The organism is Kribbella rubisoli, assembly GCF_004217145.1.
Classification (GTDB): Bacteria; Actinomycetota; Actinomycetes; order Propionibacteriales; family Kribbellaceae; genus Kribbella; species Kribbella rubisoli.
In genome coordinates this window covers 1-454,540 of the sequence record NZ_SHKR01000012.1, presented here as the reverse complement: position 1 = coordinate 454,540, position 454,540 = coordinate 1, and the positions used below count along the sequence as shown (strand labels likewise).

General features: G+C 68.4%; 435 protein-coding genes, 2 pseudogenes and 1 riboswitch (1 of these 438 cut by a window edge). Of the genes and pseudogenes, 210 read left to right on the top strand and 227 right to left on the bottom strand.

Annotated features, from left to right (window positions below):
- The 4 genes from EV645_RS16370 to EV645_RS16355 form a co-directional block, all read right to left on the bottom strand.
- A protein-coding gene (locus EV645_RS16370; RefSeq protein WP_130444602.1) for a sensor histidine kinase crosses the window boundary here: on the bottom strand, positions 1-1,095 show its 5' portion. It extends 210 nt beyond the left edge of the window; the window shows 1,095 of its 1,305 coding nt (coding positions 1-1,095); its start codon is at positions 1,093-1,095; its stop codon lies off the left edge, out of view.
- A gap of 2 nt (positions 1,096-1,097) precedes the next feature.
- Positions 1,098-1,781 carry a response regulator transcription factor gene (locus EV645_RS16365; protein WP_130444600.1) on the bottom strand — a complete coding sequence of 228 codons (684 nt, stop codon included), beginning with the start codon at positions 1,779-1,781 and terminating at the stop codon, positions 1,098-1,100.
- Positions 1,782-1,828: 47 nt separating this feature from the next.
- Positions 1,829-2,434: a hypothetical protein gene (locus EV645_RS16360; protein ID WP_130444598.1), complete on the bottom strand. Its 606-nt coding sequence runs from the start codon at positions 2,432-2,434 to the stop codon at positions 1,829-1,831.
- A 126-nt stretch (positions 2,435-2,560) separates the two neighbouring features.
- Positions 2,561-3,382 carry a tryptophan 2,3-dioxygenase gene (locus EV645_RS16355; RefSeq protein ID WP_130444596.1) on the bottom strand — a complete coding sequence of 274 codons (822 nt, stop codon included), beginning with the start codon at positions 3,380-3,382 and terminating at the stop codon, positions 2,561-2,563.
- Positions 3,383-3,463: 81 nt separating this feature from the next.
- On the opposite strand from EV645_RS16355, the gene EV645_RS16350 reads away from it, so the two are divergent.
- From EV645_RS16350 to EV645_RS16310, 8 genes are all read left to right on the top strand, one after another.
- Positions 3,464-3,973 carry a hypothetical protein gene (locus tag EV645_RS16350; RefSeq protein WP_130444594.1) on the top strand — a complete coding sequence of 170 codons (510 nt, stop codon included), beginning with the start codon at positions 3,464-3,466 and terminating at the stop codon, positions 3,971-3,973.
- A 154-nt stretch (positions 3,974-4,127) separates the two neighbouring features.
- Positions 4,128-5,498 (top strand): glycoside hydrolase family 76 protein, encoded by a 1,371-nt coding sequence (locus tag EV645_RS16345; RefSeq protein WP_242000457.1) that lies wholly within the window; start codon positions 4,128-4,130, stop codon positions 5,496-5,498.
- A 153-nt stretch (positions 5,499-5,651) separates the two neighbouring features.
- Entirely contained in the window at positions 5,652-7,745 is a 2,094-nt protein-coding gene (locus EV645_RS16340; protein ID WP_130444590.1) for a hypothetical protein, read from the top strand.
- Positions 7,742-8,269, top strand: coding sequence for a hypothetical protein (locus EV645_RS16335; protein ID WP_130444588.1), 528 nt, complete (start codon positions 7,742-7,744; stop codon positions 8,267-8,269). Before EV645_RS16340 ends, EV645_RS16335 begins: the two co-directional genes overlap by 4 nt.
- The gene (locus EV645_RS16330; protein WP_130444586.1) at positions 8,262-10,736 is read left to right on the top strand and encodes an Hsp70 family protein; all 2,475 of its coding nucleotides are present in this window, start codon (positions 8,262-8,264) and stop codon (positions 10,734-10,736) included. Before EV645_RS16335 ends, EV645_RS16330 begins: the two co-directional genes overlap by 8 nt.
- A complete protein-coding gene (locus EV645_RS41885; protein WP_157997081.1) occupies positions 10,733-11,752 on the top strand; it encodes a hypothetical protein in 1,020 nt (339 codons plus the stop codon). The genes EV645_RS16330 and EV645_RS41885 overlap by 4 nt, the downstream gene beginning before the upstream one ends.
- Before the next feature lie 15 nt (positions 11,753-11,767).
- Complete coding sequence (locus EV645_RS16315) at positions 11,768-12,259, top strand: DUF2505 domain-containing protein (protein ID WP_130444582.1); 492 nt, start codon at positions 11,768-11,770, stop codon at positions 12,257-12,259.
- Positions 12,260-12,333: 74 nt separating this feature from the next.
- Positions 12,334-12,534, top strand: a complete 201-nt coding sequence (locus EV645_RS16310; protein WP_130444580.1) for a hypothetical protein — start codon at positions 12,334-12,336, stop codon at positions 12,532-12,534.
- 1 nt (position 12,535) lies between these two features.
- Here the strand turns inward: EV645_RS16310 and EV645_RS16305 are convergent, their stop codons facing one another.
- Positions 12,536-13,402 carry an esterase/lipase family protein gene (locus EV645_RS16305; protein ID WP_130444578.1) on the bottom strand — a complete coding sequence of 289 codons (867 nt, stop codon included), beginning with the start codon at positions 13,400-13,402 and terminating at the stop codon, positions 12,536-12,538.
- A gap of 141 nt (positions 13,403-13,543) precedes the next feature.
- Between EV645_RS16305 and EV645_RS16300 the strand changes: the two genes are divergently transcribed.
- Entirely contained in the window at positions 13,544-14,176 is a 633-nt protein-coding gene (locus EV645_RS16300; RefSeq protein WP_130444576.1) for a TetR/AcrR family transcriptional regulator, read from the top strand.
- Here EV645_RS16300 and pruA read toward each other — a convergent pair.
- Both pruA and EV645_RS16290 read right to left on the bottom strand, forming a co-directional pair.
- Entirely contained in the window at positions 14,173-15,801 is a 1,629-nt protein-coding gene (pruA, locus tag EV645_RS16295) for an L-glutamate gamma-semialdehyde dehydrogenase (protein WP_130444574.1), read from the bottom strand. The genes EV645_RS16300 and pruA overlap by 4 nt on opposite strands.
- A gap of 135 nt (positions 15,802-15,936) precedes the next feature.
- Complete coding sequence (locus tag EV645_RS16290; RefSeq protein ID WP_130444573.1) at positions 15,937-16,458, bottom strand: TetR/AcrR family transcriptional regulator; 522 nt, start codon at positions 16,456-16,458, stop codon at positions 15,937-15,939.
- Positions 16,459-16,507: 49 nt separating this feature from the next.
- Here EV645_RS16290 and EV645_RS16285 point away from each other — a divergent pair, with 49 nt between their 5' ends.
- Positions 16,508-16,897 (top strand): nuclear transport factor 2 family protein, encoded by a 390-nt coding sequence (locus EV645_RS16285; RefSeq protein ID WP_130444571.1) that lies wholly within the window; start codon positions 16,508-16,510, stop codon positions 16,895-16,897.
- A gap of 5 nt (positions 16,898-16,902) precedes the next feature.
- Here the strand turns inward: EV645_RS16285 and EV645_RS16280 are convergent, their stop codons facing one another.
- The 4 genes from EV645_RS16280 to EV645_RS16265 are packed head-to-tail and all read right to left on the bottom strand — an operon-like array spanning position 16,903 to position 20,287.
- Positions 16,903-17,355 carry a VOC family protein gene (locus EV645_RS16280; protein WP_242000456.1) on the bottom strand — a complete coding sequence of 151 codons (453 nt, stop codon included), beginning with the start codon at positions 17,353-17,355 and terminating at the stop codon, positions 16,903-16,905.
- Positions 17,352-18,281: a non-homologous end joining protein Ku gene (ku, locus tag EV645_RS16275; protein ID WP_130444569.1), complete on the bottom strand. Its 930-nt coding sequence runs from the start codon at positions 18,279-18,281 to the stop codon at positions 17,352-17,354. Before ku ends, EV645_RS16280 begins: the two co-directional genes overlap by 4 nt.
- 15 nt (positions 18,282-18,296) lie before the next feature.
- Positions 18,297-18,833, bottom strand: coding sequence for a DUF6912 family protein (locus EV645_RS16270; RefSeq protein WP_130444567.1), 537 nt, complete (start codon positions 18,831-18,833; stop codon positions 18,297-18,299).
- Complete coding sequence (locus EV645_RS16265) at positions 18,830-20,287, bottom strand: WS/DGAT/MGAT family O-acyltransferase (protein WP_130444565.1); 1,458 nt, start codon at positions 20,285-20,287, stop codon at positions 18,830-18,832. Before EV645_RS16265 ends, EV645_RS16270 begins: the two co-directional genes overlap by 4 nt.
- Positions 20,288-20,465: 178 nt before the next feature.
- On the opposite strand from EV645_RS16265, the gene EV645_RS16260 reads away from it, so the two are divergent.
- From EV645_RS16260 to EV645_RS16250, 3 genes are read left to right on the top strand one after another with little or no spacing between them, the layout of a single operon-like run.
- Positions 20,466-20,954: a cupredoxin domain-containing protein gene (locus EV645_RS16260; protein WP_130444563.1), complete on the top strand. Its 489-nt coding sequence runs from the start codon at positions 20,466-20,468 to the stop codon at positions 20,952-20,954.
- Positions 20,954-22,270: a hypothetical protein gene (locus EV645_RS16255; protein WP_130444561.1), complete on the top strand. Its 1,317-nt coding sequence runs from the start codon at positions 20,954-20,956 to the stop codon at positions 22,268-22,270. Before EV645_RS16260 ends, EV645_RS16255 begins: the two co-directional genes overlap by 1 nt.
- Positions 22,267-23,010 carry a nucleotidyltransferase domain-containing protein gene (locus EV645_RS16250; protein WP_130444559.1) on the top strand — a complete coding sequence of 248 codons (744 nt, stop codon included), beginning with the start codon at positions 22,267-22,269 and terminating at the stop codon, positions 23,008-23,010. The genes EV645_RS16255 and EV645_RS16250 overlap by 4 nt, the downstream gene beginning before the upstream one ends.
- On the opposite strand, the gene EV645_RS16245 is transcribed toward EV645_RS16250, so the two are convergent.
- The 5 genes from EV645_RS16245 to EV645_RS16225 form a co-directional block, all read right to left on the bottom strand.
- Positions 22,973-24,202 carry a glycosyltransferase 87 family protein gene (locus EV645_RS16245; protein ID WP_242000455.1) on the bottom strand — a complete coding sequence of 410 codons (1,230 nt, stop codon included), beginning with the start codon at positions 24,200-24,202 and terminating at the stop codon, positions 22,973-22,975. The two genes, EV645_RS16250 and EV645_RS16245, sit on opposite strands and share 38 nt — an antisense overlap.
- Positions 24,199-24,870, bottom strand: a complete 672-nt coding sequence (locus EV645_RS16240) for an HAD family hydrolase (protein ID WP_130444557.1) — start codon at positions 24,868-24,870, stop codon at positions 24,199-24,201. Before EV645_RS16240 ends, EV645_RS16245 begins: the two co-directional genes overlap by 4 nt.
- A gap of 65 nt (positions 24,871-24,935) precedes the next feature.
- Entirely contained in the window at positions 24,936-25,730 is a 795-nt protein-coding gene (locus EV645_RS16235; protein ID WP_130444555.1) for a DUF4097 family beta strand repeat-containing protein, read from the bottom strand.
- Between the two features lie 112 nt (positions 25,731-25,842).
- Entirely contained in the window at positions 25,843-27,114 is a 1,272-nt protein-coding gene (locus tag EV645_RS16230; protein ID WP_130444553.1) for a CpaE/TadZ family protein, read from the bottom strand.
- Positions 27,114-27,773 (bottom strand): CpaB family protein, encoded by a 660-nt coding sequence (locus EV645_RS16225; RefSeq protein WP_130444551.1) that lies wholly within the window; start codon positions 27,771-27,773, stop codon positions 27,114-27,116. The genes EV645_RS16230 and EV645_RS16225 overlap by 1 nt, the downstream gene beginning before the upstream one ends.
- Positions 27,774-27,941: 168 nt before the next feature.
- On the opposite strand from EV645_RS16225, the gene EV645_RS16220 reads away from it, so the two are divergent.
- A complete protein-coding gene (locus EV645_RS16220; protein WP_130444549.1) occupies positions 27,942-28,190 on the top strand; it encodes a helix-turn-helix domain-containing protein in 249 nt (82 codons plus the stop codon).
- Positions 28,191-28,230: 40 nt separating this feature from the next.
- Here EV645_RS16220 and EV645_RS16215 read toward each other — a convergent pair whose 3' ends face one another.
- Positions 28,231-28,776 (bottom strand): hypothetical protein, encoded by a 546-nt coding sequence (locus EV645_RS16215; protein WP_130444547.1) that lies wholly within the window; start codon positions 28,774-28,776, stop codon positions 28,231-28,233.
- A gap of 169 nt (positions 28,777-28,945) precedes the next feature.
- On the opposite strand from EV645_RS16215, the gene EV645_RS42225 reads away from it, so the two are divergent.
- The 3 genes from EV645_RS42225 (at position 28,946) to EV645_RS16200 (ending at position 32,227) form a co-directional block, all read left to right on the top strand.
- On the top strand, positions 28,946-30,265 hold the full coding sequence (locus tag EV645_RS42225; RefSeq protein WP_130444545.1) for a LysM peptidoglycan-binding domain-containing protein: 1,320 nt from the start codon (positions 28,946-28,948) through the stop codon (positions 30,263-30,265).
- Between the two features lies 1 nt (position 30,266).
- Complete coding sequence (locus EV645_RS41875; RefSeq protein WP_157997080.1) at positions 30,267-31,133, top strand: Rv3235 family protein; 867 nt, start codon at positions 30,267-30,269, stop codon at positions 31,131-31,133.
- A 137-nt stretch (positions 31,134-31,270) separates the two neighbouring features.
- Positions 31,271-32,227: a VanW family protein gene (locus EV645_RS16200; protein ID WP_242000454.1), complete on the top strand. Its 957-nt coding sequence runs from the start codon at positions 31,271-31,273 to the stop codon at positions 32,225-32,227.
- Here the strand turns inward: EV645_RS16200 and EV645_RS16195 are convergent, their stop codons facing one another.
- Entirely contained in the window at positions 32,228-32,635 is a 408-nt protein-coding gene (locus EV645_RS16195; protein WP_157997079.1) for a cupin domain-containing protein, read from the bottom strand. It abuts the gene before it with no gap.
- 54 nt (positions 32,636-32,689) lie between these two features.
- Between EV645_RS16195 and EV645_RS16190 the strand changes: the two genes are divergently transcribed.
- The gene (locus EV645_RS16190) at positions 32,690-33,397 is read left to right on the top strand and encodes a helix-turn-helix domain-containing protein (RefSeq protein WP_242000453.1); all 708 of its coding nucleotides are present in this window, start codon (positions 32,690-32,692) and stop codon (positions 33,395-33,397) included.
- Positions 33,398-33,408: 11 nt separating this feature from the next.
- Positions 33,409-34,461 (top strand): aminoglycoside phosphotransferase family protein, encoded by a 1,053-nt coding sequence (locus EV645_RS16185; protein WP_242000452.1) that lies wholly within the window; start codon positions 33,409-33,411, stop codon positions 34,459-34,461.
- Here EV645_RS16185 and EV645_RS16180 read toward each other — a convergent pair.
- Genes EV645_RS16180 through EV645_RS16155 form a run of 6 tightly spaced genes read right to left on the bottom strand, consistent with a single transcriptional unit; the run spans position 34,442 to position 41,785 of the window.
- Positions 34,442-36,370: a hypothetical protein gene (locus EV645_RS16180; RefSeq protein ID WP_130444540.1), complete on the bottom strand. Its 1,929-nt coding sequence runs from the start codon at positions 36,368-36,370 to the stop codon at positions 34,442-34,444. The two genes, EV645_RS16185 and EV645_RS16180, sit on opposite strands and share 20 nt — an antisense overlap.
- Positions 36,367-37,425, bottom strand: a complete 1,059-nt coding sequence (locus tag EV645_RS16175; RefSeq protein WP_242000451.1) for a glycoside hydrolase family 130 protein — start codon at positions 37,423-37,425, stop codon at positions 36,367-36,369. The genes EV645_RS16180 and EV645_RS16175 overlap by 4 nt, the downstream gene beginning before the upstream one ends.
- A 32-nt stretch (positions 37,426-37,457) precedes the next feature.
- On the bottom strand, positions 37,458-38,837 hold the full coding sequence (locus EV645_RS16170) for an AAA family ATPase (protein ID WP_130444538.1): 1,380 nt from the start codon (positions 38,835-38,837) through the stop codon (positions 37,458-37,460).
- Positions 38,838-38,870: 33 nt separating this feature from the next.
- Positions 38,871-39,989: an NAD(P)/FAD-dependent oxidoreductase gene (locus EV645_RS16165; RefSeq protein ID WP_130444536.1), complete on the bottom strand. Its 1,119-nt coding sequence runs from the start codon at positions 39,987-39,989 to the stop codon at positions 38,871-38,873.
- The gene (locus tag EV645_RS16160) at positions 39,986-41,182 is read right to left on the bottom strand and encodes an NAD(P)-binding domain-containing protein (protein ID WP_130444534.1); all 1,197 of its coding nucleotides are present in this window, start codon (positions 41,180-41,182) and stop codon (positions 39,986-39,988) included. Before EV645_RS16160 ends, EV645_RS16165 begins: the two co-directional genes overlap by 4 nt.
- Before the next feature lie 30 nt (positions 41,183-41,212).
- Positions 41,213-41,785 (bottom strand): OsmC family protein, encoded by a 573-nt coding sequence (locus tag EV645_RS16155; protein WP_130444532.1) that lies wholly within the window; start codon positions 41,783-41,785, stop codon positions 41,213-41,215.
- A 281-nt stretch (positions 41,786-42,066) separates the two neighbouring features.
- Between EV645_RS16155 and EV645_RS16150 the strand changes: the two genes are divergently transcribed.
- The 6 genes from EV645_RS16150 to melA all read left to right on the top strand — a co-directional run bounded on the left by EV645_RS16150 (position 42,067) and on the right by melA (position 48,254).
- Positions 42,067-42,870, top strand: coding sequence for an endo alpha-1,4 polygalactosaminidase (locus EV645_RS16150; protein ID WP_242000450.1), 804 nt, complete (start codon positions 42,067-42,069; stop codon positions 42,868-42,870).
- A gap of 30 nt (positions 42,871-42,900) precedes the next feature.
- Positions 42,901-44,193 carry an ABC transporter substrate-binding protein gene (locus EV645_RS16145; protein ID WP_130444528.1) on the top strand — a complete coding sequence of 431 codons (1,293 nt, stop codon included), beginning with the start codon at positions 42,901-42,903 and terminating at the stop codon, positions 44,191-44,193.
- Positions 44,193-45,116, top strand: a complete 924-nt coding sequence (locus tag EV645_RS16140) for a carbohydrate ABC transporter permease (RefSeq protein WP_130444526.1) — start codon at positions 44,193-44,195, stop codon at positions 45,114-45,116. Before EV645_RS16145 ends, EV645_RS16140 begins: the two co-directional genes overlap by 1 nt.
- Positions 45,113-45,931: a carbohydrate ABC transporter permease gene (locus EV645_RS16135; RefSeq protein ID WP_130444524.1), complete on the top strand. Its 819-nt coding sequence runs from the start codon at positions 45,113-45,115 to the stop codon at positions 45,929-45,931. The genes EV645_RS16140 and EV645_RS16135 overlap by 4 nt, the downstream gene beginning before the upstream one ends.
- Before the next feature lie 122 nt (positions 45,932-46,053).
- The gene (locus tag EV645_RS16130; RefSeq protein WP_130444522.1) at positions 46,054-46,968 is read left to right on the top strand and encodes a carbohydrate kinase family protein; all 915 of its coding nucleotides are present in this window, start codon (positions 46,054-46,056) and stop codon (positions 46,966-46,968) included.
- A complete protein-coding gene (melA, locus tag EV645_RS16125; RefSeq protein ID WP_130444520.1) occupies positions 46,965-48,254 on the top strand; it encodes an alpha-galactosidase in 1,290 nt (429 codons plus the stop codon). The genes EV645_RS16130 and melA overlap by 4 nt, the downstream gene beginning before the upstream one ends.
- Here melA and EV645_RS16120 read toward each other — a convergent pair.
- Complete coding sequence (locus tag EV645_RS16120) at positions 48,218-49,174, bottom strand: NAD(P)H-dependent flavin oxidoreductase (protein WP_130444518.1); 957 nt, start codon at positions 49,172-49,174, stop codon at positions 48,218-48,220. The two genes, melA and EV645_RS16120, sit on opposite strands and share 37 nt — an antisense overlap.
- A 70-nt stretch (positions 49,175-49,244) precedes the next feature.
- On the opposite strand from EV645_RS16120, the gene EV645_RS16115 reads away from it, so the two are divergent.
- Positions 49,245-50,492 carry an SGNH/GDSL hydrolase family protein gene (locus EV645_RS16115; RefSeq protein WP_130444516.1) on the top strand — a complete coding sequence of 416 codons (1,248 nt, stop codon included), beginning with the start codon at positions 49,245-49,247 and terminating at the stop codon, positions 50,490-50,492.
- Positions 50,493-50,543: 51 nt separating this feature from the next.
- Here EV645_RS16115 and secA read toward each other — a convergent pair whose 3' ends face one another.
- Both secA and EV645_RS16105 read right to left on the bottom strand, forming a co-directional pair.
- On the bottom strand, positions 50,544-53,534 hold the full coding sequence (gene secA, locus EV645_RS16110) for a preprotein translocase subunit SecA (protein WP_130444514.1): 2,991 nt from the start codon (positions 53,532-53,534) through the stop codon (positions 50,544-50,546).
- Between the two features lie 196 nt (positions 53,535-53,730).
- Entirely contained in the window at positions 53,731-54,945 is a 1,215-nt protein-coding gene (locus EV645_RS16105) for a winged helix-turn-helix domain-containing protein (protein ID WP_130444512.1), read from the bottom strand.
- 159 nt (positions 54,946-55,104) lie between these two features.
- Between EV645_RS16105 and EV645_RS16100 the strand changes: the two genes are divergently transcribed.
- On the top strand, positions 55,105-55,920 hold the full coding sequence (locus tag EV645_RS16100; RefSeq protein WP_130444510.1) for a S1 family peptidase: 816 nt from the start codon (positions 55,105-55,107) through the stop codon (positions 55,918-55,920).
- 209 nt (positions 55,921-56,129) lie between these two features.
- Here the strand turns inward: EV645_RS16100 and EV645_RS16095 are convergent, their stop codons facing one another.
- The 6 genes from EV645_RS16095 to mtrA all read right to left on the bottom strand — a co-directional run bounded on the left by EV645_RS16095 (position 56,130) and on the right by mtrA (position 63,598).
- On the bottom strand, positions 56,130-57,476 hold the full coding sequence (locus EV645_RS16095) for a ferredoxin reductase family protein (RefSeq protein ID WP_130444508.1): 1,347 nt from the start codon (positions 57,474-57,476) through the stop codon (positions 56,130-56,132).
- 225 nt (positions 57,477-57,701) lie between these two features.
- Positions 57,702-58,328 (bottom strand): ribosome hibernation-promoting factor, HPF/YfiA family, encoded by a 627-nt coding sequence (gene hpf / locus EV645_RS16090; RefSeq protein ID WP_198681653.1) that lies wholly within the window; start codon positions 58,326-58,328, stop codon positions 57,702-57,704.
- 238 nt (positions 58,329-58,566) lie between these two features.
- Positions 58,567-59,256 (bottom strand): ComF family protein, encoded by a 690-nt coding sequence (locus EV645_RS16085; protein ID WP_242000449.1) that lies wholly within the window; start codon positions 59,254-59,256, stop codon positions 58,567-58,569.
- A gap of 78 nt (positions 59,257-59,334) precedes the next feature.
- The gene (locus EV645_RS16080) at positions 59,335-61,107 is read right to left on the bottom strand and encodes an LpqB family beta-propeller domain-containing protein (RefSeq protein ID WP_130444502.1); all 1,773 of its coding nucleotides are present in this window, start codon (positions 61,105-61,107) and stop codon (positions 59,335-59,337) included.
- Positions 61,104-62,750, bottom strand: a complete 1,647-nt coding sequence (mtrB, locus tag EV645_RS16075; RefSeq protein ID WP_242000448.1) for an MtrAB system histidine kinase MtrB — start codon at positions 62,748-62,750, stop codon at positions 61,104-61,106. The genes EV645_RS16080 and mtrB overlap by 4 nt, the downstream gene beginning before the upstream one ends.
- A 170-nt stretch (positions 62,751-62,920) precedes the next feature.
- Positions 62,921-63,598 (bottom strand): MtrAB system response regulator MtrA, encoded by a 678-nt coding sequence (gene mtrA, locus EV645_RS16070; RefSeq protein WP_130445425.1) that lies wholly within the window; start codon positions 63,596-63,598, stop codon positions 62,921-62,923.
- Between the two features lie 276 nt (positions 63,599-63,874).
- Between mtrA and EV645_RS16065 the strand changes: the two genes are divergently transcribed.
- Genes EV645_RS16065 through EV645_RS16045 form a run of 5 tightly spaced genes read left to right on the top strand, consistent with a single transcriptional unit; the run spans position 63,875 to position 68,913 of the window.
- On the top strand, positions 63,875-64,885 hold the full coding sequence (locus EV645_RS16065; RefSeq protein WP_242000447.1) for a hypothetical protein: 1,011 nt from the start codon (positions 63,875-63,877) through the stop codon (positions 64,883-64,885).
- A complete protein-coding gene (locus tag EV645_RS16060; RefSeq protein WP_242000446.1) occupies positions 64,882-65,514 on the top strand; it encodes a DUF4129 domain-containing protein in 633 nt (210 codons plus the stop codon). Before EV645_RS16065 ends, EV645_RS16060 begins: the two co-directional genes overlap by 4 nt.
- Entirely contained in the window at positions 65,511-66,653 is a 1,143-nt protein-coding gene (locus EV645_RS16055; protein WP_130444500.1) for a DUF4350 domain-containing protein, read from the top strand. Before EV645_RS16060 ends, EV645_RS16055 begins: the two co-directional genes overlap by 4 nt.
- Positions 66,650-67,621, top strand: a complete 972-nt coding sequence (locus EV645_RS16050; protein WP_130444498.1) for an AAA family ATPase — start codon at positions 66,650-66,652, stop codon at positions 67,619-67,621. Before EV645_RS16055 ends, EV645_RS16050 begins: the two co-directional genes overlap by 4 nt.
- Positions 67,622-67,662: 41 nt before the next feature.
- Positions 67,663-68,913 carry a DUF58 domain-containing protein gene (locus tag EV645_RS16045; RefSeq protein WP_242000445.1) on the top strand — a complete coding sequence of 417 codons (1,251 nt, stop codon included), beginning with the start codon at positions 67,663-67,665 and terminating at the stop codon, positions 68,911-68,913.
- Here EV645_RS16045 and EV645_RS16040 read toward each other — a convergent pair.
- Genes EV645_RS16040 through EV645_RS16025 form a run of 4 tightly spaced genes read right to left on the bottom strand, consistent with a single transcriptional unit; the run spans position 68,891 to position 71,920 of the window.
- Positions 68,891-69,592, bottom strand: a complete 702-nt coding sequence (locus EV645_RS16040; protein ID WP_130444494.1) for a phosphotransferase — start codon at positions 69,590-69,592, stop codon at positions 68,891-68,893. The genes EV645_RS16045 and EV645_RS16040 overlap by 23 nt on opposite strands.
- A complete protein-coding gene (locus EV645_RS16035) occupies positions 69,574-70,386 on the bottom strand; it encodes a VOC family protein (RefSeq protein ID WP_130444492.1) in 813 nt (270 codons plus the stop codon). The genes EV645_RS16040 and EV645_RS16035 overlap by 19 nt, the downstream gene beginning before the upstream one ends.
- Positions 70,386-70,718 (bottom strand): ArsR/SmtB family transcription factor, encoded by a 333-nt coding sequence (locus EV645_RS16030; protein ID WP_130444490.1) that lies wholly within the window; start codon positions 70,716-70,718, stop codon positions 70,386-70,388. The genes EV645_RS16035 and EV645_RS16030 overlap by 1 nt, the downstream gene beginning before the upstream one ends.
- A gap of 32 nt (positions 70,719-70,750) precedes the next feature.
- Positions 70,751-71,920, bottom strand: coding sequence for an MFS transporter (locus tag EV645_RS16025; RefSeq protein WP_130444488.1), 1,170 nt, complete (start codon positions 71,918-71,920; stop codon positions 70,751-70,753).
- Between the two features lie 58 nt (positions 71,921-71,978).
- Here EV645_RS16025 and EV645_RS16020 point away from each other — a divergent pair, with 58 nt between their 5' ends.
- The 6 genes from EV645_RS16020 (at position 71,979) to EV645_RS15995 (ending at position 78,535) form a co-directional block, all read left to right on the top strand.
- Positions 71,979-72,947 (top strand): helix-turn-helix domain-containing protein, encoded by a 969-nt coding sequence (locus EV645_RS16020; protein WP_130444486.1) that lies wholly within the window; start codon positions 71,979-71,981, stop codon positions 72,945-72,947.
- Positions 72,948-73,084: 137 nt separating this feature from the next.
- Positions 73,085-74,566 carry an amidase gene (locus tag EV645_RS16015; protein WP_130444484.1) on the top strand — a complete coding sequence of 494 codons (1,482 nt, stop codon included), beginning with the start codon at positions 73,085-73,087 and terminating at the stop codon, positions 74,564-74,566.
- Between the two features lie 101 nt (positions 74,567-74,667).
- Positions 74,668-75,270: a TetR/AcrR family transcriptional regulator gene (locus EV645_RS16010; protein ID WP_130444482.1), complete on the top strand. Its 603-nt coding sequence runs from the start codon at positions 74,668-74,670 to the stop codon at positions 75,268-75,270.
- Positions 75,271-75,272: 2 nt separating this feature from the next.
- A complete protein-coding gene (locus tag EV645_RS16005) occupies positions 75,273-76,157 on the top strand; it encodes an ABC transporter ATP-binding protein (RefSeq protein ID WP_130444480.1) in 885 nt (294 codons plus the stop codon).
- A complete protein-coding gene (locus EV645_RS16000; protein WP_130444478.1) occupies positions 76,154-77,740 on the top strand; it encodes an ABC transporter permease in 1,587 nt (528 codons plus the stop codon). Before EV645_RS16005 ends, EV645_RS16000 begins: the two co-directional genes overlap by 4 nt.
- Positions 77,741-77,779: 39 nt before the next feature.
- Positions 77,780-78,535, top strand: coding sequence for a DUF899 family protein (locus tag EV645_RS15995; RefSeq protein ID WP_130444476.1), 756 nt, complete (start codon positions 77,780-77,782; stop codon positions 78,533-78,535).
- On the opposite strand, the gene EV645_RS15990 is transcribed toward EV645_RS15995, so the two are convergent.
- The gene (locus EV645_RS15990) at positions 78,525-79,286 is read right to left on the bottom strand and encodes a DUF1206 domain-containing protein (RefSeq protein ID WP_130444474.1); all 762 of its coding nucleotides are present in this window, start codon (positions 79,284-79,286) and stop codon (positions 78,525-78,527) included. The two genes, EV645_RS15995 and EV645_RS15990, sit on opposite strands and share 11 nt — an antisense overlap.
- 77 nt (positions 79,287-79,363) lie before the next feature.
- Complete coding sequence (locus EV645_RS15985) at positions 79,364-80,359, bottom strand: stage II sporulation protein M (protein ID WP_130444472.1); 996 nt, start codon at positions 80,357-80,359, stop codon at positions 79,364-79,366.
- 72 nt (positions 80,360-80,431) lie between these two features.
- Between EV645_RS15985 and EV645_RS15980 the strand changes: the two genes are divergently transcribed.
- Positions 80,432-81,394 (top strand): RDD family protein, encoded by a 963-nt coding sequence (locus tag EV645_RS15980; RefSeq protein ID WP_242000444.1) that lies wholly within the window; start codon positions 80,432-80,434, stop codon positions 81,392-81,394.
- A 52-nt stretch (positions 81,395-81,446) separates the two neighbouring features.
- Here EV645_RS15980 and ahcY read toward each other — a convergent pair whose 3' ends face one another.
- Positions 81,447-82,880, bottom strand: a complete 1,434-nt coding sequence (ahcY, locus tag EV645_RS15975; protein WP_130444470.1) for an adenosylhomocysteinase — start codon at positions 82,878-82,880, stop codon at positions 81,447-81,449.
- A 108-nt stretch (positions 82,881-82,988) separates the two neighbouring features.
- Here ahcY and EV645_RS15970 point away from each other — a divergent pair, with 108 nt between their 5' ends.
- A complete protein-coding gene (locus EV645_RS15970) occupies positions 82,989-83,348 on the top strand; it encodes a MerR family transcriptional regulator (RefSeq protein ID WP_130444468.1) in 360 nt (119 codons plus the stop codon).
- A 15-nt stretch (positions 83,349-83,363) separates the two neighbouring features.
- On the opposite strand, the gene EV645_RS15965 is transcribed toward EV645_RS15970, so the two are convergent.
- The 8 genes from EV645_RS15965 to EV645_RS15930 all read right to left on the bottom strand — a co-directional run bounded on the left by EV645_RS15965 (position 83,364) and on the right by EV645_RS15930 (position 91,129).
- Entirely contained in the window at positions 83,364-84,323 is a 960-nt protein-coding gene (locus EV645_RS15965; RefSeq protein WP_130444466.1) for a cation diffusion facilitator family transporter, read from the bottom strand.
- A 37-nt stretch (positions 84,324-84,360) separates the two neighbouring features.
- Positions 84,361-85,515 (bottom strand): mannose-6-phosphate isomerase, class I, encoded by a 1,155-nt coding sequence (gene manA / locus EV645_RS15960; protein ID WP_130444464.1) that lies wholly within the window; start codon positions 85,513-85,515, stop codon positions 84,361-84,363.
- On the bottom strand, positions 85,509-86,585 hold the full coding sequence (locus tag EV645_RS15955; protein ID WP_130444462.1) for an SIS domain-containing protein: 1,077 nt from the start codon (positions 86,583-86,585) through the stop codon (positions 85,509-85,511). The genes manA and EV645_RS15955 overlap by 7 nt, the downstream gene beginning before the upstream one ends.
- A 10-nt stretch (positions 86,586-86,595) precedes the next feature.
- Positions 86,596-86,799 carry a Trm112 family protein gene (locus tag EV645_RS15950; protein WP_130444460.1) on the bottom strand — a complete coding sequence of 68 codons (204 nt, stop codon included), beginning with the start codon at positions 86,797-86,799 and terminating at the stop codon, positions 86,596-86,598.
- Positions 86,800-88,194 (bottom strand): phosphomannomutase/phosphoglucomutase, encoded by a 1,395-nt coding sequence (locus EV645_RS15945; RefSeq protein ID WP_130444458.1) that lies wholly within the window; start codon positions 88,192-88,194, stop codon positions 86,800-86,802. It lies immediately after the preceding gene.
- Between the two features lie 37 nt (positions 88,195-88,231).
- Positions 88,232-88,987, bottom strand: a complete 756-nt coding sequence (locus EV645_RS15940; RefSeq protein ID WP_130444456.1) for a ThuA domain-containing protein — start codon at positions 88,985-88,987, stop codon at positions 88,232-88,234.
- Complete coding sequence (locus tag EV645_RS15935) at positions 88,980-90,068, bottom strand: Gfo/Idh/MocA family protein (RefSeq protein WP_242000443.1); 1,089 nt, start codon at positions 90,066-90,068, stop codon at positions 88,980-88,982. The genes EV645_RS15940 and EV645_RS15935 overlap by 8 nt, the downstream gene beginning before the upstream one ends.
- 614 nt (positions 90,069-90,682) lie before the next feature.
- Positions 90,683-91,129, bottom strand: a complete 447-nt coding sequence (locus tag EV645_RS15930) for a metallopeptidase family protein (protein ID WP_242000442.1) — start codon at positions 91,127-91,129, stop codon at positions 90,683-90,685.
- A 31-nt stretch (positions 91,130-91,160) separates the two neighbouring features.
- On the opposite strand from EV645_RS15930, the gene EV645_RS15925 reads away from it, so the two are divergent.
- A complete protein-coding gene (locus EV645_RS15925; RefSeq protein ID WP_130444453.1) occupies positions 91,161-91,544 on the top strand; it encodes a DUF3499 domain-containing protein in 384 nt (127 codons plus the stop codon).
- Between the two features lies 1 nt (position 91,545).
- Here EV645_RS15925 and EV645_RS15920 read toward each other — a convergent pair whose 3' ends face one another.
- The 4 genes from EV645_RS15920 to EV645_RS15905 form a co-directional block, all read right to left on the bottom strand.
- On the bottom strand, positions 91,546-93,030 hold the full coding sequence (locus EV645_RS15920) for a DUF5719 family protein (RefSeq protein WP_130444451.1): 1,485 nt from the start codon (positions 93,028-93,030) through the stop codon (positions 91,546-91,548).
- Complete coding sequence (locus EV645_RS15915; protein WP_130444449.1) at positions 93,027-95,942, bottom strand: glycosyltransferase family 2 protein; 2,916 nt, start codon at positions 95,940-95,942, stop codon at positions 93,027-93,029. The genes EV645_RS15920 and EV645_RS15915 overlap by 4 nt, the downstream gene beginning before the upstream one ends.
- Positions 95,943-96,114: 172 nt before the next feature.
- Positions 96,115-96,366: a WhiB family transcriptional regulator gene (locus EV645_RS15910; protein WP_012919241.1), complete on the bottom strand. Its 252-nt coding sequence runs from the start codon at positions 96,364-96,366 to the stop codon at positions 96,115-96,117.
- Positions 96,367-96,695: 329 nt separating this feature from the next.
- A complete protein-coding gene (locus EV645_RS15905) occupies positions 96,696-97,931 on the bottom strand; it encodes a hypothetical protein (RefSeq protein ID WP_130444445.1) in 1,236 nt (411 codons plus the stop codon).
- A 115-nt stretch (positions 97,932-98,046) separates the two neighbouring features.
- On the opposite strand from EV645_RS15905, the gene cofD reads away from it, so the two are divergent.
- The 3 genes from cofD to EV645_RS15890 are packed head-to-tail and all read left to right on the top strand — an operon-like array spanning position 98,047 to position 100,798.
- Positions 98,047-99,024: a 2-phospho-L-lactate transferase gene (cofD, locus tag EV645_RS15900; protein ID WP_130444443.1), complete on the top strand. Its 978-nt coding sequence runs from the start codon at positions 98,047-98,049 to the stop codon at positions 99,022-99,024.
- Positions 99,021-99,995, top strand: a complete 975-nt coding sequence (locus EV645_RS15895; protein WP_130444441.1) for a coenzyme F420-0:L-glutamate ligase — start codon at positions 99,021-99,023, stop codon at positions 99,993-99,995. The genes cofD and EV645_RS15895 overlap by 4 nt, the downstream gene beginning before the upstream one ends.
- A 44-nt stretch (positions 99,996-100,039) precedes the next feature.
- Complete coding sequence (locus EV645_RS15890) at positions 100,040-100,798, top strand: DUF3105 domain-containing protein (RefSeq protein ID WP_242000441.1); 759 nt, start codon at positions 100,040-100,042, stop codon at positions 100,796-100,798.
- 61 nt (positions 100,799-100,859) lie between these two features.
- Here EV645_RS15890 and EV645_RS15885 read toward each other — a convergent pair whose 3' ends face one another.
- The 4 genes from EV645_RS15885 to EV645_RS15870 all read right to left on the bottom strand — a co-directional run bounded on the left by EV645_RS15885 (position 100,860) and on the right by EV645_RS15870 (position 105,715).
- A complete protein-coding gene (locus EV645_RS15885; protein ID WP_130444439.1) occupies positions 100,860-101,954 on the bottom strand; it encodes a mannose-1-phosphate guanylyltransferase in 1,095 nt (364 codons plus the stop codon).
- A gap of 11 nt (positions 101,955-101,965) precedes the next feature.
- Positions 101,966-103,036 (bottom strand): NAD(+)/NADH kinase, encoded by a 1,071-nt coding sequence (locus EV645_RS15880; protein WP_130444436.1) that lies wholly within the window; start codon positions 103,034-103,036, stop codon positions 101,966-101,968.
- Between the two features lie 274 nt (positions 103,037-103,310).
- On the bottom strand, positions 103,311-104,381 hold the full coding sequence (locus tag EV645_RS15875; RefSeq protein WP_130444435.1) for a hemolysin family protein: 1,071 nt from the start codon (positions 104,379-104,381) through the stop codon (positions 103,311-103,313).
- Positions 104,378-105,715 carry a hemolysin family protein gene (locus EV645_RS15870; RefSeq protein WP_130444433.1) on the bottom strand — a complete coding sequence of 446 codons (1,338 nt, stop codon included), beginning with the start codon at positions 105,713-105,715 and terminating at the stop codon, positions 104,378-104,380. The genes EV645_RS15875 and EV645_RS15870 overlap by 4 nt, the downstream gene beginning before the upstream one ends.
- An 11-nt stretch (positions 105,716-105,726) precedes the next feature.
- On the opposite strand from EV645_RS15870, the gene EV645_RS41870 reads away from it, so the two are divergent.
- Positions 105,727-105,885, top strand: coding sequence for a hypothetical protein (locus tag EV645_RS41870; RefSeq protein WP_157997078.1), 159 nt, complete (start codon positions 105,727-105,729; stop codon positions 105,883-105,885).
- 27 nt (positions 105,886-105,912) lie between these two features.
- Here the strand turns inward: EV645_RS41870 and EV645_RS15865 are convergent, their stop codons facing one another.
- Positions 105,913-106,749, bottom strand: coding sequence for an SDR family NAD(P)-dependent oxidoreductase (locus EV645_RS15865; protein ID WP_130444431.1), 837 nt, complete (start codon positions 106,747-106,749; stop codon positions 105,913-105,915).
- Between the two features lie 70 nt (positions 106,750-106,819).
- On the opposite strand from EV645_RS15865, the gene EV645_RS15860 reads away from it, so the two are divergent.
- Complete coding sequence (locus tag EV645_RS15860; protein ID WP_130444429.1) at positions 106,820-107,743, top strand: LysR family transcriptional regulator; 924 nt, start codon at positions 106,820-106,822, stop codon at positions 107,741-107,743.
- Between the two features lie 36 nt (positions 107,744-107,779).
- Here the strand turns inward: EV645_RS15860 and EV645_RS43175 are convergent, their stop codons facing one another.
- Positions 107,780-108,085, bottom strand: coding sequence for a twin-arginine translocase TatA/TatE family subunit (locus EV645_RS43175; protein ID WP_130444427.1), 306 nt, complete (start codon positions 108,083-108,085; stop codon positions 107,780-107,782).
- 67 nt (positions 108,086-108,152) lie between these two features.
- Here EV645_RS43175 and EV645_RS15850 point away from each other — a divergent pair, with 67 nt between their 5' ends.
- Both EV645_RS15850 and EV645_RS15845 read left to right on the top strand, forming a co-directional pair.
- Entirely contained in the window at positions 108,153-108,830 is a 678-nt protein-coding gene (locus EV645_RS15850; RefSeq protein ID WP_130444425.1) for a TIGR03089 family protein, read from the top strand.
- Between the two features lie 16 nt (positions 108,831-108,846).
- The gene (locus EV645_RS15845; protein ID WP_130444423.1) at positions 108,847-109,626 is read left to right on the top strand and encodes an SDR family NAD(P)-dependent oxidoreductase; all 780 of its coding nucleotides are present in this window, start codon (positions 108,847-108,849) and stop codon (positions 109,624-109,626) included.
- On the opposite strand, the gene galE is transcribed toward EV645_RS15845, so the two are convergent.
- From galE to EV645_RS15825, 4 genes are all read right to left on the bottom strand, one after another.
- Positions 109,623-110,576: a UDP-glucose 4-epimerase GalE gene (gene galE / locus EV645_RS15840; protein ID WP_130444421.1), complete on the bottom strand. Its 954-nt coding sequence runs from the start codon at positions 110,574-110,576 to the stop codon at positions 109,623-109,625. The two genes, EV645_RS15845 and galE, sit on opposite strands and share 4 nt — an antisense overlap.
- A 61-nt stretch (positions 110,577-110,637) precedes the next feature.
- Complete coding sequence (locus EV645_RS15835; protein ID WP_130444419.1) at positions 110,638-111,270, bottom strand: class I SAM-dependent methyltransferase; 633 nt, start codon at positions 111,268-111,270, stop codon at positions 110,638-110,640.
- On the bottom strand, positions 111,267-113,351 hold the full coding sequence (locus tag EV645_RS15830) for a spermine/spermidine synthase domain-containing protein (protein ID WP_130444417.1): 2,085 nt from the start codon (positions 113,349-113,351) through the stop codon (positions 111,267-111,269). Before EV645_RS15830 ends, EV645_RS15835 begins: the two co-directional genes overlap by 4 nt.
- A 64-nt stretch (positions 113,352-113,415) precedes the next feature.
- On the bottom strand, positions 113,416-114,249 hold the full coding sequence (locus EV645_RS15825) for a S1 family peptidase (RefSeq protein WP_130444415.1): 834 nt from the start codon (positions 114,247-114,249) through the stop codon (positions 113,416-113,418).
- Positions 114,250-114,497: 248 nt separating this feature from the next.
- Between EV645_RS15825 and EV645_RS15820 the strand changes: the two genes are divergently transcribed.
- The gene (locus EV645_RS15820) at positions 114,498-115,973 is read left to right on the top strand and encodes an LCP family protein (protein ID WP_130444413.1); all 1,476 of its coding nucleotides are present in this window, start codon (positions 114,498-114,500) and stop codon (positions 115,971-115,973) included.
- A 6-nt stretch (positions 115,974-115,979) separates the two neighbouring features.
- Positions 115,980-116,984: a glycosyltransferase family 2 protein gene (locus EV645_RS15815; protein WP_130444411.1), complete on the top strand. Its 1,005-nt coding sequence runs from the start codon at positions 115,980-115,982 to the stop codon at positions 116,982-116,984.
- Between the two features lie 89 nt (positions 116,985-117,073).
- Here the strand turns inward: EV645_RS15815 and EV645_RS15810 are convergent, their stop codons facing one another.
- The 7 genes from EV645_RS15810 to EV645_RS15780 form a co-directional block, all read right to left on the bottom strand.
- Complete coding sequence (locus tag EV645_RS15810; RefSeq protein WP_157997077.1) at positions 117,074-118,021, bottom strand: type IV toxin-antitoxin system AbiEi family antitoxin domain-containing protein; 948 nt, start codon at positions 118,019-118,021, stop codon at positions 117,074-117,076.
- A 145-nt stretch (positions 118,022-118,166) separates the two neighbouring features.
- Positions 118,167-118,925 (bottom strand): ABC transporter ATP-binding protein, encoded by a 759-nt coding sequence (locus tag EV645_RS15805; RefSeq protein ID WP_130444407.1) that lies wholly within the window; start codon positions 118,923-118,925, stop codon positions 118,167-118,169.
- Positions 118,912-119,793, bottom strand: coding sequence for an ABC transporter permease (locus tag EV645_RS15800; RefSeq protein WP_130444405.1), 882 nt, complete (start codon positions 119,791-119,793; stop codon positions 118,912-118,914). The genes EV645_RS15805 and EV645_RS15800 overlap by 14 nt, the downstream gene beginning before the upstream one ends.
- A gap of 170 nt (positions 119,794-119,963) precedes the next feature.
- Positions 119,964-120,665, bottom strand: coding sequence for a tyrosine-protein phosphatase (locus EV645_RS15795; RefSeq protein WP_130444403.1), 702 nt, complete (start codon positions 120,663-120,665; stop codon positions 119,964-119,966).
- A gap of 180 nt (positions 120,666-120,845) precedes the next feature.
- Positions 120,846-121,517, bottom strand: coding sequence for a hypothetical protein (locus EV645_RS15790; RefSeq protein ID WP_130444401.1), 672 nt, complete (start codon positions 121,515-121,517; stop codon positions 120,846-120,848).
- Positions 121,518-121,546: 29 nt separating this feature from the next.
- Positions 121,547-121,867 (bottom strand): AzlD domain-containing protein, encoded by a 321-nt coding sequence (locus EV645_RS15785; protein WP_130444399.1) that lies wholly within the window; start codon positions 121,865-121,867, stop codon positions 121,547-121,549.
- Entirely contained in the window at positions 121,864-122,550 is a 687-nt protein-coding gene (locus EV645_RS15780) for an AzlC family ABC transporter permease (protein ID WP_130444397.1), read from the bottom strand. Before EV645_RS15780 ends, EV645_RS15785 begins: the two co-directional genes overlap by 4 nt.
- Before the next feature lie 69 nt (positions 122,551-122,619).
- Between EV645_RS15780 and EV645_RS15775 the strand changes: the two genes are divergently transcribed.
- The gene (locus EV645_RS15775; RefSeq protein ID WP_130444395.1) at positions 122,620-123,174 is read left to right on the top strand and encodes a helix-turn-helix domain-containing protein; all 555 of its coding nucleotides are present in this window, start codon (positions 122,620-122,622) and stop codon (positions 123,172-123,174) included.
- Between the two features lie 107 nt (positions 123,175-123,281).
- Positions 123,282-124,358, top strand: a complete 1,077-nt coding sequence (locus EV645_RS15770) for an RICIN domain-containing protein (RefSeq protein ID WP_130444393.1) — start codon at positions 123,282-123,284, stop codon at positions 124,356-124,358.
- A 49-nt stretch (positions 124,359-124,407) separates the two neighbouring features.
- On the opposite strand, the gene EV645_RS15765 is transcribed toward EV645_RS15770, so the two are convergent.
- The gene (locus EV645_RS15765; protein WP_130444391.1) at positions 124,408-125,238 is read right to left on the bottom strand and encodes an SAM-dependent methyltransferase; all 831 of its coding nucleotides are present in this window, start codon (positions 125,236-125,238) and stop codon (positions 124,408-124,410) included.
- 171 nt (positions 125,239-125,409) lie between these two features.
- Here EV645_RS15765 and EV645_RS15760 point away from each other — a divergent pair, with 171 nt between their 5' ends.
- Positions 125,410-126,285, top strand: coding sequence for a helix-turn-helix domain-containing protein (locus tag EV645_RS15760; protein WP_242000440.1), 876 nt, complete (start codon positions 125,410-125,412; stop codon positions 126,283-126,285).
- Here EV645_RS15760 and EV645_RS15755 read toward each other — a convergent pair.
- Complete coding sequence (locus tag EV645_RS15755; RefSeq protein WP_198681652.1) at positions 126,282-126,773, bottom strand: winged helix-turn-helix transcriptional regulator; 492 nt, start codon at positions 126,771-126,773, stop codon at positions 126,282-126,284. The genes EV645_RS15760 and EV645_RS15755 overlap by 4 nt on opposite strands.
- Positions 126,774-126,779: 6 nt before the next feature.
- Between EV645_RS15755 and EV645_RS43170 the strand changes: the two are divergent.
- A pseudogene (locus EV645_RS43170) lies at positions 126,780-127,220 on the top strand (GNAT family N-acetyltransferase); the annotation flags it as partial.
- A gap of 81 nt (positions 127,221-127,301) precedes the next feature.
- Here EV645_RS43170 and EV645_RS15745 read toward each other — a convergent pair.
- From EV645_RS15745 to EV645_RS15720, 6 genes are all read right to left on the bottom strand, one after another.
- Complete coding sequence (locus EV645_RS15745; RefSeq protein ID WP_130444387.1) at positions 127,302-128,420, bottom strand: epoxide hydrolase family protein; 1,119 nt, start codon at positions 128,418-128,420, stop codon at positions 127,302-127,304.
- A complete protein-coding gene (locus tag EV645_RS15740) occupies positions 128,410-128,754 on the bottom strand; it encodes a VOC family protein (RefSeq protein WP_130444385.1) in 345 nt (114 codons plus the stop codon). The genes EV645_RS15745 and EV645_RS15740 overlap by 11 nt, the downstream gene beginning before the upstream one ends.
- A 492-nt stretch (positions 128,755-129,246) precedes the next feature.
- Positions 129,247-129,441 carry a ferredoxin gene (locus EV645_RS15735; RefSeq protein WP_130444383.1) on the bottom strand — a complete coding sequence of 65 codons (195 nt, stop codon included), beginning with the start codon at positions 129,439-129,441 and terminating at the stop codon, positions 129,247-129,249.
- A gap of 11 nt (positions 129,442-129,452) precedes the next feature.
- Complete coding sequence (locus EV645_RS15730) at positions 129,453-130,649, bottom strand: cytochrome P450 (protein ID WP_130444381.1); 1,197 nt, start codon at positions 130,647-130,649, stop codon at positions 129,453-129,455.
- 27 nt (positions 130,650-130,676) lie between these two features.
- Positions 130,677-131,819, bottom strand: a complete 1,143-nt coding sequence (locus EV645_RS15725) for an NAD(P)/FAD-dependent oxidoreductase (protein WP_198681651.1) — start codon at positions 131,817-131,819, stop codon at positions 130,677-130,679.
- The gene (locus tag EV645_RS15720) at positions 131,816-132,463 is read right to left on the bottom strand and encodes a TetR/AcrR family transcriptional regulator (RefSeq protein WP_198681650.1); all 648 of its coding nucleotides are present in this window, start codon (positions 132,461-132,463) and stop codon (positions 131,816-131,818) included. Before EV645_RS15720 ends, EV645_RS15725 begins: the two co-directional genes overlap by 4 nt.
- 185 nt (positions 132,464-132,648) lie before the next feature.
- Here EV645_RS15720 and EV645_RS15715 point away from each other — a divergent pair, with 185 nt between their 5' ends.
- Positions 132,649-134,079: an MFS transporter gene (locus EV645_RS15715; protein WP_198681649.1), complete on the top strand. Its 1,431-nt coding sequence runs from the start codon at positions 132,649-132,651 to the stop codon at positions 134,077-134,079.
- Between the two features lie 62 nt (positions 134,080-134,141).
- Here EV645_RS15715 and EV645_RS15710 read toward each other — a convergent pair whose 3' ends face one another.
- A complete protein-coding gene (locus EV645_RS15710) occupies positions 134,142-134,711 on the bottom strand; it encodes a dienelactone hydrolase family protein (protein ID WP_130444377.1) in 570 nt (189 codons plus the stop codon).
- A gap of 58 nt (positions 134,712-134,769) precedes the next feature.
- On the opposite strand from EV645_RS15710, the gene EV645_RS15705 reads away from it, so the two are divergent.
- Entirely contained in the window at positions 134,770-135,351 is a 582-nt protein-coding gene (locus EV645_RS15705) for an ArsR/SmtB family transcription factor (protein WP_130444375.1), read from the top strand.
- Here EV645_RS15705 and EV645_RS15700 read toward each other — a convergent pair.
- The gene (locus tag EV645_RS15700; RefSeq protein WP_130444373.1) at positions 135,315-135,818 is read right to left on the bottom strand and encodes a MarR family winged helix-turn-helix transcriptional regulator; all 504 of its coding nucleotides are present in this window, start codon (positions 135,816-135,818) and stop codon (positions 135,315-135,317) included. The two genes, EV645_RS15705 and EV645_RS15700, sit on opposite strands and share 37 nt — an antisense overlap.
- 59 nt (positions 135,819-135,877) lie before the next feature.
- Here EV645_RS15700 and EV645_RS15695 point away from each other — a divergent pair, with 59 nt between their 5' ends.
- From EV645_RS15695 to EV645_RS15685, 3 genes are read left to right on the top strand one after another with little or no spacing between them, the layout of a single operon-like run.
- Complete coding sequence (locus tag EV645_RS15695; RefSeq protein WP_130444371.1) at positions 135,878-136,786, top strand: glutamate-cysteine ligase family protein; 909 nt, start codon at positions 135,878-135,880, stop codon at positions 136,784-136,786.
- The gene (locus EV645_RS15690; RefSeq protein WP_130444369.1) at positions 136,783-137,745 is read left to right on the top strand and encodes an ATP-grasp domain-containing protein; all 963 of its coding nucleotides are present in this window, start codon (positions 136,783-136,785) and stop codon (positions 137,743-137,745) included. Before EV645_RS15695 ends, EV645_RS15690 begins: the two co-directional genes overlap by 4 nt.
- Positions 137,742-138,140 (top strand): MAPEG family protein, encoded by a 399-nt coding sequence (locus EV645_RS15685; protein WP_130444367.1) that lies wholly within the window; start codon positions 137,742-137,744, stop codon positions 138,138-138,140. Before EV645_RS15690 ends, EV645_RS15685 begins: the two co-directional genes overlap by 4 nt.
- On the opposite strand, the gene EV645_RS15680 is transcribed toward EV645_RS15685, so the two are convergent.
- Positions 138,118-138,954 (bottom strand): helix-turn-helix transcriptional regulator, encoded by an 837-nt coding sequence (locus EV645_RS15680; protein WP_130444365.1) that lies wholly within the window; start codon positions 138,952-138,954, stop codon positions 138,118-138,120. The two genes, EV645_RS15685 and EV645_RS15680, sit on opposite strands and share 23 nt — an antisense overlap.
- A gap of 71 nt (positions 138,955-139,025) precedes the next feature.
- On the opposite strand from EV645_RS15680, the gene EV645_RS15675 reads away from it, so the two are divergent.
- The 11 genes from EV645_RS15675 (at position 139,026) to EV645_RS15625 (ending at position 149,651) form a co-directional block, all read left to right on the top strand.
- On the top strand, positions 139,026-139,844 hold the full coding sequence (locus tag EV645_RS15675; protein ID WP_130444363.1) for a phytanoyl-CoA dioxygenase family protein: 819 nt from the start codon (positions 139,026-139,028) through the stop codon (positions 139,842-139,844).
- 9 nt (positions 139,845-139,853) lie between these two features.
- Positions 139,854-140,324 (top strand): pyridoxamine 5'-phosphate oxidase family protein, encoded by a 471-nt coding sequence (locus EV645_RS15670; protein ID WP_130444361.1) that lies wholly within the window; start codon positions 139,854-139,856, stop codon positions 140,322-140,324.
- Positions 140,321-140,992, top strand: coding sequence for a DsbA family oxidoreductase (locus EV645_RS15665; protein ID WP_130444359.1), 672 nt, complete (start codon positions 140,321-140,323; stop codon positions 140,990-140,992). Before EV645_RS15670 ends, EV645_RS15665 begins: the two co-directional genes overlap by 4 nt.
- Positions 140,993-141,030: 38 nt before the next feature.
- Positions 141,031-141,234 (top strand): DUF7489 domain-containing protein, encoded by a 204-nt coding sequence (locus tag EV645_RS15660; protein ID WP_130444357.1) that lies wholly within the window; start codon positions 141,031-141,033, stop codon positions 141,232-141,234.
- A 102-nt stretch (positions 141,235-141,336) separates the two neighbouring features.
- A complete protein-coding gene (locus EV645_RS15655; protein WP_130444355.1) occupies positions 141,337-142,656 on the top strand; it encodes an ABC transporter substrate-binding protein in 1,320 nt (439 codons plus the stop codon).
- Positions 142,656-143,531: a carbohydrate ABC transporter permease gene (locus EV645_RS15650; protein ID WP_157997075.1), complete on the top strand. Its 876-nt coding sequence runs from the start codon at positions 142,656-142,658 to the stop codon at positions 143,529-143,531. The genes EV645_RS15655 and EV645_RS15650 overlap by 1 nt, the downstream gene beginning before the upstream one ends.
- A gap of 4 nt (positions 143,532-143,535) precedes the next feature.
- Positions 143,536-144,324, top strand: coding sequence for a carbohydrate ABC transporter permease (locus tag EV645_RS15645; protein WP_130444351.1), 789 nt, complete (start codon positions 143,536-143,538; stop codon positions 144,322-144,324).
- A gap of 17 nt (positions 144,325-144,341) precedes the next feature.
- Positions 144,342-145,475, top strand: coding sequence for a glycoside hydrolase family 99-like domain-containing protein (locus EV645_RS15640; RefSeq protein WP_157997074.1), 1,134 nt, complete (start codon positions 144,342-144,344; stop codon positions 145,473-145,475).
- A 6-nt stretch (positions 145,476-145,481) separates the two neighbouring features.
- Entirely contained in the window at positions 145,482-146,501 is a 1,020-nt protein-coding gene (locus EV645_RS15635) for a LacI family DNA-binding transcriptional regulator (RefSeq protein WP_242000529.1), read from the top strand.
- A gap of 70 nt (positions 146,502-146,571) precedes the next feature.
- Positions 146,572-148,677 carry a catalase gene (locus EV645_RS15630; protein ID WP_130444345.1) on the top strand — a complete coding sequence of 702 codons (2,106 nt, stop codon included), beginning with the start codon at positions 146,572-146,574 and terminating at the stop codon, positions 148,675-148,677.
- Between the two features lie 47 nt (positions 148,678-148,724).
- Positions 148,725-149,651 carry an aldo/keto reductase gene (locus EV645_RS15625; RefSeq protein ID WP_130444343.1) on the top strand — a complete coding sequence of 309 codons (927 nt, stop codon included), beginning with the start codon at positions 148,725-148,727 and terminating at the stop codon, positions 149,649-149,651.
- A gap of 139 nt (positions 149,652-149,790) precedes the next feature.
- Here EV645_RS15625 and EV645_RS15620 read toward each other — a convergent pair whose 3' ends face one another.
- Positions 149,791-150,360, bottom strand: a complete 570-nt coding sequence (locus EV645_RS15620; RefSeq protein WP_130445415.1) for a TetR/AcrR family transcriptional regulator — start codon at positions 150,358-150,360, stop codon at positions 149,791-149,793.
- Positions 150,361-150,491: 131 nt separating this feature from the next.
- The gene (locus EV645_RS15615; RefSeq protein WP_130444341.1) at positions 150,492-151,655 is read right to left on the bottom strand and encodes an acyl-CoA dehydrogenase family protein; all 1,164 of its coding nucleotides are present in this window, start codon (positions 151,653-151,655) and stop codon (positions 150,492-150,494) included.
- Between the two features lie 124 nt (positions 151,656-151,779).
- On the opposite strand from EV645_RS15615, the gene EV645_RS15610 reads away from it, so the two are divergent.
- Positions 151,780-153,117: a UDP-glucose dehydrogenase family protein gene (locus EV645_RS15610; RefSeq protein WP_198681646.1), complete on the top strand. Its 1,338-nt coding sequence runs from the start codon at positions 151,780-151,782 to the stop codon at positions 153,115-153,117.
- Here EV645_RS15610 and EV645_RS15605 read toward each other — a convergent pair.
- From EV645_RS15605 to EV645_RS15595, 3 genes are all read right to left on the bottom strand, one after another.
- On the bottom strand, positions 153,114-154,334 hold the full coding sequence (locus EV645_RS15605; protein ID WP_130444339.1) for an MFS transporter: 1,221 nt from the start codon (positions 154,332-154,334) through the stop codon (positions 153,114-153,116). The genes EV645_RS15610 and EV645_RS15605 overlap by 4 nt on opposite strands.
- A gap of 75 nt (positions 154,335-154,409) precedes the next feature.
- The gene (gene purE / locus EV645_RS15600; protein ID WP_130445413.1) at positions 154,410-154,895 is read right to left on the bottom strand and encodes a 5-(carboxyamino)imidazole ribonucleotide mutase; all 486 of its coding nucleotides are present in this window, start codon (positions 154,893-154,895) and stop codon (positions 154,410-154,412) included.
- 23 nt (positions 154,896-154,918) lie between these two features.
- Entirely contained in the window at positions 154,919-156,091 is a 1,173-nt protein-coding gene (locus EV645_RS15595) for a 5-(carboxyamino)imidazole ribonucleotide synthase (protein ID WP_130444337.1), read from the bottom strand.
- Between the two features lie 154 nt (positions 156,092-156,245).
- Here EV645_RS15595 and EV645_RS15590 point away from each other — a divergent pair, with 154 nt between their 5' ends.
- Together EV645_RS15590 and EV645_RS15585 are read left to right on the top strand one after the other, a co-directional pair.
- Entirely contained in the window at positions 156,246-156,803 is a 558-nt protein-coding gene (locus EV645_RS15590; protein ID WP_130444336.1) for a GtrA family protein, read from the top strand.
- A 12-nt stretch (positions 156,804-156,815) separates the two neighbouring features.
- Positions 156,816-157,385, top strand: coding sequence for a hypothetical protein (locus EV645_RS15585; RefSeq protein ID WP_130444334.1), 570 nt, complete (start codon positions 156,816-156,818; stop codon positions 157,383-157,385).
- A gap of 5 nt (positions 157,386-157,390) precedes the next feature.
- On the opposite strand, the gene EV645_RS15580 is transcribed toward EV645_RS15585, so the two are convergent.
- Complete coding sequence (locus EV645_RS15580) at positions 157,391-158,293, bottom strand: hypothetical protein (protein ID WP_242000439.1); 903 nt, start codon at positions 158,291-158,293, stop codon at positions 157,391-157,393.
- A 76-nt stretch (positions 158,294-158,369) separates the two neighbouring features.
- Here EV645_RS15580 and EV645_RS15575 point away from each other — a divergent pair, with 76 nt between their 5' ends.
- Positions 158,370-159,581, top strand: coding sequence for a GNAT family N-acetyltransferase (locus EV645_RS15575; RefSeq protein WP_130444332.1), 1,212 nt, complete (start codon positions 158,370-158,372; stop codon positions 159,579-159,581).
- Here the strand turns inward: EV645_RS15575 and EV645_RS15570 are convergent.
- Positions 159,578-160,204 (bottom strand): PH domain-containing protein, encoded by a 627-nt coding sequence (locus EV645_RS15570; protein WP_130444330.1) that lies wholly within the window; start codon positions 160,202-160,204, stop codon positions 159,578-159,580. The genes EV645_RS15575 and EV645_RS15570 overlap by 4 nt on opposite strands.
- Positions 160,205-160,369: 165 nt before the next feature.
- Here EV645_RS15570 and EV645_RS15565 point away from each other — a divergent pair, with 165 nt between their 5' ends.
- The 4 genes from EV645_RS15565 to EV645_RS15555 are packed head-to-tail and all read left to right on the top strand — an operon-like array spanning position 160,370 to position 163,364.
- Positions 160,370-161,764, top strand: coding sequence for an OFA family MFS transporter (locus EV645_RS15565; RefSeq protein WP_130444328.1), 1,395 nt, complete (start codon positions 160,370-160,372; stop codon positions 161,762-161,764).
- Positions 161,761-161,868 carry an MFS transporter small subunit gene (locus tag EV645_RS43360; RefSeq protein ID WP_422386627.1) on the top strand — a complete coding sequence of 36 codons (108 nt, stop codon included), beginning with the start codon at positions 161,761-161,763 and terminating at the stop codon, positions 161,866-161,868. Before EV645_RS15565 ends, EV645_RS43360 begins: the two co-directional genes overlap by 4 nt.
- Positions 161,869-161,916: 48 nt before the next feature.
- Positions 161,917-162,819: a helix-turn-helix transcriptional regulator gene (locus EV645_RS15560; protein WP_130444326.1), complete on the top strand. Its 903-nt coding sequence runs from the start codon at positions 161,917-161,919 to the stop codon at positions 162,817-162,819.
- Positions 162,816-163,364: an MOSC domain-containing protein gene (locus EV645_RS15555; RefSeq protein WP_130444324.1), complete on the top strand. Its 549-nt coding sequence runs from the start codon at positions 162,816-162,818 to the stop codon at positions 163,362-163,364. Before EV645_RS15560 ends, EV645_RS15555 begins: the two co-directional genes overlap by 4 nt.
- Here the strand turns inward: EV645_RS15555 and EV645_RS15550 are convergent.
- The 3 genes from EV645_RS15550 to EV645_RS15540 form a co-directional block, all read right to left on the bottom strand.
- The gene (locus tag EV645_RS15550) at positions 163,336-164,151 is read right to left on the bottom strand and encodes a biotin--[acetyl-CoA-carboxylase] ligase (protein WP_130444322.1); all 816 of its coding nucleotides are present in this window, start codon (positions 164,149-164,151) and stop codon (positions 163,336-163,338) included. The genes EV645_RS15555 and EV645_RS15550 overlap by 29 nt on opposite strands.
- Positions 164,148-166,775: a phosphoenolpyruvate carboxylase gene (locus EV645_RS15545; RefSeq protein WP_130444320.1), complete on the bottom strand. Its 2,628-nt coding sequence runs from the start codon at positions 166,773-166,775 to the stop codon at positions 164,148-164,150. Before EV645_RS15545 ends, EV645_RS15550 begins: the two co-directional genes overlap by 4 nt.
- Before the next feature lie 100 nt (positions 166,776-166,875).
- Positions 166,876-167,502, bottom strand: coding sequence for a TetR/AcrR family transcriptional regulator (locus tag EV645_RS15540; protein ID WP_130444318.1), 627 nt, complete (start codon positions 167,500-167,502; stop codon positions 166,876-166,878).
- A gap of 64 nt (positions 167,503-167,566) precedes the next feature.
- On the opposite strand from EV645_RS15540, the gene EV645_RS15535 reads away from it, so the two are divergent.
- Complete coding sequence (locus EV645_RS15535; RefSeq protein ID WP_130444316.1) at positions 167,567-168,043, top strand: SCP2 sterol-binding domain-containing protein; 477 nt, start codon at positions 167,567-167,569, stop codon at positions 168,041-168,043.
- Between the two features lie 12 nt (positions 168,044-168,055).
- On the opposite strand, the gene EV645_RS15530 is transcribed toward EV645_RS15535, so the two are convergent.
- The gene (locus EV645_RS15530) at positions 168,056-168,952 is read right to left on the bottom strand and encodes a hypothetical protein (protein WP_130444314.1); all 897 of its coding nucleotides are present in this window, start codon (positions 168,950-168,952) and stop codon (positions 168,056-168,058) included.
- Between the two features lie 953 nt (positions 168,953-169,905).
- On the opposite strand from EV645_RS15530, the gene EV645_RS15525 reads away from it, so the two are divergent.
- Positions 169,906-171,483, top strand: a complete 1,578-nt coding sequence (locus tag EV645_RS15525) for an acyl-CoA carboxylase subunit beta (RefSeq protein WP_130445411.1) — start codon at positions 169,906-169,908, stop codon at positions 171,481-171,483.
- 89 nt (positions 171,484-171,572) lie between these two features.
- A complete protein-coding gene (locus EV645_RS15520; protein ID WP_130444312.1) occupies positions 171,573-171,779 on the top strand; it encodes an acyl-CoA carboxylase subunit epsilon in 207 nt (68 codons plus the stop codon).
- 107 nt (positions 171,780-171,886) lie between these two features.
- Here the strand turns inward: EV645_RS15520 and EV645_RS15515 are convergent, their stop codons facing one another.
- Both EV645_RS15515 and EV645_RS15510 read right to left on the bottom strand, forming a co-directional pair.
- Positions 171,887-173,077 carry a Maf family nucleotide pyrophosphatase gene (locus tag EV645_RS15515; protein ID WP_242000438.1) on the bottom strand — a complete coding sequence of 397 codons (1,191 nt, stop codon included), beginning with the start codon at positions 173,075-173,077 and terminating at the stop codon, positions 171,887-171,889.
- Positions 173,074-174,777 carry a DUF885 domain-containing protein gene (locus EV645_RS15510; RefSeq protein ID WP_242000437.1) on the bottom strand — a complete coding sequence of 568 codons (1,704 nt, stop codon included), beginning with the start codon at positions 174,775-174,777 and terminating at the stop codon, positions 173,074-173,076. Before EV645_RS15510 ends, EV645_RS15515 begins: the two co-directional genes overlap by 4 nt.
- A gap of 93 nt (positions 174,778-174,870) precedes the next feature.
- On the opposite strand from EV645_RS15510, the gene EV645_RS43165 reads away from it, so the two are divergent.
- Complete coding sequence (locus EV645_RS43165) at positions 174,871-176,118, top strand: neutral zinc metallopeptidase (protein ID WP_130444310.1); 1,248 nt, start codon at positions 174,871-174,873, stop codon at positions 176,116-176,118.
- Here EV645_RS43165 and EV645_RS15500 read toward each other — a convergent pair.
- On the bottom strand, positions 176,098-176,433 hold the full coding sequence (locus EV645_RS15500) for an MmcQ/YjbR family DNA-binding protein (protein ID WP_130444308.1): 336 nt from the start codon (positions 176,431-176,433) through the stop codon (positions 176,098-176,100). The two genes, EV645_RS43165 and EV645_RS15500, sit on opposite strands and share 21 nt — an antisense overlap.
- 2 nt (positions 176,434-176,435) lie before the next feature.
- The gene (locus EV645_RS15495; protein ID WP_130444306.1) at positions 176,436-177,836 is read right to left on the bottom strand and encodes a DHA2 family efflux MFS transporter permease subunit; all 1,401 of its coding nucleotides are present in this window, start codon (positions 177,834-177,836) and stop codon (positions 176,436-176,438) included.
- 105 nt (positions 177,837-177,941) lie between these two features.
- Here EV645_RS15495 and EV645_RS15490 point away from each other — a divergent pair, with 105 nt between their 5' ends.
- Positions 177,942-178,478, top strand: coding sequence for a TetR/AcrR family transcriptional regulator (locus tag EV645_RS15490; RefSeq protein WP_130444304.1), 537 nt, complete (start codon positions 177,942-177,944; stop codon positions 178,476-178,478).
- On the opposite strand, the gene EV645_RS43160 is transcribed toward EV645_RS15490, so the two are convergent.
- Genes EV645_RS43160 through EV645_RS15460 form a run of 6 tightly spaced genes read right to left on the bottom strand, consistent with a single transcriptional unit; the run spans position 178,475 to position 183,846 of the window.
- Positions 178,475-179,023 carry a hypothetical protein gene (locus EV645_RS43160; protein WP_130444302.1) on the bottom strand — a complete coding sequence of 183 codons (549 nt, stop codon included), beginning with the start codon at positions 179,021-179,023 and terminating at the stop codon, positions 178,475-178,477. The two genes, EV645_RS15490 and EV645_RS43160, sit on opposite strands and share 4 nt — an antisense overlap.
- A complete protein-coding gene (locus EV645_RS15480; RefSeq protein ID WP_130444300.1) occupies positions 179,020-180,321 on the bottom strand; it encodes a DUF58 domain-containing protein in 1,302 nt (433 codons plus the stop codon). The genes EV645_RS43160 and EV645_RS15480 overlap by 4 nt, the downstream gene beginning before the upstream one ends.
- Positions 180,318-181,301 (bottom strand): AAA family ATPase, encoded by a 984-nt coding sequence (locus tag EV645_RS15475; RefSeq protein WP_130444298.1) that lies wholly within the window; start codon positions 181,299-181,301, stop codon positions 180,318-180,320. The genes EV645_RS15480 and EV645_RS15475 overlap by 4 nt, the downstream gene beginning before the upstream one ends.
- Positions 181,302-181,310: 9 nt before the next feature.
- On the bottom strand, positions 181,311-181,898 hold the full coding sequence (locus tag EV645_RS15470) for a hypothetical protein (protein WP_242000436.1): 588 nt from the start codon (positions 181,896-181,898) through the stop codon (positions 181,311-181,313).
- On the bottom strand, positions 181,895-182,617 hold the full coding sequence (locus EV645_RS15465; RefSeq protein ID WP_130444296.1) for a DUF4129 domain-containing protein: 723 nt from the start codon (positions 182,615-182,617) through the stop codon (positions 181,895-181,897). Before EV645_RS15465 ends, EV645_RS15470 begins: the two co-directional genes overlap by 4 nt.
- A 17-nt stretch (positions 182,618-182,634) precedes the next feature.
- On the bottom strand, positions 182,635-183,846 hold the full coding sequence (locus EV645_RS15460; RefSeq protein WP_130444294.1) for a GNAT family N-acetyltransferase: 1,212 nt from the start codon (positions 183,844-183,846) through the stop codon (positions 182,635-182,637).
- 64 nt (positions 183,847-183,910) lie between these two features.
- On the opposite strand from EV645_RS15460, the gene EV645_RS15455 reads away from it, so the two are divergent.
- Positions 183,911-184,984, top strand: a complete 1,074-nt coding sequence (locus EV645_RS15455) for a CobW family GTP-binding protein (protein ID WP_130444292.1) — start codon at positions 183,911-183,913, stop codon at positions 184,982-184,984.
- On the opposite strand, the gene EV645_RS15450 is transcribed toward EV645_RS15455, so the two are convergent.
- The 4 genes from EV645_RS15450 to EV645_RS15435 all read right to left on the bottom strand — a co-directional run bounded on the left by EV645_RS15450 (position 184,981) and on the right by EV645_RS15435 (position 189,345).
- Complete coding sequence (locus EV645_RS15450) at positions 184,981-185,676, bottom strand: maleylpyruvate isomerase N-terminal domain-containing protein (protein ID WP_130444290.1); 696 nt, start codon at positions 185,674-185,676, stop codon at positions 184,981-184,983. The genes EV645_RS15455 and EV645_RS15450 overlap by 4 nt on opposite strands.
- 58 nt (positions 185,677-185,734) lie before the next feature.
- Positions 185,735-186,511 (bottom strand): HpcH/HpaI aldolase family protein, encoded by a 777-nt coding sequence (locus EV645_RS15445; protein ID WP_130444288.1) that lies wholly within the window; start codon positions 186,509-186,511, stop codon positions 185,735-185,737.
- A 14-nt stretch (positions 186,512-186,525) separates the two neighbouring features.
- Complete coding sequence (locus tag EV645_RS15440) at positions 186,526-188,055, bottom strand: acyl-CoA carboxylase subunit beta (RefSeq protein WP_130444286.1); 1,530 nt, start codon at positions 188,053-188,055, stop codon at positions 186,526-186,528.
- A 126-nt stretch (positions 188,056-188,181) separates the two neighbouring features.
- Complete coding sequence (locus EV645_RS15435) at positions 188,182-189,345, bottom strand: acyl-CoA dehydrogenase family protein (protein ID WP_130444284.1); 1,164 nt, start codon at positions 189,343-189,345, stop codon at positions 188,182-188,184.
- 68 nt (positions 189,346-189,413) lie between these two features.
- On the opposite strand from EV645_RS15435, the gene EV645_RS15430 reads away from it, so the two are divergent.
- Complete coding sequence (locus tag EV645_RS15430; protein WP_242000435.1) at positions 189,414-189,815, top strand: MerR family transcriptional regulator; 402 nt, start codon at positions 189,414-189,416, stop codon at positions 189,813-189,815.
- 36 nt (positions 189,816-189,851) lie between these two features.
- Here EV645_RS15430 and EV645_RS15425 read toward each other — a convergent pair whose 3' ends face one another.
- The 6 genes from EV645_RS15425 to EV645_RS15400 are packed head-to-tail and all read right to left on the bottom strand — an operon-like array spanning position 189,852 to position 199,322.
- On the bottom strand, positions 189,852-190,529 hold the full coding sequence (locus tag EV645_RS15425) for a sirohydrochlorin chelatase (protein WP_130444280.1): 678 nt from the start codon (positions 190,527-190,529) through the stop codon (positions 189,852-189,854).
- The gene (locus tag EV645_RS15420; RefSeq protein WP_130444278.1) at positions 190,526-191,650 is read right to left on the bottom strand and encodes a uroporphyrinogen-III synthase; all 1,125 of its coding nucleotides are present in this window, start codon (positions 191,648-191,650) and stop codon (positions 190,526-190,528) included. Before EV645_RS15420 ends, EV645_RS15425 begins: the two co-directional genes overlap by 4 nt.
- The gene (gene nirD, locus EV645_RS15415) at positions 191,643-191,960 is read right to left on the bottom strand and encodes a nitrite reductase small subunit NirD (protein WP_130444276.1); all 318 of its coding nucleotides are present in this window, start codon (positions 191,958-191,960) and stop codon (positions 191,643-191,645) included. The genes EV645_RS15420 and nirD overlap by 8 nt, the downstream gene beginning before the upstream one ends.
- Positions 191,957-195,850 (bottom strand): nitrite reductase large subunit NirB, encoded by a 3,894-nt coding sequence (gene nirB, locus EV645_RS15410; protein WP_130444274.1) that lies wholly within the window; start codon positions 195,848-195,850, stop codon positions 191,957-191,959. The genes nirD and nirB overlap by 4 nt, the downstream gene beginning before the upstream one ends.
- Entirely contained in the window at positions 195,847-197,949 is a 2,103-nt protein-coding gene (locus EV645_RS15405) for a molybdopterin oxidoreductase family protein (protein WP_130444272.1), read from the bottom strand. Before EV645_RS15405 ends, nirB begins: the two co-directional genes overlap by 4 nt.
- Positions 197,946-199,322, bottom strand: a complete 1,377-nt coding sequence (locus EV645_RS15400; RefSeq protein WP_130444270.1) for an MFS transporter — start codon at positions 199,320-199,322, stop codon at positions 197,946-197,948. Before EV645_RS15400 ends, EV645_RS15405 begins: the two co-directional genes overlap by 4 nt.
- A gap of 147 nt (positions 199,323-199,469) precedes the next feature.
- On the opposite strand from EV645_RS15400, the gene EV645_RS15395 reads away from it, so the two are divergent.
- Positions 199,470-201,671: an MMPL family transporter gene (locus EV645_RS15395; protein WP_242000434.1), complete on the top strand. Its 2,202-nt coding sequence runs from the start codon at positions 199,470-199,472 to the stop codon at positions 201,669-201,671.
- Positions 201,672-202,066: 395 nt separating this feature from the next.
- Positions 202,067-203,983: a 13E12 repeat family protein gene (locus EV645_RS15390; RefSeq protein WP_130444266.1), complete on the top strand. Its 1,917-nt coding sequence runs from the start codon at positions 202,067-202,069 to the stop codon at positions 203,981-203,983.
- A gap of 205 nt (positions 203,984-204,188) precedes the next feature.
- On the opposite strand, the gene EV645_RS15385 is transcribed toward EV645_RS15390, so the two are convergent.
- Positions 204,189-205,043, bottom strand: a complete 855-nt coding sequence (locus EV645_RS15385) for an aminoglycoside phosphotransferase family protein (protein WP_130444264.1) — start codon at positions 205,041-205,043, stop codon at positions 204,189-204,191.
- Positions 205,044-205,099: 56 nt separating this feature from the next.
- Here EV645_RS15385 and EV645_RS15380 point away from each other — a divergent pair, with 56 nt between their 5' ends.
- On the top strand, positions 205,100-205,540 hold the full coding sequence (locus tag EV645_RS15380; protein WP_130444262.1) for a YdeI/OmpD-associated family protein: 441 nt from the start codon (positions 205,100-205,102) through the stop codon (positions 205,538-205,540).
- On the opposite strand, the gene EV645_RS15375 is transcribed toward EV645_RS15380, so the two are convergent.
- Positions 205,527-208,523, bottom strand: coding sequence for a helix-turn-helix transcriptional regulator (locus EV645_RS15375; protein ID WP_157997073.1), 2,997 nt, complete (start codon positions 208,521-208,523; stop codon positions 205,527-205,529). The two genes, EV645_RS15380 and EV645_RS15375, sit on opposite strands and share 14 nt — an antisense overlap.
- 94 nt (positions 208,524-208,617) lie before the next feature.
- Here EV645_RS15375 and EV645_RS15370 point away from each other — a divergent pair, with 94 nt between their 5' ends.
- Entirely contained in the window at positions 208,618-210,054 is a 1,437-nt protein-coding gene (locus EV645_RS15370) for an Nramp family divalent metal transporter (protein ID WP_130444258.1), read from the top strand.
- Here the strand turns inward: EV645_RS15370 and EV645_RS15365 are convergent.
- Together EV645_RS15365 and EV645_RS15360 are read right to left on the bottom strand one after the other, a co-directional pair.
- Positions 210,041-212,392, bottom strand: coding sequence for an XRE family transcriptional regulator (locus EV645_RS15365; protein ID WP_198681645.1), 2,352 nt, complete (start codon positions 212,390-212,392; stop codon positions 210,041-210,043). The two genes, EV645_RS15370 and EV645_RS15365, sit on opposite strands and share 14 nt — an antisense overlap.
- On the bottom strand, positions 212,385-213,314 hold the full coding sequence (locus tag EV645_RS15360) for an SMP-30/gluconolactonase/LRE family protein (protein ID WP_130444254.1): 930 nt from the start codon (positions 213,312-213,314) through the stop codon (positions 212,385-212,387). The genes EV645_RS15365 and EV645_RS15360 overlap by 8 nt, the downstream gene beginning before the upstream one ends.
- Before the next feature lie 154 nt (positions 213,315-213,468).
- Between EV645_RS15360 and EV645_RS15355 the strand changes: the two genes are divergently transcribed.
- Complete coding sequence (locus EV645_RS15355) at positions 213,469-214,845, top strand: three-helix bundle dimerization domain-containing protein (RefSeq protein WP_242000433.1); 1,377 nt, start codon at positions 213,469-213,471, stop codon at positions 214,843-214,845.
- On the opposite strand, the gene EV645_RS15350 is transcribed toward EV645_RS15355, so the two are convergent.
- Positions 214,836-215,738: an SMP-30/gluconolactonase/LRE family protein gene (locus EV645_RS15350; RefSeq protein WP_130444252.1), complete on the bottom strand. Its 903-nt coding sequence runs from the start codon at positions 215,736-215,738 to the stop codon at positions 214,836-214,838. The genes EV645_RS15355 and EV645_RS15350 overlap by 10 nt on opposite strands.
- Before the next feature lie 75 nt (positions 215,739-215,813).
- Here EV645_RS15350 and EV645_RS15345 point away from each other — a divergent pair, with 75 nt between their 5' ends.
- The 4 genes from EV645_RS15345 to EV645_RS15330 all read left to right on the top strand — a co-directional run bounded on the left by EV645_RS15345 (position 215,814) and on the right by EV645_RS15330 (position 219,509).
- On the top strand, positions 215,814-216,242 hold the full coding sequence (locus EV645_RS15345; protein ID WP_242000432.1) for an Lrp/AsnC family transcriptional regulator: 429 nt from the start codon (positions 215,814-215,816) through the stop codon (positions 216,240-216,242).
- 65 nt (positions 216,243-216,307) lie between these two features.
- Positions 216,308-218,080, top strand: a complete 1,773-nt coding sequence (locus EV645_RS15340) for an acetyl/propionyl/methylcrotonyl-CoA carboxylase subunit alpha (protein ID WP_130444248.1) — start codon at positions 216,308-216,310, stop codon at positions 218,078-218,080.
- Positions 218,081-218,139: 59 nt separating this feature from the next.
- Positions 218,140-218,436 (top strand): hypothetical protein, encoded by a 297-nt coding sequence (locus EV645_RS15335; protein WP_130444246.1) that lies wholly within the window; start codon positions 218,140-218,142, stop codon positions 218,434-218,436.
- 212 nt (positions 218,437-218,648) lie between these two features.
- Positions 218,649-219,509: a peptidylprolyl isomerase gene (locus EV645_RS15330; RefSeq protein ID WP_130444244.1), complete on the top strand. Its 861-nt coding sequence runs from the start codon at positions 218,649-218,651 to the stop codon at positions 219,507-219,509.
- Positions 219,510-219,563: 54 nt separating this feature from the next.
- Here the strand turns inward: EV645_RS15330 and EV645_RS15325 are convergent, their stop codons facing one another.
- The 3 genes from EV645_RS15325 to EV645_RS15315 form a co-directional block, all read right to left on the bottom strand.
- Positions 219,564-220,721: a glycoside hydrolase family 76 protein gene (locus EV645_RS15325; protein ID WP_130444242.1), complete on the bottom strand. Its 1,158-nt coding sequence runs from the start codon at positions 220,719-220,721 to the stop codon at positions 219,564-219,566.
- Positions 220,722-220,798: 77 nt separating this feature from the next.
- A complete protein-coding gene (locus EV645_RS15320) occupies positions 220,799-222,037 on the bottom strand; it encodes a SpoIID/LytB domain-containing protein (RefSeq protein WP_130444240.1) in 1,239 nt (412 codons plus the stop codon).
- Positions 222,034-223,410: a peptidoglycan recognition protein family protein gene (locus tag EV645_RS15315; protein ID WP_130444238.1), complete on the bottom strand. Its 1,377-nt coding sequence runs from the start codon at positions 223,408-223,410 to the stop codon at positions 222,034-222,036. The genes EV645_RS15320 and EV645_RS15315 overlap by 4 nt, the downstream gene beginning before the upstream one ends.
- A 155-nt stretch (positions 223,411-223,565) precedes the next feature.
- Between EV645_RS15315 and EV645_RS15310 the strand changes: the two genes are divergently transcribed.
- Entirely contained in the window at positions 223,566-224,426 is an 861-nt protein-coding gene (locus EV645_RS15310) for a hypothetical protein (RefSeq protein ID WP_130444236.1), read from the top strand.
- A 78-nt stretch (positions 224,427-224,504) separates the two neighbouring features.
- Here EV645_RS15310 and EV645_RS15305 read toward each other — a convergent pair whose 3' ends face one another.
- Both EV645_RS15305 and EV645_RS15300 read right to left on the bottom strand, forming a co-directional pair.
- The gene (locus EV645_RS15305) at positions 224,505-225,392 is read right to left on the bottom strand and encodes a hypothetical protein (protein ID WP_242000431.1); all 888 of its coding nucleotides are present in this window, start codon (positions 225,390-225,392) and stop codon (positions 224,505-224,507) included.
- 36 nt (positions 225,393-225,428) lie between these two features.
- Positions 225,429-229,535, bottom strand: a complete 4,107-nt coding sequence (locus EV645_RS15300; RefSeq protein WP_130444234.1) for a S8 family serine peptidase — start codon at positions 229,533-229,535, stop codon at positions 225,429-225,431.
- A 281-nt stretch (positions 229,536-229,816) separates the two neighbouring features.
- Here EV645_RS15300 and EV645_RS15295 point away from each other — a divergent pair, with 281 nt between their 5' ends.
- Both EV645_RS15295 and hypB read left to right on the top strand, forming a co-directional pair.
- Positions 229,817-230,146: a hydrogenase maturation nickel metallochaperone HypA/HybF gene (locus tag EV645_RS15295; RefSeq protein ID WP_130444232.1), complete on the top strand. Its 330-nt coding sequence runs from the start codon at positions 229,817-229,819 to the stop codon at positions 230,144-230,146.
- 1 nt (position 230,147) lies between these two features.
- Complete coding sequence (gene hypB, locus EV645_RS15290) at positions 230,148-230,954, top strand: hydrogenase nickel incorporation protein HypB (protein WP_130444230.1); 807 nt, start codon at positions 230,148-230,150, stop codon at positions 230,952-230,954.
- Here hypB and hypE read toward each other — a convergent pair.
- The 5 genes from hypE to EV645_RS15265 all read right to left on the bottom strand — a co-directional run bounded on the left by hypE (position 230,902) and on the right by EV645_RS15265 (position 236,220).
- Positions 230,902-231,963: a hydrogenase expression/formation protein HypE gene (gene hypE, locus EV645_RS15285; protein ID WP_277877041.1), complete on the bottom strand. Its 1,062-nt coding sequence runs from the start codon at positions 231,961-231,963 to the stop codon at positions 230,902-230,904. The two genes, hypB and hypE, sit on opposite strands and share 53 nt — an antisense overlap.
- Positions 231,956-233,074 carry a hydrogenase formation protein HypD gene (gene hypD, locus EV645_RS15280; RefSeq protein ID WP_130444228.1) on the bottom strand — a complete coding sequence of 373 codons (1,119 nt, stop codon included), beginning with the start codon at positions 233,072-233,074 and terminating at the stop codon, positions 231,956-231,958. Before hypD ends, hypE begins: the two co-directional genes overlap by 8 nt.
- Positions 233,071-233,385: a HypC/HybG/HupF family hydrogenase formation chaperone gene (locus EV645_RS15275; RefSeq protein ID WP_130444226.1), complete on the bottom strand. Its 315-nt coding sequence runs from the start codon at positions 233,383-233,385 to the stop codon at positions 233,071-233,073. The genes hypD and EV645_RS15275 overlap by 4 nt, the downstream gene beginning before the upstream one ends.
- Before the next feature lie 13 nt (positions 233,386-233,398).
- Positions 233,399-235,669, bottom strand: coding sequence for a carbamoyltransferase HypF (gene hypF, locus EV645_RS15270; RefSeq protein WP_198681643.1), 2,271 nt, complete (start codon positions 235,667-235,669; stop codon positions 233,399-233,401).
- An 83-nt stretch (positions 235,670-235,752) separates the two neighbouring features.
- The gene (locus EV645_RS15265; RefSeq protein WP_130444224.1) at positions 235,753-236,220 is read right to left on the bottom strand and encodes a helix-turn-helix domain-containing protein; all 468 of its coding nucleotides are present in this window, start codon (positions 236,218-236,220) and stop codon (positions 235,753-235,755) included.
- A 177-nt stretch (positions 236,221-236,397) separates the two neighbouring features.
- Between EV645_RS15265 and EV645_RS15260 the strand changes: the two genes are divergently transcribed.
- From EV645_RS15260 to EV645_RS15220, 9 genes are all read left to right on the top strand, one after another.
- Positions 236,398-237,471, top strand: a complete 1,074-nt coding sequence (locus EV645_RS15260; protein ID WP_198681642.1) for an NADH-quinone oxidoreductase subunit B family protein — start codon at positions 236,398-236,400, stop codon at positions 237,469-237,471.
- A gap of 3 nt (positions 237,472-237,474) precedes the next feature.
- A complete protein-coding gene (locus tag EV645_RS15255) occupies positions 237,475-239,280 on the top strand; it encodes a nickel-dependent hydrogenase large subunit (protein WP_130444222.1) in 1,806 nt (601 codons plus the stop codon).
- A gap of 1 nt (position 239,281) precedes the next feature.
- Positions 239,282-240,115 carry a NifU family protein gene (locus EV645_RS15250; protein WP_130444221.1) on the top strand — a complete coding sequence of 278 codons (834 nt, stop codon included), beginning with the start codon at positions 239,282-239,284 and terminating at the stop codon, positions 240,113-240,115.
- Positions 240,112-240,780: a DUF5947 family protein gene (locus EV645_RS15245; protein ID WP_198681641.1), complete on the top strand. Its 669-nt coding sequence runs from the start codon at positions 240,112-240,114 to the stop codon at positions 240,778-240,780. Before EV645_RS15250 ends, EV645_RS15245 begins: the two co-directional genes overlap by 4 nt.
- Positions 240,773-241,405 (top strand): DUF6084 family protein, encoded by a 633-nt coding sequence (locus EV645_RS15240; protein WP_130444219.1) that lies wholly within the window; start codon positions 240,773-240,775, stop codon positions 241,403-241,405. Before EV645_RS15245 ends, EV645_RS15240 begins: the two co-directional genes overlap by 8 nt.
- Entirely contained in the window at positions 241,402-242,679 is a 1,278-nt protein-coding gene (locus tag EV645_RS15235) for a hypothetical protein (RefSeq protein WP_130444217.1), read from the top strand. The genes EV645_RS15240 and EV645_RS15235 overlap by 4 nt, the downstream gene beginning before the upstream one ends.
- Positions 242,676-243,179, top strand: coding sequence for a hydrogenase maturation protease (locus tag EV645_RS15230; protein ID WP_130444215.1), 504 nt, complete (start codon positions 242,676-242,678; stop codon positions 243,177-243,179). The genes EV645_RS15235 and EV645_RS15230 overlap by 4 nt, the downstream gene beginning before the upstream one ends.
- Positions 243,180-243,284: 105 nt before the next feature.
- Positions 243,285-243,503: a HypC/HybG/HupF family hydrogenase formation chaperone gene (locus EV645_RS15225; RefSeq protein ID WP_130444213.1), complete on the top strand. Its 219-nt coding sequence runs from the start codon at positions 243,285-243,287 to the stop codon at positions 243,501-243,503.
- Positions 243,500-244,180 (top strand): DUF6390 family protein, encoded by a 681-nt coding sequence (locus EV645_RS15220; protein WP_198681640.1) that lies wholly within the window; start codon positions 243,500-243,502, stop codon positions 244,178-244,180. Before EV645_RS15225 ends, EV645_RS15220 begins: the two co-directional genes overlap by 4 nt.
- Here the strand turns inward: EV645_RS15220 and EV645_RS15215 are convergent.
- Genes EV645_RS15215 through EV645_RS15205 form a run of 3 tightly spaced genes read right to left on the bottom strand, consistent with a single transcriptional unit; the run spans position 244,132 to position 246,238 of the window.
- Positions 244,132-244,533, bottom strand: a complete 402-nt coding sequence (locus EV645_RS15215; protein ID WP_130444211.1) for a helix-turn-helix domain-containing protein — start codon at positions 244,531-244,533, stop codon at positions 244,132-244,134. The genes EV645_RS15220 and EV645_RS15215 overlap by 49 nt on opposite strands.
- Before the next feature lie 44 nt (positions 244,534-244,577).
- A complete protein-coding gene (locus EV645_RS15210) occupies positions 244,578-244,856 on the bottom strand; it encodes a muconolactone Delta-isomerase family protein (RefSeq protein WP_130444209.1) in 279 nt (92 codons plus the stop codon).
- A gap of 2 nt (positions 244,857-244,858) precedes the next feature.
- A complete protein-coding gene (locus EV645_RS15205) occupies positions 244,859-246,238 on the bottom strand; it encodes an NAD(P)H-quinone dehydrogenase (RefSeq protein ID WP_130444207.1) in 1,380 nt (459 codons plus the stop codon).
- Between the two features lie 31 nt (positions 246,239-246,269).
- On the opposite strand from EV645_RS15205, the gene EV645_RS15200 reads away from it, so the two are divergent.
- Complete coding sequence (locus tag EV645_RS15200; protein ID WP_130444205.1) at positions 246,270-246,731, top strand: gamma-glutamylcyclotransferase; 462 nt, start codon at positions 246,270-246,272, stop codon at positions 246,729-246,731.
- Between the two features lie 9 nt (positions 246,732-246,740).
- Positions 246,741-248,390, top strand: a complete 1,650-nt coding sequence (locus EV645_RS15195) for a phospho-sugar mutase (protein ID WP_130444204.1) — start codon at positions 246,741-246,743, stop codon at positions 248,388-248,390.
- A gap of 43 nt (positions 248,391-248,433) precedes the next feature.
- Here EV645_RS15195 and EV645_RS15190 read toward each other — a convergent pair whose 3' ends face one another.
- The 4 genes from EV645_RS15190 to EV645_RS15175 form a co-directional block, all read right to left on the bottom strand.
- On the bottom strand, positions 248,434-248,883 hold the full coding sequence (locus EV645_RS15190; protein ID WP_130444202.1) for a hypothetical protein: 450 nt from the start codon (positions 248,881-248,883) through the stop codon (positions 248,434-248,436).
- 168 nt (positions 248,884-249,051) lie between these two features.
- The gene (locus tag EV645_RS15185; RefSeq protein WP_130444200.1) at positions 249,052-250,002 is read right to left on the bottom strand and encodes a neutral zinc metallopeptidase; all 951 of its coding nucleotides are present in this window, start codon (positions 250,000-250,002) and stop codon (positions 249,052-249,054) included.
- Positions 250,003-250,114: 112 nt separating this feature from the next.
- Positions 250,115-251,011: an alpha/beta hydrolase gene (locus EV645_RS15180; protein ID WP_130444198.1), complete on the bottom strand. Its 897-nt coding sequence runs from the start codon at positions 251,009-251,011 to the stop codon at positions 250,115-250,117.
- Positions 251,012-251,013: 2 nt separating this feature from the next.
- The gene (locus EV645_RS15175; RefSeq protein WP_130444196.1) at positions 251,014-251,574 is read right to left on the bottom strand and encodes a PH domain-containing protein; all 561 of its coding nucleotides are present in this window, start codon (positions 251,572-251,574) and stop codon (positions 251,014-251,016) included.
- A 46-nt stretch (positions 251,575-251,620) separates the two neighbouring features.
- Here EV645_RS15175 and deoC point away from each other — a divergent pair, with 46 nt between their 5' ends.
- Genes deoC through EV645_RS15155 form a run of 4 tightly spaced genes read left to right on the top strand, consistent with a single transcriptional unit; the run spans position 251,621 to position 255,899 of the window.
- Positions 251,621-252,577: a deoxyribose-phosphate aldolase gene (deoC, locus tag EV645_RS15170; RefSeq protein WP_130444194.1), complete on the top strand. Its 957-nt coding sequence runs from the start codon at positions 251,621-251,623 to the stop codon at positions 252,575-252,577.
- A gap of 5 nt (positions 252,578-252,582) precedes the next feature.
- Complete coding sequence (locus tag EV645_RS15165; protein ID WP_130444192.1) at positions 252,583-254,019, top strand: aldehyde dehydrogenase family protein; 1,437 nt, start codon at positions 252,583-252,585, stop codon at positions 254,017-254,019.
- Positions 254,009-254,881: an aldehyde dehydrogenase family protein gene (locus tag EV645_RS15160; protein ID WP_130444190.1), complete on the top strand. Its 873-nt coding sequence runs from the start codon at positions 254,009-254,011 to the stop codon at positions 254,879-254,881. The genes EV645_RS15165 and EV645_RS15160 overlap by 11 nt, the downstream gene beginning before the upstream one ends.
- 4 nt (positions 254,882-254,885) lie before the next feature.
- Positions 254,886-255,899 carry a S66 family peptidase gene (locus EV645_RS15155; RefSeq protein WP_130444188.1) on the top strand — a complete coding sequence of 338 codons (1,014 nt, stop codon included), beginning with the start codon at positions 254,886-254,888 and terminating at the stop codon, positions 255,897-255,899.
- Between the two features lie 381 nt (positions 255,900-256,280).
- On the opposite strand, the gene EV645_RS15150 is transcribed toward EV645_RS15155, so the two are convergent.
- Together EV645_RS15150 and EV645_RS15145 are read right to left on the bottom strand one after the other, a co-directional pair.
- Positions 256,281-256,880, bottom strand: a complete 600-nt coding sequence (locus EV645_RS15150) for a hypothetical protein (protein WP_130444186.1) — start codon at positions 256,878-256,880, stop codon at positions 256,281-256,283.
- Between the two features lie 17 nt (positions 256,881-256,897).
- Positions 256,898-257,935, bottom strand: coding sequence for a serine/threonine-protein kinase (locus EV645_RS15145; RefSeq protein ID WP_130444184.1), 1,038 nt, complete (start codon positions 257,933-257,935; stop codon positions 256,898-256,900).
- A gap of 52 nt (positions 257,936-257,987) precedes the next feature.
- Here EV645_RS15145 and EV645_RS15140 point away from each other — a divergent pair, with 52 nt between their 5' ends.
- A complete protein-coding gene (locus EV645_RS15140) occupies positions 257,988-258,527 on the top strand; it encodes an RNA polymerase sigma factor (RefSeq protein ID WP_130444182.1) in 540 nt (179 codons plus the stop codon).
- A 3-nt stretch (positions 258,528-258,530) separates the two neighbouring features.
- Here EV645_RS15140 and pepN read toward each other — a convergent pair whose 3' ends face one another.
- From pepN to EV645_RS15125, 3 genes are read right to left on the bottom strand one after another with little or no spacing between them, the layout of a single operon-like run.
- Positions 258,531-260,963: an aminopeptidase N gene (pepN, locus tag EV645_RS15135; RefSeq protein WP_130444180.1), complete on the bottom strand. Its 2,433-nt coding sequence runs from the start codon at positions 260,961-260,963 to the stop codon at positions 258,531-258,533.
- Between the two features lie 28 nt (positions 260,964-260,991).
- Positions 260,992-261,357: a hypothetical protein gene (locus EV645_RS15130; RefSeq protein WP_130444178.1), complete on the bottom strand. Its 366-nt coding sequence runs from the start codon at positions 261,355-261,357 to the stop codon at positions 260,992-260,994.
- A 9-nt stretch (positions 261,358-261,366) separates the two neighbouring features.
- Complete coding sequence (locus EV645_RS15125; protein ID WP_130444176.1) at positions 261,367-262,443, bottom strand: FAD-dependent oxidoreductase; 1,077 nt, start codon at positions 262,441-262,443, stop codon at positions 261,367-261,369.
- An 84-nt stretch (positions 262,444-262,527) separates the two neighbouring features.
- Here EV645_RS15125 and EV645_RS15120 point away from each other — a divergent pair, with 84 nt between their 5' ends.
- A complete protein-coding gene (locus EV645_RS15120) occupies positions 262,528-263,226 on the top strand; it encodes a TetR/AcrR family transcriptional regulator (protein WP_198681639.1) in 699 nt (232 codons plus the stop codon).
- Here EV645_RS15120 and EV645_RS15115 read toward each other — a convergent pair.
- Positions 263,223-264,098 (bottom strand): LysR family transcriptional regulator, encoded by an 876-nt coding sequence (locus EV645_RS15115; protein WP_130444172.1) that lies wholly within the window; start codon positions 264,096-264,098, stop codon positions 263,223-263,225. The two genes, EV645_RS15120 and EV645_RS15115, sit on opposite strands and share 4 nt — an antisense overlap.
- 82 nt (positions 264,099-264,180) lie before the next feature.
- Between EV645_RS15115 and EV645_RS15110 the strand changes: the two genes are divergently transcribed.
- Positions 264,181-264,924 (top strand): sulfite exporter TauE/SafE family protein, encoded by a 744-nt coding sequence (locus tag EV645_RS15110; RefSeq protein WP_130444170.1) that lies wholly within the window; start codon positions 264,181-264,183, stop codon positions 264,922-264,924.
- Positions 264,925-265,149: 225 nt separating this feature from the next.
- Here EV645_RS15110 and EV645_RS15105 read toward each other — a convergent pair whose 3' ends face one another.
- Positions 265,150-265,647: a YkvA family protein gene (locus EV645_RS15105; protein WP_130444168.1), complete on the bottom strand. Its 498-nt coding sequence runs from the start codon at positions 265,645-265,647 to the stop codon at positions 265,150-265,152.
- A gap of 74 nt (positions 265,648-265,721) precedes the next feature.
- On the opposite strand from EV645_RS15105, the gene EV645_RS15100 reads away from it, so the two are divergent.
- Both EV645_RS15100 and EV645_RS15095 read left to right on the top strand, forming a co-directional pair.
- On the top strand, positions 265,722-266,414 hold the full coding sequence (locus EV645_RS15100; protein WP_130444166.1) for a response regulator transcription factor: 693 nt from the start codon (positions 265,722-265,724) through the stop codon (positions 266,412-266,414).
- Positions 266,411-267,667 (top strand): sensor histidine kinase, encoded by a 1,257-nt coding sequence (locus tag EV645_RS15095; protein WP_130444164.1) that lies wholly within the window; start codon positions 266,411-266,413, stop codon positions 267,665-267,667. Before EV645_RS15100 ends, EV645_RS15095 begins: the two co-directional genes overlap by 4 nt.
- A gap of 38 nt (positions 267,668-267,705) precedes the next feature.
- Here EV645_RS15095 and xylB read toward each other — a convergent pair whose 3' ends face one another.
- The 5 genes from xylB to EV645_RS15070 are packed head-to-tail and all read right to left on the bottom strand — an operon-like array spanning position 267,706 to position 273,769.
- Positions 267,706-269,121, bottom strand: a complete 1,416-nt coding sequence (xylB, locus tag EV645_RS15090; protein ID WP_130444162.1) for a xylulokinase — start codon at positions 269,119-269,121, stop codon at positions 267,706-267,708.
- Positions 269,122-269,130: 9 nt separating this feature from the next.
- Positions 269,131-270,546: a mannitol dehydrogenase family protein gene (locus EV645_RS15085; protein WP_242000429.1), complete on the bottom strand. Its 1,416-nt coding sequence runs from the start codon at positions 270,544-270,546 to the stop codon at positions 269,131-269,133.
- Between the two features lie 44 nt (positions 270,547-270,590).
- On the bottom strand, positions 270,591-271,436 hold the full coding sequence (locus EV645_RS15080) for a carbohydrate ABC transporter permease (protein ID WP_130444158.1): 846 nt from the start codon (positions 271,434-271,436) through the stop codon (positions 270,591-270,593).
- Positions 271,433-272,395, bottom strand: coding sequence for a carbohydrate ABC transporter permease (locus EV645_RS15075; protein ID WP_130444156.1), 963 nt, complete (start codon positions 272,393-272,395; stop codon positions 271,433-271,435). Before EV645_RS15075 ends, EV645_RS15080 begins: the two co-directional genes overlap by 4 nt.
- Positions 272,396-272,407: 12 nt before the next feature.
- A complete protein-coding gene (locus EV645_RS15070) occupies positions 272,408-273,769 on the bottom strand; it encodes an ABC transporter substrate-binding protein (protein ID WP_242000428.1) in 1,362 nt (453 codons plus the stop codon).
- Between the two features lie 115 nt (positions 273,770-273,884).
- On the opposite strand from EV645_RS15070, the gene EV645_RS15065 reads away from it, so the two are divergent.
- The 4 genes from EV645_RS15065 (at position 273,885) to EV645_RS15050 (ending at position 277,039) form a co-directional block, all read left to right on the top strand.
- Positions 273,885-274,850, top strand: a complete 966-nt coding sequence (locus tag EV645_RS15065) for a sugar-binding transcriptional regulator (RefSeq protein ID WP_198681638.1) — start codon at positions 273,885-273,887, stop codon at positions 274,848-274,850.
- A gap of 6 nt (positions 274,851-274,856) precedes the next feature.
- Positions 274,857-275,648 carry a phosphotransferase gene (locus EV645_RS15060; RefSeq protein ID WP_242000427.1) on the top strand — a complete coding sequence of 264 codons (792 nt, stop codon included), beginning with the start codon at positions 274,857-274,859 and terminating at the stop codon, positions 275,646-275,648.
- Positions 275,649-275,670: 22 nt separating this feature from the next.
- On the top strand, positions 275,671-276,270 hold the full coding sequence (locus EV645_RS15055; RefSeq protein ID WP_198681637.1) for a uridine kinase family protein: 600 nt from the start codon (positions 275,671-275,673) through the stop codon (positions 276,268-276,270).
- 124 nt (positions 276,271-276,394) lie between these two features.
- Entirely contained in the window at positions 276,395-277,039 is a 645-nt protein-coding gene (locus EV645_RS15050; RefSeq protein WP_130444152.1) for a hypothetical protein, read from the top strand.
- Positions 277,040-277,231: 192 nt separating this feature from the next.
- Here EV645_RS15050 and EV645_RS15045 read toward each other — a convergent pair whose 3' ends face one another.
- From EV645_RS15045 to EV645_RS15020, 6 genes are all read right to left on the bottom strand, one after another.
- On the bottom strand, positions 277,232-278,509 hold the full coding sequence (locus EV645_RS15045) for a thymidine phosphorylase (RefSeq protein ID WP_130444150.1): 1,278 nt from the start codon (positions 278,507-278,509) through the stop codon (positions 277,232-277,234).
- Positions 278,509-278,898 carry a cytidine deaminase gene (locus EV645_RS15040; protein WP_242000527.1) on the bottom strand — a complete coding sequence of 130 codons (390 nt, stop codon included), beginning with the start codon at positions 278,896-278,898 and terminating at the stop codon, positions 278,509-278,511. Before EV645_RS15040 ends, EV645_RS15045 begins: the two co-directional genes overlap by 1 nt.
- 31 nt (positions 278,899-278,929) lie before the next feature.
- Positions 278,930-280,219 (bottom strand): ABC transporter permease, encoded by a 1,290-nt coding sequence (locus EV645_RS15035; RefSeq protein ID WP_130444146.1) that lies wholly within the window; start codon positions 280,217-280,219, stop codon positions 278,930-278,932.
- Positions 280,216-281,412: an ABC transporter permease gene (locus tag EV645_RS15030; RefSeq protein WP_130444144.1), complete on the bottom strand. Its 1,197-nt coding sequence runs from the start codon at positions 281,410-281,412 to the stop codon at positions 280,216-280,218. Before EV645_RS15030 ends, EV645_RS15035 begins: the two co-directional genes overlap by 4 nt.
- Entirely contained in the window at positions 281,413-282,963 is a 1,551-nt protein-coding gene (locus EV645_RS15025) for an ABC transporter ATP-binding protein (RefSeq protein ID WP_130444142.1), read from the bottom strand.
- A 97-nt stretch (positions 282,964-283,060) separates the two neighbouring features.
- Positions 283,061-284,140 (bottom strand): BMP family lipoprotein, encoded by a 1,080-nt coding sequence (locus tag EV645_RS15020; RefSeq protein WP_130444140.1) that lies wholly within the window; start codon positions 284,138-284,140, stop codon positions 283,061-283,063.
- Positions 284,141-284,427: 287 nt separating this feature from the next.
- On the opposite strand from EV645_RS15020, the gene EV645_RS15015 reads away from it, so the two are divergent.
- On the top strand, positions 284,428-285,609 hold the full coding sequence (locus EV645_RS15015; protein WP_130444138.1) for an amidohydrolase: 1,182 nt from the start codon (positions 284,428-284,430) through the stop codon (positions 285,607-285,609).
- Positions 285,610-285,612: 3 nt separating this feature from the next.
- Complete coding sequence (locus EV645_RS15010) at positions 285,613-286,263, top strand: GNAT family N-acetyltransferase (RefSeq protein WP_130444136.1); 651 nt, start codon at positions 285,613-285,615, stop codon at positions 286,261-286,263.
- Here the strand turns inward: EV645_RS15010 and EV645_RS15005 are convergent.
- A complete protein-coding gene (locus tag EV645_RS15005) occupies positions 286,260-287,834 on the bottom strand; it encodes an acyl-CoA mutase large subunit family protein (protein ID WP_130444134.1) in 1,575 nt (524 codons plus the stop codon). The genes EV645_RS15010 and EV645_RS15005 overlap by 4 nt on opposite strands.
- Before the next feature lie 139 nt (positions 287,835-287,973).
- On the opposite strand from EV645_RS15005, the gene EV645_RS15000 reads away from it, so the two are divergent.
- From EV645_RS15000 to EV645_RS14990, 3 genes are all read left to right on the top strand, one after another.
- The gene (locus EV645_RS15000) at positions 287,974-291,063 is read left to right on the top strand and encodes a M14 family metallopeptidase (protein ID WP_130444132.1); all 3,090 of its coding nucleotides are present in this window, start codon (positions 287,974-287,976) and stop codon (positions 291,061-291,063) included.
- Between the two features lie 121 nt (positions 291,064-291,184).
- Entirely contained in the window at positions 291,185-292,309 is a 1,125-nt protein-coding gene (locus EV645_RS14995; protein WP_198681636.1) for a glycosyltransferase family 4 protein, read from the top strand.
- Positions 292,306-293,535 (top strand): glycosyltransferase, encoded by a 1,230-nt coding sequence (locus EV645_RS14990; RefSeq protein WP_242000426.1) that lies wholly within the window; start codon positions 292,306-292,308, stop codon positions 293,533-293,535. The genes EV645_RS14995 and EV645_RS14990 overlap by 4 nt, the downstream gene beginning before the upstream one ends.
- A gap of 98 nt (positions 293,536-293,633) precedes the next feature.
- On the opposite strand, the gene EV645_RS14985 is transcribed toward EV645_RS14990, so the two are convergent.
- Positions 293,634-294,443: an MBL fold metallo-hydrolase gene (locus tag EV645_RS14985; protein WP_130444130.1), complete on the bottom strand. Its 810-nt coding sequence runs from the start codon at positions 294,441-294,443 to the stop codon at positions 293,634-293,636.
- A 182-nt stretch (positions 294,444-294,625) separates the two neighbouring features.
- On the opposite strand from EV645_RS14985, the gene sdhC reads away from it, so the two are divergent.
- The 5 genes from sdhC to EV645_RS14960 all read left to right on the top strand — a co-directional run bounded on the left by sdhC (position 294,626) and on the right by EV645_RS14960 (position 299,185).
- Complete coding sequence (sdhC, locus tag EV645_RS14980; RefSeq protein WP_130444128.1) at positions 294,626-295,003, top strand: succinate dehydrogenase, cytochrome b556 subunit; 378 nt, start codon at positions 294,626-294,628, stop codon at positions 295,001-295,003.
- Position 295,004: 1 nt separating this feature from the next.
- Positions 295,005-295,460: a succinate dehydrogenase hydrophobic membrane anchor subunit gene (locus EV645_RS14975; RefSeq protein WP_130444126.1), complete on the top strand. Its 456-nt coding sequence runs from the start codon at positions 295,005-295,007 to the stop codon at positions 295,458-295,460.
- Positions 295,461-295,469: 9 nt separating this feature from the next.
- Entirely contained in the window at positions 295,470-297,212 is a 1,743-nt protein-coding gene (gene sdhA, locus EV645_RS14970) for a succinate dehydrogenase flavoprotein subunit (protein ID WP_130444124.1), read from the top strand.
- Complete coding sequence (locus EV645_RS14965; RefSeq protein WP_130444122.1) at positions 297,212-297,916, top strand: succinate dehydrogenase iron-sulfur subunit; 705 nt, start codon at positions 297,212-297,214, stop codon at positions 297,914-297,916. The genes sdhA and EV645_RS14965 overlap by 1 nt, the downstream gene beginning before the upstream one ends.
- Before the next feature lie 105 nt (positions 297,917-298,021).
- A complete protein-coding gene (locus tag EV645_RS14960) occupies positions 298,022-299,185 on the top strand; it encodes a WD40/YVTN/BNR-like repeat-containing protein (RefSeq protein WP_130444120.1) in 1,164 nt (387 codons plus the stop codon).
- On the opposite strand, the gene EV645_RS14955 is transcribed toward EV645_RS14960, so the two are convergent.
- On the bottom strand, positions 299,182-300,363 hold the full coding sequence (locus EV645_RS14955; protein WP_130444118.1) for a CdaR family transcriptional regulator: 1,182 nt from the start codon (positions 300,361-300,363) through the stop codon (positions 299,182-299,184). The genes EV645_RS14960 and EV645_RS14955 overlap by 4 nt on opposite strands.
- Positions 300,364-300,488: 125 nt before the next feature.
- On the opposite strand from EV645_RS14955, the gene EV645_RS14950 reads away from it, so the two are divergent.
- Genes EV645_RS14950 through EV645_RS14935 form a run of 4 tightly spaced genes read left to right on the top strand, consistent with a single transcriptional unit; the run spans position 300,489 to position 304,162 of the window.
- Positions 300,489-301,421, top strand: a complete 933-nt coding sequence (locus EV645_RS14950; RefSeq protein ID WP_130444116.1) for a substrate-binding periplasmic protein — start codon at positions 300,489-300,491, stop codon at positions 301,419-301,421.
- 12 nt (positions 301,422-301,433) lie between these two features.
- Entirely contained in the window at positions 301,434-302,162 is a 729-nt protein-coding gene (locus tag EV645_RS14945) for an amino acid ABC transporter permease (protein WP_130444114.1), read from the top strand.
- Positions 302,159-302,926 (top strand): amino acid ABC transporter ATP-binding protein, encoded by a 768-nt coding sequence (locus EV645_RS14940; RefSeq protein ID WP_130444112.1) that lies wholly within the window; start codon positions 302,159-302,161, stop codon positions 302,924-302,926. The genes EV645_RS14945 and EV645_RS14940 overlap by 4 nt, the downstream gene beginning before the upstream one ends.
- The gene (locus EV645_RS14935; protein WP_130444110.1) at positions 302,927-304,162 is read left to right on the top strand and encodes an NAD(P)/FAD-dependent oxidoreductase; all 1,236 of its coding nucleotides are present in this window, start codon (positions 302,927-302,929) and stop codon (positions 304,160-304,162) included.
- On the opposite strand, the gene EV645_RS14930 is transcribed toward EV645_RS14935, so the two are convergent.
- Both EV645_RS14930 and EV645_RS14925 read right to left on the bottom strand, forming a co-directional pair.
- Positions 304,137-304,559, bottom strand: a complete 423-nt coding sequence (locus EV645_RS14930) for a DUF2000 domain-containing protein (RefSeq protein ID WP_242000425.1) — start codon at positions 304,557-304,559, stop codon at positions 304,137-304,139. The genes EV645_RS14935 and EV645_RS14930 overlap by 26 nt on opposite strands.
- 75 nt (positions 304,560-304,634) lie before the next feature.
- On the bottom strand, positions 304,635-305,462 hold the full coding sequence (locus EV645_RS14925; protein ID WP_130444108.1) for a M55 family metallopeptidase: 828 nt from the start codon (positions 305,460-305,462) through the stop codon (positions 304,635-304,637).
- 23 nt (positions 305,463-305,485) lie between these two features.
- Between EV645_RS14925 and EV645_RS14920 the strand changes: the two genes are divergently transcribed.
- A complete protein-coding gene (locus tag EV645_RS14920; protein WP_130444106.1) occupies positions 305,486-306,280 on the top strand; it encodes a helix-turn-helix transcriptional regulator in 795 nt (264 codons plus the stop codon).
- Here the strand turns inward: EV645_RS14920 and EV645_RS14915 are convergent.
- From EV645_RS14915 to EV645_RS14880, 8 genes are all read right to left on the bottom strand, one after another.
- Positions 306,252-306,482 (bottom strand): SCO4848 family membrane protein, encoded by a 231-nt coding sequence (locus tag EV645_RS14915; RefSeq protein WP_130444104.1) that lies wholly within the window; start codon positions 306,480-306,482, stop codon positions 306,252-306,254. The two genes, EV645_RS14920 and EV645_RS14915, sit on opposite strands and share 29 nt — an antisense overlap.
- A 165-nt stretch (positions 306,483-306,647) precedes the next feature.
- Entirely contained in the window at positions 306,648-309,410 is a 2,763-nt protein-coding gene (locus EV645_RS14910) for an AAA family ATPase (RefSeq protein WP_130444102.1), read from the bottom strand.
- 225 nt (positions 309,411-309,635) lie between these two features.
- Complete coding sequence (locus EV645_RS14905) at positions 309,636-311,138, bottom strand: amino acid permease (protein ID WP_130444100.1); 1,503 nt, start codon at positions 311,136-311,138, stop codon at positions 309,636-309,638.
- Positions 311,139-311,231: 93 nt separating this feature from the next.
- A complete protein-coding gene (locus tag EV645_RS14900) occupies positions 311,232-311,951 on the bottom strand; it encodes a FadR/GntR family transcriptional regulator (RefSeq protein ID WP_130444098.1) in 720 nt (239 codons plus the stop codon).
- A gap of 9 nt (positions 311,952-311,960) precedes the next feature.
- A complete protein-coding gene (locus EV645_RS14895; RefSeq protein WP_130444096.1) occupies positions 311,961-312,737 on the bottom strand; it encodes a 3-oxoacyl-ACP reductase in 777 nt (258 codons plus the stop codon).
- On the bottom strand, positions 312,738-314,084 hold the full coding sequence (locus EV645_RS14890) for an aldehyde dehydrogenase family protein (protein WP_130444094.1): 1,347 nt from the start codon (positions 314,082-314,084) through the stop codon (positions 312,738-312,740).
- On the bottom strand, positions 314,081-314,782 hold the full coding sequence (locus tag EV645_RS14885; RefSeq protein WP_130444092.1) for a gamma-glutamyl-gamma-aminobutyrate hydrolase family protein: 702 nt from the start codon (positions 314,780-314,782) through the stop codon (positions 314,081-314,083). Before EV645_RS14885 ends, EV645_RS14890 begins: the two co-directional genes overlap by 4 nt.
- A complete protein-coding gene (locus tag EV645_RS14880; RefSeq protein ID WP_242000424.1) occupies positions 314,763-316,115 on the bottom strand; it encodes a glutamine synthetase family protein in 1,353 nt (450 codons plus the stop codon). The genes EV645_RS14885 and EV645_RS14880 overlap by 20 nt, the downstream gene beginning before the upstream one ends.
- 172 nt (positions 316,116-316,287) lie before the next feature.
- Between EV645_RS14880 and EV645_RS14875 the strand changes: the two genes are divergently transcribed.
- Complete coding sequence (locus tag EV645_RS14875; protein ID WP_130444090.1) at positions 316,288-317,232, top strand: zinc metalloprotease; 945 nt, start codon at positions 316,288-316,290, stop codon at positions 317,230-317,232.
- A 57-nt stretch (positions 317,233-317,289) separates the two neighbouring features.
- Positions 317,290-318,417, top strand: coding sequence for a D-alanyl-D-alanine carboxypeptidase family protein (locus tag EV645_RS14870; RefSeq protein ID WP_130444088.1), 1,128 nt, complete (start codon positions 317,290-317,292; stop codon positions 318,415-318,417).
- Here the strand turns inward: EV645_RS14870 and EV645_RS14865 are convergent.
- The 6 genes from EV645_RS14865 to EV645_RS14840 form a co-directional block, all read right to left on the bottom strand.
- Positions 318,414-319,460: a YihY/virulence factor BrkB family protein gene (locus tag EV645_RS14865; RefSeq protein WP_130444086.1), complete on the bottom strand. Its 1,047-nt coding sequence runs from the start codon at positions 319,458-319,460 to the stop codon at positions 318,414-318,416. The two genes, EV645_RS14870 and EV645_RS14865, sit on opposite strands and share 4 nt — an antisense overlap.
- Before the next feature lie 29 nt (positions 319,461-319,489).
- Positions 319,490-320,002, bottom strand: a complete 513-nt coding sequence (locus tag EV645_RS14860; RefSeq protein WP_130444084.1) for a 2'-5' RNA ligase family protein — start codon at positions 320,000-320,002, stop codon at positions 319,490-319,492.
- A 7-nt stretch (positions 320,003-320,009) separates the two neighbouring features.
- Complete coding sequence (gene trpS / locus EV645_RS14855) at positions 320,010-321,065, bottom strand: tryptophan--tRNA ligase (protein ID WP_130444082.1); 1,056 nt, start codon at positions 321,063-321,065, stop codon at positions 320,010-320,012.
- An 85-nt stretch (positions 321,066-321,150) separates the two neighbouring features.
- On the bottom strand, positions 321,151-321,552 hold the full coding sequence (locus EV645_RS14850; protein ID WP_198681635.1) for a hypothetical protein: 402 nt from the start codon (positions 321,550-321,552) through the stop codon (positions 321,151-321,153).
- A gap of 58 nt (positions 321,553-321,610) precedes the next feature.
- Positions 321,611-322,954, bottom strand: coding sequence for an N-acetylglucosamine/diacetylchitobiose ABC transporter substrate-binding protein (gene ngcE, locus EV645_RS14845; RefSeq protein WP_130444080.1), 1,344 nt, complete (start codon positions 322,952-322,954; stop codon positions 321,611-321,613).
- Between the two features lie 33 nt (positions 322,955-322,987).
- On the bottom strand, positions 322,988-323,737 hold the full coding sequence (locus tag EV645_RS14840) for a sugar isomerase domain-containing protein (RefSeq protein ID WP_242000423.1): 750 nt from the start codon (positions 323,735-323,737) through the stop codon (positions 322,988-322,990).
- A 245-nt stretch (positions 323,738-323,982) separates the two neighbouring features.
- Between EV645_RS14840 and EV645_RS14835 the strand changes: the two genes are divergently transcribed.
- On the top strand, positions 323,983-324,981 hold the full coding sequence (locus EV645_RS14835; RefSeq protein ID WP_130444076.1) for an N-acetylglucosamine kinase: 999 nt from the start codon (positions 323,983-323,985) through the stop codon (positions 324,979-324,981).
- A 42-nt stretch (positions 324,982-325,023) separates the two neighbouring features.
- Here the strand turns inward: EV645_RS14835 and EV645_RS14830 are convergent, their stop codons facing one another.
- Complete coding sequence (locus EV645_RS14830) at positions 325,024-325,407, bottom strand: YciI family protein (protein ID WP_130444074.1); 384 nt, start codon at positions 325,405-325,407, stop codon at positions 325,024-325,026.
- A 96-nt stretch (positions 325,408-325,503) separates the two neighbouring features.
- Here EV645_RS14830 and EV645_RS14825 point away from each other — a divergent pair, with 96 nt between their 5' ends.
- The 3 genes from EV645_RS14825 (at position 325,504) to EV645_RS14815 (ending at position 328,396) form a co-directional block, all read left to right on the top strand.
- Positions 325,504-326,346 carry an alpha/beta fold hydrolase gene (locus tag EV645_RS14825; RefSeq protein WP_130444072.1) on the top strand — a complete coding sequence of 281 codons (843 nt, stop codon included), beginning with the start codon at positions 325,504-325,506 and terminating at the stop codon, positions 326,344-326,346.
- Between the two features lie 202 nt (positions 326,347-326,548).
- Positions 326,549-327,139: a helix-turn-helix domain-containing protein gene (locus EV645_RS14820; protein ID WP_130444070.1), complete on the top strand. Its 591-nt coding sequence runs from the start codon at positions 326,549-326,551 to the stop codon at positions 327,137-327,139.
- 3 nt (positions 327,140-327,142) lie between these two features.
- On the top strand, positions 327,143-328,396 hold the full coding sequence (locus EV645_RS14815) for an MFS transporter (protein WP_130444068.1): 1,254 nt from the start codon (positions 327,143-327,145) through the stop codon (positions 328,394-328,396).
- Here the strand turns inward: EV645_RS14815 and EV645_RS14810 are convergent.
- Positions 328,344-329,669: a hemolysin family protein gene (locus tag EV645_RS14810; protein ID WP_130444066.1), complete on the bottom strand. Its 1,326-nt coding sequence runs from the start codon at positions 329,667-329,669 to the stop codon at positions 328,344-328,346. The two genes, EV645_RS14815 and EV645_RS14810, sit on opposite strands and share 53 nt — an antisense overlap.
- Before the next feature lie 167 nt (positions 329,670-329,836).
- Here EV645_RS14810 and galT point away from each other — a divergent pair, with 167 nt between their 5' ends.
- Together galT and galK are read left to right on the top strand one after the other, a co-directional pair.
- The gene (gene galT / locus EV645_RS14805; RefSeq protein WP_130444064.1) at positions 329,837-330,883 is read left to right on the top strand and encodes a galactose-1-phosphate uridylyltransferase; all 1,047 of its coding nucleotides are present in this window, start codon (positions 329,837-329,839) and stop codon (positions 330,881-330,883) included.
- Positions 330,880-332,010 (top strand): galactokinase, encoded by a 1,131-nt coding sequence (gene galK, locus EV645_RS14800; protein ID WP_130444062.1) that lies wholly within the window; start codon positions 330,880-330,882, stop codon positions 332,008-332,010. The genes galT and galK overlap by 4 nt, the downstream gene beginning before the upstream one ends.
- On the opposite strand, the gene EV645_RS14795 is transcribed toward galK, so the two are convergent.
- On the bottom strand, positions 332,003-332,815 hold the full coding sequence (locus tag EV645_RS14795) for a DeoR/GlpR family DNA-binding transcription regulator (protein WP_130444060.1): 813 nt from the start codon (positions 332,813-332,815) through the stop codon (positions 332,003-332,005). The genes galK and EV645_RS14795 overlap by 8 nt on opposite strands.
- A gap of 115 nt (positions 332,816-332,930) precedes the next feature.
- Here EV645_RS14795 and EV645_RS14790 point away from each other — a divergent pair, with 115 nt between their 5' ends.
- Positions 332,931-334,061: a GNAT family N-acetyltransferase gene (locus EV645_RS14790; protein ID WP_130444058.1), complete on the top strand. Its 1,131-nt coding sequence runs from the start codon at positions 332,931-332,933 to the stop codon at positions 334,059-334,061.
- A 214-nt stretch (positions 334,062-334,275) separates the two neighbouring features.
- Entirely contained in the window at positions 334,276-334,941 is a 666-nt protein-coding gene (locus EV645_RS14785; RefSeq protein ID WP_130444056.1) for a GNAT family N-acetyltransferase, read from the top strand.
- Positions 334,942-335,126: 185 nt separating this feature from the next.
- Here EV645_RS14785 and EV645_RS42725 read toward each other — a convergent pair whose 3' ends face one another.
- A complete protein-coding gene (locus EV645_RS42725; RefSeq protein ID WP_242000422.1) occupies positions 335,127-335,432 on the bottom strand; it encodes a hypothetical protein in 306 nt (101 codons plus the stop codon).
- 25 nt (positions 335,433-335,457) lie between these two features.
- Between EV645_RS42725 and EV645_RS42720 the strand changes: the two genes are divergently transcribed.
- Positions 335,458-335,832, top strand: a complete 375-nt coding sequence (locus EV645_RS42720) for a CAP domain-containing protein (RefSeq protein ID WP_242000421.1) — start codon at positions 335,458-335,460, stop codon at positions 335,830-335,832.
- A gap of 292 nt (positions 335,833-336,124) precedes the next feature.
- On the top strand, positions 336,125-337,009 hold the full coding sequence (locus tag EV645_RS14775) for a CAP domain-containing protein (RefSeq protein ID WP_242000526.1): 885 nt from the start codon (positions 336,125-336,127) through the stop codon (positions 337,007-337,009).
- Between the two features lie 480 nt (positions 337,010-337,489).
- Here EV645_RS14775 and EV645_RS42220 read toward each other — a convergent pair whose 3' ends face one another.
- Together EV645_RS42220 and EV645_RS42715 are read right to left on the bottom strand one after the other, a co-directional pair.
- Positions 337,490-337,771 (bottom strand): hypothetical protein, encoded by a 282-nt coding sequence (locus EV645_RS42220; RefSeq protein ID WP_198681754.1) that lies wholly within the window; start codon positions 337,769-337,771, stop codon positions 337,490-337,492.
- A 474-nt stretch (positions 337,772-338,245) separates the two neighbouring features.
- A complete protein-coding gene (locus EV645_RS42715) occupies positions 338,246-338,590 on the bottom strand; it encodes a hypothetical protein (protein ID WP_242000420.1) in 345 nt (114 codons plus the stop codon).
- Positions 338,591-338,630: 40 nt separating this feature from the next.
- Between EV645_RS42715 and EV645_RS42710 the strand changes: the two genes are divergently transcribed.
- Both EV645_RS42710 and EV645_RS14765 read left to right on the top strand, forming a co-directional pair.
- Positions 338,631-338,996, top strand: coding sequence for a CAP domain-containing protein (locus EV645_RS42710; RefSeq protein WP_242000419.1), 366 nt, complete (start codon positions 338,631-338,633; stop codon positions 338,994-338,996).
- 75 nt (positions 338,997-339,071) lie between these two features.
- Positions 339,072-339,332 (top strand): hypothetical protein, encoded by a 261-nt coding sequence (locus tag EV645_RS14765; RefSeq protein WP_130444050.1) that lies wholly within the window; start codon positions 339,072-339,074, stop codon positions 339,330-339,332.
- Here EV645_RS14765 and EV645_RS14760 read toward each other — a convergent pair.
- The gene (locus EV645_RS14760) at positions 339,308-340,261 is read right to left on the bottom strand and encodes a GlxA family transcriptional regulator (RefSeq protein WP_130444048.1); all 954 of its coding nucleotides are present in this window, start codon (positions 340,259-340,261) and stop codon (positions 339,308-339,310) included. The two genes, EV645_RS14765 and EV645_RS14760, sit on opposite strands and share 25 nt — an antisense overlap.
- Positions 340,262-340,343: 82 nt before the next feature.
- Between EV645_RS14760 and EV645_RS14755 the strand changes: the two genes are divergently transcribed.
- Positions 340,344-341,105, top strand: a complete 762-nt coding sequence (locus tag EV645_RS14755) for an MBL fold metallo-hydrolase (protein ID WP_130444046.1) — start codon at positions 340,344-340,346, stop codon at positions 341,103-341,105.
- A 112-nt stretch (positions 341,106-341,217) separates the two neighbouring features.
- Positions 341,218-341,688, top strand: a complete 471-nt coding sequence (locus EV645_RS14750) for a lamin tail domain-containing protein (protein ID WP_157997072.1) — start codon at positions 341,218-341,220, stop codon at positions 341,686-341,688.
- Here EV645_RS14750 and EV645_RS14745 read toward each other — a convergent pair.
- A complete protein-coding gene (locus EV645_RS14745; protein WP_130444042.1) occupies positions 341,685-342,536 on the bottom strand; it encodes an MOSC domain-containing protein in 852 nt (283 codons plus the stop codon). The two genes, EV645_RS14750 and EV645_RS14745, sit on opposite strands and share 4 nt — an antisense overlap.
- A 46-nt stretch (positions 342,537-342,582) precedes the next feature.
- Here EV645_RS14745 and EV645_RS14740 point away from each other — a divergent pair, with 46 nt between their 5' ends.
- Positions 342,583-343,104 (top strand): helix-turn-helix domain-containing protein, encoded by a 522-nt coding sequence (locus EV645_RS14740; RefSeq protein WP_130444040.1) that lies wholly within the window; start codon positions 342,583-342,585, stop codon positions 343,102-343,104.
- A 29-nt stretch (positions 343,105-343,133) separates the two neighbouring features.
- Here EV645_RS14740 and EV645_RS14735 read toward each other — a convergent pair whose 3' ends face one another.
- On the bottom strand, positions 343,134-343,940 hold the full coding sequence (locus tag EV645_RS14735; protein WP_130444038.1) for a spermidine synthase: 807 nt from the start codon (positions 343,938-343,940) through the stop codon (positions 343,134-343,136).
- Between the two features lie 16 nt (positions 343,941-343,956).
- Entirely contained in the window at positions 343,957-345,042 is a 1,086-nt protein-coding gene (locus EV645_RS14730) for a glycerophosphodiester phosphodiesterase (protein WP_130444036.1), read from the bottom strand.
- Between the two features lie 192 nt (positions 345,043-345,234).
- On the opposite strand from EV645_RS14730, the gene EV645_RS14725 reads away from it, so the two are divergent.
- From EV645_RS14725 to EV645_RS14715, 3 genes are all read left to right on the top strand, one after another.
- Positions 345,235-346,227, top strand: a complete 993-nt coding sequence (locus tag EV645_RS14725; RefSeq protein ID WP_130444034.1) for a malate dehydrogenase — start codon at positions 345,235-345,237, stop codon at positions 346,225-346,227.
- A gap of 92 nt (positions 346,228-346,319) precedes the next feature.
- Positions 346,320-346,808: a helix-turn-helix domain-containing protein gene (locus EV645_RS42705; protein WP_130444032.1), complete on the top strand. Its 489-nt coding sequence runs from the start codon at positions 346,320-346,322 to the stop codon at positions 346,806-346,808.
- Positions 346,805-347,671: an IS3 family transposase gene (locus EV645_RS14715; RefSeq protein WP_157997071.1), complete on the top strand. Its 867-nt coding sequence runs from the start codon at positions 346,805-346,807 to the stop codon at positions 347,669-347,671. The genes EV645_RS42705 and EV645_RS14715 overlap by 4 nt, the downstream gene beginning before the upstream one ends.
- A 79-nt stretch (positions 347,672-347,750) precedes the next feature.
- Here the strand turns inward: EV645_RS14715 and EV645_RS14710 are convergent, their stop codons facing one another.
- The 4 genes from EV645_RS14710 to EV645_RS14695 all read right to left on the bottom strand — a co-directional run bounded on the left by EV645_RS14710 (position 347,751) and on the right by EV645_RS14695 (position 356,531).
- A complete protein-coding gene (locus tag EV645_RS14710; RefSeq protein WP_130444028.1) occupies positions 347,751-350,987 on the bottom strand; it encodes a S8 family peptidase in 3,237 nt (1,078 codons plus the stop codon).
- Between the two features lie 70 nt (positions 350,988-351,057).
- Positions 351,058-354,366, bottom strand: a complete 3,309-nt coding sequence (locus tag EV645_RS14705; RefSeq protein WP_130444026.1) for a S8 family peptidase — start codon at positions 354,364-354,366, stop codon at positions 351,058-351,060.
- A 168-nt stretch (positions 354,367-354,534) separates the two neighbouring features.
- The gene (locus EV645_RS14700; RefSeq protein ID WP_130444024.1) at positions 354,535-355,245 is read right to left on the bottom strand and encodes a transporter substrate-binding domain-containing protein; all 711 of its coding nucleotides are present in this window, start codon (positions 355,243-355,245) and stop codon (positions 354,535-354,537) included.
- A 56-nt stretch (positions 355,246-355,301) separates the two neighbouring features.
- Complete coding sequence (locus EV645_RS14695) at positions 355,302-356,531, bottom strand: M48 family metallopeptidase (protein WP_130444022.1); 1,230 nt, start codon at positions 356,529-356,531, stop codon at positions 355,302-355,304.
- A 110-nt stretch (positions 356,532-356,641) separates the two neighbouring features.
- Here EV645_RS14695 and EV645_RS14690 point away from each other — a divergent pair.
- Together EV645_RS14690 and EV645_RS14685 are read left to right on the top strand one after the other, a co-directional pair.
- Positions 356,642-357,910: pseudogene (locus tag EV645_RS14690) on the top strand (glycoside hydrolase family 18 protein).
- Positions 357,911-358,549, top strand: coding sequence for a phosphotransferase (locus tag EV645_RS14685; protein WP_130444020.1), 639 nt, complete (start codon positions 357,911-357,913; stop codon positions 358,547-358,549).
- On the opposite strand, the gene EV645_RS14680 is transcribed toward EV645_RS14685, so the two are convergent.
- Positions 358,537-359,457 carry a helix-turn-helix domain-containing protein gene (locus tag EV645_RS14680; RefSeq protein WP_130444018.1) on the bottom strand — a complete coding sequence of 307 codons (921 nt, stop codon included), beginning with the start codon at positions 359,455-359,457 and terminating at the stop codon, positions 358,537-358,539. The genes EV645_RS14685 and EV645_RS14680 overlap by 13 nt on opposite strands.
- A 71-nt stretch (positions 359,458-359,528) precedes the next feature.
- Between EV645_RS14680 and EV645_RS14675 the strand changes: the two genes are divergently transcribed.
- Positions 359,529-359,840: a cupin domain-containing protein gene (locus EV645_RS14675; RefSeq protein ID WP_130444016.1), complete on the top strand. Its 312-nt coding sequence runs from the start codon at positions 359,529-359,531 to the stop codon at positions 359,838-359,840.
- On the opposite strand, the gene EV645_RS14670 is transcribed toward EV645_RS14675, so the two are convergent.
- Positions 359,837-360,823 carry a pirin family protein gene (locus tag EV645_RS14670; RefSeq protein ID WP_130444014.1) on the bottom strand — a complete coding sequence of 329 codons (987 nt, stop codon included), beginning with the start codon at positions 360,821-360,823 and terminating at the stop codon, positions 359,837-359,839. The genes EV645_RS14675 and EV645_RS14670 overlap by 4 nt on opposite strands.
- Before the next feature lie 458 nt (positions 360,824-361,281).
- On the opposite strand from EV645_RS14670, the gene EV645_RS14665 reads away from it, so the two are divergent.
- The 3 genes from EV645_RS14665 to EV645_RS14655 are packed head-to-tail and all read left to right on the top strand — an operon-like array spanning position 361,282 to position 362,936.
- The gene (locus EV645_RS14665; protein ID WP_130444012.1) at positions 361,282-362,139 is read left to right on the top strand and encodes a bifunctional methylenetetrahydrofolate dehydrogenase/methenyltetrahydrofolate cyclohydrolase; all 858 of its coding nucleotides are present in this window, start codon (positions 361,282-361,284) and stop codon (positions 362,137-362,139) included.
- A 37-nt stretch (positions 362,140-362,176) separates the two neighbouring features.
- A complete protein-coding gene (locus EV645_RS14660) occupies positions 362,177-362,446 on the top strand; it encodes a DUF3017 domain-containing protein (RefSeq protein WP_130445391.1) in 270 nt (89 codons plus the stop codon).
- Between the two features lie 25 nt (positions 362,447-362,471).
- The gene (locus EV645_RS14655) at positions 362,472-362,936 is read left to right on the top strand and encodes a GNAT family N-acetyltransferase (protein ID WP_130444010.1); all 465 of its coding nucleotides are present in this window, start codon (positions 362,472-362,474) and stop codon (positions 362,934-362,936) included.
- Here EV645_RS14655 and EV645_RS14650 read toward each other — a convergent pair.
- From EV645_RS14650 to EV645_RS14630, 5 genes are read right to left on the bottom strand one after another with little or no spacing between them, the layout of a single operon-like run.
- The gene (locus EV645_RS14650) at positions 362,933-363,616 is read right to left on the bottom strand and encodes a hypothetical protein (RefSeq protein ID WP_130444008.1); all 684 of its coding nucleotides are present in this window, start codon (positions 363,614-363,616) and stop codon (positions 362,933-362,935) included. The two genes, EV645_RS14655 and EV645_RS14650, sit on opposite strands and share 4 nt — an antisense overlap.
- A 17-nt stretch (positions 363,617-363,633) precedes the next feature.
- Positions 363,634-364,815 (bottom strand): enterochelin esterase, encoded by a 1,182-nt coding sequence (gene fes, locus EV645_RS14645; protein ID WP_157997070.1) that lies wholly within the window; start codon positions 364,813-364,815, stop codon positions 363,634-363,636.
- A gap of 59 nt (positions 364,816-364,874) precedes the next feature.
- Positions 364,875-366,431, bottom strand: coding sequence for a bifunctional phosphoribosylaminoimidazolecarboxamide formyltransferase/IMP cyclohydrolase (gene purH, locus EV645_RS14640; RefSeq protein WP_130444004.1), 1,557 nt, complete (start codon positions 366,429-366,431; stop codon positions 364,875-364,877).
- Positions 366,428-367,069: a phosphoribosylglycinamide formyltransferase gene (gene purN / locus EV645_RS14635; RefSeq protein ID WP_242000418.1), complete on the bottom strand. Its 642-nt coding sequence runs from the start codon at positions 367,067-367,069 to the stop codon at positions 366,428-366,430. The genes purH and purN overlap by 4 nt, the downstream gene beginning before the upstream one ends.
- A gap of 10 nt (positions 367,070-367,079) precedes the next feature.
- The gene (locus tag EV645_RS14630; RefSeq protein WP_130444002.1) at positions 367,080-368,330 is read right to left on the bottom strand and encodes a cell division protein PerM; all 1,251 of its coding nucleotides are present in this window, start codon (positions 368,328-368,330) and stop codon (positions 367,080-367,082) included.
- Positions 368,331-368,505: 175 nt separating this feature from the next.
- Here EV645_RS14630 and EV645_RS14625 point away from each other — a divergent pair, with 175 nt between their 5' ends.
- Positions 368,506-369,840, top strand: a complete 1,335-nt coding sequence (locus EV645_RS14625; protein ID WP_130444000.1) for a hypothetical protein — start codon at positions 368,506-368,508, stop codon at positions 369,838-369,840.
- Positions 369,841-369,902: 62 nt separating this feature from the next.
- Here the strand turns inward: EV645_RS14625 and sucD are convergent, their stop codons facing one another.
- Together sucD and sucC are read right to left on the bottom strand one after the other, a co-directional pair.
- Positions 369,903-370,793 carry a succinate--CoA ligase subunit alpha gene (gene sucD / locus EV645_RS14620; protein ID WP_130443998.1) on the bottom strand — a complete coding sequence of 297 codons (891 nt, stop codon included), beginning with the start codon at positions 370,791-370,793 and terminating at the stop codon, positions 369,903-369,905.
- A 14-nt stretch (positions 370,794-370,807) separates the two neighbouring features.
- Positions 370,808-371,980, bottom strand: a complete 1,173-nt coding sequence (gene sucC / locus EV645_RS14615) for an ADP-forming succinate--CoA ligase subunit beta (RefSeq protein WP_130443996.1) — start codon at positions 371,978-371,980, stop codon at positions 370,808-370,810.
- Positions 371,981-372,109: 129 nt separating this feature from the next.
- Between sucC and EV645_RS14610 the strand changes: the two genes are divergently transcribed.
- Positions 372,110-373,759 (top strand): glycoside hydrolase family 13 protein, encoded by a 1,650-nt coding sequence (locus EV645_RS14610; RefSeq protein ID WP_130443994.1) that lies wholly within the window; start codon positions 372,110-372,112, stop codon positions 373,757-373,759.
- Between the two features lie 140 nt (positions 373,760-373,899).
- Here the strand turns inward: EV645_RS14610 and EV645_RS14605 are convergent, their stop codons facing one another.
- The 6 genes from EV645_RS14605 to EV645_RS14585 form a co-directional block, all read right to left on the bottom strand.
- Positions 373,900-374,430: a hypothetical protein gene (locus EV645_RS14605; protein WP_130443992.1), complete on the bottom strand. Its 531-nt coding sequence runs from the start codon at positions 374,428-374,430 to the stop codon at positions 373,900-373,902.
- Between the two features lie 100 nt (positions 374,431-374,530).
- Positions 374,531-374,674: a hypothetical protein gene (locus EV645_RS41865; protein WP_157997069.1), complete on the bottom strand. Its 144-nt coding sequence runs from the start codon at positions 374,672-374,674 to the stop codon at positions 374,531-374,533.
- Positions 374,671-375,525, bottom strand: a complete 855-nt coding sequence (locus EV645_RS14600) for a carbohydrate ABC transporter permease (protein WP_130443990.1) — start codon at positions 375,523-375,525, stop codon at positions 374,671-374,673. The genes EV645_RS41865 and EV645_RS14600 overlap by 4 nt, the downstream gene beginning before the upstream one ends.
- Positions 375,525-376,598 carry a carbohydrate ABC transporter permease gene (locus EV645_RS14595; RefSeq protein ID WP_130443988.1) on the bottom strand — a complete coding sequence of 358 codons (1,074 nt, stop codon included), beginning with the start codon at positions 376,596-376,598 and terminating at the stop codon, positions 375,525-375,527. Before EV645_RS14595 ends, EV645_RS14600 begins: the two co-directional genes overlap by 1 nt.
- A gap of 97 nt (positions 376,599-376,695) precedes the next feature.
- A complete protein-coding gene (locus tag EV645_RS14590; protein ID WP_242000417.1) occupies positions 376,696-377,979 on the bottom strand; it encodes an ABC transporter substrate-binding protein in 1,284 nt (427 codons plus the stop codon).
- Positions 377,980-378,346: 367 nt separating this feature from the next.
- On the bottom strand, positions 378,347-378,766 hold the full coding sequence (locus EV645_RS14585; protein WP_130443984.1) for a coenzyme B12-dependent isobutyryl CoA mutase small subunit: 420 nt from the start codon (positions 378,764-378,766) through the stop codon (positions 378,347-378,349).
- Positions 378,767-378,901: 135 nt separating this feature from the next.
- Here EV645_RS14585 and EV645_RS14580 point away from each other — a divergent pair, with 135 nt between their 5' ends.
- The 4 genes from EV645_RS14580 to EV645_RS14565 all read left to right on the top strand — a co-directional run bounded on the left by EV645_RS14580 (position 378,902) and on the right by EV645_RS14565 (position 382,716).
- Positions 378,902-379,756, top strand: a complete 855-nt coding sequence (locus EV645_RS14580; protein WP_130443982.1) for an esterase/lipase family protein — start codon at positions 378,902-378,904, stop codon at positions 379,754-379,756.
- Between the two features lie 220 nt (positions 379,757-379,976).
- A complete protein-coding gene (locus tag EV645_RS43155; RefSeq protein WP_277877036.1) occupies positions 379,977-380,876 on the top strand; it encodes a M23 family metallopeptidase in 900 nt (299 codons plus the stop codon).
- A 44-nt stretch (positions 380,877-380,920) separates the two neighbouring features.
- Positions 380,921-381,439, top strand: coding sequence for a DUF6886 family protein (locus EV645_RS14570; RefSeq protein ID WP_130443980.1), 519 nt, complete (start codon positions 380,921-380,923; stop codon positions 381,437-381,439).
- Positions 381,403-382,716, top strand: coding sequence for a lanthionine synthetase LanC family protein (locus EV645_RS14565; protein ID WP_198681634.1), 1,314 nt, complete (start codon positions 381,403-381,405; stop codon positions 382,714-382,716). The genes EV645_RS14570 and EV645_RS14565 overlap by 37 nt, the downstream gene beginning before the upstream one ends.
- Here EV645_RS14565 and EV645_RS14560 read toward each other — a convergent pair.
- From EV645_RS14560 to pcrA, 4 genes are all read right to left on the bottom strand, one after another.
- On the bottom strand, positions 382,706-383,686 hold the full coding sequence (locus EV645_RS14560; RefSeq protein WP_130443976.1) for an NAD(P)-dependent alcohol dehydrogenase: 981 nt from the start codon (positions 383,684-383,686) through the stop codon (positions 382,706-382,708). The genes EV645_RS14565 and EV645_RS14560 overlap by 11 nt on opposite strands.
- A gap of 121 nt (positions 383,687-383,807) precedes the next feature.
- Positions 383,808-384,491 (bottom strand): TetR/AcrR family transcriptional regulator, encoded by a 684-nt coding sequence (locus tag EV645_RS14555; RefSeq protein ID WP_130443974.1) that lies wholly within the window; start codon positions 384,489-384,491, stop codon positions 383,808-383,810.
- Between the two features lie 39 nt (positions 384,492-384,530).
- Positions 384,531-385,091, bottom strand: coding sequence for a hypothetical protein (locus EV645_RS14550; RefSeq protein ID WP_130443972.1), 561 nt, complete (start codon positions 385,089-385,091; stop codon positions 384,531-384,533).
- A gap of 130 nt (positions 385,092-385,221) precedes the next feature.
- On the bottom strand, positions 385,222-387,555 hold the full coding sequence (gene pcrA, locus EV645_RS14545) for a DNA helicase PcrA (RefSeq protein WP_130443970.1): 2,334 nt from the start codon (positions 387,553-387,555) through the stop codon (positions 385,222-385,224).
- 76 nt (positions 387,556-387,631) lie between these two features.
- Here pcrA and EV645_RS14540 point away from each other — a divergent pair, with 76 nt between their 5' ends.
- Positions 387,632-388,504 (top strand): alpha/beta hydrolase, encoded by an 873-nt coding sequence (locus EV645_RS14540; RefSeq protein ID WP_130443968.1) that lies wholly within the window; start codon positions 387,632-387,634, stop codon positions 388,502-388,504.
- On the opposite strand, the gene EV645_RS14535 is transcribed toward EV645_RS14540, so the two are convergent.
- Complete coding sequence (locus EV645_RS14535; protein ID WP_130443966.1) at positions 388,501-388,857, bottom strand: hypothetical protein; 357 nt, start codon at positions 388,855-388,857, stop codon at positions 388,501-388,503. The genes EV645_RS14540 and EV645_RS14535 overlap by 4 nt on opposite strands.
- Before the next feature lie 265 nt (positions 388,858-389,122).
- Here EV645_RS14535 and EV645_RS14530 point away from each other — a divergent pair, with 265 nt between their 5' ends.
- A complete protein-coding gene (locus EV645_RS14530; RefSeq protein ID WP_130443964.1) occupies positions 389,123-389,722 on the top strand; it encodes a ClpP family protease in 600 nt (199 codons plus the stop codon).
- The gene (locus EV645_RS14525) at positions 389,719-390,327 is read left to right on the top strand and encodes a ClpP family protease (protein WP_130443962.1); all 609 of its coding nucleotides are present in this window, start codon (positions 389,719-389,721) and stop codon (positions 390,325-390,327) included. The genes EV645_RS14530 and EV645_RS14525 overlap by 4 nt, the downstream gene beginning before the upstream one ends.
- Here the strand turns inward: EV645_RS14525 and EV645_RS14520 are convergent.
- A complete protein-coding gene (locus tag EV645_RS14520) occupies positions 390,324-391,394 on the bottom strand; it encodes a serine hydrolase domain-containing protein (RefSeq protein ID WP_130443960.1) in 1,071 nt (356 codons plus the stop codon). The genes EV645_RS14525 and EV645_RS14520 overlap by 4 nt on opposite strands.
- 43 nt (positions 391,395-391,437) lie before the next feature.
- Between EV645_RS14520 and EV645_RS14515 the strand changes: the two genes are divergently transcribed.
- Both EV645_RS14515 and EV645_RS14510 read left to right on the top strand, forming a co-directional pair.
- Positions 391,438-392,166: a PIG-L deacetylase family protein gene (locus tag EV645_RS14515; protein WP_242000416.1), complete on the top strand. Its 729-nt coding sequence runs from the start codon at positions 391,438-391,440 to the stop codon at positions 392,164-392,166.
- Positions 392,167-392,207: 41 nt separating this feature from the next.
- On the top strand, positions 392,208-392,960 hold the full coding sequence (locus EV645_RS14510) for an alpha/beta fold hydrolase (protein ID WP_130443958.1): 753 nt from the start codon (positions 392,208-392,210) through the stop codon (positions 392,958-392,960).
- 51 nt (positions 392,961-393,011) lie between these two features.
- On the opposite strand, the gene EV645_RS14505 is transcribed toward EV645_RS14510, so the two are convergent.
- Entirely contained in the window at positions 393,012-394,334 is a 1,323-nt protein-coding gene (locus EV645_RS14505; RefSeq protein ID WP_130443956.1) for a C1 family peptidase, read from the bottom strand.
- A gap of 137 nt (positions 394,335-394,471) precedes the next feature.
- Here EV645_RS14505 and rpsR point away from each other — a divergent pair, with 137 nt between their 5' ends.
- Positions 394,472-394,714: a 30S ribosomal protein S18 gene (gene rpsR, locus EV645_RS14500; protein WP_130443954.1), complete on the top strand. Its 243-nt coding sequence runs from the start codon at positions 394,472-394,474 to the stop codon at positions 394,712-394,714.
- Between the two features lie 4 nt (positions 394,715-394,718).
- On the opposite strand, the gene EV645_RS14495 is transcribed toward rpsR, so the two are convergent.
- The 3 genes from EV645_RS14495 to EV645_RS14485 all read right to left on the bottom strand — a co-directional run bounded on the left by EV645_RS14495 (position 394,719) and on the right by EV645_RS14485 (position 397,981).
- Complete coding sequence (locus tag EV645_RS14495) at positions 394,719-395,711, bottom strand: ABC transporter permease (protein WP_130443953.1); 993 nt, start codon at positions 395,709-395,711, stop codon at positions 394,719-394,721.
- Between the two features lie 63 nt (positions 395,712-395,774).
- Positions 395,775-396,416, bottom strand: coding sequence for a response regulator (locus EV645_RS14490; protein ID WP_130443951.1), 642 nt, complete (start codon positions 396,414-396,416; stop codon positions 395,775-395,777).
- On the bottom strand, positions 396,413-397,981 hold the full coding sequence (locus tag EV645_RS14485) for a PspC domain-containing protein (RefSeq protein ID WP_130443949.1): 1,569 nt from the start codon (positions 397,979-397,981) through the stop codon (positions 396,413-396,415). The genes EV645_RS14490 and EV645_RS14485 overlap by 4 nt, the downstream gene beginning before the upstream one ends.
- Positions 397,982-398,172: 191 nt before the next feature.
- On the opposite strand from EV645_RS14485, the gene EV645_RS14480 reads away from it, so the two are divergent.
- The 9 genes from EV645_RS14480 to EV645_RS14440 all read left to right on the top strand — a co-directional run bounded on the left by EV645_RS14480 (position 398,173) and on the right by EV645_RS14440 (position 407,292).
- Positions 398,173-399,525, top strand: coding sequence for a PspC domain-containing protein (locus EV645_RS14480; protein ID WP_242000415.1), 1,353 nt, complete (start codon positions 398,173-398,175; stop codon positions 399,523-399,525).
- The gene (locus EV645_RS14475; RefSeq protein ID WP_130443947.1) at positions 399,522-399,713 is read left to right on the top strand and encodes a hypothetical protein; all 192 of its coding nucleotides are present in this window, start codon (positions 399,522-399,524) and stop codon (positions 399,711-399,713) included. The genes EV645_RS14480 and EV645_RS14475 overlap by 4 nt, the downstream gene beginning before the upstream one ends.
- Positions 399,714-399,899: 186 nt before the next feature.
- Positions 399,900-400,115, top strand: a complete 216-nt coding sequence (locus tag EV645_RS14470; RefSeq protein WP_130443945.1) for a cold-shock protein — start codon at positions 399,900-399,902, stop codon at positions 400,113-400,115.
- Between the two features lie 57 nt (positions 400,116-400,172).
- Positions 400,173-401,324, top strand: coding sequence for an L-histidine N(alpha)-methyltransferase (locus EV645_RS14465; RefSeq protein WP_130443943.1), 1,152 nt, complete (start codon positions 400,173-400,175; stop codon positions 401,322-401,324).
- Positions 401,321-401,884, top strand: a complete 564-nt coding sequence (locus EV645_RS14460) for a hypothetical protein (RefSeq protein ID WP_130443941.1) — start codon at positions 401,321-401,323, stop codon at positions 401,882-401,884. The genes EV645_RS14465 and EV645_RS14460 overlap by 4 nt, the downstream gene beginning before the upstream one ends.
- Before the next feature lie 127 nt (positions 401,885-402,011).
- Positions 402,012-404,033, top strand: a complete 2,022-nt coding sequence (locus tag EV645_RS14455; RefSeq protein WP_130443939.1) for a ligand-binding sensor domain-containing protein — start codon at positions 402,012-402,014, stop codon at positions 404,031-404,033.
- Positions 404,034-404,132: 99 nt separating this feature from the next.
- Positions 404,133-405,401: an extracellular solute-binding protein gene (locus tag EV645_RS14450; RefSeq protein WP_198681633.1), complete on the top strand. Its 1,269-nt coding sequence runs from the start codon at positions 404,133-404,135 to the stop codon at positions 405,399-405,401.
- A 203-nt stretch (positions 405,402-405,604) separates the two neighbouring features.
- Positions 405,605-406,420 (top strand): carbohydrate ABC transporter permease, encoded by an 816-nt coding sequence (locus EV645_RS14445; protein ID WP_130443935.1) that lies wholly within the window; start codon positions 405,605-405,607, stop codon positions 406,418-406,420.
- A complete protein-coding gene (locus tag EV645_RS14440; protein WP_130443934.1) occupies positions 406,420-407,292 on the top strand; it encodes a carbohydrate ABC transporter permease in 873 nt (290 codons plus the stop codon). Before EV645_RS14445 ends, EV645_RS14440 begins: the two co-directional genes overlap by 1 nt.
- 3 nt (positions 407,293-407,295) lie before the next feature.
- On the opposite strand, the gene EV645_RS14435 is transcribed toward EV645_RS14440, so the two are convergent.
- Together EV645_RS14435 and EV645_RS14430 are read right to left on the bottom strand one after the other, a co-directional pair.
- The gene (locus EV645_RS14435; RefSeq protein WP_130443932.1) at positions 407,296-407,760 is read right to left on the bottom strand and encodes a DUF7144 family membrane protein; all 465 of its coding nucleotides are present in this window, start codon (positions 407,758-407,760) and stop codon (positions 407,296-407,298) included.
- A 36-nt stretch (positions 407,761-407,796) separates the two neighbouring features.
- Positions 407,797-408,879 carry a hypothetical protein gene (locus EV645_RS14430; RefSeq protein WP_130443930.1) on the bottom strand — a complete coding sequence of 361 codons (1,083 nt, stop codon included), beginning with the start codon at positions 408,877-408,879 and terminating at the stop codon, positions 407,797-407,799.
- 176 nt (positions 408,880-409,055) lie between these two features.
- On the opposite strand from EV645_RS14430, the gene EV645_RS14425 reads away from it, so the two are divergent.
- Both EV645_RS14425 and EV645_RS14420 read left to right on the top strand, forming a co-directional pair.
- Complete coding sequence (locus EV645_RS14425; protein ID WP_198681632.1) at positions 409,056-409,589, top strand: potassium channel family protein; 534 nt, start codon at positions 409,056-409,058, stop codon at positions 409,587-409,589.
- Positions 409,590-409,702: 113 nt separating this feature from the next.
- Complete coding sequence (locus EV645_RS14420) at positions 409,703-410,824, top strand: AI-2E family transporter (RefSeq protein ID WP_130443928.1); 1,122 nt, start codon at positions 409,703-409,705, stop codon at positions 410,822-410,824.
- Here EV645_RS14420 and EV645_RS14415 read toward each other — a convergent pair.
- Complete coding sequence (locus EV645_RS14415; RefSeq protein WP_130443926.1) at positions 410,817-411,785, bottom strand: LLM class flavin-dependent oxidoreductase; 969 nt, start codon at positions 411,783-411,785, stop codon at positions 410,817-410,819. The genes EV645_RS14420 and EV645_RS14415 overlap by 8 nt on opposite strands.
- Before the next feature lie 95 nt (positions 411,786-411,880).
- On the opposite strand from EV645_RS14415, the gene EV645_RS14410 reads away from it, so the two are divergent.
- The 3 genes from EV645_RS14410 (at position 411,881) to EV645_RS14400 (ending at position 415,416) form a co-directional block, all read left to right on the top strand.
- Positions 411,881-412,996: a mandelate racemase/muconate lactonizing enzyme family protein gene (locus EV645_RS14410; RefSeq protein WP_130443924.1), complete on the top strand. Its 1,116-nt coding sequence runs from the start codon at positions 411,881-411,883 to the stop codon at positions 412,994-412,996.
- A 20-nt stretch (positions 412,997-413,016) separates the two neighbouring features.
- A complete protein-coding gene (locus EV645_RS14405) occupies positions 413,017-413,967 on the top strand; it encodes a dihydrodipicolinate synthase family protein (protein ID WP_130443922.1) in 951 nt (316 codons plus the stop codon).
- A gap of 225 nt (positions 413,968-414,192) precedes the next feature.
- A complete protein-coding gene (locus EV645_RS14400; protein ID WP_130443920.1) occupies positions 414,193-415,416 on the top strand; it encodes a response regulator in 1,224 nt (407 codons plus the stop codon).
- Here EV645_RS14400 and EV645_RS14395 read toward each other — a convergent pair.
- The 6 genes from EV645_RS14395 to EV645_RS14370 form a co-directional block, all read right to left on the bottom strand.
- Positions 415,413-416,438, bottom strand: a complete 1,026-nt coding sequence (locus EV645_RS14395; protein WP_130443918.1) for a zinc-dependent alcohol dehydrogenase family protein — start codon at positions 416,436-416,438, stop codon at positions 415,413-415,415. The genes EV645_RS14400 and EV645_RS14395 overlap by 4 nt on opposite strands.
- A 13-nt stretch (positions 416,439-416,451) precedes the next feature.
- On the bottom strand, positions 416,452-416,727 hold the full coding sequence (locus EV645_RS14390) for a ubiquitin-like small modifier protein 1 (protein WP_130443916.1): 276 nt from the start codon (positions 416,725-416,727) through the stop codon (positions 416,452-416,454).
- Entirely contained in the window at positions 416,724-417,983 is a 1,260-nt protein-coding gene (gene thrC, locus EV645_RS14385) for a threonine synthase (protein ID WP_130443914.1), read from the bottom strand. Before thrC ends, EV645_RS14390 begins: the two co-directional genes overlap by 4 nt.
- Before the next feature lie 13 nt (positions 417,984-417,996).
- A riboswitch (SAM riboswitch) is annotated at positions 417,997-418,140 on the bottom strand.
- A gap of 79 nt (positions 418,141-418,219) precedes the next feature.
- Positions 418,220-419,467, bottom strand: coding sequence for a cation:proton antiporter (locus EV645_RS14380; protein WP_130443912.1), 1,248 nt, complete (start codon positions 419,465-419,467; stop codon positions 418,220-418,222).
- A 22-nt stretch (positions 419,468-419,489) separates the two neighbouring features.
- The gene (locus EV645_RS14375) at positions 419,490-420,437 is read right to left on the bottom strand and encodes a DNA-3-methyladenine glycosylase family protein (protein WP_242000414.1); all 948 of its coding nucleotides are present in this window, start codon (positions 420,435-420,437) and stop codon (positions 419,490-419,492) included.
- Between the two features lie 29 nt (positions 420,438-420,466).
- On the bottom strand, positions 420,467-421,630 hold the full coding sequence (locus EV645_RS14370; RefSeq protein ID WP_130443908.1) for a Fic family protein: 1,164 nt from the start codon (positions 421,628-421,630) through the stop codon (positions 420,467-420,469).
- A gap of 102 nt (positions 421,631-421,732) precedes the next feature.
- On the opposite strand from EV645_RS14370, the gene EV645_RS14365 reads away from it, so the two are divergent.
- Positions 421,733-422,200, top strand: coding sequence for a hypothetical protein (locus EV645_RS14365; RefSeq protein WP_130443906.1), 468 nt, complete (start codon positions 421,733-421,735; stop codon positions 422,198-422,200).
- Here the strand turns inward: EV645_RS14365 and otsB are convergent.
- From otsB to EV645_RS14350, 3 genes are read right to left on the bottom strand one after another with little or no spacing between them, the layout of a single operon-like run.
- Positions 422,166-422,999 carry a trehalose-phosphatase gene (gene otsB, locus EV645_RS14360; protein ID WP_130443904.1) on the bottom strand — a complete coding sequence of 278 codons (834 nt, stop codon included), beginning with the start codon at positions 422,997-422,999 and terminating at the stop codon, positions 422,166-422,168. The genes EV645_RS14365 and otsB overlap by 35 nt on opposite strands.
- Positions 422,996-423,664, bottom strand: coding sequence for a LytR C-terminal domain-containing protein (locus tag EV645_RS14355; protein WP_130443902.1), 669 nt, complete (start codon positions 423,662-423,664; stop codon positions 422,996-422,998). The genes otsB and EV645_RS14355 overlap by 4 nt, the downstream gene beginning before the upstream one ends.
- A 2-nt stretch (positions 423,665-423,666) precedes the next feature.
- Positions 423,667-423,975 (bottom strand): DUF3263 domain-containing protein, encoded by a 309-nt coding sequence (locus EV645_RS14350; protein ID WP_130443900.1) that lies wholly within the window; start codon positions 423,973-423,975, stop codon positions 423,667-423,669.
- 148 nt (positions 423,976-424,123) lie between these two features.
- On the opposite strand from EV645_RS14350, the gene EV645_RS14345 reads away from it, so the two are divergent.
- The 9 genes from EV645_RS14345 to EV645_RS14305 all read left to right on the top strand — a co-directional run bounded on the left by EV645_RS14345 (position 424,124) and on the right by EV645_RS14305 (position 435,483).
- Entirely contained in the window at positions 424,124-425,527 is a 1,404-nt protein-coding gene (locus EV645_RS14345; protein WP_242000413.1) for an amidase, read from the top strand.
- Positions 425,518-426,519, top strand: coding sequence for a Gfo/Idh/MocA family protein (locus EV645_RS14340; RefSeq protein ID WP_130443896.1), 1,002 nt, complete (start codon positions 425,518-425,520; stop codon positions 426,517-426,519). Before EV645_RS14345 ends, EV645_RS14340 begins: the two co-directional genes overlap by 10 nt.
- 8 nt (positions 426,520-426,527) lie before the next feature.
- Positions 426,528-427,925, top strand: a complete 1,398-nt coding sequence (locus EV645_RS14335) for an alpha,alpha-trehalose-phosphate synthase (UDP-forming) (RefSeq protein ID WP_130443894.1) — start codon at positions 426,528-426,530, stop codon at positions 427,923-427,925.
- Entirely contained in the window at positions 427,912-429,333 is a 1,422-nt protein-coding gene (locus tag EV645_RS14330; RefSeq protein WP_130443892.1) for an FGGY family carbohydrate kinase, read from the top strand. Before EV645_RS14335 ends, EV645_RS14330 begins: the two co-directional genes overlap by 14 nt.
- An 80-nt stretch (positions 429,334-429,413) precedes the next feature.
- Positions 429,414-430,667, top strand: coding sequence for a sensor histidine kinase (locus EV645_RS42695; protein WP_130443890.1), 1,254 nt, complete (start codon positions 429,414-429,416; stop codon positions 430,665-430,667).
- Entirely contained in the window at positions 430,570-431,256 is a 687-nt protein-coding gene (locus EV645_RS14320; RefSeq protein WP_130443888.1) for a response regulator transcription factor, read from the top strand. Before EV645_RS42695 ends, EV645_RS14320 begins: the two co-directional genes overlap by 98 nt.
- An 81-nt stretch (positions 431,257-431,337) precedes the next feature.
- Entirely contained in the window at positions 431,338-433,533 is a 2,196-nt protein-coding gene (locus tag EV645_RS14315) for an MMPL family transporter (protein WP_130443886.1), read from the top strand.
- A 69-nt stretch (positions 433,534-433,602) separates the two neighbouring features.
- Entirely contained in the window at positions 433,603-434,025 is a 423-nt protein-coding gene (gene panD, locus EV645_RS14310; protein ID WP_130445385.1) for an aspartate 1-decarboxylase, read from the top strand.
- Positions 434,026-434,043: 18 nt separating this feature from the next.
- Positions 434,044-435,483, top strand: a complete 1,440-nt coding sequence (locus EV645_RS14305; protein WP_130443884.1) for an aminopeptidase P family protein — start codon at positions 434,044-434,046, stop codon at positions 435,481-435,483.
- A 149-nt stretch (positions 435,484-435,632) separates the two neighbouring features.
- On the opposite strand, the gene EV645_RS14300 is transcribed toward EV645_RS14305, so the two are convergent.
- Complete coding sequence (locus tag EV645_RS14300) at positions 435,633-438,338, bottom strand: ATP-binding protein (RefSeq protein ID WP_198681630.1); 2,706 nt, start codon at positions 438,336-438,338, stop codon at positions 435,633-435,635.
- A 222-nt stretch (positions 438,339-438,560) separates the two neighbouring features.
- Between EV645_RS14300 and EV645_RS14295 the strand changes: the two genes are divergently transcribed.
- Positions 438,561-438,965 carry a DoxX family protein gene (locus tag EV645_RS14295; protein ID WP_130443880.1) on the top strand — a complete coding sequence of 135 codons (405 nt, stop codon included), beginning with the start codon at positions 438,561-438,563 and terminating at the stop codon, positions 438,963-438,965.
- On the top strand, positions 438,962-440,275 hold the full coding sequence (locus EV645_RS14290) for an FAD-binding oxidoreductase (RefSeq protein WP_130443878.1): 1,314 nt from the start codon (positions 438,962-438,964) through the stop codon (positions 440,273-440,275). Before EV645_RS14295 ends, EV645_RS14290 begins: the two co-directional genes overlap by 4 nt.
- 90 nt (positions 440,276-440,365) lie before the next feature.
- Here EV645_RS14290 and EV645_RS14285 read toward each other — a convergent pair whose 3' ends face one another.
- A complete protein-coding gene (locus EV645_RS14285) occupies positions 440,366-442,309 on the bottom strand; it encodes a M13 family metallopeptidase (protein WP_130443876.1) in 1,944 nt (647 codons plus the stop codon).
- A 133-nt stretch (positions 442,310-442,442) separates the two neighbouring features.
- On the opposite strand from EV645_RS14285, the gene EV645_RS14280 reads away from it, so the two are divergent.
- Positions 442,443-443,378: an SMP-30/gluconolactonase/LRE family protein gene (locus EV645_RS14280; protein ID WP_130443874.1), complete on the top strand. Its 936-nt coding sequence runs from the start codon at positions 442,443-442,445 to the stop codon at positions 443,376-443,378.
- 28 nt (positions 443,379-443,406) lie between these two features.
- Entirely contained in the window at positions 443,407-443,577 is a 171-nt protein-coding gene (locus EV645_RS41860; RefSeq protein WP_157997068.1) for a hypothetical protein, read from the top strand.
- A gap of 14 nt (positions 443,578-443,591) precedes the next feature.
- On the opposite strand, the gene EV645_RS14275 is transcribed toward EV645_RS41860, so the two are convergent.
- Both EV645_RS14275 and EV645_RS14270 read right to left on the bottom strand, forming a co-directional pair.
- Complete coding sequence (locus EV645_RS14275) at positions 443,592-443,885, bottom strand: HU family DNA-binding protein (protein WP_130443872.1); 294 nt, start codon at positions 443,883-443,885, stop codon at positions 443,592-443,594.
- A gap of 83 nt (positions 443,886-443,968) precedes the next feature.
- Complete coding sequence (locus EV645_RS14270) at positions 443,969-444,754, bottom strand: phytanoyl-CoA dioxygenase family protein (protein WP_130443870.1); 786 nt, start codon at positions 444,752-444,754, stop codon at positions 443,969-443,971.
- 71 nt (positions 444,755-444,825) lie between these two features.
- Here EV645_RS14270 and EV645_RS14265 point away from each other — a divergent pair, with 71 nt between their 5' ends.
- The 8 genes from EV645_RS14265 (at position 444,826) to EV645_RS14230 (ending at position 451,442) form a co-directional block, all read left to right on the top strand.
- On the top strand, positions 444,826-445,629 hold the full coding sequence (locus tag EV645_RS14265) for a helix-turn-helix domain-containing protein (RefSeq protein ID WP_130443868.1): 804 nt from the start codon (positions 444,826-444,828) through the stop codon (positions 445,627-445,629).
- Positions 445,630-445,712: 83 nt separating this feature from the next.
- The gene (locus EV645_RS14260; protein ID WP_130443866.1) at positions 445,713-446,741 is read left to right on the top strand and encodes an LCP family protein; all 1,029 of its coding nucleotides are present in this window, start codon (positions 445,713-445,715) and stop codon (positions 446,739-446,741) included.
- 153 nt (positions 446,742-446,894) lie between these two features.
- Positions 446,895-447,269, top strand: coding sequence for a YndJ family transporter (locus EV645_RS14255; RefSeq protein WP_242000412.1), 375 nt, complete (start codon positions 446,895-446,897; stop codon positions 447,267-447,269).
- Positions 447,266-447,817: a DUF1990 family protein gene (locus EV645_RS14250; RefSeq protein WP_198681629.1), complete on the top strand. Its 552-nt coding sequence runs from the start codon at positions 447,266-447,268 to the stop codon at positions 447,815-447,817. The genes EV645_RS14255 and EV645_RS14250 overlap by 4 nt, the downstream gene beginning before the upstream one ends.
- 140 nt (positions 447,818-447,957) lie before the next feature.
- Positions 447,958-448,635 (top strand): uracil-DNA glycosylase, encoded by a 678-nt coding sequence (locus EV645_RS14245; RefSeq protein WP_130443864.1) that lies wholly within the window; start codon positions 447,958-447,960, stop codon positions 448,633-448,635.
- A gap of 148 nt (positions 448,636-448,783) precedes the next feature.
- Entirely contained in the window at positions 448,784-449,497 is a 714-nt protein-coding gene (locus EV645_RS14240) for a DUF969 domain-containing protein (protein WP_130443862.1), read from the top strand.
- A complete protein-coding gene (locus EV645_RS14235; RefSeq protein WP_130443860.1) occupies positions 449,494-450,465 on the top strand; it encodes a DUF979 domain-containing protein in 972 nt (323 codons plus the stop codon). Before EV645_RS14240 ends, EV645_RS14235 begins: the two co-directional genes overlap by 4 nt.
- Before the next feature lie 8 nt (positions 450,466-450,473).
- Complete coding sequence (locus EV645_RS14230) at positions 450,474-451,442, top strand: DUF2891 domain-containing protein (RefSeq protein WP_130443858.1); 969 nt, start codon at positions 450,474-450,476, stop codon at positions 451,440-451,442.
- Here EV645_RS14230 and EV645_RS14225 read toward each other — a convergent pair.
- Together EV645_RS14225 and EV645_RS14220 are read right to left on the bottom strand one after the other, a co-directional pair.
- Positions 451,390-453,177, bottom strand: a complete 1,788-nt coding sequence (locus tag EV645_RS14225; RefSeq protein WP_130443856.1) for an ABC transporter ATP-binding protein — start codon at positions 453,175-453,177, stop codon at positions 451,390-451,392. The two genes, EV645_RS14230 and EV645_RS14225, sit on opposite strands and share 53 nt — an antisense overlap.
- Positions 453,174-454,442, bottom strand: a complete 1,269-nt coding sequence (locus EV645_RS14220) for an ABC transporter transmembrane domain-containing protein (RefSeq protein WP_277877030.1) — start codon at positions 454,440-454,442, stop codon at positions 453,174-453,176. Before EV645_RS14220 ends, EV645_RS14225 begins: the two co-directional genes overlap by 4 nt.
- Positions 454,443-454,540 lie beyond the last annotated feature (98 nt).

Sequence of the window (454,540 nt, the reverse complement as noted above, 5' to 3'; positions counted from 1 at the left end):
CGCGGGAGTGCCATCGGGTGTGTGCGCGACGACGTTCTCCACCAGCGCATCGAGCGCTGCGGCAAGGTCCTCCGCGGACGAGCGGACCATGGCAGCACTCGTTGGTAGGTCCAACGTCAGCTCGCGACCCTGGTCCTCGAACAACGGCTCCCAGAAGGCCGTACGCGCCCGCGTCACCTCGACGGCGTCACAGTGCGGCACCCGGCCTTCCCGCTGAGGCCGACGTGCCGCGCTGATCACCGCGGTCAACGTCCGCTCCAAGCTGGTGACCTGCGTGTTCAGTTCCTCGGCGCGCTCGCGGTCCGGCATTGCCTCGACCTGGAGCCGAAGCGCGGTCAGCGGCGTACGCAAGCGATGCGACAGATCCGCCACAGCCTCGCGTTCGACAGCGATCACCTCGTCGATCCGGTCCGCGAGCCCGTTCAGCGCGGCCCCGACCTTCGCCACCTCCGCCGGACCGGTCGTCGGAGCGCGCGCTTCCATATCGCCGGCCGCGAGGCGTTCCGCCGTACTCGCCGTCTCCTCCAGCGGCCGCGCCAACCGCCGCGACACCAGCTCCGCGCCGACGATGCTGAGCAACAACACCAGCAGACTTCCGCCGATGAGGATCAGCAGCCGCGGCACCAACCCGTCGTACAGCTCGTCCGCAGTCAGATAAAGACAAACCGAAGCCGGCCCAGTGGGAGTGTCGACGGCAAGATCGACCGCCTTCCCGCCGTTGATATCGCGATAGTCCGCGTCGCCGAGCTTCGGCGGTCCCTTGTCGTCGTCGCCGTCGTCGTCGTTGTAGTCGGCCGGCATCGACTTCGGCTTCGGTACGCCGCCCGGCGGCGGGTCGCCCAGCGTCGTACCGTCCGGCATCCGCACCGAGATGTTCCCCGGCCCGTTCTTCAACCCGTTGATGTACGCCGTGATGTCGTCAGCCGTGTGGTCCTTGTCCCCGACGTAGTAGGCGACAGTCTCGGCGCGGTAGAGCGCCTTGTCCTTCGCCTCGCTGGCCGTCGTACTGCGGAGCAGAATCACCAGCGGTACGGCGAACGCGAGCACGACCAAGGTGGTCATGCCCACCGAGAGCAGCAGGATGCGGCGGCGCATGCTCACCCGTCCGCCGCGAGCTTGATCCCGACCCCGCGGACGCTGTGCAGGAACCGCGGCTCGGCCGCGGTCTCACCGAGCTTCCGCCGCAACCAGGACAGATGTACGTCGACAGTCCGGTCGCCGCCGCCCCACGGCAACCCCCAGACCTCCGCGAGCAGCTCCCGCTTCGTCACCACTGCACCCGGCCGGCGCGACAACGCCAGCAGCAGATCGAACTCCTTGCGGGTCAGCTCCACCGCGGCCCCGTCCACGGTGACCTCCCGGCTCCGCGGATCGATCCGCAACCCACCGACCTCGACAGTCGACTCACCCTGCTGGTCTTGCCCGAGACGTCGCAGTACGGCGCGAATCCGCGCGTCCATCTGGGCCGCGCTGAACGGCTTGATCACGTAGTCGTCCGCGCCGGCATCGAGCAGCCGTACGACGCTCGCGTCGTCGTCCCGCGCGGTCGCCACGATGACCGGTACGTCGCTGACGGACCGCACCATCGCGAGCACGTCGCGCCCGTCCAGGTCCGGCAGGCCGAGGTCGAGCAACAGCACTTCGGGCTTGTCGCGGGCGACGGCAGCCACCCCGTCGGCGCCGGCTGCTACTGCGGACACGACGTGTCCGGCCGCCGTCAGGGCCTTGCCCAACGACGTACGAATCGCATCATCGTCCTCGATCAGCAGCACCCGCGCCATGCCACTGAGCGTAGCTTCAGCCCCGTCAAGACAGCGTCAAGCGGCAGTTAAGTGGGTGGTTTGATGCCGTTGGAGCGGAGTTCGAGGGTGGCGAGCTGGGCGATGACGGTCTGGTCGCGCTCGCGCCAGGCGCTGACGGGGTCGTCGGAGATCTTCGCGAGCTTGTGCATGGGCTGATTGGCCATGGCGCGCAGGGCGAACAGGTCCAGGTCGGCCGCACTGTCGATGAACCGCTGCGCCGCCGTCGCCCGCCGCGAGAACCGGATCCGCCGCGGAAGCCAGATCAGTACTGCGAACAGCACGGGCAGCGCGATCGTCACGCCGGCGAGCACGTACGCCAACTGCTCCACGGCGTGCGCCATATCCCGCCCTGCCTGCGCCATCTGTCCCGCAGCACCCGCAGCGCCGTCGATCGGCGACCGCAGTTGGTCCCCCACCGCCGGCACCTTCCCGATCGGCTCCGACAACCGCCGCAACTGCCCCGCCAACCCGTCCCCCGCCGAAGCCGCCTTCCGCCCCGGCAACCCCAACGCGTTGGTGATCTTGAAGACGATCAGCCCCAACTCCACACAAACCAAGACCCAGGCGACAAACACCAGGTCCCCCACAAGCTGCCCAACCCGCTGCACCCCCACATCCGAGTAGAGCTTCACACCCAGACCTCTCCTCCACGCGAGCCGCACACACCGTGCGACGCGACCCTAGCGGTGGACGTCACGGCCCACGAGGTTTCCGGACACATTTCGTCACCAGGTGCCGGTTTGTTTCCGGAAAGCCGGTCAGAGAGCGGTGCGGAGGTTCCAGAGGAGGGGGTAGTAGCGGAGGTCCAGGCGGCTTCTGAGGTAGTTGGCGCCGGACGAGCCGCCGGTGCCGGGTTTGGTGCCGATCATGCGTTCGACCATGACTACGTGACGGGCTCGCCAGGCGGCGGCTAGTTCGTCGTGTTGGAGGAGGGCTTCGGCGAGTTCCCAGATGGCGGCGTACTGCGACCTGTCGCCGGCGACCTTCCGTAGCGCGTGCCGGAGGGCGTCCTCGGTGTCGGTGTCGAAACCGGCCTTCCGGAGTACTTCGAGGTAGGCGTCCCACAGCGTCGGTTCCTCCAGGCGCTGTCGCAGACGCTCCTGCTCCACTGACGTCAGCCCGCGGAAGCGTCGTACGAAGGAGGGGTCCTTCGCGCCGGACAGGAACTCGATCTCGCGGAACTGCACCGACTGGAACCCGGACGCCGGCGACAACCGGTGCCGGAATTCGCCGAAGTCCTGCGGGGTCATCGTCTCCAGGATGTCGACCTGCTGCGTCTGCACGCGCTCGATCGTGTGCACCCGTCGGAGCAGGTGCTCGGCCAGCCACAGCTCCCCGGCGAGCATCGCGTCCCGGGAGGCGGTCAGCTCGTGCAGGACCTGCTTGAACCACAGCTCGTACACCTGGTGGATCGTGATGAACAGCAGCTCGTCGTGCGCCGGCGGATCGGACTCGAGGTGCTGCTGGTCGAGGAGCTGAGGCAGGCGCAGGTAGCTGCCGTACGTCAGCCGCCCGCCGTCCTCACCGAAATGTACGTCGGTCCCGCCCCACTGCCCCGCAACCCCGTCCTCAGTGCTCATGACACGGAGACTAACCGACCACTTCGTGACTGGTCAGTGATTCGTTCGTTGGGACATGAGTACGCCGAGTTGAGGAGCTGCATGACCGCCACGATCGAGACCCCGATCGTTCCGGGTCCGATTCAGGGCCCTACCAGGGAAGAGCCGTTGGTCGAGGCGCTGGTGCTCGACGACTATCGCTCTCTGGTCCACCTCGCCTATCTGATCCTCCCGCCTGCGATCAGCCGGGTGAGGCGGGTGGCGGCGGCGCACGCGGTCGTCCAGCGCGCGCTCCCGCCTGACCTGCAGCTCCCGCGTGAGCTCCCGTACAGCCTCACCGCCCAGCGGGACGTCGCTGTTCCCGCCACCCGGCACCGCGAGTTCCTGCGGCGCCGCGTCGTCCAGGAGGCGACCCGGCAAGCAGCCGATCGAAGTCTGCTCGCGCGGCTCGGCAGCGTGATCGCACCGGCCGACGGCCTCGAGTTCGACCCGTGCACGATCCGCCCGGACCGCACCGCGATCCACCGCCGCTGCGCCCGCGGCCGCCGCCTGACGATCGCCACCACGCTGCTGCTGACCGCCGGCGTCCTGGTCGCCCTGCTCACATCTTGACGGACTGAAGCCGGGCACCTACCTTCGGTGACACCGCTCTCTTCCTACCGCCCCAGGGAGAATCGTGATGTCCGTTGGAATCGTTTCCAGTCTTGCCCTGCTCATCGCACCCCTCGGCGCGCCCCCACCGGCGCCAGCTACGCCGGAGGTGAATATGTCCGTCCAGGCAACGATCTGCAACAAGTACTGCGATGCCCGCGACCCCGGACTCGCCCCGAAAGATCGCACCCCCGTCTCCACGACCCTGTTCGGCCGCACGATCACCCTGCACCTCGACGATGACGACGCGATGGGCTGGGCCTCGATCGACAACGGCAGCCCTGGCGACGAGGTCTGGCTGGACCGCTCGATGGACGGCGGCCGCACCTGGTCGGACGGCAGCCGCCTCGGCAACACCGCGATCCCCGCCGGCCAACGCGGCTGGCGCACGCAGATGTACAACGTCGACGACTGGAACAACCTCGGCGTCGGCGCCCTCCGCGCCTGCGGCAAGGCCGGCGACCGCGCCGATATCGCCTGTACGCCGTGGGCGCGCGCGACCTGGAACGCCTGGGACCGTCGTACGGCGGCCGCGACCGCGCTCATGCAGGACTACAACCTGTCGACCGGCCTGTTCGACACCACCGGCTGGTGGAATTCGGCCAACGCGCTCAACGCGCTGATCGACAACATCCGGGTCAGCGGCATGCACAGCTACGAGTACGCGATCGCCCGCACGTACGACCTCAACCTCAATGCGGCCGAAGGCCAGTTCCGCAACGACTACCTCGACGACACCGGCTGGTGGGGTCTCGCCTGGGTCGCGGCGTACGACGTGACCGGCGATGCCCGCTATCTCCAGACGGCCCGCGCCGACGCCGATCACATGGCGGCGTACTGGGACAACACCTGCGGCGGCGGGGTCTGGTGGAGTGAGGCGAAGACGTACAAGAACGCAATCTCGAACTCGCTGTACATCCAGCTCAACGCACAACTGCATACGCGTGTCGCGGGTGATTCGACGTACCTGCAACGCGCGCGGGCCGGCTGGACCTGGTTCCAGCAGACCGGGATGATCAACGGCTCGAACCTGGTCAACGACGGCATCGACCTGTCCACGTGCAAGACCAACGGCGACACCGCGTGGACGTACAACCAGGGCGTGCTGATCGGCGCGCTCACTGAGTTGTCCAAGGCAACGAACAACGCGGCGTACCTGGCCTCGGCACGCCAGCTGGCCGACGCGTCGACCACCGCCGCGTCGCTCCACACCGCCGACGGCATCCTCCGCGAGCCCTGCGAGAACGGCGACTGCGGCGGCGACGGTCCGTCGTTCAAGGGCGCACACGTCCGCGGCCTCGGCAAGCTGAACGCGGCCCTCCCGGACCACCCCTACACGACTTACCTGCAACGCCAGGCCGACCGCGCCTTCGCAGCCGACCGTACGCCGATGGACCAGTACGGCCTGCACTGGTCCGGACCCGTCGACAAGCTCGACGCGGCCCGCCAGCAATCCGCGCTCGACCTCCTCAACGCGGCCCCCTGATGCAGGTTTGATCCAGGACGCATCTACGGGTGATCCAGAGCGGGTCCAGAGCGGTACGGACGCGCCTTCGGGCGGCTTGATCCGATGCGAAGGTGGTTGAACGAGCCGGCGAACGTCCGGTTCCGAACCGCCTGACAGCTGGGGGTGTGCCGGGTGCCGGATCCGATCGTCGACGAGATGCGCAGACTGGCCGGGCCGGAGCTCTACCGGCGGAACGCCTTCCGGATCAGTGGATTGCTCGCCGATGCGGACGGCCGAACCACCCGGCAGGTCTCGCAACGGCTGCGTGCGGCGCTGGAGATGGGCGCCGACGTCGACCTCGGTACGGCGACCTCGAGCGACCCGCACGAGATCCAGGCAGCGTGCGATCTGATCCTCGGCGACCCGCGCCGGCGGTTGGTGCACGAGGTGTTCGCACCGTGGGGCACCAACGTCTCCGACTGCGGCTGCTCACTCGAACTGCACAAGAACCACGACCTCGCAGTCAAGGCGCACAGCAACGCCATCGCCCGCGAGCAATCGGGCGAATGGGGCAAGACACCGCCGGACAGCGAGTGGACCCGCGCCCGGCAGAGCTGGGGCAAGGTCGTCCCCGGCCTCGCGCGTCACCTGGAGCACCGCGTTCGAGACCTGGACGACCGGCAGCTCGACAAGTCGGCGGTCGAGGAGATCCGGCGAGAGTTGCCGAGGGCACTCACCCAGCCGGCCGTCGACCTTGCCGTATCCGGCCCGACAACGCGTGCGGCCCGACTCGTCTCGCACGCACAGCGATTCCCGATGGCGGCCGCCTTGCACCGCCGCCTGCTCATGTCCGCGGCGAACCCGCTGTACGAGGAGCTCGAGGACCGGCGTACGCAGATCGCGCAGCGGATCGGCGACGGACCGGTCGACCCGATCGTCGCCGAGATCGAGGACGACCTGCTGCCTCGGCTGGCACGCCTCGACGCACTGCTCCCACCCGGCAAGAACCCTCGGACCTCGGCACTGCACGATCAGCTCGCGATCCTGCTGAACAACTGCGCGGTCGAGCTGATGAACCGCGGCGAGTTCAACGACGGCCGCGCCGAGCGGTACCTGGAGCAGGCCGCGACGGTCGCCATCGACCAGCACGAGCTCTCGCTGGTGCGCGACAACCGGCAGATGCTCGACGTGAACCGGCGCGCGATGGAGTCGTTCCGCTCGCAGGTCGACCAGCTGTACCGGCTGCAGGGCAAGACCGCCGCTGTGCGGTTGCTCCGGCAGGTACGCCGGGAAACGAAGCTGCAGACGTTGCGGGCCGAGATCGACAAGATGCTGGCGAGCATCTCCGCCGGCCGGTCCCCCTCATCGCCGTACCGACCGCCGACGAAGCAACGTACGGTCCGACCGCCTCGCACCCGAGGTCAGCGGCGTAGGCGGGCGCTTGTGGCCTGGTTGATCGTGCTGGCGCTGATCGGTCTGGGCGTCTGGCACTGGTGGCCGCGGGAGGTGAACGTCTACCACGACAAGATCGCGGACAACCCGCCCGCCGGGACCTGCCTCGGCAAGCAGGCCGACGACTGGCTGTCCGAGCCGACCAAGCTTCGCGGCAGCGACTGCGACAAACCGCACTGGGGCGAGGTCCTCGCGTACGTGCCGATCACCAAGGCGCCCGCACCGTACCCCGGAGCTGTCCAAACGACCGCGCTGGCGAACTTCCTCTGCGGCGAGGCACTGGTGCAGCACGAGCTGAGCGAGACGGAGTGCGTCGTCAACGCGATCAACGCGTCCGCTCAGTCCTGGAACACCGGCAAGAACTCCAGCAAGTACGAGAACTACGCCGCCTGCGTGATGCACCGGCACGACGGGGCGAACATCCCGGCGAGCGAGGCACCGCGACCGAATAAGCCGACCGGTCCGAAGCCGGTCTCGATGAGTCTGTTCACCACCAACGTCGCGCTGAACGCACCGGTCGGCACCTGTGTGCGCGACGCGATCGGCGATCGGCTCACGGACACGGTGAAGATCGTGCGCTGCAGCGAGTGGCACTGGGCGCAGATCTTCGGCTACCCGACGATCTACAAGCCCGGTCAGCCATGGCCCGGCGACAACGCCGTCATCGCCGCGGCGCAGAAGGCCTGCGCGCGAGGGATCCCGAGTCTGCCGGGCTTCAGTAGTTGGGCCGGATCGCCGGACAGCAGTTGGTGGAAGGACCCGAAGCAGACGAAGTACGCCTATTGCCTCGTCCACCGGGCGGACGACAAGCCGTTCAAGGGAGCGCTCACATGAGGGGCCGGAATTGGCGGCAGTGGCGGCAGCACAAGGCGTTCCGGATCGAGGCGCCGCGCTGGTCCGGGACGGAGTACGACGACCTGGACCGGTACCTCGCGGAACTCGGCGACGTACTGGAACAGCCGTCCCGCGATGACGACGACGCATTGGCAGAGGCGGCAACCAATCTCTGGCGCGCTCGCCGAAAACTTGCTCAGGGCAACGATGGCCAGGGCAAGCAGGCCGCGCGCTATCTGCGGACGTGTGCCGAGGCGCTCGCGACTGCTGGCATCACCGTGCAGGACCACGACGGCGAGCCCTTCCACGCCGGCCGCTCTGTCGACGTACTGCTCTACTCCGACGACCCGGAGGTGACGGTGGAGACCGTCGTCGAGACGGTGCGACCGGCGGTGTACCACCACGACCGCCGGATCCAGACCGCCCAGGTGATCGTCGCCGTACCCACCACAACTCATCGCCCGAACAGCTCCGACAGCTCCCACAGCTCTGACAGCTCTGACAGCGAGGACAGCCATGCGTGACACCATCGACATCGGAATCGACCTGGGTACGACGAACAGCGCGATCGCCCTGGCCGAGGGCGACGCGGTGACCGTGATCAAGAACGTCGAGAGCCAGGACACCACGCCGTCGGCGATCTGGATCCCGCGCGCCGGTGAGATCCGGGTCGGCAAGAAGGCGCGCGATCGGGTGGAGAGCGATCCGGACAACACCGCGGCCGAGTTCAAGCTGGAGATGGGTCTCGCGGATGTGACCCATACCTTCGCCAGGGCCGGGGTCAAGCTCACGCCGCCGCAACTGTCGGCCGAGGTGCTGAAGTCGCTGCGGAACAGCGCCGGCAGGTACCTGAACGACGAGATCCTGACCGCGGCGGTGATCACGGTGCCGGCCGCGTTCGCGCTGAACCAGAACAAGGCGACGGTCGAGGCGGCGACCTTGGCGGGCTTCGTTCCGGGTTCGCCGCTGTTGCAGGAGCCGACCGCCGCCGCGTTCGCGTACGGGCTGCAGGACACCAGCGATCGTGCGTACTGGATGGTGTTCGACTTCGGCGGCGGGACCTTCGACGCAGCGGTCATCAACAAGCGCGACGGCGAACTGCGGGTCCTGCATCACGCCGGCGACCCGTATCTCGGCGGCAAGCTGATCGACTGGGCGCTGGTCGAGCGGATCCTCGCACCGGCCGCAGCTGCCGAGTTCGGGCTGAAGGACTTCCGGCGGGACAACCCGCAGTACCGGCACACCTTCGCCCGGCTGAAGGCCGCGGCCGAGGAGGCGAAGATCGCGCTGTCCGGCATCACGTCGACGTCGGTGCTGGTCGAGGTGGATACGCCGGGCGGTGGGGAGACGTTCGACTTCACCCTGACGCGGGACGCGCTCGATCGGGTCGCCGAGCAGTACTACATTCGCGCGATCAACCTGTGCCGCGAGGCGATGCGCGAGAACGGCCTGTCCCCGGACGCGATCGACAAGCTGCTGCTGGTCGGCGGCGTCACGTTGTCCCCGGGCCTGCGCGAGCGGCTCGCGGATCCGGCCGAGGGGATCGGCATCGAGCTCGAGACCCGCCTCGACCCGTCGACCGTGGTGGCTCGCGGTGCGGCGGTCTTCGCGTCGACGATCCGGCATCCCGCACCGCTGGCCGCCGCGCCCGCCGCGGGCGAGTTCGCCGTCGAGCTCTCGTACGAACCGGCAGTCACCACGACCACGACAACCGTGGCCGGACGGCTTCGGGTCGGGCGGGACCTCGATTGGACCGGGTACTCCGTGGTGCTGGCCAACCCGGAAGGACGGCCGCCGTTCCGTACCGCGAACATCGCGCTGAACCGGGTCGGCGCGTTCGCGACCGAGGTCGACGTGGACGAGCGTCGTACGTCGCGGTTCAGCGTCGAGCTGATCGATCCGGCCGGCGCGCCGCAGAAGGTCGTCCCGAACACGCTGTCGATCACGCACCGGACCGAGACGTTCGGAGGCGCGCGGCTCGCGCACTCGCTGGGCATCCAGCTGGCCGACAAGACGTTCTCGCCGCTGCTGCGCAAGGGCGCCGGCGTACCGACAACGGCCCGCGGAATCTTCCGTACGTCGAGCACGCTGCTCCGGCGCGACGACGACGCGATGATCCGGATCCCTGTGGTGCAAGGCGAACGGGCGCGGGCCAACCGGAACCGGCCGGTCGGGATGCTGACGATCCGGCCGGTGGATCTGCGGATGGATCTGCCGTCGGGGACCGAGGTCGAGGTCACGTTCGAGGTCGATGCGTCGAACCTCGTCACGGTGGTGGCCGACGTACCTCTGATCGGGGCGCAGTTCGAGGCGGAGATCGATCTGGCATCGGTGCGGACGCCGTCGTCCGACGTACTGACTCAGCAGTTGGCGGAGGCGGAGGATCGGTTCTCCGTTTTGCAGCAGTCGGCGGAGTTGCCGGATGTGGATGATCGGCTGCGGCGGTTGGAGGCCGAGGGGACGTTGCCGGTTGTCCGCGAGCAGGTGCGGGCGGCGGCTACGGATGCGGGTGCGGCGGCTACGGCTGAGGATCGGTTGCGGGACTTCCAGGCGGAGCTCGACGATATCGATGAGTTGGCGGAGCTGCCTCGGCGTACGCGGGAGCTGCTTGATTTGCTGGCCGAGGCCGGCGAGATCGTGCAGCAGGCCGGTGCGGTCCGGGACGAGCAGGAGCTGACGGCGCTGCGTGAAGAGGCCCAGCAGGCGATCGACGAGCGTGATTTGACCGCGATCGAGTCGGTGACGGAGCGAGTTGCCGTGTTGATGGCGCGGCTGCATCGGCGCCAACCCGGTTGGTACCAGGACGCGTACTGGACGATCGTGCAGCAGCCGGGGTTGTTGCCGGCGACCGCCGAGGCCGACCGGTTGGTGCGCGAGGGCCGCGACGCAATCAACCAACGCGACCAAAGGACGCTGGAACACGTTGTACAGCAGCTGATCCGTCTGCTCCCCCGGGACGAACGCGAAACCATCATCGGACTGACCAGATGACCGCCGTCACAGCCCTGCACCGCCAGGTAGCACTGAGCCGAGCTGCGCAGAAAGCCCACCAGGGTGATCTGGCCGGCGCGGCCAACCTGCTAGAGCAGCTCGACGCGACCGGCGAAGCGTCGCCTGAGGTGCTGGACCTCCTCGCCCGCATCCGGGCCCAACAAGAGAATTGGGTTGAGGCCGACGCCCTCTGGGCGCGAGTCCAAGACATGGCACCCGCTGACGCAGCCAGGCCGGCCGAGGCGGGCGGCACGGGCGGCACCGGCGGCTACGGCGGCGCGGACGCGGTCTGGGCGGAGCTGCTTGCGGGGGCGGCTGCGGGGCGTCGGACGGTTGCAGATATTCGGGATCGGCGGCGGGCCTCGCGGCCGTTGTGGCCGGTTGCTGTGGGGGTGGCTGCGGTGCTGGTGGTTGTTGGCGGGGTTGCGGGTGGAGTGGTGGCGCTAGGTGGGTCGGACGGGCCGGTCGCACAGCCGACCACGACACTGACGTCAAGCAGCACACCCACACCCACGACTACGCCTGGGGCTGAGGAGCGGGCTGCTGAGTTGGCTCGGCAGCTGGCGGCTTTGAAGGCTGCGGGGCGGGCTTCGGCGGCTGCGCGGGCTGGTGAGGTGGAGCGGATTGCGCGGCGGGTTGGTGGGACGGGGGTGGTCGTGCAGCGGCAGCCGGGGGCCGTGAGGGTGTTGTTCAGGGAGGGGGTGTTCTCGGCGGGGACTGAGCTCAGCCCGTCGGGGGCAACCGCGCTTGAGGGTTTGGGGAAGCGGCTGACGGGGTTGAAGGCGACGATCACCGTGACCGGGTATTCGGTTGTTGTGCCGGGTGGGAGTGGATCCGGCGGCTCGCGGACCGGGCTGTTGCGGGCTCGGATCGCGACCCAGCAACTGAGCGCAGCGTCCGGGCTCCCGTTGACCGCGTTCACGATGCAGTCGGGCGATCAGGCGCATCCGCCGTACGGAAGCGACGCGCAGAACAGGACCGTCACCTTGACGCTCACGCCGGTGACCGATGAGTAATGCCATGATGAACGCATGGAGCTGAAGTTGTCGGCGTCGTACGACGCCACCCCCGAGGAAGTGTTCGCGATCGTCACGGACACCACCTTCCGCGAGCAGGCCTGCGAGAAGACCAAGGCACTGTCGTACGACGTCCAGGTGAGCACGTCCGGCGCCGACACGATCGTCCGGGTCAGCCGGAAGATGCCGGCCGTCGACATCCCCGACATGGCGAAGAAGTTCGTCGGCGACACCCTGACCGTCGTACAGACCGAGACCTGGCACGCGCCCGCGGCCGACGGTTCGCGGAAGGCGGATGTGTCGGGCGAGATCGCCAACACGCCGGTCACGCTGAAGGGCACCGCGAGCATCGCGCAGAGCGGGTCCCAGACCGTGCAGGCGATCGACCTGGACGTGAAGGTCGCCGTACCGCTGATCGGGAAGAAGCTCGAGCCGACTGTCGTCGACGCGATCCGCGCCGGCCTGGTGAAGGAGCACGACCTCGGCCGCGAGTGGGCCGCGAAGTAACCGTGTCGCTGCAGTGAGCGCGTCACCTCCGGTGGCAACCTGAGAAGAAGGTTGCACCGGAGGTGACTCGTTTCATGCGAATTTTCAAGCCGAAGTTGACCGCGCCTGCCACCGAGGTCGAGCAGTTCTGCGTGTTCTGCGCGACCACGATGCCGTTCGAGTGCATCGAAGCGGCCGATCATCTGGCAGACGAGCCGGACGAGTGGATCTGCGTGCAGTGCGGATCCGCGCTCCTGGTCGACCCACCACTGCAGCAGGCCAGCCACACCGCCTGATCTACAGCGGCGGACCGAACGCGCAGACCACCCGGCGCGCGTGGGCCGGGTCGAGCGCATTGGCGACCAGCTGAGCGACCGTCGGATCAAAGGCCAGGCCGACATGCCCGACCGGATCCAGCGGGCAGCTGTCCTGGACGTACTCGTTCGTCACGCCAGGCTCACGGATGAACGACGTCTCGTGCGGCGTCACGAGCGCGTCGAAGCGCGAAGCGATCACCGTGTACTTCGTCCCGGGCTGTGCAATCGGACCGGTGGTCAGCGTCTTCACGGCCGACCCGCCGACGATCAGCTCGTCGCAGGCCGCGCACCCGAAGCGCTGCAGCACCTGGTCGACGAGCGGCCCGAGCCCGAGGTAATCCCCCACGCTCACGAGCCCGCCCAACGTCGTACCGTGCGTCGGCGGCGCCAGCGCGACGACCTTGCCGACCTGACCGGCGTACCCGCGGACCTTCGGGCCGTAGATGCTCTGGAACGCGCCCTCGGAATGACCGACGATGTCGACCTTCGCGGCGCCGGTCGCGGTCCGGACCCGCTGCACGAACGCCTCGATCTCGGCGGACGAGCGGGCGATGGAGACCGTGCCGCCGACCGGGATGTTCGGGTCGGCCTGGCCGTACGTGAGCGTGAAGGCGCAGTACCCCTTCGCGGCCAGGAACGGACCGAGGTACGAGTAGTTGCCGGGGCCGTTGCCGCCGAGTCCGTGGAGCAGGACGAGCGGGTCGGGATGGGCGGCGGATGGCTTGCACGACCAGTTGTCGAACCCCGACGACGGCGCGGCACTTGCCGTGGTCGCGGAGGTGACCGAGGCGGCCAGCAGGACGGCGGCGAACAGGCCGACGGCCGTCCGCCGGAAGCGATTGCGCATGACAAGCTCCCCGTGATGGTTTCAGTCGGTGACCAGTGAACCACGGTTAGTGGAGCATGCCTACTGGTTACAAACAAGAGCTCGGGTTGGAAACATGTTCCCCTCGGTTACGACTCGCGCACCCGGGGTAGTGTCCAGCGCATGAGCAGGACCATACGGGGACTCGACGCCGAGCAACGCCGGGCCGAACGACGCGAGCAGCTGCTGGACGCAGCGCTCAAACTGTTCGCCGCCGAGGGCTATCTCGGTACGTCGATCGAGCAGATCTGCAGTACCGCGTTCATCGGGACGAAGAGCTTCTACGAGCTCTTCGCCAGCCGCGAGGAGTGCTATCTCGCGCTCCTCCAGCGGACGTCCGAGCGGCTGGAGGAGCGGATGGCCGGTGCCGCCGCGCAGGCCACCGGCAACGAGCGGCAGGAAGCGCCGCGACTGCTGGCGACCTTCGTGCATGCGCTGGTCGACGACCCGCGGATCACCAAGGTCACCTTCGGCATGGCGTCGGGCATCTCGGCGGCGGTCGAGCGCCAGCGGCGTACCAACCGCCGCTGGGCCGCCGGTTTCCTGGTGCAGCTCTGGGACCGGTACGACGGGCCGCAGCCGGAGGAGCAGCGCGCCGTCCGGCACAGTGTCGCGATCGGGCTGGTCGGCGGCATGTTCGACCTGATCTCGGACTGGCTGCTGGAGGCGAACCTGTCCAACCAGGGCCAGATCGAGGCCCTGGTCGACGACCTCACAACCTTCTACATCACCGTCCGCCGAGGCCTCGTGCGTTAGCCCTGGTGCGGGTAGCGGTAGTCCGTGGGAGGAGCGAACGTCTCCTTCATCGAACGCGGGGACGCCCAGCGGATCAGGTTCCACATCGAGCCGGCCTTGTCGTTCGTACCGGACGCGCGCGCCCCGCCGAACGGCTGCTGCCCGACGACCGCACCGGTCGGCTTGTCGTTGACATAGAAGTTGCCCGCAGCGAACCGCAGGTACTCCGAAGCTTCCGCGACCGCATGCCGGTCCTGCGCGATGACCGCACCGGTCAGCCCGTACGGCGCCGAGTGCTCCATGCCGCGCATCACCGCGTCGTAGTCGGCGTCGTCGTACACGTGGACGCCGAGGATCGGGCCGAAGTACTCCGTCGTGAAGATCTCGTCGGTCGGATCCTCGGAAACAAGCAGCGTCGGACGGACGAAGTACCCCTCGCTGTCGTCATAGGTGCCACCAGCAACGACCTCGATCGAGTCGGTCGCTCCTGCCCGGTCCAGCGCGGCCTTGTGCTTGGCGAACGCGCGGTCGTCGATCACCGCGCCGATGAAGTTCGACAGGTCGCTGACATCGCCCATCGTCAGCGAGTTGGTCTCCGCGACGATGTCGTCCTTGATCAGGTTCCACACCGAGCGCGGGACGTAGGAGCGCGACGCCGCCGAGCACTTCTGGCCCTGGTACTCGAACGCGCCGCGGACCATCGCGGTCTTCAGCACCGCCGGGTCCGCCGACGGGTGCGCCAGGATGAAGTCCTTGCCGCCGGTCTCGCCGACCAGCCGCGGATACGTCTTGTACGCCGAGATGTTCGTGCCGACCGTGCCCCACAGGGACTGGAAGGTCTTCGTCGAGCCGGTGAAGTGGATGCCGGCCAGATCCGGGTGGGTGAGCGCGGCCTTGCTGACCTCGATGCCGTCACCGGTGACGAGGTTGATCACACCGGCCGGCAGGCCCGCAGCCTCGAGCAGCCGCATCGTCCAGTGCGCCGCGAACTGCTGCGTCGGCGACGGCTTCCAGACCACGGTGTTGCCCATCAGCGCCGGCGCGGTCGGCAGGTTGCCGGCGATCGCGGTGAAGTTGAACGGCGTGATCGCGTAGACGAAGCCCTCGAGCGGCCGGTAGTCGACCCGGTTCCACACGCCCGGGGACGAGATCGGCTGGTCACTGACGATCTGCCGCGCGAACGCCACGTTGAACCGGAGGAAGTCGATCAGCTCGCAGGCGGCGTCGATCTCGGCCTGCTGGATCGTCTTCGACTGGCCGAGCATGGTGGCCGCGTTCAGGGTGTCGCGCCAGGGGCCGGCCAGCAGGTCGGCAGCCTTCAGGAAGATCGCGGCGCGGTCGTCGAACGACAGCGAGCGCCAGGACGGGGCTGCCGCGAGCGCCGCGACGACCGCCGCGCGACCGTCCGCCTCGGTCGCGTTGCCGAGCGTGCCGAGCACGTGTGCGTGCTTGTGCGGCTGCACCACGTCGACCCGCGCGCCGCCACCGAGCTTCTGCTCGCCGCCGATCGTGCAGGTCAGGTCGATCGCGCCCGCGGCGTTGAACTCCTTGAGCTTCGCCTCCACGCTCGCGCGCTCGGCCGAACCGGGCGCATACCCCTTGACGGGCTCGTTGGCGGGCGTCGGGACGACGGTGACGGCATCCATTCTGCGAAGCTCCTCTGCTGGCTGGGGGCCGGTGTAGGTGGGCGGCCTGCCCATCGGTGACACAAGCATGGTGCCATGACTGACCACTGGAAACGAACCTGACGACAGACCTGACCAGGAGACCAACTGGTCCACTCAGGAAGCAACCACGCCACGCCGCAGCATCTGTAGCATACGTTTCACCCGACCGGGCTCCGCCGTGGCCATGCCGGCACTGAGAACCAGCAGGTCGAGAGGGTCCACATCCGCCCGCAGGCGACCGTCCCGCTGCGCACGTTCGACCAGCCGCCCAGCTGTTTCGACCATTGATTCGTGCCACCCGTCGTGCAGCTCCGACCGCCGTACCGACGGCTCCAGGGTGCGAGCCAGATCACCCTTCTCGGCCACATGCCGGACGAAGCGTTCCAGCCAGTCGAACAGGTCCGCCCCGTCGTCGACCGCACACAGCTCGGCCACCTCCTCGGCGTACACCGCGACGATGAGGTCGTCCCGGGTCGGGAAATGCCGGTACAGCGTGGCGTTGCCGATCCGGGCCCGCCGCGCGATCTCGTCCAACGGCGCCTGCGTACCGAGCTCGCCGAAGACGTCCCGCGCGGTCGCGACGAGCTGATCGCGGTTGCGCCGGGCATCGGCTCGCAACGGTTTCACTGAGGACATCCCTGTTAGGCTAGCGCGAAAACGGGGATCTCCCCGGTTAGGAGCGCCGATGGATCTCGAGGACCGCATTGCGATCACCGAACTGATCTCGCTGCACGGCCATCTGGTCGACGCGGGCGAGGCGCCGGATCGCTTGTTCACGCCGGATGTCAGGTACGACGTCTCGGCTCTCGGCGGCGGCGTGCTGGTCGGTCCGAAGGCGGTGTGGGAGGCCGGGCTGGCCCTCGGCGACGGCAATCCGGTCGCGCATCACGTCACGAACGTCGTGCTGACCGAGGTCGGTCCGGACGAGGTCGCGAGCCTGTCCAAGGGGCTTGGCGTGATGGCGGATGGCAGCTGCGGGAGCGCCACCTACGAGGACACGCTCGTCCGGACGCCGGCCGGCTGGCGGATCAGCTACCGCAAGGTGCTTCCCCGCCGCCGGCCTCTGCAGCGCTGAACGGCCTACTTCCGCCAGGGCATGTGTTGGAGGGCCCAGGTGTTGCCGTCCAGGTCCTTGAACCAGGCGTAGAACACACCGCCGAGGTCCTCGGTCTCGCTGACCTCGACGCCCCGGCCGATCAGCTCGGCGCGGGACGCCTCGAGGTCCTTCACGACGAGGTGCAGACCGCGCTGGGAGCCGGGCTCCATCGCCATCTGCGCCAGGCCGGTGGTGAGGCTGATCGAGCAGTACGAACCCGGTGGCGTGAGCTGCACGATCCGGACGCCTTCAGCCGGGCTGACATCGACGTCCGCGACGAACCCGCACTGCTCCACGTAGAACTGCTTGGCCCGGTCGACGTCGGTGACGGGGATCGGGATCAGCTCGAGCAGGTACGAACCCGGCACGACCAGGGGGTGCGCCGGGTCGACCGGGATCTCGGAGTCGTCGGCCGGGACTTCGGTGCGCTCGGTCATGCCGACTTCTTCGTGGCCTTCTTGGCCGCCTTCTTGGCCGGAGCCTTCTTGGCCACTGCCGCCTTCTTGGCCGGGGCCTTCTTGGCGACTGCCTTCTTCGCCGGCACCTTCTTGGCCGGCTCGGACTCGCCGGCGCCACCGCCCGCGCGCCGGGCCTTGGCCGCCTCGACGGACGCACGCAGCGCAGCCACCAGGTCGACGACCTCGGCGCCCTCGGTCTCTTCGTCCTCGGACTCCGGCAGCGGCACGCCTTCAGCCTTCGCCTGAACGACCTTCTCCAGCGCCTCGCGATAATCGTCGTGGTACTGCTCCGGGTCGAACTCACCCCGCAGCGTGTCGATGTACGACGACGCCATCGCCTTCTCCTGTGACCGGATCTCGACGTCCTCGGGCGGAGCCGCGAACGACTTGTCCCGGATCTCGTCCGGCCACAGCATCACCTGCAGCACGAGTACGTCGTCGACGGTCCGCAGCAGCCCGAGGCTCTCCCGCGACCGCAGCGCGACCTTGACCAGCGCGTACAGCTCGGAGCCGTCGAGCGCGTCCCGGAGCAGCACATACGGCTTGGCGCCCGGTCCGCCGTCTGCGGCGAGGTAGTACGACTTGCCCAGGTACAGCGGGTCGACCTGGTCCGCGGGCACGAACTCGAGGACGTCGATGACCTTCTTGCTGGACAGCGGCAGGTCGGCGAAGTCATCGGAGTCGAGCACGATCATCCGGCCGTCGGGCATCTCGTAGCCCTTGCCGATATCGGAGTACGGCACCTCTTCGCCGTCGACCGAGCAGACCCGCTTGTACTTGATCCGCCCCCCGTCGGCGACATGCACCTGGCGGAACGAGATGTCCTTCTCCTCGGTCGCGGAGAACACCTTGATCGGGATCGTCACCATCCCGAACGAGATGGCCCCCTTCCAGATCGCCTGCATCGCCATCAGCTCCCGTCAGTTCGATCCGTTCGACCCGTTTCGGCCCCGCGGCCCCTCCGCCGCGAGCAGGTCGGGAATCTCTTGCGTCGCGTACCACAGCAGGTCTTCACCCTCGCACGAATCCAGGGCGAACACCGCGTCGTCGTCACCGTTCTGGGCGGCCTCCCAGAGGTCGGCCGCCTTCCTGATCACCGGGATCGCGTCGGTCGCATCCATGTGGACGGCTGCCACCCCACGCCACGGAATCACCACATGCAGCTCCAGCCGGGCGTCGCCGAGCTCCACCGATCCGTCCGCCGGCGGCACGGCGCTCACCTCGGCCGCGATCACGACACGTCTCCGCGCGATGCCCGCGTCCTCCGAGAGCAGTCCCACCGACGCGCGGGCCGCCTGCGCCATCGCGGCGTACTCGAGCTCCTCGTCGTCGCCCTCGGCGTACCACTCGCGCAAGGCCGGCGTCACGGCGTACGCCGTCAGCGGGGCCGGCCCGATCTCCCCCGCGTTGCAGGCCACGCTCAGCAACCGGAGCGTGGATGGGATGTAGACCCTCATGAACCCGCCTTCTTGGTCTGTTTCTTCCGGCCCCGGGAGGCCCGGTTCCGGCTGCCCTTGGTGGTGTCCAGAAGTTCGTCGAGCGCATCGGTCACACATTGGGCGAAAACAGCGAGGTCCGGCATCGCGGTGCGGTCCGCATTCAGACCGTAGTACACCTTCCCGTCGTACGACGTGACGCCGACGGACAGGCTCTGCCCCGGCATCAACGGGACCACCGGGTACGACGCGAGCATCGGCGCACCCTGCGCATACAGCGGGAACTGCGGACCCGGCACGTTGGTGATCACAACGTCGTCGATCGGGCGGACCGCGGTGGTCGCGACCCGGGCGGCGAGCGCGTGCAGGGTGGTCGGGGCGAACCCGGCGATGCCGACCAGCGAGCGGGCGCTGACGGCGCGACCGGTGTCCTTGTGCACCTTGGTCTGGTACGAGATCTGGTGCACCCGCATGACCGGGGAGTTCTCGCCGACCGGGAGGTTCACGGTCGAGGCGATCACGCGGGAGCCGAGCGAGGTCGGCTCCTCGTCCTCGTCGTCGCGGATGCTGACCGGGATCACCGCACGCACGCTCCGGGTCGGGCCGACGCCCTCACCGCGGGTCATCATCCAGGCCCGGAACGCACCGGCGACCACGGCGAGGATCACGTCGTTGACCGTGCCGCCGTGCGCGGCGCGGACGGTCCGGTAGTCCTCCAGATCGGTCTGCACGGTCGTGAACCGGCGCTGGCCGGACGTCTTCACATGCAGTGAGCTCTCCTGCGCATGCCGCTGCGCGACCAGCGAGCCGACCACGTCACCGAGCACCTCGCGGACCGAGGTGGAGCCGGTCAGGCTGGCCATCTCGGCGCGGGCAAGCTCCAGGACCGCGGTCGGATGCTTGGTCGCATCGAAGAACACACCGGCGAGCAGCTCGACCGCGGACGGCGGGTGCTCCGGCTGCCAGGTGTCGGTCGGCGTATCGCGCGGGTGCGCGGTCGAGTCCAGGACGACCTGGCCGATGTCGACCGTGCTGTTGCCGTCGACAAGCGCCTGGTGGGACTTCGAGATGATCGCGAACCGGTCCCCTTGGAGGCCCTCGACCAGGTACATCTCCCAGAGCGGGCGGGCACGGTCGAGCCGGCGGGACATGATCCGGGCGACCAGCTCGAGCAGCTGCGCGTGGGTCCCGGGCCGCGGCAGGGCAGAGCGCCGGACGTGGAAGGTGATGTCGAACTCTTCGTCGTCCACCCAGACCGGGCCTGCGAACCGGCCGGGCACCTGCTGCACCCGCTGCCGGTACCGCGGCACGAACGCGATCCGGTCCCGGATCAGCGCGACCAGGCTCTCGTAGTCGAATCCCTCGTCGCCGTGCACCGGCGGCTCGAAGATATCGACCGTCCCGACATGCATCGGGGTCGCCGGCGACTCTGCCTTCAGGAAGGTGAGATCGAGCGACGTCAGCCGGTCAGGCATCCGGGTCACCTTCCTCTCTCTACGGGTTGTTTCACCCTAGCGGCCACCGCCGACAGTGGGCCGACAGTGGGCTGCGACACTGCTTGTACGGGAACACTGAGCTATCCGTGTTCGTCAGGCAAGAGGGTGTGTCCCGCACCCTGAGAAGTTCACCACCCCTCGAAAGGCTTCTGGACCGATGCGTTCGACGCTCACCCGCGGTGCCGCCACCGCTCTCCTGCCCACCCTCGGCATGCTGGTCCTGGCCGGCTGCGGTGGAGGCGACTCCGACAGCGGCTCGAGCACCCCGTCACCGAGCGCCCCGGCCAGTACGCCGACGTCGAGTCTCCCGACCAATACCCCGACCCCGGGCTCGCCGAACACCAGCTCCCCGTCGAACACCGCGGACCCGTCCGGTGAGCAGGCCGACGTGACCATCGACGTCACCGTTGCCAACGGCAAGGTCAACCCGAGCGGCGCGACGATCAAGGCGAAGGCCGGCCAGACCGTCCTGGTCAAGGTGATCAGCGACGCCGACGAGGAGCTGCACATCCACGGGTACGACAAGGAGCTCGAACTCACCCCGGGCAAGCCCGCCTCGGTCAAGTTCACCGCGAACATGAAGGGCACCTTCGAGATCGAGACCCACAAGAGCGGCAAATTGGTCGCCAAGCTCGTCGTCTCGTGATGATTCCCCTTCACGGGATCGGTGGTCGTCAGGACCTGCCGGTTCCGTTCGGGTTGGCGGTGGGTGGCGCCGCGGTCGCCGTGACGCTCTCGTTCGTCGTGCTCGGGCTGGCGTGGCGCAGTCCGAAGTACCGCGGGAATGCGTCCGGGAAGCCGTTGCCTGCTGCAATCACCCGGACGCTCGACGCCGGCTGGTTCCGGTGGATCGTCCGCGTGGTCGGGCTGGCGATCTTCCTGTACGCGATGGTGTCGCTGATGTTCGGCGTGGACCGGCTGACGAACCCGATCTTCGGCTTCATCTACATCCTGGTCTGGGTCGGGCTGGTGCCGATCTCGATCGTGCTCGGCCCGGTCTGGCGGACGCTGAACCCGCTGCGCACGCTCCACCTCCTCCTCTCGAAAGCCCTTCGCCAACCGCCGTCGAAGGGCCTGCTCGAGCTCCCCGCGTGGGCAGGTCTGTGGCCGGCCGCGCTCGGCATCTTCGCGTTCACCTGGCTCGAGCTGGTCGCACCGGACCGCGCGACGATCCCGGTGCTGCAGGCCTGGATCGCGCTGTACGTCGTGATCACGATGTTCGGGGCGATCCTCTTCGGCGACCGCTGGTTCTCGCAGGGCGACCCGTTCGAGGTCTACGCCACGCTGATGTCGCGGTTGTCCCCGTGGGGTCGCCGCGACGACGGCGCCCTCGTCGTACGGCGTCCGCTGGAGAACCTCGACGGGTTGAAGCCGCAGCCGGGCCTCGTCGGCATGGTCGCGGCCCTGCTCGGCTCCACGGCGTACGACGGATTCTCGAACTCGTCGACCTGGATCGGCTGGGCGCAGAACCAGGACATCTCGATGACGTGGCTCGGGACGGGCGCGCTGATCGTGTTCATCCTGGTCGTCCTCGGCACGTACTCCGGCGCCACCGTCCTCGCGGGCCGGCTGTCCGACAGTTCGCGGACGTCGCTACCGGGCCTGTTCGCGCACTCCGTCGTACCGATCGCCCTCGGGTACGTCGTCGCGCACTACCTGACCCTGTTCATCCTGGAAGGGCAGCGGACGCTGATCTATCTGAGCGACCCGCTCAGCAACGGCGCGAACATCTTCGGCACCGGCCTCCTCGCCGTGAACACCGGCATCACCAACCACAGCACGGCGATCGCGGTCACCCAGGTCCTCGCGGTGGTCTGCGGACACCTGCTCGGCGTCATCTCGGCCCATGACCGCGCGGTCGCGTTGTTCCCGCGCGCGAAGGCCCTGGCCGGCCAGATCCCGCTGCTCGTCGTCATGGTCGGCTACACCTGCGCCGGCCTACTCCTCCTGTTCTCCTCGTGAGGTACACGCCCGCCGACCGCTCGGCCCTGCGCGATGCTTTGCTGGCGCAGGCCCAAGCGGATGCGCGTATCACCGGCGCCGCGCTGACCGGATCCGCCGCAGTCGGCGCCGAGGACGAGTGGTCGGACATCGACCTGGCCTTCGGCCTCTCTGCCGACGCGGACCAGTCCAGCACGGTCGCCGACTGGACCTCGATCATGTACGCCGAGCACGGGGCCATCCACCACACAGACATGTGGTCAGGCCCGACCATCTACCGGGTGTTCCTGCTCGACTCCACGCTCCAGGTGGACATCGCCTTCGCCCCTCGCGAAGCATTCGGAGCCTTGGGCCCTACGTTTCAACTGCTCTTCGGTTCAGCCGTTGAGCAGCCGTCCCGCAGTACGCCGAACCCGGTCGACCTGATCGGCATGGGCTGGCTGTACGCATTGCATGCGCGCTCGAGCATCGCCCGCGGCAAGGCGTGGCAGGCCGAGTACATGATCAGCGGCGTACGCGATCATGTGCTGATGCTGATGTGCCTGCGCCACGGCGTAGAGCATTCCCAGGGTCGCGGGCTGCATTTGTTGCCTGCAGCTACCACTTCGGCGGTCGAGCCGACGCTGGTGCGATCGCTCGAGACGGCCGAGTTGCAGCGAGCCTTGAGCGCGAGTGTCGACGTACTGCTGGCCGAGCTCGCTGAGGTCGACGCCGAACTGGCGGTCAGGCTGACTCGGACGTTGCGGGAGCTGACGGCTTAGGCAGGCTGCGGCTGGTCACGGCGAGCAGGATGAACGCGATCATGCCGACGATCAGGTGCGAGTTGCCCGGGATCGACTGCCAGAAGGTCCAGCTGAGCTCGCGGTCGTCGCGGTACGGGACCCACCAGATCGACCGCAGTACGAACAGGCCGTAGAACAGGACGCCGGTGATCACGGCGGGGTTGAGGCCCCAGACGCGGTTGATGCCGCGGATCAGGCTGACGCCGAGCGGGATGATCCAGACCCAGTGGTGGCTCCACGAGATCGGCGACGCGTACAGGACTGCCAGCGCCATCACCGAGATCGCGGTGACGCGCTCGTCGGCCAGCCAGTAGCGCCGGGCCAGCCAGAGCACGAGCACCCCGAAGACAACCGAGACCACGAACCACGTGGGCTGGACCCAGCTCGCGTCGTTGCCGATGCGGTGCAGGAAGCCGTTGAACGACTGGTTGCCGGTGTACGCGATCCCGCCGACCCGGTTCGCGTCGAGGATCACGTCGGTCCAGTACCGCCACGACTGGTGCGGCACGATCGCGAACCCGATCGCCATCGTCGCCAGCAGCCCCAGTACGGCGTTGCGCAGCGCGCGCCACTGCTTGGTCACCACGAGCAGCGCGAGGAACGGCAGCGGAGTCAGCTTGATGCCGATCGTCACGCCGACCCAGAAGCCCCGCAGCCGCGTGTCGTTCGGCCGGACCAGATCCAGCAGGATCATTGCCGTCAGCAACAGGTTGATCTGGCCGAACTGGATCGTCTGCCAGACCGGCTCGAGCAGCAGCGACAAGACGGTGAGCGCGACCAGCGTCGCGGTGCGCTTGCGCTGGCTGATGAACGACCAGAACGTCTTCGGCAGGCTGGTCCGCCACAGCGCCGTGATGCAGAGCACCGAGATCGTCGTCCACGTCACCAGCGCGACACCCCACGGCACGGCGGCCAGCGGGACCATCGCGATCGCGGCGAACGGCGGGTAGGTGAACGGCAGGCCGGAGCCGGCCAGCTGCGCGTCGTACAGCGACTTGCCGTGCAGCAGCACCGAGCCGCCCATCCGGTAGACGCGCAGGTCGATCATGCCGCCGAACAGGCTGCCGACCCAGGCGCCGAGCGCGACGAGTACGGCGCAGCCGACGATCGCGAGGATGACGCGACGGCTGGCCGGACGGGCTGGGGAGGAGGGAGGGGTGGTCACGGTCACGTCAGGTCGGCTCCGAACAGGGTTTCCAGCGCTCGCCGGGTCTCGTCGTACTCGGTGTGAAGAATCGCGGTCATGCCGACCGCGCGGGCGCCGTCGACGTTGAGTTGCAGGTCGTCGATGAAGACGCACTCCGGCGGCTCCAGGTTCAGCCGGCGGGCGGCGAGCAGGAAGATCTCCGGCTCGGGCTTGCGCAGTCCGACCTCGCCGGAGATGACGATGTCGTCGAACATCCCGTCCCACGTGTCGCGCGGGTAGGTGTTGCCCCACGAGTTCGACAGCAGGGCGGTCTTGATCCCGCGCTCGTTCGCGCGGCGGACCAGCGCGGACATCGCGGGCTGGTGCTCGAAGTGCGCGAACATCCGCTCGATCAGGCCGTCGGCCGGCACCGGCGTACCGTCGCGGCGGACGAGCATCGAGGCGAGCTTCCGCTCGAAGTCGGGTACGGCGATCTGGCCGCGCTCGAGCGCGTGCACCGGGTTCAGCTCGGCTTCGGCCGCGGCCTCCTCGGGCGACCGCGAAGGCAGCCATTTGAGCACTGCTTCGAGGTAGGAGTCGAAGTCGAAATCGTCCACTTCGGCCCAGCGCCGCAGCGCGCCTTCGAGCCCTGAGGTGAGTACGCCGCCCCAGTCCACCAACAGACCACGCAGCACCACCTGCACCTCAACCATGCCCGCAAGCCTACTCAGACCGGGGCCGTCATCACGCTTCCGGCCCCGGCCCTCACTCCCCGTGGTCAGTGGTTGTACTCGATGGTGACGTCGCCGGAGGAGGTCTTGGCCTGGATGGTGCGGGTCGCGTTCGGGTCGATCTTCACGTTGGCCGACTCGTCGCCGGAGGACGTCTTGGTGTCGACCTTGTAGGACTCGACGCCGGACGGGATCCGGATCGAGACGTCACCCGAGCTCGACTTCGCCTCGACCGATTGTGGGGCGACGGAGAAGTCCAGCGAGGAGCTGCCGGAGCTGCTGTGCGCGATCACCGACGTCGCGGTCAGGCCGTCCGCCTCGACATCTCCGGAGCTCGACTCGAGCTGCAACGGTCCGCCGACGTCGTGCACCTCGATGTCGCCGGAGCTGGTCTTCACCTCGGCGCCGCCGGCGAAGCCGGAGAGCTTCACGTTTCCACTGCTGCTCTCGACCGTGAGCTTGAGATCCCGCGGCACCGTCAGGACGTAGCTGGTCTTGCACCCGAACGACAGGAACCCGCAGCCTCCGCTGTTCAGCTCAAGCTTTCCCTCGTCCTCGTGAAACTTCTCCTTCGGGTCCGAGCCGAACACGTTCCGCTCGAACTGCCGATCGATCTTCACCTCGGTCCCGTCCCCGGGCCGTACTTCGACCTCCGCCGCACCGCCCTTGACGAGCAGCGAGTCGCCCTGGACCGTGTAGCTCTCCTGGCTGTTCTTGGTGCCCTCGGTCAGTCCGGTGAGCGCCCAGTACGCGCCACCGAGGATGAGGGCGACCGAGATGGCAATCCCGTACCGACGGTTCGTGCTCATCGAGCTCGGCGGCCGGCCCTGGACATCGGACATGACACTCCCTGCGGGTCGAAGTACTGCCAACCCTGGCACATCGTCGGCGGGCTGTCGGCGGGGTTATCCCCTGGTTCCCCACCGATCCGACCCTGACTTCCGGGGCGCCGACTCAGGCGGGCACGAGGTCCTTGACGAGGGTGGTCGCCAGTTGCTGGAACGACTTGCGGAGCTTGCTGGACTTGGCCGCGTCCGCGAGGCTGCGGCCGTGGGACATGGCGGCGTCGACGGCGCTCAAGTCGTACGGCAGGAGGGCGGCCGGCTGGATCCCGGCGTACTGTCCGAGAGCATCGGCGGCCGCGTCTCCGGGTGATCCGCCGAGCGCGCCCGAGCGGAGCCGGTTGACCACGACGCGGACGTTCGTCGACGGTACGACGGCGCGCACCTCGTGGACCGCCCGGATCAACCGTGTCAGGCCGACCGGATCCGCCGTGCCGACGATCATCACCTCGTCGGCCTGCTCGAGCGTCGCGACCGTCGCGCCGTTGCGCCGCGGGGCGAGCGAGTCGAACGAGATCTCCTCGTCGGTCTCGATGCAGAACCCGACGTCCACGACCGTGATCGGCGCCAACTCCCGCGCTGTCGACCAGATCGCCTCGATCGCTGCCGGACGCAGCTCCGTCCACCGGTCGGCGCGGCTGAGCCCGGTCAGCACCAGCATGTGCGGCGCGACCTGCCGGGCGTACTTCGCGAGCGTGACCATGTCGAGCGAACCGTTCGACGCCGAGCGCGCCGCGGCAGCCAGACCGGAGGTCTCGTCGAGCATCCCCAGCATCTGCGCCACGGTCCCGCCGTACACATCGGCGTCGGCGAGCAGCGTGGGCACGCGCTTCGCGGCCAGCTCGGAGGCGAGGTTGACCGCGACCGTCGTCCGGCCCGGCGCACCGGTCGGGCCCCAGACGGCGATCAGCCGGCCGGCGCCTTGGGAGTACGGCGGGGGCTCGTAGTTGGCGGCCGTCTCCGGGGTGAGCGGCACGAATCCGCCCGAGAAGTGGGCGGTCGAGATCTCCGGGCCGGACTCGACGGCCTCGGTGACCGCGCGACCCAGGTCGGTCGGACTGACGTCGGCGGGCAGGATCCGCTCGATCCCCATCCGGCTGAGCCTGTCCTCGGGACCGAAGGGCGCGCCGGTCTCTGTCGGGTCGACCAGGGCGAGTACGGCGATTCCGCGCGCGTGCAGGGCGGCGACGGCGTCGGACGAGAGTCGGGCCAGGGCGTCGGCCAGCAGCACGGCGCGGGCCTGACCACTCGCGGCGGCGGCCATCACGTCAGCGATGTCGACACAGCGCCGTACGACTTTGATCCCTGGCGCGCGCTCGGTCCGCTGGACGACATCGGCCTCCCAGGGCGCGCCGGTGACGGCGAGCAGGACCGGGATCGACATCAGCCGGCCTTCCGGACCAGGGTCGGCTCACCGGCGCCGAGCGCGGTCAGCGCGGCCGGGATGCGGGGCAGGTCGGCCGTGGTGAGCCCGATCAGCACCTGTCGTCTGGCTGTGTTGCCCGAGACGCCCTTGACCGAGTCGATCTCCAGCACGCGGACGCTGCTCCACAGCGGTCTCGCGGGCTGACCCTCCTCCTTCGGCACCACCCAGACGTCGACGATGTCGCCGACCGCGGTGTCGGACGGCAGGCGGCCAGTGGCGACCGACAACGGGAGCTCAGTGCGGTCCTGGTCGGACTTGGCGACGGCCGCATCCTTCGGCAGGAACTCGCCCTGGTCGATCGCCCGGCCGACGACCAGGCCCTTCACATCGGCGTCGGCCGCGAGATACCGCTCGGAGTCGTTGGTGCTGGTGAAGCGGACCCGGACCGTGGTCAGATCGTCGTCGGTCAGCGGGACCCCGACCTTGAGGTCGTGCTTGGCGGCCCAGATCGTGGTGGTGTCGTCGGCCGACGACAGCAGCTTGGCGCCGGCCAGCGCGGTGACGGCGACGAGCAGCACGCCGAGGACGAGACGGCCGTCCTTCCACCGGGCCTTGCGGTTGCGCTGGGCCGGGGCGGACGGCGCCCCGAATCCACTTCGCACGGCTGTCTCGACCACGTCGTCTCCCCAGTCAATCGATCGTTCTCGGGCGACATTCTGCCTGGTTCGCGATCGCGGCGTGAACGGTCATCCACAGGCAGTCACAGGCTGGGGACAAACCCGGTCATCCATCCGCCAACCGTGGCAAACTGAAACAACCAGCCACTATGTGAAGGAGTCCGACGGATGCCGGGTCCCCGCTTCCTCCAGCTCGCCGACGTCGCCGAGGTGCTCAACATCTCCGCCAACCAGGTCTATGCGCTGGTCCGCCGCGGTGACATCCCCGCGGTCAAGATCGGCGGCCGCGGTCAGTGGCGGGTCGAGGCGACCGAGCTGGAGAAGTACATCGAGCGGCTCTACACCGAGACCAAGACCTTCATCGACGCCCATCCCTTCGGTGAGGAAGCCGAAGCCCCGGAGGATGCACAGCTCTAGTTCGATCGTCGCACCGGCGGGCTGGCGCTGGGGGCGACTTTCAACGGCGGCGGAGGGCTCTAAGGGACTGGGTGGGGACGAGGCGGACGTTGTAGACCTCGGAGCGGCGCCGGGGAGCGTCGAGCGGGTGCTCGGCGAGCTCCAGGAAGTCTGCGCCGACGCGGTCGATGGTGCCGGTGACGGGACCGCCGCCGCTGCAGAACAGTGTGACCGGTGAGCGGTCACGGGCGATTCCCCGGAGCAGATGGGCGAGCCCGAGCTTGCCCTCGACGGCGCCGGCCGGCTCGGCCCACGGGCCCAGCCTGTGTACGGCGACGAGCGCGGTGACCGGGATCAGCCACTCCTCGTAGCGCTCGGTCTCGAGCAGCAGACAGTCCTTCCCTACCCGGCTGAGCATGCCGCGGACGGGCTCGGTGTCGTTCAGTTCGACGCGTACGACGGTGTTCACCGCGCCGCGGAGCCGGTCGAGGACGGTGATCTTCCCGACCTCGGTGCGGATCCGGTCGGCCACTTCGCCATACAGATCTGTGTCCTGGAGCGCCTCGAACTGCGACTCCAGATCCGCGAACAACGCATCCCACCGCATGACCGCGAACCTACCGGTCCGGGGTGCCGTCGCGCCGGTGGGCCGTCACCCTCCGCGTTGGAAACCGACGCTGCGTGCGTTAAGGACTTGCAAAGCTGGCCTACAACCGGTCTATAGTGGTCAAGCCAAAGCAAACTAACGCAAACTCATAGGTCGGGAGCGAAGCGGGATGAACGCGATGATCCGGGCGCTGAAAGGCACTCTCGCGGTGCTGGCGCTGGCCGGTGCCGGCCTGCTGCTGCGGTGGGTGACTGCCGGGTCGATCAGCGGCGCGCGGACGTACGACCTGGACTCGTTGACCGTGCTCGCGGTCGGGACGGTCGCGTGGATCGCGTACGCGTGGTTGGCGCTGGCAGTCGTGACGACGGTGCTGGAGCAGATCCCCGGCGTGGTCGGGGAGCTCGCCGGGGCAGTCACCGGCCGAATCACCACCAAGACAGCGCGAGCCCTACTCCGCTCCGGCCTAGGCGTCGCCGCCGTCACCCCGCTCACAGTCGGCGCAGCTCAAGCCACCCCCGACCACAGCTCCCACGTCCTCCAGTGGAACCAGACCACCCCCACCTCCACCATCCACCTGACCGACTCCAACTGGCGCACCACCGAACCCCGCTCCACCCTCCAACTCGGCGGCAGAGCCACCAGCCCGACATCAGCCGCGCAGCCCAGCGACGCCGACGCACACCGGACGGCCGCGGCCCAGCCACAGTCCGCCAAGCCCCACCAGGACTCCGCGGCCACATGGCGAGCTACCGAGCCCGCCTCGAACCTGCAGATCGGCGGCGCCGAGCCCCAGGCCGCCGCACCCCAGCAGGACTCCACCCGGTCCCAGCAGGTCTCCGCCAGGTCTCAGCAGGACGCCACCAACACCTGGCGAGCCACCGAGCCCGCCTCGGCGCTCCAGATCAGCGGCAACGACACGCACAGGACAACCGCCGCCCAGCAGGACACCGCCATGTCCCAGCCGGGGTCGGCCAAGTCCCGGCAGGACTCCACCCAGACCCACCCGGACTCCGTCAGGTCCCAGCAGGAGTCCAGCAACGCCTGGCGCTCGACAGAGCCCGCCTCGGAGTTGCAGATCGGTGGCGGCGACGCGCACAGGACAGCTGCGGCGCAGCCGGGGTCCGCCGAGTCCCAGCTGGACTCTGCCAAGGCCCAGCAGGAGGGGGCTGGTCGGCCTCGTGCGGGTGGGCGGGCGCGGGTGGGGGTGCCGGATCGGCCTGCTGATGGGGCTGCTACTCGGTATACCGAGGTGCGGGCGGGTGGGACGGTGCGGGTCGTCGTACGTGAGGGGGACTCGCTGTGGGCTCTTGCTGCACGGGAGCTTGGAGCCGGGGCCTCGAATGAAGCGATCGCCGCGCGGTGGCCGGAGTGGTACGCCGCGAACCGGCATGTGATCGGGGACGACCCCGACCTGATTCTTCCCGGGCAGGTACTCCGTGTTCCGCCCACGTCCACCGGCCACCTCCCGCCCACCCATCAGGAGCCGTGACATGAGCCAGCCCCAGAACCTCGCCACCACGAACGCGACCTCAGCACCGGAACCGATGGAGGCTCTCATGGCCGTCACCAACCCGACTTCCGCGGCGAGCGAACTCACGGCGTCCCCGGATGTGCTCGCTTCTGTTGCCCGGCCGCGGCTGCGGTCGGTGCGCGGCGAGCACACCGTGCCGGCGACGGCCCGGTACGCCGCTGACCTGACAGATGGCGCGCTGGCCCTGCGTCTGCAGGCGATCACCCGGCTCGGCGTCGCGTCCGCACCGCGCCGGCCGTCGAGCATCGCTGCGCTCACGACCCACCAGCCGCAGGCCCGCAAGCTCACCGCGGTACCGGCCGTCGACAAGCAGGCGGCTGGGCACCCTGACGGGGCCCAGCCGCCACAAACCACGAACCCAGCCCACCCCAGCCAGGTCGGCCGGCCAGGGGAGCTCACCGAGACCGGCGAGGCAGCCCGACTCACCGAGGTCGTCCGGTCCAGCGAGGTCGGGCGCCCCGGGGAGAGCACCCGGGCTGGGGAGGTTGGGGTGCCGGGGGCTCGGGTTTGGGGTGGGCGGTTGGCTCAGGCTGTGGCGGAGGTGCTGGCTGGGGATCGGCCTATTTCGCAGCTGGTGCGGTTTACCGATGACGAGGTGTTCATGGAGCTGAACCGCCGGGTCCGGTTGCTCGGGTTGAACACGACCGCGACGACCCGCGGGGCGAAGGAGAAGAGCGCGGTGCAGTCGGTGCGGGTGTTCATGCCGGAGCCGTTCATCGCCGAGGTGGCCGCGCATGTACGTCGTGGCGACCGTTCGCGGGCGATCGCGTTGCGGATGGAGATCCGCCGCAACCGCTGGGTCTGCACCGCCCTCGAGATCGGCTGAAATCCGAACTCTTGGCGGTGGTTCGGCGTCATAACGAGCGCAATCGGATCGAGCGGTTGCTGTCATCTGAATGGGCTCGCGGCCGCGTACGGTAACCGAGGTCGGCCGCGGGGCCGGCCAACTCGTTCGGGAGAATGATGTCCGAAACCACGATCGCCACACCGGTGCACGCATCGGCGCCGGCTGGGGTGACGCCGGGTACGCCGTGGCGGGTCGAGGTACACGAGCTGAGTGACGCGGAGCGGGCCCGGGTACTGCCCGCGATGCACCATCGCCGGTGGAGCGAGCGGATGCCGCTGCTCTACCCGCTGGCTGTGCGGTATCACCGCGTGCTCAAGCGGCTCGAGTGGATCAGGTCCAGCACGCCGTACGCCGAAACGCGCGCGGCAACCGATCTGCCCATCAGGATCAAGCGGCACAAGTCGCTGCTGCTGCGCCAGCTCGGTGAGACCGAGATGTGGATGCAGCACAACAAGGTGACCAACCTGAAGCTTGCCTGCGCTCAGGTCGACGGACTGCTGATCCGCCCGGGTGAGACGTTCTCCTTCAACAAGCTGGTCGGCAACGCGACCCGGCGTAAGGGTTACGTGAAGGGCATGCGGCTGTCGAACGGGCAGGCGCGGCCGGGGATCGGCGGTGGCATCTGCCAGCTCGCGAACCTCCTGCACTGGATGGTGCTGCATTCGCCGCTGACCGTGACTCAGCGGTCGACGCACAGCTTCGACCCGTTCCCGGACAACGGCCGGGTGCTGCCGTGGGGCGTGGGCTGCAGCATCGTCTACAACTACGTGGACCTGCAGTTCCGCAACGACACCGACCAGACCTTCCAGCTGCACGTCGACGTCGGCGACCGCTACCTCGAGGGCGAGATCCTCGCCGACATGCCAGCCGAGTCGTCGTACCGCGTGTTCGCCAAGGAAGAGCGTTTCCTCCGGGTCGGCGCCGACTACTTCCGGCGCAACGAGATCTGGCGAACGGTGATCGACCGCCGCACCGGTACGGCGCTCCGCGACGAGCTGATCCGCGAGAACGTTGCCCTGGTCAAGTACCTCCCGGTCGACGTACCTGTACTCGACGTCGTGCTCCCACGCTGATCACTGGAGCAGCGTCGAGCCGTACTTCTCGAACAGCGCCGCCACATCGCCCTTGAAGCCGCCGTGCAACTCCGCCAGCATCGCCTGAGTGGAGGCCGACATCACGAGCACGTACCGCGCGGGTTCCTCGGACGGATTGCCGAACGTGTGCGGCACACCCCTCGGCCCGACGATCCCGGATCCGGCCGGTACGTCGTAGTCCTCGCCGTCGATCCGCAGCCGCAGCGTCCCGGACAGCACGTACCAGGCCTCGTCGTCGGTGTGGTGGACGTGCAACGGCGCCTGCCACGCGACCTCGTCCGACGTACGTCCCGCGGCCTCCCATTCCGCGAGCACGAGACCGGATCCCTCCGGCGCAACCGTCCGCCCGAGCAGCGGCACTCCTGACAGATCGTCGCGGCGTGACATCGGCATCTCCTTCGCAGGTCCGGGACTGTCGGTGGGGCGTTGCAGACTGGAACTGTGACTGTAGCCGTCGAGCCGTATCGGGAGCGTGTTGCGCGCGTTCCGGGGGCCGACTTGTGGACGCGGACGGCTGAGGGTGGGGAGTATCGGATCCTCCCTGACGGCTGCATGGATGTGCTGCTGATCGACGGTGATCTGGTCGTCGCCGGGCCGGACAGTCACGCGTGGACGGGCAGTGCACCGAGGGGGACGCAGTACGCCGGGATCCGGTTCGCGCCGGGAGCCGCGCCGGGCTTCCTCGGTGTGCCGGCTCGTGAGTTGCTCAACGAGCGGGTTCCGCTGGCGGACCTGTGGTCGCCGACCCGGAGCCGACAGCTCCTGGACCGGATCAGATCGTCACCCGACCCGGCGGAAGCGCTGGACGTCGAGGTCGCCAAGCTGGTCGACGAGCCGCCGGACCTGCTGGTCAGTTACGTACTGCGCAACGTTCGCGGCGGGCTGCTCCGCGGCAGCGCCGGCGTTTCCAAGTTGGCGGGGACGATCGGGTTGAGCGAGCGGCAACTGCATCGACGCTGTCTGGACGCGTTCGGTTACGGGCCGAAGATGCTCGACCGCGTGCTGTGGATGAACGTTGCCCTGGACCACGCCCGCACCGGCCTGGCCCTCGCAGACGTCGCCACGCTCACCGGGTACGCAGACCAGGCCCACTTCACCCGCGACGTCAAAGCGCTGACCGGTCTACCACCTAAGACGCTGCTGGGCTGAGCCTCGCCCGCATGTCAGCATTGCTTCTCATGACCGGTCACCCGGAAGTCGGTACGGCGACTCTGCGCCACAACCCGCTCAACGCGGTGACGGCGACCGTAGAGCGCATCACGTACGCCGACGGCCGCACCGCCGTACGCAAGCAGCTCCAGAGTCCGGCAGACTCCACAGGTCCCTGGGCCGCGTCCACAGACCCGCGCCATTGGAACTACTGGCGTCGTGAGCTCGAGGTGTATCGGGACGACGAGCTGCGCGGGCGGCTCGCGAACGCCGGGCTCGTGCTGCCCGAGGCGCAGGTCGAGGAGTGGCCGGACGGCGCCGTGCTCCTGATGGAAGACATCGGCGGGACATCGGGCACCCAGTTCAGCCTCGCCGAGCATGCGGCACTGACCCGGGCCTTCGGGCGCTGGCAGGGGCAGCCTGCGTCCGAACGGCCGTGGATGTCGACGGGATTCCTGCGCGACTACTCGACAACCCGCGACGTGCCCTGGCATTTGCTGACCGACGACGCCGCGTGGCAGCAGCCGCTCATCCGCGAGACGTGGCCCGGCCAGCTGCGTGAGGCCTGGACCCGGTTGATGGCTCAGCGCGACGCACTGCTCGACCTCGTCGCGAGCCTCCCCCGCGCCACCTGCCACCTGGATTTCTGGGTCTCCAACGTGATCCAGCGGCCGAGCGGCGAGCTCGCGCTGTTCGACTGGGCGTTCACCGGTGACGGCGCGCTCGGCGAGGACATCGGCAACTACATCCCGGACGCGGTCTTCGACATGTTCTGGCCGGTCGAGCGCCTGCCCGAGCTCGCCGAGACGTGCATCGCGAACTACCTCGACGGTCTGCACGAGGCCGGTTGGCGCGGCGATCCGGATCAGGTGCGGCTGGCGGTGATGGCGTCCGGGGTCAAGTACGCGTGGCTGCTGCCGGGTCTGCTCGGCCGTGCGTCCGACCCCGCCCACAACGCCTATCACCGCCAGGTCGACAGCCGGCGCCTGTTCCACCAACGCGGTCAGGCGCTGATGTACGTCGCCGACTGGTGTGCCGAGGCGCTCAGCCGAGCACGACGGTAAAGCCACCGGGTACGACGAGTGCCCGCGAAGCGTTGCCCCGAGCAACCAATTTCCCGGCGGCGTCGTAGCTGCAGGAATGCTTGCCCGGCACACTCATCACGCGAGCATGCGTATCCACACTGGCCAGCAAGACCGCATCCCCGATCCGCAGACTGCTGACGGTTGGCAGAAGTAGCAGAGCATCCAGCTGAGCCGTCCCTTGCGCCTTGGCGGTGAGGGTGGTGGCGCCTGCCGGGAGCGGGTTGGCGAGCGTCAGCGGCAGGAGCGCGCCGGGTGCGGCGGAGATACCTTGCTGGCCGCAGACGTGCGTGAGAGTGCCAAGTGCCCTGACCCCGGAAGTCCAGGTGGTGCGAGCCGGGGTCGGAGTGTCCGCCAGGTTGACGACCGGGAGGACCAGCCGCTGCTGCGATGACGCCGGCACGCTCCAGGTCGCCGTACCGTCGAGGGAGAGGTAGGAGCCGTTGCTCCATTGGGATTCGCCGGTCCAGGCCGAGGGTGGCGTGACGACCTGGCCGCCGGCGCCGGACTCGGCCTCGATGATCTGCAGGCCGTCGTACGACGGGGTGCCCGTCAGGCGGGCGACCTCCGGGTGGGCGTCGAGGGCGAGCATCGACAGCTGGCCGTGGATGCTCGACTCGGCGCCGGAGTTGCGGTTGATCGTGCCGTCACCGGAGATGCCGTCGTACGTGCGGCCGGTGGTCGCGTCGTACATCGGCCGGCCGGCGCGGTTGGCGCCGAAGTACCAGGCAGCGATGAAGGCGGCGACCTGCCTCAAGCCAGGGAGCCCGACGGAGAGCACGCCCTGCAGGCGGGCGTCGACGCCGTACGCGATCTGGGTGCGGTCGATCGGCGTCGGCAGCCAGCCGTTGTCGGGTCCGCCGGCGGTCATCAGGAGTGGGGTGAAGCCCGCAGTGTCGCCGATGGCCGCGGCACGGAGCTTGGGTGCGTCGAGAGCGTGAGCCGCGGCGGCGAGGGCGGAGGGCATCTGGGCGCCCCACGCATGCCAGTCCGAGATCGACTCGCCCCACGGCATCAGCGCACGGAACGGCCACTCGCGCGTCGACCCGGCCGCCATGGCAGCAATGCCCTCGGCAAAGCGGCTGAGCGCTCGGCGCGCCGAGGCAGAACCGCCGGCTTCTACATAAGCCGACAGCCCAAGAACGGCCTCGCTCGTAGCGTCCGCGCCGTTGACGATCAGCCAGGCCGGCAGACGGCGGCCGTCGACCACGTTGTACTGGCCGTAGCGGACGAGGACCTGACGCTCGAGCGCAGCGATCGCGAGGTCGAGACGGTCGCGGAGGAACGTCGCGAAAGCGCGGTCGGTACGGCGGAAGACGGCGTACCCCTCCCCCAACGCCCAGACCGTGCGAGCCAGCCAGTACGACGGGCCGGAGTCGGACGGGTCGGGGAGCTCGACGGGATCGGCGCTCGGGTTGAGCGTGCCGTCGGGCTGCATCCACAGGACGACGTTGCCGTTCGGCGACTGGAGGAACGTGAGACTGCGGAGGAGCCCGCGGGCGGCCTCCAACGAAGCCGCAGAGTGGAACAGCTTCCAGTGCCGCAGGTAGACGACGGCAGCCCGGGCGATGTCGTCGGCGTTGAACGCGCCCTGGCCATAGGTGTTCGTCGCCGCGTCGTAGGCACCACCACCGATGCGCTTGTACGAGCCGTCCGCCTGGCGGTCGGCGTACGTCCAGAGCACGCCGACCGGGCCGCTGCCGAAGGTGGTGTGACCGGTGGCGGCCGGAGGCGTTACCGACGAGCGGAGGAAGTCGAGGTGCGCGAGGTTGGACAGCCGGCCCGAGGCCGAGGCTGAGGCCGAGGCTGTGGCTGAGGCGGGAAGGGTGACTGTTGATGCGGCGGCTACTGCGAGGGCTCCGCCGATGACGGTGCGGCGGGTCGGGTTCATGGCAGGCGATCCAATCTGGCCACGCCGATGGCGGCGTCGGCCATGCCGTAGAAGACGTACTGGGTGCCGTTGACCTGCTCGATCGCAGTCGGGAAGACGACGTTGCCGACCGTGCCGATCTTCTCCTCGTCGGTCTCGGGGACCATGAGGGGTTCGGTGGTACGAGTGACGACGCGGGTGACGTCCTCGGCGTCGAGGATCAGCGCGCCGGCGGCGTAGCAGACCTTCTGGGTGGTCGGGTCGAAGCCTTCCGGCTGCTCGCCGGTGACGCCGTGGTGGATCACGAGCCAGCCCTCGGGGATGCGCAGCGGCGCCGGTCCGGCGCCGATCTTCAGCTCCTCGAACGGGTACTCCGACATCGCGACGAGCCGGTGATTGCGCAGATGAACGAGGTTCCGCACGTCAGCCTCGACGGCTGCCACGGGCACGAACGAGACCCAGATGCCTGGCCGGTCATCGGTCACACCGGCCGGCAGGTGAACGCCTTCGCCTTCGCGGAACCAGCCGAGGTCCCACATCGGCCGATGCAGCATCGCGTACGACGGTTCGCCGTCCGGGCCGGGCACGGGCTCGGGGAAGAAGACCGTGTCCTTGTTGGGGAACAGGTTGAGGTCGGTATCGAGGTCCGGCTGGTACTCGAAGTGCAGCGGACCGAGCCGGCGCCACTCCCGCAGGTCCGAGGAGACCGCGAGCGCAGGCTTCGGGCCGAGCGGGCCGTAGGCGACGTACGTCATCACGTGGAGGCCGAGGGACGGGATGAACGTGACGCGGGGGTCCTCGACGCCGGCGTTGTTCTTGCCGCGCTCCCAGCCTTCGTCCGGCGCGAGGACGACGCCCTCGCGCGCGACACCTACCGGTACGCCGTCCTCGAGTTCGACGCGGGCCAGGCCGACGCGAGAGATGTTGCCGTCAGCAACCAGCCGCGGCAGCAGGTAGAGCGTGCCGTCCGGGGTGTGGCCGGTCGCCGGGTTCAGCACGCCCTCGGCCTCGAGCTCGTTGCCCGGCTCGGCGGTCATCAGTACGCCGACACGAGTCAGCGTGTAGGGAACAGTCACGAGAAGCCCTTCAGGAGTTAGCACTGTGGGAGTTAGCCTTTGACGCCGCCGGTCCCGCCGCCGGCGAGCACCTCGGTGACGAAGAACGGATTCCCCTGCGTCACGCGATGAATCTCGACCGCCTCCCCCGGAGCCACCGCGCCAAGCCGTCGTACCGCGTCCACGGTCAGCGGCGGAAGGAGCACCCGCCTGACCGACGTACCGGTCAGACTGCCGAGCAGCTGCCGCAGCGGATGGCCTGCATCGATCCCGGTGTCGCGGAAGGTCAGCACCAACACCGCAGGGATGCCGGGGAACCTGCGCGCGAGGAAGCGGATCGCATCCAGGGTGGCGTCATCGGCCCAGTGGATGTCTTCGACGACTACGACCGAAGAGCGCTCGGAGAACACGCGCAGCAGCGCAGCCGGACGGTCGCCGGACAGCGCCGCTGCCAGCTCGGCATCGTTCTCCGCCATGTCGCGGAACGGCCCGAGGCTCCGCGGCGCCAGCAGGTCGTCGCACCCGCCGACCGCTACCCGGATCGCGGGATCCAGCTGATCGAGGAAGGCGCGCACCAGGGCAGACTTCCCGGCGCCCGCCTCACCCGATACGAGTACGACGACACCACGCCCCTCGTCGACGGCCAGCTCGCACGCCGTACCGAGCTGCGCTAGCTCCGCATCGCGCTCGACCAAGTGCGTCCGGCCGGAATCGCGGGGTGGTGCGGCCACTGGCGGAGGCTGCGGTCCGGGATCGACGGCCAGCAAGCGATCACGCAGTACGACGGCTTCCGGCCCAGGCGCGAGACCGAGCTCGGTGTGCAGGACTCGTTCCATCCGGGCGTAGCGACGCAGCCCGTTCGTCCGATCTCCGGCGAGCACGGATTCGCGGAGGAGTTCGACGTGTGCCTCCTCGTTCGCGGGGTCCAGGGCGAGGAGGTCCTCCCACCGGCCGGCACCGCGCAGCAGGCGCAGGACCCGCAGGCGCAATCGTTCGCGGGGCTCTTCCAGCCACGGCTCGGACAGGTCGTCGGGCAACAACTCACCGGCCAGCTTCAGGGCCTCGGCGCAGGAGTCGGGCGATTCAACGGCGAGCGCGTCCTCGGCCGCGGCCTCGAAGGTGGTGGCGTCGACGTCGAGCCGCGCGCCCGGGAACAGCGCGATCACCTCGCCCTTCAGCACGACGGCATCCCGATCACCGAGAACGCCGCGCGCATAGTGCGCGGCCTTGTGCAGCCGTGGCAGCGCGACGTCCACCGTGAGTTCCGGCCACAGGGCATCGACGACGCGGTCCCGGTGGAGCCGGCCGTCAGGCGACAGGGCCAGCAGTTTGACCAGCGCGGCCGCACCCCGCCGGGTCCACCGGTCCGCGGTGATCGGCGCACCGTTCACGAGGACGACGAAGCCGCCCAGCAGCTGCACGCTGACCTGCACATCTCGGATCGTAGGCGTCAGAGCAATCCCCCTCTACAGCACGAACTGGGTGACCTCGGCTTTCATCGCCGAGCTGACCTTCCGCAGCAGCTCCCGAATCTCGTCGAGACTCCAGGTGTACGACGCAACCGACTCGGTCGCCTCGAACAGCGCGATCGAGAGCTCATCGCGAGTGGCCTGGTACTTCGCCAGCGCCGCCGGCACCGGACCCGGTCCGGTCAAGGCGTCGCTCAGTAGCTCGGCGTCGCGCAGAGCATCGGTCATTCCGTGCGTGGTGATCGGGTCCTTGTAGTAGCCCGCGTCCCCGACCAGCGCCCAGCCCGGTCCCCCCGCCTGCCGGAAGAATCCGGCTGCACCGGCCCAGCCGTGCATCCGATCCACAGGCGTCGCCGGGATCAGCAAGTCGGTCAGGCTCGGTGCCATGTCCGCGAGCAGTGTCGCGAAGGCCTGCTCGGCACCTTCGCGGCGGAGCGATCGCATCCGCGCGGGCGTGGTGGCAACGAAGACACAGGTCGCTCCGTCCGTTGTGGGTAGTAGCCCCGCGGCCCCGCCCGGTGCGTAGGCCCACTCGTAGCCCGTGGTCTGCACGCCTGCGTAGTACCGGTACAGGACGGCGCTGCACGATCGACCCCGACGTACGACGGGAGCGCCGGTCGCCGATGCGACGGTCGAACGGATTCCATCCGCGCCGATCGTGATCCCCGCGGTGAGCTCCGAACGATCCTGCAGGCGTACACCGGTCACCCGACCGCTGTCGTCGCGCAGCAAGTCGGTGACAGCTACTCCATGCCGTACCTCCGCTCCCGCATCGGCCGCGGCATCGACAAGGATCCGGTCCAGGAGTTGACGACGCGGCGCGTACAGGGCATCCACCCCACCACCCGGACGGATCGACACCTGCTCGGGCTCGCGATCGCTGTAGTGGAACGTCGTACTCCGGATCGGCGGCGTACCGGTGAGCTTGTCCAGCAACCCCCACCGCGACAGCTGCGTCGCGCCGGCGCGCATCAGGCCGTGGGTCGAGACGGTGTCGCTGCCATACGCGGACCGCTCGAGCAGAGCGACCTTGGCCCCTGCCCGCGCCAGCAGCATCGCCGTCGACGCTCCCGCAACCCGGCCGCCAACGACCACAACGTCGTACTGCGCGTTCATGCGGCCGGCTCCGCCCGGTACGCCAGCAAATGCTGTACGACGTACGCCGCGTCATGGCGCGCTCCGTCGATGAAGGCCGAGTCGCGTCGATGCTGGAAGCGCTGGCCGACGACGTACACACCAGGTGCCGCGGTGATGCCCCGAACCTGCTGGATCTGACCGTCCGGACCCGTTATCGGCAAGCGGAGCCAGGGATAGTCGGGGCGATATCCGGTGGCGACGAGCACGGTGCTGATGCCTGCGCGATGAAGGTCGACGACGGGTCTCGGCGCGGGCGGCACCAATGCGGCGGGCCGCTCGCGCGCGGCGTCGCCGACGTACTCGTCCAGTGCGTCGAGCAGGCGGCTCATGCGTGCATCGGCCGAGGCCGCAGTCTCGGCCAGGTCCGGCCGGAAGCGTGCCCGGCTCCCGTCCATTCCGTCGAAGCGACCGAGTAGCTGGACGCCTTCGGCCTGCAGTGTGACCAGGTCCAGCTCTCCAGCGCGGCCGGCCAGTTGCATCGACGGTTCCCGCCGGGCCGACGCCGGATCGCGGACCTCGTCGATGGTGCGGGCCAGCCGCCCGGTGCGCTCCAGCCACCAGAAGACATCCTTGCCGCGGTACGAGCGCGGCACTCGCGTGTGCCGGCCGACCGACAGGTACACCTCGCGACCGGCCCGGTTGAGTTCGTCGGCAATCTGTACGCCGGAGGCCGACGCCCCGATCACCAGAACACCTCCCGGCGCGAGCTGCGCCGGGTTGCGATAGGCCGCAGCGGTCACGACCTCACGCAGCCCGGCCGGTACGCGGGGCACTCCTGGACCGGTCGCGATGATGACCTGCCTGGCACGCCACGTTCCTCGGTCCGTGACCAGACGGTACGCACCGCACCCTGCGGCGGACAGCTCGAGCACCGTGGCGCCGGAGACGACCGGCGCGCCGAACGACTCCGCGTAGAGCTCCAGGTGCCGGACGAATCTGCGGGCCGGCAGGAACCCGGCGACGTCCGGCCCGCCGTACTCCCAGTGTGGGAGGCGCATCATCCAGTTCGGTGAGAGTAGCCGCAGCGAGTCCCAGCGCGCAGTACGCCAACTCTCACCGATCCGGCCGCGGTCGACGATCACATGATCGCGACCGGCCTCGGTGAGCAGCCGGCTGACCGCGAGACCGGCATGGCCTGCGCCGATCACGACGGTGTCGATGGTGGTGGTCATCCCGGTCCCCTCGGCTCGTACGGCGGTCGGTCAGGCGCAGGTGACGTCGATGGCGACAGGCGTCGGGTTGACGAGGACGTCGTACACGGCGGACCGGCGCCGGGACTGCTCGACGATGCCGCGCAGAGTCTCCTCGTCCGCGTCGCCCTCGATCGTGAACGCGACCCGGATCTGCTCGTAGCCGTTGCGGACCGAGCCGTCGGACAGGCCGAGGATTCCGAGCAGGTCGATGTCGCCGGTGACGGTCGACGTGACCTTGGTGAGCTCGACACCCCGGGCAGCGGCGATGTTGGCGACGCCGGCCGTCAGGCAGGCCGCGATCGCGTGCAGCAGGTACTCCACCGGCGTCGGCCCGTGGTCCGTTCCGACCAGAACCTCGGGGTGGTCGAACTCGACCACGGTGTCGGACTTGTGCCTGAGTTCCTGCATGGCGCCGAAGAAGTCCGACGCTGTGGAGCGGCTGTGCGTCCCGGACACCCAGGTGTTGCTCGCCCGGAACTGGAATTTGGCGATCTCGTTCTGCCCCTTGACGGCGTCGATCGTCGCGAACAGCGTTGCGGTGTCGACGCCGTTCCGGCGTGGGCTCTCGGTAGCGGTGGTCATGGTTCCCTCCTCAGTGGATGGTGTCTGCTGAGGACGCTAGGAGGGCCGCCTTCCCGGGCTCTTCCCTCGACCTTCCCATGCGCAATGCCGCGCTATCAGGGGGAATTCGCGCACTTGTTTGCAAGTTCCCCTTGACCGCACGGTCATCTCGTCGCTTAACTTGTTCGGCAGTGACGCACCCAGCCGGTAGCAGGCCAAAGGCCTGAAGTCCGGTTTTCCGGCGCCAGGGTTCAGGTGAGACCCGAGGCGGGGTCGCGTCCCCGGGACCGATGGAGCAAATCGTGTCCAGACTCTCTCGCCGCCTCCTCGCCGGTATGGCGGCCACCGCCCTGGCAGTCACCGCAACCGTGCTCATCCGGACTTCAGCCGACGCGGCCGTCACGCTTCCGCCGACGCACGCCAAGTTCGACTACCAGATCGGCGGGGCCTATACGCCGCCCGCCGGCGTCCAGGTGGTCACCCGCGACCGGACCGCCGCACCGGCAGCCGGCCTCTACAACATCTGCTACGTCAACGCCTTCCAGGTCCAGCCCGGCGAACAAGGACAGTGGGACGCCGACCTGCTGCTCCGCGACGCCAAGGGCAAGCTCGTGATCGACCAGGACTGGGGCGAACCGCTGCTCGACTTCCGTACAGCGGACAAGCGGAGCCGGATCGCCGCCAAGGTCAACGGCTGGATCGACGGCTGCGCGGCCAAGGGGTACAAGGCGATCGAGCCGGACAACTACGACAGCTACACACGCTCGAAGAAGCTCCTCACCGCCGGCAACGCGAAGGCGTACCTGACGCTGCTCGCCACGCACGCGCACTCCAAGAACCTGGCCATCGCACAGAAGAACACGGTCGAACTGGCCGGTTCCCGGCAGGCGATCGGCCTGGACTTCGCGGTCGCCGAGGAGTGCGGCCAGTACGACGAGTGCGGTGACTACGTCGATGCCTTTGGCAACAACGTGATCGTGATCGAGTACACCAACAGCGGCCGGTCCACGGCCTGCTCGCAGTACGGCGGGACGTTGACGATCGTGCAGCGCGACGTCGACGTCTCGACTCCGGGTGAACCCGGATACGTCCGCAAGACCTGCTGAATTCCCTCCTCCATCGCTCTGGAGACCCTCATGCATGCTCGAACTCTGTCCCGCCGCGACGTCCTCCGGGCCGCGGCCGCCGCAACCGTCGCGGGCTCGCTGGCCGCGTGCGGCAAGAACGACGACGAAGGCGCAGATGCCAACGGTGTCGTCACGCTCGACCTCTGGCACGGTCAGGTCGACACCGGTAAGGCCGCGATCGACTCCTTGATCACCGCGTTCAACAGCAGTCATCCGAAGATCAAGGTGGTCGGCGGCGGTGGCGGGGTCACCGCGGACAGCATGCTGCAGAAGGTCACCGCCGGACTGGCGGCGGGGTCCTACCCGGATATCGCGTACATCTTCGGGTCGGACCTCGCCAGCCTGACGAAGAGCCCGAAGGTCGCCGACCTGACCGGCGCCCTGAAGATCGACGACTACTGGCCGGCCGCGAAGGACGCGGTCAGTGTGAAGGGCAAGGTCCGGGCCGCGCCGGCCCTGCTCGACTCGCTCTGCGTGGTCTACAACAAGAAGTTGTTCGCCGCGGCCGGCGTCCAGCCGCCGAAGGACGGCTGGACCTGGGACGACTTCGTTGCGACCTCGAAGCAACTGACGAACCCGGCGAAGGGCATCTTCGGCACCGGCTGGCCGGGTGTCGGCGACGAGGACACCGTCTGGCGGATCTGGCCGATGATCTGGGACCTCGGCGGCGACGTCGTCAGCGGCGACGGGAAGAAGGTCGGCTTCGACTCGGTCGGCGCACAGGCGCTGGGCACACTGGACCGGCTCCGCACCGACAAGTCGCTGTACGTCGACCCGAAGCCCGGCAGCGAGCAGCTGTACCAGGTCTTCCTCGGCGGGCGGATGGGAATGGTTGCCACCGGCCCCTGGCAGCTCCCGGAGCTGAAGGACGCCGGCCTCGACTACGGCGTCGTACCGCTGCCGTCGTACTCCGGGAAGCCGTTGACGATCTCCGGGCCGGACACCTGGACGGTCTTCGACAACGGCAAGGCGAAGGTCAAGGCTGCCACCGAGTTCGTCGCCTGGCTGGCCGAGCCGGCGCAGGACATCCAGTGGGACATGAAGGGCGGCAGCCTGCCGATCACGAAGGCCACAGCCGACCTGCCGCAGTGGAAGAAGCATTCCGCCGAGACGAACGGGCTGGACGTGTTCGTCAAGGCGCTCGACACGGCGAAGGTGCGGCCGACGATCACGACGTACCCGCAGATCTCGCAGCACCTGGGCGAGGCGATTGCCTCCGTGCTGCTCGGGAAGGCGAGCCCCGCTGACGCGTTGAAGCAGGCCGTTGACCAGTGCAACCAGGTGCTGGCGGTGCCGAACTGATGGCCAGTGTGGTCGGCACCTTCACGGTCGACCCGCGGAGCAAGGCAGCGAAGCGGCGCGCGCGGGGCGAAGGTGCGACCGGGTGGGCGTTCGTCAGTCCGTCGGTGGTCATCATCCTCGGGCTCAGCGTCGTACCGGTCTTGTGGTCGTTGCTGTTGTCGTTCCAGGTCAACGATCTGGTGTCGCCCAGCGAGTGGGTCGGGCTGGCGAACTACAAGGCTCTGCTGAAGGATCCGGCGTTCGGGTCGGCGGTTTCGCACACGCTGATCTACACGGTTCTGTATGTGCCGTTGAGCGTGGTCGCGGGGTTGGCGATCGCGATCGCGCTGGATCGGAAGATCGCGTTCATCGGGTTGTACCGGACGTTGGTGTTCGTGCCGTTCGTGGTGTCGGCGGCGGCGCAGGGCGTGCTGTTCTCGTTCGTGCTCGACCCGGAGTTCGGTGTCGCGAACTCGGTGCTGCACAAGCTCGGGCTGCCCGCGCAGGGGTTCTTCAGCGATCCGGGGCAGGCGCTCTATCTGCTGGTCGCGATCTCCTTGTGGAGCGGGACCGGGTTCTGCGTGATCGTCTATCTGGCCGGCCTGCAAGGAGTTTCGAGCGAGCTGGTCGAGGCAGCGCGGATCGACGGCGCCGGGCGCTGGGGTGTACTGCGGCATGTGACACTGCCTGCGTTGACGCCGGTGACGATCTTCCTGGTGCTGTTCCAGACGATCAACGCGTTGCAGGTATTCGATCTGGTCTTCGTGACCACGAAGGGCGGCCCGCTCGGGTCGACGACAGTGATCGTGTACTTCATCTGGGAGAAGGCGTTCAAGACGTTCACGGCCGGCTACAGCGCGGCAGCGGCGTACACCTTGGCAGTCGCATTGCTGGTGGTCGGCGTGGCCTTGCAGATCTACCGGCGAAGGGTGGCTGCTCGATGAAGCGATTGCCCTTTAGTGCTTGGCATTTCGTCCTTGCACCGTTGGCTTTGCTGTTTGCCTTGCCGCTGGTGTGGTTGCTGGTGAGCTCGGTGATGAGCAACGCGGAGATCAACCGGTTTCCGCCGGCGCTGTGGCCGCACGGGATCAACCTCGGCGGATATCGGTACGTGCTCGGGAACGCCTTGTTCCCGCGGTGGTTCCTGAACTCGTTCATCGTCTCGGCGGTCGCGGTGACGGCGAACCTGGTGCTCGGTTCGCTCGGCGGGTACGCGTTCGCGCGGATCCGGTTCGCCGGGTCGAAGATCGTGCTCGGGCTGATGCTGGCCACGATGGTGATCCCGTTCCAGCTGACGATGATCCCGACGTTCCTGGTGATGAAGCATCTCGGGCTGATCGACACGCTCGGCGCGCTGATCGTACCGTCGCTGGTCACGCCGCTGTCGGTGTTCCTGTTCCGGCAGTTCTTCGTCTCGCTCCCCCGCGAGCTCGAGGAAGCGGCTTGGATCGACGGGTGCGGTCGGCTGCGGATCCTGATCTCGATCGTGCTGCCGCTGGCCAGGCCGGCGCTGAGCACAGTCGCCGTGCTGACGTTCCTCGCGACCTGGAACGACCTGACCTGGCCGCTGATCGCGATCAACAGCGACTCGACGTACACGCTGCAGCTCGGCCTGACCACCTTCCAGGGCCAGCATCACACCCAATGGGCGGCGGTGATGGCAGGCAACGTGATCACCGTGCTGCCGGTGCTGCTCGGTTTCCTCCTTGCCCAGAAGGCGTTCATCCGCTCTCTGGCCTCAACCGGACTCAAAGGCTGATCTATGACTCTACTGATGCCACGACTCCGTCGCGGCGGGTCATGGGGCTGTAACTCCCGGCCTTCCCTCGTCGCTCCGGTCGCTTCGCTCCCTCCGTTCCTCAGTCCAGGCCGGGAGGCCCCATGACCATCGATCTTCTCGTGATCGGTGACGCGAATCCCGACGTGGTGGTCGGGCCGGTCGCGCAACCGATCCTCTTCGGGCAGAAGGAACGGCTGGTTCCTTCCGGATCGCTCGTGCTCGGCGGCTCGGCTTCGATCATGGCGTGCGGCGCGGCCCGACTCGGGTTGAGCGTCGCATTCGCCGGCCGGGTCGGTGACGACGCCGCCGGGGCCTTCGTCCGTACGACGCTCGCCGAGCGCGGGGTCGACGTGTCCGCGCTGGTGACCGACCCGTCCCTCCCGACACCGCTCACCACCATCCTCACGTCGGGCGACGATCGCGCGATCCTCACCTCCCCCGGCTGTCTGCCGGCCGTCACGGCGGACGACATACCAAACCGTATGGTCTGCTCGGCGCGGCACGTGCATGCGGCGTCGTTCTATCTGCTGCCCGAGTTGGCGGTCGGCTTGGCGGGGATCTTCAAGCAAGCGAAGGCTGCCAAGGCGACCACCTCGCTCGACCCGAACGACGACCCGGCGGGCACGTGGGACCGGACGGTTCTCGACCCGATCCTGCGCGTGACTGACTACTTCCTGCCGAACGCCGCCGAGGCCCTCGCGCTGACCGGCCATCACTCGGTCGTGGACGCCGCCGGCATCCTGGCCCGCCGTGGTCCGCTCGTGGTGGTGAAGAACGGCGCGGAAGACGCTCTTGCCCACAACGGATCCAGGGTCATCACCGCACCGGCCGTGAAAGTGGAAACGGTCGACACCGTCGGCGCCGGTGACAGCTTCGACGCCGGCTGGGTGGCCGCCGTACTCAACGGGATGAAACCCGACCGTGCCCTGGCGATCGCGGCCGCCTGCGGTTCGCTCTCCACCCGCGCCGCCGGCGGAACCGCCGCTCAACCGACTTGGGAAGAAGCCACAGCATGACGAAGATTGCTTTCATCGGGGCCGGCAGCGTGGTGTTCACCCAGGGCTTGCTGGCTGACCTGTTCGACCTCGACCTCGGTCCGTTGCACATCGCGTTGCACGACATCGACCCCGAGCGGCTCGACACGGCGGCAGCGGCCGCGTCGTACCTGGCTCAGGACCGGCCGGTGCAGATCACCGCGCACCTCGAGCGGCGGGCAGCCCTCGAGAACGCGGACTTCGTGATCAACATCGTCCAGGTCGGGATGGGCGAGGCGACCAAGCTCGACTTCGAGATCCCCGCGCGGTACGGCATCCGGCAGACGATCGGGGACACGCTCGGCGTCGGCGGCGTGTTCCGCGCGCTCCGGACCTTCCCGGTACTGCGTGGGCTCGCGGCGGACATCGCCGACGTCTGCCCGGACGCGTGGCTGCTGAACTACACCAACCCGATGGTGATGAACGTCTGGTACCTGAAGGCCCTCGGCGTGCGGAACGTCGTCGGCCTCTGCCACTCGGTCTACTGGACGATGCAGGGCCTGTCCGAGCTGGTCGGCGTCCCGTACGAGGACGTGACCTACCTGGCCGCCGGCGTGAACCACCAGTCGTGGGTACTGCGTTTCGAACGCGGCGCCGAGAACCTGTACGACCGGTTGGACGAGGCCATCGCCGCGGATCCCGAGCTACTGCGGCGGGTGCGCGTCGACATGTACCGACGGCTCGGCTTCTACCCGACGGAGACGAGCGAACATTCCTCGGAGTACGTCCCGTGGTATCTCGGCCATGCTTCGGAAGTCGACCGCCTGCGGTTGCCGATCGGCGCCTACCTGGAGATCGTCGCGGAGAACGTCGCGTCCTACGAACAGACCCGCGGCGCCCTGAAGGCAGGCGAGCCGCTGACTGTCGACCCGACGATGGAGTACGCCCCGCAAATCATCCACAGCATCGTGACCGGCACCCCACGCACCGTCTACGCCAACGTCCCCAACACCGGCCTGATCCCCAACCTGCAGTCCAGGGCCACCGTCGAGGTCCCCAGCCTGGTAGACGCTACGGGCGTCCAACCCACCGCAGTCGGCGAACTCCCACCCCAGTGCGCCGCCCTCAACCGCTCGTACCTCAACGTCGCCGAGCTGACCGTCCAGGCCGCCATCGACCAGGACCCGCGCGCGATCCGGCAGGCCGTCATGGTCGACCCGGCTACTGCCGGGACGCTACCGGTCGAGAAGATCTGGGCCCTGTGCAACGATCTGGTCGTTGCCCACAACAACTACTTGGACCCGTCGTTGAGGGCGGCCCTCAAGTAGTCGCGGTACGACGCGAAGCCGGCCAGCACCTCGGCCGCGGTCGGCTCACCGGTCAACGCTCCGACGCCCTCGCCCGCGTAGATCGACGCGCGGGCGGGGTCGGCGGTCTTGCTGCCGTCGACGTACTCGGCGTGGCCGGTGTCGTCCGACTTCAGCTCGTCCTCCCGGCCTTCCCAGGTGTCGAAGTACGCGTTCCGCAGCGCCCGGCCACCGAACTCGTCCGGCCACCCAGCCCGCGATGCTGCGTCGAAGACCGTGCCGTAGACGGTGGCCGTCTCGTCGGCCGCGATGATCGCCCGACGCGCCGATTCCTTCGTCTGTGCCTCGACGCAGGTGAGGAACGCCGTCCCGATCCATCCACCAGCAGCACCGGCCGCCATGACGGCAGCCAGACCGCGTGCTCCGGAGATCCCGCCGCCCGCGAGCACAGGCAGGTCAGTCAGGTCGAGGACTGCCTGCAGCAACGGCAACGTCGCCACGGCATTCCGCCCGTGACCACCAGCCTCGGCGCCGCGCGCCACGATCACGTCCACGCCGGCATCAACTGCCGCGCGCGCATCCGCGACCGTGCCTGCCTGGGTTGCGACCAGGATCCCGGCTGCCTGCAGCGTCCCGACGTACGGCGTGTAGTCGCCGAAGCTGAGCGAGACGAGGGCGGGCTTCAGTTCCAGCACGGCGTCGAGATGTTCCGGGCGCTCCTGCACCGACCACGCCATCAGCCCGATCCCGTACGGCTTGCCGCTCTCCGCCGCGATCGCGCCCTCGGTCCGGATCCAGTCAGCCGTCACCGCCGAGCCGGCGCCGAGCATCCCCAGCCCGCCCGCCGTCGAGATCGCCGCGGTCAGCCGGCCGCCACTCACATTCGCCATCGGCGCACCGATCACCGGCACGGACAGCCCGAACGTCTCCGTCAGCCACATGTGCTCATCATCGCCCATCACAACCTCGGCCCGTCCCTGCGCATCGAGGGAGTGACGAAAGGAACCCGACGTGCGGTTTTTGCGGACCCTGTGTGCACTCACGGGAGTGCTCGCTGCGCTGGTGACCGTGGCAGCGCACACCTCGCTCGTGCCGGCCACGGCGCGACAGACCACGCCCGCCGCACCGCCGGCGTGGAGTACTGCGTGGATGACCGCGCTGCAGCAGTCCAACGCGAACCAGAACTGGTCCAAGCAGGGATTCGCCAACCAGTCGGTGCGCCAGGTGATCCGGCTGAGCTCGGGCGGGTCCGACGTACGGATCAGGATCAGCAACCAGTACGGCGTACGGCCGTTGGAGCTGACCGGTGCGACCGTCGCCAAGGCGGGGAAGGGCGCAGCGGTCGTGCCTGGATCGGTGCAACCAGTGCGGTTCGGAGGGACCGACTCGGTGAGCATCCCGGCCGGCGGTCAGGTCGCCGGTGACGCGGTCACACTGCCCGGCTTGACCAGCGGCAGTCAGCTCGCCATCACTCTGTACTTCGCTCGGGCGACCGGTCCGGCGACCTTCCACGAGTTCGGCGCGACGGGGGCGTCGTACCGGGCGGCGGGCGACCAGCTCACCGCTACAGGCGGGGCGGCGTACCGGGAGACGAGCGGCGGTTGGTACTTCCTGGCCGGCGTCGACGTGACCCCTTCGGGCGCCGGTTTGGTAGTCGCCTTCGGGGACTCGATCACGAACGGCTACACCACTGCGCCCGGGACTCGGTACCCAGACCTGCTGGCTGCACGCATCGGCAGCCCAGTGCTGAACGCCGGGCTCGGCGGCAACCGGCTGCTGGCCGATTCGGCCTGCTATGGCGAGAACGGCCTGGCCCGGTTCCAGCGCGACGTGCTGGACGAGCCCGGGACCACGACAGCGCTCGTCCTCATCGGCGTCAACGACCTCGGCTACCCCGCGATCCCGCCGACGACCTGCACGACCCCGAATCCCCCGATCACTCCCGCGCAGCTCATCTCTGGCTACCGCGCGCTGATCCGCGACGCCCATGCTCGCGGCATCCGGATCGTCGGAGTGACGCTGACTCCCTTCCGCGGCGCGTCTGTCTACACCGCCCACAGCGCGGAACTCCGGACGGCCGTCAACACCTGGATCACCACGAGCGGCGAGTTCGACGCCGTCGCCGACTTCGCGAGCGCTCTCGCCGACCCGGCCGATCCGGCCCGGCTGGCGCCGAAGTATGACAGCGGCGACCACCTGCACCCCAACGAGGCCGGCTACAGGGTGATGGCCGACGCCGTCGACCTCAAAACCCTCTGAGCACAACGAAAGGGCCGGTCCCCATGGACCGGCCCTTTCGCTACGTGCTGCTCAGAACTTGTAGACGTCCGACTGCGGGTCGCCGTGGCAGCGCTTGTACTTCTTGCCGGAGCCGCACGGGCAGGCCGCGTTGCGGGGAGTCCCGGCGTACTCGAGCTTGCCGCCCTCGACCGCGTCCTCGTGCCTCGCGACCTCGTCGTCACCGTCGATGGTCGGAGCGGAGTACGACAGCCGCTGCGGGCGGTTCTCGGTGCTCAGGCCCTTGGCTCGCAGGCGCGGCGTGTCCCGCGGCCGCGGGGTGTCCTGCGGCCGGTCCTCGTCGTCGCCCTCGGTCCGGCCGGAGAACTCCGCGACCGGCGCACCCGGGGTGAGGATGTCCTCGATCCGGCGGCCGGCCAGGTTGTCCTCATCGGCCAGCGCCGCCTCGGAGGCCAGCTCCATCTCGGCCCGCATCGCCTCGATGTCGACCTCGACGTTGAAGATGAAGCCGACCGACTCTTCCTTGATCGATTCCATCATCGAGGCGAACATGTCGTAGCCCTCGCGCTGGTACTCGACCAGCGGGTCGCGCTGCGCCATCGCGCGCAGGCCGATGCCCTCGCGCAGGTAGTCCATCTCGTAGAGGTGCTCGCGCCACTTGCGGTCCAGCACGCTCAGCACGACGCGCCGCTCCAGCTCGCGCATCGCCTCCTCGCCGAGCAACTCCTCGCGCCGTTCGTACGCCGCGGTGGCGTCCTCGATGAACCGCTCGACCAGGAAGTCCTGGGTCAGGCCGGCCTTCTCGCCGCCGGCCTCCTCGATCAGGTCTTCCTCGGTCAGCTCGGTCTGGTAGAGCGTCCTCATCGCGGTGAACAGCGCGTCCAGGTCCCAGTCCTCGGCGAACCCGTCCGCGGTCGCGCCCTGCACGTACCCGGTGACGGTCTCCTCGAGCATGTCCTGCACCTGGTCGCGCATGTCGGCGCCCTCGAGCACACGGCGGCGCTCGTCGTACACCACGTGGCGCTGACGGTTCATCACGTCGTCGTACTTGAGGATGTTCTTCCGGGTCTCGAAGTTCTGCGCCTCGACCTGGCCCTGCGCGGAGGCGATCGCCTTGGTGACGACCTTGTTCTCCAGCGGCTGGGTGTCGTCGTTGTTGCGCGACATCGCCCAGTCGACCATCTCGCGCTTGAACAGCCGCATCAGGTCGTCCTCGAGCGACAGGTAGAACCGGGACTTGCCCGGGTCACCCTGCCGGCCGGCGCGACCGCGCAGCTGGTTGTCGATCCGGCGGGACTCGTGCCGCTCGGTGCCGAGGACGTAGAGGCCGCCGAGCTCGCGGACCTCTTCCTGCTCCTCCTTCACCTGCTTCTCGAACTGCTCGAGGAGGTTCGGGTACTCCGACTCGTACTCCTCGACGTCGTCCGCCGGGTCCAGGCCGCGGGCCCGCAACTCCTTGTCGGCCAGGAACTCCGGGTTGCCGCCGAGGATGATGTCGGTACCACGACCGGCCATGTTGGTGGCCACCGTGACCGCGCCGCGGCGGCCGGCCTCGGCGACGATCGCGGCCTCACGCGCGTGCTGCTTCGCGTTCAGGACCTCGTGCGCGACGTTCTCCTTGAGCAGCTGCCGGGACAGCCGCTCGGACTTCTCGACGCTCGTGGTGCCGACCAGGATCGGCTGGCCGGTCGCGTGGACGTCGACGATGTCCTTGACGACCGCGTCGAACTTGGCGTCCTCGGTGCGGTAGATCAGGTCCCGCTCCTCGACCCGGATCATCGGCTTGTTGGTCGGGATCGGCACGACGCCGAGCTTGTAGACCTTGGAGAACTCGTTGGCCTCGGTCATCGCCGTACCGGTCATGCCGGCCAGCTTGGAGTAGAGGCGGAAGTAGTTCTGCAGCGTGATCGTCGCGAGGGTCTGGTACTCCTCCTTGATCTCGACGCCTTCCTTGGCCTCGATCGCCTGGTGGAGACCCTCGTTGTAGCGCCGGCCGTGCAGCGTCCGGCCGGTGTGCTCGTCGACGATCAGGACCTCTTCCTGGCCCTGGCTGCCGACGACCACGTAGTCCTTGTCCCGGTGGAACAGGTCCTTGGCCTTCAGCGCGTTGTTCAGGTAGCTGATCAGCGGGGTGTTGGCCGACTCGTACAGGTTGTCGATGCCGAGCCGGTCCTCGACCTTCTCGATACCGCGCTCGAGGATCGCGACCGTGCGCTTCTTCTCGTCGACGTCGTAGTCGGCGACCCGGCGCTTGGTCTCGTCGATCTCCAGGTCGGTGACGCGGGGGTTCTTCCGCTTCAGCTCCGCCTCGTCGCCGAGCGTCCAGGCCTTCAGCACGTTCGCGATCCGGGCCATCTCGACGTACCAGCGCTGGGAGTCCTCGGCCGGGCCGGAGATGATCAGCGGGGTCCGGGCCTCGTCGACCAGGATCGAGTCCACCTCGTCCACGATCGCGTAGTTGTGCTCGCGCTGGACGCAGTCCTCGATGCTGCCGGCCATGTTGTCGCGCAGGTAGTCGAAGCCGAACTCGTTGTTGGTGCCGTAGGTGATGTCCTTGTTGTAGGCGATCCGGCGCTCGGCCGGGGACATCTCCGGCAGGATCACGCCGTAGTCGAGGCCGAGGAAGTGATACACCCGGCCCATCCACTCGGCCTGGTACTTGGCCAGGTAGTCGTTCACCGTGACCACGTGCACGCCCTTGCCGGACAGCGCGTTCAGGTACGTCGGAAGGGTGCCGACCAGGGTCTTGCCCTCACCGGTCTTCATCTCCGCGATGTTGCCAAGGTGCAGCGCCGCGCCGCCCATGATCTGCACGTCGTACGGGCGCTGGTGCAGGGTCCGCTTGGCGGCCTCCCGGACCACCGCGAAGGCCTCCGGCAGCAGCGCGTCGAGGGACTCCCCGTTCTCGTGACGTTGCTTGAAGTCCGCGGTCTGGCCGCGCAGCTCCTCGTCGGACATGGAGACGAAGTCGTCCTCGATGGAGTTGACCATCTTCGCGATGCCCGTGAGCTGGCGGAGGATCTTGCCCTCGCCGATCCGCAGGACCTTGTCGACAACCTTCATGGTGGGGAGTTCTCTCCTTGCTGCTGCTGCCTGGAAGCGGGCGACGCCGCATGGCACGTCCGACCCCAGTGGGAAGGCGTGCGTCCCCCATCGTACGGGGCCGGGTGTGCCAAGCCACGCCCGCAGCGTGCCCCCGCGACTGTCACAGGGTTATCCGACCCACGCTCGAGCGGCCCGGAAAGTTCCCAGCACTCTCTCAGAAACCTCGCAACGCGTCACTGAGCGCTGGCGAAAGGTCACCGCCACCGGCCACGCGGACCTGGTCCAGCCCGAGCCAGCCGGCCAACTGGACCAGCTCGGCGGCCAGCTCCTCGGCGGTCTCCACCGGCGCCTTCGGCTCGGCGTGAGCCGACTGGACCAGCAGTACGCCGCCGGTGCGGTCGGCCTTGAGGTCCACGCGGGCGACCAGCCGATCACCGAGCAGGAACGGCAGCACGTAGTACCCGTAGATGCGCTTCTCGGCCGGGACGTAGATCTCGATCCGGTACCGGAAGTCGAACAGCACCTCGGTCCGCGTGCGCTCGAACACCAGTGAGTCGAACGGGCTGACCAGGGCTCGCGTGTTCACCCGGCGCGGCAGCCGCGCGTCCTTGTGCAGGTACGCCGGGCGCTTCCAGCCGTCGATCCGGACCGGGACCAGCTCACCCTCCTCGACCAGCTCGGCGATCGCCTGCAGCGTCGGCTCCGGCGCGGTCCGGAAGTAGTCCCGCAGGCACTGCGCCGTAGCGACCCCATGAGCCCGTGCCGCGATCGAGACCAGACCGCGGTGCGCTTCGTCGAGCGTCGGAGTCGGCGTCTCCACGACATCGCGGGGCAGCACCCGCTCGGGTACGTCGTACAGCCGCTCGAACTGCTGGTTGCGGCGGGCGACCGTGATCTCGCCCGCGAAGAACAGGAACTCGAGGGCCTGCTTCACGTCCGACCAGTTCCAGCCCCAGTTGTCCTTGGTGCGCTCGACGTCGTCGTCGATCTCGCGGGCGGTCAACGGCCCGTGCGCGCGGACGTCGGCGAGCACCTGCTTGACCAGGTCCGGACGCTTCCGCGCGATCGACCGCGGACCACCCCAGGCCTCTTCGGTCGCCCGCGCCATCCGCCATCGCATCAGCGGGTGGGTCTCGACCGGGATCAGCGACGCCTCGTGCGCCCAGTACTCCACCAGGCGTCGCGGCGCCTTGCCGGCTGCCCGATCGAGCAGATCGCGCGGATACGGCCCGAGGCGGGAGTAGAGCGGCAGGTACTGCGTGCGGCTCAACACGTTGACCGAGTCGATCTGGATCAGCCCGATGCGGCCCAGCACTCGACTCAGGGCCCGCATGTCCGGAGTGCCCTTGGGCCTGGAGTCCGTGAACCCCTGGGCCGCGAGCGCCACCCGGCGCGCCTGAGCCGTCGAGAGCTGGAGCTGCGTCGTCATGGAGCGATTCTGCCGGGTGCCACCGACAGAAACCGCGCAGGACCTGGGCGGCCATAACTCCGGAGTTACCGAAAGTGGGAGGTGCGCTACGGATGGTGTTCGGGAGAGCCTGCGAGGAGGCCACCCGCCCGCGTGGCCCCTATCTCCCTGGAGTGAGGCATGACAGGAAAGAAGCATGTGGTCCGCGCTGCCCTGGCGGCCGGCGTACTGACCGCGGCGTCCCTCGGTGCGGTGGCCGTAGCCGGCTCCGCGTCGGCCGCGCAGTCGCCTGACGGACCCAAGACCCGGATCGTCGGCGGCACCGTCGCGCACACCGCCGACACGCCCTGGGCCATCCAGCTCTCGAACAGCGGCTCCCCCGACCCGACCGGAGAGTACTGCGGGTCGACGCTGGTGGCGGCGAACAAGATCGTCACCGCGGCACACTGCACCACCGAGCCCGCGTCGACCTACACCGCCATCCAAGGCCGGGATGTGCTCAGCGACAAGTCCACCGGCAAGGAATCCAGGATCAGCAACATCTGGGTGGACCCGGAGTACGGCAAGTCGCCGGGCCACGACGTCGCGGTGCTGACGCTGGCCACGCCGTTCGACGGCGTACCGACGCTGGCGCTGGAGACCGACAAGGCGGCGGACACGGCCGGTGCGGCGTCGATCGTCTACGGATGGGGCGACACCGAGGACACCGGACCGGCGGACACCTTCCAGAAGGTCGACGTGCCGGTCCTGGGTGACGACTACTGCGCGAAGGCGTACGCAAGTGAGGGCTACGCCCCCGACGGCGAGATCTGCGCCGGCTACGAGGACGGCGGCAAGGACTCCTGCCAGGGCGACTCCGGCGGTCCGCTGGTCCTGAACGGCCGCCTGTTCGGTGTCGTCTCCTGGGGCGTCGGCTGCGCGGACGCCGGCAACCCCGGTGTGTACGCCGAGGTCGCGACGTACGCCGCCGAGCTGCAGGCACAGATCAACAGCTAGACCCAATGCGGTTCAGTTAAGGGAACTCGCCTGGCGTGGACCGGTGCTGCACGGCGGTCGACTCACGAAGGCACCGCACAGGGGTTGCCGCCCGGTTCGGCGGCGCGGGTCGGAGTGCGTGTGGCGGCCGCTGGCGGGTTATTGGGCCGCCAACCGTTTACAGCACGCCGGCGGCGCAAGAACCCGCCAGCGAAACCATCCGATCCCAGCTAGACCGCACCGAAGCGTTCGGTGTGGATGCGGCGCAGCGGGACACCCAGGGCAGCGAGGTCGTGGCTGACCGAGGTGACCATGGGCTGTGGTCCGCACAAGAAGTAGTGCAGCCGGTGCGGCCGTCGCGGGAGACAACGGCTCAGTACGCCGTGGTTGATCCGCCCGGTCTCACCGGTCCACCCCGGGCCGGGCTCGCTGACCACCTCGGTCACCCTGAGGTTCAGCCGGGCCCGGACCTCTTCCACCTCCGGGAGCAGCATCAGGTCCTGCTGCCGGCGGGCCGAGACGATCAGCCGGACCGGGCGCCGATCGTCCCGGTCTGCCATCGTCCGGAGCATGCTCAGCAGTGGTGTGATGCCGACCCCGGCCGCGATCAGCACGAAACCGGGCGCGCCGTCGAGACCGCTCATCGTGAATCCGCCGTACGGACCGTCGAGGTAGACACGCCGGCCCGGTCGCAGCCCGACCAGGAGCTCGGTGAAGTCCCCGAGCGCCTTGATGGTGAACTCCATCCGGTCCGGGTGCTCGGCCGTCGACGCGATGCTGAACGGGTGTTCCTCGAATACGAACGGGGTCGAACCGATCTTCAGCCAGACGAACTGCCCGGCGACGAACGGCAGCCCGGGGTGGCCGTTCGCCTGGATCGTCAGCGTGACGCCGTCACCCGGTACCGCCCGGACGGAGACGACGACGTACGCGGAGCGGCGGGCCCGGATCGGCAACCAGATCCACCGGCGCGCGGCCAGCCCGGCCAGCACCAGGCCGGACAGGATGAACCAGAGAGCCAGCAGCACGTGCGAGACCAGGTGCCGCAGCCACCAGACGTGCAGCCAGGCGGTGATCACGACCACCGCGACCAGCCCGTTGTGCACCAGCCGCCAGCCTTCGTACCGCGGCTGCTGCCGCGGACGCCGGATGGCCAGTACGACGATCAGCACCAGCGCCACCGTCGACGTCACCGCGGCCTGCGCTGCCCGGGTCGTGTGCCAAAGCGCGAGGATCGACAGGTGGCGCGGATCGAAGATCAGCACCGCGACCAGATGCACGAGCACCAGCACGACGGCCACCAGCGCGATGAACCGGTGCACGGTGAGGATGGTCTCGATCCCGAACGCCGAGATCAGCATCGGCAGGCGCGCGGGCAGTACGACGGCCACCACGAGGGCCGAGAACGCGACCAGTCCGGCGCTGAGCTCGATCGCGCCGCCCGCGGTCGACTCCACCGGCCCGACCGCGGCCCAGGCCAGGGCGAGCGGGATCAGCAGGATGTCCACGTAGAGCACGAACCAGGCGAATCTCGCCAGCGGCCCGTGGACGCGCGACGAGATGGTGTGACGGGACATGACAACCGGCTCCCAGGGACCAGGGATCCATTACGGACGCTGGGAAAATACGCTCCCCGGCACACCCCGGGAAGGGCGGCGCGAGCGTAATCGACGACGGATTCGTCATTCTCGGAACAAGCGTCAAGGACGCGTGAAAAAGACCGAGGGCCGGGTTTGCCCGGCCCACGGTCCTGGGTATTTCCTCCCGTTTTCCACCGCTCGCCCGGCGGGCGAGACGTCGATCTAGACGGCCAGGCGGATCACGCCGTAGTCGTAGCCGCGGCGGCGGTAGACGACGCTGGGCTGGTTCTCGTCGGCGTCGACGAACAGGTAGAAGTCGTGCCCGACCAGTTCGAGCTCGTAGAGCGCCTGGTCCAGGGTCATCGGCTTGGCGGTGTGGGTCTTCTCCCGCATCACCAGCGGTCCATCGCCGGTGACCAGGACAGATCCGTACTTGTGTGTCGCCACCTCGTCCTCGGCGACTGGTTCCTCCACTACCGGTGCATTGCCGTTGAGCGGCTGCTTCGCGTTCACGTGCCGCAGGCCCTCCGGGCCACGCTCACCGCGGTGCACCCGGCGGCGGTCGGCCGCCTTGCGGACCTGGGACCGGAGCCGGTCCAGGCAGACGTCGAACGCCGCCTGCTTGGTCTCGCCGCAGGCTTCTGCGCGGACCACCGGACCCTTGGTGTACATGGTGAGCTCGACACGCATCGCCCGATCGTGCTGTCGCGGGTTCTTTTCCTGGCTGACTTCCACCTCGCAACGCAGTACCCGGTGATCGACCTTCTCGATCCGCTCGAGTTTTTCCTCGACGTACTGCCGGAAGCGGTCACTGACCTCGCAGTGATGACCCTTGACAACGACGTCCACGGAAACCTCCATCGATCGGCGACTCTCTGTTACGTCAGCGGGCCCCCATCTTTCGTGTCCTCGCTCTGTCGGTGGCGATTGGGGCGCCCGAAACGAGAACACCCGCGGACGAGCCGGTCGGACTCCGCGGCCAGGAATCCGGCTGATCCGGTCCTGCGCCACTCCACTGCCCGACAAGCCCCTGCGGGTGTCATAGGCCAACGCTAGTCGGCTTCGGCGAAAACCGGTAGGGAAGTTCTCATGAACCAGACGCCGAAAGCCGTTGTGTCGCGGCCAGAACGGCACAGCCCAGGACCGGAATACCCCGGGATTCCAAGGCGCGGCAGGCTTCGCTGAGCGTGGAACCGGTGGTGATCACGTCGTCGACCAGCAAGACAGGTTGATCCATCAGCGTTTCAGCCCAGCGCGAACGCAGCCCGAAAGCCCCGTCCAGGTTGGCGGTACGGCGTTCCGCGGACAGCCCGGCCTGGTCCTCGGGACGCCGTACGACGCGCAGTGCGTCGGCCGGCCGGGCGTCGATTCCCTGTCTCCGCAGGGATCTGACGGCAGCCTTCGTAATCCGCCGGAGCGGATCGTGCCCGCGCTGCCGGACCGTTGCCGGTGACGACGGGACCGGGCACAGCCAGGCCGCCCGCCGGTCCGCCAGCGCGGTCCGGACGACGCTTGCCAGTAGCCGGCCGAGCGGCTTCGCGAGGGCGTACCGGGCGTGCTCCTTGTGGGCCAGGATCAGCGCGCGCAGCTCCCCGGCGTACGGCGCCGCGGCGGTCGGCGTACGGAGTCCGGGCGGTGGCGGGTCGGGCCATGCACGGAACGGAGTCAGCGTCGTCAGTAGCCCCCGGCAACCATCACAGAGAGTTACACCGGGCCGGTCGCAGCCCGCGCACCGGCCGCCCAGGACGAGATCCACGAACGCGTCCCGGACCGGCACCGCACCACCATCCGCGAACCGGCCGCCGACCGCAACCACTCGGCCGCCGGCCTGTGGACAACTGCCCTTGTGGACAACTCAGCCGGGGTACGTCGGGGTGATCGCCGCCGCGCCGCCGCCGACGGAGTCCGGCGAGATCCAGACCAGGTCCCGGCTGAGCCAGTGGATCCGGCCGGCGTCGTCCTCGATCACCGGGAGGGTGTCCTTGTTCGGATTCGAGGCGACGTACTGCGGCCTGAAGTCCGGCGTCGAACCGGGAAGCAGTTGCAGGCTGGAGCCGTCTGTGTTGACCAGCCAGGCCTGCCGGGCCGAGTTGGTGGTCTGGTTGCTGGCCCCGATGACCACGATGCCCTGCTTGTTCCAGGCCGCGTCGGTGATGTTGTTGAGAGCCAGGCGCAGCTGGCGGAGCTGTGCGAGCACCAACTGCTTGCCGCTGCCGGTGGTCTGGATCGTGCCGGTCTGCACGTAGTTCTGCCCGCCGGACTTCGGTTTCATCACCAACAGGACGCGGACGCCGTCAGGCGCCATCCGCAGGTCCAGCGGGGTGTCGCCCTTGAAGTCGACCGCGACCGAGGTCAGGTGGCCGTCGTGATCGCGGACCCGCAGCCGCGGGTGCGGGTTGGTGGCCCGGTCCAGGATCCACAGGCTGTCCTGGTTGTCGAAGCTCGGCTGCAGCGTCTTCCCCTCGACCGTGATCGCGACGGAGTCGGCGTCCTTGTCGGTCGTGTCCAGCGGCCCGTAGAGGACCTCGTTCCCGGCCGCGGTGACGATCGCCCCCGCTTCACCGCGCAGGCTGACCGCGAACGACTGGGCCTTGTGCGCCCACAGCGGACTGGAGTTGAGCGGCTGGGCGGCGATCTCCGAGGCCCCGTCCAGGCCAACGATGCGCTGCACCTTCTGGTGCTGCAGGCCGTACAGCTTGGTCTGGGACCCGGCCGACACCTGCGGGTCGTACTGGTTGAAGTTGGCGAACGGCAGCACGTCGGGGTCGTCCGGCAGCAGCGGTGCGCCGCCGACGGTGATCTTGGCCCGCAGATTGAGCTGGTTGAGCGTCCAGACGATCTGGGCGGCCAGCATCCGCCGGTCCGGATCTCGCAACGCACCCGCGGCGTCGTTTAGCGCCACAGTGGCCACGCCCAGGTCCACTGGCACAGAAACCTGCACTTCGGTGCCCGGCGGAGCCAGAGTGACCACACCGTTGCCGAGCCTGCTGGTCGGACCCTTCAACAGCTCCTGGATCAGCTGGGTCGCCCCTTGGCCGGGCGAGAGGTTCTGCGGCAGGTAGACCGGGTCGGGCACCAGGATCTTGAGGCTCGGGTTGAAGAAGTACAGGTCGCGGGGAGCCAGCTTCAGGTCGACCTGGTTGCTGCCGAGGTACGCGCCGGGCGGGACCGAGTCGACGCGGAGCTGGCCGTCGATCTTCTTCAGCTTGAAGAGGAAGTCGGCCCGGTCGGTCGCGGCCGCCGGGATCCACTCACCGCGCTCGCCGATCGTCGCGATCTTCAGGGCGCTCAGCTGTACGTCGTCGCCCACGCGGGTGAGTGACTCGGGACTCTGGTCGTACACCACGGTCTGCGCCTCGGGCTGCCACTTCGCCGCGGCTTCCGGCGTCATGTACTGCCGAGCGACGTCGAAGGCCTGCGAGTCCGACATGGCCTCCAGGAACCCGCTGACGATGGCCATCGCGCCGACGTTCGCCCGCGGCGGCTTCGCCTCGACACCGACGCCGCCGAGGTCCTGTGCGCGTCCCTGCCGCTCCCCGCTGCGGATGGTGCCCTTGGTCGGTACTGCGGCGCAGCCGGCGAGCAGTACTACGGCAGCCAGCAGGACGACGAGCAGCCTGCGCCTCACCGGTCCTCACCGCCGCTCAGCTTCTGGTACGGCGCTCCGACGTCGACGAGCTCGGTCACGACGCGGGTCGCGTCAGGCGGCCGGGGCGGCAGCGGCGAACCGGTGAGCGCCGTATCGGGCCGGCGCGGCAGCGTGAGCCGGAAGTACGCGCCGTCGCCGGGCGAACCCCACGCGTCCAGCCGTCCGCCGTGCAGCCGGGCGTCCTCGAGCGCGATCGACAAGCCGAGTCCGGTGCCACCGGTGGTCCGGGCCCGGGCCGGGTCGGCCCGCCAGAACCGGCTGAACACCATTTCCGCTTCCTCGGCGCGGAACCCGACACCGTGGTCGCGGACGGCCACGGCGGCGGCGTCCTCGTCGTACGCCGTGCTGATGCGGATCGGTAGGCCTTCGCTGTGCTCGATCGCGTTGCCGATCAGGTTGCGCAGGATCCGCTCGATCCGGCGCGAGTCCACCTTGGCGCGGCACGGCTCCGGCATGTCCAGCTGGACCTCGCAGCCCTTGCGGTGCAGCAAAGTCTCGTGGTTCTCCAGGACCCGGCTGACGATGTCGCGCAGGTCGACGTCCTCCAGGTCGAGCGCTGCGGCGCCCGCGTCGAACCTGCTGATCTCCAGCAGGTCGGCGAGCAGCTCTTCGAACCTGTTGAGCTCGTTCTGCAGCAGTTCCACCGAGCGGCGGCTGATCGGGTCGAACTGGTCGCGGGTCTCGTGCAGGAGGTCCGCGGCCATGCGGACTGTGGTCAGCGGCGTACGCAGCTCGTGGGAGACGTCGGAGACGAACCGGCGCTGCAGGCGGGACAGCTCCTCCAGCCGGCGAATCTGCCGCTGCAGGTTGGAGGCCATCTTGTTGAATGACACCGCCAGGCGCGCCAGGTCGTCCGTACCCCGGACCTGCATCCGCTCCTCGAGCTTGCCGGCGGCCAGTCGCTCAGCGATCCGCCGTGCCATCCGGACCGGCGTGACGACCTGTCGGGTGACCAGCCAGGCCACAGCACCGAGCAGAACGATCAGCAACAGACCTGCGGTCACCAGGGCACGCTGGACGACGTCGAGGGTCTCCTGCTGCGCGGTGAGCGGGAAGAGGAAGTAGATCGCGTACCTGTCACCGGTGGAGTTGATCCGGATCTGCGAGCCGATCACCAGCCCCGGCACGCCGGGCGCGTCACGGTAGTTGATCTCGGTGTAGGTGTCCCACAGCTTGGAGTCGTCGCTCATCACCGAGGACGCCAGCGCCTCCGGGATCGAGTCGCTGTCGACCAGACCTGTGTAGCGGATCGCGTTGGAGGCCGCCTGGTCGGTCGGGACCAGCAGTACGTCGTACAGACCAGGGCGGTTGGAGCCGAGGACCAGCTCGGACAGCTGCTGGTTGATCGTGTTGCGGTTCGCGGCGTCGATCGTGATCGACAGCTGGGCCAGCTGCGCCCGTACTTCGGCCTGGGCGCTGGTGCGACGTGACTCGAGGACGCCGTCGGTCACCTGGCTCATCATCACCCAGCCGACCAGGATCAGGACCAGCGTCGACATCAGCAGGGTGCCGGTGACGATGCGGGCCTGGATCGAGCGGCGCCAGATATCCGGCCAGTGCTTGGGATGCGTCCGCCAGATCGGCTGCGGCTGGGCAGACCAATCCGCCGCGGTGACGTTCACGAGCTCCGTCCCACGGGACAGCGGCGCCTCCTGCTCCGGAGGTGCCGTCGACTGCCCTTGCTGCTGACCAGCCTGCTGCCCGGTGTGTTGTCCGGTGTGGTCCTCGGCTACCGGGTCGGTAGCCGGATCACCAGTGGCAGCCTGCGACTCTTGGCCGCGTCCGTACTCGATCAGTCCGCACCCGCCTTGTATCCGACCCCGCGGACCGTGACCACGATCTCCGGGTGCTCAGGGTCCTTCTCGATCTTGGAGCGCAGCCGCTGGACGTGCACGTTCACCAGCCGGGTGTCGGCCGCGTGACGGTAGCCCCAGACCTGCTCCAGCAGCACCTCGCGGGTGAACACCTGCCAGGGCTTCGACGCCAGGCAGACCAGCAGGTCGAACTCCAGCGGCGTCAGCTGGATCGTCTCGCCGGCCCGCTTCACCGAGTGGCCGGCCACGTCGATGGTGAGGTCGCCGATCGTCAGCGACTCAGGACCGGGCTCGTCCATCCGGCGCAGCCGGGCCCGGATCCGGGCCACCAGCTCCTTCGGCTTGAACGGCTTCACGACGTAGTCGTCGGCGCCGGACTCCAGGCCCAGCACCACGTCCACGGTGTCGCTCTTGGCGGTCAGCATCACGATCGGCACGCCGGACTCGGCCCGGATCGCCCGGCAGACATCGATCCCGTCCATCCCGGGGAGCATCAGGTCGAGCAGCAGCAGATCGGGCTTGAACTCCCGGAATGCCGGTACCGCCTTGTCACCGGTTGCGACCAGATAGGTGTCGTAGCCCTCGTTGCGCAGCACGATGCTGAGCATCTCCGACAACGCGGTGTCGTCGTCGACGATGAGGATGCGGCCCCGCATCGTCCGGTTACCGTCTGCCACGCCCTACTCCTTGCCGTCCGATCGGTGTGCGCCCGGCGGGTCCCAGACCGTACGCACTACGGATAGTGTCCCATTCCCCCGGTAGTGCACACGCCGGATCGCCGTGTGACCCCGAGTTGGGCTGTGATCATCCGGGATCATGGTGCACGGCCGGGGTTCACCACAACTCACGTGCCGGGCGGTACGACGGTTCAGACCGGGTCCAAGACGGGTCCAAGACGGGTCCAGACGGGTTCGCCAGGGAGGAGGGACGCAGTGGCCGACCAGAACATGCATCTGCACGACGACGTGGCCACAGAGCCGCTGCGGCCGTGGCTGCCGGCGGATCTGCTCGACAACGCCGCCCGGACGATCTCCGACAACAAGACGATCATGCTGGGCCTTCCGGTGCTGGCCGGTATCGCACTGGTCGCGGTGCAGGCCGTCCTGACCGAGGTCGCCGTACCGGGTGGGCTTCCTGGGTTCTTCGGCGCGGACGACCCCTTCGGACAGGCCGGTGCGGCGCTCTTGCTCACGTACGGCGTGCAGGTGGTCCTGTTCTCGGTTGTGTCGAGCATGCTGTCCGGAATCATCGCTCTGGCCGCGGTGCGGAGTCAGTTGGCGCATCGGGTCGGTCCGCGTGAGCTGCTGAGGCTGGTGCGACCCGCGCTGCCGGCACTGGCTCTTGTCGGTCTGATGCAGTCGCTGTCGTTCATGCTGCTGATCGGCGGCTGGGGGCTCGCAGTACTCGGGATCGGTGCCGGTGCGGACGCGACCATCTCCTCCGACGCGGCCGGTGCGGTGGCCGTGGTGATGATGCTGGTCGGCGGCGTACTCGTGCTGGTCTTCGGGATCCGGCTGGTGCTGGCCGGGACCGTCGTACTGATGGAGGGCCGGCACGCGCCGGACATCGGGCTCTACATTCCCGTCCGGGTCGGTGTCTGGGGAGCGCTACGGCGGTCCTGGCGGCTGGTGAAGGGCAAGTTCTGGCGGGTGTTCGGGATATTGCTGTTCGGCGGGCTGGTCGTGCAGATCATCGGGTACGCGCTGCAGTTCGGGATCACTGCGCTGGTTCTGACGCTCGGCTCGTGGGCCGACAGCAATGGCGCGACGGTGGTAACCGTTGTCGTCAGTGTGGCCGTGGGGATCTTCACGCTGATGACGCTGATCGCGAGCCTGGCGTTCATGTCCGCGGTACAGGCCCTGATCTACCTGGACCTTCGGGTACGGCGGGAAGGTCTCGACCTGTGGATGCGGCCGGCCCTGCGCTCCGAGGAGACTGCGTGATCCTCTTCCTGCAGGAGCCGCCTGTCGACATCGACAGGGAGCGAGCCGCCCGTGAGGCCGCCGAGGAGCTGTCCAAGTCGACGTACCGGGACTCCGGCGGTTCGCTGATCCAGAAGGCGATCGGCAAGGTGCTGGACTGGATCGGCGACCTCCTGAACAGCCTGACCGGCTCATCTCCCAACGGGCACGCCGGTCTGGCGATGCTGATCGCTCTGCTCGTGCTGGTGGTGCTCGTGGTCCTCTGGCGGGCCGGAGTACTGCGGACCAGCCGCAGAGTGAAGTCGCAGGCCGTTTTCGACACGGCCCGGCCCGCTAGCGCCGCGGAGTACCGCGCACTGGCGGAGCGGGAGGCTGCGTCCGGCGACTACGCGTTGGCGATCCGCAGCCGCTTCCGGGCGTGCGTGGCGGAGCTGACGGAGCGGACTGTGCTGGACGATCGGGCAGGGCGTACGGCGTACGAGGTGGTTGCCGATGCCTCGCGGATCGCGCCCGTACTGCGTGAACCGCTGCAGCCGGCAGCACTGGTGTTCACGGAGGTTGTCTACGGCAACCGTCCGGGGACACCTCAGCGGTACGCCGCTGTGGTTGCTGCTGATGACGCTGCGCGGACTGCTCGGGTGGCTGTATGAGCACGCCGCTCGGGCGGAGCGCCGGTGAGAGCTGGCGGGTACTGCGGACGCCGCTGCTCGTCACTGGGCTGATTGTGCTCGCTGCGATCGTCATCCTCATCGCTACCTCGGCCCGGACGTCAGGGCCGTTCAGTCCGGACTCCACCGACTCGGACGGGGCACGTGCGCTGGCAGCGTTGCTGGAGAACCACGGCGTCGACGTACACAGCACGGAGACACTGGACGACGCCGTACAGCCAGGTGAGGGCAAGGCGCTCATCATCGGCCCGGCCGGCTCACTCGGTCGCCCTGACTTGGAGCGGATCGCTCAGGCTCGTTGGAGTCACCTGGTGCTCATCCGGCCCGGCAGCCGGGCGTTGGAGATCCTGGCGCCGGGCGTGCAGCAGACGGGCGATGTGCTGTCGTCACGCAGTCGGGAGGCCCAGTGCGACCTGCCAGCTGCTGTTCGAGCAGGCACGGTCACCGTCAGCGGGCCGACGTACAGCGCGCCCTCAGCGGCTGTCGCTTGCTACGGCGATGGCATCAACAACACGGTGGTCCGGTTGGAGGTCGGCGACCGGATCGTCGATGTCGTTGGTACGCCGACGTCGTTCACCAACGCGCAGCTGGCCGACGACGGGAACGCCGCGCTGGCGCTCAACCTGATCGGTACGCACCAGGACCTGACCTGGTACCTGCCGCAGTTCGAGTCGACGGACACAGGTACGGCCGACTCCGGCAGTGCTCCGCTGATTCCGCCGGATGTTCGCTACATCGGGTGGGCGTTGGCGTTCGCAGTACTGGTCGTGGCGATCTGGCGTGGGCGGCGGCTCGGTCCGGTCGTGGCTGAGCGGCTGCCGGTGATCGTGCACGCGGCGGAGACGACTGAAGGCCGGGCTCGGCTCTACCGACGCTCACGGGCCCGGGACCGCGCTGCGGCGGCACTGCGCGAGTCAGCGCTCGGCCAGCTTCACGAGGCGCACGGCATCCCACGGCGCGCCGATCCGTCGGCGGTGGTCGCGACTGTCGCCGCACGGACCGGGCGGGACCCAGTCATGCTGTACGAACTGCTCTACGGCCTGCCGCCGCTCTCTGACGCCGCTCTGATGTCTTTGTCCCATGAACTCGACGTACTGACGCAGGAGGTACGGAAACCGTGACGACTACCGAAGTCACCGCCGAACAGGCCCGGCAGGCGCTGGTCGCGCTGCGGACCGAGATCGGCAAGGCGGTGGTCGGCCAGGACACTGCGGTGACCGCACTGGTGCTCGCCCTGCTCTGCCGCGGCCACGTGCTGCTGGAGGGTGTGCCTGGTACGGCGAAGACGCTGATGGTGCGGGCGCTGTCGATGGCGATGCGGCTGAACACCAAGCGCGTGCAGTTCACCCCGGACCTGATGCCGGGTGATGTCACTGGCTCGCTGGTGTACGACGCGAAGACGTCCGAGTTCGAGTTCCGTCCCGGGCCGGTGTTCACGAACATCCTGCTGGCGGACGAGATCAACCGGACGCCTCCGAAGACACAGGCGGCGTTGCTGGAGGCAATGGAAGAGCGGCAGGTCACCGTGGACGGCGAGCCGCGCAAACTGCCTGTTCCGTTCGTGGTTGCGGCGACGCAGAACCCGATCGAGTACGAGGGCACCTATCCGCTGCCGGAGGCCCAGCTGGACCGGTTCCTGCTGAAGGTGACGCTGGACATCCCCCCGCGCGACGCTGAGATCGCAGTACTCGCTCGTCATGCGCAGGGGTTCGACCCGCGGGACCTGGAGGCGGCTGGACTGCGTCCGGTTGCCGGACCGGAGGATCTGCTGGCCGGGCAGAACGCAGTACGGCGGGTTGCGGTGCGGGACGACGTACTGGCCTATGTCGTCGACCTGTGCCGGGCGACGCGGCAGTCGCCGTCGTTGCAGCTCGGGGTGTCGCCGCGTGGGGCCACGGCGCTGCTGGCGGTGGCGCGAGCGTGGGCGTGGCTGTCCGGGCGGGACTACGTGATTCCGGATGACGTGAAGGCGATGGCGCGTCCTTGCCTTCGGCATCGAGTCCAGGTGCGCCCTGAGGCGGAACTCGAGGGTGTGAGCGCGGACGCCGTACTGGAGAGCGTGCTCGCCACGGTGCCGGTACCGCGCTGATGGTGCTCACCGGGCGGGCTGCTCTGCTAGCGGGTGCTGGGGTGGTCTTTGTTGCCCTGGTGATGCCGTCGTGGGCTGGAGTCGGTCTGGTCGTTGCTGTCGTGCTTGTCGTGTGCGTGGTTGACCTGCTGCTTGCTGGGTCGCCGCGGCGGCTCCAGTTCAGTCGCGACGGGGACAACGCCGTACGACTCGGTGAGCAGGCTGTTGTGCAGTTGCTGGTGACCAATCCGGGTCGGCGGGTGCGCGGGTGGCTGCGGGACGCCTGGCCGCCTTCTGCCGGCGTACAGGACCCGCCGCACAAGCTGGACCTGCCGTCTGGCGAGCGTCGGCGGTTGGTGACGCATCTGGTGCCGACGCGCCGCGGCGATCGGCATGCGGTGCGGGTGACTGTGCGGGCGTTCGGGCCGATGGGGTTCGCGGGGCGGCAGGGGTCGCATGAGGTGCCGTGGACGGTGCGTGCTTTGCCGCCGTTCAACAGCCGCAAGCACCTGCCTTCGCGGTTGGCGCGGTTGCGTGAGCTGGACGGGCGTACTGCGTTGCTGGTGCGCGGGCAGGGGACGGAGTTCGATTCGCTGCAGGACTACGTGCCTGGGGACGACGTACGCAGCATCGACTGGCGGGCCACGGCTCGGCGCGGGAACGTCGTACTGCGGACCTGGCGTCCTGAGCGGGATCGGCAGGTCGTCATCGTGATCGACTCCGGTCGGCTGTCCGCGGGGCGGGTCGGGGATGCGCCGCGGCTGGACCATGCGATGGACGCCGCGTTGTTGCTGGCCGCGTTGGCGACTCGAGCCGGGGACCGGGTCTCGTTGCTGGCTTGCGATTCGGCCGTGCGTGCCGACGTACGGCGTCCTGCGCCGCAGGATGTGCTGCCGTCGTTCGTGAACGCGCTGGCCAACGTCGAGGCCGAGCTGGTGCAGACGGACTTCCGGATCGTTGTGTCGCAGGTGCTGGAGCGCTTGGGTCAGCGATCCCTGGTGGTGTTGCTGACCGGGCTGGATCCTGCAGTGATCGAGGAGTCGCTGCTTCCGGTCATAGGTCCTCTCCTGCGGCGGCACGTGGTGGTCCTGGCGTCGGTGGCGGACCCGCGGCTGACTGAGCTCGAGTCCGCCCGCACTGACCTACCCGAGGTCTACGCCGCAGCCTCCGCCGCCCGCACCCGCCTCGACCGAGACCGCCTGACCGCCACCCTCACCCGCGCCGGCGTCACGGTAGTAGACGAAGACCCGGACCACATCGCCCCCGCCCTCGCCGACACCTATCTGGCACTCAAGAAAGCCGGACGCCTGTAAGGGCTGCCTCGAAGGTGGTGCGGTTTGCTGCTGTGAAGTTGTGTTCGCGGTGGGACCAGGCAATGCGTTCGGCGGCTGCGTCGCAGGGGGTTCGCGTCCAGAACTGGGCGTTTTGGAGTTGGCGGCTGAGGGTGGCGGGGATCAGGCCTGGGCGGTCGGCTGCGGGTAGGGCGTAGGCGTCGGCCAGGACTCTGACCTGCTGAGCCTGGCGGATGGGGTCGCCGTGTTTGGAGGCGATGCACCAGGTCCAGGCGGCGTACCCGAGGTCTTCCAGCGGATCGCCAGGCGCGGCGAAGTCGAAGTCGATGAGGGCGACCGGGAGGTCGTTCTGGAAGACGAAGTTGTTGGGGCCCGGGTCGTGGTGGCAGATGACGGGGTGGGTGGCTGCGAGGCGGCTGTTGCGGGTGGCGTCGTGGAAGGCGCGCAGGAGCGAGCCCGCGGCGGCGACCTGGTCGTCGGACCAGCGTTGGAAGCGGGCCGGTACCCAACCGTCCACGTACGTGAGGATTTCGCGGCCGGACTCGTCGACGCCGAGATGCTTCGGGGCGGCGGTGAAGCCTCGTTCTTCCAGCAACTGCAGGAGTTCTGCGGTCAGCGGACCAGCCGGGCGTCGTACCGTGTCCCCGACACGTACGACGCCCGGCGTCATGCGCCCGCCGGTCAGTGGTTCTTCGGCCATACCTGCGTCGGACGTGCTTGGACGAAGGTCCAGCGGTGGCCCTCGAGGTCCTCGGCCTCGTACGAGCGGAACCCGTGCTGATGGATCTCCTGCACGATCTTGGCGCCGTTGTCCTGGCTGCGGGTGAAGTGCGCGTCAAGGTCGTCGACGTACACCCAGGCGGCGTGATCCGCGGCCGGCGCGCCCGGCTCGGTTCGCTTGAGGAGGATGATCGAGCTGGCGCCGGCGTGCAGCTCGATCCAGCTCGGCTGGCGGCCTTCCTCCGGGATGCGATCCCACGTCTCCAGGCCGAACACGGTGTGCAGCCAGCGTGCTGCGGCGGCGGGATCCTCGTAGTACAAGGCGATTGCGAGCCGTCCGACCTCGCGGGGCGTCGACGGTGCGGTGTCGCGGCGCGTGACCCAGGCCGGGAACCAGTGCAGGACGTTCTGCCACGCGTAGTCGGCCGTGGTGCCGCCGTCGACCAGCGCTTCGACCACGGTGACGCGAGTACCGCCGTCGATCGGATCGAACGTGATCGTGGTTTCGGTGTCGTCGACCGAGCTGCGGTACTCGAGGCGTTCGCCCGGCTCCCAGGCCGTGATCACACCGCGTTCCAGCGCGTCATCGGCGTACACCTCGAGGATCCGGCCGCCGACGCCCGGCTCGATGCGTACTTCGATCGCGCGGGCCGAGTCCCAGAAGTTGATCGGCCCGCGCACCCACCACAGGTCGATCTCCTCGGTGAAGATCTTGAACGCGGTCGGCGGCGCGACGGGTACCTCGACTGCGACCTCGACGGACTGCTCGGTCATCAGGACTCCTTCTGCTCGATGTGGCGTTTGAACGAGCCCAACTGGTCACGCCAGTGCGCCTGGACCTGATCCAGCCAGGCCTGGACGGCGACCACGGGCTCCGGATTGAGCCGGAAGATGCGAACGCGGGCATCGTCAGGCACCCGCTCATCAGCGACCAGACCGGCCTCCAGCAGGATCCGCAGATGCCGACTCATCGCCGGCGAAGACGCCCCCGTCGCCGCCGCCAACTGCCCAGCCCGCCGCGGCCCCTCCCCCAGCAACTGCACAACCTGCCGCCGAGTCGGATCCGCCAACACCTCAAAGAACCGATCCACAGCATCTTCCACCATGCGGCAATAGTTCTATCATCTGTTAACTATTGTCAACCACGAGAACCATGCGGAAGCTCCCGGACCTCCTTGAAGAGCAAGGAACTCCAGGCTGCTGCCGTGTAGACGATCGCCGCGGCGAGGGTGACAGGCCGGCCTCCGAAGTGGCTGGCCAAGGGACCAGCGAGGAGCAGTCCGGCTGGGATGGCGGCGTACGAGAGGAGGTCGTCGATCGATGCGAGGCGCGACAGTACGCCGCGGTCGATGTGCTCCTGGAGCGACGTGTCCCAACTGATGCCGGAGATCGAGAAGCCGGCTCCGGCGGTGAAGGCCGCGACCAGGACCCAGCCGGACGGTGCGCCGACGCCGAGTGCCAGGAGAGGTAAAGCACCGAGGACGCTGAAGACTTGGCCGGTCCGCAGAAGGTGACGGACGACGAGGCGGTACATGAGCGCGCTCATCACCAGCAGCCCGACCCCGCGAGCACTGAGCGCGAAACCCCACAGCCTCGCGCCGGTGAGTGGCGGGCCGAGGACCTGCCAAGCACCCGTCTGCGCCAAGTTCATCAGCGCGGACGAAAGCGTCACCGCCCACACCCACCGGATGCTCCGGAACTCCCGCCAGCCACGGCGTACGACGAGCGGCGTCGGCGAGCCGGTCTCCAGCCGACCGAGCAACACCACGGCCAGCAGATAGCTCGCCGCATCGACAGCGATCGTCGGCCCGCTGCCCACGACCGCGACAAGTACGCCCGCCACCGCCGGTCCGACGATCTTCGTGCCATTGCGAACCGAGCTCAGCAGGGCATTAGCCTTCCGAAGCTGGTCCTTCTCCACCAGCTCGGGCACCAGCCCGCGAAGCGCTGGCGAGGTGAACGCATCCAAGATCCCGTTGACAGCGCTCAGCGCGCCGACCAGCAACAAGTCGTAGTTGTGCGTCATCAGCAGTACTGCGACCGCACCCTGCGCCGCCGCGCCGCCCGCGTTCGTGGCGACGAGCACGGTACGCCGCGGGAAGCGATCGGCGGCCGCACCGCCGACCAGGACGAAGCAGAGCATCGGGACCATCCGTGCGGCAAGCACGATGCCGAGCTGCGACGGATCACCAGAGGCATCGAGGACAGCAAAGGCAAGTGCCACGGGTGCCATCGAGCTACCCAGCAGCGAAACCAACCGTCCGGCCACGAAGTAGCGGAAGGTCGTGCGGCCAAGCGGAGAATTCACTGCGCGACAATGCGGGCAGTGCATCCGCACGGCGAAGTCTTTCGCGAGGAGGCGAAAGTTGACACTCCTCAAGCTCAGTCCCCTGGCGCTCTCCAGGTCGAGATTCGCGTTGTCCCCGCTCGCGGAGACGGTCGGCGCGATCATCAGCCTCCGTCGGGCCCGGCCGGATCCCTGGATGTCTGCCTGGTACGCGACCCATCAGGCGTCGTTCGACCGGCGACTCAAGCGTGACCCGTTCCTGCGCGGGCTGGCCGACCTGCTCAGCCAGACGAAATGGCTTCCCGACGTGGTGGCGCTACCGCCGAGCGGAGGAATGAGTACCTCGCTGTCGGCCGAGCTCGAGCCCGTCGGCGCGATGACCGACGCCGAGATCCGGGCCGCGTTCGAGGTGTCGCTGCAGCACAGTTGGGTCGAACAGGATCTCCGCTGGACCGACGGGGCGGACCTGGGGCACTCGCTGGCTTCCGCCGTACGCACGGTTTGGTCGCGTCATGTGGCGCCGGATTGGCCGCGTCGACGGGAAGCTCTTGAGCGCGAGGTCATGTACCGCGCCGGACTGCTCGCGGCGTACGGCTGGCCGAAGGCGCTGGAGGGGATGAGCCGACGGAGTCGGTGGATTGGTGCCGACAGCATCCAATTCAGCAGTCGTCCCGGCGCCGATCGGCGCATCGGGGACGAGGGGCTTCAGTTCGTTCCGGTGACGTTGCAGGGCGGGACCTGGCTGTCTGAGAGCAAGACGGCGGGCTACGCGTTGGTGTATCCGGCCCGGCGCGCGGCAGTCGAGTTCCCAGCCGACGGTCGGGTCGCGCTGGAACGGCTGATCGGCCGCGGCCGTGCCGAGTTGCTGTCGCGGCTGTCTCGCCCGGGGACGGCGAGTGAGTTGGCCGAAGAGCTCGAGCTGTCACTGGGTACGGTCGGCCGGCATCTGCGGATATTGCGGGACGCCGGGCTGATCGTCGGGCTGCGTGACGGGCATAAGGTCGTGTATCGGGTGACCGTGCGCGGGGCGGAACTGGCGGGCGACTAGTTGGCAGGTCGGCGTCTTCGCCATGGGCGGTGGTCGGGTGAGTTTCTGTGGCCCAGGGCCACGGTGATGAGTTGGGCTATTGCGTTGCGTGAATTGATATTTCGTGGCTTGACCTGGGGGTCGTTAGCGTCGGATTCATGGAGTGGATTTTTCAGACGGCTGAAGAGTTGCTGGCCGCATTGCGTGCCGGTGAAGTGAGCTCGGTGGAACTGACCGATGACGCGATTGCCCGGATCGAGCGCGACGACAAAGCGATCAACGCGATCTGCGTGCCGGACTTCGACCGCGCGCGGGCCGCTGCGCGCAACGCGGACCAAGCGCGTGCACGCGGCGAGGACCGGCCGTTGCTCGGGATTCCGGTGACGGTCAAGGAGTCGTACGACGTGGCTGGGCTACCCACGACCTGGGGCATGCCGCAGTTCCGCGACTATGCGCCGGCCGAGGACGCCGTACAAGTGTCGCGACTGAAGGCCGCGGGCGCGGTGATCCTGGGGAAGACCAATGTTCCTTTGGGGTTGCAAGACATTCAGAGCTTCAACGAGATCTATGGCACCACCAACAATCCGTGGGATCACGACCGTACGTCGGGCGGATCGTCCGGCGGATCAGCGGCGGCGCTGGCGTCGGGATTCGGCGCGCTGTCCATCGGCTCCGACCTCGCCGGTTCGCTGCGTACCCCCGCGCATTTCTGCGGCGTCTATGCGCACAAGCCGACACTCGGCCTGGCGGCAACCCGCGGCATGGTCGCGCCGCCGGGACCGGCATGGCCGGTGGACATCGACCTCGCCGTCGTCGGTCCGATGGCGCGCAGTGCCCACGACCTGATGCTCCTGCTCGACGTCATGGCCGGCCCGGACCCGCTGACGCATGGCAAGGGGTACGACGTGACGCTGCCGCCCGCGCGCCACGAGCAGCTCGGCGACTTCCGGGTCTTGGTGGTCGACGAGCATCCGCTCATCCCGACCGGATCCGCCGTACGGGCAGGCGTGAACCGAGTGGCCGACGCGCTGGCCGACGGCGGCGCCCGCGTCGAACGACGTACTCCACTGCTGCCTGATCTGACCGAAGCCGCCATGATTTACATGCAGTTGCTGTTCTCGGGCTCGGTCGCGCGTTTCCCCGTCGACGCCTACGAGGAGCTGCGGACCCGCGCCGCCGCACTGAGCGCCGACGACCAGAGCCTCGACGCGGCGCGGCTGCGCGCGATGGTGTTCAGCCACCGCGACTGGATCGAAACCAACAACCGTCGCGAGATCCACCGCCACGGCTGGCGGCAGCTCTTCGCCGAGTTCGACGCCGTGGTGTGCCCGATCACGCCGACACCTGCGTTCCCGCACGACCACAACCCCAACCCACTCGAACGCCGACTCGACATCGACGGCGCCACCTACCCGTACTTCGACCAACTCGCCTGGGCCGGCCTCCCCACCATGCCCGGCCTCCCCGCCACCGCCATCCCAACGGGTCTGTCCCCCGAGGGCCTACCGGTCGGGGTCCAACTCATCGGCCCAATGTTCGAGGACCGAACCCCACTGCGCCTCGCCGAACTCCTCGAACAAAAGCTCGGCGGCTTCCAACCACCTAGCTTCACCAACCAACCCTCACGACTCGAGGCATGACCGGCCCGCGAAGCACGCGGGGGAACACGCGGGAGACACAATCGACTTGACTACACGAGTGTGTAGTAGTTTGCTGTTGTGTGTAGGGAGAGGAATTGGTGATGGATCGAGCGGTTGAGGATCTGACGGCGCGGGCCCGGATTCGGGATGCGGCTATCCGGTTGTTCGGGGAGCGTGGGATCGAGGGTGCCTCGATTCGGGATATCGCTGCGGAGGCGGGTGTGTCGTCCGGGCTCGTTCGGCATCACTTCGGGTCGAAGGAGGCGTTGCGGGAGGCCTGCGATCGGTATGCGAAGGATCGGATGATCCAGATCGGCGCTGAGCTGACGCAGGACGGTGATCTCACCGGGCTCGACCCGCTCCTGCTGCATCCGATCGCGTTTCCGCTGCAGATCTACATCGTTCGCTCGATGATGGACGGCTCCGAGACCGCGACCGCGCTGTTCCTCGAAGGGGTCGATGCGGTGGAGGCGTGGGCCAGCAGTTACGGCATCACCCCGAAGGATCCCCGCGGGTACGCCGCCGCGCTGGCCGCGATCAAGCTCAGCGTCTTCATCCTGCGCGATCAGGTCTCGAAGGCGCTCGGCGAGGACATCACCACCCCTGCGGGCTACAACCGGATCGGCCAGGCCTTGATGGAGGTCTTCACGATCCCGCTACTCACTCCGGAACAAATCGACAAGATTCGGAAACAGGAGAAGTGATCATGCCGGCTGCGATCAGCACGGAAGGTCTGGTCAAGTCGTTCGGGCGGACCTTTGCCCTGGACGGTCTCGACCTCACGGTGCGAACCGGTGAGGTACATGGGTTCCTCGGCCCGAACGGCGCGGGGAAGACCACCACCATTCGCATCCTGCTGGGCATGACCCGCGCGGACGAGGGGACCGCGCGGGTCCTCGACGGCGATCCCTGGTCGGACGCGACCGACCTGCATCGCCGCCTGGCCTACGTTCCCGGTGACGTGACGCTCTGGCCGAACCTCTCTGGCGGCGAAGCGATCGACCTGCTCGGTCGGATGCGCGGCGGGATCGACAAGAAGCGCAAGGCCGAGTTGCTCGAGCGCTTCGACCTGGACCCGCGGAAGAAGGCCCGTGCGTACTCGAAGGGCAATCGCCAGAAGGTCGCCCTGGTCGCCGCGTTCGCCTCCGACGTCGAGCTGCTGCTGCTCGACGAGCCGACGAGCGGCCTCGACCCGCTGATGGAAGAGGTGTTCCGCGAGGTTGTGCAGGAGACCGGTCGGACGGTTCTGCTGTCCAGCCACATCCTGTCCGAGGTCGAGGCGCTCTGCGACCGGGTCACGATCATCCGGGCCGGCCGCGCGGTCGAGAGCGGCACGTTGTCCGAGCTGCGACACCTCACGCGTACGTCGATCCAGGCCGAGCTGGTCGGACCGATGAACGGCCTGGCCCAGCTGACCGGCGTACACGATCTCAGGGAGGACGACGGCAAAGTCCAGTTCGACGTCGACACGGACGAGATCAACCCGGTGCTGCGCCGTTTGACGGAGATCGGCGTGCGCAGTCTGGTGAGCCAGCCGCCCTCGTTGGAGGAGCTGTTCCTGCGGCTGTACGAACCCGAGGCCGTGAAATGAAAAGCCTTGCGGGCACGGGCGGACTGATCAGGCTGATCCTGCGCCGCGACCGGATCGTGCTGCCGTTGTGGATCGTGCTGCTGGTGGCGATCTCGGTCAGCTACGTGAAGGAGTACGGCGATCTGTTCCCGACGCCGGACTCCCGCATCAAGTACGCGAGCAACGCCGGCTTCATCACCTTGTACGGCGAACTGTCCGGGTCCAGCCTGGGCGAATTCGTCACCTGGCGGCTCGGATTCGTCCCGGTGATGGTCGGACTGATCAGCCTGCTCACGGTGATCCGGCATACCCGGGTCGAGGAGGAGACCGGGCGTCGCGAGTTGCTCGGGGCAACCGTCATCGGACGGCACGCACAGCTGGCCGCGGCGCTGACAACGGTCTTCGGTGCAAATCTGATTCTCGGCCTGGTACTTGCCTTAGGCATGCACAGCCAAAACCTTCCCGTGGCCGGATCGGTTGCTATCGGGATCGTTTACGCCAGCACCGGTTGGTTCTTCGCAGCGGTTGGCGCGGTGGCGGCGCAGCTGACGGCCAGTGCCGGTACGGCGCGGGGCATCGCGATCGGCGTGCTCGGCGGCGCCTACGTACTGCGAGCAGCCGGCGACACCAGCGCACACACGGACGGACCGCTCGCCTGGTTGTCATACCTGTCACCGATCGCTTGGGCCCAGCGGATCCATCCGTACGCCGAGAACCGTTGGTGGCTGGGAGTACTGATGCTCGCGGCAACCATCGCGCTCACGACGACAGCCGTCGTTCTCGCAACCAGACGCGACATCGGCGCCGGACTGTTGCCGGACAAGCTCGGTCCCGCAGACGGGACCCTCGGCTCCCCACTCGCGCTCGCCTGGCGGCTGCACCGCGGTCTCCTCGCGGCCTGGACGGTTGGATTCGCCTTGCTGGGCTTGTTGTTCGGCGGTGTGGCCAAGGGTGTCGGCGACATGATGAAGGACGATCCGACCATCCAGGAGATGTTCCAGCGGATGGGCGGCTCGGCCGGATTGATCGACTCGTTCCTGGCCGGAGTGATGACGCTGGTGGGGTTGATCGCGTCGGCGTACGCCGTCCAGGCCACACTGCGGATGCGCGTCGAGGAAAGCAGCGGGCGAGCCGAGCCGGTGTTGGCGACGGCGACAAGTCGCTGGCAATGGGCCGCGAGTCATCTGGTCTTCAGCCTGCTCGGGCCGGCGGTCGCGCTGCTGGCAGCAGGTGTCGCCGAAGGTCTTGCGTACGGCGCCGCGATCGGCGACGTCGGCGGGCAACTACCGCGGCTGATCGGCGCGGCGCTCGCGCAACTCCCCGCCGTCTGGGTGTTGGCCGCGGTTGCCATCGCGATCTTCGGGTTCTTCCCGCAGGCGTCGATGATCTCGTGGGCCGGACCAACTGTCTGTATTCTGATCGGCCTGGTGAGTGCGGGTGTCGCCACAGCCGGCTGGATCCGCAACATCTCCCCGTTCACCCACCTCCCGTCGCTACCGGGTGGATCGGTGTCGGCCGGCCCGCTGATCACCCTGCTGGCCATCGCGATAATTGTGGGCTTCGCAGGTCTGGTCGGGCTGCGCCGGCGCGATCTTCCTGCCTGACCACGTCGAGAACGGGGTACCGGCTCCGACGTGGCCAGTATGAGACGACACGAACGAGCAGTTCACGACAGCACGGCACTCCCGCCGGTGGTGGATCGGGCAACGTTCGACGCGGACCTTGATCAACTGCGCGCCAGGGAGAAGGCACACACGCGCGAGGCAGACGCGATTGCGGCCCAGCGACGCAGGCTTCCGATGGTCGAGGTCGACGCGAGCATCACGGTGACCGGGCCGAACGGTCCGGTCACCGTGCTCGAGGCATTCGAAGGCCGCAGGCAACTCCTCGCCTACTACTACATGTGGCACACAGGCCATCCGGCCGAAGAACAGTGCCAGGGCTGCACCTGGTGCACAGGCCAGGTGCAGGAGATTTCGTACCTGCACTCGCGCGACATCACCTTCGCCGTCTTCGCCCAAGGCCCGTACGCCGAGAGCCGCGCGTACCGCGACTTCATGGGCTGGACGATGCCGTGGTACTCCGGTATCGGATCGCTGGAGCGCTTGCTGGTCGGACGGAACATCGGGCAGATGTACCTGATCTCGTACGTGCGCCAGGGCGACCGCGTCTTCGAGACGTACTGGACGACCATGCGCGGCGTCGAGGTGATGGACAACAACTACGCGCTGATGGACCTGACGGTGTACGGGCGCCAGGAGCCGTTCGAGGACTCGCCGGATGGTTGGCCCAAGCAGTGGGCGCTCGAAGACCCGGTGCTGCCGAAGACCATCGACGGACGACCGATCGCACAGTGGTCGCGGATCGCAGCAGGGCGCTCCGACCAGTTCACTTCTTAGCGTTGCGCGACCAGCTGAAGCAGTACAAACCGAACGCCGCGACGCCGAGCGCCAGCACGGTCAGCAGGACGGAGCCGAACGGCTGATCCTTGATCGTGCGCAACGCGGTGTCGAGACCGCCGGCTTTCTTCGGGTCGTAGCTGATCGCGGCCCAACCGAAGAGGATGCCGACGACTGCGAACGCGATGCCCTTGGCGACGTACCCGATCCGGCCGAGCAGGATGGTGACCTCGGAGACGCCGCCGACCAGGTCCTCGGTGAACTTCTTCGTGATGCCCTTGTGGATCTGACGTGCGCCGATCGCGATGATCGCGATACCGACCACGACGATCAGCACCCGGCCCGCTCCGTGCTGCATCACACGACCGGACAGTGTCTGCTGCTGGCTGGTGCTGGAGCCGCCCGAGCCGATGGCGACCTTGATCGCACTGATACCGAGCACGAGATACACGACCGCGCGGCCGATCGCGGAGACCTTGTGCTCCAGGTCGAGGTGTCCGTACGCGAGCTGCAGCCCGCGCCAGATCACCAGCGCGAACAATCCGATCGCCACGACCCACAGCAGGAATCCGCCGAGCGGCTTGCTGGCCAGCTCCTCCAGCGCGCCTTTCTGCGACGCCTCCTGGGACGACTTCCCCCAGGCCAGCTGCAGTGCGATCCATGCGATCAGCAGATACACGACCCCGTAGGCCATCAGGCCGACGGTGATCGCGACGCCGTACGCACGGCTGTGCGTCACTTCCTGGGACATACTCACACCCAACCAGTGCCCATACCGGAAACTGCCCCGCCTCGCTTCGCTCGGCGGGGAGGGAGTCGGCGAACCGATCAGGCGGAGACAGGTGCGCTGGCTTCCCGGTCTGCTTCGTCGATGTCGCCGTACTCACCGTGACGATAGGCGCGGCGGCCGAGGGTCCAGACGTAGGTGAAGAAGGCCAGCTCGACGAGGATGCCGATCGTCACGCGGACCGGTGCCGGCAGGAACGGTGTCACGAAGCCCTCGATCAGACCGGTTACGAGGAGTACGGCGGCCAGGCCGATCGCCATGCCGATCGTGGCGCGTCCGGTCTGGGCGACGGCCTGCATTCGAGTGCGGGGGCCGGGAGCGACCCAGGACCAGCCGAGACGCAGTCCGGCGGCGGTGGCGACGAACACCGCGGTCAGCTCGAGCAGACCGTGCGGCGCGATCAGACTGAAGAACAGGCCGCCCTTGTCATGGCCGATCATCAGACCGGCGCTCAGACCGAGGTTGATCGCGTTGTCCCACAGGATGAAGACGGACGGAACCAGGAGAATGCCGAGCGCGAGGACGGCGGCACTAAGAGTCGCGTTGTTGATCCAGACACGGAGCGCGAAGTCCTGCGCCGGGTTGTCCGAGTAGTACGACTCGAAATCGTGCTCCACGAGCTGCTTGATCTGGTCCGGCGTACCGATGGAGTCGATCACCTCCGGATGGGCCAGCACTCGCCAGGCCGTCCAGGCCACCACCAGGTAGAAGAGCAGACCTATGGTGAGCCACCAGCGCCTGGAGGCGTACAGCGTGGCCGGGAAGCTCACCAGGAAGTACTTCGAGATGTCGCGCCAGACGGGAGCCTGCGCACCGGTCACCGCACCGCGGGCGTCGGCGATCAGGCCGGAGAGCCGACCGATCGACACCGGATCTGCACCTGCGGCCCGGAGCGCGGCCAGGTGGGTGCCGACGCGCTGATAGAGGACGACGAGCTCTTCGGCCTCCGCACCGGACAGGCGACGCTGGCGACGGGTCAGGTAGGCAAGGCGGTCCCACTGCGGCTGATGCACCGATACGAACGCTTCGACGTCCACAGCTACCCCCTTCTCCACCCGACTGCTGGCAGACTAGCCGGACGCAGTGTCTAGGCATGAGGGGGCGACGACGTGTCTCAGCTGGTCACCGGCGAAGCGGTCGTCCTCCAGGTGCGGATCGCGCGGATGCCGACGCGGGCTCTGGCCTGTGCGATCGACGTGGCGCTGCAGGGCGTCGTACTGGTCGTGCTGATCTCGTTGCTGGCGGGGTTCCTGCTCGGGGGCGAGTCCAGCGAGGCGCTGGCGGTCGCGCTGATCTTCATCGTCGTACTGCTCGTCGCGGTCGGCTATCGGGTCCTGATGGAGACGCTGACCCGCGGGCGGACCATCGGCAAGATGGTCCTCGGGTTGAAGGTGGTCCGTGACGACGGCAGCTCGATCCGGTTCCGGCACGCGCTGGTGCGGACGCTGATGTGGTTCTTCGTCGACTTCGCGCCCTGGTTCGCGGCGTGTCCGGGGATCGTGGCGAGCCTGATGAACAAGCAGGGCAAGCGGATCGGTGACATGGTCGCCGGTACGGTCGTCATCCGCGAACGCCACCAGCCGATGGCGTCACCGCCGCTGTTCGTCCCCGGCCACCTGGTCCAGTGGGCGCAGTCGCTGGAGCTCTCGCGCCTGTCCGACGACCTGGCCAACTCTGCCCGCGACTACCTGGCCCGCTACACCGAACTCCTCCCCGGCGCGCAGATCGCCCTCGGCGAAGCACTGGCCGCCCGCATGGCCGCCGTCACAGCGCCGGCCCCGCCAGTCCCGATCATCGCCCCCGCGTACCTCTCCGCGATCCTGGCCGAACGCCGCCGTCGCGAACTCATCCGCCTCTCCACCCACCGCCCCACCCAGACCGGCCCGTTCGCGAACCCGTCGTACGCCGTCCCAGCCGGCCCCTTCACCCCGCCGAGCCCGTACGGCGCACAGGCCCCCGTCCCCGCACCGAGTCCGTTCATCGCACCTCCGCCGCCGCCAGGACCACGCCCAGCCACCGTGAACCTCCAAGGCTGGGCCGCCCCAGGCAGCAACGAAGCCGGGTGGTCCTGACAAAGCGAAGCGCCCCACAGGAAGACCTGTGGGGCGCTTGCTGTGGGGGGACTCAGTAGCGGTAGTGCTCCGACTTGTACGGGCCTTCGACCGGTACGCCGAGGTACGCCGCCTGCTCCTTGGAGAGCTCGGTCAGCTTCACGCCCAGCGCGTCCAGGTGGAGGCGGGCGACCATCTCGTCCAGGTGCTTCGGGAGCACGTAGACGTCGGTCGGGTACTCCGCGGTCTTCACGAAGAGCTCGATCTGGGCCAGGACCTGGTTGGTGAACGAGTTCGACATCACGAACGACGGGTGGCCGGTCGCGTTGCCCAGGTTCAGCAGGCGGCCCTCGGACAGCACGATGATCGTGTGGCCGTCCGGGAAGCGGAACTCGTCGACCTGCGGCTTGATGTTGATCCGCTCGACGCCGGCGGTCTTGTACAGGCCGGCCATGTCGATCTCGTTGTCGAAGTGGCCGATGTTGCCGACGATCGCCTGGTGCTTCATCGCCGCCATGTGGTCGGCGGTGATGACGTCCTTGTTGCCGGTGGTGGTGACGAAGATGTCGCCGATCCCGACGACGTCGTCCATCGTGCTCACCTGGTAGCCGTCCATCGCAGCCTGCAGCGCGCAGATCGGGTCGATCTCGGTCACGATCACCCGGGCGCCCTGGCCACGCAGCGACTCCGAGCAGCCCTTGCCGACATCGCCGTACCCGCAGACGACCGCGACCTTGCCGCCGATCAGGACGTCGGTGGCGCGGTTGATGCCGTCGATCAGCGAGTGCCGGCAGCCGTACTTGTTGTCGAACTTCGACTTGGTCACCGAGTCGTTCACGTTGATCGCCGGGAACAGCAGCGCGCCGGCCTTGTGCATCTCGTACAGCCGGTGCACGCCGGTGGTGGTCTCCTCGGTGACACCCTTGATGCCCTGACCGACGGTGGTCCACTTCGACGGCGACTCGCTCAACGTGCGGGTCAGCAGCTTGAGGACGACGCCGTACTCCTCGGAGTCCGCGGTCGACGGGTCCGGTACGGCGCCCGCCTTCTCGAACTCGGTGCCCTTGTGGACGAGCATCGTGGCGTCGCCGCCGTCGTCGAGGATCATGTTCGGGCCTTCACCCGGCCAGGTCAGCGCCTGCTCGGTGCACCACCAGTACTCCTCCAGCGTCTCGCCCTTCCAGGCGAACACCGGGACACCGGCAGGGGCGTCGGCCGAGCCGTTCGGGCCGACGACGACCGCGGCCGCGGCGTGGTCCTGGGTGGAGAAGATGTTGCAGGAGACCCAGCGCACCTCGGCGCCGAGCGCCACCAGCGTCTCGATCAGCACCGCGGTCTGGATCGTCATGTGCAACGAGCCCATGATCCGGGCCCCGGACAGCGGCTTGCTGTCGCCGTACTGCTTGCGCATCGCCATCAAGCCGGGCATCTCGTGCTCGGCCAGCCGGATCTCCTTGCGCCCGAACTCGGCCAGGCCGAGATCCGCCACCTTGTAGTCGAAGGTCATGCCGCTCCCCTGAAGCTGTGATTGGTACTCGACTGACCCTAGAGGGCCGAGGCACGCGGTTTGATCGCTCCGGGCGCGATTTTGACACCGAAATGTCAAGATTGTTGTATGCGCATCACCGAGGCCGCTCGCCAGCTGGGTACCACTCCACGCATGCTGCGCTATCGGGAGGCGCTCGGGTTGCTCCCGCGGTCCCGGTCCGAGCACACGGCCCAACGCCAGTACGACGACCGGGACCTGGCCGCCGTGCAGCTCGCGCTCGACCTCGAACGCCGGTACGACGTGACCCCGGCCGCGCTCGCGTTCGCGCTCCGAGCCCTCGCCGAGCCCTCCGTGGCCGCCGACATCCGCAACCTCGGCTACCGCACCGGCCGCCTCACCGCACCCCCGACGCAAGCCCAGATCGACCGCGACCGCGCCCTCCGCTGGCTCGGCCGCTCCGGCGTCCTCCCACCCCGCCCCCGTTGACCCCTGAGACGTCCGCTAGTGGGACGGCGCTTCGGGGACGGCGGGGCGTTCGTCGGGGACGTGGTTCTCCTGGTAGACGTCGGGCTCGAGGTAGATGTGCTGGCTCATCGGCTCGGCGGCACGGATCGCGCGTTCGGCAGCGTCGATGGTCTCGGCCACGACCGCCGCATCGGTGGTCGGCTCGACGCCGAGCTTGGCGGCGACCAGGACCTCCTCAGGGCCGAGGTGCAGGGTCTTGATGTGGATCAGCTTCTGCACGCCCGGGGTGTTCTCGATCGCCGCGACGATCTTCGCCTGGGACTCGCTGGTCGCGGACTCGCCGAGCAGCAGCGACTTCATCTCGATCGCGAGGAAGATCGCCACGCAGACCAGCAGCGCGCCGATCGCCATCGACCCCAGACCGTCGAACACACCGTTGCCGGTGGCAAGCGTCAGGACGACGCCGATCAGCGCCAGCACCAGACCGGTGAGCGCGGCGAAGTCCTCCAGCAGGATGACCGGCAGCTCCGGCGCGCGGGCGTTGCGGACGAAACGGACCCAGGGCACGTGCCCGCGGAGCTTGTTCGCCTCGACGATCGCGGTCCGGAACGAGAAGCTCTCCATCCCGATCGCGAGCACCAGCACCGCGATCGGGACCCACTTCCAGTTGTCGATCCCGTGCGGGTCGTGCACCTTGTGGTAGCCCTCGTACAGCGCGAACAGACCGCCGACGCTGAACAGCACGATCGACACGATGAACGAGTAGACGTACCGCTCCCGGCCGAACCCGAACTGGTGCAGCTCGTCCGCGGCCCGCTTGGCCCGCTGGCTGCCGACCAGCAACAGCACCTGGTTGCCCGCGTCGGCGAGTGAGTGGATCGCCTCGGCCAGCATCGACGCCGACTGGGTCAGTCCCCAGGCGGCGAACTTGGTGACCGCGATCCCGGTGTTCGCCAGCAAAGCCGCGACAACGGCCTTGTTTCCGCCACCAGCCATGGTTGTTCAGGTCCTCCCAGAAAACGATGCCGTGAAATCAGCGTGCCGACACGACAAAAGCCGTGCCGGAACCACGCAGAGTACAGGGTCCTTCGGGTCCCGAAGCGAACGCGGACTGGCCTGTGGACAACGTCACCGGGGAATCTTTGCCACCGGCATCGATCGTCCCGGCCACACAGCACACGATCCGCGGACCGACACCCTCGACGACCCGCTCACCACCGTCCAGCTCGACCCGGTGGATAGCGAAGTACTCACAACCCGTCTCGTAGACACCGGCCTCCGAGGCGGTCAGCACCGGGTTGTCCAGCGGCTCGAAGTCGACCACCGAGACCAGCTCCGGTACGTCGATGTGCTTGTGCGTCAGCCCGCCGCGCAACACGTTGTCCGAGTTCGCCATCACCTCGAAACCCAGGCCGTGCAGGTACGCGTGAACGTTCCCCGCCGGCAGGTACACCGCGTCGAACCGCTCCAGCCGCACCCGGTTCAGCAGCAATGCCGCGAGTACGCCGGGATCGTCCGGGAAGTCCGCGCACAGCTTCGAGAGCGTCTCCCGCTCCAGCTCGAACGCGTCCCCGGTGTACTGCGCGACCGCCTCGCCGAGCGCACCGACCAGCGGACGGATCGCGTCCCGGTCGGCACTCATGAAGTCGGTGAACGCCTCCCGGAGCTTCCCGTCCCGCAGCTGATCGGTCAGCTCACCGAAGCCGGCCGGCGCCAGCGCCTCGAGCAGCGCGATCGTCCGGTTCAGCGGGCGGAAGCCCACCATCGCGTCGAACGTCCCGAGCGCGATCAGGATCTCCGGCTTCGGCCAGGCGTCCTTGTAGTTCCGGTCCGCTGCGTCGCGGGGAATCCCGGCCGCCTCGTCCCGCTGGTACCCGTCGATCGCCTGGTCCAGAGAGGGATGCGCCTGGATCGACAACGGCTGACCGGCCGCGAGCAGCTTGGCCAGGAACGGGAACCGGCCCTCGAACCGCTCGGCCGTCTCCTCCCCCAGCACCGCAGCCGGGTCGTCGGACACGACGTCGTACAGTGTGTCGCCGTTCGGCAGAACTGACGGCGCGGACTCGTGCGCGCCCATCCACATCTCGGCCTGGGGCTTGCCGTCCGGAGCCACCCCGAGCAACTCGGGGAGCGCGGTCTCCGAGCCCCACGCGTAGTCGCGGATCGTGTTCTGCAGCCGGACTACCACGCCAGGTCCTCCGAGGGGTTCCCCGATCCGGCCGGGTCGTCCACGGTCGGCATACCGTGCCGCCCGAGGCCGATCCCGAGGTACGCCGCGGCGTACCGGCCCTGCTGCGTCAGAGCGGCGTACCGCGCGACGTCCGTGCCGCTGGCCTGCGTGATCGTGTGCACGCGAACGTCGTGTGCCTCCGCCTTGGACTCCAGCTTGCGGCGGTGCTCGGCGACACCGGCCTCCTCGATACCGTCGTCGAGGATGATCAGCGCCGGGCGCAGCTCCGCCGGCTTGTCGAACGGGTCCGCGAACAGGTCCCGCGGCGGCTGGTTGAGCACCGGCAGCAGATGGCCCGCGTCAGCGGCCAGCGCGGGCCGGCCACTGGCCAGCCGCAGCGCCTCGACCACGCGGCGAGCAGCACGCGCAGCCAGGACAGAGCCACCCCAGACCAGCGGCAACGCGTCCGCCAGCACCAGAGCGAGATCCTTCGCCGGGTTGGACGACACGTCGTTGTTGGGCGAGCAGTCGATCGCTACGTCGTCCAGCAGCGCCGCAACGGCCTTGTAGTCCACCTCCGGCCCCAGCTCCATCTGGTGCAGCGCCTGCAGTACGGCGACAGCAGCCGCCAGCTGGTCGTCGGACTGGGATGGCAGCCGGATCGCGTGCCGGAGACCGGCCGACGCGATCGCCACCGGGGAGTCCTCCGGCGCAGCCACCAGCAGCCCGCAACCGCGGCGTACCGCTTCGCCGGCGGCCGACACCGCGTCCGAGTCCTCGGCCGCACCGCCCAGCACGACCACCAGGTCCAGCGGGCCAGCCCAGCCGGGCAGCCCCGGACCAGGCCAGGCCAGGAAGGGCACCGGGCAGACCGGCTCGAGCACAGCCCGCACCAGCCGCGCGTCCCGGCCGGCCGCGACTACGGCCCGCGGCCGGAAGCCGTCGGACTCCACCGCGGACAGCACGTCGGCGGACGCCTCCAGCTCGGCCCGAATCCGCGCACCGGCCATGGCCAGACGGCGGAGCAGGTGGTCTGCCGCCCCGAGGGCGGCCGGGTCGTCCAGTCGGGTGTCGTCGAAGACGCTCATCAGCTCTCCGTCAGCTCTCTGTCGCGGCCGTTTCCCTGGTGTCCCGGGCTTCGTCGATCAGCAGCACCGGGATGTCATCACGCACCGGGTACGCCAGCGCGCACGACGCGTTCGTGCAAACGAGCTCGTTCGCCTCGTCGTCCACGCGGAACTCCGACCGGCACTTCGGGCAGACCAGGATGCTCAGCAGGTCCGGGTCCAGATTGACTGCCATTCAGTTCTCCTCCACCGATGCGCCGGTGATCAGGGCCAGTACTTCGTCACGGACACGCTCCATCTCGGACCGGTCCGAGGCCTCGACGTTCAGCCGCAGCAACGGTTCCGTGTTCGACGCACGGACGTTGAACCACCACTGTCCCGCCGACACGGTCAACCCGTCCAGATGGTCGACGGTCACGCCGTCCATGTCGCTGCCGCCAGAATACGTATCTTCGATCGCCGCGACCGTCGCCGCCGCGTCCGCGACCTTGTTGTTGATCTCGCCGGACGCGACGTACCGCTCGTACTCGGCGAACAGCTCGCTGGCCGGCTTGTCCTGCTCACCCAGCGCGGCCAGCACGTGCAGCGCGGCCAGCATGCCGGTGTCGGCGCGCCAGAAGTCGCGGAAGTAGTAGTGCGCGGAGTGCTCGCCGCCGAACACCGCGTCGGTCTCGGCCATCTTCTGCTTGATGTTCGAGTGCCCGACCCGGGTCCGGACCGGGACGCCGCCGTGCTCGGTGATCAGCTCCGGAACGGCCTTGGAGGTGATCAGGTTGTGCAGGATCGTCGAGCCCGGGTGCTTGGCCAGCTCCCGTACGGCGACCGCGCCGGTGATCGCACTTGGCGAGATCGGGTCGCCCTTCTCGTCCACCACGAAGCAGCGGTCGGCGTCGCCGTCGAACGCGAGCCCGAGATCGGCGCCGGTCTCGCGGACCTTGGCCTGCAGGTCGACCAGGTTCTTCGGGTCGAGCGGGTTCGCCTCGTGGTTCGGGAAGTTGCCGTCGAGCTCGAAGTACATCGGGATGATCGTCACCGGGCCCTTGGCGAAGACGGCCGGGACGGTGTGACCGCCCATGCCGTTGCCGGCGTCGACGACCACGGTGAGCGCACGGATGTCGCTGAGATCGACCAGGTCATGCAGGTGATCGGCGTACGCCGTCAGCAGGTCCTTGTGGGTCACATGCCCCGCTGCCGAGGCGGTTGCCGGGCCTTCGGTCAGGGCCTTCGCGACCAGGTCGGCGATGTCCCGCAGACCCGAGTCGGCGCCGACCGGGGCAGCGCCCGCGCGGCACATCTTGATGCCGTTGTACTTCGCCGGGTTGTGGCTGGCCGTGAACATCGCGCCGGGCAGGTCGAGCCGGCCGGACGCGAAGTACAGCTGGTCGGTGGAGGCCAGGCCGATGTCGATCACATCCGCGCCGGTGCTGGTCACCCCCTCGGCGAATGCAGCCGCCAGGCCCGGGCTGGACGGTCGCATGTCGTACCCGATCACGACCGCCCCCGGACCCGCGAGGACGTCCAGGACCTCGACGAACGCGGCGCCGGTCGCCCGGGCCACCGATTCGTCCAACTGGTCCGGGACGACCCCACGCACGTCGTACGCCTTGAAGATCGCCGCAACGTCAACCATGCGTGGACCCTATCCGGCCCACGCACGATCCTGTATTTCAGGCCTTCTCGAACCAGCCGATGTCCTTGCGGTGGTGCACCGTCGGCAGCTGGCGCGGCACGACCGGTGCGGCCCACTGGGCGGCGTTGGCGAGGATCTGCTGGACCTCGTCCTGGTGGTACGTCGGGTACTCCTGGTCGCCGGGGCGGAAGTAGAAGACCCGGCCCTGACCGCGGCGGTAGCAGCAGCCGGAGCGGAACACCTCGCCGCCGGTGAACGAGCTGACGAAGACCAGCTCGTCCGGCTGCGGGATGTCGAACAGCTCGCCGTACATCTCCTCGCGCTCGATCACCAGCGGGTGCGGGATGCCCTGCGCGATCGGGTGGCCGGCCGCGACCGTCCAGATCAGCTCACGGTCGTTCTCGGCGCGCCAGTCGAGCGAGCACGTCGTGCCCATCAGCTTGATGAAGATCTTGCTGAAGTGCGCGGAGTGCAGCGCGATCAGGCCCATGCCGGACAGCACGTGCTGCTGGACGCGCTCGACGATCGCGTCGTCGACGTCGCCGTGAGCGGCGTGCCCCCACCAGGTGAGTACGTCGGTGTCCGCGAGCACCTCCTCGGTCAGACCGTGTTCCGGATCCTGCAGCGTGGCGGTGCGTACGACGACGTCCGCGCCCAGCTTGGCGCGCAGCGCGGCCGCGATCGTCCCGTGCATCGTGTCGGGGTAGACCTTGCGCACGGACTCGTCGCGGCCTTCGTGGACGTTCTCGCCCCAGACGGTGACGCGAATCGGACCTTGAGCTGTCCTAGTCATGCAGCACAACCTCTCGTCCCGCCTTCGCCGAGGCGTAGCAGGCGTCGATGACCTCGGTCCGCAGCAGCGCCTCGGACCCGTTCTGCCCTTCCCACTCGCCGGACTTCACGATCCGGACGAACTCCCGCACCACGCCGCGGTGGCCGAGCCCTGCGCCGGTCGCGGGCTTCACCTCGGCGGCGACGCCGGCGACATCGGTGAAGATCCGCAGCGTGTCCTCGGTGGTGTAGTTCTGCACCTCGATCTTGGCGCCGCCCTCGGTGCCGAACAGCTCGATACCGAAGTTGTCTCCCGGCGCCCGGTACGTCGCCCAGCTCGTCTCGAGCTGCAGCGCCCCGCCGCCCTGCAGCCGCAGGTACGCCGTAGCCAGGTCCTCGACCTCGAACTTCGAGCCGAGCGTGTCCACGGTCGGGCGGTCCGGCGTACTCGAGCTGCCCCGGCCGCGCGGCCCCAGCTCCGCGAACGTGTTCGCCGACACCGTCGTCACCTGCGGCTCGCCCAGCAGGTGCAGCGCCATGTCGAGGATGTGCACGCCGAGGTCGATCAGCGGACCGCCGCCGGACAGCTCCCGGTTGGTGAACCAGCCGCCCATCCCGGGGATGCCGTTGCGGCGCATCCAGTGCGCCTTCGCGTAGTAGATCCGGCCGAGCTGACCCTCGTCGATCTGGTGCTTGAGCGCGATCACGTCACCGCGCTCGCGGTGGTTGAACACCACCTTGAGCACCCGCCCGGCCGCCTTGGACGCCTCGACCATCGCCGTACCCTCGGCGACGGTCCGCGCCAGCGGCTTCTCGGACAGGACGTGCAGGCCCTTCGCCAGCGCCGCGAGAGCAATCGGCGCGTGCAGCTGCGTCGGCGTACCGATGCTGACCGCCTCCAGGCCCTCGGTCTCGAGCAGGTCCTCCCACTTCTCGTAGAGATGCGGTACGCCGTGCTTCTCGCCCAGGCTGGTCAGGAGATCCTTCTCGAGGCCCGCCAGCGCGACCACCTCGACATCGGGCAGCTCGGAGAACGCCTCCAGCGCCGTCCGCCCGGCAAAGCCCAGCCCGACAACTCCGACCCGCAGTCTTTGATCGTTCACACCTACGATCCTCTCCCGATGACAACGACGGACACAAACCCCTTCCCACAGTACGGAACACGTTCGAACAACACACCCACCCCCGCCACCCTTGCCGCCGCCCTCCCCGCCCTCCCCCGCCATCCCCCGCCGCCCCCGCCGCCCCCGCCGTCCCTCGCGGCGCGGCCGCCACAGCAGGGGCTATCCCCTCGGTTTGCCCCTTCTCACCTCCGGTCCTCCCCGCCGTCCCCCGCCGTCCCCCGCCGTCCCCCGCCGCCCCGCCGTCCCCCCGCCCTTGCCGCCGCCCTCGCCGCCCTTGCCGCCGCGCCCGCCACAGCAGGGGTTATCCCCTCGGTTTGCCCCTTCTCCCCTCCTGTGAAGGGGGGAGAAGGGGCAACGCCAGGGGATATCCCTCGGCGTTGCGCTGGCCGGGGAGACGCGGGGTGGACCGACTCGGGAGAGGGGGCGGGCCCGGCTCAGCTCGGCTGCGGGGGTGGGACCGGCCCGGGAGACGGGGGTCGGACCCGGCTCAGCCCGGGAGACGGGGGTCGGACCCGGCTCAGCGCGGAAGGGGGGCGGGCTCGGCTCAGCCCGGGAGACGGGGTCGGGCCCGGCTCAGCCCGGGAGAGGGGGTGTCAGTCGTCGTCGGTGTCGAAGTCGGGGTCGATCTGCTCCGGGGAGAGGGCGAGGACGTCAGCCAACTCGAGGACGAGGGCGCTGCGGACCAGCCAGGACAGGCCGGAGCCGGAGCGTTCGGCGCGGAGTTCGATCGGGCGGCGGAAGACGACGATCCGGTACGGCTCGTGGGACGTGCCGCCGGTGGCGTGGGTGAGCGGGATCTCGGTGGCGTCGAGCTCGAGGTTCGGCACGTCCTCGATCGCGAACTCGACCCGCGCGACCACCTGCGGCAGCCGCTTCTCCAGCCGGGTCACCTCGATCGCGACCACCTCGTCGAACTGGGCCGAGCCCGAGCGCTGCAACGGCAGACCGCGCGGCGCGAACTTGCTCGGCCGGCTGATCGGGCCGAGCATGCCGCGGCCGTGGCGGTCGATGTGCCTGCGATGACGGCGAGCCTCGGTCACGCGCTCAGCCTAGTGGGCGTAATGTCTGGTCGTGAGCATCGCCAGGATCTGTTCGCGCGCCGGATGTCAGAAACCGGCTGTGTCGACGCTCACCTACGTCTACGCCGACTCGACCTGTGTCATCGGTCCACTGGCGACGTACGCCGAGCCGCACTGTTACGACCTGTGCGCCGACCACGCCGACCGACTGACCGCTCCGAACGGCTGGGAAGTCATCCGGCTCGCTCCGGACCCCGCAGCCGCCGGTCCGTCCTCGGACGACCTCGAAGCCCTGGCGAACGCAGTCCGCGAAGCAGCGCGCCCCTTGCCGCGTCGTGAGCCCGGTGCGGGTACTCCGGGAGCACCTGTCGAGATAGCCCGCCGCCGCCACCTGCGGATGCTCCAGGACCCCGGCGCCAACACCTCCGAAGGCTGAGCTACCGCAGCGCGGCGCTCACGTCCGGCTGGGCACCCAGCTGCGCACGGAACACCAGCGACGTCGTCAACGGCCACGCAGCCACCTGCGCCACATCGTCCTTGGCAGGCTTCGCCGCCGGCATCAGCGTGACGCCGGCAACAACGGTCCCGCGCGTCTGCTGCACCATCAGGTACGTCGGTCGCGGCTGCGCCGGGAACGAGACCTGCGACGTCGCACCACCGACGACGTCGAGCGCGCGGGTGATCATCGCCCGCCCGGCCGCGTCGCGCAGCTCGAACTTCACGCTCCCGGTCTTCCCCGGCGCGGTCACCTGCAGCACGGCCGGCTGCTTGTGCGCCGGCAGGACCAGGTACGCCGGACCGGTCAGCGCATCCGCCGACCCGATCGACGCGAACTCGGTCCGGGCCGCATCCGTCATCCGCATCGACGCGGTGACCGGCTGATCCGAGGTCACGGTGATCGCACTGGGGTCACCGTGCAGCACCGGGTCGAGCATGATCGTCTTCACCGAGCCGGCCGCAACCTGCACGGTCTCGAGACCAGCTGGCTTGAACGACCCGTTCGGACCGTTGATGCTGAGGCTGGCGGTCGCCTGCAGATCCGTCGGGTTCGCGATCGACAGGATCCGCAGTCCGCCACCCGGCGCGACCGCGGGCACGAAGACCTTGGTCGCAGGCGCGGCCGACGTGTTCAGCCAGTCCACTCCGGCAGGCACGCTGTCTCCGGTCAAGGCATTGGAGCGTACGGCGGCCGACACGCGACCACCGGTCGACTCCACGTGCATGGCGATGTCCCGAAGGTTCGGGGCGATCTGCTTGAGGAACAACGGGAACGTGCCGCGGGCAGGTACGACGATGCCGCGCGCGGCGGGCAGGTCCTGCTGACCGGTCCGCGCGTACACGCTGACGTTCACCTCGGCGTTGATGCTGTCCAGGTTCGTGAGAATCAGTACGTCGCGCCGGTCACTCGCACCGGACGCGCCGACGAACCAGAAGTCCGATCCGGGCTGCTGGCACGGCACGCTCGCCATACCGGAGTTCACGCCGTCCTCGGAGGTCGTCGTGCTCGTGCCGACTGTGCCGGCCGCGAGCGGACCGGTGCCTTGGATGGACAGCGGCTCCGGCTTGACGACCACAGCACTCGAACCGATGAAACCGCGCCTCAGGATCGAACCAACTGGGTTGGACGTGGCCGCCAGCGGAGCGATCGTCAGCGGTTGGGCCGTGCCCGCTGCCGTCGGCGTACCTTCGGGCAGCGTCGGCGACACACCGTTCACCACGCTGGCCATCTTGCCGCCGGCTGCGAGCACCGGGCACGACAGCGCCGTACGGTTCACCACTGTGCGGGCCGGCTCGGTCGCAGCGGCCGCAGGGCTCGTGTCGGGCTTCTTGGGATGCGTAACCACGCCGAGCCCGGCCAGCACGGCCATGGCAGCGATGACGGCCCCGAGCCGGAGACGCGGGTCGGACAGCAACCGGCTCACCGCGGGTCCCTCCTCGCGTGGGTGCCATGCGGTACGGCGACCGTCCGGCGAACTGTCGGCAGGCAGAACACCAGCGCGATGATCCAGCCGATCAGGCCGAGGATGCGCCACACGGTGTGCGTCTGGTCGTTCAACGGTGTCTTGCCCTCGATCTTCGACCGGTCCACCAGCCACGACGCATCGCCGTCGTTCGCGCTGGCCCTGGTCAGGCCGGGCAACGAGTCGAGCGTGGACGCCAGCGTCGGGTCCACCGGACCGGGCAGGTACACGTAGTCGATCGCAAGAGCGGCCAACTGCCGGCCTTCCTCACCGCTACCGCCGCCGCCCAGGGTCGCGAGCACATCAGTGATCGGCTTGCTCTGCGCCGGGGTCGGCGCCGCCTCCAGCGCACCCATCCGCGGCCCGCCGTCCTTGACCAGCGCGAACCGCATCTGGCCGGCCGGCGCCTTCCGCACGACCAGGATCGACTGGTTCTCCGGCGGATCCTGCGAAGACACCAGGTACGCCGGGAGGTCCTGAGCGGGCCCGCTCCACAGCGGACCGTCGGTCCCACGCACCAGCCAGAAGCCCGCCGTCACAACGGTCGTCAGCAACACGATGCCGAGCACGCCCTGCACGATGATCTCGGTGGACTTGCCGACCGAGTCCCACGCGACCGTGACGGCAATGATCCAGCCCGCAGTCATCAGGAACATCAACGGCCCGCTGCCCCCACCAAGGCGGCTGGCAACCAGCGTGCCCGCCAGACCAGCCAGTGCGGCGAACCAGCCGAGCAGTTCGTACCGCTGGCGAGACTCGCGCAGCAGACTGACTAACGCAACCAGAATCAGCGGCACTGCGAACCACCACGGCGCCGGCGCGCCAACCGGCGTACCGGTCAGCAGATGCTGCAGACTGTCGCCCGGACCGACCGCAGCGGTCGGCGGACCACCCGCCTCCTGCCCCAGCTTGGACGGGTGCTGCACCAGGTCGATCGTCCACGGCAGAACGAGCAGCAGCCCCAGTACGACGGAGAACACCAGCTGCCGGCCCTGCCGACGCCAGCCGAGCCCGAACACCGCGCCCAGCACGAGAATGACCGCAATCAGCAGACCAAGCGCCGGCGTGAACGCGAACAGCACGGCCAGACAGATCCCGGCGAACCACGCGGCCCGCCAGCTGCCCTGAACGTACACGCGCCGACGCCGAGCAACAGTGTGTACGGCGGCACCGAGCAGCGGCAGCACTATCGCTGCAACGCATGTCCCGAGTCGCCCCTGCGAAATAGCGCCGTTCGTGAACACCGCCAGCCCGTACGCCGATGCGCCCCACGCACGCGCGACGCGGTCGACGACGAACGAACGCAGCATCACCCACGCAGCCAGACCGGCCAGCGGAACAGCGCCCAGCAGAAGGATGTTCGTCGCACCGTCCGGACCGAACATGACTGTCGAGAAGGCGGACAGCTGTGCCAGCCAGGCCGGCGGAGTCACTCCGGGTGGAGCGGACGCCGCCGCGTGCCAGAGAGCTGCAAGGTTCTCGTGGGCCGGAAGGAGCAAGTTGGACCGGAGGAATCCGCCGCCGATCAGATCGCGTGCTGCGATCAGCGCACCAATCGCCAGCACCACCCATGCGCCGAGGAACGGCCGGCGGATCAGCTGACGGCGCCACCGCGGCTGGTCGCCCGCCACGCGGGCCGTGGACTTGGCTCGCCGGGCTGTGGTGACGACCTGCTCTTCCGGCTCGTCCGCCCAGGCTTCACGGATCCGCTCGGAGATCGTGCTGGTCGTCTCCTCCAGGTTGTGCCGCAGTGCGTGCACCGACCGGGAGAACAGGCCCTTGATGTGGTCGTACGGGACCTGGTCGAGATTTCGTCTGTTCTTGCGGGCCTGCGTCCAGCCACCGGCCAGTAGCGTGCCCAGCAACGCGGTCCACTCGTCGACAGCGCCTGATGGCGTCTTGCCGATCAGGAACCAGATCGAGCGAAGCAACGCGCCGAACAGGAACCGCAGGATCAACAGCGGCAGCAGCTTGCCCGGCGCGTTCGCGAGAACCGTGTAGTAGGCATGCGCACGGTCCAGCTGGTACGCGTGCCGCCTGGTGCCGGCCAGCGCTCGCTCGCCGGTCGCGGCGGCCTGTGCGTGGTAGATGACCGCGTCGGGCGCGACGCCGACCTGGTACCCCGCGCGGCTGGCGCGCCAGCCGAAGTCGATGTCGTCGCGGAACATCGGCAGCCGCGGGTCGAACCCGTGCAGCGCCTCCCAGACGTCGCGACGGACGAGCATGCCGGCCGAGCTCACCGCCAGTACGTTCCGCGGCTGGTCGTGCTGGCCCTGGTCGAGCTCGCCGATCTCGATCCCGGTGTCGCGGCGGCCGCCGAGCGACGTGGTGACGCCGACCTCGAGCAGCTCGCGGTCGCGCGGCCACAGTCGCAGCTTCGGGCCCCAGACGCCGGTGGCCGGCGACATTGTGGCCTGAAGCAACAATTTCTCCAGGGCCTTCGGCGCCGGCGCGCAGTCGTCGTGCAGCAGCCACAGCCACTCGACCACCGGCATGTGCCCGTCATCGCCGTACGGACCGACGGCGCTCGGGATCGGCGCGAAGCCGTGTGCCTCGAGGCCGCGGGCGACCGCCATACCGAAACCGGTGCGGGCCGAGACGCTGACGACAGACTCGACACCGGGCATCGCGGCCAGCAGCTCAGCGGTCTCGTCGGTGGATCCGGTGTCGACCGCGATCAGCCGGTCCGGTCGCGGGTTCAGCGCCCACAGTGCCTCGGACAGTCGCGGCAGCCAGGCCGCGCCCTCGTGACCCACCACCACCGCGGTGACGACATGCCGGACCCGCGGGCGACCCATCGGGTCGTCGATGTGATCGGTCGGGAAGTCGACGGAGTCGAAGAATTCCCAGCCGGCCGGAGCTTCTTGTTCCATGCGGAGCTGTGACACCTCGATGCTTGCGGACGGTCACCGGGACCCGCAGGTCCCAGCGAGGACTCACCATACAGCCGCCCACCGAGAGCCAGGAAAGCCGCGGGCCCCGGGCGACGTTCGCCCGGGGCCTCGCGGAAGTCCTGATGTTGTTGTGCTTGTGGTTACCGACGCCTCAGACGGCCCTCTTCTTCAGCTTGCGGCGCTCCCGCTCCGACAGGCCGCCCCAGATCCCGAAGCGCTCGTCGTTCTGCAGCGCGTACTCGAGGCACTCGCCCCGGACGTCGCAACCGAGGCACACTTTCTTGGCCTCGCGGGTGGAACCGCCCTTCTCCGGGAAGAAAGCCTCTGGATCGGTCTGGGCGCACAGCGCCCTTTCCTGCCAGTTCGGCTCCTCCTCGATCGCCTCACCGTCGACAATCGCCATCAGCTCTGTCACGGTACGACCTCCTCGACCCTGTTCGTTCCCCTGTACATGTGGGTTTGCGGTCCACATGCCTGACCTCGTCCGTCCTGCGCTCTGCAACGGTCCCCGATACCGAGTGTCCAACGAACGACACGGTTGAAATTACATTCCTGCAATCCACGAAAGTCAAGCCGTGCTCTGCTATTGGGATCATCCGCAACATGGCCGCAAAAGAACGAGAGGCCTGCGGATACAGGCCTCTCGCGCTGTGTGCCCCGGCTCAAACCTCATCCTGCCGGGATTTTCCTGCTAGCTCGGGCAAGGGCTTGCCGCCCTAGATCCCTTCTCTGTCAGGAAGGCTGGGACCACCAGCCCTGCTGTCCCTGACCCTGCTGGTTCGGGTCGTTCTTGTCCGGCTCGCCGCGCGGGTCGACCCGGGTCTCGTCGGCGGGCTCGGTCTGCGCGGGCTCCGAGGCGCTCGGCTGCGACTCGGCGGCCGGGGTCTCGTCGGCCTGCCAGGCCTGCTCCTGCTGCCAGGCCTGCGGCTGGGCGTCGGACTGCTCGTGCGAGCCCTCCTCCGTCACCGGGTGCTCCTGCTGGCTCCACTCCTGCTGACCAGGCTGAGCCGGCTGGGCCTGTCCGTACTCCTGACCGGCCCACTGCTGCTGGCCGGCCTCTGCGCCGCCCCACTGCTGCTCCTGCGGCCACTGCTGGCCCTGCTGGGCTGCGTCCTGTCCCCACTGCTGCTGACCTTCGGAGCTCCACGCCTGCGTCGGCTCGGCGCCCTGGCCCTCGGCGGTCCAGGCCTGATCCGCCTGCGGCTGACCCGCAGAGTGCTGAGCGGAGTGCTGCGCCTCGGCCTCACCGGCCGACCAGGCCTGCTGCTCGCCCTGGCCCCAGCTCTGCTCCTGCGGCCACTGCTGCTGCTCGCCCTGGCCCGCGGCGTACCCGCCGGCGGCACCGGCCGCCGCGTATCCGCCGTACTGGCCCTGACCCTGGTCGTACTGGCCGCCGTACTGCTGGCCCTGCTGGCCCTGGGGCGCGTAGCCCTGCTGTCCCTGCTGCGGGTAGCCCTGCTGACCGTACGGAGCGGTCTGGCCGTACTGCTGGCCCTGCTGCTGGAACTGGCCCGGCTTCGGCGCACGCACCGGCGCAGGCAGCGACTGGAAGGTCTTCAGGATGTAGAGACCGGCAGCGCCGTACAGCGCGAGGCCGCCGAGCGCGTAGATGAAGCCGACGATCTTCATGCCGGCGGTGCTGGTCTCGTTGAAACCGGCGAACGCGGTGATCAGGCCGATCAGTCCGGTGACGCCGATGATGACGAGCGCCGCCAGGGCGACGGTGCGCGCGTTCGGGGTCCGCTCATCTTCGTTGACCAGCCACACGGCACCGACCAGGACGAGGAGAATCACCAGCCCGGAGATCGAGGGTGGGGTGACTACGCCTTGCACTGTGCCTGCGGCGGCCGTGAAGCCGGCTCCGCCGACGAACAGCCGGATCAGCGAGGCCAGCGCGAGCAGGCCGGCGAATGCGAGCAGGATGTACGCGACCGGCTCTCTGAGCTTCTTGGTTGCGTCGGTGACCACGAGGGCTCCTCGGATGTTGGGGGGCCGTACAACTGAGCTGTGCGGATGGTTCGGACCCACCGCAGCATAGTCCCGCGGTGGTTCGACCGATTGACGACTCGTGCAGACTCTTCCCATGCGATTGACAGTGCTGGCCGGTGGCATCGGCGGTTCCACCTTCCTGCGCGGGCTGCTCCAGGCCCGGCCGGACGCCGAGATCACCGTCGTGGGGAACACCGCCGACGACATCACCCTGTTCGGGCTGCGGGTCTGCCCCGACCTCGACACCGTGATGTACACGCTCGGCGGCGGCATCTCGGAGGAACGCAAGTGGGGCCGCGAGGACGAGACCTGGGTGATCAAGGAGGAGCTCGCGGCGTACGGCGTGGAGCCCACCTGGTTCGGGCTGGGCGACCGCGACGTTGCGACGCACCTGGTGCGGACGCAGATGCTGGACGCCGGCTACACCCTCAGTGCGGTCACCGAGGCGCTCAGCACCCGCTGGAAGCTCCCGGTACGGCTACTGCCGATGAGTGACGACCGGGTCGAGACGCACGTCGTGGTGGAGGACCCGGACCAGCCGGGGCGGCGCAAGGCGATCCACTTCCAGGAGTACTGGGTGCGCTGGCACGCCGAGATCACGGCACACCAGATCGTCGCCGTCGGCCAGGACAAGGCCAAGCCGGCTCCCGGCGTACTCGAAGCGATCGCGGACTGCGACGTACTGATCATCCCGCCGTCCAACCCGGTGGTCTCGGTCGGCACGATCCTCGGCGTCCCCGGCGTGCGGGATGCGGTCCGGGAGACCAAGGCTCCGGTCATCGGGCTGTCGCCGATCATCGGCAGCAGTCCGGTCCGCGGAATGGCCGACAAGGTGCTCGCCACCGTCGGTGTAGCGTCCACAGCGTCGGCAGTCGCGCGGTACTACGGTTCGCGCGCGACCGGCGGCGTACTCGACGGGTGGCTGATCGACACGTCGGACGCGATGCAGGCGGACTCGATCGCCGGCGCCGGAATTCACGTCCAGGCCGTCCCGTTGTGGATGACGGACGAGACCACGACCGCCGCGATGGCTGACGCGGCGCTGAACCTCGCGGAGGCCGTGCGGCAATGAGGAAGCACCTGGAGATCTTCCCGGTGACCGGTCTGCCGGAGGTGGCGGCCGGGGCGGACCTGGCCGCACTGATCGCGGACGGGACCGACCTGCGCGACGGAGACGTCGTCGCGGTCACGTCGAAGATCGTCAGCAAGGCGGAGGGCCGGCTCACGTACGGCACTCGCCAGGAGGCTGTCGACGCTGAGCTCGTGCGGGTCGTCGCGCAACGCGGTGAGACCCGGATCGTGCAGACGCGGCACGGCCTGGTGATGGCTGCTGCTGGCACCGACACGTCGAACACTGCACCTGGCACGGTCCTGCTGCTTCCGGTCGACCCTGACGAGTCGGCGCGGGTACTGCGGACGGCGCTGAAGGAGCGGTACGACGTCAACGTCGGCATCGTGGTGACTGACACGCTCGGCCGCCCGTGGCGCAACGGTCAGACCGATCTGGCCATCGGTGCGGCCGGAGTGCGGGTCATCGAGGACCTGCGCGGTACGACGGACAGCCACGGGAACGTCCTTGCTGTCACGGAGCCCGCTCTGGCCGACGAGATCGCCAGTGCGGGTGAGCTGGTGAAGGGCAAGGCGGACGGCGTGCCCGTCGCCGTACTGCGTGGGCTGCAGGACGCCGTACTGCCCGTCGGCGAGCACGGGCCGGGTGCGCGGGCACTGGTGCGGGACGCTGAGTTCGACATGTTCAGCCTGGGGACGCGGGAGGCTGCACGGGCTGCGGTGTTGTCGCGGAAGGAGCCGTCCGGTCCGCGAGAGGTGGATCCGGCGGTGTGGGTCGGCTTGCTGCGCGACGTGGACGACGTACGGCTCGAGTTGGGTGACAACGCTGTCACGGTCTTCGGCGTGGAGCCGGTGACCGTTGGCGTGATCGCCGAGAAGCTCGCCGTACTGCTGCACGCGGAGGGGTACGGCGTGACCGTGCGGCCGGGACCGGGCGCTGAGGCGACGGTCACGTTCGGCTCACGGTCACGGTAGATTTCTAGGCAACTTCTTAGGGTCGCCTCGTACACTGCCTTCGCATGGCGGCGCGGTGGCCGCCCTTAGCCGGGAAGACCAACACTGTGGGTAAAGCCTCGTCGCAGAAGCAGTCGCGCCGCGAGATGATCGAGAAGATGCAGCGCGAGCAGTCCCGGTCGGACCGCCGCCGCACCATCCTCATCGTGGTGTGCGCCATCGTGGCCGGCCTGGCGATCATCGCCTACCCGGCGATCAAGCTGGTCCAGGACTCGAAGACCAAGAACCAGGCGCTCACCGATTTCGGCGTCGCCGCGTCGGCCGCCTCCTGCGAGGCGATCACCAACGACGAGGCCGGCGGCACCCAGGACCACCGCCCCGACGGCGAGAAGATCCTGTACTCCGTCTCGCCGCCGTCGTCCGGCCCGCATTATGCGGTCTGGGCGCCGTTCGACAAGAAGTTCTACACGCCGAGCGACCGTCCGCCGGTGGAGAACCTGGTCCACAACCTGGAGCACGGCTACACGATCCTCTGGTACCGCGACACGCTGCCGAAGGACCAGATCGACCAGATCGAGAAGATCTCCAAGTCCAAGCTCCCGGACAGCTCGGTCGGCAAGTTCATCGCCGCGCCGTTCAAGGAGTCCGAAGGCAAGCCCTGGCCCGACGGCAAGAACCTCGCCTTCGCCCACTGGAGCAGCCCGGACGCCTCCCAGAAGTCCTTCGGCCACCGCCAGTTCTGCGGCTCGGTCAGCGGCGACGCCCTCAAACAGTTCATGGAAAAGTACCCGGCCGCAGACGCCCAGGAGCCCAACGCCGGCTGAGGTTGCAGCAACTGGAAACGCCCCCGGGGAGTTGTTCTCCCGGGGGCGTCTTCGTGTGGAACTAGATGTAGTTCGCGTGGTCGGACTGGACCCGGGCTACCAGGTCCTTCACGCGCTCGCCGTCGGACAATGGGCAGACCATCGTTACGTCTTGGGTGTGGACGATGATGTGGCGGTGGAGGCCGACTGCGGCGACCAGGTGGTTCGGGTCGTCGGTGACGATGATGTTGTCGTGGGAGTCGAGTAGGCAGCTCAGGGTGATGCTGTCGGTGCGGTTGCCGTTGGGGTCGGCGTCGTACGTGTCGGCCAGCGCGGCCCACGAACCCACGTCGAGCCAGTGCACGGGCATCGGTACGACGACCACGTCCGCGTCGACCTTGCCCTGGGATGCCGGTTCCATCACCGCGTAGTCGACGGAGATCTTCTGCAGGTTCGGGTAGATCTCCTCGAGGGTCGCGTCGCGCTCAGGCGTGTCCCAGACCGCGGCGACTTCACGCAACCGAGCGGCCGACTCGGGCAGCAGCGAGTCGAGCACCGAAAGCACCGTCGACGCCTGCCAGACGAACATCCCGGAGTTCCACCAGAAGCGGCCCGTCGCCAGGTACTCCTCGGCCGTCGCCCGGTCCGGCTTCTCCCGGAACCGATCGACCACGAACGCGCGCGTCCCCTCGATCGCTTCGCCCCGCTCGATGTACCCGAGCCCGGTGTGCGGATGCGTCGGCTCGATCCCGAACGTGACCAGCGACCGCCCGCGAGCCTCCACGACCTCGAACCCGTGCTCGATCGCCGAGCGGAACTCGTCCTCCGGACTGATCAGGTGATCCGACCCGACAAAGGCAACCACGGCATCGGGATCGTTCCGCGCCACGACAGCAGACGCGAGCCCGACAGCGTTCGCGGTGTCCCGCCGAGCCGGCTCGCCGATGATGTTGTGCTCGCCGAGCTCCGGCAGTTCCTTGCGTACGACGTCCGTGTACGCACCGACCGTGCACACGTAGATGTTCTCCGGCTCGACCAGTCCGCGGAGCCGGTTGAACGCCACCCGGAGCAGCGATTGTCCCGCCGCCAGCGGCAGCACCTGCTTCGGCCTGTCGTCTCTGGACATCGGCCACAACCGCGTCCCCGAACCACCCGCCAGGATCACCACGTTTCGCATGAGGAAAGACCCTACCGGTCGTCACCAGGTGCTAGCGGAATCCGTAGGTGCTTGAGGTCGGGAGGAATCGGCGAATCGGCTGGTTGCCAGAACAGCTCGGGTTCGCCGTCGAGTGCCGTGGCGGGTGCGTCGGTGAGGTTGAAGCGGTCGCGCAGCCGCCCGTAGAAGTCCGCCGGCCGCAGCCGCACGAGCCGCAAGCGTTGCGGTGACCCGTACACCCCGATCCAGTCCCCCGGATCGAGTACGCCGCGCAGCTGGCCGTCGATGCTCACCGCCGCCTGCCCCGAATGCGGCAGTACGCGCAACGCGATCGGCTCGTCCGGCGCCGCGATCACCGTTCGGTTGAAGGTCATGTGCGGTGCGACCGGAGTGAACACGATCGCCTCGGTGTTCGGCGACAAGATCGGCCCGCCGGCCGCAAAGCTGTACGCCGTCGACCCTGTCGGTGTCGCCACGATGACCGCGTCAGCGGAGTACGACGCCAGCAGCCTGCCGGACAGATACACGCCGAGCGCGACCTGGTGATCGCGCGCCAGCTTCTCCACCACCACGTCGTTCAGCGCGGTGACGTCGAGCGCCATCCCCCACCCGTCGCCCTCGGCCATCTCGTGCCGTACCGGCGGTGGCGGCAACGCCGGACCGTGCCCGTACCGCAGCAAGGACTCAATACCCTGAGGAATCTCCAACGGCCGCGACGCACGCATCGTCAGCGTCATGCGTTCCTCGTACGTCGCGCCACCGTGATGCACCGCTTCCAGCGCGGCCTCGACGTCGCGGCACGCCACCTCGGTCAGGAACCCGACCTTGCCGAGGTCGACCCCGAGTACGGCGGCGTTGTTCTTCGCCGCGATCCGAGCCCCGCGCAGGAACGTGCCGTCGCCGCCGAGCGTGACGACGAGATCCGGATCGCCGGCGTGGTGCAGCTCGTCGGTCCCGCTCCGCCGTTCCTGGTGGTCCTTCCAGACGTCGATGTCGGTGCAGCCGATGCCGTGGTCGGTCGCCCATTTCCGCACCGTCCCGGCGGTCTCCACCGCCACCGGCCGCCCTTGGTGAACCACAAGCCCAATCCGGCTGATCGCCACGCCACCCCTCCTCCACACGGTTTCCCGCCCCCACCGTATCCGCGCCACACACCCCCTCCCCCCACCTCACCAACGACTTTGTGCACCAACCACCCATACTGAAACGCTTCAAGATGAGTATTCGGTGCACAAAGTGCGCCCAACGAGGCGGCGGAGCGCTGGGGGCGCTAGGGCGTGGGGCGCTGGGGGCGCGGGGCCGCTAGGGCGTGGGGCGCTGGGGGCGCGGGGCCGCTAGGGCGTGGGGCGTGGGGCGTGGGCGTGGGGCGGCGGGGCGCTAGGGGCGTGGGGGTTTGGGGGTGGCGGCGGTGATGATGGGGTCGGTTTCGTCGTCGAACTCGCCGATGACCTCTTCGAGGAGGTCCTCGAGGGCCACGACGCCGATCGCCTGGTCGCCGCCGCAGACGACGGCGAGCTGGGAGCGTTCGTCGCGCATCGTGCGGATTGCCTTCGCGACCGGCGTACGGTCGCCGAGTTCGAGCGCGGCCATCATCAGGTCGGATGCGCGCGCGTTCGTGTCGCCGGCCGTGGTTGCGCGGGCCGCGTCGCGGACGTGCACGATGCCGCAGATCGTCGTACCGGAGCTGACGACCGCGAGCCGCGAGTGCCCCTCGCGCCGGCTGGTCAGCTCCACCTCGCGGGCTGATGCGGTCGAGGGAACCGTCGACAGCTCGGCGATCGGCGTCATCACCTGACCGACCGTGGTGTTCTGCAGCGCGAGCATCGCAGTCAGCAGTTCGTGCTCGGGTTGTTCGAGCGTGCCGTGTTCGCGCGAGGACTCGATCAGCAGCCGGAGCTCGTCCGGGCCGTGGGCGTTGGCTATCTCGTTCTGCGGCGTGACCTTCACCAGCCGCAGGCACAGGTTGGCGAGCCAGTTGAGCACGATCAGCAGCGGCCGGAAGACCCAAGTGAACGCGCGGAACGGCATCGCCAGCACCAACGCCGACCGCTCCGGATCGCTGATCGCCCACGACTTCGGCGCCATCTCGCCGAGCAGGACGTGCAGCAGACCGATCCCGCCGACCGCGATGATCAGCGCGATCACATGACCGACGCCCTCGGGGACGTGCGCCAGCTCGAACAGCGGGTGCAGCAGGTGCGCGACCGCCGGCTCGCTCAACGACCCGAGACCCAAGGTGCACAACGTGATCCCGAGCTGCGCGCCGGCGAGCATCAGCGACAACTCGCTGACCCCGGCGAGCGCGGCCCGGGCGGCCAGGCTGCCGGACGCGGCCGCTTCCTCGAGCCGGTGGCGCTTCGACGCGACCAGCGAGAACTCGGCGGCGACGAAGAACCCGTTCAACGCCAGCAGTACGGCGGAGATGATGAGCGCCCACGTCGTACTCATGCTGTCCGCTCCATCACCACGATGCCGGGCACCCGGCGTTCGATGGTCTGCACAGTCAGCCGCACGTACTCGGCGGGGATCGGCCGGCCGTCGTGGTCGATCCGCGGCGGCAGCTCCACCGCAATCTCGTCGCCGACCAGCGGAAGGCGACCGAGCCGCGCCAGCACCAGGCCGGACACCGTCTCGTAGTCATCGCCTTCAGGCAGTTGTACGCCGGTTACCTCCTCGACCTGATCGAGCCGCCAGCGAGCCGGTACCACCCACGACCCGTCGCCGCCCTGCACCAGACCGGTCTCCGGCAGATCGTCCTCGTCGCGGATCTCGCCGACGAGCTCTTCCGCGATGTCCTCGAGCGACACGATCCCCGCGAACCCGCCGTACTCGTCGACCACGATCGCGAGCTGGCGGCGCGCGACCCTCAGCCGCTCGAGTACGCCGGGCAGCGGCAACGTCGCCGGTACGACGACTGCGGGCGACGCCAACGAACCGACCGCGATCGCCGCCCGGTCGGCCGGTTCCAGCTCGACCACGTCGCCGATCGCGACCACGCCGACCAGCTCGTCGACCGAGTCGCCGATCACCGGGAATCTGCTGTGTCCGGTGTCCTGCAGCTCGACCACGCGGGTCAGCCGCTCGTCGCGATGCATCGTCACGACATCAACGCGCGGGACCATCGCCTCGCCCGCCGTACGGCCGCGGAAGTCGAGCCCGCGATCGAGCAGCCGCATCGTGTCCTGGTCCAGCAGGCCCTGCTCGTACGACGTCTCGATGATCCGGTCGAGCTCCTTCGGGGTCGCGCCCTGCGGCAGCTCCTCGACCGGCTCGATCCCGACCCGGCGGAGGATCCGGTTCGACGCCGAGTCGAACAGGTGGATCACCGGGCCGGCGAGCCGCAGGTACCACAAGGTCGACCGGGACAGCCGCAGCGCGATCGTCTCGGCCTTCGCGATCGCGAGGTTCTTCGGCGCCAGCTCGCCGAGCACCATCTGGATGATCGTTGCCAACAGCAACGCCAAGATCACCGAGATCGACCTGCTCACGGCCTCCGGTACGCCGGACGAGCCGAGCAGGTCCTCCAGGCCCGCACCGAGATACGGCTCCGCGAAGTACCCGGCCAGCAGCGCGGTGATCGTGATGCCGACCTGCGCGCCCGAGAGGACGAACGACAGCCGCGAGGTGACCTTCAGTGCGCGCGCGGCCGACGCGTCACCGTTCTCGGCCAGCGTGCGCAGGCGGCTCCGGTCGACGGCGACGTACGCGAATTCCTGGGAGACGAAGTAGCCGGTGGCAACGGTCAGCACCAGGATCAGCCCCAGGCCGGCCAGGATCAGCATGGGACGACCTTATGAGAACTCCAGCGATTGCAGTACTGCGGGGTCGTGACGTCGAGGCCCTCTTCTCCTGGCTTCGCGAACGCCTGCATGCGTACGGCGTCCCCGCGCTCCGAGGTCTCACCGGCGATCCAGTAAGCGACTGTGTGCAGATCGTCGTGACATTAGGCTAACCTAACCAGCTCCGCCCGGGCAGGGGGCTAGCGAGGGGTGGACGGCTTCCAGGGGATGACCTTGCCGTCGCGGACCAGCTCGCCGTACAGCGCCGGGTCGACGTGGTCAGCCAGGAGCAGATCCACAATCGGTTGCACGGCATCCTCGGGCGACTTGGCCTGACTGAAGTCGTCGAACCACGGCCTCGAGGCGCGAGTATCCACCAGCCCCGGACAAACGGACGCAACCAGCGTGTCGTCGGCCAGATCCCGGTCCCGCTGCTCCGCCGCCACGGCCCTCACGGCCGCCACCTGAGCAACCTTGGACGGCAAGTTGATCCACTCCGGCCACCCCTGAGCCGCTGCCGTCCCCTCATGCACCGCAGCCCGCCACTCCTCCACAACTTTCTCGACATCCTCCAAGCTCACCCCGTCAAACCGCCCCCACAACTCCTCCGGCAGTTGCTCCAACGTCCCCAACGAACTAGCCACCACAACCAACCGCCCCCCAGCCCGCACCCGAGGCCCAAACGCCCGCAACATGTACTGAGCCCCCAGGTTCGCCACGTCGACAAACTCATCCACTTGCTCACTAGGCGTCTTCCCCGGCTCCAACGGCCCCACCGCGTTGGACACCACAATGTCCACCACCCCCAGCTCCTCCGCGAGCCGCTCCACCGCCTCCCCATCAGTCACGTCCAACACCCGTCCCTCGACCTTCGCGACACCTTTGATGCGAGCTGCCGCGGCGGCGACTCGGTCTGGGTTCCTGCCGGTGAGGAGGACTAGGTCTTCTGGGTTCATCCTGCTGGCGAGTTCTTCTACTAGGGCGTAGCCGATGCCCTGGTTGGCTCCGGTTACTAGGGCGATGCGTGGTTGTGTCATGTCGCCAACGTAGGTCTGGGATTGGTATGACTCCAGCGAAAGTTCGGCATAGGTGGTATGCGTAGATGTCATGGACTTCACCGACGTCTCGCTGGTTGCGTTGCGGGTGTTCCGGGAGGTGGCGGAGCGGGGGACGTTCACCGCCGCGGCATCAGCCCTCGGCTACACGCAGTCCGCGGTCTCGCGTCAGATCGCCGGCCTCGAGCGGGCCGCGGGCAACCAACTGCTGGAACGCCGCCGCGAAGGTGTCGCCCTTACCACGGCCGGGCAGGTCGTACTGCGGAACGCCGCCGCCGTGCTCGACCAGCTCGACGCGACGGCGCGCGAACTCGCCGGGCTGCCGGTCGAGGGCGGGACCGTCCGGCTCGGCTGGTTCCCGAGTGCCGGCGCGGTCTTGTTGCCGCGGGCAATCAGCGCGGTACGTCGTACGCACCCTGCGATCACCGTGACGACCAGGGAGGGATCGACGCCCAACCTGGTCCGGGCGCTCCGGGCCGGGACGATCGACCTGGCGTTGATCGCGTCCGCCCCGCCGTTCCGCCCGCCGGACGCCGAGTCACCCGCGCTGAAGCTGGAGATTCTCGCCGAGCGGAGCCTCCGACTCGCCGTACCGACCGGGCACCCACTCGCAGCCCACGACTCCGTCGATGTCGCCGACCTCCGCGGTCAGCGCTGGATCGCCGGCCCCACGTCGTCCAGCGAACTGTGGATGGGCGTCTGGCCCGGCCTGGACGAACGGCCGGTCATCGCCCACACAGTCCGCGACTGGCTCGCCAAACTCCACCTGGTCGCAGCCGGCGCCGGCCTGACCACGATCTCCGCGTCCATGGCGTCCGCGGTCCCGCCAGGCGTCCGGGTGGTCACAGTCCGCGGCGGCCCGCAAGAACTCCGCCGTACGATCCTCGCCCGTCTACCCGGCCGCATGCCAGAACCGACCGCCCTACTGGCCGCCGCCCTACGAACCGCAGTCCTCGAAGTCAACCCACCGACCTGACCCCGGCGACCGGGCGGGCTGAGGTGAGCCGGGCGGCTACTGCGCGGTGCCGCCCTCGATGTCCGTCGGGCGGGCGGGCTGGGCGTCTGTCGCCGGCTGCGGCGCCTGCGCCGGAGCTGCCTGCACGGGAGCAGCTGCTTGGGGCTGGGCTGGGGCGGGGGCGGGGGCTACCTGGGGTGGGGTTTCGTCGTCGTCGCCGTGGCGGGCTTTCTCGAATTCTTTCATTGCGCGGGCGGCGTTCTTGGTCAGCTCCGGCAGCTTCTTCGCGCCGAACAGGAGGACCACGATGACCAGGATGACGATCCATTCGCCGCCTTCGGGCAGCGCGAGCTGTGGCACCATGACAAGCCTTCTTTCGAGAAAATCCCCCACCACGGTACGCCGGAGTACGAACCGTAGGCTGGGCCATATGTCACGAGTCCTCCCCGAGCTGTTCGCGGCCGCGGTCCGCCGGGACGGCGGCGCCCCGTTCCTCACCTACTACGACGACGCGACCGGCGAGCGGATCGAGCTGAGCGCGGTCACCACCGCGAACTGGGTCGCCAAGACCGCGAACCTGCTGGCCGACGAGTACGACCTGGAGTCCGGCGAGACCGTCGCGATCGGCCTCCCGCCGCACTGGCTGGGCGTCGTCTGGGCGCTGTCCACCTGGTCGGTCGGCGCCTCGCTGACCAGCAAGACCGGTACCCTCGCGATCACCGGCCCCGACTTCGCCGTCCGCGGCGAGCGCGAGACCGTTGCCTCGGCCCTTCTCCCGCTCGGCGGCCGCTTCCGCGAGCCCGTCCCGGACGGCATCCAGGACTACGGCGCCGAGGTCTACAACCACCCCGACGTCTTCGTCCCGTTCGACCCGCCGACGCCCGACTCCCCGGCGTACGACGACCTCACGCACGAGGATCTGATCAGTGCGGCGGAGCCGGTCGCCGACCGCATTCTGGTCCAGCAGACGCTCACGGACCGGGACGGCCTGGGACTGCTGGTCGGCGTGATCGCCGGAGGTGGTTCGATCGTCCTCTGCCGCAACCTGGACGCCGCCAAGCTGGAGCGCCGGGTCGCGGACGAGAAGGTCGACCGAGTACTCGAGTAACAACGGAGGGGTTAGCGTGCGTCGGTTCGAAGGAAAGGTCGCGCTGGTCACGGCGGCGGCGCAGGGCATCGGGTCCGCGGTCGCGCGGCGGCTGGCCGACGAGGGCGCGTCGGTGGTGGTGACCGATCTCCAGGTGGAGAAGGTCGGCGAGGTCGCGGCCGGGATCGGCGAGCGGGCGCTCCCGCTGCAGGTCGACGTGACCAACCGCGATGATGTGGACGCAGCAGTTGCCGCCGCGGTCGAGCGGTTCGGCCGGCTCGACGTGGTCGTGAACAACGCCGGTGGCTGCATCGTGTCAACCGTGCCGGAGGACACGACCTCCGAGGAGTGGCACGCGCAGCTCGATCTGACCCTGGTCGGTGCGTCGCGGTGCATCCAGGCGGCGCTCCCGCAGCTCGTCAAGAACCGCGGCAACGTCGTCACGATCAGCTCGGTCAACGGACTCGCTGCCTTCGGCAACATCGAGTACGCCGCGGCCAAGGCCGGCCAGATCGCGATGACGGTCAACTACGCCGCGCGATACGGCGACCTCGGCGTCCGCTTCAACGTCGTTGCCCCCGGCACCATCCGTACGCCGAACTGGGACAACCAGCCCGACACGCTCGAGCGCTTCGAGAAGATGTACCCGCTCGGCCGCGTCGGCGAGCCCGAGGACATCGCCGCCGCGGTCGCGTTCCTGGCCTCCGACGACGCGTCCTGGATCACCGGTCACACGCTCCCGGTCGAAGGCGGCGTCCTCACCGGGCCCGGCATGATGGACCTGTCGACGAACGGTGCCTTCAAGAAGAGCTACTAGCCCTTCGGCCAGGCTTCCCAGGCGGTCGCGAACATGTCGTCGACCGTGTACGTGTTCTTCCACGCCAGGTCACGGGCGGCGAGCTCGCCGTTCGCGACCACGCGGGACGGGTCGCCCGGCCGGCGCGGGGCTTCGCCCGGGGTGAAGTCGATGCCGGTCACCCGGCGGGCGGCGTCCATGATCTCGCGGACCGACGTACCCGTGCCGCTGCCCAGGTTGTAGACGCGTTCGAGTGTCTTGCCGGACTCGAGCGCGCGGGCGGCCGCGACATGTGCACGCGCGAGGTCGGCGACGTGTACGTAGTCCTTGACCGACGTACCGTCCGGGGTCGGGTGGTCGGTGCCGTAGATCTGCGGCACCTTGCCCTGGGTCAGCAGGTTGCAGACGATCGGGAACAGGTTGTATGGGCTGGCGTCGTACACCGTCGGATCGCCCGACCCGACCACGTTGAAGTAGCGCAGCGAGGTGTGGTGCAGCTCGGCCGCCGCGGCCTGGTCGCGGAGCAGCCACTCGCCGATCAGCTTCGACTCGCCGTACGGCGACTGCGGATCCGGCGCGGTGTCCTCGGTCACCACCTCGTCGCGAGGCGTCCCGTACACCCCGGCGCTCGACGAGAAGACGATGTTGCGCACCGACTTCTCCGCCATCGCTTCGAGCAGCGACACCATCGCCGTCACGTTCTGCGTGTAGGTGTGCAGCGGCCGATCCACCGACACCCCGGCGTACTTGAACCCGGCCAGATGTACGACGCCGTCGACGCCGTCGAGCGCCTCCCGCACCGCCGCACCGTCCAGGAGGTTCGCCCGGACGAACGGCACACCGTCCGGTACGAACTCCGCCTTCCCGCTCGACAGGTCGTCGATCACGACCACATCGATCCCGTCGTCGCGGAACGCCCGCACCACATGCGCCCCGATGTACCCGGCACCACCAGTCACAAGCCACGTCATGTCTCAGATCCTGCCACCAGGACCCGCCCAGGACCGTCCGAACGGGCCGATCCTGTACCAATCAACAGACAGTTGCCAGCCAGAAGTAAGTCAAGTCGGTCCACTCGACCTCACCCGGCATCACCCCGGCCGTGAACTCCTGCCGGGTCGGGAAGTTCTTCAGTACCTCGAACGTCCGCCCGTCCGACAGTTGCCGCATCTGGTACGTGTCGCCCTCGGCCGTCGTCCGGGTGATCGGATAGTTGCTGCCCTCCACGTACCGGTTGTCGGCGAGGATCAGCATGCCGCCCGGCTCGAGCCGGTCCCGCAGGCCGGCGACGAAGCGGCGTACGTCGGCCCGGAGCACGTGCGACCAGAAGAAGCCGGCGAAGATCGCGTCGAACCGCCCCTCGACCGCACCGAGGTCGTACGCGTCGGCAGTCTGGAACCGTACGTCGCCCGGACCGTAGGACCGCGTGCGGGCGATGGCCAGCGGCTCCTCGTTGAAGTCCGTTGCCAGCACCGAGGCGGCCGTGGTGGACAGCGCGGTCGTCCAGTACCCGGTGCCGGCGGCAACTTCCAGGACTGCGCGGCCGCGGACGAGCGGTGGCAGGAGGGCCCGCAGGCGGGCGAGGTCCTCCTGCCGTTCCGGTTTGTTGTAGACCGCGTCGTACTCGCCGGCGCGATCGCGGTAGTAGTCCGCCAGCTCACTCATCGGGCCAGGGAGCGGGCTTTGGGTGTGAGCAGGAACGCCCCGGCGTACAGCAGTGCGGCGATGATCAACAACCCGTGGAAGCCGATGATCAGGGCGGCGTATTCGAGGCAGCCGCCGAGCATTGCGCCCAGGAGGTTTGCGCCGAAGGAGGCTGTGCCGTCGGCTGTGTCGGTGAAGCGTTTCGCGAAGATCACGTTCGCGGCGAAGATCGGCGTGAACGCGATCAGGACCGCGACGATCACCCGCAACCCGACCGGCATGCCGAGCAGCCAGCTGTCCGGGAAGACCCACGACAACGCGAGGCCGCCGAACAGTACGGCGAACATCACCTTGATCGGTGGTGTCCTGAACCGTCTCGTCACTTCGACCGCCGCAAGCACCGCCACCAGCACGCCGGCGAACACGATCGCGTTCACGACCCACGTCGTACCGAACAGAAGCGCGAACCCGGTGATGCTCTTCGTCTCCAGCAACATGAAGCCCGCGCCCAGCAGGAACAGATCCGCGTACGGACGCATCCGCCGGTACGACGACCCGCCGCCCGCGATGCCGACGCCGACGAGGCCCGCGACCAGGATCAGCCCGAGCGTGACCAGGTACAGCGACGGAATCCGGTCGGTGAACAGATACAGGAACGGCCGGTTGTCCGTGGCCGGCGGCGGCGTGATCGCCGCCGGACCGGGCCACTCAGCGGCACACGTCTGGTCCTGCTCGGTCAGACCGACCGTCACCACGGCCTGCTGCAGACCGTCGCCGATCTTGTCCACACACGGCTTGTGCCCGAAGGCCTCCTGGGCCGTCGACGCGAGCCGGTCGATCAGCCACGTCTCGCGGTAGTAGTTGTACATCGCGAAAGCCCCACCCGGATTGAGGTGATCGCGAGCGCTCTCGAACGCCTGCTTGGTGAAGAGGTAGCTCTCCAGCCGCAGCGAGCTCGCGCCGTTCACCAGCGTCAACGAGTCCGGCAGCGCCAGCAGGATCAGGTCGTACTTCTTGTTCGTCCGCGACAGGTACGCGCGCCCGTCGTCGATATGCGACGTCACCCGCGGGTCCTGGTACGGACGGTCCGGGTGCAGCGCCTTGCCGAGGTCGCGGATCCGCGGGTCGATCTCGACCGCGTCCACGTGCGTCGCACCCTTCTTCAACGCGATCGCGACATCCGACCCGGAACCGGCGCCGATGATCAGCACGTTCTTCGGCGTCTTCCCGACGTTCGCCCGCTCGTACGGCAGTCCGTACTGCGGCTCCCACTGCAACCGTGCGTCGGCGGGGATCGCCTGCTGATGCGGTACGCCGTTCACCGTGATCGTCAGCAGCGGCACGCCCTCCCACGTGTACTGCTTGGTCTGCACCTTGTAGTACGGCGACCAACTGTTGTTCGCCTTGGTCGACTCGTGGAACAGCACCCCGAGCATCACCAGCAGCGGCGCGAGCACCATCGCGGCGCTCAGCCCCATCGCGACGGCCCGGCGGCCGGATCCGGCCGTCCGCGGGATCATCAGGCCCGCGAACATGATCGTGACGATCAGCCCCCACCAGATCGGCGGCGCGCCCAGGAACGACAGCCCGGTGAACGTCACGATCCCGGCCAGGCTGCCGATCAGATCGAAGCGGTACGCCGTCAGCCGCGGCAGCTCGGCGAAACAGCGGCCGACCAGCTCGGCCGGACCGGCCAGCACCACCGCGGCCGCGATGAAGATGATCGGCAGGATCACCCAGACCGGCGGGCCGGTGGTGTTCAGGCTGGTGAAGTAGATGACGCTCGACGAGCTGCCCCGGTTGACCGTCACCGGTTTCCAGGCGATCACCAGGACCAGCAGACCGAGCATGATCGGCGAGTAGTACGGCAGCCGCTTTGCGCGGCCGGATCGCAGTACGCCGATCCCGATGCCCAGGAACGAGCCGAGCAGCACGAAGTTCGAGAAGTAGCTGAGGTGTACCACGTTCGAACCGGTCCACCGGATCAGCGCAAGCTCGGTGAAGAGCATCAGCGCACTGGCCGCAACCAGCCGCGTCCGTACTCCGAACGGGCTCGGCCAATTGGTGGTCGTGACGTGGTCCGTGGAGGAGTCGACTGCCATGCGGGGCGACGTTACCGGATATCGAAGTGGTCTGCGTCACCCCGCACGTCCTTATTACGGACAGTCAGCGACGACGGGCCGGCTTCGGGAGTTGGCAGCCGGACTTGTTCAGGTCGATCGTGCGGTCCGCGGTCAGGCAGGTGTAGAGCCACCAGGTCTGCTGGCCGTACGCCGCGCCCTGCTCGACGGTGACGTTGCCGTTGGCGTCGACCTCGCACGGGTTGTTCACCGTGCAGCGCTCGCCGTCCTCGTTACCGGTGTTGTTGATGCCGATCATCTCGCCGGTCGTCGTGCTCACGACGGGCGATCCCGACGTACCGCCGATCGTCTCGCAACCGGGCTGCTGGTACTTGATCGAGTTCTGCCAGGTCCAGTCGCCCTCGCGCAGTTGCGGGATCGTCGCCTGCACCGAGCAGGTGTAGATGCGCTTCCAGTAACCCGATACGACCGCCATCCCGGCGCCGTCGGCCGGGCCCTGCTTGGCCAGGGTCAGCGGAGTGACGTTCAGCCGGCTCTTGATGGACGCGTACGTCTCGTTCACCTCGTAGACGATCATGTCCGTCTTGGTCATCGTGCCGAACAGGATCTTGTCGGCGCGGACCGTACCGGCGCGGTTGGAGTCCGGCTTCAGCAGCGTGATCGAACGCGTCGACGCCTTGTTCACCAGCACCTGGCCGGGTTGCAGGAACCCGCCCTCGTAGCAGTGCCCGTTGGTGAGCACGAGCGCCTTGTCGGTGCTGACCGATTCGGCGTACCGGACGAGGGATGCGGAGCAGTTGCTCAGTGCGGCGATGCCGGTGAAGTCGGTACCGGGCGCCGCGGCGTGTGCGGACGTCGTACCGAGGAGGGTGGTGGTCGCGACCGCTGTAACGGCCAGGACTGAGCGGAACAGTTTCATGGGGCGGTTTCCTCACTGGTTGTACTTAGAAGACTTCGTAACGCATCGGTCCGCCGCCGACCATCACAACTGTGTGAAGCAGGGTGACTGCACGGGTTTTCCTGCGCTGTGTGAAGAGACTGCTACTCTTCGTCTCCGGATCCGCCTCCGCCCGAACCAGTTCGTCCCGCGGCACGTCGTACCAAGTGACAAGTGAGGACAAGGTACGGTCGGCATCAGACCGCCCGGTTGGAGAACGGAAGGACGTCATGCCGCAGGAGAAGCCAGACCTGCGCAATCTCCGCGAGCCGGTCCGGTTCAAGCGGGCGCTGACACTGTTGTTGATGACGCTGATCCTGCCCGGGTCGGCCCAGATCGTCGCGGGCAGCCGCCGCGCCGGCCGCTGGGTCTGGCGGGTGGTCTTCGGCCTGATCGCGATCATCGTGTTCCTGATCGTGCTCGGCCTGATCTGGCGCTCGGGGACGATCAACTTCCTGGCCCGGCCGGGGACGCTGCGGCTGGTGCAGATCATCCTGATCGTGCTCGCGATCGGCTGGGCGGCGCTGTTCATCGACGCGTACCGGATCTCGCAGCCGCTGACGCTGGAGCGCAATCACCGCCTCATCACGAGCATCCTCGACGGCGTACTGATCTTCGTCGTCGTCGGCGCACTGGTCTACGCGAGTGTGATCGTGAACACCCAGCGCGACTTCGTCGCCAGCGTGTTCGGCAGCGGGAAGTCCTCGAAGGCCGAGAAGGGCCGTTACAACGTGCTGATGATGGGCGGCGACTCCGGCGCGGACCGGATCGGCACCCGGCCGGACAGCATGACGGTGGCCAGCATCGACGCGGACACCGGCCGGACCGTCCTGATCGGCCTCCCGCGGAACCTGGCCAAGGTCCCGTTCCCGGCCGGTACGGCGATGGCCAAGCAGTTCCCCGAAGGCTTCATGTGGAACAAGTGCGCTGCCGAGTGCCTGCTCAACGCCGTCTACACCTACGCCGCCAACCACAAGGCCCTGTTCCCCGGCGACCCGAACCCGGGCGAAACCGCCACCACACAGGCGATCGAGGCCGTCACCGGGCTCAAGATCAACTACTTCGTGCTGATCGACCTGGCCGGGTTCCGCGACCTGCTCAACGCGGTCGGCGGGATCACGCTGGACATCGGCAAGCGGGTCCCGATCGGCGGCGGCAGCTCCCCGATCAAGGGCTACATCGAGGCCGGCAAGAACCAGCACCTGGACGGGTACCACGCGCTCTGGTTCGCCCGGTCCCGGGCCGAGTCATCGGACTACGAGCGGATGGCCCGGCAGAAGTGCGTGATGTCCGCGATGCTGAACCAGCTGTCGCCGTCGACCGTGCTGACCAAGTTCCAGGGCATCGCGTCGGCCAGCAAACAGGTGGTCAAGACCGACATTCCGGCCGGAGAGCTGGGCACCTTCACCGATCTCGCGCTGGACGCGAAGAAGCTCCCGGTGTCAAGCTTCTCCGCGGTCCCGCCGTTGATCCACACCGGCGACCCGGACTTCGCGCTGATCCGGACGAAGGTCGCCGAGGCGATCGCGAAGTCCGAATCGCTGGACAAGGGCGGCTCAGGAGGAGACGGTAAGACCTCGACCACTCCGCGTAGTACCACCAGCACGACGAAGAAACCGAGCACCGGCTCGACCAAGAAGCCCACCGCTTCACCGACCACACCCGCCACCGGCGTCGACGACGTCGCATCGATCTGTAAGGCCTGACCTGATATGCCGCTGTCCCACTGGCCACCCGTATCCGTCGTGATGCCCGTGCTGAACGAGGAACGCCATCTCGAGGAGGCGGCCGGCCGCGTCCTCGAGCAGGACTACCCCGGTGAGCTGGAGGTCGTCCTCGCGATCGGCCCGAGCAAGGACCGGACGCAGGAGATCGCGGACAAGCTGGCCGAGAAGGATCACCGGATCAGCATCGTGCCGAACCCGACCGGCAAGACCCCGGCCGCGCTGAACGTCGGTATCGCGCACGCCAAGCACGACATCCTGGTCCGGGTCGACGGGCACGGCGCGCTCACCGACGGGTACATCACCCGCGCGGTCGAGGTGCTGGAGGAGAGCGGCGCGGACAACGTCGGCGGCGTGATGGCGGCCGAGGGCCGCACCCCGACGGAGATGGCAGTCGCCTGCGCGTACCGCTCCCGGCTGGGGCTGGGCGCGTCCACGTTCCACCAGGGCGGCAAGGCCGGGCCGGCCGACACCGTGTACCTCGGCGTGTTCCGGCGGGCCGCTCTCGAGCGGGTCGGCGGCTTCGACGAGACCATGCACCGGGCCCAGGACTGGGAGCTCAACTACCGGATCCGCAAGACCGGCGGGCTGATCTGGTTCACCCCGGATCTCTCGGTCACCTACCGGCCGCGCTCGTCGCTGTCCGCGGTGGCCAAGCAGTTCTTCCACACCGGCCAGTGGCGCCGCGAGGTAATCCGCCGGCACCCGGAGACCGCCAACAAGCGGTACCTCGCCCCGCCGGTCGCCGTGATCCTGCTGGCCGTCGGCACGATCCTCGGCATCGTCGGCCTGGCCACCGGCGTCAGCTGGCTCGACCTCGGCTTCATCGCGCCGCTGGGCTACGCGCTGCTGCTGATCTTCGGCTCCGCGATGGAAGGCCGCTACCTGCCCTGGAAGGCCCTCTTCTGGATGCCGCTGGTCTGCGCGACCATGCACGTCTCGTGGGGCCTCGGCTTCCTCATCGGCCTCCGCGAACAACCGAAGGCCGTCTAACCTGCCGGTCGCCAACCCGAGGGGAGATCCCTTCCCTTTGGGGGTTCTCGGCTGGTATGCGGCAGAAGAACCCCCAACACGGGTGGATATCACGCGCGCCGGCGACGCGGTTCCAGGACTCGGAACATGTCGGCGGCGAGCTCGGCGGGCCGGTCGAGGTCGGACCAGTCGGTGCGGATCACGGTGAGGCCGATCGCGCGGAGCCGGTCCTCGCGCCGCTTCTCCCGGATCAGCACCTCGGGCGATCCGCCGCCGTACTTGAGCACGCCGTCGAACTCGACCACCGTCTGGTACCCGTCGAAGTCGAAGTCGACCCGGCCGATGGGCCCGAAACGATCGCGGAACTCGGTCTGCAGGCGAGGTTGCGGCAGCCCGCGCTCGTACATCAGGACCCGGAGCCGTGACTCACCGACCGACTCGGACAGTCCGTTCCCGAACCGCAAAGCTTCCCGGGCCGTGACGGATCCGGGCCAGAACGCCGTCACGGACCGCAGACGCCGTACCTCGTCCTCTCCGAGGTGGCCGGTGCGCAGCGCAGCGTCCACACCGATCACCGCCACCTCGAACGACGCCGTACACGCAGATTCGACTGTCGCGCGCGCGATGCTGGTCACGAGCAGGCCGTCGACGACATCGAGGTCGGCGTCGGTCAGCACTCCGAGGTGGTGCTGTACGCCGGCGACGACACCACCGGATCGCCCGTCCACCCGGGTGACGTGCACGCGGCTGAGGTCGAGGCCCCAGATCGGCAGACCGTGCAGGACCAGCGCCGACTGATGGCTGACGGCGACAGTCCCCGGGCGCATCGCGTTCATCACCGCGTGCACCTGCCGGAGGTGCGTCGTCCGGGCGCGTTCCCACGGCGGCAGAACAGTCAGGTCGAGCACCTCGGCGTACTGACCGCGTCGGATCTGTTCCCAGCTTCCGTTCCGCAGGCAGCGGACGATCTGCTCGTGGGTGCATCCGCTCGCAAGGGCCTGGCGACGGCTGAAGACGCCACCTTGTTGCTGCGCGATCAGTCTGAGCCGCTGGTTCACCCACCAAGCATCCAACGCCCCGGCATCGCCCAGGCTCCCTGCCGGCACATCTGTGGATAAGTGGATATCCACTGATGTTGGGGGTTCTTCACCCGAGTACCAGTGGAGAACGCCCAAGACCAGTGGTTATCCACTGCTATGCGTCTTAGCCGGCTCGGGTGGAGTGGACGTAGGCGGCGACGACTTCTTCGACGGGGCCGTCGAGCTTCAGTACGCCGGCGTCCAGCCAGATCGCGCGGTTGCATGTCTCGTGGACGACGTCGAGGCTGTGGCTGACCAAGAAGACCGTGCCGGCCTGGTCGCGGAGCTCCTTGATCCTGCGCTCGGACCGGACCCGGAACTCGGCGTCGCCGGTGGCCAGCGCCTCGTCGACGAGCAGGATGTCGTGCGTCTTCGCGGACGCGATCGCGAACTTCAGCCGTGCCGCCATCCCCGAGGAGTACGTCGACATCGGCAGGTCGATGAAATCGCCGATCCCGGAGAACTCGACGATCTCGTCGTAGCGGCGCTGGACCTCGGCCGGGGACATGCCCATCGCGAGGCAGCCGAGGACCACGTTGCGGTCGCCGGTGAGGTCGTTCATCATCGCCGCGTTCACGCCCAGCAGCGACGGCTGCCCGCTGGTGTAGACCGCGCCGGATGCGGGCGGCAGCAGGCCGGCGATCGCGCGCAGCAGCGTCGACTTGCCGGAGCCGTTACGGCCGATCACGCCGATCGCGTCGCCCTTGTTCGCGGTGAAGCTCACGCTCTTGACCGCGTGGACCTCGCGGATCGTCGGCCGGTCCTGCCGTTTCAGGATCCGCCGGAACGCGGTGGCCGCCGTACCCTTGCCGCCCTGGCCGGCGATCACCTTGTAGATGATGTCCAGCTTGTCGGCGATGACAGTGGGCTCAGCCCCGGCCATAACGGTCCTCCGCCCGCCAGAAGTACCAGAAGCCGGCCGCCAGCATCACGAACGACCAGACGATCGCGATCGTCCAGGCGTGCGGCAGCTCGTTCTGCTTGTGCTCCTGGAGCAGCGATCGCCGGACGATGTCGATGTACGCCGAGATCGGGTTGAACGCGAGCACCTGGACCACCCAGCTCGGGGCGTTCAGCTGCTCCAGCTTGGCCGGCAGCGAGAAGAAGATGCCGGACGCGTACAGCCAAGTGCGGGTGACGAACGGCAGCAGCTGGGTGACGTCGGAGACGAACGTCCCGATCCGCGCGAAGACCAGCGTGATGCCGATGTTGAACATCATCTGCAGCACCATCGCCGGCGCGATCAGGAACCAGCGCCACGCCGGGCCGTCGGTGAACCCGACCACCACGAACAGGATCGCGAGCGAGACCAGCATCTGGTTCAGCTCGTTCAGCACGTAGGCCAGCGGGAGGGTGGCGCGGGGGAAGTGCAGCGTGCGGATCAGCGACAGGTTCAGCGCGAGTGAGCGCGAACCCTCGGTCATGCAGCGCTGCGTGAACGTGAAGACGAAGATCCCGCTGAGCAGGAACGCGACGTAGTTGTCGATCCCGTTCTTGGTGCCGAGCAGAACACCGAAGGCGAGGTAGTACACGCCGGCGTTGAGCAGCGGCGTCAGCACCTGCCAGATCGAGCCGAGGCGCGCTCCGGCGTACATGGCGTAGGTGCGTGCGGTGGCGTAACTGAGGACGAACTGGCGACGGCTCCACAGCTCACGGAGATACGAGCTGAGCGGGGGGCGGATCGAGCTCTTGGAGAGTCCGTAGCGTTCGGCCAGCTCGGCCGGGCTTGTCGTCCCGGTCGGCCCGCTCATGGGGCCCCCGGCCTGGACCGAGGAACGGAGGGAGCGAAGCGACCGGAGAGACGAGGGAAGGCCGGGGATCCAGGCCCCATGAGCCGCCGCGCCGGAGGCGCGGCAATCAACACAGCGGCGGTCGGCATTGCGCCAATGTACTGCGCTGTGTGATCCCGTCGTGACGCAGGTCAGCTCACTAAGCGGGCTCTCAGCTTGGTCAGATCCTCGTCGGTGAGACCACCGTGCCGCAGGTATGACTCCGGTCCGCCGTACTTCGTGTCGAGGTGGCGCAGGATCGCGACGATCGACTCGGCCCGGGTGTCGCGGAACTCGATCATCTCCGGATGCTTGGACGGGTCCGGCTCCGCGGCCAGCTGCTCTTCCAGCCACGGCGCGAGCCGCTCCTGGGTCAGGAAGTAGTCGGCAACGATCTCTTCCTCCGGTACGCCGGCCACGCTGAGCGCCAGCGCGACGACCATCCCGGTCCGGTCCTTCCCGCCGTGACAGTGCACGACGACCGCGCCGTCCTCCTCGTCGGCGATCGCCTTCACCGCGGCCGCGAACAACTCCGGCCGCCGATCGAGCATCCACGTACACGCCTCGACGATCGTCGGCTGCCCGTGATCCGGATCCGCCGGATCCTGCAACGCCTGCCGCACGGCCAACGGCGTACCGGTGAACGGCGTCGGGAACGCCGCAACCTCGCCGTCGCCCCGCAGGTCCAGAATCCGCCCCACCCCGGCCCGCCGTACCGCGTCGACACCGTCGTCGGTGAGGTACTGCAAACTCTCCGACCGAATCAGCACGCCCGCCCGCACGACCCGCCCGTCCGCCGTCGGCAATCCCCCGACATCCCGGACGTTCCGGCACCCCGCCCACTCAAGATCCATGGGCCTATCCAAGCAGACCCACCTCAGCAGCGAACGTGTACTGCAAACACCCGGTCGTTGTCCAGTTGCCGCACCCCGGCACATCCCACCGAGCACCGGTCCCGCCCCACCCCGAACTGTGACGCTACGGGTGATCGAGGCGCGGCCCCAGCCTTTCGGTCTGGTCCGAATGGTGTTGCGTCAGCGGTCCTGGGAGCGGTCCGGATTCGGCCCGGGGTTGTACGGCGGGGGTGGGGGGAAGTGCTGGTTCGGCTGTTGGGGATAGCCGGGCTGGGGATAGCCGCTGGGGGGCGGGTAGTTGCCGGGGGCACCTGGTTGGGTGGGGCGGTTGCGGCGGGACTTGCGGACGGCCCAGATGATGAGGAAGACGATGCCCAGGCCGGCGAAGATCAGGAACGAGAAGATCGCGCCGAGGATCGACAGCACGAACGCGACGATCGATGACTTCGGGCCGGCGGCGTACGTTGCGCTGGTCTCGTCGTCGGTGCACGAGATGCTGTAGACGCCGGCCGGCACCGGATGCTCCGACCGCGCGACGACGTACCAGCTGTTGCCGTTGATCGTGATCGTCTCCGACCCGGTCTCCCGCTTGAGCGGTACGTCGTTGCCGTCGGCGTCCTGCGCCTTGCACGGCGGGGTCAGCACCGGGACGGACGAGTAGATCGTCAGCCCCTCCTCCTTCAGCTCGACCCGCCCGGACTCGATCGGCTGCGGCGTGTGCGGCGCCGTCACCACGATCCGCCAGACGAAGAACCCGACCAGCACCGCACCGATGACGAAACAGGCGATGGCGAGCATCGGAAGAACCGACTTCTTCGGCGCTGGCATCGGCAGGCCGGGCTGCATGGTCATGTCCGCACGCTACCTGTTACAAGGACTGCTTACGGTACGCCGAGCAACCTGAGCCCGGCCGCAGTCGCGGCAGCAGCCACCACAACCAGCACGAACGGCGCCTTCCGCCAAGCGAGTACGCCGCCGACCAGAACACCCGCCGGCCGCGCGACCCCGGCCGGCCCGTGCCCATCCATCAACGCCGACGTGGCGACCAACGCCGTCAGCAACACGATCGCGGCCACCGCCAGCAGCTGTTGCGCCCGCTCAGGCACCTCAAACCGACTCCGCAACGCGGGTCCGGCGAACCTGAGCGAAAAGGTGCCCACAGCAAGCACCAGAATCCCCACCAGCAGCACTGGGGTGTTCACCGACTCACCTCCAACGCACCCTTCGGCGCCCGATAGAACAGCAATCCCACCAACGCACACAGCACGGGAAGCCCAGCCGGCAAGAACGGCGTCGTCGCCAACGCGACCAGCACGCCGACAAGAGCCGCCGTACGCGTCGACCGATCCCGTAACGATGGCAACACCAACGCAAGCAGCACCGCCGGGAACGCCGCATCGAGCCCGAACGCGTCGGTGTCGGTGATCACCGACCCGGCCAGCCCGCCGACGACCACGCCGATGTTCCAGCAAATGAAGATGCCGATGCCGCCGGCCCAGTACGCCGCCCGCTTCTGCTCCAGCTCGTCCTGCCCCATCGCGAACGCGACATTCTCATCAGTCATCACGTGACTGCCCGCGAACCGCCGCCACCCGCCGCCGATCACATCGCTGACCGCCAGACCGAACGGGATGTGCCGCGTGTTGACCAGCAGCCCCGCGATCATCGCCGCGATCGGGCTCCCGCCGGCGGCGACGATCCCGACGAACAGGAACTGCGACGCGCCCGCGAAGACCACGATCGAGAGCAGGATCGGCACCCACAACGGCAGCCCGCCGCCGACGCTGATCGCGCCGTACGAGAGGCCCACGACACCGTCGGCCAGGCAGACCAGGCCGATGTCGCGGGCGAGCCCACGGTCGAGTGTTCGCCAGATCGAACGCATGGGCATTATGATGAACAACGATCCGCCGTTCGTCAAGCCGAACAACTAGACCGATGGAGCGAACACGCGATGGACAACAGGGCACCACTGGACGTGATCGCCGCATCCCTGCGCCGGCACCGGGCCCGCACCGGGCTCTCCCTGACCGAGGTGGCGAAACGCGCCGGCGTCGCGAAGTCCACGCTGTCGCAACTGGAGTCCGGCACCGGCAACCCCAGCGTGGAAACCCTGTGGGCGTTGGCCGTTGCGCTCGACACCCCGTTCGCGGCGCTGCTCGACCCGCCGCGCCCGAAGGTCCAGATCATCCGCGCCGGTGAAGGCCCCGCGATCTACTCCGACCAGGCCGACTACAGCGCCACCCTCGTCGCCTCCAGCCCACCGAACGCCCGCCGCGACATCTATCGCATCGTCGCGTCCCCCGGCCCCGGCCGTCAGTCCGAGCCCCACATGCCCGGCGTCGTCGAACACGTCGTCCTAGGCTCCGGCCGAGCCCTCGTCGGCCCCACCGACGACCCGATCGAACTCTTCCCCGGTGACTACATCGCCTACCCCGGCGACCTCCCCCACATCTTCCAAGCCCTCGAAGAAGGAACAGCAGCCACGCTCGTTTCCGAGCATGTGTAACGTTAACCGCTCACCTCTGGACATCTCCGCGCACGTCTGCGCATCATCAAGTCGAGAGAGCTCTCTGGTCGAAGTCCGCCCCACTTCGCTTGGAGGTAAGACCCCCGATGAGACTCAAGTCCGTACTGCTCTGCGCCCTTCTCGGCCTCGCCGCCGCTCTCGTTCCCGGTAGCGCTTCGGCGATCGGTGTCACGCCCGGCACCTACGTCAACTACACGTTCGACACCGCATCGCTCACGCAGGCCGAGTTCCGGATGACGATCAACAACTCGCCCGGGCGCGCGAACGTCTACTGGTCCAACCAGTTCGACTTCACCGGCGGCGACGTCGGCGGGTACACCGGCATGCAGACCCACCGCGACGGCGGCGGGATGTTCCTCTACTCGCTCTGGAACTCCACCGACATGCGCGTCGGCGACGCCGGCACCTACTGCATCAAGTTCCAGGAGGACGGCACCGGCGGTAGTTGCCGCCTCGACCGAGCCCCGACCCCCGGCCACACCTACGCGTTCGCCGTCGCCAGCGAAGGCAGCGGCTGGTACGGCGTGACCGTCCGCGACCTCACCGCCGGTACGTCGTTCAAACTCGGCAGCCTGCAAACCGGTTCCGGCAACACGATCAGTACGTCGGGAATGGTGAGCTGGACCGAGTACTTCGACTGGAACAACGACAAGGCCACCTGCGACGACGAGCCGTACTCGAAGCTGACGATGAACCTGCCGACCAGCGGCAGTCTCACCGCGCACTTCACCGGCAGCTCGGAAAGCACCGGCTGTGCGGCAGACAGCCAAGTCACGCTCAACGGATCAACCGCCGTCCAGGAGAACGGGCTCGGCAACTCGGCCTCGGGCGACATCCGCGGCAGCGGCGGCTGCCTGGACGTCTCCGGCTCGGACGGTACGACGATCCTGCTGTACACCTGCACCGGCGGCGACAACCAGAACTGGGTACATGCGGAGAACAAGACGTTCCACGCCCAGTTCAGCTGTCTCGACTCGAGCGCGACGCAAGCCGGCGCCGCGATCCTCTACAACTGCCACGGCGGCGCCAACCAGCAGTGGACCCAGCCCGGTGACGGAACCATCCGCGCCAACGGCCTGTGCCTGACCGCACCGGGTTCCCTGGGCAATCCGGTAACCGTTGCCTCGTGCAACAACTCCGCGGCGCAGCGCTGGACGTTCTGACACAGCACGACGCCCGGGACCGGCGAACGGTCCCGGGCGTCACGGCGTACTAGATCTTGCGGCCGACCCCGCCGACGATGCACTCCTCGACCTGGTTCAGCGGCTTGAGCCGCGGACCGTCCGGCCACCAGTCGTCGCAGAGCACCAGGCCCGGCGCGACGAGCTCCTGATCGGGGAAGAACTCCATCAGTTCCTTGCGGGTGCGGAACCTACCGCTGCCCATCGGGCTGTGGATGAACTTCTCCTCCATCTTCTGGGCGACCGCGGTGTGCTCCGGAGTCTCCGGGTCGTAGAAGTGCGAGATCACCGTGTACGACCCGGGCACCACCGCGTCGACGTACTTCTGCATGATCTGCGCACCTTCGGTGCCGATGTAGTGGTGCAGCGTGCCGGCCTGCATCACGGCGATCGGCTGGCTGAAGTCGAGGAAGTCACGCACCTCGGGCTTGCTCAGCACCTCGTCCGGCTCGAAGATGTCGGCGCTGACGAACAGCGTGTTCTCGTTCTCCTCGAGCAGCGCGCGGCCGTGCGCGAGCACCACCGGGTCGTTGTCGATGTAGAGCACCTTGGCCTCGGGCTGGATCCGCTGCACGACCTGGTGGGTGTTCTCGGCGGTCGGCAGACCGGATCCGCAGTCCAGGTACTGCGTGATCCCCGCCTGGCCGGCCAGGAACCGGCACGAGCGGATCAGGAAGTTCCGGTTCGACCAGGCCAGGTCCTGGGCCTGCGGCGCGGCGGCCTGGACCCCACGCAGTACCTCGCGGTCGACCTCGAAGTTGTCCTTGCCGCCCAAGAAGGCGTCGTACACCCGGGCGATGCTGGCCCGACTGGTGTCGACGCCGACCGGGATCGAACTGGGTGCCTGTTTGGCATCGGGCATCGGGTGGACCTCGCAGAGAGTGGTCGGAAATCTGTGAGCCCGACTCTACTGACCGTAGGACCCGTTGGACACACCGTATCTGCGCGTCGGGGTGGACGAGGTCACTATCTGTTGTGAAATGATCAGCTGTTGCATCGGGACACCACGGGGACAGCGGCTGGGAGGCATGAGGTGACCGAGCCGGGCGCGTACGGCGGTCCGACCGCCCTGCGCATCATGCTTGGGGTGCACCTGCGCCGGCTCCGTGAGAACGCGGGCGTGTCCCGCACCGATGCGGGCTGGGCGATCCGCGGCTCGGAGTCCAAGATCAGCCGCCTGGAACTCGGCCGGGTCGGGTTCAAGGTGCGCGACGTCGACGACCTGCTGACGCTCTACAAGGTCGAGGACGAGGTCGAGCGCGATCGCCTGCTGACATTGGCCCGCGAGGCCAACAGCCCGGGCTGGTGGCAACGGTACGACGACCTCACGCCGCAGTGGTTCCACTCCTATCTCGGGCTCGAGATGGCAGCCGATCTCATTCGTACGTTCGAGTTGCAGTTCGTCCCGGGTTTGCTGCAGACACCGGAGTACGCGCGGGCCGTCATGCAGCTCGGCCGGCAGGACGTCCCGTTGTCGCGGGCCGAGCAGGATCGCCTTGTTTCCTTGCGAATGAGCCGCCAGGACGTGCTGACGCGGCAACGACCCGCGCGGCTGTGGGCAGTCATCGACGAGGCCGTACTGCGACGTCCGATCGGCAGCCCGGCAATCCTCAGAGCCCAACTCGAGCACTTGATCGACGCGTCGCGGCGGCACAACGTCACGCTGCAGATCATCCCGTTCTCCAAGGGCGGTTACACCGCGACCGGCGGCGCGTTCACCCTGCTCCGCTTCAACGACGCCGACCTTCCGGACATCGTCTACATCGAGCACCTGACGAGCGCGGTCTACCTGGACAAGCGCGAAGAACTCGACACGTACGTCGTCACGATGGACGCCGTCTCGATCACCGCCGCCCAGCCCCGCGAAACCGAAAACCTGATCCGTCAGGCGATCGAGCGTTTGCCCTAGCGCCGCTGGGCGCCCGGGCCGGGGCGGAAGGCAACTTCCCTAGGGCCTGGGTCGTGGCCGGCCTCGCAGTGCATGGTCACGGTGACACGTTCGCCGCAGTCGCCGCGATGGCGCGGCTCGATCGGCGCGCCGGCTGCGAGCGGCAGGTACTGATCGCCCCACTGGATCATTGCCACCAGCACCGGGTAGAGGTCTAGCCCGGCCTCGGTCAACCGGTACTCCGAGCGCTCTCGCTGTCCGGGCAGCCGGTACGGGTGGCGGCGGATCAGGCCGCGCTCGATCAGCGCGGCGAGGCGCTCGGTGAGGACCTGGCGCGGGATCCCCGCCCGGGCGCGGATGTCCTCGAACCGTCGGACGCCGACGAAGACCTCGCGGAGGAGGTGAAAAGTCCACTTGTCGCCGAGGATCTCCATCACCCGGGAGATCGTGCAGTTCTCCGTGGACCAGTTCATCGCCTCGGGCATCTGCTCGCTGACTGCCGTACTCATGGGTTCATGATAAGTCCACTTGACAGACTCAGCCAAGCAGGTAACGCTGAATCCGTGAACCAGACTCAGGCGAGGCCGCCACTCGTCCGTCGCGCCGGCGAACCCGACGCGGACGAGCTGGCCAGGATGCTGTCGGGGCTGACCGACCTCAGCCGCTACTTCCGCTTCCAGACCGCGATCGGCTCGCCGCCGCGCGCGGCGCTGCTGCTACGCCTGCTGTGCCCCACCGGCGCGGCCTTCGTGGCAACGCGCGAGGACACGATCGTCGGCCACGCGATGTGGGCCTGGGCGCCGGGTGAGTCGACGGCCGAGCTCGCAGCCGTCATCGCGGAGGACGATCAGCGCCGCGGGCTCGGGATCCGGATGCTGGCGATCGCCGCCGCGGACGCGATCGCATCCGGCGCGAAGCATTTTCTCTTCGTCATCGGTGCGGCCAACGAACGTTCGATCCAGATGGTTCGTCGTCGCTGGCCGGATGCCAGTGTTGAACGCGACGGCACGCTGCTGACGTTCGTCGCGCCGGCCCGCCTACCGGACCAGCCGGAAGAACGCCCGGATGTCGTCGACGAGCAGGTCGGGCGCCTCGAGGGCCGCGAAGTGACCGCCACGGCTGAACTCCGACCAATGGACGACGTGGTGCCGGCGGTCTAGGACTCGGCGGATGGCCGGATCCGTCGGGAAGACCGCGACGCCCGTCGGCACACTCGGCCGGATGTCCTCGGCGGCGCGGCGATTCTCGTAGTACAGGTTGGCGGAAGTCGCGCTGCTGTTGGTGAACCAGTAGATCGACACATCCGTGAGCAGGTGGTCGAGGTCGACCGCCCTCTCAGGCAGCGCATGCTCCGGATCGGTCCACTCCCAGAACTTCTCCAGAATCCACGCCAACTGCCCGACCGGCGAATCACTCAACCCGTACGAGACCGTCTGGGGCCGAGTCCCCTGCAGGTCGGCGTACCCGGTCCCAACTGCACGCAACCGCTCAGCCGCCGCCAATCGCTCTCGCTCCACCTCGGTCTGGACATCACCTGGCTCGACCTCCGGAAACGCCAGCCCGCCGTTGATATGTACGCCGACCACATGCTCCGGATCGAGCTGACCGAGGAGCGGTGAGACGACCGATCCCGTGTCGCCACCTTGCGCGCCGTACCGCTCGTATCCGAGCCGGCTCATCAACTCCGCCCAGGCACGCGCGATCCGCCCGTGGTTCCAGCCGTCCTGCAACGGGAGCGAGAAGCCGTGCCCCGGTACGGACGGCGCGACGACGTGAAAGGCGTCGCGCGGATTCCCGCCGTATGCCGCCGGGTCGGTCAGCGGCCCCAGCAGGTCGAGGAATTCCGCCACCGACCCGGGCCAACCGTGCGTCAGCACCAACGGCAACGCGTCCGGCTCCGGCGATCGCACCTGCAGGAAGTGAATCCTCTGCCCATCGATCTCGGTCGTGTACTGCGGATACCCGTTGAGCCGCGCTTCCCAGACACGCCACTCGTACGCCGCCCATCGCTCCGCGACCCGCTGCAGGTAATCGACCGGGACGCCGCGATCCCACCCGTCTCCAGGTAGTTGCCGAGGCCAACGAGTCTGCCGGAGCCGCTCCCGCAGCGCGACAACCTCCGCGTCCGGCACCGCGATCTGGAACTCAGAGATCATTCGCCCGCGGGTGCAGCGGCTCGTACAACCCGACCCGGCCACCACCAGGCAGCCGGAACGCCGTCAGCACACCCCACCGCATCCGCTCGACCGCCTCGAACTCCACCCCACGGCCGCTCATCTCGGCCATCGTCTGCTCGAGGTCGTCGCACATCAGCAACAACTCATGCGACCCAACCTCAGCCGGATGCACCGCCACCTCGGCAGGCGGCAACTTGAAGATCAGCCACCCCTGCCCGGCGTCCACCGACGGATACTCCAACACGTCGGCGAAGAACGCCCGATCCGCCGCGGCGTCCGTGCTGTAGATCATCACATGCGCTCCGTTGATCATCTCCGACACGATACTCGGGAATACCGACACCGCTGGGCCGAGTTGCCGCAAGCATGATCCTCCTGACGGGCGCCACCGGAAACGTCGGCCGTGAGCTGACCGCCCTCCTCCCGGAGGCACGAACCCTCACCCACGGATCCGGCGCCGACCTCGCCGAACCGGAGACCCTCACCGCCGCATTGCAGACCGTCGACACGGTCTTCCTCATCTGGCCGTTCCTGACCGCCGACGGCGCCGAGGCGACCCTCGGTAAGATCGCGCAGCACGCCCGACGCGTCGTCTACCTGTCGTCGTCCGCAGTGCGCTTCGGACCGGACACTGATCCGATCACCAGGCTGCACTCCGACCTCGAAGTCGCCGTACGCGCATCCGGGCTCGAGTGGACGATCCTGCGAGCCGACACGTTCGCCTCCAACGCGCTCGGCTGGGCCGGACAGTTGCGCGCGCACTTTCCGCGTGTGGGCCGACCGGAAGGCAGCTGCCTTCGGCTGATCAGTCCTCGACGACGATGGCGAGGGCCGGGCAGACCGCGGCGGCCTGGTGTACGTCGGCGGCCAGGTCTTCCGGTGGGTTGTCGGTGAGGAGTACGACGATGCCGTCCTCGTCGCGTTGGTCGAACACGTCGGCGGCTGCGGTGACGCATTGGCCGGACGCCACGCACTTGTCCTGGTCGACGATGATCTTCATCGGTTGTCCTTTCACCACGTGACGGGGAGCGAGTAGACGCCGTACACGGCGCCGTCGTGCTTGAACGGGATCTCGTCCAGCTCGACGGCCCGGCGCAGCGTCGGGATCCGGCGGTAGAGCGTGCTGTAGACGACCTGCAGCTCCATCCGCGCCAACGGTTGCCCGAGGCACTGATGTACGCCGAACCCGAACGCGACATGCCGTCGCGCGTCCCGGTGCACGTCGAGCGTGTCCGGGTCGGAGAACATCGACGGATCCCGGTTGGCGATGTCGTTCGGAAGGATCACACCGTCGCCGGCCTTGATCACCTGCCCGTGCAGCTCGATGTCCTCGAGCACCGCGCGGCGCCGGCCGTTGTGCGTGATGTTCAGGTACCGCAGCAGCTCCTCGACCGCGCCCGCAACCAGCTTCGGGTCGTCGGTCTCCCGCAGTACGGCGAGTTGCTCCGGATGTTCCAGCAGCGCAAGGGTGCCGAGGGCAATCATGTTCGCGGTGGTCTCGTGCCCGGCGATCAGCAGCAGCACCCCGATCCCGGCCGCGTCCTGCCGAGTCAGCTCGCCGGACCGGATCCGCTCGGTCAACCCGGACAGCAGGTCGTTACCTGGGTTCTCCAGCTTCTCACCGACCAGATCGTTCAGGTACGACGCCAGGTTGCCGTGTGCCGCGGCGCGCTCCTCCGGGGTCGCGGTCATCTTGATCAGCATCTTGCTGTTCTGCTGGAAGAAGTCATGGTCCGCGTACGGGACACCGAGCAGCTGGCAGATCACCAGCGACGGAACCGGCAGCGCGAACGCCTCCACCAGATCCACCGGCTTCGGCCCGGCCAGCAGATCGTCGATCAACCCATCGACAATCTTCTGTACGCCGGAGCGCATCGCCTCGATCCGCTTGATCATGAACGGCGCAGTCACCATCCGCCGCAACCGCGCGTGCTCCGGATCGTCCATCAGGATGAACCCGATCCCGACCCCGTCCTTGCGCGGCGGCTGCCCGGTCGGACTCGGGTACCCCGGCGTCGTCACATCGGAGCTCAGTCGCGGATCGGCGAGCAGTGCACGCTGGTCGTCGTACCGCGTCACCAACCAGGCGGGTCGGCCGAAGATGTCGACCTGGACCAGCGGCGCTTCTTCCTGCAGTTCGCGCAGTTGCGGCGGCGGGTCGAACGGGCAACCTGTTGCCCGGGTCATCGGATAAACCGGAGTAGTCATACAATCCTTCCCCAGAGAGGCGTTGCATTACGCGCGCACGAGGTGCTCCCGGTGCACGCGGGTCTGTTTCGGCAGGTTCCAGCCGAGCACCGCGACGAGGCGACCGTCGCGGTGGTAGTGGGCGATGAAGCGGCCGTCAGCTACGTTGCCTTCAGCAACGGTCACCTCGGCGTCGGCGGACGGGCGGCCGTGGACCTGGATCTTCACGGCGAACTGGTCGGTCCAGAAGTACGGGATCGGTCGGTAGGGCTGGTGGTCGCCGAGGATGTTGCCGGCGACGCAGATGGCCTGTTCGGTCGCGTTGGTGCGATTCTCCAACCGCACAAGGGAATCGTCGTGCTGCCACCGGGCCACATCACCGGCGGCGTAGATCCCATCAGCGGCCCGGCAGTTCGCGTCACACACGACCCCGTTGTCGAGCCGGAGCCCACTCCCCTCCAGCCACTCGGTCGCCGGCGCCGCGCCCAACGCCACGACCACCACGTCCGCAGGCAGTACGTCGCCATCAGCCAGCTGTACGCCGCTCACCCGGCCGTCCACCGCCCTCAGCCCAGTCACCGCTGCACCCAGACGAAGGTCGACGCCTTGCGCCCTATGCAGCTCGCTGAGCAAACCTCCAACTGTCGGGCCAAGCTGAGCCTCCAGAGGCGTGGCCTGGGGACCTGCCAGCGTGACAGCGAGGCCGAGCCTGCGTGCGGTCGCAGCAACCTCAGCGCCGAGCACGCCATCCCCGACGACGACCAGCCGCTCGCTCTCCACCAGATCCTTACGCAACGCGGCAGCATCATCGAGCGTCCGCAGGACGTGCACGCCTTGTAGGTCCGGGCCGGGGAGGCTGCGTGGTGTCAGGCCGGTTGCGATGACGACCGCATCAGCCGTCAGCGAGCGGCCGGCGGCGGTTTGGACCAGCTTGCGGTCGGCGTCCAGCGAGACGGCAGAGTCGCCGAGGACGAACTCGGCGTCGAGGGCCGACAGCATCGTGTCGGGGCGAAGGCGGGTCCGGGCCTCGTCCCAGTCGCCGCAGAGGAACTGTTTGGACAGCGGCGGGCGGTCGTACGGCGGGTGCCACTCGGCGCCGAGGACCGTGATCGGCTCGCGATATCCCTTGCGTCGCAGGGCTTCCACGGTCGTCAGGCCGGCCGCGGAAGCACCCACCACGAGCACACTCACGAAGTCACCGGTGCGGTCAGCAGCCCGACGATGCCGTCGATCAGACCGTCGGCCATCTCCTGCCAGGTCGCCCGCGCCGTCGGCGTACCCTCGGCCTGCGCCCGCTCGAACTCGGCGGTCATCTGGATGATCAGATGCCGGGCCATGTCACCGCGCTCCCTCCGAACCGCCGGCGGAAGCTCCGCGAGATGCTCGGCGAGCCCTTCGATGACACGTTGCAGGGTCGGCGAGTTCAGCGACTCCTGGAGCTGGATCTCGCGCAGCGACGGGTCGTACATCAGCTGGGCGCTGAACCGCGCGAGCCAGCTGGGCGGACCCAAGCTGCTCATGTGGTCGGTCGCCGACCGGACCAGCACGGTCACCCAGTCCCTGACATCGGGATCCGCGCCGAGCTCCGCGATCAGCTCGCGGCGCCGCTCCTCGACCGGAAGCGCATGCTTGCGCACGATCTCCCGGACCAGGTCGGTCTTGGTCCCGAAGTGGTACCCGACAGCCGTGTTGTTGCCCTGCCCGGCCGCCTCGCTGATCTGCCGGTTCGACACCTCGTGCACGCCGCGCTCGGCGAACATCCGCTCGGCCGTCGCAAGGATCAGATCCCGAGTCGCATTCACCCTCGCGGACCGATCCGTCTTCGACATCATCATCACCACATCACCCTTACGTCCCGCAGCCCGCCGACGGGCAGCGAGGTCGTGTCACTGTCGGTCACTGGGCATCACCTCCGTGTGGTTTCCCTTCCAGCTTGCCTCGGAGACTTGTTTAAGTCAACTGCCTGACTTAACGTCTAGTTGCACAAACCAACTATCTTTCGCTGCCTCGGAGGCTGATGATGTCCGCTGCTCCAACCGTGCGTCCCGGTGCCGTCGTGCCGGTGCTCGCCTCGGCCGGTATCACGGTCGCGCTGATGCAGACGCTGGTGATCCCGCTGGTTCCCGAGCTGCCGCGGCTGCTGAACGCGTCGGCCGCCGGGACCGCCTGGGCGATCACCGCGACCCTGCTCGCGGCTGCGGTCGCGACCCCGATCATGGGCCGCCTCGGCGACATGTACGGCAAGCGCCGGATGCTGCTGATCAGCATCGGCATGCTGGTAGCCGGCTCCGTCGTCGCCGCGCTGAGCAGCTCACTCGTGCCGATGATCGCCGGCCGCGCCCTGCAGGGCTTCGCCGCGGGCGTAATCCCGCTCGGCATCAGCATCATGCGCGACGAACTGCCGAGCGACAAGCTCGGTACGGCGACCGCGCAGATGAGCGCTTCGCTCGGCGTCGGCGGCGCGCTCGGCCTGCCGCTGGCAGCGCTGCTCGCCGAGAACTTCAACTGGCACACGCTGTTCTGGCTGTCGGCCGGCCTCGGCGTGATCGTGTTCGGACTGGTACTGCGATTCGTCCCGGAGTCGTCCGTACGCTCCGGCGGCCGGTTCGACCTGCTCGGCGGGCTCGGCCTGTCGATCGGCCTGATTTCGTTACTGCTGGCAATCTCTCAGGGCGCCGACTGGGGCTGGACCGGCGGCCGGACGCTCGGCCTGTTCGTCCTCGGCGTCGTCGCGCTGCTCGCGTGGGGCTGGTGGGAACGCCGTACCAGCGAGCCGCTCGTCGACCTGCGGACGACGGCTCGCCCGCAGGTGCTGCTGACGAACCTGGCGTCGATGGTGTTCGGGTTCGCGATGTTCGCGATGTCGCTGGTCCTGCCGCAGCTGCTGCAGATGCCTAAGGCAACTGGTTTCGGACTCGGCCAGTCGATGCTCGCGTCCGGTCTGGTGATGGGCCCGTCGGGCCTGGTCATGCTGATCGCCGCGCCGTTCTCGGCGAAGATCTCGAAGACCCGCGGCCCCAAGGTGACGCTGATGCTCGGCGCCGTCGTGGTCGCTGCCGGGTACGCCGTCGGCAGTGTGCTGATGGGCTCGGTCTGGGAGCTGGTGCTGGTCTCGCTGCTGATCGGCGCCGGCATCGGCCTGGCGTACGGCGCGATGCCGGCGCTGATCATGGCCGCCGTACCCGTCTCGGAGACCGCGGCCGCGAACAGCTTCAACACGCTGATGCGCTCGATCGGAACGTCGGTCTCCAGCGCGGTCGCCGGCGTGATCCTGGCTAACCTGACGATCAGCCTCGGCGGCTACACCCTGCCCTCGCAGAGCGGCTTCCGCACCGTCCTACTGATCGGCGCGGGCGCCGCCCTCGCCGCACTCGCCATCGCATCCTTCATCCCCACCCGCCGCCCGGCGGAGGCCCCGGCCGCGGTCGAGGCGGAGGCCGTCGCCGGCTAGCGGGTTCTTGACCGAATGGCGGGTTGTAGCGCGGCAGTGGCAAAACAACCCGCCATCGGCCCCTAGGCCAGGAAGTCCAGCGTGCGCTGCATCAGGAGTTTGGCCGCGGGCTCGTCGTAGCCGGGGAGCGACGAGTCCGCGAACAGGTGCTCCTTGCCGGGGTACAGGAACAGCTCCACGGAACCATTGGCTGCGACCAGGGCGCGGGCGGCGTCGATGTCGCCGCCTTCCTCGGCGAAGAACGGATCCTCCTCCATCGCGTGCACCTGAGCCGGTACGCCCTCCGGCCAGCCGCCGAACTCCTCCGCCGGCAGGCACGAGTAGAAGAACAACCCGCCGACGGCTCCCGGACGCGTCTGCGTGAGCTGCTGGGCGGGTACGACGCCGAGCGAGAAGCCGGCGTACACGACGTTCGCGGGCAGCTTCTGCGCCGCCTCGACGCCGCGCTCCGCGATCTTGTCGAAGCCTGTCGTCCGCGCGTAGTCCATGCCCTCGTCGATGGTCGCGTACGTGTTGCCTTCGTAGAGGTCCGGTGTGTGGACGGTATGCCCCGCCTGCCGGAGCTCCTCGGCGAACGCCTTCACCCCGTCCGTCAGGCCTTGCGAGTGGTGGTACAGAACGATCTCAGCCATCGTCGGCTCCAATGATCCAGATATCTCGAACAATCCGCGATGCTAGTCTATTCGGATCATGTCGATCAACAGTTCGGTCCCCGATTACGAGCTCGCGGACACCGTCGAGCTGACCACCGCGGAGCAGGTGCGGGCGATCAGCGACCCGTTGCGGACGACGATTCTCGGACTGCTGCACGAGCGGGCCGCGACGGTGACCGAGCTGGCGACCGCGGTCGGCCGGCCGAAGAGCACGGTCGCGCACCACGTGAAGGTGCTGACCGACGCGGGCATCCTCCGGGTCGTCCGGACCCGGCGGGTGCGGGCGATCGAGGAGCGGTTCTACGGCCGCGCGGCGCGGATGTTCTACGTCGGACTCGGCCGGCAGGGGCAGGACGGGATGCTGCCGCACGACTTCAACGACTTCGAGGTCGCGGCCGAGGAGTCCAAACCGGCGTACGACGCGGGTGAGATGTTCTCGCTGATCCGGCACGCCCGGATCCCCGCCGACCGTGCGAGCGAGTTCTGGCAGCAGGTCGCCGCACTGGTGCACGACTTCGACCAGCTCCCCCGGTCGGGCGACACGACGTACGGCTTCACCGTCGGCCTCTACCCGATCGTCGACTACCCGACCTTGCCGCCGACGGACGACGAGATCTGAGCCTCGTGTTCGGCTGAGACCCGATCGAGGACCTCGACGACACGGGCCAGGACATCGCGGGCCACGGCGTACTCGTGCTCGCCGAACTCCTCGGCGAAGCGAGCCTCCAGGTCGATCAGATGCTGGAAGCCGTCGCCGGCGACGGCCAGTCCGTGCTCGGAGTAGGTGACCACCTTCGCCCGGCGATCGTCCGGGTCGGAGCGCATCTCCAGCAGGTCGAGCGCGACCATGTCGCGGATCACCTCACCCATCGACTGCCGGGTGATCCCTGCCCGCACCGCCATGTCCGCGGCCCGGGCACCCTCGGCGTGCAGGAAGCCGAAGACCGAGTTGTGGGCCATCTTCACTTCGGTATGACCGTCGAGATGAGCCCGGCGGACCATGTCGGACTGCAGCGCCCGATTGGCTCGCTCGACCAGCGCGATCAACGGCTTCCGGTCAGGTCGCGGCACCTCAGCTCTTGACATGTCGTAAGGATACCTTCCAATATTTCGACAGGAAACCTTACGGTATCAGGGAGGGCCCGATGGATGCCATGGAGCTTCACCCGGTGGTTGCGGGCCTGTTCACGCGGGGACGCCGTCGGACGGTCCGGGTCGCGGTCGAGCAGGAGTACGTGGTCGCCGACGCGGGCGGCGGCGTGGTCCCGATCGAGCGGGTACGGCGGGCCGCCGCGGACGCGATCGCAGCGCCGTACATCACGTTCGAACCGGGCGGCCAGCTCGAGCTGAGCCTGCCGCCGTCGCCCGACCCGGTCGGGGACCTGGAGGTGCTGACCGCGGATCTGCGGAGTCGGCTGGGCCGTGAAGGCATCGGCCTGCTGACGATCCCGGTAGATCCGCGGACAGATGTCCCGCTGCAACTGACCTCTGAGCGGTACGTCGCGATGCAGCGGCACTTCGACACGATCGGACCGGCGGGGCGGCGGATGATGCGGCGTACCGCGTCGACGCAGATCTGCCTGGACTGGTGGCCGGGCGCGGCGGGGATCGAGCAGTGGCGGGTACTGAATCTCGCCGGGCCGTTCCTGGCGACGGCGTTTGCGCGCGATGGCAGGCGGTTGAGCACTTGGCTGGAGGTCGATCCGGCTCGCACCGGCTTCGACGACCGGATGCTTCGCGGGGATGACCCGGTCGCGGCGTACACCGACTTCGCCGCGGGAGCCGCGCAGTTCGTCGATGGAGCGGCCGGGCATGTGACGACGCTGTTCCCGCCGGTTCGGCCACGCGGGAGCTACCTCGAGGTCCGCTTCCTCGACGCCCAGAACTCGGTGGGCGTCGAGCGCGCGGTCGCAGTACTCGGTGGCTTGATGTACGACGACGCGCACCGCCGAAGCGTCCTTCGCGCACTGGAGACCGAGCGGGGCAACCTGGCCGAGCACTGGCGGACTGCCGCGACCGGTCTGGCAGCTGCCCTGCAGGAGGTGGCGGCATGAGCGGCGTTCTATTTGTTACTGATCCGCTGGCCGGGTTGGTCGGGGATATCGACGCGAGTGTCGGCTTGATGAGCGCGACTCAGGGGCTGGGGTTCCAGGTTTGGTGTTGTGGGCCGGAGGAGCTTGCGGTTGTCGACGAGCGGGTGCGGGCTCGTGCTCGGCGGATTCGGCTTCGGCCGCGGCAGGCGATCGGGGGTGACCATCGGTGGATTGTCGATGCGACCTGGTGGGATGAGGTCGAGAGCGCCGTTGTCGATGTTGCGTCGCTCGACCTGGTGCATCTGCGGATCGACCCGCCGGTTGATCCGCGGTACCTGCACACGACGTACCTGCTGGATCTGGTCGAGCAGGCCGGTACGCGGGTGATCAACCGGCCGGAAGGCATCCGGGCGATGCACGAGAAGTTGATCGCGTTGCACTTCCCCGAGCTCTGTCCGCCGACCTACGTCGGTGCGGATCCCACAGAATTGCGATCGTTCGTCGCACGCGTCGGCACGGCGGTGGTCAAACCGGTCGACGGGTTCGCGGGACTCGACGTGTGGCTGGTGCACGACGACCAGGGCGCGGTCGCACTCCTGGAGTCGGCGAGCCACGGCGGGCGACGGCTGGTGATCGCCCAGCAATATCTGTCAGATGTTGCACATGGCAACAAACGGTTGTTCCTGCTCGACGGCGACATCGTCGGCGCAGTACTTCGCCGACCGGCCGTCGACGACTTCCGGATCGGACCGCCGGTCGCGCCGGCCGAACTGGACGAGGACGATCACGCGATCGTCGCCGCCCTCGGACCCGTCCTGCGGAAGCACGGCCTCGCCATCGCCGGTCTCGATGTGATCGGCGGCCGGCTGATCGAGGTCAACGTCACCTGCCCGGGCGGCATGCACAAGACCGACGCCCTGCTCGGGACCCAACTCAGTCAAACCATCGTGAGCCGTTTGTTCGAAGGAGTACTCGTATGAACCTCGACACCATCACCATCGTCTGCATCGCCCTGATGGGCATCCTGCTGTTCGTGCTCGGCGCCAACGTCAGCCGGAACCGGGCCCTCCGCGGCGCGGGCAACCAACTCCCCAGCGACCCGTCCGACAAGCTACTGATCGCAATCCGCGCGCACGGCAACGCCGCCGAGTACATCCCGACGATGATCGTGCTGCTGCTGGTCTGTTCGGTGCTGTCGGACAGCTGGGCGGTCGACGTCCTCGCGATCGCCGCCGTGTTCGTCCGGTACGTGCACGCGTTCGGAATGCTGACCTCGCGCAGTCTCGCGACCCACGGCCCGCTCCGCGATGTCGGTGCCATGGGCACCTACCTCGTCGGGATCGCGCTGGGCGTCACCGCGCTGGTGACGATCTGAACGCCGTCGGGGTGGTCCCGGTGAGCTGACGGAATACGCGAGCGAAGTGCTGACTCGAACTGAACCCGAGGCTGACGGCCAACGCGGTGATCGTGATGGCGCTGGTCTCGAGGAGTTGGCGGGCGCGCTCGATCCGGCGTTCGTTGAGGTACCGGTGGGGTGGCTGGCCGAGCTCGGTGGTGAACAGCTCGGCCAGGTACGCCGGTGCGAGCCCGGTGCGATCGCCCAACTCCCGGAGCGTCCACCGCTCGTGAAACTCCTGGTCCAGCAGACGTTTCACGGTCCGCACCGCCGGGTGCATCGCAAGCTGCGGTACGGCGGCCGGCGCGAGACACCGCGATACCGCGAGCATCAGGTGGTCGACCGCGAGCGTCAGCCCGGTGTCGGCGTACTCGTAGCGGGTGGTGACCTCGCGGACCAGTTGTGCGAAGGCGTGCGTGAGCTCACCCGCTTCCCGATGTACGACGGTCTTCGGCCAGGGCAGCGCGAGCGCGGGCTGGCGTCGTACGACGGGTTCGCGGTCGATCGCGGCGAAGTAGAAGTGGTGGTTGCCGGAACGGCCGGCCAGGTGGTGAGTGACACCGGGAGGTACGGCGAAGAGATACCCCGGGTGGAGGACGTAGCTCTCGCCACCGGCAACCCAGTGGGTGCTGCCGTGCTGCTGTAGGTAGATCTCCCAGACGGGATGCTCGTGCGGTTCGATCAGGAACTGCTCGGGCACCCATTGCTCGCCCGCATGCAGCAGACCGCTCTCCCCCGCGAATCCCTCGGCGTGGAATCCGGCGCGGAGCCCACTGGGCCGATGCAACGACACCTGAAGATTGTGTCCAGTTGCCTGAACATCGGCAACGCCGTACCGGTCGCTCGATTTCTAGATTGGTCCGCATGGAGCTACCTGGAGCAGACGACCTCGCCTTCTTCCGCGAGCACGGCTACTGGATCTCGCCGGTGATCGTGCCGTCCGAAGTACTCGATGCTGCTGAGCGTGGGATGGAGCGGTTCTACGCCGGCGACCACGACCACACGCTGCCCGATCTGCCTGCGACGCGAGGGTGGCAGCCGGCGGACGGCGACGTACTCCGGAAGAACGACTACTCGTCCTTGCGGGTTGATGAGTTGGCCGCCTTGGTACGGCACCCGGCGATCGGTGCGACGGCGGCCGCATTGTCCGATGCGGACGGGATCCGGTTGTGGCATGACCAGTTGCTCTTCAAGCCCCCGGGTGGTTCGGCGAAGGTCGGGTGGCACACGGATCGGCAGTACTGGCAGTCGTGTACGTCGGACGACATGCTCACCGCGTGGGTCGGGTTCCACGACGTGGACGAGGTGAACGGGGCGGTCGGATTCCTGCCCGGCAGCCATCGGTGGTCCGTGACCGGGCTCGACTTCTTCTCGCAGGACAACGCCGGACTGGAGGCGTCGATCGCGGCGCAGGGGTTCGACCCGACGCCCGTCGTACCGCGGATGAAGCGTGGGCAGGTCAGCTTCCATCACTGCCGGACCGTTCACGGGAGCTCGGCAAATCTGAGTACGGCGCCGCGCCGGTCGATCGCGATTCACCTGCAGCCGGCGAGCAACCGCTGGCGTCCCGGATCGGCTCATCCCAACGACACGCTCGTCCGGCAGAACCCCGACCCGGATTACACGGACCCGGCGATCCAGCCGACGCTCTGGCCACTTGATAACCGGACCACGGTCCGTTAGCTTCGTGGCATGCAAGGACTTGAGCGGATCAACGAACTCGGGCGGCAGGATCACTATCTGGCGGTGGCGATCACGCAGCGACGGTCCGGCGAACCGGCCGCCTCGGTGGTCAACGCCGGCGTACTCGACCATCCCTTGACGGGCGAGCCGATCGTGGCGTTCGTCGCGCGCGGGCACACCGCGAAGCTGACGCATCTGCGGCGGACCCCGCAGGCGACGTTGGTGTTCCGCGCGGGCTGGCAGTGGATAGGCGTCACCGGGTCGGTCGAGCTGGCCGGGCCGGACGATCCGCTGCCGGGGGTCGACGCGGAGCGCCTGCGGATGTTGCTGCGCGACATCTACGCGGCGGCCGGCGGCGTACATCCGGACCTCGACGAGTACGACCGCGAGATGGTCGCGGACCGGCGTACGGCGGTGTTGATCCGGCCGGAGCACTTCACGAACAACCCGGCCGGTGCCGACCACCAGGAGGACGCGTGAACGTCGCACCCGGGACGATCCAGGTGTGGTCGGACCTGCTGTGCCCGTTCGCGCACGTGGCGATCTACCGCCTGCGGACCGCGCGGACGAAGCTCGGACTGGACGATGCAGTGCGGCTCGATCACCACACGTTCGCGCTCGAACTGTTCAACGGGCCGCACTCGCGACCGGGCACGGACAGTGAGGCGGTCGGGCTCGGACAGCTGGCGCCGGAGATCGGGTTCCGGCTGTGGACGCAGCCGGACTGGACCTACCCGTCGACCGTGCTGCTCGCCGCCGAAGCCGTGCATGCGGCCAAAGCCCAAGGATTGCAGGCATCTGAGGACTTGGATGCCGCGCTCCGCCGGGCATTCTGGTTCGAGTCCCAGCCGATCGGCCACCGCCAGGTGATCCTCGAGATCGCCGCCGAGGTCGATTCGGTCGACGCCGCCGCCTTGGCCACTGCCCTCGACGACGGTCGGGCGCGCTCCGAGGTCATGGCCGATCACGCGGTCGCCGTCACGGACGCCGTACAGGGCAGTCCGCATCTGTTCCTTCCCGATGGCAGCGCCGTTCACAACCCCGGCATCGACGTCCACTGGGAAGGCCGCTGGGCCTCCGGCTACCCCATCGCCGAGGCCACCGACCCCAGCTGGCCGGACCGACTCCTGAACCTTGCCGCGGGCTAGGCTCGGCTCGACCACTCACCGTGATCGAAGGAGTACTGATGGCCAACGAGGATGCCTGGAGCGGGGTCGTCGTGAAGAAGTCGCGGGCGATGTTCGACGGCTCGAACCTGTACCGCAGGCTCGAGGTCCAGCTCGACGGCGGCGAGAAGCAGAACGTCAAGGTGCCCCGCGACCTGTGGAAGCAGCTCGAGGTCGGCGACCGGGTGAGCAAGGAGGCCGGCGCGGACCCGGTTCGTCGGTGAAATGATTCATTGATTGGCCGAATCCGGTCGCACTCTGGACAGTGAAATTACCCGCTGGCTACGATCGCAGGCGGTTGAAACATTTCACTCAAGGAGCTCGGGATGTATCGCTCAGGAACGAGGAGGGCCACCGTTCTGACGGTCATCGCCCTCGCCGCGGCCGGCCTCGCCGCCTGCGGCTCAGGGTCGAAGGAGCAGGCGCAGAGCGGTCCGGTGTCGCTGACCTGGTGGGGCTGGAACGCCTTCAACAACGTCCAGGCGATCAAGGACTTCGAGGCCGCGAACCCGCAGATCAAGGTCACGTACAAGCAGTACGCCTACAACGACTACGTCACCGCGCTCCGGCCGGGGCTGTCGTCCGACAAGGGCCCGGACGTGTTCCAGGTCCAGCCCGGCGACCTGACCACGAACTTCGGTCCGCTCGCGGTCCCGGTCGAGGACCGTGCCGCCAAGGATCTCGGCAAGGACTGGGCGGGCAAGTTCAACCCCGAGGGGCTCAGCCAGCTGCAGCTCGACAAGAAGCAGGTCGCGCTTCCGGCGTACATGTCAGCGGCCGGGCTCATCTACTACAACAAGAAGATCCTCGACCAGTACGGCCTCGGCGTACCGACCGACTTCGAGCAGTGGAAGAAGGTCTGCGCGACCCTCAAGACCCACAACCTGAAGTGCCTCGCGCACGGCGCCAAGGACGCGTGGGTCAACACCGACGTGTACCTGTCGCTGATCAACAGCATCGCGCCCGGCAGGGTGTACGACGCCATCCAGGGCAAGGCGTCGTGGACTGACCAGGAGTTCGTGCAGGCCATGAGCGCCTGGAAGGACCTGTTCACCAGCGGGATCATCCCGGCCGGCGCGACCGCGGCCACGGAGTACCCGGATGCGCAGACCACGTTCCTGTCGGACCAGGCGGCGTTCATTGCCCTGGGAACCTGGAACACGCCGGCGACGATGACGAAGACCGGGCAGACCGACGCGCAGAAGACCGTGACGAAGAAGATCGACGGCCTGTTCCTGTCCGCGCCGTTCCCCGCGCCGGTCACCGGCGGCGAGCCGACAAAGCCGTTCGGCGGGCCGGACAACGGATTCGCGGTCTCGGCGAAGTCGTCGAAGCAGGACGCTGCCTTCAAGTTCCTCGAGTTCCTGACCGCTGGTGACGGTCAGAAGATCCAGGCAGCGGGCGGAAACATCCCGGCGATCACCTCCGTCAAGGTCGCGACCACCGACGTCATCAACCCGACGCAGGTCGCAGACATCGAGCGCCAGCAGCATTCGCTGACCGACCTGATCGGCGCGCGGCAGATCCCGTACAGCGACCTGACCACCGCCCTCGGCGACGCCTTGTCAGCCGTGGCAGCAGGTACGACGTCACCGGAGGACGCACTGAAGAAGGTCGAGTCCGCCTCGAAATCGGTGAGCCGGTAGTGCAGGGTCACCGCCCGCTCGCGCTGTCGGACTACCTGTGGGCGCTGCCCGCGCTGATCCTCGTCGTCGGCGTGATCCACGCGGGCATCGCGGCCAACGCGTTCTACTCGTTGTTCGACTGGTCGGGCGTGGGTTCGCCGACCGACTTCGTTGGCGGAGCCAACTATTCGAAGCTGCTGCAGGATCCGGTCTTCTGGCAGTCGTTGCGCAACACGCTCGTCTTCGCGGTCGCCACGGTCGCGATCCAGCTCACCTTCGGCCTCGCGCTGGCGATCCTGGTGCGGACCAAGGTGCACCTGCGCGGCCTGCTGCGGACGCTCGTGTTCGTCCCGGTCGTGCTCGCTCCGGCGGTCGTCGCCACGTCGTACCGCATCCTGCTCACGCCGGACGGCGGGTTCAACCACCTGCTGCAGAGCCTCGGGCTGAACGGCTTCGACCAGGCGTGGCTGGCCGACCCGAAGACGGCGTTCGGCACGATCATCCTGATCAACGTCTGGCAGTACACCGGCTACAGCTTCTTGATCTACGACGCCGCGATCGGGCAGATCGATCGCGGGCTGTTCGACGCCGCCCGGATCGACGGCGCGACGACGTGGCAGCTGAACACGACGGTTGTCGCGCCGATGCTCCGCGGATCCCATCTCGTGCTGATCGTGCTCGGCTTCATCAGCTCGCTGAAGATGTTCGATCTCGTCTTCCTCACCACCGGCGGCGGTCCGGGTACGACGACGCAGGTGCTGACCGGCTACATCTACAAGCAGGTGATCGCGCAGTTCCACGCCGGGTACGGCGCCGCGCTGTCGATCGTGCTGGTGCTGATCGCGCTCGTCTTCTCGATCCTGCAGGTCCGCCTCTCGACCAGCGAAAGCCAGTAGCGACATGTTCCAGTTCCAGAGACTGCCCGGGCGGATCCTCAGCCAGCTCCTCGTGCTTGTCGCACTCGTGGTGCTCGTCGTCCCGCTCGTACTGATCGTCAAGGAATCCCTTGCCGGCGAGGGAATCAGCAACTACGGGATCGTCCTGTCGTCGACGCCGTTCCTGCGATTCTTCGCGAACAGCCTGATCGTCTCGGTGTCGACCGTCGTACTCGTCATGTTCCTCGGACTCAGTGCGTCGTACGGTTTCGCCGTACTGCGGCCGCGCGGTTCGCCGGTCGGCGCCGTCGTCATTCTGACCGGGCTCGCGCTGCCTGCGATCGCGCTCGTCGTTCCCTTGTACTACGTCGTTCAGGCGATCGGGTTGCTCGATACCTACTGGTCGGTGATCATCCCGTTGACGGTGATCTCGATACCGTTCGGAGTGCTTGTCAGCAGCAACTACATTCGCGGGCTGCCGGCCGAGCTTTATGAGGCCGGGCGGCTCGACGGGGCGAATTCGTGGCAGTTCTTCTGGCAGATCCTCGTGCCGATCTGCCGGCCGATTCTCTCCGTCGTCGCGATCTTCACGTTCCTCGCCGCGTGGAACGAGTATCTGCTGCCGCTGCTGTTCATCCAGTCGACCGATCTGCAGGTGCTGACGCAGGTTCCGACGTACTTCCAGAGTGAGCGCGCGGTCGACACCCCGAAGATCTTCGCCGCGAACATCCTGATCTCGGTGCCCGTCGTGGTGATTTTCATCGTCCTGCAGAAGACCTTCCGTACCGGTATCTCGGCCGGTGCGGTCAAATGAATCAAGGAGCCTCATCGATGGATCGACCGAAGATACTCGCGTACTACTTCCCGGATTGGCACGCCGATCCGCGGAACGCGAAGTGGTTCGGCCAGGACTGGGACGAGTGGAAACTGCTCGAGGCCGCGAAGCCACGCTTCGACGGGCACCGGCAACCACGCGTTCCTCTTGATGGGCGTTTCGACGAGGCGACCCCGGCCGCGGCAGAACATCAGATCCGCATCGCCAAGGAGTACGGCGTCGACGGCTTTCTCGTCGACTACTACTGGTACGACGACGGGCCCTATCTCCAGGGCGCCCTCGACGACGGACTGCTCGCCGCGCGGAACAGCGACGACATCACGTTCGCGCTGATGTGGGCGAACCACGAGCTGGTCAACATCTTTCCGCACGACGATCCGGCCAACGATTCTCCCCGGCGGCTCAAGAACGGTGCGATCGATCGCGCCGCCTTCGAGAAGCTCGCCAGGCACGTCATCGACACGTACTTCGCGCGCCCGAACTACCTGACCATCGACGGCCGGCCGTGGCTGACGATCTACGAGCTCGGCAACCTCATCGTCGGCCTGGGCGGCGTCGAGGAGACGGCTGACGCGCTGCTGTGGTTCGACGAGCAGACGCGCCGGGCGGGCTTCGAAGGGCTTCATCTGGACGCGGTCATCTGGGGCGTCGGCGTACTCCCGGCGGCGATCACGCTCGACAATCCCTCCGAGCTGGTGCGGAAGCTCGGTTTCCGGTCCGCGACGTCGTACGTCTGGGTCCATCACGCCGATCTCGGCCGGTTCGAGTTCCCGCGCGCCGAGATCGGCCCGCTGCGGACGGCCGCGTTCGCGGAGTACGAGCGGTACGCCGCGGAGCTCGCCGTACCGTTCTATCCGAATGTGACGGTCGGGTGGGACGCGTCGCCGCGGACCGCCCAGGATCGTGTGTTCGTCGGTGGCCGGTACCCGTGGACGACGACGTTCGATCCGTCGCCCGAGGAGTTCAGGGAGGGGCTGCTGATGGCGAAGTCGTTCCTCGAACGGCACGGTCAACCGCATCCGATCATCACCGTGAACGCGTGGAACGAGTGGACGGAGGGCTCGGCGCTGCTCCCCGACAGCCACAATGGCTACGGGTTCCTCGAGATGATCCGGGATGTATTCAGTTAGTTGGAGATGAATTTGGCGAAGAACGTCACGATCAAGGACGTCGCCGCGCTCGCGGGCGTATCGATCGGCACCGTGTCCAACTACATCAACGGCACGAAGACGGTGGCCGAGGCGACCCGCGAGCGGATCGACCGCGCGATCGAGGAGACCCGGTTCGTCCCCAACCGCGCCGTACGCACGCTGCGGGGGAACCGCACGCACACGCTCGGGCTGCTCGTCCCGGACGCGGCGAACCCTTATTTCACGGAGATCGCGCGCGGGGTCGAGGACGTCGCGCGCAGCCGCGGGTTCGTGCTCGTGTACTGCGACACGGCGGGCGATCCGGTGCGCCAGGGCGTGTACGTGCGCAACCTGGCCGAGATGCGGGCCGGCGGCCTGATCATCGCGTCGGCGACCGCGGAGCCGCCGGACCTCGGCGATCTCGAGTCCATCGGTACGCCGATCGTCGTACTCGGGCACGAAGGGATGGCGCTGACGTCGTCCGCGGTCATCGTCGACCAGCACCGCGGCGGATTCCTCGCGATGAAGCACCTGCTCGACCTGGGCCACCGGCGTGTGCTGTTCGCCGGCGGCCCGGGCGGCGATCTGGTCCTGAAGGCCCGCTACGAGGGCGCGATGCTCGCGATCGAGGCGGCCGGCGAGGACCCCGCGCTGCTGCAACGCGCCGATGCCGTCGGCCGGACGATCCGCGAACGCAGCGAGCTGGCCGACCTGATCACGGCGATGCGGCCGCGACCGACGGCGGTCCTCTGCGGCAACGACATGATCGCGATCGCGATCGTCAACAAGCTCATCCGGGACGGCTGGTCGGTCCCCGGCGATATCGCGGTCGTCGGGTACGACGACATCGGCGAGGCGCAGCTGGCCGTCGTACCGCTGACGACGATCCGCCAACCGGCCCACGACATCGGCGAATCCGCGGCGCGGCTGCTGTTCGAGACCTCTGACGACCCGTCCCGCCCACACCGCCAGATCACCTTCACACCGGAGCTGGTCGTCCGCGCGTCGACGATCCCACGGAGCTAGCTCCGACTGCTGAACAGACCGGTGTAGGTGGGGGTACCGGGGGTGGACCGCATCATTCTTGAGGAGTCTCATGCCCCCGAAACGCAAAGCTTCCCGCGCACCGCGCCGATCGAGCGCAGCGCCGGCAGCACCCGCACGGCAGCCGGAGGAGCGTCCGGTCGGCGCGGCGGAGGGCAGACTCCAGACCAGTTCGCTGCTCACCACCGCGCAGGGCGTGCGACTCCCGGACACCGATCATTCGCTGAAGGCCGGACCGCGCGGGCCGAGCCTGATGGACGACTTCCATCTGCGCGAGAAGATCACGCACTTCGACCACGAGCGGATCCCGGAGCGGGTGGTGCACGCACGCGGCGCGGCCGCTCACGGCACGTTCACGGCGTACGGGAATGCCGGCTCTGTCACCAGGGCCGGATTCCTGCAGCGTGGCCGGGAGACGCCGGTGTTCGTCCGGTTCTCGACCGTGCTCGGCTCCCGCGGCTCGGCCGACACCGTCCGCGACGTCCGCGGGTTCGCGACGAAGTTCTACACCGACGAGGGGAACTTCGACCTCGTCGGCAACAACATGCCGGTCTTCTTCATCCAGGACGGGATCAAGTTCCCCGACATCATCCACGCGGGCAAACCGCATCCGGACCGCGAGATCCCGCAGGCGCAGACCGCCCACGACACCTTCTGGGACTTCGTCTCGCTGCACACCGAGGCGACCCACCACGTGCTGTGGGCGATGTCCGACCGCGGCATCCCGCGCTCCTACCGGACAATGGAAGGTTTCGGCGTCCACACGTTCCGGCTGGTGAACGCCGAGAACGAGACGTGCCTGGTCAAGTTCCACTGGAAGCCGGTCGCCGGTGTCCACTCGCTGGTCTGGGAAGAGGCCCAGCTCGCAGCCGGCACCGATCCCGACTTCCATCGGCGGGATCTTGCCGACGGCATCGACGCCGGCGCACCGCTGGAGTTCGAGCTGGGCCTGCAGATCATGCCCGACTCCGACGACCAGACCTTCGAGGGCATCGATCTGCTGGATCCGACCAAAATCGTTCCCGAGGAGCTCTGCGAGGTCCAGCTGGTCGGCAAGCTCACTCTGGACCGCAACCCGACGAACTACTTCGCCGAGACCGAGCAGGTCGCGTTCCACACCGGCAATCTGGTGTCCGGGATCGAGGTCACCGACGATCCGCTGATGCAGGCCCGGCTGTTCTCCTACCTGGACACGCAGCTGACCCGTCTGGGCGGTCCGAACTTCACCCAGTTGCCGATCAACTGCCCGCACGCCGCGGTCAACGACAACCTCCGCGACGGCATGCACCAGACCGCAGTACACCGCGGGGTGGCGCCGTACCTGCCCAACAGCCTCGGTCAGGAAGGCGAGCCGGTGCCCGCCGAGGTCGACGAGGGCGCTTTCGTCCACGTCCCGCGTGAGGTCAGCGGTCCGAAGGTACGGGCGAACCCGGCGTCGTTCGCCGACCACTTCTCCCAAGCCGCGCTGTTCTGGGCGAGCATGACCGCGATCGAACGCGCCCACATCGTCGAAGCCTTCACCTTCGAGCTCAGCAAGTGCTACGAACAGCCGATCCGCGAACGGATGCTCGGCGTACTCGCAAACGTCGCCACGGATCTGTGTACGGCGGTTGCGGCGGGACTCGGACTGCCCGCGCCGAGCGGCACTCCGGCAACCGACCCGGTGCCTTCGCCCGCGCTGTCCCAGATTGTCGAGACACCCGGCCCGATCGCCGGCCGGGTGATCGGAGTGATCGCGGACGACGGCGCCGACCTCGCCGGCATCACCAAGCTGCGTCGCGCTGTCGAGGCCAAGGGCGCCGTACTGCGGCTGGTCGCGCCGTCCGGCGGCACGATCAAACGCGGCCGTTCGAGCCAGCCTGTCGAGCGCACGTTCCTCACCACGCGATCGATCGAGTACGACGCCGTGGTCGTTGCCGCTGGCAACCCGACGCTGACGGACCCCAGGCTGACCGTTCTGCTCGGCGAACTGTTCCGGCACTGCAAGGTGATCGCCGCCTGGGGCGACGGCGTCGACGTACTCACGGCAGCCGGCATCGACACCACCGCACCCGGCATCGTCCTCGGCGACACCATCGCCAAGCCCTACACCACCGAGCTCGTCGCCGCCGTCGGCCTCCACCGAGCCTGGGACCGCTCCGGGCCGACGAGCAGATAGCCGCACGTTCGACCCTTGAGGGCCCGGTGGTGATAGAACCAACTGTCATGGAGACGGTTGAGTTGACCAGAGCCGGGGTGACCGTGTCGCGGGTCGTGCTGGGGCTGATGCGGATCAAGAACCTCAGCGACGCTGAGATCCGCGAGCTGGTCGGGACGGCGCGCGACGCCGGCGTGACGATGTTCGACCACGCCGACATCTACGGCGGCTCACACGGCTGCGAGCAGCGGTACGGCGACGCGCAGGCCGTGCCCGAATCCGAGCGCGACCAGGTCACGATCCAGTCCAAGGTCGGCATCCGCTCCGGGTACTTCGACTTCTCCCGTGAGCACATCATCTCGAGCGTCGAGCAGTCGCTGACCGCGCTCCGGACCGACCACCTGGACATTCTGCTGCTGCACCGCCCGGACACCCTGATGGAGCCCGACGAGGTCGCCGAGGCCTTCGACGAGCTGCACTCGGCCGGCAAGGTCGCGGCGTTCGGCGTCTCGAACCACACTCCCGGCCAGATCGAGCTGCTCGCCCGGTCCGTACGTCAGCCGCTGGTCGCCAACCAGCTGCAGTTCAGCATCGCGAACGCCGCCCTGGTCGCGCAGGGCCTGGCCGCCAACATCATGGGCCTCGACCAGTCCGCTGACCGCGACCTCGGCATCCTCGACTACAGCCGCCTCAACAACATGACGATCCAGACCTGGGGCTCCGTGCAGAAGCCCCCACCCGGAGGCGTCTTCATCGGCGACCGCGAAAACTACGGCCCGCTGAACGAGGCCCTGGACGAACTAGCGGCCGCATACAACGTGACTCCGGACGCGATCGCGATCGCCTGGATCGCCCGCCACCCCGCGAACATGCAGATCGTCATCGGCACGACCAACCCGCGCAGAGTCCAAGACTCCGCCACCGGCGCAGCAATCCGCCTCACCCGCGAAGAGTGGTACCACCTCTTCACCGCCGCGGGCCACACCCTCCCGTAGCGAGCAGCAGCCGTACGCCGCGACTCAGCTGCGGTCCAGGGCCTTCCGGCGATTCGTTGCTGTTGGCAACTGGCCCCGTGATGCTGACCGACACGGCCGATCTCCCGATTTCGTTGAGTTGTGCTGGAACGGTTGCTGTTCAGACGGCTTGGAGGGCGGCGTCGAGGGCTCGGTTCAGGTCGGCCGGATCACTGCCGGTCTTGGCCAGGACGCTGCTGCCGATCACCGCGGCCAGCAACGAACCGGCCGAAACGCCGGCTGGGCGGCGGGAGGTGATCTCCCCGTCGGCCTGCCCGCGTTCGATCGCGGACCGGAACGCGTCCTCGATCTGGCCGAACAACTCCTTGGCAACCGCGGCGACGCCCTCGTCGGCGCTGCCGAGCTCGGCGACGGAGTTCACGATCAGGCAGCCGAACCGATGATCGCCGATGCCTGCCAGCGTCCGCATCGCCTCGCGCAGTCTTGGCAGCACCGGGCCCGGACCCTCGAGCCCCTCGGTCAGCGCGGCGACGCGCTTCGCGCTGTAGCGGCGCAGCGAGAGCTCGAACAGGTGGTGCTTGCTCTTGAACGTGTTGTAGAGGCTGCCTTTGCCGATGCCGAGTTCGTCGACGAGGTTCTGCGGGGTGGTCGCCGCGAACCCCTGCCGCCAGAACACCTCCACCGCCTTGTCGACGACGGCCTCGGCCTCGAACTTCATCGGTCTACCCATCGCCACACCGCCACGATAGAGACTTGTGTACCCTGAAGTCAATAAGTCGACCGGCAGGGGGTGGCCGGGCGATGTCGTTGATCAGTTCGCAGGTCGCCGTGGCCGGTGGGCGGCACGCGTGAGATGGATCTTTAGCCGAGGCCCTTCAACAGCTGCCTCGCCATGACGATGCGCTGGACCTGGTTGGTGCCTTCGTAGATCTGGGTGATCTTGGCGTCGCGCATCATGCGTTCTACCGGGTAGTCGTGGGTGTAGCCGTAGCCGCCGAGGAGTTGTACGGCGTCGGTGGTTACCGCCATCGCCACGTCGGACGCGAAGCACTTGGCCGCGGCGCCGAAGTACGTGAGGTCGGCGTCGCCGCGCTCCGAGCGCGCGGCTGCGGCGTACGTGAGCTGTCGGGCCGCCTCGATCTTCATGCCCATGTCGGCGAGCATGAACTGCAGGCCCTGGAACTCAGCGATCGCCTTGCCGAACTGCTTGCGCTCCTTGACGTACCCGAGCGCGTAGTCCAAAGCACCTTGAGCGATCCCGAGCGCCTGCGCGGCGATCGTCACCCGCGTGTGGTCCAGCGTCGCCATCGCGGTCGAGAACCCGGTGCCTTCCGAACCGATCAGACGCGAGGAAGGGATCCGCACGTTGTCGAAGTACACCTCGCGCGTCGGCGAGCCCTTGATGCCGAGCTTCTTCTCCGGCGCACCGAAGGAAACACCCTCATCAGACTTCTCGACCACGAACGCCGAGATCCCCCGCGACCGCGCGTCAGGATCCGTCACCGCGAACACCGTGTAGTAGTCCGACACCCCGGCGTTCGTGATCCACCGCTTCACGCCGTTCAGCACGTACGAGTCCCCGTCGAGCACGGCCTTGGTCTTCATCGAGGCCGCGTCCGATCCCGCCTCGGGCTCCGACAGGCAGTACGAGAACATCGCGTCACCCGCCGCAACGGGCGGCAGGTAGCGCTGCTTGACCTCGTCCGAGGCGGACAGCAGCAGCGGCAGCGAGCCGAGCTTGTTCACGGCCGGGATCAGCGAGGTCGACGCGCAGGCGCGGGCGACCTCCTCGATCACGATCACCGTCGCGAGCGCGTCCGCGCCGGCGCCGCCGTACTGTTCCGGGATGTGCGGCGCGTGGAAGTCCGAGGCCTTCAGCGCGTCGTACGACGCCTTCGGGAACTCGGCCAGCTCATCCACGTCCCCGGCGTGCGGGGCGACCTTGGCGTCGCAGACGTCCCGGACGGCTTCCCGGATCGCCTGGTGCTCCTCCGACAGCGCGTACAGCTCGAATGAGTTACTCACGAGTCACACAGTACGACGAACAACCCGCCCGAGCAGGGCGTCGTACCCCGAAAGTGAGCAAGAGCGCACTCCACAGACATGAGCCGGTCACCGTCTGATAACCACGATGGGTAGAGTCCCCGACATGAGTGAAGCGACCTCCCGCCCCCTGCGGATCGCCGTCATCGGCACGAACTACCTCGGCGCGAACACCGCCGCCGGGATGGCCGAGTTCGGTTTCGACGTCATCGGGGTCGAGATCGACGAGCACCGGCTGAAGCTGCTGAACGACGGCAAGGCCCCGCTGTACGAACCCGGGCTGGACCCGCTGCTGAAGAAGCACGTCGACTCCGGCCGGCTGCGGTTCACCAAGGATTACCGCGAGATCGGCGACTGGGCGGACGTCTACTTCATCTGCGTCGGCACGCCGCAGCTCGAGGGCAGCGAGGCGGCCGACCTGGCCCAGGTGCACTCGGTCGTCACCATGCTCGCCCCGCTGCTGACCAAGCCGACCCTGGTCGTCGGCCGCTCCACGGTCCCGGTCGGTACGTCGAAGATCGTCGAGGCCCGCTTCCACGCCGAGGCTCCGGCCGGCGCCGGCGTCGAGATCGCCTGGCAGCCCGAGTTCCTCCGCGAGGCGCACGGCGTCGACGACACGCTGCACCCGGACCGGCTGGTGTTCGGCGTACAGTCCGCCGCTGCCGAGACCCGCCTGCGCGAGGTGTTCGCCACCCCGATCGGCGAGGGTACGCCGGTTGTCGTGTGCAACCTCCCGACCGCGGAGCTGGTGAAGGGCGGCGCGAACGCCTTCCTGGCCACGAAGATCTCGTTCATCAACGCGCTCGCCGAGATGGCCGACGCGACCGGCGCCGACGTGACGCTGCTGGCCGACGCGCTCGGGTACGACAAGCGGATCGGCCGCGGCATGCTGAACGCCGGCCCGGGGTACGGCGGGGGCTGCCTGCCGAAGGACCTGCGCGCGTTCATGCACCGCGCCGGCGAACTCGGCGTCGAAGAGGTCATCACGTTCCTGCGTGAGGTCGACGACATCAACCAGCACCGCCGCGCCGGGATCGTGGACCTGACCCACGAGATGCTCCGCGGCGAATGGGTCGGCAAGAACGTCACCGTCCTCGGCGCCGCGTTCAAGGCCGGGACGGACGACGTCCGCGACTCGCCCGCGCTCGACGTGGCCGGCCGGATCCAGCTGCACGGCGCGAACGTGACCGTCTACGACCCGGAGGCGATGGAGAACGCCCGCCGCGTCCGCCCGACGCTGCGCTACGCCCCGACCGCCGTCGAGGCCTGCCGCGACGCCCACGCCGTACTGCACCTCACCGAGTGGCCCGAGTTCCGCGAACTCGACCCGGCCGCACTGCGGGGGCTCGTTACCCACCCGGTCGTCATCGACGCCCGCCTGAACCTGAACGCCGAAGCCTGGCGCGCCGCCGGCTGGACCTACCGAGCGCCCGGGAAGCCCTAGACGACGGTTGCAGCCCGCAGGACGGGGCGCGTCAGCACGACGCAACCGGTGAGTGCCGCGGCCACCGAGATCCCGAGGCACACACCGGTGATGCCCACCCCGTCCAGGTCGGCGAGAGCGCCGAGCACCGGGTTCATGATCACCAGCGCGAGACTCTGGGCGAGTACGACGATGGACTGCAGCCGGGACTGGAACTCGCGCTCCACCGAGTTCATCAGCAACGGCAGCACGTGACCCGTGAACGTGCCGACCCCGATCCCGCTCAGCATCCCGGCGGCAAAGGCAAGCGGCAGCGGATCGAACACCGAGAGCCCGAACAACCCGGCCGCCGCCACGAGTAGACCGAGCGCGGCGAAGATGCCGGGACGGGGAAATGCCCCCCGCATGAGGATGCGCAGGGCAATCACTCCCACTCCGAGGCTCCGGCTCGCAACCAGCAGACCGGCAGTTGCGGCGTTCCATCCATGGGAGCGGGCCAGCAGCGGAAACAGCAACGCGTCGAGCGGCATCAGCAGACCGGCCGCGACGGTCATCGTCAGGAGCAATGCCCGCGTCAGCGGCCGTCCGAAGGCGACCTGAATACCGGCTGCGATCGAGCGCAGCATGCCCGACGGCATTCTGCCGGGAGGCGCGATCGTCTTCCGCAGCAGAATCAGCACGATGATCATGACGCCGAACGTCAGGGCGTCGAATCCGCCTGCTGCGGTCAGGCCCGCCCAGCTCACCAGGACGCCGCCGACCGCGGTGCCGCTGACGGCGAAGATGACGCCGGTTACCTGGAAGCTGGCCAGGGCTCGGGGGACCTGTTCCGGGGGGACGAGGAGGCGGGGCATGGCGCGGGAGGACGGGAGGAAGAACGCGTCGATGACTCCGACCACGAGGGCGAGGACGACCAGCAGCCAGATCGGTTCGTCGAAGGCGAGGGTGGCGGGTACGAGGGCCAGCGTGACCAGGAACATCGCGATGCAGCTGACGAGCAGCACGCGGGGTGCGCCGTACCGGTCTCCGATCGCGCCGCCGATCAGGAGGAGTGCGGCGCGCGGGGCGGCGGCCAGGAGCAGGATGAGACCGGCGACACGGCCGCCGTGCTGGCTGGCCGACCATCCGATGGCAAACGTCATCGTCAGGTCGCCGAGCAGAGACACGGCAGCGCCGAACAACCAGATCCAATAACGGACCGGTATGCGCTGTGTGTCCGAATCAGTGGGCGGAGTCACGATCGACGACCTTAGACGACAACCAATGGGATCTCACGACTACCCGCCCCCATCCTGTGGAAACCAGCGACTGCCTCAGCCTTTACGCAACTCTGCCGCCCCGTCACGCACCGTGGCGCCCTTCCCCCGTGCCACTTCCGCCAGCGATTCCTGGAACGCCAGCATCTTGTCCCGCAACTTCTCGTCCGCCGCGGCCAGGATCCGAACCGCGAGCAGCCCCGCATTGCGAGCGTTCCCGATTGACACCGTTGCAACCGGGACTCCGGCCGGCATCTGCACGATCGACAGCAGAGAGTCCATTCCGTCGAGGTATTTCAGCGGAACCGGTACGCCGATGACCGGCAACGGTGTCACCGACGCGAGCATGCCGGGCAGGTGCGCGGCGCCGCCCGCACCTGCGATCAGCACCTTGAGCCCTCGCTCGTGGGCTGACCGTCCGTAGTCGATCATCTCGGTCGGCATCCGGTGCGCGGACACGACGTCTGCCTCAAAGGGCACGTCGAACTCCACGCACACCTCGGCCGCCGCTTTCATCGTCGGCCAGTCGCTGTCCGACCCCATCACAATGCCGATCACTGTCTGTCCTATTCGTCGATGGTGCCGGTCAGGTACGCAGCGGCATGCCGCGCGCGCTCACGTGTCTCCTCGAGGTCGTCGCCGTACGCCGTGACGTGGCCGATCTTGCGGCCCGGCTTCACCGACTTCCCGTAGAAGTGGACCTTCAGCCCCGGGTCGCGGGCCATGCAGTGCAGCAGCCCGCGGTGCATGTCCTCGACGTCGCCGCCGAGCACGTTGACCATCACGGTGTACGGCGCTCGCGCGGCCGGCGAGCCGAGCGGCAGGTCGAGTACTGCGCGTAGGTGGTTCTCAAACTGCGACGTGACCGCGCCGTCGATCGACCAGTGCCCGGTGTTGTGCGGGCGCATCGCCAGCTCGTTGACCAGCAGCCGCCCGTCGCGCGCCTCGAACATCTCCACCGCGAGCACACCGACGACGCCGAGCTCACCGGCGATCCGCAGCGCGGTCTGCTGGGCCTGTGCGGCCCTCTCCGGCGCCAGGCCGGGCGCGGGTGCGGTGACCTCGACGCAGATGCCGTCCTTCTGCACCGACTCGACGATCGGGTACGCGACGGCTTGCCCGTGCGGCGAGCGCGCCACGATCGCGGACAGCTCCCGGACGAAGTCCACCTTCTCCTCGGCCAGGATCGGTACGCCGCTGGCGAAGGCGGTGGCGACGTCCTCGTCGTCCGGCCCGTCGACGAACCAGACGCCCTTGCCGTCGTACCCGCCGCGGGTGGTCTTGAGGATGATCGGGAACCCGCCGACCCGCTTGGCGAAGTCCTCGACCTCAGCCGGCGTCTGCACGACCTGATGGGCCGGCGCGGGGGCATCGAAAGTGTCGAGCCGGGCGCGCATCACGGCCTTGTCCTGGGCGTGCACGAGCGCATCCGGCCCCGGGTGGACCTTCAGGCCGTCCGCCTCGAGTGTGTGCAGGATCTCGGTCGGCACGTGCTCGTGGTCGAACGTGACCACGTCACACTCCGCGGCGAAGCGCCGTACCGTCTCGAGGTCCTTGTAGTCGCCGACCGGCGCGTCAGCGACCGCCTGCGCGGCCGACACGGTGGGGCCTTCGGCGAGCACGCGGAGCTGGATGCCGAGCGCGACGGCGGTTTCCTGCGTCATCCGGGCCAATTGGCCGCCGCCGACCATGCCGACGACCGGCGTGCCGACAGGGAGGTCTTCTCGATCGAACTTCACAACCGGAGCCTAATGTCCATACAACAGGAGTCCGTCGGCGGCCATCGCGCCACACCCGGGTTACTCTGCCGATTTCGGGGTCGGACCGGTCGCCGGGTACCGTGGGAGGCTGACCCTCCCGTCAGCATGTGATCACAGAAGGTTCCGAAGACCGTTGAAGCTCGTCACCACGCTGTACCGCCAGTTCCAGCACCTGGTGCACGAAGTGGCCAAGTTCGGTCTGGTCGGTCTGCTCGGTCTGGTCGTCGACCTGCCGATCTACAACTGGCTCGTGTTCGCCAACCCGCTGGTGCTCGCCGACTCCGGCGAGGGCATGCTGCACCACAAGCCGCTGACCGCGAAGCTGATCTCGACCACGGTCGCCACCGTCGTGACGTACTTCGGGAACCGCTACTGGACGTGGCGGCACCGCGAGCGCAGCGGTCTGCACCGTGAGTACGTGCTGTTCTTCGTGCTGAACGGGATCGGTCTGCTGATCGCGGCCGGCTGTCTGGCCTTCTCGCGCTACGTGCTGGACCTGCACACCTGGCTGTCCGACAACATCGCCGCGAACTTCATCGGCCTCGGGCTCGGCACCCTGTTCCGCTTCTGGTCGTACCGGAAGTTCGTGTTCAAGGAAGAGATCGAGCTCGACGAGGCCGAGCACACCCCGGCACCGGACTCCCCGGCCGCACTCGACGATTCGACCGGAGATCTGCCGGCTGTCCGCTGAGCCGGCGCGTCGATGACTTCCTCTCCACCGTCCCGGCCGAAGCGGTCGCTGCAGCCGGCTGTCGTCGTCAGCATCGTTCTGGCCGTGTTGCTGGTGGGCGCCATCGGCGCGGGGATCGCGGCCGTCGCGATCGTGCGGTCCGACGCGAACACGCAGCTGAAACGCGCCGACGACCTGCAGCGCAAGGTCGACGCGGCCGGGCCCAGCGAGCAAGTACGCACGGAGGTCCTGGCGGCCGCGCGGGCAGATGTCGGCGTCCTCTTCAGCTATGACTACCGCAATCTCGACGACTACGCGTCGGCGACGCAGAAGGTCACGACGGAGAAGTTCGGCGCCGAGTTCGCGAAGACCGTGGCCGCGATCCGTCCGCAACAGCTCACCCAGCAAGCCGTCGCCAAGGCCGAGGTCACGGACGCCGCGGTCAAGGACGCCACCGCCACCACGGCCCACGTCCTCCTGTTCGTCGACACCACGACGACGACCAAGGGCGCGTCGACACCGAGTATCCAGCGCACCCGCGTGCAACTCACCCTGCAGTCAGTGTCCGGCCACTGGCTGGTGGACGACGTCGAAGCAGTCTGAAGCCGTCACTCCCCAAAGGGTGGTTTGAAGGTCGCGTTGCCGTCGGTGAAGTGGAAGTAGACCGGGTCGGTGAAGGTGGCGGGCGCCTTGCCCAGGGACTGGATGACGGTGGTCGCGCCGGTGGCGTGGCCGACGACGTACATGTAGGCGGCATGGGTGTCCCGGTCGATGCCGAGCAGGACCGAGCCGTACTGGCCGCACTGCTGCGCGATCAACGTCTCGAAACCCTGCCAGGTCGAACTGCGGACCTGCTTGACGATCGGCTTCATCGGCGCGCCGGCCGGGATGTGGATCGTGTACAGCGCACCCCCGCGGGTGTTCGCGAGGAAGGTGTCGTAGGTCTTGGTCGAACTGATCAGCGTCATCGACTTCACCGCGGCGAATCCAGGTGCGGACACCTTGTTCCGCCAGACACCGCTCTTGTCGACGGTCCACCGGAACAGCGTGCCGTCGTTGCGGAGTCCGTACGTGTTGTACCGGAGCGTCCCGTCGTAGTACGTCGCCTCGTCGAGAGCGACGAAGGTCCCCCAGCCGCCGCCGATCCGCTTGATCCCGCCGTCGATGACGCCGTCCTCACCGGTCGAGTACTGCGCGAAGTACAGCGCATCCCCCAGGACGCTGTAGCCCGAGACGAACGCGATGCTGATCCCGTCGTCGCCCCGCGAGATCGACGAGCTGATCCGGACCGCTCCATCGGGATACACGGCCTTCCCCAGGATGCGGCTGGCCGGCGCCGTCGGCGGCGTACCCGCGAAGACACCCTGTTCCCGGTGGTCGCCACCGGCCGTCACCGACCCCACCGCCACCGGGCATCCCCCTACCGCTGCCGGCGTTGCTGCCGCCGATCCAGGGATCAGTCCTGCTGTCAGCAGCAGGACTGCCGCCGTCGTTCCGAGCATCTTGCTCATGTGCACCACCCCTTAGCTCAGTAGATGCTCTCGCATGGTGATTGGTTATGTCGGCGTCGCGTGTGAGGATGCGAGCGTGAGCGACTTCGAGGTGCGTGCGGCCGAGGCCGGGGAGTTCGACGCGGTCCGGGCGGTGTTCAGCGCGGCGATGATGTTCGAGGTGGAGCCGAACGATCTCGCGCAGCAGCTGTTCGAGCCGGAGCGGACGCTGGTGGCGGTCGACGGCGGGGAGTTCATCGGGACCACGCTCGCATTGACACGGACCTTGTCCGTCCCGGGCGCCGTGGTGCCCGCGGCGCATGTGACCGGGGTCGGTGTGCGGGCGACGCATCGGCGGCGCGGGGTGCTGTCCCAGTTGATGGGGCGGCAGCTGCGCGAGGTGCCGGAGGCGATCGCCGTGCTGTGGGCCAGCGAGCCGGCGATCTACGGCCGGTTCGGGTACGGCGCGGCCGCCTGGGGTACGGCGTACGAGGTCGATCTGCACCGGGTCGGTCCGCCGGCCGGACCGATCCGTCCGGGCGAGCTCGGTGAGCTGACCGCGGACGACGCGGTCAAGGAACTGCCGCCGATCCTGGACAGGCTGCAACAGGTCCGGCCCGGGGTGTCCGACCGGTCGGAGCTGCGCTGGCGGAAGCACCTGGAGGACAAGCCGGACAATCGCGGCGGGCGGACCGCTCTCCGGATCGTGGTGCACCGCGACGAGACCGGCAGCGTGGACGGGTATGCGATCTGGCGCGGCAAGATGGTCTGGAATCCGACCGGCCCGGCGTACGAGGTGCACGTCGAGGAGCTGGTCGCCCCGGAGCCCACGGCGTACCGGGTGCTCTGGCAGCACCTGTTGACGATGGACCTGAGCGCCACCCTCGGCTACGGGTACGGCGCCGTCGACGAGCCGCTCCTGCAACTCGTCCAGACCCCGACCGCCCTCGACCGCCGCGTCAGCGAATCCCTCTGGATCCGCATCACCGACGTACGGCGAGCCCTGCAAGGACGCCGGTACACCGTGCCGATCGACGTCGTACTGGACGTCACGGACGACCTGATCGAGTCCAACACCGGCCGCTTCCGCCTGACCGCGTCCGGGTCCTCCGTGTCCTGCGAACGCACCGACGACCCAGCCGACCTGACCCTCTCGATCACCGAACTAGGCGCCATCTACCTAGGCGGCCGCCCCCTGGCCGAGTTCGCCACCACCGGCCGCGTCACCGAACACACCCCCGGAACCCTCACCCAAACCACCGCAGCCTTCCACTGGCCCCTCGCCCCCGTCAGCGTCGAGGTGTTCTAGCGGTCGTCGTCGGAGCTGAAGAGGGTTTCGCCGTCGTCGGTCCGTGACGGTTGCTGTTGTGGCTGTTGTTGTGGGCGGCGGCGCATGTGTTCGGGTGGGTCTTCGTTTTCGAGGATGCCGTCGCCGGGTTTGCCTTCCGGGCCGCCGAAGAGGAGGTCGGACATCTGCAGGTGGACGTGCTCGACGTGCGGTACGTCGGGAAGGACCACCTGGCCGCGCTCACCGGCGGACTCGATGTGGAGCGTGCCGCAGCCGAGGATGCGGTCGATCAGGCCGTGTTCGTAGGACACGTCGTTGACCCGCATCAGCGGGATGTCCCGCCCGGTGCGGGTGAGGATGCCGTGCCGGGTGATCAGCCGCCGGTTCGTGATCGTGTACGTCGAGAAGAACCAGTTCAGGAACGGCTTCAGCGCGAACGCCGCCAGGATCACCACGCCGACGGCGAGGATCCCGATCCGGGCCGGGGTCTGCAACGACCCGGTCGGCACGATCGCGGCCAGGAAACCACCCGCGCCCGCCACCACGAGCAGCAGAAGCACCGGCCCGATCAGCGCCTTCCAGTGCGTCCGGGTGCTGACGACGACGTACTCGTCCTCACCCAACAACTTCGCCGAGATCGCCATACCCCCAGTCTCACAGCTACCGGGTCCGAATGTCCCCTGTCGACACGAACGGGGGCAGCGGGTGGGTACCGAAAGGGCGACAAACTGGTTTAACACTTCACAAAATGCATACAGTGAGCCAAGATGCGCGAGGGGTTATCAACTGGGGGACGAGAGGGAGCCGTGATGGCAGTCTTGTCGATACTCGATCGGGAGCACACGATCGCGCCGCCCGGGTACAGCCGCTGGCTGATCCCGCCGGCCGCGCTGGCCGTTCACCTGTGCATCGGGCAGGCGTACGCGACCAGCGTCTACAAGACCTCGATGGTGAAGCACTTCGACAGCAGTCAGACCGCGGTCGGCGTGGTGTTCAGCATCGCGATCGTGATGCTCGGCCTGTCCGCCGCGGTCGGCGGCACCTGGGTCGAACGCAACGGCCCACGGAAAGCGATGTTCGTCGCCGCTTGTTTCTGGGCCACGGGCTTCCTCGTCGGCGCCCTCGGCATCGGCACCGGCCAGCTCTGGCTGGTCTACCTGGGATACGGCGTGATCGGCGGTATCGGTCTCGGGATCGGCTACATCTCGCCGGTGTCAACGCTGATCAAATGGTTCCCGGACCGCCCGGGTCTCGCGACCGGCCTGGCGATCATGGGCTTCGGCGGCGGCGCGCTCGTCGCGAGCCCGCTGTCGCGCCAACTGCTCGGCCTGTACGACTCCAACTACGACCCGAATGTCAGTACGTCGGTTGCCGGCGGCGGCGCGCTGGTCGGGCTGTTCGTCACGCTGGGAATCGGCTACTTCATCATCATGATGTTCGGCGTCTTCAACATCCGCGTCCCCGCCGAGGGCTGGACGCCGGACGGATTCGACCCGAAGGCCGTGCAGCAGAAGCCGCTCGTCACCACCGCGAACGTGTCGGCGGCGAACGCGATCAAGACGCCGCAGTTCTGGTTCCTCTGGGTCGTACTGTTCTGCAACGTGACCGCGGGGATCGGCATCCTCGAGCAGGCCAGCCCGATGATCCAGGACTTCTTCCGCGGTGATGGCGGCAAGTCGAGCGTCGCGGTCGCGGCTGCGGCCGGGTTCGTCGGGCTGCTGTCGATCTTCAACATGGCCGGCCGGTTCGGCTGGTCGACGACGTCGGACCTGATCGGCCGCAAGCCGATCTACGCGATGTACCTCGGCGTCGGGATCATCGCCTACGCCCTGCTCGCGACCGTCGGCCACACCAGCACGGTGGTCTTCGTCCTGCTCGCCGCGGTCATCATCTCGTTCTACGGCGGCGGGTTCGCGACGGTTCCGGCGTACCTGCGGGACCTGTTCGGCACCTACCAGGTCGGCGCCATCCACGGGCGGCTGCTGACGGCATGGTCGGCGGCGGGCATCGCCGGACCGCTCATCATCAACGGTTTCCTCGACCACGAAGGCAAACCGGGCACGCTGACCGCCTCGGCGTACCGGCCGGCGCTGTTCACGATGGTCGGCGTACTGGCGGTCGGATTCGTCGCCAACCTCATGATCCGATCGGTGTCCGAGCGGTTCCACGAGAAGTCCGAGTCGACGGTGGAGGCAACCCGATGAACCAGACCCCACGCCTGGTGATCTCCTGGCTCCTGGTCGCCGTCCTCCTCGGATACGGCGTGATCGAGACGCTGATCACCGCCGCAAAAATCTTTACCGAGTAAAGCGAAAACGATCAAGTACGACGACCCGGGCGGCGGCACGATGGTGGCATGACCACCGACGTGCTCGCCGCCTTCGTCGACGTACTGGCCGACGCGCTCGACGAGCACGCGGTCAACGGCGCCGACCTGGCCGCCCGGCTCCGGCTCTCGCGGTCGCATCTCGATCGGATGGTCGCGGCCGCGGCTGGCGAGCGCCCGGGTGCGCTGCGGCGGCGGATCCTGCTCGAGCGGTCGGCGTACCGGCTGCTGACCGGGCCGGGGCACATCCTCGACGTTGCGGTCGAGGCCGGGTACGGATCGCACGAGGCGTTCACGCGTGCCTTCGGCCGGGCGTACGGCGTACCGCCCGCGGAATGGCGTGGTCGGCCGGACCGGATCCGGCTGGACACGCCGAGCGGCATCCATTTCCACCCGCCGAACGGTCTGCGGGTGGCGGCCAGGGACGAGGTGAGTTCGATGGATCTGGTGCGGACGATGGTTGATCACCATGTCTGGCTGCTCGGTGAGATGGTCGGGCAGGCGGCGACACTGACCGACGAGCAACTCGACCGGCCGATCGAGATCTCGGTCGAAGGAATCGACGACCACCCAACGCTGCGCTCACTGTTGTCCCGGCTGGTCGGTCAGCTCGGGATGTGGCATGCGAACCTGACCGGCCAGGAATACGACTTCTCTGTAGAACAAGGGGAAAGCGTCCAGAGCATGCGCCGCCGCCTGTCCGACGTGGGTACGGCGTTCGCGGCCGAGGTCGGCGAGCTGTGCAGCGCGAACCGGCTCGACGAGTTGATCGTCTGTCCGGGCGAGAACGCCGAGGTCTACACGGCCGGCGGGATGATCGCGCATGTGCTGACGTTCGCGTCGTACCGCCGTACGCTCGTCGCCGGCGCTCTGCACGATGCGGGCTGCGACGACCTGGACAGCGGCGATCCGATTCGTTGGATCAGCCAATGACTGCGCGAGTGGTGGCGGTCAATGTCGTGCATGAGGTGATCCGCGGGCCGACTCGATGGACGGCGATCGACAAGCGGCCGGTACGCGGGGCGGCGGTCGAGGTCGGCGAGCTCGGGCTGGTCGGTGATCGGCAGTGCGACACGCGGTACCACGGCGGGCCTGACAAGGCGCTCTACGCGTACGCCGAGGAGGACGCGGCCTGGTGGTCCGCCGAGCTGGATCGCGACATACCGCCGGGGCTGTTCGGCGAGAACCTGACGACGTCCGGGCTCGACATCACGAGTGCGGTGATCGGCGAGAGGTGGCGGATCGGCGGGTCGAAGAACGGGATCCTGGTCGAGGTACGGTCGCCGCGTACGCCGTGCGGGAACCTGTCGGGGCGGATGGGGATCCACCGGTTCCACCACCGGTTCGCGAAGACCGGTCGGGTAGGCGCCTATTTGAAGGTGCTTGAGACCGGCTCCGTGGGTGAAGGCAACCGCATCACGGTGGTCCACAAACCCGACCACGGACCGACTATCGGCCAGCTGTCCTCAGGTGGGTGACATCGCCTGCTGCCAAGGGTCTTGGGCCATCAGCGGTGTCGACGATCAGGCGACCATCGTCAGCCAGGTCGCGTGCAGTACCTTCCAGGAACGTGCCGTCCGGCAGCTCCACCCGGACAGCGCGCCCCAGCGTCGCGGACAGTTCGCGGTACTCCGGAAGCACCACATCTGGGTCACCGTTCGAGGAGACCCATGACTGGTAACGAGACGCGAGTTCACGCAGTACGGCCGACATGACCGTGGCTCGGTCGGTCGTTGCCGCCTTCTCCAACTCCAGCGACGTCGCGGCCTCATGAGGCTTCTCCGACTCGCGGAGCGTCACGTTGAGGCCGATGCCGACCACGGCGGCCGGTCCCTCGATGCGCTCGAGCAGGATGCCTGCCAGCTTCCGGTCCTCGACCAGTACGTCGTTCGGCCACTTCACCTGCGCCGGGACCTCAGCAACCGAACGGACTGCAGCCGCAACAGCGAGCGGGACCAGCAGACCGAGCCACGGCCAGCGTGCCGCCTCCACCGTCACCGGGCGCAGCAAAACAGACATGAGCAAGGCTGAGCGCGGTGGTGTGGTCCACGTCCGCCCCAGCCGCCCGCGACCGGACGACTGGTACTCCGCTGCAACAACCAGCCCCTCGGCCTGGCCACCAGCGGCCGCGGCGGCCACGACCGCGTTGGTCGACGGAGTCTCCGCGAGTACGTCGATCTGCGTCCACAGCGCGCCGGGACGCACCAAGCGGCCCCGCAGGAACTTCTCGTCCAGCGGAGGCCGCTCCAGGTCGCTGAATCTCATCCGGTGTTCTGCAGACCGGCGGCAACGCCAGAGACGGTCAACAACAGCAGGCGTCGAGTGCGGACGATCTGGTCCTCATCCAGCGAGTCGTCGGTGCGCAGGGTCCGCAGTGCCCGCAGCTGCAGGTAGCTGAGCGCGTCGACGTACGGGTTGCGCAGCTCGACCGCACGGCCGAGCACACGGCGCCCCTGAAGCAGTCGCTCCTCGCCGAGCACCTTGAGCACCCATTCGGTCGTCAGCGCGTGCTCGTCGAGCATGAGCTGCGTCAGCTCCGGCCGGTCGCCCAGCTCCAGGTAGCGGCCAAGGATGCGCCGGTCCGTCTTCGCCAGCGACATCTCCGCGTTCTCCAGCATCACCTGGAACAGCGGCCAGTTCTGGTTAGCCTCCTGCAGCAGGGTGACGTCCCCGACGGCAGACAGCGCCGTACCGAGGCCGTACCAGCCAGGTGCGTTCACGCGAGCCTGCGACCAGGCGAACACCCACGGGATCGCCCGCAGGTCCTCCAGCGACGACACCGCCACACCACGCCGTGCCGGCCGCGACCCGAGCGGCAGCTGGCCGAGCTCCTCCAGCGGAGTCACCCTGCCGAACCACTCAGCGAAACCATCCGCCTTCACCAGCTGGTGGTACGCCGTACGCGCGGCCTCGTCGAGCGTCTTCTCCATCACCGCGAACCGCTCCGCCGCCGCGGTGGCCCGCTCCTCGATCGCCGGAGTGGATGCCAGCAGCGTCGCCGCGGTCACCTGCTCGATGTGCCGCTGCGCGATCGGTGCGTTCCCGTACCGCGCCGGGATCGCCTCGCCCTGCTCGGTCAGCTTGAACCTGCCGCCGACCGACCCGGGAGCCTGCGCGAGTACTGCGCGGTTCGCCGGACCACCGCCACGACCCAGCGCACCACCACGACCGTGGAACAGCGTCAGCCGGATCGCGTTACGCTGCGCCCACGCCGTGATCCGCGCCTGCGCGTCGTACAGCGCCAGCGTCGCCGACACCGGTCCGACGTCCTTGGCGGAGTCGGAGTACCCGAGCATGACCTCGAAGCGCCGGTCGTTCGCGGTGAGGCGGTGCCGCACCCGGGTGAGCTGGATCGCGTTGTCCAGCACCTCCACCGAGTTCTGCAGGTCCTCACCGGTCTCGAACAGCGGTACGACGTCCAGCTCGATCGGGCGCCCGTCCAGCGCGGCGTCAGCCAGCTCGTAGACGGCTGCCAGGTCGCCGGCGTTGCGGGTGAACGACACGACGTACCGACGGCAGGCCTCGGGCCCGAAGCGCTGCTGGATCTGACCGATGACCCGGAGTGTGGCCAGCACTTCTTCCGTCTGGTCGGAGAGCTCGCCGCCGCCCAGCACCTCTTCCAGCGCCTTGGCGTGTACTGCGGAGTGCTGGCGGATCTCCAGCTCTGCCAGGTGGAAGCCGAACGAGTTCACCTGCCAGATGAGCTGCTGCAGCTGGCCGTACGCCTGGCGTGGTGCGCCGGCTGTGACGAGTGAGTCCTGCAGGACCTTGAGCTCGTGGAGGAAGTCAGCGGCCCGCGGGTAGCCGAAGTCGGCGTCACGGGATCGCGTGGCGGCTAGGCGGCGCGCTGCGAGCAGCAGGAGCTGCCGGTGCGGCTCGGCCGGCGACCGGGTCTCGATGTCAGCGATCAGCTCCGGGTTGACCGCCCGGGCGTCCTCCAGGATGCGGCGGACCGGTGCGGACGGCGGAGTGGTCGCGGCGTCCAGCGTGAGCGCGCGGCCGAGCTCCTCGGTGGCCTGCTCGAGCGCCCGGAGCACGTGGTCGGCCTGGATCTGCATGGCCTCCCGGGTGATCGCTGCGGTGACGTTCGGGTTGCCGTCCCGGTCGCCGCCGATCCAGGAACCCAGGTGCACGAACGGCGCGACTACCGGTGTACGGGTGCCGGCTGCGTCACCGGCCAGCGCGTCGTCGAGGCGGCGGTACACGTTGCCTACGACATCGAACAGGGTCTCTTCGAACACGGCCATCGCGGACCGGACCTCGTCCAGCGGGGTGGGCCGGCTGGTGCGGAGTTGCGCCGTACGCCAGAGCACGTCGACCTGCTCGACGAGGCGGCGACGGTTCTCCGCGAGGTCGCTGTCGCCGGCGCGCGGGTCGTGGCGCTCGTCCAGGAGCGCGGAGATGCGCCGGATCGTGGCCAGTACGGCGCGGCGCCGGGCCTCGGTCGGGTGCGCGGTCAGGACCGGGCGGAACTCCAGCCCGTTCAGCAGGGCACGGGCCTGCTGCTCGCCGCTGTCGCGGGCGATCTGCTCGACGGCCTGGGCCAGCTCGGACACCACGGCCTCGCTGCCGGCGCGGTCGCGCTCCCGCAGTACCCGGGCGCGGTGCAGCTCTTCGCTCAGGTTGGTCAGGTGGAAGTAGCAGGTGAAGGCCCGCGCCACATCCTCGGCCCGCTCGTGCGGCCATGACGCGACCAACTGCTCGGCCGCGGCGCCGTCACCGGCAATGGTCAGCTCGCGCAGTTTCTCGACGTCGTCGAGCAGCGGCTGCCCGGCGTACTCGACCAGAACCTTGCCGAGGATCTCGCCGAGCAGGCGGACGTCGGCCCTGAGTTCTTCGGGCACCTCGAACCGCGCGCGGGTACGGGTCTCACTACCGGTCTCGCTCACGTTCGCCCACCCTATCGGCGGACGCCCGTCGACGCCGCACAGTCCAACCACTGGAAGCCGATCGTGACCGCGCGTTCAGCTACTTCACAGTATGTCGCGCTCAGACGTTGCCGAAGCCGCCTGCGACGACCTGGGAGACGGTCTTCGCCAGCTCGGCCGGGGTGCGGTCGGTGCCGTCGACGACGAGCATCCGGGCGCAGGACTCGGTCATCGAGGCGAGCAGCTCGGCGAGGACCGGGAGGTTCGCGTCGGGGTCCGCGACGCCGGGGAGCGACTGGAGCAGGGTCAGACGCAGGCTCTCGACCAGGAACGCGCGGGCGGCGCGGACCCGCTCGGCGACGACGGGCGCAGCGCCGTACTGCGCGCCGAAGACGATGCGCCACGACTGCGGCTGCTTGGACACCGCGGTCAGGAACGCGGTCAGGCCCTCGAGGACATGCTCCTCCGGGGTGCCGACGCTCGGGTCCGCGGGCAGCGCGGAGACGATCGAGACGACCAGGTGCTGCTCCTCGCGGCCGAGCAGGGCCAGGAGCAGCTCGTCGCGGTTCGCGAACGAGTCGTAGACGACGGGCTTGGTGACGCCGGCCGCGTCCGCGACGGACTGCATCGTCGTACCGGCGAAGCCGTTCGCCGAGAAGACCTCGAGCGCGGCATCCAGGATCAGCGGGCGACGGCGCTCCGGACCGAGATGACGAGCCCGCCGACGTCGTTCAGGGTCCTCGACCACTTGACAAACCTACCGCATCGTAGGAAATTCCTACAGTCCGGTAGGAAAGCCGCGGGGGTGGTCGATGACCGAACGAGGCAGTGCCGGTTGGCTGGAGTCCGAGGGCATCACGACCTTGGACGCGAGCGAGCTGGCCCGATTGGTCGACCGGACGTCGGAGCGGGAGCTTCGGCATCGTCTCATCGGGGGAGTGCGAGAGGTCGCGTTGCGCGAGATCTTTCGCCGGATGCCGGAGTACCTCCGACCCGCCCGGGCCGCCGGGTTCGACGCTGTGATCAGCTGGCAGATCACCGGCGCGGGCGGGGACGGTCACTCCGTCGACGAGTACTGGATCCACGTCCACGACAGCCGATGCACGGTGCTGTCGAGGCAACCTGCTCCCGCGGACATTTCCATCCGCACTGATCCCGCCACCCTGCTCCGGATCGTCACCGGCAACGAGGACCCGATCGTGGCAGTCCTCAAACAACGCCTCTCAGTCCGCGGCGACCTGGCCCAAGCCGCCCGCCTCACCAAACTCTTCGCCGTCGGCCCCACCTGACACCGTGCGGTCTCAGCGGTCGAGCGTCGGGCGTTTCTGGTCGGGGCCGGATGTCGTGCGGTTCGCGGTCGGGGCCGGGTCGCGGGGCTGGGCCTGGGGACGGGCCAGCGCCGGGTCGCCGGAGGCGAAGCGGGACGTCGTGTCTTGCTGTCGCGCGAGTGACTCGTTCCGGGCCATGCCGGGGTTCGCCGCGTAGGTCTCTGCCATCGACACGGCGACCTCGCCGACAACCTTGCCGTACTCCTGAGCTGCGTCGGCGTGCTTCCGGTTGTCGAGCACGCTCGGCAGCGCCGCGAACTGGAGGTCGGTCTCGTCGGTGATCCGGCCGACGGCGAACGGCCGCTCGACGTTCGGTACTCCGGCAGCCACCGCCAGCTCCTCCGCAGCCGCCCCGACCATCCGGACCGGGCCTTCGCCGGCCATCCGGCGCAGCGTCTCGCCCTCCTCCAGGCCGGCGGCTTCGTCGACGGCGGTCGCGAACGCACGGGCCGCCGGCGCCAGTCGCCTGTCCGGAGCCGGCGGCTGCGCCTGGCGTACCTGGGTCGCAAGCTCGTACGGCAACGACCGGTCGACGATGTCTCGCCCGTGATCCTCCGCGAAAGCCGTCCCGACGGCCTGCTCGATCGTGGCGAACCGCGATCCGACCGAGGCCGTCGCCGCCTCGTGCCGCGCGTCGTACTCCTCCGGAACGGCCCAACGCGCGAACGACGCCGCCACCACCTGGAACCCCTCCCGGGCAGCGGTCGCGTCGGCCCCGTCGAGCGGATGAGTGCGGCTGCTCTCGAGCAGCTTGCCGAGCGCCATCGCCTGGTCCTCGGTGAGGCGGAGGGTCGTGTCGGGGGCTTGGCCGCCGTCGGGTTCGATCTTGCCGTCCCACCGCGAGTTGGGTGCGTCGGTGAGCTCCGCCACGGCTCCCTGGACCTGTACGCACAGATCGTGGACCGATTCCGGTCGCTCCACGGCGGGCGGCCAGCCGACCTCGTCGAAGAACCGTGCAGGTGGGCGATCTCGTCGCGGGCGTCCTGGCTTGCCGTGGTGATCGCGGTGGAGCCGAACCCGGCCAGCTGCTGCCGATCCGCCAGTACGGCGCCGATCTCCGGGTCCGGGTCCTGCCGCTCGTGGTTCTCGAACTGGGCTTCGAGGTGATCGCCGATCGCCGTGATGAGCGCGTTCCGCTCCGGCGCCGGAAGCGCCGCGAAGTCAGAGCGCGACCGGATCAGCATCCGCGCCGCAGTCGTGGCGTGGGCGCCGCGGCCGGAGGCAACGATCTCGCCCAGCACAGCCTGCTCCGTACCTCCCGTGCGGGCGCAGATCGCCACGACCGCCGCGTGCGCAGCCAGCAGGTCCCCGTCGACGGCCGGAGGCGGGAATATGCCGAGATCGTCCGTCCGCCCGTCCGGCCGGAGGCCGGCGACCAAACGCGGTGTCTCGTACTGCGCGTGCAGCCGGCTGTTGGCCGCCTCGAACCGGGACCGGCCGTACGGATAGAGCGACTCCTCGACCGGCTCCCGCGGTTCCAGTACGCCGGTGCAGCTCGCGACCGTCTCGATCAGGGCCTCACGGATCCCGGCCCGCGGATCGGCCTCCCCAGCCCGCGGCGCGAGCCGGGCCGGAATGTCGAGGTTGTCCACCAGCAGGCGCAGGCGCCGCTGATCGGACCGTGTCACCCGCCTGGTGATCTGGTCGCCGACAGCCAGCGACCGGCTCCCGGTGTCCGCCTCGACGAGCTCGTTGATTCTCCGGATCAGTGCACTGACTCGCGCGTCCGCCACGACGGAAACCTACCGGGGCCGCAGGTTCAGCGACGCGTTGCGGCGGACGTCACAGGCGGTAGGGCGTACTGGCGCGTAGGCTGCGCGTTCATGGGAGAGACGGTGAACATCCACACCACGGCCGGGAAGCTCGCGGACCTCGAGCACCGGCTGGACGAGGCCGTGCATGCCGGGTCCGAGCGCGCCGTGGAGAAGCAGCACGCGCGCGGTAAGAAGACCGCCCGCGAGCGGATCGAGCTGCTGCTCGACGAGGGCTCGTTCTCCGAGCTGGACGAATTCGCCCGGCACCGCTCGACCAGCTTCGGCCTGGACGGCAACCGCCCGTACGGCGACGGCGTGGTGACCGGGTTCGGCACCATCGACGGCCGTCAGGTGTGCGTGTTCGCGCAGGACTTCACCGTCTTCGGCGGCAGCCTGGGCGAGGTCTTCGGCGAGAAGATCGTCAAGGTGATGGACCTGGCGATGAAGATCGGCTGCCCGCTGATCGGCATCAACGACTCCGGCGGCGCCCGGATCCAGGAAGGCGTGGTCTCCCTCGGGCTGTACGGCGAGATCTTCCGCCGCAACGTCCGTGCGTCCGGCGTGATCCCGCAGATCTCTCTCATCATGGGCCCGTGTGCCGGCGGCGCGGTCTACTCCCCCGCGGTCACCGACTTCACGGTCATGGTCGACGAGTCGTCGTACATGTTCATCACCGGTCCGGACGTGATCAAGACCGTCACCGGCGAGGACGTCACCCAGGAGGAGCTCGGCGGCGCGCGGACGCACAACACCAAGTCCGGCAACGCGCACTACCTCGGTAGCGACGAGGAGGACGCGATCGAGTGGGTGAAGGCGCTCGTCGGTCACCTCCCGCAGAACAACCTCGAGGACCCGCCGGTGTACGACGCACCCGCGGACCTCGAGCCCACCGAGACCGATCTCGCCCTGGACACGCTGGTCCCGGACTCACCGAACCAGCCGTATGACATGCACACCGCGATCGAGGCGGTCGTCGACGACGGCGAATTCCTCGAGGTGCACGCGCTGTTCGCGCCGAACATGATCGTCGGCTTCGGCCGGGTCGAGGGCCGCCCGGTCGGCGTGGTCGCGAACCAGCCGATGCAGTTCGCCGGCACGCTCGACATCGACGCGTCCGAGAAGGCGGCGCGCTTCGTCCGGACCTGCGACGCGTTCAACCTGCCGATCCTGACCTTCGTCGACGTACCCGGTTTCCTGCCCGGCACCGACCAGGAGTGGAACGGCATCATCCGCCGCGGCGCCAAGCTGATCTACGCGTACGCCGAGGCGACCGTCCCGATGATCACCGTCATCACCCGCAAGGCCTACGGCGGCGCGTACGACGTGATGGGTTCGAAGCATCTCGGCGCGGACATGAACATCGCCTGGCCGACCGCGCAGATCGCGGTGATGGGCGCCCAGGGCGCGGTCAACATCCTGTACCGCCGCGAACTGGCCGGCGCCGAGGACGCGGAGTCCCGCCGCCAGCAGCTGATCACGGAGTACGAGGACCACCTCGCGAACCCGTACATCGCGGCCGAACGCGGCTACATCGACTCGGTCATCAAGCCCAGCGAGACCCGCGCCGAAATCATCCGCGCCCTCCGTCTCCTCCGCACCAAGCGCGACACCCTCCCCCCGAAGAAGCACGGCAACATCCCCCTGTGACGAACCTTGCGTCCGAAGATCCGAGGGCTATCGCCCACACTTCTTCGGACGTAAGGAACACGAGGCAAGCGGCAAGAGAGGACTTTGTGATGAGTGAGACTTTGGTGCGGGTTGTCAAGGGCGATCCGACGCCGGAAGAGCTCGCCGCCCTGATCACCGTGCTGGCCGCCCGCTCCGCCGCTCCCGGGCCTGCACCGGACCCACAACGCGCCGGCAACTGGGCCACCTACTGGCGCAACGCCCGCACCCCGTTCCACCCTGGCCCCGGCCAGTGGCGCGCGTCGGCACACCCGTAGTCCGTCTGCAGCACGACAGGACGTATACGTCTACCTGGCGGTTCGCTCACGCGTACCGCAGCATCGGAGGGCGCCGGAGTCGGCGACACCTCCTGTCGAGCTGCCGATCAGGCGCGGCGGAAGCGAACCAAGGGGTATTGCGGGATCTCGCCCGTGTTGCGCACTGGGCCCGTGAAGGTTGTTGCGCCGTCCAGTACCAGGCCGTGGCGGGCTGCAACCGCGGCGAGGTGGGCGAGGGAGTCCTGGGAGCGCGTGTCGTGGGGGTCCCGGCCGTCGGCGTAGCGGCTCGCGTCGGTTTTTTCGGTGGTGGTGACGAAGACGCCGTCGGTGCGTAGGACCCGGGCGACCTCGGCGATGACCGGCTCGCTGTTGTTGAGCAGGTGCAGCAGCCAGACGGCTACGACCGCGTCGCAGCGCCGATCCGCGATCGGGAGCCGCGTCGCGTCGGCCGCGGCGACGTGGCCCGGGAGCCGGACGCGGGCATGCTGGAGCATTGCGGTCGAGATGTCGACGCCGTGCACTAGGTTGCCTAGGGCAACGAGCTCGGCGCCGACGATGCCGGTGCCGACGGCCAGCTCGAGGACGCGACCGCCCTTGGGGAGCAGAGAATCCACTGCCTCGGCGGCAGCCACGGCGCGGGTGAGGCCGCCGCGTGTGTCGTCGTACGTCGAGGCGACGGTCTCGTCGTAGACGTAGTCGGACGTGGTCCTCCACAGCTCGGGCCAGGCGATGCCGACCTGCGCGAGCATGTCCCGCAGCAACGGCAACGACAGGCCGACGACGTTGTGGTAATCGCCCTCGATCGCGGTCACGAACGGCCCGCCGAGCCCGTCGACGGTGAACGCTCCGGCGACGACGAGCGGTTCGCCGGTGGCGACGTACGCGTCGATCTCGTCGTCGGTCAGGTCGGCGAAGTGGACGGTGGTCGACGCCAGCTCCCGCAGCTCCTGCTTGGCCGAGGTGTCGATCAGGCAGTGTCCGGTGTGCAGTACGCCGGTGCGCCCGCGCATCATCCGCCAGCGCTCGCGTGCGGCGTCGGGCGTCTCGGGTTTCCCGTACGGCTCCCCGTCGAACTCCAGCACCGAGTCGCACCCGAGCACCGTGGCGTGATCGCTCAAGTTCGCGACCACCGCTCGCGCCTTCAGCGTCGCGAGCAACCGCGCCAGCTCGCCCGGATTCTCCGCGGTCACGTCGTCCTCGTAGACGCCGGAGACGATCACCTCGGGCTCGATGCCCGCACTGCGCAGCATCTTCAGCCTGGCCGGCGACTTCGAGGCCAGGACGAAACGGATGCTCACAGCTTCGCCAGCGCCCGGCGCAGCGGGTCCAGGCCGATCGACCCGAGGTTGAGCGCGTCCGAGTGGAACGTCCGCAGGTCGAACGCGGATCCCTTGCGCTGCTTGGCCTCCTCGCGCGCCTGCAGCCAGATCCGCTCGCCGACCTTGTACGACGGCGCCTGCCCCGGCCAGCCGAGGTACCGGTTGAGCTCGGCGTGCAGGAACTCGACCTCCATCCGGCAGTGCGCGCGCAGGAACTCGAAGCCGAGCTCGGCGTTCCACCGCTCGCCGGGCCGCCAGCCGAACGGGTTGTCGCGCGGGACCTCCAGCTCCAGATGCATGCCGATGTCAACGATCACCCGTGCCGCCCGGAAGCCCTGCGCGTCCAGCATGCCGAACCGCGCGCCCGGTTCCTCGAGGTAGCCCAGCTCCTCCATCAGGCGCTCGGCGTACAGCGCCCAGCCCTCGCCGTGACCGGACACCCAGCACGCGATCCGCTGCCAGCGGTTCAGCAGGTCGGTCCGAAGCATCGTCTGCGCGACCTGGAGGTGATGTCCGGGCACGCCCTCGTGGTACACGGTCGTGACCTCGCGCCAGGTGGCGAACTGCTCGACGCCGTTCGGCACTGCCCACCACATCCGGCCCGGTCGGGTGGTCAGGTCCTCACTCGGCTGCGTGTAGTAGATCGAGCCGTCCGAGGTCGGCGCGATCATGCACTCGAGCGTGCGGATCTCGTCGGCGATGTCGAAGTGGGTGCCGCCCAGCTCGGCGACGGCCGCGTCGGACAGCTGCTGCATCCAGTCCCGGAAGGCGTCCTTGCCGCGGATCGTCCGCGCCGGGTCGTTGTCCAGCAGCGCAGCCGTCGCTTCGATGTTCCGTTCGCCGCCGTTCAGGCCGGCCGCGATGTCCTGCATGTCGTTCTCGATCCGGGCCAGCTCGGCCCAGCCCCACGCGTACGTCTCCTCGAGGTCGATCGCCGCGCCGAGGAAGCTGCGCGAGGCCAGCTCGTACACCTCCCGGCCGCACGCGTCCCGCTGCGGCGCCCGCGGCGCGAGGTCGGTGGTCAGCCAGGCGCCGAACTGGTCGAACGCCTTGCGTGCAGACGCTGCCGCGGCCTCGACCGTCGACTTCACCGCGCTCTGCGGAGCCTGCGCGGCCAGCCCGGCGAAGAAGTCGTCGCCGTCGGCGCCGGTCCAGCTGGCGATCCGCTCGGCCAGCCCGTTCACCTGACGCACCGCGGAGATCCGGCCCTGCGCGGCCTGCTCGAGCAGCGTGTCACGGTACCCGTCGAGCGTCGTACCGATCTGGTTGAGCCGGATCGCGACCGTCTCCCAGTCCTGCTCGGTGTCGGTCGGCATCAGGTCGAACACCTGCCGCAACGCCGCCGGGACCGACGAGATCGCGTTCAGCTGGTGCTGCGGTACGCCGGCCTCGTAGCGCTCGAGCTCCAGCCCGAGGCGCTCCACCAGCGCGTCCTTGGCGACCTCCTCGCGCGGGCTCGCGGGCTCGATCGCCTGCGCCTCGCCGAGGGTCTGCCGGGTCAGCTCGACCCGCGCCTCGAACCCGGCCGGCGTGAAGTCCGGCAGCTCGTGGTCATGGCCGGCGATCCCCAGCTCGGTGGCCGTGATCGGGTCGAGCACGATCTCCTGCTCGAGGTGCCGTTCAGCCAGCTGGTCGATCGGGCTGTTCGGTGTGCGCGCATCAGTCACGGGATCGTTCACAGGCCGACCCTACCGTCCAGGGGTGCGCGATACTGACCTGTTTGTTGCCGATACTGTGGCGGTCGCTTTCTGACGCACAGGAGAGGAACGGCGTTGAGCCAGCCACCCTACGGGCCGCCCGGCCAGAACCCGCCGTACCCGCCTGATCCGCAGCAGTACCAGCAGCAGTACCCGCCGCAGCAGCCGCAGTACCAGCAGCAACCGCCGCCGTACCAGCAGCCCGCGTACGGACCGCCACAGCGTCAGTACGGCGCGCCGCCGCCGCAAGGCCCGGGCTTCGGCTGGGGTCCGAACTTCGGACCGCCCGGACCCGGCGGTCCCGGGGGCGGTCCGGGCTGGCAGCCGCAGCGGCCGCGGAAGAAGTCGAAGGCGCCGCTGATCGCGCTCCTGTCGATCGTCGGCGTCGCGATCGTCGGGGGGTGGATCATCGGCGTCGTCAAGAAGAACGCCGACGACGTGACGACGCCGCCGGTGAGCCCCAGCCGCTACACCCCGGAGCCGACCGGGTCGCCCACCGAAGAACCCACCGGCGGGCCGACAGAACAGCCCACGGAGCAACCGACCGAGCAGCCGACCAGCACGGAGACGACGACCACGACCGCGCCGAAGGTGTCGGACTCGACGGTCGTCGCGAAGAACGCGCTCTACAGGGCCGGCCAGATGAAGACGGTCAACTGCAAGGAGCCGAGGGTCCGGCCGACCAACGCGCGCAACGCGGCGGCGTACTGGACCGCGATCAAGCCCTGCCTGGACAAGGCGTGGGCGCCGCTGGTGGCGAAGGCCGGCTACAAGTTCAAGCCGCCGACGATGACGTTCTGGGCAGGCACGAATGCGACCGGCCCGTGCGGCACCGGCCCGGTCAGCGTGCCGTACTACTGCTCGGCCAACAACAACCTGTACATGAAGGTCGACGTGTTCGTGCAGGCGTACACCGAGTACCCGGACGCGGAGTCCAAGGCGTACGCGCGGATGTGGTACACCCGCTCGGTCGCGCACGAGTACGGGCACGGCGTACAGAACATGACCGGCATCCTGCAAGCGTCGGACAACATCCGCTACGAGCTGACCAACTACGACGACCGGACCCGGCAGACCCGCCGGATGGAGCTGCAGGCGAACTGCTTCGCCGGCGTCTTCCTCGCGGTCAACAAGCGCAGCTACCCGATCAGCGGCGAGATGCTCTACGTGTGGAACAAGTGGGTCCTGACGGCCGGCGACAAGCCGGAAGAGGGCGACCACGGCAGCGTGGCGAGCCAGCAGCGGTTCATGGGTACGTCGTTCAAGACCGGCAACCCGGCCAGTTGCAACACCTTCGCGGTGTCACCCAGATACGTCAGCTGACCCCGGCGGGGCGACCTGCTGCCAGGAGTCGAGCAGGATGTCGCGCAACTCGTCGGCGTCCTCGAGCGCGGCGAGGCGGGCCCGAACCCAGTTCGAGCCCGCCTCGTGCTTCGGCACCCAGAACTTGTCGGGTTCTGCCGCGATCAACTCTTCGCGTTCCAGCCGGGGACACCGGACCGCGAACGAGGTCTGGTCGTCCGGCACCGTGACGAACATCCGCCCGGCGACGTCGAACGTCGGGTGTCCCCAGCGCTTCTTCTCCACCGTCTCCGGGAAGGACAGCGCGATCCGTCGTACGTCGTCTGCGTCCAGCACGGTCACACTTTAGAGCGACCCGGCAGCAGGAAGGCGACCAGCGCACCGGCGGCGACGATCGCGGCGCCCGTCCAGACGGCGGGCACCAGCCCGGCGGCGTAGCTGGTCGGCGACTCGTACGACCCGGCCGAGGCGAACACCGACGCGAGTACGGCGACGCCCATCGCGACTCCGACCTCGCGGATCGTGTTGTTCGTACCCGACGCCACGCCCCGATCCGCGTCGGACGCGCTGTTCATCACGACGCTCGCCGACGGCGCGAAGGTCAGCCCCATGCCGATCCCGGCGAGGATGAACGGTGCGACGAGATCGCCGTACTGCGTTGTCGCGGTGGTGATCATGGCGATCCACCCGAGCCCCGCCGCGAGGAGCAGCTGTCCGGCGACGATCAGCGTCCGCGGGCCGACTCGATCGACGATCAGACCGGCGATCGGTGCGACCACGAGTGGCGCCGCGGTCCACGGCAGGGTGCGTACGCCGGACTGGAACGGCGTGTAGTGCTGCACGACCTGGAAGAACTGCGCCAGCAGGAACACCGATCCGAACACGCCGACCGCGAAGGTGAACGAAACGATGTTCACCACGCTGAACGAGCGGACCGAGAACAGCCGCAGCGGCAGCATCGGCGCAGACGTCCGACCCTCCCAGCCGATGAACGCTGCCAGCAGTACGACGCCCGCGATCAGCGAGCCGAGCACGCCGCCGGACGTCCAACCGTCGTCGGCTCCGTGCACGACACCCCACACGATCGACAGCACGCCGGCCGTCGCCAGAACCAGCCCGAGCAGGTCGAGCCGCTTCGCCGTACCCCTGGACTCGGACAGGACCCGAGCAGCGAGCAGTACTGCGAACACGCCGACCGGAACGTTCAGCCAGAAGATCCACTGCCAGTTCAGGCCGTCGACAACCGCGCCGCCGACCACCGGCCCGACGGCGACACCGAGGCCGGAGATACCGCCCCAGATGCCGATCGCCGCGCTCCGCTGCTTCTCCGGTACTGCGCCCGCGAGCAAGGTCAGCGACAGCGGCATCACGGCCGCCGCGCCGATGCCCTGGATCGCACGGAAGGCGGTCAGCATCCACGGCTCGGTCGCCAGCGCGCAGGCGGCCGACGCGAGCGTGAACAGCGCGATCCCGGCCAGGAACATCCGCCGCCGGCCGAGCCGGTCGCCGATCGCGGCCGCGGTCAGCAGCAGCGCGGCGAAGGCCAGCGTGTAGGCGTTCACGAACCACTGCAGGTCCGACAACGACGCGCCCAGCTCGGTCTTGATCACCGGCAGCGCGTTCGTCACGACCAGGTTGTCCAGCGTGACCATGAAGGTGGGAATCCCCACCGCGGCCAGCACCACCCCGAGCCCACGGCTCCGGGTCCCCACCACATCCCTCTCGACGAGAGCGGTCATCTCGAGCTCCTAGTTGTAATTCACTGATAACTTCACCGATGACGAGAGTATGCATCCACTGATAACATGTCAAGGGTGGCGTCGGGAAAGCCGAGAGGAGCTGGGATGACGAGGGTCAGGTTGACCGCGAAAGAGCGCGGCGAGGAAGTCCTGCAGGCCGCTGTGAAGGCGTTCGCCGCGTCGGGGTACGAGGGCACGAAGACCGACGAGATCGCACGAATGGCCGGGGTGTCACAGCCGTACGTGATTCGGTTGTTCGGGACCAAGCAGCAGCTGTTCCTCGCCGCCGTCCAGAGCGTGTGCGACCGGATCGAGCAGCTGTTCCGCGAGGCGGCCGAGGAGGCCCCCGAGCTGGCCAGCCTCGGGCAGAACTACCACCGTCTACTGGCTGAGCCCGAGGTCCTACTGGTACTGCTTCACGGCTTCTCCGCCAGCGGCGACCCAGCCATCGGCGACTGCGTCCGGCAACGCTTCGGCAGCATCTACGCACTGATCCGCGAGCTGACCGGCGCCACCCCGCAACAAGCACGGGAGTTCCTCTCCGCCGGAATGCTGATCACCGTCATGTCCGCCATGCAGGTCATCGGCCCAACAGCCATCCCGCTCCCCTGGGCCGAGGAGATCGCGAAGACGCTCGACTAACTCCGATCGAGCTTCTGCCCGGCGGCGAACCAGATGGTCGCCGTCCCCAGCCCCATCGCGAGAACCGTCACCACCAGCGACCCCGGCACATCCGCACCTTGCACCAGCGCAGCAGCCAACGCCACCACCGGCACCAGCAGCAAGGCAATTGCCGTAGGCAACCACCAGCGCCGCAACGCCGCCGGATGAACCCGCGCGTACGACGGCAGCTGAGCAGCGAACGCGGCGGCAAGATGCACCAGCACGAGCGCCAGCGCGGTCAGCACCAGGCTCCAGCTGATCTCCGCCGGCGCCCGCATGAGCCAACCGAGCGCGACCACCAGCAGAAACACGATGCCCGCCAGCGAGTCCGGCAGCACGATAGTTGCCAACAGCATTGGTACGCCGACCAGCGGGATCAGGTCCAACTGGTCCCAGGACTGAACAGCCGGTACGACGAGCGCGGCAGCACCTGCGACCGCGATCACCAGCCGGCCATATACGACAGCCCGACCGGACGCGCGCAACTGCGCCAGCCAGAGCGTGATCTTCTCGGCAGTACTCATGAGCGGATCCTCGGTGCGGCGGACAGTCGCGCGGCGTCCCGCAGTACCTCATCCAGCGTCCCGGAGCCGCGCCACGGAACCGTCGGTACGCCGAGGTCGCTGAGCCGATCGAGATCACGGCGGCGCTCGAGCAACCGCAGGCGCCAGGCCAGCGGCCACGATCGCGTGTCGTGGGCGTCGACGTCGAGGATCGACGTGACGTCCGGCGGCAACGTGTCGATCGCGATCACCGTGCAGCCGGAGTGGACGAGCGTGACGATGTAGCCGAGCATCACCGGACGCAGCAGCGGGCTGAGCACGAGCACCAAGCTGTCCGACCGGACCCGGTTGCGACGAGCCAACTGCTCCTCGTCCTGCTGCCGGCCGCGCCGATCCGCATGGACCAGCGTGTCCAGGATCCGCCGCAGATGCGCGCGCCCGCTCCCCGACCGCACCCCGCGGAACAGGCTGCCGGTGTCGATCAACCGCACCCGGTCGCCGTTGCGCAGGTAGTGCTCCGCAACCGCAGCGGCCGCTCGTACGGCGGTATCCAGGCTCGACGACCGCCCGTCGATCCCTTCGCTGACCCCGATCTCGCCGCCGGTGTCGACCATGATCACGACCTCGGTGTCGCGGTCCGACCACGTCGACGTGACGTGCAGCTCCTGCGTCCGCGCCGACACCGCCCAGTTGATCCGCCGCAACCGGTCGCCGGTCCGGAAGGGCCGTACGCCGGCCAGCTCCGTCCCCTCGCCCGGCCGCCGCGACCGGTGCAACCCGACCAGCCCGGCCGGCCGCGGTACGGCGTCGACCGCCTCGAAGCCCTCCCGCAGCGGCAACGTCGTCACCGCCTGCGACTCCACCGACGTCACCTGGATCCGGTACGCCCCCACCGACGAGGTCGCCGTGACCGTTGGCCGCTCCAACGACCGCAGTCCCCATCGCTTCGACCGTACGCCGACCTCCAGCGTCACCTCACCGTTCGACACCGGCTCCGCGATCGCCGCCTGCGGCGGGTCGTACTGGAACCAGGCCGTCCGCGGCAACGCCGCCACGATCAGGTCGATGTCCGGATCAACCCCGTCCGGCACCCGCAGCCGGTACGTCGTCGCCTGCCCCTCGAAGAGCACGTCCGCGTCGAGCTCGGTGTGCACCTCCGGCCGCTCCCGGGGGCGGAAGAACCGTCCCCACGCCGCCAGGAACGCCAACGGCAACCCGAACACGGCGGCATCCGGCCGCCGGAAGAACACGGCGACCGCCAGCAGCACCGCAGCCACGCAGATCGCCCGGATCTGCGCGTGCGTCGGACGCCACCTCATGCGCTGGTTGCGCCGACCACGGTTGGCGGCGCCGCAACCGAACCGAGCACCGTCCGTACGACGGTCGCACCGGTGACCTCATGCAGCCACAGCTCCGGCCGCACCGTGATCCGGTGCGCCAGCGCAGCCACGGCCACCGCCTTCACATCCTCCGGTACGACGTAGTCGCGGCCCTTGATCACCGCGTACGCCCGCGCTGTCAGCAGCAGCGCCAGCGAACCACGCGGTGACGCGCCTACTAGCACCTGCGAGTCCCGACGGGTCGCGGCGGCGAGGTCGACGCAGTACTGACCGACGGTGTCGTCGACAGTGACCCGCTCGACGGCCTGCTGCGCGGCGAGCAGGCCGGCTGCATCAGTCACCGCGTCGACGGTCTGGTCTTCACGACGACGGCTCATCCGGCGACGCAGCACCTCCCACTCCTCCGCGGGGCTCGGGTAGCCGAAGCCGATCCGCAGCATGAAGCGGTCGAGCTGTGCCTCCGGCAGCGGGTAGGTGCCTTCGTACTCGACCGGGTTCGCCGTCGCGAGCACGTGGAACGGAGTCGGCAGCGGGAACGTCTGCCCCTCGACGGTGACCTGGTGCTCCTGCATCGACTCCAGCAGCGCAGCCTGTGTCTTCGGCGGCGTCCGGTTGATCTCGTCGGCCAGCAGCAGGCCGGTGAAGATCGGGCCGGGCCGGAAGACGAACTCGGACTCCTTCTGGTCGTAAACGAACCCGCCGGTGACGTCCGACGGCAGCAGGTCCGGCGTGAACTGCACGCGCCGGAACTCCAGCCCTAGCGCCTGCGCGAACGACCGCGCGGCCAGCGTCTTCGCGAGACCCGGGTAGTCCTCGAGCAGCACGTGCCCGCCGGCCAGGACGCCCGCCAGCACCAGCTCGAGTGCTTCGGCCTTCCCGACCACGGCCTGGCTGACCCGCTCCAGCACCTGCCGGCTCAGGTCGGAGACCTCACCCAGAGTCAGCTCGCGATCAGTCACAGGTAGTCCTCACAGGTTCTCGATGGTGTGAATCGCGTACTCGATCTCGTCGAGCGACGCGGTGCGTTTGTCGTCACCGGTGATCAGCTGCCAGAGCCGGTCGCCGGTGATCTCGCGAGCCCGGTCCGGCTCGAGCTCAGGGTCGACTCCGTGCCGGTGCACCAGGCGGTCGGTGGCCAGCTCGAGCAGCATCGGCCGCACCCGGCGCACGAAGGTCTGGGAGCCTTCACCGGCACGCCGCTCGCGGCTCGACTCCTGCAGCCAGGTGGCGATGAACTGGGTCCGGTTGTCGCTGGTCCGCGTCCGCAGCGCGGCGAGCTTGTCGTCGTGCTGGCCGGGCCAACTGGTCTCCACGACCTGCGGCAACACCAGCCGGATCGCCAGCGACCCGATCCCGAGCGCGAGCGCAGCTCCTACGAACCACAACGGCCGCGGCGCCATCCCTGCCGCGCCGAACACCGCAACCAGCAGCAAACTCGCCAGCACTGCGATGCCGATGTGCTGCAGAAGCATCTTGTTCAGCCGCAACGACCGGCTCTTCTTGACCTCCTGCGGCGGCCCCTTCTCCTCCAAGGCCGACCAGCGGTACGACGTCATCCGGCGACCTCCGCAGTGTCGGGATGAGCCGCCGCGAGGTCATCACGCAACCGCAGCAACGCAGCCCGCGCCTCGGCTCGCGCTTCCTCGCTCGAGCCGTGCGTGGAGTACCGCGCCTCGCGATACAGCGCGCCGAGCCGGACCAGCTGCCCCTCGGAGATCCCGCCGATCCCGAGCACGCGCACGGTGAACTCGGCCGGTGTCTCCGACGGATCCCGAGGCACTCCGGCCGACGCGGCCGCTTCCTCCAGCGCCACCCAGCACGCGATCACCGCATCCGTCGCCTTGCCGGAATCGATTCGCGCGAGGCCGGCGTCGACAGCCTCGGCCAGACGCTCGGTCTTCACCCGCTCCCAGTCCGTGTCGTCGGGCTCGGCCTGGGGCAGCCGCACCTTGCTGATGATCCGGTAGATGACCAGACCGATGAACACCAGCAGTGCCGCGATCGCCAGGTAGATCACCGCCTGCCACAACGCCTTCAACCAGCCCGGCATCTCGACAGGCTTGATGTCCCGCGGCGACGCTGTCGCGGTGGGCGGCGGCGCAGCGGTGTCGGACGGCGTGAACGTCGGCAGCGGCCGCGGGCTGGCCTTCAGCGTGCTGTCGCTCACCGGCCGGACCGGCCCGCTCGCCGACGCGAGCACGACGAAGCCGGCCGCGACAACCCCGACGAGCACCACGGCGGCCACCGCGAGTGCACCCCGCCGCTGCGTCTGCATCTGGGCAGGCTACCCCGTCAAAAGCCCGTATCGAGGAAGGGGAGTCGAGATGTGGAAAACGCTTCCGCAGTCGTGGACAGGGCGCCGGCCGTGTGCTCGTGGACCAGACCCGCCCGGCCGAGCCTGGCCAGTGACGGGCGACCGAGGTAGACGGCGCCGAGATCACGCACGTGCAGCGTCAGGTCGGCGTCCCGGGACGTGGACTCGCAGCTGGCACCTTCCGGCCCGCCGTCGAGGTGCCAGCGGCCCGCGTTCCACGGCAGGAAGTCGTCGACCACCTCGATGACGACGTCGACGTCGCGCGCGTACGTCCGCCCGGCGAGCGCCGTACCGACGTCGACCGGCCGGACCCACAGGCCGTCCCGCGTGATCGGCGACGGTGCCCGCGGGTCGAGCAGGAGGTCCAGCAGCGGGTCATCCGAGGCGAGCATCTCGCAGCGCGTCTCGCTGAGCAGGTCCGGCTCGAGCAGGTACCTCCAGAGCGCCGCATGGGACGCAAGGTCGGCCGCGTGCACCCGCTGTACGTCGACGTACCCCTTCTCTGCCCGTTTGGTCCGATAGTGAGCGAACCCGGTCAGCTCACCGTCGCGCTCGGCCAGCACGCACCGGACCTTCGACCCGTTCGCGGGATTGCCGGTCAGGTTGTCGCTGATCGTGTACTCCTGCCAGCGCTCGTCGTGCTGGAACATCCCCGGCCGCTCCAGCGCCAGCTTGTTCCGCAGCTCCGCGCAGCGGGCGAGACTCTCGCGGACGTCGACGTACCGGATCGTCACGTCGTCGATGCCGGCCACCGGGCGCAGCGTGCGCGACACCTTCGGTACGGCGATCTCCTGGTGATCGGCCGCGAGCCCGTACCCGAACCGCGGATAGATGACCGGCTCGCTGGCCGTCAGCGCGGCCAACGGCTCCGTGCCGGCCTCGTGAACGTCGGTCAGCTGCGCCCGCATCAGATCACGCAGAATGCCCCGCCGCCGATGCGTGGCCCGTACGCCGACCATCGTCACGCCTGCGACCGGCAGCTGCCCGCCGGGCACCGCCATCCGATGCGAGAACGTCCCGGTGTGCCCGACCAGCTGCCCGTCGTCGATCGCGACCGTCGACCGCTCGCGCTCCCAGATCTTCCGCTCGGATTCGTACTGCGCGTCGGTCCACGGCGACGAGAACGCCATGTCCAGGAGCTCCAGGAGCTCGTCCCATTCACCGCTGAACTGCCCGATCTCGATCGCCATACCCCTTGCCTATCAGACAACCGGACCTCTGGACTGATGAAAACCGTTTTCATATACTCAGGAGATGACCGCCCGAGCGAAGACTCCGTTGTCCCTGTTGGTGGGGCTCTCCACGACCTTGCGGGAGCCTGTACTCGATGCGATGACCGACGCCACCACAGTGGTCGTGGTCGTTGACCAGGACGAGCTGCCGGAGCGCGGCGTGCTGTCGTGGCGCGTTCAGGATGCGTCCGGGCCGATCGACGCCGGCGAGTTCACGGTCGGGGACGACTGCGGCGCCTGCCAGCTGATCGAGTCGCTCGTACCGTTGCTGGAGGCACTCGTCGCGCGGGCGAACTGGGACCACATCGTGCTCGCGGCGCCGCCGGCGATGGAGGCACGTCCGCTCGTCGCCACGCTGGTGTCCGCGCTGCCGGAGATCGCCGTCGACACAGTCACCTGCGTCGTCGACGCCGTACTGCTCGTCGAGCAACTGTCCGGTGACGAACTGCTCGCGGAGCGCGGTCTTGCCCTTGGTCTACCCGATCGGCGCAATGTCGCGGAGCTGACAGCCCGCCAGATCGAGTACGCCGATGTCTGCGTGCTGACCAACGCACACCGCAGCGCGGCGGCTGACCGGCTGGTGCACTTGCTCGAGCACCTGAATCCGCGGACTTCCGTGGTGACAGCCGACGTTGCCGGCGTACCGACCGGACCGGTTGTGCGGACCGGGCGGTTCGACTTCGATGCGGCCGAGGCGTGGGCCGGAGAGCTCACGTCGTCGGACCGGGTGCAGCCGAGCGGCGACGGAGTGACGACGGTGTTGTGGACGTCGACGCGTCCGCTGCACCCGACCCGGCTGAACGACGCGCTCGAGGACATCGTCGACGGCGTCGTCCGAAGCCGCGGCGTGGTCTGGCTGGCGAACCGTCCGACCCAGCGCGTCCGCTGGGAGTCCGCCGGGTACAGCGCGTCGCTCGGGATGCTGGGCGAGTGGTCCGAGACCGAGCACCTCGCGGAGTGCACGGTGGTCGCGACCGGCATGGGTCTCGATCCGGCGCGGTTGCAGGCGATCCTCGACGCCTGCCTGCTGACCGAGTCCGAGCTGGCCGGCCTCGACTGGCAGGACCTGGACGACCCGTTCGCCGGGGTGTTCTAGCCGAGCAACGGCAGGCGGCTCGCGTGCGGGCCGAGCATCTCCAGGTCGTCGTCGTCGAGCGGCAGGCGACCGGTTGCCTTCAGCACGTACGTCGTAGTGTCCCAGCCGATCACGTCCCACGCGTCCGGACCGAACAGCCCGTCCAGCGTGCGTGCGGTCACCTGCAGTCCTTGCGGATCCGGCTCCGGCGCGTCCGGCAGCCCGACGGTCAGGTCGAGGTGATGAACCGTTGCCTCAAGCACCAATGTCGCGACGAAGTCGACCGACCGCAGGACATGACCCTGGGTCTCGATCCGGCGGCCCTTCGTCGCCAGCCCGAGCGCGGACGCTCGTACGGCGGCCTCCGAGACCTCACGCCAGTGCTGCACGAGCAGACCAGGCTTGCGGTACGACGCTGCGATGCTCTGGACGAAGCTCGTGTCACCGTCGGGGTGCGGCGGGAAGTCTTTCCAATAGCTGACGAAGTCCCGGTCGGGCTCGACCACGGCCGGGCTGGCGAAGGCGATCAGCGCGCGCTGGGCGTCGTACAGCAGATGGACGAGCAGCGGGCCTACGGGCATACCGGGGCAACGGGTCTCGCGCTGGAAGTCCGCATCGGTCAGCCGCTGCACCGTCTCGGTCAGTCGCCCGTACGTCCGCCCCAGCGTCGCCGCCAGTCCCTGCGGCAACGCGCCGCGCTCGGGTGCCTTCATCCCCGGCCTCCTTGGGTTGGTCTCTTCGAACCTAACCCGAGAAGGCACCGGTGTGTTCCTAGGACCTTGCGGTGTCGAGGTGCGCCGCGGCGATCGCCTCGAGGTGGCTGAGGTCGGAGGCAACGGTCGCGAAGCTGTAGCCCTGCTCGATCCGGCGCTTCGCGGACTCGCCGTCGAAGGTGTGGATGCCGGCGGCGATCCCGGCCTCCTGCGCGGTCCGCGCGATCAGCTCGAGCGCCTCCTCGAACGGGCCCTCGATCTCCGGGTCGCCCGGGAACCGTGCGCCCAGCGCGAGACCGAGGTCCGACGGGCCGACGTACACGCCGTCGAGGCCGGGCGTCGCGCAGATCTCAGCCACGTTCTTCAGCCCGAGCGGTGTCTCGATCATCGCGAGTACGACGGTCTGCGCGTTGCTGTCGGCCGGCACCGGACCGATCCGCAACGACGCCCGCATCGGCCCGAACGAACGCACCCCGACCGGTGGGTACTTCGCCGCGCGGACCGCCCGCGCGACGTCGTCCGCGGTGTCGATCAGCGGCACGATCACCCCGGTCGCGCCGGCGTCGAGCGCCCGCCCGATCGGCGTCGGATCGTTCGCCTCGACCCGGACCAGGCCGACCGTCGGCCGCGGCCCGATCGAGGCCCCGGCGTCGATGGCGAGCAGGCCGGTCATCAGGCCTTGGTACCCGATCAGGCCGTGCTGGCCGTCGAGCACCACGTAGTCGTATCCCAGCCTCGCGATGCGCTCGGCGACCGGTGGCACGTCCAGCGTGATCCAGTAGCCGACCAGCTTCTCCCGAGAGCGGACGCGGCCCGCGAAATCGTTTGCACTCACGAACCGCAGACTATCTACACCGGCGGTACGCCGTGCCGGCGGTGGGAGAAGGTCCGGTCCTTGGACTGCGCCGCGGCGAGGCGGGCGATCAGGTCGTTGCGGAGGTCCTCGGGCTCGACGATCGCGTCGATGACCAGGTCGGCCGCCAGGCGCAGGATGTCGATATCGGTCTCGTACTCCTCGCGGAGCTTCGCGACGTATTCGACCCGTTCGCCCTCGTCGGCGATCTCCTGGATCTTGTTGTAGTACACGGCGTTGATGGCCGCCTCCGGACCCATCACCGCGATCTTCGCGGTCGGCAGCGCGACGCACGCGTCCGGCGAGAAGCCCGGCCCGCACATCGCGTACAGGCCGGCGCCGTACGCCTTGCGGACGATCACGGACACCGTCGGCACGGTTGCCTCCGACACCGCGGTGATCATCTTCGCGCCGTGCCGGATGATCCCGGCCCGCTCCACCTCGCTGCCGATCATGAACCCGGGCACGTCGCACAGATAGATCAGCGGCACGTTGAACGCGTCGCACAGCCAGATGAACCGCGCCGCCTTGTCCGCCGAGTCGACGAACAGCACGCCGCCCTTCACGGCCGGCTGGTTCGCGACGATCCCGACCACCTGCCCGGCCAGCAGCCCGAACCCGACCACGAGCTCCGGCGCGTACGCCGGTTTGATCTCGAAGAACGTGTCCGCGTCGACGACCGCGTCGATCACGTCGTGGATGTCGAACCCGACGCTCTCCTCGGCCGGCACCAGGTCGCGGGTGAAGTCGCGGCCGGCGTCCGAGGCGTCGTACGACGGCGGTCGCGAGCGCCACGAACCGGGGAGGTAGGAGAAGTACTGCTTGGCGAGCTCGATCGCCTCGGTGTCGTCGGACGCGAGCAGGTCGCCGCATCCGGACACGCTGGTGTGCATCCGGGCGCCGCCCATCTCCTCCAGCGTCACCTTCTCGCCGACGACCATCTCGGCCATCCGGGGCGAGCCCAGGTACATCGAGGCGTTGCCGTCGACCATGATCACGATGTCGCAGAACGCCGGGATGTACGCGCCGCCCGCCGCGGACGGACCGAAGAGGCAGCAGATCTGCGGGACCTTGCCGGACAGCGCGACCTGGTTGTGGAAGATCCGGCCGGCGCCGCGACGACCCGGGAACAGCTGGACCTGGTCGGTGATGCGGGCGCCGGCGGAGTCGATCAGCCAGAAGATCGGCAGCTCGTCGCGGAGCGCGACCTCGGTGATCCGGACGATCTTCTCGACCGTGCGCGCGCCCCAAGAGCCGGCCTTGACGGTCGGGTCGTTGGCAACGATCAGCGCCGGACGGCCGTCGACCAGCGCACGGCCGGTGACCACGCCGTCGGCGGGCAGGCCGGGATTGAGCGCGTTGGCCAGCTGCGCTTCCTCGACGAAGCTGCCCTCGTCGACCAGCAGCGCGATCCGGTCGCGGACATAGAGCTTGTTCTGGCTGTCGAGCTTGGTCTTGGCCTTCTCCGGCGGCGCCAGCGTCGCTTCGCGGGCGACCTTGACCTCAGTCCAGTGATCGCCGGTCATGGGGCCTCCCGGCCTGGACGGAGGAGCGGAGGGAGCGAAGCGACCGGAGCGACGAGGGAAGGCCGGGAGTCACAGCCCCGTGACCCGCCGCGACGGAGTCGTGGCATCGATACAGTCATGCAGGCATCATTCCACCGGTAGCCCGAGGCTTCGGGCGATCAGCATCCGTTGCACCTCCGACGTGCCCTCGCCGATCTCGAGGATCTTGGCGTCGCGGTAGAAGCGGGTGACCGGGTACTCCTCCATGAAGCCGTAGCCGCCGAAGACCTGGGTGGCGATCCTGGTAGCGCTTACCGCCGACTCGGTCGCATACAGCTTGGCAACAGACGCAGCCTGCTTGAACTCGGCTACTGACGCTCCGGCGTCCTTCAGCGCGGCGGCCCGGTAGACGAGCAGCTCGGCCGCGTCGGCCATCACCTTCAGGTCGGCGATCTGGAACGCGACACCCTGCTTGCGTCCGATCGGGCCACCGAACGTCTGCCGCTCACCGGCGTACTGCACCGAGAGCTCGAGGCAGGCGCGGATGCAGCCGAGGGCCACGGCCGCGATCGCGACCCGCCCGTCGTCGAGCGTCGCGAGGAACTGGGCGAACCCCTTCCCGCGCTGGCCGAGCAGGTTGGCCTCCGGGACGCGTACGCCGCTCAGCGACAGCGGATGCGTGTCGCTCGCGTGCCAGCCGAGCTTGTCGTACGCCGTCTCCGCCACGAAGCCCGGCGTACCGGTCGGGACGATGATCGTGGAGATCTCCGGCTTGCCGTCCGCGCGCTCGCCGGTCCGCGCCGTCACCGTCACGCAGCTCGTGATGCTCGAACCCGAGTTGGTGATGAACTGCTTCGAGCCGTCGATCACCCACTCGCCGCCGTCGAGCACCGCGCGGGTCTTGGTCGCGCCGGCGTCCGAGCCCGACTCGGGCTCGGTCAGGCCGAACCCGGCCAGCTTCTGGCCGGCCACGAGATCGGGCAGCCAGGTCGCCTTCTGCTCGTCGGTGCCATAGGTCAGGATCGGGTTGATGCCGAGCCCGACCGCCGCCTCGAGCGTGATGCCCATCGACTGGTCGACCCGGGAGATCTCCTCGATCGCCACGCACAGGCTGGTGAAGTCACCGCCGGCGCCGCCGTACTCCTCCGGCGCGGTCAGCCCGAACAGGCCGAGCTTCCCCATCTTCTGCACGACCTCCACCGGGAAGTAGTGCTTGCGGTCCCACTCGGCCGCATGCGGCGCGATCTCCGCCTCCGCGAAGTCGCGAACGCTCTGGCGGAACTCCCGGTGTTCCTCGGACAGCTCGAACATGCGGCACCCCTTCGTGCTTGACGCTTACGTAAACGTAAAGCACGCTGGGCTGCATGCACAATAGCCAGGTGTCCGCTGAGACCTGGTCGATCGCCGAGCTCGCCACCGAGTACGCCGTCACGCTGCGAACGATCCGGTTCTACGAGGACCGCGGCCTGCTCACCCCCGAGCGCCGCGGCACCGCTCGCGTCTACCACCCCCGCGACAAGGTCCGCCTCGGCCTCATCCTCCGCGGCAAACGCCTCGGCTTCTCCCTCGACGAGATCGCCAAGATCGTCGACATGTACGACGCCGAACCCGGCGAAGAGGGCCAGCTGGTCTATCTCCTCGACCAGATAACCCACCGCCGGGCCGAACTCGAACAACGCCGCCGCGACATCGAAGAAACCCTCGCCGACCTCTCCGAAGTAGAAACCCGCTGCCGCGCAGACCTGAGCGCACTCAGATGGGAGCGGCCCCCAGGAAGTTGAGCAGCCCGCAACTCCGCGCAGGCAAGCACCGTGGCGTCAGACCGGCGACAGCTGCAGCGCCTCGTCGTACCTGCGGACGGCCAGCGCGGCCAGGCGGGGGTCGGCGCCTAGGGGTGGGGCGACCGCGTGGCCGTGGGCGTGGCGGCGTACGAGGGTCTCGAAGAAGCCCGGAGCCAGCAGGTACGTCGCGACCGCGACTCGGCCGGGGGTTCGGGCGAGGACTGCGGGGAGTCGTTCGCCCGCGCCGGAGATGTAGCCGACGCGGACCGGGCGGCTGATGCGGTGGGACAGGAGGTCGGCGGTCTGCTCGCAGTCGAGCAGTGCGCGCGGGTCGGACGAGCCGGCGGCGGCGAGTACGACGTGATCCACCTGGCGGAGGTCGCCGAGCCGATCGGCCAGGATGTCGACGAGGTCGGGATCCGGTCCGAGCGCAGCCGCCGCATGCACCTGCCCCGGATAGCGCTCCACCTCAGCGGCGACATCGACGTACACGTGATAGCCCGAGCTGAGCAACAACGGCACCACGACAACCTCGTTGCTGTCAGCAACCACTCGGCGCATCAGCTCGGGCAGCGCCGGAAGGTTGAGGTCGACGAAGCCGAGCGAGATCGCCAACTCGGGACGCTGTCGCGCCATCTCACGCACCAGTTCATGCACGACCCGGATGCCGCGCGGGTCCGCCGTACCGTGGGCGACGGCAACAAGATCAGTCACGAAGGCACCCCCGCAGGCTCGACAGCGAGCCGGTAACCACGGCGGACCACTGTGCGGACCAGCTCAGGCCGACCGACAGCCGTCCGCAACCGATTCACCGTCACCTCGACAGCGTGGACATCCTCAGCACCAGGAAGCACAGCGAGCAACTCCGGCCGCGACACCACATCACCGCCCGCAGCCACCAACGCCGCGAGTACGGCGCGAGGCCCCGGCCCGAGCGGTAGTACGACGCCGTCCAGCACCGCCGCCCCACCGCGAATCACCAGCAGCCCGAACTCCGTCTCGATCGATCGAGCGTTGTCGTCGGTCAGCCGATCGGTCACGATCCGGATCAACGCGCCCAACCGAAACCGATCCGGCACCAGCGGCTCGAGCCCCAACGCCACGAACGGCCCCGCCGTCACCGGCCCGACACAAGCGTTCAGCACACGTCCCGTCCGCAGCGCCGACACCAACGCGTCGTACTGCCCGGTCAACGCCGCCGCATCGAGCATCGCCTGCGCACCCGGCGCCGACGTATGCACGACGGCATCCACCGTGCCCGCACATATCTGCGAGATCATCCGCTCGACCACGACCGGATCAGGCGCGGGCCCCCACCGATACACCTCCAGCCCGCGCACCGACGCCCCCGCCGAACGCAACGCATCCTGCAACGCCGGATCCGACAATCCATGCAGCTGTACGACGATCTTCCGCCCGTGCACGCCTTGCGTACGTAACCACTCCACCACCTCGGCCGTCGTCTCCGACCGCGCCGACCAGTGCTCGACCAACCCGGCCGCCCGGATCGCCCCGCGCGCCTTCGGGCCGCGAGCGAGAATCCGCGACTGCTCCAACGTGCCCAGCAGGTCAGCGGCCAGCCCCGCGGTGTCGGCCGCCTCGACCCACCCGCGGAACCCGACCGCGGTGGTGACCACGACATCGTCCGGCGGGTTCGCGATCACCCGCCGGGTCGCCTCGATCAGCGCATGGTCGTCCGCGACCGGCACGATCTGCAGCGTCGGCGCGTGCAGCACCTTGGCGCCCCGCCGCTCGAACGACGCGATCAGATCCTCCGCGCGCCGATGCGCGGTGATCGCGATCGTGCAGCCGCTGAGCGGCCCTTGCTTAGGCACCGGAGCCCACCACGACCTGACCGTCGACGACCTCGACCGGATACACCGGCAGCGAGACCTCCGGGTCGTCCAGGCACTCCCCCGTGCGCAGCGAGAAGACCTGCTTGAACATCGGCGACGCCACCGTCGGTACGTCGCCGCGGCTGCCGACGATGCCGCGCGACATCACGTTCGCCCCGCTGAACGGATCCTGGTTGCCGAGGGCAAACACCTCGCCGTCGTGGGTGCGGAACAACGCGATCTGCACCTCGCCGAGCAGTGCCGCGACACCGCGCTCCGGCAGCAGGACGTCGTACTCACAGACCATCATCGGCGTACCTCCAATCGGGGGCCGGCCAGCAGGACCGGCTCCAACTGTCCGCGTTCGGCCGGGCTGGCCGGGCGCGGCTGACTGCGCTCGACCACGTAGCGCAGGTCGGCGTCGGGCTGGTCCGGCGCGTTCACGAACGACACGAACCGGGCCAGCTTCTGCGGGTCGTTCAGCGTCGCCTGCCACTCGTCGACGTACGAGTCGACATGACGAGCCATGGCGGCATCCAGGTCGGCGGCGATCCCGAGGCTGTCATTCAGTACGACGTCGCGCACGTGGTTGAGGCCGCCCTCGAGCTCGCGCATCCACACCGCCGTCCGCTGCAGACGGTCCCCGGTTCGGATGTAGTACATGAGGAATCGATCGACGGTCCGGAAAAGCTCTTCGTCGGTCAGATCGGATGCGAGCAGCTCGGCGTGCCGCGGCGTCATCCCGCCGTTGCCGCCGACGTACACGTTCCAGCCCTTCTCGGTCGCGATCACGCCGACGTCCTTGCCGCGTGCCTCGGCGCACTCGCGCGCACACCCGGACACGCCGAGCTTGAGCTTGTGCGGCGACCGCAGCCCGCGGTACCGCAGCTCGAGCGCGATTGCCATCCCGACGGAGTCCTGTACGCCGTACCTGCACCAGGTGGACCCGACGCACGACTTCACCGTCCGCAGCGCTTTGCCATACGCATGTCCGGATTCGAACCCGGCGTCGACCAGCCGCGTCCAGATCGCCGGCAGCTGTTCGATCCGCGCACCGAACAGGTCGACCCGCTGCCCGCCGGTGATCTTCGTGTACAGCCCGAAGTCGCGCGCCACCTCGCCGATCGTGATCAGCCCCTCCGGCGTGATCTCACCGCCGGGGATGCGCGGTACGACGGAGTACGTGCCGTCCTTCTGCATGTTGGCCATCACGTGGTCGTTCGTGTCCTGCAGCGTCGCGCGCTCGCCCTCGAGGACGTGACCGGCCGGGTCCAGGCTCGCCAGGATCGACGCCACGACGGGCTTGCAGATGTCGCAGCCGCGCCCGGTCCCGTGCCGCTCGACGATCTCGCTGAACGTCCGCAGCTCGGTGATCCGGACGACGTCGAAGAGCTCGGCCCGCGAAAGTGCGAAGTGCTCGCACAGCGCCTTGCTGACCTCGACACCGGCCTTGGCGAGCTCGGCGTTGAGCAGATTCTTGACCACCGGCAGGCATGAACCACAGCTGGTTCCAGCTCGCGTCTTCCCGCACACCGACTTGATGTCGCCACACCCGTCGCCAACCGCGCAGCGGATCGTGCCCGCGTCGACGTTGTTGCACGAGCACACCGGCGCGTCGTCCGGCAGCTCGAGCTGCACCGGCGCGGCACCCTCCGGCAGCAGGAACGCGGCCGGGTCCGCACCGAGTTCGCGGCCGACCATCGGGCGCAGTCCGGAGTACGCCGATGCGTCGCCGACGAGGATCCCGCCGAGCAGCGTACGAGCGTCGTCGGACAGCACGAGCTTCTTGTAGACGCCGGCCACCGGGTCGGCGTACACGATGTCGAGCGCGCCCTCGGTCGCGCCGAACGCATCGCCGAAGCTCGCGACATCGACGCCGAGCAGCTTCAACTTGGTCGACGTGTCCGCGCCGGGGAACGTTGCCTCGCCGCCTAATAGGCGGTCGGCAACGATCTCGGCCATGGTGTAGCCGGGGGCAATCAATCCCCACACGCGGCCTTCGATGCAGGCGACTTCACCGATCGCCCACACCCCAGGCACCGACGTACGGCAGGCCTCGTCGACAACGACACCGCCGCGCTCGCCGATCTCCAGACCGGCCTCGCGGCCGAGCTCGTCGCGCGGGCGCACGCCGGTCGCGAACACCACCACGTCAGCCGGCAGATCGGGGCCGTCGGCAACAGCCATTGCCCGGGCCGCGCCCTGGGTGGTGAGCTTGACGCGCTGGCACTGCGTTGCGGTCAGTACTTCGACGTCGAGCCCCTCGATCAACCTGGCCAGCGCGGAACCGCCACCCTCGTCGACCTGCAACGGCATCAGCCGCGGCGCGAACTCGACGACCTTCGTGGCAGCGTCGAGCGCCCTCAGCGCACCCGCAGCCTCAAGGCCGAGCAGACCGCCGCCGACGACGACACCGTTGACCTGCTTGCCTTCGGATTTCAGGCGCTCGACGTACACGCGCAGCGCGGCGACATCGTCGATGGTCCGGTAGACGAAGCAGCCCTGCGCGTCGTTGTTCTTCACGGGCGGGATGAACGCCGCGGAACCGGTCGCCAGGACGAGTTCGTCGTACCCGACCTGTTCGCCGCGTCCAGTCGTCACGATCTTCGCCGTCGTGTCGATCGAAGTGATCTGGACGCCCTTGCGCAGGTTCACCGCCGGGTCGTCCCACAGGTCGGGGTCGCCGAGGGACAGGTCGTGCGGGTCGCGGCCGGAGAAGTAGCTGGTCAGCGCGACCCGGTCGTAAGGGAGCCGTGGCTCCTCGGCGAACACCGTGATGCGATAGGTGATCTCGGTGTCACGCTGCCGCAGCGCCTCGACCAACCGGTGGGCGACCATGCCACCGCCGACCACCACAACGTGTTTGGCCTTCTTCAGCTCTGCCATCGTCGCCCTCCTGCTCGGGACTGGTTCGGTCTCGCCGCGCCGGAAGCGGTCGAGCAGTTCGCCGACGGCGCCGGTGCAGCTCCCGCACCCGGTCGTCGCCCGCGTCGTGGCGGCGATGCCGTCGACACTGTCGGCACCCCCACGCCAGGCCGCCTCGATCGCGACCCTGGTAACCCCGTTGCACCGACACACGGTCGGCACCCTCTTTGCCGGTACGGCGGACTCCGCCAGCAGCCCGTCCGCAACGACCGGCGTCCCCCGATCCGCCAGCAACACCAACTCCGCCGCCACCTCCGGCGCACCCACCACGACCGCCGACCGCACGACGCCGTCCCGCAGGACGGCCCGCACATACCTGCTGCCGTCCTCCAGCCGAACAACCTCGCCGGCCTCGTCCTTGTCGCCCAGCACAAGTACATCCAGCCCACCGGCCGTCAGCCGCACGACCTCGTAGTCGGGCAGCTCCGCGGTCTCTCCCAAGAACTGGCGGGACAGGGCTTCGGCGTGCGCCCACGCGGAGGCGACCGTGCCGGTCAGGCGGCCTTCTACCTCGGCGCAGTCGCCGATTGCGTGAACGTTCGGGTCGTCGGGGCTCGTGAGGGTGTGGTCGACGACGATGCCGGTGCGGACTGTGAGACCGGTCGCCAGCTCGGTGCGCGGTCGCACCCCGCACGCGACCACCAGCAACTCGCCGTACACCTGCCGCCCACTGCGCAAGTTCAACGCCCGGAAGCGCCCGTCCCGAACATCCGTCCCGTCGAGCGTCGTGTTGAGCAGTACTTCGACACCCAGCTCCCGCACCGCCCGCGTGACCCGCCGCCCGGCAGACGCACGGATCGTCTTGTCCAGAAGCGTTTCCCCGTCGTGCACCAGCGTCACGGCGACCCCGCGCTCCCGCAGCGCACAAGCAGCCTCGACACCGAGCACACCGCCACCCAGCACGACCGCCCGCCGTACCGCCCCGGCCGCCGCGACAATCGTTCGCGCATCCTCAACCGACCGCAGGGTCTGCACCCCATCCGCCGCGACAACCTCAGCAGGCACCGTCGGCACCGCCCCAGTCGCGAACACCAGCCGGTCATAACCCCACTCGCGCCCGGTGGCATCACGCACCACGCGGCGGTCGCGGTCCACCCCCACGGCGGTGGCCACCGGCTCGCCGCCCATCAGCGGCTCGGCGCGGCCGGCGACGTACTCAGTCAGCCTGCTCCGGTTGTACGACGCCTCGTCGCCGAGCACAGTCACGTCGTACGACGGCAACAGCTCGGCCAACCGCCGCCCGGCCATCCCGCCGCCGATGATGACTACCCTCATGCCGACACTCCCGTCGCCGGTACAACGGCAGCGGTGACTTCGACGGCACACGCTTTGAACTCAGGCATCCCCGACACCGGGTCGAGCACATCGTTGGTCAGCTCGTTGACAGCCTCGACGCCACCGAAGTGGAACGGCACGAACACCGTGTCCGGCCGTACGTCGGTCGTCACCCGCGCCGGTAGCACCATCGACCCACGAGCAGTACGCAACCGCACCGGCCGCCCGTCGCCGATCCCCAACTGCGCGGCCACCCGCGGATGAATCTCCGCGAACACCTCCGGCTCTGCCTCGGCCAACTCCGGCACCCGCCGCGTCTGCGCACCGCTCTGGTAATGCTGCAACAAGCGCCCAGTCACCAAGTACAGCGGCGATTCGGCGTTGAGATCGTCCGCCACCGGCCGATGATCGACAGCCACCACATGCGCGCGCCCGTCCGGCGTCGGGAACCCGTCCGCGAACAACCGCGGCGTACCGGGATGTCCTTCCTGCGGCACCGGCCAGAACAGCACCTCGCCGGCATCCAACCGGTCCCACGTGATCCCCGAATAGTCGGCCCGTCCACCGGCACTCGCCCGCCGAAGCTCTTCGAAGACCTCAGCCGGATCGGTCGAGAACCCTTTACTACCGAGCCTTTCGGCCAGACCGGCGAACACCGCGAGGTCGCTCCGCACCTCGCCAGGAGGCGGTGCGGCGGTACGGCGCCGCAGTACCCGCCCCTCGAGCGACGTCATCGTCCCGTCCTCTTCGGCCCACTGCGTCACCGGAAACACGACGTCCGCCAGCAGCGCGGTCTCGGACGGCACCACGTCCGCAACCACCAGCAATTCCAACGAAGCAAGCCGCTCACGGACCGAGGCGAGGTTCGGGGCGGACACCAGGAGATTGCTTCCGTGGACCATCAACGCCTTGGGACCGTCTGCCTGCCCGAGCGAGTTGATCAGTTCAACCGCGCTCTTCCCGGGGCCGGGCAGGTCGTTCACATCCCAGACCCGCATCAGGTGCGCACGAGCCGCCGGGTCGGAAATACTCCGATAACCGGGCAGCTGATCAGCCTTCTGCCCGTGCTCCCGACCGCCCTGCCCGTTCCCCTGCCCCGTGATGCACCCGTACCCGCTCCCCAACCGACCGGGCAGCCCGAGCGCCAGCGCAAGGTTGATACAAGCAGTCACCGTGTCTGTGCCTTTGCTGTGCTGCTCGGCCCCACGCCCGGTCAGGATGAACGCACCCGCGCCACCATGAAGCGGAGCGGCCGCCGCCAGCACCCGCGCGGCCTGACGGATCGTCGCAGCAGGCACACCGGTCACTCGCTCGGCGCGCTCCGGCCACCAGGAAGCCGTGGAGCGAATCAGCAAGTCCGGATCATCGACCCGCTCGCCCAAGTACGCGGTGTCCGCAAGGCCCTCCTGCAGAACCACGTGTGTCAGAGCAAGCACCAAGGCGAGGTCCGTGCCGGGTGTCGCCTGCAGGTGGATGCCGCCGCTGTCGGCAGTCAACCCAGCGGTGGCCGAGTGGCGCGGGTCGACGACCAGAAGTCCACCCGCGTCCCTTGCGCCTTGCAGATGCCTGACCGCCGGCGGCATCGTCTCCGCGATGTTGCTGCCGACCAGCAGAATCGCTCCCGCACCGCCCAGATCAGCGAGCGGGAACGGCAGCCCCCGGTCGATCCCGAACGCCCGGTTCGTCGCGGCTGCCGCCGACGACATACAGAACCGGCCGTTGTAGTCCACGTTCGCCGTCTTCAACGCCACCCGAGCGAACTTCCCGAGCGCGTACGCCTTCTCGTTCGTCAGCCCGCCGCCGCCGAACACCGCCACCGCGTCCCGGCCGTGCGCCTCCTGCAGCGACTGGATGCGTGAGGCAACGAAGTCCAGCGCGGTGTCCCAACTCGTCTCCACCAGCTCGCCCGCGGCGTTGCGGATCAGCGGCGTGGTGAGCCGGTCCGGCACCGTGAGTACGTCGGGAGCCGTCCAGCCCTTGCGGCACAGCCCGCCTTGACCGGCGGGGCGCACCTCCACGGCACCCGGTCGTGCGACCGGGTGCAGCGTGGTGGCGCACTGCAGAGCGCAGTACGGACAGTGAGTAAGGACAGAGTTCACACGCGCTCCTGGCTGAGCGGTCCGCCCTTGCGGAGGTAGCAGAAGTACGTCACCGCCAGGCACAGCACGTAGAACCCGCAGAACACATACAGCGCCGGGATCAGCGATCCGAAGTGACTCGTCGACATCGCGAACCCGCGCGGCACCAGGAACCCGCCGTACGCACCGACCGCCGACGCGATCCCGATGCAGGCCGCCGCCTCGCGCCGCGCCCGGCCCGGGTCGTCCGGCGTCGTCAGCCGGAACACCGCCGGGATCATCCGGTACGTCGACCCGTTGGCCGCGCCGCTGGCCACGAACAGGACCAGGAAGCTGATCAGGAACGCCGCGAAGCTCCCGGACTTCAGCGACACGATCGCCGCGAGAATGCCGAGGCCCATCACCACGAACGAGCAGACCGTGATCCACGCGCCGCCGACCCGGTCCGACAGCTTGCCGCCGAACGGCCGCGCCACAGACCCAACCAGCGCGCCGAGGAACGCGAAATGCGCCGGCGTGATGTCCGGGAACGTGGTCTTGATCAGCAGCGGGAACGCCGCCCCGAAGCCGATGAACGACCCGAACGTACCGATGTACAGGAACGAGATCACCCAGGTGTGCGGCCGCTTCGCCGCGGCGATCGACGTACGGAACGACGAGTTCGCCACCGAGAGGTTGGCCATCACCTTCCACGCCCAGAACGCGGCCAGCACGATCAGCGGCAGCCACATCAGGCCGGCCCGGTTCAGCGACAGGCCCGCGCCGGCGACGATCACGATCGGCACCACGAGCTGCACGACGGCCACGCCGAGGTTGCCGCCGGCCGCGTTGATGCCGAGCGCGAAGCCCTTCTCCTTCTCCGGGTAGAAGAACGAGATGTTGGTCATGCTGCTGGCGAAGTTGCCCCCGCCGACGCCCGCGGTCGCCGCGACCAGCGCCATCAGCCAGAACGGCGTGTCCGGCCGGGTCATGAAGTAGGAGATGCCGGCGGTCGGGATCAGCAGCAGCAGTGCCGAGAAGATCGTCCAGTTCCGCCCGCCGAACCGCGGTACGGCGAACGTGTACGGCAACCGCAGCGTCGCCCCGACCAGACTCGGCAGCGCGACCAGCCAGAACAGCTGGTTGGTGTCGTAGCCGAACCCGGCCTTGGGCATCGACACCACGACGATGCTCCACAGTTGCCAGACGGAGAAGCCGAGGAACTCGGCGAAGATCGAGGGCCACAGGTTCCGCCGCGCGATCGCACGACCCTTCCCGGCCCAGAACGTAGCGTCCTCGGGATCCCAGACGTCGATCCAGCGTCCGCGCCGCGGCGCCTCGACGGTCCCCACGGTGCCCACGGTGCTCTGGGCGTCCCTGGTGGTGACGGTCTCCGGTCCTGCCTCGAGCGTCATCGCAAGTCTCCGATCATCCGACCTCATCGATTAGGCCTGGACGTTATGACCGGGGTGTTTCCGCGTAGTCATCTTGTTGTTACGCCGCCGAAACGGCTCCCGCACACCCGTCGCGTGGTGGTGAGAGATCGCGGGTACTGTGCCCAGGTGAACCGGTGGACGTGGCGGGCGGCGATTGCCGCGGTACTGATCGGCTGGCTGGTGCTGGGCGCCCTGGGCGGCCCCGCGGTCGGAAAACTGAGTGAGGTCCAGCAGAACGACAACGCAAACTTCCTCCCGAAGCAGGCCGAGTCGACGCTGGTGGCCAACGAGTCGGCGAAGTTCGTCGACTCCAAGGCGCTGCCGTACTTCGTCCTGATCGAGCGTGAATCCGGCATCACGCCGGCGGACCTGGAGGCAGCCAAGGCGTTCATCGGCCGGATCCCGTCGCTGGATCTCGGTGAGGGCAAGAAGCTTGGTGACTACCTGACTGCACCGGTCGGACCGCCAGTCCCGTCGGCGGATCACAAGGCGCTGCTGATCACCGTCCAGACGAACGGCGACCGCGCCGACGAGGTGGTCAAGCAGGGCACGACCGTGCTCTTCGCGGTCGCCGACACGCTGCGGACCGACATCAAGCAGAACCTCACACCGACCGGTCTGCAGGTGTACGTCACCGGTCCGGGCGGGGTCTTCGCGGACTTCGTCGTCGCGTTCAGCGGGATCGACGGGATCCTGCTCGGGGTCGCGCTGGCGGTCGTGTTCGTGATCCTGCTGATCGTCTACCGCAGTCCGATCCTGCCGATCGCGGTCCTGCTGACCGCGGTCTTCGGCCTCGCGCTGGCCGCGCTGGTCGTGTACCCGCTCGCGAAGAACGGCGTACTGCAACTCAACGGCCAGAGCCAGGGCATTCTGTTCATCCTGGTCGTCGGGGCATCGACCGATTACTCGCTGCTCCTCGTCTCTCGTTACAAAGAGGAGTTGCACGACTACGAGAGCAAGTTCCAGGCGATGCGGGTCGCGTGGCGGGCGTCGATCGAACCGATCGCGGCCAGCGCGGCGACGGTCATCCTCGGTCTGCTCTGCCTGCTGCTCTCCCAGCTCGGCAGCACGAAGGGTCTCGGCCCGGTCGGCGCCTTCGGGATCGCCGGCGCGTTCATCGCCGCGATGACGTTCCTGCCCGCGATCCTGCTCGCGTTCGGCCGGCGGATCTTCTGGCCGTCGATCCCGCGCGTCGACCACGTCCACTCCCGCGACCAGGTCGGCGGCAAGCGCCTCTGGGGCCGCATCTCCGGGCTCGTCGGCCGGCACTCCCGCCGGGTCTGGGTGATCAGCGCGCTGGCGTTGCTGGCGTGCGCGGCGTTCCTGCCGACGTTCAAGGCGAGCGGGACCTCGCAGGTGGATCTGTTCCTCAACAAGGTCGAGTCGGTCACCGGGCAGCAGGAGTTGGCTAAGCACTTCGACGCGGGTTCCGGTACGCCGGTGCAGATCCTGACCCCTGTTGCGCAGGCGGATCAGGTGGTTGCGACCGCGTTGAAGGTCGACGGTATCGGCGCGGCATCCGCCTCGATCGCTCCCGGCGTACCGCCGAAGGTTGTCGACGGCAAGGTGCTGGTCCAGGCCACGCTCAAGGTGCCGGCCGACTCACCCGACGCAACCAAGGTCGTGAAGCATCTGCGGTCTTCGCTGGACGCGGTCAGTCCGGACATCCTGGTGGGCGGCAACACGGCGATCAACCTCGACGTACTGGACGCGGCGCAGCGGGATCTTCGCGTGATCATCCCGACGATCCTCGCGGTGATCTTCGTCGTACTGATGCTGCTGCTGCGGTCGCTGGTCGCCGCCGTACTGCTGGTGATCGCGAACGTGCTCTCGTTCGGCGCGACGCTCGGGGTCAGCGCGTTGATGTTCAACCACGTCTTCGGGTTCCCCGGCGCGGACCCCGGCATCCCGCTCTACGCCTTCGTCTTCCTAGTTGCCCTAGGCATCGACTATTCGATCTTCCTGATGACCCGCGTCCGCGAGGAATCCCAGGAACACGGCACCAGACCCGGCATCCTCGTAGGCCTCGCCGTCACCGGCGGCGTCATCACCTCCGCCGGCGTAGTCCTAGCCGCCACCTTCTCCGCCCTCGCAGTCCTCCCCATCCTCTTCCTGGCCCAAATAGCCTTCATGGTCGCCTTCGGCGTCCTCCTCGACACCACCGTCGTCCGCTCCCTCCTGGTCCCCTCCCTGGCCCACGACATAGGCCCCCGAGTCTGGTGGCCCAGCAAACTCGCCAAGGAAACCCAAGAGAACCCATCCACACAAGATGAGGAAGGAGGAGTGAAAGGAAGGTTTTCAAAGCTCGGCCCTCAAGGCAGAGATTGAAGGAAGAGCAAAGAAAGAACAGAGATTTGGAGTAGTGGCCGGCTGCGGTGATCGACCGGAAGTTCGGCTGTTCCTCTGTGGCGGAGGGTTGCCGTGCTCGACTTGGGTGCAGGACACCGTCGCCGATGACGCGATGTTGTCGACCTACGCCACAGACGACGACCTGCAGACCGGACCGGGACCCCGCGTGATCTATCGCATGGTCAAGGGCCCTCTCGGTACGCAAACCTCCAGAGGACGGCACACCGGCTCAGCGATCGGCCCTCACAGGATGCCCACCTCGGCCGCAGGGCCTGACGCGAGGGTGGCGAGCTCACACATTCGGCTTATAAATAAGAGGTTTTACCGATCGGGCCGATTTGGCAGGCCAGTGATCGCCAGGTAGAATCGAACACATGTTCGACACTGATCTGAGTGAGCTCTCCACGGCCGACCTGCTCGAGTCGGCCGCCGAGCACCGCGCGATCGCCAACCAGGCCGACGCGCGGCTGCTGCAGCACGCCCAGATCTACGCCGACCGCTTCCACCCCTCCACCTGCGGCACCCGCCCCGGCCGCCGGACCGCCGACGGCCGCGAACGCGCCGTCGTACTGGGCGGTGACGGCTGCCCGCAGATCGCCGAGTTCGCCATCGCCGAATTCGGCGTCATCCTCGGCATCTCACCGATGGTGGCACGCCAATTCCTCGGCGAAGCACTCGCCTTACGCCACCGCTTCCCGTTCACCTGGGCCCGCGTCCAAGCCGGCGACGCCACCCCCTGGAAAGCCCGCCAACTCGCCACGCTCTGCCTGAAGCTGTCCGAGGAGGCCGCCCGATCGGTCGACCAGCGCGTCGCAGCCTTGATCGACTCGATCACCCCGTACCGCCTTGACAAGATTATCCGCGCCGCCAAAACCCACGCCGACCCCGAACAAGCCCGCGACGAGACGGCCGAGGCGGCGAGCGAACGCGGTGTCTTCGTCGGCCGCAGCGACCACCACGGCAACAAAACCATCTACGCCAAAGCCCCCGCCGGCGCGGTCATCCGCTTCGACGCCAAGATCGCCGCCATTGCCGAGGCCCTCAAAACCTTCGGCGACACCCGCCACCTCCAACACCGCCGCGCTGACGCCCTCCGCATCATCGCCGACCCCCGCTTCACCCAAGAACTCCTCACCCAGGCCCGCACCTCGAGCCTAGCTTCGAGCCCTGGCAGGCCTTCGGCAAAGGAGAGCTCCGAAGCCGCCCCAGGCCCGCACCCCGCAGCACCAGACCCACAAACAGCCGCCGCTACCCGATCCGCAACAGCGGATCCACAGGCCAGCGTCGGCGAGCGATCGGCGGCTGCCGGCCGCGGCGCCTTCGGTCCGCTCGACTGCACGCGCGACGCACCGGGTACGTCGGCGGACCCGGCCCACGCTGACACAGCGGCGTCCCCGGCAAGCCCGCCGCACAACGGCCCACGCAACCGCACGAACGACACACCGTGTGCCTCGGCGGACCCCGCTCGCGATGCCACTGCGGCGTTCTTGGCGAGCCCGGCGTACGGACGCGCGGATCGCGGCGACGCCTACCTGGCTGATCCGGCCGCTGAGCCTGTCGAGCTGCGGGATCCCCCGTTAGCCGATGGCGCGGGGCCGTGCGATCCCGATCCGCCCAGTGACCCGTTCGACAACCGGCCGATCGAGTACATCCCTGGCCCGCGCAGCGAGCCCGACGACGGCGTGCCACTGGACACCGCCGCCCAGCGGGCCCTCGACGCACGCCTCGCGCAGATCAAGCACGACGCCTACACCAACCCCGCGAGTCCCAGCGGCGGACAGGTGCGTCCTGGGCAGACCGAGATCTTCGTGCACCTCACCGACCTCACGCTGGCCACCGGCAACGGGGTACTCCGTGCCGAGGGCATCGGGCCGCTGCTCGCCGACCAACTCACCGAACTTGTAGGCCACGGACCGTACACCGTCAAACCCGTGATCGACCTCAACGACGCCGTCAGCGCCGACGCCTACGAGATCCCCACCCGGATCCGCGAACGCGTACGACTCACGCACCCCGTCGAACTGTTCCCGTACGGCACCCGCGAAACCCACCGCACCATCGACCTCGACCACATCCAGCCCTACGACCCCTACGGTGCCACTGGCCAGACCAGCACCCGCAACCTCGCACCGCTCAGCCGGTTCGCTCACCGGGTGAAGACCCACGCCCGCGGCTGGAACGTCCGCCGCGTCGACGCAAAGGCACTGGAATGGACCACGCCCCACGGCTTCCGGTTCGAGGTCGGCCCGACCGGGACGCATCGCCTCAAGACCTCCACACCCGACAGCTGACCTGGCCGCTCAGTCGCCGCACTGCGTTCGCCGTGTTCTCCGGTGCTTGCTCGGTGTTGTGCTGGTCATCGGCCTCGAGACCCTGGGGCGCTCGTGCAGGATCTCGAGTCCCTGTCGCCAGCTGCGACGTGGGATAACTCGACGACAGGCGAGGGCTTGATTTGCTTGCGCATTCGGCGCACCTTCGGCGGTTTGTGCGGGGCGGCTATTGGAGGGTGACTGCGTCGAGGGTGGGCCACGGGGGGCCGTTGTGGAGTAGGCGGAGGAGTTCTTTGCCGTATTGGCTGCCGTTGGGGAATTGGTCTTCGATGTCCCAGCGCCAGGCTGCGACCATGGCGAGGACGAGTTGGCGGCAGTCGTCCAGTAGGGCTTGGTCGATGCCTGGGTAGTGCCGGCTGACATCTACGGGGACATGGGCGAGGTCGAACTCGACGGGGCCGCGGCAGCAGGTTTCGAAGTCGATGAACAGTGGGCCGTGCTTCGTGCTGAGCAGGTTGCCTGGATGCGGCTCGCCGTGAAGCAACTGCTCTGGGGCGCCGCGGTCTTCGATCGCTTGTCGGAGGCTTTCCAGTCTGCTGCTGAGGAATTCGCGGTCCGCGTCGCCGAGCGCCGGTGAGAGATCCGGGTTGGCAACGAGTTCTGCCGCCTCCGCGATTCGGTCTGTGAAGCGTGGGATCGGTACGTCGATCTTGCGCATGCCGACGTGCAACTGCTCCAGCGCCGCCGCGAAATCGGCTGGTGAGACGTCGGGCGTCACAGGCTCGTAGTAGGCCCACAGGGTGATCGCGAATCCATCACGCTTGTACACCAGCGGATCCACCCGAGGCTCCAAGGCGGCCACGGGAGATCCGACCTCCGCGAGCCGTTGAGCGAGTTCGATCTCGAGCTGTGCGACCTCCTGCCCCTCGGGGGCGACCCGGGCGAAGACGTCGCACGGCGTCAGGCGCAGCGCCAGTTTGTTCGAGTTGTGGAGAACGACTGCGTCGGTCACTTCCAGGTCGAGCGACGAGGCGACTGACGTCGCAGCCGCGATCGCACGCGTCAGTTCGGGCGTCTCCATGACTGGCCAAGCTACACGCGTGATCTTCCGCTGTCCTTCGTATTAGCGTGGGCCGCGTGGAGACGTTCGAGGGGCGGATCGTGGTCAACGACGGCGGCGGAGCCTGGGTAGAGGTGCCGGGTGACGTGATCGCCGCGCTGGGCGGGGGCGGGCGGATCCCGGTACGGGCGACGTTCGACGGCATCGACTACCGGGGCTCGATCGCGTCCATGGGCGGGTGCATGGCGCTGGGGATTCTCAAAGGCATCCGGAGCGAGCTGGGCAAAGGTGACGGTGACGCCGTGACCGTGACAGTCGTGCGGGACACGGCTGAGCGGACGGTCGACGTACCCGAGGACCTCGCGACCGCGCTGCAGGAGGCCGGCCTGCGGGAGTCGTTCGACAAGCTTGCCTACAGCCACCGGCGCGAGCACGTCAACGCGATCAACGACGCGAAGAGGCCCGAGACGCGCCGGCGACGGATCGACAAAGCGCTGGAGATGCTCAGGACCTCTTGAGCGAGGCGAGTTCGGTCCGGTTGGAGACGCCGAGCTTGGCGTAGACGTGCGCCAGGTGGGTCTTGACCGTCCCACGGCTCATGAACAACCGCTCGCCGATCTCGGGATTGCTGAGGCCTTCGACGGCTAGCGCGACGACCTGCTGCTCGGTCGGAGTGAGGCTGGCCCAGCCGGAGGACGGTCGGCCGCGAGCTCCCCGGGTACGGCGCGCGTAGGCGACAGCCTCGTCCACCGACAGCGCTGGGTCGTCGGAGGTCGGCAAGGGGTGGTCCGGCGGCGTGGCCAGGCCGAGGGCAGTGCGGGCGGCGGCCGCGGCCGTGGCCAGGCGCGCGGCGTCGGCGGCGCGGTTGGCGTGGTTTGCCAACAGGGCAAGGGATTCCAGGCTGTCGATGACGTACGTACGCAACCCGTGCTCCACCCGGATCGTCAACGCCTGATGCAGCAGATCGGCGGCCTTCTCCGGCTGCTCGGTGATGGCGACGCGACCGAGCTGATCGAGCGCATCCGCAAGGATCCGCGGCAGGTTGTAGCGACGAGCCAGTACGACGGCACGCTCGAGCAGCTCCGACGCATCATGGCCGCCAGCACGCCGAGCAGCCGCAACCGACGGCAGCAGCATCGCGGGTACGAACGTCTCCGCCAACGGACCATCCGCAGCCGTATCGCGGGCCATCCACTCAACGGCAGCGTCGTACTCGCCACTCCAATAAGAGATCAGCCCCATCACCTGCCCGAGATTCGGTACGACGGCACCCGCCGTCTCGGCCAAGTCGAGCAGCGGCTGCATCAGCGACCGCGCCTCGTCGAGCCGCCCGGTCCGCACCAGCAGCGTCGCCAACTGCCCGCGCGCGGTCCCGACCCGGTGGAAGTCCGCCAGCGGTTCAGCCGCAGCGAGCGCGCGCTCGCCGAGCTCGACGGCCTTCAAGGGTTCGCCCGTCGACATGAGGCTCTCGGACCACACGGTCAACACAGTCGAGGCAATCCCGCGTTCGCCGCTGGTGATCAGGCCATCGGCCGCCCGATCCAGCAGTGGCCGTAGCTCGTCGTGCCTGTCCCACAAGGAAAGCAGGACGCATTGCAAAGCGATGTTCGCGTTCCGCGCCGGCTCGTTGTCCCCCGCCAGCCGCACTCCCTCGGCCGTCAGATCCCACGCCTTCTGGAAGTCCGTGAAGAATTCGCCGACCGCCACCAGCGCCAAGAAGAGCGACCGCAACCGGTCGTCACCCAATTCGGTAGCGAGCGCGAGCCCACGACCCGCCGCGTCGTACCCGAACGGATCGACCGTGTCGGCGACGGTCGCATAGCCGTAAAGCAAACGGGCCTGGAGCAACGACCGGTCGTCCGGTGCGAGCTCGATCGCGCGGCGCAGGTAGCCGATGCCCTCGTTGCCCGTCGCCTGCAGGTTCCACAACCACCGCAGGGTGGCGGCCAGCCGGCGGCCACGATCGGGGTTCGCCGACAGACCGTGCTCCAGAGCGGCCCGGTAGTTCTCCCGATCAGGCTCGATCCGCGCCCGCCAAGCCTCGCGATCCACGTCCAGCAGGGGTTCTGCGGCCTCGGCCACCGTCAGGTAGTGCTCGAGGTGACGCGAGCGGGTCGCGTCGGTCTCGCCGGCCTCCGCCAGGCGCGCTGCGGCGTACTCACGGATCGTCTCGAGCAGGCGATACCGCCCGCCCTCCGCCACCACGAGCGATTTGTCGACAAGCCGCGCAAAATCCTCGAGTACGACGTCGCACACCGCCGCGGCTGCGGCCAGCGTGAAGCCGCCCGCGAAGACTGCCAACTTCCGGAACACTTGGCGCTCGTCCGATGAGAGCAGGTCGTAGCTCCAGCCGATCGACGCGGCGAGAGTCTGCTGCCGCGCCGCGACGCCTCGAACGTTCTTCGTCAGCAGGCCGAACCGATCGTCCAGGCCGGCTGCGATCTGCGAGGGCGTCAAGGTGCGGACCCGAGCGGCGGCCAGTTCCAGCGTCAGCGGGATGCCGTCCAACCGGAGGCAGATCGAACGGATGGCCTCGTCCGACTCAGGAAACTCCATGCCGGCGCGTTCGAGGAACAGTGCTCGCGCCTCGGATGGAGCAAGCGCAGGCACTCGCCAGATCGCCTCGCCCGGCAGGTCGAGCGGCTCACGGCTGGTCGCCAGCACCGAGATCTCCGGGCAACCGGTGTGCAGCGCGAGGACGAACTCCGCGACCCCGTCGATGATCTGCTCGCAGTTGTCCAGGCAGATCAGCGCCCGCTTGGTCCGCAACTGACCAAGCAGCAGGCGGTCACCAGACTCGACGAGCAGACCGATCGCGCCCGCGACGGCCTCCGGAATCTGTCCGGCCTCGGTCATCGCAGACAGATCGACCCACCAGACGCCGTCCGGCCAGCGTTCGGCCAATAGGGCCGCGGTCTGGGCAGCGAGCCGAGTCTTGCCACTGCCGCCCGGACCGGTCAGCGTGACGAGGCGGCTGCCGGAGAGTTGCGTTCGAAGCGCGGCGACCTGCGTCTGCCGGCCGACGAAGCTGGTGAACATCACCGGCAGGTTGTTCGGCACCCGATCGAGCGAGCGCAACGGCTCGCTGGTCTCAGTCAGCTCGAGGATCCGCTCCGGCGAACCGAGATCATGCAGCCGATGTACGCCGAGATCGGCAACGCCGGTCACACCGACAGCTGTCGTTGCCGTGAGCAACGTCTGTCCCGGATTGGCGATCGCCAGCAATTGCTCGACATGCCGGACGGCCGGCGCGGTCGTCGGCGCGGTGTGCAGGGCGATCCGGAGCAGCTCCCCCGCCGGTACGAGCGACGCCGCCTCACGAAGCTCAGCAGCGGCAGCGATTGCCTCGGCGGCTTCGTCGTACACAAGAACGGGCCAGCCGGCGTCCCGTCGTACGAGCAGCTCGCCCGGCAGCTCCGCAGCCAGCCCGGCCAGGCGTGCGTACGCAGGCGCGCTGGCGGCACCGGCGTACGACGCGGCAAGAACAGTCACCCCACCCATGCCGGTCAGTCTGCCATCCGGCTGTGTCGGGTCGCCGTTGTCGACAGTATTCGCTACCCTCCGGGGCAGGGGGTCGAGGAGAGTGAGGAGCCTGATGGCAGACACCACATCGACTGACCACGGACGATTCGCACTACCGACCAAGAATCTGCCCGCACCGCAAGTTCGCGACCTTCCCGAGCCGCCCGCCAACACCTGGAAGATCATCGGCCCCGGCATGGTCGGCGCCGGGGTGGGGCTGGCCTCGGGTGAATTCATCCTCTGGCCGTACATCTCCAGCCAGGTCGGCCTGGTGTTCCTCTGGGGCGCCGTCGTCGGCGTAGTGGTCCAGTGGTTCCTGAACATGGAGATCGAGCGGTACACGCTGGCAACTGGTGAGACAGCGTTGACCGGCTTCAACCGGTACGGGAAGCACTGGGGCCTGTTCTTCGCGATCATGACGTACTTCGCGAACATGTGGCCGGGCTGGGCGACCAGCTCCGCAAGCATGCTCACATACCTGTTCGGCGCCGGCGATCCGCGCTGGATCGCGATCGGCATGCTGCTGCTGATCGGCGCGATCCTGACGTTCGCACCGGTCGTCTACGTGGTGCTCGAGCGACTGATCGCGGTGAAGATCGCCGCGGTCGCGCTGCTCGTGATCCTCGCGCTGGTGTTCGCGATCCGCGCGAAGACGTACGGCGCGCTCGGCGACGCCGTCACGCATCCGCAGTTCCCGGCCGACCAGCTCGGGTTCGCTCTCGTGATGGGTGCGATCGCGTACGCCGGTGCCGGCGGCGGCCAGAACCTTGTCCAGAGCAACTGGATCCGGGACAAGGGCTTCGGCCAAGGCGCGCACGTACCGCGGTTGACGTCGCCGGTGACGGGTGAGACCGAGGCGGATCCGACCGCCAACGGGTACACGTTCACGCCGGACGACGCGAACCTGGCCCGCTGGAAGCGCTGGTGGAAGTTCGCGAACATCGAGCAGGCCGCGACGTTCGTGGCGATCACCGTGATCACGATCGCGTTCACGTCGATGCTTGCCCACGCCACCCTGTTCGGGAACCCGGACGTCAAGAACAACATCGGCTTCCTGAAGATCGAGGGTACGACGCTGCAGACCCTCGTCGGCGGCTGGTTCGGATACCTGTTCTGGGCGATCGGCGCGTTCTCGCTGTTCGCCGCCGCGACCGGCATTGTCGACTATACGTCACGCCTGTCGTCAGACATGATCAAGGCCCGCTACCTCCGCGAATCCAGGATCACCGAGTCCAAGCTGTACTTCTGGCTGGTCTGGGGACTAGTTGCCTTCGGCATCATCGTCCTCCTGGCCGGCCTGACCCAGCCCCTGGTCCTCCTGGTCATCTCCGCCTGCACCGCCGGCACGATGATGTTCGTGTACTCCGGCCTGCTCTGGTGGATGAACTCGCGAGCCCTCCCGCACGCGATCCGCATCACCACCTGGCGCACCGCAGTACTGGCCTTCTCATTCCTGGCGTTCGGCTTCCTAGCCATCTTCACCATCATCGACCAGGTCAAGAAGCTGTGAGCAGACGGCGGACCTGCTCGGCCTGCGGAAGGCCGTACCGGCTGTAGAGCTGCAGAGCGAGCCGCCATTGCGCCTGAGCGGGCCCGGATTCCCCGAGCCCGCTCAGCGCGTCACCCAGCGACTGCCTGATCTTCGCCTCGAGTTCGCCGCTGTTGTTGCCGATCAGCGTCAGGCCCTCCTCGAGATGCGCCCTCGCAGCTCCGTACGCCGCCATCTCGGCCTCGACCGCACCGAGGAGCTGGAGAAATTCGGCCACCGTGAACTGGCTGCTGGACTTCCTGACCTCGGCCAGCCCCACTCGCAGCCAGCTCCGCGCCTGCTCGAGCCGGCCGCCTCGTCGATAGGCTTCGCCGATGTTGCCGCTGATCCAGAGGACAGCACGTGGGCCACTCCTGCGTGCCAGCTCTGCGGCCAGCTCGAATTCCCGGTCCTGCTCCGCCAACCGTCCGAGCCGGCCGGCGATGACCCCGACGGTGAATCGCGCCTCTCCCTCGGCATGCACGTCGGCGCTGCTGAGGGCGAACTCCAGTCCGGCCTGGGCCTGCGCCGTGCTCTCCTCCAGCCGGTCCAGTCGCTCCAGGAACTGGGCGAGACCGATGTGGCTGTGCATCAGCATCCATTGATAGCCGCTCGCCGCAGACGTCTCGACCGCGAGCTTCATCTGGACCGCTGCCCGATCGAAGTCGGACAGCACCGAGTAGAACCGCGCCAGGTTGTGTCTGACGGCTGCCTCCGCCCGGGCCGGGGCACAGTCCGGATCGCTCCGCAGCGCCGTCACCGCCAGCTCCAGCAGCTGTGCGCCCTCGGTGCTACGAGCGCGGTCGGCCCAGAAGAAGACCATGCCGACCGCGAGCCTGACGACGGCTGCGGGGTCGGAGTGCGGACCGGCCATCAACCGGCGGGCAGCGGCGAGAACCTCCGCCGCCTCCGCGTCCAACCAGGTCATGATCTCCTCGTATCCGAGGTCCTCGGTTCCGCTGAGCCACCGTTCGTCGAACCACTCGTGGGACAGCAGGTCGGAGACACCGCGCCACATCCTGCCCCTCCAGATCATCGCGACGTACAGCGCCATGACGCGGTCCCTGGCAGCGCGACGCTCTGCGTCGGTGGCCGGGAGTTCCTGGACGTACGCGCGGACCAGGTCGTGGAGCTGGTACCGCCGCGGCCTGGGCGATTCCAGCAGGTGCAGGTCGACCAGGCGTTCCAGGTAGGCCTCGGTCTCCGGCACCGACAGCTCGAGGATCCGGGCGGCGACCCGGACGTCGAGTTCTTCGCCCTCGTACAGGCCGAGCAGCCGGAATGCGACCACCGTCGGTTCGTGTTCCTCGGCCGCTGCCGCCAGCGAGACTTCGATGCTGGTGCGTACGTCGAGGTCGCCGATCGCCAGCTCGTCGAGTCGCCGTCGGCTCGACTCCAGGCGTTGCACGAAGTCCGCAACGCTCCAGGTGGGTTCCGCAGCCAGCCGGGCGCCCGCGATCCGCAGGGCGAGCGGAAGTCCGCCGCACAGCCGGACAACGGCCGCAGAGTTCGGTGGATCCGCAGCGATCCGTCCGTCGCCGACGACCTGGTCGAGCATCAGCAGCGCCTCCTGCTCCGGAAGCGGGTCCAAGGCCAGGTGAACCGCGCCGGCCAAGCCCATCAGCGAGCGGCGGCTGGTGATCAGGACGGCGCAGGTGGATGCCCCTGGCAACAATGGTAGGACCTGTGCCTCGTTGGCCGCATTGTCCACGAAGACGAACATGCGGCGGCCGGCCACCGCCGAGCGGTATCTGGCTGCGGTCTCGTCCACACTCGACGATCTGTCGTCGGCCTGCACTCCAAGACTGTCCATCAGCCGGCTGAGCGCCTCCGCCGCGCTCATCGGTTCGCCTGGCCCGAATCCCCGGAGGTTCAGGTACAGCTGGCCATCTGGAAACTGGTCAGCCAATCGATGCGCAACGTGTACGCCGAGGGCAGTCTTGCCGATCCCGCCCATACCGGCGATCGCGGAAACCACCACGACGCCCTGCCCGGCCTCACCGGACGAGAACAGCTTCTCGACGTCGGCCAACTGCTGCTCGCGGCCGGAGAAGTCCTGTAGATCGTCCGGCAGTTGCTCGGGCACCTGTCTGCGGGTTCGCGCCCGTGTGCCGACGGCGACCAGTTCTGCTCGCTCGTCGTCGGTCAGTCCGAGACCGTCACCCAGCAGCTTCAGCGTGTGTGGCCGGGGATGACGCCGGCGGCCGGCCTCGAGTGTCTTGATCGCTTCAACGCTGACGCCGGATACCTCGGCAAGTTTCTCCTGGGAGAGAGCGGCTGCCTGACGGAACCTTCGCAGTACGTGACCGAAGTCAGACACGTGGGCCGTAGGCCTCCGGGGCGCCGTTGACCGTGGTGAGCAGGGAGTAGACAGAGGTTGTCGCGGTGATGAAGAGGCGGTTGCGTTTGGGGCCGCCCCAGGTGAGGTTGCTGACGGTTTCGGGGACCAGGAGTTTGCCGAGGAGGGTGCCGTCTGGGTGGTAGATGTGGACGCCGTCGGCCGCACTGGCCCAGACCCGGCCGGCCGTGTCGAGGCGGAAGCCGTCGAAGATGCCGTTGCCGCATTCGGCGAACAGTTCGCCGCCGGAGAGCTTGTCGCCGTCGACGGTGAAGACGCGGAGCGTGCCCTCCTCCGAGTCGGAGATGTAGAGCAACGACTCGTCCGGTGAGAACGCGATCCCGTTCGGCCGGTTGAAGTCGTCCGCGACCCGGGTCAGCGCGCCGTCCGTCCCGACGCGGTACACATGACACCCGCCGGTCTCGATCTCGCCCTTGTAGCCCTCGTAGTCGCTGTCGATCCCGTACGCCGGATCCGTGAACCAGATCGAGCCGTCACGCTTGACCACGACGTCGTTCGGGCTGTTCAGCCGCTTCCCGTCGTACTCGTGGGCCAGCACCGTGATGCCGCCGTGGTGCTCGGTCCGCGTCACCCGCCGGTTGCCGTGCTCGCAGCTGACGAGCCGGCCCTCGGTGTCGCGGGTGTGGCCGTTGGTGTTGCCGGCCGGGTGCCGGAAGACGGAGACCTGGTACGACGTCTCGTCCCAGCGCAGGATCCGGTCGTTCGGGATGTCGCTCCAGAGCAGGTACCGCCCCGCGGCGGAGTACACCGGGCCCTCGACCCAGCGACCGCCGGTCCACAGCCGCTCGAGCTTGTTGTCTCCGCGGATCCCGGCGAACCTGTCGTCCAGCTTCTCCCAGACGGCCGGTGCGGTCCCTGCCAACGGCTCGAGAATTCCCGTCATCACGACTCCTCACGAACTCGGCTGCAAACGCTTTCAGCTGAGCCTATCCGTGATGGCCGTCGGTTGGACCTCTCGGCCGGAAGGATGTGCGTGGCGCCGAACGGGGGCGCAGAGCACGGCGCCGGAGTCAGACACCGTGATGTGGAGACATCCTTTGACGCTCGACACTGTTCGCGAAGAGAAGGCGATCGAGAACCTCACCCGCCGTCTCAACGACAGCTTCGCCGACATCCATACTCCTGAAGACATCGAAACCGCCGTCGCGGCGGCCCGCCGCCAGTTCGACGGCGACCGCGTCCGCGACTATGTCCCGATCCTGATCGAACGCATGGCCCGCCAGGAGCTGACCCCGCAGCCCGAGTCGCACGCCGGCCCGCCAGTTGGGGGTACGCCGACGCCCGCGCAGCAGACCGCAGAGCCAGGTAGCTGGCGACAGCGCATCCCGATCGCCCTCCCGGCCGCGGTCGCAGGCGTGCTGGTACTCGCGACCGTCGCCACCGTGCTCGTCGTCCGCAACGGCAGCGACGTACAGGCCCAGACCGGTCTCATCACCGTCAGCGGCGTGATCGGCTCGGAGAAGCTCTTCGACGATCCCGACGTGATGGCGGCCCTCGCCAAGCACGGTTTCGAGGTCAAGATCGACACCGCCGGGTCGCGCGAGATCGCCACCTCGGTCGACCTCAGCAAGTACGACTTCGCATTCCCCTCCAGCACCGTCGCGGCAGAGCGCATCCTGCAACCGACCGCCGGCCGGCCCGCGGTCAGCGGCAAGAAGTACGCCGTGTTCTCGTCGCCGATGGCGATCGCGACGTACCAGCCGATCGTCGGCCTGCTGTCCGCGACCGGGATCGCCAAGCAGGTCAACGGCATCTGGTACTTCGATGTCCGCAGGTATGTCGACCTGGCCAAGGCGGGCTGGCGCTGGACCAATATCCGCGGCAACACGACGTACCCGGTGAACAAGAAGATCCTGGTCACCACCACCGACCCGCGCACCTCGAACTCGGCGGCGATGTTCCTGTCGATCGTCAGTTATGTCGCCAACCACAACAATGTGGTGCAGAGCGAGGCGGACGAGAAGAAGGTGCTGCCGCTGGTCGCGCCGCTGTTCGTCAACCAGGGCTACACCGACAGCTCCAGCGAGGGCCCGTTCGACGACTACCTGGCGCTCGGGATGGGCAAGTCGCCGATGGTGAACATCTACGAGGCGCAGTTCGTGGACGCCGCCGTACACCACAAGCTCAAGCCGGGCATGGTGCTGATGTACCCGTCGCCGACGATCCAGTCCAAGCACACGCTGGTCTCGCTGAACGCCAACGGCGAGAAGCTCGGCGAGCTGTTGTCGACCGACACCGACCTGCAGGAGCTCGCGGCCCGGCACGGGTTCCGGACCGCCGACGAGTCGCAGTTCGCGAACGTCGTCAGCCAGAACCGGGTCCCGGTCGCGAAGGAGGTCATCGACGTCGCGGACACCCCGACGTACGACACCCTCGAGCGACTGCTGGACGGTGTCTCGAAGTCCTACCGCTGAGCCGTCGTCAACCACGACCACACGGACGTGGTGGCGGTGATGAACAGGCGGTTGCCCTTGGGACCGCCGAAGGTCAGGTTGGACACGACATTCGGCAGCAGCAGCTTGCCGATCAACGTGCCGTCCGGGTCGAAGCAGTGCACGCCCTCGTGCGTCGCCGCCCAGACCCGGCCGGCGCTGTCCACCCGGATCCCGTCGAACATCCCGGCCACGCAGGGCGCGAACACCTCGCCGCCGATCAGCTTCTCGCCGTCGACGTCGAAACGCCGGATGTGCTTCCCCGGGGTGTCGACGACGTACAGCTGCTGCTCGTCCAGCGTGAACGCGAGCCCGTTCGGGCGGATGAAGTCGTCCGCGACCACGGTCAGTACGCCGTCCGGCGCGATCCGGTAGACGTGGCAGCCGTCGAGCTCCTGCTCGGCCGCATGACCCTCGTAGTTCGAGGTGATCCCGTACGGCGGATCGGTGAACCAGATCGAGCCGTCGCTGTGTTCGACGACGTCGTTCGGGCTGTTGAGCCGTTTGCTGCCGAGGTGCGAGGCGAGCACGGTGCGGCTGCCGTCGTACTCCGTCCGGACGACCTGGCGATCGCCCTGTGAGCAGCTGATCAGGCGGCCGGCGCGGTCGACGGTGTTGCCGTTGACGTAGCCCGACGGCTCGCGGAACACGCTGACGTGTCCGGAGACCTCGTCCCAGCGGAGCATCCGGTCGTTCGGGATGTCGCTGAAGATCAGGCAGCGCCAGGCGGGCGAGTACGCCGGTCCTTCGAGCCAGCGGCCGCCGTCGTACAGGCACTCGACGTACTCGTCGCCGGCGATGCGGGCGAAACGCTCGTCGAGCACCACCAACTCGGCGCGGATCCGCGGCAGGGTGTTGGAGAGGGTGATCGTCATATCCGAACTGTATCCTGTTATCATCGGTTCGAACAGAATGAGATATGGATCAAGGTGTCTATGACCATAGATGATGTGGATCGCAAGCTCCTGGCTGCGCTGCAGGAGGATGCCGGGCAGTCGTACGCCGCGCTCGGGGAGGTCGCCGGGTTGTCGGCCGGATCGGCCCACGAACGGGTGCGCAAGCTGAAGGCCGCCGGCGTGATCCGGCGTACGACGATCGACGTCGACCCGACCGCGCTCGGCCACGGCGTACTCGCGTTCGTCCTCCTCGAAGCGAACGCCTGGATGGGCGATTCCCGCGAGGCATTGCTGGACATCCCGGCGGTCGAGGAGGCGCACATCATCGCGGGACCGGCGTCCGTCCTCGTGAAGGTGCGGACAACAACCACCGAGGACCTGCAGGCCACGCTCCGCGCTCTCCACGAGGTGAACGGCGTGACCAGCACACAGACCGTCGTCGTACTGGAGTCACTCTTCGAGCGGCAACCCGCCGTGGTGTGAGGAACGCCCTGTCTCCTTCAACGGCTGGTTGACCCTAGACTCGGGCCAGCCGAAGGGAGTCAGCTGTGTCCGACAGCAAGCAGATCACCAAGGTGCTGGTCGCGAACCGGGGCGAGATCGCCGTCCGGGTCGTCCGGGCCGCCGCCGATGCGGGACTGGGCAGCGTCGCGCTGTACGCCGACCAGGACCGCGACGCGCTGTTCGTCCGGCTCGCCGACGAGGCGTATGCGCTGGACGGGTCGACACCGGCCGACTCCTACCTGAACATCGCCAAGATCCTGGACGTGGCGGCACGCTCGGGCGCGGACGCCGTACATCCGGGTTACGGGTTCCTGGCCGAGAACGCCGAGTTCGCCCAGGCCGTGATCGATGCCGGGCTGATCTGGATCGGGCCGCCGCCGTCGGCGATCGACTCGCTCGGCGACAAGGTCAAGGCGCGGCACATCGCGGAGAAGGTCGGCGCGCCGCAGGTTCCGGGGACGCCTGATCCGGTCGCCGATGCGTCCGAGGTCGTTGCCTTCGCCGAGGAGTACGGGCTGCCGATCGCGATCAAAGCGGCGTACGGCGGAGGTGGTCGCGGGATGAAGGTCGCGCGGACCATGGAGGAGATCCCGGAGCTGTTCGAGTCCGCGACCCGCGAGGCGGTGAGCGCCTTCGGGCGGGGCGAGTGCTTCGTCGAGCGGTACCTGGACAAGCCGCGGCACGTCGAGACCCAGTGCCTGGCCGATGCCCACGGCAACGTTGTCGTGGTGTCGACGCGAGACTGCTCGCTACAGCGCCGGTACCAGAAGCTCGTCGAGGAGGCGCCGGCTCCTTTCTTGTCCGCTGAGCAGCTTTCGCTTCTGTACGACTCGTCGAAGAAGATCCTGCGCGAGGCGGGGTACGTCGGGGCCGGGACGTGCGAGTTCCTGGTCGGGCAGGACGGGCTGATCTCGTTCCTCGAGGTGAACACGCGGCTGCAGGTCGAGCACCCGGTGTCCGAGGAGGTCACGGGGCTGGACCTGGTGCGGGAGATGTTCCGGATCGCTCAGGGCGAGCCATTGGGCTATGACGATCCGGAGGTTTCGGGGCACTCGATCGAGTTCCGGATCAACGCGGAGGACGGCGGGCGCGGGTTCCTGCCGGCGCCCGGGACGCTGACTCGGTGGCATGCGCCGTCGGGTCCTGGGGTGCGGCTCGACGGTGGGTACGACCAGGGCGAGACCGTGCCGGGAGCGTTCGACTCGCTGGTCGCGAAGCTGATCGTCAGCGGTCGGGATCGTCAGCAGGCGCTGGAGCGGTCGCGGCGGGCGTTGCGTGAGTTCGTCGTCGAGGGGATGCCTACTGTCATCCCGTTCCACCAGGCTGTTGTGTCGGATCCGGCGTTCGTCGGGACGGACGGGTTCAAGGTCCACACGCGGTGGATCGAGACGGAGTACGACAACCAGCTCACGCCGTACGACGGTCCGCTCGCCGAACCGTCCGAGGACGGCGAACGCGAGAAGGTGACCGTCGAGGTCGGCGGCAAGCGACTCGAAGTCGTACTGCCGGCGGGTCTCGGCGCTGTCGGAGCCGCCGTTGCCACTACCTCCAAGAAGAAGCCGTCCCGGCGCGCCGGCGGAACCAAGAACTCGGCCGCCTCCGGCGACTCCCTCACCTCACCCATGCAAGGCACCATCGTCAAAATCGCCGTCGAAGAAGGCGCCACCGTGGCCGAAGGCGACCTCATCGTCGTCCTAGAAGCCATGAAGATGGAACAACCCCTCAACGCCCACAAGTCCGGCACCATCACCGGCCTATCCGCCGAGGTAGGCGCCACCGTCTCCGCCGGCGCCCCCATCTGCGAAATCAAAGACTGACAAACCCCTCAAGAACACCACGCCAAAAGGCCACCGCTCCGCGACGGCCGCCTTCGACGGTGGGCGTTTCCGGGGGGCGCGCGAGGGAGACTGCGTGGACCGGGCGGGACCCGGCTGGTACTCGCGCCTTCGACTGGCTCGACGCGTTCCTCCCGATCGGCGACGCCGGCACTGACTGCAGTCTCATCGTCGACCTCCGCGAGGGCATCAGCGAGATGCTTGCCGACGTGGCCGATTCCTTGACGCTCGGTCAGCCCGCGCTTCAGGACCACGGCCGGCGGATGCACGCCGCGACCCCGTTCCCGGTGCATCCGCCGGATCCAGTGTTCGCTTGGGCGTCGCGCGGTTGGGTCTAGCGCGGGCCGATTCCTGGGCCACTTTGTGCACCGGATCCGCGTGCTCCGTGGGCGACCGGTGCGGATTTCATGCACAAAGTGCCGCTGAGCTGGGCTGGGCGGGGGCTGGGCGGGTGGGGTTTCGGTTTGGGGTCGGTGGCTGGATTGACAGACAGTTCTCAGGTTTTCGCTGTAGGTTCCCGTGCAGGCATTCCGGTGAGGAGGGTTACTGCATGTCCAAGAAGACCCATCAGCAGCAGCTGGCGGCGCGGAAGGCGAAGCGGCTGGCCGAGCGGGAGATCGAGCGGCGCCGGCAGCGGCGGAACCTGGCGGTCACGATCGCCTCGGTCGCGACGGTCGTCGTGGTGATCGTCGGGGTCTTCGTGGTGTTCGGGGTAGGTGGTGACGACAAGCCGGCCGCCGCGTCGGGTGACCAGGCTTCGGCGGGGCCGGACAACAAGCCGTCGAGTATTCCGACCGCGATGGCGCCGGCGCCGAAGCGGGCGACGCCGCTCGCGGCCGAGGTCAACTGCACGTACAAGAAGAGCGCCGAGCCGGCCAGCAAGAAGGTGAACCCGCCGGCCGACGGGAAGACCAAGGCGTCGGGTACGTCGAAGGTCAGCCTGGATACGTCGATCGGCGATCTGCAGCTGACGCTGGACAGCGCGCTGGCGCCATGCACGGTGAAGAACTTCTTGAGCCTGGTCGGGCAGAAGTACTTCGACAACACCAAGTGCCATCGGTTGACGGTCGGCGAGGGTCTGCAGGTGCTGCAGTGCGGCGATCCGACCGGGAGCGGGTCCGGCGGGCCGGGGTACAGCTTCGCGGATGAGGTTTATCCGACGCTGAAGTACGGGCGGGGTGTGCTCGCGATGGCCAACTCCGGGGCTAATACGAACGGGAGTCAGTTCTTCATCGTGTACGGCGATGCGTCGGGGCTGACGCCGCAGTACACGGCGTTCGGGACGATCGACGAGGCGAGCGCGAAGCTGATCGACAAGGTGGCGGAGGCCGGCGTGACGCCGCAGAACGGGCCGCAGGACGGGGCGCCGATCACGCCGGTAGACATCAAGACAGCAACAGCAGCAGCTTAAGTAAAAGATCCGCGCCGCCCGTCCTCTGCTGGGGACGGGCGGCGCGTTGTTCTGTCAGGCGAGTAGGCCGTAGCGGGAGCGGGGCCAGGCCAGTAGGGCGTGGATCTGGGTTATGCCGGATTGCTGGAGGAGTTCTACTGAACCTTCGCCGAAGTTGTAGAGGTTGGTGGCGGGGTCTCGGGTGGTGGTCCAGTTGTAGGTGGCGTAGGACTGCATTGCCTTGCGGTAGCTGGGGTTGGGGGCTACCGAGTCCAGGATCAAGAGGTTCTTGAACCAGATGGAGTTGAAGGCGGCGCCTTGTTTCGCGAGGATCTCGGGGGTGTTGTAGAACGCCAGCGACGCGGACGCGACCGATTTCGCGTCGCGGAGGTACTTCGGGTTACCGGTTGCCTTGAACAGCAGAACGCCGGCGCCGAGCATCACGCCCTGGTTGTAGCTCCACTGGGTCTTCTCGACATTGCCGGCCAGGTCGATGTGGTCCCAGTACAGACCGTTCGGGGCGAGCATGCAGGTCTGCGCCCACGAGTACATCCGCTGCGCCCACGTCAGATACGACTTGTCCCGCGTCAGCAGGTACAGATGCGCACCGAGCTCCGCGCCCGGTCCGTTCGACACCGTGTTGCGGTCCTGGCTCCACGGGGCCTGGGTCCAGAAGACGCCGCCGGCGCACGGGTGCGACGGATCGGTGTCCCAGCCGTGGACGACGAGCGCGAAGATGTCCTTCGCGCGGGCGAGGGCGGCGCGGTCACCGGTCCGCTTGTACCGCTGGATCAGGTTCAGCCCGATCCACTCGTTGTCGTCGTAGAACTTGTCCCCGCCTTGACCGTTCGGCGGCCGCACGTACGAGTCGTACCCGGTCGGCGTCGTACCGGAGTTCCAGTAGAACTCGTACGCCGCAAGCCGCCGGTCGGCCTCCGCCGCGGCTTTCCGGCCACCACCGGGCACGCCGGCCAGGTCCTCGGCCGCGATCGATGCCTGCGAGTACGGCCAGACGTACGAATACGGATTGGTCTGCGTGTTCGGGTACTCCTCCAGCAGCAGTCCACCCTTGCCGGCGTCGAAGTACTTGTTGATCGCGTCGTACGACGCGCGCGCCCGAGCTGCGTTCGGGTCGGTCCCCGCGTCGGCCGTGGTCATGCTCAGCGACCCGAGGACGGTGACCGCGAGTACTCCGGCGGCCAGGCGAGTTGATATACCAAATTTCCTGCGCATCGAGCTGATCCTCCTGGGCGGTGGCGATTGACATCGATGTCACGTTCTAACCGGCGCACGGACACGACGTCAATGGCTCAGCGACCAGGCTCTTCCACGACGTTATTTGGTATATCAAGCTTACGAGCCGGGAAGCTGATCCAGCCGGACTTCAGATGCAGCCGGATCCGGACCTGGTCGGCAGTCAGCACCCGCTTGCCCTTCGACCCGACGGCCTCGATGGTCAGCGCCCGGCCGCCGCCCGGCCCGACGCCGCTGCGCTTCAGCACCCGTACGTACCGGATCGACCCGACGGCGAAGACGGACTGCATGTCCGCGGCCGACCGTGTCACGGTCCACGTCACGTTCGGGTTCCCGTTCTTCGGGTACGCGTCCCAGCTGTCCGCCTTCATCAGCTGGTACGGCACGTCCCCCGTCGCGGTCGCCCCGCCGTTCGACGACGAGAACTCGGCGATGATCGGCTTCCCCTTGTACAAACGGATCTGTCCCGCGGTCGCCGCGATCGCGTTGTTCGTCGACGTCTCCTCCGAGTCGTACCCGCCGTACACCTGGCAGGACGTCGTGTCGCACAGGTCGTACGCCTTGCTCGACGCGCGATCGCGATGGAAGACCGAATAGGTGCGCGCGGCAACGGCCTGGGCTTGGAGCGCGGCCGGCCTCCAACTGGACACGGCCTCCCGCGGTACGACGCCGCGCAGGTAGTACTCCAGCGGTACGACGTTCACCGTGTCCAGATGCGTACCGGACACGTCGATCGCCCGCAGCGCGCCGCGATACCGCCGTACGGCGCCGCTCGGCAGGATCAGCCCGATCACGGCAGGTCCTTCGAACTGCGCCATACCCGTGAATGTCTTGTACAGCGTCCATTTCTTGGTCTTCGCGTCGTACGAGCTGAGCTTCGTCCCGCGCTCGCCGTTCGGGTCGATCGACCACTGGTTCCGGGTCGATGCCTTGGGCAACACATAGACCTTGCCAGTGGCAAAGGACCTGACGCTGAGCTTGTTCACCGCCCCGACCCGTACGCCGTCGGTCGTGTCCGCGCTGACCCGGACGCGGATGCTGCCGGTCGCCTTGCCGGCCGTCGTACCCGGGTAGTAGAAGTCCAGGATCTGCTTCACCGACTTGCCGGCCAGTGCGGCACCCTGCGCGCCGTACTGCGAGAGCCCGCGGCCGTGGCCGAATCCCCGACCCATGATCGTGGTGTCCGGGACCGTTGCCGTGGGCACGATCTGGCGTGCCTGCGCGGTTGCGCTGATCACCGTTGACGACAGGACGATAGTCGCGATCGCACGCGCAGAAATCGGTACCGTTCTCATGAAGCTCTCCCGTACACAAGATTGACCTGACGTGTGCGGCGGTCCCAGACGAGCCAGCCGCGCTGGAACTTCTGCCGGGAACCGCCCGGCACGCGGTACACCTCGGTGATCGGCAGCCCGAGCCGCGCGCTTCCGGCGCCGAGCCGCCGGAAGCCCATCCGGAACGCCCCCGCCGTCGAATGTGTGCCGCTGGCAACGGAGTAGAAGACGTCGCGGGTGGCGAAGTACGTCGCCCAGCCGGTGCGCGTCCGGTGCTCGCCCCAGAACGGCTGGCCGATGTTCCGGAATCCGAGGTTGCGCGCATATTGGTAGATCGGCGTCGAGAAACTCCCACCCATCAATGTGTTCACGCGTTGCCGCAGCCAGCCGAGTTTGTTGTACAGCTGGGTCCCGGGGCATGCAGTCGCCTTGGTGTCGCGATGGCCGGACACCGTGTGCAGACTGCTGCCGTCGAGCCGGATCGTTGCCTGCGGCGACCGATAGTTGGCGTCCAGCTTCCACGCGATCACCCGCGCGGTGGACTCGAGCATCGCGGCCGGCGGCGCGGCCTGTTCGAAGTTGCCGATCACCGCGACCCCGAACGAGTTCGAGTTGTACGACGCCGTATGAGCGCCGAGGACCGGCAGCTGCGCCCCGCCGTACCTGCCTTCGAAGACGCGGCCGAAGCGGTCGACGAGGAAGTTGTACCCGAGGTCGCACCAGCCGCGGCTCTTCACGTGGTACGCGTACATCGCCCGCACCATCGCCGGGACCTGCGTCCGCGTGTAGTCGTTGCGATCTGCGGTGTGGTGCACGAACGCCGCCAGCACAGTCGTCGTGTACTTCGGACGCGCGCACGCGGCACCATTGTGACTGCGGAGTCGCTCGTCGGCACCCCAGCGCTTCCGGCTCACCATCAACGGCATCGGGTACGGCGCTCGCGAGGCGGCCGGCTCGATCGACTGCGCGGACGGCTCATCGGCATCCGACGCGAGCACACCCGGCTGGATCAGCACGACCTTGGCGCCGGCGACCGTGCCTGCGTCAGTTACTGCGCTGGCCTGGACCCCGGTGGCATTTCCGACCCACAAAGGTTCGGTGCCACCGCGCTGAATTCCTTCAGGCACTAATGGATCTGGGCCGTGTTCGTCCTCGACAGGTAACGATTCCCAGTCGGTCCACTGTCCGTCGCGTTCCACGCGGATCTTCGCGGTGACGTTCTGTGCGCCCTCGGGCCACGTCACGGCGACCATACCAAACGGTATGGTATGGGCCCGGACGGTCGGGCCGTCCAGCGGGATCTCCTGGTAGGAGAGGTCGGAATCGTTGTGCTGCAGGGGAATCAGGGTGGCCGCGGTCAGCACGAGTGGGAGTAGTCGGGCAGTCCTGCGCATGAGCCAGCCTTCCGGCGGTGTACGACGGGCGCTGGGCGGTGTCACCGATTATGCGCGGTCGGTGACCGTTTTCCGGGGATTGCGTCACCGTGCGTGGCGTCGGTGTCTTGAGGCATTCGATAGGCTCTGCGTAAAGCCCCCGAGAGAGGCCCGACATGGACTACATCCTGATCATCGCTGTCGTGGTGATCGCGGTGCTGGCATACCGCTCGTACCGTCGGACCCAGCTGCAGAACAAGAAAAAGCACGAGATCACGGCCGCCGAGCTGGAGTCGGTGAAGCGAACCGCCGACGAAGACATCACCCGCTTCGGCGAGGAGCTGCAGGACCTCGACCTGGAGATGGTCGGCAAGGACCTCGGCGACGGCGCCCGGCAGGACTACCAGCGCGCGCTGGACTCCTACGAGTCCGCCAAGCAGGCGATCGGCCAGGTCACCCAGGCCGACCAGATCAAGCACGTGGTCGAGATCCTCGAGGACGGCCGGTACGCCGCGGCCTGCGTGAAGGCCCGCGTGCACGGTCAGCCGCTGCCGCAGAAGCGGCCGGCATGTTTCTTCAACCCACAGCACGGCCCGTCCGTGGTCGACGTCACGTGGTCGCCGCCGGGCGGCGCGCCGCGTGAGGTGCCGGCCTGCGCGGCCGACGCCGAGCGGGTCCACGCAGGCGCCGAGCCGGATGTCCGCAAGGTCATGGTCGGCCCGCAGCGCGTGCCGTACTGGGAGGCCGGTCCGGCCTATTCGCCGTACGCGCAGGGTCTGTTCGGCGGCGTCGGCGGTGTGCTGACAGGCATGTTCATCGGCACCGCACTCGGCGGCATGTTCGCCGGCGGCGGGTACGGCGACTACGCAGCCGGTTACCAGGACGGCCAGGCCGACGGCGGTGACTACGGCGACGGCGGCGGAGATGGTGGCGGTGACGGCGGCGGTGACGGCGGAGGCGGCGACGGCGGGGGCGACTTCAACCCCTTCGACGGCGGCGGAGACGGCGGCGGCTTCGACTTCGGCGGCGACTTCTAAGAGGCGATTGCCAACAAGCGACGGCCAAGACGGACAGGGCCCCGGTGACCATCAGGTCACCGGGGCTCTGCTCATGTATTACTCGCCGAACAGGGACGGAGTGCCCTCGGCGGTGTGGAGGTAGTAGACGGGGTCCTTGAAGGTGCCGGGGACCTTGCCCAGGCCCTGGATCACGGTCGCGGCACCGTTGGCGTGACCAACGGCGTAGAGGTATGCCGAACCGCTGTCCTTGTCGATTGCCGTGAGCAACGTGCTCTGGGTGCCGCACTTCTCCGCGACCAGGAAGTCGAAGTTCTGCCAGGTCGACGTGCGGACCTTCTTGACCGTCGGCGCCGCCGTGCTCGTGGGGATGTGGATGGTGTACAGCGCGCCGCCGTTGGTGAGCGCGAGGAAGGTGTCGTAGGTCAGCGTCTCACTGATCAGCGCCATCGTCTTGACGGCCGAGTAGCCGGCGTACCGCGTGACCTGCTTGTTCGGGCCGTACCGGTACAGCACGCCGTCGCCACGCAGCCGGTAGTCCGAGCCGCGCACGGTCTTGCCCCAGTAGAACGACGACTCGATCGCCTTGTACCCCTGGTATCCGACGCCGAGGGACTTCAGGCTGCTCGTCGGCTTGCCGGTCGAGTCGTGGCCGTACTCGCCGTAGTACAGCGTGCCGTTCACGACCACCTGCCCGTACGTCGTGTCCTCGCCCGCGACACCGACCGTGGTCGTCCAGGTCGACGCGATCTTCGAGAGCCCCGGACCGAACAGGTGCGGACCGACCCCGCGCGACGACTTGATCGGCGACGACGCGGTGACGCCGGTGTTGACAATGTCACCGCCCGCAGAGATCGAGCCGACGGACATCGTGCAGGCCGCCGTGGCAGCCGCATTCGCTGTGCTTGTCGAAGCGACCGCCAGACCGCCTAGCAGGACGGTCGAGGCCGCGGCGGCGGAGGCTCGCTTCAGGAAGAGGTTGTTCACACCTCACCCGATGCGGCCTCCGCCGCCGAAGTTGCGTTATCTGGTGATCTTTATGGGGACGGACAGTGCGGTCGGAGCCGAGGCCGGGCCGAGCAGGAGCTCGCCGTTGTAGCTCTGGCCGGGTGTCATCGCCTTGTTGTAGTCGACGTGCAGGGTGACCGGCGTGCCGGCCGCGACGGGACCGGTGGGCAGGCCGCTGACGGTCAGGTCGTTGCCCTGGATCGCGTTGACGTTCAGGGTGAACGCCGGCGTACCGGTGACCGAGAACCCGTGCACCCAGATCTGGTAGTTGCCATCGGGCGGGTTGACCAGATCGACCGCTTCGTTCGCCGTACCGCCGGCCGACGAGGCGACGATCTCGGACGGCGAGAACACGCCGTCGTTGTTGGCGTCCCGCACGACGTACAGGTCCAGGTCGTTGCTGTCGAGCGCCGTACTGACACTCAACCGCGAGGCGTGCGACAGCGTGATGTTCTTCTTCACGCTCGCCGTCGACGGGTCGTCCGGATTGTCCTGGTGCGCCGTCTCGGTCGTCGTACTCGGCTGGCTGAGACCGAAGGCCTCGGCCTTCAGCCCGTCCAGCGGCACGCTCGAGTCGAACGTCACGTCGAACCCGCCGGTGTCACCGGTCGCGGTCTGCACAACCGAGGACGGCGTCACCGACGCACTCCCCAGCTGCACCTTGAACGGCGTGTTGAACTTGTCGCCCTGCCAGCTGACCTGGTGCAGTGCGAGCGCCTGCAGACCCTCCTGCGCCGGTGCCGTGACCACATCGGCCGGCCCACCGGTCGCGGTGTTGAACAGCCACGCACCCGTTCGGACGTTGGTGTTCGGACTCTTCCCGACCGTGTCGATCGTGTAGGGCGCGCCGTACACCGAATCCGGCTCGAGCTGGAAGTGGTTCACCGATCTGCCCATGATCAACGTGTCCAGGTCGGTGTACGGACCCGAATCCTCCCAACTGGTGTTGGCCAGGAACTTCGTACCCTCCGCCGGTGTCTTCGGTACGTCGAGATAGAAGAACCGCCAGTCACCGGACTCGGCCCGCCAGGTCCAGTCGTTCGCACCGAACACCGTGCCGTTGTTGTACGTCAGGTTCCGTTGCGACTGGGCCACGTCGTCACCGCCGAAGGTGACAGCCCCGGTGATCTTGCCGTTCGCGTCCTGCGTCACCTTCGCTGCGACCGCGACGGACACCGGCACGACCATCGAGTCCGAGCCGCGGGTCAGTACGACGGCACCGGAGTACATGCCGTACGGCGCGTTGCTCGGCACCTTGATCGACGCGTTGAACGAGCCGACGGCCGTGTGGGGCGTGGTGACCCACTTCCAGTCGGTGTTCTGGTACCAGTCGATCGACACCTTGAAGTCGGTGACCGGGATGGCCTTGTTCGTCGCCGAGTGCTGCAGGCCGAGGAACAGGCCGTCAGCCATCCGCTTGGCGGGATCGGCGACGTACGACTGCAGTGCGTTGGAGCCGGCCCGGTGGTACATGAACCGGCTGTACTCGCCCTGCTCCATCTCCGACTTGGCGAAGTCCAGGTCAAGGAAGCCGTCGATGTTCGAGCTGGTCGTCTTGTCGGTGTGGTTGACGACGCCGTTGTGGTTCTTGTCGGTCCACAGCTTGCCGTCGTGGTTCACGTCGGTCCAGTTGTACGTGAGCAGCCGCCACGCCTGGTCCTCGGTGAGGTCGTTGTTGCCGTCGAACTCGTTCCGCGGATATTCGAGCTTGACCACCATCAGGTCGGCATTGCGATGCTGTTTGACCTGTTTCGTGAGGTCTATCAGGTAGTCGGGCGCATTGAAGTTGCCCGTGCTCTCCTGGCTCAGATCCTTGCTGCTGAAGGAGAGTGTGTCGGAATCGGTGCGGACGAGCTGCCGGTCGCTGACCTGCCACGCGCCACCGCCGTTGATGTCGAACTTCTGCGTGTCGGTGCCGCCTGGCGAGATGATGTTCGCGAACACCGGGTACTCCGTACCGCGGTAGTCACCCACGCGCCATTCGGTCGGCGACACGGTCGCGCGGGTGCCGAGCGCACTGGCGACCGCCTTACCCGCGTCGATCGAGCCGGATCCTTGGACGTTGGAGTCGTACCCGAGGTCCTTCGCCGACGACTTCAGGATGTCCTGCGCGGTCGAGTAGAAGCCGGCCGGTACGGCGCCGTGGTGCGCCTTCTCATAAGCCTGGTAGACCAGCGCTGTCGCACCTGCGGCGACCGGGGTCGAGCGACTCGTGCCGCCCCAGGTGACCCAGGCGTTCCGGCCGTCGAGGATCGTGTTCAGGGTCGCGTCGCCCGGCGCATAGGCGCCATCGGCAACTACATCGACGCCGTTGGTCGCGTTCGCGCCGAACCCGCGGTTCGACCACACCATCACGTCGTTGTCGGTGATCTGACTGGTACGCACGATCGAGTCCCAGCCGGTCCCGCCGAACTGCGTGGACGCTCCGACCTCGATCGCGGTCGACGGCGCGGCGGCAGTCGCCGTACCGAAACCCGGTGCGCCGTTGCCGGTGGAGAACAGGGCTGTGGTCTTGAAGCCGTCGTGGATCACGTCGGCTTCCTGGCTCGCGGCGTCCCAGCCGTCGTTGTCGGTGGTCGACTCACCGTACGAGTTCGACGTGACGTCGACGCCCTTGCGGGTGGACAGCAGATACCCGAACTGGGTGGAGAAGTCGAAGCCCATGTAGATGTCGCCGAACGGCGCCAGCTTGGCCTTCGGCGCACCGCCCAGCACCGCACCGGCGTACTTGCCGCCGGGGAGGTCCTTGAACGTCGGCGCCTTCCCGTTGATGACTGCCTGACCGACGATGTTCGACGCGGTCAGCGTGCCGTGGCCCTCGATCGCGGGGTCGAAGTCACCGGTCCACGCGACCAGCTGACCGGAGCCGTACGACGTGTCGTCGACGCCGAACATGTCCAGGCCGCCCGGGATCGGGGTCTTGCCGTCGGAGATGTAGTAGAGCAGGCCGCCGGACAGGTCGGTGTAGCCGTCACCGTTCATATCGCGGTACGACGCGGGCGACGACTTGGTGACCGGCTTCTCGTCGGCGAACGAGTAGTCGTCGTCGAGGTCGACGTACACGGTGTCGTAGACGCCGGCCGTGTGCGGGTCCGTGATCAGGAAGCCGGGGCGCTCGCCGTACAGCTGGAGCAGGTGGTCGTCCGGGTGGCTGCCGAGCATGACCTTGCCGGACTTGCTCCACTTGGCCGGGAAGCTGTACGTGTGCTCCTTCGTACCTGTCGGGGCGCTGAAGTTGCGGGACGGTCCGGTCTTCGTCGCGAAGTCCACGGAGCACGTCTTGGCGGTGACGGTGCAGGTGGCCGCGGTGGTCTTGGTGAACCAGGACAGGCCCTGGTCGACCTGGTCGGGTGCCGACAGCCACTGCAGCGTTCCGTACGGATCGAAGGCCTTGGGCCAGCCGTTCCAGCCGGCCTTGTCACCGGTCTGGCCGCTCCACGTCTGCCAGGTGTTGACCAGGTCCGGGTGACCCCAGTCGGTGCCGCCGTCGAGGACGCCGACGGTCACACCCTGGCCGGCGAAGCCCGCGTTCCAGGCGCCGGTGAAGTTGTGTGACTTGGCGTCGAGGAGGTTCTGCTTGCGGAGCTTGTCGAAGTTCGAGCCCCGCAGCGGCGGAGCCTGGTCGTACGGCACGTCGTCGGACTTCACCTTGGCGAGCGCGGCCTTCAGCTCGGCCGCCGTCGGCGCCTGGTGCAGGCTGGGATCGGGGTCGGACAACGGCTGCCCGGTCCGGGCCAGCTCGACCGGCTGCACAGAGACAACCCCTGGTACGGCGGCCAGTTTCGGCAGCGCCTGCACCGGGATAGAGCCCATCACCAGCGCGGCGTCGCCGGACTTCGCCACATGGGCGTTGCCGAGCACCTGCTGGGCCTTGGCGGTGTCGCCCTGCACGGTGGCGAAGACGGCCACCGGCGCGGTGTCACCCTTCTTGACCTTCGCCTGGAGCTTCGGGTCGAGCTTCGACGAGGCGGCGTCGCTTGCCGACTGCACCTGCATGGCGCCCGGCCCGTGCCCCGGCGGCGAATGGTCCTGGGTCGCGGCGTGTACGGGTGCCGACATCGACGCGATGATCAGGCCGGTCAGGCCGACGAGCGCAGCAGAGTACCTCAGGCGACGTCTCATACTTTCCCCTCCGCAGTGGAGCGGCTCCCCCGAGCCAGGCCGCGGGCTCAACAAACGGAGAGTAAGCCGCCCGTCGCCTATCCGGTAGCGATCGGTGGGGCCGTCTTCGGTAGTTGCCTCGCACAACGGTAACTATTCGTGCCCAATGGATTCCCGGGGTCCGATTCTTCCCGGAATCACGCCCGCCCGCCGACTACTCTGAGCGACCGGACGGCCTGCAGGTTTTCCCGCAACTTTCCGATCCCTTGCCGGTGCCGGGCGGTCCGCCTAGCGTCGGGAAGGTGCATGAGCTCGCCATCACGGAGAGCATCGTCGATGCGATCGTCGAGAAGATCGGCGACGGACCGGTGGCGGCCGTCCGGCTCGAGATCGGTCGGCTGTCCGGAGTGGTGACCGATTCGATCCGGTTCTGCTTCGAGATCGTCGCCGGCGGGACCGGGCTCGAAGGGGCGCGGCTGGACATCGACGAGCCATCGGGGCGCGCGTACTGTCGGAACTGCCGGCTGGAGTTCACGCTCGACGATCCGATCATGCTGTGCGACTGCGGCAGCGCCGATCTCGACGTACTGGCCGGCCGCGAACTGCGGATCATCTCGGTGGAGGTGCGTTGACATGTGCAGCACCTGTGGGTGCGGGGGCGAGGACGGCAGCACCCGCGTGACGCTGGTCGATGGCCACACCCACGATCACACCCACGATCACGACCACGCACATGACCACCCGCACGACCACGGGACCCGGACCGTGCTGCTCGAGCAGGACATCCTGGCGAAGAACGACCTGCTCGCCGCGGCCACCAGACACCGGCTGACCGAGCACGCGATCACCGCGATCAACCTGATGAGCTCCCCCGGCTCCGGCAAGACCACGCTGCTCGAGCGCACCATCACCGACCTCGACGGCCGCCGCGAGACCCTCGTGATCGAGGGCGACCAGGAGACCTGGCTGGACGCCCAGCGGATCCGGTCCACCGGCAGCAAGGTGGTCCAGATCAACACCGGAGCCGGCTGTCACCTGGACGCGCAGATGCTCGACCGCGGCCTGGCCGAGCTCGCCCCGCCCGACGGCTCGCTGGTGTTCGTCGAGAACGTCGGCAACCTCGTCTGCCCGGCGCTGTTCGACCTCGGCGAGGCGGCCCGGGTGGTGATCATCTCGGTCACCGAGGGCGCCGACAAACCTGCCAAGTACCCGTACATGTTCCGCACCGCCGACCTCGTCCTGCTCAACAAGATCGACCTGCTCCCGTACGTCGACTTCGACGTCGACCTGTGCCTCGAGCTGATCCACCGGGTGAAGCCCGACGTCGAACTGCTGCCCGTCTCCGCAACCCGCGGCGACGGCCTGGACGCCTGGCACGACTGGCTGGCTAACAGATCCTCGGCAGCTGCTCCCCGATCGGAGTATCCACGACGCGGGTAGCACCGAAGGCCGTGCGCGTCACGACCATCCCCGGATGCGCCGCCACACATTCGCCGATGATCGCGGCGTCCGTGCCCAGCGGGTCCGCCTGCATCGCCGCGAGTACGGCGTCCGCTTCGTCGCGCGGCACGATCGCGAGCAGCTTGCCCTCGTTCGCGACGTACAGCGGATCGAGTCCCAGGAACGAGCACGCATTGGCGACCGTCTCGGGCACCGGCAGGGCGCTCTCGGTCAGCTCGATGCCGACGCCGGCCGACTTCGCGATCTCGTTGAGCGAGGTCGCGACGCCGCCCCGGGTCGGATCACGCAGGACGTGCAGGTCGGGGCACACCGCGAGCATCGTCGCGACCAGGTCGTTCAGCGGCGCACAGTCGCTGACCACCTCGGTGCCGAACGAGATGCCCTCCCGCACACTCATGATCGCGATCCCGTGTACGCCGATCTGGCCGCTGACGATGACTACATCGCCCGGTACGGCGCGCTGCGGACGGATGTCGACGCCGGCCGGGACCAGGCCGATACCGGCGGTGTTGATGTAGACGCCGTCGCCATGCCCCGCGTCCACGACCTTGGTGTCGCCGGTCGCGACGGTGACGCCGGCTCGCCGCGCCGCATCCCCGAGGTCCGCCGCGATCCGGCCGACCACGGACAGCTCGACGCCCTCCTCGAGGATGAAGCCGCAGGACAGGTACGCCGCCTGGGCGCCGCTCATCGCCAGATCGTTGACCGTCCCGTTGACGGCCAGGTGCCCGATGCTGCCGCCGGGGAAGAACAACGGCTGGACGACGAAGGAGTCCGTCGAGAACGCGAGCCGCGCGTCCCCGAGGGTGAACACCGCCGAGTCCGCCATGCCGCCGAGCACCGGGTTCGCGAACGCGGGGACGAAGAGATGCTCGATCAGCTCGGCCGACATCTGTCCGCCGCCGCCGTGCCCCATGACAACGTTCGGGTGGTCGCGCAGCGGCAGCGGGCAGGTCCAGCCGTCGAAGTCGAGCACCGGTTCAGCCACCGGTCGTCACCACCTCGGTGGGTGTCTCCAGCCGGCGATACAGGTAGTACGCCGCACATGCGCCCTCGCTCGACACCATCGTGGCGCCGAGCGGGTTGCGCGGCGTACAGATTGTCCCGAACGCGGAGCACTCGTGCGGCTTGATGAGACCCTGCAGGACCTCGCCGCTGCGGCACACGGTCGACTCCTCCGTCGCGATGTCGCGGACGTGGAAGCGGTACTCCGCGTCGTACTCGCGGTAGCGCTCGGACAATCGCCAGCCGCTCTGCGGGATCATCCCGATCCCCCGCCAGGCCCGGTCGGTGGACTCGAACACGTCGGCCAGCATCGCCTTCGCCGCCGGGTTGCCCTCGTCCTTCACCGCCCGGCGGTAAGCGTTCTCGACCACGTGCTCGCCCTTCTCCAACTGGCTGACCGTGCGCAGAATCCCAGCCAGGATGTCGAGCGGTTCGAAGCCGGTCACGACGATCGGTACGCCGTACTTGTCCGCGAGCTCCGGGTACTCGGCCGTGCCCATCACACTGCAGACGTGGCCCGCGGCGAGGAAGCCCTGGACCCGGCAGCTCGGCGATTGCATGATCGCCTCGATCGCGGGCGGCACCCGGACGTGGGAGACGAGCAGGCTGAAGTTCGGGATGCCGAGCTTCTTGGCCTGGTACACGGTCATCGCGTTCGGCGGGGCGGTGGTCTCGAACCCGATACCGAAGAACACGACCTGCTTGTCGGGGTTCTGCTGCGCGAGCTGCAGCGCGTCCAGCGGCGAGTAGACGACCCGGACGTCACCGCCCTGGCTCTTGATCCGGAACAGGTCGCGACCGCTGCCGGGCACGCGCAACATGTCGCCGAACGAGCAGAAGATCACGCCCGGCTGGGCCGCGATCTCGAGCGCCTTGTCGATCGTCTCCAGCGGCGTCACACAGACCGGGCAGCCGGGGCCGTGGATCATCTCGACGGCGTCCGGCAGCAGCTGGTCGATGCCGTGCCGGACGATCGTGTGCGTCTGCCCGCCGCAGACCTCCATGACCGCCCACGGTTTGGTCGCGGTGGCGTGGATCTGGTCGACCAGCTTGCCGGCCAGCACCGGATCGCTGAACTCCTCGAGGTACTTCATCTCTCAGCCTCCCAGTCGGTGCCAGGTGGGCGGCGCTCACCGGCTTGCCGAGCGGCCAGACCCCACTGGTCGCCGAATTCCTCCTCGAGCGCACCGAGCTTGCGGTACAACGCGAGCGACTGCATCGCGGACTCCTCGTCGAGTCGCTGCAACGCGAAGCCGACATGCACGATGGTGTATTCACCCACCTGCAGATCAGGCAGGTATTCCAGGCAGACGTCCTTCAGCACACCGCCGAAGTCGACCTGCCCCATCCGGGTACCGTCTTCGTCCCGGATCTCCACGACCCTTCCCGGCACGGCCAGACACATGATGTTCCCTCCCCTACCGGACCCGGGCTGCCACGGCCAGCTGCCCGAGGGCGATCCCGGCGTCGGTCGGCGGAACCCGGCGATGCCGCAGTACGGCGAAGCCGGCGCCGGTCAACGCCCTGGTAGTTGCTGATAGCAACACTTTGTTGACGAACACGCCGCCGGACAGCCCGACGGTGGTCAATCCTTCGGCGGCGCGGGCCCGTTCGGCCAGCGTCACCATCAGTTCGGCCAGCCCCTGGTGGAAGCGGGCGCTCATGACGCTCGGCGGCACTCCGGCCAGCACGTCGCGCACGACCGCGGCCAGCAACGGCGCCGGGTCGATCTGCTCTCCGTCGACGTCGAACCCGTAGGCCCCGAGTCCTTCGTCGGACGAGGCCGTCCCCTCCAGCTCGATCGCCGCCTGCGCCTCGTAGCCGACCCGATGACACACCCCGGCCAGCGACGAGACCGCATCGAACAACCTGCCCATGCTGGACGTCGGCGTACACGCGATGTCGTGATCCAACTGGGCCTCGAGCAGGTCCAACTCGCGGCACGCCTGAACGGACGGCAGACGTGGATCCCAGCCCAGTCCCGCGGCGCGCAGGTGCGACAACGCCATCCGGCACGGATTGCGAACCCCGGCGTCGCCGCCCGGCAGCGGCACGTACTTCAGATGCGCATACCGTTCGAAGCCGTCGTACCCGGTCAGCAGCACCTCGCCGCCCCACACCGCGCCGTCGTCGCCGTACCCGGTCCCGTCGAAGGCGAACCCGATGATCTCGCCGCAATACCTGTGCTCTGCCATCAACGACGCCAGATGCGCATGATGATGCTGTACGCCGACCACCTGGCGACCGTCCGCGTGCCGCTCGGCCCACTGCCGCGAACGGTACGACGGGTGCTTGTCCGTCACGAGCAGCTCGGGCCGTACGCCGGTCAACTCCTCGAGGTGCTGCTCGGCCCGCTCGAAGGCCTGCAACGTCGCGAGGTCGTCCATGTCGCCGACATGTGCCGAGAGCCAGGCGTAGCGCCCCTCGCCGAGGCAGAACGTGTTCTTCAGGTCACCGCCGACCGCCAGCGCGGGCCGGACCGGAACGGGCAGGTCGACCGGGAACGGCGCATACCCACGAGACCGCCGTACCGGCAGCTCGGTCGTGTCGACGATTCGTACGACGGAGTCGTCGCAGGGCACGTGGATCGGACGGTCGTGACCGAGCCATGCGTCGGCCAGACCGTCCAGCCGGGTCATCGCCTCGTCGTCAGTGGTCACGATCGGCTCGCCGGACAGGTTGCCGCTCGTCATCACCAGCACACCGGGACCGGGCTGGTCGAACAAGAGCCGGTGCAGCGGCGTGTACGGCAGCATCACACCGAGATCAGGGTTGCCGGGGGCAACGGCTTCGGCGACCGTCGCGCCCGGCCGGCGCCGGAGCAGCACGATCGGGTGACGGATGCCGGTGAGCAGCTCCTCCTCGTCGGCGTCGACCTCGGCGATCCGCCGGGCCGTGTCGAGATCGGCGGCCATCACGGCGAACGGCTTGTCACCCCGGTCCTTGCGCTTGCGCAGCGTCGTCACGACCGCCTGATCGGAGGCGTCACAGACCAGATGGAAGCCGCCGATCCCCTTGACCGCGAGGATCGCCCCGTCGACCAGCAGAGCATGCGCCGACGCCAGCGCGTCTTCGTCGTACGCCGTCTCGAGGCCGGGCTGCACGAGCTGCAGCCGCGGGCCGCAGGCCGGACAGGCAATCGGCTGGGCGTGGAACCTGCGGTCGGCGGGATCGGCGTACTCGCGCGCGCAGTCGGGGCAGAGCGGGAAGCCGGACATCGTCGTGGCGGGCCGGTCGTAGGGCAGGCCGGTGATGATCGTGAAGCGCGGACCGCAGTTGGTGCAGCTGATGAACGGATGCCGGTACCGCCGGTCGGACGGGTCGGCGAATTCGGACCAGCAGTCCGCGCAGGTCGCGACATCCGGTGAGACGAGTGTGCGGCCGGCTCCGGCCGTGGAGTCGAGGATGGTGAACTCGGTACCACCCGCCACCGGCAGCGACTCCATTGCAACGGTCGAGACAACGGCCAGCGGCGGTGCGTCGACGCGGATGCGGTCCGCGAAGTCGCTGACCGCCGCGTCGGGTCCTTCGACCTCGGCGACGACTCCGGACGCGGTGTTACCGACCTGGCCGGACAGCCCGAGCTCCCGCGCCAGGGAGTAGACGAACGGACGGAAGCCGACGCCCTGGACGACGCCTGTGACCAGCACCCGGGTGCGTACCCGCTCCGGTTCGTTCGTGATGCTCACCCCGCCGGGCGAAAAGAAATGGCGAATTCCGCGAACAACGGACAAATCGCACACTAAACCCGCGCCCGGTCCCATGCCAGAGATCACGGACCGAAGATCTCGTGCACCTTGCGGAGGTCCCGCATGCGCGGTTCGGTGTCGCCGCGCAGCCACCTGCTGATGGTCCGCACCGACACCCCGATCCGCTGCGCGGCCGCCTCCTGGGACAGTCCCTGGCCGCGCAGTACGCCGGTCAGCCAGTCGGCGAACGGCTCGGCCGCGGGCAGCACCCGATGGACGCCGGCGCCGTGCAGTACTTCGACCTCAACGCCGTCGGGGAAGATCCGTACGGTGACGTCGAAGACGTTGTCCTTCGCCCCGGCGGCGGCCAGCAACGCGGCCGTGATGGCCTGGTACAGCGCCTGCCGCTCCTCGGTCTCCAGCGTGATCGGCTCGAGCGCCTCGCGGACGAACTGCTCGGCGTCCGGCAGCGATCCCGGCCGGGCCGGGAAGACCTGGGAGGCCACGACCACGGGCGAGACGAACACCTCGCGACCGGGATCGTCGTCCATTGCCCGAGAATATCGGTGGAAGAGCCGTAAATAAGCTTCTCCGGAATGTCCTGGAATCCCCGAATCCCGGATTTCCGGACACCGCCATTAATAGCAGACACAAGTGTCTGTCCGTCCGCCCACGACCGTCGTACGGTCGAAACGATCGGCATTCCGGGAGTGACGGAGGGTGGGGTCGTGTCCACGACGCTGGAACCGGGGCAGGCGCAGCAGGAGACCGACGAGGGTGTCGTCCACATCCTCTGGATGAACGGCGGGCTGAGCTGCGACGGCGACTCGGTCGCCCTGACCGCGGCCACCCAGCCCAGTATCGAGGAGATCGTCCTCGGCGCCCTGCCCGGGCTGCCCCGGATCGCGGTGCACTGGCCGCTGATCGACTTCGAGTGCGGACCGGAGACCGGCGCGGACAACTTCATCGCCTGGTGGCACAAGGCCGACCGCGGCGAGCTCGAGCCGTTCGTGCTGGTGGTCGAGGGCTCGATCCCGAACGAGGCGGTGCACGGCACGGACGGCTACTGGGCCGGCTTCGGCAACAACCCGGCCACCGGGCAGCCGATGAAGACGTCGGAGTGGCTGGACCGGCTGGCCCCGAAGGCGACCGCGGTCGTTGCCGTCGGCACCTGTGCGACGTACGGCGGGATCCACGCGATGGCAGGAAATCCGACCGGCGCCATGGGAGTGCCCGACTACCTCGGCTGGAGCTGGAAGTCCAAGGCCGGTCTGCCGATCGTCTGCGTGCCAGGTTGCCCGATCCACCCCGACAACCTGTCCGAGACGCTCGTCTACCTGCTCTACCAAGTAGCCGGCCAGGCCCCGATGATCCCGCTGGACGCCGAACTGCGGCCGCAGTGGCTGTTCGGCCGGACCGTGCACGAAGGCTGCGACCGGGCCGGGTACTACGAGCAGGGCGACTTCGCGAAGGAGTACGGCTCGCCCAAATGCCTGGTGAAGCTGGGCTGCTGGGGTCCGGTGGTCAACTGCAACGTGCCCAAGCGCGGCTGGATCAACGGCGTCGGCGGCTGCCCGAACGTCGGCGGTATCTGCATCGCCTGCACGATGCCCGGATTCCCGGACAAATTCATGCCGTTCATGGACGAACCGCCGGGCAGCAAGATCTCCACTACCGCGAGCATGGTCTACGGCACCGTGATCCGCCGGTTGCGCAAGTACACCCTGAACGCGGGCAACAAGGAACCGAAGTGGCGGCGCAAGGGCTCCGAACTCGCCACCGGCTACGAGAAGGTGTGGTAGGCCATGACCACCACCGACCCCAAAGTCAGGCCGGAAACGACCGGTTCGAAGAGTTCCGACGTCGTCGAGATGGCGTGGGACCCGATCACCCGGATCGTCGGCAGCCTGGGTATCTACGCGAACGTGAACTTCAAGTCGAAGACCGTCGAGGAGTGCCACAGCACCTCGTCGATCTTCCGCGGCTACAGCATCTTCATGAAGGGCAAGGACCCGCGCGACGCGCATTTCATCACCAGCCGGATCTGCGGGATCTGCGGTGACAACCACGCCACCTGCTCGGTCTACGCGCAGAACATGGCGTACGGCGTCGCGCCGCCGCCCCTCGGCGAGTGGATCGTCAACCTCGGCGAAGCAGCGGAGTACATGTTCGACCACAACATCTTCCAGGAGAACCTGGTCGGGGTGGACTACTGCGAGCGGATGGTCAAGGAGACCAACCCCGGCGTCCTCGAGCTGGCGAACCGGACCGAGGCGCCGCACGCAGCCGACCACGGTTACCGGACCATCGGCGACATCATGCGTTCGCTCAACCCGCTGGAGGGTGAGTTCTACCGCGAGGCGCTGCACGTCAGCCGCTACACCCGCGAGATGTTCTGCCTGATGGAGGGCCGGCACGTCCACCCGTCCACGCTGTACCCGGGCGGCGTCGGCACGGTCGCGACCATCCAGCTCTTCACCGACTACCTGACCCGGCTGATGCGCTACATCGAGTTCATGAAGAAGGTCGTGCCGCTGCACGACGACCTGTTCGACTTCTTCTACGAGGCGCTGCCCGGCTACGAGCACGTCGGCGAGCGGCGGATCCTGCTCGGCTGCTGGGGCAGTCTGCAGGACCCGGCGATCTGCGACTTCAGCTACGAGAAGATGGAAGCCTGGGGCCGGCGGATGTTCGTCACCCCCGGCGTGATCGTGGACGGCCAGTTGGTCACCAACAGCCTGCTCGACATCAACCTCGGCCTGCGGATCCTGCTCGGCAGTTCGTACTACGAGGACTGGGCCGACGGCTCGCACGAGAAGTTCGTCGACATCGACCCGCTCGGCAACCCGATCGACGTCCGGCACCCGTGGAACCAGCACACGCTGCCCAAGCCGCAGAAGCGCGACTTCTCCAACGCCTACAGCTGGACCATGTCGCCGCGCTGGTTCGACGGCAAGGACCATCTCGCCCTCGACACCGGCGGCGGACCGATCGCCCGGCTCTGGTCGACGGCGCTGTCCGGCCTGGTCAACACCGACTACATCCAGGCCACCGGCCACAGCGTGAAGATCCAGCTCCCGCGGACCGCGCTCAAGCCGGCCACGGAGTACGAGTGGAAGATCCCGCAGTGGAGCAACGCGATCGAGCGGAACCGGGCCCGGACCTACTTCCAGGCGTACGCCGCCGCGCTCGCGCTGCACTTCTGCGAAAAGGCGATGGCTGAGGTCAGGGCCGGGCGGACCGAGACATGGACGCCGTTCAAGGTCCCGGACAACGCGATTTCCTGCGGCTTCACCGAGGCGGTCCGCGGCGTGCTCTCCCACCACATGGTGATCCGGGACGGCAAGATCGCGAACTACCACCCGTACCCGCCGACCCCGTGGAACGGCAGCGTCCGGGACAGCTACGGCACCCCCGGCCCGTACGAGGACGCCGTACAGAACACGCCGATCTTCGAGGAGAATCCACCGGAGCGGTTCAAGGGCATCGACATCATGCGGGCGGTCCGCAGCTTCGATCCCTGCCTGCCGTGCGGTGTGCACATGTATGTCGGCAACGGTCAGGAGAAGACGCACCTGCATTCGCCGTCCATCGCCGTAGCGCCGTACTGAGATGGACAGACACGACGTCCAGGAGCTGAGCGAACGGATCGACGTCCTGCTGGACGAGGTTCAGCGGCGCGCCGACCCCAAGCTTGCCGGACAGGTGGAGGAACTGGTCCGCGCGGTGCTGACTCTGCACGGCGCCGGCCTCGGACAACTGCTGAGCCTGCTCGACGAGCCGCAGGTACGGCAGTTGGCCGGGGACGATCTGGTCGCCGGCCTCCTCCTGCTGCACGACCTGCATCCCGACGACATCGCCACCCGGATCCAGCACGCGCTCGACTCGGTCCGTCCGTACCTGGGCTCGCACGCGGGCGGTATCGACTACCTCGGCATCGACGACGACGGCGTCGTACACCTGCGGCTGCAAGGCAGTTGTGACGGCTGCCCCGGGTCGACTGCCACGGTCCGCCTGACGGTCGAGAACGCGGTGCTCGACGCGGCCCCGGAGGCGATCGCGGTCGACGTCGAAGGCATGGTGAAGGACAAGCAGAACCTATTGACCATCGAGCCGTTCCGCCCCCACCGGGACGGCTGGCACCAGCTGGACCTGGCCCCACCCCCCGGCCAGGTCCAGCACCGAACTGTCGGCGGCCTCGACGTGCTGCTGGCCAACCTGGCCGGCACGTTGTTCGCCTACCGGAACAACTGCCCGGCGTGCTCGTCGGCTCTACACCACGCCCAACTGGACGGCGATCGGCTCACGTGCCCGCGCTGCACAGCGGAGTACGACGTACGCCTGGCCGGGCGGGCTGTCGAGGGCGCCGTACCGCTTGAAGCCCTGCCGCTGCTGCCCGAGGGCTCAGGCTGGAAGGTCGCGATCCCGGGGGTGCAACCGGCGTGAAACCACCCCCCACCCTGCGTTCGCTCGCGCGGAACAAGCCTCGTCCGGTCGTCGATCCGGTTGCGGTTCTGCGCGAGTTCACGGGTGGGGTCCGGGAGCAGTCGGCACCAGGTGAGCAGTGCGAGATGTGCGCCGTACCGATCGGGATTCAGCACTCGCATCTGGCCGACGTGGAAGGTCATCGGCTGCTCTGCACGTGCCGGGCGTGCTATTTGCTGTTCACCGACCACGGCGCATCGCACGGACACTACAGAGCGGTGCCCGAGCGCTATCGGGCCGACACCGAGTTCGCCCTGACCGCGGCGCAGTGGGACGCGATGGGGATCCCGGTCAACCTGGCCTTCCTCTTCTACCAGTCGGACCAGGGCCGGTACGTCGCCTTCTACCCGAGCCCGGGCGGCGCAACCGAGTCGCTGCTCGACCTGACCGCCTGGAACGAGGTCGTGGCCGGCGATCCGCTCCTGCAGGAGCTCGTCCCGGACCTGGAGGCCGTGCTGCTGCATCGGGTCGACGGCGGGTTCGAGTGCCATCTGGTGCCGATCGACGCCTGCTACCAACTGGTCGGGATCGTCCGGCAGTACTGGGAAGGCTTCGCCGGCGGCGAGGACGTCTGGCAGCGGATCGACGAGTTCTTCGCGGGGATCCGGGAGCGCGGCCGTGGTTGACCTGGACTTCAGCTGTACCGGCGCCGAAGCCGATCGGTACGCCGCGGCGCCGTCGATCCGGCTGCGGCTGCGGATCGAGGAGACGACCGGCACACCCGTCCATGCGCTGGCGATGCGCTGCCAGATCAGGATCGAGCCGATCCGGCGCCGCTACACCGACGAGGAGGCCGAAGGGCTGGCCGACCTGTTCGGCGAGCGGGCCCGCTGGGGTGAGACGTTGAAGCCGCTGCAACTGGCGTTCGTCACCCAGATGGTGCCCGGCTTCACCGGCGCGACCGAGGTCGACCTGCACCTGCCGTGCAGCTACGACTTCGACGTCGCCGCCCACAAGTACCTGTACGCGGTGCGCGAGGACGCCGTACCGCTGCTGCTGTTGTTCAACGGGACGATCTTCACCGGTCGCCCCGGCACCCTCTCGGTCACACCGGTCGCCTGGCAGAAGGAGACGACGTACGAGCTGCCGGTCACGGTGTGGCGAGAGGCGATGGACCAGCACTTCCCGGGTGCCGCGTGGCTTCGGCTGCGGCAGGACACCTTCGACCGGCTGTACCGGTACCGCACGCGGGAAGCCCTGCCCGGCTGGGACGACGCGATCGAGCGACTCCTGAAGGAACACCTGGAATGAACGAGTTCGACGCCGTCCAGGAGCTCGCGGACGCGCTGCTTTTCGAGGGCTACGTCCTCTACCCGTACCGCGCCTCGGACGGAAAGAACCGGGTCCGCTGGCAGTTCGGCGTCCTGATGCCGCCGGACTACGCGCTGGTGGACCCGTCCGAGCGGTCCTGGTCGCAGACCGAGTGCCTGCTCGACGGCGACGACGCGGTGCTCACCGTGCGGTTGCGCTTCCTGCAGGCGCAATGGCGACACGTGCTGAACGCCGACAAGGCCGAGGTCACCTTCCTGGCGACCGACGACGCGACGTACCGCCCGTGGGACGAGGCGGTAGTGCGTACGGTCGACATCACGACGCGCTTGCAGCGATTCCCCCGCGAGGTGCCGTTCCACCTTCCGGGCGGCACCGAGACCGAGGCGATCGGCACGGTCGGTTTCCTCCGCCGGACCCGGCAACCGATCACGGGGACCGTCGCCCTGAGCCTCAAGAAGCTGCCCGGCCCGTACGGCGTCACCCGGCTGCGGATCCGGGTCGAGAACACCACCCCGAACGGCAGCTCGGAACGGGTCGGCGCGCTCCGGCAGGCGTTGATCGCCCACCACGTCATGGCGGCCGCCGACGGGGGCCGGTTCATCTCTTTGCTGGAGCCGCCCGAGTGGGCCAGAGCCTACGCGGCCGGCTGTGACAACGTCGGCCTCTACCCGGTGCTGGCCGGCGATCTGCTGCTGTCGTCGCCGATCATCCTGTACGACCACCCGAGGATCGCGCCGGAGAGCGCCGGCGACCTGTACGACGCGACCGAGATCGACGAGATCCTCAGCCTGCGCACGATGACGCTGACCGAGGAGGAGAAACGCGAGGTTCGCGGCACCGACCCGCGCACGGCCGAGCTGCTCGATCGGATCGACTCGATGCCGCCGGAGTTCCAGGACCGGTTGCACGGCACGATCCGCTACCTGCGCAAGGTGACCGAACCGGAGCCGGTCAGCAAACCCTGGTGGGATCCCGGCAACGACGCGTCGGTCTCGCCGTCGACCGACACGGTCCAGGTCGGTGATGTTGCCGTCGGCAACGGTACGAAGGTTCGGCTGCGACCGGGCGTACGGCGGGCGGACGCGCAGGACATGTTCCTGACCGGACGGCTCGGCACGGTGGTCGCCGTACTGTCCGATGTCGACGGGGAGACGCATGTCGCGGTCGCGCTGGACGGCGAGGAAGGCGAAGTACAGCGCTCGCACGGCCGGTACCTGTATTTCAGCCCGGATGAACTGGAGCCGTTGCAATGAGTGTTCTCGTGGCCGGCCTGGGCAACGTGTTCTGCAGTGACGACGCCTTCGGAGTCGCAGTCGTCGCGGAGCTGTCCCAGCACATCCTGCCCGACGGCGTCGAAGTACGGGACTTCGGAATCCGCGGGATCCACCTGGCCTATCAACTGCTCGACCCCTACGACCTGGTGGTTCTGGTCGACACGGTCGAGCGGGGCGGGCCGCCGGGGACGGTCTACCTGATCGAGGCCGAGCCCGGCGCGGAGCCCGGTCCGGAGGTGAGCATGGACGCTCACGACCTCGGACCGGACGCTGTGCTCTCGCTTGTGCCGCGACTCGGTGGCACTGTAGGTCCTGTTGTCGTGGTCGGCTGCGAACCGGCCGCCGTCGACGCCGGGATCGGACTGTCGGTGGCAGTCCAGGACGCGGTCGGGACGGCGGCGCAGCTGGTGGTCGACCTGGTCACCGGACAGGTCGCCGGACCGGCATCCCGGCCCGGTGTGGTGGAGGGGACGTTGTGATGCGCTGGATGCTGATAGCCGTCGTACTGCTGCTGCTCATCGGGGTGGGCTACTACGGACTGGAAGACGTCCGCCGCTACCTGCGGCTGAGGGACATGTAACGCGATGTGCCTGGGCATCCCGGGCCGGGTGGTCGATTGTCCGGACGGCGCCGCCCTCGGCCGGGTCGAGGTGGCGGGAGTCGTCCGCGATATCAACGTGACGCTGCTCGACGGGCCGTTCCTGCCCGGTGAGTACGTGCTGATCCACAGCGGGTTCGCGCTCGAGCGGATGTCGCCGGAACGCGCCGCCGACGCGTTCGCGTTCTTCGGGGCCGAGCTGTGAACGGGCCGGCGATGTTCGCGCGGTACGCGTTCGCGCCCAACCAGCTCGGGTACTGCGGTCCCGCGGACGCCGGCGCCCTGCTCGAGGGCCGGACCGGCGTCCGGTTCCGCGCGCTGGCGAAACAGTTCGAGGGCGCCTGGCCGCAGCTGCGGGTGATCGCCGCGGCCACCGGTACGGCGGATCCGCTCGACCGCGAGGTAGTCGAGGCGTACTGGGTGGGCAATCGCTTGCTCGACCGGGCCGGCGGCGCCGACGACGGGCTGCCGCATCACAGTTTCCAGGTGTTCTGCCATTACCCGTGGGCGGGCCTGCTGCACGACGAACGCCGTACCGAGCATGCGCTGCAGGTGCTCGATCAGTGCCGGATCCGCTGGGGCAAGGTGATCTCGGCGGCCGGCGGTCAGGTCGTCGTCGAGTCGCGGCCGCTGGTCTGGGACGGCGTACGGCTGGGTCTTGGCCTACCCAGCCGGGACACGGCGACGCTCGGGCTCGGCAACGTGGAGCTGATCGAGCCGCTGCGGCCGGGCGACTGGGTCTCGCTGCACTGGGGCTGGGTCTGCGACCGGTTGTCGCCGCCGCAGTTGGTTGCCTTGCGCCACTATTCGGCGTACCACCTGGAGCTGGTGAATCAGCGCCTCGGCGGCCGCACCGGGATGTCCGGGCCGAGGATCCCATGACCGTCGGGCTGGCCAACCACTCCGGTTGAGTTCAGCACTGCGGGCCGCGACACCGGCCGGTGGTCCGGCGGGCCGGCCCGATCCGGCTCCCACCGAGCCGGATCCTCGGTCATGCCGAGCAGATAGGTCACGGTGCAGTCGAGCGCCCCGGCCAGCTCGGGCAATCGCACCACATCGACCCCGGCGCCGTGCTCGAAACTGGACAAGGTCTTGTTGGTGGTCCGGATCCCGCGACGCGCCAGCCGGCTGACGAGCTGCTTCTGCGTCAGCCCGAGCTGCAACCGCCGGGCCCGCAACCGGTGGCTGACCACCAGATGCCGGTCAACAGCGACCTCGCTGCGATCCTCGAACATGCACCTACCCCCTGCAGCAACCCTCTCGTGCAGCTCCGGGCGCGTCAATCGCCCGGCGGCCTGGATTCCATCTCCGCCAGGGCGTGCACCGTGTACCGCGCGAAGTTGAAGACCGGAGCGCGCCCCAACAATCGTTCGAACTCCTCGTGCGAGTCCACCTCGTAGATCCACGCCCCGCCGTGCGATCCGACCACGTGGTACCGCGCCAGCACCTTGCCTTCACGCTCCAGCCGCTGCCCGTACTCCGGCATCGCCCCCACCGCCCGAGCCATCTCCGGCGACAGCAAACTCAACTCCATCCGCCACAACACCAGAAACTTCATCGTCAGCTCCTCAGGTGGAGGCGGCGGGCGGCTTCGGCTACCGAGCCGGAGATGGAGGGGTAGACGGTGAAGGACTGGGCTACCTGGTCGACGGTCAGGCGGGCGCCTACGGCCAGGGAGATCGGGTGGATGAGTTCGCTGGCTCGGGGGGCTACGACGACGCCGCCGACGATGATGCCGGTGTTCGGGAGGCAGAAGAGCTTGACGAAGCCGTCGCGGACGCCCTGCATCTTGGCGCGGGCGTTGTCAGCCAGCGCGACCTTGACGACCATCGCCGTGCTGCCGCCGGCGTCGACGACCGCCTGGGACAGGCCGACGGTGGCGATCTCGGGGGCGGTGAAGACGTTCGCGGAGACCGTTGACTGGTCCAACGGTGTGACCGCGTCGCCGAGGGCGTGCGCCATCGCGATCCGGCCCTGCATCGCGGCCACCGAGGCGAGCATGAGTACGCCGGTGCAGTCGCCGGCCGCATAGACGCCGCGGGCCGTCGTACGCGACACCTTGTCGACCTGCACGAACCCGCCGTCGGTCAGCGACACGCCCGACTCGACCAGATTCATGTCATCGGTGTTCGGCAGCGATCCGACCGCGAGCAGCGCGTGCGAACCCTCGACCTTCCGGCCGTCGGTCAGCGTCACCACGACCCCGTCGCCCTGCCGCTTCACCGACTCGGCCCGGGACTTGCTCAGCACGGTCAGCCCGCGGCGCTTGAACACGTCCTCCAGGACCGCCGCCGCGTCAGCATCCTCGCCCGGCAGGACCCGGTCCCGCGACGACACCAGCACGACGTCGCTGCCGAGTGCGTCGTACGCGCTGGCGAACTCCGCACCCGTCACCCCGGACCCGACCACGATCAGCCGCTCGGGCAGCTCGTCGAGCTCGTAGACCTGCTCCCAGGTCAGGATCCGTTCGCCGTCCGGCTCGGAGCCCTTGAGGATGCGCGGCCTTGCACCGGTAGCGATCAGGATCACATCGGCGTCCAGCCGCTCGTCGCCGACGACCACGGTCTCCGGCCCGTCGAGCCGGCCGCGGCCCCGGATGATCCGGACCTTGTCGCGGTCCAGCCGGCGCTCGATGCCCTCGGACTGGGCGGCCGCCAGCGCCTTGACCCGTTTGTTGACGACGGAGAGATCGACACGCACGGAGTTGGCCGGATTGTCGTCCCCGTCGTCGAGCCGGACACCCAGCTCGCCGGCCTCCTCGACCTCGGTCATCACCTCGGCGGTGGCGATCAAGGTCTTGCTCGGAACGGCGTCAGTGCGCACCCCGGAACCGCCGATTCCATCGGAATCGACGACCGTCACCTCCCCGCCGAGTTGGGCGGCCGCACTCGCCGCTTCGTACCCGCCAGGACCGCCACCGATGATCACAACTCGCGCCACGAGAGGCCATTCTTCCGTATCCTCTTTTTCCGTGACCCTGTACGCCGCGTTTGCGTCGAATCTGGACCCGAACCTGATGGCCGACCGGTGCCCGTACTCCCCGCTGCGCGGGACCGGGTGGATCCACGGCTGGCGCCTCACCTTCGGCGGCGAGGAGCTCGGCTGGGAGGGCTCGATGGCCACCGTGGTCGAGGACCTGTCCGACCCCGCCAATCAGGTCTTCGTCGCGCTGTACGACGTCCACCCGAAGGACGTCGAGCGCCTGGACGAGTGGGAATGGATCGACCAGGACGTCTACAGCAAGATCCAGGTCCGGGTGCAGACCCTGGACGGCGAGCAGCTGGCCTGGATGTACGTGCTGAACGCCTACGAGGGCGGCCTGCCCTCGGCCCGCTACCTGGGCATCCTCGCCGAGGCCGCCGAGGCCGCCGGCGCCCCGGACGACTACGTGGCAGACCTGCGTTCACGCCCTTGTCAGTCGTCTGGTCATTAGAGTTCGCATGTGACCCAAGATCTGAAGGCCGCCGCCGAGGCGTGGCTGAGCGAAGACCCTGACCCTGACACCCGCGCCGAGCTGCAGGCGCTGCTGGACTCTGGGGACACCACTGAGCTGGCCGACCGCTTCGCCGGCACGCTCGAGTTCGGTACGGCGGGTCTGCGCGGAGCCGTCGGCGCGGGACCGAACCGGATGAACCGCGTCGTCGTGATCCGCGCCGCCGCCGGACTCGCGGCGTACCTGAAGGCCAAGGGTCTGACCGACGGTCCGGTCCTGATCGGGTACGACGCCCGGCACAAGTCCGACGTCTTCGCCCAGGACACCGCGGCTGTGATGCGCGGCGCCGGGCTGGACGCCGTACTGCTGGACCGGCCGGCCCCGACGCCGGTCGTCGCCTTCGGGATCGGGCACCTGCGTGCGGTCGCCGGCGTGGTCGTGACCGCGTCACACAACCCGCCGCAGGACAACGGCTACAAGGTCTACCTGGGCGACGGCTCGCAGATCGTGCCGCCCGCCGACGCGGAGATCGCGGCCGCCATCGCCGCTGTCGGGCCGCTGGCCGAGGTACAGCGCGGCGACGACTGGCAGACCACTGGTGACGACCTCCTGAACGCGTATCTGGACCGCATCGCCGACCTGGTGCCGGCGGATGCGCCGCGCGAGCTGAACGTCGCTTACACGCCGCTGCACGGCGTCGGGCGGACCCTGGTCGAGGCCGCGGTCGCCCGCGCGGGGTTCGCCGTACCGCAGGTGGTGTCGTCGCAGGCCGACCCGGACCCCGACTTCCCGACCGTCTCGTTCCCGAACCCGGAGGAGCCGGGCGCGATCGACGCAGCGCTGGAGTTGGCCCGCTCGATCGGCGCGGACATCGCGGTCGCGAACGACCCGGACGCGGACCGGTGCGCGGTTGCCATCCCGAATCCGCACAGCCCGGACGCGTCGGCCGACGGCGGCTGGCGGATGCTGCGCGGTGACGAGCTGGGCGCGCTGCTCGGTGAGTTCCTGCTGGCGCCGCGCCCGAACGGGGTCGCCGCGTGCTCGATCGTGTCGTCGTCGCTGCTCGGCAAGATCGCCGCGTCGTACGGCGTCCGGTACGTCGAGACGCTGACCGGGTTCAAGTGGATCGGTCGGGTGCCGGAGCTGGTGTTCGGGTACGAAGAGGCCCTCGGGTACTGCGTCGACCCGGCGGCTGTGAAGGACAAGGACGGCGTGTCGACGCTGGTCCGCGTACTGCAGCTGGCCGCGCAGGCGAAGGCCGCGGGGCGCACGTTGCAGGATCTACTGGACGATCTGGCGGTCAAGCACGGTCTGCACGCGACCGACCAGCTGGCGGTACGGGTCGACGACCTTTCGCTGATCGCTCAGGCAATGGAACGGCTTCGGTCCACGCCGCCCACGACCCTGGGCGACTACACCGTCGAACGGATCGACGACCTGAGCCAGGGGTCCGAATCGCTGCCCCCGACGGACGGTCTGCGGTACACGCTGTCCGACGGGGCCCGTGTGGTCGTCCGGCCGTCCGGCACGGAGCCGAAGCTGAAGTGCTACCTGGAAGTGGTCGTGCCGGTCACCACAGATGTCGCTGACGCTCGGCGCCGGGCAGGCGAGAACCTGTCCGGCATCAAGCAAACCTTGTCGACCGCGCTGGGTCTGTAGCCACGAAGCAGCTGGGGAGCACCTGGCGGGTGGCTCCCCGGCTTCAGCGTGCGGCTGCGGCGGCTTCGGCTTCCTCGGCGTGCAGGGAGCTCTGCAGCGACGAGTGCAGGATGCGGAGCGTGCTGGTCGACTGCATCAGCGCGTCCCGCTCGTCCGGGTTGCGGTTGGCGAGGGCGGTGATGTCGTTGATGCTGGCCTCGATCCGGGCGATCCGGTCGGCGACCGAACCCTCCTGACTGCTGGCCTTGCGGATCGCGTCGGACGTGACCGTCCAGACGTCTTCCTTGTCGTTGGTCCGCCGCGACATGTCCACCATCTGGCTCAGCGCCGCGAGGTCGTGGTCGACCTGGGTGCGCTCCACCGGTGAGGTGATGCCGGTCGTCGCCTGCCGGAGCCGGGTGACGTGCCCGGACAGCTCCGACCAGGTGGAACGACCGCTCTTGATCTTGTCCAGCACCTTGGCGTACTCGGTGTTGAACTCGTCGTAGTTCACTGTCCTTGACTCCTGCCGTTCGAGGCTCGACTCAGAAACTGTAGGGCGTCCGCACCCGAAACAAGTAACCACACGATCGCGGATCGTGCAGGTGTCGCCAAAACGCAACAGCCGCCCGGTACGCCAACGCGTACCGGGCGGCTGAGTTACGTCAGATTCGCAGCGAGATCAGGCGACGTACGCCGAAGACGCGTTGAAGGTGTTGCAGTTGCCCGCGACCGTGTAGCTGTGCCGCGCGTTGAAGCCCGCGGTCACCCAGAACGCGTGGTTCTTGATCGAACCGTGGTCCCGCACGCCGCCCGGCTGGTCGCCGCTGTTGCTGATCACCCAGTTGTACTGGGTCATGAAGCCGCCGCTGAACGGGTAGTTGCGCTTGTTCGCGCCGTCCACGGCACCGCCCAGGCAGGACGCCTGCAGCTCACGACGACGGCTCTCCTCGAGCTGCGCGGCGTAGGTGCTGAAGGCGTTCTGACGCGCCCAGGACGCGTTCAGGATGCCGGTGAGCCACTGGACGTGGTGACCGTACTCGTGCGACAGCGTGAAGGTCGCGTACGCACGCGCCATCGTCGGGCTCTGCGCCCAGTAGTTGATGATCACGTACGCCGGAACGTAGATGTACCCATTGCCGACACCGCAGAAGAACGCGGTACCGCCGGTGACCACGCCACACGGCGAGTTGACCGCGCTCGAGTTGTGGACGACCAGCTTCGGCGCCACCTTGTACGCCGCGCCGGCCTGCTTCAGCGGCAGGGCCCAGGAGCCGTAGAGGCACTTGTACAGGTTGTTCTCGTAAGCGACGACTCCCGCGAACGTGCGCAGCGAGACGTTGAGCTCCTTGCACTTCGACGTGGGGATCGCGCCGGTCTTGTACAGCTTGTTGTAGCGCACGACGTTCGTCAGCGACGACTTCGTGGTGAGTCCGTCTCCAGCCGGCGGCGGACCGGCCACCAGACCGGTGCCGATCTCGATCGGCTTCGTGGCGGCGGCCTGCGAAGCCGCAGCCGTCGTCGTGCTGGAGGTCTGCGCGGCCTGGGCGTTCGGCAGCGCCAGCGCGGCGAAGCCGGCCAGGGCACCGACCGTGGCCACGCCACGCAGGGTGATGCGGGAGAGGTTGACCATGAGCTCCACTCTCGATGTGTCTAGGGACCTGTCGGACCAATCCTGGGGTGCACAGGGGTTCACCCGAGCTTGAACACGGGTTCTGACGCCGCGATTCGCGCCACAGTTCCCCTCATTGCCCCACTTTTCCGCCCAGGAATCGCAACTGGTCAGGGAGCATACGCCGCCAGTAACCGGGGGTGTGCGCCCCGGCCTGCTGTCCGCCGGCCGCGTGCAACTGCTCGCGCAGCTCGTGCGCGGCCGGCGCGAACGGATCGTCCCGGCCGCAGTCGATGCGGACGGCAACATCCCGGAAGCCGACCCGCCGGCCGAACACCTGGCTCTGGTTGAAGTCCTCGGGCCCGTCGAACGCACCAGCCTGTACTTCGTCGTACTCGCGGTAGAGCGCCGGGCTGAGTGCCCCGACCGCGACCGCTCGCGACGACGGCCGGACCTGTCGCTGCCAGTACTGCAGTGCTACCCAGAGCAGTGCGCCGTACCCGCCCATCGACCAGCCGAGGACGCCGTACCGGCCGGTCCGCAGGCCGCGATCGGCCAACAGGGGAAGGAATTCCTGGTCGAGCATGAACCCGGGATCGTTGCCATCGGCCCGTCGATGCCAGTAGCTGTTCTGCCCGCCGTCGACGGTCGCGAGCGCGAAGGCCGGCGTACCCGCCCGAACCGTCGCGGTCAGGTACCGGTCGATGCCGAGGTCGTTGATCGCGGATGTGTGGTCGCCCCCACGACCGTGCAGGACGAGGACGACGGGCAGCTCCGCCGAGGCGTCGTACCCGTCGGGGTAGATGACGCTGTAGCCGACCTCGGTACGGCGGCCGAACGAGTTGAAGCTGCCCGATACCACTGGACCGGCGGGCACGTCGGGTACGACGCCGTCCGGGCCGGTGAGGCCGAGAGCGTCGTGCACCCGCGCCCGGCCGGCGATCGCGCCGCTCTCCAGGGCTGCTACCCCGGCGACTCCGACCACGCCTGCCGCGACCCCGGTACGGAGAAGGACGCGGCGACTGAGCACGCTCAGCGGACCAAGGCTGCCACGATCGCGACCACGGCGAGGACTCCGATGGCGATCAGCTCGGGCGCGGCCCAGCGGGTGATCACGTCACCATGCGACTGCTTGGAGTACTGGCCCTGGAGGGTCTCGATCCGGTTGACCACGAAGTCGGCCTTGGACAGGGAGTTGTCGGCCGCCAGCTTCCGGCCGCCGACACGCTGCTTGCGAAGGTCGCGCATGACCAGTTGGACGCCGGGCGCGCGGAACCGGTTCGCCTCGGTGTGCACCCGGAGGATGTCGGTCACGTCGACGCCGGTCACCTTCGACCACGGGATCAGATGGTCCCGCAGGTGGTTACGCAGCAGTAGATTCTCGGGGCTCAGCGTGACCGACGGCCGCATCAGTCCGGCGTACGCCAGGACCATGAAGATCGCGATGATGCTGCCGACCAGCAGCCCGGTGGCGGTCCGCCACTCCAGGACCACATCGACCAGGCCGAGGAGCCCGATCACCAGGACGATGGCCCCGGTGATCCGGTTCGACGCAGACAGGTACTGCTCGCTCTCGGGCGACTTCGACTTCACCCGCACAAAGTAACTGGCTGTCCGGAACAGCACTAGACTGCCACAGGTGACCACACTCGACAGCGGCGTCGACAGCCTGGCCGACGTGACCTCGTCCGAGGACCGGCTGCGCCGATTCCTGCTCGGGCTGCCGGGCGTCGACCAGGTCGGCGCCGAGGCCCGGGCCGCCACCCTGGGCACCCGGTCGATCAAGACCACCGCCAAGGCCTACGCACTCGACCTGGCGATCTCGATGATCGACCTGACGACGCTGGAGGGCCAGGACACACCCGGCAAGATCCGGGCCCTGTGCGCGAAGGCGAAGCGGCCCGACCCGGCCGACCCGACCGCCCCCCAGGTTGCCGCCGTCTGTGTATACCCCGACCTCGTGGCCACCGCGAAGCACGAGCTGAAGGGCTCCGGGATCAGCGTCGCGAGTGTCGCGACCGCCTTCCCCAGTGGACGTTCCAGCCTCGCGATCAAGGTCCAGGACACCAAGGACGCGGTCGCGGCCGGCGCCGACGACGTCGACATGGTGATCGACCGCGGCGCGTTCCTCTCCGGGCGTTACGGCCTGGTCTTCGACGAGATCACCGCGATCCGCGAGGCCGCCGGCGACGCGCACCTGAAGGTGATCCTGGAGACCGGCGAGCTGGTCACCTACGACAACGTCCGTCGTGCGTCCTGGCTGGCGATGCTGGCCGGCGCCGACTTCATCAAGACCTCCACCGGCAAGGTGTCCCCGGCGGCAACACTTCCGGTGACGCTGGTGATGCTCGAGGCGGTCCGCGACTACCACGAGGCCACCGGGCTGCACATCGGCGTCAAGCCGGCCGGCGGCATCCGGACCGCGAAGGACGCGATCAAGTACCTGGTCACGGTCAACGAGACCGCCGGACCGGACTGGCTGGACCCGGAGCTGTTCCGTTTCGGCGCTTCCAGTCTGCTGAACGACCTGCTGATGCAACGCACCAAGCTGGCCACCGGGAACTACCCCGGCCCCGACTACTTCACCTTGGACTGACAGGCATGAGCAGATTCGAGTACGCACCGGCCCCCGAATCGCGGGCGATCGTCGACATCAAGTCGTCGTACGGACTGTTCATCAACGGGCAGTTCACCGACGCGACGGACGGCAAGCCGTTCAAGACCGTGTCCCCCGCCTCCGAAGAGGTGCTCGCCGAGGTCAGCGAGGCTGGACCGGCCGATGTGGACAAGGCGGTGAGGGCGGCCCGCAAGGCTTTCGAGAAGGTCTGGGGCCCGATGAGCGGAAAGGACAGGGCGAAGTACCTGTTCCGGATCGCGCGGCTGATCCAGGAGCGTTCGCGTGAGCTGGCGGTGCTGGAGTCGCTCGACAACGGCAAGCCGATCCGCGAGTCCCGCGACGTCGACATCCCGTTGGTGGCGGCGCACTTCTTCTACTACGCGGGCTGGGCGGACAAGCTCGAGTACGCCGGTGTCGGCGACGACCCGCAGCCGTGGGGCGTCGCGGGCCAGGTGATCCCGTGGAACTTCCCGATGCTCATGCTGGCGTGGAAGATCGCCCCGGCGCTGGCGGCCGGCAATACGGTCGTGCTGAAGCCGGCCGAGACGACTCCGCTGACCGCGCTGGCGTTCGCGGAGATCTGCCAGCAGGCCGATCTGCCGCCGGGCGTGGTGAACATCGTCACCGGCGCGGGCCGGACCGGGCAGGCGCTGGTCGAGCACGAGGGCGTCGACAAGGTCGCGTTCACCGGTTCGACCGAGGTCGGCCGGGCGATCGCCAAATCGGTCGCGGGCACGCACAAGGCGGTCACGCTCGAGCTCGGCGGCAAGGCGGCGAACATCGTCTTCGAGGACGCGCCGATCGACCAGACCATCGAGGGCATCGTCAACGGCATCTTCTTCAACCAGGGCCACGTCTGCTGCGCGGGCTCACGGCTGCTGGTCCAGGAGAGTGTGTACGACGAGGTCCTCGCGCGACTGAAGCGCCGAATGGGCACGCTGCGCGTCGGCGACCCGCTGGACAAGAACACCGACATCGGCGCGATCAACTCCGCCGCCCAGCTGGCCAAGATCCGCGAGCTGTCGCAGATCGGCGAGGACGAGGGCGCCGAGCGCTGGTCGCCGGAGTGCGAGCTGCCGGCCCACGGCTACTGGTTCCCGCCGACCGTCTTCACCGGGGTGTCGCAGGCGCACCGGATCGCCCGCGAGGAGATCTTCGGCCCGGTGCTGTCCGTGCTGACCTTCCGTACTCCGCAGGAGGCGGTCGAGAAGGCGAACAACACGCCGTTCGGCCTGTCCGCCGGGATCTGGACCGACAAGGGATCGCGGATCCTCTGGATGGCGAACCAGCTGCGCGCCGGCGTCGTCTGGGCGAACACGTTCAACCGCTTCGACCCGACCTCGCCGTTCGGCGGGTACAAGGAGTCGGGCTACGGCCGCGAGGGCGGTCGCCACGGCTTGGAGGCCTACCTTGCCCACTGAGACCCAGAGGCTTGAAGTGCGCAAGACCTACAAGCTCTACATCGGCGGCGCCTTCCCGCGCAGCGAATCGGGCCGGTCGTACGTCGTGTCCAATGCCAAGGGCAAGTTTCTCGCCAACGCGTCGCAGGCCTCCCGCAAGGACGCTCGCGACGCCGTGGTGGCGGCCCGCAAGGCGTTCACCGGCTGGCACGGGCGGACGGCGTACAACCGCGGCCAGGTGCTCTACCGCATCGCCGAGGTGATGGAGGGCCGGCACCAGCAGTTCAGCGCCGAGGTGTCCGCGTCCGAAGGGCTGTCGATCTCCAAGGCCCGTGCGGTCGTCGACGAGTCGATCGACCGCTGGGTCTGGTACGCCGGGTGGGCCGACAAGCTCGCCCAGGTGGTCGGCTCCAGCAACCCGGTCGCCGGGCCGTACTTCGACTTCTCGTTGCCCGAGGCAACCGGTGTGGTCGCGGTGCTCGCGCCGCAGGACTCCAGCCTGCTCGGCCTGACCAGCGTGATCGCGCCCGCGATCGTGTCCGGTAACACGGTGGTCGCGGTCTCGTCGTTCGAGCGCCCGCTGCCGGCGATCACGTTGGGCGAGGTGATGGCGACCTCCGACGTACCGGGTGGGGTGGTCAACATCCTCACCGGTTCGGCGTCCGAGGTCGGCCCGTGGCTGGCCTCGCACATGGACGTCAACGCGATCGACCTGTGCGGGATCGTCGATCCCGAGGAGGCGACCGAGCTCGAGATCGCCGCGGCCGACAACCTCAAGCGGGTACGCCGTCCCGCCGAGGAGGACTGGTCCGCGGACCAGGGCATGTCGCGGCTCACGCAGTACCTCGAACTGAAGACCGTCTGGCACCCGATCGGAGTCTGAATCCTTGCTGAAGCCAGGTGACCGGGTCGCGATCGTCTCGCCGTCCCGGGGTCTGCCGGAGATCTTCCCCGGCCCTTACGAGCTGGGGCTGCGCCGGCTGCGCGACGACTTCGGGCTCGAGCCGGTCGAGTATCCGACGACCCGGAAGCTCCGGTCCACGCCGCAGGAGCGGGCCGACGATCTGCACGAGGCGTGGTCGGATCCGTCGATCCGCGCGGTGTTCGCGAGCATCGGCGGCGACGACCAGCTGACCGTGCTGAAGTATCTGGACCCGGCCGTCTTCCAGGCGGATCCGAAGCCGTTCTTCGGGTACAGCGACAACACGAATCTGCTCAACTTCCTGCACACGTTGGGTTTGCCGGCCTTCCACGGCGGCAGCGTGATGGTGCAGTTCGGCCGCGGCGGCGCGCTGCACCCGGACACCGAGCGATCGTTGCGGGCGGCAATGTTCACCGGCGGCGAGTTCGACCTGACGCCGGCCGAGGGGTGGACCGACGTCGACCACGACTGGGCGGTCCCGGAGAACCTCGAGACCGAGCCGCCGCTGTTCCCGGGCACCGGGTGGACGTGGAGCGGCACGCAGACGGTCAGCGGGAAGCTCTGGGGCGGCTGCGTCGAGATCCTCGACTGGCAACTGTCCGCGAACCGCTGGATGCTCCCGACCGAGTCGTACAGCGGGGTGTTCTTCGGCGAGACCAGCGAAGAGATGCCGACGTCCGAGGACGTCTACCGGGTGCTCCGCAACCTCGGCGAACGCGGCCTGCTCGAACGCTTCGACGCGGTTCTGTGGGGGCGCCCGAAGTCCAGGTCGCTCTTCCAGGAGATGACGCCGGAGCAGTCCTTCAGCTACGTCACCGGCCAGTACCTCGCCGTCGATCGGGCGCTCGCGGAGTACAACCCCACCGCCGTGGTCGTGAAGGGCCTCGACATCGGGCACACGGACCCGCAGTTCGTGCTTCCGTACGGCGGCCAGGTCCGGATCGACCCGCCCGCGGAACGAATCACAGTCGTTTACTGAACCGCTTCTGCGTTTGGTGTTTGGGGGACTGTGGTTCGTCTCCGGCTGGTGTGGACACGGAGTCATGTGGATCGGTCGAGTGGCTCGTTCGATCGGGGACTGAGACAGTCTGCGGTGGGCGGAGACACACTGCGGGGTCTGGAGACATGTTATTTCAGGTCCCCGGACCCCATTTCTTGTCTCCAGCCGCCTTTTCCTGTCTCGCCCCCCTCCGACCAGCCCCTCCGGCCCTACAACCCACGGACCGGTCCAAACCCGTCCACCGCCCGGAACGCCAGGCGTCCTCTTCCGTCGAGTCGTGGATTTGGGCTGCATCTGCGGACCGGGATTCACGACTCGGCGGGAGGGGGGTCGCCTTCTTGCACGACTCGGTGGGTGGGGCTAGCGGATGACGGTTGTGGTGAGGGTCGGATTCGGGTCGGGGTAGCAGGCTACGGGGGCGGTGGTGGTGAGGAACTTCCACTTGATCTTGGCCTGCAGGGTGAGACCGGGGTCGTCGTAACTGGTGCCTTTGAGTCTGGTTTCGACGGTGGTGCCGCGGCGGCCGGACTTGAGGCGGACGGCGAGGGTCGGGAGTTCGTAGTTGGCGCCGCCGGGGATCGGGCCGGGGACCTTGATCACGACGTCGGTGCCGTCGAGTTGCGCGGTGGGGGTGGAGTTGAGGCCGAAGCCGCCGGACACTTTCGCGCTGATGTACGACGAGTTGGCGGGCACCGGCACGCGGAGCGCCAGGTCGCGGACCTCTTGGAGCTTGAAGCCCTTGACCTCGCTGGGGAGCGACCCGGGCTGGAGGTCGACGGCGACGGTGAAGCGGGTGTTCGGCCGGACGGTGACCGGGGCGGTGGCGTTCACGGCCTGACGCAGCGACACGGTGTGCTGGCCGAACTTGGTGTTCGCCCGGCACGCATAGGTGGCAATCGGTTGAGCATTGATGGGGGCGAGCAAGGCGAGAGTCACCGCAAGACTGCAGAGAGTAGCCATATGGCCACTCTACGGAGTCATCGCCCGAACAGGAACCAGCCGCCGACACCTGCTGCAACGAAAACGACCGGCAACGCCAGCAGGAACCACATCCGCGTCCGGCGGCGTCGCCGTACCGTCGCGTCCGTCGCGTCCGTCGCGACCGTCGCGACCGTCGCGACCGTCGCGTCCGGGTCTTCGTCGGTGATCTCGGTGCGCTCCTCGGCGCGCAGCGGGGCCTCCTGCTCGAGCCGGTACGCCTCCGCCTCGAACCGCTCGGCCAGCGTGTCCGCGCGCTCCCAGCGGTCGTCGACGCGATAGGCCAGCGCCCGCCCGAAGATGTCGTCGAGCGGTCCGACCGAGTCGTGCAGCACCGAGCGCAGGCTCGGCGGCGGCAGGTCCGGGTCGCGGTTCAGCACCTCGCCGATCGAGCCCGCGACGTACGGCGGATGCCCGGTGATCAGCGCGAAGGTGACCGCGCCGATCGCGTAGATATCCGCTCGCTCGTCGAAGCCGCCGTCGCCGCGACCCTGCTCGGGCGCCATGTACGACGGCGTACCGACGGCCTGCGTGAGTCCCGAGGCCTCCGCGGCCCGTTTCGCCAGGCCCAGGTCGGCAAGCACGATCCGATGGGTGCCGCCGCCGGACTCGTCACCCGGTCGGAGCAGCAGGTTCGCCGGGGTGACATCGCGATGCACGACGCCTTCGCTGTGCAGCGCGGCCACAGCATGGGCCAGGTCCGCGCCCCACCACAGCGCGTCCACGGCATCCAGCGGTCCTTGGCGCAGTACGTCGCCGAGCGTGCCGCCGCCGATGTAGTCCATCACGAAGTACGGGCGGCCGTCGTCGAGCTTGCCCAGGTCGAAGACCCGGACGACCCGGTCGCTGGCGATCCGGCGCATCAGGCGCGCCTCGGACAGGAAGCGTTCGCGCACGTCGGCGCGCGACGCCCAGTTGTCCGCGAGGACCTTGACGGCGACGTCGACATCCAGGTCGTCGTCGTAACCCCGCCAGACTGTCGCGAACGCGCCCGCGCCGATCTTGTCCCGTAACCGGTACCGCCCGATGACATCCATCCGGGCTATTGTCGACCACAACTGAGCTCAAACGGGGCTCAAAAGGGGGAGCATGACCGAGGAGTTGGAAGAACTCGCGGCCCGCGCGGCGTCGGGGGACAAGACAGTGCTTCCACAACTCCTGCAGGCGATCCGGCCGCAGGTGCAGCGGCGGGTGGCGAAATTCCTCCCCTACCGCGAGGACGCCGAGGAGGCGGTCCAGGACACCTTGCTGCAGGTCGCCAACAAGGTGCACACCTTCAAGGGCACCGGCAGCTTCGCCGGCTGGGTGACGATCGTGGCCACCAACCAGGCCCGCCAGACCTACCGGTCGCTGAAGCGCCGCGCGGTCGAGCAGTCCGCCGAGGTGCTGCCGGAGTCGGTCGATCCACGCACCACGTCGGTGATCGCCGGCTCCCGCCTCGACCTGCTGGAGGCCCTCGAGGCGCTCGAGTCCAGCCACCCACAGCTCGTCCAGCCGCTGGTACTGCGCGACCTCGGCGCGCTGTCGTACGCCGAGATCGCCGACGAGCTCGACGTACCGCTCGGCACCGTGAAGGCCCGGATCCACCAGGCCCGCAAGGCCGTCGCGGAACGTCTCACCGTCCGCTAGGCCTCAGCCGAACGTCCGGCGCACCGCCACGGCCCGGCGCAGGTCGTCGAGGAAGTTGGCAGTCTGCCGGCGGATGCCCGGCGACACGCTCTCGTCCGCGATCAGCGCCTCGGCCGGCGCGATCAGCTGCTCGTCGATCGCGTACCTCGGGGCGATCCTGCTCGCGGTCAGGCCGACGACCATGCCGGCCCGGATCTCCGCGGTCCGCGCGATGTCGGTGAAGAACCGCTGCACGTACGGCGCGGTGATGGCGCTCTGCGACGGATGCCAGAACCCGTCCGCGGTGGCGAGCAGTTCCTGTACGCCGATCGCCGGGTCGGTCATGATCCGGGCCCAGGCCGCTTCCTTGCCGTCGGGCAGTGCCGCCCGGCAGCGGGCCGCGTGCGTCACTCCTTCCGTGGACTTGTCCCGGGCCAGCTCGGCGTCGATCTCGGCCGCACCGAACGCGCCGAGACGGACCAGCCGGAGCACGATCGCCCACCGCAGATCGGCATCGACGACCAGACCGTCCGGACCAGCACCGTTGAGCCAGGACCTCAGCAGATCGGCATCATCCGTCGTCGCGACGAACGTCCGCGCGACAATCAGCTGCAAGCTGCTTCCCGGCGCTGTGGTCGTCAGCTTGTTGCCGAGTGCATCGGCCACCGGCCCGCGGTGCTGCTCGTAGTCCAGGTAGCGCCCGAGCACCCGCGCCTCCAGCCACTGCGCCAACGAGCCGACCGCGATATCGCTGTCCTCCTCCGGAAGAGCAGCAACGAACAGCTCGAGCGCCCGCCGGGGATCCAACTCGGCATCCGCGACCGAGTCCCGGATCGAGTTCCAGACCACCGCACGGGTAGTGCTGTCCGCGATCTTCGGCAGCACCTCCGGCAGGTTTGCCAGACTGACGGCGTCCAGCCGAATCTTCACCCAGGTGTCGTCGTTCGCGTCCGCGATCACCACATCGTTGCTCAGCGCAACTTCTGCGGAGTCCCCGGCCAGCACCACATCGACCAACGTTGCCGACCCCTCGGCGGCGTACCCACCGACACTCAACTTGTGCAGCCGCCGTGAGTCATCAGGGCTCGTCCGATGCAGGACAACGCCGGAATCCGTCCGCTCGACGGAGATCGTGTCCAACCCCGACGTACGCAGCCATTGCTCCGACCACGCGTCCAGGTCCCGCGCACCGGCCTCGGTCAACTTCTGGATGAACTCACCCAGCTCCGCGTTCCCGTACTCGTGGGCCTCGAGATGCGCGTTGACCCCCTTGAGGAAGACGTCATCCCCGAGGTACTTCGCCAACTGCTTCAAGACCGCCGCGCCCTTGGCATAGGAGATCCCGTCGAAGTCGTCCAGCGACTGCCGCGCATCCTTCAGACTGTCCGGTGCGACCGGATGCGTCGAGCTGCTCTGGTCCGTCTGCAGCCCCCACCACTTCCGCACGAACGCGAAATCCGTCCAGTTGCCGCCGTAGCTGGTCGCGTCCTCCGACACCCGGTGCGCCATGTATTCGGCGAACGACTCGTTCAGCCACATGTCGTTCCACCACTTCATCGTGACCAGGTCGCCGAACCACATGTGCGCCATCTCGTGCACCAGCACACGCGAGCGGGTACTGCGTTCGGCCTCGGTCACCGGCCCGCGGAACACGAGGTCGTCCGAGACCGTGACACAGCCCGGGTTCTCCATCGCGCCGAGGTTGAAGTCCGGCACGAACACCTGCCAGTACTCGCCGAACGGGTACCGCTGCCGGAACATCCCGTGATACGCGTCGAAGGCTTCCCGGGTGGACCGGAACAAATCCTCGGCGTCGCGTTCCAGGTGCTCCTGCAGCGATTGCCGGCAGGCGAGCCCGAGCGGGATCCCGTCGTACTCGCTGCGGGTCAGGTGGTACGGGCCGGCGACGAGGGTGACGAAGTACGTCGACAGTGGCTTGGTCTCGGCGAGCACCCACTCCCCTGGCGCGGTCCGCGTGGCGGCGCCGTTGCCCAGGACAACCCAGTCCTCGGGGCATTTCACCGTCATGGTGTACGGCGCCTTGAGATCGGGTTGGTCGAAGCAGGGGAAGTACCGCGGGGCGGACTCCAGCGACGACATGCCGTACGTGTAGACGCGCCCGTCGGCGGCGTCGACGGATCGGACCAGGCCCTCGCCGTCCGCGGAGTACTTGAGCTCAGCAGTCACGACGAGCTCGTTCTCGGCCGTCAGCCCGGCGAGCGGGAAGCGGCCGCCGTCCAGCGCGCCGACATCCAGTGCTTCACCATTGACTACGACGCTGATCAGCCGCTCGGGCTTCACGTCGACCCAACTCGTGCTGCTCGTGGCCCCGAAGCGGATCCGGCTGGTCGTGACGAACGTGTCCCCGGAGCCGGTGAGGTCGAACGCGACCTCGTACGACCGCAGGTCCAGGTCTGCCGCCCGTTGCCGGGCCTCTTCTACCGTGAGCGCGCGCATGACCTGCACGCTATCCCGGCACGGGACACTAAGTGTGAGCGGTGGCCGCCGCCAGCTTTGCGACCGCGCGAATCTCCTCGTTCGTCGTACTCTCCAGCACGCCGGCGATCAGCTCGGCATCCGCGGGCTCGGCCAGGACGGTCAGCACGTTCAACGCGCTCACGTGATCGAAGCCGGCCCGAAGGTCTTCATCGGGTTCCGCCGGCGGCCGGGCGAGGATCTCGCGCGCGACCTGCCGGACCTCGTCGGCCATCGGTTCGAGCGGGTTGCCGCCGCTCACCCGCGTGTACGCCGCGGCCACCTGGTACATGTTCAACGCCCGGCACACCATGCCGATGTGCTGGCTGTGCAGCAACGCACCGAACGCCTGCAGCGGAATGCCGACCTCGTCCATACCCGCACGCTAGCTGAAGAACGCGAGCACCTTCTGGGCGGCATCAGGCCCGGACATCATCTTCGCGACCTCTGCCGAGCTCTCCGCGACCTTGGCGGTGCACTCGAACATGGCCGGCTCGTAGGCCTCGAGCGCCGCGTCCAGATCGCCCGGATGCGCAGCGATCGCCTGCGCGAGTTCGGCTGCGTCCCGCATGGCCTGGTTCGCGCCCTCGCCGTGCGACGGCATCAGGTGCGCCGCGTCCCCGAGCAGGGTCACACCCGACCGGCGCGGCCAGGTCATCCCGATCGGCAGGAGGTACGCCGGGCGCACGACGAACGGCTCGTCACAGGCGGCCAGCAAGCGCCGGAACTGCGGAGCCCATTCGTCCGGAAGGTCGGTCGCTGCCGCCGGGTCCAGGTCGGACGGACCGTAGATCGACACGCTGACCTGGACCACGCCGTTCCCGTTGCGTTGCGCGCCCAGCATCCGGTCCGGTCCGAACGCCCAGTAGTTGCCGCGGCCAACCATCTCGGCCAGTTCGGGCCGGGTGCGATCGGCATCGCGGATCGAGCTCTGCACGACGACCTTGCCGGAGTACGTCGGCTCGATGTCGGTGAGCAGCGGACGGACCCGGGAGTTGGCGCCGTCCGCGCCGACGAGCAGGTCGCACGTCGCGGTACTGCCGTCGGCGAAGTGCAGGAGGTGTCCGCCCTCGTGCGCTTCCGCAGAAGTGAAGGCGCTCCCCCAGCGGACCGTGTGCGCGGGGAGTGAGCTCAGCAGGATGTTCCGCAGGTCGGCGCGGTCGATCTCCGGGCGCAGCATCGGCGCGTCGTCCGGGGTGTCCTCCTGGAGCAGCATCGTGCCGGTGTGGTCCAGCATCCGCAGGTCCTGCCCCTCGCCGCGGGCGGCCGCGAGGAACTCCCGCTCCAGTCCGGCCGCTCGGAGGGCGGCCTGGCCGGTGTCGGTGTGCAGATCGAGCATGCTGCCCTGGCTGCGGGCATCGCCGGACGCGTCACGCTCGAACACGACGGAGTCGATGCCGTGGACGTGCAGGATCCGGGCGAGCGTGAGGCCGCCCGGGCCGGCGCCGATGATCGCGATCATGAAGAACTCCTGTCGATACGCCGTAGCTTTCGATACACCGTATCAGAACAAGGCGGTGTATCGTTCGGGTCCTGGAGGTGTGATGTGACAGACCTGATTTGGGATCGCCCGGAGCCGTCCGAGCGACGGGCCCCGAGCCCGCTCAGCCGGCAGCGCATCGTGCGGGCCGCGATCGAGCTGGCCGACAGCGCGGGCCTCGACGCCGTGTCGCTGCGGAAGGTCGGCAGTGCACTCGACGCCGGTCCGATGCGCCTCTACCGGTACGTCGACACCAAGGACGAGCTGCTCACGCTGATGGTCGACGCCGCGTACGCCGAGATTCCGGCGCCCGCCGGAGCGACCTGGGACGCCGTCCTCAGCTCGATCGCGACCGGGATCCGGGGCGTGGCCCTGCGGCACGAATGGTTCGCGGAGCTGCTCGGCGGCCGGCCGCATCTGGGTCCGGCGACCCTCGCCCACGGCGAAGCGGCGCTGACCGCCTTGCGTGCCACCGGGCTCGACGATCTCGGCACCGTCACCGGCGCCCTTGCGACGGTGAACGTCTACGTGATCGGCGCGGTCCGCAAGGAGGTCGCCGAGCGCCGGGCTCAGCGCGCCAGCGGGCTCGACCAGCGGCAGTGGCAGCACGCGACAGCGCCGTACCTGCTCCGGATGTTCGCGACCGGTGACTATCCCGCGATGGAGGAATGGGTCCACGACGCCCCCCATCTGCAGGCCGACGAGGTGTTCGAGCTCGGCCTGACGTACCTGCTGGAAGGCATCAGGAGCAGCCTGCGCAACTAGGCGCCTGCCGCCGCGTGCAGGTGACCGGCCAGGAGGTGCGCCGACTGGGGAGCGTTCGCGGCGTAGCAGAGCAGATGTGCGCGGGTCGACCAGGCGTCCTGCAGCGGGCAGATGTCCAGCGCGGCGATCGCGTCGACGGCCCGGCGCGGGACGATCGCGAGTCCGGCACCGGCGGTGGCGAGCGTGATCAGCGTGTGCAGGGTCGGTACGACGGTGCGGTAGCGCGGCGCCGGCGCGTGCGGGCCGAGGCGCTCGTCCATCCATTGCGTGAGCGGGGACTTGCGGTCGAGTCCGACCAGCGGGTGTTCGGCGACTTCGGCGTACGCGATCGACGTGCGGCCGGCGAGGGTGCCGCCGGCCTGGCCGATGACGACCAGCGAGTCGTCGGCGAGCGGTTCGGTCCGCAACGAGGTCGGTTCGTCGTCGAGGATGACGCCCAGGTCGGCCTCTCCCGCGGCGAGCAGCCGGACACTGCGGACGGTACGCCGCTCGCTCACGTTCACGTCGTACTCCGGATGCTCGCGGAGGAACGTGGCGAGGGCGACCGGGACGAGCTGGTGCATCGCGGAACCGCCGGCGACGAGCCGGATCGGGGCGGTCCTGGAGACGGCGTACGACGCGACCGCACTGTCCAACCTGGTCGTCTCGGCGAGGACTTCGCGGGCGTGCCGAGCCAGCGTGGCACCCGCGGGAGTCAGCCGGACGCCGCGCCGCTCGCGGATCAGCAGCGGTACGCCGGCCTGCGCTTCGAGCGCTCTGACCCGTGCGCTGGCCGAAGGCAGGCTGAGGTGCATCACCCGCGCACCGGCGGTGATCGAGCCCTCTGCCGCGACATGCGTGAAGAGCCGGAGATCGTCGAGGTCGTACCGCATGGGATCAGCCTACGTCTCAGCCTGAGGCTGGCTAGGGAGATCGCGCATTGTGGAAGGCGGTTGCAACCCTGATCCTCGAAGGGTGCTGCTGATCCTTCTGGCCGGTGTCGCCGCCGGCGCGCTGAACGCCATCGGCGGTGGCGGGAGCTTCGTGGCACTCACCGCGCTGGTCGCGGCCGGCATGCCGCCGGTCACCGCGAACGCGACCACGACCGTCGCCCTGCTGCCCGGCAACGCGACGAGTGCATGGGTCTACCGCCGCGAGTTCGAGGCGCTCGCCCATCCGTCGCCGGCGCGGCTGACTCTCGCCAGCGTCTGCGGCGGCGCGATCGGCGCCGGCCTGCTGCTGTGGTTGCCATCGGCATCTTTCGACGCCGCGGTGCCGTGGTTGCTGGCGTTCGCGACCGTCGTCCTCGCCTTCGGCCGGCGGTTGACGGCCGCGCTGCGGCTGGGCCAACCCGGCCCGGCGGCGGTCCTGGCCGGGCAGTTCGCGCTGGCGATCTACGGTGGGTACTTCGGCGGCGCGGTCGGGCTGATGATGCTCGCGTTCTGGACCGCGACGACCTCGCTCGACCCGGCCCGCGGGAATCCACTGCGGGTCATGCAGGTCGCGGCCGTCTACCTGACCGCTGCGGTGATCTTCGTCTTCGCTGCCGACGTACTGTCTCAGCCGATCCGCCTGGTCGCCTTGCTCGCCGGCGCCGTCGTCGGTGGCTACTTCGGCGCCCACGTCGTACGCCGACTGCCGCCGGCTGTGTTGCGCGTGCTGGTGCTCACGACCGCGATCGCGATGACCGCCGTCTTCTTCGTGCGGGCGTTCGGATGAACCGCGCTCAGTTGGCAATGGCCTACCAGGCTTGCGAAGTCGCGGATCTCGCGACTGCCGCAGTCACGCTCGAGGATCCGGCCGTGGCGCACGAGCAAGCCGCTCGCGTAGTGGCGGCCGCTCACCAGCTGATGGAAGCCGCCGACCGCCTCGCCAATCCGTCAGCGCCGACGGACTCCTTGCAACTGTTCGCCTACGAGCATCCGGAGGACGCGGCGGCTGACATCAGTGTGTGGGTCCACCGCTGCCGAGGTCACGATTGCCCAGGCGCTGACGCTCACGCTCGCGGTTGAGGTACAGGCCGGTGGCCGTCGACACGCTGGTGAGCAGCCAGACGGCCACGCCGGCGTCGTCGGTCACACCGATCAGCGGCAGCACGTCGGGCAGGATGTCGATCGGCGAGATCAGGTAGACCAGCGCCAGCACCCAGATGAACGGCCGGCTCTTCGGCAGGTCGGCATACGCGCCTTGGCGGACGTCCCGGAGCAGCCGCGGCAGGGCGCGGGCCCGCTGGAAGATGTCCCCGACCGGCACCGGCTCGCCGTTGGCGATCTTGCGCCGGCGGACGCGACGCCGCCGTACGACGTCGAGCGCGCCGACCGCCACGCCGACCACGAGCAGCACGCCGCCGACCAGTGCCGCGGGCATCCCGGCCACGTCCCCGTCCCGGAGGATCAGGGTCAACAGGCCGACCAGCCCGACGAACCCACCGAAGTACACCATTCACCAACTGTAGGCGCGAAAGTCCGCCGAAAGCGGAGGGCCGGGCCTATGACCGGCGCGTCTACCTTGGAGGCGTGCGACTACTGGTGGTGGAGGACGAGGAAGGGCTGGTCAGTGCGTTGCGCTCCGGACTCGGCCGGGCCGGGTACGCCGTTGACGCCGCGACGACCGGCGGTGCGGCGGTGGAGAAGCTCGCGACCACGGCGTACGACCTGGCGATCCTGGACATCACGCTGCCGGACACCAGCGGCCTCGAACTGTGCCGCGCTGTCCGGCGGGGCGAGATCGAGGTTGCGTCCGGGCGGGAACTGCGGGTGTTGATGCTGACGGCTCGCGCCTCGCTGGCCGACCGCGTCCGCGGGCTCGACGAGGGTGCGGACGACTACCTGACGAAGCCGTTCGCGCTGGTCGAATTGCTCGCGCGGATCAGGGCGTTGCTGCGTCGCGACGTCACCAACGGGACGACCCAGCTGCACGTCGGCGAGCTCGTGCTCGACTCGTCCCGCCACCTCGCCACCCGCTCCGGTCGCGAGTTGACGCTGACGTTGAAGGAGTTCGGCGTACTGCGGTATTTGATGTCGCGCCCGGGTCATGTCGTCTCGGCCGAGGAACTGCTCGAGCATGTGTGGGACGAGAACGCCGACCCGTTCACGCAAAGCGTCCGCGTGACCGTCGGGACGCTGCGCCGCAAGCTCACCCAGGACGGCGAGGAACCGGTTCTGGAGACCGTGATCGGCCGTGGCTATCGGCTCCGAGGTGACGAATGAAGTTCCCTGCCTGGAGGCAGACGATCCGGTTCCGCCTGACTCTGACGTACTCCGCCGTACTGATCGCGCTGTCGGCGTTGCTGCTCGGCGGGGTGTACCTCGCGCTGGAGCAGATCTTCGATCCGAAACCGCTGAACCAGATCGAGGTGAAGAAGTACTACAAGGACGCCCAAGGTGAATTGCACCTCAAGCCGGGCCAGGTGATCCAGGCGGCCGAGTTGTCGAGTGTGCAGTCCGCGGTGAACTACCAGACGCTGCAGAGCCTGCGGGACTACTCGGCCGCGGGCATGGCCGGACTGTTCCTGGTCAGCCTCGGCACCGGCTGGTGGCTCTCGGGTCGGGCACTTCGGCCGGTACGGCGGATCACGGCGACCGCACAGGAGATCTCGGCGACCGATCTCTCCCGGCGGATCGCGCTCGACGGCCCGCGGGACGAACTGCGGAACCTGGCCGACACCGTCGACGACATGCTCGACCGCTTGGAGTCGGCGTTCGTGGCGCAGCGCCAACTGGTCGACGACGCGTCGCACGAGCTGCGCAATCCGCTCGCGGTGATCCAGGCGAACGTCGACGCCGTACTCGCGCATGACGACACGCCACCGGAGGACCGGGCGCAGGCCACCGCGATCGTCAGCCGGGCGATCGAGCGGATGACGCGGCTGGTCGAGGATCTGCTCGCCTCCGCGCGCCGCTCGTCGCCGGCGTTCGTCGATGCGGACGTGAATCTCGGCGCGATCGCCGGCGAAGCAGCCGAGGAGTACGAGTTGCTCGCCGCGGATCGGGAGCTTCACGTCGTACTGCGGCTTGATCCGGGGCCGACTACTGTCGGTGATGCGTCGGCGCTGCGGCGGGCGGTCGACAACCTGCTCTCGAACGCGGTACGGCTGGCCCGGGGCGGCAGCGAGCTCGTCCTCGCGGTCGGAAGCCGCGATGGCTGGGCGTGGATCGCGGTCCGCGACGAAGGACCTGGTATCGCGGCCGACGACGCGGATCGGGTCTTCGACCGCTTCTTCCGCGCTGGACAGAGGCAGGCGCCTGCGACCGTACCGTCCAGTGGTGAGCGCCGGACCGGCCTCGGTCTGGCCATCGTCCGGCAGATCGCCGAGTCTCACGGCGGCACCGTCGCGCTGCACTCGGAGCTCGGCGTCGGCAGCACGTTCGTTCTGTGGCTACCGGAGCGCTCGCTCACCAGCACCACCCGCCGGTCGCCGGCGCCGCCGGAGCAGGATCCGCTGGGTCCGCGGCCCAGCTGACCCGGCGAGCGCCGAAGCTCGCCGTGGCCGGCGGCCGGTCAGCCCCTGTTGTACGGGGACGACAGGAGCTGACGGGTGTTCGTGAGGACCTGCTCGTAGTTGGCGCGGATCTTGGCGGCGTCGACGGTGATCGCCGGCTCGGGCTTGCCGACGGGGACCTGCCAGGTCGGGAGTGCGCCGGTGAGGGCCCACGCTGCTTGGCGGGCGGCGCCCAGGGCGACGTACTCGGCTGGTTCGGGGAGGACGACCTCGGCTCCCAGAAGGGCCGGGGCGAGGGCCTGTACTGAGCGGGAGCGGGCGCCGCCGCCGAGCAGGAGGACCCGGTGGACGGGGAGGCCCTGGGCGCGGAGGGCGTCGACGGCGTCGGCGAGGCCGCAGAGGAGGCCCTCGACCGCGGCGCGGGCCATCGTCGCGGGCTGCATGGTTGCGCGGGTCAGGCCGTAGATCAGGCCGGTGGAGTGCGGGAGGTCCGGCGTACGCTCGCCGTCCAGGAACGGGAGCAGCACCAGCCCGTCGCTGCCGGGTGAGGTGATCGCGGCCTCGTCGAACTCGGCCAGGTCGAGGCCGAGCATGGTCGCGGTCGCGGACATCACGCGGGCCGCGTTCAGCGTGCAGACGAGCGGGAGGTACTCGCCGGTCGCGTCCGCGAAGCCCGCAACCAGGCCGGTCGGGTCCGCGGTCGCGTTGGCCGACCGCGCGAACGCCGTACCACTGGTCCCGAGCGAAACAGCAACATCCCCAGGCTGCAGATCAAGCCCCAACGCAGCCGCCGCGTTATCCCCGGTGCCCGCGCCGATCGCCGCACCGAACGCGGTCTCACCGACAATCTCCGCCGGCCCGGCGACACGAGGCAACGCAAGCTGTCGACCGAAGGCGAGCTCGACGAGGTCCGTGCGGTAGCTGTTCGTCGCCGCCGACCACCACCCAGTCCCCGACGCGTCGCCGCGATCGGTGGTGATCCCGTCAATCCCCTGCCGATCAGCCGCCAACCGATGCGTCATCCAGTCATGCGGCAGCACGACGGCTGAGGCTCGGGATGCAGCCTCCTTGTCGCGCACCCACCGCAGCTTGGTGACCGTGAAGCTCGGCACCGGAACTGAGCCGATTGCTTCGGCCCACGCCTCTGGGCCGCCCAATTCGGCGACGAGTTCTTCGGTGGCGTCGGCTGAGCTGGTGTCGTTCCAGAGGACGGCGGGGTGGACTACCTCGCCGGCATCGTCCAGCAGGACCATGCCGTGTTGCTGGCCGCCTACCGCGATCGCCTGTACGCCGTCGAGCAGGCCGTCGGACGCGATCTCCCACGCCTTCCACCACTCGGCGGGGTCCACCTGGGTGGCATCCGGGTGTGGCGCCCGGCCCTCGCGAACCACCGCGCCGGTCTCGGCGTCACACACCAGAACTTTGGTCGCTTGGGTGGAGCAGTCCACCCCGGCGACCAGCCTCAGCTCAGTCATGCTCCGACGCTACAGGGCTTCGAGCGTGGCGCGCGCACCGATCTCGTGGAGCGACTTCAGAGCGGCCCTGTACTGCGTGACGAACCGCTCGTCCGACGCGAGATCACCGAACAGATCCGGATCCGAGATGAACACCAGCGGGTCCTCCCGGTTGTGCTGCGCCCGCTCGACCAGCTTGTCCCGCAGCCGGTCCACGACCTCGATCGCACCGCCCTGCTCGTCCGTGCCCTCGGCGTACCGCGCCCAGGACGCCACGACCAGCACCGAACGCTTGATCTCGCGATCGGCCACCAGCTGCTCGCGCACCACCGGCAGCAACCACTTGGGGATCCGGTCCGAGCTCTCCGCACACAGCCGCGCCAGCGTGTCCCGGACCTCCGGGTTCGCGAACCGCTCGATCAGCTGATGCTTGTATCGATCAAGGTCGACCCCCGGCACGGGCGGCAGGGTCGGCGTACCTTCGTCGTCCATGTAGCCGAGCAGGAAGTCCACGAACAGCTTGTCCTGAGACACCTCGTGCGCGTACCGATAGCCGGCCAGATATCCGAGGTAGCACAGCGCCTGGTGGCTGGCATTGAGCAGCCGCAGCTTCATCAGCTCGTACGGCTCGACGTCCTCGACGATCTGTACGCCGACGTCCTCGTACGACGGCCGGCCGAGACCGAAGTCGTCCTCGAGCACCCACTGCGTGAACGGCTCGCACACCACCGGCCAGCCGTCCTCGACCCCGAACCGCTCAGCCAGCGCCTCCCGGTCCGCGTCGGTCGTCACCGGCGTGATCCGGTCGACCATGCAGTTCGGGAACTTGACCTCGGTCTCGAGGAACTCCGCGATATCGGCGTCCTTCAACCGGGCGAACGACGACAGCATCTTCCGCGCCACGTGCCCGTTGCCCGGGATGTTGTCGCACGACATGACGGTGAACGGCGGTACGCCGGCCGCCCGCCGCCGCGCCAGCGCCTCGACGATGAACCCGAACGCGCTCCCCGGCGTCGCGCCCGGCTCCAGGTCGGCGGCGAGCGAGGGGTCGGACGCATCCAACTCGCCCGTCACCTGATTCACGTGGTACCCGCCCTCGGTGATCGTCAGGGACACGATCCGCGTCGCCGGGTCGACCATCCGGGCCAGCACGGCGTTCGGATCGTCCGGCGCGAACAGGTAGCCGACGATCGACCCGATCACCCGAGGCTCCAGGGTCCCGTCCGGGTGCTTGATCACCAGCGTGTACAGGTGATCCTGCGCCGACAGGACGTCGTCCATCCGCCGGTCCTGAGGCAGCACCCCGACACCGACGATCCCCCAGTCCAGCGCCTTCCCGTCACTCATCAGCCGGTCCAGGTACATCGCCTGATGCGCCCGATGGAAGCCCCCGACCCCGAAGTGCACGATCCCCGGTGTCACCGCCGTACGGTCGTAGGAGGGCACACCGACATCATTGCCCAGGGCATCGAGAGCAGCGGTGGCAAGTTTCACTTGACCGCCCCCAGCGACAGACCCTGGACGAGCTTGTCCTGTGCGGCGAACCCGGCGATCAGCACCGGTAGCGACACCACGATCGACGCGGCACAGACTTTGGCGAGGAACAATCCTTGGCTGGTCACGAACCCAGTCAAGAACACCGGCGCGGTCTGCGCCACTGTGCCGGTCAGCACCCGGGCGAACAGCAGCTCGTTCCAGCTGAAGATGAAGCAGATCAGCGCAGCCGAGGCGATACCCGGTGTGACGACCGGTGCGACCACCGACCGCAGCGTGCGGGTCAGCGACGCCCCGTCGACCGAGGCCGCCTCGAGGATCTCGACCGGCACCTCGGACAGGAAGCTGCGCAGCATCCAGACCGCGATCGGCAGGTTCATCGAGGTGTACAGGATGATCAGCAGCCAGATGTTGTCCAGGAACCCGACCGACTGCGCGAACAGGTAGATCGGCAGCAGGCCCGCCACCACCGGCAGCATCTTCGTGGACAGGAAGAAGAACAGCACGTCGGTCCACTTCTTCACCGGCCGGATCGACAGCGCGTACGCCGCCGGGAACGCGAGCAGGATGACCAGCGCGGTGGACAGGATGCTCGCGGTCAGCGAGTTCGCGATCGACGGCCATGGTCCGCTGTCGAAGAACGACCGGTAGCCGTCGAGCGTCAGCGGCGCCGTGACGTCCGGCGGGTTCTTCGCCGCGTTCTCCTCGGAGTGGAACGACGTCAGCAGCATCCACAGCACCGGCAGCACGAACAGGATGCCGACGATCCAGGCCACCCCGGACAGGACGAACCCACCACCGCGATTCTTCTTGCCGGTCACGATCGTGACTTGACCGCTCATTTACCGGTCTCCTCTCGGAACAGCGTGGACACCGACCGCAGCGCGAACGTCGCGATCGCGATCGTGCCGATCACCACGATGACGCCGGCGGCGGACGCGCGGCCGTAGTCGTGTGCGGTGTAGAAGGTCTGGTAGATCGTGTACGGGAGGTTCGCCGTACCGAGGCCGCCGGACGTGATCGTGAAGACCGCGTCGAAGTTCTGTACGACGTAGATCGAGCCGAGCAGCGCGGACAGCTCGAGGTACTGCCGCAGGTGCGGGAGCGTCATGTAGCGGAAGATCTCCCACTGGTTCGCGCCGTCGATCCCGGCCGCCTCGATCACGTCGAGCGGACGGCTCTGCAGACCGGCCAGCAGGATCAGCATCATGAACGGCGTCCATTGCCAGACCAGCGCGAAGATGATCGACCACAACGGCTGGTTGCTGATCCAGTCCGGCTGCGGCGCGTTGTCACCGAAGATCCACTTCAGCACGCCGTTGAACAGGCCGTACGTCGGGTTGTACAGCGCGTGCTTCCACAGCAGCGCCGCGGCGACGGGCACGACCAGGAACGGCGTGATCATCATCGTCCGGACCGCACCGCGGCCGCGGAACTTGCGGTCCAGCAGCAGTGCGATCAGCAGACCGAGGACGAGGCTGATCAGTACGACGCCCGCGGTCAGCAGGATCGTCACCCAGATCGCGTGCCGGGTGTTCACGTCGGTCAGCACCCGGCGGAAGTTGTCGATCCCGGCGAACCCGCGCTCATCGGGGTAGTAGGCGTTCCAGTTCATGAACGACACGATGATCGTGACCACGAACGGCAACTGGGTCACGATGATCATGAACACCAGGGCCGGCAGCAACGGTCCGCGCCGGGCCCAGTCACCGGCCTTGCGCATGATCGTGCCCTCCGAGCCGGGCGGCGCCGCACGCCGGTTCGGCTTCACGGCCGCGGGCTTCTTGGCGTCAATGCTCATGAGCCGCACCCCTCACTTCGCTGCGCGCGAGCGGTACCGCTCGGCGACGTCGTCGGCGAGCGTCTGCCCGCGTTTCAAAGCCTTGTCGACGCTCATCCGCCCGGCGATCGCCGAGCTCACGTCCTGACTGACCTGGGTCCCGAGGTCCGGGAACTCCGGGATGTCGATGAACTGGATCCCCGGCGCCGGCCGCGGCTGGACGCCCGGGTTCTTCGGGTCGGCGTTCTCGATCGCCGACTTGGTCGGCCCGGCGAACGCGGACGCGTCCTTCACGTACTCCGGGATCTCGTACGTCGACGCGCGCTTACCGGCCGGAACGTTGGACCAGCCAACCTTCTCGCCGACGAGCTTCTCGTAGTCCTTGCCGGAGGCCCAGGAGATGAACTTCCAGGCGTTGTCCTTCTTCTTCGAGGCTTCCTGGATACCCCAGGCCCACGCGTACAGCCAGCCGGAGCTGTCGGTCTTCACGACCGGAGCCGGCGCGTAACCCATCTTGCCCTTCACGGGCGAGTTCGGCGCCTCGAGCGAGCCGGCCGCCGAGGTTGCGTCGTACCACATCGCGACGTTGCTCTGGATGGTGTTGTTCAGGCACTCGGTGAAGCCGGCCTGCGGTGCGCCCGCCTCGCCGTGCGCACGGACGAGATCGACGTAGAACTTGGTCGCCTCCGTGAACGCGGGCGAGTTGACCTGGGCCTGCCAGTCCTGGGTGAACCAGGTGCCGCCGAAGGTGTTCACGACGGTGGTGAGCGGGGCGAACAGCTGACCCCAACCGGGCTGGCCGCGCAGGCAGATGCCGCGCATCCCGGGCTGGGCGTTGTCGACCTTGGCCGCGATATCCGCGACCTCCTGCCAGGTCGGCTTGTCCGGCATCGTCACGCCCTTGGCGGCCAGGATGTCCTTGCGGTACATGAGGAAGGACGACTCGCCGTAGAACGGTTCGCCGTAGATCTTGCCGTCGTCCGCGGTCATCGACAGGGTCATCGGTTTGAGGATGTCGTCCTGGTCGAACGACGCATCCTTGGCGATGTAGTCCGACAGCGGGGCGATCCACTTGCTCTTGGCATAGATCGGGATCTCGAAGTTGCTGACCGACGCCACGTCGTACTGACCGGCCTGGCTGGAGAACTCCTGGCTGATCTTGTCCCGGACGTCGTTCTCCGGGAGCACGGTGAAGTTCACGTGGATGCCGGTCTGCTTGGTGAAGTTGTCGGCGGTGAGTTTCTGCAGGTCGACCATCTGCGGGTTGTTCACCATCAGCACGTTGATGCTGTCGGCGCTGTCGCCGCCACCGGCGCCACCACCCCAGCCGGCGCACCCGCTGGCCGCGCTGAGAACAAGTGCGATGCCGACCGCCGTAAGCCTTCGTCCGGGCACTAGCCGCTCCCTCGCTGCGCTCATTTGAGCAGGCCTCTGCTCACAGGATGAGTGAACTAGGAACGGACTTGACCTGTCAAGGGTCTGTGCAACACTTGGGTCCGATGGTGCTCATATGAGCGGGGAGGCTTTGATGGAGTCCTTCGGTCCGGCGCAGCTGGTGCTCACCGCGTCGATCGCGCGGCGGTACTACGTCGACGGGCGGTCGAAGGTGGAGATCGCGGACGAATTCCGGCTCAGCCGGTTCAAAGTCGCGCGGTTGCTCGACCAGGCGCGCAGCAGTGGGCTGGTGCGGATCGAGATCAGCCACCCCGGGGCCATCGACCTGGAGCTGTCGGTCCAGCTGCAGGAGGCGCTCGGCCTGCGGCGGGCGATCGTGGTCGACACACCAGAGGTCGACGAGCCCGCCCTGCGGACCCAGCTCGGCAAGGCGGCCGCTGATCTCTTGTCGGAGATCGTCACCGCCGAGGACGTCCTCGGCCTTGCGTGGGCTCGCGCGGTGACGGCGATGACCGAGCAGTTGACGACACTCGCCCCCGTGCCGGTCGTCCAGCTCACGGGTGCGCTCACTCGACCGGACGTCGAGGCGAACTCGGTCGAACTGGTGCGCCACACGGCGCGGTTGTCGGGCGGACCGGCGTACCTGTTCTATGCGCCGCTGGTCGTGCCCGATGCGGCGACGGCGCGGGCATTGCGGCAGCAGCCGGAGGTCGCGGAGGCGATCAGCCACTTCGACTCGGTCAGCAAGGCCGTGGTCGGGCTCGGGTCGTGGGCGGCCGGGCAGTCGACGCTGTACGACGCGATGGACGAGAAGGCCTGTGAACAGCTGGAGAAGCGCGGCGTGGTCGCGGATATCTCCGGGGTGTTCGTGGACGCGGACGGCGAGCCGGTGCAGAGCCGCGTCACCGATCGGGTGATCGCTATCAATGCCGAGCAGATGGACAAGATCGACGAGGTGATCGCGATCCCGTACGGGCTGGCGAAGGTCGCGGCGGTGCGCGCCGCCGTACGCAGCGGGCTGGTCAACGGGATCGTTACCCACGCACCTCTGGCGAAGGCCCTGCTGAACGAGACAAACTGACCCGCGATGCCCTTGCCCGAGGTTGAGACCCACTTGCTCGGCGGTACTGCGAACCGTGGGCTGGTCGTGCGGGTCGGGGACACCGTCCGTCGTCCGTTGCGCCCCAGCAGCCTGGCCACGCATGCGTTGCTCGAACACCTGGAGCGGGTCGGGTTCGAGGGCGCGCCGCGGTTGCTCGGGATCGACTCGCAGGGCCGGGAGGTGTTGTCGTACCTGCGCGGCGAGACGGTCACCACGCCGTACCCGGACTGGTCGATGACCGACGAGGCGCTGGACAGCGTGGCGCGCCTGCTGCGGGCGTACCACGAGGCGGTGGCGGACTTCCGGCCCGTCGGGTTGGAGTGGGCCGAGCCGGTGCCGTCGGCGTACGTCACCGGGCTGATCAGCCACAACGATCCGAACCTGGACAACGTGGTCTTCCGCAACGGCGTCGCGGTCGCCCTCATCGACTTCGACCTCGCCGGCCCGGGGTCACCCCTCTGGGACGTCGCAACCGCAGTCCGCCTCTGGGCGCCGCTCCGCCCCGACGCAGACATCCACGACGTACGCCGAGGCCGATCCTTCACCCGCCTCCGCCGCTTCGCCGACGCCTACGGCCTGACCGACCCCGACCGCCTCCGCCTGGTCGACGCAGCCGCCGACAACCACATCTGGTGCATGGCCTACGTCCGCCACGGCGCCGAATCCGGCCACCCCTGGTTCCACCAACGCTGGACCACCGGCGAATCCGAACTGACCAACCGCACCAACACCTGGTTCGAACAGCACGCGGACGACCTCCGCCGCGCCCTGCTCTGATCTCGTGGCGGAGAATGTGGGGGTGCGTTCACGGGTGGTGTTGTTGGCGGGGCCCTCGGGGGCGGGGAAGTCGCGGCTGGCGGAGTTGGTGGGGTTGCCGGTGGTGCGGCTGGACGACTTCTACCGGGACGGGGACGACGAGGCGATGCCGCGGTCCCCGCTCGGAATCGTCGATTGGGACGACCCACGGTCCTGGGACGGCGAGCGTGCGGTCGCGGCGCTCGAGCAACTGTGTACGACGGGGGCCGCGGACCTCCCGATCTACGACATCGCCGCCGACGGCACCGTCGGTCACCGGCCCGTCACCACCGGCGGTTCGGCGCTGATCGTTGCTGAGGGCATCTTCGCCGACCAGATCGTCGGCGCGCTCCGCGATCGCGACCTGCTCGGCGCCGCGATCTGCGTCCGTCACCACCGGCTCGTCACGTTCTTCCGCCGCTTTCAGCGCGACCTCCGCGAGCACCGCAAACCCCCGCTCACGCTGCTCCGGCGCGGGCTCCTGCTGCTCCGCGACGACCCCGCCGTCGTACGGCGCTGCGTCGAAGCCGGCTGCGAACCACTCCATCCGAAGGCCGCCCGCCGCCGGATCGAGACGCTTCTCACTCCGTCGACGTCCCAATAAAACAAGACTGTTTGCCTGGAGTTAACCAACTTCTGATGGCATCGGCACCGGAACTGTCAGATGCGCTCGGGGGCGAGTAGCTGGACGGAGAGGGACCGTGACGCGGACTGCGCGGAGTCAAGCCGTGGGCGCTGCCGTTGTAGTAACCGCTCTGCTGCTGGCTGTGACTGCCTGTGGCAGTGAAGACGGAGCGTCTGCCTCCGCCGCAGACACCCCGGCGGCCAAGCATTCGCTGTCCGGCCCGGCTGAGAAGGCGAAAGGCTCGCTCGTCGGGCTCGCGGTACTGCCCCGCGGCTATGCCGCGGACCCGCGCGCCAACGCTACCGGCCCGTTCACCGCGACCGGCTTCCTGAACACCTGGTCCGCCGACCCCGCGCTGGACCGCGCCCTGCTGCTGAACGCCGGCTTCGTCGAGGGGTACCGCGCGTCCCGGCTGAGCCCCGACAAGAAGAAGCGTTTCACGCTGCAGCTGTTCAAGACCGGCTCGGCCGGCAAGGCCGTGGTCCTCCAGAGGGGCTTCTGGAACCAGGACACCCACGAGCACCCGTTCGACCTCCCTGGCGCGCTGTCCGACGCCCGGGTCGAGTTCGACGGCGGCACCTCCCAGTCCACCGCCGTCGCCGAGGCCAGCCTCACCGTCGGGCCGATGGTCGTCGAGATCAGCGTCCGCGAGGTGGGACCCATAGGCAGCAATCTCACCCCGGACACCGCACTCGTCACAGCACTCGCGAAGGAACAGCGAGCCCGCTTCACCGCGACCTCCAGCTGACACCCCCGGACGTTTCAGCTGAGAGCCCCCCGGACGTTTCAGGGGCCAACCCCCGAGTTGGTCGGTTGCCCACTCAGATTCTCAGGGGGCAAGCGGCTGTCTCGGGGGTTGACCCCTGAGACGGTCGTGTGGGTTTGTGAGCGGGAGCCGGCGGGGGCGGGGCCGGCGGGGGCGGGGCGGGGCCGGCGGGGGTCAGGCGGTGACGCGGTCGATCACCAACGGGCCAGGCGTGTAGGAGTCCGCAACCGCCACAGCGTCGGTCAGGGACTCCAGCGCTCGCTCGATCCGGCTCGGGTCATCCGTGTGAAGGGTCAGCAACGGCTGACCTTCCCGCACCTGATCGCCCGGCTTCGCGTGCATCTCGACCCCGGCCACCGCTGACACCGGGTCCTCCTTGCGAGCCCGACCTGCCCCGAGCCGCCACGCAGCCACACCAACGGCCAGCGCATCGAGCTTGGACAGCGTGCCAGACGCAGGGGCCGGTACGACGTGTTGCTCCGGCGCGACCGGGAGCTGCGCGGACGGATCGCCACCCTGGGCCGAGATCATCGCGCGCCAGGCGTCCATCGCCGTACCGTCGTTCAGCTTCTCGGCCGGGTCGATGTCGGTCACGCCGGCCGCGGCGAGCATCTCCTTGGCCAGGGCAACGGTCAGCTCGATCACATCGGCGGGACCGCCGCCGGCCAGCACCTCGACCGACTCACGGACCTCGAGCGCGTTGCCCGCGGTCAGGCCGAGCGGCACGGACATGTCGGTGAGCAAGGCAACGGTCTTCACGCCGGCATCGGTGCCCAGCGCAACCATGGTCTCGGCGAGCTCGCGCGCATCGGCCAGATCCTTCATGAACGCGCCGGAGCCGACCTTCACGTCCAGCACCAGCGCGCCGGTGCCCTCGGCAATCTTCTTGCTCATGATCGAGCTGGCGATCAGCGGGATCGCCTCGACCGTGCCGGTCACGTCACGCAGCGCGTACAGCTTCTTGTCGGCCGGAGCCAGGCCGTCACCGGCCGCGCAGATCACCGCGCCGACGTCCTCCAGCTGCCGCATCAGCTCGTCGTTCGACAGCGCGGCCCGCCAGCCCGGGATCGACTCGAGCTTGTCCAGCGTCCCGCCGGTGTGGCCGAGGCCCCGGCCCGACAGCTGCGGTACGGCGACCCCGCACGCCGCCACCAAAGGTGCCAGCGGCAACGTGATCTTGTCGCCGACGCCGCCGGTCGAGTGCTTGTCCGCGGTCGGCCGGGACAGTTTGCCGAAGTCCATCCGCTCGCCGGACGCGATCATCGCCGCGGTCCAGCGGGCGATCTCGCGCCGGTTCATCCCGTTCAGCAGGATCGCCATCGCGAGCGCGGACATCTGCTCGTCGGCGACGTCGCCCTTGGTGTAGGCGTCGATCACCCAGTCGATCTGCCCGTCGCTCAGCTCGCCCTTGTCCCGCTTGGCCCGGATGACATCCACCGCGTCGAAACTCATCAGTTCTCCAAGTCCTCCGGCCCGAACGCGTCGGGCAACAACTCGCGCAACGGACGCGGTCCGGTCGGTGTCTCGAGGAGCAGACCCGGCCCGCCGTTCTCGTGCAGCAGCTGGCGGCAGCGCCCGCACGGCGTCAGCAGATCCCCGTGGTGGTCCACACAGCTGAACGCCACCAACCGCCCGCCGCCGGTCCGGTGAAGCTCGGAAACCAGCCCGCACTCCGCACACAACGTCAGCCCGTACGAGGCGTTCTCAACGTTGCACCCAGCAACAACCCGCCCGTCGTCCACCAAGGCGGCCGCCCCAACGGCAAACCCGGAGTACGGCGCGTAGGCCCGCCCCATCACCTCGACAGCAGCCGCCCGCAGCTGAACCCAATCGACATCCACCACGCCAGCATCCCCCATCACACCATCCGGGCTATTCGGTGACGTAGGGCTCACCATCGGCCTTTGGTGCTCTCACTCTGCCTACCAGGCCGGCTACGGCGATGATCGTGGCCAGGTACGGGGCCATCAGCAACAGTTCGCCGGGGATCGGGGTCTGGATGATCTGTAGCTGCGACTGCAGCTGGGTGGCGAACCCGAAGAACAGCGCCGCGACCGTCGCGCCGATCGGGTGCCAGCGGCCCATGATCAGCGCGGCCAGGGCGATGAACCCGTTGCCCGCGGTCATCTCCTTCGAGAACGAACCGGCGTACCCGACCGTGAAGAACGCGCCGCCGAGCCCCGCCAGGATGCCGGCCGAGAGTACGGCGGAGTACCGGATCCGTTTGACGTTGATACCGACCGTGTCGGCGGCCTTCGGGTGCTCGCCGACCGCGCGGATCCGCAGGCCCCACCGGGTCTGGAACAGCACGAACGTGACGACCGCGACCGCGAGATAGGTCAGGTACACCAGGATCGTCTGGTTGAACAGGATCGGGCCGAAGAACGGGATGCTGGCCAGACCCGGGATCTTCACCGCCGACAGCACTTCCGGCGTGTTCAGCTTGTTCGCGTCCGGTTGCAGGAACTCGTCGAAGAGGAAGCCGGTGATACCGGTCGCGAAGACCACCAGCACGACCCCGAGCACGACCTGGTTGACCAGGTACTTGATCGAGAACACCGCGAGGAGCGCTGCCATCAGCACACCGGTCGCGGCCGCGGCGATCAGCGCGGCCGCGGCGCTGCCCGTCGTACTCGAGACGACGGCCGCGGTGAACGCGCCGGTCAGGAACTGGCCCTCGATCGCGATGTTGATGACGCCGGCCCGCTCGGACAGCACACCGGCGAGTGCACCGAGGATCAGCGGGGTGGCGAAGTTCAGCGTGCCCTGGAACTGGTTCGCCAGCGGGAACGTCTTGCCCGCCGAGGCCCAGCACAGGAACGCGCCGATGAAGCAGATGCCGAGGAGTGCGGCCAGCCAGCCGGCGTACCGCTGCGGCACCCGGCGCACGATGTACGCCGCGGCCGCACCGACGCCGAGGATGCCGAGCAGCAGACCGACGGCCTGCGCGGGCAGATGCAGCAGGTTGTTCTGCAGATCGCCGGAGACCAGCTGGAACGTCGCCTTGCCGCTCTTGGTGAAGATCGCCAGCAGCAGCCCGATCAGCGCGAACACCAGCATCAGGCCGCCGACCCGCAACCGCCGGGTCCGATCGGCCGGCGCCTCGATGACGTTGGGCTTCGCGGGCGCCGCGGGCACCGCGTCGGGAGTCGTCTCGGTCATCCGTTCCAGCCTTTCGCGAGGACGGCGCCGCTGCCGCGTTCCTTGGGCAGGAAGCGGAAGATCGAGCGCACCAGAGCCGGGGCTGCCACGAACAGCACGATCACGGCCTGCAGGACCGTGGTCAGCGTCAACGGGGTCTGGGTGATCAGCTGCATCTGCAGACCGCCCGCGTTCAGGGCGCCGAACAGCAGACCGGCGAGGACCGTGCCGAGCGGGGTGCCGCGGCCGAGCAGCGCGACCGTGATCGCGTCGAAGCCGACCGATGCCGCGACGCCGTCGGTCAGCGGCAGGTCCGTCCCGAGCACCTGCTGGGTCCCGGCCAGACCGGCCAGCGCGCCGGCGACGACCATCGCGATGATGTACGCCCGGCCGACCGACATACCGGCTGTCCGGGATGCGTCGGCGTTCGCTCCGACGGCGCGCAGCTCGAAGCCGATCGTCGAGCGGTTCAGCAGCCACCAGACGAAGATCGCGGCCAGCACCGACAGGATGAAGCCGCCGTGCAGCCGGGTGTCGCCGAACTGCGGGTACTGCGCGTTGGAGTCGACGATCGGCGAGATCGGGTCGGTCCGCCCGGGCCGCTGGAACGCCGACGTGGTCAGCAGCCAGGCGAGCAGATAGATCGCGACGTAGTTCAGCATGATCGTCACGATCACCTCGTGCGCGCCGGTGCGGGCCTTCAGCAGCCCGACGACACCGCCCCACAGCGCGCCGCCGAGCAGCCCGGCGAGGATCGCCACGATCAGGTGCAGACCGGCCGGCAGGTGCCAGGCGAAGCCGACGTACGCCGCCAGGATCGCGCCGGCGATCAGCTGGCCCTGCGCGCCGATGTTGAACAGCCCGGTGCGGAACGCGAGCGAGACCGCCAGGCCGCCGCAGATCAGCGGCGTTGCCTGGGTCAACGATTCGCTGATCGCGGTGACCGAGCCGAACGCACCGAGGGCGAGCGCCTTGTAGGCCTCACCGACGGCACTCGCGGCCGCGGAGATGGTGTCCATCGGCGCGGCGCCGAAGTACCCCATGGCGGTCTTCACCTGGTCGTCGGTGACGATGATCAGGATCGCGCCGACCACCAGGGCCAGTACGATCGCGCTCAGCGAGACCAGGCCCTGGATCGCCCACGACGGCAGGCCCGAGCGCTGTGGTTCCTTGGCCGGTACAGGGGCCGGCTCGACCGTTGTCTCTGTGCTCATCTAGATGGTTCCCAACGTGGTCGGGTTCTCGATCGCGACGTCGTGCGCCTCGGACTTGGAGGCGCCGGCCATCATCAGGCCGAGCTCGTCGCGCGGGGTGTCGGCCGGTACGACGCCGACCACCTTGCCGCGGTACATCACCGCGACCCGGTCGGTCAGGGCGGCGATCTCGTCCAGCTCGGTGGACACGATCAGGACGGCGGTGCCGTTGTCGCGTTCCTCGACGATCCGGGCGTGCAGGAACTCGATCGAGCCGACGTCGACACCGCGGGTCGGCTGCGAGGCGACCAGCAGTTTCAGCGGCCGGGACAGCTCGCGGGCCAGCACGACCTTCTGCTGGTTGCCGCCGGACAGCGACGACACCGGCAGGTCGATGCTCTGGGTGCGGATGTCGAACTCCGCCACCCTGGCCTCGGCGTTCTTCTCGATCTCGTCGGTCCGCAGCGCCAGCCCGTTGCCGAACGGCGCCTTGCGGAACAGGTCGAGGATCAGGTTCTCGGCGACCGTGAACGAGCCGACGAAGCCGTCGTGGGCGCGGTCCTCCGGGACGTACCCGATACCGGCCTCGAGCCGCTGTCTGGTCGACCTGCCGGTCAGGTCCTCGCCGTCCAGCGAGATCTTCCCGGCCGCGATCTGGATCAGCCCCAGCAGCGCCTCGGCGAGCTCGGTCTGACCGTTGCCCTGGACACCGGCCACCGCGAGGATCTCGCCGGCCCGGACCTCCAGGTCCACGTCGTCGACGGCGGTGAACCCGCGCTCGTCGATCACGGTCAGCCCTTCGACCCGCAGTACGACGTCCTTCGGCTGGGCCGGCTCCTTGTCGACGACCAGGTCGACCGCGCGGCCGACCATCAGCTCGGCGAGCTGCTCCTCGGTCTCCGACGGCTCGGCCTGACCGACCACCTTGCCGCGGCGGATCACGGTGATCTTGTCCGCGATCGCCTTGACCTCTTTGAGCTTGTGGGTGATGAAGACGATCGACGTGCCGGTCTCCTTGAGCTGGCGCATCACGCCGATCAGCTCGTCGATCTCGGCCGGGGTCAGCACCGCCGTCGGCTCGTCCAGGATCAGCACCCGGGCGTCGTTGCTGAGCGCCTTGATGATCTCCACCCGCTGCTGCACGCCGACCGGGATGTCCTCGATCAGCGCCTCCGGGTCGACCTCGAAGCCGTACCGGTCGGACAGCTCGGTGACCAGTGCGTCGGCCTTCTTCCGGTCCAGTACGCCGCCGGCCCGGGTGTTCTCCCGGCCGAGCATGATGTTCTCGGCGACGGTGAACACCGGGACCAGCATGAAGTGCTGGTGCACCATGCCGATACCGTGCTTGATCGCGTCACTCGGCGAGGTGATCTTCACCTTCTCGCCGTCGATCAGGATCTCGCCCTCGTCGGGCTGCAGCAGCCCGTAGAGCATGTTCATCAGCGTGCTCTTGCCGGCCCCGTTCTCGCCGAGCAGGCAGTGGATCTCGCCCGGCTCGATCACCAGGTCGATGTGGTCGTTGGCAACCAGCGAGCCGAAGCTCTTGGTCAGGCCGGACAGCTCGAGATGCATGCGGGCAGCCTCCCCTTCAGACGGCGAGCCAGGAAGGCTGGACCGGTGGGTCCGCTGCCTTCCTGGCTCGCACCGTACTACGCGAATGCGCGATCGATCAGGACGCCTTCGGCTGTACCTTCGACTCGATCGTGATCTTGCCGCTGATGATGTCGGCCTTGATCGTGTCCAGCTCGGACTTCACGTCCGCCGGGACCTTGCTGTCGAAGTCGTGGAACGGGGCGATCGCCGTGCCGCCGTTCTGCAGGGTGCCGGTGAACTGGGTGTTGTCGAACTTGTTGTCGACGACCGAGATCACCGCGTCCTTCACGGCGACGTCCATACCCTTCTCGACGCTGCTCATCAGCACCGAGCAGTACTCCTCGGCGCTGATGCAGCCGTCGGTGTCGACCCAGATCGCGTTGACCTTGCCGTTGCTGGCCTTGGCCGCCTGCAGACCGCCCAGACCCGACGGGCCGGCGACCGGGAACAGCACGTCCGCGCCCTGGGTGATCAGGTTCTGCGCGTTGTTCTGGCCCTTGGCCTTGTCCTCGAAGTCGCCGGTGAACAGACCCTTCTGCTTCTGGTCGTCCCAGCCGAGCACCTGGACGTTCTTGCTCTTCTGCGTGTTGTAGTACCGAACGCCCTGGGCGAAGCCGTCCATGAAGATGGTCACGGTCGGGATCTGCAGACCGCCGAACGTGCCGACCTTGCCGGACTGCGTCATCGCGGCGGCCAGGTAGCCGGCCTGGAAGCTGGACTGCGCGGTGTTGAACAGCAGCGGCTTCAGGTTCGCGATGGGCGCCTTCGGCGCGGAGTCGACGATGGCGAACTTGATGTTCGGGTTCGCCTTGGCGGCCGCCTCGGTGGCGTCCTCGAGCTTGAACCCGACGGCCACGATGACGTTGCACTTGGCGCTGACCATCGCGGTCATGTTCGTCGTGTAGTCGTTGTCAGACTTCGACTCGGCCTTGACCTCGGTCAGGCCACGCTCCTTCACGGCGTCCTGCAGGCCCTTGTACGAGGTCTGGTTGAACGACTTGTCGTCGAAACCCCCCGAGTCGGAGACCATGCAGGCCTTGAAGTCCTTGTTGGCGCTGCTGCCGGAGCTCGCGCTGTCGCTCGGCTTGCTGCCACAAGCGGCGACGGCGAGCGTCAGTACGCCCACGATCGCCGTTCCCCGCACGTACTTCTTCACCGGACGTCTCCTTCGTCGACCAGAAAAACCTGTGCCACTGCATCTGCCCGGCACGCCTTCCCCCACGTGCCGCATCCGCAGACTATAGGGCGCGCCCCGTCATTCTTTGAACGTCGCGCAGGCCTCGATACCGGAAAGTGACCGGCATTCTCGTCACATTTCGACAACTTCTCCGGTATGGTCACCGGCTGCGCCACCCACGTCACGGTGTGCACGCTCCGTGGTGGCTCTCACGGACTGTGGTCGTCGCGGTCGGGCTTCGACCGACTCTGGTGCACAATCGCGGGATGAGTCATCAGTTGCTGGTCGCGGACGTACTCGCGCGGGTCGAGGCGGTCCGCGAGGAGATGGTCGACGTACGGCGGGATCTGCACGCGCACCCGGAGCTGGGGTGGCACGAGGTCCGGACGACCGAGCTCCTCGAGAAGCGGCTGGTCGAAGCCGGGCTGTCCCCGCGCGTGTTGCCGACCGGGACCGGCCTGATCTGCGACATCGGCGCCGGCGACTCGTGTGTCGCGCTGCGGGCGGACATCGACGCGCTGCCGGTGCCCGACGGCGTGGACGCGCCGTGGCGGTCGACGATCGACGGGGTGGCTCACGCTTGCGGGCACGACGTACACACGTCGGCTCTGCTCGGTGCTGCTTTGGTGCTGGCCGGGATGGCGCGCGACGGGCAGCTGGACCGGCGGGTGCGGGTGATCTTCCAGCCCGCGGAGGAAGTGATGCCGGGCGGAGCACTCGGCGTCATCGCAGCCGGCGGACTCGACGGGGTCCGCCGTATTTATGGGCTCCACTGCGACCCGCGGCTGCAGGTCGGTCAGGTCGGGCTGCGGGTGGGCGCGCTGACCGCGGCTGCCGATCGGATCCTGGTGCGACTGACCGGGCCGGGAGGTCACACGTCGCGGCCTCATCTGACTGCGGACCTTGTCTACGCGCTCGCGACTCTGGTGTCCGAGCTTCCCGCTGCGCTGTCGCGGCGGGTCGATCCGCGCGCCGGCATGTCGCTCGTCTGGGGCCGCATCACGTCCGGCTCGGCCGCTAACGCGATCCCTTCGCGCGGCGAGGCCGAGGGAACCCTGCGCTGCCTCGACGCCAACGCCTGGCGGCTGGCCGAGGAGCTGATCCCTTCGCTGGCCGAGCAGATCGTCCGCCCGTACGGCGTAGAGGTCGACACGGAGGTCACGCACGGCGTACCGCCCGTCGTGAACGACACGACCGCGATCGGGGTCCTGCAGAACGCCGTACATCAGACGCTCGGCTCCAGCGCGATCGCGCCCACCGACCAGAGCCTCGGCGGCGAAGACTTCGCCTGGTACCTCGAACACGTCCCCGGCGCCATGGCCCGCCTAGGCGTCCGCCACCCCTCGGCAGAAACCGCCGCCGACCTCCACACCCCCGGCTTCACCCCCTCCGAAGAAGCCATAACCCTAGGCACCACCGTCCTGACCTCAGTCGCGTTGTTGGATTAACAGATGACGAGTTACCCACTCCTCGACGTGCGCGTCAGTACGCCGGTTCTGGAGCTGCGTGGAGCGACCGACGAGCTCTTGGGCGAGCTCGCGGAGGTGGTGCGGGCTGGGAAGACGGATGCCGAGCCGCCGCCGTACGACGACCCGATCTCGCTCTACGAGCCGGATCCCGATCAGCGGGTGGCGAAGTGGATGCGGGCGATCTGGCGTGGGCGCGGCAAGGTCGAGAGCGATGCGTGGCGGCTGTACTTCGTGGTTGTCGTCGACGGGCGTCCGGTCGGGATGCAGGACCTTATCGGCGTGAACTTCTCCACCCTCGGCACGGTCACGAGCTTCTCGTGGCTGTCCGCCGATGAGCGCGGCCGTGGGCTCGGGCATGAGATGCGCGCCGCGATCCTGCACCTCGCGTTCGAGGGGCTCGGGGCGAAGGAGGCGGGCAGCGATGCGTTCGTGGACAACCACGGCTCGAACGCGATCTCACGATCCCTCGGCTACGAACCCAACGGCTCGGACTGGGCCACCCGCCTCGGCGAACCCGGCCTCCTGAACCGCTGGCGCCTGACCCGGGACAACTGGGAAAAGCACCGCCGGGCCGACATCAGACTCCACAACACCGAGGCCTGCCAGACCTACCTACCGTTGACGTCTGGCTAGAAGGTGTCGGCGGGGACGTAGGTGCCCCAGACTTCTCGGAGGGTGTCGCAGACTTCGCCGACGGTGGCTCGGGCTTTGAGGGCCGCTTTCATGGGATAGAGGCAGTTGTCGTTGCCTTGGGCAGCTTTCTTGAGGGCGGCCAGGGCTTCGTCGACGGCTGACTGGTCGCGGGTGGCGCGGAGGTCTGCGAGGCGGGCGGTTTGCTGGGCCTCGATGGTGGGGTCTACGCGGAGAGGTTCGTACGGCTCCTCCTCCGCGATCTTGAACTTGTTCATGCCGACGACCACGCGCTCGACAGAGTCGATTTCCTGGGCGATCTGGTAGGCCGAGCGCTCGATCTCCTGCTTCTGGAAGCCCTTCTCGATCGCGGCGACGGCCCCGCCGTACTCCTCGACCTGGTCCATCAGCTCCACCGCGGCGGCCTCGACCTCGTCGGTGAGTGACTCGACGACGTACGAGCCGGCGAACGGGTCGACCGTGGCGGTGATGTCGGTTTCGTACGCGAGGACCTGCTGCGTGCGCAGGGCGAGGCGGGCCGCCTTCTCGGTCGGCAGCGCGATCGCTTCGTCGTACGAGTTGGTGTGCAGCGACTGCGTGCCACCCAGTACGGCGGCCAGCCCCTGGATCGCAACGCGGACGAGGTTGACCTCGGGCTGCTGCGCTGTCAGCTGTACGCCGGCCGTCTGGGTGTGGAAGCGCAGCATCAAGGACTTGGGGTTCTTGGCGCCGAAGGAATCCCGCATCACCCGCGACCAGATCCGCCGCGCAGCACGGAACTTCGCGACCTCCTCCAGCAGCGTCGTCCGCGCGACGAAGAAGAACGAGAGCCGCGGCGCGAACTCGTCCACGTCCAGCCCTGACGCGACCGCGGCACGGACGTACTCGATCCCGTTCGCCAAGGTGAACGCGATCTCCTGCGCAGGCGTCGCCCCCGCCTCGGCCATGTGATAGCCGGAGATCGAGATCGTGTTCCACCGCGGCAGCTCCGCCTGGCAGTACGCAAAGATGTCGCTGATCAGCCGCAGCGACTCCTTCGGCGGGTAGATGTATGTCCCGCGGGCGATGTACTCCTTCAGTACGTCGTTCTGGATCGTGCCGGTGAGCTTGTCCGCGGACACGCCCTGCTCCTCGGCCACCAACTGGTACAGCAGGAGCAGCACCGAGCCGGGCGCGTTGATCGTCATCGACGTCGACACCTGGTCCAGCGGGATCTTGTCGAACAGCACCCGCATGTCGTCGATCGAGTCGATCGCCACCCCGACCTTCCCGACCTCACCAGAAGCGATCGTGGCGTCGGAGTCGTAGCCCATCTGCGTCGGCAGGTCGAACGCGACCGACAGGCCCATGGTCCCGTGGTCGATCAGCTGGTGGTACCGCTGGTTCGACTCGGCCGCGGTCCCGAACCCGGCGTACTGCCGCATCGTCCACGGCCGCTGCGTGTACATCGTCGGGTACACGCCCCGGGTGTACGGGAACTGCCCCGGCTCCCCCAGCTTCGCCGCCGGGTCGAACCCGTCCAGCGGTTCATACACCGGATCGAACTCGAACCCCGACTCGCTGCGATGACTCATGCCCCAAAGGTAGGCGAACCACCGCCTGACTGGTATGACGCCGAGCACGCCAGGTGACCCGCCCGCTCCCAGCTGTTGACTCGTGACGTGGCTCACAGGACGCTGCGACGGTATGCACCGTCGACCGGGGAGGGGCGACATGCGAAGAACTTCTGCTCTGATCGCAGTACTGGCTGTCGTAGCGAGCGCATTGGCCGCTGGACAGGCTGCCACCGCAGTACCGGGCCAAGGAGGTGACGGCCTCGAGGTGTACGTCGGAGACCTCAGCGCGCAACAGTTGCAGAAGGTCGTCGACACCGGGGTGGACCGCTCGGACCTGGCCACCGGCCAGACAGCCGACGGGAAGGTCAAGGTCGAGGTCGTGATGTCCGAGCGGCAGGCGGCCAAGCTCCGCTCCGACGGCGTCGATCTGAAGGTCAAGCAGGTCAAGGGCCACGCAGCCTCCGACGAGGCCGCCAGGCTCGCCGCGGCCGGCCCGACCGTATTCCGCCCGTACAGCGGGCCCGGAGGCCTCGCTGAGGAGCTGACCCAGACAGCAGCCGCGCATCCTTTGCTGGCCAAGCTGGTCACCATCGGTACGACGGTCCAGGGCAAGCCGATCGTCGCCGTCAAGGTGAGCCTGGGCGCCCGCCTGCTGCCCGACGGCGCCAAGCCTTCGGTGCTGTACTCCGGCACCCAGCACGCCCGCGAGTGGATCACCCCGGAGATGGTGCGCCGGCTGATGCACTACGTGATCGACGGCTACGGCCACAACGCCGACATCACCAAGCTGGTCAATACGACCGAGCTGTGGTTCCTGCCGGTGGCCAACCCCGACGGCTACGACTACACGTTCACCGGCGACCGGTTGTGGCGCAAGAACCTGCGCGACAACAACGGCGACGGGCTCATCGCGCCCGGCGACGGGGTCGACCTGAACCGCAACCTGCCGACCAAGTGGGGTTACGACAACGAGGGTTCGTCGCCCGACCCGAGCAGCGACACGTACCGCGGACCGGCCCCGGCCTCCGAGCCGGAGACGAAGGCCCTCGACCAGCTGTTCCGCAAGGTCAAATTCACCGAGCTGGTCAACTACCACTCCGCTGCGCAGCTGCTGCTGTACGGCGTCGGCTGGCAGGTGAGCACACCGTCCCCGGACGACGTGATCTCCGAGGCAATGGCCGGCGACGACGCGAACCCCGCAGTACCGGGCTATGACCCGGACATCTCGGCCGAGCTCTACACCACCAATGGTGAGACCGACGACCATGCGGCGAACAGGTACGGCACGATGGCGTTCACGCCGGAGATGTCGACCTGCCAGACCGCGTCCGCCGTCGACCCCAACGACCAGTGGCGGCCGGAGGACTGCGTCAGCGTCTTCAGCTTCCCGGACGACGAAGGCCTCATCCAGGCCGAGTTCACCAAGAACATCCCGTTCGCGCTGTCCGTCGCCAAGTCCGCCAAGGACCCCGACGACCCGGTCTCGGTGGTCGGCAGGAAGGCCGCCGATCTGGTCGCGGACCCGTTCACGGTCTCCTACGGCACCACCCAGCCGGTGGCGGTGATCGCGAAGCGGGCCTTGAAGAACCTGCGGATCAACTACCGCGTCAACGGCGGCCGCACGGTGTCCGACAAGGTCTCGGAGTGGAAGGGCGGCGAACGGTACGGCGACACCAACAACCGGTACTACGCCGAGCTCCGCGGCACGGTGCGTCGTACCAAACCCGGTGACTCGGTCGAGGTGTGGTTCACTGGCAACAAACCGGGGACGGGCAACGTCGCCGGCGAGCACTTCACCTACCACGTCGCCACCGACATCGGCGGACAGGTACTGATCCTGGCCGCCGAGGACGTCACCGGCGCGAGCCCGGCGCAGGGCGTCACCACGGCGAAGTACGCGAGCAACTACGCCGCCACACTCGCCGCGTCCGGGATCACCTCCGACGTGTACGACGTCGACGCGAACAACCGGACCGCACCGCACCCGCTGGGCGTGCTGTCGCACTACAAGGCCGTGGTCTGGGAGACCGGCGACGACATCATCACCCGGAAGGTCGGGCAACCGGCCGGCACAGCGGCCGAACTCGCCCTCGATCTGGAGCTGTCGGTCCGCGACTACCTCAACGAGGGCGGCAAGTTGCTCTACACCGGCAAGTACGCCGGCTACGCGAGCAACGGGGACGGGGCGTACTACTACAACCCGTTCCAGGAGCAACAGGGTGAGTGCACGGCGCGTGCGTACCCGTGCCTGCCGCTGCTCAACGACTTCGAGCAGTACTGGCTGGGCGCCTACACGCTCGTCGACAACAGCGGCAGCGACAGCAACGGCGCGCCGGTTCCGATCCGTGGCACCGCCGGTGCCTTCAACGGGTTCACCGGGACGCTCAACGGCGGCGACTCGGCCGGCAACCAGGACCACACGAACGCCTTCGTGCTGACCTCGAGCGTGTTGCCCAAGGCCCAGTTCCCGCAGTTCGCGAGCTCGGCACCGCTGAAGTGGAACCGGCCCGGCGGGGCGCCGTTCGAGCCGTTCACCGGTTCGCAGTACGTGTACAGCCGGCAGGCCGACATGAGCTACAAGCGGCTCAGCCGGACGGTTGACCTGAGCGGGATCTCGAGCGGATCGATGTCGTTCAAGTTCTCCTTCGACACCGAGGCGGACTGGGACTTCGTGATGGTCGAGGCGCACACCGTCGGCCAGAACGACTGGACCACGCTGCCGGACATGAACGGCCATACCTCGCAGGACACCGGCCAGAGCTGTCCGGCCGGTGTGGTGCAGCTGCATCCGTTCCTGGCGCACTACCAGGGTGCGGACTGCTCACCGACCGGCACGACCGGTGCCTGGCACGCGGCGTCCGGGTCCAGCGGGGGCTGGCAGGACTGGAAGATCGACCTCACGCCGTACGCCGGGAAGCAGGTCGAGCTGTCGATCACCTACGTCAGTGACTGGTCGACGCAGGGCCTCGGGGCCTTCGTCGACGACGTCTCGATCACACGGGACGGGGCCACCGAGCAAACGTCCTTCGAGACCGATCTCGGCGGTTGGGCGGTACCTGGTGCGCCGACGGGCTCGCCGGCGAACCCGACCGACTGGATCCGGACCACGACCGCCTTCGACGAGGGCGCCGGGGTGGCCACACCGGACACGGTGTACCTCGGCTTCGGCGCCGAAGGCCTGACCACGCAGGCGATGCGCACCGATCTGGTCCGCCGGTCGATGACTCACTTGTTCACCACCCCGTAACTGGGGATGCCCTGTCGACACCTGAAGGACACTTCAAATCCCTACAGCTGTCGACAGGGCATCGACGCCGTGTCACGAGAGCGTCGCCCAGGGTTCATGCACGGTGAGGAACCTTCGAAGTGTGCGAATCGTGATGGTGGCCGAGACCTTCCTGCCGCAGATCAATGGCGTGGCGAACACGGCTCGCCACGTCGCCGACCGGCTGCGCGCCCGTGGGCACGCACTGCTGATCATCGCCCCCGGACCGGGGCCGGACGCGTACGGCGACGTACCGGTGATCCGCGCCCGCAGCTTCCGGACGCCCGGCTACAAGGAGTACCCGGTCGGCCTGCCGGATCCGTCGATCGAGCGGGCGATGGCCGACTTCAAGCCGGACCTCGTGCACCTCGCCTCACCGTTCATCATCGGCGCGTACGGTCTGCGCGCGGCCCGCAAGCTCGGGCTGCCGACGGTCGCGATCTTCCAGACCGATATTGCCGGCTTCGCCCGCCAGTACCCCTGGTACGCCGCCGCCGACCGCGGCATCTGGCGCTGGGTACGACGGACGCACTCGCGCGCCGACCGCACCCTCGCCCCCTCGTCCTCGGCCGTCGACGCGCTGGTGCAGCGCGGCGTACCGCGGGTGCATCTGTGGGGCCGTGGCGTGAACCTCGACCTCTTCGACCCCACGAACCGCAGCGAGCAGTGGCGCCGGGAGATCTCACCGGACGGCAAGCCGATCGTCGGGTACGTCGGCCGGCTGGCCGCGGAGAAGAAGGTCCGCCGGCTTGCCGAGCTGACCGAGCTGGACTGCCGGATCGTCATTGTCGGCGACGGGCCGGACCGCGCCTCGCTGGAGAACGCGTTGCCGACGGCAACCTTCCTCGGGATGCGCCGCGGTGCCGACCTGGCCTCGATCTTCGCCGGGCTGGACGTGTTCGTCCACACCGGCGAGCACGAGACGTTCTGCCAGACGATCCAGGAGGCGCAGGCCTCCGGCGTCGCCACCGTCGGCCCGGCCGCGGGCGGCCCGCTCGACCTGATCCGCCCCGGCGAGAACGGCCTGCTGTTCGAGCCGGGCAAGGCCGGCTCGCTGCGCGACCAGGTGAAGATCATGCTCGACCACCCCTCCGCACGCAGCCGGATGGCGGCGAGTGGCCTGCAGCGGGTGCAGTCCCGGACCTGGCCGGCGGTGGTCGACGACCTGGTCGACCGCCACTACGCCGACGTACTGCGTGAGGCAGCGGCGATCCGGCGGGTCGCGTGACGGGGCTGCGGATCGCCCAGCTGGCGAACTTCGTCGGGCCGACGTCCGGTGGCATGCGGACCGCGATCGAGCAGATCGGCCGGGGGTACGTCGAGGCCGGCGCCGAGCGGATCGTGATCACACCGGGCGAACGCGACGAGGTGACCGAGACCGAGTTCGGCACGGTGGTCCGGGTGAAGGCGCCGAAGGTGAGCGGCGGGTACCGACTCATCACCAACCCGTGGAACGTGATCGACGTACTGAAGAAGTTCGGGCCGACCACGGTCGAGATCTCGGACAAGTCGACGCTGCTTCCGGTCGCGCGCTGGGCCCGCCGCAACGACATCGGCACGATCCTGTTCAGCCACGAGCGTCTGGACGCGATGCTGGCGCTGGGTTCGGCCCGCCCGGGTCAGCTCGGTGGCCACGACGTACTGCGTCCCGGCCGGATGCTCGGCGAAGTCAGCCAGCGCACGAGCCGCTGGACCGGTGAGAGCGTCCAACGCCGGGCCGAGGGCGTGAAGGCCAGCCAGCTCCACGTGGTCGCGACCGTCGCCGCGCTCTACCGGATCCTCAGCCGCACCTACGACGCGGTGGTGGTCACGTCCCGCTACGCGGCCGCGGAGTTCGACGAGGTGACAACCCCGCTGGTCCGGATCCCGCTCGGGGTCGACCTGGAAACCTTCCACCCGTCACGGGCCGAGCCGGTCGACGACGGCGTACTCAAGCTGGTCCACGCCGGCCGCCTGTCACGGGAGAAGAGCCCGCACCTCGCGGTCGCCACCGCGGTCGAGCTGCACCGCCGCGGCGTGAAGCTGCAGATGGACGTCTACGGCACCGGCCCGCACCTCGACGAGCTGATCGAGATCGCCGGCGACGCGCCGATCACCTTCCACGGGTACGTCGACGGCCGCCAGACCCTCGCCAGGCATCTCGCCGAGGCCGACATCGCACTGTCCGTCTGCCCCGGCGAAACCTTCGGCCTGGCTGTCCTGGAGGCCCTCGCCGCCGGCACCCCGGTCGTCACCGCCAACACCGGCGGCGCCCGCGAACTCGTCGACGAAACCTGCGGCCGCTGGGAGGCCGCCAACCCCTCCGCCCTGGCCGACGCGGTCCTGGCGCTGGCCAAACTCCCCAACCGCAGAGCCGCCGCCCGCCACCGCGCCGAGCTCTACAACTGGCAATCCTGCGTGGATCGGATGCTCACCCTGCATACCCGCCTCACCCAGGCCCGTCTCGCGGCCTAACGACAGGAGGTAGTGCCGATTCCGGCGCCCTCGACGGCCGGGCTGAGCGTGCGGCTCGGCTCAGAGACCGACTACCTCCTGTCGTTAGCGGCGGCGCATCACGTCAGGTGGTCGTAGTCGCCCCGGACCCAGGCCGCGTGCCGGTCGGCGGAGCGGCGTACGACGGCTTTGGCGTCGACCGGGATGGAGGCGCCGAAGTTGTTGTACAAGCGGTCGTACTCGTAGGGGTCGAGGGAGCGGGCGACCCGGTCGACGACCGCGCCGGACAGCGGGATGCGGTTCGGGTAGCTGCGCATGAAGCTCACCGACGTACGGTCGGGGTTCGCGAAGATCGTGTCGCCGGACAGGATCACACCCTTGCCCTCGGCACCGTTCTGCCAGTGCACGACCGCGCTGCCCGGGAAATGACCGCCTGGTTGGAGAACGGTCACTCCGGGTAGCGGTGTCAGCTTGCCCGACCAGGTCCGGATAACCGGGTCCTGGCGGGCGACCCACTCCTTGTCGGCCTCCGAGACATACACGGGTACGTCGCCGAGGCGGTGGCTCCACTCGACCTGGACGCCGTACATGTGCGGGTGGCTGGCGATGATCCCGACCACGTCGCCCAGCTCGCGGACCCGGCGTACGGCGTCGTCGTCGAGGTACCCGATCGGGTCCCAGAGCAGGTTGCCCTCGTCGGTGACGACCAGCATCGACTGCTGACCGATCCCCACCGGTGGCTTCGACCGCACGCCGTACAGGTTCGGCTCCACCTCGTCGATGGTGACCTCGGTCCCGGCCAGCTCCTCCAGCGTCGTCCAGTGCTGCCCGTCGGCGGGCACCCACTGCCGTTCGTCGGCGCAGATCGCACACACGTCGACCTGCTCGGAGTGCTCGACCGCACAGGTCGCACAGATCCAGAAACTCACAGTAGTTCTCCCCTTCGGTTCTGATGTGCCGCCAGCCAACGTGTTCAAGCTCGGTTGAAGTCAAGCTACGACGCGACCGAGATCACATCCATCGCGATCGATGTCACAGCTGTCAGGACATTTCACCGCAGTACGCGGGTCTAGCATCAAGACGATTCCGAATTCTCGACGAGGAGGATCTGGTGCCCAGCAAACCAGCCGGCACGCTGTACCGCGGCCGGGAGGGCATGTGGTCATGGGTCGCGCACCGCATCACCGGTGTCGGGATCTTCTTCTTCCTGCTGGTGCACGTGCTGGACACCGCGCTGGTCCGGGTCTCGCCGCACGCGTACAACGAGGTCATCGGCACCTACAAGAACCCGATCGTCGGCCTGCTCGAGGTCGGGCTGGTGGCCGCGATCCTGTTCCACGCCTTCAACGGCATCCGGCTGATCCTGATCGACTTCTGGGCCAAGGGCCCGCGCTACCAGCGGCAGCTGATGATCGGCGTCGGAGTGGTCTGGGTCGTGCTGTTCGTGCCCTTCGTCATCCGCCATCTGACCCACGTGTTCGGAGGCTGAGATGAGCGAGATCGCTGCTCCCCGGTCCAGTTCCCGCGCGCGCAACCTGAAGGGCGGCGGCCGGAACCGCTCCGGCCAGACCAACTTCGAGCTGTACAGCTGGCTGTTCATGCGGCTGTCCGGGCTCGCGCTCGTCATCCTCGTGCTCGGGCACCTGTTCGTGAACCTGATGCTCGGCGGCGGCATCACCGCGCTGGACTTCGGCTTCGTGGCCGGCAAGTGGGCCAACCCGCTCTGGCAGGTCTGGGACCTGCTGATGCTGTGGCTGGCGATGCTGCACGGCTCGAACGGCCTGCGCACGATCATCAACGACTACGCCGAGAAGGACCAGACCCGGTTCTGGCTGAAGGCCCTGCTGATCACGGCGGCGCTCGTGGTGGTCGTCCTCGGCACCCTGGTGATCTTCACCTTCGATCCCTGCCTCGACCCCAACTCCACATTGTCTGTCTGTAAATAAAGGAACTTCATGCAGCAGCACCAGTACGACGTCATCATCGTCGGCGCGGGCGGCGCAGGAATGCGGGCCGCTCTCGAGTCGAGCAAGCGGACCCGGACCGCCGTACTCACCAAGCTCTACCCGACCCGGTCGCACACCGGCGCGGCCCAGGGCGGCATGTGCGCCGCGCTGGCCAACGTCGAGGAGGACAACTGGGAGTGGCACACCTTCGACACGGTCAAGGGCGGTGACTTCCTGGTCGACCAGGACGCGGCCGAGGTGATGTGCCGCGAGGCCGTCGACGCGGTCCTCGACCTGGAGAAGATGGGCCTGCCGTTCAACCGGACCGCCGAGGGCAAGATCGACCAGCGGTTCTTCGGCGGCCACACCCGCAACCACGGCGAGGCCGTCGTACGGCGGTCGTGCTTCGCCGCGGACCGTACCGGCCACATGATCCTGCAGACGCTCTACCAGCAGTGCATCAAGCAGAATGTCGAATTCTTCAACGAGTACTACGTTCTCGACCTGCTGATGACCGATGGCAAGGCGAGCGGCGTGGTCGCGTACGAGCTGGCCACCGGCGAGCTGCACGTGTTCTCGGCCAAGTCCGTGATCTTCGCGTCCGGCGGTTTCGGCAAGGTCTTCCGGACGACGTCCAACGCGCACACGCTGACCGGCGACGGCATGGGCATCGTGTGGCGGAAGGGCCTGCCGCTGGAGGACATGGAGTTCTTCCAGTTCCACCCGACCGGCCTGGCGGGGCTCGGCGTACTGCTGTCGGAAGCGGCCCGCGGCGAGGGCGGCATCCTGCGGAACAAGGACAACGAGCGTTTCATGGAGCGCTACGCGCCGACCGTGAAGGACCTGGCGCCGCGGGACATGGTCGCCCGCGCGATGGCGAACGAGGTCCGTGAAGGTCGCGGCTGCGGTCCGGACGGCGCGTACGTGATGCTCGACCTGACCCACCTCGAGCCCGCCCACATCGACGCGAAGCTCCCGGACATCACCGAGTTCGCGCGGACGTATCTGGGCGTGGAGCCGTACACCGAGCAGATCCCGGTGTTCCCGACCGCGCACTACGCGATGGGCGGCATCCCGACCAACATCAAGGGCGAGGCCCTGGCCAACAACGATGATGTGATCCCGGGCCTGTACGCGGCCGGCGAGGTCGCGTGCGTCTCGGTGCACGGTGCGAACCGCCTCGGCACGAACTCGCTGCTCGACATCAACGTGTTCGGCCGGCGGGCGGGGATCGCGGCCGCGGAGTACGCCGAAACCGCGTCCTTCGAGGAGCTGCCCGCGGAGCCGGAGAAGTACGTCGTGGAGCTGGTCGAGGGGCTGCGCAACTCGACGGGTGAGGAGCGGATCGCGGCGATCCGGTCGGACCTGCAGGCGACGATGGACCTGAACGCGCAGGTGTATCGGACCGAGGGCTCGCTGAAGCAGGCGCTGGTCGACCTCGAGGCGCTCAAGCTCCGGTTCGCCGACGTCGCCGTCCAGGACAAGGGCAAGCGGTTCAACACCGACCTGCTCGAGGCGGTCGAGCTCGGCTTCCTGCTCGATCTGGCCGAGGTGCTGGTGGTGTCGGCGCTGGAGCGCAAGGAGTCCCGCGGCGGGCACTTCCGCGAGGACTACGCCACCCGCGACGACGTCAACTTCATGCGGCACACGATGGCGTACCGCGAGGTAGATGCCGACGGCAACGAGACGATCCGGCTCGACTACAAACCGGTCGTCCAGACCCGTTACAAGCCGATGGAGCGCAAGTACTGATGGACGTCAAGGTCAAGATCCTGCGGTACAACCCTGAGGTCGTCGACGAGGCCGAGTGGAAGACGTACTCCGTCACGCTGCAGCCGACCGACCGGGTGCTGGACGCCCTGCACAAGATCAAGTGGGAGCAGGACGGCACGCTGACGTTCCGGCGGTCCTGCGCGCACGGTGTCTGCGGCTCGGACGCGATGCGGATCAACGGCCGGAACCGGCTGGCCTGCAAGACGCTGATCAAGGACCTGAGCCCGGACAAGGAGATCACCGTCGAGCCGATCAAGGGCCTGACGGTGCTCAAGGACCTGGTCGTCGACATGGACCCGTTCTTCGAGGCGTACCGCGCGGTGATGCCGTTCCTGGTCACCAGCGGTCACGAGCCGACCCGGGAGCGGATCCAGTCGCAGGCCGACCGGGACCGCTTCGACGACACCACCAAGTGCATCCTGTGCGCCGCCTGTACGACGTCCTGCCCGGTGTTCTGGTCCGACGGCCAGTACTTCGGCCCGCAGGCGATCGTCGGCGCGCACCGGTTCATCTTCGACAGCCGCGACGAGGGCACCGAGCAGCGGCTGGAGATCCTGAACGACAAGGAAGGCGTCTGGCGCTGCCGGACCACCTTCAACTGCACCGACGCCTGCCCCCGCGGCATCGAGGTCACCAAGGCCATCCAGGAAGTGAAGCGCGCCCTCATCTTCCGCCGGGTGTGATCGGCTGCGCCCGCCGTCGCTTAAACTTCATCCCGGCCAATTCGTGTGCCACGCAGCCTCTGCCCTCGCGAGGACAGGGGCTGCTCGTCAGCCCGGGGGGTGATTGTGCAGCAGCGCGTACGTGAGTTCGTCGACCGGCACTACCCCCGGCTGGTCGAGCTGCTGGAGCGCTGCGGCATCCCGCGGAGCAAGCCGCCGCTGCTCGTGCTCGGCGTACTTGCCGCCACGACGTCCGTCGTCGTGACGACGGTGCTCTGGATCTCGCACCGGGTCGATGCCGACGCGGGGCCGGTGGCCATCGATCCCGCCTCCGCCGGGCGGGCCGGGACCGCGGTGGTGAACGCCGAGCGGGCGCAGGTGCTGTCGATGACGATGGTCACGCGGAACCGCTGGGCGGCCGGCTGGTCCGACTGCACGAGCGGCCCGAACTGCCGGTACGCCGCAGTGCTGGATCGCGACGGCGCCCGTGCGACCTCGCCGGAGTGGCCGGTCCCGTACGCGACGCTGGCGACCGGTGACGAGGCGATCGCGGTCGCCCCGCCGCGCGAGGGCACGCTCACCGGGGACACGACGATGATGTTCCGGATGACGTACGACGGCCCGGTGCTGACCCGGCTGCGGTACCGGCTGTCCACCTCGACGTTCGAGCCCGGTGAGATCCTGACCGACCAGATCGTGCCGGGCCGGATCGTGGTGGTGAACCCCAAGGAGTCGTCGGTCCGGATGCTCGAGACCCGCGGTAGCCGTTCGCCGGTCTGCGACACGAGCGGGCGGTGCTGGGTGCTGACCGGGGTCGGGCGGACCGACATCCTGTGGACCGACGACGGCGGGAGGACCTGGCGGTCGCAGGCGCTGGACAACCACAACCAGCTCGGGAAGCTCGCGGTCAGCCCGGACGGCCAGACGCTGGTGTCGACCTCGGTCATCGTCGGCGACAGCGGACAGGCGGTCGCGAAGATGCGCATCTCGACCGACCGCGGACAGACGTGGACGCTCGTCCAGCATCCGCCGCAGAGCCTGAACACGCCGCCGCTCGCCTTCGACGACGGTACGGCGATGATGCTCGGCGGGCGGCTGGGCGACCGGCCGCGGCTGTACCGGGTGCGGGAGGGGGCGGCCGACCTGGATCGTGGATACCCGGGTGACCTCGCTGATCTCGCCGGGGACGAGCACTTGATGTACGGATTCGAGGTGCCGAAGCGGCGTACGACGGAGGTCGTGCTGAGCACCGACGAGGGCGCCACCTGGACGAAGTTCGCGCCTCGCTAGCCGAGCTGTGATGCCAGGCAGGCCAGGTAGAGCGTGAGAGTGGCGCGGTGGTCGCGCCAGGGCTGGCCGGTCAGGCGTTCGACCTTCTCCAGCCGGTAGATCAGCGTATTGCGATGGATGTGCAGCGCCTCCGCCGTACGCACGAGGTTGAAGCCGCTCTCGCACCAGGCGATCAACGTGCTCCGCAACTCGAGCCAGTCCGGATGCGTCGCCAACTCACCAGCCGCAAGATTCAGCAACCGAGCCCGAGCCCGATGCCCCACCGCCGCCAGCACCTGATGCCCCCGCAACTCATCAATCAAGTACGCCGCCCCGCCCGGCACACACTCCTTCCCCAACCGCAAGGCATCCCCCGCATCCGCATAAGCCTCCCGCAACGCGACCACCCCAACCGCCGGCCCGCCAACCCCCGCCCGCGAACTGAACCCATGGCCGGACGCGATCGCCCGAACAGCCACCTCCCCAAGCTCCCGCCGCCTGCCGCCGTCGCCCGGGCCCAGCAGCTCTGCGCCCTCCCGCCGGTGGCCCGTCGTCAGCGTTGGTAGGACTGCGAAGCGGCCTGCCGTCATCACCACTACCAGGTCGGACGGGCTGAAGGCCTGGCGGAGGGTGCGGAGGAGTTCTGGCCGGACTGCCGTGACGTCGGTCGCGGCCGGGGCGGGCTCGTCTACTTCGAGGATGATTACGGTGCGGGGAACGGTGAGGTCGAAGCCGAGTTCTTTGGCGCGGGCGGCTAGGAAGGCGGGGTCGACCACGTCTTCGTCGAAGGAGCCGATGTCGCGGACGAGTTCTTCGAGGGCGCGTTCGCGGAGCAGCCGGGACCGCAGTTCGACCGACTCCTGCAGCAGGATCTCCGTCTGCCGTCGTACGACGAGGCCGAAGCGCCGGACCTGACGTGGTGAACCGGTGATGCCGACCGTGCCGACCGCCTCGCCGTCGATCACGATCGGCAGCGTCATGCCGGGCTTCACCCCGCGCAGCCGGGCAGCCTCGGCCGCCGTGTGCCAGGCCGCCTGCTGGGAGGCGAGCACTTCGATCGACGCCTCGTGGAAACTCCCCAGCCGCGAGGCGTCCCCGCTCCCGATCACGATCCCGCGATCGTCGGTGATGAGCACGTTGTAGCCGATCACCTCGGAGGTGTCCCGGGCGATCTGCTGGGCCAACGGAGCCGAAAGCATCTTGGACGAAGCGTACGACGAACCTCGCCTCCGGTCACCAGATCATGGACCGATCGTCCAATGACGGCACTCCCCGTCGTCCCTAGCCTTGAAGGAATCGGGGTGAGGCCACGGAAAGGCATGTCATGGCGAAGACACTCAATGCACGCTCCCGGATCGCTCCCCTGCTGGCCGTCGTCGCACTCGCGGTCTCCACGCTGACCGCCTGCGGAGACGACTCCAAGGCGCCGGTCTCGGACGCGGCCGCGGCGCTCGGCACCCTCGAACCCGGGGTGCTCAAGGTCGCGATCCAGCCGTACGCGCCGTACACCTCGCTGGTCGGCGACAAGATGTCCGGCCTCGACGCCGACATCCTGAACGCGGTCGCGGACAAGCTCGGGCTGAAGGTCAAACCCGAGCTGACCGACTTCGCCGGCATGCTGGCGAGTGTCCAGTCCCGCCGCGTCGACATCACCATCGGCGGCGTCGCGTGGACCGCGGAGCGGCAGAAACAGGGCCTGTTCACCGACCCGCCGTACTACTCCCCACCCGCGATGGCCGTCCGCGCCGGTGAGCACTACCAGACGGTGAAGGACCTGGAGGGCAAGAACCTCGGCACCGTCGAGGGCTACGTGTGGGTGAAGTCGATCCAGGCCGTACCCGGCGCCAAGCTGCACGCGTACCCGGACGGCAACGGCGTCTTCGACGACCTCGGTGCGGGCCGGATCAACGTCGGCTTCCTCGACCCGCTGCTCGTCCTCGCGGCCCAGAAGGAACGCCCCGAGCTCAAGGTCGAGACGCAGTACCTCACTCCGCCGACGGCCGCCGACGTCGCTGCGCATCCGGCGTACCAGTACTTCCAGCAGTACATGACCGCGTTCTACCTGCCGAAGCAGGCGACCGCGCTGGAGAAGGCGATCTCCGAGCAGATCCGCGCGATGTACGCGAACGGCGAGCTGACCAAGCTGATCCAGAAGTACGGCGGCGACCCGAACCAGTTCCTGAAGCCCGCGCCGGAGATCGCCAAAACTCGGCAGAACGTCGACCGCCCCGCCGACTGGCAACCGCCGTCCATCTGAGGAGGGAACGCCATGATCGCCGAACTGTTCCAAGTGCCCTGGTCGGACTACGCGCCGGCCCTCCTGGACGGTCTCGAACGCACCGTCCTCTACACGATCGCGAGCTTCGCCGGCGCGGCCGCACTCGGGCTCGCCCTCGCCCTGCTCCGGGTCAGCCGCCATCGCGCGCTCCGGATCCCGGCCGCGATCTACACCGAGGTGTTCAAGAACATCCCGCTGCTCGCGATCATCTTCGTGACGTACTTCGGTCTCGCGTCCGTCGGCCTGAAGCTCGGCGTGTTCAGCGCCGGCTGCGTGAGCCTGATCGTCTTCTACGCGGCGTACCTGTCGGAGATCTTCCGGTCCGCGATCGCCGGCGTCCACGCCGGTCAGCAGGAAGCGTCCGAGGCACTCGGTCTCGGCAAGGTCAGCACCTTCGCGTACGTCGTGTTCCCGCAGGCGCTGCGCTCGGCGCTGCCGGGTACGAACACGATGCTCGTCGACCTGCTCAAATCCACGTCGCTGCTGGTCACGATCTCGGCGGCCGAGCTGATGTCCGAGGGCCGGCTGATCACGTCGGCGACCTTCCGCGCGCTCGAGGTGTACCTCGTGATCGCGGCGATCTACTTCGTGCTCTGCTATCCGCTGTCCCAGGGCCTGCTCTGGCTTGAGCGGAAGATCCGGGCCGGTGTGCCGCTCACGCCTCGGCGTCGTCGACGGCTGAAGGCGGCGCGGGCGATGCTGGAAGGAGCCTCGGCATGAACGTCAGAGCTTTGAGCGATGTCGTCGTACGGATCGAGAACCTGAACAAGTCCTTCGACGGGCGGCTGGTGCTCGACGGCGTGAGCCTCAACGTCCGGAACCAGAAGATCGTCGCGATCATCGGCCAGAGCGGCGGCGGCAAGACGACGCTGCTGCGCTGCCTGAACCTGCTCGAGCGGCCGGACCACGGGCTGCTCGAGGTGGCCGGCGAGACGATCTTCAAGGGATCTTCGATGGAGTGCCGCGACCTCGCGAAGCTGCGGCAGTCGGTCGGCATGGTCTTCCAGCGGTTCAACCTCTTCCCGCATCTGACCGCGGTCGAGAACGTGATGCTCGCGCAGCTGCGGGCCGGCGTACCCGAGAAGGACGCGCTGGAGCGGGCGGTGCAGCTGTTGCGCCGTGTCGGGCTGGCCCATCGAGCGCTGGCGTATCCGGAGCAGATGTCGGGTGGTGAGCAGCAACGCGTCGCGATCGCGCGGGCGCTGGCGCTGAAGCCGTCCGTCCTGCTGTTCGACGAGCCGACGTCGTCGCTCGACCCGGAGTCGACGGCCGAGGTACTGCGGGTGATGCGCGAGCTGGCCGCGGACGGGATGACGATGGTGCTGGTCACGCACGAGCTGCCGTTCGCGCGGGACGTGGCGGACTGGGTGGTGTTCGTCGACGGCGGCAAGATCGTCGAGCAGGGTGCGCCGGCCGACGTACTCGGCAAACCGCAGGAACTACGGACGCGGACGTTCCTTGCCTCCTACGCGGCGGGGCAGTAGATGCGCATCATCGTGATCGGCGGCGGCGTCATCGGCCTGTGGTCCGCCGTCGCCCTGGCCGAGGCGGGCGCCGACGTCACCGTGCTGGACGCCGGACCGCAGAGCGGATTCGCCTCGCCGGCCGCGGCCGGCTGGGTCGTCCCGGCGCTCTCGGCGCCGTTGTCGGGGCCGGGTGTCCTGCTGCACTCCGCACGTCAGGTGCTGCATCGTGAGGCGCCGTTCAGCGTTGCGCCGCGGCTGACGTCGACGTTGTTGCGGTGGATCGTCGGGTTCGTGCGGAGCGGTTCGGCCATCCAGTACGCCGCTGGGCTGCGCGCCGTACTGGATCTCGGGGCGGGGTGTGTGGACGACTTCAACCGGTTGCAGGAGACGTCCGACCTGGAACTGCGGCAGACCGGGTTGTTGATGACCGCGCTGACGCAGGCCGGGTTGGACGAGGTCGCGCAGTTGGCCGAGGCGACGACGGCGGCCGGATACAAGGGCGGCTACGACATCCTCGACGGGCCGTCGGCGCGTCTAAGGGAGCCTGCATTGGGTCCGGCCGTCATCGGGGCCGTGCACGCAGTCGATGAAGTCCAGGTGCGGCCCGAGCAAGTCTTGAAGGCACTCCGGGAGCAATTCACCGGCCGCTTGGTCAATGCAACGGTCAGCAGACTGCGGCCGGGGTGGGATGTCGAGACCAGCGTCGGGCGGTTCAGTGCGGATCGGCTGCTCGTTGCCGCGGGTGCTTGGTCGACCGAGTTGCTGGCCGTGCTCGGCGTACGGATACCGTTGCTGGCAGCAACCGGTTACAGCATCACCACACCGGGAACGGGTCTGGCTCCCCAGCTGGCCGTGAAGCTCGTCGAGCCGAGTATCGCGGTGACGCCGTTCGCGGACGGCGTGCGGGTTGCGGCGCGGCTCGACCTCGGTCGGCCGGGCGGTCCGATCACGGAACGCCGGCTGGCCGCAGTACTCGATCGGACCACGCCGTACTTCGCCGACTGGCGACCGGGGTTGTCGACGGCGACGTTCGCCGGCATGCGGCCCGCGACGCCGGACAGCCTGCCGTTGATCGGGGCGATCCCCGGCCACCGCGGGCTGTACGTCGCCACCGGGCACGGCATGCTCGGGTTGACGTTGGCGCCCGGGACCGCGCGACACGTCGTACCGCTGGTGCTGGACGACGTACGGTCGCCGGAGCTGCAGCCGTTTGCGCCGGAGCGGTATCTCAGTGGTGCATGGCGGCGCCCTTGAGCACCTTGTCGACCGCGTTCTTCGGCCCGTAGCAGGCGATCCCGACCAGGTCGAGGTCCGCGGTCGACACCGCCTTCACCGCCGCGCGATTGTCGCGGTCGTTGCCCGTAGCAAACAAATCCTGGGTGAAGACGGCATGCTCGAGCTCGCGACGCAGCGCGCGCTCGTGGGCGGTCGCCATGAACTCCTTGCTGCCCTCGAACACCAGCACCGGCTGCCGGAACATCGGCAGATAGCCGGTCCCGTCGCCATCTTCGTAGGGCTCACCCACGACCTCGGGGTGCGTCGCCGCGATCCCGCTGACCAGGAACGCAGTCACGTTCAACCGCTGCCACACCGCCAGATCGTCGCGCAGCAGCACGGCGATCTTTGTATCGAATCTGATCGGCTCATCCACACCCCCGATCCTCACCCGCGACCCCGCCGGCGGTCTTGTACGTTCTAAACCTCTCCGACCTTCTCCTGGAGGTTCTCAGCAGTACGGCTGGTTCGAGGTGACGGCTGTGCAGACGCGCAGGAAGAGGTTGAAGAGGCGGTAGAGCTGGAGCATGTCGCCTTCGACCGTCACCGTGCGGTCGTCCTGCCGCTCGACGCCAGGGATTGCCGCAAGGTGCAGGGCGACCGAAGCGGATTGCCAGCGGACCGTCAGTCGGTGACCCGCGTGGTCGGCGGCCGGTGCCGACAGACTGGCCAGAGCTTGCGTTGTGGTGGTTTCGATGGCCTCGCGGGCCTCGGCGACCGGGACCAGTTGTGCCGCGAAGCGGTCCTTGGCGAACTTGACCGGGACGGTGGCAACCGCCGGATCCCAGGACTTCGTCTCGTCGCAGGCCGCGTCGTCACCGGTCAGCAGGGCGACGGGGACGCCGTACGCCGCTGCCGCCGCATGGAGCAGGCCGATCTCGCCGGTCGGGCGGTCGTCGAGCCAGATGTCCTCGATCTCGTGGCCCATGAAGCTGTGACTCAGCACGCCGAGCACGCCGGCGCGCGCATGGAAGCCGATGCAGAGCACCGCGTCGTACTCGGAAGACAGGCCCTCGATCATGCCCATCGGCTTCGGGCGGCCCTTGATCAGGCGGGCACGCGGGTCGAGGAGGTCTGGGAGGAGATTGCGCATCGGGCCATGGGCGTCGTTGACCAGTACGGCGGTCGCGCCGGCGGCGTACGCACCGCGGATGGCGGCGTTCACGTCCTCCGTCATCATCACCCGGCTGCGCTCGTAGTCCCGGCCCGGCGGCTGGACGTCCTCCGCGTCGACCAGTCCGGTGATGCCTTCCATGTCCGCACTCACGTAAACCTTCACGCCCAGAAGCGTATGTTCTGACTATGAGCAGCGGCGCCGTGGTCCGGGCGTGGCGGCCCGGGCTGCCCGGGGTCGTCGAGGTGTTGCACGCCCATTTCCCGTCGCATGCGTACCCGACGCACACCCACGACGCGTGGACCGTGCTGATCGTTGACGAGGGCGCGGTCCGGTACGACCTGGACCACCGCGAGCATGGTCTCGCCCAGGCGCAGGTCTCGCTGCTACCGCCGCACGTGCCGCACGACGGGCGGTCGGTCCTGCCGCAGGGGTTCCGGAAGCGGGTGCTATATCTGGCGCCTGATCGGCTCGGTGGCGACCATCTGATCGGCGCGGCTGTCGACCAACCGGAGTACGTCGACCCGATCCTCAGGCACCGGATCCATCAGCTGCATCGAGTGCTCCAGGACGGCCAGGAGGATCTGGAGGCCCAGAGCCGGCTGACGTTGATCGAGGAGCGCCTGTCACAACACCTGCGTCGCAACGTGGTCGCGCCGCCGGACCGGTCCGACGTCGGTGTGGCCGCGCGGCTGCGTGAGTTGCTCGACTCGAAGGTGGCCGACGGGATCACGCTGGAGGATGCGGCCAAGGTGGTGCACGCTCATCCGGCGCATCTGGTGCGGGCGTTCAGCCGGGAGTACGGGATGCCGCCGCACCGGTATCTGACCGGCCGGCGGGTCGACCTGGCCCGGCGGTACCTGCTCGACGGGCATCCGGCCGCCGAGGTGGCGACGCTGGCCGGGTTCTACGACCAGTCGCACCTCAACCGGCACTTCCGGAAACTGCTCGGTGTCACACCGGCGAGCTTTGTGAAGCCTTAGCCGCCTTGTACGCGCGCACACCCCAGGTGCCGAGCAGTACGGCGATCAGCAGGTTCACGATGACCAGGATCGTGTGCGCCACGTAGTACCCGGTCGGGCGACCCTCGGTGTCCATCAGCGCTTTGATGAACCGCAGGTAGGTGATGACGTTCCAGGCCGCGATGGCGAGCAGGACGAGAGCGTGTTTCCGTTCGAGCTTCATCTAGGTCCTGTCTGGTAGTCCAGCGCCGTAGCGAGGAGGTGCTCGGTGCGGTGCATCGGCGCGCGGGGGCGAAGGGGTCGATGCGGAGCATCGTTCCCTTTGCACCCGTGCGGCGAGGTGCCGTGCCGAGTGCCCCGCAGTAGGCGCTGGACTACCAGACAGGGCCTAACCATTGTTACCGGGGCGGTCGACCGTCCGGAGCAGCTGGGTGCGGTTGGCGACTCCGAAGCGCCGGTACAGGCGGGTGAGCTGGGACTCGACCGCCTTCACCGACAGGTACAAAGCCGCGGCGATCTCGCGGTTGGTGGAACCGTCGCGGACCATCGAGACGATCTGCTGCTCGTTGTCGGTCAGCTCCGACGGCTGCCTGCTCCGGCTCGGTACGTCGAGACGCGCGAGCTCGGTCTCGGCAACCTCACGCCAGGCGGGAGCGCCGTACGCCTCGAACTGCTCGATCGCGTCCAGGAACGCGGTCCGCGCGACCGATCGGCGACGGGCCTGCCGGGCGACGCGGCCGCGGGTGAGCTCGCAGCGCGCGAGGTCGAGCGGGTAGACGCGGTCCCCCGCCGTACTGATCGTCTTCTCCAGCAGGTCCAGGGCTGCGGCCGGGTCGCCCTGCTTGGCGATCAGCAGCGCTTCGGACCGAGCCAGGCCGATCATGATCACTTCACGGTCTAGGTTCTCGGCGCGGGTCCGGATCTCGGCGATCAGTCCGGCCGCGTCGTCCAGCCGGCCGGCTGCGACCAGCGCCTCCGCATAGTCGGCGTGCCACGGGATCACGGCCGGGTCGTACGGCATCGCGGCCTCGCCCGACTCCGCGATCGCGTCGAACGACTCGACCGCCCGCTGCGGATCGCCGGTCAGCACGGCCATCAGCCCGATGCTCGCGAGCGCGGGGCCGGTCCATTCGTCGTTCCCGACCAGGCGGACGCCTTCCAGCGCGGCCTCGGCGAGCTGCCGGCCCATGGCCGCCGAACCGCCGACCCACTCGGCGCGGCTGGCGATGACCATGCCGACCTCGGCCTCGTCACCGATGTCCTGCATCAGCTGGTAGCACTCGTGGCCGGCGGCCAGTGCGTCGGCGCCGCGCCCGCTGCGCTCGTAGATCGCAGTCGCCGAGATCAACGCGGAGGCCAGCCAGCGCATCGCGCCATGGTCGCGTACGTCGTCCACCAGCGCCGTGATCCGGGTGATCGCCTCGTCCATCCGCCCGCGGAACAGCTCCCGCATCGCGGCCATCTGACGCGCGTTCACCACGGTCTTGGTGAGCGGCAGGCCCTTCGCGAGCTCGGCAGCCTGCTCGAGCACGGCGTCCGCGGACTCCTCGGCATCACGCGCGAACAACACCGAGCTCGCTGCGCTCAACGCGTCGACGACTGCCTCGATGTCACCCGCCTCGCGCGCCAGCGCCTCGGCGACGCGGGCGTCCTCCTGCGCGTCGTCCAGGCTGCGATCGAAGTAGTGGCTGTGGCTGCGCTCGATCCGCACGCGCGCCTCGAGCCGCTTGTCGCCCTTTGCGGCGGCGAACGCCTCAGCGAGCAGCTCGACCCGGCGGTCGCGCTCCGGCCAGACCGCGTCCGCGCTGAGCAACAGCGCAGGCACCTTGGTCTCCGGCTTCGTCGCGGCCTGTACGGCGAACTGGGCCATGTCGGCCGACTCCGCGAGATGGCCAGCAGCCGCGGCGTCATCGGACGCCCGGGTCAGGCGGCGGGCACGGTCGTCCGGCCGCGTGATCGGCGTACGCTCCGCGCTCAATCGCCACAGGGTCGCGGCAGCGCCGGGCGCGCCACGGCCGGCCGCGACGGTGGCGGCCTCTTCGATCGCGGCGGCCAGCTCCGGGTCGGCCTCCTGGGTGGCCAGAGCGCGGTGGGTCGCGTTCTCGACGGGCTCGTCGACCACCGCCGCGAGCTGGGCGTGCGCCTGCCGACGCGCGGCCGACGTCGCCTCGGCGTACACGAACTCGCGAAGCAGCGGGTGGGTGAAGCGCAGGCGCTCGGCCGAGATGTCGATCAGGCCGAGGGACTCGGCCTCGGCGAGGTCGGCCTCGATCGGCCGGTCGAGGGACCGGGCGAGCTGGGTCGTGGTCGGACGCGGCGACGACGCGGCGTGCAGGAGCAGCTCGTGCGCGGCAGGCTCAAGCGTGGAGAGGCGGTCGCCGAGCAGCGTCTTGAGGCGGCTGGACACCGGGAGCGGATCGTTGGGAGAGACGCTCTTCGGATGCCGCAGTACGGCGCGACCGAGCTCGAGGGCCATGAACGGGTTGCCGGCGCTCGCGGTGAAGATGCGGCGGGCGGTGCGGACCGGGAGCGGATTCGAGAGGCGCTGGCGGAGCAGCGCGAGCACATCGGGCTCGGTCAACGGCGGGACTTCGAGCTGCAGCACGGGCTCCGGGCAAGCGTCGACCATGATCGGGAGATCGCCGTCGGCCACCTGCTCGGTGGCGAGCAGATGCACGCCCTCGGACAGGCGGCGGGCGCAGAACGTGAGCACCTCGAGGCTCGACGGGTCCACCCACTGGATGTCGTCGACGACCAGGAGCACCGGGCCGGTGGTGGCCAGACGGCGAAGCACGTGCAGCACAGCGAGGCGTACGGCGAGCTCGTCGCGCACTGTGTCCGGGGCGCTCGCCTTCAGCAGCGCCACCTCCAGCGGCTGGCGGAGGTGGTCCGGAAGCACGCCCCAGGCGAACTCGAGCTGGTTGGACAGCAGATCGAGGAGCGTGACATACGGAAGGCCGGCCTCGGAGTTGGACGGGGCCGCGCTGAGAATCCGGCAGCCCTTCCGGCCGCGATCCGCGACCAGGGCCCGCCCGAGAGCTGACTTGCCGATACCGGTCGGGCCGTACAGCAGCACACTGCCGCTGGTCTCGAGCTGCTTGGTAGCACGCTCAACCAGTCCCGCACGCCCGACCAGTTCGTCGTCAGTCATCTAGCTCCCCGAAGGATTCCCCTCGTTGATTATCACAGGAAACGACCGTTCGACACGGCAAGTGTCACATGAGGAAATTTGATGGTCACCATCCTGTCACCCACTCTTGCCCAGATCCGAGCAGTCACGACGGCACGATCGTGCCGGGGCACCGGATGGTCTGCGCTTGTAGACAAAGTTCAACCGCCTGCCGCGATCTTGCGCGACAGGCGGTTGAATGCAGGACTAGATCGACTCGAGATCTCGTTCTATGGCAGCCAGTTCTTCCTCGCTGCCTTGGACCTTCGGGCCGGTGAACCAGTTGCGAGCGGACAGGAACCAGTACGCCGCTGCGAAGCCCAGCACGGCCAGAACCGCGATCGGCGTGTAGTTGAAGGTGCTACCGGTGACCGGGCTGACCTGCGGCAGCATGAACAGGATCGTGATGAACGCGACCCAGACGATCGCCACAATGCCGATCGGGCGGCTCCACCGGCCCAGGTTCCACGGGCCGGGCTGGAAGCGGTCACCCTGCATGAGTCTGAGCAGCGTCGGCAGGACGTAGGCGATGTAGAGACCGATCACGGCGATCGACGTGACCGCGGCGTACGCCGTCGCGTTCCACAGGTACGGCAGGCCGAGGACGAATGCACCGGCCGCGGCCAGCCAGATCGCGTTGGTCGGCGTCCGGGTGCGGTGGTTGATCTTGTGCCAGAACTTCGAGCCCGGCAGCGCGCCGTCCCGGGAGAACGCGTAGATCATCCGCGAGTTCGCCGTCACCGACGACATCCCGCAGAACAACTGCGCCCCGATCACGACCAGCAGCAGGATCTTGCCGGTCACCGCACCGACCGCGTCGATGAAGATCTGTGCGGGCGGTACGCCGGTGGAGCTGTCCAGCGCACCGTCGTAGCTCTGGATCGCGAACGTCAGGCCGATCAGCAGCACCCATCCAGCTGCCAAGGAGACCAGGATCGACATCACGATTCCACGGGGACCGGAGCGCGCCGCGTCGTGCGTCTCCTCGGTCATGTGCGCCGAAGCGTCGTACCCGGTGAAGGTGTACTGCGCCAGCAGCAGGCCGAGCAGCGCGACGTAGAAGGTCGAACCCCAGCCGGTGTTGTTCACGAAGTGGCCGAACACGAACGACGCCGACTGGTGCTTGTCCGGCACGAATACCAGCGCACCGACGATGAACAGCACGCCGAGGATGTGCCACCAGACGCTGATGTCGTTGAGCCGCGCGACCAGCTTCACGCCGAACGAGTTCAGCAGGCCGTGCAGCAGCAGGATGAGCCCGAACAGCAGGATCGTGTGCCCTGGCGTCGCACTGAACCCGAACTGCAGGTCGAGGAACGCGTTCAGGAAGAACGCCGCCCCGAAGTCGATGCCGGCCGTCACCGCGACCTGGCCGAGGAAGTTGAACCACCCGGTGAACCAGGACCAGGCCGCGCCGTTCGACGGCGCCAGCTTCGCGGACCAGTAGTACAGGCCGCCGGCGGTCGGGAAACTCGAGCACACCTCAGCCATCGCGAGGCCGACGAACAACGTCATCAGCCCGACGATCGGCCAGCCCCAGATGATCATCACCGGGCCGCCGGTGTTCATCCCGAACCCGTACAACGTCAGGCAGCCGGACAGGATCGAGATGATCGTGAACGACACCGCGAAGTTCGAGAACCCGGACATCGTCCGGTTCAGCTCCTGTGCGTAACCCAGTTGGTGCAGGCGATCCTCGTCGTCAGTCATTGAGCCTCCTAGACCCAGACAGCACAGCGCCTCAATGGTCTTCCCCCAGACCTTTACGCAATTGAGGCACCCGGTATCGCGAGTGTCAAGGAGTCAGGCGAGAAAGCCGTGCAGCAGTACCGCCGTACCCGAGAGGTGTTCCTGCATCGCCTGCCGGGCGGCGGCCGGATCGCCGGCGAGGATCGCGGTGACGATCGCCTGGTGCTGTTCGTTGGAGTGCTGGATGTTGCGCTCGAGCAGCGGGATCGCATCGAGGAGTTCGTTCAGGCGCATCCGGACGTCGGCCATCGCGGACGTCAGCGACGGCGAGCCGGTCACCTCGGCGATCGCCAGGTGCAGGCGGGAATCCAGGCGGCGGTAGTCGGCGAGCCGGGCGGCCGACGTGTCGGCGAGGCAGCGCTCGAGATGGTCGCGTTCGGCGTCGCTCAGCTCGCGGGTCGCGGCGGCTTCCGCGGCGCCGGTCTCCAGCACGAACCGCAGCGTGAGGGCGTCGTCCAGGCCGTCGGCCAGGTCTCGGGCGAGCCGTTTGGCCGGCGTACGGCGGGGTTTGGGCAGCTGCTCGTTGACGAACGTGCCGCCGTACCGGCCGCGGCGGGACTCGACGTACCCGGCCTCGGTGAGCGCGTGGATCGCCTCCCGGAGCGTGACCCGGCTGACGTTCAGCCGGGCCGCGAGCTCGCGCTCCGGCGGCAACCGGTCGCCGGGCACGACGACGCCGAGCTTGATTGCCTGTAGCAACCGCTCGACCGTCTCCTCGAACGGGTTCCCGGCCCGCACCGGCCGGAACACCGCTTCGTTTGCCTGAACGACCATACGTTCAGACTAGATCGGAGTGACGTAGGCGCCTGAGATCCCCCCGTCGACGAGGAACGTGTTGGCGGTGATGAAGGACGAGTCGTCGCTGGCCAGGAAGGCGACCGCGGCGGCGATCTCGTCGGGTTCGCCGAAGCGGCCCATCGGGACGTGGACGAGCCGGCGCTGGGCCCGCTCGGGGTCCTTGGCGAACAGCTCGGTGAGCAGCGGCGTGTTCACCGGGCCCGGGCAGAGCGCGTTCACCCGGATCCCCTGCCGCGCGAACTCGACCCCGAGCTCGCGGCTCATCGCGAGTACGCCGCCTTTCGAGGCGGAGTACGAGATCTGGGAGGTCGCCGCGCCCATCACCGCGACGAACGACGCGGTGTTGATGATCGAGCCCTTGTTCTGCCGTTGCATATAAGGGATCGCGGCCTTGCAGCAAAGGTAGACCGAGGTCAGGTTGACCTCCTGGACCTTGCGCCACGCCTCGAGACCGGTGTCCAGGATCGACGCGTCGTCGGGCGGCGAGATGCCCGCGTTGTTGAACGCGATGTCCACGCTGCCGTAGGTGTCGAAGGCCTGCTTGAAGAGGTTCTCCACGGCGGCCGCGTCGGTGACGTCGGTCGAGACGAACAGCCCGCCGACCTGGTCCGCGGCCTGCTTGCCCGCGTCCGGGTCGAGGTCGCCGATCACGACGTGCGCGCCCTCCGCGGCGAGCCGCCGTACTGTGGCCAGACCGATCCCGCTCGCACCGCCGGTGACCACCGCGACGCGACCTTCGAGCCGATGCGCCTTGACGTCCATTCAGTCCTCCGTACTGATGAAGATGTTCTTGGTCTCGGTGAACGCGTTCAGCGCGTCCGGGCCGAGCTCCCGGCCGAGGCCGGACTGCTTGTAACCGCCGAACGGCGTCGAGTACCGCACCGACGAGTTGGAATTGATCGAGAGGTTGCCAGCCTCGACCCCGCGACCGACCCGGATCGCGCGACCGACATCGCGTGTCCAGATCGAGCCGGACAGCCCGTAATCGCTGTCGTTCGCGATCCGCACCGCGTCGGCCTCGTCCTCGAACGGAATCACCGCCACGACCGGCCCGAAGATCTCCTCCCTCACCGCCCTGTCGCTCGGGGGCGCCAGCACGGTCGGCGGGAACCAGAACCCGGGCCCGCTCGGCGCAGTCCCCTGGAAGGCCGGGTTCTCGACGTACGACGCGACCTGCTCGAGTTGGGCCTTCGAGATCAGCGGGCCCATCTCGGTCGCCGGATCACCCGGATCGCCGACCTTGAAGTTCTTCACCGCGGGCTCGAGCAACTCCAGGAACCGGTCGAACACCTTGCGTTCCACGAGAATCCGCGACCGCGCGCAACAGTCCTGTCCTGCGTTGTCGAACACGCCGTACGGCGCCTGCGCTGCGGCCTTCTCCAGATCCGCGTCCGCGAAGACGACGTTCGCCGATTTGCCGCCCAGCTCGAGCGTCAGCCGCTTCACCTGGTCGGCGCACCCGGCCATGATCTGCTTGCCGACCGTGGTGGATCCGGTGAAGACGATCTTGCGGACATCGGGGTGGGTGACGAACCGCTGCCCGACCGTCCTCCCGGGACCCGGGACGACCTCGAACACGCCCGGCGGCAGACCTGCTTCGAGGGCCAGCTCGCCGAGGCGGATCGCGGTGAGCGGGGTGAGTTCGGCCGGCTTGAGCACGACGGTGTTGCCTGCGGCAAGCGCCGGCGCGAAACCCCAACCCGCGATCGGCATCGGGAAGTTCCACGGGACGATCACGCCGACCACGCCGAGCGGTTCCTGGAACGTCACATTGATGCCTCCGGCAACAGGAATCTGCTTGCCGAACAGGCGTTCCGGCGCGGCCGCGTAGTACGTCAGAACGTCGCGGACGTTACCCGCCTCCCAGCGGGCGTTGCCGATCGTGTGGCCGGCGTTCTCGACCTCCAGCGCAGCCAGGCTCTCCAGGTCCGCGTCGACCGCGTCGGCGAATCGCCTGAGCAGCCTGCCGCGGTCGGCCGGGTTCACGTGCCGCCAGGTCTCGAAAGCCTTGGCCGCTTTCGCGATCGCGGCGTCGGCCTCGGGCTCGCCGGCGAGCTCGATGGTCCGGATCACCTTCTCGGTGGCCGGATTGAGTACGTCGTACGTCATTGAGTGCTCCTGATCAACGCGGTGAACAGCCGCAGGTCCTCGGGGGTCTCTTCCGGGTGCCACTGCACACCGAGTGCGAAGTCCTTGCCCTCCACCTCGGCCGCCTCGATCGTCCCGTCGCCGGAGCGAGCGGTGACCTTCAATCCGGGCGCGACGACGTCGAGGGCCTGGTGGTGGTAGCAACTGCCGGTCGCCCGCTCGCCGAGGATCCGGCCGGCCAGCGAGTCGGGCTCGACCTTGATCTCGGTGGTCGCGAAGACCCCCGGTCCGCCGCGATGGTCGTTGGTGATGACGTCGGGCAGGTGCTGGTGAAGGGTGCCGCCGAGCGTGACGTTCAGCATCTGCAACCCTCGGCAGACCGCCAGCAACGGGAGGTCCCGCTCGAGCGCGCCCTGGATCAGCACCCGCTCGTGCTCGTCACGTCCCGGTCGGGTGTCGACGGTTTCGGGGTGGGCATCCTCGCCGTACGCCGCCGGGTCGACGTCACAGCCGCCCGATACGACCAGTCCGTCGAGGATGTCGAGGACCGTGACGTCGGTCCCGACGGGCGGCAGGAGGATCGGCGTACCGCCCGCAGCGGCGACGGCATCGAGGTAGACGCGCGGGAGGATGGCCGCCTCCCGCTGCCAGATCCCCCAGGTCGTCGGCTCGAGGTACGTCGTGATGCCGATGCGCGGCTTAGAGGCGTTCGAAACCACGGACCCGCTCCCAGTCGGTGACGGCGGCGTCGTACGCGTCGAGCTCGATCCGCGCGGTGTTGGTGTAGTGGTCGACCATCTCGTCGCCGAACGCCTCGCGCGCCAGCTTCGAGCCAGTGAAGAGCGCAGCGGCCTCCCGCAGGGTGGACGGCACGTGTTCCTTGTCGGACTCGTACGCGTTGCCTTCGAGCAGCGGCTCGAGCTCCAGTTCGTTCTCGATGCCGTGCAGGCCGGAGGCGATGATCGCGGCGACGGCGAGGTACGGGTTCACGTCGCCGCCGGGGAGGCGGTTCTCGACCCGGAGCGAGTCGCCGTGACCGACCACGCGGAGCGAGCAGGTGCGGTTGTCGAGACCCCACGCGACCGCGGTCGGCGCGAAGCTGCCGCGGACGAATCGCTTGTAGGAGTTGATGTTCGGCGCAAGCAGGTAGGTGAACTCCGACAGGCAGGCGAGCTGTCCCGCGATGAAATGCTCCATCAGCTGCGAGAACCCGTAGTCGTGGTCGCCGGCGAGGACCGGATCGCCGTCGGTCGAGCGGAAGCTCAGGTGGATGTGACAGGAGTTGCCTTCGCGTTCGTCGTACTTCGCCATGAACGTGAGGCTCTTGCCGTGCTTCGCCGCGATCTCCTTGGCCCCGGTCTTGTAGATCGAGTGGTTGTCGCACGTGGCGAGCGCTTCGTCGTACCGGAAGGCGATCTCGTGCTGGCCGAGGTTGCACTCGCCCTTTGCGGACTCGACGTACAGGCCGGCACCCGTCATGCCGTTGCGGATGTCGCGCAGCAGCGGCTCGATCCGGGAGGTGCCGAGCAGGGAGTAGTCGACGTTGTACTGGTTCGCCGGGGTGAGGCCGGTGTAGCGCTTGTTCCAGGCGGTCTCGAACGTGTCGTCGAAGACGATGAACTCGAGCTCGGTCCCGACGTACGCCTTGAGGTTCTTCTCGGCCAGCCGGTCGAGCTGCTTGCGCAGCACTTGCCGCGGGGAGGCGACGACGGGCTGACCGTCCAGCCACTGCACGTCGCACAACACCATCGCCGTACCTTCGAGCCAAGGGACCAGCCGGAGCGTGTCCAGGTCGGGCGCCATCACCAGGTCGCCGTACCCACGCTCCCACGACGACATCGTGTAGCCGTCCACGGTATTCATGTCCACGTCGACGGCCAGCAGGTAGTTACACCCCTCGGTCCCGTGCTTCAGCACCTCCTCCACGAAGTACCGAGCCCCACACCGCTTCCCCTGCAACCGCCCCTGCATATCGGTGATCGCCACCAGGACCGTGTCAACCTCACCGGCCTCAACCAGCCCCCGCAGCTCCTCCACACCCAACACAGCCACTCCCGGAGTCTATTGGTCTATCTCCAGTCCATTGACTCAAGCCTAGCCCGCAGTGTCAATGCGGTGCCGTGGCACCAAGCGGTCAGGGAATGGGTTGGCACTCCCCGGGATCATGGGGAAAATCGCCGGATTCGGCCGCACCGCCCAAGCGGCCCGATTCTGGAGGACCGCTATGCGATCTTTCGTTACCCGCCCCCGCGCCCTGGCCGTTCTGCTGGCCGGTACGGCGCTTGCTTTCAGTCCGCTGGCGGGACAGGCGACTGCTCAGTTGCCTGTCCACCAGACCGGGAACCCGGCGTGTTTCACGCCGGAGGACGGAGCCGCCGCGCGTGGTGGCTTCGGTGCTGACCACCGCGACCTGTCGGTGGCCGAGCAGAAGGCCATCGACGCCAAGACGGCGGCGATCCTCAAGGCCAAGCAGGCCCGTGGACTCGCACCCACGGCCGGCAAGCTGGCCGCGGCCAGCGTCCCGGTGTACGTGCACGTCATGCTCAGCACCTCCGGTGCCGGTGACGTCACCTCGACCCAGATCAACCAGCAGATCGCCGAGTTGAACCAGGACTACGCGGGTCAGGAGTCGTCGCAGGCCGCGAACACCGGCTTCACGTTCTACCTGGCCGGCACCGACCGCTTCAAGAACAACCAGTGGCACAACGACCGCCAGAGCACGCAGTACCGGTCACAAACGCGCAAGGGTGGTAAGAACGCCCTGAACATCTGGCTGGTCGACTTCTCGTACCTCGGCATCGCGACGTTCCCGTGGGATTACGCGAGCAACCCGAGCATCGACGGCATCCGGGTCCAGTACAGCTCGCTGCCCGGCGGCTCGGCGACCAACTTCAACCTCGGCAAGACCGCGTCCCACGAGGCCGGCCACTGGTTCGGGCTCTACCACACGTTCCAGGGCGGCTGCACGAGCACGAACGACTCGGTGTCCGACACGCCGGCCCAGAGCAGCGCCTCGAGCGGCTGCCCGACCGGCCGGGACTCCTGCTCGCTGTCGGGGCTGGACCCGATCCACAACTACATGGACTACTCCTACGACTCCTGCTACAACCAGTTCACGCCCGGCCAGTCAACCCGCATGAGCAACATGTGGACGGCCTACCGCGCCTGATCAAGGACAGAGACCCGACTGTGACATCTGCACCGTCGGGCAACTAGAGTGCCCGCGATGCGTTTGCTTCTGACGGCCTGCGCGACCACCGCATTGGCGGTTGCCGGACCTCTGACAGCGACCGCCGCCGATCAGGGCTCACAAGGCCCGGTCGGCGGCGACCTGCTGACGGCGAAGCCGACGGTGATCGCCAACGGGGCGGCACCGCCGGCCGTGCAGGCGTCGGCGTACGTCGTGGCCGACCTCGACACCGGTCAGGTACTGGCGGCGAAGGCCCCGCACGCGAGGCTCCGCCCGGCCAGCACGCTCAAGACGTTGACCGCGCTCGTCCTGCTGCCACGGCTGAAGAAGACCGATCCGGTGATCGGCTCGGACGCCGACGCCGGGATCATCGGCAGCAAGGTCGGCGTGTACCCCGGCCTGCACTACACCGTGGACCTGCTCTTCCAGGGCATGTTCCTGGCCTCCGGGAACGACGCCGTCCACGCGCTCTGCGCCCACGACCAGGGCGGCATCCCCGCGACCATCCAGCGGATGAACACGAAGGCCAAGGAGATCGGCGCGCTCGACACGCACGTGACCGACCCGACCGGCCTGGACGCCGACGGGCAGTACTCCAGCGCCTACGACCTGGCCCTGTTCGCACAGGCGGGGCTCGCACGCCCCGACTTCGCGAAGTACGCGTCGACCAAGTTCACGAACTTCCCGAACGCCGGCAACAAGGGCACGTACCAGGTCGCGAACCAGAACAAGCTGCTGTTCAACTACGACGGCGCGCTCGGCGTCAAGACCGGCTACACCACGCTGGCCCGGAACACGTTCGTCGGCGCCGCCCGGCGCAACGGCCACACCCTGGTCGTGACGATGATGAACGCGCCGCACGGCATCACCGAGGACGCCAGCAACCTGCTGACCTGGACATTCGCCAACTACAGCAAGCTCAAGCCGGTCGGCACGCTGGTGAAGGCCGAGGCCCCGCCGAAGACCACGACGCAGGGCAAACCCGCCGACAAGCCTGCCGCCGGTACGCCGCGCCCGGCCCGCAGCCGCACCGTCCTCAGCCCCGGCCAGGCCATGCAGTCCCTCGCGTTCCGCGTCCCCGTCTGGGCGTACGCCGGACCGCCCGTCCTGCTCCTCGGCCTTTTCCTGCGCCGCCCGCGCACCCTCCGCCGGCGCCGCCACTAACGACGGACGGACCGGACCGCCCGCACGGCCTGGACGGCCTGGACGGCCAGCGTGGTCAGCGTCGCCCCCAACACCGCACCGGCAGCGACCGCGACCGTGTCCGCCTTTCGCTCCGGGATCGGGACCACCTTGTACCGCTTGCCGGGCGGCCCGAGCAGCAGCGGCTCAGGCTCCTCGACGGCCTCCTCAGGCGCAGACTCGACCTCCGGCACGACGGTCGCCTCCTTCGTCCACGCCGCGACCAGCATGATCACCCGCGTCATCAGGTAGATCCAGACCAGCAGCGCCAGCGGCAGCGCCAGAGCGCCGTACGCCGCATTAGCGCCGATCACGTGGCTGACGTAGAGGTTGCCGAGCCGCTGCGCCAGGTAGAACACGATGCCGCCGGCGACCGCCGCGATCAGCAGAACCTTCGGCGGTATCGCGATCCGCGGCAGGGCCGTCATCAGGTAGCCGAACAGCAGCGCTCCGGCGCCGATGCCGACGACGATGCTGATCAGCTGCAGACCCCAGGTCGCCAGCCAGGTCCCGTCCATATTGCTCGCGTCGACGATCCGCCGGGACAATCCGGTCAGGACGGACGAGGCGCCGGTCGCGATCAGACCCATCAGCCCGAGACCGACCAGCGCGCCGAGGTCGGCGAGCTTCTGCTGGACCGCGTTCCCCGGCTGGTCGTCGAGCTCGTGCATCAGCCGGATCGACGCGCGCATTGCATCGATCCACCCCAGGCCGGTGAGCAGCAGACCGATACCGGAGATCAGCCCGATCGTGCCGGCGTGGGCGATCAGCGCGTCGATGTCGATGTTGTTGCCGACCCCCGGCAGGTTCTGCTCCAGGGACTTCTTCAGCGTCTCGATCGCGTCGTCACCGAGCAACGGCCCGATGATCGCCGCGGCCAGCACGATCAACGGAAACAGCGACAGGAAGCCGAAGAAGCTGGTCGCACCGGCCAGGCGGTTGCCGCGCTGGTCGCCGTACCGCGTCCAGGCCCGCCACAGCTGTGTCTGGCTGAATCGCGCCCAGACGCGCTTGATCGTCCCCATGAGACTCCTGTACCCGAAGAGTGCGGGGCTCAGCCTGCCAGCGGGAACGACCGCTGCGGCCGCCACACGCCGTCGGCGCCGTGTTCGTAACGGCTGAAGTACTCGACGTCGAACGCGCAGTCGTACTCCGACAGGGCGTCGTAGGCGCGGTCGAGGGCGTCCTTGTCGAGGTCGTGCGCGACCGTGACGTGCGGGTGGTACGGGAACCGCAGATCGACCCGCAGCGGGCCGGACCGCACCTGCGACTGCAGTACTTCGCAGGAGGAGATGCCCTCGGCCAGCGGCACGAACACCACCGGCGAGATCGGCCGGAACGTCGCCGTACCGCGCAGCCGGATCCGGAACTTCGGGAACCGCGCGGCCACCTCGAGCAGGTGCGCGTCGATCACGTCGAGGTCCGCCGCCTCGATATCGGTCGGCGGCAGCAGCGTGACGTGGGTCGGGATCGACGCGGCCATCGGATCGCCGAACTCGGCCCGGAACTTCTGCAGCTCCGAGCCGTACGGCTCCGCGATCGGGATCGCGACACCGATCGTCGTCATCCGGGGCCTACCGGCCCTGCGGCGGGCCGGCGACGAAACCGAGCCGGTCGTAGACCCGGGCCAGGGTCGGCTCGGTGACCGCGCGGGCCCGCTCGGCGCCGGCGGCCAGGATCGCGTCCAGCTGCGCCTTGTCGTCGAGGTAGCTCAGCGTCTTCTCCCGGAACGGCGTGACGAACTCGACCACGACGTCGGCCAGGTCCTTCTTGAAGTCGCCGTACCCGCGGCCGGCGTACTCGTCCTCGAGCTCGCTGATCTTGCGGCCGGTGAGCGCGGAGTAGATCGTCAGCAGGTTCGCGACGCCGGGCTTGTTCTCCTGGTCGAAGATCACGTCGCGGCCGGAGTCGGTGACCGCGGAGCGGATCTTCTTCGCGCTGACCTTCGGGTCGTCGAGCAGGTCGATGATGCCGGCCGGGGACGAGCTGGACTTGCTCATCTTGGCGGACGGGTCCTGCAGGTCGGAGATCTTCGCGGTCTCCTTGACGATGTACGGCTCGGGCAGCCGGAAGGTCTTGCCGAAGCGGTGGTTGAACCGCTGGGCGAGGTCGCGGGTCAGCTCGAGGTGCTGGCGCTGGTCCTCACCGACCGGGACGCGGTCGGCCTGGTAGACCAGGATGTCCGCGGCCTGCAGGATCGGGTACGTGAACAGGCCGACGGTGGCGCGGTCGGCGCCGCCCTTGGCGGACTTGTCCTTGAACTGCGTCATCCGGCTGGCCTCGCCGAAGCCCGTGATGCAGCCGAGCACCCAGCTCAGCTGGGCGTGCTCGGGCACCTGCGACTGGACGAACAGGGTGGACCGCTCCGGGTCGATACCGGCCGCGAGCAGCTGCGCGGCGGACCGGCGGGTGCGCTCGCGGAGCGCCTTCGGCTCGTACTCCACGGTGATCGCGTGCAGGTCGACGACGCAGTAGAACGCCTCGTGGTCCTCCTGCAGGGCCACCCACTGCCGCACCGCGCCGAGGTAGTTGCCGAAGTGGAAGGAGTCCGCCGTCGGCTGGATCCCGGAAAGCACCCGAGGGCGCCGCTGGGAACCGGCTGCGGAGGGGTCAGACGCAGCTTGGGACATAGGCCCGATTCTGCCAGCGTCCCTGGTGCGGTGATCACCCGGGCGGGTCTGTCCTGGTCATACACCCAGCACTATGAGTGCTCAACTACCAGGACCAGCCTCGGCTGGCCAGTTCCTGTTCTTCCTGCCAGCGCTTCTCTTCGGGTTGTTTGGCGTCGGGATCGGGTACGCCGGCCAGGCGGCACGCCTCGTCCAGGAGGTCGTCGTACGCCGCCTCGAGCGCCATCAGGCGATGAGCCTTCGCGTAGACGTGCGGCGTGGACTCGACCCGGCGGATCTTGGTGGACAACGTCCCGAGCCTGGTCTGCAGCCGGAGCGTGTCGAACGGGTCCGGCAGCGGGATCGGCCGCCGGCGGAAACGACCGTGTGCCTGCGCCGTCAGACGCTGGACCCGGCGCCGCCAGCGGCTCGGCGGCGGGTTCGGCAGCAGGAGGTTGAGCAGGGCGCAGAGCATCAAGAACAGAACCGCTGCTCCGAGCCATGCCATGTCGCCACTCCTCAGCAAGAGAGTACGGCGACCAGCGCCCGACGGCGATAGGAATACCTCAGTCTCGGTGGTACTTCGTTATCGCGTCGTCCTGTTTGAGGTTGTCCGCGGCGGCTTGGATTCGGGCGGTCCACTCGGACTGCTGCAGGCCGCCGGTCATGAACTGGCCTGTCGCGGCGGCGGCTGCGTTGGCGAAGGCGGGGTACCAGCTGTCGAAGTACCAGGTGATGACCTGGTCGCCGGCCGCCGTCAGCAGGTCGCGGGCGGAGCGGAGCGCCGTACCGATCTCCAGACCGTCGGCCGCGCCGCGGACGATTGTGAGCTGGTTGGACTCGGAGCTCACTTGGGCGGCGACGTCCTGGGACAGCAGCGCTCGCAGGTACTCGAGCCCGCCGGACTTGTTCTTCGCCTTCTCCGGCACCAGGAACGGTGCCGTCGCGGCGACATGCAGCCCGCTGGCGAGCGCCGGCGAGGCATCCAGCGGCGGTACGGCGAACATCGTCAGCCCGAACCGCTGCGGGACCAGCCCCTTCATCTCGTTCTCGAGCCAGTTCCCGCACGGCAACATGCCGGCCTTCGCGGCGAGGAAGCGCTTCTGCGAGCCGATGTGGTCGTACTGCGCGCTCCCCGCGGCGATCAGGCCGCGCTTGGTCAGCTCTCCCACCGCCGCGATCGCCCGGGTCACGCTCGCGTCCTTCCAGGCACCGGCGTCGAGGTTGTCGATCCGTTTCAGCACGTCCGCTCCGCCGGTCTTCGCGGCCAGCGTGAGGACCAGCTCGAGGACGTAGTACGGATGGGCGCCGGCGTAGATGAACGGGCCGAGGTCGGCCGCTTTCATATCGGTGCCGAGGGCAAGCAAATCCGGCCACGTGTGCGGGACGTCCCAGCCGTTGGTCTGGAACAGGCCGGCTGAATACCACAGCCCGTAGACGGTTGCGACGTAGTTGAGCGTGCGCGGCGTTCCGTCGTACCGGCCGATGTCGAGCAGCTCCGACAGCAGTTGGTCCTTGACCTTCGCGGCCTGGTTGTCCCAGGACGGCGCGTCCAGCAACTGCTGCAGGTCGGCCAGCTGCCCGTCCTTCACCAGCCGGCCGAGCTCGAGCTCCTGATCGCCGGTGCTGAGCACGACGTCAGGCGGGTTGCCCGCGGCGAACCGCGGCAGCAGGGCATCCGACAGCTGCGGCGTCACCTTCGGCGTGACGACGGCGCTCGCATACTTCTTCCGGTACGCCGCCGCCGCGAACCCGCCGTACTCCTGGCTGATCACGACGTCGAGCGGAGCGTTCGCGTCGACGTCGAACGGATTCTGCGGGGAGACGGGCCGGGCCGGCGGGGCCGATGAGCATCCGCTCAGGACCGCGCCGGCCAAAGCGCCCTGCAGCAAGGTCCGCCGTTTCAGCATCCCGGCAGGCTATTACCTCGGAGTGGCTCCGGTTCAGGCAGTACGACGGATGCGGCCCTCGTAGCGTGCTTCGAGAGCGTGGTTGTGCTCATCGCCGCCGGGGATGTTCGCGGACAGGTAGACCGGCGGGGTCTCGCCGGCATCAGTCATCCGGCGCAGCACCTCGGCGACCAGCATCTGTGCGATCAGAGCGGCGGTGATCGACGAGACCGCGCAGACCTTGCCGCCGCCGTCGGGCAGGTCGAGCACGGAGTCGCCGTACGGCGCGTGGTTGTCGAGCACCACGTCCGCGAAGTCGATCAGCTTCTTGCCGGACGGGTGCCGGGAGTCCATCCCGCCGGTGTGCTGCATCGAGGTGATCGCGATCAGCGGGTGGCCCTTCTCCTTCACCACACTCGCGAGCTCGACGATCGAGCCGTTCACGCCGGAGTTGGAGGCGATCACGAACAGGTCGCCCGACCGCGCCGCGGACAGCTCGTAGAGCTTGCGGGAGTACTTCGGGTCGCGCTCGAGCTCCGCACTGCGCAGCAGCTCCCGCGGTTCGCCGCCGAGCAGGACGAGGTCCCGCAGCGCGATCCGGTTGGTCGCGATCAGGCCGCCGGCGCGACCGGCGATCTCCATCGCGAGCGCCTCGGAGTGTCCGGAGCCGAACGCCTGGATCACGCCGTCGGCACGCAAGGACTCGGTCATCAGGTCGGCGGCCTGCTGGATCGGCCCGTCGATCTGCTCGGTCACCGCGGCCAGAATCGGGGTCAGCGTGTGCACGTAGGACTGTGCACTCACACCGCTCGTGTCCCCGGATCCCCCGTGCTTACTGCTGGCCATCAGCGGCCCACCCCTCGACTAATCTGCTGGCTGCGACACTCCGGGTGCCGACAAGTGCGCAAGTTTGCGGTTTGCTGGACAGAACTTTTCTCAACTGGCAGCTAAAGTCAAGGCTCATCCCTGTGATCTCCACGGATCGGGACCGTCGCGTGATTTCTTTGTGCTTGTAAATAGGCTCTTTTGAGCAGTTTGGAGCATTGCGTATGTCGGTCGAAGGCTCCCCGCCGGCCGGACCGCTGGTCCTGGGCGGCGACCTCGGCGGCACCTCCACCCGGATCGTGATCGCGGACTCCGAGGGCAACGTAGTCGGTCGCGGTGCCGCCGCGGGCGGAAACCCGACCAGTCATCCGGCAAGCGCGGCGGCCAACTTCGGTCAGGCGCTTCACGCGGCCCTCGCCGGGCTGGACGCATCCGAGGTCAAGGCCGCTGTGGTCGGCATGGCCGGCGGCTCGGCCCTCGGGCGGCCCGACGTGGCAGCCCGGTTCGACGAGGCCTGGACCGGCGCCGGCCTCACCGTGGCCCCCGACTACATCGGCGATCTCGAGGTCGCGTTCGCCTCAGGTACGCCGCAGCCGGACGGAATCGTGCTGATCGCGGGCACCGGCAGCAACGTCGGACTGGTCCGCGATCACCAACTCGTGCGGACCGTCGGCGGGCACGGCTGGCTGCTGGGCGACGAGGGGTCCGGTTTCTGGCTCGGCCGGGAGGCTGTGCGCAGTGTGTTGCAAGCTCTCGACCTTCGCGAGCCGCTCGGCCTGCTCGAGCAGACCGTCGTACAAACAGTCCTGCCCGATCGGGATCAGCACTCCGTTGCAGAACGTGAAGGGTACGACGCGCTGCGCGACGATCTGGTGAGGACGGTCAACAGCCGGCCACCGGTCCTGCTCGCCGAATTGGCTCCGGCCGTCATCGCGGCGTACGCACAGGATGACGAAACCGCCCGCGGACTGGTGAAACGCGCAGCCGAACTGCTCACAGAAACAGTCGCCCGCCTGAAGACCACCTCGGACCAAGGCCCGATGGTGCTCGCGGGCAGCGTTGCCGGCGAGTCCTCCCCGGTCGGCCAACTCATCCGCCAGCACTTCGCCGGCGAGGTCCTCACCGCCCGGGACGGCGTAGGCGGCGCCACCTGGCTGGCCCTCGGCGCCCTCGACCCAACCCTCGCCACAACGGCAAACCACTCCCGCCTCGTCGAACGCTGAAGTGCGGTCAGCCCCACGCTGGGTGGGGCTGACCGCAGTACGTCAGTCGAAGACCGAGACCGGGCGGACTTCTACCGCGACGAACTCGGCTTCGGGGATCGTTGCTGCGATCTCCTCGGCGCGCTCGGGGCTCCTGACGTCGATCAGGAAGACGCCGGCCAGTTGCTCCTTCGCCTCGGAGTACGGGCCGTCCGTGGTGGCGCGGATGCCTTCGCGGACTCGGACTACGCGGGTCTTCGCCGGCGGGTCCAGCGGGACCGCGTTGATCAGCTCGCCCGACGCGTCGATCTCGTTCAGGAGGTTGTTGAGCTGGGCGGCGAGGGCGTCGCGGGCCTTCTTGGGGAGTCGCTTGCCTTCCTCGGTGTTCAGGAAGGACGGGTGGCCCCAGGTGATCGGGTTGCTGTGAATCAGCAGCAGGTACTTCATGTTCGGGCATCCTTTCGGGATCTGAAGAGGATCTTCGCAGCAGAGGTCGGACACGATCCGGAGCACTCGACATTTCGACGATTTATCGTGAACGGCATGGACGAGATCGACTTCCGCCTGGCCGACGGGCGGATCCTGCACGGGTACGACAGCGCCCCGGGCGACGACGGACGCCTCGCCGTGGTGTGGCATCACGGCACGCCGAACCTCGGCGTCCCACCGGCGCCGCTGTTCGACGCGGGTGAGTGGCTCGGCATCCGGTGGATCTCGTTCGACCGGCCCGGGTACGGCGGATCGACCGCGGCGCCGGGCCGCACGATGGCGTCGGTGGCGGCCGATCTGACCACGGTCCTGGACACGCTCGGGATCGGCACGTTCGCGCTGATGGGGTACTCCGGCGGCGGCTCGTTCGCCCTCGCGTCTGCCGCGATCCTGCGTGAACGGGTGGAGGCCGTCGCCACGTTCGCCGCGATCGCGCCGTACGACGCCTCAGGTCTCGACTGGTACGACGGCATGGTCGCGTCCGGGCTCGCTTCGCTCCACGCAGCCGCCGCGGGGCGGGATGCGAAGGTGCGGCACGAGACATCAGGTGTTGAGTACGACCCGGAGTTCACCGCGAGCGACATCGCGCTGTTCGACGGTCCATGGGGCTGGCTCGGCTCGGTCGCCGGTGACAACGCCATGCCCAACGGCCCCGACGGCGTGATCGACGACGACCGTTCCTATGTCCTGGACTGGGGCTGCGACCCGGCCACGATCACCGCACCGACCCTGCTCGTCCACGGCACCGCCGACGGCATCATCCCCTGCTCACACGGCAAATGGCTGTCCGCCAACCTGCCAACCGCCGAACTCGAGCTTCACCAGAACCTCGGCCACGTCTCTGTCCTCACCCAGGCCGAGCCCGCCCTGGAGTGGATCCGAGAGCAGACCGGCTAGCCCACCACCGCGCCTCTCGCCCGGTTCGTCTCAGGGGTCAACCCCCGAGGTTGTCGGTTGCGGACCCAGAATCCGGGTGCGAAACCGACCACCTGCGAGGTTGACCCCTGAGACGTCCGCGGGGTTTGGCGGACCGGATGGGCAGACAGGTGATTCCAAGCAATGGCTTGACATCTGATTCAGGCCGGCGCATATTCCAAGCATGTCTTTGGAGAAGGATTCGCGGCGGGCGCGGTTGCTGGATGATCCGTTGGCGATTCGGGCGATGGCGCATCCGGTGCGGCTGGATCTGCAGTCGTTGCTCGGGCGGGAGGGGCCGATGACCGCGGCCGATGCGGCGCGGCGGCTCGGGATCAGTCAGGCGCTGGCGTCGCATCACCTGCGGCAGCTGGCGAAGTACGACTTCGTCGAGCCGGCTCCGGGGAAGGACAACCGCGAGCGGCCGTGGCGGTTGGTGTCGACGTCGCAGTCGTGGCGTGATGCGGCGCGGACACCGGAAGGCGCCGCGGCGGCCGACGTACTCGAGCAACTGCTGGCCGAGCGGGCGCTCGAGCGGTTGAGCCAGTGGCAGCAGCAACGGCAGACCGAGGACGCAGCTTGGCGGGACAACTCGGGCATCGGCCAGAGCGGGTTCTACCTGACCGCCGAGGAGCTGACCGAGCTCGTCGGCCAGGTCGACGCGTTGCTGCAGCGCTGGATCGACGAGCGGCCGATCGACGACAAGTCCACCCGCCCGCCGGGCAGCCGGCACGTCTCATTCACCCAGATCGTCACGATCTCGCCCGAGGAGTAGCAGATGAAGGACTTGTGGGGCGTCCTTGCCCGGCAGCGCGACTACCGCCTGATGCTGAGCGCCGGCCTGATCTCGCTGATCGGCGACTGGCTGCTGCGGACCGGTCTCGCGTTCCAGGTGTACGTGCTGACCGGCTCCACGCTGGCAAGCGGTGGACTGCTGCTGGCGTCGTTCCTCCCGGCCGTCGTCCTCGGCTCGCTGGCCGGCGTCTTCGTCGACCGCTGGAACCAGCGGACCACGATGATCGTGACCAACATCCTCAACGCGGTTGTCCTCCTACCGCTGATCGCGGTGAACGACGAGAGCAAGATCTGGATCGTGTACGGCGTCGTGCTGGCGCAGAGCTGTCTACAGCAGTTCTTCCAGCCGGCCGAGCAGTCACTGGTCCCCGTGCTGGTCAACGACGAGCAACTCGTGACGGCGAACGCACTCAACAGTCAGATCCGTGACCTCGCCCGGCTCATCGGCGCAGCGCTCGGCGGTGTCCTCGCGGCCGCCGGCGGGCTCACGCTGCTCGCGCTCGGCGATGCCGCGACGTTCCTGATCGCTGTCGTGCTGGTCGCGCGCATGCGGCACCGCCAGGTCCGGCCGGAGAACGCGGAGCAGACCGCCGGCGGCGCGATCAAGCGCCTCAAAGAAGAGTGGACCGAAGGGCTGCGGCTGTGCGTCGCCGGCCCGGCGATCCGGCTGTTCTTCGTCTTCTGCATGGTCACCGGTGTCGGCGAGGGGATCATGAGCACGCTGTTCGCGCCGTTCGTCAGCTCCCAGATCGGCGGCGACGGGAAGGTGTACGGCCTGATCGTCTCCTCGCAAGCGGTCGGCGGGATCGTCGGCGGTCTGGTCGCCGCGGCGATCGGCTCGCGCTGGCCGGCCGCCAGGCTGTGGGGCATCGGCGCCCTCGCCTTCGGCCTGATCGACATCACGCTGTTCCTCTACCCGCTGGCGTCGGACAGCGTGATCCCCGCGTTCGTCTGCATGATCGTCGTCGGGCTGCCCGGCGCGCTCACGGTCGCCGGGATGATGACCGTCTTCCAGAACCTCACCGTCGACGGCACCCGCGGCCGCATCTACGGCGCGGTCGGCGCCGCCGAGAGCGTCGCGGTGCTGATCGGCATCACCGCGGCCGGCTTCCTCGGCGACGCCGTCGGCATCATCCCGGTCCTCGTCTTCCAGGGCCTCGGCTACGTCGTCGGCGGGCTCGTCGTCATTGCTCGACAGCGGGTGCTGGAGGCTCGGCCTGCTCCGCTTCCGGTTTGATCCGGTGCAGGCGGACCCGGGCGACCCGGCGGCCGTCCATCTCGGTGACAGTCATGGTGTAGACGCCGAAGCGGACCTCGTCGCCGGTCGACGGGACCTTCCCGAGTTGGGCGGCGAGGAAACCGCCGACGGTCTCGTAGGGGCCGTCGGGCAGCTCGATCGTGGTGGCGTCGGCGAAATCGTCGAGGTTCAGCAGGCCGTCGACGACGATGTCGCCGCCGCCCAGGCGGGTCGTCTCGGCCGCTTCCTCGTCGTACTCGTCCTTGATGTCGCCGATCAGCTCCTCGACCAGGTCCTCGAGCGTGACGATGCCGGCCGTGCCGCCGTACTCGTCGAGGACGATCGCGAGGTGGGTGCTGCGGCGGCGCATCTCGGTCAGTGTCGGCAGCAGCTTCGCGGTGTCCGGCAGCATGAGTACGTCGCGCGCGAGGTCGCCGACCCGGACCGAGCGGGACGCCACCGCGGGGTCGAACAGGTCCCGGACGTGGACGAACCCGACGATGTCGTCAGCCGAGCCGTTCGTCACCGGGTACCGCGAGTGCGGCCGCTCGGCGGCGAACTTCACCGCCTTGTACGCCGGCATCTCGCCGTCGAGGAAGTCCACCTCGGTCCGCGGCAGCATCACCTCGCGCAACTGCCGGCTGCCGGCCTCGAAGACGTCGTCGACGATCTTGCGCTCCTCCTCGCCGAGCGACTCGTGCGCCGAGACCAGGTCGCGGAGCTCCTCGTCGGACATCACCTCGCGGTTGGCGTTCGGGTCTCCGCCGAGCGCACGGACCACCAGGTCGGTCGACTTCGACAGCAGCCAGATCACCGGCCGTGCGCCGGAGGCGATCCGGTCGACCAGCGGGGCCAGGCCGAGCGCGAAGGTCTCGGCCCGCTGCAGCGCGAGCCGTTTGGCGGCGAGCTCGCCGATCACGATCGAGACGTACGAGATCAGGATCGTGATCAGGATCAGCGCAACGGTGTCGGCCAGGCCCTCGGGCAGGCCGAGCTTCTGCAGGTGCGGCGAGAGGCTGTCGGCGAGCGTCGCGCCACCGAACGCGGCGGACAGGAAGCCCATCAGGGTCACGCCGATCTGCACGGCGGACAGGAACCGGTTCGGGTTGGCGGCGACCTTGGCGACGGTCTCGCCGCGCTTCCCGCGGTGCGAAAGGGCCTTCAGCTGGCTCTCCCGCAGCGACACGAGGGCCATTTCCGCAGCGGCGAAAACGCCGCCGATCATCACGAAGACCAGAATCAGAACGATGTTCAGTAGCAGGGTTTCGTTCATGGGTGGGATTTCCTAGCGCCCTCTCGACAGATCACGAGAGGGCGGGCGTTGGGCGTGGTCGTCCATTGACCAAGACTACCGGCCGCCCGGGCTACCGTGCTTGTTCGAGTTTGTTGGTTTACGATGATTCCTGGCCGGACGCGTCGTACGGCCGGGAGGGTCACACGATGAAAACACCCCGCGGCGTACGCCGGACCGACACCAAACTGTCGGACGGACGCGAGCTGATCTACTACGACCCCGCCGACACGCCGGTGCGGGTGCCGCTCGAGGACACCCGCGGCCTGCCCGCCCCGCAACCGCAGGTCGACCTGCGCACCGACCCGCTGACCGGCGACGTGATCACCTACGCCACCCACCGCAACACCCGGACGTACCTGCCGCCGGCCGACGAGTGCCCGCTGGATGCGAGCCGGCCGGGCAAACCGACCGAGATCCCGGATCACGACTACAACGTCGTCGTGTTCGAGAACCGGTTCCCGTCGTTCGCCGGACCGGGCCGCACCGAGGTGGTCTGCTTCACCAGCGACCACAACCAGTCGTTCACCGATCTGTCCCAGGGCCAGGCCCGCCTGGTCGTCGACGCCTGGGCCGACCGGACCGCCGAGCTCGGCGCCCGCGACGACGTCGAACTGGTCTTCCCGTTCGAGAACCGCGGCCGGGAGATCGGCGTCACACTCAGCCACCCACACGGCCAGATCTACGCCTACCCGTTCCTCCCGCCGCGGATGCGGACCTTGATGGCGCGCGCCCGCGAGCACCAGGACGTTGCTGGCAGCAACTTGTTCGCCGATGTCCTGGCGGCCGAGCGCAAGGAGGGCACGCGGGTCATCGCCGAGAACGGCAACTGGACCGCGTTCGTGCCCGAGGCGGCCCGCTGGCCGGTCGAGGTGCACCTGTACCCGCACCGCCAGGTGTTCGGCATCGACGAGCTGTCGGTCGGCGAGCGCGACGACTTCGCCGAGCTGTACCTCGACGTACTGCAGCGACTCGACGGCCTGTACGGCGAACCGCTGCCCTACATCGCCGCCTGGCATCAGGCCCCGGTGCGGATCGAGCGCGAGCTCGGGTACCTGCACCTGGAGGTGTTGTCGATCCGCCGGGCGAAGGACAAGATCAAGTACCTGGCCGGCTCGGAGTCCGGCATGGGCGCGTTCATCAGCGACACCCGGCCCGAGGACGTGGCCGAGACTCTGCGGAAGGTCGGTTCGTGAGCTCCTTCGAGAAGGTCTTCGGTACGACGCCGGACGGCAGCTGGCGCGCGCCGGGACGGGTCAACCTGATCGGCGAGCACACCGACTACAACGACGGGCTCGTCCTCCCGATCGCCCTGCCGAACCGGATCGTCGTCACCGCCTCGAAGCGCGACGACGGCCGGATCGCGGTCGCTTCGGCCGGACACAAGGGCGTCACCGAGTTCGTGATCGACGAGCTCGCCCCGGGATCGGTCGGTGACTGGGCGGCGTACCCGGCCGGTGCGGCCTGGATCCTGCGCGAGTCCGGCTACCCGATCGGCGGCGCGAACCTGCGGTTCGAGTCGGACATCCCCTCCGGCGCCGGCCTGTCGTCGTCCGCGGCCCTGCTCTGCGCGACGCTGGTCGCCCTGCTCGGCCTGCGCGAGATCGAGGTCGACCCCGGCGAGGTCGCCCGGCTCGCGCAGAAGGCCGAGAACAAGTACGTCGGTGCGCCGGTCGGGCTGATGGACCAGATGGCCTCGATGTGCTGCACCGAGGGCCACGCCTTGTACTTCGACATCCGCGCGATGTCGACCGAGCAGATCCCGTTCAACCCCGCGGCCGACAACCTCGCTCTGCTGGTCGTCGACGTGAAGGCACCCCACCGGCATGTCGACGGTGAGTACGCCGCGCGCCGGAAGAGCTGCGAGCAGGCGGCGGCCGAGCTCGGCGTACCGGCTCTGCGGTCGATCGCGTTCGAGGAGCTTGACGATGCGCTGGCGCGGTTGCCGGACGACGTCGTACGGCGTCGCGTGCGGCATGTGGTGACCGAGATCCGCCGGGTGGAGGACGCGGTCGCGTTGATGCACGCCGGCAAGCTGCGCGAGGTCGGCCCGCTGTTCACCGCGTCGCACGCGTCATTGCGCGACGACTTCGAGATCACCGTGCCGGAGCTCGACGTCGCGGTCGATACCGCGCTTGAAGCAGATGCTCTCGGTGCGCGGATGACCGGCGGCGGTTTCGGCGGTTGCATCATCGCGCTCGTGGAGGCGGATGCGTCCGAGTCGGTGCTGGCCGCGATCGAGAAGGCCTTTGCAGAGCACGGTTTCAGCGCACCCAGCGCGCTCGCCGCGGCTCCGTCGGCCGGTGCTTCTCGCCTCAGCTAGCGATAACGAGGTCGCAACCCGTGTCGCGCATGGCCTTGCGGGCCGGGGTCGACAGGCCGTTGTCGGTCACGATGACGTCCAGGTCCGACCAGGTCGCGAACGTGCTCAGGCCGACGGTCCCCCACTTGGTGTGGTCCGCGACCACGACGATCTCGCGGCTGGCGGCGATGAACGACCGGTTGGTCTCGGCCTCCATCAGGTTCGGCGTACTCAACCCGTGCTCGGCGTCGACACCGTGCGCGCCGAGGAACAACAGGTCGAGATGCAGCGACGCCAGCGCCGCGGTCGCGATCGGCCCGACGAGCGCGTCCGACGGCGTACGGATGCCGCCGATCAGCACGACAGTGCGGTCCGAGCGCGCGTTGCCGTGGAACACGTCGGCGATCCGCGCCGAGTTCGTCACCACGGTCAGGTTCTCCACCCGGAGCAGCTGACGAGCCAGCGCGTACGTCGTCGTACCGGCGCCGATGCCGATCGCGCTGTCCGGCTGGACCCTGGTCGCGGCTTCGGCCGCGATCGCCTGCTTGGCCGCGGACTCCTGCGTCAGCTTGGCGTCGAACCCGGGCTCGTGTGCACTGCGCAGGCCGACCGACGTCGCGCCGCCGTGCACCTTGTGCAGCAGGCCGCTGGAGTCCAGGGCGTCGAGGTCGCGCCGGATCGTCATGTCCGAGACACCGAACCGATCGACCAGCTCGGCCACGGTGATCGCGCCCCGACTGTTGACTTCGGCAACGATCGTGGCCTGTCGCTGAGCGGCCAGCTGCCCACCCCGGCCGCGTGGCGGCTCTGCTCCGGCTGCGTTCACAGCTCACAGCCTAATCTCGATTGCTCTCCGTGTCAGGGAAGGAGCGCCTGACGATGAACTCGCTCCGCTCGTTCAAATGCGTTGCCCGGCCGGTGGCAGCGCGTCACCCTGAGGTATGCGATTTCCCGAGGACGTTCCGGTTCTGACCGACGGCGTGGTGACGCTCCGTGCCCACACCGTCGACGATGTGGAGCCCGCCTACCGGATGTGCCAGGACCCGGTGATGCAGGAGTGGACCACGATCCCGGTGCCGTACCTGCACGAGCACGCGGTCAACTTCCTGACCGAGATGGTTCCGAACGGCTGGCGCACGAACACGATGTGGGCCTGGGCGATCGAGTACGACGGCCGGTACGCCGGCACGATCGATCTCGGTGACGGCGAAGGCGGCGTCGGCGAGGTCGGGTTCGCACTGGGGCCGGAGGTCCGCGGCAACGGGGTGATGACGCGGGCGCTGAAGCTCGCGGTGCGGTACGCGTTCGACGGTCTCGGCTGGGACCGGGTGATCTGGCGCGCGTTCGTCGGGAACTACGCGAGCCGCCGGGTCGCCTGGAAGGTGGGCTTCCGCGAGCTCGTCCGCGTGCAGGGCGGCGGCCGCACGCGCGGTTCCAGGAAGGACGAATGGGTCGCGACGCTCGGCCGTGAGGACGAGCTCGAGCCGCAGGGCAACTGGTGGTCAGTGCCGGAGCTCGAAGGCAACGGGATCCGTTTACGCGGGCTGCGGGACTCGGACGCGCAACGCGTACAGGAGGCGTGCAGCGACGAGCGGACGCAGCTGTGGCTGTCGGGGATGCCGTCGCCGTACCGGCTGGAGGACGCGGACGGGTTCATCAAGACCCGGCTGCACATGATGGCAAGCGGCGAAGGTGTGGCGTGGGCAATCGCCGATCCAGCGACCGATCAGCTGCTCGGGAACGTCAGCGTCTTCCATTTGAACAACCGGATGGACGCGACCATGGGCGAGATCGGGTACTGGATGCACCCGGACGCGCGCGGCCGGAAGGTGATGACCTCGGCGGTCCAGCTGCTGATCCCGCACGCGTTCAAGCCCGTCGCGGAAGGCGGCCTGGGCCGGCGCCGGCTGGTGGTGAAGGCTGCCGAGGGCAACAGCGCGTCCGCGCATGTTGCCGAGGCCAACGGATTCACCCACGTCGGGACGGAGCGCGCGGCCATTCCACGCCGCGACGGCAACTACGACAACGACCTGATCTTCGACCTGCTCGCCGACGAGTACGCCGCGCGCTGACCCCGCCCCCGCCTCGTACGTCTCAGGGGTCAACCCCTTGGACGGCCGGTTGGCCGCCGAGAATCCGGAGGCGCAACCGACCAGCTCAGGGGTTGACCCCTGAGACGTCCAGGGCGTAATGGTGACAGCCTGCAGGCGGAAATTCACGGCCAGTTGGTGTCAAGCGACACCAGTTCCCCTCGCCGTGGCGGTTGCGGGCTGATTGAATCGACGGGTGAGAGATCGTGAGGAACTCGTCCGCCGCTGGCAGGCCGGGTGGTCCGTCTCGCGGGGCTGGACCACAGTGGAGGACGACAACGACGGCATCTTGATCGTCCGTGCGGGTGAGGAGAGCCGTCCGACGGAGTACGTCGTACTGGATGCCGACGACAAACCGGAACGTGTGGAGCGTGCCGCCCAGCTGGCCTCGGCCGACGGCGGCGGGCGCGGCGCGGGCTGGATCACTCTGGCCACCGATGACAAGGAAGCCCGGATCGAGCAGCTGGAGGACCTCGGGCTCGAGGTCCAGCAGGACCAGGACTGGCTGATGACGATCCAGCTCTCGGAGCAGCCGGCGTTGAAGCTGCACGAGCGATATGCGTTGCACACCGAACTCGAGGACAACCTGATCATCACCCGCGCCACCATGCACGGCGGAGTGGTGTCGAGCGGGCGGATGGCGGTCGTCGGTGAGGACGCGGTCGCGGACCGGATCGAGACGGATCCGGCCCATCGGCGACGCGGACTCGGCAGTGCGGTGATGGCGTCGCTGGTCGAAGCGGCCGCGGCGAAGGGCGCCAAACGCGGCATCCTGATCGCCTCGATCGACGGCCTGCGCCTGTACCGAAGCCTGGGCTGGAAGGTCATCGCCGATATCGTCATCGCCCGGTCAACCGTTTGAAACGACTGCGATAGTCAAAGGTTTGTCAAGGGGCGTCTTTGAGTGGGTCGGCAAACGCCGGCCTGGGCAAGGGTGCTCACCATGACGAACCACAAACGGTCACTTGCCAGCGGCGTGGCCGGTCCTCTCATCGCGTCGCTGTCTGCTCTGGTCCTGCTGGTCGGCGTCGGGTGGTTCGTCGTACGTCAGACCGGCAGCAGCAAACCGACCAGCCAGGAGAACCCGATCACGTCCGTCGCGCCGGCCGGCGACGACGCCCCGAAGGCGACTCCGAGGCGTCCGACGACTCCGTCGTACACACCCAACTCGACGCCGATACCTACGCCGACGCGCGCCACGACGAAGACCCCGACCCCGAAGCCGACCCGGTCGACCACGGCCCCGAGCCGGGACAGCTCACGTACGCCGACCCCGAAGCCCACCAGGACGACGTCCAAGCCGACGACGAAGCCGAGCCACACCGCAACTCCGAAGCCGACGACGACTTCCAAGCCCAGCGGTGGCTCTGCGGCACAAGTGCTTGCTCTCACCAACCAGGAGCGGGCCAAGGCCGGCTGCGGACCGCTGCGCACCAACAGCGCCCTCACCAAAGCGGCCCAGGCGCATGCCTCGGACATGGTCGACCAGCACTACTTCGCGCACGACAGCCTGGACGGCCGCAGCCCGTTCGACCGGATGAAGTCCGCCGGGTTCAAGGGCGGTGCGATGGCCGAGAACATTGCCGTTGGCTACTCGAGCCCGTCGGCGGTCGTCACCGGCTGGATGAACAGCCCCGGCCACCGCGCGAACATCCTCAACTGCACCTACACGATGATCGGCATCGGGTACGACAGCGGCCAGGTGAAGCCGGACTGGGGCAACGGCAGTTGGGTGCAGGACTTCGGCGGATGATCAGCCGTTCCGGCCCTGTTCGTTAATCGTTGCCCGAGCAACCTTCGGGAATCGTTAAGAGGCGTCGCAGACCTGTAACGATGACCTCGCGGGTCCGTTAAGGTTCCTGTTCGGTAACCAGGGGGGACCTGGCTGGACCAACGGGGAACGACGCGACACTCGGTACGACGAAGAACGAAGAGGATTCGCCCATCCCATGACGGATTCGCCTACCCCCCGGCGGCACCGCGGCAACAGACGTGCTCCCAGGCGGAGCCGTGGCCTGGTCGCCCCTGTTGTCAGCGCTTTGTCGGTGCTGCTCGCGATCGGGCCGGTCGTCTGGCTGATGTCCCACGACAACTCGCGGACCGACGGCGCTGCCAAGGTTCTGAACGTCTCCGAGGACACGCGCATCGACGGCGGCTCGGGCGACAACGCCGGTACGCCGCTCGTCACGATCACCAAGACGCTGCCGAACGGTCGCACGACCACGGCAGTCGTCGGTACGCCGGCGCTCGGCCCGGGCGCGGTCTCGTCGTCCACGTCGGCCACTCCGACCAGCCCCGGTACGCCGGGTGTCACGCCTACCGGCGTACTCACGACTCCGACTGCTCCGACGGCCGGCGTGACGACTGTGACCGTGCCGCCGAGCTCGCCGGGCAACACGCGGACGACCAGCGGCGGGCGGCCGAAGCCGAGCTACCCGATGAAGACGTCGAGTTCGACGCCTGAGCCGACGAAGACCCGCAGTACCGAACCGACTCCGACCGACACTCCGCCGCCGCCGAGCGGTGGCGGCACGAGCACGCAGGAGCGGCAGGTCCTCGACTACACGAACCAGATCCGTCAGCAGCAGGGCTGCGGTCCGCTCCGGCTGGACAGTGCGCTCGTCAAGGCAGCCGGGAAGCACGCGTCAGACATGGTCCGGCGGCACTACATGGACCACACCAACCCTGACGGTCAGGACCCCGGCGACCGGATGAAGGCTGCCGGGTACCGCGGGTCGAGCTGGGGCGAGAACATCGCGGCCGGCTACGACACCGCCCAGAAGGTGGTCGCGGCCTGGATGCAGAGCGACGGCCACCGCGCGAACATCCTCAACTGCAAGTTCACCACGATCGGCATCGGCTACGACCCGGGGCAGGTCAAGTCCAACTACGGACCGGGCAGCTGGGTCCAGGACTTCGGCCGGAGCTGAGGGCCGTTGTGGTTGTCATTGTGTGCAGATCACCGAGTGCGGGCGAGACGTTGTCTCAGGCCCACAATGTCCGGCCGGTTCACGGCCGGTCGCCGCGGGTAGATCCGACCTTGTCATGTCGCCGGACGTTCCTGGGGGGCTCCGGTGAGACGGCTGATGAGGCACGTCTTGGGGGCGCGACTTTGAAGGGAACAACGAAATAATGTCCGAGTCCGGAAACGGCCGGTACAAGCCACGCAGGAAGGCGACCCGAGCAGCGTCACGCTCGTCGCGGTCCGGCAACCGGTCCACCCCGCCCGCGGAATCCACCCCGCCCGCACCACCCGAACCACCGCGGTACGCACCGCGTTCCAGCGACGAGTCCCCGTTCTGGGCCACGGCGCAGAACGCCGGTGCGTCCAACGAAAACCCGTTCTGGGCCGGAGGCAACCAGTCCCGCCCGGCAACCCCGCAGTACGCCCCGCGCGGCGCGCTCCCCAGCTACACCGCACCCGAGGACGCGACCTCAGGGCTGCCCACGCGGACGCCTGCTGGTACGCCGTCGTGGGTCGAGCAGCCGATCGCCGGCGCCGAACCGGAGCCACCCACCCGCGCTCGCCGTGCAGCACGTCGTTCGGAAACCCCGGAGCCGACAGAGCGCACCGGCCTGGGCGAGACCGCCGGCACCTGGTCCGTCCGCCGCGCCGCCGACGACTGGGCGTCGCTGGACACTCCTTCGCGACCCACCCCAGCCGCCTCAGCAGCCGACGCCCTGGCCGCCACCGGCCACACCACCCGAGCCCCACGCACTGAGACCCCTGGTACAGCCGGTACTGGTGCAGCGAGTGCCGCAGCCGCCTTCGACGCCGCCGGCACAGGTGCAGGTCTAAGCGAATCCGACAGAGCAGCACGCACTGACACCCCTGGACTCACCACAAGAGGCGCTGCCGCTGCTGGTGCTACCGACTTCGGACTGGCTAGTGCCGGCTCCGCCGGCGCGACAGGTGGTGCTGGTCTCGGGTTGGCGGGAGCCGACTCGGCTGGCGCGGATGGTGCTGGCTCTGCTGGTGCGGACGGTGGGCGTGGGGCTGCGCGCGCTGCTGGTGGGCGTGGGGGTTCTGGGCCTGGGGGTAGTGGGCCGGGGCGCGGTTCGCGGCGGGCTGGTTCTGGGGAGCGGGGGGCTCGGGGGCGGCGGTCGATCATTGCCATGGCTTCCGTGGTGCTGGTGATTACGCCGATCTCCTGGATCCTGTTGCATCAGCCGCAGAACGACGACGCGGACGCTTCGGTGCCAATGGTCACGCGGACCGATGACACGTACATCACCCCGACCACCAAGGCTGCCGTGGCGACCCCGACCACGCGGCCGACGGTCCCGCCGACGGCGACCCCGACGAGTTCGCCGACAGTCACCCCGACCACCAGTCCCACGGCGAACCCGACAGACACGCCGACGGACTCCGCCTCCCCGACCACGGTCCCGTCGGAATCCCCGAGCACCATCGAGCCGACCGACTCCCCCACCTCGGAGAACGCGACCAGCGCCCCGACCTCACCGGGCCGCACAGTCTCCACAAGTCGCCCGACCCAGACCCCAACCACCACCCCACCCCCGCCACCACCTCCGGCGCGGGACGGCGGTATGGACGCCAACGAGTCGCAGCTGTTCGACATGATCGACAGCGCTCGCAAGAACAACGGGTGCGCGCCTCTGGAGCAGGACCCGGGCCTGACCGGCAGCGCCCGCTCGGACGCGAGCAGCCGCGCCAAGTCGGGCTCGACGAACAGCTTCGGCCCTTCGAACTCGACCGCCGGCGGCGACAACTGGAGCGCCCAGCAGGCGTACGACCAGATGATGGCGCAGAGTCGGGGCACGATCCTCAACTGCGGCTTGACCACACTGGGAGTCGGGCGGAGGGGCTCGCCACACTGCACGGCGATCGACCTGCTCGGCCTCTGCATCGGCTCGAAGCCGACGCGGTACGCCTGGGTGGCGGACTTCTCGTAGGAAGTGCGGCACGAATCCTGCTGGTTGGTGTGATCATGGTTGGACGACCTGGTCCACCAACCTGCGGGAGGCTGGATGTTCTCCGAGCGTGACGACGTGGATTCGGCCGGGCCGGCGCATTACGGGATTCACCCGGACGCGTTTGCCGAGGAGCGGCCCGATCCGCGCCCCGAGGAGGCCAAGCGGATGGGGCTGAGCCGGCACACCGAGGAAGGCGCCGTGCTGTACTTCGCCTCGTCGCTCGATCGCGGCAAGACCGGGCATCGGATGATGGCCTGGATCCTGCTCGTCACGTTCGCCGCGCCGGTGATCTACATCCTGCTCGTGCTGCTGTAGAACTCCTGCCGATGCCGCTGCGGCGTCGTCCCCAGCAGCGCGTGGAAGTGGTGCCGCAACGCATCGCTGCTCCCGAACCCACTCGACGCCGCGACGCGCTCGACCGGCAGATCGGTTGTCTCCAGCAACAGCCGCGCCCGGTCCAGCCGTTGCCGCAACAACCACGCCTGCCCCGAACTCCCGGTCCGCGCCCGGAACTGCCGCGTGAACGTACGCCGCGACAGCGCCACCGCCCCGGCCCACTCGTCCAGCGACACCGGCTGGTCAAGCCTCCCCCGCGCCCACACCATCGCCTTCTCGATCACGTCGTCGCCCGGATCCGGCGGCACCGGCACCGGGATGTACTGCGCCTGCGACCCGCTCCGATGCGGCGCGACGACGATGTCGCGGGCAACCTTCTCCGCCTCCTCGACCCCGTGATGCATCCGAACCAGGTGCAGACAGCAGTCGAGCGACGCCGCCGTACCCGCCGAGGTGATCACGTCGCCGAGATCCGACCACAGCACATCCGCGCGCACATCCAGCTCAGGATGCTGAACGCGCAGCTCGTCGGCCCACCGCCAGTGCGTCACCACCTCGCGCCCCACCGCGATCCCGCTCTCCGCCACCAGGAACGCCCCGATGCACAACCCCACCACCGTCGCGCCGCGCGCATGCGCCCCCCGGATCGCGTCCAGCAGTACGTCGGACGCCTGCCGACCGGGCTCCCAGCTCGGCAGCACGACGACATCGGCCCGCTCCATCGCCTCGAGCCCGTGATCCACGCTGATCCCGAACCCGGCGTTCGTCCGCATCGACCCAGGCTCCTCCGCGCAGACGAGTACGTCGTACCCCGTCGTGCGGCCCCGTCGCTCGCCGAGCACCAGGCAGGGCACGGACAGGTGGAACGGGCTCATCCCGTCGTACGCGAGGACCGCGACAGTACGCATGAGGACAGTATGGCCCGATCTTCGGCAACTATGGCTCCCGGGCCAATGGCCGGACGGCTCGCCGCGACGGAGGATCGTGGTCATGGAGATCACGCACATCGGCGGCCCGACCGCCGTCCTGAACCTCGGCGGCCTGACGTTCCTGATCGACCCCGCCTTCGACGAGCCCCGCGACTACCAACTGCCGGGTCGGGTGATGACCAAGCTGATCGGCCCGGCGATCCCGGCCGGCAAGCTCGGTCCGATCGATGTCGCCCTCGTCTCGCACGACGAGCACAAGGACAACCTCGACGACGCCGGCCGCGCGCTGCTGGCGACCATCCCGACCGTCCTCTCGACCCCAGGCGCGGCCACTCGCATCGAAGGCGTCCGCGGCCTGGAGAACTGGGAGTCGATCGACCTGCCCCGACCGGACGGCGGCGTCGTCACGGTGACCGGCGTACCCGCGCTGCACGGCCCGGAAGGTGCTGAGAAGGTGCTCGGCGTCGTCACTGGTTTCGTGCTGCAGGGCGAAGGGCTGCCGACCGTGTACGTCGCCGGCGACAACGCGTCGCTCGGGCTGGTGAAGGAGATCGCGGACCACTTCGCACCGATCGATGTCGCGGTGCTGTTCGCCGGCGCCGCGCGGACCGCGCTGCTCGACGGAGCCAACCTGACGCTGACGTCCGCGGACGCGGTCGAGGCAGCGCGACTGCTCGGTGCGGCGACGATCGTCCCGGTACACACCGAGGGCTGGGCGCACTTCACCGAAGGGCCCGATCAGCTCGTCTCCGCGTTCCGTGAGGCCGGGTTGGAAGGGCGTGTGAAGGTGCTCGAGCACGGGGTCGCGACACCCATTGGTTGAGCCCTTGACGAGCACGGAGCGTAACGACTAGCGTGCGACCGCCGGGGGGAACCGGCAGCCGAAGTTCATCGGGCCGGGGGGAGATTCGGCCCACTGCCGAAGGGGATTTTCTGTGTTCGCACGACGCTTCCGCACGCTCTTTTCCGCCGCGACGGCCGCGGTGGTGCTGGCCGGTACGGCGGCCTTCGCGCCGCTGACGGCCGACGCGGCGATCACCGCCGTACTCAGCGGGATCCAGTACGACCCGCCGGGCACGGACGTCCGCACCAACGCCCAGATCAACAACGAATTCTTCACTGTCCGCAACATCAGCAGCCGGCCGATCAACTTGTCCGGCTTCCGGGTCGCCGACGTGGCCAACCACGTGTTCGTGTTCCCGCGCGGCTACGTGCTGCCCGGCCGGTCGACGGTCATCGTCCGCACCGGCAAGAACCGCAACCGGGCACTGACGCTCTACTGGAACCAGAGCTGGTACGTCTGGAACAACACCGGCGACACCGCCCGCTTCCAGACCCCGGCCGGCAAAACCTTCGACACCTGCACCTACAAGGCCGTCACCGGCCGCTACAGGGTGGGTTGCTAGTCCTGTGCGGGATCGGTGCCGTCCGGGATCCATTCCCGGACGGCGATCTCGTCGCCGACGCGAATGGTGCCTCCGGCAAGTACTGCGGCCTTGATGCCGAAGCTGACGCCGCCGCCGTACGCCGGTTCGCGCCGGTACGTCGCCAGCGTCCTGGTCGGCTCCGGCCCTGACTTGGCACCGGTCAGCTGATCCACCGTCGGAACCGCACACCGGATGCCGCGCGCCGAGTAGCCGATCTCGACGGCGCCGGCAGTCATCCGCAGGACCTTGTCCTCGGTGTGCGGCTCCGGCCAGCCGGACACGACGATGTTCGGCCGGAAGCGATTCATCGGGATCACCTCGCCGCCGCGCTCGACGATGCGCGCATTCAGCCCGTCGAGTGACGACAGCGACGTGATCATCAGCGCGTGCGCGTCGCCGTACCCGGTGAGGCCGCGATGCGCACCCCAGCCGGGCCGTTCGTGCTCGGGCGTGACGCGGACCAGTGCAGCCGGCGTACCGAGGCGGGCCGTGAACCACTCATCCGCGGCCGGGTCCTGTACGACGCCCTGGCCGAACCATTTGCCGAACAGGCTGACGTCGCGCCGCTTGCCGTCGTACTTGATCGCCAGCTCGAGATCGGGTGCGTCGGGGGCGGACAGCTGGAGGGTGTCGCCGGCCAGCTCGGCGCGGAGGGTTGCCATCGCGGGGAGCTTGCGTTGGCTGAGGAACGTACCGTCCGGCTCGACGAGCATGAACAGCCGGTCGTTCAGCAGGCCGGTCGGACCGACCTCAGCTGAGTCGACGGGAATCCCGGCGAGACCTTTCACCGGGTAGTAGGCCAGGGCGGCAACCTTCGCGACGGACACAGGGTCAAGCCTAACTGCCGCTTGATCTGTTGAAACGTGTTGAGTTATGTTTGAACACGTGGAGGACTTCCCGGAAGCGTTGCAACGGGTACGGCGTCACGCCGGGTTGAGCTACCGGCAATTGGCGGACCGCGCCCACTACTCCCATCCACACCTGATCCGCGCGACCAAACAGCTGCCGTCCTGGGAGGTCGCCGCCGCATTCCTCACCGGATGCGGTGTACCCACCGACCTGCTGCCCGTCTGGCGCCGCCGCTGGGAACAGTCAAACCGGGACCCCCGCGACATCGTCGGCCTACTCGACGAAGCCGAGACGCTGGAAGAGCTGGGCGCCGCTGTCGCAGCGCTCGCCCGACCACGGTCGTTGCGGACGCTCGCGGGGCTCACCGGCATCCCGAGGGCCACGCTGCAGGCATGGTTGCAAGGGGCACGGCTGGCCAGCCCTGACCGGCTCGACCGGCTGGTCCGAGCGGTCGGCGCAACCGCAGCTGAGCGCGCCGCAGTCGCCCGCACGGTTGAGCGCCTCGGCGCCGCCCGCGACCACTCACCTCTGACCGAGAGCGCCTAGGCACGGCCGGCTCCGGCCGGAGGCCTGGGTCAACTGCGGAAGACCGAGGCTGGGGCTCGTGGCGGGACGTAGGCTTCCGCATCCGTCAGGGGTGCGGCCTTGCCGGCCAGCTCGTCGAGCGCCATCACGTCGTACGGCGGTTGGGCGCGCCGCCCCGCATCGGTCATTGCGGGAACGGGCTGCCGTGACGCGACCATGATGACGTTCCCGAATCCCTTGCCACGCAGGATCTTCCGCTCCGCGAGCACCACCCCGGCCCCGATCGCCGCTCGCACGGTCGCCGCAGTACGCCGGATGAACGGCAACCCGGCCTTCCCGTCGATCAGATTCGCCACCAGTACGCCGGTCGGCCGCAGGACCCGGGCGCACTCCGCGAAGAACTCCGCCGTCACCAGATTCGCCGGCACCGCCTCATGCTCGAACGCGTCCAGGATCACCACGTCCATCGAGTCGTCGTACACCTCGCCGATGCCGGCCCGGCCCGTGACCGGCCGCACCTTGATGCCCGTCCGTTTCGGCAGCGGAAGCGCCTCGCGGACGAACTCGGTCAGGTCCTCGTCCGGCTCGAGCACGATCTGCCGGGACCGCGGTCGGGTGACGGCGACGTACCGCGGGATGCTCAACGCGGCCCCGCCGACGTGCAGCACCGCGACCGGCTGACGTCGCGGCGCGATCGCGTCCACGACGTCGCCGATCCGGCGCATGTACTCGAACGGCAGGTGGGTGGGATCGGCCAGATCGACCTGCGACTGCGGCGACCCGTCGATCCGCAGCACGAATGTCCCGTCGTGCTGCGCCTCTACACTCGCCAGCCCGGAGGCCGTCCGCCGTTCCACCCGCCCATCATTTCAGTCAGCGAGCTTCCTTCTCCTCGGCCACCGCGATATCGGTGTTGTCGGTGAACAGCCCGTCGATCCCGGCCTTGCGGTACGCCGCGATCTCGCCGAACAGGTTGCCCGAGTCGTTCGGACTGGCCGAGCTGTCGAAGTCGGCCGGCAGGAAGGTGTTCTCGACCCGGAACGTGTACGGGTGCACGACCAGGCCGGCCTTGTGCGCGTCGGCGACCAGGCTGGTCGGCTTGCCCAGCTTGCCGGCCGCGTCCAGCGGGATGATCTGGTCCTTGCTCGGCCCGACACCGTCGGCGTACGTCGCGACCTCGCGCAGACCCTTCGCGCTGACGATGTCGGCGTACGTGCGCTTGTCGCCGGAGGCCACGAAGTCGTACGGCGCGCCGACCGAGCTGGTCAGCTGCACCAGCGGGACCCGGAGCTCGTTGTCCAGTGCTTTCAGGTTGGAGACCTCGAAGGACTGCACGAACACCTTCGCGTCCTTCTTGTTCAGGCCGTTGCGGTTCAGCGTCCGGACGAGCTCCGGCTCGAGCGGCAGGCCTTGCTGCCGGAAGTACGTCGGGTGCTTGGTCTCGGGGTAGATGCCGATCGGGCGGCCGAGCTCCTTGGACAGCCGCTTGCTGAGGTCGATCACTTCCTGGAAGGTCGGGATCTGGTAGTGCCCGTCGAACACCGTGTTGTGCTGACGGGTCGCGGGAATCCGCTCCTTGGCGCGTAGCGCCTTCAGCTCGGCCAGCGTGAAGTCCTCCGTGAACCAGCCGGTGACCGCGACTCCGTCGAGCAGCTTGGTCTTCTTGCGGTCGTTGAACTCCGGGTGGTTCGCGACGTCCGTCGTACCGCCGATCTCGGGCTCGTGCCGGGTGACCAGCACGTGGTCCTTGGTGGTGACCAGGTCGGGCTCGATGTAGTCGGCACCCATCCGTGCGGCCAGCTCGTACGACGCCAGCGTGTGCTCGGGCCGGTAGCCGGACGCGCCCCGGTGGCCGACGATGACGAAGTCGTCGTGCTTGGTCGCCTCGACGGTCTGCGGGACGAGGACCGACGCGACCACCGCAATCGCCGAAACAGCGACCGGCACCAATCGCTTCATGGGTTACTCCTTACACATCAGGGACTTTGCGCCACCCTCGGACACAGCGACGGCGGCGTGACGTACGCCGGATGACCGATCGGTGAATGATGTATTGGGATGTGAGCTATTCGGTCGCCCCCAGCGTTGGTACCGGACGCCGGGCTTGCTAGCGTCCGAAGCACACCAACAATGAGTTTCTAGGAGCGTGTCGTGAGCACTACACCGGTGAAGGTGGCCGTTACCGGGGCCGCGGGGAATATCGGATACAGCCTGCTGTTCCGGATCGCGAGCGGGGCCCTGCTCGGGCCGGACACCCCGGTGGAGCTGCGGCTGCTCGAGATCACCCCGGCGCTGAAGGCACTTGAGGGCGTCGTGATGGAGCTCGAGGACTCCGCGTTCCCGGCGCTGGCCGGGATCGAGATCGGCGACGACCCGAACGTGGTCTTCGACGGCGTCAACGTCGCGCTGCTGGTGGGTGCGCGGCCGCGGACCAAGGGTATGGAGCGCGGTGACCTGCTCGAGGCCAACGGCGCGATCTTCACCGTCCAGGGCAAGGCGCTGAACGACCACGCCGCCGACGACGTCCGGATCACCGTCACCGGCAACCCGGCCAACACGAACGCGCTGATCGCGAAGAGCAACGCGCCGGACATCCCGGCCGAGCGGTTCTCCGCGCTGACCCGGCTCGACCACAACCGGGCGCTGGCGCAGCTGGCCAAGAAGACCGGCGTGCACGTCACCGATCTGAAGAGGCTGACGATCTGGGGCAACCACTCCGCGACGCAGTACCCGGACATCTTCCACGCCGAGGTGGCCGGCAAGAACGCGGCCGAGGTCGTCAACGACCAGGCCTGGCTGGAGAACGACTTCCTCCCGACCGTGCAGAAGCGCGGCGCCGCGATCATCGAGGCCCGGGGCGCGTCCTCGGCCGCCTCCGCCGCGGCCGCCACCATCGACCACACCCGCGACTGGCTGGCCGGCTCGGCCGACGGCGACTGGCTGTCGATGGCTGTCGTCTCCGACGGCTCGTACGGCGTCGCGGAGGGCCTGATCTCGTCGTTCCCGGTGACCGTCAAGGACGCCAACTGGGAGATCGTGCAGGGCCTGGAGATCAACGACTTCTCCCGCGGCAAGATCGACGCCTCGGTCGCCGAACTCGGCGAGGAGCGCGACGCGGTGAAGGCCCTCGGCCTGATCGGCTGACCTTCGCGAGCAAGCAGAAAGCCCCCAGGACGTGAACAGCTCCCCAGAAGTTGGACTGAGAATTTCAGTTCCAACTCCTGGGGAGCTTTCGTATGGATCGACGTAGTTCGCTGACCGAGGCGCAGCGGGTGCTGGCGCTAGGTTTGTTCGAGGAGGGGATGGGCTCGTGGGCTGTGGCGACGCGGCTGGTGGCCGCGCCTGACCCGGTCAAGCTGCTGTATCAGCGGTGGCGGATCCATGGCAAGGGAGCGCTGGTGGCCCAACCAGGCAAGCGGGCATTCTCGTTCGAGTTCAAGCTGGCCGTGGTCGAGCGGTTCCTCGCCGGTGAGCCGGCCACGGAGCTGGCGGCCGAGCACGAGTTGTCCTCGCCGAAACTGGTGAAGACGTGGGCCCGTAGGTATCGCCAGGAGGGTGCTGATGGGCTGCGGCCGAAACCGAAAGGCCGGCCACGAAAGGACCCTGAGTCAGCACCGCCGGAGTCGGAGCTGGAGCGGCTGCGTCGGGAGAACGAGCTGCTGAAGGCGAAGGTGGCCTATCTGGGAAAATTGAAGGCCTTGAGGGAGCAGCAAGAACGGCGGTGAAGGTCCGGGCCGTCATCTCTCTCAAGGCTGAACACTGCCTGGACTTGTTGCTGGGTATCGCGGGTCTGGCCCGCTCGACGTTCTTCTACCACCAAGCCCGACTGAGACGGTCCGATCCGCAGGCCGAGCTCAAGTCGGCGGTTAAAACCGCCTTTGATCAGGCCAAACACCGCTACGGACACCGCCGTGTTCACGCCGTGCTGGCTCGACAGGGCTGGCGGGTGGCGAAGAAGACCGTGCTGAAACTGATGCGGCAGCTCGGGCTGCACTGCCCGGTTCGGCGCCGGCGTCGTTACGTTTCCTATCGCGGTGAGGTCGGCAAGACGGCACCGAACGTGCTCGACCGCAAGTTCGACGCCGAGGCGCCGAATCAGAAATGGGTCACCGACGTCACCGAGTTCCGCCTCGGGGACCGCAAGCTCTACCTGTCGCCGGTGATGGACCTGTTCGACCACCAGATCATCGCCTACACAATCGGCAACTCACCGAACCTGACCCTGACCAACAACTCACTGCGCGACGCTCTGGCCACCCTCGACCCCGGCCCCCGCCCCGGCCAGGCGCTGCTGGTGCACTCCGACCAAGGGTTCCAGTACCAGCACCGCTCCTGGCAGCGTCTGCTCGCCGGCGCCGGCGCGACCCAGTCGATGTCTCGCAAAGCCAACTGCCACGACAACGCCGTCATCGAGAACTGGTTCGGACACCTCAAAGAAGAACTCTTCCACCACACCACCTACACCGACACCCGCGCGTTCGTCGCCGCCCTCCACGACTACATCACCTGGTACAACAACCACCGCATCTCCACAAACCTCAAGGGCCTGAGCCCGGTGCAGTACCGGACCCAGGCCCTCGCAGCCTAGAAACCCTCTATAACCTCTTACTCAACCAGTCCAACTTTCGGGGACCAGTTCAACTGCTCCGGGGGGCTTTCTGCTGTTCTCACCGCATGGTGTACGCGATGATCACCGTTTGCGTCGTGCTGTTCCCGGCGGCATCCGTCGCCGTCGAGCGCAGCGAGACGGCCTTACCGGCCGGCGTCGGGAAGATCGCCTTGTGACCGGCGACCGGCGCCTGCTTCCAGGTCGCTCCGCCGTCGCCCGAGTACTCGACCTTCACTGTCGTCACGCCCTCGGCCGTGAAGGGCAGGACCGTGACCGGCTTGCGCACCATCGTGTTGTTGCCGTCAACCTCGGGCTGGAAGGCAACCGTGTGGATCGGGATGTTCGGCTGGTCGGCCGACGAGGTGAACGTCGCCTCCAGATCGATCCGGGTCGCGAACGGCCAGACCTCCTGCGCGCGGGTCGCGACGAGCTTGTACGACGCCTTGCCCGCCGGCAGCCCGGTAGCGCTGATGCCGAACCCGTCCGTGGCTCCGATCTCGGTCCCGTCGCGGTACAGCGTCGTACTCGCGGACGTGGTGTCGATGTAGCCACCGTGGCCGTCCGCATCGGTGAGGCTGTTCAGGTAGATGTCCATCCGGTCCGCGGTCCGGGTGGTGGGGGCGAACGCGAACACCGACGGACCGAACGCCGCAGCATTCCACCGCTCCTGGTAGTGCCGCCCGGCCTTGTAGACCACCGGCGCACCCTCGATGCGCCATTTCCCGAACGGGAGGTCCGAGCCGTCGACGTCCTCCTCGGTCGATCCGGACCAGCCGTACGGCGTCTGGTCCACGTAGTAGCGGATCGTCCGCGGCAGGTCGAGGCGGATGACTCTCGCCCATCCGCCGCCGCCCGTCGGCCCCACCGCGGACAGCATCTTGAAGACTCGTGGCTCGACCGTCTTGTTGACCGTGCTGTCCACGGTCGCGAGGTCGGACTGCTTCACCAAGCGGTCGAACCCGGTCGGGAAGTCGCCAGGCTGGAAGTTCGCGATCCCGTACAGGTACGGCGTGTTCGTGAACAGCCCGTCCGCGCCCGGCACACCCCATTGGGACATGACGTGCCCGGTCATCTCGGACGTGGGGAGCTTCGGACCGGCGTTGTAGGTGAACATCGTCCCCGACAAGAATCCGCCGGCGGAGTACGTGTACTGGCCGCCCTTGATCGTCCGGTCGAACCCGATGTCGGAGTTGGCCTGCACCGCGTCGGCCTTCGGCACCGAGGTGGTCACCGGCTTCGCCTTCCGCGCATCGAGGACGACCGTCTGGTCCCCGGTCAGCTTCACACTCGGCGCAACCAGCGTGAAGAAGATCCAGTCCTCCGTGCCGCGCTCGAACTCCTGGAACTGGTTGAGTATGTACTCGCCCTGCGTCAGCCTGAGCGTCACCGTGCCGTTCTCGTCCGGCGAAACCATGTCGTTCTCGTCGTTGTCGACGCCGATGACGGACACCGGGTAGTCCGGGTCCGGGGCGCCGTTCGGCTTGATCAGTTTGACGGTCAGCGTGTACGTCGGGACTTCCTTGTCCACACCCACCGGTACGACGACGGTCTGGCCGCCGCCCGTGGCGGTGATGCGGCCGCTGTAGAGGCCGTCCGCGCCGCCGAGGCTGGTGTCCGACGTCGCCTGCACGGACGCCGTACCGCCGGCCGGAACGGTGACCGAGTCGGCGCTCAGCTTCAGCGCGCCGGCGGGGGCCGCCGTACCGTCGGGGCCGTTCAGCACCGACGACAGCGACAGCGTGACGGCCGCGTCGCCGAGGTTGCGGTAGGTCACCTCGCGAGTGATGGGCTGGTCGTCGGTGTGCGGGTACGACGCTTTGCCGAACGACACGTTGCCGGGCTCGGAGACCACGCTCTGCTTGATCGCCGTGGTCAGGTCGATCCGCCCCGCGCCCTGCTGGAAGGACGTCTGGTCCGCGGCGACCTTCGCCGAACCCATCAGCGCGGCCTTCAGCTCGGCCGGCGTCCAGGACGGGTGTTCCTGCAGCAGGATCGCGGCCGCGCCCGCGGTGTGCGGCGTCGCCATCGACGTACCCGAGAGCCGCAGGTACTTGTCGCCGACCGGCTCACCGATCGTCGAGTCCTTCGACTTGGCCGCGACGATGTCCGTGCCGGGCGCGGTCACGTCCGGCTTGAGCGCGCTGTCACCGGTCCGCGGCCCGCGGCTCGACGTCAGGTTGAGCTGGTCCTGCTTGGTCACGTTGCCGACCGTCAGCGCCGCATCCGCGCTACCCGGTGAGTCGATCGTCCCGTCGCCCGGCCCTTCGTTGCCAGCAGCAACAACAAACAGAGTGCCGGTCTGCGCGGTCAGACGGTTCACGGCCTCCTCGAGCGGGTCGAGGTCCGGGGTGTCCGTGCCGCCGAGGCTGAGGTTGACGATCTTCGCCTTGACGTCGTTCGCGGCCCAGTCCATGCCGGCGAGGATCGCGGACTCCTCGCAACCCCAGACCTCACAGACCTTGCCGTCGTAGATCCGGGCGTCAGGCGCCACGCCCTTGTACTTCCCGTCCGACGCAGCGCCGGTGCCGGCGATGGTCGAGGCGACATGGGTGCCGTGACCGACGAGGTCGTCGGCGGACTCGGTGGTGAAGTTCTTCTCGCCCACGACCTGCGTCGCGAGGTCGGGGTGGGTCGCGTCGATGCCGGTGTCGAGCACCGCGACCGAGACGCCCTTGCCGGTGTACCCGGCCTGCCACGCGACCGGTCCGCCGATCTGCGGGACCGACTGGTCCAGCAGCACCTTCCGCTTGCCGTCCAGCCACAGCTTGGTGAATCCGCCGGAGCTCATGAACGTCGTGGCATCCGACTTGTTGACCTTCATCGCCGCGCCGCCGATCGATGGCAACTGGCGGGTGACCCTCGTCCCGGCCGGCACGGCGCGCTTCGCAGTACCGGCGTACGTCGTCAGCACCGGGATCGTGCTCGTCGAGGCGTCGTCGTACTTGTCCTTGACCAGCTCGGCGACATCGAAGAGCCGGCGGTCGATCTTGCCGTCACCGACCGCCTTGGTGACATCGGCCGGGATCACGTACGAGTGATCCTTGGTCCGGTAGCTGGTGAAGCCGACGTGCTGCCGGCCCGCCCCCGGTTCGATCGTCGCCTTGGCCAGGTCACCGCCGGGCAGGACGACCTTGTCGCCGGTGATCAGCGTGACGCTGACGTCTTTGCTCCCCGCGGAACGGGCGGTGGCCGCCGGGCCGGACGGAACCGCGTGAGCGGTTCCTCCCAGACCGGCGACCAGACCCGCGACCGCCAGTACGGCGATCGCGGGCGTTCCTCTGTGCGTGAATTTCACAGGGCCTCCCCAGAAATCGGTTGTCTGCGCGACCTTCACAACGTGACGACCGGTCTCCGGGGTTGCACGGTCAGCTCAACGGATAGGCGCCGATAACGGTCAGTTCCGTAATGTCTCCGGCTCCGTCGACCAGGTGGGACTTCAGCGAGATGCTCTTGGCGGTCTTCGGGGTCACGAAGATCGCCTTGTAATCGCCGTGCCCGGTCGGCGCGACCGCGGCGTCGTGCCAGGTCTTGCCGTCGTCACCGGAGAACTGGATCGTCAGCTTCCGGATCTTGGGCAGCGCATGGCCGGGCTGCGCCTCGACCACGAGAGGCAGCACAGTGACGGGCTTGCGTTCGGCCACGTTGTGGCTGTTCACCGTCGGCCGGTAGCGGATCCCGAGCAACGGCAGCGGCTGCTGCTCGTCGGTCGCAGCCGAGGAGAACGTCCAGCGCAGATCCGTCCGCGTGCTGAACGTGCTGAACGACCGCCGCGTCTGCGTCGATTCCAGCGTGTACGTCGACTTCTCCGCGGGCAGACCGGTCGCCTCGACATACCCGAAGTACGGCGACTCGGCGACGACCTTCCCGCCCTGGATCAGCTTGCTGGACTCGGCGTCGGTGGCGCCGTAGCCGTTGTTTCCGTCAGCGTCGGCCAGACCGTAGGCGGACACGATCAGGTCGTTCTGCGCGCGGGCCGCGAGATCCGGAGCCATCGTGAAGGCCGCGGCGTTGAACCGCTCACGGTACGACTTGGCGGCCCGGTACGACTTCACCGGCGACAACAGCCGGCTGATCGTCTGCGGGAACGGGTCGTTCGGATCCGTGCTCGGGATGATCTCGTCGGTCTCCAACTGCCAGGTGACCGGCTTGCCCTCGGCGTACAGCGTCGTGGTCAGCGGAGCCTTGCCGTAGTCGAGGACCGGCGACCAGCTGCCGTTCATCCCCGGACCGTTGCCGATCAGGACTCGCTCGATGGCCCTGTCGCTCGTGGCATTGGTGGTCTGTTTGACGACGGCCTGGTCCTTCGTCTTGACCGCACGCACGAATCCGGTCGGGAACACCCCGGGGAACGTGTTCAACTGACCTACGACGTACGGCGAGTTGTTGAACGAGCCGTCCGCGTCCGGCTTTGCCCACTGGGACACGACATGACCGGTGAATTGCTCCGGCGGCAGCGCGGGACCGAGTTGGGCGCTGTAGACGGCGTTGAAGTCAGACGCCAGACCCGCGTAGCCGAATCCGTAGCTGCCGTCGGCGGACGTCCGGTCGAACCCGACATCGGCGAGCGCGACCTTCGCATCGGCCTGCGGAACGGTCACCTTGACCTGCTTGGTTGCGCGGGCGTCGAACACCACCGTGGTGTCCTTGGTCAGCTGGATGGACGGCTGCACCAGGCTGTAGCTGGCGAGGCTGCCGTCCGGCTGCTCGACGAACTGGCTCGCCTGCACCAGGTACTCGCCCTTCAGCAGCCGCATGGTGATCGTGTCGTTGCCGTCACCGAGGAACTGGAAGAAGTTCCGCTCCATCGCGGTGAGGACGCTGTCGACCGGAGCCGGCTTGCCGTCCGGGCCGATCGCCTTCAGGGTCAGGGTGTAGCTCTCCTGTTCCTTCTCGACACCGATCGCGTTGGTGACGGTGGTGTCGCCACTCGTCGCGGTGATGCGGCCGGAGTACGGGCCGTCCGGACCGTTGTGCTTGGTGTTCGAGGTCGCCTGCACGGACGCCGTACCGCCGGCCGGGACGGTGACGGAGGTTGCGCTCAGCTTCAGCGCATCCGCCGGAGCCGGGCTACCGTCCGGGCCGTTGAGCGATTCGGCGAGGTTGAGCGTGGCGGCCTGGTCGCCGAGGTTGCGGTACGTCAGCGTCTTGGTGACCGGGGTGTCGTCGTCGTGCGGCCACACCGCCGTACCGAACGAGACGTTGCCGGGCTCGGCGATCACGGTCTGTTTGATGCCCTTGGCAACATCCACGCGGCCGGCGCCCTGCTCGAACGCGGTCTGGTCGGTGGCCGGTTTGGCCGAACCCATCAGCGCGCCCTTGAGCTCGGCGGCCTTCCAGTCCGGGTGTTCCTGGGCCAGGATCGCGGCGGATCCGGCCACGTGCGGCGTCGCCATCGACGTACCGTCGAGGCGCAGGTAGTCGTCGCCGACCGGCTCGCCGATGATCGAGTCCTTGGCCTTGGCCGCGACGATCGACACACCGGGTGCGCTGATGTCCGGCTTCACGGCTCCGTCGCCGACGCGCGGTCCGCGGCTGGAGAAATCGGCCAGCCCGTTCTGCTTGTCGACGGCGCCCACGGTGAGCGCGGCGTCCGCGCTGCCCGGCGAGCCGATGGTGCGCTCGGCCGGTCCGTCGTTGCCGGCGGCAATCACGAAGAGCGTGCCGGTCTCGGCGGTCAGCCGGTTCACGGCCTCCTCGAGCGGGTCGATGCCCGGGGTGTCGGTGCCGCCCAGGCTCAGGTTCACGACCTTCGCCTTGACCTCGGTCGCGGCCCACTCCATGCCGGCCAGGATCGCGGAGTCCGGGCAGCTGCCGAAGTCGTCGCAGACCTTGCCGTCGTACAGCCTCGCGTCGGGCGCCACGCCCTTGTACTTGCCGTTCGACGCGGCCGCCGTACCGGCGATCGTGGAGGCCACATGCGTGCCGTGGCCGAAGTGGTCGCCGTCCGGCGCGTCGGTGAAGTTCTTCTCCCCCACCACCTGGGTCGCGAGGTCCGGGTGCGACTTGTCGATGCCGGTGTCGAGGACGGCGACCGGGATGCCCTTGCCGGTGTAGCCGGCCTGCCACGCGACCGGAGCGCCGATCTGCGGGACCGACTGATCAAGCGTGACCTTGCGCTTCCCGTCGAGCCAGATCTTGTCGATCCCGGCACCGGTCTGGACGCGTGCGGGCTTGGTCACCTGCAACGCCGCGCCGTTGATGACGGGCAACTGGCGTGAGACCTTCGCGCCCGGGACCGCGGCCCGCTTCTGGGCCTTCCCGCTGTACGTCACGATCAGCGGGAGCGTGGCGCTCGACTTGTCGTCGTACCCGTCCTTGATCAGGCCGGTGACGTCGAACAGCCGGCTGTCGAGCTTGCCGGTCGACAGCTGCTCGCGGACGTCCGACGGCACGACGTACAGGTGGTCCCGCAGCCGGTACGAGCTGAATGCGACGTTGGTCCGGCCGGCGCCGGGGCGCACCGCGGGCTTGGCCGGATCGCCGCCCTTCAGCGTGATCCGGTCACCGGTGATCAGCGTGACGCTCTTGTCCGTCGGCTTGGCGGCCTTCGCCGCGAGTGGATGAGCTTGCGGTACTGCGGATGCATGGCCCGGGGCGGAGAGCCCGAGGCTCAAAGCGGCGATCGAGGCGACGGCTGCTAGGCCGAGGCGCCTCGACCGTGGTGTGGATACCACGATGAGTCCCTCCCGATCGTTGTCCTCACATCGGGCCGCCCAACGCCTCCTCACGGAGCGGAGCCGGGCGACCACTCACCGGTAGATGTCCGGACCCGACCAAAAGGTTGCCTGTATGACCTGCCACGGCAGGTTCCTGTCCGACTACTGCCCGTAAGGGCAGGCAGCTCAGGCAGGCGGAGCGACGGCGGCGTCCGCCGGGCCGGAGGCGGCGAGGGAGGCGGCGATAAAGCCGGAGGCCTTGAGGTCCTCGACCACGTCGTGGAGGTAGGCGACCGTGTCTGGGTGCTTCGACCTGGCGGTGCCAACGGCCTGCTGGATCTGCATGAACCGCTCGTCGATCACACGGAGGTCGGGGTGCTCGGCGACGTACGCCGCGATCGGCTGCCGGATGCCGGCCGCCGCCTCCAGCCCTTCCGCCCGGAACACGTCGACGCCTTCCTCACCCCGCACAACTGTTGCCTGCTGCAACGTTCTGGTCAGGTAGAGGTCGTACGCGGAGCCCTGCTTCACGCCGATCCGCACACCGTCGGCGTCGACCTCGGCGACCGTGGCGAGCTGTGAATCCCGCGGTACGGCGTACACGCCTTCGATCACGACGTACGGCGCGGTGAAGGCGACCTCCTCCGCGCGGGCCGGGTCGATCGCGAGGAAGCAGATGTCCGCCTGCCCGGTCGTCATCGCCTCGAACGACTTCCGCGCCGCGTCGAAACACACCAGCTCCAAAGGCAGGTCGAGGCGTCTCGCGAGCTCCCGCGCGATGTCCACCGTCACCCCGCCGGGCGCATCCGGCGTACCGTTCGCCAGCACCGGGTTCCCGAGGTTGATGGAGGCCCGCAGCACACCGGTCGGCGCGAGATCCGCCTGCACAGTCGTCATACCCGCGACCCTATCCGCCGGATGCGCCAGGGTCGGCCGACGATTGACGAATCCCGTCAGTCGTACTCTCTGACGGCGGCTCGAGCAGCCGCAGCCAGTTCGTCGTCCTTCGACGGCGCGAACACGCTGGTCGTCGGTGTCGGGTTCGCGCGGAGCAGACGCGTCCGCTGCCAGGTCGGCGGGTGGTCGGCGTCCGTACGCCCGTTCTGCGCCTGATCCAGCCGGATCAGGCGGACCAACTCGTGGTCGGGGATCTCGGCCGCCGTACGACGCAGCACGTCGAGCGGATCGCTACCCGGCTCGAACCGGACGGCGCGTGCGAGCGCGCGGTAGCACGCGCCGGCGAGCAGCAGGCGCTCCAGCGAACGCGCGGTCGGCTCCGAGCCGACGAGCTCCGCGACCCGGCGGTCGATCCGGTACTCGCGGCGTTGCCGACCGGACAGATCGAGCCGTCGCAGCAGCCGGCGGTACCCACGGATCGGTGGGCCGAGAACCGCGTTGGCGATCTGGACAAGCCGGCTGTGCAGGACCTGGTCGTCACTTCCTTGCCCGACCAGGACGACCACTCCCTCCGACGACTTGAGCTTCCCGTCGCCGGCTGAGTCGAGCGCTCCCGGTCGCACAGTCGCGGCGAGTTCACCGAGGATGTGCTCCGCCGCACCGAGTACGCGATCGTGGCTGCCGCGCTGGTCGTCGTACATGGCGTGAGCGAGAACGGCGTACCGCTCCTGAGGGTTGAGCACGGCCCAGGCCGGGAGGCCGAGTCGCAAGACCCGGCGATACCGCCAGCCGATGCGGTCGATCGCGATCCGGGTGTCGGTGGTGACGACGACGCTCTCGAGTTTCGGCGTACCGGTCTGTACGGCGAGGCGGTCGAGGACGTCGTACAGCTGAGGCGCCTGTTGTCTCGTCACCGCCTGGGCGTTGCCGGGCAAGCGGTTGAGGCGTGGGCGGAAGATCGCCGTGATGACGAAGAGGATCACCGCAAACGGCGCGGCGAACAGCAACGGCCGGTAGAACACGAGCAGAGCCAAGCCGCCGAGCAGCCCCGGCAGCGGCACCAGCAGGACCGGCAACGACAACAGGAAAGCGCCCAGCGAGCGCTCCGGTCCGGAAGTCCGCCCGCTGATCAGGACGTCGGCCAGTTTGCTCTCTCGCTCGACCTCACGGCTCGCCTCCACGAGCGGCGCATCCAGGTTCCAGCTGCAGTGCTGACACCAGACGGCGTACCGCCGATCCCCCGGAAGTTCCCGCCCGCAGTCCGGGCACCCCACCAAACTTTCCATCCCGCAAGAATGCGGTCCGGCAGGGGGCATCAAGAGTTTTTTGCAGAGTCATTGTGTAAGTCGGGGGGCGGTCCTACTGTGTGCGCATCAACTCATCCGATGGGGGTGCAATGAAGCGTCGGAGTGTGGGGCTGCTGGTTGCGGCAGCGATGGTCGTTCCAACGATTGTCGCCGTACCTGCCGAGGCCCACGGTGACAGCAAGCGTGTGGTGGGCTACTACACGAACTGGAGTGGGTACGACCGGAACTACCTGGTCAGCGATCTGGTGAAGACCGGGGCCGCGGCCCGGCTGACCCACATCAACTACGCGTTCGGCTTCGTCGACGCCCAGGGGAACTGCATCAGCAGCGACGCGTGGGCCGACTACCAGCGACCATTCAGCGCCGAGCAGAGTGTGAACGGCAAGGCCGACGAGCCCGGACAGGTGCTCAACGGCAACCTCAACCAGTTCAAAGAGCTGAAGAAGAAGTACCCGAAGCTCCGGATCAGCATCTCGCTCGGCGGCTGGACCGGCTCGGCGCACTTCTCCGACGCAGCACTCACGCCGGCCTCCCGGGCCGCGCACGTGAAGTCGTGCCTGGACATGTGGCTCAAGGGCAACCTGCCCGGTCTCCCCGCCGGTGCCGCGAAGGGCATCTTCGACGGCGTCGACCTCGACTGGGAGTGGCCGGCCAACGAAGGCAACCCGGGCAACGTGATCCGGCCCGAGGACAAGCAGAACTTCACCGCGCTGGTGCACGAGTACCGCAAGCAGCTGGACAAGCTGCCCGGCCGGCACGGTAAGTACGACCTGACCGCGTTCCTGCCGGCGAACCCGACGATGATCGACAAGGGGTTCGAGGTCCGCAAGCTGTTCAAGGACCTGACCTTCGGTACGACGTAGGGGTACGACTACCACGGTCCGTGGGAGACGCTCACCAACCAGCAGTCCGCGATCGACGGGCCGAAGGGTGATCCGACCACACCGGAGTTCAGCTCGCAGGTCACGATCGACGCGTACCTGTCCCGCGGCGCACCGCGCGACCAACTGGTGATGGGGGTGCCGTTCTACTCACACGGCTGGACCGGCGTGACGAACGCGAACCATGGTCTGTTCCAGCCGTCGACCGGTCCGGCTCCGGCGACGTACGAGGCAGGCACCGAGGACTACCGCCTGCTCAAGGCTCACCTGTCCGACTACACCGTGTACCGCGACAACAGGGCCGGGTTCGCCTGGCTGTTCGACGGTACGACGTTCTGGACGTGGGACGACCCGGTCGAGATGGCCCGCAAGGCGCAGTACATCTCACACCGCGATCTCGGCGGCGCGATGATCTGGTCCCTCGACGGCGATTCAAATGGGGAGCTGATCTCGGCGTTGCACCGTAACCTTCGCTGAGTGGATCTGAATACTCTCCAAGATCGGTTCGGCGCGACCAGCGCCGAACCGGTCGTCGGCGGATGCTCGGGCGCAACAGTCGTTCGACTCGCTCGTGGGCCCAACCACCTCTACTACAAGGCCGGTCCCGGCGCCGGCCTCGAGGCCGACCGGCTGGCATGGCTCAACGGGACCGGCTTCCCGTGCCCGCAGCTCGTTGACCGCGGCAACAATTGGCTGCTGACCACGGAGCTCGCCGGCCGCGATGCGTCCGAGGACTGGCCGGCGGCTGACCGCCCCGCCGTCCTGGCCGCGATGGCCGACGGACTACGCGCGCTCGACCAGCTCTCCGGCTGCCCGTTCCCGTCACCCTTCCACGGCGCCGGGGACGCCGTCACGCACGGGGACTATTGCGCCCCCAACGTCTTCATCGACCCTGGCACCCTGCGCTTCTGCGGCATCCTCGACCTCGGCCGCCTCGGCACCGGCGACCGCTACCTCGACCTCGCCCTGATGTACAAAAGCTTGCGCGGCATGAACCCGCAGTACGGCGGCCTCCCTGCGGCCCGCCGCTTCGTCGAACTGTACGGCGGCGACCCGGACGACTCGCGCATCGAGCACTACATCACGCTCGACGACAGCGGCGACTACATGCCCTGATACGCCCGCCGATAGGCGCTCGGTGTCGTGTGCAACGCGGCGCGGAACCGCCTGCGCAGGTTGGTCGCGGACGACAGCCCGACCTTGGTAGCGATCGTCTCGACGGGAAGCTCCGTTTCCTCCAGCAGGACACGGGTCTTGGCGATCCGCTGCGCCAGCAACCACTGCCCCGGCGCAACGCCGAGCTGATCCGTGAACCGTCGCGCGAGCGTCCGCGGTGAAACGTTCGCGCGGCCGGCGAGGTGCTGCAGGGTGAGCGGCTCGGCGAGGTGATCGGTTGCCCAGTCGAGGAGTTCGCCCAACGACTCCACCGGGGCTTGGTCCTCGGTGCGGTACTGAGTCTGGCCGCCCTCGCGGTGCGGCGGCATCACCATCTGCCTCGCAACCCGCGCGGCATGAGCAGCACCATGATCGCGTCGAACCAGCTGCAGGCACAGGTCGATCCCGGTCCCTGATCCACCACTCGTCGCCACGTCGCCGTGGTCGATGTACAGCACGTCCGGATCCACCTGTACTGCGGGGAATCGGCGCTGCAGCTCATCGGCGTACCGCCAATGCGTCGCGGCCCGGCGGCCGTCGAGCAAGCCGGTCGCCGCGAGGACGTAGGCGCCCGAGCAGATGCTGACCAACCGGGCTCCCCGCCGATGTGCCCTCGCGAGCGCCTGCAGAACCTGCTTGGTGGGCTCACGATTGATCGGCAGCCACCCCGGCACGACGATCGTGTCCGCGCGATCCAGCGCCCGCAGACCGGACGTGACCACCATGTCGAAACCCTCGGTAGTGCGGACCGGCCCCGGCTCCTCGGTGCAGACGCTGAAGCGGTACGGCACCTCGCGGAAGACGGCCGCCGCACAGCCGAGCTCGAAGCTCGCCTGCGGTGCGCTGACCAGCGCGACAACTCGGTGCATGGCAAGAAAGTACCTGATCGGGACTATCCAGACACTGGGTCGCGACGCTCGGAATGCGAAGGATCAGAGGTATGCAGAACTACCAGTGGGCGTCCGTCGACGACGCACCGGTCCGCGAACTCTTCCCCGGCATCACGCTGCGACCGCTCTGGTCCGGCGAGGTCGCGAAAGCCTTTGTCTTGCAGATGGATCCGGGCTCGTGCTGGGAAGGCCTCGACGTACACGATCCGGGACCCGAGGAGGTGTTCGTCGTCGACGGCGTGTTCAACGACGGGACCCGCGACTACCCGGCCGGTTCGTTCATCCACGCCCCGGCCGGGTCGTCCCACGTTCCGCAGTCCGCTAAGGGCTGCACGCTGTTCTTGTTCTATCCCGAGGGCTAGTCGGTACTGCGGAGCTCCGTCGGGGCGCCGTGGACCGCGGGGATGCTGCCGAGCTTGCCGGCCTGGAAGTCCTCGAAGGCCTGGACGACCTCGGCGCGGGTGTTCATCACGAACGGGCCGGCCATCGCGATCGGCTCGCGGATCGGGCGGCCGCCGATGATCAGTACGTCGAGGTTCGGCTCGGCCTGCGGTTGCGTCGTACCGGCCTGGGTGCGGATCGTGTCACCCGGACCGAAGACGGCGAGCTGGCCCTTGCGGAACGGCCGGCGCTCGGCGCCGACCGTGCCCTGACCTGCGAGGACGTAGACGAGCGCGTTGTAGTCCGGCTGCCAGGGCAGGACCAGCTCGGCGCCCGGGCTGACGGTCGCGTGCACGAGGGTGATCGGGGTGTGGGTCGAGCCGGGGCCTTCGTGGCCGGCGACCGAGCCGGCGATCACACGGATCAGCGCGCCGCCGTCCTGCGTGGAGAGCAGCGCGGCGTCACCGCCGCGGATGTCCTGGTACCGCGGCGCGGCCCACTTCTGGATCTTCGGCAGGTTCACCCAGAGTTGGATGCCGTGGAACAGGCCGCCGCTGAGCACCAGGTGCTCCGGCGGGGTCTCGATGTGGAGCAGGCCTGAGCCCGCCGTCATCCACTGGGTGTCGCCGTTGGAGATGACGCCGCCACCGCCGTTGGAGTCCTGGTGCTCCATGATCCCGTCGAGCATGTACGTGACGGTCTCGAAGCCGCGGTGCGGGTGCCACGGGGTGCCCTTCGGCTCGCCCGGCGCGTACTCGACCTCACCCATCTGGTCCATGTGGATGAACGGGTCCAGGTCGCGAAGGTCCACGCCGGCGAACGCACGCCGGACCGGGAAGCCCTCGCCCTCGTAGCCGCTCGGCGCGGAGGTCACCGACTTCACCGGGCGCTCGTGCGCGATCGCCGGATCCGGCTGGGTGATGCGGGGCAGGACAGTGATGTCACTGACGGTCACGGCGGGCATGGTGGCTCCTCCTGGTTGATAGTTCAAGAATAAACTACCTGCCCGAACCACGGCAAGAGCGCGGGCATTCCCGGCTCCCAGGAACCTCCCAGCCGGCGTCCAGGGACGCCGAAGTCCCACTTGTCATCGGTGGCGGCGGCAGCTCCTCCGCCGCGGCCGAGATCCAGTCCTGGGTCACCTCCAACTACACCGCGACCACGGTCGGGAGCACCACGGTGTACAAGCTCACGACCTGAGGATCCCCAGGCCATCACAATCGCCCGCATCGGCCGAGCCATCGCGTGGCACCGCGACCCCGCCCCGATTGTGATGGCCTGGCGATCCGGACCTCCACCACTCATCAACCCCACCTGCACCTCGGGCGTCGGGGCCCGTTCACGCTCAGCGGCGGCCGCGGGGGCCGGGTTGGTGAGTGGTGGAGGTCCGGTGCTCGGCGGCGCATGGCAGACTCTGGTGGCGTGACAGCTCAGATTCTGGATGGCAAGGCGACGGCGGCGGCGATCAAGGACGAGCTGAAGGTCCGGGTCGCGAAGCTGGCCGAGCAGGGCGTGGTGCCCGGGCTCGGCACGATTCTGGTCGGTGACGACCCGGGCAGCCGCGCGTACGTCGCCGGCAAGCACCGCGACTGCGCCGCGGTCGGGATCTCCTCGATCCAGGTCGAGCTGCCCGACACCGCGACCCAGGACGAGATCGCCGCGAAGGTCCGCGAGCTCAACGAGAACCCGGAATGCACCGGCTTCATCGTCCAGCTCCCGCTCCCGAAGCACGTCGACACCAATGCGATCCTCGGGCTGATCGACCCCGTCAAGGACGCCGACGGCTTGCACCCGATGAGCCTCGGCAAGCTCGTCCTCGGCCAGGACGGCCCGCTCCCGTGTACGCCGAAGGGCTGCGTGGAGATCCTGCGGCGGTACGACGTACCGATCGCCGGGGCCCACGTGGTCGTCGTCGGGCGTGGCGTGACCGCGGGCCGGCCGATGGGGCTGCTCTTCACCCGGCGGAGCGAGAACGCGACCGTGACCCAGTGCCACACCGGCACGAAGGACCTCGCCGCGGTGGTCCGTACCGGCGACATCGTGATTGCCGCGGCCGGGTCCGCCGGCCTGATCACCGCCGACATGGTCAAGCCCGGCGCCGTACTGCTCGACGTCGGCACCAGCCGCAACGCCGAGGGCAAGATCGTCGGCGACATCGAGCCCGCCGCCCGCGAGCAGGCAGCCTGGATCGCGCCGATGCCCGGCGGTATCGGCCCCATGACGCGGGCCATGCTCCTCACCAACGTCGTCGAAGCCGCCGAAGCGGGCCTGCCCCAGTGACCACCGGACCTGTGCTGAAGGTGAGAGTGACGTGCTGATGGCAGGAGAGGCCCAGCGGCGCAGGCAATGGCCGCTAGCGTTGTCACTCCTGGCCGCCCTCACCGGCCTGGTCGTGCTGTGGTTCTACGACTGGCGCAACGGCGTACTCATCTTCGCCGGCGCCGTCGGCCTCGCCGGCCTCCTCCGCGCCGCCCTCACCGACACCGCCGCGGGCCTGCTCCACGTCCGCAGCCGGGTGTTCGACACGACGTTCCTCCTACTGACGGCAGTAGCCATCGCCGTACTGGGCCTCATCGTTCCGAACTAGCCCATCGCGTGGAATCATTCGGCGGATGCTGACGATCCGCTCCGCCACCCGCGCCGACGCGCCACGCGTCGTACAGGTCTATGTCGACTCGTGGAACGACGGCTTCGGCGACCTGATGCCGACCATCGAGGTCAGCGACGCCCGCATCGCCCGCTGGGCCGAAACCCTTGCCAACGGCAACTGGTGGGTCGCCGAGCTGGACGACACCATCGCAGGCCTCGTCGGCATCGGCCCCAGCCGTGACCCCATCGACCCCGGCCTGGGCGAGCTCGACACGATCGCGGTCGACCCGGCGTACTGGCGCCAAGGTGTAGGAAAAGCCCTTATGCAGAAGGCATTACAGGCCCTCGAGGCCAGCTACCCCGAAGCCATCCTCTGGACCCTGGCCAACTACCCCCAAGGTCAGCACTTCTACGAATCCACCGGCTGGACCCTCGACGGCAACTCCCGCGACAACGGCCACCAGGTCTCATACCGCCGCCGCTTCTAAATGCTCCAGTCCCATGGCGCGTAGATGCTGACCTGCACTGCGTCGAGGAGCGGCGAGGTGTACTTCACCGAGCAGCCTTTGGCGTATGCGTTCCGGGCGGCGAGGACCTTGGCGCGGGTGAGATTGGCGCGCTTGACCTGGTACGCCGTGACGAGCTGCCGCTCGGGCCAGGAGTCCTCGGTGTACGACCGCGCCATCCAGTCCTCCGACACCGGATCCGCCGGCGACCCCAGGGCTCGCCCGACCTCACTCGCGCTGACCGCACCCAGGAAATCGCCAATGTTGTCCCCGCGGAGGTGGCGCCCGGGCGGGTTGTAGTTCGTCTGAACGTTGTACTCGTACTGAGAACTCCACTCCTCGTACGAGCATGCAAAGACGACCTGCGCATATCCCGCCGGCGGCACCTGCAGCGCCGCGCTAGGCGCGTCCAACCGAGTCACGCTGATCCGCTGGTACGCCTCCGGCGGCAGCTCCGGCCGCCGCGGCAAGGGCGTCGTCGGGTACGGCGCGGGCTGCGTGGATCCAGGTGTCGTCGGGTACGGCGAGGTTTGCGTCGCCCCACCAGACGGCTCGATCGCCCGCAATCCCAAGCTGGGCGTACTTCCCGCGCGCGGCGCTACCTCCTGCCCGCATCCCCCAAGCACCACCACGAGAACCAGCAGTCCCCCCAGCCTCCGCATGCTGCCCCCTAGCGCGGTCAACGAGTGAGTGCGATCAGCGCGTCGGCGAGGGAACCGCGCCAGCAGGCGTAGTCGTGGCCGCCGTTGTATTCGGCGTACTGGAGGTCGTAGCCCTTGATGCGCAGGATCGTACGCAGGTGGCGGTTCGCGACCAGGATGGATGGGCCGTGATCGGGGGTCAGCCCGCGCTCCATCAGGCCGGCCTCGAGGTAGAAGCGCACCGGCCGGCGCTCGGACTCGGCGTACTGGCGCGTGAGCCACTCGTGCTCCGGATCGTCGTCCGGCCTCCACCAGAACGACCCCGACTGCGAGATCACGTTGCCGAAGACATCCGGGCGCCGGAGGCCGGCGAACGCCGCTGCCTGACCGCCATGGCTCTGCCCGGCGACGATCGTGCGCGCGGGGTCGGTGGTGATCCGGTATTTCTCGCGGACCCAGGGGAGCAGCTCGTCGGTGAGGTACTCGAGAAACGGTGCGCCGCAAGGAAGTTCGCGGTCTCGGATCTCTTGGGTCAAGCTGTCGATGAGTACGCCGACCGTCGACGGAATCCGGCCGTCCGCGATCAGGTTGTCGAGAATCGTGTCCACCGGCATCGGGCCGCGCAGGGTGTCGCCGTCGAAGAACACGAACAGCGGGTACGGCTCGTCGTCGGGTTGATAGCCGGGCGGCGTGTAGACCCAGATGCGACGCTCGTTGTCGAGGATCTCGCTCCGGTGCGCGTACTGGACGAGCTCGCCTCGCGGTCCGTCGGTGCGTGGCGCGATCCACGGCTGCTTCGGCGCGTCCGGCAGCTCGATCAGCGAGACCACGGTCTCGTCGCTGCCCAGAGCTTCGTCCGCGGGAAAGACGAACGTCGCGGGGTTGAGCGGATCCGCAAACCAGTCCGCCGTACGCTCCCGCCAATCCAGATCCGGCTCATCCACGTCGTCGACCGCGAGCCGATAAGTGCAGCGGAGGTCGCCCCGGACGCGAACGGTCAGATACCAGACGTCAGTCCCGTCGAGCCGACGCATCTGGTTCCCCGGCGCATCCCACCCCGCCGGCCCGCCGAACACCGACACGCCGCCAACCGCGTCGGTAGCCCGATAAAGAAACGTCAACCAGACGTCCCCATCCCCCACCGCCTCAACCAACGGCGTACCCCGCTCGGCAACCTCCGCCCAGAACTCCTCAACCCGATCCTGCTCAAGCCCCTGCAACCGCGGACTATCAACCCGACCAGCCAAAGACCTCACCCCAGCGGACGACGGACAACCAGTTAGTGGAAGAAGTGGCGGGTGTTGGTGAAGTACATGGTGATGCCGGCTTTGTTGGCGGCTTCGATGGCGGCTTCGTCTCGGATGGAGCCGCCGGGCTGGACTACTGCCTTGACGCCGCCTTCGATGAGGACCTCTAGGCCGTCGGGGAAGGGGAAGAAGGCGTCGGAGGCGGCCACGGATCCCGTGGCGCGGTCGCCGGCGCGGGAGACGGCGAGGCGGCAGGAGTCGACGCGGTTGACCTGGCCCATGCCGACGCCGACCGAGGCGCCGTCGGAAGCCAGGAGAATCGCGTTCGACTTGACCGCGCGGCATGCCTTCCACGCGAAGGCGAGGTCGGCCAACACGTCCTCAGAGGCAGCAGAACCAGCAGCAAGAGTCCACGCAGCAGGGTCGTCACCGGGAGCCTGGAAACGGTCGCGGTGCTGCAGCAGCAATCCGCCGCTGATCGCACGCATCTCGACGGTCTCGTCAGTAGACACCGCCGGCGCGACAAGCAGCCGGATGTTCTTCTTGCCCTGCAGGATCTCGACCGCACCGTCCTCAAAGGCCGGCGCGACCAGCACCTCGGTGAAGATCTCCGCGACCTGCTTGGCCATCTCGACCGACACGGGCGCGTTCGTCGCGATCACACCGCCGTACGCCGACACCGGGTCGCACTCGTGTGCCCGCCGGTGCGCCTCGGCAATGTCCTTGCCCACGGCAATCCCACACGGGTTGGCGTGCTTGATGATCGCAACCGCCGGCTCGCTGAAGTCATACGCCGTACGCCGAGCCGCATCCGCGTCGACGTAGTTGTTGTACGACATCTCCTTGCCGTGCAGCTGCTCCGCCGCGGCCAGCCCGCCCCGGCCGTTCAAGTACAGCGCCGCCGGCTGGTGCGGGTTCTCGCCATACCGCAGTACGGCGGACTTGTCCCACGCTGACCCGACCCACGCGGGAAACCCGGACCCCTCGGAGGTGTCCGTCAAAACAGACCCCATCCACGACGCGACAGCGATGTCGTACTCCGCCGTGTGCACGAAGGCAGCGGCCGCCAACTGCTGCCGCTCCTCCAACGAGAACCCGCCCTCGAGCGACGCATAGACCGACGCGTACTGCGAAGGCGACGTCACGACCGCGACATTCGCGTGGTTCTTCGCCGCACCGCGCACCATCGACGGCCCGCCGATGTCGATCTGCTCGACGCACTCGTCCACGGAAGCACCGGACGCGACCGTCTCGCTGAACGGATACAGGTTGCTCACCAGCAGCTCGAACGGCTCGACCCGCATCTCGCGGAGCTGCTCGACGTGCTCGTCACGCCGTACGTCGGCCAGCAGGCCGGCGTGCACCATCGGGTGCAGCGTCTTGACCCGTCCGTCCAGGCACTCCGGGAACCCGGTCAGCTCCTCGACCTTGGTCACCGGTACGCCGGCTGCCGCGATCCGGGCCGCGGTCGAACCGGTGGAGACGATCTGCACCCCGGCGGCGTGCAGCGCCGAAGCGAGCTCCTCCAGACCGGTCTTGTCGTAGACGCTGATCAGCGCCCGGCGAATCGGCCTGCGGTCGGTGCTCACTTCAGTCGAACCTTTCGTCCGGTGATGGTCCAGCCTTCGCGGACGAGGCGGCCGACCCACTCCACCAACTGGTGGCGTTCGACCTCCTTGATCCGCTCGGTCAGGTCTTCTTCGCTGTCGTCATCGAGAACAGGTACGACGACCTGCGCGATGATCGGCCCGGTGTCGACGCCGCCGTCCACGAAGAACAGCGTCGCGCCGGCGACCTTCACGCCGTACTCCAGCGCGTCCCGCGGACCGTGGATCCCCGGGAACGCCGGCAGCAGCGCGTTGTGGGTGTTGATGTACCGGTCGCCGAACGCCTCGAGGAAGTCGTCGCCGACCAGCTTCAGGAAGCCCGCGGACACGACCAGGTCCGGCTTGTACTCCGCGACCGACGAGGTCAGCGCCCGGTCCCAGTCGGCCCGCTCGGCGTAGGCCTTCACCTTGTGCACGAACGTCGGCACTCCGGCGGCCACGGCCCGGTCCAGCCCCACGATCCCCTCGCGGTCGGCTCCGACGGCGACCACCTGAGCGCCGTACGCCGGGTCCGCGCAGGCGTCCAGCAAGGCCTGCAGGTTCGATCCCGATCCCGAGACGAGCACGACGAGGCGCGCCCGCCCGTGAGGAAACACAGCGGGATCAGAAGCAGAAGTCACGGCGGGCAGCCTATCGCTCCGCGTCAGCCTCTTCCGCAACCGGTCGGCGGGAGGCGGCCACGGCGGCCGTGATCGCGGCCCCGATCGCCATCCCGGCAGCCAGTACGCCGGCCGCCGGCAAGGCCCCCGGAACGCCGACCGACGACATCCGCCCCGGCCCCGCCGAGCCGCCCGACACCGCCAGCAGCGCGAAGATGATGATCCCCGCGAGCAGCGCCGCCATCGCACCCCGCAGCGCGAACGCGTCCCAGCCCAGCATGTCACCGTCCCGCTCGACCAGCCCTCGCCGTACGACGACCAGCCCCGCGACCGCACCCGCGACCAGCGGCACCACCGCCGTCAGCACCAGCAGGTATGACGGAGTCGCGCCGTCGGCCGGCACCGCGGCCAGCAACGGAAACGCCGGCAGGTTCCCGACATCCACGCCGGTCGGCGCGATCGTGGTCCCGGTCCCCAGCTGGAATCCGGGCCCCGCAAGGAACGCCACGACGTACAGCACCACGTTCGGCACCAGCATCAGGCAGATCGCGAACAGCACGACCGACCCGATCGCGCCCGCATCCAGCAGCTCGAGCATCCCGGTGATCCGCGAGAAGTGGACCGCGAGCAGTACGGCGAACAGCAGCGAGGCGATCGCGAACACAGTCAGTACTGCGGCAAACGCCGCCGGAACCACGTCTCGTAAACCGGCCGGTGTCGCGTCGGCGATGTCTTCCGCCGCACCGGACTCGACCAGAATCCCGGCGACGCCTGCGACGAACGCCAACGAAAAGGCACCGAGGAACGCAGACAGCGGCGACACCTTGAGCGCACCGTCCGACGTGAGCAACGCCACGACCAGCGCCCCGAGGCCGTAGACGAGCGCGAACGCTCCGGCCAGCGAAATCAGGTCCCTGGTCCGATCGGCCGCACTGGACCGCGCTGCAGACTTGCCGCCGCGGTACAGGCACCAGACGAAGAAGAGAGTCAGCCCGAGCGGTGCGACGCTGATCCGGCCAGTGCCGATGGTCACACCAGCCTTGTGAGCGACCAGCCAGGCCGAAGCCCCGGCCCGGACCGCGCCGGACGCGCCGCCGAAGGTCGCGCCCAGCCAGCCGATGACCGCGACCGCAGCACACGTGAGCAGACCGGTCAGCAGGCAGGCTCCCGCGGAGATCAGGGCCGACACGACCAAAGGCTTGGTCTGGGCGGCGATCTCAGACGGGGGCGTAGCGTTCGATTCACCGTCCCGGGCGCCCGGGCGGCTCAGCATGTCGGTCATCTGACTCCCATCGTCTCCCCGCGTACGGACGCCACTCGTCCTGACACGCCGGATGTGGGAGACTTCAGCCCGCTTGCTCACGCTCAGTTCCCGTGTGTTCGGCTGGTGGTAGCGGAGTGGGAGCGGCGTTGGTCTACCCGGTACTGTCGGGTGGAATCAGTCAGGAGGTCGAGCATTGGCCGGTTCCCACCGCGCATCACGCGGCGGCGGTCGCGCCGCTGCCCGGGAGGCGCGTCGCGAGAAGGCGCGCAAAAGGAACCAGACGATCGCCGCCGGGGTCGCGGTCGTGGTGCTGGTCGGCGGCGGCGGTGTCGCAGCGCTGAATGCGTTCGGCGGCGACAAGACACCCGACCCGAAGGCCGGGAGCAGCGCGTCGGACGACAAGCCGACCAACTCGAACGTGCTCGCCGACGACAAGGCGCTGCTGGACGCCGCCGGCGCGAAGACGCTCGGCGCGACCGGCGCCTGGGCCGTCACCAAGACCGCTGACGGCGATTCGGCGCCGGACACCGCGTTCGTCTGCCAGGCGCAGCGGTTCGCCGACCCGGCCGGCCTGCGGACCTGGGTCCGCACCTTCCAGAACGCCACGACCAAGGAAACGGCCGTCCAGTACGTCGATGTGTCGAACGACAAAACCGCCGCGGCCAAGACCTACACCTCGGTCGTCCATTGGCTGAGCCAGTGCACCGCCCCGCAGACGCGACTGTCAGCCGGCTATGTGACCACCGGCGTCGGCGAGCGCGGTGTGATCGCCGTGTTCGGTCAGCTGCCCGGATCCAAGACGAAGTACAAGACCGTCGCGGTCACGTTGGCCGGCCAGGCCACGATCGTGGTCGAGCACGACACCGTCGCCGCCGCGCCGCCCAAGCCGGACCTCGTGCTGGCCACCGCGAACACCGCGGCGAAGAAGGTCTGCGCCCAGTCCGGCGGCTGTGGCACCGGCGCCCCGGTCGCGAAACCGGCCCTCCTGCCGAACGTCGACGCGCCCGGCTTCATGGCCTCGGTCGACCTGCCGTTGCTGTCCGAGATCAACAAGCCGTGGGTGAGCGCCCCGGCCGCCAAGGGCAACAGCAGCGGCGGCTGCGAGAAGATCGACTTCAAGAAGGCCAAGGCGCTGAAGTTCGGCACGGTCACGTACGTGACGCCGGAGGCGAAGGTGCCGACCGAGTTCGGGCTGGACGACACGGTCGCGAAGTTCTCGAGCGCGAACGCGGCGGCAAGCTACGTCACCCAGATCCGCAAGAACGTCGACACGTGCGAGAAGAACGTCTCGAACGCCGACGTCAAGGCGACCGGCACCATCCAGACCAGCACGATCAAGGGCAAGAGCTGGAAGGCGACGTACGACACCGGTGACGGGAAGAAGTACATCTACCGGATCGGGATCGCCGGATCCGGGGATCGCGTGGTCTACATGCTGTTCCCGGTGCTGAAGGAGCTCGACATCACCGACACCGCGTTCAACGAAACCGTTGCCCGCGCGGTCGATCGCTCGGCCGCCTACAAATAAGGCTGCCTGCCAAAGAGAAACGGGACCTGCTCCCGAAGGAACAGGTCCCGCTTCCAGCAGTACTACTTGCTCAGACCCTGCATGATCTCGCGCATCAGGTTGGCGGTCTCGGTCGGCGTCTTGCCGACCTTCACGCCGACAGCCTCGAGGGCCTCCTTCTTCGCGGCCGCCGTACCGGACGAGCCGGACACGATCGCGCCCGCGTGGCCCATCGTCTTGCCCTCCGGCGCAGTGAAGCCGGCCACGTAGCCGACGACCGGCTTGGTCACGTTCTCCTTGATGAACGCGGCCGCCCGCTCCTCGGCGTCGCCGCCGATCTCACCGATCATCACGATCGCGTCGGTGTCCGGGTCGTCCTGGAACGCCTTCAGCGCATCGATGTGCGTGGTCCCGATGATCGGGTCACCGCCGATACCGATCGCCGACGAGAACCCGAAGTCCCGCAGCTCGTACATCATCTGGTACGTCAGCGTGCCCGACTTCGACACCAGGCCGATCCGGCCCTGGCCCGCGATGTCGGCCGGGATGATGCCGGCGTTCGACTCGCCCGGGGTGATGATGCCGGGGCAGTTCGGGCCGATGATCCGGGTCTTGCCGGTCGCCTGCGCGGCGGCGAAGAACGCGGCGGTGTCGTGCACCGGCACGCCCTCGGTGATCACCACGACCAGCGGCACCTCGGCCTCGACGGCCTCCAGTACGGCGTCCTTGGTGAACTTCGGCGGGACGAAGATGACCGACACGTTCGCGCCGGTCTCCTTGACCGCGTCCGCGACGGTGCCGAACACCGCGACCGACTTACCGTCGAAGTCCTGGCTCTGGCCCGCCTTGCGCGGGTTCACGCCGCCGACGATGTTGGTGCCCGAGGCAAGCATCCGGGTGGTGTGCTTGGTGCCCTCGGAGCCGGTCATGCCCTGGACGATGACCTTGCTGTCCTTGGTCAGGAAGATAGACATTGTTCGGCGATCCCTTACTTCGCAGCCAGCTCGGCGGCGCGCTTGGCGGCGCCGTCCATCGTGTCGACCCGCTCCAGACCGGCGAGGCCCGCCTCGTCGAGGATCCGGCGTCCCTCCTCGGCGTTGTTGCCGTCCAGCCGGACGACCAGCGGCTTGGTGACGGCTTCACCGCGGCTGGCGAGCAGCTCGAACGCCTGCACGATGCCGTTGGCGACCGCGTCGCAGGCGGTGATCCCGCCGAAGACGTTCACGAACACGCTCTCCACCTGCGGGTCGGAGATGATGATCTCCAGACCGTTGGCCATCACCTCGGCCGAGGCGCCGCCGCCGATGTCGAGGAAGTTCGCGGGCTTCTGGCCGCCGAACTCCTCACCGGCGTACGCGACGACGTCCAGCGTGGACATGACCAGGCCGGCGCCGTTTCCGATGATGCCGACGGAGCCGTCGAGCTTCACGTAGTTCAGGCCCTTGGCCTTGGCCGCGGCCTCCAGCGGGTCGGCTGCCGAGATGTCCTCGAACTCGGCGTGGTCCGGGTGCCGGAAGTCCGCGTTCTCGTCCAGCGTGACCTTGCCGTCGAGCGCCTCGACGTTCCCGTCCTCGAGCTTGACCAGCGGGTTCACCTCGACCAGCGAGGCGTCCTCGGCGATGAAGACCTCGTACAGCTTGACGATCTCCGGTACGACGGCGTCGATCACGTCGGCCGGGTACTTCGCGGCCTCGGCGATCTCGCGGGCCTTCGCCTCGTCGACGCCGGCGGCCGGGTCGATCGAGATCTGCGCGACCGCGTCCGGGTTCGTGTGCGCGACCTCTTCGATCTCCATACCGCCGGCGGCGGAGGCGATGCAGAGGTAGTTGCGGTTGGCCCGGTCGACCAGGAACGAGAAGTAGTACTCCTCGGCGATCGCAGCGGCCGGGACGATGTTCAGGATCTTGACGACGTGACCCTTGATGTCCAGCCCGAGGATCTCGCGGGCCTTCTCTTCCGCCTCGTCCGGGCTCGAGGCCAGCTTGACGCCGCCTGCCTTGCCGCGCCCACCGGTCTTGACCTGGGCCTTCACGACCACCCGGCCGCCGATCTTCTCGGCTGCCGCGCGGGCTTCCTCCGGAGTCGTGACAACCGCACCCACGGTCGTCCGCACTCCGTGCTTGGCGAAGACCGTCTTCGCCTGGAATTCCATCAGATCCACGAGTGTGGTCCCTCTCTCGCCTGTACGGGGCTTCTGACAGTAGCCACCCTCGTGCCGCGAGCAACAGCCGGGGTCCCGGCTGAGACGACGGTCACAGGGCGGCGGGCGTCTCATGTCAGGCTAGGTCACATGAGTGACCCTGTAGCCGACTCCCGGACCAGACCAGCTGACGACTGGTGGCGTAGCGCCGTCGTCTACCAGGTGTACCCGCGCTCGTTCGCCGACGCCGACGGCGACGGGACCGGCGACGTGAACGGCATCCGCGCCCGGCTGCCGTACCTCGCCGACCTCGGGATCGACGCGATCTGGATCAGCCCCTGGTACCCGTCCCCGCTGCTCGACGGCGGGTACGACGTGGCCGACTACCGCGACATCAACCCGGAGTTCGGCACCCTCGCCGACGCCGACGCGCTGATCGCCGAGGCGCACGCGCTGGGTCTGCGGATCCTGATCGACCTGGTGCCGAACCACTGCTCCTGGGAGCACCCGTGGTTCAAGGCCGCGCTGGCCGCGGGCAAGGGCTCTCCGGAGCGCGACCTGTTCTGGTTCCGGGACTCCAAGGACGGCGGCCCGCCGACCAACTGGCCGGCCGCGTTCGGCGGCGGCGCCTGGCAGCAGATCGAGGACGGGCAGTGGTACCTGCACCTGTTCGACATCTCCCAGCCGGACTGGAACTGGGACAACCCGAAGGTGATCGAGGAGTTCGACGCCATCCTGCGGTTCTGGTTCGACCGCGGCGTCGACGGGTTCCGGATCGACGTGGCCGATTCGATGGCCAAGGACCCGGCCCTTCCCGACGTACCGCTGCACAACGGTGAGCCGACCCGGGAGAAGTACGTCGGGAACCCGTTCTACGACCAGCCCGGGGTACACACCATCCATCAGCGCTGGCGTGCGATCGCCGACGAGTACGCCGATACGCCGCAAGGTGCCCGCGTGTTCGTGGCGGAGGCGTGGCTGTCCCCGGCGGAACGACTCGCGCAGTACGTGCGGCCGGACGAGCTGCAGTCCGCGTTCAACTTCGATGCCCTGCGCGCCACGTGGGACGCGAAGGACCTGCGTGAGGTGATCGACCACACCACCGAGAACCTGTGGGCGGTCGGCGCGCCGGCGACCTGGGTGCTGAGCAACCACGACACGATCCGGCACCGCACTCGGTACGGACGCGACAAGCGGGATGCGCTGGAGGGCGCGGGCGTCGTACCGACCGATCTGCAGCTGGGACTGCGCCGGGCACGGGCCGCGGCGCTGCTGGAGTTGGCGTTGCCGGGCGGCGCGTACATCTACCAGGGCGACGAGCTCGGGCTGCCCGAGGTCGAGGACCTGCCGGAGGACGTGCTCGACGACCCGACCTGGGAGCGTTCCGGACACACGGTCCGCGGACGCGACGGCTGCCGTGTACCGATCCCCTGGTCCGGCACCGAGCCGCCGTACGGCTTCGGCCCCGGCAGCGGCCAGCCCTGGCTCCCGCAGCCCGCCGATTGGTCGGGCCTGACCGCCGAGTCGCAGGTTGGGGACCCGGACAGCCACCTGAGTCTCTACAAGGCAGCACTCCGGATCCGCCGTGACCACCCGGCTCTCGGTGAGGGCCGTCTGGTCTGGGACGCCGACGCTCCGGCCGGTGTGCTGTCGTTCACCCGCGAACCCGGGTTCCGCTGCGTGGTCAACATCAGTGACGCACCGGTCACCCTGCCGCCACACCAGCAGGTCCTGCTCGCCAGCGAGCCGCTGACGAACGGCGTACTGCCGGTGGACACCACCGCCTGGCTCGAAGCCTGACCCAGAGGCAGAGGCGAACTCGTCCAGAACTACTTTTCCGATCGCCAATATCTGTAGATATACTGGCTTTGCCAAGGCGGTAGCTGAGGAAGTGGGCCCGGGAGCCAGCCGGACGACTGGTCGCCCGGGTTTCGCGCGTTTCAGGACAGTTGCGCGAATCCCGCGAGGATGCCGTCCACTCGGCGACGCCAGTCGCCACCCTTTCCGAACGCCCAGGCAGCAGCATCCGCGGCCCACAGCATCGGCTCGGCCGCAGGCACTGAATGCAGGAATGTGAACCGGCCGGGCACGGCGAGCCGATTACTGATCGGCTGGACAATCTGCTGATCCCGAAGGTCCTGGCTGCAGGACTCGATCACCAACCGCGTGACATCCAACTGGAGCAGCTCGGGCACCAACGCTCGCAGGCACTCGTCGCGGCCGTCCCGGATCGGACGTCCGGTCACCGAGGCGCGGTACAGGTAGACCTCGATGTTCAGACCGGTCAGCGTGCTGAGGATCTCGCGGCGACGGCCGTCGTTCTCGTCCTTCATGTGGAGCCGGCGCTGGCCGGGCTTGCAGAGCTCACGCAGCTTGCCTCTGGCAACGGACAGGTCTCCGGTAGCGATCACCGCGGCAGACAGCAGATAGCCACTGCGGATCGATTCGTCGACGAAAGCGTGGGCGGGCACGGAGAGTAACTTTAAATGTGCGATCAGGCACCCCCAAATCGCAGCTTCCTGCGCACAACAGGAAACGGCCGGAGCACAAGGCTCCGGCCGTTTCTCGTTGCTAGCGGTATCGATCCCGATCGCGGCGGTCCCGGTCCTCCTGGTCCCGCCGATCACGGTCCTCGCGGTCCCGCCGGTCGCGCTCGTCCCGATCCCGCCGGTCCCGGTCGTCCCGGTCCCGGCGGTCACGGTCGCGCCAGCTCACTTCACGCCACCTGCCGTGAGGCCGGCGACGATACGGCGCTGGAACAGCAGTACGGCGATCACGAGCGGGATCGTGACCACCACACCGGCGGCCATCTGGCTGCCGAACGGTTGGTCACGGCCGGTCGTACCGGTGAACTGCGAGATGATCACGTTCGCCGTCTGGATCGACTTCTTGTTGGTCATACTCAGCGCGATCAGGAACTCGTTCCAGGCCGCGATGAACGTGATGATCGCGGTCGTGAACACACCGGGCGCCGCCAACGGGATGATGATCTTGCGGAACGCCTGGGCCGGCGTACAGCCGTCCACCATCGCCGCCTGCTCGAGCTCCTGCGGCATCTGCCGGAAGAACGACGTCAGGTTCCACACCGCCAGCGGCAGTGCGAACGAGAGGCTGGGCACGATCATCGCCTGGTAGGTGTTGATCCACTTGATGTCGATGAACAGCTTCAGCAGCGGAATCACCAGCGAGATGCCCGGGAACATCGACGTGGTGATGATGATCGCCAGCACGACGTTCTTGAACTTGAAGTCGAGCCTGGCCAGCGTGTACGCCGCGACCATGCCGATGATCAGCGTCAGGATCGTCACGGTGCCGGCCACGATCAGGCTGTTCAGCAGGCCCCGGCCGAAGCCGTTCGAGCCGGCGAAGACATCCTTGAAGTTCTGGATCGAGAACGGCGACGGGATGATCTTGTTCGAGAACTGGTCGGACGGCCGGCGCAGCGCCGACACCACCATCCAGTAGAACGGCGCAAGGCAGTAGATCACGATCACCGCGACGCCGAGCAGCGGCGCCCACCGGCGCAGCGGGCCGGCCTCGGCCGGCTGGGGAGCTACGGCAGCCATTACTGTCCACCTCCACCTGACACAGTGACAGCGCCGACCGCGGTGTTCGGCGCGCCTTGGGCCGCGTTCTTCTTCCGCCAGCGCTTGCCGTTACCGCCGCCGCCACCCGGCTTCCTGGCTCTGGCCTCACCGATCACATCTGCTCCGAGGATCTTCACGAAGGCATACGCGACCACGGCGACGTAGACGAACAGCACCGTCGCATAAGCGGCCGCCGGCCCGTAGCGGGTATTGAATGCTTGGTCGTACGCGAGCATCGACAAGGTCTCGACCGAGTCCTTGTGCGGGCCGACCAGCACGAACGGCAGGTCGAAGATCCGCAGCGTGTCGAGGATCCGGAACAGCACTGCCACCAGCAGTGCCGGCTTCACCAGCGGCAGCGTAATCCGGGTGAAGGTCTTCCAGACGCTCGCGCCGTCGACCTTGGCCGCCTCGTACACCTCGGCCGGGATGGTCTGCAGACCTGCGAGGACCAGCAAGCCGATGAACGGAGCTGTCTTCCAGGTATCGGCGATGATGACCGACAGCTTGGACTGCCAGCCCTCGGTGGACCACAGCACCTGCGTGCCGATCAACTGGTTGGCGATGCCGTCGGCCTGGAAGATCCACTTCCACAGCAGCGCCGACACGACGGTCGGGATCGCCCACGGGACCAGGATGCTGGCCCGGACGATACCGCGGCCCTTGAAGGCCTTGTGCATGATCAGCGCCATCGCGACGCCGAGCACCGTCTCCAGTACGACGCACACCACGGTGAAGAACGTCGTGTTGTAGAACGCGTTCCAGAACCGGTGGCCGGTGTCGCCCTTGAAGATGTCCAGATAGTTGTCCAGCCCGACGAACGTCGAGCCCTTCACGATGAAGCCGTTCTCATCGAGCGTCGTGCCGCTGGTGAACAGCGACTCACGCAATGCGGAGATGATCGGGAACAGTACGACGAGCCCGAGCACGAGCAGCGTCGGCGAGAGGAGCAGCGCGGCCAGCCGGCCGGTGCCCTCGTTGAACCGTTGCTGCCGCTTCGGTTGCTTCGGTTCCTTGGCCGGCCGTTCTGCGACCGGCGCGGTTGCAGTCACCTGCGCCTCCTAACGCTTCCCGGGCGAACCCGGGCAGGGACTGACCGGGGCCGGTGCGCGGTCACTGTCTCACCGCACACCGGCCCCGGCACGTCGGTCATTGCGTGATGAGCGATTGCAGCTTGGTCTGCAGGGCAGCCAGCGCCGCCTTGGGATCCGACTGCTTACTCAAGGCGTCGTACGCCGCCTGCTGGATCGCTGCCGTGACATCGCCGTACTTGACCACTCGCGGCCGCGGCTGCGCGGACGCGATCGATGCCTTCAGCTGCGGCAGGTACGGGAACTGCTTGGTCAGCGCAGGGTCGTCGTACAGCGAGGCCCACGTCGGCGCCAGCGACGTCTTCGCCAGGTTGTCCTTCTGCTGGGCTTCGCTGGCCATGAAGTTGATGAAGTCCATCGCCGTCGCCTTGTTCTTGGCGAACGAGCTGATCGCATAGTCGTGACCGCCCAGCGACGAGACACCCGGGCCGTCCTTGCCCGGCAACGGCGCGACCGCGAACTTGCCGGCGATCTTCGACGAACCGTCGGTCTTGTTCGCCAGCGAGTAGACGTAGGGCCAGTTGCGCAGGAACAGCAGCTTGCCGTCCTGGAACGCGCGCCGGCTCTCCTCTTCCTTGTAGGTGATGGCTGCCTTCGGGATCGCTCCGGTCTTGAAGCCGTTCTGGAGCTCCTGGAGACCGGCCAGCGCCTCCGGGGTGTCGACGTTCGGCTTGCCGTCCTTGTCGACGATCTCGCCGCCGGCGGAGTTGACTGCCTCCGAGAAGTTGACCGTGAGGCCCTCGTACTTCTCGAACTGACCCGCGTAGCAGCTCATGCCCTTGCCACCCGGGGTCGCGGCGACCTTCTGGCAGTCGGCCAGCAGCTCGTCCCAGGTCTTCGGCGCGTCGGTGATACCGGCCGCCGTCAACAGGTCCTTGCGGTAGTAGAGCAGACCACCGTCGGAGGTGATCGGCACGCCGTACAGCTTGTCGCGGTACTTCGCGGTCTCCACCGTCGCGGGGACCAGCTTGCCCAGGTCGGGCACCTTGTCCTCGGGGATCTGGCTGATCCACTGGTTCGCCGCGAACTCCGACGTCCAGACGACGTCCATCACCAGCACGCTGTACGCGTCGGACTGGTTCTGCGCGTTCTGGACCATCTGCTGCCGCTGCGCGTCGGCGTCGTCGGGCAGCTCCTTGAGCTCGACCTTCTCGTTCGGGTGCGACGAGTTCCAGGCGTCGAGCTGGTGCTGCAGGTTGCCCGACGTGTCCTTGCCGCTGGCAAGGGTGATCGGCCCCCGGCCCTCGAGCGCGGCGGCCGAGCTGCCCCCACCGCTGCTGCTTCCGTCGTCGCCACTACCACACGCGGTGGCGAGCAGCGCCAGGCTGCTTGCGACAGCCACAAAGGCCGTCCTGCGTGCGTGTGATCGTTCAAACCTCATCGTTTACCTGCCCTCTCCCGATGGGACGTATAGCTTGGTCCGGCCCGGTAGATCGCAGACCCCCACCGCACTGCGATCCGCCATGTCCGGACAGTAACCGAGAACGGGGCCGATGTGTTCTGAGCCACACACAGTCCCATCGACGGTCTCTGAAACGGACAGCCGCATGGCTGTATGCGACCGCGTTTGGGAAGCCCGCACAACCGGGCATTTCCTAACGATTCGGTATTACCGATTAGTAACCTGGCTGAACCGGGCAGGACTGTTCAGAACGACTCCGGGCAGTCGCCATCACGCTCCGGAGCGGATTCGCGACTCCAGTAGGACCTCAGGCAGGGGATGCCGAGGCGTCGCCGACGTTGCCGCGGACCCACTCGACGATCTCGGTGGTGGTCGCGCCGGGGGTGAAGATCTTGTGCACGCCGAGCTCGGCCAACGGCTCCAGATCGGCGTCCGGGATGATGCCGCCGCCGAACACCACGATGTCCTCGGCGTCCCGCTCGGCCAGCAGCTCGCGCACGCGCTTGAACAGCGTCATGTGCGCTCCGGACAGCACCGACAGCCCGATCGCGTCCGCATCCTCCGCGATCGCGGTCTCGACGATCTGCTCCGGCGTCTGGTGCAGTCCGGTGTAGATGACCTCCATGCCGGCGTCGCGCAGCGCGCGGGCCACGACCTTGGCGCCGCGGTCGTGACCGTCCAGACCGGGCTTGGCGACGACGACGCGCAACGGGCTCGTAGCAGGCATGCTCGCAGGCTAACCGGTGAGAACCTCACGGATAAGACACGGAGCCGTGTGTTCCCCGCCACGCACGGTGGGAACCGGTTACCGTTGAAAGCGATCGGACCAATCGGGGGGTCTGGTTTGTGTGAGGAGTCGCCCATGGGTTCCTGGCAGGACGACCTCCGCGGCGCGCTCGACGGACTCGCGTACGGCGCCCGCTCCGCACTCTCGCCCAGCGTGCTGCAGGGTGCCGCCGTCGAGATCGGCTGGTTGACCACGCACCTGGCGATGTATCCGCTCGGCCTGGTCGGCACCAGCTCGCGGGCGCTCCCGTCCCGGCTGAACCTGGCCGGCCTCGGTCCAGCACAGCGCGGCCTGCTGGTCAGCGACGTACGCGCCGCCGGTACGCCGATCCTGCTGGCGCACGGGATCATCGACAACCACACGATCTTCGCGCTGATGCGCCGGCACCTGGTCCGCCGCGGGTTCAGCAGCATCCACACGTTCTCGTACTCACCCCTGACGCTGGACGTCCGTCGTACCGCGGAGCGGATGGGCCGGGAGATCGAGGCGATCTGCGAGGAGTCCGGGTCGGACCAGATCCATGTCATCGGGCACAGCCTGGGCGGACTGATCGCGCGGTACTACGTCCAGCGGCTCGGCGGGGACGAGCGCGTGCACACCTGCGTCACGCTCGGTACGCCGCACCAAGGCACCGTGGCGGCGAAGCTGCTGCCGTGGCCGCTGGTGAAGCAGGTCCGGCCGGACAGCGAGCTGATGGCCGAGCTGGCCGAGCCGGCGCCGGACTGCCGGACCAGGTTCGTCGCGTTCTACAGCGACGTCGACCAGCTGATCGTGCCGCAGCGGCGGGCCCGGATCCGGCATCCCGACCTGCTGGCGAGCAATGTCCGCGTGCACGGGGTCGGTCACCTGTCGCTGCCGTTCCACGGCGAGGTCGTGCACCGGATCACCGGGATGCTGGCCCACCTCGACGAACAGCCCAAAACTGCCTGACCGGTCAGCCTTCTTCGCGCTCACGGCCGATGCACGTGCAGGCGCGCATGCAAAAGTTTCGTGAAGGTGATGGGGAAAACGCTGGGACAGGGTTTGTGGTCCCGTGACTGATCCGTTATCGTCCGTCAGGTCCCTAGCGGGAATAAACCCCCGACCAGGGATGGGAAGAGCCTCCCTAGCTCTTTCTCAAGCCCCTCCCCTGTGACCGAAAGGCCACGTTGTGTCCCAGCACCGTGCCGCGGGAGACCGCGTCACGCCCGGCAACGCTGCGCGCAAACCCGGCGCAGGACGTCATAGTGCCAAGCATCGCGTCGCCAGGCGTAATACCCCCAGCAGTACCCAGATCGTCGGTCTGACCGCCGCGCTCGCCGCGGCAGCCGGAGCTGTCGGCTTCAGTGCCAGCACGCTGGCATCGCCCACCCAGGCGAACTCCGCGGTGAACCTTGCCGCGCTGAGCCTGGACAGCGGTCAGCAGCTGTCCGGCATCACGACGGCACGCATCCAGGCGCGCCAGCTCGCCACCCGCGACTCCTCCCGGGTCCAGCTGGCCGACACCTCCAAGAAGCAGTCCGCCGCCGCACAGCTGGCCAAGGCCCGCGCCGCGAAGCTGACCGCCACCCAGGCACTGACCGCGAAGCGCGCGAGCGCCCTGGCCGTCGCGAAGGCGAAGGCCGAGCTGGCCGCGAAGACCGCCCGCGAGTCGGCCACCCGCTGCCAGATCATGGTCACCGGCTACCACATCACCGCGACCTTCGGTCAGGGCGGCAGCCGCTGGGCCCACAACCACACCGGCCTCGACTTCGCCGCCCCGATCGGCACCCGGATCGGCGCCGTGATGAAGGGCGTCGTGATCTTCGCCGACTGGGCCGGTCCCTACGGGCGTCAGGTCCAGGTCCGGCACGAGGACGGCACCGTCACCTGGTACAACCACATGTCGAAGTTCAGCGTGACGGTCGGCGAGACCGTGTACGCCGGTGACCAGGTCGGCGCGGTCGGGATGACCGGCAACACCACCGGCCCGCACCTGCACTTCGAAGTACACCCGGACGGCGGCGAAGCGGTCGACCCGGACCCGTGGCTCCGCAACCACTGCGGCCTCAACCCGTACACCGCCGGCTAGTAAACCCCGAGCAGTGACTTGGCCTCACGGCTAAGCTGCGGCGCATGCGTCCGGCAGCTGGTGAGGTTCTGCACTTCTCCGAAGATCCGACGATCACGACCTTCCGCCCGTACGTCGCGCAGACGAACGGGGAGGTCACGCCGTACGTCTGGGCTGTCGGCCACGACCGCGCCCCCGACTACTGGTTCCCGCGGCAGTGCCCCCGTGCGATGGCATGGGTGGGCCCCGCGACGACTCCCGAGGACCGCGACCGCATCATCGGCGCCGGCTCCGGCACCCGCGTACACGCCGTCGAGTACGGCTGGCTGGACGCGATCCGCTCGGTCGAGCTGTACGCGTACCGGCTCCCGGCCGACGAGTTCGTCGAGCATGACGCCGCGGTGGTCGCGACGACCGAGGTCCGGCCGCTCGGCCCGGCCGAACGTGTCGGCGACCTGTTCGCACTGCACGAGGAGGCCGGCATCCAGCTGCGGGTCCTGCGGCGACTGCACGACTTCTGGGCCGAGACCGTCGCAAGCACCCTCGAATGGAGCGGGATCCGGATGCGGAATGCCAAGCCATGACGTACGGCGATGTGGCCGAGGCGGCCTGGGCGTGGGTGCGGAACCAGGTCCAGTGGGACGACGACGGGCCGTGGATCCCCGAGGCCGCGGGTGGCGACAAACCCGTCGAATACATCGACGGCATGCACAGCGGTATCGGCGGGCTCGCCTACACCTTGGCAGAGATCCGTCTGACCCGTCCGTGGACGAGCGCCGAGCAGGATCTTGCGACTGGGATCGCCGACCGCATCCGTGCGCTCGTCCCGAAGGACAGGTCGACCACGTTCTTCGACGGTGAGGTCAGCTCGATCGGGATCCTGAGCGCCCTCGAGGAGCCGGGTACGGACGCCGCGCTGCAGCGGATCCGGGACCTCGCGACAGATGACGGCTGGCCGGAGAGCTTCCTCGACGAGCCGCGGTACGAGCCGGGTGCGTTCGCGAACGACGTCACCCTCGGCACCTCTGCTGTCCTCCTCGGCGCGGTGTGGGCGATGCGCCGCGGCTCGGACGCGTCGGCGCTTGCGTCGCATGCGGCCGACGTGGTGCTGGGCGAAAAGGAGGAGACCCCTCGCGGGGTGAACTGGCAGTTCGTGTCGCGGCGGTTCCGGTCCGACGAGCCGACCGAGATGCCGAACTTCACGCACGGCCTGGCCGGGATCGCGACGGCGCTGGCAGTGGCGGGCGTGGACCTCGACCGGCCCGAACTCATCGACGTGGCACAGCGCGGGGCCGAGCATCTGGTCAGCATCGGAATCAACGACGACAAGGGTTTCCGGGTCGCGCGAGTGATTCCGTGGGCCGAGCGGCATGGCGACGAGTTCACCTATAACTGGTGCCACGGCGGGGCGGGGACGGCGTTGCTGTTCAGCGCGCTCGAGTACGCCGACGTGAAAGAGGTGGCAGGCGAAACCCCGGAGACGTGGCATCAGCGTTGTCTCGACAGCGTCCGGTACTCCGGGATCCCCGAGCGACTGCACCCCGGCTTCTGGGACAACGACGGACGCTGCTGCGGTACCGCGGGAGTCGGCGACGCGTTCCTGGACACCGGCGACGACCAGGACCTGGAGTTCGCCGTACTGATGGGTGACACGCTGCTCGACCACGCCCATCACGACGGCAGTCACGCGTACTGGCGATTCATCGAGCATCGCAACGAGGATCCGCTGCTGCCGCCTGGGGTCGGCTGGATGCAGGGAGCGGCCGGGATCGCGGCGTACCTGTTCCGGCTTCAGCGGGTGCTGGGCGGCGATCAGCGGGTTGTGGAGCGGATGGACAACTGGTGGGCGCTCAGACGGTGATGACGACCTTCGCGCGGGCGTGTTCGCCTTCCAGGTAACGCATTGCGTCGGCGGTCGCAGCGAGCGGGTAGGTGCGGTCGATGATCGGCGTGACCTTCCCGGCCTCGGCAAACTCGCGCAGAGTCGCGAGGTTCTGCCGGCTCGCTTTCACCGTCAGTAGGACGATCCGGCGACCGGCGAACGGCGACAGCAGCTTGCCGCGCATCATCAAGCCCATCGGGCCGAACAGGCTCCCGCCCTTGTAGACCCCGCCGCCTGACAAGACCAGCAGACCACCGGGCTTCAGGACGCGGCGGAGGTCGGACAGCGAGCGATTGCCGACCAGGTCGAGTACGACGTCGTACCGGCGATCCGCGCGGGCGAAGTCGGTCGTGGTGTAGTCGATCAGCTCGTCGGCGCCGGCCGATCGGACCAGCTCGAGGTTCCGCCAGCTGCAGACGCCGGTGACGGTCGCGCCGTACGCCTTGGCGAGCTGGACGGCGAAGGTACCGACGCCGCCGGACGCGCCGTTGATGAGAATCTCCTGGCCTGGTTGGAGTTTCGCGACATCGCGGATGCCGATCAGCGCGGTGTTGGCGGCCAGCGGCATCGCCGCTGCTTGCTCGAAGGTGAGGTTGGCGGGCTTGCTTTCGATCCGGTGCTCGGGGGCGCAGACGTACTCCGCGAAGGCGCCGTCGGCGTCGCCGTACACCTCGTCGCCGGGATGGAAACGGGTGACCGCGGGGCCGACCGCTTCGACCGTGCCGGCGAAGTCGGTGCCACGGATGCGCTCGTTCGGGCGGCGCCAGCCGAGATCCGCGGACGCGCGGGCGACGTACGGGTCGCCGCGCAGGACGTGCCAGTCGCGGGCGTTGAGCGCGGCAGCGCGGACCCGGACGAGCACTTGGTCGCCGGTCGCGTTCGGGGTGTCGACGTCAGCGAACCGGAGGACGTCGGGTGAGCCGTAGTGGTCCTGGACGATGGCCTTCATGGTCTTCCCCTTACGTTGTAAGTCTCTCTTACGTCGTAAGGCTGACTTACACCGTAAGAAACGTCAAGAGGTTGGGCTCGGGAGTCGAGCGGGAGTCGGGCGCGGGTGCTAGCGGCGGGTTCTAGCGGGAGGCGAGTCTGGCGAGGCCGTCGAGGATCAGGTCCAGGGCGAATTCGAACTCTTGTTGGTCGTCGCACCAGCCGATGGTTGAGTCGGGGTCGTCGTGGGCGACTTCGGCGAGCATGCCGGCCAGGTTGGGGACCTGCTCGGCCAGCTCGGCGAGCATCCGCGCGTCGGCGTCCGGGTTCGGGTTCGCGTTCGCCGGGTCGAACAGTTCCTGGCTGAAGCCGAGCGCCCGGCTGCCGAGCGCGTGCAGGGCGTGGTGAGCGAGGTCGTACGAGAACCCGCCCGATCGCATCAGCCCGACGAGCCGGTCGTGGTAAATCACGACCGCCGGGCGCATCGTCGTACGGCTCTCCAGCAGGCGCGGGGCCCATGGGTGCCGGAGGAGCACGGCCCGCGCGGTCAGGATGCGGTGCCGCATCGCGGCCTTCCAGTCCTTGACGACGACCAGGCGGTCGACAGCCTCGTTCAGCTCGTCTATCAGTACGTCGACGATGCCGTCGAGGAGATCGTTCTTGTTCGCAACGTGGTAGTACAGCGACATCGCCTCGGCACCGAGCGCTTCGCCGATCCGGCGCATGGTGACGGCGTCGAGGCCGTCGGCGTCGGCGATCTGGACCGCGGCCCGCAGTACCCGGTCGCGGCTCAGCGGCGTCCGTGGCGCCGGCGCCTGACTAGCCACTGTTGATCCTCCAAACGCTGATTCGTACAGCGTAAGGGGTCAGCGCTGCCAGACCTCGGCGGTGGTGAGGAACGCGGACGAGCCCGGCTTGTCCGGCGACCCGTCGACCTGCACGAAGCCCGGGACCGAAGCGCCGCCGATCGAAACCGTCGCCGACCGGACCGGCGCGATCACCAGGCTGAGGCTGTGGTTCCCTTCGGCGAGCTGGAAGTTGTCGGTCGCGAACAGCCGCCGGTCGAGTACGCCGCCCATCTCGATCTGGATGTCGGCGGCCTTCGCGCTCAGGCCGTCCGCGAGGTTCATCGACACCTGGACCAGATCCCGCTCGACGGCCGGCTCGTGCCACGGCAGCCCTTGGACCTCGAGGAACGAGCGGACGAAGTACCGCTCCAGCCAGGAGGCGAGGTCGACGTCCTCGGAGACCACCCGGACGATCCCGTCGAACCACAGCACGACCGCCGTACCCGAGCCGCAGATCGACCAGTCGACCATCCAGATCGAGGCGTACGCCGTCACTTTGCCGTGCTCGTCGAACAGCCGCAGCCCAGGATTGGCCCCCGCCAGGATGATCCGGCGGTTGTTGCCAGACGACTTGGACATGTGGGAGGACGCTTCCGGGAGGGGCCGAAGACCCTTGATTGTCTCAATCTCCGGCCCAGATGCAACGCGACCGTCCAAAAGGTTGACGTGGACTTGCGATTACCGGCCGCCGCCGGCCCGCCGCGAGAAGTCAGATCTTCTCGACCGGCGCGTACCGCAGCAGGAGCCGTTTGACGCCCTCGGAGCCGAAGTCGATGTCTGCCTGCGCCTGCTGGCCCTCGCCGCGGACCACGACGACCGTGCCCATCCCGAACGTGTCGTGAACGACGCGATCGCCCGGGTTGAGGCTGATCACCGGCTTGTCGGAGCTGCCACGCGAGCGGGTCGGCTCGTACCGGCTGGGGATGCCGCTGCCGCGGACCGTCCCGGTGCCGGACCAGCGGGTGATCGCGGACTCGTCGCGCCGCCAGTCGAGCAGCTCGCCCGGGATCTCCTCGAGGAACCGCGACGGCGGGTTGTGCTGCGGAGCGCCGTACGCCGAACGCACCGCGGCCCGCGAGATCGCCAGCCGCTGCCGGGCGCGGGTGATGCCGACGTACGCGAGCCGGCGCTCCTCCTCGAGCTCCTTCAGGTCGGTCAGCGAGCGCGAATGCGGGAAGACGCCGTCCTCCATGCCGGTCAGGAACACGACCGGGAACTCCAGCCCCTTCGCGGTGTGCAGCGTCATCAGCGTGACCACGCCGTCGGTGGCCGCATCCGGGATCTGGTCCGCGTCGGCGACCAGCGCGACCCGCTCGAGGAACGCCTGGAGATCGGCTGCTTCACCGGCCGCCGTCCGCTCCTCGACGAATTCGCGGGCCACCGAGATGAACTCGTCCAGGTTCTCCAGCCGGGTCTCGTCCTGCGGATCCGGCGACTTCTGCAGCGTCTCGTAGTACCCCGAGCGGTGCAGCGCGACGTCGAGGATGTCATCCGGCGGCGCACCCGAGTCGACCATCGCGGTCAGCTCGTCGAGGATGTCCACGAAGGCCTGCACGGCGTTCACCGAGCGGGACGCCATTGCCGGCGCGTCCTCGGCCCGGCGCATCGCGGCCGCGAACGAGATCCGGTCACGCGCCGCCAGCGCCTCGATCGCCGCCTCGGCCCGGTCGCCGATCCCGCGCTTCGGCTCGTTCATGATCCGGCGCAGCGAGACGGTGTCCTCCGGGTTCGTCAGCACACGCAGATACGCGAGCGCGTCGCGGACCTCCTTGCGCTCGTAGAACCGGACGCCGCCGACCACCTTGTACGGATGGCCGGTCCGGATGAAGACCTCTTCGAACACACGGGACTGCGCGTTGGTCCGGTAGAAGACCGCGACGTCGGACGGCTTGATCCCGTCGGCGTCGGTGAGCCGGTCGATCTCGTCGGCGACGAACTGCGCCTCGTCGTGCTCGTTGTCGGCGACGTACACCGCGATCTGCTCGCCCTGGCCCTGGTCGGACCAGAGGTTCTTCGCCATTCGGCCTTCGTTGCGGGCGATCACCGCGTTGGCCGCGGACAGGATCGTCTGGGTGGAGCGGTAGTTCTGCTCGAGCAGGATCGTCTCGGCGCCGGCGAAGTCCTCTTCGAACGCGAGGATGTTGCGGATCGTCGCGCCGCGGAACGCGTAGATCGACTGGTCGGAGTCGCCGACCACCATCAGCTCGGCCGGCGGAGCAGTCGGCCCGTTGCCATCTGAATTGTTGATCGCGGCCGGGTCCTCGCCGCAGAGCTCACGGATCAGCGTGTACTGCGCGTGGTTGGTGTCCTGGTACTCGTCGACGAGCACGTGACGGAAGCGGCGGCGATAATACTCACGGACTTCGGGGAAGGCCTGCAGCAGGTTGACCGTGGTCATCAGCAGGTCGTCGAAGTCCAGCGCGTTCGCCTGCGCGAGGCGCTCCTGGTACGTCCGGTAGCACTCGGCGTAGGTCTCCTCGAGATGGTTCTCGGCCTTCGCCGCGGCGGTCTCGTGGTCGATCAGCTCGTTCTTCTGGGTGCTGATCCAGTTCAGCACGGCGCGCGGGTTGTACCGCTTGACGTCGAGGTCGAGCTCGCGGCAGACCAGCGTCATCAGCCGGCGCGAGTCGGTGTCGTCGTAGATCGAGAACGTCGAGCTGATCCCGAACCGCTTGATGTCGCGGCGGAGGATCCGCACACACGAGCTGTGGAACGTCGAGACCCACATCAGCTTCGCCCGCGGGCCGACCAGGTCCACCACCCGCTCGCGCATCTCCGCGGCGGCCTTGTTCGTGAACGTGATCGCCAGGATCGACCCTGGATGCGCGTCGCGGGCCGCCAGCAGGTAGGCGATCCGCCGGGTCAGCACCCGGGTCTTGCCCGAACCCGCACCGGCCACCACCAGCAGCGGCTTGCCGGAATGCACCACGGCCGCGCGCTGCTGCGGGTTCAGCCCCTCGAGCAGCGAATCGGGGTCGGTCCGGGACGTCTTCGGCTCCTCCAGCGGCACTGGGAGCTCATCAGGCGAGAACAGCGTAGTCATCACTCAACACCTTAGGCGCTCTCGCCGACACTTTCCGAAAACCGGTGCGGGCCAGGGGTGCGCCTAGGCTGAGGCCATGGCAGAAACGTCCCGCTTCGACGCCCTGATCGACCGCGTCGTCAGCCTCTACTCCGGCGGCGAGCCGCAGCATGCCCTCGAGCTGCTCGCGGCGGAGAGCGCCGGGCTGGAGCCGTGGGCCGCGGACCTGGCCCACCTCAAGGCCTGCCTGCTCGGTGTCTCCGGCGACGACGACGGCGCGCTGCGGACCCTTCAGGAGGCGAGCGAGGCCGGGTTGTGGTGGGACCCGTCGATCCTCACCGGTGACGACGACCTGAGCGCGCTGCAGGACCGGCCCGAGTTCCAGGAGCTCGTCGCGGTGTCCGGCGAGCGGGTGTCGGATGACCCGGTCCCGCCGCTCATCGAGCTGCCGATCGGAGCGTTGACCGGGACTGTGGTCGCGCTGCACGGCGCCGGACAGCGCGCGGACCAGGCGGCCGAAAACTGGGCCCCGGTGCTGGACCTCGGCTACGCGCTGGTCTGCCTCACCTCGTCGCGGCGGATGACGCCGATGTACCGGACCTGGCCTGACCGCGAGCTGGCGACCGCCGACATCTGCCGCGGCCTCGACGCTCTACCTGCGGAGCTGCGCGAGTTGCCCCTCGTCGCGGCGGGATTCTCCGCCGGAGGACGGGCAGCGCTCGACTGGGCGCTGACCTCCGCCCCGGCGCCGGTTGCGGGCGCGCTGCTGATGGCACCCGCTCTCCGCGAGCTGCCGGACGCGCGAGCGTCGTTGTCACCGGCAACTATCTGGATCGGCACCGACGACGGCCTGCTGGCGGCCGTGGACGGCGCCGCCGACCAGCTCAGCGGGTTTGCGATCGAGCGGATTCCCGGGCTCGCGCACACCTTCCCGGACGACTTCGGCGAAAGGCTGCGCGGCGTCCTCTAGGAGAGTTGGCGGGTGAGGTGCAGCACGACCGGTGTGGCCGCGCCGAGCCAGAGCATCTTCGCGGACTGATCGTCGTACGACGTGATCCGCAGGCCGGGGACGCCTTCGATCTGGCCTTCGTAGTCCTTCGCGGCGAGGTGCGCGACGACGTCGGCGAGCTCCGGTCCGTCCGACCACTCGATCCGTGCCAGGTCGGGACGCGCCTGCCACATGTCGACCCAGGCCGCCGGGTCGTCGCTGAACAGCGTCGTCCGCAGGATCATCGACGCGGCACCGAGCAGCGTCGCCGCCGGGGTCGCGGTCAGTTCCAGCAGGGTGCGCTCCTGCGCGGTCAGGTCGTCAGTCAGAATCACCTGCCGGAGCCTGCCACAGGATGAGGGGGTGTCGCCCGGTCCCACGCCGTAGCGAGCAGGTGCTCGGCGGAGTGCCTCGCCGTGCTGGAGCGGAGGGGTCGATGCGGTGTTCATCGTTCCCTTCGCTCCAGCACGGCGAGGTGCCCGCCGAGTGCCGCGCAGTAGGCGTGGGACCGGGCGACACCTCCTTGGCTTTGCTGTGGGCAGACTTGCCGTGAGCAGAAAAGCTGGGATTGCACCGCCGGTCGCGGACAACCTTGAACACATGGCAGAAGACATGAAACCGCCGATGTTCAACGAGACGGCCCGGCAGCGGTTGCTCGGGCAGCGGATCGTCGTACTGGACGGGACTCTCGACGACGACAACGGGACCCTGCTCGCCACCCAGATCCTCACGCTCGCGGCCGAGGACCCGGACACCGACATCTCGTTCTGGATCCACTCGCTCGGCGGTTCGGTGCCGTCGATGCTGGCGATCCGGGACGTGATGCGGCTGGTGCCGTGCGACGTGTCGACGCTGGCGATCGGGCTGGCCTGCAGCGCGGGTCAGTTCCTGCTGTCGGCCGGTACGCCGGGCAAGCGCTACGCCCTCCGGCACGCACGCGTCCTGATGCACCAGGGCTCGGCCGGGATCGGCGGCTCCGCGGTGGAGATCGAGATCCAGGCCAACGACCTGCGGCACATCCGCGACACCGTGCTCGGGCTGATCGCCGACGACACCGGCCAGCCGTTCGAGACCGTGCACGAGGACTCGCTGCACGACCACTGGTACACCGCCGACCAGGCCCGCGAGTACGGCTTCATCGACCACATCGTCGAGTCGTTCGACCAGGTCATGCCCAAGAAGAAGGAGGTCGCGGCATGAGCAGCTACACGATCCCGAACGTGATCGCCCAGCACCCGCGGGGCGAGCGGATCATGGACGTCTACTCGCACCTGCTCAGCGAGCGCATCATCTACCTCGGTACGGCGATCGACGCCGGCGTCGCGAACGCGCTGATCGCACAGCTCCTGCACCTCGAGGTCGACAAGCCCGAGCAGGAGATCAACCTGTACATCAACTGCGAGGGCGGCGACATGACCGCGATGCTCGCGATCTACGACACCATGCAGTACATCCAGTCCCCCGTCGCGACGTTCTGCGTCGGCCAGGCGATCTCGGCCGGGGCGGTCCTGCTGGCCGGCGGTGCGGCCGGGCGTCGCGCCGTACTGCCGCATGCGCGGGTCGTGCTGCACCAGCCGGCTGCGCGCGGTCAGGGCACGATCCCGGACCTGATCCTGCAGGCCGACGAGGTGGTGCGGGTTCGCAGCCAGGTCGAGACGATCCTCGCGCGGCACACCGGGCAGACGATCGAGCAACTGCGCCACGACACCGATCGCGACCACGTGCTGACCGCGGAAGGCGCCAAGTCGTACGGGCTCGTCGACCACGTGATCAGCGAACGGCTCCCGGTCGCCGCGCTCGCCTAACCTGCGGCCTCCAGGACCTTGTCGGCGACGGCGGCGTGGTGGGCTTGGTCGGCGGTGGGACGGCCGACCCGGTTGGTCAGGTACGCATACGTGATCTGGCGATCCGGGTCGGCCCACCCGATACAGCAGTTGCTGCCGTTGTGACCGAACGTCCGTGGGCTGCTCAGCGAGCCGAGCGACGTCGACGCGCCCTCGATCCACCGCGGTCCGCCGAGCTGGAACCCTTGCGACCAACGGATCGGCGCCCGCGCGGTCCGGTCGATATCACCCTCGCTGCTCGGCTCACAGGCCACCGCGAGCGTCTCCGGCCGTAGGAGCGCTCCGCCGAGCAACGCCTGATAAAAGGTCACCAGGTCCCGCGCCGTCGTCGACATCCCAGCAGCCGGCACGAGGGCCTCGCGTGTACTGCGCCGATTCACCACGGACTGGATGAACGGCCCGAGCGGACCCACGGCACGCACCGGCACATGCCGCTGCCACAGGTCGGCGGGCAGCCCGAGGTGCGTGTCGGCGACGCCGAGCGGTTCCAGGACGAACCGACGTACCAGCTCGTGGATCGGGACCCCGCTGCAGCGCCGGGCGACTTCGCTCAGGATGAACCCGAAGGCGAGCGGGCTGTAGGCGACGGTGCCGATCGGCCAGCGGGGCTTGGCCTCCTCGATCCGGCGGAGCGAACGGTTCCAGTCGGTCATCGCGCGGGCCTCACCGACGTACGAGCCGGCGTGGGACACCCCGGACCGGTGCCGCAGCACATGACGGACGGTGATCTCGCGCTTTCCGTTCTCGCCGAACTCCGGCCAGTACGCCGCGACCGCGTCGTCCAGGTGCAGCCGGCCCGCCTCGACGAGCTGGTGGATCACGACGGCGAGGTACGGCTTGCTCGCGGAGAAGAGCCAGAACAATGCGTTCGGTGCACACCCGAAGGACCGGTCGACGACCACCTGACCATGGCGAACGACGCACAGCTGCGCAACAGCGCCCCGGGCCTCGATCAACTCAATCGCTTGTGTAAGCCCGGCGGGATCGAGGCCTGCGTCCTGCGGATCGCACGTGCCACCGAACTCCATGAATTCAACTGTGCCCGTCCGGGCAAACAGTTAGGGTCTTGACGTGACAGTGCCTGAGGCGAATCCGCGGCCGGACAGTGAAATCGAGCGGGTGCTGGTGGTCGTCGCACACCCCGACGACATCGACTTCGGCGGCGCCGGGACGGTCGCGTTGTGGACCAAGGCCGGGATCGACGTGCACTACTGCATCGTCACGGACGGTCAGGCCGGCGGCTTCGAGCCGGACCGCGATCGCGCCGAGATTCCCGCCGTCCGACGGGCCGAGCAGACGGCCGCCGCGGAACACGTCGGGGTCCACGACCTGCACTTCCTCGGGTACGCCGACGGCGCGGTCGAGCCGACGTTCGAGCTGGTCCGCGACATCAGCCGGGTGATCCGCACGGTCCGTCCGCAGCGCCTGCTCACGCAATCGCCCGAGCGCGTGTGGTCCCGCCTCCAGGTTTCCCACCCGGACCACCTGGCCGCGGCCGAGGCCGCCGTACGGGCGTTCTATCCGGCGGCCGGCAACCCCTATGCGTACACGGATCTGGCCGAGGAGGCCTGGGACGTCGACGAGCTGTGGATGATGGACCACCCGGACATCAACCACCACGTCGACATCACCGACACCTTCGACCAGAAGGTGGCCGCGCTGATGTCCCACACCAGCCAGCACCGCGACCCCGACGCCCTGCTCAACGGAATCCGCAGGCACTTCGCCGAGGTCGCCGCGAGCGCCGGCTTCCCGCCGAACCACTTCGCCGAAGACTTCACCGTCATCCGCATGCGCTAATCGGTTTGCTGGAAGCCGGTTCGACCGGCGATGGTTCGACCATGACTATCTCTTACACCGTGGTCGGCGACGGGCCGACGGTCCTGCTCGTGCATGCCGGGGTCGCCGACGCCCGCATGTGGTCCGCCCTGGTGGAAGACCTCCGCGACGACCACCAGGTCATCACGCTCGACCTGCGTGGGTACGGCGAGACCCCGCTCGAGGCCGGAGCGAAGTACTCAGACGCCGCTGATGTGCTCGCCGTCCTGGACGAGGCCGGCGCGGGCGCGGTGTCCGCCGTCGGGGCGTCGTACGGCGGGTACGTCGTACAGCAGGTGGCGAGCCGAGAGCCGGAGCGGTTCGCCCGCGTGGTCCTGCTGTGCGCGCCGACCGACAACGTCGAGCCCGACGAGGAGTTGCGCGCGCTCTGGGCCGAGGAGAACGCCCTGATCGACGCCGGCGATGTAGCGGGCGCCACCGAGCTCACCGTGAACCGCTGGATCGGCCCCGACGCGAGCGCCGAGTCCCGCGACCTCCTCCGCACCATGCAGCAGCACGCGTACGACGTCCAGCTGGCCGCCGGCGACGTCGACAACGAGGAATGGCCGGTCGAGCCCGAGCGGATCACCGCCCCCGTCTGGCTCGTCACAGGCGCCCACGACTTCCGCTTCTTCACCGACAGCGCCGACTACCTGGCCGACCGCCTCCCCACCTCAGAACGCATCGACCTCCCCTGGGCAGGCCACCTCCCCCTCCTCGAACGCCCCACCGAAACCACCACCCTCCTCCGAACAGCCCTCACCGAAGAGGTCTGAACGTAGGACGGACCCCGGCCGGGGGCCGGGGTCCGTCTAATGAGTGGTTGGTCAGTCGGCGAGGGCGCCCATGGGGTCCCAGGCCGGGAGGACGATCGGCTCGTCGTCCAGGCGGGCCTGGAGGTCGGCGGGGAGAGCGGAGCGGCGGACGGCGATTTCGAAGACGTGCTCGCCGAACCAGGAGTCGTTCATGGTCCAGAAGCCGCTGTCGGCCTTCTCGTCGCCCCAGCTGTTCTCGACGCGCCAGCGGCGCGGCTTGCCGTCGACCAGGTCGACGCCGGTGAACAGCATCGCGTGGGTCATCAGCGTCTCGTGGTGCACCAGCCGCTCGGCCTTGTCCAGCGTGAACTCGGTGTCGTAGACCGAGCCGTAGTCGTACAGCTTGGCGTCCCAGAAGCCGAGGTCGGAGTTCATCTGCTTGCCGACGTCGCAACCGAACCAGACCGGCTCGCCGCCGACGATCGCGTCCTGGGTGAGCTGCTTCATCAGGTCGATCTCGACGTTCAGGTAGACCACCGGCGGGGCGTCGATGACGTTGCCGAGGTAGTCGACGGTGAAGGTCTTGCCGACCGGGCTGGTCGCCCGCGGGTCGTGCACGAGGCAGACGTAGTCGTCGACCGGCAGCTGCACGTACGCCGCCGCGAACTCGGTCGGCGTGGTCCAGCCGTCGCGGTGGAAGCCCTTGTCGGAGTCCTTCCACTGCCACAGGAACTTCTGCGGCGGCGTCCCGAGGTGGATGCTCAGCACCCGGTGCACGGTGGTCAGGATCTCGCGCTTGCGCTCGCGGCGGGCCTCGTCACCCTCCAGCGCCCGCAGGTCGCGCGCGCCCTGACGCAGCAGCTTGCGCAGCGCGTCGTTCAGCTGCGCGGTCGCGGACGAGCTCTCGGTCTCCGGCATCGCCGCCTTCGGCACCAGGCCGTGCTTGCGGACGAGTGCGATGAACATGTTCCACTGGCCGCCGTCGCTGATCGGGTCGGACAGCAGGTGCGCCACCGTCCGGTCGTCGGCGTCCCGGCCGGCGGTGTCGATCATCGCCTCGAGGAAGAAGTTGGCCCGCTCGAACTTGTCCCAGAACAGCACGTAGTTCTGCGAGAACTCGAAGTCCTTGACCCCGAGCTTCCCGGCCGCGCCGACCCGGAGCAGATTCAGCCCGGCGAACATCCAGCACCGGCCGCTCTTCTTCTGGTTCGTCACCTTCCAGTCGTCGAGAAGATTCGACACCGAATGGTCGATCGACGTGACGACCTGACGGTCGAGGGCAATGCTGTTGACCGGCGTCTGCGTGACGGCGTTCTGCATCACCCGGTACTGCGGGTTCGACGCGAACTCCTTCTCGAAGAGCGCGAGCTGATCGGCTGTGAGATTCCGCTCCATAAGAGTCGACGGTATAACAGCCACCAAGCCGGGACCGCCGTTACCGGGGTGGCGAATCCATGCCCTGGCCGAAACGCGCCACCAACGGACGCGTGAGCTACGCTAGTTGAAAACGACATTCAAGAAGGAGTGGCGGCATGGCCCGACGCCCGGCCCCGACCGGCAAGCGCAAGCCGAAGCAGAACCCGCTGGACCGCGACGGCATCACCTATATCGACTACAAGGACACCGCGCTGCTGCGGAAATTCATCTCCGACCGCGGCAAGATCCGCTCCCGCCGGGTCACCGGTCTGTCGGTGCAGCAGCAGAAGCAGGTCGCCCGCGCGATCAAGAACGCCCGCGAGATGGCCTTGCTGCCGTACACCTCGGCGGGCCGCTGATCCGCTACTGCAGCCGGACCCGGGGATCGATCACGCTGTAGGCGAGATCGACGATCAGGTTCATCGCGACCAGCAGCACCGAGCCGAGCAGCACCGTGCCCATGATCACCGGCAGGTCGTAGTCGCTGACCGCGTCCAGCGCCAGTACGCCGAGCCCCGGCAGGTCGAAGATCTTCTCGGTGAAGATCGCCCCGGACAGGCTGGCGGCCAGGTCCAGGCCGAAGATCGTCACGACCGGGATCAGCCCGGCCCGCAGCGCGTGCTTGTAGGTGACGGCCCGGTCCGACAGGCCCTTGGCGCGAGCGGTCCGGATGAAGTCCTCGTTCAGCGTCTCCACCATCGACCCGCGGGAGTAGCGGGCGTAGTCGGTACACCCGTACAGGCTCAGGATCACCCACGGCGCCACCAGTCCCGTGAACCAGTGCCACGGACTCTCGAGCGGCGACACCCATCCGCTCCGCGGCAGGATCGGGTAGAGGATCGTCAGGTAGAGCGCCGCCATCAGGCCGACGATGTAGTACGGCACCGAGCTGATCAGCAGCGTGCCGCTCATCATCAGCCGGTCCCCCGGCGTACCGCGTCGTCTGGCCGCCATCGCGCCGGCCGACACACCGATCGTCAGCACGAGTACGCCGTACCCGAGGACCAGCGAGGCGGTCACCGGCAGCCGGGACATCAACGTGCCGGTCACCGGGCGGTCGTTCTTGAAGGAGAAGCCCAGGCACGGCGCCGAGCAGTGCTGGACCACGCCGGACGTCTCGAAGTCGCGGCCGACGACGATGCCCTGCGCGTACCGGCTGAACTGCTGGACCTTCGGCTCGTCGAGGTGCAGGTTCGCCCTGATCTCGTCGTACCGCGACTGCGGGCACTTGCGCTCACCGCAGATCGCCGCCGCGGGGTCGGTCGGCGCGATGAAGAACAGCGCGAACGTCGCGACCAGCGTCACCGCGACCACACTGATCGCGGACGCGACCCGGCGTACCACGTAATGCAACACGACACTGCCCCCTTCGAAACCCCACCTGATCGGTGGAGATTACCTCGAAGGGGGCAGCGAAGGTCAGACCAGGCGGCGGTCGGTCGCCCAGCGGGTCAGTTCGTGCCGGTTGGACAGCTGCAGCTTCCGCAGTACCGAGGAGACGTGGGTCTCGACGGTCTTCACCGAGATGAACAGCTCACGGGCGACTTCCTTGTAGGCGTAGCCGCGCGCGATCAGCCGCAGGACCTCGCGCTCACGCTGTGAGAGCCGGTCGAGGTCCTCGTCCACCGAGGCGATGTCGATCGCGCCGGAGAAGGCGTCCAGGACGAAGCCGGCCAGCCGCGGCGAGAAGACCGCGTCACCGTCGGCGACCCGGTTGATCGCGTCGATCAGCTCGGTGCCGGAGATGTTCTTGGTGACGTACCCGCGGGCGCCGGCCCGGATCACGCCGATCACGTCCTCGGCCGCGTCGGACACCGACAGGGCGAGGAACTTGATGTCCGGGTGCCGTTGGTGCACCTGCTTCATCACCTCGGTGCCACCGCCGCCGGGCAGGTGGACGTCGAGCAGTACGACGTCGGGCTCGGTGCCGACGATCGCCTTGACCGCGGTGTCGACGTCGGATCCCTCCCCGACGATGTCGACCGAGGCGCCGATCTCACTGCGTACCCCGGCCCGGAACATGTCGTGATCGTCGACGACGACAACGCGCCTGCTGCTCATCTGTCCATCTCCAGTCGCACTTCCGTGCCAGTCTCCGGATCGGACCGCACTGTTGCGCGGCCGCCGTGCCGTTCCATCCTGCCCATCACACTGTGCCGCAAGCCCAGCCGGTCGTCCGGTACCTCGTCGACATCGAAGCCCTTGCCCCGGTCGCGGACGAACATCTCCACCCGGTCGCCGTCGACCTCGACGAACACGTCGATCTTCGCAGCACCTGAGTGCTTGGCGGCGTTCACCATCGACTCACGGGCGGCCCGCACCATCGACGACAGCGGCTCGGTCAGGTCGCAGTCGCCGACCGTGATCACCTCGATCGGCACGCCGTGCGAGTCCTCGACCTCGGCCGCGGCCCGCTTCGCCGCGCTGGCGATGGTCTGGTCGGTGGTGTCGTCCTCGTCGTACAGCCAGGACCGAAGCTCGCGCTCCTGCGAGCGGGCCAGCCGGGTCACCGCCTTCGGGTCCTCCGCCTGCTTCTGGATCAGCGCGAGCGTCTGCAGCACCGAGTCGTGCAGGTGTGCGGCCATGTCGGCACGCTCCTGCGAGCGGACCCGCTCGGCGCGCTCGGAGTTCAGGTCGCGGCTCAGCCGGTGCACCCAGGGCCCGGCGATCACACCGATGCCGACGACGGCAAGCAGCAGAGCGATGAGTACGTCGCCGACCATCGACAGCCGGCCGTTCTGGACCAGGAACAGAGTGACCGCAGTACCGATCAGGATCAGGCCGACGGCGATCCGGATCAGCGACTTCCAGCCGCCCTTGCCGAGCACCAGGCCGAGGATCGGAACGCGGATGTCCTGCGTCCACTTGTCCTTCTGGTTCTCGTCAGCCTGCCGCCAGATCAGAGCTAGACCGGTCGCGGCGAACACCAGCGGCCAGAACAGCTTGCCGGCGATCCCGAACCCGGCGACCTGCAACAGCAGGCACAGACCGATGCCGATGGCCACCAATGCGGGCAGCTGGCCACGGCTCTTCTCCCGCTTCCGCTGCTTCGCCTCGGCTACCGGGGGCGGCGGCTCGTCGGAGCGCATTCCGCTGCGGGTGTGCGCGGCCAGACCCGGTGCACCCGGGACGTTGTCCGGCGCGAGCGGCATCAGGAACCACAGGGCTGCATAGATCAGTACGCCGAAGCCGCCGAACACCGTCGTCGCGATCAGCACCAGCCGCACGAGCGTGTCGGACACGCCGAGGTGGTCCGCGATCCCGCCGGCCACACCGGCGACGACCCGTCCTTCGGTACGCCGGTACGCCCGGCGAGGCGGGTCCGTCGGCTGCCGAGGGGGAAGCGCTGCGCCGGGTCCGTACGCCGGACCGGGCTGGCCATAAGGCGGGGTGCCGGCACCACCAGGGGCGTACTGCGGGCCACCAGCGCGCTGATGACCACCAGCGGCCTGCTCTGCGGCCATCCGGGCGGCGTAAGCGGCGTACGGGCCTTGGTACTGCCCGGGGCCTTCAGGGCCCCAGCCTTTGTAGCGCCACTGGTCCTGCCCGTTGGGCGCAGGTGTCGGCTCGGGCTGGCCTCCGTTCGTGGAGGTCCCGCCCGGCGGCGCGGCTGCTGGCTGGCTCATCACAACGATCGTCACATGTGGACGGGCCGCACACCAGCAGGCTTGTCCCCGGCCGCCTCCTCAGCGCCCGCCCGCGTGGCTCAGGGTCGCCTCGGGGAGAACCCCGAAACCCCCGCCCGGCCACCCACCCGCACGGCGCCGACTCCGGGGATCGTCAGGGTGCATCCCGATGTTCCGCACGCGAGGACGGTGTGAGTATCGATGACATGGAGCAGAACCAGAGTGGACCCGGGGGGTTCGACCGCGACCGCCTGCAGAACCCGCAGACGTGGCGGCGCAGCAGGTCGGACCGTTGGGTCGCCGGTGTCTGCGGCGGCATCGGCCGCGCGCTGAACATCGACCCCGTGCTGATCCGCGTGGTGATGGCTGTGCTGATCCTGAGCGGCCCCGGGATCATCTTCTACGTCGCCGCCTGGGTCCTGATGCCCGACGAGGGCAGCGACCGCTCGGCGGCGCAGGGTCTGTTCGGTGACCGGGTCCGTCCCGACCACCCGTGGTTGTGGCCGGTCGTCATCGGCGCCTGTGTGTTCGCCGCGATCGCGATGATGTCGTCGTTCGACTTCGGCCGCTTCGTTCCCGGGCCGCTGATCGTGCTCGCGGTGATCTGGGTGGTCGCCAAGCAGCGCAAGAACGGCGGGATCGGCCGCGGCCGGCGGAACCAGTACCTGGGCGATCCGAACGCGAACTGGAGCGGCCAGGGCACCAACTGGACCGGCCGCCCGCAGGACACCACGCCCGGCCAGCAGGCCACTTCGGCGTACTCGCCGTCCCAGAACGACCCGTCAGCTCCCCCGACGGGTCCGTCGTCCTCGGCCACACAGCGACCCCAGGACCGCACCGTCGAACCGGTCCAGCCTGTGTGGACCGAGGACGACCCTCTCGGCCTGTACGTCGACGAGCCGGCCGGCACCACCCCGCCGGTCAGCAGCAAGCCCGCCGGACCGCCCGCGAAGGGCATGCGCGGGATCAAGTCGATCGTCGTCGTACTGACCGGTCTCGCGATCGGGATCGCCGCGCTGGCGGGCGCCTCGACGGCGACCATGCTGGTCATCGGCCTGGCCACGCTCGGCGCCGGCATGCTGCTGGGCGGGTTCGTCGGCCGCACGCTGGCCCTGCTGCCGCTGGGCATCCTGCTCGCGGCCGGTGCGGTGGCGAGCACGGTGTTCCCGAGCATTCCGCGCAATTTCGCCGACACCAACTACGTCGCGCCGATCGGCCAGACCATCACCGCGACCGGGACCAGCTACCAGTTCGACGCCGGGTCGGTGCATCTCGACCTGACCAAGGCGAAGTTCGGCCCGGGCGCGAAGGTCGACGTCCACGGCGGAGCCGGCGAGGTGATCGTCAAGGTGCCCGAGAACGTCGATGTGACCGGCAACCTGTCGGCCGAAATGGGAGACGTCTCCTTCCTCGACCAGCACCAGGGCGGACATAATGCCGAGCTGAACCTCAACGACCTCGGCACGGACGGCAAGGCCGGTCCGCAGCAGGTCACCCTGGACCTGGACGTCAGGCTGGGCAGTATCAAGGTGGAGCGCGGATGAGCCAGCAGCCACGCAAGACGAAGCCGGACGTTCCCGGTGTCGTGACGGGCGCGGTCCTGACCGGTGCGGCCACGATCTGGATGCTGACCGAGAACGGCGTCCTCCAGACCGACGACCTCGGCGTCACCAGCGCCCTCCTGCTGGTCACCGCAGGCGTCCTCGGCCTGGCCGCCTCCCGCCGCGGCTAACTCGCCGGGCGGTACGCCGACCGTGGCGGCCAGCTCGTCATGTTGGTTGCCGGTGGCATCTTGCTGCCCGGTTGGTGGACATTCGCGCTGACCTCGTGGGCACGGCGGTCTGCGTGGCAGCGGGCTCGGTTAGGCTTGTTGATCGCGAGGGGCCTGGATAAGTGGTCCCGTGGTCGAGGAGTTCTGATGGTGCGCGGCACCGTGAAGTGGTTCAACGCCGACAAGGGCTACGGTTTTCTTGCCGTCGAGGCCGGTGGCGGTAACGACGTCGACGATGTGTTCGTGCACTGGAGCAAGATCGTCTCCGACGGGTACAAGACCCTCGAGGACGGCCAGCCGGTCGAGTTCCAGATCGTCGACGGGCCCAAGGGCCGCGAAGCAGACGCGGTCACACCGATCTGACCAGCGGTATGGTCCGGCAACCGATAACCTGACGTCTCATCGTGTGAGGGGTGGGACGTGGCAGAGCCGGTACCCGTGATCCGGAAGCTCGAGCATGCGCTGGCCGACGACGATTTCGCCTGGTCCCTGCTGCTCGTCGGCGAGGATCAGACCGACAAGCTCGCGACGCTGACCGGCGACCTGCGCGGGCCGGTGTCGACCACCGGCGACGGCAAGCAGATCACGTCCGGCTTCTCGTACTGGGGTATCGGCCCGACCATCGCCTGGGCGAACGCCACCAACGACCCGTTCTACCTGGTCATGAAGGCCGGCGCCGAGTCGTTCCTGCGGCACTGGCGCAAGGTCCGCCCGCACGTCGAGAACGGCGGCTTCCACCTCGTCAGCCTCGGCGTCGGCACCGGCGTCAAGGACCGGACGATCCTCAGCGACATGCGCCGGAACAACCGGGACATGTATTACATCCCGGTCGACATGAGCTCGGAGATGCTGCGGATGGGCACGCTGGAGCCCGTCCGCGGCGCCCGCTTCCCGGTGTCGCAGGTGCTGCCGGTGCAGCTGGACTTCTCGATCGCCGACAACATGGACGAGCTCGCGCAGATGCTCGCCCGGCTGGTCGGCAACGACCCGATCCTGTTCACGCTCACCGGCAACACGCTGGCCAACTTCGAGAGCGACGAGGAGCTGCTCGGCACCCTGACTCGGGTGCTCCGGCCGCAGGACCGGCTGCTGCTCGAGGTCGCAAGCACGACCCGGCTGGACCAGGAGACCGCGGACGCGGCCGCCGACGAGTACCACCAGACCCGTGCCTTCGCTGAGTTCGTCACCAGCGCCCTGCGGTACAACACCGATCTCAAGATCAACAACGACCGGGTCAAGTTCATCGGCGAGGTCGAGGACGAGGACGCGCTGCTGGTCAAGATCCTCTGGCAGAACGACACCGACGCCGAGATCCGGATGGAGCTGCCGGACCACACCGAGGTGGTGCTGCCGATCGGCGACACGATCCGGCTCTACACCACCCGGAAGTACTCGACGGACCGGCTGAAGCGGCTCACCGAGGCCTGCCAGCTGACGCCGGTCGAGGCGATCCAGTCCCAGTTCCGGTACACCCGCCGTCCGAACCCGTTCGGTCTGGAGCTGCTCCTGCTCGCGCCGAATGCGGCCGGTGAGGCGGCGCACAGCCTCGCCGACGACATCTGGGCGACATGACCCGGCGGACCGTCGTCACGGTGGTGACGTACGGCCTGCTCGGGGTGGCGTTCGTTCTCGGCATCATCTGGTTCTTCTGGCCGGGAAACTCGCGGTGGGAGCCGGCCGTCAACACGCTCACGCTGGTTGCCGGGCTGAGCGGCATCTTCGTCGAGCGGCTGACGGCCGAGGCAGAGCGGCGTACCGAAGTGCTGCGTGCTGTGGTGGACGAACTGCAGGAGAACACCCGGCTGCTCAACGACGAGCGGTTCTCGCCGGACGCGCCGACCTCACGGCAGGTGTACCCGCGGCTGGTGGTGTCCGCGGTGGATCTCGCGCTGGTGTCCGGAGCGCTCGGCCTGCATCGGGACGCCGACCTGGTCGGGCTCCTGCATCGCTGGCGGGACACCGTGCACCTGTTCAACCGCCGGCTCGACCTGACCGAGATCAGCACGTTCTCGAACACGATCTCGCCGGCCGAGCTGGCCGCCTTCCACCGCGCCCTGCACCGCGAGAACAGCTACTTCGCAGCCACTCGCGAGAAGCTGCAGAACCTGCTCGCGCACATCTCGCAGCCTTAACGGCCGAGGCCGAAACCGGAGCAACTGCTGCCAGAAGTGGCAAATTGGGATGAGACGTTGACTTGAGGATGCCGTCGGCGCTTCACTTTCGGACAGGACCGTAAATACGGCACCCCGGAGGCATCGCATGCGATCAGCCCGCTCGCTCATCGCGGTGGCACTCGCCGCCGTACTCGTCACGACTCTGACCACTCCCGCTGCTGAGGCAGGGCATCATCCGCCGACAGCGACTCTGACCTCGCTGGGCGTTCCGCTGTCCGACGTACTGCTGATCGGCGGTACGGTCGCGCCCGGCCCGAACGGCAAGACCGCGATCTGGAACGTGTCCAGCGGCAGCCCGGCGTACCTGAACGCGATCGACCCGGCCACCGGCGACAGCCTGCTCTCCACGGCGCTGCCCGGCGCGGACGGCAGTTACGCGGTCGCCGCCGCGCCCGACGGCACGATCTACGCCGGCACGTACAACAACGGCCACCTGTACCGGTTGAAGCCCGGCGCGACCACCGCGGAGGACCTGGGCCGGCCGCTCGCGTCCGAGACGTTCATCCTGCGGATCACGGTCGACGAGCAGGGCAATGTGTACGGCGGCACGTACCCGCACGGGCGGGTTTTCAGCTACGACCACGCGACCGGCGCCGTCCGCGACTACGGCACGATCAAGGCCGGCCAGGGGTACGTGAAGAGCATCGACTACGCCAACGGCAAGCTCTACACCGGCACCGAGCCGGACGCGTACTTCCAGGAGATCGACGTGGCCACCGGCGCGGTCACCGAGATCCCGGCGCCACCGACGATGGGCGATCCGAAGGACAAGGTCGTCTACGACCTCAACGTCCGCGGCGGCCGCGTCTACACCCGCGTCAGTACGGCGTTCCCGGGCCCGATGTACGTCTGGGACATCGCGTCCAGGACCTGGGTCGACGAGATCGCGAACGAGCACGGGCTGGACATCTCGCCGATCGGCGCGGACGGCTCGCTGTACATGATCCAGGCGAGTGAGCTGAAGAAGTACGACCCGGCCACCAAGACCCTGACCGGGACCGGCCTGACCTTCACCGGCCGGATCCAGAACGCCCGCTCGATCGGGTACGCCGACCTGGACCTGCCGGACTACCCGGGGACCAGCGTCGTCGGCACCCTGTGGCGCGGCGAGGAGTTCCGGTACAACCCGCAGACCGGCAAGTCCGAGATCTTCCAGACCAAGGTACGGCGGGAGCCGATCGAGATCCTGTCCGTGGCCGGCGGCAAGAACAACATCTACGCCGGCGGCTTCCTCAACGGCGGCGTGTCCGTCGTCAACCCGGACACCGGCGCGACGACGTTCAACCGGTTCTCCCAGGTCGAGGCGCTGATGGAGGGCTCCGGCGGCAACCTGTGGATCGGCGCCTATCCCGAGGCTCGGCTCTACGACTACGACCTGAGCAAGCCGTGGAGCAGTCCGGAGTACTCCCCCGGCCCGCCCGGTACGCCGGACAACCCGGTCCAGGCGCTCAACCTGAAGGCGGACCTGTTCCAGACCCGGGCCCGCGCGCTGGCCGAGGTGAACGGCAAGATCGCGGTCGGCACGGTCCCGGACGGCGACCGGCTCGGCGGCGCGCTGGTCATCTACGACCCCAAGACCGGTACGGCGGAGAAGTACCGCAACGTCGTACAGGACGAGTCGGTCTTCGGCCTGACCGCGAACTGCGGCATCGTGTACGGCGGCACGTCGATCGCCGGCGGGCTGACCACCACACCGCCGACCCGGGAAGCGGGCACAGTATTCGCGTGGGACGTGGCCAAGAAGAAGAAGCTCTGGGAGACCGTGCCGGTGCCGGGTGCGGCGACGGTCTCGTCGGTCACGATCGGGCCGGACGGCCTGCTGTGGGGCGTGGCCGGCAAGACGGTGTTCGCGGTGGCCCCCGACAGCGGCAAGCTGAAGAAGTCCTTCACGCTCGGTACGACGACCTCCAGCGGGGACATCGTGTCCACCCGGGAGGCGGTCTACGTGAGCATCGACCTGAACAAGATCTACCGGATCGAGCCCGGGAAGAAGGCCGTCCCGACGCTGTTCGTCGAGCACGCGCACCGGCGGCTCGGGGTCCGGGGAGACCACCAACTGCTGATGACGAGCGGGTCCGAGCTGTTCCGGATTGATATCAGCCGTTGACAGCAGAAATTCACCCCGGCTACTTTCGGTCCTGACCGTTATTCGGTGCAACTACTTCCGGCCCTGACTTCCGGACACCCTGGGGGTGCAATGAAGCCCATGTTGTTTTCCACCGTCCGCCGCATCGCGGCACCACTCACGGCGCTCGTTCTCGCCGCCGCGCTCAGTTCCTGCGGCGGAGGCGACTCGGGCTCCTCGGACTCGAAGAAGAGCGTCACGCTCTGGATGTACCCGGTGATCGCCGACCAGGCGGCCAGCGACGCCTACTGGAAGAAGGTCGAGACCGACTTCGAGGCGGCGAACTCCGGGATCGACCTGAAGCTGGAGATGCAGCCCTGGGCGAACCGGGAGGAGAAGGTCGCGGCGGCGTTCTCCGGCAAGAAGGGCCCGGACGTCCTCCTGATGATCCCGGACCAGATCCCGCAGTACGTGAAGAGCGGCTCGCTGGAGCCGATCGACGACGTGGTCGCGCCGGACAAGGACAAGTTCCTGCCGGCCGCGATCCCGGGTCTGAGCGTCGACGGCAAGGTGTACGGCGCACCGATCTACCACACCGTCACCTCGACGATGTACAACAAGACCGTCCTGGCCAAGGCGGGGATCACCAAGCCGCCGGAGACCTGGGACGAGATCAAGGCGGCCGCGCCGAAGCTCAAGGCGGCCGGGTTCGCCACGCTGGACTACTCGGCCGCGCCCGAGGCGACGCTGAACCTGAACTTCTACCCGCTGCTGTGGCAGGCCGGCGGCAAGGTGTTCGCCGACGACGGCAAGTCCGTGACGTTCAACCAGGCTCCGGGTCTGGAGGCGCTGACGTTCCTGAAGTCGCTGTACGACGAGGGCGCGATCCCCAAGACCGCGATCGGCGCGAGCAACGTGGTCGCCGACTCGCCGTTCGGCAAGGGTCAGGTCGCGATGGCGATGACCAGCGTGCCGGCCGACGTCGCCACCGTCACCAAGACCTGGGGCGCGGCGAACGTCGAGATCGGTTCGCCGCTGACCGGCAAGAAGCAGGTCGGGTTCGGACTGCCGGGCGGCCTGGTGCTGAATGCGGCGTCGGACAACGTCGACGCGTCGAAGAAGTTCCTGTCGTTCATGATGCAGCCGGCCCAACTGGACCCGCTGAGCAAGGCGTCCGGCTTCTACTCGCCGCGGAACGACGCCAAGTCGGAGTCGACCGACCCGAACGCGGCGAAGTTCCATGACGCCCTCCAGTACGCCGTACCGGGCGAACCGAACGCGTCCGCGCGTCAGGTGATGTCCTTCCTGAGCACGGAGATCCAGGCCGTCCTCACCGGCAAGAAGCAGCCCCAACAGGCCCTGGACGACGCAGCCAAACAAGCCAACGACCTCCTGTCGAGACAGCGTTGACGGAGGCACGCCAGGTGCCGGGCACGGGTCGGGCGGGACCCGTGCCCGGTCAGCCGGCGCAGTCGGTCGCCGCCGGCGATACCTCCCCCGACCACCGCCGCTTCGGCTCACGCCTCCACTCCGCCTTTTCGCGGTCCGCCTCGCCCGCAGGGCGAGGCGGACCGCGCCGTCGGCCATGGGTCGGGCTGCTGTTTGTTGCGCCGATGCTGCTGCTGTTCCTGGTGTTCCGGTTCTTGCCGGTGGTCGGCGCTTTCCTGCTCTCGCTGACCGACTACCGACTCAGCGGCAAGTGGGATTTCATTGCCCTCGACAACTACACGCGGCTGTTGTCGGACAGCGTCTTCCACCAGGCACTTCTCGTCACCGTCACCTACACGGTGATCTTCGTCCCGCTGACAGTCCTGCTCTCGCTCGGCACCGCAGTACTGCTCCACCAAGTGGTCTGGAAGCGCGGATTCTTCCGAGGCGTCTTCTTCCTCCCATACGTGACGAGCATCGTGCTTGCCGCGGTCATCTGGAAGTGGATCTACGACGCCCAGGACGGCCTGCTGAACGCAGTACTCGGCCTGGTCGACATCGGCCCGATCGACTTCCTCACCCAGTCCGGCACCGTGCTCCCGTCGATCGCTGTCACGTCGGCGTGGAAGGGCTTCGGGTACTCGATGCTGATCCTGCTCGCGGGCCTGCAGGCGGTACCGAAGTCGTACCTCGAGGCGGCGATGATAGACGGCGCCGGCACCTGGCAGCGGTTCCGGTACGTGACGCTGCCCCAGCTCCGCCCGGTGCTGTTCTTCGTGCTCGTGATCGAGACCATCGGCGCGTTCCAGGTCTTCGACGCGATGTACGTGATGACCGGCGGCGGGCCGGTGCGGTCCAGCTACTCGCTCGTGTACTTCCTGTACGACAGCGGTTTCAAGTACTTCGACTTCGGTTACGCCAGCGCGATCGGTCTGGTGCTGTTCCTGATCGTGCTGATCGTCTCGCTCGTGCAGCGCCGGCTCGTCGGGAGGGACGACTGATGGTCAACATGCTCGAACGCCCGCCGGTACGGGCCGTCAGGGAGACCAAGGCGGTCGGCCGGCGTACGGCGGCCCGCTTGACGTTGCCGACCTTGCTGACGCTGACCGCGATCGTGACGATCGTTCCGTTCGCGGCGATGGTGATGGTCGCTTTCGCGCCGCCCAGCGGGCGGACCTTCCCCGATGCGCTGAACCCGGCGAACTTCACGCTGGACAACTTCTCGCGCGTGCTGTCCAGCTCGGACATCCCACGGTGGACGGTCAACTCGCTGCTCTACTCGCTCGTCTCGGTCGTCTGCGTGCTGCTGTTCGCGTCGATGGCCGGCTATGCCTTCGCGAAGAAGAAGTTCCCGGGGCGCGAGATCATGTTCTGGGCGTTCCTGGCCACGCTGATGGTCCCGTTCCAGGCGACGCTGATCCCGTCGTACATCTTGGTCTCACGGTTCGACTGGGTAGACAGCTACTGGGGTCTGATCGTCCCGACGCTGGCCAACTCGCAAGCCGTCTTCCTGATGCGGCAGTTCATCATGCAACTCCCCGACGAACTCTTCGAAGCCGCGGAGATCGACGGGGCGTCCGAGTGGCGCATCTTCACGACAATCGTCGTACCGCTGATCCGCCCGGTGCTGGCCACGCTGGGAATCTTCGTCTTCCTGTGGCACTGGAACGATTTCCTCTGGCCCCTGGTCATCGGCCAGTCCGGCAAGATGCAGACCCTCACCGTCGGCCTGGCCACGTTGCAGACCCAGGCCGTCCCCATCAACCAGGTCATGGCCGGCGCCACCATCACCGTGGTTCCCAGCCTCCTGGTCTTCGGCCTGCTCCAGCGCTACCTGACCGACTCGATAGCCATGTCAGGTCTGAAGGCCTGAGGACTACTTGCGGTCGAGCATCTGGCGTAGTTCGTCGCCGTGGACGGTCAGCGACCAGATGATGAGGACGTCGACGGCGATGGTGATCGTGGACCAGATGGGGTACGCCGCCAGGAACGCCATGTTGAGCAGGATGCTCGCGATCGCGACGATCACCCCGACCACGCGGCCCCAGACGCGGCCGTTGAGGAGGGCGATGCCGGCTGCCAGGACGAACAGGGCGACGACCAGGTGGATCCAGCCCCAGTTGTCGTAGGAGAGGTGGATCGCCAGGCGGGACGGGCGGACCAGGAAGTACGTGTCGTCGAAGATCGCGACGAACCCCTGGAACGCGTGGATCATCCCGAGCACGATCATCATCACGCCCGCGAACAGGATTCCGCCGACCCAGCGGCTGGTCCACTCCGGGACCTCGACCTCACCGGGCCGTCGATGGGCTCCGCTGGACAGTTCCTCGGGCTCCGGCATGGCGCTCTCCTCAGCTCACGGCTGCTTGGCTCCGGCTTAGCTCACGGCTTTGGCGGCCGCGGTCGCGCGGTACTCGCTGACCGGGTGGTACCGGTCGTAGAGCATCGTCAGAGTGGTGACCAGGAAGACGAAGAACAGCGTGTCCGACAGCGACAGCGACCCGTCGCCCCGGGTCAGCAACAGGTCGGCGACGAGCACCAGCGCGATGTTGATCACCAGCAGGACAACGAACGAGAACGTGGCCGAGTCCCACCCGTACCCGCGCCGCGCGCTCCACAGCCCGATCGCGGAGTTCAGCACCACGAAGAACGCGATGCCGAGGAAGAGCCTGAGGTCGCTGGTCTGTACGCCGGGCAGCACCCGCCCGTAGATCACACTGATCAGGCCGATCAGCACGATCTTCTCGACGGCGGCCATGTCCAGCACCCGGTTGTGCGACGCGCGGTACGCCATCCGCTCGCTGGCCTCGTCCATCTCCACCGGCAACGGATCGGCGCTCAGCCGCCACGTCCAGTCGGGCGGCCGGAGTCGCGGCCGGACGACGAACCACAGGACTGCTACGAGTACCAGTACCGCCGCGATCAGCACGGGGAGGAACCACGGTACGTCGCGGATGGTGTCGGTCAGATCCAGCTTCAGGATGTGAATCCACGTCTCCTGCGGCAGCTTGATGAAGATCCAGATCCCGGCCGCGACCTTCACCCAGAACCGGAACCCGTACCGCATCGGGTTCCGCCGCGTGCGCACGGCTTCGTAGGCGATGAAGAAGTACTCGAACGTGTTCGGGAACACCAGCAGCAGGAACCGCAGCCCGGTGAGCTCGAAGAGCACCACGCCGATCTGACGGTAGAAGAACAGGAACCGGCTGACCTTGACCGCCGCCGGGTTGCTCCAGTTGCGCAGGCTCGCGAGATAGGCGATCGACAGGTAGAACACGTCCATCGCCTTGTCGTAGCTCTGGTAGTTCGGCGGGTCGACGCCGAAGATCTGGAAGATCGTCTGATCCACGCCGTCGAGGAGGAGACAGGCGATGATCGCCGGCAACGGGTAGCGCAGGATGAAGAACGGCAGCACGAAACGCGCCAGTACGACGGCCCAGAACACCACCTGGACATCCATGCGCCACCCCCATCCCTCCGACTCAGGCTACGACCGCAACCGTCCCGCGGGCCTCACCTCATCCCGGGGTTTCCCGGCGGCCCGATTCAGGGGGATCATCCAGGGCGGATGACACGAACCGGAGTTCGTCCGGGAATGACGATGCCGAGGCGTGCCGGGTGCGGTGAACTCAGGGGGTGGCAGACAGCGGCTACCACCGTCTTCCGCCGGGTGAGCAGCGTCGGCTTGCGCGGAGATCCTTGCTGCGGTCGCTGGCCGGAGGGGCGGTCATCGTCACGGGGTACTTCGTGCTCCCGATGGACGAGCTCGACGGGGTCGTGGCGGCGTACCTGGGGCTCGGGCTCCTCGTGGTCGCGGTGGTACTGGCGTGGCAGATCCGCGAGATCACGCGGTCGCCGTACCCGCGGATCCGGGCGGTCAACACACTCGCGACCTGCGTGCCGCTGCTCCTGGTCGTCTTCGCCGCGGCGTACTACTTGATGGAACTGAACCGCGCCGGCAGCTTCACCGAGCCGCTGACCCGCTCCGACGCGATGTACTTCACGGTCACGGTCCTCGCCACGGTCGGCTTCGGCGACATCGCACCGGTGACCGAGACGGCTCGCCTGGTCGTCACGGTGCAGATCATCGGGGACCTGCTCGTGGTCGGCCTGGGCGCGAAGGTGCTGCTGACCGCAGTACAGACCGGTCTGCGCCATCAGCAGGACTGACTCACCCTTGGCGTACGACGCCCGCCGCTGCCTCCTCCGGGACGCGTGATGCCGCCGCAGGAGATGTCGGAGATGTTCGAACCCCCTGGTCCGATGCGGAGGAGAACTACGACATGCCTGACTCCCCCGACGCCCCACCGCCGACGGCCTCGTGGTCCCTGCCACGGGGCGTGGTGGTGCTGCTCGGGACTGCCGGCGCGATCATCACGGCCGGCGGGCTGCGCGGCTTCTCGAGCATCGCGGGACCGGTGTTCCTCGCGTTGATCCTCACGATCGCGGTCAGTCCGCTGCGCCGGTACCTGATCCGGCGTGGCGTCCGTAGCTGGATCGCCGCCCTCATCGCCCTCGTCGTCGTGATCGCGATCCTCCTCGGCCTCGCCGCCGCGCTGGCCTTTTCGCTCGCGCGGCTCGCGACGCTGCTCCCGGCGTACCAGGCCACGTTCGGCCAGCTCGTCAACGACGTCCGCGGCTGGCTCGCCGACCAGGGCGTCGGCAACCAGGAGATCCAGCGCGTCCTGCAGGCGGTCGACCTCGGGAAGGCGCTCGGGATCCTGCAAGGCTGGCTGACCAAGCTGCTCGGCGTGTTCTCCGACCTCGGCTTCATCGTGATCCTGCTGTTCTTCATGGGCATGGACGCCAACAGCTTCACCACCCGCCTGACCGAGGCCGCGAAACACCGTCCCGGATTCGCCAGCGCACTGACGAGCTTCGCCCGCGGTACGACGCGGTACCTGGTCGTCTCCACGATCTTCGGCCTGATCGTCGCCGTGGTGGACGTCGGCGTCCTCTACCTGCTGAGCGTCCCGCTGCCGTGGCTGTGGGGCCTGCTCGCCTTCATCACGAACTACATCCCGAACATCGGCTTCATCATCGGCGTCGTCCCGCCCGCGCTCCTGGGCCTCCTGGCCAACGGCTGGTCGTCCCTGGTCTGGGTGGTCGTCGCGTACTGCGTCATCAACTTCGTGTTCCAGTCGATCATCCAACCGAAGGTCGTCGGCGACGCAGTGGGAATGTCCACCACCCTGACGTTCCTGTCCCTGGTCTTCTGGGCCTGGGTCCTGGGCCCGCTGGGGGCGATCCTCGCCATTCCGCTGTCCCTCCTGGCCAAAGCCCTCCTCCTGGACGCCGACCCCTCCACCCACTGGGTCAACGGCCTGATCTCCAGCAACGACGGCCGACCGGAGAAACCCTTGGAACAAGCCGACGACGCCACCCCGTCGACGGCGGCTACGTAAGCAGTTCGCCGAAGGCCTCGATCGAGCGTAGGGCGTCTGCCTGCGACATCCCCGGCGGCTGGATGCGGAGGATGATCCCGTCGGCGCCCAGCTCCTCGTAGTGGGCCAGGCGGTCGGCGCACTGGGCCGGGGAGCCGATCGCGCTGCGGTCGACGATGTCGTCCCAACCTTGGGTGTAGCGGCTGACGTCGGTCGAAGTGCGTTTCCAGCCGGTGTAGGCGTCGTACAGGTCGCGCAGCGGCTCCTCCAGCGCCGTCCGGGCGTCCTGCGACGTCGGAGCGCAGTACCCCTCCCGGCAGAGGATGACCTCCTGGCCGAGCGTCCCCTCCCCGCGCGGATACGACAGGTACTCCGAGATCCTCGCCGGCAGGTCCGCGTCCAGCTCATTGAAAGACGTCGTCCACCCGTCACACATCCGGGCGGTCCGCTCCAGCACGGCCGACACCCGCCCGCCGTTCCAGATCCGCGGCCGCGGCGACTGCACCGGTCGCGGCGACAGGTACGCGTCCTGGATGCTGGTGAACTTCCCGTCATACGTGACCTCGTCCGACGTCCACAGCCGGGTCAGGATCTCCAGCCCCTCCTCGAACCGCGCGACCCGCTCCGCCTGCGTCACGCCGTACAGCGCGAACTCTTCCGGCCGGTACCCGAGCACGAACCCGGCTGTCAGCCGCCCGCCGGACAGTACGTCGATATGCGCCAGCGTCTCCGCGAGTACGACGGGGTCGTACAACGGCGCCACGATCCCCGCCGTGGCGATCCCGATCCGGGACGTGTGTGCGGCCAGCCACGTCATCGACGTGAGGATCTCGTGGTACCCGGGCCGGTGCAGGTGCCGCTCGCCGAGCACGACCCACTCGAACCCGGCCTGCTCGGCGAGCTTCGCCTGCTCGACGGCGTCGGCCAACCGGGGCCGCTCGTCCGGGGTGCCGTAGAGGTTCAGATAGAGACCCAGCCGCATCGGGGTGCCACCTTCCGTTGACAGAGAGCGCTCAGGGTATTTACGGTCTTGACCGTAAATGCTTTCCGCTCAGATTGCGACCCTAGGAGCCGGTTATGAGTCTTGCAGTACAACCGGCGGGGTTGCCGGACGGGGCATCGGCGCCGGTCAGCGCGATCAAGACCCGGGTTGTCAGCGCGAGGTACCGCCGTCCGTTCCAGATCAGCAGCGGGATCAGCACCGAGCTCATCAGCCTTGTCGTCGAGGTCCACACTGCCGACGGCGCCGTCGGGATCGGCGAGACGTCACCGATGACGGCGTACACCGGCGAGACGCTGGCCGGCGTACAGGCCGCGATCGAGGAGCACCTCGCACCAGCCTTGATCGGCCGCGACCCACTCGACCGGGCCGGTGCGCATGTCGTGATGGACGGCGTACTGCGCGGGCAGCAGGTCGCCAAGTCAGGCCTCGACATCGCTCTGTACGACCTGGCCGGTCGGCTGAGCGGCTGGCCCGTGCACGCCATCCTCGGCGGCAGCGTCCGCGACCGCGTGCAGACCACGTGGGTCGTCGGCCTCGGCACGCTGGACGAGATGGCCGCAGAGGCGGCGGAGTACGCCGAGCGCGGATTCATGCACCTCAAGGTCAAGGGCGGCCAGGACCCGGCCAAGGATCTCGAGCTGATCCGTGCGGTCCGCGCTGCGATCCCTGACGACGCTGAGCTGTGCCTGGACGCCAACGAGGGGTACGACGCGACCACAGCCCTCCCGTACCTCGCCAAGATGAGCGCCGCCGGGCTGACCCTGCTGGAGCAGCCCCTGCCCCGCTGGGATCTTGCTGGGCTCGTGCGGCTGCGCGAGCGTCTCGACGTGCGTGTGATGGTCGACGAGAGCATGCACTCGCTGCACGACGCCATGGAGATCGCTCGGCGCGGTGCGGCCGACGTACTGAACATCAAGATCCTCAAGGTCGGCGGGCTCCACCGTGCGCTGCAGATCGCCAATGTGGCCGAGGCTGCGGGGCTGGCCGTGAAGGTAGGCTCGATGCCGGAGCTGGGCGTGGCCACGCTGGCCGCCGTACACCTGGCCGCCGCCGTGCCCGGTGCGACCGTCGCGGCCGACCTGGTGGGGCCGCTGATGGTCGACGAGGACCCGCTGGCGCCGAGCGTGTTCGCCGACTGCGACGGCTGGATCGACGTACCGCAGGGGCCCGGTCTCGGGCACGAGGTCTGATGCTGTCTGAGAGGACTTTGATGCACCCACTCGTAGAGCGACTGCGCGGCACGCTGCTTCCCGCTGTGGTCACGCCGATGGACTCCGACGGCGTCGTCGCGTACGACGCTCTGACCGCGTACGCCGGTGCCCTGACGGCGCAGTCCGTCGGCGGGATCGCGGTGTGGGCCCACACCGGGCGCGGGCTGTACCTGTCGGCCGGCGACCGCGCGAAGGTGCTGGAGACGTGGCGGCAGGCCACCGACGTACCGATCGTGGCGGGTGTCGGCGTACCTCGCTCTGCTCAGGCGGCAGGGTTGCAGGAGGCAGCTGATGCGACGGTGGAGATGGCGCTGGCGGCTGCGGCAGGTGGGGCCGACGCAGTGATGGTCTATCCGCTGGCCGCGCTGGGCGATCTGCCGGACGGGGACGCGCAGGCGGTGGCGTTGCACGAGCGGGTCGCTGCGGAGAGCGGGCTGCCGCTGGTCGGGTTCTACTTGCACGGCGAGGCTGGTGGGTACCCGTACTCGCCTTCGCTGATCCGCGAGCTGTTGGCGCTTGACGCGATGCTCGGCGTGAAGACGGCGACACTGGACCGGGCCATCGGTTGCCAGGACGCGATCTGGGCCGGACGTGGCAGCGGCAAGCTGCTGATCACCGGCGAGGACCGCATGTACGGGCCGTCGTTCATGTGGGGCGCGGACACCGCGCTGGTCGGCATCGCCTCGGCACAGGTGGAGCTGTCGGCCGCAGTACTGCGTGCATGGACCGCCAGTGACCACTCTGGGTTCCTGACCGCATGGGACCGACTGGACAGGTTTGCTGCTGCGACGTTCTACGCGCCGATCGAGGGGTACGTGCAGCGGATGCTGTGGGCCGCCGAATGGGAGGGCCTGGTGCCGGCCGAGGCCGCACACGATCCCTACGGTCCTGACCTGCCGCCGAGCGAACGCGACCTGGTGATCCGCTGCCTCGAGGAACTCCACAGCTAGCACGGGCAGTGGGGTGGCGCGCTCCCTCCTACGCTCCACCACACCGCCGCCGTCTGCGGACCACCTCAGGGGTCGCGGCAATTGTGGTCTTGACCGAAACTAAAAGAGTGCGCTCTGAACGTCAAGATCTCAGCGCTCCCTGCGCTATTCTGCGAGTTGAGGGCCAGACCAGAAGTCGTCGGAGGATGCCGTGAGGATCAGCTCAGCTTCGGGGCCGGTGACCTGATGGCGCTCACGGTCGGCGTCGTCGGACCGGAGGATCTGGTCCAGCGCGTGACCGCGGTCGGCGCGCCGAGCGGGACCACCCTCCACCCGCTGGCCTACCGGCACGAGACCGAAGCGGTCGAGCTGGTCTCGCAGGCGCAGTCCGACGTCGACGCGTTCCTGTTCACCGGCGTCGTCCCGTACACGATCGCCACCGAGGCCGGCGTGATCGACCGGCCCGCGATGTACGTCTCGTACGACGGCGCGACACTGCTGCGCGCACTCGTCGAACTGCTGCGACTCGGGCACAACGTCACGCAGTTCTCGATCGACACGCTGCGCCGGTCCGAGGTGATCGAGACGCTGATCGAGGCGAAGCTGCCGACCGAACACATCCATGTGCTGCCGTACCGGCCCGGGCTGACGTCGGACGACATCGTCGAGTTCCACCGCACCGCGCGCGAGAAGCACAACACAAAGGTCGCGATCAGCTGCCTGGGGTCGGCGTTCCACCTGATCGAGAACGAAATGCCTTCGGTACGCCTCGCGCCGTCCCGCTATTCGATCCGCTCCACTTTGCAGGCACTCGTCCTGACGACGACCGGTCAGCATGTCGGAGATGCGCAGGTCGCGCTCGGGGTGATCGATCTACCTGAGCCGGACGACGCGCTCGCCGCCGACCTCATCACGCTCGGCGGCAGCCTCGCCGCTCTGCCCGACGGGCGGCACCTGGTCGTCACCACGCGCGGGTTGCTCGAGCAGGCGACGGAGCAGTTCTCCCGCATGCCGCTACTCGACCACCTCGCGGCGCGGCACAGCACGGCGTACGTCGGTTTCGGCGTCGGCCGTACTGCGGCTGAGGCGGAAGCACTCGCCCGGCGAGCCGTGAGCCGCGCCGCGTCGATCGGATCCGTCGCCGGCGTTGTCTCGATGTCCGACGACGTCGAGATCGTCATCGAACCGAGCGGCGACCAGCCCACCACCGCCCGCGGCACCGAAAGCCTGCCGCTGCTCGCGCGCCGGGTCGGCCTCAACACCCAAACCCTCGCCCGCATGCGAGAACTCACCGCCACCCTCCCCGACGGCCTCACCACCCAAGACGTAGCCGACCACCTGGCCGTCCAGCTCCGCACCGCCCGCCGAGTCCTGAAACGCCTGGAACGAGCCGGCCTAGCCGCCCCCACCGGCACCCAACAACACGGCCGCACCGGCCGCCCACCCACGGTCTACCTGATCCGCCTCTAACCGCTGCCTGGCGTGATGACGGTGATGCCGGCCGGGGTGCCGTTGGACAGCGCGGCAAGGGCGGTGGGGGTTTCGTCGAGGGTGATGGTGCGGGTGATTAGCTCGGCCGGTCGGAGCTTGCCTGAAGCAACTAAGGCGAGCATTTCGGGGTAGGCGTGGGCGGGCATGCCGTGACTGCCCAGCCAAGACAGTTCCTGGCCGATCAGGCGGCCAACCTCGAGCTGTACGCCGTTCGGCAGCAGGCCGACCTGGACGTGACGGCCTCGGGGGCGGAGGGCGGAGAGGGCTTGCTGGACGATGTCGCTGGAGCCGAGGGCGTCGACGGTGACGTGGGCCCCGCCGAGATCCTGGATCCGGGCGGCGACCTGATCCGAGGCCTGAAGGGTGTGCTCGGCGCCGTACTCGCGGGCCAACGCAAGCGCCTCGGGGTTGGTGTCGATCGCGACCACCGAGGCCCCCAGGGCGGTCGCGATCATCACAGCGGACAGACCCACCCCGCCGCAGCCGAAGACGGCTACGCGTTCGCCGGCTCGGACCTTGCCGACCTGGTGGACGGCGCGGAACGACGTGGCGAAGCGGCAGCCGAGGCCGGCGGCGGTTGCGAAGTCCATGTCGTCAGGGAGACGGACCAGATTTACGGAGGCAAACGGCACGGCGACGTACTCGGCGAACGAGCCCCAATAGTTGAACCCAGGCTGCAGCTGGTTAGGGCAGACCTGCTGGTTGCCCTCCAAGCACTGCTCGCACTCGCCGCAAGCGCAGATGAACGGCGTCGTGACCCGATCGCCCACCTGCCAGCCGGTCACCCCGGCACCGACCGCCGCGATCGTCCCGGCCAGTTCATGACCGGGCACATGCGGCAGCACGATGTCGGAGTCATGCCCCATCCACCCATGCCAGTCACTACGGCACAGGCCGGTCGCCTCAACCCGAAGGACAACCGCACCGTCGGCTGCCGAAGGCTCTGCAACCTCACGGACCGTCGGGAGTACGCCGTACTCCTCCACCACAACAGCGCGCATCACCGCAGCTTAATCAGCCGCCCGCGACCGCCGGGATGATCGAGACCTGGCCGCCGTCCTTGATCGCGGTCTGCAGGCCGTCGGCGAACCGTACGTCGTCATCGTCGACATAGACGTTCACGAACCGGCGCAGCTCGCCCGAGTCGTCGAGCACGCGGCCCTTGATCCCGGGGTACGACGCGTCCAGCGAGTCGAGCACCTCGGTCAGCGTCGAGCCTTCCGCGGAGACCTCGGACACGCCCTGGGTGTACGGACGCAGGATGGTCGGAACCCGAACGCTCACACTCACTGCAGGCCTGCCTTCACGAAGGCGTCGTACGACGCGGGGATGGTCACCTTGGGGCCGACCCGGTCGGCCACGGCGTCGAGCGTCTTCAGCCCGTCGCCGGAGTTGATGATCACGGTCTCGGCCTCGGGGTCGAGCTGGCCGGTCGCGATCAGCTTCTTCAGCGTCGCGACGGTCACGCCGCCCGCGGTCTCGGCGAAGACGCCCTCGGTCCGGGCCAGCAGCTGGATGCCCTCGATGACCTCTTCGTCGCTGACGTCCTCGATCGCGCCACCGGTACGGCGGGCGACGTCGAGCACGTACGGCCCGTCGGCCGGGTTGCCGATCGCCAACGACTTGGCGATCGTGTCCGGCTTGACCGGCTTGACCACGTCGTGGCCGTCGCGGAACGCCTGCGCGACCGGGGAGCAGCCGGTCGCCTGCGCGCCGTACACCTTGTAGTCGGTGGCATCGACCAGGCCGAGCTTGCCGAGCTCGGTGAAGCCCTTGTCGATCTTGGTCAGCTGCGAACCGGAGGCGACCGGGATCACGATCTGCTGCGGCAGCCGCCAGCCGAGCTGCTCGGCGATCTCGAAGGCCAGCGTCTTGGAGCCTTCGGAGTAGTACGGGCGGACGTTGACGTTGACGAACGCCCAGCCCTCCTCCTCGCCGGCGATCTCGGAGGCGAGCTTGTTCACGTCGTCGTAGTTGCCCTCGACGGCGACCAGCGTCCCGCCGTACACGGCGGTGGTGATCACCTTCGGGCGCTCGAGGTCATGCGGAATGAACACGACCGAGCGGATGCCGGCCCGGGCGGCGGCCGCGGCGACGGCGTTGGCCAGGTTGCCGGTGGAGGGGCAGGCGAAGACCTTCAGGCCCAGCTCGCGGGTCGCGCTGAGCGCGGAGGCAACGACCCGGTCCTTGAAGGAGTGGGTCGGGTTGCCGGAGTCGTCCTTCACCCACAGCTTGCGCAGGCCGAGCTCGCGGGCCAGATTGCGGGCGTCGATGAGCCGCGTGTAGCCGGGCTCGGTGTTCGGGTAGCTGGCCACGTCGACGGGGACGGGCAGCAGCGGCTGGTACCGCCAGATGTTCTTGGGTCCGGCCTCGATCTGCTCGCGGGTGATCGTCGGGTACTCGTATCCGACCTCGAGCGGACCGAAACACTCCATACAGGCGTAGAACGGGCCGAGCGGCGACTTCGCCCCACAGGCGCGACAGCTCAGGTGCGTACCGTTGCCGAAGGCACCTTCACGGATCGTGTGGGTGGCGGTCTGGCTCATGAGTGAGGTTCCCCTCTCATCTTCCCCGCGAACACCGGATCTCGGCGGCGGGACGGATTTGGCACCGTTCCACCGCGAGACGCCCCGGGCGGGGGCTCGACGGGGAGGGTTGCCGGGACTTCAACGGGCCGTTTCCCTCAGTCCCTCTGGATGAGCTCCCCCGAGATTACCCAATCGGGTCCATATTGTGTCTTGTGATCCCACCATCCGAGACCGCCGATCTCAGCCGCGGACGCTCAGGCGGCGGCATCCCGGCGTACGTCGAGCATCCGCATCAGCGGTGTCACCGCGACGCCGTGGACGACCACACTCAGTACGACGGTGAACGCGACCGTCGCCCACAACCACGGTAGATCGGTGCCGAAGTCGGAGCCGGCGTACGCCAGGTAGAACACCGATCCGACGCCGCGGATGCCGAACGCGGCGGTCACCCAGCGTTCGGAGCGACCCAGCGGCGTGCCGGCCAGCGCGACCCAGGCGGTCAGAGGGCGGATCACCAGCACCAGCAGGAGGCCGAGCGCGACACCGGCGAAGGTCAGCGGCCGAAGCAGCCCGGCTGTGATCGCCGAGCCGAGGAGGAGCAGGATGCCCCAGGTCAGGATGTGTTCGAGCTGCTCGACGAACCCGTGCAGCTCCTCGTGGAAGTCGTGCTGCCGCTCGGCCGCTCGGAGTGTCAGGGCGGCGATGAACACGGCGATGAACCCGTAGCCGTGCAGCACCTGGGCGAGCCCGTAGACGCCCAGCGTCATCGCGAGCGCCAGCACGGGTTCGCGCGAGTCGGCCAGGCGGAAGGTGCGCGAGGGTGCGGAGAACGCCATCTTGCCGAGCAACCAGCCGACTCCGAGGCCCACGAGCACACCGATCACGGTCCGCCCGATCAGATCCCAGGCGAACCACTCGAGCGCCCAGTGGCCGACCGCGCCCTTGGTGGCGCCGAACACCGCCGCATACACGAACGGGAAGGCCAGGCCGTCGTTCAGACCGGCCTCCGAAGTCAGTGCGAAGCGGACCTCGTCGTCCTCCTCAGGCTCGGCGTCCGCACCGGTCGACGGGCCCTGTACCTGCACGTCCGAGGCGAGGACCGGATCGGTCGGCGCGAGTACGGCGCCGAGCAGCAAGGCCGTCGCCGGCGCCAGGCCGAGCAGCCAGCCCGCACCGGCTACAGCAGCGATACAGGCGGGCATCGCGACCAGTAGGAGCCGCCAGGTCACCTTCCACCGGTGCCACCCGATCGGACGGTCGATCGCCAGGCCGACGCCCATCAACGCGACCAGGATCGTCAGCTCGGCAAGGTGCTTGGTGATGCCGGACTCGGCAATCGGACTGAGGTGGGACTGGTCGACGGCGAGGCCGAGGAGCACACCCGCACCGAGGAAGCCGATCGGCGCGGAGACGGCGTACCGCCGGAGCAGACGCGGCAGGACGGCGCCGAGCAGCAGCGCCAGGCCCGCCACCAGGTACAGACCATCCCCGTCGATCGTCATGATGGGAACCTAGTGCCCGGGGCTAGCGCAGGCGATGTGTCGCGCCCGGGGTGTGGGTCGGCAACGACTTGCGCGGGCCGTAGCGGGGATGACCGATGCCGGCCAGCTCCAACAGCCGTTGCACCCGGAACCGGTGGCCGCGGTACGGCTCGATCAGCTCCGCGCATCCGTCGTCGTCGAGCTCCTCGCCGATCAAGGCGTACGAGACGTTCCGGGACACGTGGTAGTCCGCGAACGAGAACGCATCCGCGTCCCCATGCGCCCGCTGCCGTACTTCGGCCGCCGTCCACACCCCGACCCCTGGGAGCGATCGCAGCCGTTGCTCGATCTCCGCCCCGTCCGTCAGCTCCAGCGTCCGCTCGAGCGCCTTCGCCCGGGAAGCCGCCGTCAGCACCACCCGCGACCGCCGGCTCTCGACTCCCGCGCGCAAGAACTGCCACGACGGGATCAGCCGCCACTCCTCCGGCGCCGGCGGCACCATCATGACCCGGTTGCCCTGCTCGTTCGGTCCCGGCGCAGGTTCGCCGTACTCACGCAGCAGCAGCCGCCACGCCCGGAACGCCTCCTTGCCGGTCACGACCTGCTCGATCCCGGCCGCAGCGAGGGCCTCGAACACCGCTCGCGTCCGCGGCACCCGCACATGCGGAAACCGGCGCGCCGCATCGACCAGTGCCTGATGCTCCGGCAGCGGCTCGAACCCGTCCCAACTGTCCCGATCGCCCAGCAACTCCGGCACCCCGTCGAGCGCCCACTCAGCCCCGGCACCCCACGCCTCGGCCTCCACGCCCCCGGCGTACGGCGTCAACCGCAGCTGCACCGGCCCGTCAGGCGTCCGAGTAGCCCGCCACACCGTCCGCCGCCCCGCATCGAACACGTAAGCCGGATCCCCAGGCCCCTTCCGCAACCCTCCGATCACCGAATGCGGATCCACCACCCGCCCCGCCCGCCAAACCCGCACCACCGAACTCACCCGCCAAGTCTTACCCACCCCACCGACAACTAGCGGACCGGTCTCGGCACCGCGGCCAGCCTCTCCGGCATCCAGGGGTACGGATCGACCAACTGATCACGGGTGGAGAGGACCTCCTGAACAACCTCGGCGAGCCGATCGCCCATCACGTAGTGCCGACCCTTCGTCTCGCCGACCGCACGGAGCAGCTCCAGGTCAGTCAGCCTCGCGAGGTCGCGGGACGCGGTCCGCTCCTCGATCCCGGCACGGCGCACGTAGGTCGCTCGACGCATGCGGAATCCCAAGGATGCGTCGAAGAGCTCGTCGGCGACACGATCGGCGAGGCCGTGCTTCTCGATCAGCTCGTCGAACGCCAGCCACAGCCTGCCCGCTTCGCGATACCGTCGGCGTACAGTCTGCGCCTGGATGTGATGTGCGCGCAGATTGAACTTCAGCCAGAGCGCCGCCGATCGGTCGGGATGCCATGCCCCGGCGCCGGTAGCCGCCAGCACTCGGTAGTACTCATCGGTGTTGCTGCCCAGCCACTCCTCGATGCTGGAGAACGCAGGCTCGCCGATACCGCCGCGCGACAGCACGAGGGTCTGCAGGGCGCGGGCCATCCGGCCGTTCCCGTCGCGGAACGGGTGGATCATGACCAGGTTCAGGTGGGCCATCGCCGCTTGGACCAGCGGATCGGCTGAGGTGTCGGCCGCTAGATCGTCCGTCAGTTCGGCGACAAGCGCAGCGACGTCCTCGGCCGGCGGACCTTCGTACACGTTCTCGCCGGTTGCCTCGTCATGAACATAGACCGCACCGGGCCGGTAGCTCCCCGGACTCTTCGACAGGTCGTGGCTGAGCATCATGAAGTGCATCCCTCGAATGGCCGAGACATCGAGCCTGAAGTCCGCGTCCTTGGCCATCGCCAGCACATAACCGAGCGCCTGCCGGTACCCGCGGATCTCGGCGAACGTACGCTCGTCGGCGCTCAGCGCCTCCTCGTCGTCCAGCGCGGCCGCGGCGTCGTCGAGCTTGACGTCGTACCCCTCGATGCTGTTCGATCCCTGGATCGCCCGCGCCAGCATGCTCCGCCGCAGGCCGCCCGCCCATCGCCGGGGCACACGCAGTACGTCGGTGAGCTCGGACCGGAACGCGTGAATCTGCTCGAGAACCTGTCGGTCCTCGAGGTCCGGCTCCGGCGTACTGAAGGTAGTCATCGACCCCATGTCCTAATGTCTCAATTCTTAGGACATCATACTGCATGTCCTGATGATTGCGACATCGAGACAAACGCGGCCGCCACGCCGATACTGAGCCCCATGACCGCCTGGCAGTGGGTGAAGCTCGTGGGGAACTTCCTGAATCTGTCCACGCTGGCCGGCGCCTTCGTCGGCGTTCTGGGGCGCGCGAAATTCAGCCGCGGCCCGCGCGGTCTGTTCTTCGCGAACGGCTACAAGCTCGGCTTCCCCGTGGCCGGCGCGTTCACGATCGGCAATGTCATCCTCAGCAAGAACGACCGCTCGTACTTCGACAATCCGGCGTTGCTGCGGCACGAGGAGCGGCATTCCTGGCAGTACTTCTGCCTGATCGGGTTGCCGATGTTGCCGTTGTACGTCGTCGGCGTGGTGATCTCGTTCCTGCTGACCGGTGATCCGGCGTCGCGGAATCCGTTCGAGCGGCTCGCGAACCTGAAGGAGGGCGGGTACGTCGAACGTCCGATCCAGCCGCTGGGGAAGACCGTGACGCAGGCGTTCAGCGTGCTGAGATCGCGTCCGAAAGGGCCGTGAGGACGGTCACCACACCGCTGGGGTCGTCGACGACGATGTCCGCGGCCTCGATCAGCTCGGTCGCGTTCGACGACCGCGTCGCCAGCAGTAGCGCGCTCAGCCCGGCTGAACGCAGCGCCCCGATCGCCTTGAATGCGGCGAGGTCGCCCAGGTCGTCCCCGGCGTACAGGATCGACCTGGCGCCGGTCGACTCGACCAGACTGCGGATTGCTACGCCCTTGTCGATGCCGGGCGGTCGCAGCTCCAGCACGAGGTTGCCCGGCTCGAGCCGCAGCTCGGTCTCCTCGGCCAGCGCAGTCATCGGCCCACGCAGTAGCTCGAACGCACCGGTCGGGTCATCCAGCCGCCGGGTGTGCACAGCCAGCGAGCTGTCCTTGTCCTCCACAAAGGCATCGGGTACGCCGGCCTCGGCCAGCAGCCCCGGCAACCGGCCTCGAGCCGTGGCGACCCCTGCCGGCACCGGTGCGGTCGTGACCTTGCCGGTCGCAGCGTCCCACCGCTCAAGCCCGTAGTGGCCGAGCACTACGAGCTGGCCAAGACCCGGGTGGCCGCTCACCCCGGAGAGCTCCGTAGCCACCAGCGCAGGGCGAGCGGTCACGATCGCCACCTGGCCAACAGAGCGCGCCAACCGGGCCAGCGCGTCCAGAGCGCCCTCGACCGGCCGAGACCGCGCCGGGTCCTCGACGAGCGGCGACAGTACGCCGTCGAAGTCGGACGAGATCACTGCGGTGGCCGGATCGGCGACGATGGCCTCCCAGCCTGCGCGCCCGGCGTCGGTCTGGATGACCGGAGTGCTCATCCGGCGTAGTCCGAGGTGAGGATCACGGTCAGGCGATCCATCTTCATGTTGTCCAGCGCGCCCTTGCTCCGGCCGACGCCGATATCGTGCGCGAGCTGGTTCGCGGCCTGGAGCATGCCGGGCGGGTAGTAGACCGTGCTTTCGGCGACCTTGCCGTGCCAGTTGTCGGGCGAGCCGGCGACCGTCCAGCCGGCCTGCCGGGCCCGGCCCGCGACCTCGTCGGCCAGGCCCTTGCGCGGCGTGTTGTTGTACACCTCGATCGCCGGCCGCTCCTCCACCGGAATGGTCACCGGCTGCGTCGCGGGAGGCTGGGTGGGCTTCGACGTCGGCTCGGTCGGTGCTGTCGAAGGAGGCACTGTAGAAGAAGGCGCAGTCGATGAAGGTGCCTTCGACGGCGTGACCTCAGGCGGAGTCGTCTGCGTGCCGGGCCTCGGGATGCTCGCACCGACCGTCGACGGACCGGAAGACGGCTCAGTAGTCGGTTTGGCCGACGGCTTGCTGCTCGGCTTCGACGCGGCGCCGGACGGTTCGTCGGCCTTGCTGTCGTGCCCCCGGGTCCCGAACAGCACCAGCAGACCGGCCACGATCGCGACGACCGCGGCCACGGCGACGAGTGAGGACAGGACTTGACCCCGCTCGTCGCGGGATGCCCGAAGGCGGGACATGGTCAGACCTCGATGCCCAGTCGGCGTGCGGAGCGGGCGCGCTGGCGGGCGGCGCGGAGGCGGCGCAGGCGCTTGACCAGCAACGGGTCGTGCGCGAGGGCCTCGGGGCGGTCGATGAGCGCGTTGAGAACCTGGTAGTACCGGGTCGCCGACATCTGGAACTGGTCCCGGATCGCCTGCTCCTTCGCGCCGGCGTACTTCCACCAGTGGCGCTCGAAGGCGAGGATCTGCCCGTCCCTCTCGGAGAGTCCGGCAACGGCCGGCGGCGCAGCTTCGGCGGGGCCGGAAGAGCTGGCGTTGGCGCTGTCCATCTGCTGCTGACTCCTGTGCGGTCGGTGATCGTCCGTCCGCGCTCCACTGTACGTGTTGAACAACAGCGATGTCATTCACCCGTGACACGACACGGAGCGTGTCGTCGGCGGACGGCCGGGCGTCACCAACTCTGGCAGGATCTTTGACGTGAGCTCAACTTCTTCCAGCGTGGCGCTGGTGGAGGAGCTGCAGGCGCGGATCCGTGAGGTGGACCCGCTGGTCAACGCCATCTGCACGCCCAACCCCGCCGCTCTCACCGAAGCCGCCCGTCTCGACACCGAGCGTGACAACGGGCGCGTTCGCGGCCCGCTGCACGGCGTACCGGTCCTGGTCAAGGACAACATCGACACCGCCGACCTGCCGACCACGGCCGGTTCGCTGGCGCTGGCCGACCAGCCACCGCCGCCCGACGACGCCCCGCTGGTACGCCGGCTCCGTGAGGCCGGCGCCGTGATCCTCGGCAAGACCAACCTCAGCGAGTGGGCCAACTTCCGCGGCGCGGCGTCCTCCTCCGGCTGGAGCGCGTACGGCGGTCTGACGCGCAACCCGTACGCCCTGAACCGCTCCGCGGGCGGCTCCTCCTCCGGCTCCGGCGCTGCCGTCGCCGCCGGGCTGGCGGAGTACGCGATCGGCACGGAGACCAACGGCTCCATCGTCTGTCCGGCCGCACTGAACGGCATCGTCGGCCTGAAGCCCACTGTCGGCCTGATCCCGCAGCAGGGCATCGTCCCGATCTCGCACTCGCAGGACACCGCCGGTCCGATGACCAGGACCGTCACCCAGGCTGCTGCGCTGCTGTCAGTCCTCACAGGCAACCAGACGGACTACACCGAGCACTGCCGGGGCACTGACCTCAGCAACGTGCGCATCGGCGTACCGCGTGGACCGCTGTGGGGCTACTCCACCGGACTCGACCAGGTCACCGAACACGCACTGGAGCTCCTCAGCAGCTGTGGAGCGACTCTGGTCGACCACCTGTCCCTGCCGACGCCGGGTGGCGACGAGGACCAGTTGCAGGTGCTGTCGCATGAGCTGAAGGTCGACCTGGCGGCGTACCTGGCCACTCGGGTCCCTGGCGGTCCGCGGACACTGGACGACCTGATTGCTTTCAACAAGGAGCATGCTGACCAGGAGCTGCAGTGGTTCGGACAGGAGCTGTTCGAGCGGGCTGCGACCACGGAGGGCCTCAGCTCGCCCGTGTACGTCGCTGCACGCCTCACCGCGCTCCGCGCCGGCCGGGACGGCATCGACGACCTGCTCCGCGACAACCAGCTCGACGCGCTGGTCAGTCCGTCGTACTCACCGGCCTGGGCGATCGACCTGGTGAACGGCGACCACGTGCTCGGCGGCTCGTCCTCGCACGCCGCCCTGGCCGGCTATCCGCTGCTCTCGATGCCCTCCGGGATGGTCTCCGGACTGCCGGTCGGGATCACCTTCAGCGGTACGGCGCGGAGTGAGGTCACGCTCATTCGCTTGGCTCACGCGTTCGAAACCGCGAGAATCGCAGCAGACGGACCGTTCCCGACCCCGGAGTTAACCCAGTGGGTATAGATCGTGTCAGATGGGGCATCGTTGCTACCGGCAACATCTCGACCCAGTTCACGCACGATCTGGGGCTGCTCCCCGACGATGCCGTCGCCACTGCGGTCGCGTCCAGGTCCCAGGACAGCGCGGACCGGTTCGCCGCCGAGTTCGGCATCCCGAACGCCTACGACGACTACCGCAAGCTGATCGATTCCGGCGACGTCGACGTCATCTACATCGGTACGCCGCATCCGCAGCACTACGCGATCGCGCGGACCGCGCTGCAGGCCGGCATCGCCGTGCTGTGCGAGAAGCCCGTCACGCTGACGGCCAAGCAGGCGCGGGACCTGGTCGCGGTCGCGGCCGAGCACAAGACCCTGTTCGCCGAGGCGATGTGGATGCGCACCAACCCGGTCATCCAGGCCGTCTTCAAGGACCTCGCCGCAGGCGTCATCGGCGAGCCCCAGCAGGTCGTCGCGGACTTCGCCTTCCACAAGCCCTCATTGCCGTCGCGGCTGCTCGATCCGGCGCTCGGCGGCGGGTCGCTGATGGACGGCGGCATCTACCCGATGACGTTCGCCTACATGGCTCTGGGCCGTCCGGCCGAGGTGAAGGCCGTCGGCTCGCTCAACGAGGACGGCGTGGACCTGAACGTCGCCATGGCCTGGCGGTACGACTCCGGTGCGGTCGCCGCGCTCACCTGTGGTCTGCGCTCGCAGAACCCGTGGGTCGCCTCGATCAGCGGCCCGGAGGGCAGTCTGCAGCTGCCACACCGCTTCCACCACCCCGAGTACTACGTGCGTACGACTGCTTCCGGAGCGGAGCGGATCGACGTGCCGACGCATGGGCGTGGGTACCACTATGAGGCAGGCGCAGTAATGGAAGCGCTGCGTGCGGGGGCGCTCGAAGTACCGGCGTTGCCTCATGCCGCCACCCTCGAGATTCTCGACCTGCTCGACGAGACCCGGAGCCAGATCGGGGTCCGTTACCCCGGTGACGACGACGACCTGAGTGGATGACGCTGAAGATGCCGAACGGTAGGAGTTCCTTCGTAGTGGTGGCCAACCGGCTGCCGGTCGACCGGATCGAGATGCCAGACGGCAGTACGGCGTGGCGCCGCAGCCCAGGCGGACTGGTCACCGCCCTCGCACCGGTGATGCAGAGCCACCACGGCGCGTGGATCGGCTGGACCGGCAGCCCGGACGAGAAGGTCGACCCGTTCGACAACGACGGTATGCATCTGGTCCCGGTGATGCTGTCGGCCGAGGACGTGCAGCTGTACTACGAGGGCTTCTCCAACGCGACGCTCTGGCCGCTGTACCACGACGTGATCGTCGCACCGGAGTTCCACCGCGAGTGGTGGGAGTCGTACGTCGCCGTGAACCGCCGGTTCGCGGAGGCCGCAGCGGATGCTGCCGACGACAACGCCGACGTCTGGGTGCACGACTACCAGCTACAGCTCGTCCCGGCGATGCTGCGCCGGCTGCGTCCCGACGTACGGATCGGTTTCTTCCTGCACATCCCGTTCCCGCCGACCGAGCTCTTCGCGCAGATGCCGTGGCGACGGCAGATCCTCGACGGGCTGATGGGCGCGGACCTGGTCGGTTTCCAAAGACCCGGTGCTGCCTCGAACTTCGCCCGGCTGGCCCGCAACCGGATGGGTCTGCGGACCCGCGGCGACCGCATCCACCTGCCGGACGACCGGATCGTCCGCGCGAAGGCCTTCCCGATCTCGATCGACGTCAACGAGCTGCAGAGCCTGGCCCGTCAGCCCGAGACCACGGCCCGCGCCGCCGAGATGCGGCAGGAGGTCGGCAACCCGACGCACATCCTGCTCGGCGTCGACCGGCTCGACTACACCAAGGGCATCCGGCAACGGCTGCGGGCGTTCGGCGAGCTCCTGGACGAGAAGCGGATCTCGGTCGACGACGCGGTGTTCATCCAGGTGGCGACGCCGTCCCGCGAGCGGGTCGAGCAGTACCGCGTCCTGCGGGACGAGATCGAGCTGCTCGTCGGCCGGATCAACGGCGAGCACGGCCGGATCGGCACTCCGGCGATCAACTACCTGCACACGTCGTACTCGCGGACCGAGATGGCGGCGCTGTTCCGGGCCGCGGACGTCGCCGTGGTGACACCGCTGCGGGACGGTATGAACCTGGTCGCAAAGGAATACGTGTCGACGCGGTACGACGACACGGGCGCGCTCGTGCTGAGCGAGTTCGCCGGTGCGGCGGACGAGTTCCGGCAAGCTTTCCTGGTGAACCCGCACGACATCAACGGCATGAAGGACACGATCGTCGACGCGATGAACACCGACGACCGCCAGCTCGGCCGCCGGATGAAGGCGATGCGCAAGCACCTCGCCGCGCACGATGTGAACGTCTGGGCGCAGAGTTTCCTCAAGGCGCTCCATGACCAGGACTGACGGGCGCGTCCTCGCTCTCGATCTCGGTACGTCGTCCGCGCGCGCCCTCGTGCTGTCCGACGACGACGCGTCGCCGATCCCCGGCGCACTGGCCCGGCACAAGATCGCCCCGACGTACGGCTCGGACGGCTCCGCGACGCTCGACCTGCACGAGTACGTCGAGGGGCTGCTCGGCTGCCTGGACGAGCTGCAGCAGAACGGTCATCTCGAGAACATCGGCGCGATCGTGCTGTCCTCGCAGTGGCACTCGATCGTTGCCCTTGACAACACGGGTGGCGCACTGACGCCGGTGATCACCTGGGCCGACACACGCTCGGTCGACCTCGCCCCGTCCGTTGACGAACATGCCTTCCATGCGCGCACCGGCGCCTGGCTGCATCGGCTGTACTGGACCCGACGGATCCCTTGGCTGCTGTCGACCGGCTCCCCCGCGGAGTTCGCCGGGCTGCCCGATCTCGTGCTGGAGCGGTTGACCGGCGAGCGGGTGACGTCGGTGTCGATCGCGTCCGGCACCGGGACGCTCGACCTGGCCACCGGCACGTACGACGACGAGGCGCTCGACATCGCCGGCGTACGCGCGGACCGGTTGCCGTCGATCGTGCCGACCGGATGGACCGGGTCGTTGTCCGCGGAGTACGCACGCCGCTGGCCGGGGCTGGTCGGCGTACCTGTGCATCCGCCGACGGGTGACGGGGCTGCCTCGAACGTCGGGACAGGAGGGTACGACGTGGGGACCGCTGCGGTGACGGTGGGGACGTCGGCCGCCGTACGCGTCGTGCATCCGATCGACGACGCGCCTGAGCTGCCGTGGGAGCTGTGGCGCTACCGGGTCGACGACAAGCGCGCGGTGACCGGTATGGCGTTCTCTGCGGCCGGCAACCTGCATGCGTGGCTGACCGGCGTACTGCGGCTGGAGTCCGATGAGCTGGCTGGTGTTGAGGTCGGCGCCTCGCGGGCGATCGCGATCCCGTTCATGGCCGGGACCAGGCCGCCGGCGACTGTGCCGAGCGGTTCCGGAGTGTTCTTCGGGTTGTCGTTCGACGACACGGCGGCGGACCTGCTCGCCGCGTCGCTGCAGGGCGCGTCCCTGGAGGTCGACCGCGGGCTGCGCATGCTCGACTCGCTGTTCGGGCGGCAGCTGGACGTCGTACTGGGTGGCGGCGGCATCGACGCCTCTGAGTGGTGGCGCCGCTGCCTGACCGCGACGTTCGCGCGTCCGACCACCGTGTGCGCCGAGGCGGAGGTAGGCGCCCGCGGCGCGGCGGCGGTGGCGCTCGGACTGTCTCCGGAGCCGGGTGGCGAGCACCTGACCCCGGTCCCCGCCGAGGTCGACAGGGTGGCGACTATGCGTCCGCGGTACGAGGCGCTGCGCGAGCTCGCCGTACAGGCCTCTCAAGAACCGGCCTGAGTCGTACTGCGTTCGCGGTACGGCGCGGATACGGCCTGAGGACGACGCCTGCGGCTGGGTGGCCACGTAGTGTGAGCGTTATGGACGCGCGGTGGCGGAGCGTGCGGGTGCACCCGTTGGTGCTCGACTGCGTCCTGGCGAGCGTAATCCTGCTGGGGAACGGGTTGTCGCTGCATCAACGTCGGCACGGCGAGGAGTTCCTGACTCTGTCCGGGTCGTTGCTGATCATCGCCGGCGCCGTGTTCATGCTGCTGCGGCGGCGGGTCCCCGTGGTCGCGTTGGCGCTGACCACCCTCGTCGGGGTCACGTACACGATCACGCAGCAGGCCAAGAGCCCGATCGGGCTGTTCATGGCGTGCGCGGCGTACACAGTGGTGCAGCGGACGGAACGGCGAACCCGCGCAGCTGCGATCGTGTCGGTGGTAGCTGTGACGGTTGTCGCCGCCGCTGTGTACACCGACGGCGAACTGTTCGCGAACCTGGTCAACGGGCTGGTCGTGCTGGTCGGCGCGTGTATCGGCGAAGCCACGCAGTACCGGCGTGCGTATCTGCGGGAGCTGGAGGACCGAGCGGTCCGGGCCGAGCAGTCCCGGGATGAGGAAGCGCAGCGCCGGGTGATCGAGGAGCGGCTGCGGATTGCACACGAGCTGCATGACGTCATCGCTCACCACATCGCGCTAATGAACGTCCAGTCCGGTGTCGCTGCGCACGTACTGCGTAGTCAGCCGGACGAGGCCGAGCGAGCGTTGGCGTTGGTCCGCTCCGGCGGCCGCACTGTGCTGCAGGAGCTCACCGTTCTCCTCGGTGTACTCCGCCGCTCCGGCTCTCCCCTACCGACCGCACCGACGCCGTCCCTGCTCGAACTGGGCGCTCTGATCGATTCCTTCACTGCAGCAGGCGTCGAGGTCGACTGGGTCCCGCCCGACTCCATCGGCGACCTCCCGGACGTCATAGAACTCACTGCCTACCGCATCGTCCAGGAGTCCCTCACCAACGTGCTGAAACACGCGACCGGTGCGGCCGCCAGAGTCCGCCTCACCTGCTCCACCGACGCCCTCGCAGTCGACGTAACCGACACCGGCGGAACCGCAGCTGGCCGGCAGCTCGGTGCGGGTCACGGGCTTGTCGGTATGCGGGAGCGAGTTGCCGCCGTCGGCGGACAACTGACGACAGGGCCGGAGCCGGGCGGCGGGTTCGGCGTACATGCTGTTCTTCCTCTCGAGACGGGAGTTGTGGGTGACGATCCGGGTGCTGCTGGCCGACGACCAGACGCTGATCCGCAGCGGGTTCCAGGTGCTGGTGAATTCAGCACCCGATTTGGAGGTCGTTGCTGAGGCCGCGAACGGCCGGGAGGCGGTCGAGCTGGCCCGGACCGAGCGGGCCGACGTGGTGCTGATGGACATCCGGATGCCCGAGATGGACGGTCTCGCGGCGACCCGGCTGATCACCGCGGACGAGGCGCTGGCCGGCGTGAAGGTGCTGATCCTGACCACGTTCGAGGTCGACGAATACGTGTTCGACGCGATCCGCGCCGGTGCAAGTGGCTTCCTCGGCAAGAGCGTGGAGCCGGCCGAGCTGATCGACGCCATCCGTGTGGTCGCGCGCGGCGACGCCCTGCTGTCCCCCAAGGCGGTCCGCGGCCTGATGAACCGCTTCCTGGCCGAACCGCAGACCGGACAGGACATCGGCCCGTCGGTGCTCGACGTACTGACCGAACGCGAGCGCGAGATCGTCGGCCTGGTCGCGCTCGGCCTGTCCAACGAGGAGATCGCCGTACGCCTCGTCCTGTCGCCGTCGACCGCGAAGACCCACGTCAATCGCGCCATGGTGAAGCTCGACTGCCGTGACCGTGCGCAGTTGGTCGTACTCGCCTACCAGACCGGACTGGTTCGCCCCGGCGCCGTCGTACCGCAGACGCAGTAGCCCGTACGGCGGACGCAGTACGGCGAGGTGCCTGCGGCTGGCCGACGCGAGTGACGGAGCGCGGCCGGAAGCATCGGCTGCATGGCTACCTACCTGTACCGGCTGGGCCGGTTCGCGTTCCGCCGTCGCCGGCTGGTGGTTCTGGTGTGGCTGGGGCTCCTGGCCGCCGGCATCGCCGGCGCGGCCGCCCTGTCCGGCCCGACTGCCAACGGCTTCTCGATCCCAGGCACGGAGTCGCAGCGGGCGGCGGACCTGCTCCAGGACCGGTTCCCGCAGGCAGACGCCGACAGCGCGACCGCCCGCATCGTCTTCCAGGCGCCACCCGGCCAGAAGCTGACCGACGCCGCGAACACCGCGCAGGTACGCCAGACCCTCGGCCGGATCGACCACGCGCCACAGGTCGCCCGGGTGACGGATCCCTTCACCGCAAAGGCGATCTCTGCCGACGGCCGGACCGGCTATGCGCAGGTGACGTACGACGTCACGGCGCAGGAGGTCACCCCCGAGGCGCAGGAGGCAGTAGCCAGCGCCGTGGAACCGCCGCGCTCAGCCGGGCTCACGGTCGAGTACGGCGGCGACGCCATGCAGCCGCAGGACAGTCAGAGCCTGACCGAGGTGATCGGGATCGGGGTGGCCGCCGTCGTCCTGCTGATCACCTTCGGCTCGCTGATCGCGGCGGGCCTACCGTTGCTGTCAGCAATCATCGGGGTCGGCATCGGGGTGACCGCGATCTCGGCCGCCAGCGGGTTCATCGACATCGGCTCGGGTACGCCGATCCTCGCGCTGATGATCGGTCTCGCGGTGTCGATCGACTATTCGCTCTTCATCATGTCGCGGTACCGGCACGAGCTGAGCACCGGACTGGAACCGGGCGAGGCGGCCGGCCGCGCGGTCGGCACGGCCGGCTCCGCGGTGGTGTTCGCCGGACTGACCGTGGTGATCGCGCTGGCCGGGCTGTTCGTCGTCGATATCCCGTTCCTGACCCAGATGGGCCTGGCCGCCGCGTTCACCGTCGTACTCGCGGTGGCGATCGCACTGACCCTGCTGCCCGCGCTGCTGGGATTCGCCGGACGCCGCGTGCTCGGCGGCCGGATCCCGGGTCTGCGGGCCGGTGATCCCGAGGCAGCCGGTCGGGTCTCGGCCGGACGTCGATGGGGCCGCTTCGTCACCCGCCGACCCGTGGCGGTGCTCCTGGTGACCGTGATCGGTCTCGGCGCGCTGGCGCTCCCGGCGACCGATCTCGAACTCGGGCTGCCCGACGACAGCACCGCGGCACCCGATTCCACCCAGCGCAAGGCGTACGAGCTGCTCTCCGAGGGCTTCGGCGCCGGATTCAACGGGCCGCTGATGGTCGTCGTCGACGCCGGCGCGTCCTCCGACCCTGCGGCTGCGGCGGCGGCAACGGCAACCGCCGTACGTGGGCTGCCAGATGTGACTCTGGTGACACCGCCGACCTTCAACCCGGCTGGGAACACGGCCTTGCTGACGGTGATTCCGGCAACCGGTCCGAGTGCGACGCAGACGCACGACCTGGTCAAGGCGATCCGGGCGATGCCCGACGCAGGTGGCGCGGAGGTGTCCGTCACAGGCGCGACCGCGGTCAACATCGACATCTCGGACAAGCTCGGCGGTGCGCTGGTGCCGTACCTGTCGCTGATCATCGGGCTCGCATTCCTGCTGCTGATGCTGGTGTTCCGGTCGGTGCTGGTGCCGTTGAAGGCGACCCTCGGGTTCCTGCTGACCGTCGCGGCGACGTTCGGAGCGGTGGTCGCGGTGTTCCAGTGGGGCTGGCTGGCCGGGCTGTTCGGGATCGAGGGCCAGACCGGTCCGGTCATCAGCATGCTGCCGATCTTCCTGATCGGCGTGGTGTTCGGGCTCGCGATGGACTACCAGATCTTCCTGGTGACCCGGATGCGCGAGGAACACGTCCACGGCGGTACGCCGCGAGCCGCCGTCGTCGACGGGTTCGCCCACGGCGCCCGGGTGGTGACGGCGGCGGCCGTGATCATGACGGCGGTCTTCTCCGGCTTCATCCTGTCCGGCCAGACGCTGATCCGGGAGATGGGCTTCGGCCTCGCGCTCGCCGTCGCGATCGACGCCTTCGTCGTCCGGATGACGATCGTCCCGGCCGTGATGGCCCTCCTCGGCCGCCATGCCTGGTACCTCCCGCGCTGGCTCGACCGCCTCCTGCCGAACGTCGACATCGAGGGCGAGACCCTCCGCCGCAACCTCCCGCCCGCCCCCGACCCGCGCGAACCCGAACTAGCCTCCCGCTGACGCCGCCTTTGCGGAACGCCGTGACGGCGGCCACTGACAGCAGGCCGCGGGGACCGGATCATGGCGGCCATGTGGCGCGAGATCATGAAGTCGAAGGTGCACCGGGCGACGGTGACGCAGGCGGACCTGCACTATGTCGGATCGTGCACGCTCGACGCGGATCTGATGGACGCGGCGGATCTGCTGCCCGGCGAGAAGGTGGACATCGTCGATATCACCAACGGGCAGCGGCTGTCGACGTACCTGATCGAGGGGCCGCGCGGGTCCGGGGTGGTGGGGATCAACGGCGCCGCGGCGCACCTGATCCACCCCGGTGACCTGGTCATCCTGATCGCCTACGGGATGTTCGGCACCGCCGAGGCGAAGGGCTTTGAACCGAGCGTAGTCTTCGTGGACGAGCACAATGCGATCACTCGTATCGGCTCCGACCCCGCCGAGGCGCTGCCCGACAGCGGCACGCTCCGCGGCGACCAACTGCACACCCCGCGTTGAGACGAGGACTGGTCGACGATGACCGAGAACACCGCTGACACTTCTGCACCGAAGACCGCTTCCCACGACAACGAGCCGAGCCAGAAGCTGCGCGCGTTCATGAACTCGGGGTGGGCCGACTCGGAGCGGCACGATCTCGCGCTGAGCGACGTCGGCGTGTGGGCGGCGAAGCGGCGGGATGCGCTCTCGCAGGCGTTCCCGGGCGAGCGCCTCGTCATCCCGGCCGGCACCTACAAGGTCCGCTCGAACGACACCGACTACGTCTTCCGCCCGCACACCGACTACGTGTGGCTGACCGGCAACCAGACCTCCGACGCCGTCCTGGTCCTCGAGCCGAACGGCACCAGCGGCCACGACTCGGTCCTGTACTTCCGCCCCCGCGCCGACCGCTCGCAGGGCGAGGAGTTCTGGCGCGACCGGATGTACGGCGAGATGTGGGCCGGCCGGCGTCCTTCGCTGACCGAGACCGCCAAGGAGTTCGGTCTCGAGACGCGTCACGTCGACCAGCTCGCCGACGCGTTCAAGGGCGACGTACCGACCCGCGTACGCCGGGGCGAGGACGAGTCGATCGCTTCGCTGCTGAGCGGCGCCCGGATCGAGCAGCTGAAGGACGGGGAGTTCGCCGCGACGCTGTCGGAGCTGCGGCTGGTCAAGGACGCGTACGAGCTCGAGCAGCTCCGGGACGCGGTCGCGATCACGCACCGCGGGTTCTCCGACGTACTCGCGGAGATGGACAAGGTCCGGCAGTACGGCGAACGCTGGATCGAGGGCACGTTCTGGCGCCGGGCACGGGCCGAGGGCAACGATGTCGGCTACACGTCGATCGCCGCGGCCGGACCGCACGCGACCACACTGCACTGGATCGAGAACGACGGCCCGGTGAACGACGGCACGCTGATGCTGCTCGACATGGGCGTAGAGAACCGGCAGCTGTACACCGCCGACATCACCCGAACACTGCCCGTCAACGGTGAGTTCACCCCGCGCCAGCGCGACCTGTACCAGCTGGTGCTGGACGCGCAGAACGCCGGGATCGCGGCGCTCAAGCCTGGTGCGGCGTTCCGCTCCGGGCACGAGGCGGCGATGGAGGTCATCGTGCACGGCCTGGACGCGATGGAGCTGCTGCCGGTGTCGGCCGAGGAGGCGCTCGACCCGGAGAGCCGCCTGTACCAGCGCTACACGCTGCACGGCGTCAGCCACATGCTCGGCCTCGACGTCCACGACTGCTCCGCGGCCCGCGGCGAGACCTACCGCCAGGGCACGGTCGAGCCCGGCTACGTCCTCACCGTCGAGCCCGGCCTGTACTTCCAGTCCGACGACCTCACTGTCCCCGAAGACCTCCGAGGCATCGGCATCCGCATCGAGGACGACATCCTCATCACCTCAGACGGCGCCGAGAACCTCTCGGACGCTATGCCTCGCACTGTCGAGGGCCTACAGAACTGGATGGCGTCCTGACTCGAAGCGCAGGTGGGTGACGCCGCTGCCGGCCTCGACCACGCGGTCGCACTTAAGGTTCACCGGCGCACCCACCGAGCAGGTCGAACAGGCGGACGCCGTCGGTGACGAAGGTGAAGACCTTCGGCGCATCGGCGAGCACGGATCGACTACGGAACGGCCACCTGCAGGGCCGCGAGTTCGGCGCGGGCTTCGGAGGCGTGCGCGGGGTGGAGGGCGAGGGTGTAGGCGCGCTCGAACTCGGCGCCGATGTGTTCGAAGGCGTCGGCCGCTCGGAGGAGGGCGTCGAGGTCACCGGTGGACCGCGCGGTGGCTCGGGTGAGGCAGGCTGCGGCCCAGTTGTTCTCAGCTGCCTCCGGTGCGGTGGCGGCGAGGTACTCGGATGCGTCGGGCAGCCCGGCGACCACGGCGAGTTCCGCGGCGGCGGATCGGGCGTACGGCGCCCACCAACGCTCGGAGAAGTCTGCGAACGCGCGTCGTACGACGGCTGCCGCGTGCTGGACGTCCCCCAACTGTACGGCGACCCGTGCCCGCGCGAACGTGTACGGAGCAGCCAACCACGGCGCATCCTCCACGTCCGCGCACCGGGCGACCTCCAGCGCGCGCGATTGCCAGACGTCGAACAAGCCGTCGTCGCGCAGACCGTGCACCATCGCGGCCGCGGACAGGGCGGATGCCATCCACTCGATCGGCGGGGCGCCCGCGCCTTGCCAGCGTTCCCAGAGTGCGTCCGCGTGCTCCACGCAGGCGTCGAACTGCCCGGTCAGCGCGTAGACCCGGATCATTCGCGGCAGCGAGATGTACGGATGGTCGCCGACCGGATCGTCCGGCGCACCCACGGCTGCGAGCGCCGCAGGCAGATCACCGACGGCGGTCGCCGTGGTCGGCGCGACATGGAACGCGTCGATGATCTCGGCCGCGGCATACGGCTCGTGCCTCGGCAACGGCCCGACCAACCGCATCCGCTCGACGGCGTACGAGCGTGCGTCGCGCAGCCGTCCCGCGTTACCGGCTGCCACAGTCAATGCGTCGAGAGCGCCCGCGATCAGGACCGGATCACCGGTCCGGCGGGCCGCGGCGACGGCCTCCGCGGCGAGGTCAGGATCGGCGCCGATCCGTCGGCCGCCGTGCTCCCAGGCCTTGGCTGTCGCGAGCAATGCGCTCACTTGCGAGTCGCCTAGGCGCGCGCTGTCCACGGCCTGCTGGAGGAGCTCTTGGCTGCGCTCCTTTGACAGGTCGTACAGCGACCCGGTCGGATACCGGTTCGCTGCGATCACCGCCAGGGCCAGCATCGTGGCCCTAACGTTGCCATCAGCAACTGCTCGGTCGGCCGCGTCGAGGAGTAGCTGGACTCCGGTCTCCGCGTCCGAGATCGCCAGCGTGGCATCGGCAGCCGACCGCAGATCCAGCGCGGCGGCCACACCGTCGGGAGCACACTCGGCCGCCGACCGGTAATGGCCGATCGACTCCCGAAACTCACGCCTGGCAAACCCGAGATGCCCCAACGACCGCGCCAACCGATGCGCCACCACAACGCCCGCCGCCGTATCGCGCGCCGTCGGGTTGGGCGCAGCCGGATCGGGCGTTGCGGCGAGTGCGGCTCGGAGGTCGCCGGCTACCTCGTCGTAGGGCTGTTGCCAGTCGGGGGCGTCGAGGCGGGTCTCCAGAGCGGTGGCGGTGTCGGCGGCCCAGTGGAGCCAGCGGTTCTGGGCGGTGGCCAGTTCGTCCTCGGTCAGTTGGTCGCGGGCGAACTCGCGGATCGTCTCGAGCAGCCGCCAGCGCGAGCCCCGGCGTACGGCGAGACTCTTGTCCGTCAGCCGTCCGAGCAGGTCTGCCACCTCGCCCCGCCCGAGCTCCGGACTGGTCGCACTCGCGGCGTCCAGGTCGAAACCGCCGACATAGATGGAGAGCCGCCGGAACAGCAGCCGCTCCTGCTCGTCCAGCAGCTCGTGGCTCCACCCGATCACCGCGGCCAGCGACCGGTGCCGGGCATCCACACCGCGACCGCCTGCCAACAGCCGAAGTCTGTCGTCGAGCGCCGCCTGCAGACCGTCCGCTCCGAGCGAGCCGATCCTGGCCGCGGCGAGCTCGATGGCCAGCGGCATGCCGTCCAGCCGCGCGCAGATTTCCGCGAGATCGTCGGTCGATGCGGTGAAGGCCGGGTCGACGGCCAGCGCCCGGTCGGTAAACAGCTCGATCGCGGCGTCCAGCGGCGGCAGCAGCACAGTCGCCTCCGCCGGAACACCGAGCCGCTCCCGGCTGGTCGCGAGAATCGTCACCTCGGGACAGGTGCGGAGCAGTCGTTCCGCGAGTACGGCGGCCTCGTCGACCAGGTGCTCGCAGTTGTCGAGGACGAGCAACCACCGGCCCTGCTGCAGGTGCTCGATCAGGACCTGCTCGAGACTCTGCGGCGGGCGTTCGGTCAGCCCGAGCGCTGTCGCCACCGCTCTCGTCACCAGGCCGTCCCGAACAGGTACCAGGTCGACGAACGCGCCGGCAGCGCCCACCTCGGACGCGACGACGGCAGCCAGCCGCGTCTTGCCCATGCCGCCAGGTCCGAGCAGGGTCACCAGGCGGGACTGCCCGAGCGCCGTACGGACCGCCGCCGTCTCGGTAGAGCGCCCGACAAAGGTTGTCCGGCCGGCGGGCAGCCCCGTCATCCCCGGAGCGCGCTGTGATCCGGCCAGGTCGGCGAGTTCGCGGCGGTCGGTGACGCCGTACTTGCGGAGCAACGACGAGACGTGGCTCTCGACCGTGCGCACGGAGATGTGCAGGGCACGGGCGATCTGCGCGTTCGACCGGTGACCGGCCAACGCCTCCAGTACTTCGGCCTCGCGCGCGGACACCTCGTTCACGCGCCCCATCATGACCGATCGACAGGCCCGCCGGACTGGATCGGGCCCGGGAGCAGGCGCGCGAGCACGCGGGAACCAGCGCGGGATCAGGTGCTGAGCGGGAGGTCGACGCGGTGGTGCGGCCGGTGGTGGGTCCGTGGTGGATCCGTGGTCGGCACGGATGTGGGTCGCGGGTCGCCGGCGCGAGGGTCGTCGTACCAGAACAAACTCTTGGAGGCAGCGATGAGTACGGCGACGACGACAACGCGCAGGGTCCGGCCGGGCGTGGTGGTGCTGTGGGTGGCGCAGGTGGTGCTGGCGGCGATGTTCGTGATGGCGAGCCTGCCGAAACTGACCGGGGACCCGGTCATGATCGAGCTCTTCGACGCGGTCGGTGCCGGTCAGTGGTTGCGGTACGTGGTCGGTGTGCTCGAACTGGCCGGAGCGATCGGGCTGCTGGTACCGCGGTTGTGCGGTCTCGCCGCGCTCGGTCTGACGATGCTGCTCGTCGGTGCGTCGCTCACCAACATCGTCGCGCTCGGTACGTCCCCGGCGATTCCTGTCGGCTACCTGCTGGTCGCAGCCGTGATCGCCTGGTTCCGGCGGGATTCGATCCTGACGGGGGCTCGACGGCTGGTGCGGCGATGACGATCGCGGCCTTCGACGGACTCCTGACCCGGCCGGGGGATGCGGACTACGACTCCGGCCGGGCCGTCTGGAACGCCATGGTGGATCGCCGGCCGGCCTTGATCGCGCGCTGTGCGAGTACGACGGACGTGGTTGCGGCACTGCGCTACGGCCGCGAGGCCGGGCTGGCGATCGGGGTTCGCGGCGGCGGGCACAGCTTCCTCGGACTCCCAGTGGTGGAGGACGGTCTGCTGCTCGACCTGTCCGCGCTGAACTCGGTCCAGGTCGACCCGGTCCGCCGCCGGGCCCGGGTCGGCGGCGGCGCGCTGCTGGGCGCACTTGACGTCGCCAGTCAGCGGTACGGGCTCGCGACGACGGCCGGCAACGTCTCGCACACCGGCGTCGGCGGGCTCACCCTCGGCGGCGGCGTCGGTTGGCTGGCTCGCGCGCACGGGCTGACATGCGACAACGTCTCGGCGTACGAACTGGTCACCGCGGATGGCGCCGTACTGCGGGTCAGCGCGACCGAGAACCCGGACCTCTTCTGGGCACTGCGCGGTGGAGGCGGGAGCTTCGGCGTCGTCACCGCCTTCGAGTTCCAGCTGCATCCCGTTGGGACCCAGGCGCTCACCGTCGACCTGTTCTATGAGCTGGACGAAGCCGGTACGGCGCTTCGCGGCTGGCGGGACCTGTTCGCGGACGCGCCGCGGCAGGCCACACCGGTGGCCAGGATCGGCCGGCGGGACGAGTACGGCGGACGCCTGATCGCGAGCATCGGTTATGTGTGGGTCGGCGATATCGAGGAGGGACGGCGGCTGCTTCCGGCGTACGAAGAGATCGGCACACCGGTCGGTCGACGGATCACGGAACTCAGCTACCTGGACCTGCAGACCCAGTCCGACGACGATGAACGCCACGCCCTCCGTCGCTACTGCAAGGGCCACTACCTACGGTCCCTGCCGGACGCTGCCATCGACGCATTCCTTGCCTCGGACAACAATCCGGGAGCGCGGTTGACGCTGTGCGGCGGCGCCGTCGGCGACGTGCCGGACGCCGAGACGGCGTTCAGCCATCGCGATGCGCTGGTCGAGTTCACCACCGGCGACGACTGGACCGATCCCGGCGAGGACGAGGCGCGCATCACCGCGGCGCGAACCTACTCCGCGGGTCTCGAGCCATACACCAGCGGCAGCTACGTCAACACCATCGCCGACGAGGATCCCGCCGCCGTGCACCGCGCCTACTCCCGCGAGAAACTCGTCCGGCTACACCAGATCAAGCACACCTACGACCCCGACAACACCTTCGCCCAAACCCCGCTACACCGCTAAGCCGCTGCCAGATGTGCCGGAGGTAGAGCGGTGCGGGAGGTGCGGACCAGCTCCGGCCGGCCCGGGGGTGGGCCGGCCGGTGGGGTGTGGCTACCAGATCCGGACCCGTTCGTCCGGGGCCAGCCACATGCCGTCGCCTTCCTGCACGTCGTACGTGGTGTGGAAGACGTCGATGTTCTTCACGACGGCGTTGCAGCGGAACTCCGGCGGCGAGTGCGGGTCGATGGTCAACCGCCGAGCAGCTTCCTCCGGCCGAGTCTTCGTGGCCCACGCGTGTGCCCACGCAGCGAAGAAGCGCTCGCTGCCGGTTTCATCCGGCTCGGCTCCTGCCTGGGACAGCTCGTAGGCCACATAGGCGATCGACAGGCCGCCCAGGTCGCCGATGTTCTCACCGAGGGTGAGCTTGCCATTGACCTTCTGGCCGGGCGTCTCGGCCGGCTCGAGGGCGTCGTACTGCGCGACGAGCTTGTCGGTGCGCTGCTCGAAGGCGGCCCGGTCCTCGTCGGTCCACCAGTCGTTGAGGTTGCCGTCGCCGTCGTACCGAGAGCCCTGGTCGTCGAAGCCGTGGCCGATCTCGTGCCCGATCACCGCGCCGATCGCGCCGTAGTTGGTCGCGTCGTCGGCGTCGAGGTCGAAGAACGGCGGCTGCAGGATGCCGGCCGGGAAGACGATCTCGTTCATCCGCGGGTTGTAGTACGCGTTGACCGTCTGCGGCGTCATCTTCCACTCGTTGCGGTCGACGGGCTGACCGAGCTTGGCCAGGTCCCGGGCCGTCTCCACCGCGACCGAACGGCGCACGTTGCCGAACAGGTCGGCCGGGTCGACGTCGAGGGCCGAGTAGTCCTTCCACTCGTCCGGGTACCCGATCTTCGGCACGAAGGCGCCGAGCTTGTCGAGCGCCCGCTGCCGGGTCTCCGGGCCCATCCAGTCCAGCGCGTCGATCCGCTGCCGGTACGCGGCGACCAGGTTCTGCACCAGGTCGACCATGCGGGCCTTCGCGGTCGGCGGGAAGTGCTCGGCGACGTACAGCTTGCCGAGGGCCTCACCCAGCGACTGCTCGACGGCGCCGACGCCCCGCTTCCAGCGCTCGCGCAGCTCGGGCGCACCCGTCAGGGTCCTGCCGTAGAAGGCGAAGTTCTCGTCGACGAACACCTGGCTCAGCAGCGGCGCCGCGCTGTGCACGATCCGCCAGCTCAGCCACTCCTTCCACCGATCCAGCTCGACCTCCTGCAATGCGGCCGCGGCGGCGGTCAGGAAGTCCGGCTCGCGGACGACGACCTGCGCGAACGCACTCTCCGGCACACCTGCCCCGGCCAGCCACGTCGACCAGTCGAAGCCGGGCGTGAGCTCCTCGAGCCCGGCCCGGTCGAGCTTGTTGTAGGTCAGCTGAACGTCCCGGTCCTTCACCCGGTCCCAGTGGCCGTCGGCGATCCGGGTCTCCAGCTCCAGGATCCGCGCCGCTGACCCGGCCGGGTCAGGCAGTCCGGCCAGCTCGAGCAACTTCGCCACGTGCGCGACATACGCCGCACGGATCTCGGCGAAGTTGTCGTCGTGGTAGTACGACTCGTCGGGCAGGCTGAGGCCGCCTTGGGTCAGGTGGACGATGTTCTCGTCGGACTTCTTCGCGTCGGCGTCGACCCAGTAGTGGAAGACGCCAGGAACACCCTGCAGCTCGAGCTGCCCGAGGACCGAGACCAGGCCGGTCAGGTCCTTGGCGTCCCGGACCAGCGCAAGCTGGTCGGCGATCGGCTCGGCGCCGAGCTGCTCGATCGTCTCGGTGTCCATGAAGCTCGTGTAGAGGTCGGCGATCTTCCGCGGCTCGCTGCCCTCCGGGTGGCCGGCCGCTGCGGTCTTCTCGACGATCGCCCGGACGTCCTGCTCGGCGGTGTCCCAGAGCGCGTGGAACGCACCGTGGATCGCCTTGTCCGCGGGAATCTCGTGCTCAGCCAGCCACGTCCCGTTGACGAACCGGTACAGGTCGTCCTGCGGCCGCACCGCGTCGGCCGGCCCCGAGCTGTCGATTCCTGCTGTCATCCCTGACCCCTTCGTCCCAGTTCTAGTTGCTGCCAGCGAACATACCCGGTTCGCGATCAGGCCGGTCTGAACTATCCACAGGAGCCGGCCGTTCTCCCAGGTAAAGAACACGGATCAGGGAGGACCCCGCCAAATGCCACACCTCGTCCGTCGACTCACCACACTGCTCGCCGTGCCCGTCGTACTGCTCGGGCTCGTCAGCACCTCGGCAGCGACCGCTGCCCCAACGACCTCGTTCCCGACTCGGATCGAGCTGCCCGACGGGTTCCAGCCCGAAGGCATCGCGATCGCGCGCGGTACGGCGTACTTCGGCTCGCGTGCCGACGGGGACATCTACGCCGCCGACCTACGGACCGGACGCGGCAAGGTGATCAGCCAGGGCCCGGGCACCGGTTCGCTCGGGATGAAGGTGGACCGCTTCGGCCGGCTGTTCGTCGCCGGCGCCGCCGGTGGGAACGGCCGGGTGATCGACACCCGAACCGGCAAGGTCCTGGCCAGCTACACGTTCACCACCACGACACCGACGTTCATCAACGACGTCATCCTCGGCAAGGACGCGGCGTACTTCACCGACTCGCAGCAACCCGTCTTCTACAAGGTGTCGCTCCACCGGCTGAACGCGAAGCCCCAGACCATCCCGCTCAGCGGCGACTACCAGCACCTGCCCGGCAACAACGCGAACGGCATCTCGCTCACGCCGGACGGCCGTGGGCTGATCATCGTGCAGTCGTCGACCGGCTTCCTGCTCCGGGTGGACCCGCGCACCGGCGTGGCCCGGCGGATCGACATCGGCGACGCACTGATGACGAATGGCGACGGGCTGCTGCTCATCGGCCGCACGCTGTACGTCGTCCAGAACCGCTCGAACCAGATCTCGGTCATCACGCTGAACAAGTCCGGCACCAAGGGCACGGTGGTCGACCAGCTCACCAGCCCGGACTTCGACGTACCCACGACGGTCGCCGCCTTCGGGAACCGCCTGTACCTGCCGAACGCCCGCTTCTCGACGCCACCGACTCCGACCACGCCGTACTGGGTTACCGCCGTGAGCCGTTCCCGAGTGCGGTAGATCGTCCTACCTTGATCGCGGAGGAAACATGAACAAACGCACCATCACAGCTGTCATCGGGCTGTCGGCACTCCTGCTGGGCGGCATCACCACGTCGTCCGCCGCGGCTGCAGCCCCGCCGGGCCCCACTGTCGTGAAGCACTCCGTCGACGAGGGCCACTGCGACCAGATCCGCTTCCTGACCCCGTCGGCGCAGTAGCTGGGAGTAGCCAGTCAGCCGGCAGTGCGGAGGTTGCCTCGGGCCGCGGCCTTGAGGCGGCTTCCGCACGACAGGCGCACGGAGTAACCGGCCGGGATCGACAGCGGCTCACCGGTCTGCGGATTGCGGCCGGTGCGCGGAGCCCGCATCACGCGCTCGATGCTGAGCAGGCCGGTCAGCGACACCTTGTCGCCGCGCTGCACAGCCTCGGTGACGACGTCGCCGAGGGCGTCGAGGACCTTCTCGGCCTGGTTGCGCGGGATGCCCGCCTTGTGTGCCACGCCGGCGATCAGCTCATTCCGGTTCACGGCTCTCCTCCGACTCGGTTCGACTTCCGAGCGGCACCTTAACCGAAATGAATTTCGTTAGCGAGAACGTATCCGAATATCGGTCAGAGACCGTCGCGGTCGTGCCAGTGGTTCTGCCAGCGAGCGTCGATGGCGTCACCGGCGAGCTGGTACCGGATGTCCGTCGACAACCGTAGCTCGCTCGACACGTTGTCCAAGGCGGCATGCACTGTGTGCGCGGTGTGGATGACCACGTCCCCAGCCGCATAGTCGGTGACCAGCCAGTTGGCGTCGTACTCCGTCGCCAGGGCGGGCAGGTCCGCCGTGATGGATGCTGCAGGCCGCTTGAGTCGCCCAGCAGCCTCGTCCTCGAGCACTCGGTGGTGGCTGCCCTGCAGGTAGGTCAGTCCGCCGCGGCTGACCGGGCAGTCCCCCAGTGGGATCCACGCGGACAGCACCTTGTCAGTCCCGTCACGCAGGTACACCAGGTCGTAGTGCGCCTGCGTCGCAGTACCGATGCCGTTCTCGCCCGGTGCCGTTTGGCGGATGATCTTCCGACGGTGCAGAAACGGCTCCCCGCCGAGGAACCACTCGAACCAACCCTTCAACGCCGGCTGCGCACAGAACGCGGCGTACTCCGGCCCGGGCACGATCTCCTCGAACAGCACCTTCCGGTACGACGCCCTGTCCGTGGCGGCACGCGTCAACCCGAAGTAGTACTCGCGGAACTCCTCCACTACGGCAGGGTCGAGCAGTCCGGTCAGGAACAGGTACCCGTCCCGCTGCAACCGGGCCCGCAACTGCGCCCGATCACCACGCTCTTCCTCGGGTACGGCGACCAGTTGACCCAGCCGCTCCTCATCCAGCACATATCCGTTAGACGTCAGCACCCGCCCATTCCAGCCAACACCTGCAGCTAGCGGAATGGACAACAGTGCCGAGCTTCTTGGACTCTTGTGATGTGCTGGACTGGTCGATCTACCTGACTCCAGGTGCTATCGAGCGCCAACTTGGACTCTTCTGCCTCGGAGCGGGTGAGCAGACGCACGGCTCCGAGAACGCCAGAGAACGCGCCCTCGGCTGTCACGCCTTCGTCTGGCTGAAGGAGGGCCGCGGTCAGCTGCTGCACGGACCTGACCGTCAACTGCATGAGGTCAGAGCGCCTGCGATGCTCTGGCTCTTCCCCGGCGTCCTGCACGGCTACCGGCCGACAACGAGGTGGCGTCAGGCGTGGACCCTGTTCAGCGGCCCAGCTGTCGACGCACTCACAACACTCGGCCACCTGGATGTCAGCCGACCGGTCCGCCGCTTCGCTGACCCCCGTCCGGTCGACCGCGCATTCAGCCGCCTGCTGCGCGTCAGCACGCAGCACAACCCCGTGCAGCTCACAGGTGCTCTATACGACCTGATGGCGGCAGCTGCGACCACTACAGGTGATGACGTCGCCGCACAGCTCGCCGAGCTCGCCAGTACGCCCATGAGTGTTCAGGAATACGCCCTTGAGCTCGGGCTCACCGTGAAGGAGCTGCGCGACGCAGTACGGCGTACGACAGGCTCAACCCCACATGAACTGGTCCTGACCACAAGGCTCAGCACTGCAAAGGTTTTGCTCGCCGAAGAGGACCTGCCCGTCGCAGCGGTCGCCAGACGGGTCGGGTACGACGATCCGGCGTACTTCACCCGCTTGTTCACCGCCAGAGTTGGGATGTCGCCGGGCGCGTTCCGGCGATCTGGTTCGCTCTCGGGGCGGATTCCCTCCCTTTGAGGGAGGCGGTATCTACTTTCCGACGTGTAAAACCATTCAGTGGGGTGACGTGTCCGGGGCCGGACACCGATACGGTCGTGGGTATGAGTGAAACGCAGCCCATCGACCCGCGATACGCGAACCGGTCGCCCAAGTCGGCCGGTCGGCCGAAGAAGCGGCGCAACTGGTTCCTCCGGACCGTCGGACTGATCGTCCTGCTGTTCGTTCTCATGCTGATCGCGGTCCCGCTGTACGCGTGGAGCCGGATCGACAAGATCGACGCGATGCCGACCGGGCAGCGGCCCGCCGAGACCTCAGGTACGACGTACCTGATGGTCGGGTCGGACGCCCGCGAGGACCTCAGCCGGGCCGAGCGCGCCCGGCTGCACACCGGCGGCAACGCCGGGCCGGCGCGGACCGACTCGATCATGCTGATGCATGTGCCGAAGTCCGGGCCGACGGTGCTGATCAGCATCCCGCGTGACAGCGCGGTCAACATCCCCGGCGTCCAGGGCAAGCAGAAGATCAACGCCGCGTTCAACAAGGGACCGGCCCTGCTGATCCAGACGATCGAGAACAACACCGGGCTGCGCATCGACCACTACGTCGAGGTCGGCTTCGGCGGCTTCGCGTCGGTGATCGACAGCATCGGCGGGATCCAAATGTGTTTGCCAAAGGCAATGAACGACGACAAGGCGCATATCAACCTGCCGGCCGGCTGCCAGAAGCTCGACGGGGTGAATGCGCTGGGCTACGTGCGATCCCGGCATGCCGACGGCCAGAACGACTTCGGCCGGACCGAGCGGCAGCGGCAGATGGTCGGTGCGGTCGCGAAGAAGGCTGCGTCGCCGTCGACATTCCTGAACCCGGTGCGGTACTACAACGTCGCGACCAAGGGCGTCGACGCGCTGACCGTCGACAAGGACATGAGCCTGCTGGACTTCGTCCGGTTCGCACGCGGTATGCGAGCGATCTCCGGCAGCGGCGGCGTGGCGCTGAGCGTGCCGACCAGCGACGACAACTACCAGCTGTGCTGCAACCGGGGCGACGCCGTGAAGTGGGACACCAAGAAGGCCACGGCACTCTTCAACGCGATCAAGCAGGACAACACCAGCGGCCTGAAGAGCAGTTGATCTTCCTGGTCCATGCGGTGGTGAGCCTGGGCATGCTCATCGTCGTACCTCTCGGCCTCACACTGCTCCCGACGCGAACCACCAGCACCCGCTGGTGGTTCGCGTTCGCCGTTCCGGGCGCTGTGTCGCTCTGGCTGCCGCGCGGCCGCTTTGATGGCCTACCTGTCTGCAGACGGCTTGGCAGCTATCAGCGTCCCGCTGGGCACTGGGCTCGTTCTGCTTGGGTTCTTCCTCGGTGACCCCGTGGAGCTTGCGGGAGCCGTCGTATTGACCGCAGGGATGTGGTTGGTTGGCTGGAGTCTCTGGCGGCGCTCGCGGCGAGCTGACCGGAGTACTGCGGTCCTGCTCGTCGTGTCTGGTTCAGTGTTGGTCGTCACGATGCTGTTGGCCGTCAGTTGGGCACTGGGGCATGTGGTGAACACGCCGTACCTGCCGTTGGAGTGGATGGTTGCCACGCACGGTGTGGCGAATGCGGTTGGGTTTGGGTTGTGTGGCGTGCTGGCGATGTGGCGGGAAGGGGTCGGATGAGGCTAGAGGATCTGGCGGGGTTGCGGCTCACGTATGACGTTGTGGGGTCGACGCGGTACGTCGAGACGCCCGAGGGGTATCACCGGTTGGAGTATCGCCAGCGGATCGGGGAAGGGGATGAGGTGTTCCACCGGGCCGCGGATGCGTTGCTGAGTTGGCGGATGCAGCCTGCGGCCGGACTGCCGATGACTGCGACCGACGTACCTGCACAGATCGGCACGAACTCGCTGGGGCGTCTCGGAGCCGGACTGCTGATCGGACCGTCGCCACTCGACCGCATCGGCTTGCCAGTCCCCTGCCGAGTCGTGTGGACCGTCAACGAGCCGGACCGCATCGGCTTCGCGTACGGCACCCTCCAAGGCCACCCCGAGTCCGGCGAGGAGTCGTTCGTCGTCACCCGCGACCCCGACGGCATCTACTTCACCGTCCGCGCCTACAGCCGCGGCGCCACCTGGTACACCCGCCTGGCCGGCCCAGCCACCCGCAAAGCCCAGCACTACGCCGCCCGCCGCTACGCCAACGCCCTGCAACAGCTCGCAACGCCATAGCAAAGGCCCCGCAAGCTCATACCTTTGCGGGGCCGCGACCTTTGTACCCTGCGTGGCAACACCAGCGTTTGAGCGACACGCGAACAGTGGGCGACAACCCGGGGTGCGCAGTGGGGCGGGGTGCTGCGAAACTGTGGCGGGTGAGTCCTAAGACGTTGACGGATCTGGTGGCGCCGGACTGGGCCGATGCTTTGGCGCCGGTCGAGGACACGGTCGCGAAGATGGGTGAGTTCCTGCGCGGCGAGATTGCTGCGGGACGGGCCTATCTGCCGGCGGGTGAGAACGTGTTGCGCGCGTTCCAGCAGCCGCTGCAGCAGGTGAAGGTGCTGGTGGTCGGCCAGGATCCGTACCCGACGCCCGGACACCCGGTGGGGCTCAGCTTCTCGGTGGCTCCCGACGTACGGCCGATTCCGCGGAGCCTGGCGAACATCTACCGCGAGCTGATGGCGGACGTCGGCGTACCGGCGCCGTCCAACGGTGACCTGACGCCGTGGGCCGAGCAGGGTGTCCTGATGCTCAACAGAGTGCTGACCGTGCAGCCGGGCAAGTCCGGCGCGCACCGCGGCAAGGGCTGGGAGAGCGTCACCGAGCAGGCGATCCACGCACTGGTCGACCGCGGCGGCCCGCTGGTCGCGATCCTCTGGGGCCGCGACGCCCAGACGCTCAAGCCGATGCTGGGCAGCACGCCGTACGTCGAAAGCGCCCACCCGAGCCCCATGTCCGCGGACCGCGGCTTCTTCGGCTCCCGCCCGTTCAGCCGGGTCAACGCCCTCCTGGAGCAGCAGGGCGCCAGCCCGGTCGACTGGCGTCTCCCCTAGCCCTCAGCACGCTCGACAACGCGCCGGACCCACGTGGTCACGGCGCGTTTTCGTCTGTCAGAGGCAAATTTGTTCGAATGATGCATTGCAGGATCGTTCAACAATCTCCTATGGTGAGCGGAATCGCCCTGTCCCTCCGGGAGGAACCATGTGGGTTCTGCTCGCCATTGCGGTGGTGGTCGTCGGGTTCGCGCTCCGGATCAACTCGATGCTGGTCGTCACCGCGGCCGGGATCGTGGCCGGCCTCATCGGCGGCCTGTCTCCGGTCAAGATCCTGAACGCGTTCGGCGACGGCTTCGCCGGTAGCCGGTCCGTCACCGTCTTCATCGTCACTCTGCCCGTCATCGGTCTGATCGAGCGCTACGGCCTGCAACACCAGGCCCGCAAGCTGATCAGCAAACTCAAGGTCCTCACCACGGGCCGATTGCTGGCCCTCTACATGCTGATCCGGCAAGGCACCGCCGCGGTCGGCCTGACCAGCATCGGCGGCTACGCGCAGGCCGTCCGCCCGCTGATCCATCCGATGGCCGCCGGTGCGGCCGAGCGCAAGTACGGCAAGTTGCCGGAGAAGATGCAGGAGAAGATCAAGGGCTTCGCGGCCAGCGCCGACACCGTCGGGGTCTTCTTCGGTGAGGACATCTTCGTCGCGATCGGCTCGATCCTGCTGATCACCGGCTTCGTCGACACGACGTACGGCCTGAAACTCGAAGCGATCGACATCGCCGTCTGGGCGATCCCGACCGGTATCTGCGCGCTGCTCATCCACGGCTCGCGGCTGTGGCTGCTGGATCGCACGCTCGACAAGATGGCCGCTCAGGCCGACGCCGAGGCCGAGGACGAGGACGAGGAGGTGGCCCGGTGATCAAGGTCGAGTGGTTCTACTGGCTGTGCGGGATCTTCTTCCTGCTGATCGCGATGCAGGCCTTCACCGACCGGACCAACCGCAAGCGCCTCGGCAGCGCGGCGTTCTGGGGCATCCTCGGACTGTCGTTCTGCTACGGCACGTTCGTGGTGCACAAGCAGGCGCCGTCCTGGCTGCTCGGCATCGCGGTGATCGGTATCGCGGCACTCGCCGGCGCGGGCTTCCCCGGCCGCGGTCAGGAGCGTACGACGACGCCGGAGCAGCGGGCCCGCTTCGCCGACCGGTTCGGCAACAAGCTCTTCCTGCCGGCGCTCGTGATCCCGGTGGTCGCGGCGATCTTCGGCGCCTGGCTCGCCAAGGTGAAGCTCGGCAACGGCAAGCCCCTGCTCGAGACCGGCTCGGCCACGATCATCGGCCTCGGCGTCGCCTCGATCCTCGCGCTGGCCGTCGGCATGGTCCTGTTCCGGCCGAGGTCCCCCGCAGTACCGCTGCATGAGGGGCGACGGCTGCTCGAACACATCGGCTGGGCCGCGATCCTGCCGCAGATGCTCGCTACGCTCGGCCTGCTGTTCACGGCGTCCGGTGTCGGCAAGGCTGTCGGCCGCGTCACGGATCACCTGATTCCCAAGGGATCGCTGATCGCTGCCGTCGCCCTGTACTGCATCGGCATGGCGATCTTCACGATCATCATGGGCAACGCGTTCGCGGCGTTCCCGGTGATGACGGCCGCGGTCGGCTGGCCGTTGCTGGTGCAGCAGTTCCACGGCACACCGGCGGTCGTGTTCGCGGTCGGCATGCTGGCCGGCTTCTGCGGCACGCTCTGTACGCCGATGGCCGCCAACTTCAACCTGGTTCCAGCAGCCCTATTGGAGATGAAGGATCAGTACGGGCCGATCAAGGCCCAGATCCCGACTGCGATCCCCTTGCTGGCTTGCAACATCGTCATCATGTACATCTTCGCGTTCTAAGGAGTGCTATGAAGTACGCCGCCGCCTGGGCCGACATCGCCTGCCAGGTGCTCGAGACTCCGTACCCGTACGGTTCCTCCCACGCCTCTCTCGGCCCGGACGACGTCGACGTGACGCCGGACCGCCTGTTCCCGGCCTTCCACGGGTCATATGACTGGCACTCCAGCGCTCACATGCAGTGGTCCCTGACGCAGCTGCTGAAGCTGGCACCGGAGCAGGTCGGCCAACGGCCCGCTGACCTGCTGGACCGGCGTCTGACGCCGGAGAACATCGCTGTCGAAGCCGCCTACCTCAAGGCCCGGCCAGGCTACGAGCGGCCGTACGGCTGGGCCTGGGCGGCCATGCTGGTCGCATCGGGCCGTACGACGAAGTGGGCGGAGGCGCTGGCTCCGCTCGGTGACGTGATCGCCGACCTGGTACTGGCGTGGTTGCCGAAGCAGGCGTACCCGGTGCGGCACGGCGTGCACCTCAACACCGCCTTCGCTCTCGCGTTGCTGATTGAGGCGTACGACGAGCTCGGCCGGGCCGACGTGGTGGAGGCCGCGAAGGCGCGGGCGGTGGAGTGGTTCGGGGGCGATACCGCTTATGACACACGGTTTGAGCCGTCCGGCACTGACTTCCTCTCGCCGGCGCTGTCGGAGGCAGAGTTGATGCGGCGGGTGCTGCCGGGTGGGGAGTTCAAGGACTGGCTGTCCGCGTTCCTCCCAGGACTCGGCCAGGAGGGTAGACATCAGGGCCTGCTCGAGGTGCCGGCTACCGATGACTCGGGCGACGGCCAACTGTCGCACTTGGCAGGACTGGCGCTGAGCAGGGCATGGCAACTGCGGACGCTGGCGCCCGCACTGCCGGAGGTTGCCGACGTACTGCGGGCCGCGGCGGACCGTCAGGTGGAGGCTGTGCTGCCTACGGTGACCGGCGGGGACTTCATGTCGACGCACTGGCTGGTGTCGTTCGCGCTCCTAGCCGATCAGGCGTAGACGTACCGGTCCAGCTTCGCCATAGCTGCGCGTAGCGCCCACCGGCGGCCAGCAGACCCGCATGTGTTCCTGACTCGACCACCCGCCCCTGGTCGAGCACAACGATCCGGTCTGCCTGCTCAGCCTGCGTCAACCGGTGCGCGACGACCAGGGTGGTCCGGCCGACAGTCGCGGCTGCGCTGGCTCGCTCCAGCTCGCGTGCGCCCGCGCTGCCCGCTTCCGCCGTCGCCTCATCCAGCACAGCAACCGGCGGATCAGCCAGTACCAGGCGCGCGAAGGCGAGTTGCTGCGCCTGCGCACCGGTCAACTGATGACCGTTCTCACCTACGACCGTCTCCAGGCCTTCTGGCAGCGCACGTACCCACCCCAGTGCCTCGACGCGGTCCAGCGCCGCTTCCACCTCGTCAGCCGTCGCAGCAGGTCGTGCTAGCCGTACGTCCTCGACCAGTGGGCCGGAGAAGACATGCACCTCTTGGCTGAGCAGCGCGACCTGGGCGCGGGTCCGATCGTCGCCTAGGTCGCGGATGTCGACGCCGCCAAGCTTCACGGTGCCGGCTGACGGCGCCAGAACGCCTGCTGCAATAGCTGCCAGCGTGGTCTTCCCAGCACCGCTCGCCCCCACCAGTGCGACTCGTTCACCTGGTTCGAACCGCAGCGAAACCCCGCTAACGACCTCCGGACCGTCGTAGTTGTGGGAGATGTCAACGAGCTCGAGCGATGCGTCGGCAGGCCCGGGACCGGCGGGCGGTTCCGGGGAAGCTTCGATCTCGAGTACGCCGGCCAAGCGGGACATACCCGCGGCAGCAGTCTGGATCTGGTCGAACTCCATCAGTACGACGTTGACCGGGTTGAACAACCGGTGGAAGTACAACGCCGCCGCCGTCACCGCGCCCACCGTCACCGCATCCGCACGCACGAGGAAGAATCCGGTCACGAGGATCGCCGTCAGCCCGGTGAACTCCGCATGGTTGATCCGCGCCGAGAAGAAGCTGAACAGCCGGAACACCGTGATCGAGATGTCTCGCGCCGTCCCCGACGTCTCCCGGATCTTCTCCAACTGCCGGTCCTCGAGCCGGTACGCGCGGACCGTCGCACTCCCTCGAAGCGACGCGATGATCGCCTCGGACCGCTCGCCCAGCGCCACCCGCTCCTGCTTGTAGTACGGCGCCGACCGCCGCAGATACCACCGCAGCGCAAGGAAATACATCGGTACGGCGAGCATCCCGGCCAGCCCGAGCCGCCAGTCGAGCGCGAACATCCCGCCCACCGTCAGCACGATCGTCAACGCCGCACCGAGCACCGACGGCCCGACCTCGGTCAACGCCGACGCGACCGAAGCCACGTCGTCACCGACCCGCGAGAGCAGGTCACCCGTCCGCACCTTCTCCAGCACCGGCGCGGGCAACTGCAGCACCCGATCGAGCACCTTCTCACGAATCCGCGCCAGCACGGTCTCACCGACCCGCGCCACCAGGGTCACGCCAAGCGCAGTCAGTACGCCGGACACCACCGCCGCCACGCCGATCATGACCACCACGCGCACGATCGCGGACCGGTCACCGCCACCCGAGATGTCGTCGATCAGCCGGCCAAGCGCCCACGGCGCAACCAGCCCGGCCGCACTGGCCCCGGTGATCACTACAGCCGCGAGCAAGGACAGGACCGGCAGCCGCCGGATCTCCCGCCACAGAACGGACCACGTCGCGCGCGGACCAGCAACAGGAAGCAGGTTCATCGCAGTACCGCCTCCTGATAGACCACGTCCGACGAAGCCAGCTCCGAATGGATGCCCTCAGCAACCACGTGCCCCTCGTCGATCACCACTACCCGACCCATCTTTCCCAACAGCGCTGGGCTGCTCGTCAACACCAGCGTGGTCCGGCCTCTTCGCTCCTCGGCAAGTCCCTCCGCCAGCGATTCCTCGGTCACCGCATCGACCGCAGTACTCGGGTCGTGCAGCACGAGCAGTGGCGGCTCGGCCAGTAATGCGCGCGCCAGACCGAGTCGCTGGCGCTGCCCGCCCGACAGAGCCTGGCCGCGGTCGGCGAGTGGACGGTCCAGCTCTTCGATGAGGTCGGCGGCGCCGGCTGCGGTCATCACGCGCTCCAGGCCGCTCTCTGCCAGGAGGTTGGTGCGCAGCGTGCCTTCGAAGAGGTCCGTCTCGTGGCGCTCCAGCAACACGGTTCGCCGCAGCAGATCAACGTCCAGCTCTTCCAATACGGTGCCGCCGACGAGCACCGTGCCGGTGTGCTCTGGAGCCCTGCCGGCCACGACGTTCAGGAGGGCGTCCGCGTCGCGGGGGTCGTAGCAGAGGACGCCGACGGACTCACCCGGCCGCAGCACAAGGGATATCGACGAGAGCGTGCCGTGCGAAACGCCTTCCAAGGTGAGGAGGGGCTTCGTGGTGTCGATAGCTGTCGAGGTGCCAGTGACAGTCTGGGGAGGCGAAGAGAGGACAGCCGCGAGGCGACCGGCTGATGCGCGGGCTCTGGCGAATATCTGGCTTGCGTAGCCCAGTGTGCCGACCGGCTCGGCGATGAACTGGGCCAGCCCGACCACGGTGATCAGTTCGCCGATCGTGATCCGGCCATGCAGTGCGAACCACCCAGCTACCCCAGCAACAGCAGCCAGCAGCAGACCGCTCAGCGCGGTTGTCACGCCGTCCTGCAGTCCGTTGGTCGATGCCGCACGCAACGTTGCGCGCAGAGTGTCCTGGCTGGAGTGCCGGTAGCGTGCAGCCGCGTTGTGCTGTGCCCCGATCCCCCGCAGCGTCCGCAGTCCACTGACCAGGTCCGTAGCCAGCGCAGTCGTCTCCGCGACGGCAGCCTGCTGACTCGAAGTACGACGGGTCAGCAGCGGCGACATCGCCTGGATCCCCAGCACCAGCAGCGGTACGCCGATCAGCACCCCGAGCCCCAGCGGTACGTCGACCAGCAGCAAGGACACCGACGACACGATCAACGCCGTACACGCTGCTGCACCAACGGAAAGGCCCCGCATCACGGCGGGTTCACACGGTCCTCGCAACACCTCAATTTGAGGAGTTGCGAGGGCCGTGTCGTTTTCGGCGGAGTGTGCTGGTCTGCTGCGGCTGGTTG

What these genes read in the sequence shown, in the direction of transcription:
- EV645_RS15660 (WP_130444357.1), top strand. Translation starts at nt 141,031, where the DNA reads ATGGCCAACGAGGATGCCTGGAGCGGGGTCGTCGTGAAGAAGTCGCGG.
- EV645_RS15710 (WP_130444377.1), bottom strand. Translation starts at nt 134,711, where the DNA reads ATGGCTGAGATCGTTCTGTACCACCACTCGCAAGGCCTGACGGACGGG.
- EV645_RS42695 (WP_130443890.1), top strand. Translation starts at nt 429,414, where the DNA reads ATGGACGCGCGGTGGCGGAGCGTGCGGGTGCACCCGTTGGTGCTCGAC.
- EV645_RS15330 (WP_130444244.1), top strand. Translation starts at nt 218,649, where the DNA reads ATGTCCAAGAAGACCCATCAGCAGCAGCTGGCGGCGCGGAAGGCGAAG.
- EV645_RS16095 (WP_130444508.1), bottom strand. Translation starts at nt 57,476, where the DNA reads ATGTCCCGTCACACCATCTCGTCGCGCGTCCACGGGCCGCTGGCGAGA.
- EV645_RS16255 (WP_130444561.1), top strand. Translation starts at nt 20,954, where the DNA reads ATGATTCCCCTTCACGGGATCGGTGGTCGTCAGGACCTGCCGGTTCCG.
- EV645_RS15565 (WP_130444328.1), top strand. Translation starts at nt 160,370, where the DNA reads ATGGCAGTCTTGTCGATACTCGATCGGGAGCACACGATCGCGCCGCCC.
- hypD (WP_130444228.1), bottom strand. Translation starts at nt 233,074, where the DNA reads ATGAAGTACCTCGAGGAGTTCAGCGATCCGGTGCTGGCCGGCAAGCTG.
- EV645_RS16140 (WP_130444526.1), top strand. Translation starts at nt 44,193, where the DNA reads ATGGCCAGTGTGGTCGGCACCTTCACGGTCGACCCGCGGAGCAAGGCA.
- pcrA (WP_130443970.1), bottom strand. Translation starts at nt 387,555, where the DNA reads ATGACTACGCTGTTCTCGCCTGATGAGCTCCCAGTGCCGCTGGAGGAG.
- panD (WP_130445385.1), top strand. Translation starts at nt 433,603, where the DNA reads ATGTGGCGCGAGATCATGAAGTCGAAGGTGCACCGGGCGACGGTGACG.
- EV645_RS15025 (WP_130444142.1), bottom strand. Translation starts at nt 282,963, where the DNA reads ATGCATCTCGAGCTGTCCGGCCTGACCAAGAGCTTCGGCTCGCTGGTT.
- EV645_RS15945 (WP_130444458.1), bottom strand. Translation starts at nt 88,194, where the DNA reads ATGGTTGACGTTGCGGCGATCTTCAAGGCGTACGACGTGCGTGGGGTC.
- EV645_RS15490 (WP_130444304.1), top strand. Translation starts at nt 177,942, where the DNA reads ATGACGAGGGTCAGGTTGACCGCGAAAGAGCGCGGCGAGGAAGTCCTG.
- EV645_RS14440 (WP_130443934.1), top strand. Translation starts at nt 406,420, where the DNA reads ATGGTCAACATGCTCGAACGCCCGCCGGTACGGGCCGTCAGGGAGACC.
- EV645_RS14565 (WP_198681634.1), top strand. Translation starts at nt 381,403, where the DNA reads ATGGAGCGGGATCCGGATGCGGAATGCCAAGCCATGACGTACGGCGAT.
- EV645_RS15835 (WP_130444419.1), bottom strand. Translation starts at nt 111,270, where the DNA reads ATGAGTGAGCTGGCGGACTACTACCGCGATCGCGCCGGCGAGTACGAC.
- EV645_RS15225 (WP_130444213.1), top strand. Translation starts at nt 243,285, where the DNA reads ATGTGCCTGGGCATCCCGGGCCGGGTGGTCGATTGTCCGGACGGCGCC.
- EV645_RS15940 (WP_130444456.1), bottom strand. Translation starts at nt 88,987, where the DNA reads ATGACTAGGACAGCTCAAGGTCCGATTCGCGTCACCGTCTGGGGCGAG.
- EV645_RS14450 (WP_198681633.1), top strand. Translation starts at nt 404,133, where the DNA reads ATGTTGTTTTCCACCGTCCGCCGCATCGCGGCACCACTCACGGCGCTC.
- hypB (WP_130444230.1), top strand. Translation starts at nt 230,148, where the DNA reads ATGTGCAGCACCTGTGGGTGCGGGGGCGAGGACGGCAGCACCCGCGTG.
- EV645_RS14895 (WP_130444096.1), bottom strand. Translation starts at nt 312,737, where the DNA reads ATGGACGTCAAGGCGCATCGGCTCGAAGGTCGCGTCGCGGTGGTCACC.
- EV645_RS15165 (WP_130444192.1), top strand. Translation starts at nt 252,583, where the DNA reads ATGAGCAGATTCGAGTACGCACCGGCCCCCGAATCGCGGGCGATCGTC.
- EV645_RS14505 (WP_130443956.1), bottom strand. Translation starts at nt 394,334, where the DNA reads ATGGAGCGGAATCTCACAGCCGATCAGCTCGCGCTCTTCGAGAAGGAG.
- EV645_RS14945 (WP_130444114.1), top strand. Translation starts at nt 301,434, where the DNA reads ATGATCGCCGAACTGTTCCAAGTGCCCTGGTCGGACTACGCGCCGGCC.
- EV645_RS15820 (WP_130444413.1), top strand. Translation starts at nt 114,498, where the DNA reads ATGCCGCAGGAGAAGCCAGACCTGCGCAATCTCCGCGAGCCGGTCCGG.
- otsB (WP_130443904.1), bottom strand. Translation starts at nt 422,999, where the DNA reads ATGAGCACTCCGGTCATCCAGACCGACGCCGGGCGCGCAGGCTGGGAG.
- EV645_RS16100 (WP_130444510.1), top strand. Translation starts at nt 55,105, where the DNA reads ATGACAGGAAAGAAGCATGTGGTCCGCGCTGCCCTGGCGGCCGGCGTA.
- EV645_RS15805 (WP_130444407.1), bottom strand. Translation starts at nt 118,925, where the DNA reads ATGGCCGGGGCTGAGCCCACTGTCATCGCCGACAAGCTGGACATCATC.
- EV645_RS15555 (WP_130444324.1), top strand. Translation starts at nt 162,816, where the DNA reads ATGACTGCGCGAGTGGTGGCGGTCAATGTCGTGCATGAGGTGATCCGC.
- EV645_RS14950 (WP_130444116.1), top strand. Translation starts at nt 300,489, where the DNA reads ATGGCGAAGACACTCAATGCACGCTCCCGGATCGCTCCCCTGCTGGCC.
- EV645_RS15850 (WP_130444425.1), top strand. Translation starts at nt 108,153, where the DNA reads ATGTCACGAGTCCTCCCCGAGCTGTTCGCGGCCGCGGTCCGCCGGGAC.
- EV645_RS14890 (WP_130444094.1), bottom strand. Translation starts at nt 314,084, where the DNA reads ATGACGTACGACGTACTCAATCCGGCCACCGAGAAGGTGATCCGGACC.
- EV645_RS14230 (WP_130443858.1), top strand. Translation starts at nt 450,474, where the DNA reads ATGAAGTACGCCGCCGCCTGGGCCGACATCGCCTGCCAGGTGCTCGAG.
- EV645_RS14410 (WP_130443924.1), top strand. Translation starts at nt 411,881, where the DNA reads ATGAGTCTTGCAGTACAACCGGCGGGGTTGCCGGACGGGGCATCGGCG.
- EV645_RS15695 (WP_130444371.1), top strand. Translation starts at nt 135,878, where the DNA reads ATGGATGCCATGGAGCTTCACCCGGTGGTTGCGGGCCTGTTCACGCGG.
- pepN (WP_130444180.1), bottom strand. Translation starts at nt 260,963, where the DNA reads ATGCGCGCGCTCACGGTAGAAGAGGCCCGGCAACGGGCGGCAGACCTG.
- EV645_RS16165 (WP_130444536.1), bottom strand. Translation starts at nt 39,989, where the DNA reads ATGAACGCGCAGTACGACGTTGTGGTCGTTGGCGGCCGGGTTGCGGGA.
- EV645_RS15865 (WP_130444431.1), bottom strand. Translation starts at nt 106,749, where the DNA reads ATGACACAACCACGCATCGCCCTAGTAACCGGAGCCAACCAGGGCATC.
- EV645_RS15265 (WP_130444224.1), bottom strand. Translation starts at nt 236,220, where the DNA reads ATGGACGACGATCCCGGTCGCGAGGTGTTCGTCTCGCCCGTGGTCGTG.
- EV645_RS15830 (WP_130444417.1), bottom strand. Translation starts at nt 113,351, where the DNA reads ATGGCAGTCGACTCCTCCACGGACCACGTCACGACCACCAATTGGCCG.
- EV645_RS15965 (WP_130444466.1), bottom strand. Translation starts at nt 84,323, where the DNA reads ATGGCTGGTGGCGGAAACAAGGCCGTTGTCGCGGCTTTGCTGGCGAAC.
- EV645_RS14485 (WP_130443949.1), bottom strand. Translation starts at nt 397,981, where the DNA reads ATGAGCCAGCCAGCAGCCGCGCCGCCGGGCGGGACCTCCACGAACGGA.
- EV645_RS15825 (WP_130444415.1), bottom strand. Translation starts at nt 114,249, where the DNA reads ATGAAACTGTTCCGCTCAGTCCTGGCCGTTACAGCGGTCGCGACCACC.
- EV645_RS15000 (WP_130444132.1), top strand. Translation starts at nt 287,974, where the DNA reads ATGCGAAGAACTTCTGCTCTGATCGCAGTACTGGCTGTCGTAGCGAGC.
- EV645_RS16120 (WP_130444518.1), bottom strand. Translation starts at nt 49,174, where the DNA reads ATGTGGCTGACGGAGACGTTCGGGCTGTCCGTGCCGGTGATCGGTGCG.
- EV645_RS14405 (WP_130443922.1), top strand. Translation starts at nt 413,017, where the DNA reads ATGCACCCACTCGTAGAGCGACTGCGCGGCACGCTGCTTCCCGCTGTG.
- nirD (WP_130444276.1), bottom strand. Translation starts at nt 191,960, where the DNA reads ATGATGGTCTGTGAGTACGACGTCCTGCTGCCGGAGCGCGGTGTCGCG.
- EV645_RS14585 (WP_130443984.1), bottom strand. Translation starts at nt 378,766, where the DNA reads ATGCCTGCTACGAGCCCGTTGCGCGTCGTCGTCGCCAAGCCCGGTCTG.
- EV645_RS42705 (WP_130444032.1), top strand. Translation starts at nt 346,320, where the DNA reads ATGGATCGACGTAGTTCGCTGACCGAGGCGCAGCGGGTGCTGGCGCTA.
- EV645_RS14965 (WP_130444122.1), top strand. Translation starts at nt 297,212, where the DNA reads ATGGACGTCAAGGTCAAGATCCTGCGGTACAACCCTGAGGTCGTCGAC.
- EV645_RS16290 (WP_130444573.1), bottom strand. Translation starts at nt 16,458, where the DNA reads ATGTCCTCAGTGAAACCGTTGCGAGCCGATGCCCGGCGCAACCGCGAT.
- EV645_RS15795 (WP_130444403.1), bottom strand. Translation starts at nt 120,665, where the DNA reads ATGGATCTTGAGTGGGCGGGGTGCCGGAACGTCCGGGATGTCGGGGGA.
- EV645_RS16310 (WP_130444580.1), top strand. Translation starts at nt 12,334, where the DNA reads ATGCGAATTTTCAAGCCGAAGTTGACCGCGCCTGCCACCGAGGTCGAG.
- EV645_RS14540 (WP_130443968.1), top strand. Translation starts at nt 387,632, where the DNA reads ATGGCAGAAACGTCCCGCTTCGACGCCCTGATCGACCGCGTCGTCAGC.
- EV645_RS15775 (WP_130444395.1), top strand. Translation starts at nt 122,620, where the DNA reads ATGGACAACAGGGCACCACTGGACGTGATCGCCGCATCCCTGCGCCGG.
- EV645_RS15010 (WP_130444136.1), top strand. Translation starts at nt 285,613, where the DNA reads ATGACGAGTTACCCACTCCTCGACGTGCGCGTCAGTACGCCGGTTCTG.
- EV645_RS16350 (WP_130444594.1), top strand. Translation starts at nt 3,464, where the DNA reads ATGACCGCCACGATCGAGACCCCGATCGTTCCGGGTCCGATTCAGGGC.
- EV645_RS16345 (WP_242000457.1), top strand. Translation starts at nt 4,128, where the DNA reads ATGTCCGTCCAGGCAACGATCTGCAACAAGTACTGCGATGCCCGCGAC.
- EV645_RS14395 (WP_130443918.1), bottom strand. Translation starts at nt 416,438, where the DNA reads ATGCGCGCTGTTGTGGTGGAGGAGTACGGCGTACTCCCGACGGTCCGT.
- EV645_RS15080 (WP_130444158.1), bottom strand. Translation starts at nt 271,436, where the DNA reads ATGAGCGGTCAAGTCACGATCGTGACCGGCAAGAAGAATCGCGGTGGT.
- EV645_RS15035 (WP_130444146.1), bottom strand. Translation starts at nt 280,219, where the DNA reads ATGACCGAGACGACTCCCGACGCGGTGCCCGCGGCGCCCGCGAAGCCC.
- sdhA (WP_130444124.1), top strand. Translation starts at nt 295,470, where the DNA reads ATGCAGCAGCACCAGTACGACGTCATCATCGTCGGCGCGGGCGGCGCA.
- EV645_RS14255 (WP_242000412.1), top strand. Translation starts at nt 446,895, where the DNA reads ATGGCCTACCTGTCTGCAGACGGCTTGGCAGCTATCAGCGTCCCGCTG.
- EV645_RS41860 (WP_157997068.1), top strand. Translation starts at nt 443,407, where the DNA reads ATGAACAAACGCACCATCACAGCTGTCATCGGGCTGTCGGCACTCCTG.
- EV645_RS14630 (WP_130444002.1), bottom strand. Translation starts at nt 368,330, where the DNA reads ATGACCGACATGCTGAGCCGCCCGGGCGCCCGGGACGGTGAATCGAAC.
- cofD (WP_130444443.1), top strand. Translation starts at nt 98,047, where the DNA reads ATGCGATTGACAGTGCTGGCCGGTGGCATCGGCGGTTCCACCTTCCTG.
- EV645_RS15685 (WP_130444367.1), top strand. Translation starts at nt 137,742, where the DNA reads ATGAACCTCGACACCATCACCATCGTCTGCATCGCCCTGATGGGCATC.
- EV645_RS14430 (WP_130443930.1), bottom strand. Translation starts at nt 408,879, where the DNA reads ATGGATGTCCAGGTGGTGTTCTGGGCCGTCGTACTGGCGCGTTTCGTG.
- EV645_RS14935 (WP_130444110.1), top strand. Translation starts at nt 302,927, where the DNA reads ATGCGCATCATCGTGATCGGCGGCGGCGTCATCGGCCTGTGGTCCGCC.
- EV645_RS15315 (WP_130444238.1), bottom strand. Translation starts at nt 223,410, where the DNA reads ATGCGCAGGACTGCCCGACTACTCCCACTCGTGCTGACCGCGGCCACC.
- EV645_RS15145 (WP_130444184.1), bottom strand. Translation starts at nt 257,935, where the DNA reads ATGGATGTCATCGGGCGGTACCGGTTACGGGACAAGATCGGCGCGGGC.
- EV645_RS15470 (WP_242000436.1), bottom strand. Translation starts at nt 181,898, where the DNA reads ATGACGTCGTACCGCTGGTCGGCCTTGGAGGAGAAGGGGCCGCCGCAG.
- EV645_RS15550 (WP_130444322.1), bottom strand. Translation starts at nt 164,151, where the DNA reads ATGAGATTCAGCGACCTGGAGCGGCCTCCGCTGGACGAGAAGTTCCTG.
- EV645_RS14370 (WP_130443908.1), bottom strand. Translation starts at nt 421,630, where the DNA reads ATGACTACCTTCAGTACGCCGGAGCCGGACCTCGAGGACCGACAGGTT.
- EV645_RS14810 (WP_130444066.1), bottom strand. Translation starts at nt 329,669, where the DNA reads ATGAACGAAACCCTGCTACTGAACATCGTTCTGATTCTGGTCTTCGTG.
- EV645_RS14870 (WP_130444088.1), top strand. Translation starts at nt 317,290, where the DNA reads ATGCGTTTGCTTCTGACGGCCTGCGCGACCACCGCATTGGCGGTTGCC.
- EV645_RS15440 (WP_130444286.1), bottom strand. Translation starts at nt 188,055, where the DNA reads ATGACCGGCGATCACTGGACTGAGGTCAAGGTCGCCCGCGAAGCGACG.
- EV645_RS14295 (WP_130443880.1), top strand. Translation starts at nt 438,561, where the DNA reads ATGAGTACGGCGACGACGACAACGCGCAGGGTCCGGCCGGGCGTGGTG.
- EV645_RS15075 (WP_130444156.1), bottom strand. Translation starts at nt 272,395, where the DNA reads ATGAGCATTGACGCCAAGAAGCCCGCGGCCGTGAAGCCGAACCGGCGT.
- EV645_RS14250 (WP_198681629.1), top strand. Translation starts at nt 447,266, where the DNA reads ATGAGGCTAGAGGATCTGGCGGGGTTGCGGCTCACGTATGACGTTGTG.
- thrC (WP_130443914.1), bottom strand. Translation starts at nt 417,983, where the DNA reads ATGAGCCAGACCGCCACCCACACGATCCGTGAAGGTGCCTTCGGCAAC.
- EV645_RS14415 (WP_130443926.1), bottom strand. Translation starts at nt 411,785, where the DNA reads ATGCGGCTGGGTCTCTATCTGAACCTCTACGGCACCCCGGACGAGCGG.
- EV645_RS14755 (WP_130444046.1), top strand. Translation starts at nt 340,344, where the DNA reads ATGGAGATCACGCACATCGGCGGCCCGACCGCCGTCCTGAACCTCGGC.
- EV645_RS16330 (WP_130444586.1), top strand. Translation starts at nt 8,262, where the DNA reads ATGCGTGACACCATCGACATCGGAATCGACCTGGGTACGACGAACAGC.
- EV645_RS14305 (WP_130443884.1), top strand. Translation starts at nt 434,044, where the DNA reads ATGACCGAGAACACCGCTGACACTTCTGCACCGAAGACCGCTTCCCAC.
- EV645_RS15700 (WP_130444373.1), bottom strand. Translation starts at nt 135,818, where the DNA reads ATGTCAAGAGCTGAGGTGCCGCGACCTGACCGGAAGCCGTTGATCGCG.
- EV645_RS15015 (WP_130444138.1), top strand. Translation starts at nt 284,428, where the DNA reads ATGAGTCATCAGTTGCTGGTCGCGGACGTACTCGCGCGGGTCGAGGCG.
- EV645_RS15320 (WP_130444240.1), bottom strand. Translation starts at nt 222,037, where the DNA reads ATGAGAACGGTACCGATTTCTGCGCGTGCGATCGCGACTATCGTCCTG.
- EV645_RS14220 (WP_277877030.1), bottom strand. Translation starts at nt 454,442, where the DNA reads ATGCGGGGCCTTTCCGTTGGTGCAGCAGCGTGTACGGCGTTGATCGTG.
- EV645_RS14790 (WP_130444058.1), top strand. Translation starts at nt 332,931, where the DNA reads ATGCGATTTCCCGAGGACGTTCCGGTTCTGACCGACGGCGTGGTGACG.
- EV645_RS14530 (WP_130443964.1), top strand. Translation starts at nt 389,123, where the DNA reads ATGGCAGAAGACATGAAACCGCCGATGTTCAACGAGACGGCCCGGCAG.
- EV645_RS15210 (WP_130444209.1), bottom strand. Translation starts at nt 244,856, where the DNA reads ATGAAGTTTCTGGTGTTGTGGCGGATGGAGTTGAGTTTGCTGTCGCCG.
- trpS (WP_130444082.1), bottom strand. Translation starts at nt 321,065, where the DNA reads ATGTCCCAAGCTGCGTCTGACCCCTCCGCAGCCGGTTCCCAGCGGCGC.
- EV645_RS16200 (WP_242000454.1), top strand. Translation starts at nt 31,271, where the DNA reads ATGTCCGAAACCACGATCGCCACACCGGTGCACGCATCGGCGCCGGCT.
- EV645_RS14915 (WP_130444104.1), bottom strand. Translation starts at nt 306,482, where the DNA reads ATGAAGCTCGAACGGAAACACGCTCTCGTCCTGCTCGCCATCGCGGCC.
- EV645_RS15400 (WP_130444270.1), bottom strand. Translation starts at nt 199,322, where the DNA reads ATGACGCTCGAGGCAGGACCGGAGACCGTCACCACCAGGGACGCCCAG.
- EV645_RS16000 (WP_130444478.1), top strand. Translation starts at nt 76,154, where the DNA reads ATGAAAAGCCTTGCGGGCACGGGCGGACTGATCAGGCTGATCCTGCGC.
- EV645_RS15885 (WP_130444439.1), bottom strand. Translation starts at nt 101,954, where the DNA reads ATGCGAAACGTGGTGATCCTGGCGGGTGGTTCGGGGACGCGGTTGTGG.
- EV645_RS15300 (WP_130444234.1), bottom strand. Translation starts at nt 229,535, where the DNA reads ATGAGACGTCGCCTGAGGTACTCTGCTGCGCTCGTCGGCCTGACCGGC.
- EV645_RS16010 (WP_130444482.1), top strand. Translation starts at nt 74,668, where the DNA reads ATGGATCGAGCGGTTGAGGATCTGACGGCGCGGGCCCGGATTCGGGAT.
- EV645_RS15230 (WP_130444215.1), top strand. Translation starts at nt 242,676, where the DNA reads ATGAGTGTTCTCGTGGCCGGCCTGGGCAACGTGTTCTGCAGTGACGAC.
- EV645_RS16270 (WP_130444567.1), bottom strand. Translation starts at nt 18,833, where the DNA reads ATGAGGGTCTACATCCCATCCACGCTCCGGTTGCTGAGCGTGGCCTGC.
- EV645_RS16230 (WP_130444553.1), bottom strand. Translation starts at nt 27,114, where the DNA reads ATGTCGATCCCGGTCCTGCTCGCCGTCACCGGCGCGCCCTGGGAGGCC.
- EV645_RS16285 (WP_130444571.1), top strand. Translation starts at nt 16,508, where the DNA reads ATGGATCTCGAGGACCGCATTGCGATCACCGAACTGATCTCGCTGCAC.
- EV645_RS14660 (WP_130445391.1), top strand. Translation starts at nt 362,177, where the DNA reads ATGGCAGGAGAGGCCCAGCGGCGCAGGCAATGGCCGCTAGCGTTGTCA.
- EV645_RS15390 (WP_130444266.1), top strand. Translation starts at nt 202,067, where the DNA reads ATGTTCGACACTGATCTGAGTGAGCTCTCCACGGCCGACCTGCTCGAG.
- rpsR (WP_130443954.1), top strand. Translation starts at nt 394,472, where the DNA reads ATGGCCCGACGCCCGGCCCCGACCGGCAAGCGCAAGCCGAAGCAGAAC.
- EV645_RS15370 (WP_130444258.1), top strand. Translation starts at nt 208,618, where the DNA reads ATGGCAGACACCACATCGACTGACCACGGACGATTCGCACTACCGACC.
- EV645_RS16305 (WP_130444578.1), bottom strand. Translation starts at nt 13,402, where the DNA reads ATGCGCAATCGCTTCCGGCGGACGGCCGTCGGCCTGTTCGCCGCCGTC.
- EV645_RS15690 (WP_130444369.1), top strand. Translation starts at nt 136,783, where the DNA reads ATGAGCGGCGTTCTATTTGTTACTGATCCGCTGGCCGGGTTGGTCGGG.
- EV645_RS15745 (WP_130444387.1), bottom strand. Translation starts at nt 128,420, where the DNA reads ATGATCTCTGAGTTCCAGATCGCGGTGCCGGACGCGGAGGTTGTCGCG.
- EV645_RS14470 (WP_130443945.1), top strand. Translation starts at nt 399,900, where the DNA reads ATGGTGCGCGGCACCGTGAAGTGGTTCAACGCCGACAAGGGCTACGGT.
- secA (WP_130444514.1), bottom strand. Translation starts at nt 53,534, where the DNA reads ATGAAGGTTGTCGACAAGGTCCTGCGGATCGGCGAGGGCAAGATCCTC.
- EV645_RS14225 (WP_130443856.1), bottom strand. Translation starts at nt 453,177, where the DNA reads ATGAACCTGCTTCCTGTTGCTGGTCCGCGCGCGACGTGGTCCGTTCTG.
- EV645_RS16260 (WP_130444563.1), top strand. Translation starts at nt 20,466, where the DNA reads ATGCGTTCGACGCTCACCCGCGGTGCCGCCACCGCTCTCCTGCCCACC.
- EV645_RS15950 (WP_130444460.1), bottom strand. Translation starts at nt 86,799, where the DNA reads ATGGCAGTCAATCTGGACCCGGACCTGCTGAGCATCCTGGTCTGCCCG.
- EV645_RS16155 (WP_130444532.1), bottom strand. Translation starts at nt 41,785, where the DNA reads ATGACCACCGCTACCGAGAGCCCACGCCGGAACGGCGTCGACACCGCA.
- EV645_RS14280 (WP_130443874.1), top strand. Translation starts at nt 442,443, where the DNA reads ATGCCACACCTCGTCCGTCGACTCACCACACTGCTCGCCGTGCCCGTC.
- EV645_RS16300 (WP_130444576.1), top strand. Translation starts at nt 13,544, where the DNA reads ATGAGCAGGACCATACGGGGACTCGACGCCGAGCAACGCCGGGCCGAA.
- EV645_RS14900 (WP_130444098.1), bottom strand. Translation starts at nt 311,951, where the DNA reads ATGGTCGTTCAGGCAAACGAAGCGGTGTTCCGGCCGGTGCGGGCCGGG.
- EV645_RS15125 (WP_130444176.1), bottom strand. Translation starts at nt 262,443, where the DNA reads ATGATCGCGATCATCGGCGCCGGCCCGGGCGGCCTCACGCTCGCCCGG.
- EV645_RS42225 (WP_130444545.1), top strand. Translation starts at nt 28,946, where the DNA reads ATGAACGCGATGATCCGGGCGCTGAAAGGCACTCTCGCGGTGCTGGCG.
- EV645_RS15215 (WP_130444211.1), bottom strand. Translation starts at nt 244,533, where the DNA reads ATGTTCGAGGATCGCAGCGAGGTCGCTGTTGACCGGCATCTGGTGGTC.
- EV645_RS15635 (WP_242000529.1), top strand. Translation starts at nt 145,482, where the DNA reads ATGAATTTGGCGAAGAACGTCACGATCAAGGACGTCGCCGCGCTCGCG.
- EV645_RS15480 (WP_130444300.1), bottom strand. Translation starts at nt 180,321, where the DNA reads ATGAGGTGGCGTCCGACGCACGCGCAGATCCGGGCGATCTGCGTGGCT.
- EV645_RS15325 (WP_130444242.1), bottom strand. Translation starts at nt 220,721, where the DNA reads ATGCGCAGGAAATTTGGTATATCAACTCGCCTGGCCGCCGGAGTACTC.
- ku (WP_130444569.1), bottom strand. Translation starts at nt 18,281, where the DNA reads ATGCAGGCGATCTGGAAGGGGGCCATCTCGTTCGGGATGGTGACGATC.
- EV645_RS15890 (WP_242000441.1), top strand. Translation starts at nt 100,040, where the DNA reads ATGGCGGCGCGGTGGCCGCCCTTAGCCGGGAAGACCAACACTGTGGGT.
- EV645_RS15570 (WP_130444330.1), bottom strand. Translation starts at nt 160,204, where the DNA reads ATGGCGATCTCGGCGAAGTTGTTGGGTGAGGACGAGTACGTCGTCGTC.
- EV645_RS16040 (WP_130444494.1), bottom strand. Translation starts at nt 69,592, where the DNA reads ATGGCCGAAGAACCACTGACCGGCGGGCGCATGACGCCGGGCGTCGTA.
- EV645_RS14955 (WP_130444118.1), bottom strand. Translation starts at nt 300,363, where the DNA reads ATGCTTTCGGCTCCGTTGGCCCAGCAGATCGCCCGGGACACCTCCGAG.
- EV645_RS14435 (WP_130443932.1), bottom strand. Translation starts at nt 407,760, where the DNA reads ATGCCGGAGCCCGAGGAACTGTCCAGCGGAGCCCATCGACGGCCCGGT.
- EV645_RS15460 (WP_130444294.1), bottom strand. Translation starts at nt 183,846, where the DNA reads ATGGCGATCGAGATCGGGCAGTTCAGCGGTGAATGGGACGAGCTCCTG.
- ngcE (WP_130444080.1), bottom strand. Translation starts at nt 322,954, where the DNA reads ATGCTGAAACGGCGGACCTTGCTGCAGGGCGCTTTGGCCGGCGCGGTC.
- EV645_RS14400 (WP_130443920.1), top strand. Translation starts at nt 414,193, where the DNA reads ATGGCGCTCACGGTCGGCGTCGTCGGACCGGAGGATCTGGTCCAGCGC.
- EV645_RS15095 (WP_130444164.1), top strand. Translation starts at nt 266,411, where the DNA reads ATGAAGTTCCCTGCCTGGAGGCAGACGATCCGGTTCCGCCTGACTCTG.
- EV645_RS14860 (WP_130444084.1), bottom strand. Translation starts at nt 320,002, where the DNA reads ATGACGACGATCGGTGTCGCGATCCCGATCGCGGAGCCGTACGGCTCG.
- EV645_RS15800 (WP_130444405.1), bottom strand. Translation starts at nt 119,793, where the DNA reads ATGAGCGGGCCGACCGGGACGACAAGCCCGGCCGAGCTGGCCGAACGC.
- EV645_RS15375 (WP_157997073.1), bottom strand. Translation starts at nt 208,523, where the DNA reads ATGGGTGGGGTGACTGTTCTTGCCGCGTCGTACGCCGGTGCCGCCAGC.
- EV645_RS15150 (WP_130444186.1), bottom strand. Translation starts at nt 256,880, where the DNA reads ATGGCTACTCTCTGCAGTCTTGCGGTGACTCTCGCCTTGCTCGCCCCC.
- EV645_RS14865 (WP_130444086.1), bottom strand. Translation starts at nt 319,460, where the DNA reads ATGGGGACGATCAAGCGCGTCTGGGCGCGATTCAGCCAGACACAGCTG.
- EV645_RS16215 (WP_130444547.1), bottom strand. Translation starts at nt 28,776, where the DNA reads ATGCGGTGGGATGCGTTGTTCGCGGATCTGGAGTCGCAGTTCGAGGCG.
- EV645_RS16015 (WP_130444484.1), top strand. Translation starts at nt 73,085, where the DNA reads ATGGAGTGGATTTTTCAGACGGCTGAAGAGTTGCTGGCCGCATTGCGT.
- EV645_RS15790 (WP_130444401.1), bottom strand. Translation starts at nt 121,517, where the DNA reads ATGACCATGCAGCCCGGCCTGCCGATGCCAGCGCCGAAGAAGTCGGTT.
- EV645_RS14815 (WP_130444068.1), top strand. Translation starts at nt 327,143, where the DNA reads ATGAAGGACTTGTGGGGCGTCCTTGCCCGGCAGCGCGACTACCGCCTG.
- EV645_RS41885 (WP_157997081.1), top strand. Translation starts at nt 10,733, where the DNA reads ATGACCGCCGTCACAGCCCTGCACCGCCAGGTAGCACTGAGCCGAGCT.
- EV645_RS15735 (WP_130444383.1), bottom strand. Translation starts at nt 129,441, where the DNA reads ATGAAGATCATCGTCGACCAGGACAAGTGCGTGGCGTCCGGCCAATGC.
- EV645_RS15435 (WP_130444284.1), bottom strand. Translation starts at nt 189,345, where the DNA reads ATGTTCGAGCTGTCCGAGGAACACCGGGAGTTCCGCCAGAGCGTTCGC.
- EV645_RS14460 (WP_130443941.1), top strand. Translation starts at nt 401,321, where the DNA reads ATGACCCGGCGGACCGTCGTCACGGTGGTGACGTACGGCCTGCTCGGG.
- EV645_RS14850 (WP_198681635.1), bottom strand. Translation starts at nt 321,552, where the DNA reads ATGGCATGGCTCGGAGCAGCGGTTCTGTTCTTGATGCTCTGCGCCCTG.
- EV645_RS14765 (WP_130444050.1), top strand. Translation starts at nt 339,072, where the DNA reads ATGTTCTCCGAGCGTGACGACGTGGATTCGGCCGGGCCGGCGCATTAC.
- EV645_RS41875 (WP_157997080.1), top strand. Translation starts at nt 30,267, where the DNA reads ATGAGCCAGCCCCAGAACCTCGCCACCACGAACGCGACCTCAGCACCG.
- EV645_RS15140 (WP_130444182.1), top strand. Translation starts at nt 257,988, where the DNA reads ATGACCGAGGAGTTGGAAGAACTCGCGGCCCGCGCGGCGTCGGGGGAC.
- xylB (WP_130444162.1), bottom strand. Translation starts at nt 269,121, where the DNA reads ATGACTGAGCTGAGGCTGGTCGCCGGGGTGGACTGCTCCACCCAAGCG.
- EV645_RS15770 (WP_130444393.1), top strand. Translation starts at nt 123,282, where the DNA reads ATGAGACTCAAGTCCGTACTGCTCTGCGCCCTTCTCGGCCTCGCCGCC.
- purE (WP_130445413.1), bottom strand. Translation starts at nt 154,895, where the DNA reads ATGGGGTCGGACAGCGACTGGCCGACGATGAAAGCGGCGGCCGAGGTG.
- EV645_RS14920 (WP_130444106.1), top strand. Translation starts at nt 305,486, where the DNA reads ATGAGCAGCGGCGCCGTGGTCCGGGCGTGGCGGCCCGGGCTGCCCGGG.
- EV645_RS16185 (WP_242000452.1), top strand. Translation starts at nt 33,409, where the DNA reads ATGTCAGCATTGCTTCTCATGACCGGTCACCCGGAAGTCGGTACGGCG.
- EV645_RS14830 (WP_130444074.1), bottom strand. Translation starts at nt 325,407, where the DNA reads ATGAAGTACCTGCTGCTGATTCACAGCAACCCGATCACCTGGGGCCAC.
- EV645_RS14525 (WP_130443962.1), top strand. Translation starts at nt 389,719, where the DNA reads ATGAGCAGCTACACGATCCCGAACGTGATCGCCCAGCACCCGCGGGGC.
- EV645_RS16195 (WP_157997079.1), bottom strand. Translation starts at nt 32,635, where the DNA reads ATGTCACGCCGCGACGATCTGTCAGGAGTGCCGCTGCTCGGGCGGACG.
- EV645_RS14560 (WP_130443976.1), bottom strand. Translation starts at nt 383,686, where the DNA reads ATGAAGGCCATCGTCCAGGACCACTACGGCTCACCCGACGTCCTCCGG.
- EV645_RS14365 (WP_130443906.1), top strand. Translation starts at nt 421,733, where the DNA reads ATGACCGCCTGGCAGTGGGTGAAGCTCGTGGGGAACTTCCTGAATCTG.
- EV645_RS14445 (WP_130443935.1), top strand. Translation starts at nt 405,605, where the DNA reads ATGCTGCTGCTGTTCCTGGTGTTCCGGTTCTTGCCGGTGGTCGGCGCT.
- EV645_RS15990 (WP_130444474.1), bottom strand. Translation starts at nt 79,286, where the DNA reads ATGTCCCAGGAAGTGACGCACAGCCGTGCGTACGGCGTCGCGATCACC.
- EV645_RS43360 (WP_422386627.1), top strand. Translation starts at nt 161,761, where the DNA reads ATGAACCAGACCCCACGCCTGGTGATCTCCTGGCTCCTGGTCGCCGTC.
- EV645_RS16160 (WP_130444534.1), bottom strand. Translation starts at nt 41,182, where the DNA reads ATGACCACCACCATCGACACCGTCGTGATCGGCGCAGGCCATGCCGGT.
- EV645_RS14740 (WP_130444040.1), top strand. Translation starts at nt 342,583, where the DNA reads ATGTTTGAACACGTGGAGGACTTCCCGGAAGCGTTGCAACGGGTACGG.
- EV645_RS15645 (WP_130444351.1), top strand. Translation starts at nt 143,536, where the DNA reads ATGTTCCAGTTCCAGAGACTGCCCGGGCGGATCCTCAGCCAGCTCCTC.
- EV645_RS15720 (WP_198681650.1), bottom strand. Translation starts at nt 132,463, where the DNA reads ATGATGATGTCGAAGACGGATCGGTCCGCGAGGGTGAATGCGACTCGG.
- melA (WP_130444520.1), top strand. Translation starts at nt 46,965, where the DNA reads ATGACGAAGATTGCTTTCATCGGGGCCGGCAGCGTGGTGTTCACCCAG.
- EV645_RS15275 (WP_130444226.1), bottom strand. Translation starts at nt 233,385, where the DNA reads ATGTGTCTGGCCGTGCCGGGAAGGGTCGTGGAGATCCGGGACGAAGAC.
- EV645_RS15625 (WP_130444343.1), top strand. Translation starts at nt 148,725, where the DNA reads ATGGAGACGGTTGAGTTGACCAGAGCCGGGGTGACCGTGTCGCGGGTC.
- EV645_RS15465 (WP_130444296.1), bottom strand. Translation starts at nt 182,617, where the DNA reads ATGCAGACGCAGCGGCGGGGTGCACTCGCGGTGGCCGCCGTGGTGCTC.
- galT (WP_130444064.1), top strand. Translation starts at nt 329,837, where the DNA reads ATGAAAACACCCCGCGGCGTACGCCGGACCGACACCAAACTGTCGGAC.
- EV645_RS16235 (WP_130444555.1), bottom strand. Translation starts at nt 25,730, where the DNA reads ATGTCCGATGTCCAGGGCCGGCCGCCGAGCTCGATGAGCACGAACCGT.
- EV645_RS15655 (WP_130444355.1), top strand. Translation starts at nt 141,337, where the DNA reads ATGTATCGCTCAGGAACGAGGAGGGCCACCGTTCTGACGGTCATCGCC.
- EV645_RS15250 (WP_130444221.1), top strand. Translation starts at nt 239,282, where the DNA reads ATGGACAGACACGACGTCCAGGAGCTGAGCGAACGGATCGACGTCCTG.
- EV645_RS14610 (WP_130443994.1), top strand. Translation starts at nt 372,110, where the DNA reads ATGAGTGACCCTGTAGCCGACTCCCGGACCAGACCAGCTGACGACTGG.
- EV645_RS14520 (WP_130443960.1), bottom strand. Translation starts at nt 391,394, where the DNA reads ATGGAGTTCGGTGGCACGTGCGATCCGCAGGACGCAGGCCTCGATCCC.
- EV645_RS15630 (WP_130444345.1), top strand. Translation starts at nt 146,572, where the DNA reads ATGCCCCCGAAACGCAAAGCTTCCCGCGCACCGCGCCGATCGAGCGCA.
- EV645_RS16035 (WP_130444492.1), bottom strand. Translation starts at nt 70,386, where the DNA reads ATGACCGAGCAGTCCGTCGAGGTCGCAGTCGAGGTACCCGTCGCGCCG.
- EV645_RS14910 (WP_130444102.1), bottom strand. Translation starts at nt 309,410, where the DNA reads ATGACTGACGACGAACTGGTCGGGCGTGCGGGACTGGTTGAGCGTGCT.
- EV645_RS15060 (WP_242000427.1), top strand. Translation starts at nt 274,857, where the DNA reads ATGCCCTTGCCCGAGGTTGAGACCCACTTGCTCGGCGGTACTGCGAAC.
- EV645_RS15185 (WP_130444200.1), bottom strand. Translation starts at nt 250,002, where the DNA reads ATGGTCAACCTCTCCCGCATCACCCTGCGTGGCGTGGCCACGGTCGGT.
- EV645_RS15815 (WP_130444411.1), top strand. Translation starts at nt 115,980, where the DNA reads ATGCCGCTGTCCCACTGGCCACCCGTATCCGTCGTGATGCCCGTGCTG.
- EV645_RS16135 (WP_130444524.1), top strand. Translation starts at nt 45,113, where the DNA reads ATGAAGCGATTGCCCTTTAGTGCTTGGCATTTCGTCCTTGCACCGTTG.
- EV645_RS15455 (WP_130444292.1), top strand. Translation starts at nt 183,911, where the DNA reads ATGACCGCCCGAGCGAAGACTCCGTTGTCCCTGTTGGTGGGGCTCTCC.
- EV645_RS15765 (WP_130444391.1), bottom strand. Translation starts at nt 125,238, where the DNA reads ATGCCCGATGCCAAACAGGCACCCAGTTCGATCCCGGTCGGCGTCGAC.
- EV645_RS15875 (WP_130444435.1), bottom strand. Translation starts at nt 104,381, where the DNA reads ATGAGTACGACGTGGGCGCTCATCATCTCCGCCGTACTGCTGGCGTTG.
- EV645_RS14905 (WP_130444100.1), bottom strand. Translation starts at nt 311,138, where the DNA reads ATGACTGACGACGAGGATCGCCTGCACCAACTGGGTTACGCACAGGAG.
- EV645_RS15360 (WP_130444254.1), bottom strand. Translation starts at nt 213,314, where the DNA reads ATGACGGGAATTCTCGAGCCGTTGGCAGGGACCGCACCGGCCGTCTGG.
- EV645_RS14670 (WP_130444014.1), bottom strand. Translation starts at nt 360,823, where the DNA reads ATGCCCGCCGTGACCGTCAGTGACATCACTGTCCTGCCCCGCATCACC.
- EV645_RS15755 (WP_198681652.1), bottom strand. Translation starts at nt 126,773, where the DNA reads ATGAGTACGGCAGTCAGCGAGCAGATGCCCGAGGCGATGAACTGGTCC.
- EV645_RS14820 (WP_130444070.1), top strand. Translation starts at nt 326,549, where the DNA reads ATGTCTTTGGAGAAGGATTCGCGGCGGGCGCGGTTGCTGGATGATCCG.
- EV645_RS15450 (WP_130444290.1), bottom strand. Translation starts at nt 185,676, where the DNA reads ATGAAGGCACCCGAGCGCGGCGCGTTGCCGCAGGGACTGGCGGCGACG.
- EV645_RS16335 (WP_130444588.1), top strand. Translation starts at nt 7,742, where the DNA reads ATGAGGGGCCGGAATTGGCGGCAGTGGCGGCAGCACAAGGCGTTCCGG.
- EV645_RS15670 (WP_130444361.1), top strand. Translation starts at nt 139,854, where the DNA reads ATGCAAGGACTTGAGCGGATCAACGAACTCGGGCGGCAGGATCACTAT.
- EV645_RS14730 (WP_130444036.1), bottom strand. Translation starts at nt 345,042, where the DNA reads ATGAAGCGATTGGTGCCGGTCGCTGTTTCGGCGATTGCGGTGGTCGCG.
- EV645_RS15385 (WP_130444264.1), bottom strand. Translation starts at nt 205,043, where the DNA reads ATGGAGACGCCCGAACTGACGCGTGCGATCGCGGCTGCGACGTCAGTC.
- EV645_RS14455 (WP_130443939.1), top strand. Translation starts at nt 402,012, where the DNA reads ATGCGATCAGCCCGCTCGCTCATCGCGGTGGCACTCGCCGCCGTACTC.
- EV645_RS15780 (WP_130444397.1), bottom strand. Translation starts at nt 122,550, where the DNA reads ATGCGTTCGATCTGGCGAACACTCGACCGTGGGCTCGCCCGCGACATC.
- EV645_RS15740 (WP_130444385.1), bottom strand. Translation starts at nt 128,754, where the DNA reads ATGATCAACGGAGCGCATGTGATGATCTACAGCACGGACGCCGCGGCG.
- EV645_RS14655 (WP_130444010.1), top strand. Translation starts at nt 362,472, where the DNA reads ATGCTGACGATCCGCTCCGCCACCCGCGCCGACGCGCCACGCGTCGTA.
- EV645_RS14355 (WP_130443902.1), bottom strand. Translation starts at nt 423,664, where the DNA reads ATGTCCCGCCTTCGGGCATCCCGCGACGAGCGGGGTCAAGTCCTGTCC.
- EV645_RS15350 (WP_130444252.1), bottom strand. Translation starts at nt 215,738, where the DNA reads ATGACGATCACCCTCTCCAACACCCTGCCGCGGATCCGCGCCGAGTTG.
- nirB (WP_130444274.1), bottom strand. Translation starts at nt 195,850, where the DNA reads ATGAGGGTAGTCATCATCGGCGGCGGGATGGCCGGGCGGCGGTTGGCC.
- EV645_RS15005 (WP_130444134.1), bottom strand. Translation starts at nt 287,834, where the DNA reads ATGAGTCATCGCAGCGAGTCGGGGTTCGAGTTCGATCCGGTGTATGAA.
- EV645_RS15915 (WP_130444449.1), bottom strand. Translation starts at nt 95,942, where the DNA reads ATGGAACAAGAAGCTCCGGCCGGCTGGGAATTCTTCGACTCCGTCGAC.
- EV645_RS43175 (WP_130444427.1), bottom strand. Translation starts at nt 108,085, where the DNA reads ATGGTGCCACAGCTCGCGCTGCCCGAAGGCGGCGAATGGATCGTCATC.
- EV645_RS15535 (WP_130444316.1), top strand. Translation starts at nt 167,567, where the DNA reads ATGACCGAACGAGGCAGTGCCGGTTGGCTGGAGTCCGAGGGCATCACG.
- EV645_RS42710 (WP_242000419.1), top strand. Translation starts at nt 338,631, where the DNA reads ATGGACGCCAACGAGTCGCAGCTGTTCGACATGATCGACAGCGCTCGC.
- EV645_RS43160 (WP_130444302.1), bottom strand. Translation starts at nt 179,023, where the DNA reads ATGAGTACTGCCGAGAAGATCACGCTCTGGCTGGCGCAGTTGCGCGCG.
- EV645_RS14825 (WP_130444072.1), top strand. Translation starts at nt 325,504, where the DNA reads ATGGACGAGATCGACTTCCGCCTGGCCGACGGGCGGATCCTGCACGGG.
- EV645_RS14760 (WP_130444048.1), bottom strand. Translation starts at nt 340,261, where the DNA reads ATGCGTACTGTCGCGGTCCTCGCGTACGACGGGATGAGCCCGTTCCAC.
- EV645_RS15620 (WP_130445415.1), bottom strand. Translation starts at nt 150,360, where the DNA reads ATGGGTAGACCGATGAAGTTCGAGGCCGAGGCCGTCGTCGACAAGGCG.
- EV645_RS15585 (WP_130444334.1), top strand. Translation starts at nt 156,816, where the DNA reads ATGACTTCCTCTCCACCGTCCCGGCCGAAGCGGTCGCTGCAGCCGGCT.
- EV645_RS14285 (WP_130443876.1), bottom strand. Translation starts at nt 442,309, where the DNA reads ATGACAGCAGGAATCGACAGCTCGGGGCCGGCCGACGCGGTGCGGCCG.
- EV645_RS16005 (WP_130444480.1), top strand. Translation starts at nt 75,273, where the DNA reads ATGCCGGCTGCGATCAGCACGGAAGGTCTGGTCAAGTCGTTCGGGCGG.
- EV645_RS15995 (WP_130444476.1), top strand. Translation starts at nt 77,780, where the DNA reads ATGAGACGACACGAACGAGCAGTTCACGACAGCACGGCACTCCCGCCG.
- EV645_RS16180 (WP_130444540.1), bottom strand. Translation starts at nt 36,370, where the DNA reads ATGAACCCGACCCGCCGCACCGTCATCGGCGGAGCCCTCGCAGTAGCC.
- EV645_RS15580 (WP_242000439.1), bottom strand. Translation starts at nt 158,293, where the DNA reads ATGAGCAAGATGCTCGGAACGACGGCGGCAGTCCTGCTGCTGACAGCA.
- EV645_RS15955 (WP_130444462.1), bottom strand. Translation starts at nt 86,585, where the DNA reads ATGAGCGTCTTCGACGACACCCGACTGGACGACCCGGCCGCCCTCGGG.
- EV645_RS16105 (WP_130444512.1), bottom strand. Translation starts at nt 54,945, where the DNA reads ATGACGACGCAGCTCCAGCTCTCGACGGCTCAGGCGCGCCGGGTGGCG.
- EV645_RS15115 (WP_130444172.1), bottom strand. Translation starts at nt 264,098, where the DNA reads ATGCGGTACGACCTCGACGATCTCCGGCTCTTCACGCATGTCGCGGCA.
- EV645_RS15255 (WP_130444222.1), top strand. Translation starts at nt 237,475, where the DNA reads ATGACCACCACCGACCCCAAAGTCAGGCCGGAAACGACCGGTTCGAAG.
- EV645_RS15030 (WP_130444144.1), bottom strand. Translation starts at nt 281,412, where the DNA reads ATGAGCACAGAGACAACGGTCGAGCCGGCCCCTGTACCGGCCAAGGAA.
- EV645_RS14490 (WP_130443951.1), bottom strand. Translation starts at nt 396,416, where the DNA reads ATGAGCAGCAGGCGCGTTGTCGTCGTCGACGATCACGACATGTTCCGG.
- EV645_RS16055 (WP_130444500.1), top strand. Translation starts at nt 65,511, where the DNA reads ATGAGCACGCCGCTCGGGCGGAGCGCCGGTGAGAGCTGGCGGGTACTG.
- EV645_RS14680 (WP_130444018.1), bottom strand. Translation starts at nt 359,457, where the DNA reads ATGCACCGAGTTGTCGCGCTGGTCAGCGCACCGCAGGCGAGCTTCGAG.
- EV645_RS14380 (WP_130443912.1), bottom strand. Translation starts at nt 419,467, where the DNA reads ATGACGATCGACGGGGATGGTCTGTACCTGGTGGCGGGCCTGGCGCTG.
- EV645_RS15860 (WP_130444429.1), top strand. Translation starts at nt 106,820, where the DNA reads ATGGACTTCACCGACGTCTCGCTGGTTGCGTTGCGGGTGTTCCGGGAG.
- EV645_RS15045 (WP_130444150.1), bottom strand. Translation starts at nt 278,509, where the DNA reads ATGAGTTTCGACGCGGTGGATGTCATCCGGGCCAAGCGGGACAAGGGC.
- EV645_RS14330 (WP_130443892.1), top strand. Translation starts at nt 427,912, where the DNA reads ATGACCAGGACTGACGGGCGCGTCCTCGCTCTCGATCTCGGTACGTCG.
- EV645_RS14550 (WP_130443972.1), bottom strand. Translation starts at nt 385,091, where the DNA reads ATGTCCAAGTCGTCTGGCAACAACCGCCGGATCATCCTGGCGGGGGCC.
- ahcY (WP_130444470.1), bottom strand. Translation starts at nt 82,880, where the DNA reads ATGACCTTCGACTACAAGGTGGCGGATCTCGGCCTGGCCGAGTTCGGG.
- EV645_RS14475 (WP_130443947.1), top strand. Translation starts at nt 399,522, where the DNA reads ATGAGCCAGCAGCCACGCAAGACGAAGCCGGACGTTCCCGGTGTCGTG.
- EV645_RS16240 (WP_130444557.1), bottom strand. Translation starts at nt 24,870, where the DNA reads ATGGTTGAGGTGCAGGTGGTGCTGCGTGGTCTGTTGGTGGACTGGGGC.
- EV645_RS14975 (WP_130444126.1), top strand. Translation starts at nt 295,005, where the DNA reads ATGAGCGAGATCGCTGCTCCCCGGTCCAGTTCCCGCGCGCGCAACCTG.
- EV645_RS15910 (WP_012919241.1), bottom strand. Translation starts at nt 96,366, where the DNA reads ATGGCGATTGTCGACGGTGAGGCGATCGAGGAGGAGCCGAACTGGCAG.
- EV645_RS15870 (WP_130444433.1), bottom strand. Translation starts at nt 105,715, where the DNA reads ATGCTGATCCTGGCCGGCCTGGGGCTGATCCTGGTGCTGACCGTTGCC.
- EV645_RS16145 (WP_130444528.1), top strand. Translation starts at nt 42,901, where the DNA reads ATGCATGCTCGAACTCTGTCCCGCCGCGACGTCCTCCGGGCCGCGGCC.
- EV645_RS14260 (WP_130443866.1), top strand. Translation starts at nt 445,713, where the DNA reads ATGAGTGAAACGCAGCCCATCGACCCGCGATACGCGAACCGGTCGCCC.
- EV645_RS15065 (WP_198681638.1), top strand. Translation starts at nt 273,885, where the DNA reads ATGAGCGGGGAGGCTTTGATGGAGTCCTTCGGTCCGGCGCAGCTGGTG.
- EV645_RS14875 (WP_130444090.1), top strand. Translation starts at nt 316,288, where the DNA reads ATGCGATCTTTCGTTACCCGCCCCCGCGCCCTGGCCGTTCTGCTGGCC.
- EV645_RS15130 (WP_130444178.1), bottom strand. Translation starts at nt 261,357, where the DNA reads ATGGACGAGGTCGGCATTCCGCTGCAGGCGTTCGGTGCGTTGCTGCAC.
- EV645_RS16130 (WP_130444522.1), top strand. Translation starts at nt 46,054, where the DNA reads ATGACCATCGATCTTCTCGTGATCGGTGACGCGAATCCCGACGTGGTG.
- EV645_RS14510 (WP_130443958.1), top strand. Translation starts at nt 392,208, where the DNA reads ATGACTATCTCTTACACCGTGGTCGGCGACGGGCCGACGGTCCTGCTC.
- EV645_RS15895 (WP_130444441.1), top strand. Translation starts at nt 99,021, where the DNA reads ATGAGGAAGCACCTGGAGATCTTCCCGGTGACCGGTCTGCCGGAGGTG.
- galE (WP_130444421.1), bottom strand. Translation starts at nt 110,576, where the DNA reads ATGACGTGGCTTGTGACTGGTGGTGCCGGGTACATCGGGGCGCATGTG.
- EV645_RS14675 (WP_130444016.1), top strand. Translation starts at nt 359,529, where the DNA reads ATGCAGAACTACCAGTGGGCGTCCGTCGACGACGCACCGGTCCGCGAA.
- EV645_RS14350 (WP_130443900.1), bottom strand. Translation starts at nt 423,975, where the DNA reads ATGGACAGCGCCAACGCCAGCTCTTCCGGCCCCGCCGAAGCTGCGCCG.
- EV645_RS16355 (WP_130444596.1), bottom strand. Translation starts at nt 3,382, where the DNA reads ATGAGCACTGAGGACGGGGTTGCGGGGCAGTGGGGCGGGACCGACGTA.
- EV645_RS15235 (WP_130444217.1), top strand. Translation starts at nt 241,402, where the DNA reads ATGAACGAGTTCGACGCCGTCCAGGAGCTCGCGGACGCGCTGCTTTTC.
- EV645_RS14695 (WP_130444022.1), bottom strand. Translation starts at nt 356,531, where the DNA reads ATGGAAAGTTTGGTGGGGTGCCCGGACTGCGGGCGGGAACTTCCGGGG.
- EV645_RS16220 (WP_130444549.1), top strand. Translation starts at nt 27,942, where the DNA reads ATGCCGGGTCCCCGCTTCCTCCAGCTCGCCGACGTCGCCGAGGTGCTC.
- EV645_RS15525 (WP_130445411.1), top strand. Translation starts at nt 169,906, where the DNA reads ATGGGAGAGACGGTGAACATCCACACCACGGCCGGGAAGCTCGCGGAC.
- EV645_RS15610 (WP_198681646.1), top strand. Translation starts at nt 151,780, where the DNA reads ATGAGTGAAGCGACCTCCCGCCCCCTGCGGATCGCCGTCATCGGCACG.
- EV645_RS16365 (WP_130444600.1), bottom strand. Translation starts at nt 1,781, where the DNA reads ATGGCGCGGGTGCTGCTGATCGAGGACGATGATGCGATTCGTACGTCG.
- EV645_RS15560 (WP_130444326.1), top strand. Translation starts at nt 161,917, where the DNA reads ATGACCACCGACGTGCTCGCCGCCTTCGTCGACGTACTGGCCGACGCG.
- EV645_RS15705 (WP_130444375.1), top strand. Translation starts at nt 134,770, where the DNA reads ATGTCGATCAACAGTTCGGTCCCCGATTACGAGCTCGCGGACACCGTC.
- EV645_RS15640 (WP_157997074.1), top strand. Translation starts at nt 144,342, where the DNA reads ATGGATCGACCGAAGATACTCGCGTACTACTTCCCGGATTGGCACGCC.
- EV645_RS14290 (WP_130443878.1), top strand. Translation starts at nt 438,962, where the DNA reads ATGACGATCGCGGCCTTCGACGGACTCCTGACCCGGCCGGGGGATGCG.
- mtrA (WP_130445425.1), bottom strand. Translation starts at nt 63,598, where the DNA reads ATGCGGGGCCGCATCCTCATCGTCGACGACGACACCGCGTTGTCGGAG.
- EV645_RS14240 (WP_130443862.1), top strand. Translation starts at nt 448,784, where the DNA reads ATGTGGGTTCTGCTCGCCATTGCGGTGGTGGTCGTCGGGTTCGCGCTC.
- EV645_RS16030 (WP_130444490.1), bottom strand. Translation starts at nt 70,718, where the DNA reads ATGGTGGAAGATGCTGTGGATCGGTTCTTTGAGGTGTTGGCGGATCCG.
- EV645_RS14580 (WP_130443982.1), top strand. Translation starts at nt 378,902, where the DNA reads ATGGGTTCCTGGCAGGACGACCTCCGCGGCGCGCTCGACGGACTCGCG.
- pruA (WP_130444574.1), bottom strand. Translation starts at nt 15,801, where the DNA reads ATGGATGCCGTCACCGTCGTCCCGACGCCCGCCAACGAGCCCGTCAAG.
- EV645_RS15970 (WP_130444468.1), top strand. Translation starts at nt 82,989, where the DNA reads ATGCGCATCACCGAGGCCGCTCGCCAGCTGGGTACCACTCCACGCATG.
- EV645_RS16315 (WP_130444582.1), top strand. Translation starts at nt 11,768, where the DNA reads ATGGAGCTGAAGTTGTCGGCGTCGTACGACGCCACCCCCGAGGAAGTG.
- EV645_RS14650 (WP_130444008.1), bottom strand. Translation starts at nt 363,616, where the DNA reads ATGCGGAGGCTGGGGGGACTGCTGGTTCTCGTGGTGGTGCTTGGGGGA.
- EV645_RS14315 (WP_130443886.1), top strand. Translation starts at nt 431,338, where the DNA reads ATGGCTACCTACCTGTACCGGCTGGGCCGGTTCGCGTTCCGCCGTCGC.
- sucD (WP_130443998.1), bottom strand. Translation starts at nt 370,793, where the DNA reads ATGTCTATCTTCCTGACCAAGGACAGCAAGGTCATCGTCCAGGGCATG.
- EV645_RS14335 (WP_130443894.1), top strand. Translation starts at nt 426,528, where the DNA reads ATGCCGAACGGTAGGAGTTCCTTCGTAGTGGTGGCCAACCGGCTGCCG.
- EV645_RS14600 (WP_130443990.1), bottom strand. Translation starts at nt 375,525, where the DNA reads ATGGCTGCCGTAGCTCCCCAGCCGGCCGAGGCCGGCCCGCTGCGCCGG.
- EV645_RS41870 (WP_157997078.1), top strand. Translation starts at nt 105,727, where the DNA reads ATGAGAACTCCAGCGATTGCAGTACTGCGGGGTCGTGACGTCGAGGCC.
- EV645_RS15495 (WP_130444306.1), bottom strand. Translation starts at nt 177,836, where the DNA reads ATGACCGCTCTCGTCGAGAGGGATGTGGTGGGGACCCGGAGCCGTGGG.
- EV645_RS14420 (WP_130443928.1), top strand. Translation starts at nt 409,703, where the DNA reads ATGCCTGACTCCCCCGACGCCCCACCGCCGACGGCCTCGTGGTCCCTG.
- EV645_RS14700 (WP_130444024.1), bottom strand. Translation starts at nt 355,245, where the DNA reads ATGACGACTGTGCAGGCGGATCTCGCGCCGACCGGTGTGCTGCGGGCC.
- EV645_RS15715 (WP_198681649.1), top strand. Translation starts at nt 132,649, where the DNA reads ATGTCCGCTGCTCCAACCGTGCGTCCCGGTGCCGTCGTGCCGGTGCTC.
- EV645_RS15675 (WP_130444363.1), top strand. Translation starts at nt 139,026, where the DNA reads ATGGAGCTACCTGGAGCAGACGACCTCGCCTTCTTCCGCGAGCACGGC.
- EV645_RS14940 (WP_130444112.1), top strand. Translation starts at nt 302,159, where the DNA reads ATGAACGTCAGAGCTTTGAGCGATGTCGTCGTACGGATCGAGAACCTG.
- EV645_RS15730 (WP_130444381.1), bottom strand. Translation starts at nt 130,649, where the DNA reads ATGACTACTCCGGTTTATCCGATGACCCGGGCAACAGGTTGCCCGTTC.
- EV645_RS15520 (WP_130444312.1), top strand. Translation starts at nt 171,573, where the DNA reads ATGAGTGAGACTTTGGTGCGGGTTGTCAAGGGCGATCCGACGCCGGAA.
- EV645_RS15310 (WP_130444236.1), top strand. Translation starts at nt 223,566, where the DNA reads ATGGACTACATCCTGATCATCGCTGTCGTGGTGATCGCGGTGCTGGCA.
- EV645_RS14570 (WP_130443980.1), top strand. Translation starts at nt 380,921, where the DNA reads ATGCGTCCGGCAGCTGGTGAGGTTCTGCACTTCTCCGAAGATCCGACG.
- EV645_RS14835 (WP_130444076.1), top strand. Translation starts at nt 323,983, where the DNA reads ATGTCGGTCGAAGGCTCCCCGCCGGCCGGACCGCTGGTCCTGGGCGGC.
- EV645_RS15105 (WP_130444168.1), bottom strand. Translation starts at nt 265,647, where the DNA reads ATGGTGTACTTCGGTGGGTTCGTCGGGCTGGTCGGCCTGTTGACCCTG.
- EV645_RS16265 (WP_130444565.1), bottom strand. Translation starts at nt 20,287, where the DNA reads ATGCCTGACCGGCTGACGTCGCTCGATCTCACCTTCCTGAAGGCAGAG.
- EV645_RS16280 (WP_242000456.1), bottom strand. Translation starts at nt 17,355, where the DNA reads ATGACCGAGCGCACCGAAGTCCCGGCCGACGACTCCGAGATCCCGGTC.